Origin of the sequence: Pollutimonas nitritireducens, from assembly GCF_002849615.1 — a bacterium.
In the GTDB taxonomy this organism is placed as follows: Bacteria; Pseudomonadota; Gammaproteobacteria; order Burkholderiales; family Burkholderiaceae_B; genus Pollutimonas; species Pollutimonas nitritireducens.
This window is the reverse complement of the sequence record NZ_PDNV01000002.1, coordinates 57,672-444,771: the sequence shown is the minus strand read 5'-3', so window position 1 is coordinate 444,771 and position 387,100 is coordinate 57,672. Positions and strand designations below refer to the sequence as shown.

The following is a 387,100-nucleotide window of genomic DNA, read 5'->3' as shown; positions in this document are numbered from 1 at the left end:
AACGTGAAACGCCTTTGCGCCGATGATAGTGGACGTACGTCTGTGAAAGTAGGTCATCGTCAAGCTCTTATGCAGTAAGAAAACCCCCGCCCGTCTCAACGTGCGGGGGTTTTTGTTTGGGCGCGCGCATTAGTCGGATGGGCGAAGGGTACGCTGGTAAATCAAGTCAGGTAAAATATAGCCTGGTAATACCTAAGCAGTTCCACCACATTGTTTTCCGGAGGTTCGTATGACCCAGGTGTACCCGCCAGACGAAGGAAATGGCCTGTCCATGCGTAATCTGACGCATGTTATTTATGGCCTCTTTGCACTGGGTTTGCTTAGCGCAGGCTTTTTTGGCATAGCAACCATTGCCTCCATCGTGCTTGCCTACCTGAAACGTGCAGATGCCGCTGGTACGTTGTACGCGCAGCACTTTGACTGGGTAATCAAAACCTTTTGGTGGGGACTGCTGTGGATGCTGCTCAGCGCATTGGCGACTTTCATCTTCCTTGGCTGGATCACTGGCGTGATCGCGCTGGTCTGGATCGTATACCGGGTCATCAAAGGCTGGCTGGCTCTTTTGGCGGGTAGTCCGCCAGTGGCCGGATACTGATTCCAAAAACAAAAAAACGCTGCCGGAAAACCGAGCAGCGTTTTTTTTATGGATTCAGGCGCCTTATTTCAAGTGGCCGCTTACCAGCTTTGTGAGCTCGAACATCGAAACCTGATCTTTGCCGAACAAAGGACGCAGCTTGTCGTCGGCATTGATGTTGCGGCGGTTGGCAGGGTCTTGCAAATCGTGCTTTTTGATGTAGTCCCATATTTTCTTGGTGACTTCAGTGCGTGGGACTGCCTCGGGTCCGATAATGGCAGCTAAGGTAGCACTAGGTGTGAGTGGCTTCATGAACGCCGCATTAGGTTTACGGGCGGGCTTCTCGGTTGTTGCCATGGAATAGGGCTCCTAACTGATAGTTGAAAAAACGCTTCTCCCGCAGCATAACGTGAGACTCCCATAAAGACCAAGTAATTTGTGTACGAGAGTTTGTCATAAACTCCATTTGGACTACACGGTGCCATGGGCCGGCCGGTATGGTAATGTCTCACGCAAGCCGACGCTGTCCGCTGGTACCGTTCCACCTGGAGACTTTATCTGATGTACGCAAGAAGTGTTCTCGACGCAATCAATCTATTCCACGATGAGCTGACGGCATTGCGCCAAGATATCCATGCCCACCCCGAGCTCGGCTTCCAGGAACTTCGCACCTCGGGTCTGGTTGCGAACGCACTCTCGGCTCTGGGCTATACCGTTCATCGTGGTGTCGGAAAAACCGGTATCGTTGGTCTTCTGGACGGAAAACGCAATGACAGCGCACGAAGCATAGGCCTGCGGGCCGATATGGATGCCCTGCCTGTTCAGGAACAAGGTATGCATCTTTACGCATCCACCAATCCGGGGGTCATGCATGCCTGCGGGCACGATGGTCATACGGCTGTCCTGTTGGGCGCGGCGCGCTACTTGGCCGAGACTCGGAACTTCAATGGCCGCGTCGTGCTTATTTTCCAGCCGGCGGAAGAAGGCTTGGGTGGCGCCAAGGCGATGCTCGATGACGGCTTGTTCGAACGCTTCCCCTGCGATGCAATCTATGGCCTGCACAATTGGCCCGGTTTGCCGGCTGGGGTGATCGGAGTGAATTCAGGCCCCATGATGGCGGCAGCCGATCATTTCGAGATTCACATTGAAGGACGCGGCGGCCACGGAGCCCATGCTTACCAGACGAACGACCCCGTCGTTATTGCCGCTCAGTTGATCAGCGCACTGCAGACCATCGTCTCCCGCAATGTTCCAGCGCCGGATTCGGCGGTGGTGACCGTGGCGGCGGTCACGGCAGGCAACCTGCAGGCAATGAACGTAATTCCCAAAGACGCTCACATGGTCGGAACGGTGCGCACCTTCAATCCGGTCGTGCAGGAACAGATCATCCGGCGCATGCAGGAAGTCGTCGACGGTATTGCCGTGGCGTTCAAGGCAACCATCACAATGAAGTACCACAGGCTGTTCCCGGCCACCGTCAATACGCCGGAGCATGCGGCGTTCGTCGCTGACGTAGCCGCCGAGCTATTTGGGTCGGACATGGTTGTCCCCAACCTGGTGCCTTCAATGGGCTCAGAAGATTTCTCTTTTATGCTCCAACGTCGGCCCGGCGCTTATTTCCGGCTGGGGCAGGGGGGCGCGGAATCAGGCCATGTGCTGCATAGTTCGGCGTTTGATTTCAATGATGCCGTAATTCCAGCTGGAAGCGCCATGTTCAGCCGACTGGTCGAGCGCAGCATGCCACTTGCGTCCGGGCGATAATACCGGATTGATCACACTTCAAGCTCCTACCATGCAAAGCCCAATTAACACCTTGACGATTACCCGGCCAGACGATTGGCACCTGCACCTGCGCGATGGTGCCGTGCTGGATTCCGTGGTGGCGGACTCGGCCCGGCAGTTTGCCCGTGCCATTATCATGCCTAACCTGCGGCCACCAGTGACCACGACGGAATTAGCCCTTGCCTACCGCGATCGCATTTTTTCAGCTCTGGACCAGGCAGGCATTCCGGCGGTGTCGTTCACACCACTGATGACCTTGTATTTGACCGACAATACCAGTGCGGATCAGGTGGTGCGCGCCAGTGAGTCCGGCTTCGTTCATGGGATCAAGCTGTACCCGGCGGGAGCTACGACGAATTCCGATGCTGGCGTTACCAATCTGTTGGGAAAATGCGTGGCGGCGCTCGAGGCGATGCAGGCCGTTGGCATGCCATTGCTGGTGCATGGTGAAGTCACCGATCCCGACGTCGACCTGTTTGATCGTGAAGCGGTCTTTATTGATCGCATCATGATCCCCTTGCGGCGCGCTTTTCCAGCATTGAAAGTCGTGTTCGAGCATCTGACCACTTGCGATGGCGTGGACTATGTGCGCGATGCCGATGGTCCGGTAGCGGCAACCATTACCGCACACCACCTGCTCTATAACCGCAATGCGCTGTTCCAGGGCGGCGTGCGCCCACATTGGTACTGCCTCCCGGTCTTGAAGCGCGAGCGACATCGCCAAGCCTTGCTGACTGCGGCCACCAGCGGCATGGGTCGTTTTTTTCTGGGCACCGATAGCGCGCCGCATCCCAAAGGGCTTAAGGAGAACGCGTGCGGATGTGCCGGTTGCTATACCGCCTTGCACGCCATGGAGCTGTACGCCACCGCCTTCGACAGCGTAGGAAGCCTGGACAAACTCGAGGCCTTCGCCAGTTTGAACGGGCCGGCGTTCTACGGTTTGCCCGTGAACCAGGGTACGCTCACTTTGAATCGCGAGGCGTACCGCATACCCACCGAGCTGCCTATGGCCGAGTCGACCGTAGTCCCGCTAGCCGGCGGAGAGTCGCTGGCCTGGAAGGTCGCCCAATAAAGCAGACGGGCAGCAAGGCGCGATTAGGATCCGCCGTTTTTCTTTTCCTCAAGCGCTTCCCAACGACCAAACAGCGTGATCAACTGTTTTTCTATTGAGCCCAATTGCTCGTTGATGACGTCCACCTCGGCCGGGGCGTCGCGATAAAGGCTGCCGTCCGCCAGCTTGGCGGCAAGCTGGGACTGCTTGGCTTCAAGTTGCGCAATGGTATCGGGAAGCTCTTCCAGCTCGCGCAGTTCCCATGAGGTGACCCGAATGGCCTTGATCGGCTTGGCCCGTTCGGCGGCGGCCGCTTCCTTCTTGCGTGCTTTTTCGCTTGCAGCATCTGGTGGTGCGGGCCGTTGCGCCAGCCATTCATCGTAACCGCCCACATATTCCTGCCAATGACCGTTTTCCTCGGCCACGAATGTCTGGGTCACGACGTTATCCAGGAAGGCGCGGTCGTGGCTGACCAGCAGCACCGTGCCAGGATAGTCTTGCAGCAGGTCCTCGAGTAACTCCAGTGTTTCGATATCCAGGTCATTCGTGGGCTCGTCGAGGACCAGGATATTGGTGGGCCGGGCGAACATGCGGGCCAGGACCAGGCGAGCACGTTCGCCACCGGACAGGCTTTGCACTGGCGAGTGGGCGCGGGCCGGTGGAAACAGAAAGTCTTCCAGATAGCTCATCACGTGCTTGCGCTGGTCGCCGATTTCGATCCACTCGCTGCCGGGATTAATGGTGTCGGCGAGTGTGGCGGTTTCGTCCAGTTGTGCACGCATCTGGTCGAAGTAGCCGACGGTAAGGTTGGTTCCAAGGCGTACGGTGCCGCTGGTCGGCTGCAACTCGCCAAGGATGATCTTGAGCAGCGTGGTTTTTCCGGCGCCGTTCGCACCGATTAGGCCTATGCGGTCTTTGCGCATGATGGTGGCCGAAAAATCGCGTATCAGAACGCGATCATCGTAAGCATGGCTGACATTCTCGAGCTCGACAACCAGTTTGCCCGACCGTTGCCCCTCTGCGACTGCCAGGCTGACATTACCGACACGCTCGCGCCGCGATGCACGGTCGCGCCTGAGTTGTTCGAGTCGACGTACCCGGCCTTCGTTGCGAGTGCGACGGGCCTCGACACCCTTGCGTATCCAGGCTTCCTCCTGGGCAAGTACTTTGTCGAACTTTGCGTTTTGCTGCTTTTCGGCTTCAAGCCATTCGGCCTTGCGTTGTTGCCACGTTGAAAAGTTGCCCGGGAAGCTGAAGAGCTTGCCGCGGTCGAGTTCGACGATGCGGGTGGCGACGGCATCCAGAAACCGGCGATCGTGGGTAATGATGATGGAGCTGCACCGAGCGTTGAGCAGGAGGTTTTCAAGCCAGCCGATGCCGATGAAGTCCAGGTGATTCGTGGGCTCGTCAAGCAAAAGGAGGTCGGGCTCATCCGCAAGCGCGCGAGCCAATGCCACTCGCTTGCGGGTGCCACCCGACAGGCCAGCAATGAGTGCGTCGGCGGATAGCCCCAGTTGCTCGATAAGTGCATTGACGCGAGACGGGCGCTGCCAGTCTTCACTTTCGGTTATATCGCCGCACAACGTATCGAATACCGTCAGCGACTCGTCAAGCTCGGGCTCTTGCTCCACGGTGGAGATTTTTAATCCGCCCAGCCGCATTATTTCGCCGTCGTCCGGCATCGTGCGGCCGTCGAGCAACTTCAGCAGGGAAGATTTTCCGGCGCCATTACGGCCGATCAGACCTATACGTTCGCCAGGTTGGACGGCGAAGTCGGCATGGTCGAGCAAAGGATGATGTCCGTAGGCAAGCTGGACGTTGCTTAAGGTGATAAGGGTGTTGGCGGCCATAAAAACGAAAATATACCAATAGTCAGTGCGAAGTTCCTATTGTCGCAGGTTACACTGATGTTTGTGAGGCAGATCGGGCAATCGCGGTGCCTGCGGCATCGAGGAAGGTCCGGACTCCACAGAGCGGGGTAGCGGCTAACGGCCGTCCACCCATGCATTGCGTATCAAGCGTACTGCAAGGGTGAGGAATAGGGCCACAGAGACGAGTCTGCGGCGCGGGCACACTTGGTGTGCACTGACACGGCCATCTCCGTGTTGCGTGGCTGGGCAACCAGGCACGGCGCAGCAGGGTGAAACGCGGCAACCTCTACCCGGAGCAACATCAAATAGGCATACGCCTGGCTTCGTGCCAAAAGAGCGGCTCGCTCGAGTATGCGGGTAGATGGCTAGAGCGCGGCAGCAATGCCGGGCCCAGAGGAATGATTGCCCGCCAGGTTCGCCTGGTGTACAGAATCCGGCCTACAGATCTGCCTCACTCTTCTTGCTGTCCCCTCAGCAGCCAATATGTCAGCATTTGCAAAGTTCTGCACTCGGTTCTTCGCGACACCGTGATACTAGACTTTCACATCTCCTGCCAATTTCTTGATTTCAATACGTATTTTTTTTCCGGCGCACGTTAAAGCTGCGCTAAGTACTTGTTGTCATTGAAATAATTGCAACGGGCCGCTTGACCTGCTGCATTCCATGCCGTAGAGTGGGGAAAAGTAGGTTTTTGTGCAATAAAGTGGGGAAGAAATTTTGTTCCAGGGTAGCAGTGCGCTAACGTTAGATGCCAAAGGTCGGGTCTCGATTCCGACCAAGCATCGTGACGCGCTCGTTTCCCAGGTCGAAGGCCGCCTTACCCTCACGCGTCATCCAGATGGTTGTCTGCTTCTTTATCCCCGTAACGTGTGGGAAGAAAAACGTGAGCAGGTAGCCCGGTTCCCCATGTCTGCACGGCCATTGCAGCGTTTGCTACTTGGTAATGCGCAGGATGTGGATATGGATGGCTCTGGCCGGATACTTATCGCGCCTGAATTGCGGAGTGCGGTCGGCCTGTCCCGTGAGGCCATGCTTTTGGGAATGGGGAGCCATTTCGAATTGTGGGACGCCACCGAGTGGGCACGCCGCGAGGCCGAAGATCTTGCCAAGGGCATGCCCGAGGTCCTGGAACATTTTTCATTCTGAATCCGCTTATGGAGTTTTTGCACCGATCCGTGCTGTTGGAGCCTACGGTCAACGCCCTTGTTGATCCCGATTTTGGCGTCAGGAAAAAACGCGAGTCTGCGATAACCATGCCGCCGCCATTGGCTGAAGGCGTCTTCGTAGACGGTACGTTCGGCCGTGGCGGCCACAGTCGCTATTTGCTGTCCCGCTTATCCCCGCGGGCGACGCTGGTGGTGTTCGACAAGGATCCGCAGGCGATTGATGCGGCTCATGCCTTGCAGCGCGAAGATGGCCGAGTGGTCGTGGTGCATGGCGGGTTTGGCTCAATGCCTGAACAGCTCGAGAAGCTGGGTATTGAAAAGGTTAATGGCGTCATGCTCGATCTGGGATTTTCATCCCCTCAGATTGACGATGCCAGCAGGGGGTTCTCGTTCATGCGCGAAGGCCCGCTGGATATGCGGATGGATACAAGCAGCGGTATGACCGCTGCGCAATGGCTGGCGCAGGTCAGTGTTGAAGAGTTAAAGGAGGTCATAGCAAAATATGGCGAAGAACGGTTTGCTTTCAAGATTGCAGAGGCGGTTGTTGCTCGCCGCGAATCCAGGCCGCTGCGTACAACGCTCGACCTCGCCGAGCTCGTCGCCAGCGTCGTCCGTACGCGGGAAAAGGGCCAGCATCCGGCCACTCGCACCTTTCAGGCTATACGGATTTACATCAATCAAGAACTCGAGGAGCTCGCGCTCGCCCTCGCGGCAGTTCTAAAGGTATTGGCTCCTGGAGGTCGCTTGGCGGTGATCAGCTTTCATTCTCTTGAAGACCGGATGGTCAAGCAGTGCATTTCGGCGGCGGCACGCCCGGCCGAAGCGCACGCCCGCCTGCCCATCTTCGAGAAGGATATGCCGCAACCCATCCTGCGCTCATTGGGCCGCATACTGCCCACGCCCGAACAAGCGACGGAAAACGTACGTGCCCGCTCGGCCGTGCTGCGCGTGGCCGAGCGCACAGCCACCCCCTTGCCGAAAGATCAGGGTGCGTCGTTCATTACTGCAATGAGCCTCGCTTCCCGGTCGGCGTCCGGCAAAAAAGGGCGTCGATAATGGGGCGCGTAAGCATACTCTTTGCCGTATTGCTTATGGTGTCTGCCATATCATTGGTGACGGCGCGATTTCAATCGCGACAGCTGTTCGTCCTCACCGACCGACTCGAGAACAAGGCCCGTGAACTCGACACAGACTGGCGCCGATTGCAGCTCGAGCGAGCTGAACTGGCGCGTAACGCGCGTATCGACGGCGCTGCGCGCGAAGAACTGGAAATGGATGCGGCGACTCCGGGCCGCACCATCTATATAAAAGGCAAGTCTACGCAAATGCCTTCGGCTCCAAAAACCGGAGGCACCCCGTGAAACGAGTCAGATTTTACGAAAGCCCTGTACTGAACGTCCAGATGCCCTTGTGGCGGTCACGTCTCGTATTAATATTATTAATGCTGGGATTTGTTGCGCTGGCGATCAAGGCGCTGTATTTGCAAGGTTTGTCCACTGAATTTCTGCAGCAGCAAGGCGAGCGTCGCTACGAGCGCACCCTGGTGTTGCCGGCCACGCGCGGCAAACTTTTCGATCGTAGTGGTTCCGTCGTATTGGCCTCCAGCGTCCCCGTGCGCGCAATTTGGGCGATTCCGGAAGACACACGCGCAGCCAGTGATGGGCAGTTGGCCGAGCTAGGCAAGCTGCTGGAGCTTTCGGTGAAAGACATCAAAAGCCGCCTGGTAGACGAGACAAAGAATTTTGTGTACATCAAACGACAAGTCTCCATGGACGTCGCCGACAAGATTCGCGGCCTGAAGATACCCGGCTTTCATCAGCAGATGGAGATGCGGCGCTACTACCCCGAGGGCAATGTTGCAGCGCACGTAGTCGGTTTCACTAATATCGAAGACGTAGGCATAGAAGGTGTCGAGTTGGCCTTTGATTCCGATCTGGCCGGCAAGCCTGGGTCTCGTCGGGTCATCAAGGACCGCCTGGGTCGGGTGGTGGAAGACGTGCAGGCCATAGTCCCACCAGTCAATGGCCGCGATTTGAATCTTTCCATCGATGCAGGTCTGCAGTTTGATGCCTACACCGCCCTGAAGAAGGCAATGGTCGAGAACAACGCCAAGGCCGCTGCGGGTATCGTTATTGACGTGCGCACTGGCGAAGTCCTGGCCATGGTGAACCTGCCCAGTTACGACCCCAACGACCGTGATGACCGCAAGGGCCCCGTACTTCGAAATCGGGCGTTGACCGATACGTTCGAGCCGGGCTCCATCATGAAGCCGTTCACGGTTGCATTGGCACTGGACATACAGCGCATTACGACTTCCACGCTTTTCGACACCGGCAACGGCAAGTATCGGTATAAGGGAAACACGATTTCGGACGTAAGCCGCAACGGCACACTGAACGTCGCCGGAATACTGCGACGCTCCAGCAACATCGGCATGACGATGATATCGGAGCAGCTGACCTCCCAGGAAATGTGGACGAAGTTTACCGAGCTCGGTTTCGGCCGCGCACCACAGGCCAATTTTCCGGGCATGGCTGCTGGCCGTCTGCGTCCGTGGGAGCGGTGGCGCCCAATCGAGCGGGCCACCATGGCCTATGGCTATGGCCTGTCCGTGTCCCTGATGCAGGTTGCACACGCCTATACCGCCTTCGCTCGCAATGGCGATACCGTCGCGCTTACCTTGCTCAAGCGGGAAGGCAAGCCCACCAGTGTCCAGGTTTATTCGTCCAAGGTGGCGGGCCAGGTTCGCGCCATGCTCGAGGCGGCGGCAGGGCCCGACGGCGCCAAGCTCGCCCAGGTACAGGGATACCGCGTTGCCGGCAAAAGCGGCACGGCCCGCAAGATCATAGATGGCGCGTACAGCAAATCACAGTACCGGAGTTCCTTCGTCGGATTCGCGCCGGTGTCGAATCCGCGCATCGTCGTGGCAGTGATGCTCGACGAGCCCAAGGCTGGCGCCTATTATGGGGGTCGTGTCGCGGCGCCGATCTTTGCCAACGTGGTCGCCAGCAGCTTGCGGCGACTCGGCGTCCAGCCCGATGCTCCAATTGAATCAGTGGTGGCGGTTGCTCCCAAGGAGGCGCGACCATGACGGCGCAAGATATCATTTCATGGCTAAACCGGCATGTGACGCGCACTGCGCATCTTGGCCTGGATTCACGCCAGCTTCATGCTGGCGATGTGTTTTTTGCATGCCCGGGCCTAGCTGGCGATGGGCGCGCATACGTCCAGCAAGCCATGGAACAGGGCGCTTCGGCCATTGTCTTTCAGGCCGGATCTCCTGTGCCCGATGTATCCGTTCCTTGTCTCGAAGTGCCCGGGTTGTCCGAAAAGCTCGGCCTGATCGCGCACCTTTGGTATGGCGAGCCGTCGCTGGCGCTTTCAGTCGTGGCGATCACGGGCACCAATGGCAAGACGACCTGCGTCCAGTGGATTGCGTCAGCGTTGAACGCCGAAGGCATACCCTGCGGAACGATAGGTACCCTGGGCGTAACCCTGCCAAGTGGCGCCAATCTGGGCGGTGCCTTGACGACGCCGGATGTCTTGACGATGCATCGCAGCCTTGCCGTGATGCGTGATGGTGGCGCTGCCGTGGTGGCGCTGGAAGCCTCTTCAATAGGAGTGCACCAGGGTCGCCTCGATCATGTGCATATCGAGATTGCCGGCTTCACCAACTTGACGCATGATCATCTCGATTATCACGGAACATTCCAGGATTACAAGGCTGCAAAGTTCGCATTGTTCGATAGCCCGGGTTTGCGGGCGGCCGTCATCAATGCCGACGACCCGGCCGGACACGAGCTGCTGGCGCTCTCGCCTTTGGTCAATATGCTGTCGTATTCCCTGGGCCGCACGGAGTCCGCAGACCTACAGGCTCACGATATCCAGACCGGTGCCTATGGTGTCGTCTTCAACCTGCTTAATTTTGAAGGCAAGGCGCAATTATTGACGCGCCTGGTGGGCGAACACAACGTGTCGAATTTGTTGCTGGTCGCCGGCGTCTTGCAGGAGCTGGGTTGGGGATTGCCGCAGATTGCGCGCGTGCTTGCTACGCTGCAATGCGTCGAGGGACGGTTGCAGGTGGTCGAAGCCCCTGCCGGCGAAGCGGCCGGACCGGCCCCCATGGTGGTCGTCGATTATGCACATACTCCAGATGCGTTGGACCGTGCCCTCGCTGCGTTGCGCGATCTGGCTGCGGCGCGAGGCGGTCACCTGATATGCGTCTTCGGCTGTGGTGGGGGTCGCGATAGCAGCAAGCGCCCCATCATGGGCAAAATCGCCGCAACGCTTGCGGATCGCGTGATTCTTACCAACGACAACCCTCGCATGGAAGATCCGCTGGCGATCATTCGCCAGATTGCCTCCGGTATGCCGCAGGCTCCCCGCATCGAGCCGGACCGCGCGCTGGCCATCATGTCCGCGGTCTGGACCGCCGATGCAGCCGATGTCGTGCTGTTGGCTGGAAAGGGGCACGAGACTCACCAGGAAGCCAAGGGCCTGCGCGCTCCTTTCGACGATCGCGAATGGGCGCGTTTTGCCGTCGCCTGGAAACGGGGACTGACACTATCGACGGATTCACGTCATATCCAGGCTGGACAGTTGTTCGTGGCGATAAGGGGCGATGCGTTCGATGGGCATGCGTATCTGGCTCAGGTCATGCAGGCGGGCGCATACGCTGCCATCGTCGATCAGAAGGACGAGTCGGTAGTATTGCCGCAATTTGCGCTCGGCGACACCCGGGCCGCGTTGATCAGGATCAGCACAGCCTGGCGTCGTCTTTTCACCTTGCCGCTTATCGGTGTCACCGGCAGCAACGGTAAGACCACGACCAAAGAGATGATTGCATCCATCTTCCGGGCCTGGCTGCCGGCCTATGCAAGCCTGGCAACGCAGGGCAATCTGAATAATGACATTGGCGTGCCGTTGACGCTTCTGCGTTTGAACGATCAGCATCGCGCGGCCGTGGTGGAACTTGGTATGAATCATCCCGGCGAGATCGCGGTGTTGTCCGGTATGGCTCAGCCTACGGTCGCTCTTGTCAATAATGCGCAGCGTGAGCACCAGGAATTCATGCATACAGTAGAGGCGGTCGCCAAGGAGAATGGGGCCGTCATTGAAGCTTTGCCGCGTGATGGCGCCGCAGTATTCCCGGGCGACGATCAATACACGGCTCTGTGGACCGCACTTGCTGGTGAACGCAAGATCGTCGATTTCGGTTTCGATTCCCAATTTGCCGTGTACGCGGACCAGATCCATGCCGAGTCCACGCGCACGCTATGTCGACTGCACACCCCGGCCGGCAACGCAGACCTGGCGCTCGGCGCTCCAGGCCTGCACAACCTTCGCAATGCATTGGCGGCCGCGGCATGCGCCTGCGCGGCCGGCGCCGGTGTGACCGACATCGTAAAGGGCCTGGAGGCGTTCAACCCCGTATCGGGCCGTATGCAACCGCGTCAATTGGCTGGCGGCTTCCAGTTGATCGACGACACTTATAATGCCAACCCGGACTCAGTTCGCGCGGCCATTGACGTTCTCGCACAGTTGCCCGGCAAGACCGTCCTGGTCCTGGGCGATATGGCCGAAGTGGGCGCCGACAGCACCGCCATGCACGCCGAAGTAGGTGCCTATGCCATGGAAAAAGGCATAGGCGTCCTGCTCGCCTTTGGACCTGCCTGTGCCCATGCCGCGCACGCATTTGGGCCCGCCGCCCGTGCATTTGAAAACATTGACGAACTAAATCACCACCTTATGACGCTGCTCCCGGCCCACATCCTTGTCAAGGGGTCGCGCAGCACACGCATGGAACGGGTAGTGCGTGCACTAGAAAAACAACTGATGAATCAACACGAAGAGACTCGCCATGCTACTTGAACTCGCACGCTGGCTGTCTGAATCACATATACGCTCTTTCAGTGTTTTCGAGTACATCACGTTCCGCGCAGTGCTTGCCTGCGGCACGGCATTGCTCATCGGACTGTTCGCCGGCCCATGGGTAATCCGCAAGCTCACGGAACTGAAAATCGGCCAGTCGGTGCGCGCCTACGGTCCCGAAACCCATTTGCTGAAAAATGGCACCCCCACGATGGGCGGTGTGCTGATTCTGATTTCCGTGGGTGTCAGCACGTTGTTATGGGCCGACTGGACCAATCGTTTCGTATGGGTCGTCCTGCTGGTCACTTTTGGGTTCGGCTGGATAGGCTGGGCTGACGATTACAAGAAGGTCGTCAATCACGATCCGGAAGGCATGTCCTCACGCCGCAAATTCTGCTTGCAGGCAATCATTGGCGCCGTGGCGGCGGTCTATTTGAGCTTCGCCGTGTCGGCACCGGCAAACGCGGAGCTGTGGCCATTGTTTCGTGATTGGGTGCTTAGCGGCCTGACGATGCCGCTGCCCACTCGTGCCGATTTGATCGTACCGTTTTTCAAGAGCGTCAGTTATCCACTTGGCGTGTTTGGTTTCGTGGCCTTGACCTGGCTGGTTATCGTCGGGTCGAGCAATGCAGTGAATCTCACCGACGGCCTCGACGGCCTGGCCATCATGCCAACCGTGATGGTTGGCAGCGCATTGGGGATTTTTGCCTATGTGGTGGGCCGCGTCGATTATTCGAAATACCTATTGTTTCCCTATATACCGGGCGCCTCCGAATTGATGGTCATCTGTGCCGCCATCGCGGGCGCCGGCTTGGCCTTCCTCTGGTTCAACGCCTATCCGGCGCAGGTCTTCATGGGCGACGTCGGCGCTTTGGCACTGGGTGGCGCACTGGGCACCATTGCCGTGATCGTGCGACAGGAGATCGTACTGTTCATCATGGGCGGCGTCTTCGTGGTCGAAACATTTTCCGTGATGATTCAAGTGGCATGGTTCAAATATACGAAGAGACGCTACGGGGAAGGAAGACGCATTTTTCGAATGGCCCCGCTGCATCATCATTTTGAAGTCTCTGGTTGGAAAGAAACCCAGGTCGTCGTGCGATTCTGGATTATCAGCATGATGCTGGTGCTTATTGGTCTGGCGAGTCTGAAGCTGCGATGAACACGATGAACTTCCCTTCCTTGCGCGTTGATGGCCTTACCCTGGTTCTGGGCCTGGGCGAGACGGGCACGGCCGCCGCGCTTTGGTGTGCGCGGCACGGCGCCTCAGTGCGCGTGCTCGACACACGTCAGCAGCCAAGCGGGCTTGCGAGTCTGCGGGCCGGCCTGGACGATTCGCGCGTGGACTATCGGCTGGGATTGGGAGTGTTTACAGCAGAAGCCTTGCACGACGTGCATACGATAGTGCTTAGCCCGGGTCTCGCGCCTTCTGAAGAGCCGGTCAGGTCATTTCTTGAAATCGCCAGGCAGCGTGGTGTTGACGTAGTGGGTGAGATCGAGCTATTTGCCAGGGCACTGGCCGACATGTCCGAACAAGGCTACAAGCCCAGCGTACTGGCTGTGACTGGTACGAACGGCAAGACAACGGTCACCGCAATGGCGCGCCAACTGGTGCAAGCCTGCGGCCGCCGCACGCAGGCAGCCGGCAATATTGGACCGGCTGCATTACAGGCGCTAAGCGATGCCCTGGAAGGCGATGAGCTGCCGGAGGTTTGGGTGCTGGAACTGTCAAGTTTTCAGATTGAAGGCGTCCGCACGCTGTCACCCGATGCTGCCGTGGTATTGAATGTAAGCCAGGACCATCTGGATTGGCACGGTTCCATGCAAGCCTATACAGCTGCCAAGGCCCGTTTGCTGACGATGGCGCAAATCACCATCATCAATCGCGATGACCCTTTGGTCATTGATATGGTGCCCGACATCAAGGCCCTCAATGTGCGCAGCTTTGGCCGCGGAATGCCAGAACTCGAAGGGGACCTGGGCCTTGAGGAAAGCAACGGCATGGCATGGATCGTCGCCGCTGATCCGACTGATTTTGATTTGCCCGCAACCACCAGCCGTCGCAAGAAGCCGATCACTGAACCGGTGCGTAGTGCGGGGCGGGCCGCGCGGCTGATGCCCGTCGATGCGCTGCGTGTGCGTGGCCAACACAATGCTTTGAATGCATTGGCCGCTTTGGCACTGGGCCGCAGCCTCGGCCTGGGATGGGCCTCGATGTTGCATGCGCTGCGCGATTATCACGGCGAGCCTCACCGCACGCAATTCCTGCGCACGATAGGCGGCGTGGATTTCGTCAACGACAGCAAGGGCACCAATGTGGGCGCCACCGTCGCGGCATTGAACGGAATGGGCGGCAAAGTCGTACTGATTGCGGGAGGCCTGGGCAAAGGCCAGGATTTCACCCCTCTGGCCAAGGCGGTCCGTGCACATGCCCGTGCCGTAGTGCTCATCGGTCAGGATGCGCAGCGCATCGAAAAGGTGCTGGTCGATGCGCAAGTACCTGTCGAATGTGCAGCTTCGTTGGCCCTGGCCGTGCACCGCAGCCTGGAACTTGCGCAAACAGGAGACACCGTACTGCTGTCGCCGGCTTGTGCCAGCATGGATATGTTCCGCAACTATGGCCATCGGGGCCACTGTTTCGCCGAAGAAGTCAACGAATTGGCCTTGAGCCGCGGGGAGGTCGCATGAGTCTTATTGCCGATCTGACCTCGAGCGTCAATGCCGTAAAGCCGGGACGCACCACGATGCCCAGCTTCGATATTTCGATGATTATCGCGGCAAGCACCCTGGTGCTGTTCGGCCTGCTCATGGTGTATTCGGCATCGATTGCGCTTGCCGACGGGCCTCGCTATGAGAGCTATGGCCGCTTCTATTTTGTCATCCGCCACGGATTGTTTATTGCGGTGGGCGTGTTCTGCGCGCTGTTCGCCGTCAGCATACCGATGAAAGTGTGGCAAAAATTTGCGGTGCCGCTGTTCCTGTTTGGCCTGTTGCTGTTGCTGATCGTGCTCATTCCCGGTATCGGTCGCGAAGTGAACGGGGCTCGCCGTTGGCTGCCTTTGGGCCCGATCAGTTTCCAGCCGTCTGAATTGATGAAGCTGACGGTGTTGCTTTATGCGGCGGACTATACCGTACGCAAGCAAGAGCACATGCAGAATTTCGTGCGTGGCTTTCTTCCCATGGCTTGCGCCCTGGCGGTGGTGGGCATGGTTCTGCTGCTCGAGCCTGACCTTGGCGCCTTCATGGTGATCGTTGCGATTGCCGTGGGCATTCTTTTCATTGGCGGCATCAACGGTAAGCTGTTTTCCGCGTTGCTGGGCATTCTGGTTGGCAGCTTCCTGCTGTTGATCTGGCTCTCTCCCTGGCGCCGTGAACGCCTTTTCGTCTATCTGGATCCTTGGAATCCGGACAACACCTATGGCAGCGCGTATCAGTTATCGCACTCGCTTATCGCTCTCGGACGGGGGGAATGGTTCGGGGTAGGCCTGGGTGCCAGTGTAGAAAAACTTCACTACCTGCCTGAAGCGCACACCGACTTCATTGTTGCCGTGATCGGCGAGGAGCTTGGCTTCGTCGGCCTGGGTTGCCTGATCGCCCTGTTTGTCTTCATCATTTGGCGCGGCTTCGAAATAGGCCGGCAGGCCATCGCGATGGAGCGCATATTCAATGGCCTGGTTGCTCAGGGCGTGGCGCTATGGTTCGGCGTCCAGGCTTTTATCAACATTGGCGTGTGTGTCGGGCTTTTGCCGACCAAAGGGCTGACGCTTCCCATGGTCAGCTACGGTGGATCGGGTATCGTGATGAACCTTGTCGGGATGGCTTTGCTGCTGCGTGTCGATTTCGAAAATCGTAATTTGATGCGAGGCAAGCGGACATGAGTACGACGCGCACCCTGCTGATCATGGCCGGCGGCACTGGCGGGCACATTATGCCCGGCCTTGCCGTTGCGCACGAGATGCAAGCGCGAGGTTGGACGGTGTGCTGGCTCGGTAATCCCGAGCGGATGGAAGGCAAACTGGTTCCTGCCCAGGGCATTGAACTGATACCTTTGCGGTTTGCAGGCCTGCGAGGCAAAGGGCTGTCCACCTTGCTGAAATTGCCACTGAGCCTTTTGCGTGCCTGCATGCAGGCACGCAAGGCGCTGAGTCGCGTCAAGCCTGACGTCGTCCTGGGGATGGGAGGCTATGTTGCATTCCCGGGCGGTCTGATGGCGGCCTTGCAGCGCACTCCTGTCGTCATACACGAGCAGAACGCGATCGCGGGAACCGCAAATCGCTGGCTCGCCAGAATGGCTAGCAAGGTCCTGGTCGGCTTTCCCGGCGCGTTGCCCGGCGCGGTCATGGTGGGCAATCCGGTGCGGCAGGCGCTGACGCAAGTCGCGCCGGTGGAACAACGCTATGCTCAACGCCAGGGTCCGATCCGGGTCCTGGTGGTTGGCGGCAGTCTGGGCGCGGCAGCATTGAATACCGCGATCCCACAGGCCTTGTCGCGATTGCCTGAACATGAAAGGCCCATCGTGACCCACCAGGCCGGCCAGCAGCACGTCGATACATTGCGCCATGCCTACCAGGATCTGGGTGTCCAGGCGACGTGCCACGCCTTTATCGACGACATGGCGGGTGCCCTGGCCGAGGCCGACGTGGTGATTTGTCGGGCAGGCGCCATGGCGGTGGCCGAGGTGGCGGTTGTCGGGGTCGCAGCCTTGTTCGTGCCTTTGCCGCAAGCCATCGACGATCATCAGACAGCCAACGCCCGTTACCTGAGCGACTGCCAGGGCGGCTGGTTGCAAAAACAATCGGAGCTGACGCCGGAGTGGCTCGCCCAGTGGTTGCGCGGCTTGAATCGTGCCCAGCTGGCCGATGTCGCCCGTCATGCGCATGAACACGCTTGCTTGAATGCAACCCAGCTCATTGCTGACGCGTGCGAACAATTAGTTGGGAGACGTGCGTGAAGCATCGTATTCAAAGCATACATTTCGTAGGCATAGGCGGATCGGGGATGAGCGGTATTGCCGAGGTCATGCTGACACTGGGCTATTCCATAAGCGGCTCCGACATTCAGGAGTCGGCCATAACGCGTCGACTGTCATCACTGGGCGCGCGCATTACCATCGGGCACCTTGCCGAGAACATCAAAGGCGCCGGTGCGATCGTCACGTCGACGGCGGTCTCCAACGACAACGCCGAGGTCCTGGCCGCTCGTGCTGCGCGCATTCCCGTTGTCCCGCGTGCCTTGATGCTGGCGGAACTCATGCGCTTGAAGCGCGGCATAGCCGTGGCCGGAACCCACGGCAAGACCACGACAACCAGCTTGGTGGCCAGTGTGTTGGCGGCCGGCGGCCTGGATCCGACGTTCGTGATCGGTGGAAGGTTGAATTCGGCGGGTGCCAATGCGCGACTGGGTCAGGGCGATTTCATTGTCGTGGAGGCCGATGAGTCAGACGCTTCTTTCCTGAACCTGCTGCCGGTCATGGGCATCATCACTAACATTGATGTCGACCATATGGATACCTATGGCCATGATGTCGCGCGATTGAAAAGCGCATTTATCGAGTTCACGCATCGTTTGCCTTTCTATGGCACGGCAGTTCTCTGTAGCGATGACGCGAATGTTCGCGAGATCATCCCGTTTGTTTCGCGCCCCGTGACGACCTATGGCATCGATACGGATGCCCAGGTCCGTGCCCTGAATTTGCAGGCCGACGGGACAATAATGCGATTCGATGTAGAGCGTCAGGGCACGACCGGCATGCTGCCGGTGATGTCGATAGCACTGAATTTGCCCGGACGCCACAATGTACTCAACGCCCTGGCTGCAATCGCCGTCGCAACTGAACTGGGCGTACCGGACGCAGCCATCGCCAGTGCCTTGGCCAGCTTTAACGGTGTGGGGCGCCGGTTTACTCAAGTGGGCGATTTTCCCGTCGCACAGGCGCATGGCGGCGGCAGCTTCACGCTCATCGACGACTACGGCCATCATCCAGTGGAAATGGCAGCCACTCTGGAAGCGGCACGCGGAGCGTGGCCACAGCGGCGCATCGTGCTGGCATTCCAACCGCACCGGTACACACGCACCCGTGACTGCTTCGAAGATTTTGTTCGGGTGTTGGGCTCGGCCGATGCTGTGTTGCTGACCGATGTATACCCCGCAGGCGAGCCGGCCCTGATTGCCGCCGACGGCAGGGCGCTGGCTCGCGCGTTGCGGGTGGCGGGGCGCGTCGAGCCCGTATTCATCGAGCAAGTGGCCGAGCTTCCGCAGGCAATTCTGGATTTCGCGCGCGACGGCGATGTCATCGTGGTCATGGGTGCCGGTTCGATCAGCCGCGTGCCCGCTCAGGTAGGAGAACTTGCATGAACGATAATTTTGGCCGTGTAGGCGTGCTGTATGGTGGCCGGTCGGCGGAACGCGAGGTTTCCCTGATGTCGGGCCATGGCGTGCATGAGGCCTTGCGCAGTGTCGGCATCGACGCGCATCTGTTCGACACCGGCAGGTATACCTTGGTGGATTTGATCGGTTCGGGCTTTGACCGCGTATTCATCGCCCTGCACGGTCGGTACGGAGAAGACGGCACCCTGCAGGGCGCCCTCGAACTGCTGAATCTTCCTTATACCGGTAGCGGACCACTGGGATCAAGCTTGTCCATGGACAAGATCATGACCAAGAAGGTGTGGCTGCAGGAACGGTTGCCCACCCCGGCGTTCGCAGTACTGACCGCCGACTCCGACCTCGACCGCGTCGCTGGTGAAATCGGTCTGCCGCTGATCGTCAAGCCCCCGCATGAAGGGTCGACATTGGGCGTGACCAAGGTCAATGGACTGGCCGAGTTGCGCCGGGCGTATGAGCTGGCGGCCCAGTACGACGAAGAGGTGCTGGCCGAACAGTTCATCGATGGCCGCGAACTTACTGTGGCCATACTCGGCAAAGGCAAGTCAGCACGGGCGCTGCCCGTCATTGAAATCGTGGCCCCTGGCGGCAATTACGATTACGAACATAAATATGTATCAAACGATACCCAGTACATTTGTCCAGCGGTGCTCGACGATGCGCTCACTGAATCCATCTTGCGCATCGCTGAACAAGCCTACGTTGCACTGTCGTGCGAAGGTTGGGGGCGCGCCGATTTTATGCTGGACGCGGCCGGCAAACCCTGGCTTCTGGAAATGAACACGTCGCCGGGAATGACCAGTCATTCCCTGGTTCCCATGGCCGCCAAGGCAGCTGGCATGAGCTATGCCGAGCTTTGCGTGGCGATATTGTCAACCGCTTGTTGCAAAGTGCAGCAACCCGCAGCTGTCTGAACAGGAATTTATCGTGTTTTCTGATCCACGCCTCACCAACTTCATCGCGAATACGCTGGCATTGCTAGCGGTATTGGCAATGGTCGTGGGCGTGGTCGTCTGGGTTGCGCAGCGTCCGTATTTCCATATTGCTCAAATCCGGATCGCGCCGATGCAGACCGATACACTGAATTACGTCTCTACGGCGACTATTCGGGCGACAATAGCTAGCAAAATAAAAGGCAACTTTTTCTCGATCGACCTGGATGATACGAGGGAATTGATCGAGACGGCGCCCTGGGTTCGCCACGCACGCATACGGCGCGTATGGCCCGGCGAACTATATGTACAGATCGAAGAGCAGCAACCCCTGGCATTGTGGAACGAAGATCAGATGATCAACACATGGGGTGAGGCCTTTGCCGCCAATCAGGGCGAGCTCGACGATGAGGCGCAACTTCCGCAACTTCACGGTCCCGAAAGTTCCGAACGGCTGGTCGTCCAGCGCTACGCCGAGATTGCACGCTGGTTTGCACCGTTGAATCTGCGCGTCCACGAAGTCACGCTCAGTGCGCGGTATGCCTGGGACGTCAAGCTGTCCGATGGCACCCGCCTGAACCTGGGGCGCGATCCGGCCGCTGATGTGGCGGACCCTCACGGACGATCGGGGGCGCTTCCGTTCGCCGCGCGTATCGAGCGTTTCGTGCAGGCATGGCCAGTGCTCAATGGTCGGCTCGACGGCCGAGCAATCAGCTATGCCGATTTACGTTATCCCAACGGATTTGCCATCACGTTGGCCCCCGTTTCCACTCCACCAACCAAATAGAAGATTATGACCCGTGACATCAAGGACCTGATCGTTGCACTCGACATCGGCACCAGCAAAGTGGTGGCCGTAGTGGCTGAAATATTGCCAGAAGGGCGTTTCGAAGTATTGGGCCTGGGCCAACACGAATCCCAGGGGATGCGTAAAGGCGTCGTTGTCAATATCGAATCGACCGTCAACTCGATTCAACGGGCTCTCGAAGAGGCCGAGCTGATGGCCGACTGCAAGATTCGCGAGGTTTACACGGGAATTGCCGGCAGTCATATCACCAGCTTCAATTCCAGCGGGATGGTGGCTGTCAAGGACAAGGAGGTCACTGCCACTGATGTCGCGCGTGTAATCGAAACGGCCAAAGCCGTAAATATTCCGACGGACCAGCAAGTGCTGCATGTACTGACCCAGGAGTTCATCGTGGACTCGCAGGAAGACATACGCGAGCCGATAGGCATGAGCGGTTTGCGTCTGGAAGTGCGGGTGCACATCGTGACCGGGGCCGTCAGCGCGGCCCAGAACATTGTCAAGTGCGTACGCCGCTGCGGACTGGAAGTGCAAGACCTGATCTTGCAGCCCTTGGCCTCGAGCCTGGCCTGCCTGACATCTGACGAAAAAGAGCTTGGCGTTGTACTGGTCGATGTAGGCGGTGGCACAACAGACGTTGCCATTTTCACAGGTGGTGCCATCAGGCATACCGCGGTGGTGCCCATCGCGGGCGATCAGATCACCAGTGATATTGCAGCCATGTTGCGCACGCCCACGCCCGACGCAGAAGAAATCAAGCTTCGCTTCGGAATTGCCAAGCAGGTGCTGGCGAATGCGGACGAACACATCGAGGTGCCAGGTCTGGGCGACAGGCCTAATCGGCAGGTGAAGCGCCAGGCTCTGGGCGCCGTCATCGAGCCGCGCATCGAAGAGCTGTTTACGTTCGTGCAGCAGATCGTGCGTGAGTCCGGCTACGAAGACCTATTGGCCTCGGGAGTGGTACTCACCGGCGGCACATCCTTGATGCCCGGCATCGTCGAGCTGGCAGAAGACGTGTTTTTGAAGCCGGTGCGTGTAGGTGTGCCGGCTTACGAAGGGAGCTTGGCGGATGTTATGCACAATCCGCGATTTTCCACCGCGATGGGTCTGCTGTCCGAGGCCCGTTTGCAGCGTGCGCGCGGCCGCAAGGTCGCACAGCAGAAGGGAAGTTTCAAGACCCTTCTCGCACGCATGAAGGAGTGGTTCATGAATTAAGGCTCGCGCCTTAAGGACAGGTGGGACAAAGCCTGTACCGGAAGCGTTTCAAATCAGTTGCGAGCAGGCATGGCTGGCATCTCGTTTGAAACCATTCCAAAAACAAAAGAAGTACCGGGGAAAAAACACTTTTTGTAATTATCGCTTTTCTGGATATGTGAGGGAGTCATCATGATGAATTTCGAAATGCTCGATACGAGCGCCAATGGGACGGTAATCAAAGTCGTCGGAGTAGGCGGCGCAGGCGGCAACGCTGTAGCCCATATGATCCGCTCGGGAGTCAGCGGCGTAGACTTCATTTGCGCCAATACTGACGCGCAGGCCTTGGCAACTTCCGAGGCACCAGTGCAGATTCGTCTGGGTCGCACGGGGCTTGGCGCCGGCGCCAAGCCCGAGCAGGGCAGGGCCGCCGCCGAAACGGCGCGAGAAGAAATCCGCGCAGCGCTCACCGGCGCGCACATGGTTTTCATTACGGCAGGGATGGGTGGCGGCACAGGTACCGGTGCCGGCCCCGTCGTGGCCGAGGTGGCCAAAGAACTGGGCATCCTGACGGTTGGCGTTGTGACCAAACCATTTTCGTTCGAAGGAAATAAACGCCTGAAAATGGCGGAAGACGGTATATCCGAGCTTTCCAAGCACGTGCATTCGCTTATCGTCGTGCTCAACGAAAATCTGTATGACCTGATGGACGATGATGCGACCCAGGAAGACTGCTTCAAGTCGGCCGACGACGTCTTGCACAATGCCTGCGCCGGCATTGCCGAAATCATCAACGTCGAAGGTAACGTGAACGTCGACTTTGAAGACGTCAAGACCATCATGGGTGAACAAGGTCAGGCCATGATGGGTACGTCAATAGCAGCCGGCACGGATCGTGCCCGTGTTGCTGCCGAGCGTGCCATCGCCTGCCCACTGCTGGAAGGCGTGGACTTGCACGGTGCCCGTGGCATGTTGGTGAACATCACGGCAAGTCGTACCCTCAAGATGCGTGAAACACGTGAAATCATGGATACCATCCGCAGCTATGCAGCCGATGATGCGACGATAGTATTTGGTACCGCCTACGACGAATCCATGGGTGAAAACTTGCGCGTTACAGTGGTTGCCACCGGCTTGGGCCGTGCTGCTGCCGCGCGTCCGCAACTGGTACAGAACACCGCTGAGGTTTACCGTACAGGAACCGACAATATGCCGATGTCAGGCGGGCATGATTTTGGCGGTTCGGACGTGCCCTCGGTAATTCGCAATCCACGCAGCCAGGCTTCGGCCCAGGTGCGTGCACTTGAGACAGCTGGAATGGATCACTTCGATATCCCGGCGTTTCTGCGCAAACAGGCAGACTGACCCGGCAGGAAGTATCCAGAAGCAGTAACTCCGGCTCTCACATGTCTGCGAGGCAATCGCTTGCCCGGCCAGGCCGACTGACGCACTTACTCCCTCCCCGGGCAAGTGCGTCGTCGTTCTCAGGACGGGCATGCTCCGCGTGCGCCTTGCAGCCATTTGAAACACATGTATTTAGTGGTTTACCCTCAATACGTTTACAATGTCCAGTCATGTGTTTGTAGCAAAAACAAGAGACTCATACCTTAAAGAATATGTTACGTCAACGCACCATACAGAAATCCATCAGTACCAAAGGGGTCGGCTTGCACTCAGGCCGAAGGGTGGAAATCACCCTGCGCCCGGCCGCACCCGATACTGGTATCGTGTTTCACCGCGTTGATCTTCCTGAAGTCGTGCACTTGCCTGCTTTGGCCGACCAAGTCGGCAACACGCGCATGGCTTCTGTCTTGCAGCAAGGCAATGTGCGCGTATCCACCGTGGAACATCTTATGTCGGCGCTTGCTGGCCTGGGGGTTGACAATCTCCATGTGGACCTCACCGGTGAAGAAGTACCTATCATGGATGGCAGTGCGGGTACATTTGTGTACCTGCTGCGGTCCGCGGGCTTGCAGGAACAGCTGGCGCCCAAGAAATTCATCCGCGTCCTTAAAACAGTGGAAGTTCGCGAAGGCGAAGGCGACGATCTGAAATGGGCCCGACTCGAGCCCTACAACGGCTTTGCCTTATCGTTTGCTATAGATTTTCATCATCCCGCAATCGACTCCACGGCCAATTTTGCCGAGGTCGATTTCGAAAAAGATTCTTATGTTAAAACCATTGCGCGTGCGCGCACGTTTGGTTTTGTCAGTGAAGTGGAAGCCTTGCGGGCCGCAGGTCTGGCTCGTGGGGGCAGTCTGGACAACGCCATTGTCATGGACGAATACCGCGTCCTCAATACCGATGGCCTGCGTTACGATGACGAGTTCGTCAAGCACAAGATTCTTGATGCCATCGGCGATCTATATCTCATCGGCAAGCCCCTGGTGGCACGCTATGTAGCGTGCAAATCTGGTCATGGCCTGAATAACCAGCTCGCACGTGCTTTGCTTGCACAGCAAGACAGCTGGGAACTGATAGGCTACGAATCGCCCGAGGTGGCGCCCAAATCGTTCAACCAGGAATGGAAATTCGCATGAGTTCGTCCAGGGGGTGTTTGGTGGCGCTCACGCACATCATCGGTCCCTATGATGTGCGAGCAGTCGGCCAATGGCGTCCGCCAATGGTCCCGAAGGCAGGCTCTGTTGCAATTCATCGAATGCGGCCAGGGCTTTGCCGTCAAGTGGCTCGACCTGGCGGGATGTCGTTTTTGTCTGGTCCCGTAACAAACCCGCTTGTACCCTGACGATCATTTCGGTAAGGTTCCATCCATTGTCGTTCAGCAGTACAAGTATGCGCGGCGCCAGTTGCCTGAGTCGCGATGCATAGGCGGCGCTGGGAACTGCAAGGGTTATTTGCTGTCTGTCTATACGTGCCACCTTGCATACCAGTGCCAAGGCGGGCGGCATGGCGTTTTTCGCCACGCCCTCCACCGCGATCAACGTGCGTGCCGTTACCAAAACCTGCGAACCCTGCTGGTCGCTGCCCAGCCAGCTCACTGCGAGCGTGGCGGGAAGCTCCTTGTCCAAGGGGCGCGGTGGTCTGGTGAAACGAAACGGGCGCGACATTAATTGAAGGTCTACAGTGAGATATCTAATTATGAAGAATCGATTTTCTGATTCTAGTAAGAAAAGCATCAGGGTGGCCATAGTCACCCTTGCCGCAGGCGCCGCCATGGCGGCGTCTGCGGTAGCCGGTGCATGGGTGCAATCGCAGCTGGCCACCCGTCCTGTGCTGAACCCGGATCAGGAACGTGTTATTGCCCAGCAGACCTCGCGCGATTCCGCCTATATCCGCCAGAACATAAATTTGCTGGCAGCGAAAGTGGGCGATCTGCAGGCCAGATTGATCACCATGGACGGCGTAAGCAAGCGGATTGCCGATGCCGCCGGAATTCCGTACACCGATCCCGAGGTCTACGCCAGCCTTGAGCATGCCCCCGAGCCAGTCATGGACTATATCACCGACGAGCACGGCGCGGCCTGGACGGCTCAGGGCCTGGGTCGCGAACTCGACTCCCTTTCCATGCAGCTTTCCCAGCAGAAAGACTCGTTCGCGATGCTGGACCTGGTCCTGACACGGCGTGTTGGCGTCGAGGCCGGCCTCCCCACGTACACCCCGGTAGCCTATCCCTATTTGAGTTCCTCATTTGGCTGGCGCCGCAATCCGGTCACCGGCCGCCATTCCATGCACGAAGGACTGGACTTTGCCGCGCCCAAAGGAGCGCTCATACATGCCGCTTCAGGCGGAGTGGTGACCGAGGCCCGCTATGTACCGGGTTATGGAAAACTGGTCGAAATCGACCACGGAAACGGCCTGGTCACTCGTTACGCGCACGCATCCTCCATCAAGGCCAAGCTGGGCGACCTGGTTCAAAAAGGCCAGGAAATCGCGCGTGTCGGATCCACTGGCCGCTCGACCGGCGCGCATCTGCACTTCGAAGTCCGCATGGCTGGTCACGCGCTCGATCCGACCTTGTTCCTTGCCAGGCAAGAGGCTCCTGAACAGATGATGGTGGACGCCACCAACGCGGTTGAAGCCATAGTCCCGCAGGTGCGTTAAACTGTATTGTTCTCCTGCGGTTTCATCCGCCAACTCAAAAAAGACAAGCATGCCGACTTTTGCGTTCAGGCGCAAAGACGCATCACGACAAACGAATGGTTTCTCTGCTAAAAAAGCTCATTGGTACTCGTAACGACCGGATACTGAAACAGTATCGCAAGCAAGTAACGCAGATCAACGCGTTCGAGCCAACGGTGGCCGCCCTGGCCGATACAGACCTCACTGCCAAGACTGTGGAATTCCGTCAACGAATCGCGCAAGGCGCATCGCTCGACGATTTGCTGCCGGAAGCATTTGCTGTCGTTCGCGAGGCCAGCAAGCGTGTCTTCGGCATGCGCCATTTCGATGTCCAGATGCTTGGGGCCATTGCCCTGCACAACGGGAAGATCGCTGAAATGCGTACGGGTGAAGGCAAAACCCTCATGGCGACCCTGGCCGTCTACCTCAATGCGCTGGCCGGAAAGGGCGTGCACGTGGTTACGGTCAACGATTACCTGGCCCGGCGTGATGCCGAATGGATGGGGCGCCTGTATCAGTTCCTGGGCATGAGCGTCGGCGTGGTCGTTCCCCAGCAGGAAAACGAAGAAAAACGCGCAGCGTATGCCGCCGATATCACCTACGGCACGAACAATGAGTATGGCTTCGATTATCTGCGCGACAATATGGAGTTCCGTGCCGAAGACCGTCGGCAACGCCAGCTGTCGTACGCGATTGTCGACGAAGTCGATTCCATTCTTATCGATGAAGCGCGTACACCGCTCATCATTTCCGGTCAGGCGGAAGATAATACCGAACTTTATATACGCATGAATGCCGTGCCGCCCTCGCTGGTGCGCATGGCGGCCGAGCCCAAGGCGCACGAGCCCGAGCCCGAAGGCGACTACTGGGTCGATGAAAAAGCCCAACAGGTCCATCTTTCGGAAGCCGGCCACGTGAACGCGGAAGAGACTCTGGTCCGGATCGGGCTGCTGCCTGAAGGCGAGTCGCTCTACGATCCACGCAATATTTCGCTGATGCATCACTTGATGGTCGCATTGCGCGCACACAATCTGTTCTTCCGCGACCAGCAATATGTCGTGCAAGATAACGAGGTGGTCATTGTTGACGAGTTCACGGGTCGCCTGATGGCAGGTCGCCGCTGGTCCGACGGTCTGCATCAGGCCGTCGAGGCCAAGGAAGGCGTGCGCATCCAAAACGAAAACCAGACCCTCGCGTCCATCACCTTCCAGAACTATTTCCGTATGTACGGCAAGCTGGCTGGCATGACCGGCACTGCCGACACCGAAGCCTACGAATTCCAGGAAATCTATTCGCTGGAAACGGTCATCATCCCGACGAATCGCCCCATGGCGCGCCAGGACCAGAACGACCAGGTCTTCAAGACCGATCCGGAGAAATTCAACGCCATCCTCGCCGACATCAAGGACTGCCACGAGCGCGGGCAACCCGTATTGGTGGGCACCACCAGTATTGAGAACTCCGAGCTGCTTTCCGGGATGCTGGTCAAGGCCGGGTTGCCACACGAAGTTCTCAATGCCAAGCAACATGCGCGCGAGGCCGAGATCGTGGCCGAAGCCGGCAAGCCCGGTCACATCACCATTGCTACCAACATGGCCGGCCGTGGTACTGACATCGTGCTGGGTGGCAGTGTCGAAAAGCAGATCGACCTTGTGCGCGCCGACGACGCCTTGTCGGCTGAAGAAAAAGAAGGTCGCATCGAAATCATCAAAGCCGAATGGGCGCCCGCCAATGCTGCCGTAAAGGCTGCCGGGGGCTTGCGCATTATCGGCACCGAGCGCCATGAATCGCGACGTATCGACAACCAGTTGCGTGGTCGTGCCGGTCGCCAGGGCGATCCAGGCTCATCGCGATTTTACTTGTCGCTCGAAGATTCCCTGATGCGCATTTTCGCAGGCGACCGCGTGCGCTCCATTATGGAACGCCTGCGCCTGCCTGAAGGCGAGCCCATCGAGGCGCGCATGGTATCGCGTTCCATTGAATCCGCGCAGCGCAAGGTCGAAGGCCGCAACTTCGACATACGCAAGCAACTGCTCGAATACGACGACGTTGCCAACGACCAGCGCAAAGTGCTTTATGCACAGCGCAACGAAGTCCTGGAATCGACCGATGTGTCGGACACCATGGCCAATTTGCGCACCGCGGCCATGACCGAGCAGTTCCGCACCTATATTCCTGAAGAATCCATGGAAGAACAGTGGGATGTCGCAGGATTGCAAGCCGCTTTGGAGGCCGAGTGGCAGCTTTCCATTCCTCTTGCCGAGATGCTCGAGAAAGAGCCCAGCCTCACCGATGACGACTTGCTGGAACGCGTCGTGGCCGAGGCCACCCGTGTCTACCAGGACAAGGTCGACCTTGTCGGCAAAGAGGGCTGGTCGCCATTCGAGCGCTCCATGTTGCTGCAATCCATCGATACGCACTGGCGTGGTCACTTGTCGGCGCTCGATCACTTGCGCCAAGGCATCCATTTGCGTGGTTACGCCCAGAAAGATCCCAAGCAGGAGTACAAGCGGGAGGCATTCGAACTGTTCTCCGATATGCTGGATCGGATCCGCAACGAGGTGGTTCGCGTATTGATGACCGTCAAGATCCAGTCGCCGGAGCAAGTCGAGGTCGAAGAACCTGAGTCCCGCCTTGACAACATTACCTACCACCACTCTGACTACGATGCGGCTCTCAGCGGAGAAGACCCTGGCCTCGACCAGACGCCTGCGGCCCTGGCAGCCGCCAGCGCAGGCATGCCCAAAGTGGGTCGCAACGACCCTTGCCCATGTGGCAGTGGCAAAAAGTACAAGCACTGCCACGGAAGGCTGGCCTAGCGGTCCGAAGGCCGCCTGACACGTTTAACGGGCTTGCGCCAATATGGCGCAAGCCCGTTTTGCATTGGTGTCTTTACTACATCAGGAATAGGGTCGCCAGGCCCAGGAAAATCAGGAAACCCAGGGAGTCGGTGGCGAAGGTCAAAAGCACCGAGGAGCCCATTGCCGGGTCTTTGCCAAACCGGTCTCGCAATATGGGAATGAGCACACCCAGGGCGGCGCCGATCAACATATTGCAGATCATCGCGACCATCATGACGGCGGCAATGGCCAGGGAACCAGAAATTGCCCAGGCGAAGCTCGCGGCCACAAGGCTCCCACAGGCTCCGACCATGAAGGTTACCGTCAATTCGCGCTTGACCAGCCGCCAGGCATTGGAGCTGGTGACGCGGCCCACCGCCAGAGCGCGAATGATCATGGTCATCGTCTGATTGCCTGAATTTCCCCCTATGCCGGCCACAATCGACATCAGGAATGCCAGGATAACGATCTGGCTGACGGTGTCTTCGAATCTCGAGGCAACCAGTGAGGCAATCGATGCCGTGCACAGGTTCACGAACAGCCATGGAGCGCGGTTGCGCAAGGCACTGAGCACCGGGGCGAAGATATCCTCTTCCTGCAAGCCCGCCCGCGAGAGCGCTTGTTCCTGAGAGTCTTCCTGGATCACGTCAACCACTTCCGCGATGGTGACGCGTCCGATCAGCCGTCCCTGGTCGTCCACCACGCCCGCGGAGACGAGATCATAGCGTTCGAATGCGCCTGCCGCGTCGGCGTCGGAATCAAGCGGGCTGAGAGTAAGATACTCGGTCACCATCACGTCGGAAACCAGCATGTCGGGTTCGCGGACCAGCAAGGTGGACAGCGACAGCGTCCCTTGTAACTTGTCCTGGCGATCGACAACGAAGATCTGGTCGGTATGGTCGGGAAGCTCGTGCAAACGCCGCAAATAGCGCAGCACCACTTCCAGCGACACGTCTTCACGCACCCGCACCATCTCGAAGTCCATGATGGCGCCGACCGTGTCTTCCGGATAGCCCATTGCTTCGATGAGCTGGGCGCGTTCTTCGTCGGTCAGTCCCTTTTGCACCTCTGCAATGACATCGGCAGGCAGATCGGCGGCCAGATCCGCGATCTCGTCGGCATCCATGTGCTCGGTTGCTGCGATCAGGTCCTGGTGATCCATGGACTGGATCAGTGACTCCCGGGCCCAGTCGTCGACTTCGAGGAGCACGTCGGCGTCATGTTCGGCGCTGACCAGCTGCCACACCGCCTGACGTTCGTTTACCGGCAGCGACTCGAGAATGAAGGCGATGTCCGATGGATGCAAATCGTTGACGATCGATTTGATCTCGTTTTCGTGCTGTCGGTGCAGCAGGCCTTCCAGCAGGTTCGAGCGATCGTCTTCTTCGTATTGGCGGTGTGCCAGCGCCTCGACGACTTCCTGCCGCCTGAGTATCGATTGCAGTTGTTGCAATGCCAGTTGCGCATCTTCGGGGTCAAGGCGGCGCGGTATGACTATGGCCTCGCCTTCTTCCAGCTTGACTGGGGTATCCGACATGGGCAACCTTGCTTAGACAGGTGGAAGAGTGCGGCGCTTGCGCTGATCGTCGGTGGCTACGTATGTAAGAGTGGCTTCTGTCACTTTGACCACTTCGAGCTCCAGGCGCTGGCGCTCGGCGTAGACCTCTACGGATACCGTAATGGATGTGGTGCCGACCTTTGTGATCTCGGCGTAAAAGCTGAGCAGGTCACCCACGAATACAGGCTGCTTGAAGAGGAATGCATTGACGGCAATCGTGGCCACGCGGCCAGCGGCACGGCGCGTGGCGGGTATCGAACCAGCGATATCGACCTGCGACATGATCCAGCCGCCGAACACGTCGCCGTGTATGTTTGCATCGGAAGGCTGCGGCATGACGCGCAGGACGGCGTGCGTTTCTGGAGGAGGTAAAACGGTACGATGGCTAGCGGCACTCAAGGCTGCGGACTCCAGATTCATGAGCGGCCTGTACTGGATATGACAGGCCGCTAAGCGTTGTTGATGGGCGGACGGTACTGCTGGATCAGCGTGCGGGCGCAGACAGCCATTGCGTTGCGAGTTCCGCCCAGTATGTGGCACCCAGCGGGATGAGATCGTCATTGAAATCGTAGCTGCCATTATGCAGCATGCACGGGCCCATTCCGTGACCCATGCTGCGGTGGCCGCCCTGGCCGTTACCTATCCATACATAGCACCCGGGTTTTTCCTTGAGCATGAAGGCGAAGTCTTCTGCGCCCATGGACGGTTGCACCGCCTGATCCACCTTGTCCGCACCGACGATCTCCGTTAGTACCCGCGCGCAAAAGGCTGCTTCGCGCTCATGATTCACCGTTGGCGGATACTTCCGGACAAAATCGAACTCGGATGTGCAGTTCAGTGCGCGACTGGTGTGTTCAGTGATCTCCGCCATTCGTTTTTCGATAAGGTCGAGCGTCTGTTCGGAAAAGGTGCGTACCGTGCCACGCAATATGGCATCGTTTGGAATGACGTTATCCGCGGAACCCGAGTGGATCTGGGTGATGCTCAGCACGGCGGCATCCAGTGGATTGCGGTCCCGGCTGATGATGGTCTGGAGACTTTGGGCAAGCTGTACCGCCGCCATGACCGGGTCAACGCCCAGATGGGGCATGCCGCCGTGCGCACCCTTGCCTTCCAGGCGTATCGTGAAGGTGTTGCTCGAAGCCATCAACGGTCCGGCCACGACGCCAAACGTACCTACGTCCATGCCGGGCCAGTTATGCATGCCGAACACGGCATCCATGGGAAATAAATCAAACAGGCCGTCGTCTATCATGGCCTTGGCGCCGCTGAATCCTTCTTCGGCCGGCTGGAAAATGACATGGACGGTGCCGTCGAAATTGCGGTTTTCGACAAGATAGCGTGCGGCTGCCAATAACATGGCGGTGTGCCCATCGTGTCCGCAAGCGTGCATTTTTCCGGCATTCTTGCTGGCATGCTCGAAGGTATTCAGCTCCTGCATGGGCAGCGCATCCATATCGGCACGCAGGCCCAGGGCGCGGCCATTCTGACTTTTACCGTGTATGGTGCCCACCACGCCCGTGACCCCAAGCCCGCGATGTACAGGTATGCCCCAGGATTCGAGTTTGGCGGCGATCAGGTCGGCTGTCCTGACTTCTTCGTAGGCCAGTTCAGGGTGCGCGTGGATGTCACGGCGAATTGCGGTGATTTCGGATTTCCATTCAACGATAGGCTCGGATAATTTCATGATCTAGTTCCTGTGGAGTGCGTCGGTGAACTTTGCGCCTTTGACAGCGTATCATCAAATTCTTGAAACAAAAAAGGGCGTATAGCCTATCACGCATATGGACATGGCTCCCAAGCAACAACTTCCTGAAAATCCGATGGCGGAAATCGATGTGGATGCGTACGCCTCCCTGGTTGACATGCTGGACCAGGCATGTCGCAAGCATGGTTCGAGACGGGCTCTCACGCTGATGGGTAGTGGTATCAGTTATCGGGAGCTTGACCGCCAGGCCGGGGCGATTGCGGCGTGGTTGCAACAGCAGGGCCTGCCGCGGGGCAGTCGTATCGCACTGATGATGCCCAATGTCATGCCATACATGGTGACTCTGATTGGCGTGTTGCGGGCGGGGATGGTGGTCGTGAACATAAACCCGCTTTATACCGAGAGGGAACTTGAATATCAACTGCGCGATAGCGGTGCACGGGCCATATTCATACTGGAGAATTTCGCATCGACGCTGGCTGCGGTGCCCGTGGACGTCAGGCCGGCGTGTGTGGTCAAGGTCATGGCCGGCGATATGCTGGGCTGGAAAGGGAAGGCCATCAATTTCTCGCTGCGGCGTATTAAAAAGATCATACCGACCGGTATCCTGCCCGCAGCCCACCGGTTCGACAGAATCGTGTCGCAAGGTTCTCGCCAGCACTTCGACAAGCCTGAAATTGGCATGGATGATGTCGCGCTATTGCAGTACACAGGCGGCACCACCGGCGTGCCCAAGGGAGCAATGCTGACGCACCGCAATCTGGTTGCCAATGTGCTGCAGGTCGAGGCAGTGGCACAACCCGCGTTGGGAGAATTGGCCGGCCAGCCGTTAACGATCCTAAGCGCCTTGCCGCTGTACCACATCTTTGCATTGACGCTGTGTGGGCTTTTTGCGGTTCATGCGGGGATGTGCAGCGTGCTGATCGCCAATCCGCGCGACCTGTCCAGCATTCTGCGGGCGTGGCGCCGGGATCCCATCAATATCTTCCCGGGCGTCAATACATTATTCAATAGTCTGGCGAATAGCGAAGGCTACGCGGCGCTGGATTTCTCGGGACTGCGCTTGTGCCTTGGGGGCGGCGCGGCCGTGCTCAGACCGGTGGCCGATAGATGGCAAGTCCTGACAGGGGTTCCGCTGATCGAAGGATACGGCTTGTCCGAGACCTCTCCCGTGGTCTCGGCCAACCCCACCAATGCCGCCGAATTCTCCGGCGATATTGGGTTCCCTGTGCCTTCCACCGAAGTCATGCTGCTGGACCTCCAGGAACGCGAGGTTGCCAGAGGCGAACCAGGGGAGCTCGCCGTACGTGGCCCGCAAGTCACTCCAGGATACTGGCAGCGACCCGACGAAACCCGCCAGGCGTTCTCCAGTCTGGGGTTTTTCAAGACAGGCGATATCGCAACAATGAGCCCTGAAGGCCGATTGCGGATCATCGACCGTAAAAAAGACATGATTCTCGTCTCAGGCTTCAACGTGTATCCCGCAGAGGTGGAAGAGGTCGTATCCGAACACCCCGGCGTCCTGGAATGCGCTGCGATAGGCGTGCCGGACGATCGCACTGGCGAGGCCGTCAAGATTTTTGTTGTCAGGAAGGATCCAGGCCTGGATGACCGGGCGCTGACGGCGTGGTGCAAAGAGCGCCTGGCTGCCTATAAGCGTCCACGCCTGTTTGAATACCGCAACGAACTGCCCAAGAGCAATGTTGGCAAGATCCTGCGTCGGACCTTGCGCGATGAAGCGATGGCAGGCTCCGAATCAGCCGCGTGAATGGCGGCGGGTACGTTGCCAGCGGTTTTATTTGGGATTGAGGTGAGGCTGGATCATGGCGTCGAGCGCGGGGGCGGTATGCAGGTTGCCTGCATAGACATAACCCCTGATCGGCCACGGGTCGCGATGATGGATGTCTTCGCAAATGCCGCCGGCTTCCCGGACAATGACCGTGCCGGCTGCCACGTCCCACGGAGCCAGCCCCATCTCCCAATAACCGTCGTAACGCCCGCAAGCCACCCAGGCAAGGTCCAGCGCCGCGGAGCCCAGCCTGCGTACGCCGCGGGTGTTGTTGATGGCATAGTCCAGAGTGGGCATGTATTGTTCAGAGAACGAAAAATCCCGGAACGGAAAGCCGGTAGCCACCACTGATTCGCTTAGCGATTCAGCCTGCGAGCAGGTGATGCGCCGCTCGTTGAGCCATGCGCCGACCCCGTGCATGGCGGTGAATAGCTCTTCACGGTTGGGGTCGTAGATGACGCCAATGACTGGCGTATCGTGTTCGAGCGGCGTGTCTCCCGTGATGATCGCTCCGGCGTGTGCTATCAGGGCAATCGATACGGCGTATTGAGGAATGCCATGCAGGAAATTGGTGGTGCCGTCCAGGGGATCGATGTACCAGGTGGCTATTCCGGAGGTTTCTCCTCCGCTTTCCTCGGCGACGATACCGAGCTGGGGCGTGCGTTCGCGCAGAATTTCAATGACGGCCTCTTCGGCTTCGCGATCGGCTTGCGAGACCAGATCGTTACGCATTTTCTTGTCGATGACCAGTTCGGCCCTGTTGTGGGCGTACGATTGTAAAATGGCGGCACCAGCATGCGCCGCGGTGACGGCGGCGTCCAGGCAGTCACTGATCGGAAGTCGGAGAGATTGCATACATGCGTCCAGGTCAACAAGGTGTGTCGTGTGCTCCAGCAGCCGTCATTGTACGTGACGATGATTTTTTTGAGGCGGCCCCAATCGATGTATGTCCGATAACTACGAAGCGCTGATTCCGGCGCAGATCGCTTTCAACGAACAGGGGGTGCCCCTCAGCACCACGTTCGGCGACGTCTATCATCCCCAATGGGGGGCACTCGAACAGGCCGCGAGGGTGTTTCTGCATGGAAACCACCTTCCCGAAAGATGGCAGGGCAAAGAAACGTTCACGGTGTGCGAGACCGGTTTCGGGCTCGGCAATAATTTTTTCGCGCTGTGGCAGGCCTGGCGTGGCGATCCGCGCCGCAGCAGTCGGCTGCATGTCCTTTCTTTCGAAGCGCATCCCCTTACGCGGGAAGATCTTCAATGCGTTGTCATGCGCACCTTGCCTGAACCCGAGAAAGCATTGGCGGCGCAGCTCATTGACGCATGGCCTCCTTTGCTGCCCGGCTTGCACAGGCTGGAATTCGAAGGAGGCAGGCTGACTCTCACCCTGGCGTTTGGAACCGTTGCCCGGCTTGCGCGCCAGGCCAGCGCCGGCGTCGATGCTTTTTTTCTGGATGGCTTTGCGCCCAGAGTCAATCCAGACATGTGGACGCGCGCCTTGTTCGGCCAACTGGTGCGCATGGCGAATTCGGGTGCCACCATGGCCACGTGGTGCTGCACCGGTGACGTGCGCCGGGGACTCCGGGACGCTGGCTTCCTGGTGTCGAAAATCCCCGGGCATGGCGGTAAGCGAGAAATCACCGTGGGTGTCCTGCGCCCCGGCATGGGACGGTATTGCAGCCCGGGTGCGGGGCAGGAAGACGTACTGGTGGTCGGCGGTGGCCTGGCAGGCGCGGGTGTTGCCCACGCACTGGCCGTTCGAGGCCATACGGTAACGGTCATGGATCCGGTCTTTGCGCAGGGACTGGGCGCCAGCCATAAAGGGCATATTGCTGCCGCGATAACACCAGTCATCAGTCGCGACGATGACATACGGTCTCGTTTGAGCCGTGCCGGCGTCGCCCGCGCATTACACAGATGGCAGGGGCTGGAAGGAGAGGCGCGCCCCTTGCGTTGCGGCACCATCGAGCTTGTGTCGGATGCGGCGCGCGCCGCTGTGCGGCGGGAGTCGCTGGCTCGGCTGGCTTTTCCCAGCGAGTGGGTGCGGTGGCTGGATGTTGCCGAAGCGTCTCAGCGTGCTGGGAGGTGCCTGGCCAGCGGTGGTCTGTGGTTTGCAGACGGTCAGCGTGTCCAGCCGCCGGCGCTGATTGAAGCGTTGTTGTCTCATCCACGCATACGCTGTATGGCGGGTGAGGCAAGTTCGTTGGAACGCGATAATGCGGCTGGCTGGATCGCCATGGATGCCCAGGGAAATACGCGGGTTTCGGCTGGCCAGGTGGTGTTGGCGAATGCGGCGCAGGCGGTGGCCTTGCTATCCACCATACCCGGAATTTTGCGGCGTCCGAAGTTTGAAGCCATGTACCGGCTGGCGGGGCAGGTCAGCTTCTATTCCGGGGCCGATGGCGATTCCACGCGGGTGGTTCTGGCCGGTGACGGATACTGCCTACCCGCACAACACGCATGCTTTGTCGGCGGCAGTACGTATTTGCCAGACGCTCAAACCAGTGAAGTTACGGTCCAGGGCCGTGCCGATATCAATAAAAAGGTGGCTGGCCTGCTAAATGTGATACCTTCCCGACTTACGCGTTCGTCGAATGCCGCCGATGGGTGGGCGGGGTGGCGGGCAGCGGTCGCTGACCGCTTGCCGGTAATCGGCCGTATTGACGAGGTTCCCGGATTGTGGCTTGCTTGTGCCTATGGTTCCAGGGGATTGAGCTGGGCTCCCCTGGCTGGTGACATAATTGGCGCCTCGTTGAATCAGGAGCCTTTACCGCTGGAACGGGAGTTGCTACGCAGCATTTTCCCGAGATGATCTGTTTTTTTACGGTTTTGAAAGGCGCGTAAAGCCACGCCATTTTATTTTATAGCGTAAATCCGTCAAAATAGTGGCTTTTAAATGCTTTTTGGGCGTATGCCCCAAGGATTGCGCTGTGCCGCCCAAGTCTGACCTTGCTCACGTGACGCAACTTACTACTCTGAACTTTCTTTCTGCAAAATCGACGCGTGCCGACTTCGCCTTTCACGACAGCGGGCTGCAGCTTCATGTGGAAGCGCACGCGCCCGGTGTCTACAGATTGCGTTGCGCGACGCCAGAGTCGCTGCAAAGTGAGAAACCCAGCGCGCGAGCCCGTACGCATGCCGAGATGCTGCTTGCCCGGCAGGAGCCGGTGGGCGAACTCTCGGTAAGCTCGATCGCCGAATTGGCCGGGTTGGGTTGGCGTCTCGAACAGGGCGATGTGGTGCTGGAGGTGTTGCGCTCGCCTTTCCAGCTGGCCCTGTACCGTGGTGACGAATGCCTTCTTCGTACGCGTACCGAGGCGGCACTGTCATGCAGCCGCAGTGAAGATGCCGTCATCTGGAATTTCGGTTTCGAACTGGATGGTGACGATGCCTTGCATGGCCTGGGCGAATCCGCCGCGGAACAGGACCGTCGTGGCGGCTTCCTGGTCTCGGATGATCCGGTGGCCAGGGCTTTGCCGCTGGTATGGAGTCCCAAGGGCTGGGGTCTCTATATCAATACGCTGCAGCGTGTTGAACATGACCTGGGCCGCGGCGATGCCGATCTGTACTCGGCGCAAGTGCATGACGCGATTTTCGACCTCTTCATCTTCGCGGGCGAGCCGGCGGAAATCATCAATCAATATACGGCTCTCACCGGCCGTTCCGGACAGCCCGGTCTGCGACCCATGGGCGTGTGGCTGGATCAGGCTCCCGGTCAGTCGATAGACGAAACGCTCAGGGTCGTGCAGGAGTTTCGCGATAACCAATGGGGGCTCGATGTTTTGCGCCTGGCAACACCAGCGGTATATGGTTTCCAGGCCGACAAGCCGTCGTTCGAATGGGCATCCGACCGCGTACCCGACGTACGCGATCTCTTCGCGCGCGCACACGAACTGAACATACAGGTAGCGGCGCCTTCATTTCCGGGTGTCCTTTGCGCCACCCATCTGTTCACCGAATGGGAAGACCGCGGCTGGCTGCTGATCAACGACGAGAACGGTAGCGCGCAAGTTTTTCCTGGCAACGAATTCACTGGTGGTCAGGAATTCGGTCTGCTCGATCTGACGAACAAGGACGTCTATAAACTTTGGTCCGAACGACAGCGGCAATCGCTGGATGAAGGCTCTGCGTCGCCGGTCTGCAATGCGCAGATCGACATCCCTGATGGGATCACAGCGCGCGGTGGCGAGTCGGGCGCCGTCCTGCGCACGATATATCCTTTGCTGGTGCGCCAGGCCTTGTTTGCCGCCGTCGCAGGTCATAAAACTCCGCAGGAAGGCATTGTCTGCAGCACCGACCTGTTTCCGGCCGTACAACGCTTTGCCTGGCAAACCGGACCGCAGGTCGCCAATGACTGGTCAGGACTGGAACGCACCTTGCGCACCGCCTTGTCTCTGTCGGACAGCGGTGTCGCCGTACAGACCCATAACCTGGGTTCGGCCGGGCAGCCGGTCGCGGGAATGACGCCCGAACTATACCTGCGCTGGCTGGCCATGAGTGTTTTCTCCGGCAACTTCACATTTCAGGGCATACCGGCGCTGCTGCCCACCGCATTTGATGCCGCAACGCGTGAGTTGGTCCATCATTGGTTGCAATGGCGCTACCGGCTTATTCCCTACGTATTGGGAATCATCGAGGACGCGGTTCGCACCGGCCTGCCCGTGCAGCGCTCGATGGCCCTGGCTTTTCCGTCAGATCCGATCGCCCAGGTATGGGATACCCAGTACCTGCTCGGACCGGCATTGCTCGTCGCTCCTGCGGTCAGGCCAGGAACGCAGGTACAAGTATATTTGCCCAAGGGCGAGGCCTGGTGGGACCTCAACACCGGCTGGCGTTACGAGGGCGGCACCACCTGGACGGTAGAGGCCGGACTCGACACCCTGCCCGTATTCGGCCGGGAAGGCCATATGTTGTGCCTGGGACCTGCCGCACAGCATACGGGTGATTTCAACTCGGCACGCATCCTCGATGAGGTCTGGATGTTTGGTATGCCAGAACACAGTCCCGTCGTCATGCGCAACAAGATCCGTGTCATGCAAATGCAGGGATCCAGTTATATCAAAGGGCTGGAAGGCCTGCGCATCCTGCCTGCCGAGGGCCTGGAGGTGAAACGCCGCGGCGCCGAAGTAAGGATTTCCCGAGCCCGGTGACGGGCAGCGGCGCCAGGCGACCAACAGACAAAAGGGAGGCAAATGCCTCCCTTTCTCAATTTCGGGAACGCGGTTGGTCAGAGAGGCATCTAATGCGGTAACTGACCCACTTTCTGGCTGCTGACCATGTCTCTTGCTCTTATCAAGCCTGCTTCAGGTTCCTGTACCGACGCACAACTGGCGCAGCGCCTCGTCATGGAAGATCTTGCAGCGTTGCAAATTCTCATGCGGCGCTATAACCAGCGCCTTTATCGGGTGGCGCGCAGCATCTTGCGCAATGACGCCGATGCAGAAGAGGCCGTGCAAGAGGCCTTTTACAAAGCCTATCGGGCGATTGCAAGTTTCCGGGGAGATTCGGGCTTGTCCACCTGGCTGGTGCGTATCGTGGTCAATGAGTCGAATCGGCGCTTGCGAAAGATAAACCGGCTCGCCACATGGCTTGAATTCAATAACGATGCTGAACGCGACGATGTCACCACAACTATGACAGCAAACGAATTTTCATCGGAGAGTCCAGAGCCGAACCTTGTACGTTCCCAGACCCGACACCTGCTCGAAGCCCGGATTGACCAGCTGCCCGACCTGTTTCGCGCTGTATTCATATTGCGCGCAGTGGAAGATCTGACGGTGGAGGAAACCGCGATGTGCCTCGGAATCCCGCCAGCAACAGTGCGTACTCGCTATTTCCGCGCACGAAAATTGTTGCGCAAATCATTGGGCGACGACATGGGCTCTACGGTAAATACCGCTTTCGCGTTTGCGGGTGAACGTTGTGACCGGATGGTGGCATCGGTGATGTCCCGACTCCGCGAAGCACGATAACTAAACGCTGATTTATCCAATGTACTGTCCTCCTGGGAGACCTACCATGTCATTTCTTAGTTTTGTCCACAATCCTTCAAGCAGTAATGCACGCCGGGCATTTCTCGGCCAATCCGGATTGCTGCTGTCCGGTGCCGCTGTTGCGCTGATGGCAGGACGGGATGTCCTCGCCAAGGGCAACGAGCCCTTGGCGTCGGATGTGCGGATTTTAAACACGGCGCTGGGTGCAGAACTGGAAGCGATCGCCGCCTATCAGTTGGGCGCTGAAAGCGGCTTATTGCAAAAACCGGTACTGGATTTGGCCGTAACATTTCAAGGACAGCATAAAGAGCATGCCGAACTCTTGTCCGGGACCATACGCAAGCTTGGCGGCAAGCCTGTTTCCGCGAAGGAAAAGTACATATTTCCAGTGGATACGCTGAAATCGCAAGCCGATATCCTGCGATTTGCCGCCATGCTGGAGAAAGGAGCTGTCAGCGCCTACCTAGGGGCGGTGCCTGTATTCGATAATCGAGACCTTGCCCGGGCGGCCGCCAGCATACTGGGCGACGAGGCCATGCACTGGGCCATATTGCGCAACGCCCTTGGGGAAGATCCTGTGCCTTCGGCGTTCGTGTCATGAACCAGACACGATGGCTGGTCGCCTTGGCGGCAAGCCTGTGTGCGTATGGTGCGGCGGGGTCGTCGGTTGCCCGGGCCCAGAATGTGGTGCCTGGCAATGCCGCCACCGGCGAAGCGTTGTACTCCCGCTGCCTTGCATGTCATGCGCTGGCTTACGACCGGACCGGACCCCGGCACTGCGGCCTGTTTGGCAGGCGGGCCGGTAGCGTACCGGGATACGCCTACTCGCAGGCGATGAAGGAATCAAAAATCGTCTGGGACGACGAATCCCTGAATCTGTTCCTGAAGAGTCCAATGGAAGCGGTGCCGGGCACGTCCATGGGATATGCCGGCATATCAAGCGGACAGGAACGCGCGGATGTGATCGCGTATCTGAAAAAAGAAAATGCATCGGCGACGTGTGCCGACCGCTAGTGCCACGCACGTCGATTCATGGTCCATCACGCCACAGGCACTTCTATGACCAACTCAGGGTCGAAGGCGATATTCTCGTTGATGCCGTCCCTGGCATAGCCGCGTGGATTGCAAACTACCCGGGTACCATTGACGTGGTAGTCAAAGCTGTCATGGGTATGCCCGTGGATCCATAAGGCAGCCCGGTCAGCCCCCATGAGATGTTCGCTATTGGATACAAAGCAGTTGTTGATCAGCGATCCGTCGAATCGGGGGTGGATGCTTTTGGGCGACGGTGAATGGTGTGTGATAACCACAGTGGGGCCGTCGTAGGATTCGCCCAGTTTCTTATCCAGCCACGCGAGGTTGGCATTGAAAAGTGCTTCCATATCGGCTGGCGAAAAGGTTTTTTCTGACGAAAGACTGGACTTGATCCGTGTGAAATCGCGAATGAAGGCCAGCGATTCCTCGATTGCTTGTTCGCGCGCCGCGGCTCCGTACAAATTGAAATCGGTCCATAGGGTCGATCCGAGGAAACGTATGCCTTCCAATACTATTTCTGTATTGTCCAGGATATGTATGGCGGTGCCGTAAGTGTGGGTTTCGAGGTCCTGGATGGTGGCGTCAAGGCTGCCACCATAGAACTCATGATTGCCTGGCACGTACAACACCGGCTTGTCAAAGCCGCCAGCCCATTGCAACGCCTCTTTCGGGCGCGCGATATCTCCGGCCAGAATGACAAGATCGGCCTGCGCGCGCGGCAGGGGCAGGCCGGCACTGCTCAGATGGAGATCGGAAAGGATATTGAGGCGTACTGTTTTCGCAGGACGGGTCATGGTCGTGCTCTTTGATCTTGCGGTAGTCATTTGACAGGTTTTTTAAATGGCGTCATAATCTCGTTCTTCGGTCGGGTCGTTAGCTCAGTTGGTAGAGCACCGGACTTTTAATCCGATGGTCGCGCGTTCGAGTCGCGCACGACCCACCACCGATATCTTTTAGAAGAAACCAGTCCATCGGGCTGGTTTTTTTTTGGCATTTTTGTAGCCACAATGCACTGGCGCGGACGAAGCTGATCTTGTACTCAAGTTCTTATGCATTCTACATCCGTGTAAACCATTAGATACGGTCAAAGTACCGGACCGGCCTGTGCTAAATTGTGATGCTGTGGTCGGAAGTCTTATTTTCTTTATAAGCCTCTATCTTGATCTTCCTGGAAAACATCCATAAAACCTATGCTTCGCCGGGGCGTGTCTCGCACGCATTGGCTGGGGTCGACCTGCACATACGTAAAGGCGAGATCTTCGGGATCATAGGTCGTTCCGGCGCGGGAAAGAGCACGCTGATACGCATGCTGAACCTGCTGGAGAAGCCCACGCAAGGCAGTGTGACGGTCAATGGCCAGGACATCACGCAGCTCAGTGAGCCGCAGCTCAGGGAGTTCCGGCATGGGGTGGGAATGGTTTTCCAGCATTTCAATCTGCTGCGTTCGCGTACGGTGCTGGATAATGTCTGTTTTCCTTTGCGGCTGGCCGGGCTGACACGTCGGCAACAAATAGAGCGGGCTCACGAGGTCCTGGCGTTGGTGGGGCTTGTGGATCATTCCCGCAAGTACCCCAGGCAGTTGTCAGGCGGCCAGCAGCAGCGCGTGGGCATAGCGCGCGCGTTGGCCAATCGTCCACAACTGCTTTTATGCGACGAAGCGACATCGGCGCTGGATCCCGAAACGACGCAGTCCATCCTGCGGCTGCTGCTCGACATCAACAAGCGCCTGGGTTTGACCATCGTCCTGATTACGCATGGCATGGATGTCATCCGCAACGTCTGCGATCGTGTCGCCGTTATCGATGCAGGAGTCATCGTGGAAAGCGGCACGGTGCTGGATGTCTTTCTGCACCCCGACCATCCCGTGACACAGTCCTTGCTGTCGGAAAGCGGCGTCGATGCGGAGGGCTGGCGCGGGATGGCGCAGGGCATGAACGGGAAGCTGTTGCGCCTGAGTTTTCGTGGCGATTCAACCGTCCGCCCCATACTCAGTCAAGTCAGCCGCGATCTTGGCCTGGACCTGAGCATACTCCAGGGCTCGGTGGGACGTATCAAGGAAACGCCTTATGGACAACTCGTCATTGCGGTACAGGGAGATGGGGCGGCGCAGGAAAAACTTCCGGTCGTGCTACAGGCTGCCGGCATCGAGTGCGAGGTGCTGCGACTATGATGTTCACGAATATCGACTGGGCCCTGATTAGCGAAGCAACGATCGACACCTTGTTGATGACCGGTTTCTCGCTCGTGTTCACGATCATTATCGGACTGCCGCTGGGCGTCATACTGTTTCTCACCAGCGCGCACCAGATGCTGCAAAATCGATTTGTCTATCAAGTACTCTCGTTTGTCGTGAACGTGTTGCGCTCGGTTCCTTTTCTGATTTTGCTGATTGTCATGATTCCGTTCACCCGGATCCTGGCCGGTACATCGCTCGGTGTCGAGGGGGCGGTGCCGCCCCTGGTGGCCAGCGCGGCGCCTTTTTTTGCGCGACTGGTGGAAAATGTATTGCGCGAACTGGATCCGGGGGTCTCCGAAGCATGCCGGGCGATGGGCGCCAATTCACGCCAGACCGTGCTGCTCGCCCTTATTCCCGAAGCCACCACCGGCATCGTCGCGGCAATCATCGTTACCGCCATCGCGCTGGTTGGTTATTCGGCCATGTCGGGTGTTATCGGCGGTGGAGGCCTGGGAGACCTGGCACTGCGTTTCGGATATCAGCGCTATCAGACCGACGTCATGGTGGTGACTGTCACTATTCTTGTTGTAATGGTTCAGCTTCTGCAAGTGTTTGGCGATCGCCTGGTCGCGAGGCTGAACCGCAGATAACTTTTCTGGAGAAAAAACATGTTTATCAGAAAGATCGCGCCAACCCTGGCGGTTTCCTTTGCCGCGCTGTTCGCCAGTGCCGGATCGCAGGCTGAAACCCTTAGCGTAGCGGCTACTCCCGTGCCTCATGCCGAGCTGCTTGAGCTGGTCAAGCCGGTACTCGCCAAGGATGGTGTGGAACTGGACATCAAGGTATTCACGGACTATGTCCAGCCGAACCAACAGGTTGCCGAGGGGCATATCGACGTCAACTTCTTCCAGCACAAGCCCTATCTCGATTCTTTCAACAAAGAACACAAGACCGGCCTGGTTTCTGTCGGCCTGGTTCATGTAGAGCCTTTCGGGGCATATTCCCAGAAGATCAAGGACATCAAAGAATTGAAGGACGGCGCCCTGATTGCCTTGCCTAACGATCCCTCCAATGGCGCGCGGGCCTTGCTGTTGCTGCAAAAGCATGGCTTGATCACGTTGAAGGATCCGTCGAATATCCTGGCGACATCACGCGATATCGCCAAAAATCCGAAAAACCTGAAGTTCCGTGAACTCGAAGCCGCCACATTGCCGCGTATCCTGCCGGATGTCGATCTGGCTTTGATCAACACCAACTATGCTTTGGAAGCCGGGCTGAATCCTGTCAAGGATGCCCTGTTCATCGAGGGCGCCGATTCGCCTTACGCCAATTTGCTGGCAACCACCGAAGCGAAAAAAGACGCGCCGGCCATCAGGAAACTCGTGGCCGCTTTGCAAAGCGCGCAGACGCGACAATTCATACAGGAAAAGTATCAAGGGGCCATAGTCCCTGCTTTCTGATGCCGGCGCCTGCCTCAGGCGCTTTCGGTTACCATACAATTTTTGACGATGTCGCCCCACTCAAGGAGTCGTTTATGTTCTCGAAAAAAATCAAAGCCGCGCTGGCGGGATTGGCCATTACCATGGTATTGCCTATTGCGCATGCCGCCCAGGACAAAGAACTGCTCGTAGCCACCGACACGGCATTCGTGCCCTTTGAGTTCAAGCAGGACGGCAAGTACACCGGCTTCGACATTGAACTGTGGGACGCCATCGCCAAGGAAGCGGGACTGAAGTATTCCTTACGGCCCATGGACTTCAACGGTATTATTCCAGGCCTGCAAACTCGCAATATCGATGCGGCGCTGGCCGGCATCACCATACGCGACGACCGCAAGAAGGTCATTGATTTCTCGGATCCGTATTACGAAAGCGGCCTTGCCATCCTGGTGAACAACGACAACGCCAACATCAAGTCGGCCAAAGATCTCGAAGGCAAGAACGTGGCCGTAAAAATCGGCACCGCCACCGTGGATTACCTGAAGGCCAACGTACCGAACGCCAAGCTCAAGCTGTTCCCCAATATTGACAACGCCTTCCTCGAGCTTGCCACAGGCAGGGTCGACGCCGTCGTGCACGATACGCCCAATCTGCAGTATTTCGCAAAGACCGGCGGCCAGGGCAAGGTCAAGGTGGTGGGCTCGCTGAAAAGCGGCGATTTCTACGGCATAGGGTTTCCGAAAGACAGCGAACTGGTTCCCGTCGTGAACAAGGCGCTCAAGACCATACAGGACAACGGCACCTACGATGCCTTGTACACGAAATGGTTCGGCGAGAAAGCCGTACAAGTCAACTGAGGACAGGCTGACAAGCGACGGCGATCGGGCGTAGAGCGCTACCCCTCGATCGCCGTTTTTATTTGACGATGCGAAGCTCGCTATGCCGGGCCTCCAGTTCTCGGGACAAACAACGTGACTTTTGAATGGTCGGCCATCTGGGATGCATTACCCAGCCTTCTCGAAGGCGCAAAAATGACGATCCAGATCACATTGCTGGGCCTGATAGGCGGCACCATCATTGGATTTCTCTCGGGGGTCGTGACGACCTACGTTAAAGTGCTGGTCACGTGGAAAACCACATTCATTGCGATAGTCAGCGTGGCGGTCATCGTGGCGATCATCCAGCTGGCATCCTGGATAGGCGCCACCTTCCTCGCCGGCGTACCGGATTGGACCTGGCACGTGTTGCAGGCGGCGATCGTGCTGGCGGTACTCTGGCGCTTCGCAAAATACATCCCTGTCGCACTGTCGTTCCTGGCCCAGGTATATATCCTGGTGATACGCGGCACCCCTATTGTCGTGCAGGTCATGTTCATCTATTTTGCATTGCCGCTCATTTCCGGCTGGCGCATCGATGCCTTGCTGGCCGCCATCTTTACGCTGGTGATCAATTCCGGCGCCTATATTGCAGAGATCGTTCGCGGCGCCTTGCTATCCGTGCCCAAAGGGTTGAAGGAAGCCGGACAGGCAATGGGGCTTCCTTTCTACAAAATCCTCGCGTACATCGTTGGGCCCGTCGCATTGCGGCGCATGATTCCCGCCATGGGCAACCAGTGCATCATCAGTCTGAAGGATTCATCGCTTTTTATCGTCATCGGCGTCGCCGAACTCACGCGGCAGGGGCAGGAGATCATTGCCAGCAATTTCCGGTCGGTTGAAATATGGGGTGCGGTGGCGGTCATCTACCTGATTCTTACCGGCTTTATCGCGCTGACCTTGAAGTTCATCGAACACAGGACACAAATCGTATGAGCATCGTCGAGTTCAAGAATGTCGTCAAACGCTTCGGAACGACCACGGTGCTCAATGGCATTGACCTGACCATCAACAAAGGCGAGGTCGTGGTGGTGGTTGGACCTTCCGGGTCTGGCAAGTCGACCCTGTTGCGGTGCATTAATGTACTGGAGACCATCGAGGAGGGCGATATCACTGTAAACGGGCTCAGCGTGCGCGGCAGTGGCGCGCAGGTCCGCGAACTCCGGCGCGAAGCCGGAATGGTGTTCCAGCAGTTCAACCTCTTCCCGCAGCTCACGGCGCTCGAAAATGTCATGTTCGGCCCGGTTCATACGCGCGGAAGCGCGCGCAAGCAAGCCCGGGAGGAAGCCATTGCCCTGCTCGGCAAGGTCGGACTGGAAGAGAAAGTCAACCATTATCCTGGCGAGCTCTCGGGTGGCCAGCAACAGCGGGTGGCCATTGCCCGTGCACTCGCCATTCGGCCCCAGCTCATGCTTTTCGACGAGCCCACATCAGCGCTCGATCCCGAATTGCGCCATGAAGTGCTGAAAGTCATGCAAGATGTCGCGGAAGGCGGCATGACCATGATCGTGGTCACCCACGAAATGGAGTTCGCGCGTAAAGTCGGCAGCCGCCTCATATTCATCGATGGCGGAAAAATAGCCGAAGATGGCGCCCCTGCTGATCTGCTAAGCAATCCGCCTAGCCAGCGGCTGAAGGACTTCTTGCAGCATGTCGCCTGAAGCTTTCTGCTTTATCTCGTAGCCTGGCGCCAGGCTGGCGTTCAGGGCGCGACGCGGATCGTGCGGGTTGCACTCAATTTTTTCGACCCTTGCTCGGTGATCTTTATGGTCACCTGGCGCGGCGTGAATCCTTCGGGCAAGGGTAGCGCCCCTCCCATGTGGCTGTACTGCTCCAGTTCGACAGGAAAGGGCGGCAGGTCGATGCTGCCCGACTTGCGGTTGGCATAACGACCTGCAACCACCAATTCCACTTCGCCTGCGAACGGTTTGGTCTTCCCTTTGTCTTGCATGACCAGTATCTGATAGTGAAGTTGCCCGTCGTCGCTGCGGAACGATGCGGCGCGAATGCCGGGTGACGTGCCGCGAGGATCCGGCGGCATTGCATCGGCAAATAATTGAACCTCGGCCGTCAGCTTGCTGACCTGATCCAGCGCTTTCTTCAGCTGTGCCGATTGATCTTGAACGGTTGTGGTTTTTTGCTTGAGATCGTGTGCTTGCTGGTTGAATTGCGACTGCAAACGCTGCTTGTCCATGTTGCTGCTGTTCAGGTCGTAATGCAGCTGTTCGGATTGCTCGATGGTAAGCCGGGCAGGGCCGTAGCTTTTCTGCAGAAACAGCAGGCCGCCCGCCCCAAGCACAATGCCAGACAACATCAGTACCAGCCATCGGGGTATGCGGCGCGAACGGCGGGAGTTGCCGTAAGCCGTAGGTTGAAAGACACGGCGTTTGGACGATCCGAACATGGGGCTTATTCCTGTATTGCGGAGCAATGGAGAACGATATGGTCCATTGCCGAAAAACCTTAAAGCATAGCGCATGAGGCAGCCGTTGCCTGCTGCTGCCAATATTGCTTTCGTCTTGACAGATCCGGATACGTTTTATCTTTCCGGACCAAAGCAGTGTAACGTGCTGAGTCGTCGGCGGCTAGCGCAGCGCCTCGTCCAACTGCATCAGGCGCTGTGGAGTTCCAACGTCGGTCCACTGTCCTTTGTAGTGGTAGCCGGCCACCTTGCCGGCGGCCATCGACTGCCTCAGCAGGGGCGCCAGAGATGCGGGCTGGCCCACGACAAGACCTTGAAACAGCGCGGGTCGGTAGATGCCTATGCCCGAGAACGTCAGCGTGACAGCGGTATCGTGAGTTGCCGCGTCAGTGACGAGCCGGGAGCTATGCAGTTGAAAATCGCCCTCGGGATGTTGGACCGGATTATCGACCAGCATCAGCCACGCCAGGAGGGTGCCATCCAGGCTGGCCGCGGCCTGTTCGACCCCGGCCAGGTTCCAGTCGCACCATACATCGCCATTTATAACGAGAAATGGTTGTTCCTGAAAAAATGGCAGGGCCTGGGCAATGCCGCCGGCGGTCTCGAGGGCTTGCGGTTCGCGGGAATATTGGATCTTTGCGCCGAATCGACCGCCGTCGCCCAGCGCCAGTTCTATCTGCTCGCCCAACCAAGACAGGTTCACCACCAATTCCGTAATGCCAGCTGCCACCAGCTTCTCGATGTGCCACACGATGAGCGGTTTGCCGCCTACCTGGAGCAGCGGCTTGGGCAAGCTGTCGGTCAGTGGGCGCATGCGTTCGCCCCTTCCGGCCGCGAGGATCATGGCCCGCATCAGAACGTATACCCGGTGGTCACCTGGCGGCCGTCGAGCTTGTCGAGCAGCCGAATGAGAGGGCGAAAGGCGCTGTAGCGACCGGCAACCTGGCGTACATAGGTATTTACGCGAGGCATGTGATCGAGGTAATGATGCTTGCCATCGCGGTAGGAAAGGCGGGCGAACACACCGAGAATGCGCAGGTTGCGCTGCAATCCCATCCATTCGTAGGCGCGATGAAAATCGGCAAAGTCGACAGGCACAGGGAGTTGAGCGGCACGCGCGGCCTCCCAATAGCGTATCGCCCAGTCCAGTTGCTGTTGCTCTTCCCAGGTGGTGCGCGCGTCCATGACCAGCGAGGCAATATCGTAGCTGAGTGGGCCAACGAGCGCGTCCTGATAATCGATGACGCCCGGATTCCTGTCTGCCACACCCACCATGAGATTGGGTGAGTGGAAATCGCGGTGTACCAGTACACTGGGCTGCCGGGTGTTATCGTGGATCAGGATGGCAAAGGCGTCGTTCAATACGGATTGCTCGCCGTTGCTGAGCTGGACCTGGCAATGACGTTGCGCATACCATTCCGGAAACACGGCGAGTTCCTGCGAGAGGCGTTCGGCATCGTAGTCGGGCAGGCCTTGCGTACTGGCTTGTTGCATACGCACCAGCGCTGCAATGGCATCGCGGTACAACTGTTGCAGGCGGGTGTCGTCCAGGCCTGATTTGATTGCCTGATAATAAGTTTGCTCACCCAGGTCGGTCAGCAGTAGAAAGCCTAGCTGCAGGTCCTGGGCCAGTACTGTCGGTACATTGAGGTCGGCTTGTGCCAGCAGGCCTGTTACGTGGATGAAGGGCCGGCAGTCTTCCTGTTGCGGAGGCGCATCCATGACGATGGCCGTGCCGGTCGCGGTGTCGAGCCGAAAATAGCGCCGAAAGCTCGCGTCGCTGGAGGCAGGTCTCAAGCTGGCGAGGTCGAGTTGATGGTCGCCGGCGATGCCTTGCAGCCAGTTTTTCAGTAACGACAATCGGGATTCAGCGCTGAAGTTCAAGATTCGGTTTTCCATGATAAGAAATTGATTACGCATCGCAAGGCGGTATTGTGAACCATGTACACGCCAGCTTCTCTATAATACCGGGTCGCCAATCAATACGGGTCGGCAGCTGTGCCAAAATAGAGTCAGTTTTTTTCGAGGACGAAATACGCGTGCGTTTGGTTTGGTGGGCATTTTTTCTAGCTATGGGCGGCGTATCCACGGCGCAGGCGCAACAGCCTGGGCCGGATGTCGGCATGCCATCCCTGCAGGAATTGCGCATAGCTCCGAATCTTCAAGTCCATGAAAATATCGACGACAACGAAATTACATCGTTTCTCATCGGCGACACCATGGAATCCGATGAGGACGGGCTGGTCAAGCTCTCCGGCAATGCCGAGGTGCGCCGCATCGACTCAGTCGTAAAAGGCGATTACATCGACTACCAGCGTTCCACCGGACAGGTCCGCGTGCGCGGCAACGGCCTGGTCATGCGGGACGCCAGCATCGTGACCGGCCCGGAGATCAACTACAACATCAACAGTGAAACCGGCGAAGTCAACGATCCCAATTTCTGGTTGGGCGCCAGCGGAGGCGCTGGTAAAGCAGTCAAAGCCGATATCCTCAGCCGCAACCATATGCGGCTGGAAACAGTGACGTATTCAGGCTGCCCGTGCCCGGATCCATCCTGGTTCATCAAGTCTTCACGCGTCGACCTGCTTTTCGACGAAAACGAAGGGACGGCGCGCAATGGTGTGCTCTACTTCAAAGGCGTGCCGATACTCTATTCTCCATTTCTTACCTTCCCCATACGCAAGGAACGCAAATCGGGCTTGCTGGTCCCGACCTACGGAACGTCCACCAGCGGTGGGCTGGAATTTTCGCTACCGTATTACTTCAATATTGCGCCTAACTACGACGCAACGATCACGCCGCGGTATATGGCCAAGCGCGGCATGCAATTGGGCGGCGAATTCCGCTACCTGGGAAGCCGGTACAGCGGTCAACTGGCCGGAACGTACCTGGACAATGACCAGGAGGCCGATCGGAATCGCTGGTATTACTCGTGGCAGCATGGGCACAACCTGGGCGGCGGATTAAGCGCATCGTTCGATATCCGCCGTGTCTCCGACGACGACTATTTCCGGGATTTTTCCTCACTGGGCCTCAATGAAGCCACCAATACTTATTTGCCGAGCAGCGCCGGGCTGAACTGGAGCGGATACAAGTATTTCAACGCATCGCTGTACGCCTATACCTACCAGACGCTTCAGGACCGCAGCGCTAATTACCTGGCGCCACAATACGACAAGCTGCCCGAGCTCTATGTGCGGGGCGCTCGCTATAACTGGGGCGGTTTCGACGTTCAGTCTGAAAATTACGCGACGCGGTTCAGGATGCCTTTTTATAAAGGCGACATTGATCGATACAACGTTTATAAGGACCAGCGCATAGCACCGAATGGAAGCCGTTTTTCTTCGTACACTACGGTGGCCTATCCCGTCGTACGTGCCGGCTGGTATGTAACACCCAAGGTTGGATTGCATCTTAGCCAGTACAGTACCGACTGGTACGCCAATCAATTGCCGCAGTTCTCGGGCAGGCCGCAAACCCAGTCACGAGTGCTTCCCATCATGTCGGTTGATTCCGGCATGACCTTCGAGCGCGAGACAAGGCTGTTCGGCAACGACTCCATACAGACGCTTGAGCCGCGCTTGTATTACTTGCGTGTACCTTACAGGGATCAATCCCAGATTCCTGTCTTCGATACGTATTACGCCGATTTTAATTTCGCACAGGCTTTCGACGAAAATATATTCAGCGGCGGTTGGGATCGCATCGCCGATGCAGACCAGCTGACATTGGGCCTGACCACCCGCTGGCTCGATGCGGAATCGGGATTCGAACGCCTTTCGCTGTCGGCGGCGCAGCGTATCTATTTTCGCGATCAGCTTGTCACCTTGAATCCGAGCGACAGGAAACGCACGAATACCAAGTCCGACTATCTCGTGGGCGTCAATGCGGCACTGACCGATACGCTGGATGTAAGATTCGATGCGCAATACAACCCGGATTCGAACGATCGCAACCGCATGACTGCGGGCTTCCGTTGGGAACCCAAGCGTCTTGCGATGCTTGCCGCCTCATACCGATATCAGCGTGATCCGGCACAAGTCGCCGTGCCCGAGGTCCGCGAACTTCCTGGATACCTGGATAACAGCAAAGAACAGGTCAGCTTTACTGGCCAATGGCCCATAACCAGTAAAGTTTACGCGCTGGGACGTTACGACTATTCCTTACAGGAAAAGCGCAACACCCAGTCAATTTTCGGGCTCGAATACAAGGGCGATTGTTGTTGGGTAGGCCGCGTTGTCATGCAGCGTTATGCCGTTTCACGAGAAGACGTCAACACCGCGCTTTTCTTCCAGCTGGAACTTTCCGGCCTCGGTTCCCTGGGCACTGATCCCATGCGTTTACTGAGCGAACGGATTGCCGGTTACAGAACCATTACCCCACCAATACCCGAAAAAACCACCTTCGAGAGGTATGAATAATGCGTAGTGTGCATGCTAAGCGCCGGCTAGCGTCCATTTTGATTCCAATCCTGGGCGTAGCATCGTCGGGCATTGCTGTAGCTGCCAAACCGGCGGTCAACAAGGCCGAAGCCGCCTCCGCGCAACAGTCGCAACAATTCGTCGACGGTATTGCCGCTGTGGTGAACCAACGCGTGATTACGTTGCAGCAAGTCAACGTCGAGGCGAGAATGGCGCAACAGCAATTGCAGCGACAGAAGATACCGGTGCCCGATTTTGCCGTATTGCAGAAACAGGTGCTCCAGCGCATGATTACCGAAGAGGTCGAGCGCCAGGAGGCAGACCGGCAGGGGATCAAGGTTTCCGACGCACAGACCGAGCAGGCCGTCCAGACGGTCGCCAGCCGCAACAAGATAAGCGTGGCTCAGCTGCGCCAGGAGATCGAAAAATCCGGCGTGTCCTGGGAGACCTACATTGAGAACCTGCGCAAGGAAGTGCGCATGGACATGTTGCGCCAGCGCGCGGTCGACAGCACGATTGTCATCTCCGATGCCGAAGTGGATGCCTTCCTGAAGGCCCAGGGCAATCAATTGCCGGCTGCCACGCAAGATCCGCGGGCTCAACAGCCCCGGCAGGCCGCACCGGTCCAGCAAAGCGGGCCGCAGGTGCTTGGGCTCGCTCAAATACTGGTAGCTGTTCCCGAAGGGGCGTCGTCGTCACAAGTACAGGAACTTCGCAAGAAAGCCGAAGCCATCCTGGCCCGGGTGCGGGGCGGCGCTGACTTCGCGGGCATCGCGGCTTCATCCTCCGATGGTCCCGAGGCGCTCAGCGGTGGTGAGCTCGGCTTGCGGCCGGTCAACGGTTGGCCCGATCTATTCCTGCAGGCCACCGAGAACCTGAAGGCCGGTGAGACCAGCGCCATCATCCAGAGCGGCAATGGGTTTCACATCCTCAAGGTCCTGACCCGGGGGCAGGCGGCACAAGGCGGCAACGCCGCGGCACGTGCGCCGGTTCCGGGCCCCGCCGCCGTACCGCAGGCGCAACAGCAAGCCCAGGGGCCGATGATGGTCACGCAGACTCATGCTCGTCACATTCTCATCAAGAGCTCCAAGGTCATGTCGGATGAAAAGGCCGAGACACGCCTCAAGCAGCTGCGTCAACGCATCGTCAACGGCGAAAAGTTCGAAGACCTTGCCAAGCGGTCCTCTGAAGACGTGACGGCTCCCCAAGGCGGCGACCTGGGTTGGCTGACGCCTGGTGAAACGGTGCCGGCATTCGAGCAGGCCATGAATGCGCTCGAGCCCGGCCAGATCAGCGAACCAATAAAATCCCAGTTCGGCTGGCATCTCATCCAGGTCCTCGAACGCCGCACGAAGAATATGGAAAACGAGTTCAAGCGCATGCAGGCGCGCCAAATCCTGTTCCAGCGCCGCATCGAACCGGCCTTCGAAGACTGGCTCAGCCAGCTGCGCAGCCAGGCCTTTATCGATAATCGCCTCGATCCTCAATCGAACCGGAACCGTCGTTGATCATTCATGGCTCATCAAGCACGTAAACGTTTCGGCCAACATTTCCTGGTTGACGAAGGAATCATAGAATCGATAGTGCGGGGAATTGCCCCGCAACGCAGCGATACGGTAATAGAAATTGGTCCAGGACTGTCTGCCCTGACCAAACCGCTATTGAAGTCGCTGGATCACCTGACCGCCGTGGAGATCGACCGCGACCTGGCCGCGCGCCTGCGCCGGCAGTATCCAGTCGAAAAGCTTACCATTGTCGAAGCTGACGCATTGCAGGTGGACTTCGGCATGTTCGGAACCCAGCTGCGTATCGTCGGCAATTTGCCGTACAACATTTCCAGCCCTTTGTTGTTCCACCTTATCGCGTATGCCGACCATGTCGTGGACCAACATTTCATGCTGCAGCGCGAGGTCATCGATCGCATGGTGGCCACCCCGGGATCTGGCGATTATGGCCGCCTGTCCGTCATGCTGCAGTCCCGTTATCACATGAACAAACTGTTCGATGTGCCGCCGGAGGCTTTCGATCCACCGCCGCGTGTGGTATCGGCGGTGGTGCGCATGGCGCCATTGCCGGAATCGCGCCCAAGGCCCCAAAGCCAGAGCGCATTCGAAAAGCTGGTCATGCGCGCGTTCACGCAGCGGCGCAAGATGTTGCGCCGGTCATTGAATGAATGGTCTGATTTGATCGACTGGGAAGCCCTGGGCATATTGCCTACGTCCCGCGCCGAAGAGGTTTCGGTTCAGCAGTTCATTGCATTGTCCGACAGCCTGCTGACCGCAGGTGTCCTCAAGCCCTGATCGGCGTCATCCAAAAAACCAGTAGCAAACGGCGATGGACGCCAGGACGCCGGCCAGGTCCGCAAGAAGCGCACACCCCACGGCGTGCCGGGCCCGCTGGATGCCGACCGCTCCAAAATACACTGCCAGGACATAGAAGGTGGTCTCCGTGCTTCCCTGAACGGTGGCCGCCAGCAGCGCCGCAAAACTGTCTACGCCAAAATGCTGCATGGTTTCGATGAGCATACCGCGCGCGGCGCTTCCTGAAAATGGCTTGACGATGGCAGTTGGCAGCGCGTCGACAAAGCGGCCGTCCATTCCGGCAAGCTGCACGACCCAGCGGATGCTGTCGAGCAGCGCATCGAGGGCGCCGGAAGCCCGCAGCACTCCAATCGCACACAGCATCGCGACCAGATAAGGCAGCAGATTCTTCGATATCTCGAAGCCCTCTTTGGCGCCCTCGATAAAACACTCGTACACTGGCACCTTTTTCCGGGCGCCCACCAGCAGGAAAATCATGATGATGCCAAACAAGGTAAGGTTGCCCATCAGTGACGACGTGGCACTCAGCGCCGCGCTGCTCAAGCTGCCCAACAATGCCATCAGGCCGCCAATGATTAGGGCAAGCGAGGCGCCCCACGCCAGTACGACGGGATCGTACAACTTCAGCCTCTGCATGAAGGCCACAGCCAGAAGGCCCGCCAGGGATGACGCTGTCGTGGCCAGAAGTATTGGCAGGAAGACCATGGTTGGGTCCGGCGCGCCTTGCTGAGCCCGGTACATGAAGATGGTGACTGGTAGCAGTGTCAATGAGGAGGAATTCAACACCAGGAACAAAATCTGCGCGTTGGTGGCGGATTTGGGATCGGGATTCAGTGTCTGGAGCTCGCGCATGGCGCGCAGGCCTATGGGTGTCGCGGCATTGTCCAGCCCCAGCCCATTGGCGGCAAAATTCAGGGTGATCATCCCTAATGCTGGGTGCCCTGCCGGGACGCCCGGCATCAGCCGGCGGAATAGCGGACCGAGCAGCCGACCTAACATTTCGATAAGTCCTGCCGCTTCGGCGATACGCAAGAAGCCCAGCCAGAGAGCGAGGGTACCAAAGAGCAGGATCATCAACTGCACCGATAGCTCGGCCATATCGAACAGGCTGAGGACGATCCGTGAGAAGACCTCGGCGTCGTTCAGCGCTATCCATTGATATAGTCCTGAAAGGGCGGCGATAACGAAAAAGGCGAGCCAGAGGGTATTTAGCATGTAACTTGACGGTCGACGATGGTGGCAGGGTTGGATTGTCGCAGAGAACGCTTATTTTTCCGGGAACCATTGCTCGAATGGCTTTATATCCAGGCCTGCTTTCACATACCAGACTTTGCGCGTGGCGTCCCACTTGGCGCCAAGGGCCTTGACGAAGTCCTTGTCCGCGTAGGGCACGCTCAAGTCGAGCCGGGAAGGTGCTGCACTGGCTTGTGCCAGATTCCTTTGCACCGCGGCATGCGCGCGCGAGCGCGTCGATGCCAGCTCCATGCGGCCTATGAAGGGGCTGCGTTTGCTTTCATCTTGCGGCGATATTAACGTCAGCCGCGCTTTCGCCCGGGTGGCGACGACGTAGAAGAGATTCTCCTCCTCCTTGATGTCGCGCAGCGGACTTGGAAACTCACCCGTTTCCAAAAACGGCAGGATCACGTGATCGAACTCCTTGCCCTTGGAATTGACGGCGCACTCCAGCAGGACGAAACCCTTGCTCTTGCGGCTTGAGGCGAAGGCATCGGCGGCACCTATCCATTCAGAGAACTCCCGCAAGTTCATGGCGGATTTTCTGGCAACTTCGATAAAGCCCTGAACTGACTTGGCAACAACCGCCGCGTCGTGCGGATGAACGTAAATGCGTCTGGCCACCGCCTCGAGGTCGACGCGCTGGCAGACCTCCTCCAGCGCAGTGGAGGCGGGGGTATCGGCATGCAGGGATTCCATGTAGGACACCGCATCGGCGATACGGGCCCTTGCCTGGTCCGACCGACTACGCTGGAGCTGGCCACTGAAAAATGAATTGAGAATGTCCGGGTCCTGAGCAATCGCGTTCCTGGCAAAGTCCATGTCGCTCGCGTTAAAACCTATTTCGCCAAATATGGCTAGCGACTCCACGATGGCCTTTCTGACGCCGACCGACTGCACGGCGGAAAGATTCTTCAAGGCGATTGCCATCATTCCGCGCAGAAAAAGAACTTCTTCACGTTGCAGATATCCTTGCATACCCTGCGTCCTGTAGGCGATGCCGGCATGCATCAGGGCATTCTCCATCGCGACGGACTGGTGCTTGTCCCGTAGCAGGATCGCGCAAGCCTCAAGAGGCAGCTTCTCTGTTTTCCACTTCCTGATGGCGGCCACGGCCTGCGCGGCGCAATCATCGTGATCGTGGTAGTGGCGCTGGTCGATTGCCGTACTGACCGGCAGGCTGGAGTCCACGGCCTTTCGCTTGAATGCTTCCATGGCATAGGCAAGCTGTGGGCCGTGGCGATATGTCATGGTCAGGGGGTAGCGCGCAGACCCGGGATGCAGGTCGGTGAACCGATGCCGCAAGTAGCTTTCATCCGCGCCATGGCTGGAATAGATCACCTGATCCTTGTCGCCGGCGCCGACGAAAAACAGATCGTCGATGGCCAGCAGTGCCTCCAGGATGCGAAAGGATGCTTCATTCAAGTCATGCAGTTCATCACCGACCACAAGACGATAGCGGGGCAATGCCTCGTTGCTATCGGGAAACTCGCGAAGCTGGCAGGCGAGATCGTAGGTGGCGTCGAATTGGCCACGGAAACGGACCTCCTCGAAATTACCTTGGCGCATACGCTCGTATTCCAGGGTCCAGAGATAATCCGTCAGTGGAATGGCAAGACGTTCCGCCCTTTCCTGCAGCGTCGTGTCGTCATCGTTGTGGTCGAGGGCCATCATTGCTTTAAGGCGCAACTGGCTATCCAGGAATTGGCTGATGGCGATATTGTGGGTGTTTATCTCCAGGAATTCCATTGCTCCCGAGTATCCCTCGCTGACCTGCTCGATGGCGGCCAAGGCATGGGGTTTCAACGCAGCAGGCGTCATTAATTGCGTCACGCCGCTTCCTTCAATGGTCTTGAGGACTTCGGCAGCGAATTGGTCAAACGTGCGCACGTGAATCTGGGCGGAGGTCGCGTAGGGTATCCCTATTTCCATCAACCTCTTTTCCATCACCTCCCGGGCTTCGGACGTGAATACCAAGGCAAGGATTTGCTCCGGCTGCATGCCGCGCGCAATGGCCTCGCCGACCCGCAGCGCGAGTGTTGTCGTTTTCGCGGCGCCCGCATTGGCCTCGATCAGCGTGACACGATGCTGCGACAGCTGAATATTCAGTTGTTCCGGCGTCGGAACGAATCCATGCGGGACGAATCGTGCAGGATTGGGTTTGCTCGTCATAGATCACACTCCAAGGCACAGATATTACCCTGCGCGGGCGTGGGACCGTGTTGCGCCCGTCTGCGCATTCACGCGTTGAACCATTCTGGCGGGGTGCCGTGGCACCAAAAGCCTTGTGCAGCCTGGTGCTCAGGGGGCACAATGGCCGGACAGGGAGCTGTTGCCACGGATCGCAGTGCGGACCGGCCTCGCATGAGGAAGTCTTTATGTCTGAGAGAAAGCCGTTACCCCAGGGTTACAGGCAGGGAATAATCACCGCGATTACTGTCTTGCTTGGATTCTCGCTCGCCTTCCTTCGCTTTTGGGGTACGGAAGCTCCCGGCGAATGGACGACCAGGTCGATCGTGCCCGGCATCCTGCTGACCGGCGCAGTCGTCCTGCAAATCATTGCACTGTACAGGGCGTTGCGGCTGGCTTGAAATGGTGTACGCATGAGAAGTGCGGATGTATCCTAGAATTCCGATCCATCGTTCAAGGATATACAGTGACTGATCTTTCTTTTTTTCCGATCACGAAGAAATGGCCCGCGCGGCATCCTGACCGCATCCAACTTTATTCGCTGCCGACCCCCAATGGCGTGAAGGCGGCCATCATGCTTGAAGAGACAAAACTGCCTTATGAGCCGCATCTTGTCCGCTTCGAAGAAAACGAGCAGAACTCGCCGGAATTCCTTACGCTCAGTCCCAACAACAAGATTCCCGCCATCGTGGACCCGGACGGCCCGGATGGACGGCCGCTGGGGCTATTCGAATCGGGCGCCATTCTTATCTATCTGGCCGAGAAAACCGGAAAGTTCATGCCTAGCGATGCGCCTGGCCGCTACCAGACGATACAGTGGCTGATGTTCCAGATGGGCGGCATAGGTCCGATGTTCGGCCAGCTGGGCTTTTTCAATAAGTTTGCCGGGAAAGATTACGAAGACAAACGCCCCCGTGACCGCTATGTGGCAGAGGCCAGGCGTCTGCTGGGGGTGCTCGACCAACGCCTCGAGGACCGTGACTGGATCATGGGCGACGAATACACCATCGCCGATATTGCCACCTTCCCCTGGGTAGGCAACCTGATCGGTTTCTACGAGGCAGGCGACTTGGTGGGGATCGCCGATTTCAAGAACGTAAGACGTGTGTTGGATATATTCGCAGCCCGTCCGGCGGTGGTCAAGGGGCTCGATACACCAAAACGCACCTGATCCATGCGAAGGCGCCAAAGTCAGGTCTGCCTGGCAAGGGCTTTCAGTGTTTCCAACTGGTCTGCTTCAACGACGGGCTTGTCCCGCCGCCAGCGCAGGATCCGGGGAAAGCGGACCGCAATGCCGGATTTATGCCGTCTGGAAAGATTAACCGCTTCGAACGCCAGCTCAAAGACGTGCAGCGGTTCAACGGCCCGGACCGGCCCGTAGCGGTCGGTCGTATGTGCCCGGATCCACTTGTCGAGTTCAAGTATCTCCTTGTCGCTCAGACCGGAATAGGCCTTGGCGATGGGCGTCAATGTTTCACCCGTCCAGAGTCCAAACGTATAGTCGGTATACAGCGTGCTGCGTCGTCCATGCCCGGGTTGTGCGTACAGCAGTACGGCGTCGATGGTCAACGGGTCTATTTTCCATTTCCACCAGTCGCCGCGGCGCCGTCCGGCCTGGTAGCTTGCGGTCAGGCGCTTGAGCATCAGGCCTTCCACCCCGCGCTCACGCACGCTGGCACGCAGAACACCAGCCTCATTCCAGTCGACGGCCTGGATCCGGGGCGAGAGGCGCAAGGGCGAATCTGGGGGGCATTGCTGCAGCAGTGACTCGAGGACATGACGCCGTTCGTGCTGTGGAAGCGATCGCAGGTCTTCGCCATCGCATTCCAGCAGGTCGTAAGCCAGAACTTGCACGGGAGTTTCTTTCAGGACTTTTGGCCCGGGCTTGAGCCGTTGGATGCGTGTTTGCAAGGCGGTAAAGGGCAACGGCGCATCGTCGTCCTTGCGCCATGCCAGTAATTCGCCATCCAGCACACAGTCGCGGGAGAGGTGGGCCGTCGCGGCCTCTATTTCGGGGAAGCGTCCGTCAAGACGTTCTTCCCCCCGGGACCAGAGCGCGACGCCTCCCCGGCGCTTGAGCACTTGCAGCCGGATACCATCCCATTTCCACTCCAGCAGCCAGTCGGCAATGTCGCCCAGCGCGCCTGGGTCGGCTTCCAGCGGCGATGCGAGGAAGAAGGGATAGGGCTGCTGGCTGTCGCTGGGCAATCGTTTCGCGGATAATAAATCCCTGAGGAAAGCCGGCGAAGGCAGCCATGCACCCAGCATGCGTTGTGCGATACGCGCAATGTCCACTCCCGAAAGCTCGGCCAGCGCCTGCTGTACCAGTCGCTTGGAGACACCCACCCGCAAGGAACCGGTCAGCAGCTTATTGAAAACCAGCCGTTGGTCCAGGGTCAGTCCTCGCCATGCCCGCAGGATGGCCTCCCGCCTGACTTCGAACGCCGCGTTGGCCACAGGCAGGAGTTGCAATTCAATCCAGTCCGCCAAAGAGATATCTTCCATGGGGTGGTCCGGATCTGGCATCAGCAATGCCAGGGTCTCGGCAAGGTCGCCGACATGGTCGTAGCTTTCCTGCACCAACCAGTCGGGCATGTCCACAGCGGCGGCTATCCATGCGCGCAATTCCGCGGAGGTGGCGATTTTGCGCTTTGCGCTGGTGATCTTCCCGCCCGACAACAAATAAAGTGCCCACGCCGCATCACGTGGCGGCGCATCGCGGAAGTAAGCGATCAAGGCGGCACGTTTGTCCAGCGTGGCTGTGCTGCGATCCAATTCCTGGTAAAGGAGAGCAAAGCGTTCCATGTGAGTGTCAGTCGTCCTCGCCAAACTGGGTCGCCAGCGTTTCGGCAGCAATTCCGACGTCCTTGAGCGCGCGCACCAATGCACGCGTATCGCCGTGGGTCACAATGATCCGGCTTGCACCCGTTTGACGTATGGTGCTCATCAGGTCCGGCCAATCAGCATGGTCCGAAATGACGAAGCCCCTGTCCATATTGCGCCGCCGCCGGTTGCCGCGTACGCGCATCCAGCCTGAGGCGAAGCCTTGTTGCGCATTCCGGAAGCGTCTCAGCCATGAACTGCCTGCCGCCGAGGGAGGGGCGATCACCAGTTCGCCCGCGAAATCCGATGCTGCGGGCATTTCGCTGATGAGGCGGGTGGGTATCATCGGGATGCCGGCGCGCCGATAAATGTCCACGCCGACCGCCATGGCGCCATGCAGCAGCACAGCCCGGTCAGTATGCGCCATGATCTCGGCCAGCACGCGTTGGGCTTTTCCCAAGGCATAACAATACAATATCGCGGTTTGCCCGCGTGCTGCGCAATGGTCTCGCCATTGTACGATGTCGCGCGCAACAAGCGAGGTATCGGGCCAGCGGTAAATGGGCAGGCCAAATGTGGATTCGGTGATGAAGGTATGGCACGGCACCACTTCAAACGGGGCGCATGTAGGATCGGCCTGGCGCTTATAGTCGCCGGAAACTACCCAAGTGACGCCGTCGACCTCAATGCGTACTTGAGCCGAACCCAGCACATGGCCTGCCGGATGGAACGATACCAGCGCATGGCCCAGCTGGAATGCCTCGCTGTAGTCGTAGGGATGGAACACCTGGTGCGGAAGCCGCCACTGCAGGATCGGCAGGCCGGCACGGGTCGTGTAGTATTCGCCCATCCCTGCTTTGGCATGATCGCCGTGCCCGTGCGTGATTACCGCGCGCGCTACGGGTTGCCAGGGGTCGATATGGAAATCGCCCGCCGGGCAATACAGGCCTTCCGGACGTAGCTGGACGAGGTCTTCCATGGCTAGGTTTCGTTGTCTTGACCCGCATAGTGTATAGGCAGAACGTCGGCGCGTATGGGCGTCCAGGAATGTGTCCTCCCTGCCGTGCCTTTGCTGCTTCAGACAACAGAAGGGACACTATCGTTGATGTCCGATTCTGCGTAATCAGGCAATACCGGCGAAGCGCTGCTCGAGATAGGCGATTATGTCGTTCGATTCGTAAAGCCAGCGGGACTTCCCCGATTCCTCGATACGCAGGCAGGGTACTTTGACCTTGCCGCCGCCCTCAAGCAGACGTTCGCGCATGGGACTCGCCTTGGCGTCCTGCAACGCGACTGGTACGTTGAGGCGGTGCATGGCGCGGCGCGTCTTGACGCAGAACGGGCAGGCGTGGAATTGATAAAGCGACAGTCCGGCCGCTTCCTTGACGACCCTCGCCTGGCCTTCGACGGAACGGTGTTGCGGGCGGGGACGAGTGAGGGCATCGCCAAGCACGATCATTTGGCCAAGGCCAGCACGCAGGGTTTTTATCAACATGGGGGTAATTTCGACACTTGCAGGAAAGACCGAAGTTTACCCGGTTCGGTTGCCTGGTAACGCCGGATCATGACTGCGGCGGAGCGCCAAGCAGATCCTGCGCGTCGAGCAGGGCATAGACGATGTGGGGATTCTGCTCGAGACATCGACGTATGGCAGCGGGTATGGCCTGCTGCGTTTTCCTGCACAGTCCAGGCCGAGGGCCGAGTTGAATGGTCAGGCCGCGCACCGTGCGCACACCATGAACACTGGGGCTGATTTGAAGCAGCACGCCGAGCTGATCATGGATGCGTTCCTGAACGTGCTTCAAGTCATCGTAGCTCGAAATAGTCTCGATGCGCGCAATAAGCTTTTTCTCCTGATCTTTGGTCAGCAGCAGGATGCGTGTGTCGCCATTCGGGTCGCCCAGCAGCTTTTCGCGCTCGCAGGTGCACGCGCCAGGCGGGCAGGCTTCGCGGATAGGAACGGGAATGGAGGGCTGCACTGGATTCACGTGGGAGCGCCGGAGATACAGAAGCAAGCGACGATTTTACCGCCAGGACCGACTTCCGGCCATTATTTCCCGGATTCATGCGTGGTGCTTTCAGGAGATAATGATCATCATCACATTGGGCAGCAAAGGAATATCATGAACTGGAGAGCGTGGCGCCGTCAGTGGCTGACCGAACCTCTGTATCGTATGGCGCGCGACAGCATGCCCACACTTTCCCCGACTGAACGCCAGGCCATCGAAGCGGGCGATGTCTGGTGGGATGCCCAGATCTTCTCTGGCAAGCCCGACTGGGGAACCCTCGTCAATGTAAAGCCCGTTGTGTTGAATGCCGAAGAGCAGGCGTTCATGGAAGGCCCGGTCGCCCAACTTTGCCGCATGCTCAACGATTGGGAAATCACATGGCGGCATGGCGATCTCCCTGCACCAGTGTGGGCATATATCAAGCAGAATGGTTTCTTCGGCATGATTATTCCCAAGGAATATGGCGGCCTTGGTTTTTCAGCGTACGCGCATTCCGAAGTGGTGCGCCGCATCTCTGTGCGATCCATCGCCGCGGGTGTCACGGTCATGGTGCCCAACTCTCTGGGACCCGGTGAACTCCTTATGCAGTTCGGCACTGAAGAACAGCGCCAGTACTGGTTGCCCCGGCTTGCCCGTGGCGAAGAGATTCCTTGCTTCGGCCTGACCAGCGCGGAAGCCGGATCCGATGCCTCGGCCATGACCGACACCGGTGTGGTATGCCGGCGCGATGTCGACGGCATCGAAACGCTGGGCATACTGCTCAACTGGCGCAAGCGCTATATCACTCTCAGTCCCGTAGCGACGGTCATGGGCTTGGCTTTCAGGTTGTCCGATCCCGACGGCCTTATCGGCGACACGCCGGAGCCGGGCATTTCTCTAGCATTGGTACCGACCAATCTTCCGGGCGTCACCATAGGCCGCAGGCACTTGCCTGCCATGCAGGCGTTCCAGAATGGTCCGACCGAAGGTTCCGATGTCTTCGTGTCGATCGATGCCCTGATCGGCGGCGTGCAGCGGGCAGGGCAGGGTTGGCAGATGCTCATGAGCGCCCTGGCCGCCGGGCGGGGAATCTCCCTGCCATCCTTGTCGGCTGCCGCTTGCGTGTTCGCGGCGCATACTTCGGGGGCTTATGCCCGTGTGCGGACACAGTTCGGCATCCCGATCGGCAAATTCGAAGGCGTCCAGGAAAAGCTGGGTCGCCTGGCCGGCAATGCCTACCTGGTGGAAGCGGCCCGCCGTTTCACGTGTTCCGGACTGCAGCTGGGCTACAAGCCGTCCGTCGTATCGGCCATCATGAAGCTGCATGCCACCGAGCGCATGCGGCAATCCGTAAACGATGCCATGGATGTGCACGCCGGCAAGGCCGTCATAGACGGACCAAGCAATTATCTGGGAAATCTCTATCGTGCCTTACCCGTGGCCATTACGGTGGAAGGCGCCAATATCCTCACGCGCAGTCTCATCGTTTTCGGGCAGGGTGCAATACGGGCGCATCCCTATCTCATGAAAGAAGTCGTGGCGTTTGGCAATAGCGATCAGACCGCCGGCGAGGACGCCTTCGATGCCGTGATATGGAAACACCTGGCGCACAGTGTCGGGAACGCTTTGCGTGCAAGTGGTATGGCATGGACAGCCGCGCGCTTCATCTCAGCCCCGCATGGAACGGGGGCTACAGCTGCTTACCATCGCGGCCTGATCCGGTATTCTGCGGCATTCGCCCTGGTCTCCGAAGTCGCGCTGCTGACACTGGGTGGGTCATTGAAACGCAAGGAGATGCTCTCGGCCCGCCTGGGTGATGTACTGGCCGAGCTGTACCTGCTTACGGCCGTGCTCAAGCGATGGCAAAACGAGGGGCAACATGAATCCGATCTGCCGCTCGTAAAGTGGTGTGCCGAGCAGGCTTTTGCGACGATCGAGAAGCGACTGGACGATGTCTTGCTCAATCTTCCTGTGCGCAGCGCCAGTTGGGTGCTGCGCGCTTTGCTTCTGCCGCCGGGCATGCGGGCTACGCCGCCGTCCGACAAGACGACAGCGCTATGTGCCAACATGCTGCTCGAACCATCCGATACGCGCGATCGGCTGGTGGGTGCGGTGTGGGACGGCCATGACAGCCCCAGCGTCGAGCGTTTGGAACGCGCCTTTGAATTGGTCGTCGAAGTCCAGCCGGTGCTTGACCGCGTAAGGCACGCTGGACTGAGGGATTGGCGGGTCGCGCATGCCAATGGCGCGATAACACAAGCACAGGCCGATGCGCTGGAGGCGGCGGAGCAGGCCGTGGCGGCGGTTGTCGACGTGGATGATTTTGCGGCCGACGAATTTCAACGGCCGCAACATCCGGCTTAGTCGACCCGCTCTTTGCGCTGTATGAGTTCTATCTTGTAGCCGTCGGGGTCTTCCACGAAAGCAATGACGGTCTGGCCATGTTTCATGGGGCCGGCTTCGCGTGTCACGTTGCCGCCCCGTTCCTTGATGCGGGCACAGGCGTCGTACGCATCCTCGACTTCCAGGGCAATGTGCCCGTAGCCATTGCCCAAGTCGTAGGAAGACGTGTCCCAATTATGTGTCAGCTCCAGGGCGGCGCCTTCGCTTTCGTCCTGGTAGCCCACAAAGGCAAGTGTGAACTTTCCATCGGGGTAGTCTTTACGGCGCAATAGTCTCATTCCGAGGACATCGGTGTAGAACATCAGCGACCGGTCCAGGTCGCCGACACGTAGCATGGTATGTAGTAGGCGCAACGCAATCTCCTTGAAAGTTGTTCGGATGATGGCTGGTGGGACCAGGGTGTCAAATGAGCGGCAGCGAGCTGGGGTCATGCTGTCGAAGCGCATTACGGGCGGGCTCGAACCCGGGCAGTATCAATCCGACCTCGCGCCAGAATTCTTTGCTGTGGTTCATATGGCGCAAATGCGCCAGCTCGTGAGCAATGACGTAGTCAATGATAGCGTGTTCAAAATGAATAAGCCGCCAATTCAGCATGATATTGCCATCGCTGCTGCATGACCCCCACCGCGTGGCAGCCGACGAAAGTCGCCAGCGGCGGATTTTCAATTGAGTGGCGTCCAGGAAATGCTGCAGGCGATCGCCAAACCAGGCCAGGGCTTGTTGTTGCAACCAGGCGTGCACGCTGTCACGTATCCGGTTGCGATCCGCAGCAGCGGGCAGGGCCAGGCTGAGTACATCGCCGTGCATGGGTGAAAAGGCGGTACCCAGAAACAGTGGGGTCTTCTGTGTGCCGTCCAGCTTCAGCACAATATGGGTCCCGAGGTAAGGGATGGTCCCGCCATCCTGCCATAAGGTCGCGGCAGTGGCCTGGTGCTGCTGGCGCGCCTGCCTGATACGCAACTTGCCAAGTATCCAGGAGGCTTTCTCGATCACGGTCGTATCGATCTGGCTCAGTGTGACCCAATTGGGAGCCGTGACTTGGAGGCCGTCGTCATTCACAGTGAGTCCGATGCTTTTTCGTCGCGATCGCTGTAACACGTAGCCGATGGTCTGCTGTGCCGCCTTCACTTCGCGCCAACGGGCGTTCGACGGCAAGGCTGGCGGACACGTGGTCGTGACGGTGAGCTCCGCCCTGGCCATGGGAGCGGGCTGCGGCGCCGTGTTGCAGGCGGGACTGTCGGAAAAGAGGGTTAGCTGCTCAGTCAGGTCCATATCGCTCGGGATTCAGTATCCGCATTTCAGATTCGATCCACTCCTGGACTTTACGGTTTACTGCATCCGCGTCGAGTCCGGCGGTCTCGATCAGTGGGCCTATCGAGACGGTGATAAGTCCTGGCTTCTTGATGAAGGCATTGCGCGGCCAGCACTCGCCGGCATTGTGAGCGACCGGGATGACAGGCGTATTGGTGCGTGTGGCCAGCAAGGCCCCGCCCAGCTTGTAGCGGCCGGTCTTGCCCGGCAACATGCGCGTTCCCTCGGGAAACAATATCGGCCAGCGACCTTCATTGATGCGTTCTTGCCCGATCTTGACCACCTGCTCGAAGGCATCCCGGCCTTTTGCACGGTCTATCGGTATCATTCGCAATTGCGCGAGTCCCCAGCCGAAGAACGGGATGCGGTGCAGTTCCCGCTTATAGACAAAACACATGTCGCGGGGCATGTAACCGATGATGAACATCGTTTCCCAGGCGGACTGGTGTTTGGAGAGCATGACGGCAGGTCCGTCGGGAAAGTTCTCCGCTCCTTTCAACTCCCATCGAATGCCCAGTATGACCTTGGCGCCCCAGATGCCCAGGCGAGGCCAGCCTATGGTGAGTTTATAGCGCCAGTGCAGGGGCAGGGGCCACCACAGCAAGCAGGCGATGGCATAGGGGATGACTGTAACGGCAAGAAATATCTGGTAGAGCGTTGAGCGAAGTACTGCCATGTTTATTCCTCGGAAAGCCAGGCGTCGGCGACGGCGGCGAGATCCGTCCTGATCTGGGTGCCAGCGGGCAGGTCGGGATGGTTTCTGGTTTTTTCACCGTTGCCCGTAAGGACTAGCCACGGGGTGCAATTGGCCGCCACGGCCGCTTGCACATCGCGCAGCGAATCGCCCACCGCTGGTACGTTCTTGATATCAATATCATAACGGCCCGCTATGTCAAACAGCATGCCCGGTTTGGGCTTGCGGCATGCGCAGCCGTCGTCAGGTCCATGCGGGCAGATAAAAATGGCATCGACGGTGCCGCCTACATGCGCAAGTTCGCGACGCAACTTTGCATGGATGGCATTGAGCGTATCCATGCTGAACAAGCCGCGCGCCACGCCGGACTGGTTGCTGGCGATGACCACGCGCCAATTGGCGCGAGAGAGACGGGCGATGGCTTCGAGGCTGCCGGGCAGGGCTATCCATTCGTCCGGGCTCTTGATGTACTCATCACTGTCTTGATTGATGACCCCGTCTCGGTCGAGTATGGCAAGTTTCACTGGGCTAACCTGGAAATGTCGGCGACTTGGTTCATGACGTGGTGCAGCTCCGCCAGCAGGGCCAGGCGATTGGCACGGATGGCGGGATCGTCTGCCATGACCATGATATCGTTGAAGAAAGTATCGACGGCCATTCTGGCCTGTGCCACGGTAGCCAGGCTGGCGGTGAAGTCGCCCTGCGCCAACTGGGCTTCGGCCTGCGGTTTGAGCTTGCGGATGACGGCGTCCAGGGCTTGTTCGGCCGGTTCAGCCAGCTTGCCGGGATCGACGGCCCCGGGTTGCTCGTCGGCTTTCTTGAGCAGGTTTGCAATGCGCTTGTTGGCGGCGGCCAGGCTTTCTGCTTCAGGGCGTTGCGCAAAATTGGCGCAGGCCTGTATGCGGGCATGGACTTGGTGCAGCGGCGGTTCAATTGCGAGCACGGCATCGACGACATTGCGGTCGAAGTCGTTGTTCAACTGGTTCCGATAGCGTTCGTACACGAACGCCTGGACTTCGTGTGCCGTTGCCGCACCTAGCGCATCGGGGGCGAAGCTTGCCGCGGCCTGGGCAAGCAGCTGGGGCAGCCGCAGTCCTTGGCTGTTGTGGATTGCCAAATAGCCGCCCGCCTGCAATTGCTCGAAGGCGCTGATCAGTCCCAGGGCGGCCCGGCGCAGCCCGTAAGGGTCCCGCTCGCCGGTAGGCACCAGGCCTATGCCCCATATGCCCAGTAATGTCTCGGCGCGTTCGGCGATGAAAAGCACGGCCGAGGTAAGCGTACCGGCGGAGACGGGAGTATCGAGACGTATGCGGTATTGATCCTGCAGGGCGAGGACGACATCGTCGGGTTCGCCATCGGCCTTGGCGTAATAGCCGCCCATAATGCCCTGCAGTTCGGGGAATTCGCCAACCATATTCGAGCCCAGGTCGGCTTTGGCCAGCAGTGCGGCACGGTCGGCGTTCTCGACGTTGGCACCCAGTTGGCCAGCGACGTGGCGTGCTATGTGCCGCACACGCTCCACGCGTTCAAGCTGGGTACCCAGCTTGTTGTGATAGACGCTGGTGGCCAGCCCGGCAACGCGGTCGGCCAACCGGACTTTGCGGTCGGTCTGGAAAAAGAACTCGGCGTCCGCCAGCCGGGGGCGCACCACACGCTGATTGCCTTCGATGATATGCACCGGGTCGTCGACCTGCATATTGCTGACGATGAGGAAGCGGTGCGTGAGCCTGCCCGTTTCCGGTTCGAACAGTGGGAAGTACTTCTGGTTCAGACGCATGGTGAGAATCAGGCATTCCGGCGGCACCTGCAGGAACTGCTGTTCGAACTCGCCCACGTACACCGTGGGATGTTCGACCAGGGCCGTGACCTCTTCGAGCAGGGCATGGACGTCGTCATCCGTTCCTATCGTCGCGCCCAGGGCTTGGGCCTGGCTCTGCAGCTGCTGGTTGATCAGTGCGCGGCGGGAAGTGAACGATGCAATGACTTTGCCTTCGTCATGCAGCTGTTGTTCGTAGGTGTCGGGCGACGTGATATCAATGGCCCGGCTGGCCATGAACCGGTGTCCCAGGGTCGTGCGTCCTGCCTCCAGTCCCAGGACTTGTGTTGCAACGATTTCCTTGCCCCACAACGCGATGAGCCGGTGGGCGGGACGTACGAACTTGACGCTGCTGACGCCATCAGCCAATTGATACCGCATGACTTTTGGAATGGGCAGGTGCGCAACGGCGTAGTCAAGCGCTTCTTGCAAAGCGGTGCGAAGCAATGCGCCTGTCGCAACGCCTCGTGCGTAGAGATAATCTTGTTTTCCGTCGGACTCGATGATGAGTTCGGATGCGCAAAGGTGGCCCAGGCCTTTGCTTGCCAGCTTCTTCTCCAGTGCGGGACTGATTTCACCAGTTGGAGTCAAGCCTATCTTGGCCGGCATGAGTTTTTCGGTATAGGCCTGGTCGGGCGCCTGGGCAAATACGGTGCCGAGCACGACGCCCAGGCGACGCGGTGTTGAAAAATCCGACGTAATACAGTCTGCGGCCAGCAAATGATGTTGGTCCAGTATCTTGCGTATGCCTTCGGCAAATGCAATACCAAGCTTTTGCAGCGCCTTGGGTGGCAGCTCTTCGGTGAGCAGTTCAACCAGCAGCGGCCGGGACTCTAAATTGGAAACCGCGGTCATTGTGCGACCTCCGCGGCAATGGGCTGCACGAGCATGGGAAATCCGAGTTTTTCGCGTGAGTCGAAATAAGCCTGCGCAACGGCGCGGGACAGATTGCGGATGCGGCCAATATACGTGGCGCGTTCGGTGACGCTGATTGCGCCCCGGGCATCGAGCATATTGAAGGTGTGCGCGGCCTTGAGCGTGGATTCGTACGCGGGCAATGCCAGCGGAACGTCGATCAGCCGACGTGCTTCTGCTTCGTAATCGTTGAAATGGGCCAGCAGCATGGGAATGGAGGCATGCTCGAAATTGTAGGTGGATTGTTCAACTTCGTTCTGATGGAAGACATCGCGGTAGTACACTTTTTGCCCGTTGTTGCCTTCGGTCCATACCAAGTCATAGACGCTTTCAACACCTTGCAGGTACATCGCCAGGCGTTCGAGCCCATACGTGATTTCACCGGTGGTGGGACTGCAGTCCAGGCCGCCGACCTGCTGAAAATAGGTGAACTGGGTTACTTCCATTCCGTTGAGCCAGACTTCCCATCCCAGGCCCCAGGCGCCCAGTGTGGGATTTTCCCAGTCATCCTCGACGAAACGTATATCGTGTTCTCGGGGATTGATACCCAGCGCGACCAGCGATCCGATATACAAATCCACGATGTCGGTGGGTGCGGGCTTAAGCACGACCTGATACTGATAATAATGCTGCAAGCGGTTGGGATTCTCGCCGTAACGGCCGTCTTTGGGCCGGCGCGAAGGCTGCACATAGGCGGCGCGCCATGGCTCGGGCCCTATCGAGCGCAAAAACGTTGCGGTATGCGAGGTCCCGGCACCGACTTCCATGTCATAGGGTTGAAGCAGGGCGCATCCCTGCTTATCCCAGTATTGCTGGAGCGTTAGTATTATTTGCTGAAAAGTGAGCATGTGCGAAGGCCATTAAAGCGAGAAGCTGCAAAATTTTTCAATTTTAACTGGTTCCGCGTGAAAGGAGGGCTGGCCTGGCAGAGGGTCAATTCCAATTGGTCGTATGATATTGGGTTACCGTCCATCTTTAACAGGCGTTGCGGCGCCGCTGCTACTTTGAGGATTGCTCCATGTCTGACTTGGTGAAAGTTGAAATCCGTGATCGCATCCAGATCATCACCGTCAATCGGCCCGAGGCGCGTAATGCCATTAATTACGAGACCGCACATGAATTGGCGAAGGCGTTTGACCAGCTTGATGAAAATGACGATGTGGTTATCGGCATCCTGACGGGTGCGGGCAACACCTTTTCATCGGGCATGGATCTTAAAGCGTTTGCGTTCAAGGGCCAGCGTCCCCTGGTCGAAGGCCGCGGCTTTGCCGGGTTGTGTGAAAAGCCGCCCCGGAAACCGTTGATTGCCGCTGTCGAGGGCTACGCGCTGGCAGGTGGCTGCGAAATGGCCCTGGCCTGCGACATGATCGTCGCGGCGGACAACGCCAATTTCGGGTTGCCAGAGGTCAAGCGCGGCATCGTGCCCGGCTCGGGCGGCATGGTGCGCTTGCCTTCGCGCATTCCATACCATATTGCCATGGAAGCAGTGCTGACCGGCGAAATGCTGCCCGCCGCTCGCGCGCATCAGTATGGGCTGGTCAACCGCCTGGTTCAACCGGGTCAAGCCCTGGAACAGGCCATTGCGCTGGCCCGCATCATTGCCGAAAACGGCCCGCTCGCTGTGCAGACCGCCAAGCAAATCGTCGCTGAATCGCGCGACTGGAGGCAGGCCGACATGTTCGACCTGCAGCGTCCCCGCGTAGCGCATATTTTTGTTTCGGCCGATGCCAAGGAAGGCGCTACCGCCTTTGCCGAAAAGCGCAAACCCGTCTGGACTGGCAAGTAAGCGCTGTCGCGCCAGATCCGAAACCTTTGGCGGGCCTTTGGGTGTCTGCCTTTTCCACGATTGAACAACCATCATGACAACCATTATTCGAGAAAGCGATTTGATCCAGTCGATCGCCGACGCAGTGCAGTTCATCAGCTATTACCACCCGGCCGATTACATCCAGCATCTGGCCCGTGCATACGAGCGTGAAGAAAGCCCTGCCGCCAAAGACGCCATTGCCCAGATCCTGACCAATTCGCGCATGTGCGCCGAAGGCCATCGCCCCATCTGCCAGGACACGGGAGTGGTGAATGTGTTTCTCAAAGTCGGCATGAATGTGCGTTTCGATACACAACGCAGCATGCAGGAAGTCTGTGACGAAGGAGTGCGCCAGGGATATCTGAATCCCGACAATCCCTTGCGCGCATCGATACTCACCGACCCCTTGTTCACGCGCAAGAACACGCGCGACAATACGCCCTGTATCGTCAGTGTTGAGCTGGTCGCGGGCGACAAGGTCGACGTGCAGGTTGCCGCCAAGGGGGGTGGCTCCGAGAACAAATCCAAGTTTGCAATGCTGAACCCCAGCGATTCGCTGATCGACTGGGTGCTGAAGACAGTGCCTCAAATGGGCGCGGGCTGGTGTCCTCCGGGCATGCTCGGCATCGGTGTCGGCGGTACAGCCGAAAAAGCCATGCTGATGGCCAAGCAATCGCTCATGGAAGACATTGACATGTACGAGCTGTTGCAGCGTGGGCCGCAGAACAAGCTGGAAGAGCTGCGTATCGAGCTTTATCAGAAAGTGAATGCTTTGGGCATAGGCGCGCAGGGACTGGGCGGGCTGACGACGGTGCTGGATGTCAAGATCCACACCTTCCCAACCCATGCCGCGTCCAAGCCCGTGGCCATGATCCCGAACTGCGCCGCAACGCGCCACGTGCATTTCGAACTGGACGGCTCGGGACCCGCGCAGCTGACGCCGCCATCGCTGTCGGACTGGCCGGACGTGCATTGGGCTCCCGATTACAACAAGTCGCTGCAGGTAGACCTCAACACGCTGACCAAGGATCAGGTCGCCAGCTGGAAGCCCGGTCAAACCCTGCTCTTGTCAGGAAAAATGCTGACTGGACGCGACGCCGCGCATAAGCGTATACATGACATGCTGGAAAACGGCGAGCAGCTGCCAGTGGATTTCACAAACCGCGTCATCTATTATGTCGGTCCGGTCGATCCGGTACGCGATGAAGTCGTCGGCCCTGCAGGCCCGACGACCGCGACGCGCATGGACAAGTTTACCGACATGATGCTCGAGAAAACCGGCCTGATCTCCATGATAGGCAAGGCCGAGCGAGGCCCGGTGGCCATCGAGTCGATACGGCGTCACGGATCGGCCTACCTGATGGCGGTCGGCGGTTCGGCATACCTGGTCTCCAAGGCCATACGAGGTGCCAGGGTCGTCGGTTTCGAAGACCTGGGCATGGAAGCCATTTACGAGTTTGATGTCAAAGACATGCCGGTGACGGTCGCCGTTGACTCAACAGGTACGTCCGTTCATGAAACCGGACCCAAGGAGTGGAAAGCACGCATAGCGGAAATACCGCTGATGGTCGTGAAATAATCTTCAGGCCTGTGTACGAAGAAGACCCACTGCATCGGCAGTGGGTCTTCTTTACCTCTTGCCCTGCCTATCGACCTTGTGCCTGCCTCCATGCCGAAAAATCGGCCCGGGCCTGTTCATCGGTGGCAGGATAGAGTCCGATGATCGACCTTCCCTTGAGCACTTCTTCGGTCACGAAGTCCTCGTAGGCAGTCATCTCGACCGCTTCGGTGGCGATTTCCTCGGCCAGGTGAGCGGGAATCACGACCACGCCTTCCCCGTCGCCCACGATCACATCCCCCGGGAAGACAGCAACGTCGCCGCAACCGATGGGCACATTGATATCGAGCGCCTGATGCAGTGTCAGGTTGGTCGGTGCCGAAGGGCGGTTGTGGTAGGCGGGAAAGGGCAGGCCGGCAATTTCGGGTGAGTCGCGAAAGCCTCCGTCTGTGACCACGCCGGCGGCGCCACGCATCATCAGGCGCGATACCAATATGGAACCGGCGGAAGCGGCGCGGGCGTCTTTACGACTGTCTATCATAAGGACGGCGCCTTCAGGACAATTGTCTACGGCGACCCGCTGGGGATGATCACGATTCTGGAACACGGCCAGCGGATTCAGGTCTTCACGCGCGGGGATGTAGCGTAAGGTATAAGCAAGCCCGACCATATTCGGCAAAGCGGGATTGAGCGGCCGGACGTCCTGGATGAACTGGTTGCGCAAGCCGCGCTTGAACAACGCTGTGCATAGTGTGGCGGTACTGATGGTTGCCAGCTTCTGGCGTAGGGCGGGACTCAGGGACACGTGTTGCTCCTAATTAGAAAATGGTAGGTTCGCGATTTGGGGCGCCGAATTCGGTTTCCAGGAAATCGAGGTCGCAGCCGGAGTCAGCTTGCAATATATGCTGGGAGAACATCCAGCCGTAGCCGCGCTCGAAAACCTTGGGTGGGGGCGTCCAGGCGGCCCGGCGTTGCGCCAGCTCTTCGTCGCTGACCTCAAGATGGATACGGCGTGCTGGCACATCGACCGTGATCATGTCGCCGGTCTTGACCAAGGCAAGGTTTCCGCCTACATAGGCTTCCGGCGCAACATGCAGTATGCACGCGCCGTAGCTGGTTCCGCTCATGCGGGCGTCGGACACGCGCAGCATGTCGCGTACGCCTTGCTTGACCAGTTTGATGGGTATGGGCAGCATGCCCCATTCGGGCATGCCGGGGCCTCCTTGAGGTCCGGCGTTGCGCAACACCATGATGTGTTCCGGTGTGACGTCGAGGTTTTCGTCTTCGACGGCCGCCTTCATGCTGGGATAATCGTCGAAAACCAGGGCCGGTCCCGTGTGTTGCAGGAATTGGGGTGCGCAGGCGCTGGGCTTGATGACGCAGCCGGACGGAGCCAAGTTGCCGCGCAGGACGGCCAGGGCGCCTTCATGGTACAGGGGATTGTCCAGGGGACGAATCACGTCGTCGTTATAGACTTCGGCGCCGGCGATGTTCTCGCCCAGGGTGCGTCCCGTGACGGTAAGCTGACTCCGGTCCAGACGGTCGCCCAGGCGTTCCATCAGGGCGGGCAGGCCGCCAGCGTAAAAGAAGTCTTCCATCAGATAGGTGTCACCGCTGGGTCGGACATTGGCGATGACCGGTATGTCGCGGCTGGCAACGTCAAAGTCGTCCAGGCTGACCGGGCATCCTGCGCGTCGCGACATGGCAACCAGATGGATGACCGCATTGGTGGAACATCCCATGGCCATGGCCACGACAATGGCATTCAGGAAGCTCTGGCGTGTAAATATGCGTTTGGGCGTGAGGTCTTCCCATACCATGTCGACGATGCGTCGGCCGCATTCGGACGACATGCGTATGTGATTCGAATCGGCGGCAGGAATTGATGAGGCGCCAGGCAGCGACATGCCTATCGATTCGGCGATGGCCATCATGGTGCTTGCCGTACCCATGGTCATGCAGGTGCCGGCGCTACGCGCAATGCCGCCTTCCACGCCTATCCATTCCGTCTTGGTGATTTTGCCGGCGCGGCGTTCGTCCCAGTATTTCCACGCATCCGAACCCGACCCCAGTACTTTGCCTTTCCAGTTTCCGCGCAGCATCGGACCTGCTGGAAGAAAGATGCAAGGCAGGCCGGCGCTGATTGCGCCCATGAGCAAGCCGGGGGTCGTCTTGTCGCATCCGCCCATCAATACCGTGCCGTCCACGGGATGGCTGCGCAGCAATTCTTCGGCTTCCATCGCCAGCATGTTGCGGTAGAGCATGGTGGTGGGCTTGACGAAATTCTCGGACAGCGAGATGGCAGGCAGTTCGATGGGAAAGCCACCACTTTGGAATATGCCCCTTTTTACGTCCTCGACGCGCTGTTTGAAGTGCGAGTGACAGGGATTTATATCGGACCAGGTGTTGAGAATGGCGATGATGGGACGCCCGGCCCAGTCTTCAGGGGCATAGCCCATTTGCATGATGCGCGAGCGATGACCGAAAGAGCGCAAGTCATCTGGCGCAAACCAGCGAGCACTGCGTAGCGATTCGTAAGAGCGTTTTGACATACGATATGAGGCCTGTGTAAGTTGAGCGGGCTGTTTCAGCGATTAAAACACTAATATATTAGTGTGTAAAGAAGGATGTAGTGCCTGTTCGTCCAGGAATTTCATGCCACGATCCCGTTCGGTTCAAATGCGGTGAAGGCGGTGTTATTTAAAATCGAATTCACAAGTCCACCATAACCCTTCAAGCTACAGCTTTACATGATGCAAGGCGAAGAGATCGACATGACTACCGTGAATCCATCGTCCTGGCTGGGCCGCACCGAAGAGTGCGACGATTCGATCGATATCGGCCATGTACGGAAAATAGCGCTCAGCCTGGATGCCATCGCCCCGGGTCCCGGACAGGCCCTGCCCTTGTTATGGCACTGGGCCTTGTTTGTCAAGGGCGTGGCTTATGACGAGATAGGCGACGACGGCCACCCCCAGCGCGGCGGTTTCCTGCCCGCCGCTGACAATCGGAATCGCATGTGGGCCGGCGGCCGGCTAGACTTTCTGCATCCCTTGCAGGTGGGCAGCGCCGCCACACGGCGTTCCACGATTTTCGCGGTCAAGGAAAAGGAAGGTCGTACCGGCAAGCTGCTGTTCGTGACGGTGAAACACGAGTATCGCCAGAATGGCGAACTATGCATTTCCGAAGAGCAGGATATCGTTTACCGCGAACCTACCGCGCCCAAGCTCGAAGGTAGCATTCAAGCGCCGCGGGCAGAATGGTCAGAGACCATCGTGCCATCCAGTGTCAGACTGTTTCGCTACTCCGCTGTCACGTTCAATGGTCATCGCATCCACTACGACGAGCCTTACGCCACCAAGGTCGAGGGGTATCCCGGCCTGGTCGTGCACGGACCCATGATCGCCACGCTGATGTGTACGGCATTCGTCCATGCCCATCCGGACAAGCCGGTGGCGTCATTCGCCTATCGCGGCCTGCGGCCGCTCATCGCGCCCAGACCGTTTCACGTGGCTGGAGCCCTCACTGGCGACGGCGCCTCACTCTGGGCAGCCCAGGACGACACACTGGCGCATCAGGCAGAATTGAGGTTCAAGGCATGAGCACACCATTGCAATCAAGCAGTACTTCCGACGGCGCCGCGGCACCTCGCCCACTGGACGGCATCACGGTGGTCAGCCTGGAGCATGCCATCGCGGCGCCGTTCTGTACGCGCCAGCTTGCCGACATGGGGGCGCGCGTCATCAAGGTGGAACGCCCTGGGGTGGGCGATTTTGCGCGCGGCTACGATGAGCGGGTGAAAGGCCTGGCCTCGCACTTCGTATGGACCAACCGCTCCAAAGAGAGCCTCGCGCTGGATCTGAAGCGCCCGGAAGCGGCGGATATCCTGCGGGATCTGATCGGGCAGGCAGACGTTCTGGTGCAAAACCTTGCACCTGGTGCGGCCGCCAGATTGGGCTTGGCGTATGAAGCCCTGCGTGAAAAGTATCCACGCCTGATCGTATGCGATATCTCCGGGTATGGCGAAGGCGGTCCGTATCAGGATAAAAAGGCCTACGACCTGCTGATACAAAGCGAAAGCGGTTTCCTGTCGGTCACCGGGACGCCGGATACGCCGGCCAAGGCGGGCTGTTCCATTTCAGACATTGCCGCCGGCATGTACGCCTACAGCAGCATCCTTACGGCATTGCTGCTGCGCGAGCGTACCGGGCAGGGCAGCCGCATTGATGTCTCCATGCTGGAAAGCATGGTTGAATGGATGGGCTTTCCCATGTATTACGCCTTTGATGGCGCTCCCCCTCCTCCACGTGCTGGCGCGTCGCACGCCACCATCTATCCGTACGGACCGTTTCCCGTCGGCGATGGCAGCGAAGTGATGCTCGGCTTGCAGAACGAGCGCGAATGGGCGGCATTTTGCCAGACGGTGCTGATGCAGCCCGAGGTGGCCGCGGATTCCCGCTTCAATTCCAATTCGCAGCGAGTCGTCAACAAGGAAACCCTGCGCGTTCTTATCGTCACTACGTTTGCATCGCTATCGCGCGCCCAAGTCATCGAGCGGCTCGAGGCAGCCAGTATTGCCAATGCCAGCGTAAACACGATGCAAGACGTATGGAACCATCCCCAGCTTGCCCGGCGAGGGCGCTGGCGGCAGGTCGATAGCGCGGTCGGCCCTTTGCCAGCCCTCGTGCCGCCGGCGACGAGTTCGGCTTTTCAGGCGCGGATGGACAAGATTCCGGCATTGGGCGAGAATTCCGCCACGATTCTTGTCAGCCTGGGGTATTCCGAAGAGGAAATCAGTAGTCTGGCGCAAAAAGGGGTAATTTGATGCAGCAGCAAATCCGGTCGGCCTTATTCGTACCGGGCACTCGGCCCGAGCGTTTTTCCAAGGCGCTTGCTTCGGGTGCCGACACGGTGATCATTGATCTCGAAGACGCCGTCGAGCACGCCTTGAAAGACCAGGCACGCAAACATTTGTGCGATTTCGCCGCTGCCAACCGGCAGGCACGGTTCTGGGTGCGCACCAATGGCGCAACCACCCCTTGGTTCAACGCCGACCTTGCTGCATGTGCCGATCACCCCAACATACAGGGTGTCTTGCTGCCCAAGGCCGAATCTGCCCTTCAGGTACGACAGGTCGCGCAGGCGGCAGGCGCGGTACTGCCCATCATTGAAAGCGCCAGAGGTGTGTTGGCCCTGGACGAATTGGCCAAGGAAAAGGGTGTAGCTCGTCTTTCGTTTGGCAGCCTGGATCTCATGCTGGAGCTCGGTACGGCGCCAGACACCGAAGGGGCTGCGCTTCTGCTGAATCACATCCGCTGCCAGATACTGCTGCATAGCGCCGCTCACGGGCTCGCCGCTCCGCTGGATGGCGTTTTCCCCGACTTCTCCAACCAGGACGGTCTGTTTCAGTTGGCGCAACAGGTGCGCGGTATGGGCTTCGGTGGAATGCTGTGCATACACCCCGGGCAAGTCGCCACCATTCATGCCGCGTTTGCGCCTACGGCCGCCGATTCGGAGTGGGCGAAACGCATTGTCGAGATCGCCGATTCCACGGGGTCTTCCGCCTTCCAGATGGACGGTAAAATGGTTGACGCGCCGGTCATTCAACGCGCCAGGCAAATCCTGGAACAAGCAATCTGACACCCGTATTGGGCTTCAGTCGGGAAGTGGACTCAGTTCCTGGTATGAGCAGTCTGCCAGCAACGTTGCGATTGGACCTTGGGCCAATCGCAGCGTCGGCGCCAGATCGGCCAGAGGCCTGAGCACAAATGCGCGTTCATGCATCCGGGGGTGGGGCACGATAAGGTCGGGCTCGCGGATGTCCTGGGTGCCGTACAGCAGCAAGTCCAGGTCCAGGGTGCGCGGTGCATTTCGATACGGACGCAGACGGCCGTGCGCCAGTTCCAGGCCTTGCAAAATCCGCAGCACATCGCGCGCCGAAAGGCGCGTGGCAAATTGCGCGACGGCGTTGACGTAATCCGGCCCGGAAGAATCGACGGGAGCACTGCGGTATAAGGGCGACAGCACGAAGTCGTCGATGCCGGGCCATGCCGCCAACTGGGCGGTTGCCTGCTCGATGCAGGTCCTGGCGTCGCCCAGGTTGGCTCCAAGACCTATGAATACCGTTGCATCATCATGCATCGCCGCAGTCTGCCACGACTAGGGCCTGCTGGCCTGCGCGGCCGGCCGGCGCCGCGGGCTACGACGCCGGCGTGCTGCCGGAGGCTTCCCGCGTTGTTCTGCCTCGTGAGCTTCTATCATTTCGGCGCGGCTCGAGTCGTCGGCGTTTGCCAGGTCCATCCACCATTGCGCCTGGACGCTATCTACTTCATGGGCCTCGGCACGCAACTGCAGAAAGTCGACGGCAGCCCTGAAACGCGGCTGTTCGATCAAACGCCAGATCGTCTTGGCATTGGCGCGTTCGAAGCGCGCCTGCATGAACCAGATCTCGCGCATGTCTGCCTGGAAGCGCCGCTGTATGGCCAGCTTGCGGGTTTGCTCTGCCACGACCGAGTCGGCGGCCTGCATGAGTGCCTGAGCGGGATGCTCGCCTTCCGCACAGATTTCCTGCCAGCGTTTGTTGACCAGTTTCCAGAGCAGGGCCGCAAACAGGAAACTGGGGCTGATCGTCTTGCCGGCGCGCACCCGGGCATCGGTGCGGGCGAGGGCGAGTTCGACGAATTCCTCGCCGCCTTCTTGCTTGAAGGTCAGGTCCATGGACGGCAGCACGCTCTGGTGCAGTCCGACGGCCTGGAGCTGGCGCAGACAGTCCATGGCGTGCCCGCAGGTCAGCAGCTTGAGTATTTCGTCGAAAAGGCGCGATGAGGGCACGTTTTCGATAAGGTGGGCCATGCGCACCAGGGGTTCGCGCGAAGCCGGGTCTATCGTGGCGCTGAGCTTGGCCGCAAAGCGCAGCGCCCGCAGCATGCGCACAGGGTCTTCGCGATAGCGGGTTTCGGGATCGCCTATCATGCGCACGACCCTTTTTTTCAAATCCGGCAAGCCTCGGTGGTAATCGATGACTTCTTCGGTGATCGGATCGTAGTACAGGGCGTTGAGCGTGAAGTCGCGCCTGGCGGCATCTTCTTCATGCGTGCCGAACAGGTTGTCGCGCAGAATACGGCCATGTTCGTCAGTGTCCTGCTCGACCGACGCCGGCGCGCGGAATGTGGATGTCTCGATGATTTCCTGACCGAATACGACGTGAACCAGCTGGAAACGTTTGCCGATGATGCGGGCCCGGCGAAAAAGCGGCCTGATCTGGTTGGGCGTCGCGTTCGTTGCGACATCGAAGTCTTTGGGTTCAAGCCCGACGATGAGATCCCGCACAGCCCCGCCCACGATGTAGGCCGAATAACCCTCGTGGTGCAGTACTTCGCACACCTTGATGGCATGGCGCGAGACGTTACGCCGGTCTATGCCATGTTTTTCCTTGGTTACCCGTTCGGGCCCGCGGCGCGGCGCGGCAAAGAGCCGGCCGACAAAGTTTTTTATTGTTTCTTTAAGCATGAATGTATTTTAGGACTTTGCGTCTTGCATGTCCTTGAACAGGTCAAGGATTTTCCAGTTTCGGTGCTCGGCGACTTCACGCAGCACATCACTGGGGTTGGTGGCGACAGGGTGCGTCACGACTTCCAGTAGGGGAAGGTCATTGGGGGAATCACTGTAAAAGAAGGAGCTGTCGAATCCGGCCAGGGTCATTCCCATTCTTTCCAGCCATTGCTGGACGCGGGTCACTTTTCCGGCCTGGAAGCTCGGTACTCCGTGTATGCGCCCTGTGTAGCGGCCGTCGCGCACTTCGGGGACGGTTGCAATCAGGTGCTCGATACCGAATGCGCGTGCAATTGGCGCCGTGACGAACTCGTTAGTCGCCGTCACGATTGCGCAGAGATCGCCGGCGTTTAGATGTTCGCGCACCAGCTCGGTTGCAATCGGTCGGATTGCCGGCATGACGACTTCCTGCATGAAAACTTCATGCCAGGCGGCAAGTTCCGCCGGCTCGGGCCCGGTCAACAATCCAAGCATGAATTCGGCGGACTGCTCGGCGGTCAGTACGCCGGCGTTATACCGTTCCATCAGGTCGTTATTGCGCCGCTGGGCTTCGGCCGGATCGCCGGCCCGGCCCGTGCGCGCCAGGAAATCAGCCCATTGATAGTCGCTATCCAGTGGAAGCAGGGTGTGGTCGAGGTCAAACAGGGCCAGGCGTTTAGGGGATGTCATTCAGATCGCAGGTGGTTGTCAGGTCTGGCTGGATGCCAGCAGGTCTTTCAATAAAGGCAAGGTGATGGCCCGGTGCTTCTCCATCGAGTAGCGGTCCAGCGCATCGATCAGCGAAGTCAGGCGGCTCATGTCACGGGCATAGTGCGTCAGAACCCAGCTTATCACCTCGGCAGACAGCTGCAGGCCGCGCGCGGCGGCTCTGGCTTTAAGGGCCTCGGCGCGATCCTGGTCGGAAAGCAATTCGAGCCGGAATACCAGGTCCCAGCCAAGACGGGTACGCAGGTCTTCACGCACCAGCATCGCCTTGGGGGCATGATCGCCGGCCAGGACAAGCGCAAAGCCTTGGCGGGCAGCAGCGACCTCACGCCAGCGATTGTACAGGGCAAACAAGGCTGCTTGTCCAACTTCATCGAGCAGCTCCACATTGTCGATGGCAATGAGCCTGTACTTGAGCAACTCGCCGGTGGCTATGTCCTTGAGCATGGCGGCACTCGATCCAGGCCCATGGTAAAGGGCGTCAGGCCGTGCGGAGATGGCCTGTAGCAAATGGCTGCGGCCTACGCCCGGTGCGCCCCACAGGTAAATGGCGCGGCCGGGCTCCCAATGCCGCAATGCGTCGAGTGCCGCAGCGTTTTCGCCGACGACGAAGTTCTCCAGCGTGGGCGCAGAGGGCGGTAACAAGTCCAGTATCAGTTGCTGTGTCATGTGTTGTCTAATGAGCGACGCACCCGCAAGGCCGCCTCATGTGGAGACAGTCACGTGCGTTGGCCCCGTTCATCGTAAAATCAACCCCGGTATTTAATTAAACACGCAATTCTTGCACATCCCACGGCATTTCTCATGACAAACAAACATTCAGCTTCCTTGACCTATCGCGATGCAGGGGTCGATATTGATGCCGGCGATGCGCTTGTCGATCGTATCAAGCCCCTTGCCGCGAAAACCATGCGCGCGGGCGTGATGGCAGGCATCGGCGGGTTCGGTGCCTTGTTCGAAGTGCCCAAGCATCTGAAAGAGCCGGTGCTGGTGTCGGGAACGGATGGCGTGGGCACCAAATTGCGGCTTGCCTTCGAATGGCAGCGCCATGATACCGTTGGTATCGACCTGGTTGCCATGAGCGTCAATGATATTCTGGTGCAAGGCGCCGAACCTCTATTTTTCCTGGACTATTTCGCTTGCGGAAAATTGTCGGTCGATACCGCTGCCAGCGTGGTCGCTGGTATTGCCAAGGGCTGCGAGCTGTCCGGATGCGCCCTCATCGGCGGGGAAACCGCCGAAATGCCCGGCATGTATCCCGACGGCGAGTACGATCTCGCCGGCTTCGCCGTTGGCGCGGTCGAGAAGTCGCGCATCATCGATGGCAAGTCCATCGCAGCGGGGGACGTCGTCCTGGGCCTGGCTTCCAGCGGCGCCCATTCCAACGGGTTCTCGCTATTGCGCAAGATCCTCACGCATGCCAACGCCAGGCCCGGCCAGGACCTGGGCGGGCGCCGCCTTGAAGACGTGGTGATGGAACCTACCCGAATCTATGTGAAGTCGGTGCTGGCCGCCCTGGCCGCGCACGGACCGGCCATCAAGGGCCTTGCACACATCACGGGCGGCGGCTTGCTCGACAACGTGCCGCGTATTCTGCAGCCTGGTCTTGCGGCGCGACTGCATCGCGACGCATGGGTCATGCCGGAACTCTTCAGCTGGCTTCAGGAGAATGGCGGCGTCGCCGATTCTGAGATGCACCGCGTGTTCAATTGCGGCATCGGCATGATAATCGTCGTGCCCGCAGACCAGGCCGACGCCGTGAAGGCGACCTTGTCGGCTCATGGCGAGAATGTCAGCATCGTGGGCGAAATTATCAATCGCGAAAACCCGGACGCGCCCCAGGCATTGGTCGTATAGCCGTACTGGGCCGCACATTTGCGCGATGACTACGAGCTCGCCGTTGCGTCGGTCGGCCGGAACGCTGAAAACCTCTGGACCGCCTGCGCCGACGCGTCGGGTGCAAGGCAGTCAATGACATAGCGTTCAGGCTGCGATCGCAACCACGTCAGCTGGCGCTTTGCCAACTGGCGCGTTGCGGCCACGGCTTGTTCCACCGCGGTTTGCATGTCGATCTTGCCGTCAAGAAAGTCCCACAATTGCCTGTAGCCGACACATCGCACCGATGGCAGGCCGGTGTGCAGGTCTGGTCGTTCATGCAGAATCTCGACTTCTTGCACCAGGCCGTTCGAGATCATTTGCTGATAGCGTCGTTCGATTCTGGCATGCAGCGCCAGGCGATCAGACGGTTCGAGGCTAATGGTGACAAAATCATGTTCAAAGCGCCGTTGGGGACGCGCCTGGGCCAGCCACTCGGACATGGGCCTGCCGCTGATCCGATATATTTCGATCGCGCGCTGCAGGCGCTGGCTGTCATTGGGAGCCAGGCGTGCCGCCGTGATGGGGTCGTAGACGGCCAGTTGCCTGTGCAGTTCGGGCCAGCCGCATTCTCTTGCTTCGTTGTCGATGTCGGCCCGCACCCCGGGATCCGCCACGGGAAGTTCGTTGAGTCCTTCGCGTAGCGCCTTGTAGTAAAGCATCGTGCCGCCGCAAAGCAACGGTATATTGCCTCTTGCCCGGATGGCATCAATGAGCTTGCTTGCGTCGGCCTGAAATTCGGCTGCGGAATAGCTTTCGGCGGGATCGCGAATATTCAGCAGATGATGGGGGACGGCGGCCTGCTCTTCGCTTGAAGGCTTGGCCGTGCCAATATCCATCCCGCGGTAGATGGTGGCTGAATCCACGACAATGATTTCGATCGGCCAGCGCCGGGCCAGTGCCAGGGTCGTAGCGCTTTTCCCAGCGGCCGTCGGCCCGGCCAGGCAGATGATAGGCATATTCATTGTCCGCGCATGAACATCCGGTCCAGGTCCCCGATAGTCCACTGTACCCACGTAGGGCGACCGTGGTTGCACTGGTCGGCCCGTTCCGTGGTTTCCATTTTCCGCAGCAAACCGTTCATTTCATCGAGTGTGAGGCGCCGGTTGGCGCGGACTGAGCCGTGACAGGCCATCGTGGACAAAAGTTCATTGCGCTGTTCGGTCAGCCGCGGTGAAGAGCCCACGCTGGCCAGGTCCCGAAGAACCCCGCGTGCCAGCGATTCGATATCGCCAGCGGCAAGCAGTGCGGGCACGGCACGCACGGCAAGCGATGCCGGTCCGGCCGGTGTGATGATGAGTCCCAGTTCGGCCAGTGTGCCGCCGTGCTCTTCAACGAGCCCGATATCTTTTTCAGAGACGCCGAACACCACGGGTACCAGCAAATCCTGGCGCGGCAAGCTTTGTGCATCCATTGCGTTCTTCAGTTGCTCATAAACCACCCGTTCGTGCGCGGCATGCATGTCGACCAGGACCAGGCCATGACGGTTCTGGGCAACGATGTAAATACCGTGAAGCTGCCCCAGGGCCATGCCCAGGGGCAGCTCCTGCCCGGCGCCTGCTGCCTCTTCCTGTTGATCAGGGAGGTGGCCGGCTTCTTCGATGGGACGATAAAACGACTGCCAGTTCGCGCTGGGTCGCGCGGCAGGATCACGCAGGGAAAACGCCCGCTGAAACTGCTGGGCACGAAATGCGCCGGGATTCATGGCTGGCTCACCCGGTGCCGTTGGCGAGCGTTGTTCATCGCCAGGCATTCCGTACGCATTGCCGTAGCGGCCCTGTGGGCTGGCGTCGCTACCTTCCGAAATACCCGCTGGCATGACAATCCCGGGCCCTGCGGAAACGGGCGACTGCCCGCCAGCGCTTGCCAGCGCATGAGACAACGCCTGGGAGACGAAGCGATGGATCGCACCGCTGTCGCGGAAGCGCACTTCGTGCTTGGCTGGATGCACGTTGACATCGACGCCGGCCGGATCGATGGACAGGAACAGCACATACGCGGGCTGCCTGTCGCCATGCAGTACATCGGCATACGCCTGTCGTATGGCGTGCGAAACAGTGCGGTCTTTCACGTAACGGCCGTTGACATACAAGTACTGACGGTCGGCGCGACTACGCGCATAAGTGGGCTTGGTCACGATGCCGCGCAACGTTATCAAGTCATGTTCCTGTTCCACTTCCAGGCCTTGTTCAATAAACTCGGGTCCCAGGACATCGCGCACGCGGTGCGCAATGTCGGCGCCCCGCCAATGACGCTGCGGCTTGTCGTTATGAAAAAGCCGAAAGGCAATGTGCGGTTGTGCGAGTGCAATGCGATCCAGCGCATCGACGCAATGCCCGTATTCGGTGGCTTCGGCGCGCAGGAACTTGCGCCGGGCAGGCACTTCATCGAATAGCTGGCGCACATCGATAGTGGTGCCGACCGGGCCGGAAGCCGCCGCCGGATGGTCGCGAGCCGCCTGGATTTGCCAGGCATGCGCCGCCTGCGCCGTACGGGACGTCAGGGTCACGCGTGCGACAGACGCTACGGAGGCCAGGGCTTCGCCTCGAAATCCCATGGACGCGACCGATTCGAGCTCATGGAGGCTGGCTATCTTGTTGGTGGCGTGTCGGGTAAGGGCAAGGTGGAGTTCGTTTTCGGGTATGCCCCAGCCGTCGTCCGTGACGGCGATCCGGCGTATTCCACCCCCATCCAGGCGCACTTCGATGGCTCGCGCACCAGCGTCGATGGCGTTTTCCAGCAGCTCTTTCAGCACGGACGCCGGGCGCTCGATGACCTCACCAGCGGCAATCTGGCTTATCAGCAGGTCGGGCAAAGGCGCTATGGCGCGACGTTCGGGCATAAAAGCATTCCGTTAGACTGGAGGGTGCGCTGTGAAGAAATACCTTGGTCTGCGTGCACAGACGCGGCATCGAAGGCTTGATTTTAGCTGTCTTGAATCACAGTGTTTCTTCTTTACGCCGGTCAACAGGCTATATTGCAGTATCTTTTTTTTGGTAGCGTTGAATATGCCCGAATTGTTGAACATGATCCTCAATATCGACCAGTTCCTGGGTCAATGGGTCACCCAGTATGGTGAATGGATCTATCTGGTACTGTTTTGTATTATTTTTGGTGAAACTGGTTTGGTCGTCCTGCCTTTCCTGCCGGGCGATTCACTGTTGTTCATTGCAGGTGCATTCGGCGCGTCTGGCATGCTGAATCCAGTCTTGCTGGCCTGCCTGCTGATCGTTGCGGCAATACTGGGCAACACGGTGAACTACGCGATCGGCCGCTACCTGGGCCCGCGTGTATTCACCAGTCATTATCGCTTCCTTGATCGCAGCGCGCTGATCAAAACGCATGCTTTCTACGAAAAGCATGGCGGGAAGACAATAGTCATGTCTCGGTTCTTGCCTATCTTCCGTACGTTCGCGCCCTTTGTCGCCGGCGTCGGCAGCATGAATTTTTTCCGTTTTCAGCTGTTCAATATAAGCGGGGCGATATTGTGGGTAGGAAGCCTGGTCACGCTGGGCTACTTTTTCGGCAATGTACCCATCATCAAGGAGCACTTGAATACCATCGTTCTGGTCGGCATTGGCGCCGCAGCGGTGCCCGTAATTTTCGGGGCCCTGTGGAAACTATTCAAGAAGAAGTCGCCCGCTGTCTGACGCGGGCGACAGTCAGGCCTTGCGCGCGAGCGCGGGGCCTGTAGCAAAATAGTGGTTGATGCCGCTAAGCATGGCGCGGGCGATGCGGTCCTGGTGGGCCGGACTGCGCAACAAGAGTTCTTCTTGCGGATTGCTGATGAAAGCCGTCTCGACCAGTATCGATGGAATGTCAGGTGCCTTGAGCACGGCGAACCCGGCGCGTTCCACGCGATCTTTGTGCAGCTTGCTGATCTTGCCGATTTCGCTCAATATGCGATCGCCAACGCGCATGGAATCATTGATCTGAGCCGCGGTAGACAAATCGAGCAGTACCTGCGCAACCTGCTTGTTGTGCGAGCCCAGGTTGATCCCACCGATAAGGTCGGCGTCGTTTTCGCGCTGGGCCATCCAGCGCGCCGCTGAACTCGTGGCGCCATTTTGCGACAAGGCAAAGACCGATGAGCCACGAGCACTGGGCTTGATCCATGCATCGGCATGTATGGAAATGAACAGGTCGGCCTTGACCCGACGGGCCTTCTGTACTCGCACCCCCAATGGCACAAAATAATCGTTATCGCGCGTCAGGTAAGCGCGCATATTGGGTTGGCCGTCGATAAGCTTCTTCAGGCGGCGCGCAATGCTCAGTACGATGTCTTTTTCACGCGTGCCGCTACGCCCTATGGCGCCCGGGTCTTCACCGCCGTGGCCAGGGTCGAGAGCCACCAGGATGGCACGGCTTTCGTCGCGCGGCTGGGAAACACTGGGCGGCCTGACGGGGATGTTGGGGCTTTTGACCACGGGGGGAAGTTTCTGCCCCTCGACAGATGGAATAGGTGCCGGCGAGGGGCTGTTTTGCGCCAGTTCTTCCAGCACCTGGGCCAATGGGTCGCTGTCCTGGTTGTTCATGATGGCCAGCAAGGGATCCTGAGCCACTCGGGGGTACAGATCGAGCACCAGGCGATACTTGTATTCACCGATGGGCTTCAGTGTAAACACCTGTGGCGCGATCGGCTGTTTCAGGTCCATGACCAGCCGGATCACGTCGGGCCGGTTCTGGGCAACGCGCACCGACGCGATATATGGGTCGTTGGGTTTGATTTTCGACACCAGGTCGTTGATGGCCCGATTGATCGTCAGGCCCTGAATGTCCACGACAAGCCGGTCCGGTCCTTCGAGCGTGAAGTGTTCGGCCTTAAGTTCGCTGTCCATTTCAAGAGTGACGCGTGTGTACTCATCGGCCGGCCACGTGCGCACGGCCAGTATCGTTCCCGCCATGGCCAGGCGTGGCACCACGGGAAGGAGAAATAAAGTGCTGGCAGTAGCGATGAGCCGGCGCCGCGAAATCCCTAGGCGGGAAGGGCAAGTATCGTCAGCCATAATTTTCCTTTGTTGCTATGGGCAGTCATGCTGGCGTGTCGCCCGTTGTCTTCGTATTCGAGATTGATATCGAGATCGGGGGGCGGGAGCAGGGCTCCTGCTTGTTCCGGCCATTCAATCAAAACCACTGCTTCGGGGTTGAGTATATCTCGAAACCCAGCGTCCATCCATTCGCGCGAATCGCTAAATCTATAGAAATCAAGGTGATAGAAGTTTAAGTTAGAAAGATTATAGCTTTCAAGCAGCGCATAGCTAGGACTTTTTATTCTTCCAGTGATTCCGGCGGCTCGCAACAGGGCTCGGGCGAAACTGGTTTTGCCTGCGCCCAGCTCGCCCCGCAGGTGGATCCTGCCGCCCCTCTGGGCCGGATCTATCGAGGGGTGGGTTCCGCAAAGCATGGGGGCGAGTTGGGTTGCCAGCTGGATCGTGGCCTCTTCGTCTGGCAAATGAATCGATCTGCTTGCTAGTATTGAGCTATTCTGATTCATATGAGTATTTTAGTAATAGGAACTGATGAGCAGCCATAGCGGAATGGTAAGCGCGGCCAGCAGGGTGCTTGTCGACATGGTTACGGCAACCAGCGGCCCATTACCGCCCATTCTGGCCGCCAGCACGTGTGCCGACGACGCGGTGGGCAATGCACTAAAAAGCAACAGCATCTGTCGTTCGACCAACGACAGGCCCAAACCCCAGCCGATCAGAATAGCGGCGACAGGCATTGCCAGCAACCGCGCGGCGATCATCCATGTCATGAGTCTGGCGGCGCCTCGTCCCCCGTTCAAGGAAAGGGTGGCGCCTACGCATATCAATCCCAGGGCAATGGCACATGCACCGAGTCGGCCCAATGTGGCATTGACGAACCCCGGTATGGGTATGGCCAGGATATTGCACAACAAGGCCAGCACGGTGGCGATAATGAACGGATTCCTGCTTATTTCCCTGAACACTTTTCCGCCATTCTGGCGGGCCAGGCCATGCACGGCAGCCATGTTGGCCACGGGAACGGCAAATCCCACGATGACGGCCATGATGGTTTGGCCTGCCGTACCGGCGAGGCCGCCAGCAACCGACAGTCCAATATACGTATTGAAGCGATACGCGCATTGCGCCACCGACGCGTGGTCGATCGGATCCGGTTTCAATATTGGCACCGCGAGCCACGCAATGGCCACGCCGAAGGCCATGAGGGCCACAGTGGCCTGTAGCAACACATAAGCTCCCGAAGGGCTTAATGGAGTTTGCGTAATGGAATAGAACAGCAGGGCGGGAAACAGTACAAAATAGACGAGTTGCTCCGCGCCCTTGAAGAAGTCCATGGAAAACCGTAGCTTGTGAAACAGCACCCATCCCAGGGCGATAGAGAGAAAATCTGGCAGGACAAGTTGAATGACAGACATGGGTTCTTGACAGGATACGGCTGCGGGACGCTATTTTAGGCGTATTGCCGATTCCTTTCGCAAAGCGTTGGTTCGCTGTCATTCAATGTAACAGGCATCCACAATAAATTACTGTTATCCTAATTTGAGAGACTACGGTCGGTCTACAATTTCCGTCCCCTAGCTCGAATAATATTTCCTAAAGAGAGACTTCCCATGGTTCAAATTCAGAAAAAATTCGCAGCAATGGCTCTGGCAGCCGGCGTAGCTTCCATAGGCGGCGTGGGTGTGGCGGTTGCTGCCGACTATCCTCAGCAGTCCATACGCGTGATTGTTCCGTTTGCCCCAGGCGGATCCACCGACATCGTCGCGCGCATCGTCACCCAGCGCATGAGCCAGGAGCTCGGCCAAACCATGGTGGTCGAGAACAAAGGCGGTGCGGGTGGTGCCATCGGCGCGGCCGAGGCGGCACGCGCCAAGCCCGATGGCTACACCCTTTCGATCGCGACGGTGTCCACACTTGCCGTGTTGCCCGCTTGCCGCCCCGGTGACATGCCCTACGATGCCCTGACCGACTTTGTACCGGTCACCAATTTTGCCAACGTGCCTAACGTCATCGAGGTCAACCCGAAGTTTCCCGCCAAAGATTTCAAGGAGTTCGTCAAGGTCCTTAAAGACAATCCTGGCAAATATTCGCATGGCAGTTCGGGCACGTGCTCCGTATTGCATCTGTTTGGGGAAGCATTCAAGCTGGCGACTGGCACAGATGCCGTCCACGTTCCGTACAAGGGCTCAGGTCCTGCCGTGACGGACGCTGTGGGTGGCCAGATCGAAATCATGTTCGACAATCTCCCTTCGTCGATGCCTCAAATCCAGGCGGGCAATCTGCGCGCGTTGGCAGTAGCCTGGCCAGAACGCCTGGCCAACCTGAAAGACGTCCCGACCCTGGCTGAAGTCGGATATCCACAGCTTAATCAACCAGCCTGGTATGGCCTCTTGGCACCCAAAGGCACCCCTCCGGAAATCGTCAAAAAACTGCGCGATGCGGCCGTTGTCGCATTGAAAGATCCCAAAGTGATCGAAACACTCGAAAAGCAAGGTGCTGCGCCATCCGGCAATACATCTGAAGAGTTCGCCAAGGAAATCAAAACGCAATATGATTGGGCTAAGGACGTTGTCGCCAAAGGCAATATCCAGCTCAAGTAAGTGCTTGCAGCATTGCAATAAAATCCGGGCATGCATGCCCGGATTTTATTTGCCGCCGACTGCCTTATAATTCGGCTCTCGTTTTTCAGTCTCCATAGTTAAATGGATATAACTTTCCCCTCCTAAGGGAAGATTGCAGGTTCGATTCCTGCTGGAGACGCCAGTGATATGTTAATAGACGCCCATGAGCGCCTATTTTTTATCTGCAATCAGGACCTTGGCTGCTTAGGCAGGGACTTGACCCTGGACGTGAGCGAGAAGAGCGGGACGCGACGCCCGGGATCGGGACAACACGTTCGGCGCGCTGGCAGTCAGTTGGTACAAGGGCCGCCATGATATGCCTCCCTAGGGCAAAAAAAGGAATACTCGCTTCTTACCGCTTTGTGTCGATTGAACCAAGGTTTATTTCGCGAATTTGTCCGGGGGCTCGCTCGAATGTACATCCAATACGGTATTTGTCTTGCGTCGCAGATTTCGATCGTTTATTGTTTAACGATGGTGCAGGGGGATCCAGTCGTCTGTAAATACGCAAGGAGATACCGATGGTCGCCAATGAACTTTTCAGGCTGGTCAGCCTAAGGCAGTCCAATACCCCTGACGACGAAAGAGAGCCTGCCAATCGACCGGATCCGCGGCTGCGCCATAGAGACATCATCTCGCGTCAAGCCAATATTGTGGCCGCGCAGCGCGATGGCGAGCTGAAAGATCTCACGACGCGCCACGCGCAGCTTTCGCGCAAGATTAAGGATATCGAAACGCTCCAGCGTGTAGTGATGAAGACCGCCATGGTCGAGAATCGCGAGGCGGTGTCCAAAGCGCTGCGTGCGTCTAGCCCGCGATCGCCTGCCGACGTGGCAACGAAACCGAACGAGCATCTCAACCGCCTGATCCAGGATAGGCTTACCGCGCCACAGAAAGCCCTATACCAGGAAACGCTGGCAGGCTTGGGAACCACCGTCGACTTTGACGACTTGGTCATTGCACTGGATATCGGCGCTTATATCACCGAGGCCAATCATATCTGCTCGGAGATCCGCGCGATCGAGGAAAACCTCTCGCAAGGGCTACCCACAGTGCCGGGGGCGGCGGCCGGCGAACCGAAGCCGGTCGTGTCGGCAGTGGGGTGGGGTGAGCTGGTCGTGGCGCGCGAGTCGCTTGTCGGCTATACGGCGCGCGAGATCGCCCATATCGAGAACATCATGTCGGGTGAGTCCAAGCTACGCGAGCATGAGCGCACGTCTGTGACCGAAGAGCTGACGGAATCCGAGACGATTACCGAAAAAGAAACCGAGAAGGACTCCCAATCGACCGATCGCTATGAATTGCAGGCCGAGAGTCAGGAGACCATCAGCCGCGACTTCACGATCAGCACCGGCGTCAACACGTCGGGCCAATATGGGCTCACCCAGGTGGACACCAGTTTGGATGCGGCCTTTGCGCAGAGTAGCTCAGAGTCCCGTGCCAATACCGTTACCACGGCTCGCGAAATCGTCTCAAAGGCGGTTGAGAGAACCTTCGAGCGCGTACGTAAGCTTCGCAGGCTGACCATAACCGAGAAGATACGGGAACTGAACCGTCACACGGTCGATAACATCAGCGACACGCAGCAGATGCAGGCGCTCAGCAGTATGTATTTGTGGGTCGAGAAAATCCAGCGCATTGAGCTGCGTCATTACGGTACGCGGATGATGGTGGAGTTCCATATTCCCGAGCCGGCAGTTTCCTTGCTTGAAAGATCTAATCGGCGCGTTGTTCGCAAGCGCCTTCCGCCTTTCGACGTTTCTCCCTCGGACGTTCGTTTCGATAATTATCTTTGCCTCGCGCAGCGTTACGCCGCTTTCGATGTAGAGCCGCCGCCGGCTCAGTATGTGAATGTCGGCTATGGCTGGGTATCGACCGCGAACGAAGACGATGAGCAGTGGGCCGAAGATCAGTTCACCGGGATGATCAACGTTCCGGATGGATATCGACCCGAATGGGCCAAAGTCGCCTGGAGCGCGCTTGAGGCGGGCGGCGAGTTTAATTTCGCGTTTTCCGTCGGTGGAAAATCGCAGAACCAAGAACATCGCGTGACGACATTCGACGGCGTCCTGCTACAGCTTCCCGCCGGCGTATCCTGGCCTCAAGGCGTTCCAGTCTCAGGTCGCGTCCACGGGCACTGGGACAGTTGCATGTATGTACAAGTGACCTTGAGCTGCAGACGAACCGCAGAGGCTGAAAGCGCTTGGCGATTGCGGACGTGGGAAGCCTTGCGTACCGGGTACGAGGCGCTCGAACGGAGGCTGGAACAGGATCAAGAAAAAGATGAAGACAAAGACTTAAGTGTGGCGCCCTTCATCGCGGAGCGATCGTCAGCCGAGAATCGGCGCATAGAACGCGGTGAGCTGCAGAAATGGGCGATCAAGTCCATGCGCACGGTCCCGCAAAATTTCAATGCCATCGAAATGGTGGGCGAACATCAGGAAATGAGTCCCCATCACGCGGAAGCCCAGGCGCCCATCGTTCGCTTTTACGAAGATGCGTTCGAATGGAAGCAAATGGTCTATTTTCTTTACCCCTATCATTGGGCGCGGCGGGCATCGTGGCGGTTGCGGACAGAGGCGAGCGCCGTCGATCCGCAGCTACAGTCGTTCCTGGAGGCTGGCGCGGCGCGCGTGATCGTGCCTGTGACGCCGGGCTATGAAAGCAAGGTTCTCGCTTATCTCGATCCCGAGAATAACGCGGATGAACTGACACGCATTCTGACGCCCCCGCCCGACGTGGCGCCCTCGTCCAACGATAACCCGTTTCGTGATGTCTGGATTGAGCTATTGCAGGACCGGAAAGCCGATGTCGCGCGGGGTAGCGGCACGCTTGCCGTCCAGAACGGAAGTGTTGACGTGGCGATCAACGCAGACAGCCACTGGAGCGCCAAACGCAAGACGGACGTTGGACGCGAACTCTATATTGCCGGGGAGCTGTATACCGTGTCCGAAGTCGTCGATGCGCACGCCGTGCAGATCGACCGCCCATACGAAGGTCGGACGGATCCGGCCGCCATTTACGCAGCAGGCAGCACGCCGTTCGGACTGCCATGGATCGTGAATGTGCCCACCACTCTGGTCGTCCTGGCGGACAATAGGCCAGCACTGCAACAGATATGACCTTGGTGAATTGATGGGCTATGGCACCGAATCTAACGGGCGTAGTGCGGACAGCTTTCTTTACGGTCATGTCGAAGCCGATCCCCGCTATGCCAGCTATCGCGACGGCGAGTTATCGTCGGTCTGGGAGGAATCGGAGCGCCTGCGTATCCTGTTGCGCGACGAAGGGCGGCCAAAAGGCGCGGACAGAGTCTTCCTGGAGACGGCGTTAGAGCGACAACTGCCTACGCTGCGCCTCTACCAACAAGCCACGCTGCTTAAAGGACAGAACGCTCAGAAAGTCAGTTTGTACGTCATCGTTTTTCCCGGTGAGGCGAAAGACAACACGGGGATCAAGGATCTCAACGACAAGATCCTTCGCTATCACCTCAACAACCTTTTCATAAAGTGTCGTCAGGATGCGATCACCAAACTTTTTACCAAATCCGGCCCGCCGCCAAAGTTTGCTACCGTCGGGCTCGACTATAAGACAGCTCAGATAATCGGCATCGGCAAGACGCGCCGAGACTTTGCAGATACGCTCATCAAGCTCGACGAGGAGCTGGCCAAGTGCTTGCTGGCCTTATTGCCGCAGGCCGAAGACGAAGCCAAAAAGGATGGCGATAAAGAGCGGCTTAAGGCGATTGCCGATTTGAAAGAGAAACTGCAGAAGAAGGGATACCGATTCGATTTCCTGTTTGGTGTGCGTACGCTCAACTTTGCCATAAAGAATCCTTTGGAAGCGACGTTCCTCATCCTTACCGAGGCATTGAAGGCTGCTGGCATGGCGCGATTCATGGCGAAAGCGGACGGTGCGAATACGCGCGCTGGACGCAGGATGGCGGCGGGCGTGCTGAAACCGGACGCTGCGCGGGACGATCGGCGGGGAAAAGAGTACGACCATGGCGGTTTCATCAAGGTCATCAAGAAGGCCGGCGACATCAACGACTTGATTCGTGAGAAGGCCGAATATCTGCACATCTGGATCGACAAGGTATGGACGGTGGTGCTCTACGAGTATCGCCGGCGCGTTTTTGTAATGAACCCCGATGTCATTCGGGATGCACGCAAGAAAGCCATAAAGATTCCCACCCGCAAGGCCGGACTCAAATCCAAGGGCACGGTCAAGACCCAGATTGATCTGATAGAAATTTGGCTGGTTGCGGTTAACGCGCTTGATCTGGTCAAAGACTTTCTTGTGTCCGAGTTCAGGAAAAAGGGTTCGGGCGGGGTGGAGGATTATCACGCAAAGGCGCTTGCGGCGCTTGACGAGGTCAGCAATGAGGTATCAAGCATCAAATGGGACCGACTTGGTCAGGTGCTGACCAGAGATTTCAGGCAGGGGTCGCGCGTGCTGCCGGTGCAGGGCCGTGCGTCCGAGTTCGGCTTCTATGCCCATTCATCAGACTATACGGCCCAGATTTTATTTTCCATGGACATCCGCGATCTCGGGGTTCAGATTGCGCTTCTATACGACTGGTTCATTGGCGAGATAGAGGTACAGCGATATGAGGGCGTTGCTCTGATGGAAGAGACATTTGCCTCGTCGGATCTCATTAATCAGCGTAAGCGTGTCACCTATGACAAGGTTGTCGACACGTTTAGAAAATACTTCCCTCTGACTACTGGCGGCGATGCGTTCGACGCCGCTCGCAAGGCGTTTCATGGGCGGGGGGCCGATTTGGATCGACCTCAGCTCTTTGAAAGCAGTGTTACGGTCATGCTGGGTGGCGATGAGATTTTCGTATCCGCACACCCCGTCTATTCTATGTTCGTGTGTACCATCATCGATGAAATAAGACAGGCAACGTATGGCGGGCAACCCCTGAACTTGCGTACTGGCGTCGCGTATTCACGCGCGGAAAAGCAGCATAATCCAAAAGACCAGAAGAAGGTGAACTGGGTCTCGCATGATCAAGCGCTGGGGCTTGCCACGGCTTCGCTCAACCCGATCAAAGGTTTGGAACGCGCGCATCGCCGGATGGAGCGTTTGATCGAAAAGCTGGCGGCCAATGACAAAAAGAAGGCCCTAGTGCCCGCATATACCGCCAAGCTGGAGGCGCTGGGCCTGATGTCGCTGTTTGCGAGAAGCAACTACAGGTTCCCCTACGTTATGCCGACTCGGGATTTTAGGGATATCATCCGCAGGCTGACAGAGTGGTATGACTGGAGTGAACCTTATACTGAGTTGGTCAATCTTAAGTGTGAAACCGTGGATGGGAAGAAGCTGTGGAAGGAAGCTGAGAAGCTTGAAGCCGAGATCACGAAAGATGTAGGCTGGGACAATTACTATGTGGACCCGCCGCCTACTCCTTCCATGCCTCCGCTAGTGAAGAAGCTGATGGATTGGCTGCTGCCAGCGGAGAAATATCCTTACGAAGAAAGTAAAGAGGACAAGAGGGAACGTGAGATCGAAGAGGATAGAAAGAGGCGTGAAGGCAGGCGGCCGCGAACGGCATGAGGGACTACCTAGTGCTAGATTCTTTATTAATGCGCCTCTGTAGACATCAGTTCGTTCTCTGCTGGAGACGCCATGCACTCAAGCCGGGTCAGCTCTTGGTCAGACCTACATTTACCGGTTTCGCGTCCAGCAAGGACGCCAGCGCCGATGGCTCCACACCTATTAGATAGCCTCGCCGGCCTCCGTTTACGTAAATGAGCGGATAGTTGAGAAGCCCGGCCTCTATCCAGACCGGCATTTTTTTACGTGTCGCAAAGGGTGATGTCCCACCCACCAGATAACCGGAGTGTTTCTGTGCCGTGTCAGGAGTGCAGGGGCTTACTTTTTTTGCTGCCGTCTGACGAGCCAGGTTCTTGGTGGAGACTTCACGGTCTCCATGCATGATGACCATTAACGGCTGCGCATCCTCGTCTTCCATGATCAATGTCTTTGCCACCTGGTGCAAATCCAGGTCAAGTTGCTTTGCGGCTTCAGTGGCGCCGCCGTGGTCGATATAGTCGTATGAATGTTCGCTGTACGCCACGCGGTGCTTCTTCAAGAACTGCGTCGCGGGCGTTTCCGAAACATGTTTGTCTTTTGCCATGGGGGAATATCTTTTTTCTGAATGCGCAGAGCCTGTGCAGGGCTGAGGTGCTCAGGCACGGGGGTGGTGTTTGGCGTGCAGGGCTTTGAGCCGTTCGCTTGCAACGTGAGTATATATCTGCGTGGTGGAAATATCGGCATGGCCCAGCAGCATCTGGACGACACGAAGATCGGCACCATGATTCAACAAATGGGTCGCGAACGCATGCCTGACGACATGTGGCGAAAGCGGAGCGTGGATGTCTGCCTGAAGGGCATATTTCTTGACGATCAGCCAGAACGCCTGGCGCGTCATGGCGCCTGACCGGGCGGTCACGAACAAGGCGTCGTCGCGCCGTGCACCCAGCAACTGGGGGCGTGCCTGCTTGATGTACAGGTCGATCCAGTATTGCGCTTCTTGTCCCAATGGAACGAGGCGATCCTTCCCGCCTTTGCCGACGTTTACCCTGAGCACACCTTCTGTCAGGCTCACGTCCAATACGTTAAGGCTGATCAGTTCGCTGGCCCGCAGCCCGGTGGCGTAAAGGGTTTCCAGCATGGCACGGTCGCGCAGACCTAGCGTGGTGCCCGCATCGGGCGACTGCAGCAAGGCGTCGACCTGGTCCTCCGACAGCGTCTTGGGAAATCGGGCGGCTTGCTTGGCGGCATGCAACGTCAGGCATGGATCCTTGGCGACCACGCCGTGGCGCAACGCCCAAAGGTAGTAGCGTCGCAGCGACGCCAATCGCCGGTTTGCGGTCGTTGCCTTGCTGGCAGCGTGGATGGCCGCAAACCAGTCTTGTATGTCGGCCGCGTCCGCCTTATCGAGCTGTTTGCTTTTCTTGGCGTGCAGCCATTTGGCAAAGGCGGTCAGGTCGCGTCGGTAGGCCGACAAGGTATTGGGCGCCAGGCCGTCCTCCAGCCAGATGGCATCGATGAATGTATCGACGGAAGTGAGGGATGACAAAGCCACGATTGTCCCGCGAAAAGAATCCTATTCTATCAGTGGCAAGGCCATGCTTCCGCAGTAAAGCGCCTGTGCTTTACTATTGCCATGTCGGTGGACCGAATTCGATGCGCCGCTGAACATCCTCTCTATCTGCAGAAACCATCGGGGAAAAAAATGAAACTCAAGCGATTTGTCGCGGCAGCGCTGCTTGTCACGTTCGGATGGAGCGCTTCCGCATCAGCCGAAGATCTGCTGGTGTCGGCCGCGTCCAGCCTCACCAATGGCTTTGCGGAGATGGCCGCTCAATTCCAGCAGGCACACCCCGGCACGAAAGTGCTGTTGAGTTTCGCCGGGTCGGATACCTTGATGACGCATATCGTCAATGGCATGCCGTCCGACGTCTTTGCGTCGGCCGATCAAATTGCCATGGACAAGGCAATCGAAGTGAAGGTAGTGGATGCATCGAAAAGCAAAGACTTCATCGGCAACGAGCTTGTACTCATTGTGCCGGGCAGCAAGCGCGGCAATATCAAGTCGTTGGCCGATCTTGGCGCGGCCGACGTTAAACGCATCGCCTTGGGCAACCCCGCCATGGTGCCGGCTGGCCGCTACGCAAAAGTCGCCCTGGAAAAGGCCGGCGCCTGGAACGATGTCAAGCAACGCGAGGTGCTGGGTGAGAACGCGCGCCAGGTGCTCGACTTTGTGGCACGTGGCGAGGTCGATGCCGGGTTGGTCTTCGCGACCGACGCCGCCACCATGCCGGACAGGGTCAAGGTAGTCCAGCCACTGCCTTCGCCCATTCCGCTACGCTATTTCATAGCGCCGGTCGAACGCCAGAATCGGCATCCGCTTGCTGCGGATTTCGTCGCCTTTGTGCTCTCCGACCAAGGCCAGTCCATTCTTGCCAAACATGGTTTTTCCCGGCGTTGATTCGGCTGGCATGAAGAAGTTCCAGCATCCCTGACGTCCAGCCAACAATGACCGCTCAATTCGAAACAGTATCTCTCGATCGTCTCTCGCAGCAGGATTCCGGCTCCGTCCTGGTTCTTACGGTCAATAACCGCCATGCGCGCCGCATACTTGCTGAACTGTCTGCAGGATTGAACGATACGCGTCGGGTGATGGCGATTCCGGATATCGTACCTTTGTCAGGCTGGCTGGCCCGTGCCGCCGATCAGTTGTCGTTTATACCGGACTCCGGGCTCGCCTCGCACACTGTCGATGCATTTGGCGCCCAGTTTCTGTGGCAGCGCGTGATCGCCGACGAGGAATCCGATCATGTGCTTCTGGACGTGGCCCAGGCAGCGCGCTTGGCGGCGCAAGCCGACCATCTGCTGGATGAGTGGCAGATAAGCGTGCCCTCCGAGGTGGAAACGGTGGAGTTCCAGCGCTTTCGTACGTGGCGTGATCGATATCGACAGATGCTCGCCGGGATGGATCTGGAAGATGGAAACCTGGCTTACGAAAGAATTCATGCCGCCGTCCATCACGGCTTGTTGCGCATGCCCTTTTCCACACTGGTGTTGGCGGGGTTCAATGAACTGTCGCCGCGTTTTTCCAGCCTGCTCGATGCCATGCGGGAACAGGGCATACAGGTATTCGCCCTGGACGCCACGGCACCGGTTGCCGCACTGGTCGGGCGTGTAGTGGCCCCGGATCCGGATAGTGAGTGGCGCATGGCAGCGCGCTGGGCCGCGGAAAAGCTGAGCCAGGATCCAGAAGGGCGCTACGCAATCGTGGCGGCCAGGCTCGAGGCTGATGTCGTCCTGGCACATCGCAGCTTGCGCAATGCACTGGGTACGGGCGCCCACGGTGGCCCCTATGCCTACAACATTGCCGTTGCCCGGCCGCTTTCGGATTGGCCATTGGTGCGTGCCGCGCTGGCCTGGCTACGCATAGTGGCCCAGTTCGCGCAGAGAAAGTATTGCGAACCTGTCGACCTGGGCCAGGCCCTGCTGGCCGGGGCCTGCGCGGGCGAGCGGCACGAAGCTTCAGGGCGGGCCACCATGGATGCGCACTGGCGCAAGCAGGCCAAGGTGAAGGTGTCGCCGGACGAGTTTGCCGAACTGCTCGATGGCCATGCTCCCGTACTTGGCGCTGCCTGGAAGGGTTGCGTGACCATCTGGCTGGACCAGACTGCCGCAGCAGATGTTGACACGTGGACACGACGCTTCCGTTCCTGGTTGCAGGCGCTGGGTTTTCCGGGTCAGGGCTCCCTGGACAGCCACGCTTATCAAGTGGTGGAGGCCTTCGACGGCCTGCTGGACCGGTTTGGCCGGCAGGCGCCGGTCGTGGGGATGACCGGACTTTCCGCAGCCGTGACGATGTTGACCCGCCTTGCGCGTGAAACACCATTCCAGCCGCAACGCGATCCTTCCGCGCGGCTCGATGTGCTGGGCTTTCTCGAGTCGGAAGGGGGGCGCTGGGACGGCGTATGGGTGTTGGGACTGACCGACAACGTCTTGCCCGCAGCGCCGAAGCCCAATCCATTCATTCCCCTGGCTGCCTTGCGCAAGGCCAATGCGCCGCGCGCCACGCCGGAGCGGGAATTGCACTGGGCGTCGTCCATGTATGATGCCTTGCTGGCCTGCGCATCCGAGGTGATTCTGAGTCATGCCCAGCACGAGGGTGAGAGCGAGCTTCGCCCTAGCCCCTGTGTCGCCGGACTGCCAGTGATCGAAATGGACTTGCGCACGCCACTGCAAACCCGCAGCGTGCTCGAATGCGTGCTGGACGAAAAAGGGCCGCCGCTGCAAGCGGGACGCGCAACGCGTGGTGGCATCGGAGTCATCGACACGCAGGCACGCAACCCCTTATGGGCGTTCGTGAAGTATCGACTGGGCGCCAGCCAACTTCCTGACTATGCCGATGTCGCCGACCAGAATGCGCGAGGGGTCTTTCTGCATCGGGCTGTCGAACTTGTCTGGCGACTTATCCCGGGTCAGCAGGGGTTGCGCGTCCTTCATGCTGAAGGGCGCCTGGATACGCTTTTGGGGGAAGCCGTGCAGCAGGCGGCGGACGAATGTCTGCAGGATTACGGGCCGGCATTGCACGCATTGGAAACAGAGCGCGCCATGAAGATATTGCGTGAATGGATGGCAGTGGAACTCACGCGCACCGAATTTACGATACGCGACGTCGAGCAAAGCTATCAGTGGTCGCACGGGCCGCTGGAATTGAACTTGCGTCTGGATCGCATCGATCAGTTGCACGATGGGCGTCTAGCCGTCATTGATTACAAGGCGGGCGACAGCAATATCGATCCGCGTTCCGACTGGATGCGGCAGCGCCCCGTGGGTTTGCAACTGCCTTTCTACGCATCGGTACTGGCCGGCGAAGACAATGCGGTCGCTGCGCTTGTCCTGGTGGGCCTGCACGCCAGGGAGATCAAATTGAAGGGACTGGTTGACGGCGACTACGGACTTGAAGGCTTGTCCTCCGTGAACGAGTGGCCCGCTTTTGCCGGCCATAGTTGGGAATCACTGATGGGGGAATGGCGCCGCACCATCGAAAGCCTGGCGCAGGAATACGTGGCAGGCCTTGCACGCAACGAAAGCCTGCGGCCGGACGACATCAAGTACTGCGATGTCCTGCCCTTCCTGCGTCTGAACGAGGAATATCCGCATGCCGACTAAGCAGCCCAGCGACAGCGCGGTCCGTGCCGTGGCCATCGACCCTGCTCGCTCGTTCATCATCCAGGCGCCGGCGGGTTCGGGCAAGACCGAACTGCTGACCGACAGGATTCTCGCCTTGTTGGCGACTGTAAGCCGGCCCGAAGAGATCGTCGCCATCACATTCACCCGCAAAGCGGCATCCGAGATGCATGCCCGCGTACTGGGCAAGCTGGAGTCGGGTTGTGGGCCATGTCCGCCCGAACCGTACAAGCAGCGCAGTTGGGAATTGGCGCAGAAAGCCATGCGCCGCAATGATGAGCTGGGCTGGAACTTGTTGCAGTATCCCGCAAGGCTGAGCATACGTACCATCGATTCATTTTGTACCTATCTCGTGCGCGCCATGCCGTGGCTCAGCTCCCTGGGTGGCCTGCCTGGCATTGTCGACAATGCCAGAGACCATTACGAGGCGGCTGCTCAGGCCACGCTGGCCATGGCGGACGAGAGCGACGCAGTCGCGAAGTTTATTTCGCACCTGGACGTGAACAGGCGCAGCGCCCAGGGGCTGTTGGCCGACATGCTGGCCAGCCGCGACCATTGGCTGCCGTTGCTGGCCTCCGGCAGCGACGTCGACCAATTATTGGAAAATCTGGATAAGACGATTCAGTCGGACCTGGAACGCCTGGCAACGGCGATGCCGCCGGGCTGGGCATCCACACTGGCGCCGCTGGTTGCGCAGGCGGCCGGCGTACTGGCGGGCAAGGGAAGCACGGCTGATCTATGCCTGTTGCAAGACTGGCAAGGCGAACTTTTTGATACCGACGCTTCCTGCCTGATGCAGTGGCAAGCCTTGGCCAGTGTGCTGCTGACCAAGGAAGGAAAGCTGCGGCGCACCGTCAATATAGGCCAGGGATTCGAACCCAAGTCGGCCAGTAAAGAGGAATTTCTGGCGTGGCTTCGGACGGTACCCGAAACGGATCCATGGGTCAGTGCCCTGGCCGACATCTGCCGCGCGCCCTGCGATGGTTACAGCGAAGAACAGCAGGAGATCCTGGGTGTTCTGCTCCAGGTATTGTGGCTTGCCGCGGCGCAGCTCAATGTGCGCTTTACGGAGATGGCCGAAGTCGACTTCACCGAGATCTCGCGACGCGCCCTGGAAGCACTCGGGCAGGTGGACGACCCCAGCGATTTGTTACTGGCGCTGGACACCACCATACGGCATATATTGGTCGACGAATTCCAGGACACCAGCCAGTCGCAGATACAACTGCTCGAGCGGTTGACGTCCGGCTGGATGGCCGGCGACGGACGCACGTTGTTTCTGGTGGGCGATCCGATGCAATCGATTTATCGTTTCCGCAAGGCGGAAGTTGGATTGTTCCTGACGGTGAAGGAGCACGGATTGGGAGAGCTGCGGCTGACGCCTCTCGAACTGAAGGACAATTTCCGTTCCCAGGCGAATTTGGTCGACTGGGTGAACAGGACGTGCCGCCCCATTTTTCCCAAGGAAGATCATCCTGGTCTCGGCGCCATACGCTATACCGATTCCATTGCCTTCAACGACGGCGTCAATGGCCTGGGTGTGGAGTTCCATCCCGTCTGGACTCTCAAGCAGAAGCAGAGCGATACCGCCAATGTCGCCGCGGGCGATGCCGCATCGACCGCCGAATCGATCGCCATCCAGCTGGCCAAGGAAGCGCTTGTCCGGCATCCGGATAGCGAACACCCCGTCGCAATACTGGTGCGGGCCCGCTCGCACCTGGATGCGATTGTGCATCGATTGGCGCAGCAGAACGTCCCATGCCGGGCGGTGGAGCTTGTCTCCTTGAAGTCGCGCCAGGTTGTCATCGATCTTGCCCAGTTGGCACGGGCGTTGTCACATCCGGCAGATCGGCTGGCGTGGTTGTCGGTTTTGCGGTCGCCCTTGTGCGGCCTTGGCTTGAACAGCCTGCATACCCTGTTCGGGTCAGACTTGTTTTCCGCCGTACCCTCATTGCTGGCCCGGTGGCTGGCCCACGACCCTGATCAGGACGCATCGCTGGAGGAGTCCGAAGCGAAGAGGGTGCGCCATGCCACAAGCGTGCTGCTGGACGCTGGCAACGCTTCCGGCACGGTTCCCTTTGCAGCCTGGCTGGAAAGTTGCTGGCAACGACTGGGTGGGCCGGCGGTATACAGCAGCGCCAGCGATGCCGCGGACTCCGAGCAGTTTTTTCGGCTGATCGAAGAACTGGCACCCTATGGCAACCTGGATCCCATTGAGCTCGATGACCGCCTGGAGAAGCTCTATGCGGCCCCGAACAGCACTGGCCGGGCCGTCGAAGTAATGACCATACACAAGTCCAAGGGGCTGGAATTCGACACCGTCATTCTGGCGGGACTGCATCGCCGGCCCAAGGCCGATACGGCTCCCCTGCTGCGTTTCGAATACGGCGGCGGCGAGTTGCTGCTGGGTCCGATCAAGCATAAGGTCTCGGACGAGCACGATCCCGTATCGGTATACCTTGCCGCGCGCGACAGGCAGCGCGGAGCCTTCGAGGCCGACCGTCTCCTGTATGTGGCCGTGACCCGCGCGCGCCAGCAATTGCACCTGATCGGCGTGGTCGAGCTCGATGACGGTATGAGCATCAAGCCACCCGAATCGAGCTCCTTGCTCGGCCGCCTGTGGAGTTACATGGTGCCCCCTTGCGTACCGGATGCTTCCGATCTGGCGGGCGAAGCTGGCGCGTTCGAAGAGTCCCCGCGCCAACGCTTTCTCGTACGCGTGCCCGAGCAGTCCCTTTCCGCCCAAATCGCTCCCTCAATACTGCCGCAACACATGGCGTCCTGGACCTGGCGACCCGATGCCGGCCATGAAAGCGTGATAGGTACGGTGGCGCACGCATGGCTGGAACGCATAGGCAAGGACGGCATCGGCAACTGGTCGGTGGACCGTATCGACGAGTGCTTGCCGGTCTTTCGCAAGCAACTGAGCCGTGCCGGTCTGGCGGCGGCTGCCGTTTCCGATGCGGTGCATGTCTTGCGCGATACGCTGGCTGCCACCTTGACCAGTCCGAAAGGGCAGTGGTTGCTGTGGGCCGCGCGCGCACACCGGGAGTGGTCGTTGCTGGACGTCAGCGGCCGCGTATCGGTGATCGACCTTGCTATCTCGCAGGAGTCGGACTGGCTTGTCGTCGATTTCAAGACGGGCGTGCCTCACGCGGACGAGGCCAGGGAAGCTTTTGCCGACCGCATGCGCGAGCGGTACCGCGAGCAAATCCAGCGTTATTGCTCGCACGTCAGCGCTCTGGATGGCCGACCCGCCCGCGGCGCCCTCTATTTTGCGCGCGCCGATCTCTGGATCGATTATTGAGTTTCCAAACCTGTTAAACTGTCGTCTTGGCGGGCCCCTTCGCATGGTTCGGCGGTGAATCTGGTCAGGTCGGGAACGAAGCAGCCATAGTCGCTTAGAATCAGTGCCGAAGTCAGGCTCGCCATCCTTCTTTTCTACCTATCTCCCCCCAAACACCCCCAAATCAGCGTCTAATCCGGTACACTTTTCGTTTATCGTTGATAGCCTACGGCTTTAGACTTCTTGCATGACTTATCTGGTATTGGCGCGTAAATGGCGGCCACGTTCGTTTGACACCCTAATTGGTCAGGATCATGTGGTCCGAGCGTTGACGCACGCCCTTTCCACCCAGCGGCTGCATCATGCGTGGCTGTTCACGGGCACGCGCGGCGTAGGCAAGACGACACTGTCGCGCATATTGGCCAAGTCGCTCAATTGCGAGACCGGCATTACCGCCACGCCTTGCGGAACCTGCCGGGCGTGCACGGAAATCGATACGGGCCGGTTTGTCGACTACGTCGAGCTCGACGCGGCGTCCAATCGTGGCGTCGAAGAAATGACGCAGTTGCTCGAGCAGGCGGTATATGCGCCGGGAAGCGGACGCTTCAAGGTCTACATGATCGACGAGGTCCATATGTTGACGGGGCATGCGTTCAATGCCATGCTCAAGACACTTGAAGAACCACCGCCCCATGTCAAATTCATACTCGCCACGACCGATCCCCAGAAGATTCCGGTCACGGTGTTGTCGCGCTGTCTGCAGTTCAACCTGAAGCAGATGACGGCAGAGGCCATGGTTGCCCACCTCCAGGACGTCCTCGCCCAGGAAGGCATGCAGTTCGAAACCCCGGCCCTCAGACTGCTTGCGCAGGCGGCATCCGGATCCATGCGCGATGCGCTGTCGCTGACCGATCAGGCCATCGCCTACAGCGCCGGAAACCTCACCACGGATGCCGTGCAAGGCATGCTGGGTACCATCGATCACCGTCACCTGGTTGGCTTGTTGCAGGCGCTGGCCGACGGCAACGCGGGCCAGGTGCTGGCCGTTGCCGACGAACTCGCGTCGCGCGGCCTGTCGTATGCGGGCGCGCTGGCCGATCTCGCCATACTGTTGTCGCGTATCGCCATACAGCAGCGCATACCGGGCACCATTCCGGCCGATGATCCGCAGGCCGACGATATCGCCGCGCTGGCCGACCGCTTGCATTCGGATGTAGTCCAGTTGTTTTATTCGGTGGCCGTGCACAGCCGCCAGGAGCTGTCCCTCGCGCCCGACGAGTATGCCGGTTTTGTCATGGCATGCCTACGCATGCTTGCCCTGGTGCCGGCCGGGACATTGCCGCCTGCCGGCCCTCCATCGTCGCAATCCAGAGCCTCATCGCCGAAGCCCGAAGCTCCCAAGTCTTCAGTGGCGCCTGCCGCCCCGGTATCCGCGGCTGCCACTGCGCCGAACATTGTCGCTGCGCCAATCGCTCCTGGCAATGCCGCCTCGGGGACCAGCGTCAGGGTGTCCGCTACCCCGCGTGCCAAAGCATCGCCATCGACTGAAATCACATCTGGCGACACACCCGCGTGGGAAGACCTGCCCATGCAGGCTGAGCCGCCACATATCACGGATCCACAGGTCGCGAATCCGCAGGTCGCGGCTCCACAAATCGGGGCGCCAGTCGTCTCGTCCGGTATTTCCAGGGATGGGCAGGCGCACCAAGGCCGTCAGAACGCCGATTCCGCTTTTGAAACACTCCAGTCCGATGAATTCGAAACACTGCAGCCGTCCGGCTTCGACGCCGTTGACGAAGGGCAGTTCGAACATATCGAAATGGGTGACCCGAGCTTCGAATCACTCGAAGAACCCCTGGAACAAGTCGCCGATCTTCCGGCACCCGTGTTTACGGCCGAACGCAAGAAATCAAAGTCACCACGACTGCGCACTATGAATGGGCAGGCCTGGCCGGCGCTGGCGGCCTCATTGCCGGTCACCGGTCTGGCGGCGGAACTGGCTCGCCAAAGCGAGTGGGTCGGGGTCCAAGGCGAACAAATCAATCTACGGGTCGCCATTCGGACGCTGGCAGAAAGCCCAGGGAAGGCGCGTCTTTGCACTGTCCTGTCCGAACATTTCGGCACGGTCGTCCAGTTGAATGTCGATTATGGCGCCACCGGCGACGAGACCGCACATGCCGTGGCCCAGGCACAGAAGGCGCTACGTCAGCAGGAAGCCGAGCAGGCCGTGGCGTCCGACCCTTTTGTGCAGACGCTTGTCAGCGAATTTGGCGCAAGGGTGGTGCCGGGTTCCATCAGCGCGACACCCCTTGAGCGGGCTGCCTAGGCGCTGTTTATACTTATATTCTTATTTCAGGAAAGCTTGCCATGATGAAAGGTCAGATTGCCGGTTTGATGCGCCAGGCGCAGCAAATGCAGGAAAACATGAAGAAAGCCCAGGACGCGCTGGCAGATATCGTTGTCGAGGGTGGTTCTGGCGGAGGGCTGGTCAAGGTTTCCATGACCTGCCGTCACGACGTCAAGCGTGTCACGATCGATCCCAGCCTGCTGGCTGACGACAAGGAAATGCTCGAAGACCTGGTGGCCGCGGCGTTCAACGACGCACTGCGCAAGGCGGAAGCGACCTCGCAGGAAAAAATGTCTGCTGTAACGGCCGGCATGCCTTTGCCCCCAGGAATGAAACTGCCCTTCTGATGGACGAGCTGCTTCCCGAGCCGGAGCCGCTCAAAACGCTTATCGATGCACTGCGCCGCTTACCCGGCGTCGGTGTGCGCTCGGCTCGCCGCATGGCCTATCATCTGCTCCAGCACGATTTGTCGGGAGCCGATCAGCTTAGCCGCGCGTTGGCCAATGCGGTCCAGGGCTTGCGGCATTGCGCCCGTTGCAATGGTTTTTCCGAAGAGGAAATCTGCGCGACCTGTGCGAATCCCAAGCGCGACCCGTCAGTGCTATGCGTAGTAGAGACTCCGGCCGACCAGAATATGATCGAATCCAGCCATGGATATCGCGGCTTGTATTACGTTCTCATGGGTCGCCTTGCACCTCTCGAGGGCATCGGACCCAACGAATTGCAGTTCGACCGGGTTATCGGGCGTGCCACCGACGGCCAGGTGCAGGAAGTCATTCTTGCCACCAACTTCACGGCTGAAGGCGAGACCACCGCACACTACTTGTCGGAATTGCTTCAGTCCCAGGGACTGAAGGTGACCCGACTTGCGCGCGGGGTGCCGGCAGGCAGCGAACTTGAATACGTTGACGCTGGAACGATTGCCTGGGCGCTCATGGAAAGGCGCAGTACATAGTCCGCGTCGCGGGTGCGCACCGTGCAATCCCCCATTAGCGATATCCCAATTCTCAAGTAAGATGAAAAAAACCAACATACCAAGGAGACTCTGAATGTCCATCTCTCGTCGTGATCTGCTTAAACTGGCTGGCGTTGCAGGCGCTGTAACGGTTGCCCCGGGTATCGTGCGTGCCCAAGAGGCCGAAAAGAAAGACGTGTCCATTGCCGTGGGCGGCCAGGCCCTTATTTACTATCTCCCTTTGTCCATTGCCAATATCAATGGCTATTTCAAAGACGAAGGGTTGAATGCACAGATCATCGACTTCGCCGGCGGCTCCAAGGCGTTGCAGGCCGTGGTTGGCGGGAGCGCCGATGTTGTGTCGGGCGCTTTCGAGCACACCATCTCGCTGCAATCCAAAGGCCAGGCCTACCGGGCGTTCGCGCAACAGGGGCATGCTCCCATGATCGTGCTGGTGGTCTCCAACAAGACCATGGCCGACTACAAAACGCCGGCCGATCTGAAAGGCAAGAAAATCGGCGTCACGGCACCGGGTTCCTCCACCAACATGATGGCCAGTTTCTTCCTGGCGCAGCATGGCCTGAAGCCTTCCGATGTCTCGTTCATCGGTGTGGGCGCCGGCGCAGGTGCCATCACCGCCATGCGCACCGGCCAGATCGACGCCATGGCCAACCTGGATCCAGTCATCAGCACCTTGATCAAGGAAGATGCCGTCAAGATCATCGCCGACACCCGCACGCTGAAAGACACCAAGCAGATTTTCGGCGGGAATATGCCCTCGGGTTGCCTGTATACCTCGCAGGAATTCATCGACAAAAATCCCAATACCACCCAGGCGCTTGCCAACGCCATCGTTCGCGCCGACAAATGGATACAAGCTGCCAGCCCGGACGAAATTGCCAAGGTGGTCCCCACAGGATACCTGCTGGGTGACCCCGAGCTCTACAAGCTCGCGCTCCAAGGCAATAAGGAAGCCCTGTCGCCCGATGGAATGGTGCCCGAAGATGGACCACAGACGGCACTGAACGCGCTGGCCGCTTTTGTCGCCAATTTCCCGACCGACAAGATCGATATTTCCAAAATCTGGACCAACGATTTCGTCATCAAAGCCAATAAGAAGTATCCGAATGCCTGATGCTGCACTACTGCTGGAAAATATCACTTGCACATTCGCCTCGCATGATGGCGATGCCGCGGGCTATACCGCGGTAAAAGAGGCCTCCATCTCCATCGCTCCCGGCGAGTTCGTCTCGGTGGTGGGGCCCACTGGCTGCGGCAAGTCCACCCTGCTCAACGTGGGGGCAGGCCTGATGGCTCCCTCGTCGGGTAAGGTCAAGGTCTTTGGCAAGACGCTGGACGGCGTAAACCATCGCGCGGGCTATATGTTCCAGGGTGAAGCCCTCATGCCCTGGCGCAGCGCCTTGTCCAACGTTACGGCCGGGCTCGAATTTGCCGGCGTGCCCGCCGCGCAGGCGCAAGAGCAGGGCCGTGAATGGATGAAACGGGTGGGACTGGGCGGATCTGAAAACCGGTATCCGCACCAGATGTCCGGAGGCATGCGCAAGCGCACGATGCTCGCGCAGACGCTTATCCGCGACCCCGATATCATCCTTATGGACGAACCGTTCTCGGCGCTCGACATCCAAACGCGTCAGCTCATGGAAAACGAAGTGCTCGATCTCTGGATGGCCAAGCGCAAGGCAGTATTGTTCATCACTCACGACCTTGACGAAGCCATTGCCATGAGCGACAGGGTCGTGGTGTTGTCCGCTGGTCCGGCTACGCACCCCATAGGCGAATTCGCCATTGATATTCCCCGGCCCCGTGATGTGGCCGAGGTGCGCAGCAATCCGCGTTTCGTCGAGTTGCACAAGGCTATCTGGGATGTCTTGCGTGAAGAAGTATTAAAGGGCTATGCCCAACAAAAACGGGCCTGAGATGTCGAAGTCAAAGAAAAATTCCACCCCATATTCCATCCGGTTCTGGCAGATTTTGCTGCTGGTCATTATCCTGACGGCATGGCATATTGCCTCGCGCGACAGGAACTTTGCCTTTTTCTTCGGCCAGCCTGTCGAAATTGCCAAGGTTATCTGGGCATGGTTCGTGGTGAATGGCGACATCTACCGGCATTTGGGCGTGACGCTCACCGAAACCGTGCTGGCCTTTTTCATCGGCACCATTGCCGGCCTGGCATTTGGACTCTGGCTGGGCCTGTCGCGTCGGGCGAGCGTATTGCTCGATCCCTACATCACGGCGGCCAACTCCATGCCGCGCGTCATTCTCGCCCCTATTTTTGGTATGTGGTTCGGGCTGGGTATCTGGTCCAAAGTCGCGCTGGCCGTCACACTGGTATTTTTCATCGTTTTTTTCAACGTGTACCAGGGGGTGCGCGAAGTCAGCGCAACCTTGCTGGACAATGCCCGCATGCTGGGCGCCAATCGCAAACAGCTCTTGCGTCACGTATATATTCCGTCAGCGACCAGTTGGGTTTTTTCCAGCCTGCACACATCAGTGGGGCTCGCTTTTGTCGGGGCTGTGGTGGGTGAATACCTGGGGTCGGCCAGCGGAGTAGGCTATCTGATCCTGCAGGCCGAAGGCACCCTCGATGTGAACACGGTATTTGCCGGTATCGTGGTGCTGACCGTATTTGCCTTGATCCTCGATGGGCTGGTAACTTTGTTCGAGGACCGGATCCTGGCCTGGAAACCGGCGGCGGGCGAAACCGAAAAGCTCTGATCCACCGCCGCCTGCGCTACGACGCTTACCGCGCCGCGGCGATGATCTCGTCCAGTTTCACGGCGTCGGCGGCAAATGCACGTATGCCTTCAGCCAGCTTCTCGGTGGCCATGGCATCCTGATTCATCTCGGTGCGAAAGGCGACTTCATTGCTGGTCATCCGTTCCGGAGCCTGCTTCCTGGATACCTGCGGATCAAGCTGCCGTTCCAACGGCTCGGTGCTTGCTGCCAGTTCGGCCAGCAGCTCGGGGCTGATGGTCAGCAGGTCGCAGCCCGCAAGGGCCCGAATTTGCCCGATATTGCGAAAGCTGGCACCCATGATTTCCGTATGAATGTCGTAGGCCTTGTAGTAATCGTAGATACGCCGGACCGACTTGACGCCGGGATCCGCAGGCCCAGAATTGGCTTTTTCATCCCAATTGCTGCCAGCATTTTTCTTGTGCCAGTCGTAGATGCGACCTACAAACGGGGAAATGAGCTGAACCTTGGCCTGAGCGCACGCGACAGCCTGCGGAAGACAAAACAGCAGGGTCATGTTGCAGCGTATGCCTTCGGCCTGCAAGGCCTTGGCAGCCTGAATACCTTCCCACGTGGACGCCAGCTTCACCAGGACGCGATCGCGCTCGATTCCTGTGCGCTGATAAAAATCTATGATTTGATGCGCACGTTTGATGCTGGCCTGTGTGTCGAACGACAGGCGTGCGTCGACTTCTGTCGAGACGCGACCTGGGACGATGGACAGAATTTCGCGGCCGAATGCAACCAACAGGTGATCCACGAGTTCGCTGCCGGAAGCCTGCCCGTTGTCCGCGATAACCTTATCCAACAAATAACGATTTTCTTCTTTTTGTATGGCTTTCAGGATCAGCGATGGATTGGTCGTTGCGTCGGTAGGGCGATGCAGGCGCATGGCTTCGAAATCGCCGGTGTCGGCGACCACCGTGGTGAACTGTCGCAAGGTTTCAAGTTGATTGGGCATAGTGGGCACACCGATTAGACTAGTACAGGAAGGTAGCTGTAACTGTAGACCATTTTCCTGGCCGGCACAGGACTGAACGCCCGTCGTGGCACTGCGGATTCTGGCAGTGGCTGTCTCAAGGTATAATCAGAAGGTTTACTTATTGACTTTACAACCGGGGTTTACAGTGCTGCCGTCACTCTTTCCTGAGGGGGCCAACAGGTCCCCATCTGCAATTCTTGCCTTGGCAGACGGTACTATCTTCAAGGGTGTCTCTATCGGCGCCGATGGATATTGCGTCGCCGAGATCGTTTTCAATACGTCCATGACGGGCTACCAAGAGATCCTGACCGATCCCAGCTACAACGGGCAGATCGTTACCTTGACCTATCCGCACATAGGTAATACGGGCATCAATATCGAAGACTCCGAGTCGGGTCGTATCCATGCAGCCGGCCTCGTGGTGCGCGATTGTTCCTTGCGTGTGTCAAATTTTCGCTCTACACAATCCTTGCCCGACTACCTCAAGTCCCAGGGCGTGGTGGCGATTTCGGGTGTCGACACCCGCAAGCTTACCCGCATCCTTCGTGAGGGCGGTGCCCAGGGCGCCTGCATCCTAGTGGGCAACGACGCCGATCGCGCGATCGAACTCGCGCGCAACTTTCCCGGCATGTCCGGTCAGGACCTGGCCAAGATTGTTTCGACCAAGGTCACTAAAAACTGGGCGGAAGGTACATGGCAACTGGGCAAGGGCTTCTCGCATCCCGAGAACCCGATCTATCACGTGGTCGCCTACGATTACGGCATCAAGACCAACATCTTGCGTCTGCTCGCTGATCGGGGCTGCCGTGTAACGCTGGTGCCGGCCCAGACACCGGTCGAAGAGGTCCTGGCGCTCAAGCCCGACGGCATCTTCCTGTCGAATGGCCCCGGCGATCCGGAACCCTGCCTGTACGCCATCGATGCCTGCAAGGCCGCACTCCGGAAAAAAATTCCGCTGTTCGGCATTTGCCTGGGACAGCAGATTCTCGGTCTGGGGCTGGGTGCCAAAACCATCAAGATGAAAACCGGCCACCATGGCGCAAACCACCCCGTCCAGGACCTGGATACGGGCAGGGTTTTCATTACCAGTCAGAATCATGGTTTCAATGTCGATGTCGATACCTTGCCCGCCAATGCGCGAGTCACCCATCTGTCGCTGTTCGATGGAACAGTACAAGGGTTTGAACTGACCGACAGTCCTGCATTCTGCTTCCAGGGGCATCCCGAAGCCAGCCCCGGGCCACACGATATCGTGGTGCTTTTCGACAAATTCATCGGCCTGATGGCCGGGAAAAAATAATACAGAACTATGCCAAAGCGTTTAGACCTAAAAAGTATTCTTATCATTGGGGCCGGTCCGATCATCATCGGCCAGGCGTGCGAGTTCGACTATTCCGGCGCACAGGCCTGCAAGGCGCTTAAAGCCGAGGGCTACCGAACCATACTGGTCAATAGCAATCCGGCCACCATCATGACCGACCCTGAAACGGCCGATGTCACCTACATCGAGCCCATCACCTGGGAGGCGGTGGAAAAAATCATAGAACGTGAAAGGCCCGACGCCTTGCTGCCCACCATGGGCGGCCAGACGGCCTTGAACTGCGCGCTTGATCTCGTGCACAACGGCGTACTCGAGAAATATGGTGTCGAACTCATTGGCGCCAACGAGCACGCCATTGAAAAAGCCGAAGACCGCCAGAAGTTCAAGCAGGCCATGAACAAGATTGGGCTGGAATCAGCCAAGTCGGGCGTGGCGCATTCGCTGGATGAAGCCTGGGAAGTGCAGCGTCGCATTGCCAAGGAAGCCAACGTATCGGGTTTCCCGGTGGTGATACGTCCCAGCTTTACCATGGGCGGTTCGGGCGGCGGCATTGCCTACAACAGCGAAGAGTTCGAAAGCATTTGCCGACGCGGGCTGGAAGCATCGCCCACCAAAGAACTGCTCATCGAAGAATCCTTGTTGGGATGGAAAGAATACGAAATGGAAGTCGTGCGCGACAGCGCCGATAACTGCATCATTATTTGCTCCATTGAAAATCTCGACCCCATGGGCGTGCACACCGGTGACTCCATCACCGTGGCGCCGGCCCAGACCCTTACCGACAAGGAATACCAGATCATGCGTAATGCATCGATCGCGGTATTGCGCGAAATCGGTGTCGACACCGGCGGTTCCAATGTACAGTTTGCGGTCAATCCCGATACCGGCCGCATGATCGTCATCGAGATGAATCCGCGTGTTTCGCGCTCGTCGGCCCTGGCTTCGAAGGCAACGGGCTTTCCCATTGCCAAGATCGCTGCGCGCCTGGCAGTCGGTTACACGCTGGACGAACTGAAAAACGAAATCACGGGCGGCGCAACGCCGGCCTCGTTCGAGCCCTCCATCGACTACGTGGTCACCAAGGTTCCGCGTTTTGCATTCGAGAAATTCCCTGCTGCCGATTCGCGCCTGACGACGCAGATGAAATCCGTAGGCGAGGTCATGGCCATAGGCCGTACTTTCCAGGAATCCTTCCAGAAAGCCCTGCGCGGGCTGGAAGTGGGCGTCGACGGCCTCAATCAGAAAACGACCGATCGCGAAAAGATCCAGGTCGAGCTCGGCGAGCCGGGCCCTGAGCGCATTTGGTATGTGGGCGACGCCTTTGCTCAGGGTTTCACGCTGGAAGAAGTGCACAGTCTTACACGCATCGATCCCTGGTTTCTGGCACAGATCAAGGAAATCGTCGATATCGAACTTGCGCTCGAGCAAAAGACGCCTGCCGACCTCGACCATGACACGGTGCGCGAACTCAAGCGCCGCGGCTTTTCCGACCGCCGTCTGGCGTTCCTGCTGGACACCTCCGAGACTGAAGTCCGAAAATTGCGGCATCAGTTGGGCGTGCGCCCTGTCTATAAACGTGTGGACACCTGTGCCGGCGAGTTTGCCACGCGCACGGCGTATATGTATTCCACTTACGAAGACGAGTGCGAATCGGCGCCCACCGATCGCAAGAAGATCATCGTGCTGGGGGGTGGCCCCAATCGTATCGGCCAGGGCATCGAATTCGACTACTGCTGCGTGCATGCCTCGCTGGCCCTGCGCGAAGATGGCTATGAAACCATCATGGTCAACTGCAACCCGGAAACAGTTTCCACCGATTACGACACATCCGACCGCCTTTATTTCGAACCCGTCACACTGGAAGATGTGCTCGAAATCGTGCACAACGAGAAACCGGTGGGTGTGATTGTCCAATACGGCGGCCAGACTCCTTTGAAGCTGGCGCGTGCCCTTGAAGCCAATGGCGTGCCCATCATCGGCACCAGCCCCGAGTCCATCGACGTGGCGGAAGATCGTGAACGCTTTCAAAAGCTCCTTACCAAGCTGGGCTTGCGTCAACCTCCGAACCGCACGGCCCGGACCGAGGGCGAAGCGCTGGCACATGCCGCCGAGATCGGCTACCCGCTGGTGGTGCGTCCCAGCTACGTATTGGGGGGGCGCGCCATGGAGATCGTGCACGAACAGCAGGATCTCGAGCGCTATATGCGCGAGGCGGTCAAGGTCAGTAACGACTCGCCGGTTTTGCTGGATCACTTCCTGAATAACGCGACCGAAGTCGATGTGGACTGCATCGCCGATGGCGAAACAGTGTTCATCGGCGGCGTCATGGAACACATCGAACAGGCCGGCGTCCATTCGGGCGATTCGGCCTGCAGCCTTCCGCCGTACTCCCTGTCCGAGGAAGCCATCAGCGAAATCAAGCGCCAGACATCGCTCATGGCGCGGGCACTGAATGTGAAAGGCCTGATGAACGTGCAGTTTGCCATCCAGGACGGTGACGTCTATGTGTTGGAAGTGAATCCTCGCGCGTCACGGACCGTCCCTTATGTATCCAAGGCCACCGGTTTGCAGTTGGCCAAGATCGCCGCAAGGGCTATGGCTGGAAAGACCTTGGCCGAGCAAGGAATACGGAAGGAAATCGTACCGAACTATTATTCGGTAAAAGAAGCCGTGTTCCCATTCGTGAAGTTCCCCGGGGTGGACACCATTCTGGGTCCGGAAATGAAGTCCACCGGTGAAGTCATGGGCGTGGGCGAAAGCTTCGGCGAAGCTTTCGTCAAGTCGCAGTTGGCGGCCAGCGTACTGCTTCCCGAGACCGGCACCGCTTTCATCAGCGTGCGCGAGCAGGACAAACCGCTGGCGGTCGAAGTCGCCCGCGGCCTTATCACCCTGGGGTTCACGATCGTCGCCACGCGCGGTACGGCGGCGGCCATCCAGGAAGCCGGTCTGGACGTTGAGGTCGTCAACAAGGTTACTGAGGGTCGTCCCCACATCGTCGACATGATCAAGAATGGCGAGATCGCTCTGGTCATCAACACGGTCGAGGAACGGCGCAACGCCATTGCCGATTCGCGCATGATACGAATCAACTCCTTGGCCGCGCGAGTGACTTTCTTCACGACGATAGCCGGAGCCTGCGCCGCCGTCGAGGGGCTGCAGTATTTGCGTCAAGGTGGAGGACTGAAGGTTTATTCGCTGCAAGACCTGCACGCAAGCCTGCCCAAGCAGTGACGAACAGTCACACATGAAGCGTGTGTTCATCACCGGAGCGAGCAGCGGCATAGGCGCCGCGCTCGCTTCTTTTTATGCGCAGCAGGGCGCAGAGCTGGGGCTGGTGGGGCGCCGGTACGAGGCCTTGCTGGCCCTAAAGAACAGTCTGCCGGGTGCACACCGGGTGTACTCGCTGGACGTGCGGGATCGCGCGGCCTTGCATGCGGCTGCGCGCGATTTCCTGGCGCAGGGACCGGTCGATGTTGTGATTGCCAGCGCCGGAATCAGTGCCGGTACGCTCACCGAAGAACCGGATGACTTCCGGGTTTTCGAAGCCATCATCGCCACCAATCTGAATGCCACGGTTGCCACGTTCGAGCCCTTCATTGCTTCCATGAAACAGCAGCGACGCGGGCGTCTGGTCGGAATAGCAAGCGTCGCGGCCGTGCGCGGTCTGCCGGGCGCCGGCGCCTACAGTGCCTCGAAAGCGGCAGTCAGGGCGTACTGCGAAAGTTTGCGCGTAGAGCTGAGTCAAACCGGCGTCAAAGTGATTACGATTGCGCCTGGCTTCATCCAGACGCCGATGACCGCGCATAATCCTTACAAGATGCCGTTTCTCATGTCGGCAGACCGCTTCGCGGCGCTGGCGGGCCGGGCCATCGAAAGAAGCGTCTCGTACAAGGTCATACCATGGCAAATGGCATGTGTGGCCACACTGCTGCGGCTGATCCCTGACCGCTTGTACGACTATTTCGCCGTTCGCCGCGAGCGTAAGCCGCGACTGGGTTGAGTGGCGTTCATCACTGCGGTGTGGCGTTGAAATCCACATCGCCAGCCGCATAAAACCACTGCCCATCTTGCCGCACGAACCGGCTATGTTCCTTTAGACGCTGGGCGCGGCCGCCCACCCGGTAGCGTGCAGTAAACATCACCTGGGCCCGGTCCTCGGATAATTGCGTGTGGCTGTGAACGGCCAGATCCAGCCAGCGTGGGGCATGCGGGGTACCGGGAGGATCAATCACGAGTTCGGGCGGACGGGTGTCAGGATGCCAGGTCGCCAATAAATAGGCCGTTGCACCCATTGTGTAGGCGGTATAGCGCGAACGCATCAGATGTTCAGCAGTGGGGGCGACCTCGCGTCCTTCCAGATAGGGCTGGCAACAGGCCGCAAAGCTTGCTCCCTTCACGATGCCGCCACAGGGACAAGCCGATGGATTATGCCGTTCTTTCATGATGATTACTACAGCACGTCGTCGAGTGCCGACGTTTCAAGATGTCCGATGCGTCCCCAGTCTATCATTGCCCAATTGTTGGCTTCATCGATGGAGAAGTGATTGATGCTAGTGTTGAGTATGGGGTCGGGACGTGCCGCACCCAGCGATATTCCGTGCGTCTTGCGCCAAGCGATGTCGATGACGCCGCCGTGCGAAAAAACAAGGACGCGTTGGCCTTTGTACTGCTGCGCCAATGCTTCGAAGGCACCGCTGATGCGGACGCTGAAGGCATGGAGGGACTCGCCTTTTTCGACCGCTTGCTGCGGATCTCGAAAATCCACGCCACCCTGGCCGGCACGTAAGGCATCGAGCGCGGTCCAATCGCGCCCTTCATAGATGCCATAGCAACGTTCGCGCAAGTCGCGGCTGGCACGCACCTGCAGGCCCAGATGGCCGGCGGCGATCCGGGCGGTTTCAAATGCACGGCTCAGGTCGCTGCTGGCTATCGCATCGATGGACACGTCGAAAGCCGGGGATTGCAAATACTCGGCCAATTGTTCGGCCTGCCTGACGCCAACCGCGCTCAAGGGAATATCGAGCCATCCTTGGAGCCTCCTATTGGCGTTCCATTCAGTTTCTCCGTGGCGTACCAGCCAGAATTGCGTCCCGTTCATGCGATGATTTTTTCCATGAGAGTGTCAATATTCCAGATTTCCTTGAGCATCGAGATCAGGGCGACCAGTATCGGTTGACCGGCATTTTCAGTGGAGGTGATGAAGCCAAGACCAGCCTCGATGCTGGCCCGCCCCCAAATGGCAAAATCCTGCCGCTTGGCGCCCAGCAGCGCGACTTCCTCGCGCACCAGTGCACACCCGGCTCCGGCCCGGACGAGTGCGTCCATATTGGCTTGGTCGGCACTGTTCATGACGATGCGCGGCGCCAGCCCATGCCTTTCGAACAATTCGCGCAACAGCAGATGTATATGACTGCCATGTGGCCCATCGAGCCAGGGCAGTGCGGCGAGCTCTGTCCATCCACCGAGTTTCAGCTGCTCAGCCATCGCGTGGGGCAATACGATGCGATACGTGATGCTGCGCAGCGGCATCCATTGCACGTCGCGCGGTGGGTAGGCGGCTATTGTCAACGCTGCCGACAAGCGGCCGGTGCTGACATATTCTACCAGTTGGGAAGTGGGCAGTACCTGGGTCTGGAACTCGATCAAGGGAAGGCTGCGGGTGACACTGCTGGCCAATTCCCCCAGGCGCAGGAAGTCGACTTGTTCACTGGGTATGCCCAGCACGACCACGCCGTGCAACTGTCCTTGCAGTGCGATTGCTTCGGATTTGAGCTGGGTGCCCAATGCCAGGACGGCTTCGGCAGTCGGCAGCAGGCTCTCGCCGGCCTTGGCCAAGGCGAACTTGCCGGCGCTGCGGTCGAACAAGGCCACACCCAGACTTTGTTCGAGCGCTTTTACCTGCGCGGTGACGGCAGGTTGCGTCAGGTTGAGCGCTTCGGCGGCACGGGTCAGGTTGCCAACCCGTGCCACGGTAACGAACGCCCTGATCTGGTAGATTTCCATCGATCCGCTTATCGGTCAGGCGCTGAGTAGTCGGATCTGGGCGGGTTCCAGCCCGATGGCCACGGGCGCGCCGGGGCGATACAGGCTCAGGCCGGCATAGTGGGACTGGTCCGCTGTGACGCGTTGATCACCCACGCGCACCTCATATCGCGTGAACTCGCCCAGGAATTCGCTGCGCTCGATGATGCCGGGCAGCCAGATGAATCGCGCGTCGCCGCGTCCTCCGGCATTTTCCATCTGGACGGTATGCGGACGAAAGCTGGCGGCAAGCCGGGGACTGTTCGGCGCTTCGGAGTGCAGCGGCAGCGTTAGGTCGCCGACACCGCCTACGCTCAGGGTGATGTTGTTGCTGCTGCGTTCCTTGACGTCGCCTTCCAGGACATTCATGGTGCCTACAAAATTGGCCACGAAGCGATTGCATGGAAAATCGAAGAGGTTGGACGGGCTTCCCACCTGCTGCACAATGCCCTGGTCCAAGACTGCCATGCGGTCGGCCGTCGTCATGGCTTCCTCCTGGTCGTGCGTCACAAAAATCGTGGTGATGCCAAGCCGACGTTGTAGTGACAGCAGTTCCTGGCGCATTTGCACTCGAAGATTGCGGTCCAGATTGGACAGAGGTTCGTCGAGCAGCAGCACCTGCGGTTCGATGACGATGGTCCGCGCCAGGGCCACTCGTTGCTGCTGTCCGCCGGAAAGCTCATTGGGACGCCGCTTGGCATATTGTGAGAGGCCCACGAGCTCCAGGGCGGCGGCAACTCTTGTCTTGAGTTCGGCGCTGCGCACCTTGCGCTCGACCAGGCCAAAGGCAACGTTATCCCAGACAGTCATGTGGGGCCACAAGGCGTAGCTCTGGAATACCATGCCGATATTGCGCTTGTGTGGCGGTACTGAGCCGATATCCCGCCCATCCACCAGCAGCTGGCCGGAGTTTTGCTGGTTGAAGCCGGCGATCAGCCGAAGCAATGTGGATTTTCCTGATCCCGAAGGGCCGAGCAGGGCAAAGAATTCCCCGGGTTCCACGACCAGGCTGATATCCTTGAGAACCTCGGTCTTGCCATAGGAAAGTCTGATATTCCGGCATTCCACGCTGACTTTTTTCATAGTGCTTCCTGGCTTGCGTGCGACGGGCGTTGACGGGCCGATGCACGCTCAACGATGAGGTGGGACGCATAAGTGCCTGCTGCGACCGCCACAACGGCGAGAACGCCGAGAGCCGCACCCGGTCCGCGACCAGAGGCACTTTGCATGTAAAGATAGATACCGTAGCTCATGGGTGCGTCGCTGTCGCGTGTAACGAGCATGATGGTAGCCGAGAGTTCGACGGCTGCGGTAATGAAACTGGTGACGAAGCCTGCCAGCATGCCGCCGGCCATCAAGGGAATCACCACGCGCCGTATCGTGTTCCATCGATTGGCGCCGACCGATGCAGCCGCCTCTTCCAGCGACAGGTTGATCTGCTGCAGGGCAGCGACGCAGGACCGCAAGGCGTAGGGCAGTCGGCGTATCGAATAGGCAATCATGATCAGTACCCAGGTGGTGGTCAGTCCGACATCCGTCCCGGGAATGTCGACATTGCGGAAGGTCCGCATGAAGCCGATGGCCAGTACGATACCGGGTACTGCCAGCGCCGCCGACGATATCCAGTCGAGCCACTGCCGGCCGGGTAGCTTGCTGCGCAGCATGAGGTAGGCAATGGCCGTCCCCAGGATGACGTCGATGCCGGCGGCCAACCCGCAGTAGAGCAGGGTATTGCGGATCATGCCGGGCGATTCCTGGAACACGGCGGAATAGTGGGCCAGGGTATAACCATCGGGCAGAGGGGCGTAGCTCCACACTGTCGCCAGCGACAGCATCAGGACTCCCAGATGAGGCGAAAGCACCAGCAACAGGACAAGGAAGATCCAGCCATAGGCCAGCACTGTCTGGAGTTTATTCAATGACCGTTGCTGCAGTGAGTTGCCGCCTTTCTGCAGGGTGGAGTAGTCTTTTCCTTTAAGCATGCGAGCCGACAGCCAGAGCGCCAGAATGGAAAAGCCGATCATGATGACGCTGATGACGTAGCCCAGAGGGTCGTCGATGCCCACCTGAGTGATGCGCAAATACGCTTGTGGCGCCAGCATATTGGTCACGCCCAGGACCAACGGCGTGCCCAGGTCGTCGAATACCTTGACAAAGACCAGCGACGCACCGGCCACATAGCCGGGTAGGGCTAGCGGAAATATGACGCGTCTGAACAAGCGCCAACCCTTGGCGCCCAGGTTGACCGCGGCTTCCTCCATCGCTCCGTCGATGTTGCGCAGCGCCACTGTGAGATTCATCAGGATGAATGGAAAATAGTGCAGCGACTCGACGAATATGATGCCGTTCAGTCCATCCATCAGCGGTAAGGTGATGCCGAACCATTCGTCCAGGAGAAGGTTCATCGTGCCCGCGCGGCCGAAGATCAGCTGCATGGCCACAGCGCCGACGAACGGCGGCATGATCAGCGGTAAAACGCCCAGGGTCTGGATAATGAGTGCCCCTCTGAATCGGAAGCGTATCGTCAGATAGGCCAGCGGAACGGCGATCAGGGAAGAGAAAAAAGTTGCGGCCAGTGCCACATAGAGACTATTGAAAAAAGATTCCTTCAGCAGGGTCTGGTGGAAGAATGAACCGAAGTGACCGAGTGTGAAGCTCCCGTCCGCATTGACGAAGGCGCTATAGAAAACCGTCCCGACCGGGATGATCAGGAATGTTGCAAGAAATGCCAGGACGAGCAAAGCAATAAGCACGAGGCCGGAAGGGAATCGCGATGTGAAGGATTGAGTCATGGAGGCCTCGGAACGTGCCCGCTGCACCGTCTGGTGCTGTATCGGGCAAAACAAGGCCCGGGGGCGTGCCTGGCACGGCCCCGGGCCTGCGCTGACTACAGTTTGGCGGCTTCTTGTGCCAGAGTCTTCGCTTTCTCGTAGTTGGCCTTGGCCTGGCTGTTCCAGTCGCCCTGAATTTTGGAAAGTTTCTGGCTGACTTCCGCATCTTTCTTGTTACCGGCGAACACCGCGATGAGTTCCGCGGACTTTACTTGGTCCGCATCAAGCAAAGGCGTCCATGCCAGTTTCTTGGCCTGATCCAAAGCGTCTCGTGCTTGTTCACTGGGGGCATTGCCAAGCTTGGCCTCAGCGTCGTAAATGGCTTTGCTTGCCTGCTGCAGGTCGGCGTGCCGGAACGTGATGGTTTGATCGAACAATGATTGCACGATGTAGTAACGGCTTTGAGAGAGGTCGACATCGAATTGCACTTTGCTGCGCTTGGCGATTTCACCCGGATCGGGATAGCCGTCGGGGATGTTGTCGAGCTTGCTGTAGGGAAGAACGGGCAGGCGGGATATCTCGGGTTTCAGCAATAGTTCCTGCCCTTCCTTGCTCAAGGTGTACGCAATGAATTTTTTGCCTTCGTCGGTATTCCTGGCTCCAGCGATCAATGCGATATTGGCTGGAACGATGGCTGTCTCTTCGGGATAGACGAATTCAACAGGAAACTTGGAATACTTGCTAGACAGTCCGAAGAAATCGATGACCGGACCTGCGCCGAACTGTCCGTTATTGACGCCATCGGGTACGCCGAACGAGCGGTCGGTAATGGCGGCGCTGTTTCCGGACATGCGCAGCAGGGTGGTCCAACCCTTGTCCCAGCCTTCGCCTTGCAGAATCGTCTCCACGGTCAGATGCATGGTGCCGGATCGGGATGGCGATGTAATGCCCACGTTGCCATACCATGCCGGTTCAAGCAGATCGTCCCACGACGCGGGCGGGGCAAGCTTCTTGGCCTTGATCAGACGAGTGTTGTACATGATGCCGTAGCCCGCCAGGGCCTGGCCCAGGAAGAAACCGGCGGGGTCGTTGATGGGAAAGCTGCCTATCTTCGCGGGTACGTCGGGGTTGGCAATGCCGGTGGCTTTGTCCAGCAAGTTCGCCTTGGCAAGCACTTCGAATGCGTCGGGAGCGCTGGCCCAGAAGACCTCGGGCCGCTTGCCGGCGTCGGTTTCGCGTACGAAGGCAATGCCCGAGACCGTATTCTTGTTCAAAATCTCCAGCTTGATGTCGGGGTTGGCTTTTTCGAAGGCCGACTTGTACGCTTGCGTCAGTTCTTTCGGAAACGATGTGATGACGGTGACCGTTCCGGCAAGGGCAGGGGCTCCCATCAGCAGCAGGACAGTCAGCAGCGGTTTTATTGTCTTTTTCATTTTGCCTCCATTGGGCTTGTGGATGATCGCAACATAGGCAATGCAGCCTCTTGCGTCCAATCACATTTTTTAATGTGGACCATAAGCCATAGGGAATACGCGTCATTCCAGAGGGAAAACGCGGGTACTTCTTGCCGCTCCGTGCCCTAGGCCCGTACACTCTCGCCACGGTAAAACAGCGGGCATGCCATGGGGCAGCCCTCAACCTTGGAGCAAGGCCTTTTTTCTATGTCGAACACTTATTTTCCACGCTGGCGCAAAGTGAAGGGTGGTGCGCAGGGCGCTGTCGTGCAGCCCGATGAATACCTTTCCGTGCCGCAGAACATCGCCATGGGCGCCCAGCACGTAGTGGCCATGTTCGGATCCACGATCCTTGCGCCATTGTTGATGGGATTCGACGCCAATGTGGCCATCCTGATGTCCGGAATTGGCACCTTGCTGTTTTTCCTGTTCGTTGGCGGGCGCGTCCCCAGTTACCTGGGCTCCAGCTTTGCCTTTATCGGTGGGGTCATCGCTGTGACCGGCTATGCGGGCTCGGGACCGAACCCCAATATCGGCGTTGCGCTGGGTGCGATCGTCATTTGCGGCCTCGTCTATACCGTTATCGGCTTGCTTGTGTGGTGGATAAACGCGCGATCCGGGGGCACCGCCAATTGGATAAACCGCTGGATGCCTCCGGTGGTAACTGGCGCTATCGTTGCTGTCATAGGCTTGAATCTGGCGCCGATCGCAGCCAAGGGCGCCATGGGCGGCTCGACGTTCGACGCCGTGATGGCGCTTGTCACCGTACTCTGCGTGGGCGGTATCGCCGTGTATACGCGAGGTACGACGCAGCGTCTGCTGATATTGGTCGGATTGCTGCTGGCCTGCGTCATCTATGCAGTATTTGCCAATGTGCTTGGGCTGGGGCCCGCCATTGATTTCAGTGGCGTGTCGAACGCCCCGTGGCTGGGCCTGCCTACGTTCGCGACGCCAGTATTCGAAGCCCATGCGATCAGCGTTATTGTTCCGGTTGCGATCATCCTGGTTGCCGAGAACCTCGGTCATATCAAGGCGGTCAGTGCCATGACAGGGAAGAACCTGGATGTCTATCTGGGTCGCGCCTTTGTGGGCGACGGCGTGGCCACAATGTTGTCCGGAGCGGTAGGCGGTACCGGCGTCACTACCTATGCCGAGAATATCGGTGTGATGACGGTCACACGCATCTATTCGACCCTGGTATTCGTGGTTGCTGCGTTCATGGCCATCCTGCTTGGCTTCTCCCCGAAATTCGGCGCCCTGATCCAGACCATACCCGGTCCGGTGCTGGGCGGAATGTCCCTGGTCGTGTTCGGCCTGATCGCAGTGGCCGGCGCACGGATATGGGTCGTCAATCAGGTCGACTTCACCGATAACCGGAATCTCATCGTGGCGGCGGTCACATTGATTTTGGGTGCGGGCAATTTTTCCTTGCAGATCGGCGCATTCCGGCTGGACGGCATAGGCACCGCAACATTCGGCGCCATCATTTTGTATGCGCTATTGCGCATCGGTTCCGGTAAGCCGGAGGCAGCGGCGCCATAGCCGTTTGGGGGGGCTTGCAATTTTGCCCCAGTTTGCCGACAATACACCCATACCCCCGGTTTGGGCACAGGCCGGGGATTTATTTTTGAGCTAGACCCAAACGTTGTTCACAGCTATAACAAACCAACGCTTCCTTTAGTTCGCTCAAGACGGCTCAAACTGTCTCACCAATTCAATACTGGGCGCTCCTCGTGAGGAGCGTCTTTTTACTTTTATTCAGGAATATTATGTCTGCGATACCGTTGACGGCACGCGGCGCTGAGCGTCTGCAGGCCGAGCTACACCGTCTGAAAACCGTCGAACGCCCCGATATCATCAATGCCATTTCCGAAGCCAGGGCTCAGGGCGACCTTTCCGAAAATGCCGAGTACGACGCTGCGCGCGAACGTCAGGCATTCGTCGAAGGCCGCATCAAGGAACTTGAAGGCACATTGTCCAACGCCCAAATCATTGATCCGTCCGCCCTGGACGTGGACGGAAAAGCCGTGTTCGGCGCGACCGTCGAAATCGAAGATCTGGATTCGGGCGAGCGCGTTACCTACCAAATCGTGGGCGACGTCGAGGCCGACATCCGGGCCAATCTCATTTCGGTTTCCAGCCCGGTTGCACGTGCGCTTATCGGTAAAAGCGAGGGCGACGTTGTCTCGGTCAGGGCTCCTGCCGGGATCCGCGAATTCGAAGTACTGAACGTCAGCTATTTGTAATCTTATGATTCAAGAGGCAGGCAACCGCGCCTGCTGAAGGTACAATTACCGACGCAAAAGAAAAGCCCATGCAATAGCAACCGGCATGGGCTTTGCAATGTGTGCGCACGGATCAGCGTTTGGCCGGGCCCAGCGAACGCCGCGCACCGGCACGTAGCGACATTGCGCTGCCTGCCCGTCGGGGTATGGCATGGGCCGGACGTTCCGGCGATGCCGCGCCAGCGCGTTTCGCGCGGGGCGGCGCCGATTCAAGTCTTTCGGCCTTACGCGCCTTGCGCAGAGCTTTTTCAGTGCGCCGCGTACGGGTTCCACCATTGGCCGCCAGTTTCTTTGGCGTATGTGGGTCCGAGGGCTTGCGTGTGGCGCGGGTTGCGTTCTCGGCTTCGGCCTTGGCCCGCATGGCCGCGGTGTCGGGCCGATAGATGATCAAGGTTTTGCCAAGATGATGCACTACCGCGCACGACAAGGTCTCGCATATGGAGTCCAGCATGGCAACGCGTGCGTCTCTATCGTCTCCCGAAACGCGAACCTTGATAAGCTGGTGCGCATTCAGATTAAGATCGATTTCTTTAAGCACCGATTCGGATAAACCCCGGTCTCCAATCAGTACGACCGGACGCAAAGGGTGGGCTGCGGCGCGAAGTGCGCTGCGCTCTTGGGAAGTAATGTCGAGTTTTGGCATAATGAGATTGTACGGTAATGGCCAAAAATAAATTCTCTAAAGAGTGGGTTCAGCAGCATATTAATGATCCCTACGTCAAAATGGCGCAACAGAAGGGGTACCGGGCCAGGGCGGCCTTCAAGCTGACTGAAATCCTGGATACTGAAAAGCTGATGCAACGCGGCGATATTGTGGTTGATCTGGGTTCGGCGCCGGGAAGTTGGTCACAGGTTGCGCGCGAACGCATGGTGGGCGCCGGCGGTGTTATAGACGGGCGCATCATTGCGTTGGACATGCTGCCCATGGAACCTATAGCCGGAGTCGAATTCATCCTGGGCGACTTTCGTGAAGACTCCATACTAGATCAATTAAAAAATATGCTCAATGGGCAGCGGGTGGACCTTGTGATTTCCGACATGGCCCCCAATTTATCAGGCGTGGGTTCGGCCGATTCAGCTAGAATTCAGCATGTATGCGACTTGGCCCTGGATTTTTCCTGCCACCATCTACAGCCCAACGGCGCCCTTATCGTCAAGGCATTCCATGGCAGCGGATTCTCTCAAATCGTGGAATCGTTCAAACAACGTTTTCATCGCGTGGTCGAACGCAAACCCAAGGCTTCGCGCATCAGGTCCTCGGAAACCTTTCTGGTTGGACGGCGTCTTAAATCCTAGGGATTGACAAACACGATTCTTTCTATCGAGTAGAATGAGTCATTGACATACTTGTTTTACTGCCGCAGTTGCGGGGGTCCGGCAAGTGGTAGTTACAAGTGGAGGTTGGCTTTGAACAACTCGTTTTCCAAGGTCGCGATCTGGATGGTGATCGCGCTGGTCCTTTTTACTGTTTTCAAGCAGTTCGACGGCCGCGCAACCACTACCGAAAGCGTGACTTACACCCAATTCATGAGCGACGCCCAGGCGGGCCGCATCAACAAGGTCGACATCCAGGGAGACACCTTGTATGTAACCCCCGATGCAGGCCGCCCGTACAGTCTTACTTCCCCGGGCGACTTGTGGATGGTGCCTGAACTCGTCAAGTCTGGCGTCGAAGTCTCTGGCAAGGCGCGTGAAGAACCCTCATTCCTGGCCAGCCTGTTCATTTCCTGGTTCCCGATGCTGTTGCTGATTGGAGTATGGATATTCTTCATGCGCCAGATGCAGGGTGGTGGCAAGGGCGGAGCCTTCAGCTTCGGCAAGTCGCGCGCCCGCATGATGGACGAAAACACCAATCACATCACGTTTGCCGATGTGGCCGGTTGTGACGAGGCCAAGGAAGACGTCCAGGAACTCGTCGATTTCCTGCGCGATCCCACCAAGTTCCAGCGCCTTGGCGGTCGTATTCCGCGCGGCGTGCTTATGGTTGGCTCACCCGGTACGGGTAAAACGCTGTTGGCCAAGGCCATCGCCGGCGAAGCCAAGGTGCCTTTTTTCAGTATCTCCGGTTCGGATTTCGTCGAAATGTTCGTCGGTGTGGGCGCTGCCCGGGTCCGCGACATGTTCGAGAATGCTAAGAAACAGTCGCCGTGCATCATCTTTATCGATGAAATCGACGCTGTCGGGCGGCAGCGTGGCGCTGGTCTGGGCGGCGGCAACGACGAACGTGAGCAAACACTTAACCAATTGCTGGTCGAAATGGACGGCTTTGAAACCGGCCAGGGCGTACTCGTTATTGCCGCGACCAACCGTCCTGACGTGCTCGACCCTGCCTTGCTGCGTCCGGGCCGGTTCGATCGGCAGGTGGTCGTCTCGCTCCCCGATATCCGTGGCCGCGAGCAGATCCTGAAAGTGCACATGCGCAAGGTGCCATTGGCCACCAACGTCGATGCCATGATCCTGGCTCGCGGAACTCCTGGGTTTTCTGGTGCCGACCTGGCCAACCTGGTCAACGAAGCCGCCTTGTTCGCCGCACGTCGTAGTGGCCGTACGGTCGAAATGAACGACTTCGAAAAGGCGAAAGACAAGATCATCATGGGTGCCGAGCGCCGCTCGCTCATCATGCCCGAGGAAGAACGCCGCAACACGGCCTATCACGAGTCGGGCCACGCCCTGGTGGCGCGCAGCCTGCCCAAGACCGATCCGGTTCACAAGGTCACCATCATTCCGCGCGGCCGGGCCCTGGGCGTCACGATGCAGTTGCCCGATTCCGACCGCTATAGCATGGACAAAGATCGCCTGCTCAATACCATCGCAGTACTGTTCGGAGGCCGTATCGCAGAGGAAGTCTTCATGAACCAGATGACTACCGGCGCATCCAACGACTTTGAACGTGCTACCGCCATCGCCCGCGATATCGTTACGCGCTACGGCATGACCGACTCCCTCGGCCCTGTCGTGTACGCCGAAAACGAAGGTGAAGTTTTCCTGGGGCGCAGCGTTACCAAGACGACCCATGTATCTGAAGCCACCATGCAGAAAGTGGATCAGGAAATCCGTGCCATCATAGACCAGCAGTACGCCGTGGCGCGCAAGATCATCGAAGAGAACCGCGACAAGATGGAAGCCATGACAGCCGCCTTGCTCGAATGGGAAACCATCGATGCGGAACAGATCGAAGACATCATGCAAGGTCGCCCACCGCGTGCGCCGCAAGTCGTCGCGTCGCAAAACGACACGCCCGACAGCCCGCCCCCGGCAGCCGGCCTGAAGTCGGCCGGCGGCACTGCTGCAACCACGCCTGTATAAGGTTCGGCTCCTGCCCACAACTGGTCATGCAGGTGGGCAGGCTCCGAAATCACAACGATGAGCTCAAACTTGGTTTGTGGGCGCTTCGAGCTTACACTCGAGCGCCCTTTGGTTATGGGGATCGTGAATGTCACCCCGGATTCCTTTTCGAACACTTCCACGCTTCACTCTCCCGATATCGCCATTGCGCGCGGCAGGCAACTGATTGCCGATGGCGCCGATATTCTGGACATAGGCGGCGAGTCTACCCGTCCCGGCGCCGTACCGGTGTCCGCAGCCGACGAGCTTGCGCGCATCCTGCCCGTAGTAGAAGGCTTGCTCGATGCGGGTATACCGTTGTCGATCGACACCTTCAAGCCCGAGGTGATGCGTCGCGTGCTCGACGCCGGCGCGGACATGATCAACGATATCTATGGATTCCGTCACGACGGTGCCATCGAGGCAGTATTGGATTCACGCTGCGGCCTGTGCGTCATGCATATGCAAGGCGAGCCCACTACCATGCAGCAGGCGCCTCGCTATGACGATGTTTTGCACGAGATCAGCGATTTTCTGCATGAACGAGTACAGGTCATGCGCGACGCCGGTATCGACCGGCGTCGCATTATTCTTGATCCCGGCTTTGGATTCGGAAAAACGCCGCAGCAGAACTATTTGATGCTGCAGCGCCTGCGCGATATCGACAGCAAGGGCTTTCCCTGGCTTATCGGCATGTCGCGCAAATCCATGATCGGTCATGTCACAGGCCGTTTGCCAGCCGACCGTCTTGGCGGCAGCGTCGCCGCGGCGTTGGCGGCAGTAGCGCGGGGGGCGCATATCATCCGTGTGCATGATGTATCTGCCACTGTGGATGCGGTAAAAGTATGGCAGGCAATTGAACAAGGGAAATTTATATGACAGAGCGCAAGTATTTTGGTACTGATGGCGTCCGTGGCGAAGTCGGAGGCCCGACAATCAACGCCGAATTCGCACTTCGACTGGGGTATGCGGCAGGCCGCGTCCTGTCGCGCCAGCATCCCGGGCGTGGGCGCCCGGCAGTCGTAATAGGCAAGGACACCCGTATTTCAGGCTATATGCTCGAATCGGCTCTCGAGGCCGGTTTGTCTGCGGCGGGTATCGATGTGCTGCTCGCAGGTCCCATTCCCACGCCCGCGGTGGCTTATCTCACACGCGCACTAAGGCTTGTGGCAGGTGTGGTGATCAGCGCGTCGCACAATCCCTACCAGGATAACGGCATCAAGTTTTTCTCCGCGCGGGGCATGAAGCTGGACGATGAAATCGAGGCTCAGATCGAGGCGGCCATTGACGAGCCCCTGGGTTGCGTCGGTTCAGAGGCCCTGGGGCGCGCCCGTCGCATTGACGATGCGGGCGGGCGTTATATCGAGTTCTGTAAAAGCACCTTTCCCAACGAACTTGACTTGTCGGGACTTACCATCGTGGTCGACGGGGCCCACGGCGCCGCCTATAACATTGCGCCCCATGTGTTCCGCGAGCTGGGCGCCGAAGTGTTTGCCATTGGGTGTCAGCCTGACGGTTTCAACATCAATGAAGGCGTTGGAGCCATGCATCCCGAACACCTGGCCGCGGAAGTGCAGGCGCGCGGGGCTGACTTGGGAATAGCGCTCGACGGCGATGCCGACCGGCTGCAGATGGTCGACGGTTCCGGCCGCATTTATAACGGCGACGAACTGCTCTACGCGATAGTTCGTGATCGCATGACGCAGAACCGGGTAGAGGGTGTCGTGGGCACGCTCATGACCAATTTCGGATTCGAGAAACAGATGCAAGCCCTGGGTGTCGGGTTCGAACGCGCCAAGGTGGGCGATCGCTATGTGCTCGAGAGTATGCAAAAACGTGGCTGGCTCTTTGGTGGCGAAAGTTCAGGCCATCTGCTGTGTCTGGATTGCCACACTACGGGCGATGGCATTATTGCCGCATTGCAGGTGCTTACGGCCATGAGTCGCAGCGGCCATAGTCTGGCCGATCTGGTCGCCGATCTGAAAATGTATCCGCAGAAAATGGTCAACGTGCCGCTGGCGCCGGACGTGCAATGGCAGACCCACGCGGGTTTGCAGGCCGCCAAGGAAAAAGTCGAACGTGAATTGAACGGCAGGGGCCGTGTGCTGATACGCGCATCCGGTACAGAACCCAAGCTTCGTCTTATGGTCGAGGCCGAGGAACGATCTTTAGCGGAAGATGGCGTGCAACAACTGGTCGATGTGGATTTGTCGAGCAAATAAGGCAGGCATCAAAAACCTGAAATATTTGGCACGCATAATCGTGGCATCTTTACAGGAGCCACACCATGTTCGAGCTTGCACGTACCCCACCGGCTGCGGTCACCAACGCCATATGGCCCGCAGCGTCGGCCGGAGGCCTGGTTCTGGGACTGGCCCGCAATAACGAGGAGCTGGAGGCCATCCAGCGCCTGCGCTACCAGGTATTCACTGACGAGATGAACGCCGTGTTTCCCGATACGGCGGACGGCCTGGACGTGGACCATTACGATACCTGGTGCGAACACCTCATGGTCCAGGAGGTCGATACGGGCCGCGTGGTCGGGACATATCGCTTGCTTACGCCGGCAAACGCCAGGAACGCAGGCGGCTATTACGCGGAATCCGAGTTTTACCTGGCCGGACTGGGCGATTTGAAGCAGGAAATCGTTGAAATCGGACGTTCGTGCACTCACCCCGATTATCGCAATGGTGCTGTGATCATGCTTCTATGGTCGGGTATTGCCAGTGTAGTCCAGCAATTGGGCCTGCGCTATGTGCTGGGCTGCGCCAGCGTCAGCCTGCGTGACGACGGTGCCGCGGCCGCCGAGGTATGGCGCAGGGCGCGCGACATCTTGGCCGCCAGCCCTGACCTGCCTCGCCTGGTGCCACGCCACCGGTATCCTGTCGAACGCCTCGATGACGTGCTTCCAGGCCGGGTCCCGGCACTGATCAAGGGCTATTTGAAGGCGGGGGCGCAGATTTGTGGCGAACCGGCCTGGGATCCCGACTTCAATACGGCGGACTTTCCAGTTTTACTGGATGCGCAGCGGATGGATGCCCGTTACCGTCGCCATTTCGGCATGCGCTGAACGAAGGCATTCATGAGGTCGGGTTCACGTCGAAATCGAATCCGGCCTTGTTCCATTCACGTTTTTCGGTCTTCAGCGAAAACTCGGTAAGAGGGTGGTTCTGCAACCAGGCTTGATCGGCATGTACCCGGATGCTGTGTCCGTTGGCCTGCAGGGATATGGGCAGGGATTCGCGGTCATCGCGTCGGCGTAGCAGCAAAACGGCCAGCCGCAGGCAGAACAAGGTAAGCCATTGTGCACGGGAGGGATTTCGCCCGTGGAGTTTGCTCAGTTTGCCCTGATGGCCGAGCGCAAACAAGGACATCATGATCTGGTCATCATTTGAGAAGCCCGGCATATCGGCGTGCTGGAGAATGTAGGCACTGTGCTTGTGATAATCGTCATGCGCGATGCTGATTCCGATTTCGTGCAGATCGGCCACCCACCCCAGCGTGCGTTCCAGTTCCTGTCTGTCGGGTCCGTCGGGAAATTCCAGTTGTGAAAAGAATTCCAGTGCCGCGCGCTTGACGCGTTCGGATTGTCGAGGATCGACATGGTAGCGTTTCATGAATTGACGCACGGTTTCATCACGCTTGTCGTGCTGCATGTCGCGTCCCAGCAGATCGTAAAGGACGCCGACACGAAGGGCGCCTTCGCCGGGCAGCATCAGCTTGATATGGAGTTCCTGGAAAGCGGCCATCATGATGGCAAGACCACCAGGCAGAACCAACGAGCGATCGTGCTTGAGGCCAGGCAGCTCGCTCATGATCACCTTGCCATCTTTGACTAGCTTGGCTTTGAGCTTTTCCATTCCTTCCAGGGTGATGCCTTTCTTTGACATGCCTCCTTCGGTAAGGACTGCCAGCAAGCCCTTGGCGGTTCCAGATGACCCATAAGCCTCTTGCCACCCGGTCCTGCGATACTGCTTCGAAATCGCTTCGAACTCCCGTCTTGCGGCAAGCTCGGCTTGTTGCATTCTAGACTCTGTAATGCGTCCGTCGGAGAAAAACTGGCGCGTATAGCTCACGCATCCCATGAAAAGGGAGGACATATGCATGGGCTGAAAGCCTTTTCCTATGATGACCTCGGTGGATCCACCTCCAATATCTATCATGAGCCGGCGATTCGGCGAGGGTGGAAGCTCGTTCGCTATGCCCGAGAAAATGAGCCGGGCTTCTTCCTGTCCGGCAATCACTTCGATTGGAAAACCCAGGGCCGCTTCGGCACGCGGCAATATTTCAGCTACGTTCTTCGCGACACGAAAGGTATTGGTCGCCACGGCGCGAACCCGGTTCGGGTGGAAACCGGCCAGGCGCTCTCCGAAGCGTTGCAGCACCGTGATGGCCCGTTCAATGGCTTCTTCACTGATGACGTTGTTGTCATCGAGACCTGCCGCGAGCCGGACTGATTCTTTCAGCCGGTCGATCGCGTAAATCTGGGCGGCGCCATCCTGTTGTACAACACGTCCGATTGAAAGACGGAAACTGTTTGATCCGAGGTCAACGGCGGCAAGTAGGTAGTCCATTGTGACAGTTTTTGATGAGTACCTTGCGATTATAAGGATCCCGCGGGGCACAGCGGACCGTGCGGGACTTAATTAAGGGAAAAACAGCGATAATCACTATTTGTGGGGCCAAAAAGAGGCCTACTTTTTGCTTGTCACATAACCGTAAGAAAAATGAAGTAAAAGATTGGGTTAACTTTTCGCACAGGCTTCCCCTTATATGCTTCCTTCGTCGTCTGATCCCACTTTGCTGAATCGGGAGCTTTCCCTACTCAAGTTCAACGAACGGGTCTTAGCCATGGCTGAGAATCCCGATACACCGCTGCTTGAACGCTTGCGTTACCTCTGCATTGTGAGTTCTAACCTGGACGAATTTTTCGAGATACGCATTTCCAGCCTTAAGGAGCAGCAGCGCCAGAATCCCAACCAGATCGGCAGCGACGGTTACACCCCGGGCGAAGCGTTCGAACGCGTGCATGTCGCGACTCACGAACTGGTCGATCGGCAAAACTTCCTGCTTACGCACGACGTGCTTCCCAGGCTCAGGAAAGAAGGCATCGCGCTGCTTGATCCCGCAGATTGGAGTGAGGAACTATTAGGCTGGGCCCAAGCAGGCTTTCATCGTGAAGTCATGCCCATGCTTACACCCATCGGTCTCGATCCCGCACATCCCTTTCCGCGCGTATACAACAAGAGCCTGAACTTCATCGTCTCACTGCATGGCCAGGACGCCTTCGGGCGAAGTGCCTCAATCGCCATTGTTCAGGCGCCGCGCGCATTGCCGCGGGTCATCAAGGTGCCTGCCGAGATTTGCGGCATTCCCCACGGCTATATATTGCTGACGGCATTGATCAGTACGTTCGTGGGTGAGTTGTTCCCGGGTCTCGACGTGAAAGGCTGTTATCAGTGGCGCGTGACCCGCAACAGCGACCTGTTTGTCGACGAGGAAGAAATTACGAACCTGCGGCTGGCATTGCAGGGAGAGCTTTCTCAGCGAAATTTCGGGGCAGCGGTACGGCTCGAGATCGATCACGTCATGCCGGTGGCGCTTGCCACCTTTCTCGAAAAGGAATTCCAGCTCTCGCCGCAGGATACCTACCGGGTCAGCGGGCCGGTTAATCTATCCCGCCTGATGCAGTTGTGCAATGTGATTGAACGCCCGGAGCTTCTGTTTCCCGACTACCGTCCCAGGATGCCGCCGCCTTTCGACATGGTGGCGGACAGACCTGCGGAGCTTTTTGCCGCCATCGCCGAGAAAGACCGTCTGCTGCATCACCCTTATCAGGCGTTCCAGCCGGTGCTCAACTTCCTGACTGCCGCGGCGCTGGACCCGTCTGTGGTGGCCATCAAGCAGACGATCTACCGCACAGGCGAAGACTCCGAGCTCATGCGGTTGCTGGTGGCAGCGGCCAAGGCCGGTAAAGAGGTCACGGTGGTGGTGGAACTCATGGCGCGCTTCGATGAGCAAACCAATATAAACTGGGCAGCCAAGCTGGAGGAAGTGGGCGCACACGTCAGCTATGGCGTAGTGGGACACAAAACCCACGCCAAGATGTCGCTGGTATTGCGACGCGAGCGTGGACATATCCGGCGTTATGGTCATCTGGGCACGGGCAACTATCATCCGCGTACTGCCCGACTGTATACCGATTTTGGCCTGCTGACCGCCGATCAGCGTATGTGCGAGGACATGGATAAAGTATTTTCGTTATTGACCGGCCTGGGTGCAAGACGGCCCCTGAAGCTGCTGCTTCAGGCACCGTTCACCATGCATGAAACCATGGTTGCGCTTATCCGGGGTGAGGCGGTCAATGCCAGGGCGGGTAAAAAGGCCCGCATCATGGCTAAAATGAATTCTTTGCTCGAACCTATCGTAATCGAGGCGCTGTACAAGGCCAGCCAGGCAGGCGTGAGAATCGACCTTATCGTTCGGGGCGCCTGCGCATTGAGGGCGGGGGTGCCGGGGATGTCGGAGAATATCCGGGTGCGCTCCATCATTGGCCAGTTTCTCGAGCATTCGCGCGTTTTCTACTTTTATAATGGCGGAGCTGAAAACGTATATTTGTCGTCCGCCGACTGGATGGATCGCAATTTTTTCCGCCGTGTGGAGGTCAGTTTTCCAATACTGGACAAAATTCTCAAGCGACGTGTCATCAATGAATCGTTCACCTATGCCCTGCGCGACAACCAATTGGCTTGGCGCGCGTTGCCCAACGGCACGTATGTGAAGGTGAAAGGCCGCGGAAAACCGTTCAACCTCCATCATCACCTTATGAAGCAACTCGGTCCCTGAACAACGTACGTGACTGTCACGAACATGTCATATTTCGTACTTAATATAGCGTCTGTGCAGGGTCACCCTGTCTTAACTAGTGCAAGGTCAAGAGGATTTCTCCATGTTCAAACGCGTTTTTTTACAGGTGTCAGTCGGCGTCGCCTTTGCTGCAGCTTCCCTGACAGCGCATGCTGCCGACATTACCGGTGCAGGCGCTTCGTTCCCGTATCCCATCTATGCCAAATGGGCCGACCAATACAATAAAGAAACCGGCAACCGCATCAATTACCAGTCCATAGGCTCGGGCGGCGGACAACAACAGATCATTGCGAAGACTGTTGATTTCGGTGCGTCAGACGATCCGATGAAGGCCGACGCGCTCGAAAAGAATAACTTGTTCCAGTTTCCGGCAATTGTCGGTGGAACGGTTCCCGTCATCAATATTGCCGGCATCAAGCCCGGCGAACTGAAGTTCTCGGGCCCTGTGCTTGCGGATATCTTTCTTGGCAAAATCACCAAGTGGGATGATCCGGCCATCAAGGCGATGAACCCTGATGTGAAGCTGCCTAGCGCTTCCATCATCGTGGTACACCGCTCCGACGGCTCCGGTACGACGTTCGGCTGGACCAATTATCTGTCCAAGGTTTCTCCTGCCTGGAAAGAGCAAGTCGGCGAAGGCAAGGCAGTAAAGTGGCCCACCGGTCAGGGCGGAAAGGGCAATGAAGGCGTCGCGGCCTATGTTCGCCAGCTGAAGAACTCGATCGGTTATGTCGAGTATGCCTATGCCAAGCAGAACAATCTGTCCTGGACCCAGCTCAAGAACAAGGACGGAAAATTCGTTCAGCCCACGCAGTCGGCATTTGCCGCAGCGGCCGCCAATGCCGACTGGAAAAGCGCACCCGGAATGGGCGTAGTACTTACCGAAGAGCCCGGCGCCGAATCATGGCCTGTAACGTCGGCCAGTTTCATCCTGGTACATAAAAAGCAGGATAAGCCGGAAAATGGCAAGGCCACGCTTGCTTTCTTTGACTGGGCCTTCAAGAAGGGCGGCAAAATGGCCGAGGAACTGGACTATGTTCCTATGCCTGCCAACGTGACCAGCCAGATCGCCGAAGCATGGAAAACCGAAATCAAGGCTGCTGACGGCAGTGCCATCTGGAAGTAACAGGTAAAATCGGTTTTCGATCTTCTCGCAAGTCATACCAGGACGGTGCTGTGCAGATGGCACCGTCCTTATTATGTGGTTTTATACTCATGGTCTTTCCACGAAACGCTAAAAAGCCGACATGAAAAATAATCGAAGCGCGGTCATGGACGTTCTGTTCAAGAACCTGACGCGCACCTTTGCGTTTCTGGTATTCATACTGCTGGCGGCCATCATGGTATCGCTGCTCTATGGAAGTCGTGAATCAATAGCAGCGCATGGCATTGCCTTCTTGTGGACCAATAACTGGGATCCCGTGCAGAACGTCTATGGGGCAATGGTACCCATTGTGGGCACTCTGCTTACATCATTCATTGCGCTGGTCATCGCGGTACCTGTGTCTTTCGGTATTGCCATGTTCCTGACCGAGCTCTCCCCGGTCTGGCTGCGCCGGCCGCTTGGCACTGCCATCGAAATGCTCGCGGCCATTCCATCCATTATCTACGGGATGTGGGGACTGTTCGTGTTCGTGCCCATATTCCAGCAGTACATACAGCCGCATGTCATTGACTTGTTCGCCGGCATTCCGGTACTGGGCGATGTCTTTGCCGGCCCGCCTTTCGGCATAGGCGTGTTCACGGCTGGCCTCATTCTCTCCATCATGGTGATTCCGTTCATTACGGCCGTGATGCGCGATGTATTCGAACTGGTTCCGCCTCTGCTCAAGGAATCGGCCTATGGCCTGGGAAGCACAACCTGGGAGGTGGTCTGGAGGGTCGTGCTGCCGTATACCAAAACCGGCGTAATAGGCGGCATCATGCTGGGCCTGGGGCGTGCCTTGGGCGAAACCATGGCGGTTACTTTCGTCATCGGCAACGCTTTCAACTTGCCTTCCTCGATATTTTCGCCCTCGAATTCCATAGCGTCGGCGCTGGCCAACGAGTTCAACGAGGCGGGCGGCATGCAGAAGGCCGCGCTCCTGGAACTAGGACTGATCCTGTTCCTGATCACCACCGTCGTGCTGGCTTTCTCGAAACTCCTGCTTCTTCGCCTGTCCAAGGGCGAAGGGACCTCGCACTAACCGAGCCATAAGCCATGTTTACTTCTGATTCCGTCGTCAACCTGTCCAACCCGGTCTTCAAAAAGCGACAGCGTTTCAACCGGATAATGCTGGGGCTGTCTTCCGTTGCCGTCATATTTGGCTTATTCTGGCTTTGCTGGATCATCCTTACCTTGTTCATCAAAGGCGGCTCGGCCTTATCGTTAACGCTGTTCACCGAGGCCACGCCCCCACCGGGCGCCGACGGTGGCCTGCTCAACGCCATTCTGGGCAGCATCATGATGGCCGCGGTGGGTACGCTTATTGGTACGCCGATCGGCGTGCTGGCGGGCACGTACCTGGCCGAGTACGGTCAGCGCGGCTGGCTGGCCCCCGCCACCCGCTTTCTCAACGACGTGTTATTGTCGGCGCCTTCCATCGTCATTGGCTTGTTCATTTATGCAATCTACGTGGCGCAGGTCGGACATTATTCGGGCTGGGCGGGCGCACTGGCGCTTTCCATACTGGTCATCCCGGTCGTTGTGCGTTCCACCGACAATATGTTGCTACTCGTTCCCAACAGCCTGCGCGAGGCGGCCGCGGCGCTGGGATGCCCCCAGTGGCGCATCGTGATGAACATTTCATATCGGGCCGCACGCTCCGGCATCATCACTGGCATCTTGCTTGCAATTGCACGTATTTCAGGCGAAACCGCGCCTTTATTGTTTACCGCGCTGAATAACCAGTTCATGTCCATGAATATGAATGCGCCTATCGCCAACCTTCCTGTGGTTATCTTCCAGTATGCAGCCAGCCCCTACGAAGACTGGAATCGACTGGCGTGGGCGGGCGCTGTCCTGATCACATTGCTGGTGTTGGGCATCAACATTGCCGCGCGCAGCCTGTTCCGTAAATGACAATATGGCTGGAAGCCCTGCTTCCACCGGGAAATCCTTATGCCACACACTACGCTCACACCCGAACGCACGAAGCTGGAAGTCAAGAACCTGAACTTTTATTATGGAAAGTACCAGGCGATCAAAGACGTGAACCTGTCCATCAAAGAGCACAAGGTCACTGCTTTTATCGGTCCTTCGGGTTGCGGAAAGTCTACGCTGCTGCGCACGTTCAACCGCATGTTCGAGCTTTATCCGGGTCAACGTGCCGAGGGCGAAATCATTCTCGACGGCGAAAATCTCTTGGCATCCAAAACCGATATCTCCTTGCTCAGGGCCAAGATCGGCATGGTCTTCCAAAAGCCCACACCTTTTCCCATGAGCATCTACGATAATATCGCCTTTGGTGTGCGTCTGTTCGAACGGCTCAGCAAGGGCGAAATGGATGAGCGCGTCGAATGGGCGCTGTCCAAGGCGGCTTTGTGGACCGAAGTCAAGGACAAGCTGAACCAAAGCGGCAACAGCCTCTCTGGCGGCCAGCAACAACGCTTGTGTATTGCACGGGGCGTAGCCATCAAGCCGGAAATCCTTTTGTTGGACGAACCATGTTCGGCCCTTGATCCCATTTCCACGGCCAAAATTGAAGAACTCATTGCCGAACTGAAGTCCGATTACACCGTGGTCATCGTGACTCACAACATGCAGCAGGCCGCCCGCTGTTCGGACTACACAGCCTATATGTACCTGGGCGAACTGATGGAATTCGGCGAGACCGACCAGATCTTCGTCAAGCCGGGCCGCAAGGAAACAGAGGACTACATAACGGGCCGTTTCGGATAAGACACCAAATGTAGTATTTGCGGCTTGACGCCTCCCGGTCTGCATTGCATGCTGTAAGGGGCGTCCCTCTTTGGGTCGGCCATTCGGGGGGACGCCGTCCGCCAGGCGATCCTCGGCCGTAGGTAAGGGGCCGCCTGCAGATATCCAGGAGTGTCAATATGGATCCGATCCCTAGCAGGCGCTATCTGGTCCTGTTGTGCCAGGACCGGAAGCAGGAAGCCTTCAGAGCCCTGAAAGAGCTGACAGGCGGCCAGGTGACCAGCATCGCCACCCTTGCACCGGACGGCGAGCTGCCTCGCGCTCAATTGACCGATCAATGTGCCGTTGTGTTCGACCGGATAGGCGTGGCCCTGCTACGTTGCGGCGAGGAAAAGCGACGCTTGTTGGCCATGGCGGCCCAGGAAAGCAATCCGGCAATTCTAGCGATAGAACTGGAAAGGCAGGTCAGGGCCATGGCAAGGCCCAAGGACATTGGCATTCCGGTCACGCCTTCCAACGATCCGGAGTCATTGGCCGCTTACTTGAAAGGGTATCGGGATGCGGTCAATGAAATCGTGGACCGAGCGCTTGAGCGGCAGGGGCCGGCAGCGATCGTGCATCCGCCTTCCACGCCACCGGACGAGGCATCCATGTCCTGGGGAGTGCATGTGACACGTTCCGCCGTTTCGACGTATAACGGCAGGGGCGTGAAGCTTGCTGTCCTGGATACCGGGCTGGACCTGACACACCCCGATTTCGCGGCGCGACAGATTGTGTCGCGCTCTTTCGTCGACGGCGAGTCGGTCCAGGATGGGAACGGGCACGGCACTCATTGCGCAGGCATCGCAGGTGGCCCCGCACGTCCCTCCGCCGGACCCCGTTACGGTGTGGCGGGCGAGGTCGAGCTATATATCGGTAAAGTCCTTGGTGACCAGGGTGGTGGTGCAGACGGTAGCGTGCTTGAAGGAATCAATTGGGCGATAGAGCATGGCTGTCACATCATATCCATGTCGCTGGGCAGTTCGCTGGAGTCCGGCCAGAACTATTCCAAGGTATTTGAAGAAGTGGCGCGGCGCGCACTGGCCGCGGGTACTGTCATCATTGCCGCCGCAGGCAACGAAAGCCGGCGGCCCGAGCTGATAGCGCCAGTGTCTCATCCGGCAAATTGCCCATCGATTTTTGCGGTAGGAGCCGTTGATCAGGCGTTGCAGACTGCCTCGTTTTCATGCGCAGGGCTAGTCCCCGACGGCGGCCAGGTCGACATCGCGGGTCCAGGAGTCCAGGTTCTATCGTCATGGCCTGTACCGCAGCGGCACAACACCCTGAGCGGTACCAGCATGGCAACACCTTTCGTGGCCGGAATCGCCGCGCTCCACGCCCAGTCGGATCCGGCATTGCGCAGTCGAGCCTTGCTCAATATTCTCGTGCAGACAGCAAGGCGCCTGACCCAGCCTTCCCGCGATGTCGGCGCAGGACTTGTCCAGGCACCCTGACATGAGGCGTTCCAATCCATGACCCGAATCCTGGTAACTGTGCTTGTGGACGACGATTACCTTGGGCGGTTTTCGGAGGTCGTCGACCGCTGCATAGACGTCGGCATGGCTGTGCAGCGCCAGATGACCTCAATTGGCGTCATTTATGGCACGGTGGACGAAACGCGCATCGGCAGTCTCGGCCATATACTGGGCGTGCGCCATGTCGAGGCATCGCGCGAGGTCGGGCCGCTGGGCGGGCACCCCGGCAATTGAGCAGGCTGTGCGCAATCAGCTTATCAATCCCAGTTCCACGAAACTTGGAATGCTAGCTTCGGCCGCCCGCTGACCTTCGTCAATAGCCACTTTTGCGCGATGAAAGTCCAGCAGTCCCAGGTGCGCCAGTCGGGGTGAAATGACGATATCGGCCGGCTCGCCTGCCATGCGGCTGCGCGTGATGCGTACCTGCATGATATTGATGCTGGCGGCGACTACGTCCAGCATGGATGGGAGGCGCAGCTCGGGTGGGACGGATTCAGGCAGGAATGAACTCAGGTTCATCTGCAGTTTGCGCATCCATTCGGACCCGACGGTGCCTGTGGTTTGTGGGACGGGTGCGGCGGCACGGCTGGTATGGCGGCTCAGGATATCGGAGTTCAAGTCAATGGCAATGACGAAGTCGGCTCCCATGGCACGCGCCAGCGAAACCGGTACCGGGTTGACCAGTCCTCCATCGACGAGCAATTGCCCATCATGCCATACGGGGGAAAATAGGCCGGGCAAGGCCAGGGAAGCACGCACGGCGTCAACGGTGGATCCATTGCGCAACCATACTTCATTGCCGGTATGCAGCGCCGTGGCGACGGCGCCGAACGGCATTCCGAGCGTTTCAATGGGCTGGTCAATGAAGTTGCGGCGAAAGAAATCCATCAGGCGCTCGCCTTTGAGCATGCCGCCGTTCAGGCGGAAATCCATGAAAGCGACCACATCCTTGATACCCAAACCTATTACCCATTGCTCGAACCGGTCGAGTTCGCCGACGGCATGGGCTGCGCCCACAAGCGCCCCAATCGACGTGCCGCAAACGATATCGGGCCGAATGCCTGCCTTCGCCAGAGCATGAATGACACCAATATGAGCCCAGCCACGGGCCGATCCGCTACCCAGCGCCAAGCCTATACGGGGCTGGCGCACGTGTTTATGCATGGTTGCTCCCATAAGGACGCCAGGCAGGAAGGAAGGGCGGGTTCAGTTCCAGCTTCCGCCCCTGCCGCCTACACTGAAACGCCCGGCGCCCAGCAAGGCAATGGCGATGCTGCCGAACAGGAAGAGGCCCTGGAGTTCCAGCCGCCATCCACCGCTGCCACCCAGCTGCATCAGTTGGCCGCTGTGTGCCAGCGCGACGGCGACGACCATGTTAAGCGCGATCAGCAAGGCGCCCAGTCGCGTGTACAGGCCCAGTATCAGCATCAGTGGTGCGAGCACTTCGCCAATATAGACGGCCCAGGCAAAAAAGGCCGGTAGGCCGCGCGCAACCATCATGCCTTCGATAGGGCCTACGCCGTTGATCATTTTGGCAATGCCATGCAGTACTATGAATATGCCGATGGCCAGGCGCAGAATAAGCTTGGCCAGGTCTTCCTGAGTAGCGGTGGACATGTTCGGATCCCGTGGTAATGATAAGTGCGGTAGCGCGTCGCGTCATTATAGAAGTAGAACAGACGATGCGAAGCAGCGACTTATCTGGCAGTGAATTGGGCGGACGTATCCGGCCATGAGCTGCAGCATCAGACAGGAGCATAACTTGCGTATTAACTTCAGCGGTGTTGCCCCCGTGACATTCTTCGGTTCAGCACTTATTGCGCTGGGACTCATAGGCTTCGCCATGTTTGAGCCCAAAGGCTCGGCGGCACTGTTCAATGGTGCCAACAAATGGATCATTCGCGAGATCGGCTGGTTCTACATGCTGTCGGTGGGCATCTTCGTCATATTTCTGCTCGGTCTAACCATGAGTAGTCTCGGCAAGGTCAAACTGGGGCCTGACGACTCGGTACCTGACTACAAGTTCGGCACCTGGGTGGCCATGTTGTTCAGCGCCGGGATGGGGATAGGGATAGTGTTCTATGGTGTGGCGGAACCTATCATGCATTTTGCCCACCCCCCGGATGCGCCGCCGCGCACCGCTCAAGCGGCAGCCGACGCGATGGAAATCACCTTCTTCCACTGGGGCATCCACGCCTGGGCAATTTATGCAGTACTTGGACTGGCTCTGGCCTATTTTGGCTATCGGCGCGGACAGCCGTTGGCCCTGCGGTCTGCTTTTCATCCCATCATTGGTGATCGTATTCACGGGCCAATAGGCGACTTCATCGATATCTTCGGCGTTGTCGGCACACTTGCCGGACTGGCCACTTCGCTGGGGTTGGGCGTAGCGCAACTGAATGCCAGCATGAACTATCTCTTTGGCCTGCCCCAAAGCCTGACCGTTCAATTGCTGCTCATCGGCATTGTCACGCTGCTTGCCACATTCACGGTCGCCACCGGACTGGACAACGGCATAAGGAGACTTAGCGAATCGATACTGATCGTCTCGGCCTTTCTGATGATCCTGATCGTGGCGCTTGGCCCCACAACCTATTTGTTGCGCGTTTTCGTCGAGAACATCGGCCTTTATATTCATGCGTTTGTCGCGCGAACTTTCCATACTTATGCGTACGAACCCACTGCCTGGGTGGGTGACTGGACGCTGTTTTATTGGGGCTGGTGGATTTCCTGGTCGCCGTTTGTCGGCATGTTCATCGCGCGGATCTCGCGCGGCCGCACAATACGCCAGTTCCTGCTGGGTGTGCTGTTCGCGCCCGCCGGTTTCAGCTTTGTCTGGTTCACGATTTTCGGCAATCTGGCCATATGGCTGGATCTCAACGTAGCGAACGGACAGATATCCGAAACGGTTGCGGCGAATCTTCCCCTGGCCCTGTTCACGGTATTCGATTATTTGCCATGGTCCAACTTCCTCGCCTGGGTCACCGGCCTGCTGGTCGCGGTCTATTTTGTCACCGCATCCGATGCGGGAGCCCTCGTCATCGCCATGATTACCTCCAAAGGAGAAGAAGAACCACCACTATGGTTGCGGATATTCTGGGCTTTGACTTGCGGCGGTGTTGCGGCCGGACTACTGGTGGCGGGAGGACTGGAGGCGGTGCAATCAGTCGCCGTCATTGCGGCGCTGCCGTTATGCGTGGTGATGCTGTTGATGTGCTACGGCATACTCAAGGGCTTGCGCGATGAGGTGTCCATCCAGGCGAGCCGCAATTTGCCGATTGCGCCGCTGGTCAGCGGCCAAGGTGGATTGTCCTTGCGCCAGCGTCTGGCCAGTATCGTGAGCCATCCCACCAGAAAACAGGCCAGCGGATTCATTGACCAGACTGTTGCCGAAGCATTCGAGACCGTTGCTTCGGAGCTGAGGAAGCGCCAGATCGACGCCGACTCGGTGCGCCTCGACGACGGCATGCAACTGGTGATCCGCCATGCCGACGAGGTCCAGGACTTCACCTATGCGGTCCGCATGGTCGGCCAGCCCATTCCTGCATTTGCGCTGACCGATGCCGCGCGCAGGGATGGCGAAAAACGTCGCTTTTATCGTACCGAGGTATTTTTGAACAAGGGTGGGCGGGGCTACGATATCTATGGATATCATGCCGATCAGGTGGTGGCCGATATCATCAATCACTACGACCGTTTCCGCCACTATCTTTATTCGCTCGACCCCGGTACTACGATGTAATTGCCGGTTTCTGGTCCCGATAGGTCAGGACCAGCCCCGGAAACTGCGAGAAAGGGATTTTCAAGTCATCTTCGCTTTTGACCAGGGCATCGCCGATGTCATCGACAAGCACGGTGCCGGGATGGGTGTCCATCAGAATTTGCAGCATCTGTTCGGACGTGCCGTGGCAGTTCATGGGAACAAGCGTTTTTCCTGCCGCCAATATCGCCAGCATGCTCACGATATATTCCATTGAATTCGCAGCGCATAACCCCACGCGTGATCCGGGTACCGGGTCTTTGGACTGCAGTGCGACCGCCAGCGCGTTCACCGCGGTGACGAGTTCTGAATAGCTGACCTGAGTGCTTGCGTCTTCGATGGCGATGTCGTCGCCATGTTGTAGTGCCAGTTTTTCCAGAATTTCAAGTGTAAGCTGCATGCTGACGGCCTTTGAAAAGATAATATGCGCCGAGTATAGCTTCTGGTAACTGTTTCGCGTGGCTTCGGTTCATTTGCTGCCACGCCGAGGCAGACGCTTCGATTCAGCGGTGAGCCTGATATCTTGCCGCGTCGTTCGTCGACGACGAGGTCAGGCCGACGAAATTCATTATGGCTTTTTCGTAGGACGAACCGCTGCGGCTTACGCCCGAGTGCGAGGCGCCTGGTATCTTGACCAGTTGCTGGATGGTGTCAGTACGGTTTCTGGCTGCGCCAAATAAAAGGTCGCTCATGGTGTGCGGTACGATCTGGTCGTTCGTGCCGTGTAGGAACAGAATCGGGCTGCGCACCTGGTTTATTGACCCGACGGAGTCGAACGGCTGCGTGACCAGGCGATGGAGTCCCGGTATGGCCGAATACCCGGTGGTGGGGATCATGTCTTGGATGTTGGTGAAAGTGGACTCCAGGATGAGTCCCGCAAATGCGGGGTGTGTCGTGTGGGCTGCCATGGAGACGGCGATGGCGCCGCCAAGGCTATGCCCATATACGTAGCGGCGCGACGGATCGGGCTGGCGCTGCTCGAGTTCGTGCAGTGCGGCAATCGCATCTTCCGTTGCGCTGGCCTGAGAGGGCAGCAATGGGCTCGACTCGCCAAAGCCGCGATAGTCGATTGCAAGCACGGAAAATCCCATTTCCAGCCATCGTTCAATGCGGAACACACTGCCATTGAGGTTCCAACGCGAGCCATGAAGGTAAAGGACGGTGGGTGCCTTGGGATCAGCGTGTGCAAGGTACCAGGCACGGACCGTGCCATTTCCGGCCAGATTGATGTCGAAAATTTCCGTTCTGGAGGGAGGTTCGCGCCACCAGCGGCCTTCGCCCAGCTCGATTGAAAATATTGTTGCGCGCTGCCATCGATCGAGCGCCTCATAGCCAACGGCGGCAAGGAGCAGGCTGCAGATCGTGGCAAGCAGGAAGAAACGTAATCGGGTGGGCATGGTCTCGGGCAGGAAGAAGGTGCGAGATAATAAGAGCAGTGTCATGAACCTTAAGTTCCCTGCGCGCGGCGCAGGTGTTTTTCATACAGGATAGAGCACTATGGCGGTCGAATTGTTCAACAATGGATGCGTGCACGCATGAGCGGCATAACAGTGACAGAAGAGAACGGCGTAAGGTTTCTGCGCTTCGGCACTCAATGGGTGCAGGGATCGATGAAAATTGCGGATCCGTATGCGATCGATCTGGAGTATGTCCAGCAAATGATGATGTGGACGTTGTTTAATGCGACACCTCAGCACATCGTGCAACTGGGCTTGGGCGCCGGCGCCTTGACCAAATTCTGCCACCGCCATTTCGCGACGGCGAAAGTGACCGCCATCGAGCTTGATGCTGCGGTGATCGCTGCCTGCCGGTCCCAGTTCTTTTTACTGTCCGACGATGAACGGCTCAGGGTGTTGCAGATGGATGCCATGGCGTTTGTCCAGGACGTTCAAAATCATGGAACAGTCGATGTCTTGCAGGTGGATTTGTACGACGCCCAGGCGCGAGGCCCGGTGTACGAGTCGCCAGCCTTTTATCAGGCGTGCGCGGACTGTCTTGCGCCTCATGGCATCCTGACGGTCAACCTGTTTTGTGACGCTCCCGATCACGGCAAAAACCTGGAGGCCATGGAAGCCGGTTTCGGGGCCATCGCCTGGTTGCCCGAAGTGCACGACGGCAATGTCGTTGCCATTGGCTTCAAGACTGCACCGTCGATCGACTTCACCGACTTGTACCAGCGGGCCGCGATGATTCGGGCCACATTAGGCTTGCCGGCCGAGTCATGGGTGGATGGCCTGCAGAGCTGGATGCAGGGAACCTAGAAAAAAGCGGTCACTTTTTCACATCGAGCCTGGGTGGCTGATCGTTCCACGGCATGAGGGGAACCGATGAAATGGCGTTGAACGGCGAACCCTCGATAACCTTCTCGCTGACCACCAGGTATACCAGCGAGTTGTTCTCCTGGTCCACCAGCCGAGACACATTCAATCCCTTGAACAGGAAGCTCATGCGTTGGGTGAAGACATTTTCTTCTGCCTGGCGCACGGGCTTCTTGCCCTGGATGGGACCGACCTGACGGCATGCAATGGAAAACCGTGAAGGATCTTCTGCAAAGCCCAAGGCGCCGGATATGCCGCCCGTCTGTGCGTAGGAAACATGACAGACCACGCCGTCGACGCCGGGATCCTTGAATGACTGTACGCAGACCTTGTCGTTGTTGAGCACACGCCAAGTGGTGCTGACGCAACCTACTTCCGCAGCATGGGCGGTATTACCCAGGATGCTGGCGGCAGCCAGAACGATGAAGGCAAATAGGTGTTTCATGGCGGCACGCAAGGCAAAAAAGCGAATTTTAGCCCGAGAGCTTGTTCTGTGTGACCGTGGTTAAATGCATATTGCACGTTTTGACCTGGGAATACGGTAAATGAGCACCATTGGCATCCTTGCGGCCCTGCAGGAAGAGATTGCGACATTGCTGACGGCAATGGGGCCTGATGTTGTCATGCGCCATATCGGCCAGCGCATATATTACGAGGGGCGGCTGTCGGGGCGCCGCTGTGTGCTTGTACTCGCTCGTGTCGGCAAGGTCGCCGCCGCGGCGACTGCCGTGACGCTCATACGCGAATTCCGCGTAACCGTGGTTGTCTTTACCGGTCTGGCGGGGGCCGTGGCGGAACACGTGCGCGTTGGGGATGTCGTGGTAGCCCGGACGCTGCTGCAGCACGACCTCGATGCCAGGCCCTTGTTTTCCCGCTACGAAGTTCCCTTGCTGGGCCGCAGCTATTTCGACGCCGACGCGCAGATGGTCGCCTTGCTGAGCGAATGTGCAAACGACTACCTCGGTTCGGACCTCGCCGGGGAAGTGCTTTCCGCCACGCGAGGCGCGTTCGGCATCGACGATCCGAAAGTGTATTGCGGCACCATCATCAGCGGCGATTGCTTTGTCTGCGATACGTCCGCGGTTGCCGTGCTGCGTAGCGCCTTGCCTGATGCCCTATGCGTCGAAATGGAAGGGGCGGCGGTGGCACAGATATGCTATGAATATGGGGTGCCCTGCGGCGTATTGAGGACGATATCCGACCGGGCCGACGATACGGCCGGCATCGATTTCACTACATTCCTGACCCAGGTGGCCCGCTTTTATTCTGCAGGAATCCTCACGCGTTTCCTTATGCATTGCTCCAGTCAAGGTCGATAAGTCGCCTCGCTTATTCAGAAGGACTACGATCCATGAACTCCGTACCCCTGTTTCCCCTCAGCACCACGCTGTTTCCGGCAGGTCTGCTGACATTGCGTATCTTCGAAGTGCGTTACCTCGATATGATCAGGAAGTGCATTGCCGATAAGACAGAGTTCGGCGTCGTCACGTTGATCAGCGGCAGCGAAGTCCGCCAGCCGCAAGGCGGCGAAGAATTGGCAACGGTCGGGACCATGGCGCGCATCGACGAATGGACCGCCCCGATGCCTGCGCTATTGCATTTGCGGTGCACAGGTACGTCGCGTTTCCATCTGCTGTCCAGCGCAAAAGCCAAATACGGTTTATGGATGGGAACCATCCTGCCTGTCGCCGACGATCCGCTAGTGCCAATACCGGCGTCACTCCAGCGTAGTGCCGATGCCCTGGGTAAAATCATTGCACAGCTTCAAAAAGACGGAGTGCCGGTCTCCGAGATGCCCATAGCGCCACCGTTTCGTCTCGATGAAAGTGCCTGGGTAGCCGACCGATGGTGCGAATTATTGCCACTGGGTACCGAAGAGAAGCTACGATTACTTGCTTTGCAGGACCCCGTCTGGCGGCTGGAGTGTGTACACAAGTACATGACGGACCGTGGACTGATGTCCTGATTGCGCCTTATCGAGATAACCATTAGTGGAACCTATGTACGAAACCCTGGATATTCACGTCGATGCCCCGGTCGCAACGGTCTGGATGAACCGTCCGGCCGTGCATAATGCGTTCAATGCCACCTTTATTCGAGAGCTCACCGCCGCCTGCAATGTCCTGGATGCCGACACGTCGCTGCGCGTTATTGTGCTGGCCGGCCGCGGCAAGAGCTTTTCAGCGGGAGGCGACCTGAATTGGATGCGGGAAACCGCCGATGCGGATTCCCTTTCAAACCACGATGATGCGCGCCGGCTGGCTACCATGTTGCGCACGCTGTCAGAGATCTCCAAACCGACCATCGCGCGGGTGCATGGCGCGGCGCTGGGTGGTGGCATGGGCCTGGTGTCGGCCTGCGATATCTGCATTGCGTCGTCGACGGCCAGTTTTGCGACATCCGAGGTTCGCCTCGGCCTGATTCCTGCGGCAATCAGTCCGTATGTCATACGCGCGATCGGACAGCGCCAGGCCTACCGTTATTTCCAGACGGCAGAACGCCTGTCTGCCGAGCGTGCTGCGCAATTGGGATTGGTGCACGAGGTCGTGGCGCCCGAGCATCTCGATAGCAAGGTGCAAGAGATCGTGGATGCCCTGTTGCTGGGTGGACCCTCAGCGCAAAGTGCCGCCAAAGACCTGATTCGTAATGTGGCCGAGCAACGCGTCGACGATACCGTGCTGGAAGATACAGCGCGACGGATTGCCGTGCTGCGTTCCCAGCCAGAGGCAAAAGAGGGAATGACCGCTTTTTTGGACAGGCGAGAACCGGAATGGGTTGCCCGAATTGCCAAGGCGCCTTCGGTCTCTATGTCAGCCGGTTCCAGCAACGAGGTGACGGATTCATGATCCTCTTATATCACTGCGTCAGCGCCCGATCGTTCCGTCCCTTGTGGACGCTGGAAGAGTGTGGCATTCCCTATGAACTCAAAATGCTTCCCTTTCCGCCCCGGTATGCTGCCCGCGAATACTTGCAGATCAATTCCCTTGGCACGGTTCCCGCGCTTTTTGATGACCAGGTCCGAATGACGGAATCGGCGGCAATGTGCCAATATATCGCGGCCCTATACGGTCCAGCTTCGATGGATGTGAAGCCGGACGAAGCATGCTTCGGTGCTTACCTGAACTGGCTGCATTTTGGCGAGGCTACGCTCACATTTCCGCAGACGATAGTCCTTCGATACGGACGTTTCGAGACGCCGGAACGCCGCAATCCTCAAGTTGAGGCGGACTACAGGCGTTGGTTTCTGGCGCGTCTGCGGGCCGTGGACGCCGTGTTGTCCGAGCACGAATTTCTGTGTGCAGACCGGTTCACTGCCGCAGACATCTCGGTGGGTTATGCCCTGATGCTTGCCGAGTTCCTTGACATGGAACCGGAATTTCCGGCAACCGTTCGCGAGTATTGGAGAAGACTGAAGAATCGCGATGGTTATCGGATGGCCCTGGACTCCCAGTACAGGGCTGCTGTCGAGCAAAAAGTTTCGGTCGTCCCCGCACCCTTGACCACTCCATAGCGCGGGGCCACGTTTCATTCAATCACGATACCAATTCAGCGCGGAGAAGGGCCATGTTACCAACAGCACCAGCAGACTACGATGACCTATGCAAACGTTTCAAGTGGTCTATTCCGCCGCGCTACAACATTGGTGCCGATGTGTGCACCAAGTGGGCCGAGCAGGATCCCGGCCGCCTCGCGCTGATTCAGGTTGGACATGACGGGAAGGCCAGCAACTACACCTTCGGCCAGATACATGAAACCTCCAATCGCTTCGCCAACCTGCTGCGCAGTGTGGGCGTGGCGCCTGGCGACAGAGTTGGCGTGCTCCTGCCCCAGGCGCCCGAAACCGCCATGGCGCATATCGGCATCTATAAATCCGGATGCATCGCCATTCCGCTGTTTTCGCTGTTTGGTGCCGAAGCCCTGCAATTTAGACTTGCCGACAGTGGAGCGAAAGTGGTCGTCACCAACAGCGAAGGCGCGGCGAAGCTGTTCGAGATTCGTGATCGCCTGCCGGATTTGCAGGCGGTGTTCACTACAGAAGGCGCATTGTCCGGCACTATGGACCTGCACCGCGAGTTGGCCGGCCATAGTAACGACTTCACCGCCATCGATACGGCCGCCGACGATCCCGCGGTCATTATCTATACATCGGGGACAACCGGCCAGCCCAAGGGTGCGCTGCATGCTCACCGGGTACTGCTGGGTCATTTGCCGGGCGTGGAGATATCCCATAATTTGTTCCCGCAGGAGGGCGACCGGATGTGGACGCCTGCCGATTGGGCATGGATCGGCGGGCTTTTCGATGTGTTGCTTCCCGCCTGGCACCACGGTATTGCTGTAGTCGCGCATCGCTTTCAGAAATTCACGCCGGAAGCGGCTTTCCAGCTGCTGCAGGATTTCGAGATACGCAATACATTTCTGCCTCCCACTGCCCTGAAGATGATGCGTTCCGTGGCCAATCCCGAACGGCGCTGGTCCTATCGCCTTAGGTCAGTGGCCAGCGGAGGCGAGACGCTGGGGTCAGAGCTGCTGGATTGGGGTCGACGTAGTTTTGGGCTGACCATCAACGAGTTCTATGGTCAGACGGAGTGCAATATGACGGTTTCGTCATGCACCGATCTCATGCCCATTCGTGCCGGCTCGATAGGGCGCCCAGTGCCCGGACACCGCGTTGCCATCGTCGACGATCAAGGTGCGATGGTCAACGCCGGTGCAACCGGCAATATTGCCGTATTGCGGCCGGATCCGGTCATGTTCCTGCAATACTGGAATAACCTGGAGGCAACCGAGCAGAAATTCATCGGTGATTGGCTGCTTACTGGCGATCTGGGCGCGATGGATGGCGACGGCTATATACGCTTCGTGGGACGCAATGATGATGTCATCACCTCGGCCGGCTATCGTATCGGACCGGGCGAGATCGAAGACAGCATTCTGCAGCATCCCGCCGTGAAAATGGCCGCCGTGGTCGGAGCACCGGACTCCCAGCGGACCGAGATCGTCGTCGCGGTGGTGGTCTTGCACGAAAACCAGCAGCCCGGCGACGCCCTGAAGCGGGAAATCCAGGAGCACGTGAAAGTTCGACTGGCAGCGCACGAGTATCCACGCGAGATTTTTTTCGTGGATGAATTGCCGATGACGACGACAGGCAAGGTGATCAGGCGGGAATTGCGCGACACCGTGGCGCAATGGCGCGCATCGCAAGGGAAGGCATAAGCCGTTGGCAAATGACCCGGGCGCGTGCGATTGCGCGCGATTCCCATCAGATCGCCGGTATTCGGATCACAGCAAAAGAAAAGCGGCTTAGCAAGAAAACTTGCTAAGCCGCTTTAGTATTGGTCGGGGCGAAAGGATTCGAACCTTCGACCCTCTGGTCCCAAACCAGATGCGCTACCAGGCTGCGCTACGCCCCGAATTTTTGTTCACTGCTTACAACAGCCAGCTACTATAACATACAAAATGGATCATGATGCGATGATTGGGCCAACCTCGTCATTGTTTTCATCGAGGCCGCGTTTTTCCACACTCAGCTTGGCGATACGGCGACCCTCCAGTTCGAGTATGCGGAACACGAAGGCGGCATTGTGATGCTTCAAGGTGAGCTCTTCGCCCACCTCTGGCAGGCGTTCGAACTGGCGCAGCAGGTAGCCGGCCACCGTGCTGTATTCGTCCGACTCTTCGATCAAGCCTTCGAGGTCGAGTGTTTGCTGGAAGTGGTGCATGTCGGCCGCACCGTCGACGATCCACCGGTTCTCGCCGGCGGTGATGATGTCAGGCGTTTCGTCTTCGTCCGGGAAATCGCCCGCTATGGCTTCGAAAACATCAATGGGCGTGACCAGGCCCTCGACGGTGCCGAATTCATTGATGACAATGACCAGTTGTCCGCGGGCTGCCTTGAGCGTATCGATCAGGTCGAGTATGCGGACGGTTTCATGAACGATGATGGGGGGGCGGAAGACTTTCTCATTCAACGTGCCATGTGTGATCAGGTCGGCAATCATGTCTTTGGCACGGCCTATGCCTACAATTTCGTCCAACGATCCGCGGCACACGGGGAAAAAACCGTGCGGCGTATTGTTAATTTCCTGACGTATGGCCTCGGGCTCGTCTTCCAGGTTGATCCATGTAATATCCGTGCGGGGCGTCATGATGGAATGCACGTTGCGATCAGCCAGCCTGAGCACTCCGCTGACCATATTGCGTTCTTCGACGGCAAAGGGTGTGTTGGAAGGATCCGAAGGCGGGTGATCGCCGGTATTGTCGGAATAGACGGGACGCTTGCCCAACATGCGCAGGATGCCTTCAGCGGTGCGTTCGCGCATGGGACGGGGTGTGTCCAGATTGATCAGATTGCGCCGGGCAACTTGATTGAGTGTTTCGATGGCCACTGAAAACCCGATGGCGGCATAGAGGTAGCCTTTGGGCACTTTGAAGCCGAAACCTTCGGCGACGAGCGCGAAACCTATCATCAGCAGGAATCCCAGGCACAGGACGACCACGGTGGGATGCGCATTGACGAAGCGCGTCAATGGCTTGGACGCGACCAGCATGATGCCGATTGCGATAATTACGGCGGCCATCATGATTTCCAGCCTGTCCACCATGCCCACCGCGGTAATGACGGCATCCAGCGAAAAGACCGCGTCCAGCACCACAATTTGCGTCACTATGATCCAGAAACCGGGGTACATGCGCGATCCGGACATACTGGCCGCCTTGCCTTCGATCCTTTCGTGCATTTCCATGGTGCCCTTGAACACCAGAAAGAAGCCGCCCGCAATCAGAATAAGATCGCGTCCCGAAAAAGCGGAAGAGCCTACGAAGAATAGCGGCTCGGTAAGCTTGAACAGCCATGAGATGCCGGATAGCAGGCCCAGACGCATGACAAGGGCGAGCGACAAGCCAATGACGCGTGCGCGGTCTCGCTGCGCGGGCGGAAGCTTGTCCGCCAATATGGCAATGAAAATCAGGTTGTCGATGCCCAGTACGATTTCAAGGACGACAAGTGTTAACAGGCCGACCCACGCGGCGGGGTCAAGCAACAGCTCCATTAGGGGGCTTCCAATGAAAAAATGACAATTATAGGTGGCATTTGGACAGGCTTGGCAGTAATTGCCAGAAGCTGAGTGAAATTCACTCTAGGGTCAGATGCCCGATGAGCTTGTAATTTCATGCGTTTCGATCGAAGATGATGCGCCGGCCTTTGCCGGCAAGGCGCCGCTGATCACTTGCGGGCGGCGTGTCATTAAGCAAGTAAATCCATGGCGAGGCAAATCATGAGCAAAAAACTGTTAATGCTGGTCGGCGATTACGCTGAAGACTACGAAACGATGGTGCCGTTCCAGACACTGCTTACCGTGGGCCACACAGTGCATGCGGTTTGCCCGGATAAAAAGGCGGGCGATACGGTCGCGACCGCCATCCACGATTTCGAAGGCGCGCAAACCTATAGCGAGAAGCCGGGCCACCGTTTTGCGTTGAACCACGATTTTGATGATGTCGACGTCAATGATTACGATGGGCTCGTTATTCCGGGCGGCCGCGCCCCCGAATATCTGCGCATGAATGACAGAGTACTCGAGATCGTCCGGCAGTTCGATTCCGCCCGTAAGCCCATAGCCGCCGTGTGCCATGGCGCGCAAATATTGGCGGCGGCAGGCGTACTGAAAGGCCGTACGTGTTCAGCTTATCCGGCGTGCGCCGCCGAGGTCCGGCTGGCTGGTGGCACTTTCGCGGAAATAGGAATAGACCAAGCACATACCGACGGAAATCTGGTCACCGCTCCCGCATGGCCTGCGCATCCCGCCTGGATGGCGCAGTTTCTGGCGGTGCTTGGAACGCGCATTACGCACGAATAGCCAATCTTATTTTTTTGCCTGCAAGTGTGGAAGCGTATAGGCCTGATTCTGATATACCCAGCTGGGCCATACCGCGTGCGCGAGCGCTTCCCGTGCAAGCTCGGCGTCTGCGCGTACCGGAATATAGCTGGAGGGCGCCTGATATGTGTACTGGCTGGGGTCGCGATGTGGCTCCAGCACCATCAATGTGTCGCCTTTCAAATAGCCGTAGTTTTCGCCGTATTGCATCATGGCGCGCCCCCCGCCTTTTTTTGTCAGGTCGTGTCCTATCATGGGATGTTCGCACTCCACCCCCATAATCGACAGCAGCGTGGTTGGCAGGTCTATCTGGCTGATCAACCTGTTGTCGCTGCGCGGCGCCACGTCGGCACCGAGAATCAACGCGGGAATATGAAAATGGCGCAAGGGAACAAGACTGGCGCCGCCGACGCGCGAGTCATGGTCGGCTACGATCAGGAACACCGTGTTGTCCCAGTAGTCGGATTGCCGGGCCCGGTCAAAAAACTGGCCGATCGCCCAGTCCGCGTAGCGTACTGTATTCTCGACAGTGGCCGGGTTACCGTCGGGATCTATCCGGCCGCTCGGGTATTCCCAGGGTGAATGATTACTGACCGAAAACGCGAGCGTGAAAGTGGGTTGATCGGGTGTGGCTTGCAGGACCTGGTCCAGCTTGTTGAACATGTCTTCATCGCTGGCGCCCCATGTGCCGACGAAGGCAGGGTTCTTGAATGTCGGAAGATCATGAAGGTCATCGAAGCCGTTGCCCAGGAAGAAGCTCTTCATGTTGTCGAAATGAGCCTCGCCGCCATAGATGAAGCTGGATCGATAGCCTTGTTGCTTCAAAACCTGCGCCAGGGTGAAAAAGTGGCTTTGCGCACCGGAAAGACGCAGGACGGCATCAGAGACGGTGGGCGGAAAGCTGGCAACCACGGCTTCGAGCCCACGTACTGAGCGGGTGCCCGTGGCGTAGGCACGCGTAAAATTCCATCCGGTACGTGACAGCGCGTCCAGGCATGGCGTAAGCTGGGCACCGCCAAGATTGCCCACGTACTGCGCGCCCAGGCTTTCCTGGACGATCATCACGACATTGAGCGGGCGCGAGCGCTTGGAACTGGGGTGTTGCGCATGCAGTGTCGGGATGTCGACACTGCATTGGTCAATGCCTGCGCCTTGCCTGACCAAGGCATTCATTTCGTCGGGTTCTATCTTGCCATAGACGTCTTCCGCCGAACGTTCATTTTTCATGCTGTACAAGGCATAGCTGACCGAATACAGGGAATTGAGCGGTAACGCATTGAGCATACTGTCGCTGCAATAGGCGACGGTAGACGGATTGATGGGTCGATGGCCCAGCGTGCCGCGTATGGCCAGGAATGTTGCGACGGCGGCGGCCAGGGACACCAAGGGACGTGCCCACCACACCATTTTGATATCGGGCGGAACAGCGATGAACAGGGTATAGGCAATCCACGCCGATAGCGCGAGCACAGCGACGCCGCCGAATATGACCGTCTTGTAGCCTTTCCAGAGCATGCCAAACACTTCGTTTGGATGCTTCAGGTATTCCACATAAAGACGGTTCGGACGGGTATCATATTCATGGATGAATTGCGGGGTCGAGACCTCTAGCAGTACCAATAACAGCCACGCGAACATGAACCACCATCCCGTGATCGCGACCGCCAGCGGGATGTGCCCGATCCAGGGGGAGAGCACCGCGGGGATTCCCGCAATAATGGCTATCTGGTTTGCATCGATGCGCAAGCCGCCGATCAGTATGGGCAGAATGCCACCGGCCTGTTTCACCCGCTGCCATTGCCACGCTGCGAGCATGCCACGGCTCAACATCAGCAGGCCCAAGCTGGATATGATAAAAGTCAGGGTCAAATCGCGCATTGCTAGTATTTAAAGATCAGTTAACCGCGTAGTGTAATGGTTGCGACCATAGACCTGCATATTGCGTACAATTTATTGCGATTACTCCCTGATCCGTCCAGCACAGGAACTCACATGACCATTCCCCGCCCTTATGCAAAATTGTTTGGCGCTGCCGCCCTGGCCCTGGCGGTCACTTCGGCGTGGGCGCAAGATGTCATCAGAATTGGCGAGCTCAACAGCTACAAGACCCAGCCTGCCTTTCTAGGGCCCTACAAAAAGGGCATGGAACTGGCCCTGGAACAGATCAACGCCGCCGGCGGAGTGAATGGCAAGAAACTTGAATTGATCATCCGCGATGACAACTCCAATCCGGGCGACGCGGTCCGCGCGGCGCAAGAGCTGCTGACTCGCGACAAGGTCGATGTTCTCACCGGGACGTTCCTCTCGCACATCGGTCTGGCGGTCACCGATTTCGCCAAGCACAAGAAAGTCTTCTTTCTTGCCAGCGAGCCGCTGACCGACAAAATAGTCTGGGCTGACGGAAACCGCTACACCTACCGACTGCGCAACTCCACCTATATGCAGGTGGCGATGTTGATACCCGCGGCAGTGAAGATGAACAAGAAGCGCTGGGCTATTGTTTATCCCAATTACGAATACGGACAGTCGGCAGTCGCCACCTTCAAGACGCTGCTCAAGCAGGCACAGCCGGATGTCGAATTCGTGGCAGAGCAGGCGGCGCCGCTGGGCAAGATCGATGCGGGCAGCGTCGTGCAAGCGCTGGCCGATGCCAAGCCGCAAGCCATGTTCAACGTATTGTTCGCTACAGACCTCTCGAAATTCGTCCGTGCGGGGACGCAGCGTAATTTCTTCGAGGGATTGCCGGTGGTCAGCATGCTTACCGGCGAGCCTGAATATCTCGATGCGCTTGGCAGCGAGACGCCCGTGGGCTGGGTGGTGACTGGCTATCCGTGGTATGCCATCGACACACCCGAACATGATGCATTCCTGAAAGCCTACCAGCAGCGCCACAACGACTACCCCCGATTAGGCAGCGTGGTCGGCTACAACGCAATCCTGTCCTTGGCGGCGGGCATCAAGAAAGCCGGCAGCGCCGATACAGAAGCCCTGGTCCAGGCATTCAAAGGCCTTGAAGTCGATACTCCCTTCGGACGCGTCCAGTACCGTGCCAACGACCACCAGTCCACGATGGGCGCTTATGTTGGCACGTTGGCCATCAAGGATGGCAAGGGCGTCATGACGGACTTCACCTATGTGGACGGCGCGAGCGTACAACCCACCGACGAACAGGTCAGGCAATGGCGGCCCGTGTCGGCCGATTAATCCTGTCACAGGGCGCGGCGCCCTGGGCGCCGTAATCCGCAATGCAGCTTACTGGTTTTATCGTTCAGTTCCTGAACGGCCTGGCCGAGGCGTCTTCCCTGTTTCTGGTGGCCGCGGGTCTTTCACTGATTTTCGGCGTCAGCCGCATCGTCAATTTTGCGCATGGCTCGTTCTACATGCTGGGCATTTATGTTGCCTACTCCATCGTCCAGCAGTGGGGGCAGACAGCTTTCGGTTTCTGGGTCGCCCTGGTGGCCGCATCGCTTGTGGTGGCCGCCCTGGGGGCATTGGTGGAAATGGTATTGCTTCGACGCATCTACAAGGCGCCGGAGATGTACCAGTTGCTTGCCACGTTTGCGCTGGTACTGGTGTTCAATGATGCCGCCTTGTGGATATGGGGTCCAGATGATTTGCTGGGCCCACTTGCCCCAGGTCTGAACGGGTCGGTATCGATTCTGGGGCGCTATCTGCCGGTATATGATCTAGCTCTCATGGTGATCGGACCTGCCGTGTTGCTGGCTTTGTGGCTGTTGCTGACGCGTACTCGCTGGGGAACAATGGTCCGCGCTGCCACGCAAGATCGTGAAATGCTTGGGGCGCTGGGGGTGAACCAGGGCTGGCTTTTTACCAGCGTATTTGCTCTTGGCGCCTTCCTTGCGGGACTGGGCGGGGCAATCCAGATTCCACGCCAGCCTGCCAGCTTGATGCTGGACTTGAGCGTTATCGGTGATGCCTTCGTCGTGGTCGTCGTGGGCGGCATGGGGTCGATTCCAGGTGCTTATCTGGCCGCCTTGATCATCGCCCAGCTCAAGGCCCTCTGCATCGCCCTGGGCGTCATGGAAATAGGCGGCATGAGCATCGCCTTTCCCAAGCTGACGCTGGTGGTCGAATTCATCTTCATGGCTTTTGTCCTGGTGTTCCGACCGTGGGGTCTTCGGGGCAAGCCGCTGGCGACCATACGCCATATCGGCAGGCCGGACGCACCCTTGCGTACCGCCGGCACCGGGTTCAAATGGCTGGCAATGTCGCTTATCGCCCTTTTCGCCGTCCTGCCCTTGCTGTCGGGCACCTTGCCGTATGCAACAGTATTGGCTCAAGACATTCTGGTAGCCGTTCTGTTTGCCGTCAGTCTGCACTTCATGATGGGCCTGGGGGGCATGGCATCATTCGGTCATGCCGCCTATTTCGGAATTGGCGCGTATGCAACAGCGTTGTTGTTCCAGTCGCAATGGACCGGCATGGGAGGCGCATTATTTTTAGCGCCGCTGGCGGCAGCCCTGGCGGCAATTGTTTTCGGCTGGTTCTGTATCCGGCTTTCGGGGGTTTACCTGGCCATGCTTACACTGGCTTTCGCGCAAATCACCTGGTCTATCGTGTACCAATGGGATGCGGTCACGGGTGGCTCCAATGGCATCATCGGCATATGGCCTGAAGAATGGTTGTCGGGCGATGCATACTATTACTTCACGCTGGCCATCGTGATCATGGCCATCGTCGCAGTACGACGTATGGTGTTCGCGCCTTTCGGCTATGCCCTGCGAGCCTCCCGCGATTCAGCCTTGCGTGCGGACGCGACAGGCATCAATGTCAAGCGAGTGCAATGGCTTGCTTTTATCGTCGCCGGCCTTTTGGCAGGGCTGGCGGGGGGGCTGTATGTATTTTCGAAAGGCAGCACGTCGCCCGAAGTCATCACCGTCGCCAAGTCCGTCGATGCGCTCATCATGGTTATGCTCGGCGGCATACAGACCTTGTTCGGTCCCGTGGTGGGTGCGGCCAGCTTCACGATACTGCAGGATTACTTCATTGGTATCACCGAGTATTGGCGAGCCCTGTTCGGTGCAGTCATACTCCTGATCGTGCTGGCCTTCCCGCAAGGCATTGCAGGTCATTTCGGCTTGCTGATGCAAGACAAGGAAAAGCGCTCATGAGCCTGCTGGAAGTGCGCAACCTGGCCAAGCACTTTGGTGGCAACACCGCCGTTGACGACATCAGCTTCGACCTGGCCGCCGGCGAGTTGCTGGCGCTGATAGGTCCCAATGGTGCTGGAAAATCCACCACCTTCAATATGGTGGGCGGGCAACTGACAGCCAGTGCGGGTTCCATCCGGTTCGACGGGCGCGAACTGCTGGGGACGCCATCCTACCGGATCGCCCATATGGGGGTGGGCCGCACATTCCAGATTGCGGCGACGTTCGCATCGTTGACCGTGCTCGAAAATGTTCAGATGGCCCTGCTGTCCCATCACCGCAAGGTCTATTCGTTCTGGCGCGCGGCTACCCATCGGTTTCGCAGCGAAGCGCTGGATCTGCTGGAGCAGGTGGGAATGCACAATCAGGCTTCCCGCCCCTGCAGCGAGTTGGCTTATGGCGATGTCAAACGGGTGGAGCTGGCCATGAGTCTGGCCGGACAACCAAGGTTGCTGTTGATGGATGAGCCCACGGCTGGCATGGCCCCGGCCGAGCGCAATGCGCTGGTGGCGTTGGTAAAAAGCCTGGTAGTCAAAAGAAACATGGCAGTCCTGTTCACCGAGCACAGTATGGACGTGGTTTTTGCCTATGCCGACCGTATCATCGTGTTGGCGCGCGGCCGCTTGATCGCGCAGGGCAACGCCGAACATGTGCGCGCCCATCCCGAGGTGCAGGCTGTCTATTTCGGAACCGGCAAGACTTTCGAGGCTGTGGCGCCCGGAGGCGAGGCGTCATGAGACAAGCACACGATGGCACAGTCCCGGCGCCCTTATTGACGCTCAGCGGGGTCAACGCCTGGTATGGTGCCGCACACATCCTGCACGCTGTTTCGCTGGAGGTCGGCCAGGGGGAGGTCGTGGCATTGATGGGGCGCAATGGCGCCGGTAAATCCACGACACTCAAGGCCATCATGGGCCTGGGACCCAGGCGTGACGGACGGATACGATTCATGGGGCACGCGCTTGAAAAATGCCAACCCTACGAGGTGGCGCGACTGGGCCTGGGCTACGTACCCGAAGATCGACGTATCTTCACCGAACTGACGGTCAAGGAAAATTTGATCACAGGCCGGCAGGCCAACAGAACGTGGCCGGACGGACGGCCAGGATTGAACTGGACCGTGCAGGCTATCGATGAGCTGTTTCCAAATCTGGCCGGCATGAAAGAGCGTCCGGCCGGCGCGATCAGTGGAGGCGAACAACAGATGCTGACGGTGGCGCGCACACTGATGGGTAATCCCTACATGCTGTTGCTGGACGAGCCCTCCGAAGGCGTGGCGCCGGTCATCATAGAACAGATGGTCGCGATGATCCTGACCCTCAAATCCCGTGGCGCCAGTGTTCTGCTTTCCGAACAGAACATACACTTCGCCCGACTTGTCGCCGATCGTGCCTACGTGCTGGAGAAGGGCGCCATCCGTTACAGCGGGTCGATGTCGGAACTGGCCGAAGACGAGCAGGTCCGACGCTCTTATTTGTCGTTGTAAGCCTGCGCGACATCGCGCAGGCTTCGGTGTCAGGCCGCGCGCCCCAGCGGAACCGCCGTCCGCAAGCCATTCAACAGTTCACCGCGCCGTGTCTGGGCGGCCAGCACACTTTTTTCCTTCACGTGTCCGAAGCCGCGAATATCATCGGGAAGGTTGGCCAGTTCAATAGCGACGGCCAGGTTCTGCTCCGTCAGGCTACCCGCTAGTTCATCGATCAATTCGAGGTATTCGCGTACCAGCTGGCGTTCTTGGCGACGCTCGGCCGTCTTGCCGAATACGTCGAACGCCGTGCCCCGCAGCCCCCTGAGCGCCGCGAGTATCTTAAAGACCGACATCACCCAGGGACCGAACTTTTTCTTGACGAGCTCACCCTTGTCGTTGCGTCTGGAAAACAGCGGCGGCGCCAGATGGAAATGCAGCTGATAATCGCGCCCGGGTTCGCCTTCGAACTGGGTCCGCAACTTGTCGGCGAAGGCTGGGTCCACATAGAGCCGGGCAACTTCGTACTCATCTTTGTACGCCATCAGCTTAGCCAGGTTGGTCGCGACCGCGCGTGTCAGACGCAAAGTACTGGCTGAGGCCAGTGAGGCTTCTTTTTTTTGTATCCGGTCGATGGCATTGACATAACGGGCAGCGTAGTCTGCGTCTTGATACTGCGTCAGCCACTGCGTGTTGCGCTCGATTATGCCGGCCAGTGTTTCAGGCATGGCAATCACGGTGGCCGCGGCATCCTTGGTATCCCGTTCTGGCGCAATCGCCTCCGGGCCGTGGTGGGCAGCCGCGCGGCCCCATTCGAAGGCGGACTGGTTTTTCTCTACCATGACGCCATTGAGCTCGATGGCGCGTGTGAGACTTTCGTACGATAACGGTATCCAGCCCTTTTGCCACGAATAGCCCAGCAGCAGCGGGTTCGCATAGATGGCGTCGCCCAGCAGTTTGGTGGCCAGGGCATTGGCATTTAAAAACTCGCAGTTTTTACCGATCGCTTCGGTCAAGTCATCGGCTGCCGCCGCTGCCGGATATTGCCACTTTGCGTTATGAATGATGTCGGCGGTGGGAATAGGGGCGCTGTTCACCGCGGCATGCGTCACATTTTTCTGGGCTTTGGACAAGACATCGGCCGAGGTCGTCACGATCGCATCGCAGCCGATGATCAGTCGGGCCTCGCCGGTGGCAATGCGGGTGGCATGCAGGTCGGCGGGTTGCGCGGCAATTTGGACATGGCTCAGCACGGCGCCGCCTTTTTGTGCCAGACCTGCCATGTCCAGCACGGTTACGCCTTTTCTTTCCAGGTGTGCCGCCATGCCCAGCAAGCCGCCTATGGTGACGACGCCCGTGCCGCCTATTCCGGTGACCAGTATGCCGTAGCTGTTTTGAATCGCAGGCAGCACGGGCAGCGGCAGGCCGGCGAGAAGCGCGGCTGGCGCATCGAAGGCTTCCCGGTTCAGCGCCGGCTTTTTGACCTGTGCGCCTTCAGCGGTGATGAAGCTGGGGCAGAAGCCGTTGACACAGGAGTAATCTTTATTGCATGACGACTGATTGATCTTGCGTTTCACGCCCACCGGCGTATGCAGCGGTTCGACCGACAGGCAGTTGGATTTCACAGAACAGTCGCCGCAGCCTTCACAGACGGCATCATTGATGAATACGCGACGTGCCGGGTCGGGATACGCACCGCGTTTACGGCGACGTCTTTTCTCGGTGGCACAGGTCTGGTCATACACCAGTACGGTGGTGCCTTCGATGTCACGCAGTTCGCGCTGCACACGATCGAGTTCGTCGCGGTGATAGACCGGCGGATTACCGGTCAGCGCGACGCCTTTATACTTTTGCGGCTCGTCGGTGACTACCACGACTTTCTTGGCACCCTCGGCGTGGACTTGCGCAATGACGTCCGTGACCTTGAGTATGCCGTCGACTGGCTGGCCGCCCGTCATGGCAACCGCATCGTTGTACAGAATCTTGTAGGTGATATTGGAATTGGCGGCGATCGAAGCCCGGATTGCAAGCACGCCGGAATGGAAATAGGTGCCATCGCCCAGGTTGGCGAATACGTGTTTCTCGTTGGTGAACGATTTCTGGCCTATCCATGCCGCGCCTTCGCCGCCCATGTGGCTGAAGGTCTCGGTCTTGCGGTCCATCCAGATGGACATGTAGTGGCAGCCTATGCCGGCCAGCGCACGCGAACCTTCGGGCACATTGGTCGACGTATTGTGCGGGCAGCCGGAACAGAACCAAGGTTTGCGTTCGGTGGTGATAACGGGTTTGCGCAGTTCCCGGTCTTTGGCGTCGATGATGGCTATGCGTGCGGCAATGCGGCTTTGAACTTCCGCGGGAAGGTCGGCCTTTTCGAGGCGCCGGGCTATGGCCCTGGCGATGAGTGCCGGAGACAGCTCGGCGGCAGCCGGCAATAGCCAGTGCCCGCGCGGTACAGACCATTCACCCCCGGCATTGTCTTTTTCATCAAATTTGCCGAAAACCCGAGGTCGGACATCGTCGCGCCAGTTATAGAGTTCTTCTTTCAGCGCATATTCCAGTATCTGGCGCTTTTCTTCAATGACCAGTATTTCTTCCAGTCCTGTGGCGAATTCGCGCGCATCCTGGGCATTCAGCGGCCAGACGCAGCCGACTTTCATCAAGCGGATGCCGATGCGGGCACACGTGGTTTCGTCCAACCCGAGATCGGCCAAAGCCTGGCGCGTGTCCAGATAGGCCTTGCCGGCGGTCATGATGCCAAAACGTGCGCGGGGAGAGTCAATGACAATACGATTCAGCTTGTTGGCACGCGTATAGGCGATGGCGGCATACCATTTGTAGTCGATCAGCCGTGCTTCCTGGACCAGCGGTGGATCGGGCCATCGAATGCTCAAGCCGTCCGGCGGCAGCAGGAAATCGTCGGGAATGACAATGCGTGCGCGATCGGGATCGATGTCGACCGATGCCGTCGATTCGACGACCTCGGTGACGCACTTCATGGCCACCCAGAGACCCGAGTAGCGGCTCATGGCCCAGCCGTGCAAACCGTAATCCAAGTATTCCTGAACATTGGACGGATACAGTACCGGTATGCCCGCGGCCTGGAATGCATGTTCCGATTGATGCGCGACGGTGGACGATTTGGCGCCATGGTCATCGCCGGCCAGGACCAGCACCCCGCCGTGGCGGGCCGTTCCCGCCGAGTTCGCGTGCTTGAAGACGTCCATGGAGCGGTCCACGCCCGGCCCCTTGCCGTACCACATGCCGAATACGCCCTCGTGGGTGGCATCCGGATAAAGGGTGACCTGCTGGGTTCCCCATATCGACGTGGCCGCCAGGTCCTCATTCAATCCGGGCTGGAACACAATCTCGTTGTCGGCGAGATGCTTCTTGGCTTTCCATAGGGCCTGATCCAGCGCCCCAAGGGGAGAGCCCCGATAGCCCGATATGAAACCGGCAGTGTTAAGGCCCGCCAGTCGGTCGCGCGCTTTTTGCAGCATGGGCAGCCGTACCAGCGCCTGGGTGCCGCTCATATAGGCCCGGCCGTGTTCCAGCGTGTACTTGTCGTCGAGAGATACCGTGGCCAGTGCCGAAAGCAAAGCCGGATCGAGAGGAGCGTTCACCAGGTTGTCTCCAGTAGGAATCATGTTGTCTTTCCAGTGTATGAGCTTATCTTGATATCGTAAAATCAATTTTTCAGCTAACAGGTATTGGAAAAATAGATGAAGGACCACGTCACGTTAAGGCAATTCCGTTACTTTATTGCCGCTGCCACCACCGGACAGTTTTCCGCTGCCGCCCTGTCTGAACACGTGTCCCAGTCCGCGATCACCAGTGCCGTACAAAGCCTTGAAAAACAACTGAAGGTGCGGCTGTTCGACCGCTTGCCTCATGGCGTAATATTGACCGCCGAAGGGCAGGTTTTCTTTCATCATGCGCGGCACGTCATGGATTCGGTCAACGATGCCATGCGCCATGCCAGCCTGCTTCCACAAACCGCGACCGGCACCATACGCCTGGCGGCTACGTATACGGTGCTGGGTTACTTCCTGCCTGACTTGCTCAGCCGTTTCAAGCGCAGTTACCCGCAGGTCGAAATTGATCTGATTGATATGGACAGGCCTGCGCTCGAACGGGCGTTGGCCGATAGCACAATAGACTTGGGCGTGGCGCTGCTGTCGAATATCGAGATGCCGCAGCGCTATGGGCATCACCTTCTTGTCCGCTCGCGCCGCCGGGTCTGGATGGCGGCCAGCCATCCGCTTGCGCGGCAAGCGATCGTCAGTCTCTCCGACGTTGAACGCTGTCCTTATATATTGCTGACTGTCGATGATGCGGAAGCCGCGGCCATGCGGCACTGGGGGCCGGCGGGGGCCGCCCTCAACATAGCGATGCGCACCAGTTCGCTGGAAGCCCTGCGAGGCCTGGTCGCCTACGGCTTTGGGATTTCGATATTGTCCGACTTGGTGTACAGGCCGTGGTCCCTGGAAGGAAAGAAAATCATGGCCATCCCGGTCAGCGATTCGCTTGCGCCCATGGATGTTGGCCTGCTATGGCCCAGCACCCGGCAGCCTTCCGGACTCGTCGACGTATTCAGGCAGTTTTTGATTCACGCCTGCGAGACCGAGAGTGGAACATCTTCGGCGCCGGTTCAGAGAACCGCCGCGCGCATTCGTTGAGCGGGCGGCACCTTTCTTTATGGAATCAGCGAAATACCGACACGGACCTGGGGCTCGCTTTTATGGTTGTAGCCGAGCAGCGTCTCGCCGTAGCCCTTGAAATACTGCACATGCAGGTAGCCGTTCATGTTCAGGACGGTACGTTTCAACGGCCATGCCGCTTCCAGCTGATTTGTCGTGCGACCTCCGTCGCCATGGCGGTGCAAGGCTGACAATACCAGGCCGTTATCCTGCGCCCATCGCAATTTCCAATCGACATGACCAGCATAGTCGGAGTAGTCTGAGTTTCTGTTTCCGGTAGAAAAGTAGGTCTTGACGCGGGGTGCAAAAGTAAGCGTGCTTCCGCCTCCGAAACGATAATTGAATTCGGGCTGTATATAGGCAAAATTGAGTGAGCGCGAATCTTCCTCGCCCTTTCCATTGGATTCATGCTCGATTCCGCTGGCTAGACCAAGAAAAACGTTTTTTTCAGGTGATTGCCATATCGCATCCTTGCGCCAGAAAAGGCTGGGCTTGAACGAGGTGTCGACAAAAGGACTGGAATCCGAGTGCAAGTCCCATAGTGCCGTCTGAGTGTAACCAAGGAAGAAATGATCTTCGAATTCGGGATTATTCGCATCGTTCGGCGTGAACAGGCGGTACTTGAAACTGACCTGATAGCGCGCATTTCGCCCACCCTTATTCCCCACGTCGAAATAGATGGGTTCGTAGGCTGAAATGGCACTGGTATACCTCGCTAAGCCAGTGGCTCGTGCCGGGGGTTGCTGCGCCGTCGTAACGGCCGGGCCCTGGGATATGGACGCCCCGGTTGTGGCCACCACATTCTCGGGCAGGGCAGGGTCGTGTCCTTGTGAACCGGTAGCCGCGCCTGCATCGACGACAGGGCCGACGGCGGGCGTGCCTGAAATGGTACTGTTTTCAAGCGGGCTGGTGTCCAGCGCAAGCAAGGTGGTCTCGCCTTCAATATTGACGGCCTGCAAGCCCTGAACGCCGGTAGGCACCACAGCGCGCCATGTGAACTTCACAAAGTTGTTGACGGGAACTGTCGCCTGCTCGCCTTGGGACAGGTATGCCAGGCTGCGGATTGCTTTTCCTTCCTGATTGCGCCACTGGATGACCAATTGCCTGGGAGCGTTCCACGTGATGGCTGTTGCCGTATCGTTGAAAAGCAGACCGTCGATATTAATCGTATCTCCCGGCAGGGCCTGGGGACGATCCAGCTTGTAGCTAAGGCCGGCACTGGCGGGGAAAACGAGGAGCGCGCTGCTTGCAAGCGCCGTGGCGCATAGGCTGCTTTTCAGCGATGAGTACGTAAATTTCATGGGAGGTTATCTGGGTTTCTTATTGATACCCGGGAAACTGTAGCATTTGGGATTGTTATCAACGCTACCCAATGTAAGCGTGTGGTGAAATAGTTACGAATACTGTAAGTGCCCGTTATGTGACGTTTTTCCGCTTTCTGTTGCAACGCGCTAAAATTGCGCTCCAATATGGTTTTGCACAATGCGGCAGTAGCTCAGCTGGATAGAGCACGGGCCTTCTAAGCCCGGGGTCGGGGGTTCTTATTTAAGGTCGATGTGGTTGCATATTACAATCGACTTGTGTCCAGTCAATGCGACGTTAGCTCAGTTGGATAGAGCACGGGCCTTCTAAGCCCGGGGTCAGAGGTTCGATCCCTCTACGTCGCACATTTCACCCCTTATGAAAGCGCTCGTCGCGAGCAGCGGGTTCAAGGGGGTATCCGCTTAGGAGTGTCCAACACTGGCGGAGCTCCGCCCTTACAAGGCGTAGGCCAGCTTTTCCTTCGCATGTCACTTATCTGGATTGCCAAGAAAATAAATCTAAATTGGACAAGCCCGCAGGGCGCGCCGCTTTTTGCTCAACGGCGGAGTCGCCGGCGGTTGCTGAGAGCCGCGCGCTAAAGCTGAAAACACCAAGCTCAAGCGGGAATTGGCTCGCAAAGAAAAGGCCTTGGCCGAGGCGGCGGCGTTGGTGATACTGAAAAAAAGTACCAGGCGCTGTGGGAGGACGAGGACAAATGACCTCATTCGTACAGCGCGTCCAGATCGTAGCCCTGGTGGATCAAGCAGTTGTGGCGGGGGCTCGCCAAGCGCGCGCCTGTCAGACCATATCCTTGAGCGCGCGCACGCTGCAGCGCTGGAGGCTGGCTCCGGCTGTGGGCGACGGGCGCCCGCAACGGGTGCAGGCACCCATCAACAAGCTGAGTGCGCTTGAGCGCCAACGCGTGCTGGCCGTGGCCAACTCCAAGGAGTTCGGCGATCTGCCGCCCAGCCAGATTGTTCCCATCCTGGCCGACCAGGGTCAGTACATTGCGAGTGAGTCAACCTTTTACCGCGTGCTCAAGGCGGCAAACCAGCTTAAGCATCGCGGTGCCGAGCGTCCGTCGCAGGCGCGCACCAAACCACGTACGCCGCGGGCGAGCGGACCAAACCAACTGTTTAGCTGGGATATCACTTATCTGCCCACCCGCAGCAAAGGCGTTTACTTTTATCTGTATCTATTCATGGATCTGTTTAGCCGGAAAATCGTAGGCTGGCAGATTTACAACACCGAGAGCAGCACGCTGGCTAGCGAAGTAGTCCAGGACATCTGTGAGCGAAGCGCGTAGGCCCGAGCGGTGGAGCGGCGCCGTTCGCGACTGGTCCCGGGTGGCCGTCGTTCATCTGAATCCCGAAAGTACAGCCACGCCATGCCAGCCCCTTTCTGAGGTCGTAAGGCAGGTTGCATGAATCCGTTCCACCGAGCGACAACTAGCTTGACGATTACTGGCAGCGGCAAGTCGGCGGTCATGATGGCAATGAGCGCTTCATTGACCGTGCGCAGTATGGGCTCTTCGCCCGAACCGACCAGCGTCTGGAGTTCGCCATCGGCGTGCCGTGATGCGATGCGATCGTGGGTGCCCGATAGCAGCGACTCGAACCGTGCGCGCGTATGCCAAAAAATGCCATGGTCGCGTGCCGCTGCCAATTCGCCCGATGAGATTAGGAAGGGGTTAAAGCGGGAAATCGTTTTGCTTTGCTCGGAGCGTCCGGAAATGATCGCCGCCTTGCTTGTTGAGTCGCCTGTTGACATCACTGATAAGTGCGATCGGTTCTATGTTCAACCCCAGTCCAGCACTCGACGTTGTCCGCGCGGTATCTGAGTTGGCCAGGCCCTTTGTTTCTGCTGCGTACGCTGCTGATAAGAAGCCGGTAAGCAATGCGATCGCCGGTATGGTGGCGGGCATGCCAAATGTGCGACACATCACGCTTGCACTCACAGACGCTGCGCCAGGATGGATGGGCACGCGAAACACATCTCGCCTGTTACCGCAGCCTACTTGACGGAGAAACCCGTCTTTTCGGTGGTCTAACAACGTACGAACCAAGGGTTTTTATGTATTTTATAGTGGTTGTAATCGCAGCAACCGTTGTGTATTCTAGGCTTGGCTATGGGCTGGCCGGAGCGCTGTAGTTAGACTTTCATCGTTGCAACTTCAACGCGGCACGAGCCAATTTAATGTATAGCGGCTTTACTCAATACTGTGATTCACAGCCTCAAAGGTTGGGGCGACCGTACTGCAAATGCGAGAAGGACCGCACAGAAAGGGGACAACGTTTATATGAAATATCTTAAAAAAGGGCTGCAGCGGGTTAGCGCGTTGGCCGTATTTGCAGGCTGCGTAGCGCTTTTGCCGTTCACTGCACTGGCGCAAAACTTTCCAACTAAGCCCATTACCATTGTCGCTCATACGGCCGCAGGCTCTTCCACGGATCTGTTTGCGCGAGAGCTCGCTTTGGCAGCAGCTCCAATTTTTGGCAAACCGGTCGTTGTTGTTAATAGGCCGGGCGGTAGCGGTGCTACTCAGATGTCATTCATCAATTCGGCGGAGCCGGATGGCTATACCGTAGGGGTGAATACAGGGTCACACGTTACAGCAATGCTGACGAATTTAAAAGGAACCTACACCCCAAAAGACTTTTCATGGATTATGCTCAATCAGATCGACCCTTATATTCTCGCCGTTCACGTTGACAGCCCTTATAAGTCTCTCAAGGACCTGGTTGAGGCTGCAAAAGGAGGTGAGCGAGTGAAGATTGGTGGTTATGGTGCGGTGGGTGCGTCCCATAACATCGCAGTGCAAATTCTCGCCGAGAAAGCCGGTATGCCCATCACTTGGGTGAGTTATCCGGGCTCGGGTGACGCAGCGACTGCAGTGTTAGGAAAGCATATAGACGCTGTCAGTATTAACCCAGGCGGTACGCTTGCCTTCGTATCTGCAGGACGCATAAGAATCCTTGCGGTGATGAATGAGAACCGAGTGAGCAGCTTGCCTGACGTCCCGACTTACGCAGAGGCGGGCTACGACGTCGATACCTCCTGGAAGCAGATACGAGGATTGTACGGTCCGAAAGACATCCCTATGGATATCCAAGAGAAACTCGCCGACGGCTTCTTTAAGGCCATGGAAACACCACGATTTAAAGAGTATATGAAACGTTCTGCCTTGGAATCAGGAAATCTCGGTCCCGACGAGTACCCGCAGTTCATCGACGAGACAGCGAAAGCAACGCAACAGTGGCTAACCAAATTGGGGATCACTCAGTGAAACCGGTAACGACCGAATCAATGGACAGAGCGCCACCAACATTGCTTTTGAACGGACGGGCCATGTTGGTCGCCGTAGCAATTATTAGTCTATGCTGCTTTGTCTGGATGGCATGGCTAAGCATGGCTTTTCCCGATCCATTTAATAACGCAGAGGTCGGCCCTGCTCGAGTTCCGCTTATCGCTTCCGCCGGCGGAATTTTGACTGGTTTGGGCTTGATCGTACATGCGTTTCGACAGAAATCCAACTACATGCCACCTGTCGCTATACGAAAGCCGCTCGGGGTATTCGCTGCACTTTTGTTTACTATCCTATGGGTGGAAGCTATGCCCCGCATGGGGTTTTACTTCGCTTCCGGCGTCGTAGTGCCTCTTATCATGTTCGCCGGCGGCGAGCGACGCCCCCTCATGCTGGTTTCGGCTGCTGTTGGCTTCGTGGTATTTGTGCACCTGTGCTTCTCTTTCCTGCTGGACATCGAGTTTCCCTAGGAGTTGGCTTTGATAGAGAGTCTTATTACAGGATTTGGATTGGTACTCAGTCCATATGTCTTGCTTGCCCTGTTTGGTGGCACACTGATTGGCTATGTGATAGGCGCGATGCCCGGTTTAGGACCAAGCTTGGGCGTAGCGCTCCTGGTGCCGTTCACGTACGGCGTTGATCCTGTCGTAGCGATGGTGGGCCTAATTGGCCTCTATATGGCCGCCGAATACGCAGGGGCAATAACCGCGGTACTACTGAATACACCCGGCACCGCTGCCGCAGTTGCGACAGCCTGGGACGGTTACCCAATGGCCAAGAATGGCGAGGCGGGGTGGGCGCTGCATGTGTCCATTATAAGTTCAGGGATTGGAGCCTTTCTGAGCGCCGTTCTGTTGATCGGCACCGCAGTACCGCTCTCGGAGTTTGCTTTGAGGTTCGGACCGCCAGAGTACTTCGCTCTTGCATTGTTCGGCTTAAGCTTGGTGACGAGCCTCGGCGGGAGCTCCGTGCTACGCGGATTACTTGCGCTTTTTCTGGGAATCGGTATAGCAGTAATCGGCATGGATCCCGTCACGGGAATTCCCAGATTTGCGGCCACTCCGGATTTCTTCGAAGGGATTCCGTTAGTACCTATGCTCCTTGGCTTATACGCGGTCTCTGAAGCACTATATATGTTAGAGGGTTCTGCTGCGAGAACGTTGAAGGTGAGCATTGGAAACGTATGGTCTCTCCATCTTTCGCGCTATCGGCCGTTGCTCGGTACCATCCTGCGTAGCTCCGGCATCGGGTACTTTATAGGTGTTATTCCGGGTGCTGGCGCAACAATCGCTTCTTTGATTGCTTACGGCCATGCCAAGGGACGAAACGGAGCTGCCCTGCCGGCATTCGGGGAAGGTAATCCAGCCGGTGTCGCGGCCTCCGAAGCCGCTAATAACGCTGCTGTTTCGGGGTCCCTCGCTCCTTTACTGGCGTTAGGTGTCCCAGGCTCCGCCACTGCCGCTGTCTTGATTGGTGCGCTAATGATCCAGGGCATACAACCCGGGCCTATGCTTTTTATTAGCAACCCAGAGATTCCTTATTCGATCTTTGCTTCTCTGCTTATCGGCGTACCACTCATGGTGGTTGTGGGCTTGATGGGAGCCAAGCTGTGGGTGAAAGTTGTCGAGGTGCCTCAGTCTCTTCTAGCGGCGATCGTGATCGGAATATCGATCGTTGGTGCTTACTCTTCTACAAATTCGATGTTTCCCGTGTACGTGACGCTTATCTTCGGCATCATTGGGTATATTCTTCGTAAAGTAGATGTTCCGACCGCACCGATTGTTCTCGCACTCGTCCTGGTTCCAATGGCGGAGTCCAATTACCGCAGGGCGCTTGTGGTGGCCGACGGGAGTCACACGATTTTCTTCCTCAGCCCGATCAGCCTTATCTTGCTGCTTGCCGCTGTCTTGTCATTCCTGGTGCCGCTAATAAAGCGGTACCGGCGAGAACGAGGGGAACGACAGCCTGCTTTGGCTGGGTAAGCCTTCACGCGAAGCCAACTAGAGAGCGGTCCACAGGGTCGGCCGCTCTCAACAATAAGCCCTTTCCAATAAGATAAGGCGAAAATCACCACTGACAAGTACAATCAGTAATACGGCTTTAGATTTATAGTATTCTCTCCGGATACTACCGTAGAGCTCAGAGAGGTAAAATTTGCGCGGATCGCAAGACTCCAGCAGCCCGATGCTGGCTAGTGATAATAATATGATTGCTGATTTAAAGTCCTTAGGCTTCACAGAGTATGAAGCCAAGATCTACCTTGAGACGTTGTTGGCCGCTGGCGTCCCAAAAACGGCCTATGAAATCTCAAAGGCATCGGGGGTTCCTCGCTCTAACACATATAGCGCGCTCGGAGTGCTCGCACGCAAGGGCGCCGTCTTGCCCGTTACAGAGAATCCGACATGCTATGTGGCTGCGAACCCAAGAAGCATGCTCGAATCGCTCGCCTCCCAGACAGCGGTCACCTGTAATCGCGCAGCGACAAACCTAGAGCGACTCGCGCCAAAGGTAGAGAACCAGTATGTCTGGGTTCTCCGCGGTGAAGAAAGTACTGCTGACGAAATAAACAAACTTCTCGGCTCGGCCACAACGTCGATTTGGATTAAGGCGTCTGACAGCGTCCTGCGAAACCATGCAGCAGCGCTAAAAAAAGCTGCACGTAAGAAGGGCATGCGCGTGATGATTGTGCTGTTCGGGAGAGATAAATCCGAGTTCGAGTTTAGCGAAAACTGCCGTGTTTACATTCACGAAAATGATGGGACACGAATGGGGAAGGCAGACAACCTTTTCACGATTGTTATCGACTTCAACGAAATGATTACCGTGAACGCTTCCGATCAGTATGTTGGTGCCCGTACCCGAAGCCCTGCCATCGTCACCATGGCGTCGTCACTGATACGGCACGATTATTATATGGCCGAGATCTTTCAGAAGTTCGGAGACCAGATAACGGCAGAGTTCGGCCGTTATCTGGCTCGATTAAGGCTCGACGCCTACACACCGGACCAAATAGATTCATTTTATGAGAATACCGGCTTGGAACGGTAATCCTCCTGTAACACAACGCCATCCGTCGTCGCAATGATGACGGATGGCAGGATACTATTTAGACTCGACTTACCAAGGGGTGTAGCGGTGGGGGGTCACCATCTTAATGGGCTAGCAGCCAGAGCAAGTCACCAAAGCGGCGTCGACTTTTTTCAGGACAGATGTATCGATCATCTGGCGCGGATCTGTCTCCTTCTTTATGCGCTTGCTCGTGACGAGAAAGTCTGTCAACACTTCCAGGTCGCTGATGAGCTGATCGCTGATTTCCAGTGAATACTTATTCATATCGAGAATGGCATTCATTTCGTGTGGCTGTAGTACGTAGGTTTTTGCCATGATGGCAACGGCCTCATCACGATTATTCTGGATGAACTCAGACGCCTTTTTGAGGGCCTCAATCATTGCGGAGGCTACTTCTGGTTGACTCTCAATGGTTTTTTCGTTGGCAAACAGGAGGCTGTGATCGCCATATATTCGCTTGGCTTCGGGTGTGGCGCCGCGATAGTCGTTGGTGGCGCTGATTAGCGTTTTTCCTTTGCCCAACTTACGAGCGTTGGTGGCGACTGGCTCCCAAAGCACGATGGCTTCTACGTCGCCCCGGATAAATGCTGTGGTCATATCAGTCGGGTCCATGTTGACGACGGTCAGACTGTCGGCGTCCAGCTCATATTTCTCGATGATGACTTTATAGAACGCCTCGGACGCGGTACCCAGCATGACGCCAATTTTCTTACCCTTAAGCTCGTCGAGGCTTTTCGTACCCTCTTTGACTATCAGATGCTGTGCACCGGAAATATCCGACATCTGAGCGATGACTTTTAAGGGAAATGGACGAGCGCGTACTGTGAGTATGGGAATCGCACCGGAGCTGCCGTAATCAATACTGCCACCAACAAAGGCGCTCATGAGGTCACCTCCGGAGGGAAAGTACTTTACAGACACATCGAGCCCGGCGGCTTCGAAGAATCCTTTCTGTTCTGCAATAAGCACTTGTGCTCCATTGTTTGGATCTCTGGATGTTCCAACGTTGACCGTGGCTGCGTTGACATAGCTGGTTGTCATGAGTACGCACATGCTAAGCGCAAGGGACAAGATTGATTGCAACATGGTTAATCTCCTGGGTGATGTTACGCCGATGAGCCATGATTTTGGCCGCACGCGACGGACGGTGGATTTGGCTTATGTTTGTGCCAATCAGTAATAGTTTGATAGAAGCGGCCAACATAAAGCAGCATTGCTTCATCGAATGGACGCCCGATTAATTGCAGCCCCACAGGAAGGCTACCAAGGCCAAATCCACAAGGAATAGTCAAAGCCGGTAGGCCCAGGTAGTTAAAGGGTCTGGTGAAGCGGGTCAAGCGACCTAACAATTGTTCGTTCCCGTCAATGCCGCGTGTCAGGGTCAGCGCTGCAGGAGCCACGCAGGCCACCGTCGGAATTGCAATCACATCACAGGATTTCATGACGTCTCGCACGAACTGTTCTGTCATCAACGAACGCATCGAATGGGCTTGGAGGTAACGTACGGCTGAAATCATCGTGCCTTCTTCAAATCGTCGTCGAATAGCCTCGCTGTATTTATCAGGTGACTTTCTGACTGAGTGATCATGCAGTGCCGTTGATTCTGCTTTATGAGTCAGTTCAGCGAGCGCTTGAACATTCTCAATATCCGCCCAGTTGGCTGATTTAATCTGGAAGTTTTTGCTCGAGAGATCCTTTATTGCGTTACTGACACAACGTAGTACGTCGCTGTCGGCCTCTGCCATAAGAGCGTCGAGTACACCAATGTGAATCACTCGATCAGGACTCATTTGGAGAGTAAGATTTGGGGCGTTCAGTGCGGACAAGGGGTCTCGAGGATCAGGGCCGGTGATTGCTTCGAGCAACAAGCCGCAATCTTCCGCTGAGCGCGCGATGGGTCCGATACTGTCCTGTGTCCAGGCCCTGGCCATGGCTCCGTAGCGGCTTACACGACCTGTCGTAGGCTTCAGGCCGGTGACACCACATAGCGCAGAAGGTACTCGTATCGACCCACCCGTATCCGAGCCAATTGAGCCATAAACCATTCTGCTGGCAACGGCGACTGCGGAACCGCTTGAAGAGCCCCCGCTCAGATGCTCGATGGACCATGGGTTTAGGCATCGCCCGTGATGGATATTCTCGCCTGTGGGACCGGAGGCAAACTCGGCCATGTGTAACGTTGCGACATCAACCGCAAGACTATCATCCAGTTTAGTTTTGACAGTGGAAGTGGTAACTCCTGTTTTCCAGAATGCCTCATGGGCGCCGAACGTGCTGGTTTCGCCCTTTCTGTAAAACATGTCTTTGTGGGCCAGCGGTATACCGGCCAGGGGGGCGGTGCGGGTCTGGCCTTCAAGGAATTTGTCGATAGCCTGAGCTTCGCTGGACGCGGCCTGTCGGAGGCTCAGCACAGCATTCAGCGTAGGGTTTAGCTGATGTATGCGTTTTTGACTTGCATCTACCAACCCTGTCGCGCATATATCGCCACGAATCAACAGCGGAAATATCTCTGAAATAGTTAGAGCGAGCAGATCATCATTCTCGCTCATGGTCTTTTCCGAAGTGAAGCAGTTTTTCGGTGTAGCCCCATGGCTCATGATCTAACGAGAGTTGTTCGGCCAATATTGCCACTCGCTCGCTAAGTTGCGTTGTGCGGCGAGCGATTTTTTGACAACGTTGGGGATCGGACGGGTAGCTCGTGATAACCGACGTGTCTAACGAGGAATCAGAATTAGTGGTCATGATGCGGGAGATGTTTCCTTGTGCGCTTAAGCCTGATCGGGCTCCAGATAGTGCGCCGTGGCGAACGAGCCTGGCGCACGCGGTTTCCATGTGTTCATTTCGATGGATGAAATAAAATCGTACAAAATGCTATTGAAAACACCTTGCTCTTCCAGGTGGACAGTGTGACCACATCGTGGCAGCACACAAAGACCCAGATTCGGGATATGTTTTTTCAGGAAAAAGCCGGGTTGAAGTGTTTGCTCGTCTTCATCGCCGGTTATCAGCAGCACGGGTACTTCCATGTTCTTGAAATCGTCCGCAAATTCGTAAATAGAAGGTCGAGTGGCCAGAACATGGCGTAACGTCATGGCCCGCCCCTTACGAGAAAGCTGTCTGAACTGCAATGCAAACTCTGCCCAGCCTTTTGGGTCTTTTTGTTTGTACTGCATCCGGGTCGCCCCATTGGCGTAACGATCAGAGGCTTGGTCGGCCGTCTCATCGTTTTCCAGTAAACCTGCAAGTTCCAGGAAGTTGCTTTTATGAATGGCGCCCCAGGCCTTCTCGGCGCCATAGCCGCAACAAACGGGGGTCACTGAGCGCGCCAGATCCGGATAGCGTAATCCTAGGAACAAAGCAGCAAATGAACCCATTGAGAAGCCGACGACATGCGCGTTACCTAGATCTAGATGCTTAATAAGTGTGGCGATATCACGTACTGCGATGTCAAGGCTATAGAGTGATGGGTCTGTGGGCACGTCAGAAGGGGGGTAACCACGAGCATTAAATGTAACCACGCGGAAATCACGCGAAAAATAGCTGACCTGAGGCGCCCAGATGCGCATATCACCTGCAAATTCATGAGCAAAGATGATAGGAGCACCTTTACCAATGTCTTCGTAATAGAGGCGTACGCCATCTTCACACGTAAAATATCCGGTGCGAACAGCGTCGTCGGTCTGCTGTTGTGAGGTCCGTATCATAGAAATTTCCATCGAACAATTCTCCTTTCCAATACGAGCAGTCCCTTGTTTAGTGCAAAGCCAAGAATGCCAATTGTGGAAATACCGACGAAGATTTCATCGGTTCTGAAGGTAATGCGTCCGTAATTAATCATGTGGCCCAAGCCGGCGCTTGAGGCGATCAGCTCAGCCGCTACCAAGACAATAAATGCCATGCTCATTCCTAGACGGGCGCCGGTCACTATTTGTGGGTAAGCAGTTGGCAACACGACATCGCGAAATACCTCGTAGCGGTTTGCGCCGAGCGTACGTGCGGCTCCGATGTGCACAGGGTCGGCATCACGAAAGCCGGCGAGTGTGCTAACAAAAATTGGGAAAAAGGCGCCGTAAGCAATGATGGCGACTTTGGACGCTTCGCCAATACCAAACCAGAGGATAGCCAGGGGAATGAGTGCAATCGGAGGGATAGGCCTTAGTAGTTCGACGAGCGGCTCTGTCATGCCTTGAATTAATCGCGACATGCTCATTAGCATACCGGCAGGAATGGCAATGATCAGGGCTAGAAAAAATCCCACGAGCACCCTGCCGATACTGACAGTTGTGTTGTGTAGCAGTGTTCCGTCGCGTATGGCTACAAGGGCCGACCTGGCTACGTCCAGCGGGGAGGGAACGAGGGTGGCATTAAGCAAGCCAAAGTGACTTGCTGCTGACCACAGGACAAGCACGATGCTGATTGAAAGGAAGGCCAGTGAAGTCTGCCCCATTCCCATTGTGTCCCTGTGAGCCAATGTGGCCTTAGGAACTAATCCATTGCCGCTGTTACCTGTCACTTTCACTCTCCCGGACGTGTGTTGCCGCATTTGCCTGCTCCCTGGAAAAGCAGTTCAATATGGCGACACATCTGAAAGTGTGCGTCGGCCGTTCGATTTCTGGGACGCGCGATAGTGTTATCGACAATGTGTTCGATTCTTCCAGGGTGGGCAGACATCACAATAATTTTGTCAGCAAGAAAAACCGCTTCGGCAATGCTGTGCGTAACGAACACCAAGGTCTTACGCTCAAGTTCCCAAATTTGTAAAAGTTCTTCTTGGAGAGACTGCCGTGTCATAGCGTCCAGCGCGCCAAAGGGCTCATCCATGAGCAGGATGTTTGGTTGATTGGCCAACGCTCGCGCAATAGCTGCGCGCTGCCGCATCCCGCCAGATAATTGGCCTGGGTAGCTGTCGCAAAATCGCTCAAGGCCTACCATCTTGCTGTATTTATTTGCAATCTCGTCCAGCTCTGTGCTGCAGCTGCCCTTAAGCTTAGGTCCGTACTGAATATTTTTCCTGACAGTCAGCCAGGGGAACAAGCCGTACTCTTGGAATACCATTCCTCGGTCAGGGCCGGGCTCTTCGATGGCACGCCCGTACGTGAGCGCCCGTCCATTCGTGGGGTGCACGAAGCCTGCAATAACATTCAGAAGCGTCGTTTTGCCGCAGCCGGATGGGCCTAGCAAGCATATAAATTCCCGGGGCTGAATGTGCAGATTAACCTTTTGTAAGGCTAGTAACTCGCCGTAGCGAACCTCCACACCTTGAATGCTTATAGCCGCCGCATCGCTATGGGAGCTTTCTTGCGAATCGGTGGCCATAGAAACGGCAGGGCCGCCTCTATATTCTTCAATCACACTCATCTTGTCTCCTTGCCTTCAACTTGTATTTGCCGATAGTTGTAAGGATGGTGTGCCAAGCATTAGGCTTGGTTGATCATAGGAATGGTATTTCAAAGTGGCAGCAACTACAACTACTATTAGATGCGCTGCTTGATCAGTGTTGCGTGAATTGTTTATCGCGAGAGAGCGTGTAATGGCGTTGTGAGTCGGAGCCGGTGGGGGCGTAAAAGCTGGCGTTTCATTGGCCGGCCGAAAAGGTCACCTGTCTCTATAAGACGATCTCAGCAAGCATATTGACCCGCCCGTCTTTCTCTCGAGCCCAAGCCTCTATTTTTCCTTCGAAAAGTCGCATACCTTCGATCAGGAATGGTCGGTCCACGAAAAGCGGCTTGACTGCCTTAAAAGTAAAGCGCTTGCATCGGTTTACTCCTGCCGCTGCCAGAGCGTGACTTAACACCAGCGTTGCTATTAGCTGACCTTGTACGATGATCGCCGGATACTTCTCTACCTCCCGCGTATAGTCGGCATCGTAGTGAATACGATGTCCGTTAAAAGTCACAGCAGAATAGCGGAACAGTTCGGTGGAGCTGAGCTTTCCTGAGAACGACCAGTCGGCGGCCGCTTTAGCTTTCAGTGTGAATATGTTGTCGTCGTAATCTTGATGGTCTCTGTAGACAATGGTTTGCTCTTCCTCTCGGAGGATGCGGCCTTCCTGCGAATACTGATTATTGATGCCAAGAAAAACCAGTTCACCGGATTTGCCTGTTTTTCGCTCAATACTAGAAATCGTCGCTGTTTTATGAATTTGTTCTCCGACGAGCAGATCGTCGTGGTACGTGATGACGCTTTTGGCCCACATGCGCCGCGCGTGCGGTAGGGGAGGAATAAAGCCGCCCCTTTTAGGATGTCCGTCCGCGTCTATCTCGGATTGCGCAACGACTGGGACGAAGTAAAGCCAATGGCCGCAGGGATGCACCGCGCCCGAAGAGTCAACGGCCGATATGTTGGAACGGCCGTCAATAAGGCTGCCAAGGCCATTGAGCGGCCACTTCTCTATAACTTCTGTCGTTGTGCTTTGCCGGCCCTGCCAGTCTTCAATCTTGCCTGTCGTGTTGTGTTTATCCAGCTCTTTAGTAGCAGTCACCGAGTTTCTCCGGATTTCGTTGTTGTGATTGCAACTACTATAGATTTTAGATATGATAGTTGTCAAGCACGCTGGCGGGGGCGGATCAGTATCCTAGCCGCCTACTAGAGACAAATAAAACACTATCGATATACAGGACAGGACGGAGAACATGGCAATAATTGATATCAAGACCGAGATAACGGGTAACGTATGGAAGATCGTTCAACAAGTCGGTTCGCAAGTAGGGGAAGACGAACCGATCATGATCTTGGAATCCATGAAGATGGAAATCCCCGTGGTGGCTGTAGAGAGCGGCACCGTGAAGGAGATCCTGATTCAAGAGGGGGATACAGTTACTGAGGGGACTGTCGTAGCCCGCATCGAGGTTTGAGGAGAGCAAGATGCTTAAGAAAATACTGATCGCTAACAGGGGAGAGATCGCCTGCCGTGTCATCCGCGCGTGTCGGAAACTAGGCGTTGCCTCCGTTGCCGTCTATTCGGATGCGGATGCCGCCTCCCCGCACGTCCGTATGGCCGACGAAAGCGTGCATATCGGACCTTCACGAAGTACGCTCAGTTACTTGGACGGCGCAAAGATCCTGGATGCCGCCCGTCAGACTGGAGCAGACGCAGTGCATCCTGGCTACGGCTTTCTTGCCGAGAACTACGACTTTGCGGCAGCAGTCATTTCCGACGGCTTGGCCTGGATTGGACCTCGTCCTGAATCGATCCAAGCAATGGGGCACAAACAGAATGCGAGGGACCTCGCGATAAGGGCAGGGGTGCCAGTGGTTCCCGGCACCGGCCGAATGGATGCGAGCAATCCGGAAGTGCTTCTTGCAGAAGCCGAGCGCATTGGATTTCCGCTACTCGTGAAGGCGGCCGCCGGAGGGGGCGGTATAGGAATGCGTCAGGTTTTCGAGCCGTCGAAACTCGTCGAAGCTGCTGCGGCGACGCAGTCGCAAGCCAAGGCGGCATTCGGGAGCGATCACATCTTCTTAGAGCGGTTCATTCCTTGTGCGCGCCACGTGGAAGTGCAGGTCTTTGGCTTCGATACGACCGCGGTTCATATGTATGAGCGCGACTGCTCACTACAGCGTCGCTTTCAGAAGATCATTGAAGAGGCACCGGCGCCTGACATCCCAATGGAAGTCCGCCAGGAAATGCAGAAAGCTGCGATTAACCTCGCCGTATCCGTAGGATATCAGGGCGCAGGAACGGTTGAGTTCATTTTCGATGTGAATACTGGAGAGTTCTTCTTCCTGGAGATGAATACGCGGATCCAAGTCGAGCATCCTGTGACCGAAATGATTACCGGTCTGGACCTTGTCGCCATGCAGCTCCAGTACGCTGGAGGAGAGCTGCAGGCCATGACGCAAGACGAGATCCAGCAGAGCGGTCACGCGATCGAATGCCGGCTGTACGCTGAGAACCCCGAGAAGAACTTCATGCCTTCCCCGGGTAAGTTGAGTTTATTTGACTTGGCGGAGGTCGACTCCGAACGGATCCGAATTGAAACCGGATATGAGCAGGGAGGCGAAATTACGCCTTTCTATGATCCTATGATCGCTAAAATCATCGCTTACGGTGCGGATAGGGCAGATGCAATCGAAGCAATGCTTGGCGCTCTGGCAAAAGTAAGGGTGCAAGGTATCAAAACGAATCTTGACTTCCTCATCTCCTGCATGGAGCACACGGCTTTCCGCTCAGGGCAGGTCAGCACCGGATTTGTCGAAGAGCACAAGTCCACCTTGCTGCAAGCACAGTCGAAGGTCGCATAGAAGCTGGGCAAGCCGGCGCGGATGGCTAAGGAATGCTAGTGCCACTGTGGTCAGCATTCCATTAATTCGGCGCAGCTTCGTAGAGCTGCTGCGCCGTCACCGCTTCGTCTACAGCGATTTCCGTGTTGCCAGGCGCCTAGACATTGCGAATACAAAAGGGGCCGCGCGAGACAGCGTTTCTATCAGCTTTTCATTGACGGGCAGGCCGGCACGTAAAGCTGCTTGTTCGCATAGGATGGACAGGGCCGAGTCCGGTTCGCGGGGCTGGCCCTCCGCGCCGTTAAAAAAAGCAACGCCTGGGCTATTCTCTGGCTGCGAAAGTAACGGGCTGCGCAGGTGCCAATGGGTCGCCTGCTGAAACGCGTACCCTATTCGTAACACATCAAGGTCACCATGTGGCTTGCCAATAATTTGCATCCCCACGGGTAGGCCGTCTGAAAAGCCGGCGCAGACGACCAGAGCCGGCCCACCGGAAACATTGGCCGGTGCATAGGTGTTAAGGCGACGCCAGTAGTCGATCGGTTTATGAGCGGCCAGCAGTGGAGCCCTTCCCTGCGAAATGGTAACCAGCGCGTCGTACCGCTCGAAAGCCTCGAGCGCGACTAACTTCATTTGCTGGTGTGCCAGCCGTGCGTTCAAAAGATCGCGAGCGGTGAAGAGGCATGCAGGCAATACTCTCTGTTGGAAATCGGCCCCGAACTGGCTGGGGTCTCGACGTAGTGCTTCAGCATGAACGGAAAAAATTTCCGGTTGACCTATCCCTATTTTCACGTCGAGGGCGTCACGAAGCGGGAGCCAAGACGCGTCTTCGACTTCAGCACCAAGTCCTTTCAGCGTCGAGAGTGCTTCTTCTATCGCTACGATGACTTCTGGTGACTGTTGCGTCTCTTCCTCCCAGTAAGCTCTGACCACCCCTATACGTTTTCCTTTTAGATGAGGCAACAACGCAGTCGTATAGTCGGTATCGGGATCCGAACCGGGTGGAGAATTCGTAGTGGCGCAGCGGCTTGCGAGAGCCTGCATGAGAAGAGCACAGTCTTCTACGGTCCTCGCCATAGGACCGCAACGATCGAACGTAAAAGAATTTGGAATGACCCCTAGGCGGCTGATCACGCCTGCAGTCGGCATGAAGCCGGAAATCCCACAAAGAGACGCGGGCCCTCGGATGGACCCTCCTGTGTCCGTGCCACATGCAGCTGGTATAAACCGTGCTGCGATAGCCGCGCCACTGCCGCTACTGGACCCGCCAGTAAAGCAGCTCGTACTCCACGGGTTTCGTGCCGGAGGCCAGGGCAGATCGAACGATGGCCCGCCGTGTGCCATTTCATGTGTGGCAAGCTTTCCCATTAATATGCCGCCGGCCGCAAGCAGCCGGCGGGCGCATTCAGAGTCCTCGTTCGGTACTCTGTTTTGGAAAACCTTGGAGTGGCCGGTTGTCCGAATGCTGGCCGTGTCATAGACATCTTTCAGGGCAAATGGGATTCCACACAGCGCGCTTCGTCGATTTCCCCGGAAAATCTCGCGCTCGGCGTTCTTGGCTTGCTGTAATGCCAAGCCCGGCGTCAGCGTTATGAACGAATGGATGCCACCATCGTAATCTGTGATGCGCTCAATGAGCGCGCGCGTGAGATCGACGGGAGAAATTTCCCGCTTCGCAATGGCCGAGCTCGCTTGAGCGATTGTGAGGTCGTGGAGTTCCGTCATGGTGATTCAGTAGATGCATTGACTGCGTTGCAGCACAGCTTCGCACCAGAGCGCGGTCTGAAGTAGGGATCCGTCATAGTGCCGATGTCCGACCAACTGGATGCCAAGCGGTAAACCGTGAGGGCCACGTCCGGCAGGCAGCGATATAGCGGGCGCACCGCAAAGCGTCCAGATCACACAAAATGTCGCGTCACCTGTTGTCGTCAACCCTTCCGGAGCTTCGCCATTTGCAGGGGGAGTCACGACTGCGGAGAATGGGCTAATGATGTCGTCATACATTCCAATGAGCTTGTCGCGGTACGCCAATGCTTCCCGATACTGGGGCACAGTTATGCGTCTGCCCGATTCCATGTAGTCCAGAAATTGCCGGCTCAAGGCGGGTCTCCAATCCTCGAGCCGGTTACCGTGCAGCTGAAAAAGCTCAAAACGCTGAATTTGGTTGATAGCATTGAGCGCCCCATCAAACGCCGGTGGTAGCTCAACGTGTTTTACCTGTGCTCCTGCCGCTGTGAAACTCTGTAGAGCCGCTTCAATGCAACGCCGCTGTGGGGGCTCAGCGCGTGACCAGTATGGAGATTTCACGAACGCCAAAATAGGCGGCTTGCCTGGAGCGGGTGCTAGGGCGTTGGAATCAGGTACACAGACCGACGAGATTAACGAAATGTCCTCGACCGAGCGAGCGAATATCCCAACATGGTCGAGTGTAACGCTCGTAGGGAATATTCCGGACGTCGATATCGCGCCCAGCGTGGGTTTATATCCGACGACGCCACAGAACGCGGCCGGCCGAATAGTTGATCCACGCGTCTGTGTTCCTAGGGCTGCAGGTACAAAACCGGCCGCCACTGCCGCCGCTGACCCACTAGACGAACCCCCAGGGCTATAAGCCTGATTCCAAGGGTTGCGAGTCTTGCCGGGACACTGAGTAGCAAACTCTGTAGTGACAGTTTTGCCAAGGATAATTGCGCCGGCGTCTTCAAGGGCGCGGATCACGGGCGCAGATTCTTCAGGTACGTAGTCGGCGAATAGCGGTGACCCCATTCGCGTGGGCACCCCCTGGGTTTCGATGATATCTTTGATGCCGAAAGGGATACCTTCCAGGGGGCGGGCTAGACTCGCTGCGTACTGCGTGTCCCGATCGCGCGCCGAAGATATCGCTTGAGCCTCGTCCAGCCATTCCCAGGCTTGCGTAACTGGCTCATGCTGTCTGATTTTTTCGAGCAGGCTTGAAATCAGTGTTTTGGTGTCAAATGCACGCGATTCGAGGTGAGCTCGAATCGCACACGCGCCGAGCGCAACCCCAGGCATCCAGCTGGGGTTCTTGGCTGCAGGTTCTAACTTTTCCATACAAGCAGCGCTATTGAAGTTTTATGCCAAGTTCATGAATCGTCGCGGTCCATTCCTCGATGTCGGAATGGTAACGGGTCTTAAACTCCTCCACGCTCATGCGTTCGAGTTCGATACCTTGCTGGGAGAGCTTGGCCGAAACTTCCGGGTCTGCGACAGCCTCGTAGATTGCGGCATGAATTTTCTGGACGACATCTGGAGGGGTACCAGCCGGTGCGAAGAAGGCGAACCAGGGCGCATACGAGAATCCTGGTAAGCCGGATTCGGCCACAGTGGGGACGTCGGGCAGTGCCGCGGAGCGAGAGCTGCCTGAACTAGCAAGGCCGCGAATAGACCCTGATTTTACGTTCGAGACCATTGGCGTAATCGTGTTCATCATGATGGCAATGCGCCCGCCGATGAGATCGGTCAGCGCCTGGCCGGCTCCTTTGTATGGGATGTGTTGTATCTCGATATCAGCAGTCCTCTGCAGAGCTACCATAGCCATATGTCCGGTGCTTCCGATGCCTGCAGAACCGAAATTCAGACTTTCCGGGGCAGTCTTGGCCATTGAGATGAGATCTTTAATTGAATCCGCCTTTACCGAGTTTGCGACTGCCAAGATAGTCGGTGTGCTGCCGATCAAGGCGACTGGCGCTATGTCGGTCTCAGTGTCATACGGAAGGCTGGGATACAGCGCCTTGCTGAAAGCAATGCTCATATTGTTGATCAGCAGCGTGTGGCCGTCCGGAACCGATTGAGCCATGCGGGCTGTGCCGATAGTGCCGCCCGCTCCGCCCCTGTTTTCCACGACGAACGACTGATTCAGTGTTTCGCTAAGGTGCTTTGCAAGAACCCGTGCGATAAAGTCGGTCGTGCCTCCGGCTGAGTACGGATCGATGATTGTCACCGGTTTGGTTGGCCATTCCGCTGCACTGACAGGCGCCTGTATCGTCATAGCAAGGACGGCGCACACGGCGAGGGCGCGCGCGATTAGACAAGCCTGGGACAATGAAGCGAGCATAATTTGTCTCCAATAAATAGTGGTTGTATTTATCACTACTCTATTGAAGCGCTAGCAGAGTGTCAAGATTTTTGTAGCGAGCCACTGTTTTGCAGGCCGGCCTGTCAGCTCATTGAAGTGCTGATTGTCGCGGAGCGGTTATTGATTTAGTATGCAGGCAGCTAGTGGTTGCAAATAAGACGCCTAAAAGCGAAAGTAACCCGGCCTTTCGCCTTTCTAATCATAGGAGGAGACCCTGAAATGCGCTTCGTTCAACGCTATCCGCAACATCTTCACAACACCTCGCGGTCCCGGTTTCTCTCGGCAGCCTTTTCCTTAATTGTTGCTTCTCTTGCCACTGCCGGCATCGGAATGGCCGCGCACGCCTCGGAATGGCCCGAGCAGGGGCGGCCGGTTCGGTTCATCGTCGGCTATTCGCCTGGCGGCGGAACCGACGTGTTGTCTCGACTCGTTGCTGAGCAGCTTAGTGCTGCATTGGGTACACCCTTCCTTGTGGAGAACAAACCAGGCGCGGGAGGAACGGTGGCTGCAAATTTAGTGAGTAAGGCGCCGCCCGATGGCTACACACTTCTTTTCGCATCGGATCCAGAGCTTACTATCGCGCCGGTGATTCTTGAGTCGATGCAGTACGACCCGTTTACAGACCTGCAACCGATATCGCAGGTTGCAAGAGGGCCGTACGTAGTAGTTGCTCGTCCCGGCTTTCCGCCGAGCTCGCTCTCAGAGCTTGTCGAGTATGTGAAGGCGAACCCTGGAGCGGCCAATTTCGGTTCTTCAGGCACAGGCACGTCAAGCCATCTGCTAGGCGAGCAGCTGAACAGTGAGGCCGGAATCCAAGTGACCCACGTGCCCTATAAGGGTATGTCCGCTACGGTGAGTGATCTCGTGGCCGGGCATATTGATTATGCGTTTGTGCCTCCTCTTGTCGCGCGCAGCTTCATCGATGCTGGCAACTTGAAGGCGCTCGCGATGGCGGCGCCGGATCGGGTCAAGGGCATGGAGGGCGTTCCGACCACGACTGAGAGCGGATTTCCGGAATTGGTTGGGGGCGCTTGGTACGCTTTGATGGCACCCGCGGGATTGGATCGTCGCGTCATTACCCGGTTACAAGCGGCTGTCGAAGAGGTCGTGTCGTCGAGCGGAAGTCGCGCCGCCATTGAGCGACTGGCCTTGGTGCCGAGAAGCAGTAGTTCCGAGGAACTCTCCGCTCTAATGCGGCAAGAAAACAAAAAATGGCAAACGTTGGCCGGGACCCTTGGGTTGTAGGCGTGCCGACTCACTTAGGTTTGGACTGCGACTGGATATGAACCGCATGTACCTCTGCTACTAGTTTCTATATTTATTGGCGTATATGAACGTATTCGTTACTATATTTATCGGTGCTTCGGTGCTGGTCGCGGGCTTTATCTCGGGCGCTTTCGGCATGGCGGGGGGGATGATTTTGATGGGTGCACTCTTGCTCGTCCTGCCCGTGCCGACGGCTATGGTGCTGCACGGTGTGACACAGATGACGTCGAATGGGTGGCGCGGTGTTGTTTGGCGGCGCTACGTAGATTTTCGTGTGTTCCTGCGTTTTACTTGCGGTTTGCTCGCTGCTTGTGCGCTTTTTTTCTTTGTGAGCTACGTGCCCGACCGTGCCACTGTCCTAATTTGTCTCGGCTGCGTGCCGTTTTTGGTTATGTTGGTACCGCCCACTCTAATTCCACAGGCGGACCGCCCGTTTGGTGCGGAGATTTGCGGTTTCTTGAATGTCTTGCTCCAGTTCATGGCGGGCGTTTCTGGACCGGTGCTGGATGCGTTTTTCATTCGTTCAGAGTTTGATCGACGTACAATTGTTGCCACCAAAGCTGTCTGCCAGACTGCGGCACACTTTGCGAAGTTGATTTACTTTCTCCAAATCGGACACACCCTTAGTGGCGAGGGCGTGGACACGTGGATTTTTGGACTCTGCATTTTTATGGCAGTCGCTGGAACCACGCTGAGTCGCACCATTCTAGATAGACTTTCCGATACTCAGTTTCGACGATGGACTAAGTCCATCCTTATGGTGGTCGGCGGCGCCTACCTGGCGCAAGGAATTTATCTTTATGCGAGGTAAGGCAGTGAATGATGTACTTAGCACCTGGCACTATCCACCGCTTTACCTTTTACCTAAACATCAGAGCCGTAATCTCGTAGTTGTCTATTGGCGATCTCGAGATGAAGGCGCTCGACCATAACGCCGTCGAGGTTGATGACCCCTTTACCGACATTCTCGGGCAGCGAATAAGCGTGCACAATCCGCCGCCAATGATCCAGCTCTTCAACGCTCGGACTAAAGCAGCGATTAACGGTTTCGACTTGGAGTGGATGGATGATCGTTTTTCCGCTCATGCCCATCGCCTTGGCAACTTCAGATTCCGCCTTCAAAGCGTCAAGGTCGTGGATGTTGTTTAGCACTCCGTCAATAACCTGAATATTGAACGACTTGGCCACGAGAGTGACATGTGCGAGCCAGGGTATAAGATTTTTCCGCCCTTCGCCCGGGTCAATATCACTATCTTTAATAAGGTCGTTGGTGCCCAGGACGAGACATTCCACGCCATCCGCCCGCCCATTTTCGACAATACTCTCCAGCTTGAGAATCCCGAGGGGATTCTCAATCATGCACCAGATTGCCGTCGATTCGGATCCCCCCTTATTCAACTTTTCCCGGGCGTTCCGCGGAATGTCAGGGTCGATGACTTTAGGCAGTAGTACAGCGTCTGGCCGAGCTGGAGTGACCATGTCCAGATCGTCGTCCCAGAATTCGGTGTCGCGACCGTTGACGCGCACCACGACGTACTTGCCATGGAATCCGCTTCGATTAGCTGTAAGGAAACGTGATAGCGTATCCCTGGCTTCACTTTTACGTTCATGCAGGACACTATCTTCAAGATCGAGCACGATGGCGTCTACAGGTAAGGTCGCCGCCTTACGCATTGCTTTTTCATTGATTCCCGGCACATACAGCACACTTCGTAGCGATCGTTTCATTGATTCCTCCATATTCATGCTCTTGTGTTTAATTTAGTGATAGTTTAAACTTTAGTGGTGATAATGACAACCACTAAGGAAAGACATTGGGAGACATAACCAAAGCAACGCTCCGGTGGCTCCGGCTGCCGCTTTACCAACCTTATCGACTTTCGTACCGCACATTTACAGAGTTTGAGCCGTTCGTTCTGCAACTTGAGCATGCTGACGGCAGGCGATCCTTTTCCGATGCTCACGTCTCTCCGGGCTCGAGTGCCGAAACCCGAGAAGGTGCGTGGACTTACTGTCAGCAACGCCTCGCCGAACTTCGTGGGAAGAGCATCGAAGAGTTCAAAACCGATGTTATGGCGCAACTCGCCCGAAGCAAGGTCGCAACAACGCTGCTCATGACAGCGTTTGAGTCCTTGGAGAGAAGTGAGTGGCTGAATATTCAGGACGATGCAGAACTTGAGCTTATTGTTCCGATTAATGCGATGGATGAGGCGGGGATAGAGCACGAGCTGGGCCAGCTTCTCTCGGAAGGTTTCACTACCTTCAAAGTGAAAGTGGGCAAAGACGTGGCGGCAGACATCGAACGGGCCAACCTTACCCTTCGTCTACTTGACGGCCGCGCGACGATTCGTTTGGATGCAAACCGCGCGTATTCCAGAGAAGACGCTATTCGGTTTGTTCAGGGACTGAAGTACCCCGGTGCAGACCTTTTTGAACAACCTTGCGAGGCGGATTCCTGGGATGACAACGCGGCTGTGGCGCGAGAGAGTCAGGTTCCCTTGATGCTTGATGAGCCCATCTGCAGCATCGCTGATATCGAGCGAGCGGCAACTATTCCGAACGTGCGCTTCTGCAAGGTCAAGCTGAAGCGCTTTGGTAGTTTGCAAGCCTTGGCTGAGGGAATCCAATGCGTCCACGACCACGACATGCTGGCCGTCTTGGGTGATGGATTAGGGAGCGAAATTAATAACTGGATGGAGGCAGCCGTCGCGGCACGGCTCATTAAGACCAAAGGTGAGTTCAATGGGTTCCTGAAGCATAAGGATAAGCTTTTCTGTAATCCGCTGCCATTTAGCCGAGGGCGTATTCAGTTGAAGGCCGGTTTCAGACCCACACTTGACGAAGAGGCGATAGACCGTCTTACTGTCGCAAAACACGTTATCGAATATTAAGGAACAAAGCTTATGAAACATAGCGAGCTGTTGAAAGAGCTGGACGAAAGACGCGCTGCCGCCTGCGAAATGGGAGGCGAGCGCAAGCTGGAAAAGCGCCGCGAGTCTGGGGATCTCAATGCGCAAGAGCGCTTGGACAAGCTGGTCGATCCAGGTAGCTTCTTCGAAGTTGGTCTGCTGGGCGCCTCGGCGTTTGAACAGGATAAGGACGTTACTCCCCGCGACGGCAAGATCGTCGGATTCGGAAAAATCGATGGTCGGCACGCCGGAGTCGTGGTGAATGACTTCACTACTAAAGGTGCGTCCACCAGTACCACCAACTCCAAGAAAATGGGTTATATCCGCAAAACATGTAACGAACGCGGCATCCCATTCGTTCATATTGGCGAGTCCACGGGCGCGCGTTTGCCCGATGCAATGGGCTCGAAGGGTATGGGACAGATGTTGGGGAATGATACGACTCAGTTTCGCCGCACCCGTGACGTTCCCTGGGCTGCCTCTGCGCTTAACACGTCGTTTGGCTCTTCTGCGTGGCTCTGCTGCGTTTCCGACTTCGCGGTGATGAAGAAGGGCTCTATCATGTCCGTCTCGAGCCCACGCCTGGTCTCAATGGCGATTGGCGAGAAAGTAAATCTGGAAGATCTAGGCGGCTGGCGCTTGCACGCCGAGCAGACAGGCCTTATCGACTATTTCGTTGACACTGACGAAGAAGCGATGATGGCGATTCGGAAATTCCTTTCTTACATGCCTTCCAACGCCAAGGAGCTCTCCCCACGGACAGTGGTAGCCGATGACGCTGTCTCCGACCAGGACGCCATTCTGGACATTTTGCCGGAGCGTCGGACGCAGGTATACAACATGAAGAAAATTCTGGAAATCGTTTTCGATAAGGGCAGCATGTTGGAGTTGAAGGCGCGCTTCGGTAAGTCGCTGGTGACCTGTCTGGCAAGGCTTGATGGACGCGTGGTCGGGGTGATCGCTAATAATCCTCTTACGGGCGGTGGTGCACTATCGGCGGAAGCATGTCGCAAGGCCGTGGACTTTACAGTTCTGTGCGACAGTTTCAACATACCGCTCATCCGGTTCGTCGATACGCCGGGATTCGTGGTCGGCACAGAAGCGGAACGCAAAGGCGCCCCCGGCCAGATCATGAACTTTATGAATGCGACGTGCCTGACAACTGTGCCGCAAATTACGGTGTTGTGCAGAAAGGCATACGGTCGAGCATACGTGGCCATGGGAGGAGGCGCCCATAACGACACTATGATCGCATGGCCCATGGCGGAAGTCAGTTTTATGGATCCGGTCTTCGCCACCAATATTGTTCACAGTAAAACGTCGGCGGACGAAGGGTTTGAAGAGGCCCTGGCGAATATTCAAAAGGATCTCGAAATCTGGGACATGGCTAGGATTTTCTCAGCTCACGATGTCGTGAAACCACAAGAGACGCGCAAGTTCATGATCAATATGCTCGAGGTGCAGGAGCGTCGTCTATCCGGAGGGGTTGGAGACCGGATGATGCGCACTTGGCCAACCAGCTTTTAATTATCGACGTATGTTAATAGATCAAGGAGCGCGCCAATGAATCCAGTGAATTTGAATGAAAAGGCCGGGAAGGAACTTCTCGAGCAATTTGGCGTAGACACGCCACAATCGTTCGTCGCTCTCAACGCGCAGGACGCTGCGAAGCGCACCGCTGCCCTCCGGGCGCCCTATGTCGTCAAAGTGGTTTCAGGCGACATACTGCATAAATCTGAAGCCGGGGGAGTGACCCTTGGGCTAGAGACAACAGAGCAGGTTGTCGCAGCTATTGAGCGCATGAGCCGGCTGCCAGCCATCAGCGAGGCTCGCATTGATGGCTGGTTAGTGGAGGAGATGGTCCCTTCGGGTTTGGAGATCGCCATCGGTGGATTCTATGATACGCAATTCGGTCCGATCATCATGCTCGGACTGGGTGGCATATACATCGAGCTTTTAAAGGATGTGACTTTTCGGGTGTGTCCAATTACAGAGGCCGATGCGCGCAGTATGGTAGCCGACCTGCAAACCTCCAAACTTTTTGACGGTTTCCGTGGGGGAGCCGTATACGACAAGGAGATGCTGGTACAGGCCTTGATGAAAATAGGCGGGGAGTCAGCGCTGTTTATGACTCATCAAGAAAACATCGAGGAACTCGACATCAATCCTCTGATCCACACCGGTGACAGACTTGTGGCGGTAGACGCCAGATTCATCTCGCGGAGAACCGACCGTCCGGCGCTTCCGCACGCCGAGCGTCGCAATGACGAAGAAGTACTCGAACACTTCCAGCCACTGTTTTATCCAAAGACAGTGGCCGTTCTGGGCGCGTCAGCGAAAGAAGTGACGATCGCAAACACCTTTATCCGCCGTTTACGTGAATTCGGATTCGAAGGGGAAATCTATCCCATCCATCCTAAGGCGGAAACAGTCGAAGGCCTCAAGGCATATCCTAGTCTGGCGGATGCGCCAAAAGATGTGGACTATACCTATGTCGCCATTGGAGCCGGGCGCATTATTTCTTCGCTCGACGTTGCGCCTGGAAAGTGTCGTTTTGTACAAATCATCAGTTCAGGTTTTGATGAGACGGACGATGGCAAGAGGCAGCAGGCTCGACTGCTTGAAACAGCGCGAGGGGCTGGTATTCGCTTGCTGGGCCCCAACTGCTTGGGTACTTACTCGCCGGCGGGTCGGCTTACCTTCCCAAAAGATGCGCCCCTTGAAACAGGATCCATTGGTGTCGTTTCGCAGTCAGGTGGACTGTCGACAGACATTATCAAGCGGGGCCAGTGGCGCGGCTTGCGCTTCAGCGGGCTGGCAACGATTGGCAACAGCATCGATGTAAAACCCGTTGAACTCCTTCAGTACTACCTTGCCGACCCCAGCACGAAGGCAATTGGCATGTACATAGAAGACGTCAAAAATGGCCGTGAACTCTTCGATGTACTTCGCGCGACGGCAAATCCGAAGCCGGTGGTCATTCTGAGGGGAGGCGCCACTCAGCAGGGACAGCTCGCCGCTCAATCCCATACGGGCGCACTGGCTTCCGGGCAAGAAGCTTGGGAGGCTCTTGCAAAACAGACATTCGTCGAGCTTGTGGACACCGTGGACGAGTTCATCAACTTGCTGTTGGCTTTGCAGTTTCTTGAACTGAGAATAACTACGCCTACGAAAAATGTCGTGCTCTTTGGCAACGGCGGGGGCTCCAGCGTTCTTGGGGCTGACGCCTTCGCCCGTTCCGATCTCAGTGTCATGCCCTTCCGACCGGAAGTTCTCTCCGAGCTGGAGGCGCTAGGTTTCCCCCCAGGGACGAGTGTCCTTAATCCCATTGATACCCCCGTCAGGAGCCTGCAGGAGAAGGATGGATTCATCGCAAAAGAAATCTTGGATATCGTCTATGAAAAGGCGAAGCCGGACGCCATAGCGATGCATCTGAATTTAGCCGCTTTTGTCGGCCGGGGAACTAGTAACCCTCTCACCAACTTGATCTCCGTGATCACCGAGGTGCGGGCAGAACGGGGCGCAGATATTCATTTCCTTCTCGCCTTGCGCAGCGACAGGTCTGAAGCCTTAGATGCAATGCGTCGCGAGTATATCGACATTGCGCGTCAATCGGGAATTGCCGTATATGATGAAGTCATCGACATGGCGCGAGTGCTTCGGGCTGTAAGTAATTTGGAAGAGCGGGTCATCGCTCATCATGACCGAGGCGGCAGAAGTGGCCACGAGGCGCTTGAATCATCCAGAGCAGCCGTCCTAGCTTAGTAAATCTTACCTCTCCATTCTCCGGCCTCTCTCAATAGCGTAACGGCAGGAAAGTAGAGGCTGGAGACGCTACCTTGTTTACGGATTTAATGATGTCAATCCATACACCCGCGAACTTGGAAGTCCATTTCGACCCCCACACAGCTTACTTGCCCGACCTGTGTGGGTTTGTCTCGATAAGCTAGGGCCCTGCTTAAGGTAAAGTCGCTTCAGTAACGTAACGCTGATAGATTCCCGATAGCCGGCCAAGCGTGGTCAGTGCCTGTTCCGCATGTTCATCCCAGGCGTGGCCATAGTTCAGACGCAGGCAATTATTGAAAGCATCCTTGGCCGAAAATATACGGCTGAGCCCGCACCGAAAGGTATTGTGCTTGTGGGTAATGACATCGGTGCCGGCGATACCTTTGTCATAAAGCCGTTCGACCACACAAGGATTTCGATCGAGCTGGCCCCGTAGCCACGCCCCTGATCGAGTGTCTTTTGGCTGGTATCGCCTTACTGAGTCAATATCTCGTTCACCAGGAGGACTTTTAGACATGGACCACTTCGATTCAAAGTGGATTTACGGTGGGCATTGCTATGAATGTGCAATTGGATGCATATTTTCCCGCAAGAGCGATTTTCTATAACCTATCGACTCGAAATAAGAATCCAGCCCGCTGGCATGACTGAGCTCTATTTGGTCGATGCATACCTCATATAACCGTTCGAGCCCCTCCTGCCGCGCCATCGACACTACGCGGCATCATATTGCGGTCATTCCCGCGTCATCGTATTACGGCAAGCAAGCGATCCAGCGTATAGGGTTTTTGCAGGAATTCAAACCCATGGTCGCTTTCATGGACCAGGGCCTGGCTGTAGCCGCTGCTGAGTACCACCCGCAAGTCGGGCCACCGACGCCGGATCTCTTTTCCCAGTTCGATTCCGTTTATGCCGGGCATTACGACATCCGATAGAACGAGGTCGTAGCGGCTGCGTTGTGTTTCGAGTACGTCAAGTGCGGCTTCCCCGTCTACTACCCAGGTCACATAATGGCCGACCTCGCTGAGTACAGTTTGCGCAAACTCGCCGACAAGCTCGTTGTCTTCCACCAGCAATACATGGGTGGACGCCACGGTTTTTGGCGTATCAGCAATAGCTTTGGAAGTCGTCGAACGGATCGCTGCCTTGGCACATGGAAGGTATAACGTAAAGGACGTGCCATTGCCTACCTCGCTTTCCACACTGACTTCGCCCCCCGATTGTTTCGCGAATCCATAGACCTGGCTGAGACCCAGGCCAGTACCTTTGTTCACTTCTTTTGTCGTGAAGAACGGCTCGAAGATTTGATCGATGAGCGCAGGAGCAATACCGCAACCGGTATCGCGGATAGTAAGGGCGACAAAATCGCCGGCGATTCCGGCATCGCCGACGTCCCGGTGTAGCGAGGGCAAAGAGGTCGCATTGCGCGCGCCGATATCCAAGGTGCCGCCAGCCGACATTGCATCGCGTGCGTTGATAACGAGATTGAGGACGGCGGTCTCGAATTGACTGGCATCGGCGTGGATGGGCCATAAATCTGCCGGAAGCGCGACGTTCACATTGACGCCGGCACCCACGGTCATCTCGATGACATGTTTCAGTCCCTGAACACGGGAGGCGATGTCGAACGCCTCGGGATGTAGTGGCTGCTCACGCGCGAAGGCAAGCAATTGCTGGGTCAAAAGCGCCGCTCGCCCGGCGGTGTCGGCGATGATTTGAACGTACTTCGACCGTTTTTCCGCCGTCAGGCCGGCTATGCCCAGCAAGTCGGCCGCAGAACTGATGATCGTAAGCAGATTATTGAAGTCGTGTGCCACGCCGCCTGTTATCCGGCCTATGGCCTCCAACTTTTGAGTATGACTCAAGATATCCTTTTGCCTGTCGAGTTCTTCCTGTGCGCGCCTGCGTTCGGTGAAATCGCGGGTTACCTTCGCAAAACCGATCAGTTTGCCGGTTTCGGAATATATTGGATCAATAACGATGCAGGCCCAGAAACGCGATCCATCTTTGCGTACACGCCATCCTTCTTCCTGGAAGGTATTCTGCTGCAAGGCAATGGCAAGACTGCGTTCAGGTTCGCCACGATCACGGTCTTCCTGCATATAAAAGCAAGAGAAGTGGCGGCCGGTGATTTCATCCGAGTGATAGCCGTGGATCAGCTTGGCGCCGACATTCCAGTCAGTCACGTATCCATTCGGATCAAGCATATAGATGGCATAGTCGCGGATCCCGTGTACCAATAGCCGAAATCGTTGCTCGCTTTCAAAAAGGGCCTGTTCTGCCGCCTTCTTTTCGGTGAGGTCCCGCGCCACCTTGGCGTAGCCGATCAATACGCCCTTATCATCCAGGACCGGGTCGATCACGATGCTGGCCCAGAATTGGCTGCCATCTTTACGCACGCGCAGGCCTTCGACTTCGTACCTGCCTTGCTCGGAAGCGATGGCCAAAGCGCGCGCAGGAAGTCCAGCATTCCGGTCCTCTTCCGTATACAGACACGAGAAATGTCGACCGATGATTTCGCTGGCCGCATATCCCTTGAACCGCTCCGCGCCGGTGTTCCAACTGACAATGTGACCCTCCTGATCGAGAAGGTAAATTGCATAGTCTTTGATTGCGTGGACCAATCGCTCGAACTGACTTTCGCGTAGCAGTGCATCGGCAGTACGGGCATAGCCTTGGTCGCCTTGTTTCATAGCGTCATTTTGCATGGTTATTCTTTTACGGGTTCTTTTTGTGGATCGCATCAAACATGTAACGTACTCTGCGGCGTGAGCAAAGTAAATGAATGTGGAAATTCATCGAAGTGTAATGTCCAGCAGGAGTTGGGTACCAGGCAAGGGCGGATAGGCCTCGCGGTTCACACGTTGACGATTCGATCGCAGGGGAGTGTGGTATTTTCGTCTTAAGGAATTCCTCCTGCATAGGACGTTGTAGTGGACCTTCTGCGTCTCTCTCTATTATTTGCAGTCACCGCCCTGGCAGAGCTCATCGGCTGTTATCTGCCCTGGCTGGTTCTGAAGCAGGGCAAGAGTCTTTTGCTGTTGCTGCCTGCCGCCATCGCACTGGCCGTATTCGCGTGGCTGTTGACGTTGCATCCCTCGGCGGCGGGACGTACCTATGCTGCCTATGGTGGGATGTATATCGCCATGGCGCTGCTATGGCTGCGGTTCGTCGACGGTGTTTCACTGACGCGATGGGACATGGCGGGAGCCGGCGTCGCACTTCTTGGCATGGCCATCATCGCCTTGCAACCTGCCGCTAGCAGCCAATAAGTTTGCGATCCTCATTTATGTACGGCCCTCATTTATGTACGGCAAATTCCATGCGATGATGGTCAGGAACACTATTTGCTGGCTGTCTGCAGCCGGACTGTGCAATTCAGATCCAAACTAGGAGAATATAACGATGAAAATAAAAATGTCCGTAATCCCGCGCAATGTCTATCTCGCCATCGCCGTCGCCACAGCGGGCTTGACCATGACAGCGTGCACGACCACTCTTCCCAGAGAGCAGCAGACAGGCGTTGAAAGGCGCGATGACATCAACACGCGAGCCGACGCGGCGTTGGAACGTCTCTACGAAGTGGCGCCAAACTCTCGCGAACTGGTGTCGCAGGCCAAGGGTGTGCTTATATTTCCACGCGTTCTCGGCGCCAGTCTGGTGGTCGGCGCGCAGCATGGCGATGGGGTGCTGAGGGTAGGTGGCAAGAACCAGGGTTATTACAGTACGTCCAGCGGTTCCTTCGGGCTGCAGGCCGGAGCCCAGTCCAAGGCCATCATTCTGGTGTTCAAGACACAAGAGGCGCTTGATCACTTTCAGCGCAGCAACGGGTGGACCGCGGGCGTCGACGCAACGGTCGCCGTTGCCAACCTGAGTGCGACCGGAGCCGTTGACCTGAGGACGATGCGTGAACCGGTGGTTGGTTTTGTAATGACGAACGCCGGCCTGATGGCGGGGGTATCTCTGGAAGGCACAAAAATCAACCGGATCGATGACGGCGGAGCACCAGGCGCAGCCAAGTAAATTAGTTGTCTATATCGCCTTGACAGGCGATGGCACACGCATGGTAGCCAGGAGCCGGAATTACTAGTCCGGCTCCTGGCTCGTCCTTATCTCATGAGTCCGGCGGAGGTCATCCAGACCTGAATGCGTTCGGCTACCTGATCTGAGTTCTTGTCCATCATGATCATGTGAGAGTTCCCCCGCATGCCAGCTTGCGGCAGCCGCAATACATCGGCTTTGCCTCCGGCGGCCTGGAGCCTGCTGCGGAACGTTTCCTGACGTTGAACGATGGCCTGCCAGAACGCTGACTGTTCGGTATTGTCTCCCCACACCCATAGCATGGGAATTCCTTTGATCCGGCTGTAGTCCGCCGTGGCTGGGTCGGGCGAACCCGAGGGCTCGATGATAACGATGCCTTTGACCAGATCCGGGTTTTCGAGCGCCGAGGTGAACGCGAAATTGCCTCCCTGGCTGTGGGCCATGATGACGCAGGGACATACCTTCTTGACATAGGCATCATAGGCGTCCTGGGTGGCCGCATCATTGGTGGACCAGCGCGGGATGCTTTGCTTGGCCATCTGGTCAAAGGCATCGATGGGAAACTGCGTGCCGGGCAGGAATTGCCTTTGGGCCGGATCGCTACGATAAGACCCTACTGGACCAATGCGAAACAGTTCCCAGGCTTCTTTCTTGGTTCGGAAGAAAGGCTCACTCTTGAAAATTTCCGGGTAGCGTGCCCAGGATGCACGTCCGCGTTCCACGGCGTCGCTCACGTATACGTCGTGCCCGGCCCATAAGAAATAGTTTTCCCAGCCGGGGTTGCCATCGGGCTTGGTCTCCCAGGTGACTCCGGAAAGTCCACCCCCATGCCACATAAGCAAAGGATAACGGGCTTTGGGCTTGGTCAGCAGGGTATAGCGCGCGTACATGGCTTCGACCTCGAAGTCACCGTTGGGATCCACCCGGATGGGTGCGGCCCCAGGCGTGAACGTGATCTCGCGTGTGGGTAGACCGGTCAACGTGACAGGACGTCCGCCAATATGGAAGCTTCCAACGTCCTTGATGGGCAGGGCGGTTTCTTTGGTCGCGCAACCTGTCAGTGCGATAACAGCAACTACGCCGCCCGTAAGCAGCAATTGTCTGAAAGTCTCTTTCATGGTGTCTCCCGGTGTTGTCAGCGATCAGGGAATTCCATCGTACAGCAGTCCTGAAATATGTATTTGACTACATATGTCCTTTAAGCCATAATCATCCTTCTCAGCAAGCAGACCAAAATCAGCATGAAAAGAAAATACGATGTGGTTCCTGCGGGTCCGTTTGATCGCAGCATGCCGATCGGGGCAGACGCCATGGTACCGACCACCTTGAAAGAGCTGCGCAAGCGCACGGGTCAGACGCAGGAAGATATGGCGGCCGCCCTGGGCGTTGGCCAGGACACGATTTCGCGACTGGAAAAGCGCAGTGACATGTTGCTGTCCACCTTGCGCCACTATGTCGAGTGCATAGGCGGGCAGCTTGAGCTCGTTGCGACCTTTCCGGATCACTCCGCCGTGATCATCGATCATCACGGCGAAAAATCGGGCGCGCATAAAAAGCGCGGCCGTAAATCGACTGAACACACCGCATGATTTCTACACCCTATTACCTGATCGACGAAGCGGCGTTGCTACGCAACCTGAAAATTATCGATCACATTCGCGAACAGTCAGGCGCCAAGGTTCTCCTGGCCTTGAAATGCTTCGCCACATGGTCGGTTTTCGACCAGATGCGGCAGCACATGGACGGCACGACGTCGTCGTCGCTGTATGAAGTCAAGCTGGGTAGCCTGAAGTTCGGTGGCGAGACCCACGCCTACAGCGTCGCATTCGCGGATCACGAAATCGAAGAAGTGGTGGCGCACAGCGACAAGATCATTTTCAACTCAATCAATCAACTCCAGCGATTCGCATCATTTGCTGGCGACAAGCCCATGGGTCTGCGCCTGAATCCAGGTATCAGTTGTGCAAGCTTCGATCTGGCCGATCCGGCCAGGCCATTCAGCCGCCTGGGCGAGTCTGACCCCGCTCGCATCCTATCCGTCATCGAGCAGCTCGATGGCGTGATGATCCATAACAACTGCGAGAACAGGGAGTTCAAGCGCTTCGACGAACTATTGAGCGAGGTCGAGCAACGCTATGGCCCGATTTTGCAAAGACTGAACTGGGTCAGTCTGGGGGGCGGGATCAGTTTCACCGCGCCGGGCTATCCGGTGGACGCCTTTTGCGAACGCTTGCGTCGCTTCGCTCAGGACTATGGCGTTCAGGTATATCTCGAACCAGGGGAGGCGGCGGTGCGTCATACCACGACGCTGGAGGTCAGCGTGCTGGATGTCGGTTTCAACGGAAGAAACCTGGCGATTGTGGACAGCTCCACCGAAGCACATATGCTGGATTTATTGATCTATCGCGAGACAGCCCCCATCGGCGGTTCGAGCCAGGGCGATCACATTTACCAGGTTTGCGGCAAGACTTGCCTGGCGGGCGATATTTTCGGGCAAGCACGTTTTGAGCAGCCGCTGCAAGTGGGAGATCGAATTTCGATCGGTGACGCTGGCGGCTACACCATGGTGAAGAAAAACTGGTTCAACGGAATACACATGCCGTCCATTGCCATCAGGGACACCGATGGTCATGTGCGGGTGGTACGCCAGTTTTCCTTTGATGACTATGTCAGCAGTCTGTCCTGAAAACGGCTGCTCAAACTCGAGTAATAGAGAGAAATGCGAATGAAGCGCAACATTCTTATTATTGGCGGCGGCGGCGTGGCCCGTGTTGTGGCACACAAATGTGCCCAGAACAATGCCGTGCTCGGCGACATCCACATTGCGTCGCGCACGCTGGCAAAGTGCCATGCAATTATTGATTCGATTCACGACAAAGGCAGCTTGCAGCGGCCCGGAACGCTGCAGGCGCATGCGCTCGACGCCATGGATATCGAAGCCACCAAGTTTCTTATTCGTGCCACGCGCAGCCAGATTGTCATCAACGTCGGTTCGCCGTTTTTGAACATGTCAGTGTTAACGGCGTGCATTGAGACCGGTACGGCCTATCTGGATACCGCCATACACGAAGACCCGGAGAAAGTATGCGAGAACCCGCCCTGGTACGGCAATTACGAATGGAAACGGCGCCAGGCCTGCAAGAATGCCCGGGTCACGGCAGTGCTGGGTGTGGGCTTCGATCCAGGCGTCGTGAATGCCTACGCGCGCTACGCCATGGACACGTATTTCGACAGCGTCGAATCCATCGACATCATCGACGTCAACGCGGGTAGCCACGGCCGATACTTTGCGACGAACTTCGATCCGGAAATCAATTTCCGCGAGTTTGTTTCGACCGCGTGGTCTTGGGAAAATAACGCCTGGAAGGCCAATGCGATGTTCGAGCATCGCAAAGACTGGGACATGCCTGTGGCCGGCCTGAGCACCACGTACCTGACGGGGCACGACGAGATTCATTCGATGTCAAAGAATCTGGGCGTACCCAATATACGATTCTGGATGGGATTCAGTGAACATTACATCAATGTCTTCACCGTCCTGAAAAATCTTGGTCTATTATCCCAGCACTCTGTGCGAACGGCTCGCGGGCAGGAAATTGTGCCGCTGGAAGTGGTCAAGGCCGTACTGCCCGATCCCGCATCGCTGGCGCCTGCCTACAGCGGCAAGACCTGCATCGGCGACCTCATCAAGGGTCGCAAGGACGGGTTGCCGCAAGAAGTGCTGATCTACAACGTTTGCGATCACAAGACGTCTTTCGAAGAGGTCGGCAGCCAGGCTATATCGTATACCGCAGGCGTGCCTGCGGTGGCAGCGGCCATGTTGATCGCCGAGGGAACCTGGGACATCGGCGAAATGGTCAATGTGGAGGAACTCGATCCAAAGCTCTTCATTGCATTGATGAACCGCATGGGACTGGTGACACGGGTACGCAGCGCGCAGGGAGACCACATCGTCGACCCGCAACCGGACGTGATCGAGGCATCCACGGACGGCAAGCTGCTTAATTATGGCTGAGGCAGTGCGTGGTGCTTGTCAGCTACTGATGGACGCAAGCGTTTCGAAACGGTCAAGATAACCCTCGCCTGCCGCCACCTTCGCCCAATTGTCCGCAGTGAAATCAATAACCGCTAAGGCCCCAGTCGGGAATTCGTGCTGAAGCCTGGATAACGCGACAGCGCGTCCCGCACCGACCAGGCTTGTCGCCACGTGCTCGAATCCCGGATTGTGCCCCACCAGCAGCAAGGTTTGTATTGATGGGTCCGTTGTCCTGATGACGTGAAGGATCTCGTCCGGCGCGCCTTCATAAATGCGCGGCTCGTCTTGCCGGGTGATTTCCAGACCAATAGCAGTGCTTACCAGGCGCCATGTGTCTTGAGTACGTTTGGAAGTGGAAACGATGGCAAGGTCCGGTACCAACCCCTGTTTTGCCATGTACATTCCCATCTCCTGGCTTTGCCGCAATCCGCGTGCCGCAAGAGGACGTTCGTGGTCGTTGACGCCCAGCGGTCGGTCGGCCTTGGCGTGGCGAAGAAGCATTAAGCGGCGCATCAGTATTTTCCCGGGGAATTTTTGTGGCATCGTCTTCATTCTACAAGGCGTTGCGTGGCTTTCCAGCCATTTTGAGCTCTGCACGCTTAAGCATGGTGCGGGCGGAATGCCAAAGGTGCTTTTGCATGGCGGTATACGCGGCTTCCGGATCGCCCTTAAGGATAGCCGCCGCTATTGCCTCATGTTGCGAAATGGAATCGAGGATCAATTGATCCGCTCCGACTACTTGGCGCATCAATGACATAAAGACTGCCAGTTGGTATCGATCGATCAGTTCGCCGAGTTCGGGATTGCCACTGAGCTTGACGATCGCCTGATGGAATTCGCGATTATGAACGATGAAAGGATGGATTTCCTGCCTCGCTTTATGCAACGCGCCTTGATCCACAATTTCCTGAAACATCAGCCGATTGTCGCCTTTGTCGATGCGCTCCGCTGCGAGACGCGCTGCCTGTCCTTCCAGTGCCTCGCGAATTTGAAACAAATTAATAATTTCATCGTGCGATAGGCGACGGACAAGAGCACCGCGATTAGGAATGATCTGGACGAGCCGGTCGGCGGCCAGGCGTCTAAATGCCTCGCGCAGCGGCCCGCGGCTCACACCCAGTTCTTCTATGAGGTCACGAGAGATAAGGCGTTGACCTGGTGCGAGCGTGCCTTCGAGAATTTGTTCCTTAAGCGTGGCCGCAATGCGCTCAACCATATCGCCGCTACGCAACATGCCGTCGTTCATAGCCACTTTTTTAGTTTTTTCGACCGTCTTCATTGACCTGAAATTTCCGTGACAAATATAGGCATCTAGTTTAATCTAAAAGTGTAGGACAAAATTACTATACCTATTCAGGAGACAAAAATGAGACTTGCGCCTGTATTGGCCAACGTAGCGTACGGCTTGGTTCTACCGGTTATTTTTGCGTGTTCATCGGCATCTGCAACCAATCTCACTGTTACGCATTGGGCCGATGGCATGTACGGCACCCCGTTCGCCGTCGCACAGGAAAAAGGCTTTTTCAAAGAAGCCGGGATCAATGTTACGGGATTCATTACTTCGCAAGGTGGCGGGACGACCGTGCGCAATGCGCTCGCCTCCGATATCCCTTATGGCGAGGTGGCACTATCCGCTGCCATCGCGGCAATCAAACAGGGCGTCAAGCTCACAATCGTGCATGGCGGTGTCCTCAGCTTGGCCGATAACGTCTGGGTGGCCAAGAAGGACTCGCCATTGAACACAATCATGGACCTGAAAGGCAAGAAGCTGGGCTACAGCAGCCCCAAGTCGGTCACCGATATGGTGTCGACCATAGCGCTGAGCAACCGGGGTATTCTGGCCGATGTGGACCGCAAGGCGGTGGGCAGCCTCAGCTCAGCGTATACCGCATTGCGTGAAGGCGCCGTCGACGTTATCTATATGACGGAACCTGTTCTGAGCCGTGAAGCAGAAAATATCAAGGTCGTTTTCAAGTCGGGAGACGAGATTCCCCGACTGACCCAGACCGTGGGTATCGTGCGCAGCGATTACCTCAAGAAGAATCCCGACACCATCAAAGCCATTATCGAAGGCCGCCGCAAGGGCGTCGATTATCTGCTGAAGAATCCGGACGAGTCTGGCGACATTCTCGCCAAGCACTACAAAATCGATCCGAAGATCGCCAAGCTCGCCATCAACGACATCATGGCTTCAAAGGGCGTCTACTGGAGTCCGGGCCGCCTGGACTACGAAGGCATGAACGCCATGCTCCAGGGGCTGATACTGGTCAAGGCAATCGAGGAGGGTCCTTTCGATTGGAGTGCGATTGTCGACGAAAGTCTGTTGCCCGCCGATCAACGCAGCAAATAGGGCAGCGTCGGAATGGCAAGCCAGATCGATATGATCAGGAAGTTTCCCGCCAGCGAGGTCGACCGCAAGGCGCATGTTGCCGTCAACGGGGCGACGAAGGTGTTTGCGGCGCGTGACGGAGGATTGCCGCTGCATGCCCTGGGTCCGGTGTCGTTCGATTTGCGGCAAGGCGAATTTTTTTCCGTTGTCGGGCCCTCTGGCTGTGGGAAGTCAACATTATTGGACCTGGTTGCAGGCTTGAGCCCGCCCACTGAAGGCAGTGTCTTCTTCGAACACAAGGAGGTCAAAGGCCAGGTGCCGGACGGCGTCGCCGTCGTATTTCAAGAGGATGCCAGCTTCCCATGGCTGTCTGTTTTCGACAATGCCGCGTTCGGAGCTCGCCGCAGCGGTTTACCCGAGAATGAAGTCAAGGAGCGTGTCGATCATGCCCTGGCGTTCATGGGACTCGCGAGCTTTGCCGCGAGCTATCCGGCGCAGTTGTCGGGCGGCATGCGGCAGCGGGTCTGCATAGCGCGTGCAATGGTCCTGCGGCCCCGTCTTATGTTGCTGGATGAGCCTTTCGGCGCTCTTGATCAGCAGACCCGACTATTAATGGGCGAGGAGATGCTGAAACTATGGCGCGAGACCGACTCGACCGTCATGCTGATCACCCACTCCATAGACGAGGCCGTCATGCTGTCGGACCGCGTCGGAATCATGTCGGCGCGTCCGGGCACTTTTATTGACATTGTAGAAACAGGCTGGAGTCGCGAGCGCGGGAGCGAAACAACGATGAATCCGCATTACGGCGCGCTCCAGTCCAAGGTGTGGGGCTTGTTGCGCACTGAGTCGCTCAAGGCGCTGGGGGTTTAACACATGGCCAGCGCAACGATTCCCAGCTCCATGTCGGGGCGGCCGGGCGCCGCCATGTCGTTCAGGTACCGCGTGGTGCTACTGCGGTGCCTTGTCATTGTCTTCAGCGTTGCCTTGCTTGAAGTCGCCAGTAGGCTGGGGTGGATAGATCCGGTGTCTTTCATTCCTCCGTCGGAAATGGCGCTAAGTGCATGGCGACTGCTTCGGGACGGAACCTATCAGGCAGACATGCTGTTGACCTTATCGTCGGCGGCTGTGTCTATCGTGCTTGCGACATCGGTGGGTTTTCTTTTCGGTCTTGTGCTGTTCAAGCTGCAACGTCTGCGGCGCGTGCTGGATCCGCTCCTAATGTCGTATTACGCGGTGCCCATCTTTGTTTTCTATCCTATGCTTATTGTCCTGTTCGGACTGAACAGATGGCCATTGATCGTGCTGGGGTTTTTATTCGCCATCGTGGCCATGGCGGTCAATACGCTCAATGGGCTGGAGCGGGTGCCTCAGGTCTTGATGCGCACGGCTAGGATGCTGCACATGGGCAGGACACAGGAAGTTTTTCTTATTACGCTTCCTGCCAGCCTTCCTTTTGTCTTTACGGGTATCAAGTTGGCCATCGTCTACTCGTTCATAGCGATCATCGGCGGCGAGTTCCTGCTTTCCGGCGCAGGCTTCGGGTATCAAATCGCGTTCGCCTATAACAACTTCGATAACCGGACGATGTATGGACTTATGTTCCTGCTGCTTACGTTCATCGGCGCTATAAACCTTGTATTGCACGCGATCGAACAGCGGCTGTATCAACGTCGGGTTCTCAAGGAGCTTGTATGAGCGGGCGCACAGCGGGTCGACTGATAAGCCGAAGCAACCCCGGGCGGGCACCCCTGATCGATAGTGTTTTGCTGGTCGGCGGCATCCTGCTGTTGTGGGAGATTGCCAGCATGACGCTGGGCGTCGAGGTTTTGCCTGGCCCCTGGCGCACCATTGCCCAGCTTGGGCGGGAATTCAGCAGTCCCGATTTCGGCGCTCATCTTGCGGAGACTAGCAAGGCCTTTTTTTCCGCCTTGCTGCTCGCTGTGGTGGGCGGGATTGCACTGGGTCTGGTCCTAGGTGCGCGGCGGCTTGCCGGCGATGTAATGGAGCCGATACTGATAGCGCTGTATTCCATACCCAAGATTTCCCTGTATCCCATCATCCTTTTGATATTCGGCCTGGGCATTTCGGCAAAAATTGCGTTCGGCGTCATACATGGCATTATCCCCATCGTTATATTCACGATGACCGCAGTGCGCAATATTCGCCCTGTCTATATGCGCTGCATCCATGCGCATCGTCTCACTCCGTGGCAGGGAGCATGGCATGTACTGATACCGGCCGCCGTGCCGGAGATCGTCGCCGGCTTGCGGATAGGCTTCTCCTTGACCCTGCTGGGCACGCTGCTGGGCGAGATGTTTGCGTCGCAGCGCGGCATCGGCCATCTGCTGATGCTGGCCATCGACCGGAACAATCCTCCTACCATCATGGCGCTTGCGCTGATGCTTTTCCTGTTTGCAACGGCGGTCAGTATCGGGCTGCTGCAATGGGATCGCCGTTTGCGGCGCGGCAACTAATCTATTGAGAAAACGTAATGGCCAATACGCTGTTCGATAAAGTGTGGGATGCCCATGAGATTGCCGTTCTCGCGGGAGGTGTGAGCCTGCTGCATGTCGACCGTCACCTGGTGCACGAGCTTACCGGTGTCGAGGCCATCAAGGCGCTGGAACGCCGGCATGCGACCGTACGCAACCCGGAGCTTACCTTCGCAACCGTCGATCACGTCACGTCGACCCGACCGGGACGAAAGGCAGGCGACGCGCCGTGGAGTACGGCGATGGTCAATGCCTTGCGGGCCCAGACGCAAGAGAAAGGCATCCGAATTTTCGATATGGACCAGGGCAAACAGGGCATCGTGCACGTTATTGGTCCGGAGCTGGGACTGACGCTTCCGGGGCTATCCATTGTGTGCGGGGACAGTCACACATGCACGCATGGGGCATTCGGCGCTATTTCATGGGGCATAGGATCATCCGAGCTGGTGCACGTGCTGGCTACTCAGACGATACGGCAGATACGGCCCAGGACCATGCGCATCAACTTTACGGGAACGCCCGGACAGTCAATCACGGCCAAGGACATGATTCTTCATTTGATCGGCGTCCTGGGTGCATCGGCCGGCACCGGCTATGCCGTCGAGTATGCCGGTCCGGCCATCAGCGCGCTCGATATGGAAGCACGCATGACGCTCTGCAATCTTTCCATTGAACTGGGTGCCAAGGTCGGCATGATCGCGCCTGATGAAACGACGTTCTGTTATATGAAGGGACGAGCATTCGCCCCCGCGGGCGACGATTTCGATAGGGCGGTGGCGTACTGGCAAACCTTGCCCTCCGGGGACTCGGCTTCCTTCGACAGGGAAGAGGAGGTCGACATCAGCCGGATCATGCCGCAAGTTACCTGGGGCACGAGTCCGGAACAGGTGGTCGCCATCGACGGCATGGTTCCCGATCCCGCCATGGTGCCCGATGCCAGGCAGCGTTTGAGCGTGATGAACGCGCTTGAATATATGGGCCTGCGGCCTGGCCAGCGGATCGACAAGATCAAGATAGACCACGTCTTCATAGGCTCATGCACGAACAGCCGGATTTCGGACCTGCGGGCGGCGGCATCCGTGCTCAGGGGGCGCCACATTGCCGAGGGCCTTACCGCATGGGTCGTGCCCGGATCATTGCAAGTCAAAAGTCAGGCTGAAAGCGAAGGCTTGCATCGAATCTTCATGAAGGCCGGTTTCGAGTGGCGTGAGCCGGGTTGCTCGATGTGCGTGGGCGCCAATGGCGATATGGTGCCCCCTGGCCACCGCTGCCTGTCGACATCGAACCGCAACTTCGTGGGGCGGCAAGGACCGGGATCCATGACCCATCTGGCCAGTCCCGTCGTGGCCGCCGCCACCGCCGTCATGGGAACCATCGCATCGCCGGAAATGATGGAGCGGCAATCATGAAAGCGTTCACGACTTGCCAGGGCGTTGCCGCCGTCATGATGCAAGACAATATCGACACTGACCAGATCATCCGCATTGAACGCATTGCCCAGCTGCGCAGGGGCGAATTTGCTCCCTGGGTGTTCGAGGGGCGGCGTTACCTGACGGACGGCTCCGAGAACCGAGAGTTCATACTGAACACCGAAGCTTTTCGGCATGCCGCGATTCTCATTGCAGGCGACAACTTCGGCTGCGGCAGTTCCCGCGAAATGGCGGTATGGGCGTTGGAAGAGTTCGGCATCCGTTGCATTATTGCCCCAAGCTTTGGCGACATCTTTTTCAGCAACTGTCTGCAGAATGGTTTGCTGCCTATCGTGCTGGAGCGCGGCGACGTCCAGCGCCTGGCGGCCGCTGCGTCGTCGGGCGCCGTATTCAGCATAGACCTGCGTTCCTGTGCCGTGGGCACCGATCAGACGGGGGTAATGCATTTTGATCTGCTCGATGTGCAGCGCCATGCCCTGCTCCTGGGCCAGGACGAGATCGCACAGACGCTGAACCTGACTCCACAAATCGATGAGTTTCAGGAGCGCGATAGATTGGCGCGGCCATGGGCATACATGACCGCCGGTTTTTTACATGATGACTAACGATAAGGATGTATTAGCATGGCTGGAAACCCTAAAACCTTGAGCCAACTTTTTTCGCAAAAGAAGCTGGTTGTAGCACCCGGTATATTCGACATGATCTCTTTGAAGGTCGCGGACCGACTCGGTTTCGACTGCCTTTACATGACGGGATATGGCACTGTCGCATCCTACCTTGGCTTGCCCGATGCGGGTCTTGCTACCTATACCGATATGGTCAACCGGGTCGCGGCATTTTGCGGCGCGACCTCGACGCCGATTATTTGCGATGGCGACACCGGCTATGGCGGGCTATTGAATGTGGAGCACACGGTCGCTGGCTACCTGCGCGCTGGAGCGGCCGGAATCCAACTGGAGGATCAGGAGTTTCCAAAAAAATGCGGCCATACCAAAGGGCGCCGCGTCATTCCTGCCCAGGACATGGTCAATAAAATCAAGGTCGCCACGGATACGCGAGGCGCCAATAAGGATTTTCTGATTGTTGCGCGCACCGACGCGCGGACGACGCACGGTCTTGATGAGGCACTGAAGCGTGCGGAGCACTACCTGAAGGCCGGGGCCGATGTTCTTTTCGTGGAGTCGCCCGAATCTGTCGATGAACTGGCCATCATAGGCCGGACCTTCGACGTCCCTTTGGTTGCGAACATTGTAGAAGGAGGCCGAACTCCGCAACCTACGGCACGCGAACTGCAGGAGATGGGCTTTGCGCTCGCCATCCATCCCGGCCTTGGCTTTCTCGCCATGGGCTACGCGCTACAGCACGCCTATTCGCACTTGAAAGAATCCGGCGACTCCCTGCAGTACGAGGAAATCGCAGACTTCCAGGACTTCAGCAAGCTGATCGGCTTTCAGAAGGTCTGGGACTTCGACGAGAAGTACAGAAGCCTGGAGACGAAATAGCACTTCATTCCAGCGGTGTTAAAAACTTGGAGATAACAGAATGGTTAGTTTCAGAGCTTGTCTGGCTTTTATGGCCGCCGTCATGGCGGTTTCCCCTGGATTGCGCGCCGAAGACGCCAAAGGATGGCCTTCGAAGCCCGTAACACTGATGGTGCCTTACTCGCCAGGCGGCGGCACTGATATTGTCGCCAGGCTGGTGGGCAACAAGCTTTCCGAGATATGGGGTCAATCGGTGATAGTCGAGAATAAACCCGGCGCCAATGGTGTGATCGGCTCGTCCGACATCGCGAGGTCGGAGCCCGATGGCTACAAGATCATGTTGGTCGTCGGCTCGCATGTTATCAATCCGGTCCTGACCAAGAGCGTTCCTTACAATACCGAAACGGACTTCACGGCCATCACGCGTCTGGCGGTTTCGCCTCTGGTGCTCGTCGTCTCCAAAGAGGGCAAGTACCCGGACCTCAAAAGCTTCATTGAGTTCGGCAAAAAGAACGACGTGAGCATAGGTTACTCGGAAGGCCAGACGCAGTTGACGGGCGAACTCATACGCCAGAAAGCGGGAGTCAAGGTGATCCCCGTGCCATATAAAGGAGGGTCGCCCTTGATGGTCGACATCATCGGGGGGCATGTGGAGTCGGGAGTCACCAGCGTACTCACGGCATTACCACATGTGAGGTCGGGCAAGCTCAAGGTGATCGGGATCGCCGGTGACAAGCCGGTGGATGCCTTTCCGGAAGCGGTGACTTTTTCGCAAGCCGGCTTCCCGGGCGTTCAATCATTGAGCTGGTATGGGCTATTCGGACCGAAAGGAATGCCTGACAGCGTCGTCAAAAAAATAAACGAAAGCCTGCTCAAGGCAACGCAAGATCCGGTCATTGCCAAACAGTTGGCGGACCAGGGAGCTACCGTTACGCTGGATACGCCGGCGGACTTCGACAGCTTCCTGAAAGGCGAGAAAAAGAAATGGACCGAAGTGGCCGAGTCGGGGAATATCCAGGCCAAGTAAATGTCGTCGCTGGGGAACGTCAATTGCTCCGTTCTCCGGCACGGTTTCCTCGGATCGCTCTGGGAGTCACCTTGTCGCGCGCAGGCTGACGCCCAGTTTAGCCAGCCATTTCAATCCGGCGTCCGTATCGGTGCGCGGCTTGTATTCACAGCCAATCCAGCCCGTATAGCCCAGTGAATCGAGCGTTTCAAAGATTGCTTCATACCGGAGTTCGCCTTCATCGGGTTCGGCGCGACTGGGCACGGCGGCAATTTGTACGTGGCCGATGCGCGGCATGTGGCGGCGCAACCTGGTCAGGACGTCTCCTTCAGTGACGCCGACGTGATACACATCGAACATAAGCCGCAGGTTGGGCCGATCGACCGCATCCAGGATCACCTCGGCCTGGGACAGGTTGGAGTAAAAGTACCCTGGCTTGTCGCGTTGATTGATCGGTTCAAGCAGTAGCGTTACATCGTGAGCGGCAGCCTTATCGGCGGCACGTATCAGATTGCCGATAAATGTGTCGCGTGCGTGCGCTTCGTCGAAAGGTATTACTCCGGCAACGGCATGTATGGCTTGCGCACCGCTGGCCCGGCACCATGCTATTGATTGATCCACCGCCTGTTGAAAATCAACCTCGCGCCCGGGCAGCGCGCCCAGACCGAATTCGCCCTTTGCAGTATCGCCAGCGTAGGTATTGATGCCGAGCAAGGTCAATTCACGGGCCTTGCATAATTTGCGAACGTCGGCGGGATCGGTATCGTACGGCCAGTGAAGTTCGATCGCTTCGAATCCGGCGTCCGCGGCGGCGTCAATACGGTCCAGCAAGGGGCGGTCGGGCCATAGGAATCCCAGATTGGCGGAAAATTTCGGCATTTCAATGTCTTATTCAATGTTGTCGAGGCAAGGCGGTGATCAGTCAAGGTTGAATCACTGTTGTTGCACGTAGGCGCCGACCAATTGCGCACCGGTGCCCGCCGGCGCAAAGCCGAGCCTGAAGGCATGGCGGGTGTCTATCCGGGCCGGCCAGGTCTCCACAATGTCCTTGATGTCCGGGTCAGGTTTCCAATCGATGAGATTTGCGACGTCGGCGCCGGCCAGATTCCGCAACGTGTCGGCCATTTCACGGGGAGTGATGGTCAAACCGGGCAAATTAATGGGACGCCTGGCGGCTGCCCGTCCGGCTCGCCATTCGTCTGGCTGATCGTCGAGTTGTGCCGGCGACAACAGGAAAGCGTGAATCAGGGATTCGATGACGTGTCTGGGCGACGCCAGCCATAACGGAGTGTCCGGATCGATGGGGCAAATGGCGCGTTCCCCGGCCATAGGTTCGCGGATGATGCCGCTGGCGAAGCTCGAAGCGGCCCCATTGGGTTTGCCAGGGCGTACCGATACGGTGGGTATGCGCACGCACCGGCCGTCGATAAAGCTTTTGCGCGTGTAGTCGCTGACCAGCTGCTCGCCGATCAATTTCTGTGTGCCATAGGAAGATTGCGGTGCGGGCGGCGTGTTGTCATCCACCACATCGGGGAGGGTACCGCCATAGACAGCCAAGGAGCTGGAAAACAGAAACCGTGGCGGTGCGCTCAAGGAGCGTGCCGCATCGAGAAGCGCCCGCGTACCGTCAAGATTGACTCGCATGCCGAGATCAAAGTCGCGTTCTGCGGTGCCGCTGACGACAGCAGCAAGATGAACGATCCCGGAGATATCATCGTTTATGATGGACCGCCATTGCGCAGGCTCGGAAATGTCGGCGCACAGGTAGCGCAAGCGCGGATGGGTGTATACGCCGGCGGTCTGGTCTATTGCGATGATCTCATCGGGGTGTTCCGCAGGGCTTTCGGCTCCCGTCCGGGTCTCGGGCTGAAGGAAACGTTGTATCAGCATCTGGCCTAAAAAGCCGGATCCCCCGGTAACCAGGATTTTTTTCAATTTGGCTCCTTTTTATTGCAAGGTGGCGTCGAATAGAATTGTTGCCGGAACGGTATGACGAAGCGGCGCGATGTGGATAGATCACCAGACAGCCACAAGATAGCGCAAATCATCACATCGGACCAGTATGGATCCGGATTAAACCCAGGGTGTAGCGGAGAATGCAGAATGCAAGGTAAGTTGTTCATTGGTGGAAAGTGGTTGGCACCTCAGTCGGGCAAGACCATCGCGGTCATCGATCCCGGAACGGGTGAACAGTTTGGTGCGATCGCCGACGGCGGGGCGGGCGATATTGACCTGGCCGTGCAGGCAGCTCGTCGAGCACTCGCCGGCGAATGGGGACGTTTTACGGCTGTCGAGCGTGGGCGCGCCCTGATGCGCTTGGGCCAGAAGATCCTGGAGCATTATGATGAGCTGGTGGAGCTTGAGTCCCGCGATTGTGGAAAACTCCTGGCGACCGCTCGCAACGACGTCAAGTTGCTGGCCCGTTACTTCGAGTTTTATGGTGGCGCCGCCGACAAAGTGCACGGCCAGGTCATTCCTTATCAAAACAATCATGCCGTTCGCGTAGTACGCCAACCTTTCGGCGTTTCCGGACACATCATCCCGTGGAATTATCCCGTGCAGATCATGGGCCGTTCTGTCGGTGCGGCGTTGGCGATGGGTAATGCCGCTGTCATCAAGCCGGCCGAAGATGCCAGTTTGTCCATCTTGCGCCTTGCCGACCTCGTCACGGAAGCGGGGCTGCCAGCCGGCGCCTTCAATGTGGTGCCTGGCTATGGAACAACGGCTGGCGCTGCGCTTATATCGCATCCGGGCGTGAACTTCGTGTCGTTCACCGGATCACCCCAAGTAGGCACCATTGTTCAGCAGGAAACGGCGCGCAATCACGTTAAGTGCGTGTTGGAGCTGGGCGGTAAATCGCCTCAACTGGTATTCGCCGATGCCAATCTGGATCGGGCCATTCCTGCAATCATCAATGGCATTATCCAGAACGCCGGCCAGACCTGCTCGGCCGGATCCCGTCTGTTGGTACAGCGTGAGGTCTACGACGAGGTGGTCTCCCGGGTGGCGGACCGCTTTGCCAAACTACGTACTGGTACGCAGAATCAGGAAGTGGACTGTGGTCCCATCATCAATGCGCGACAGCGGGATCGCGTACAGCGATTCATCGACGACGCTGTCAAGAGCGGCGCACGTATTGCCGCGCAGGGAGCGCTCGCAGCCGATTTGCCCGCTAGCGGTTTCTTTGTCGCCCCGACTTTTTTTGCCGATGTGCCGCGCGACCACCTTCTTGCCAAAGAAGAAGTCTTCGGTCCGGTGCTGACAGCAATGCCCTTCAAAGACGAAGCGGATGCCATCGCTCTGGCCAATGATACCGACTACGGGTTGGCGGCGGGAATATGGACAGAAAACGGCGGGCGCCAGCTACGTATCGCAGAAGGCATCAATAGCGGACAAGTCTATATCAACTGCTACGGAGCCGGCGGTGGGGTGGAACTGCCTTTCGGGGGCTTTGGCAAAAGCGGACATGGGCGCGAGAAAGGGCTCATGGCACTGGAGGAAATGAGCCTTACCAAGACCATAGTCCATAACTTTGAACCCTAGTCACACCTAGGGATAACTATATGTTTCCAGGCTTGTTTAATTTCGGTGATTCGCCATAATTATGAATTATCAGTTAAGCAACCTGGAGTCTCCGCATTGACCCGACGCATAGTCCAGCAGGTGCTGTATCTCGAAGTGGCGGACCGTCTGCGCGCCATGATCCAGTCTGGCGAACTGATATCAGGGGTCTGGATCGACGAAATGCGGCTAAGCAAAGAACTCGGCATCTCGCGTACGCCGTTGCGTGAGGCGCTGAAAGTGCTGGTCAATGAAGGTCTTATCCGCCTCGAGCCGCGCCGGGGCTGTTTCGTGAACGAATTGTCGGCCCGGGACCTGGACGATATATTTCCATTGATGGCCATGCTTGAAGGGCGCTGCGCCTACGAAGCGGCACGCAAGGTGAGCGATGATGATCTCAAGCGCCTCGAACCTTTGCATGAGCAATTGCAGCAGCATGCCGCAGCGGTGGACACCGACCAGTATTACGCAACCAATGCCTTGATTCACGAGGCCATCCAGGCGCTCGCGGATAATCACTGGCTATCGGATCTGGTCGATAATCTGCGGCACGTGCTCAGCCTCTCCCGGCACAAAAGCCTGACCTGGCCGGGCCGCGTTCAAGCTTCCTGCGCCGAACATCTGGCAATCTTCGAGGCACTCAAGGCACGTGACCCCGAGAACGCCGAGGCGTTGACGCGCAAGCATCTCCTCAATCAACTGCACGCGCTTCATGCCCTGGATGAACAGGCCCAGCGTTCGTCGAATTCAGAACTTGCATTGCAACCCAGTACTCAGGAGGCTAATTCATGACGGTTACGGACACAGAAAAAGCGGTGGTTGTAAGCAAAGCGGCAGAACTGGCGACGGCAAGCAAAGAAGCACAGGGGCTGGTGGCTCGCCTCGGCCGTTGGCTGGACCGCGATCGCGGTCCGTTGGCGGCGGAGACGGCAACCTTGTTTACAGCCCGCATGACCGACGTGGCAGCCAATCGGCTCGCCAAGCAATGGAGTCTGCGCTACGCTGCGGCGGACGGCAAAGAGCGTCGTGTGCTGTTGGCGGCGCTTGCTCAGGCCAGCGCCGGCCTCGAGCCGCGCGGCGACCAGGGTCTGCGGTTGTTCCGCCGTTTGTATGCCCAGGCCGACAGCCTGCATTTGCTGGTGGATCTACGCGCCGACATATTGCGCTGGCGCAACCAGGTGGCGAGCCTGACGGTGCTGGAGCGCGAACTCGAAGGTCTGCTCAACAGCTGGTTTGACGTTGGCATGCTGGAACTTCGTCCCATTACCTGGGATTCGCCCGCCTCATTGTTGGAAAAACTCATCCAGTACGAAGCCGTCCATGAAATCCGGTCATGGGAAGAGCTGCGCCACCGGGTGGCAGATCATCGCCGCTGCTATGCCTTCTTTCATCCGCGCATGAACGATGTACCGCTGATATTCGTCGAGGTTGCGTTTGCCGCGCAAATGGCTGATAACGTACAGGTCTTGCTCGACCCCAAGGTGGCAGCACCTGACCTCAATAAAGCAAAATGGGCCATCTTTTATTCCATTTCCAATACGCAACCTGGCCTCCGCGGCATTAGCTTCGGCAACTTTCTGCTCAAGCGGGTCATCGACCAGTTGCTTATTGAACTTCCCAAGCTGAAGTCGTTCGCCACGCTCTCGCCAATGCCGGGCTTCGTCGATTGGCTGGCCAAGCAGGATGGCAAAGCCATGCAAGAGCTGTTGCACGACAAGGTCGATAAGCAGCAGGCGCAAAATGACGCCTCTGCGGGACAGAAGTGGGTCGAGCGGTTGCAGGCAGCGGCCGGCGGCAAGGTTTCCGAAGCGGTGCAGCGCACCGGAGTGCGCCTTGCTGTGCTCTACTTGAAAAGCATGAAGAACGGCCAACCTATCGATGCGGTGGCGCGTTTTCATCTGGGCAATGGCGCTCGCATCGAACGGGTCAATTGGGCCGCTGACTGCTCGACGAAAGGTATGGCGCAGTCTTGCGGCATCATGGTCAACTATCTCTACGATCTAGAGCAACTCGACGATAATCTTGCGCTTCTGGCGGCGGGCAAGCCAAAAATGGGACTTAATCTGCGATGGCTATAGCCGAGGCTGGAAGCAGCGTAGGCGCGGGCAAGGTCATTCTTGACTACGAAGGCCCCATAGCCCTGGTGACGCTTAGCCATCCGGGGCGCCTGAACGCCATCAGCGTTTCGATGTGGCAGTCCCTGGCCGGGGTATTTGCGGAGCTCTCTGCCGATGACGCGCTGCGTTGCGTGGTGCTGCGTGGCGAAGACGGAAACTTTGCGGCGGGTGCGGATATCAGCGAATTCCCACACGAGCGCAGCGATCTGTCCAGTGTCATGAATTACCATCGTCGCATACTTGCGCCTGCGCTGGAGTCCATCGGTTCATGCCTGCATCCGGTGATCGCGCAGATAGAAGGCGTTTGCGTGGGGGGCGGCCTTGAAATTGCCAGCCAATGCGACCTGCGTGTCGCCGGTGCAACGTCACGGTTCGGTGTTCCGATCAACCGCCTGGGTTTCCCCATGGCTCCTGACGAAATGCGCGGCTTGCTCGCACTGGTCGGAAAAGCCACCACGCTCGAAATTCTTCTGGAAGGGCGTGTCTTCGGTGCGGCCGAAGCCATGTCCAAGGGACTGCTGACGCGCGTGCTGCCCGATGCCGATGTGGCGGGCGATGTCATGCAACTGGCGAGACGCCTCGCCAGCGGCGCACCTATGGCGGCCCGTATCAACAAGCAGACAGTAGCGCGGCTGAGTCCGCAAGCTCAGGCACTTACCGAGGCTGAGTTGCTCTCATTTTTCAAGTACGCCGAAAGCCACGACCACCGCGAAGGTGTTAGGGCATTTCTGGCCGGCCAGGTGCCGGTATTCTCAGGAGATTGATTTGGAAGGCAATGCCAATTTATATGCTTTGCTGGCGGCGGGCTTTCCAGCTGACCGCGCCGCAGTGGCCATCGAAACGCCGACTCGCTTCTACACGTGGAGCGACGTAGAAGAAATCAGCGGCCGATTCGCGAATTTGTTGCAGGCGCTTGAGCTGCCTCCGGGTTCGCGCATTGCCGTCCAGGTCGAGAAGTCGCCTGAAGCCCTGATGCTGTATCTCGCCAGTGTGCGGGCGGGCCTGGTGTACCTGCCATTGAATACTGCGTATCGGGAATCGGAAGTCGAGTACTTCCTCACCGATGCCGAGCCCGCCGTGGTGGTGTGCGATAGCGCCAATCAGGAGTGGGTAGGACGCCTGGCCGAAAAAACCGGCACCGCGAATGTCTATACCTTGGATAGCGACGGAACCGGTAGCCTTGCGCTGGCAGCGGCCAGCCAGCCCGGCGAATTTGTCAACGTGCGCAGCCTTCCCGATGACCTCGCCGCTATCCTGTACACATCGGGCACCACGGGACGCAGCAAGGGCGCCATGCTATCGCATCGCAATCTCTCGTCCAATGCCGAAGTACTGCACAAGTATTGGGGCTGGCGACCCGACGATGTGTTATTGCACATGCTGCCCATTTTCCATGTGCATGGTTTGTTCGTCGCTTCACATGGTGCCCTACTGGCGGGTGCGCGCATGATCTGGCTGCCCAGGCTCGATATCGAGCAGGCATTGCACTACATTCCGCGTAGCACCGTGATGATGGGCGTGCCCACATATTATGTCCGGCTGCTCGCCGACCCACGGTTCACGCGTGAATTGTGCGCGAACATGCGCTTGTTCATATCCGGCTCCGCCCCATTGCTGAAGGAAACCTTCGACGAATTCAAGGCGCGTATCGGCCAGCCCATACTCGAGCGTTACGGCATGAGCGAAACCGTCATGCTGACATCCAATCCGTACGACGCTACGCTCGGCGAACGAATCGGAGGAACCGTAGGACAGCCGTTGCCGGGTGTCATGGTCCGCGTGGTTGACGATGCCGGAAAGGAACTGGGCGAGGGCGAAATTGGCAACGTGCAGGTGCGCGGCCCTAACGTGTTTTCAGGTTACTGGCGGATGCCGGAAAAAACCCGCGAAGAGTTCACCGCTGACGGCTGGTTTCGCACAGGCGACGTCGGACGCTGGGGGGGCGACTCTGCTCCGGCAAACTACTTGTCGATCGTCGGGCGCAGCAAAGACCTCATCATATCGGGCGGTTTCAATGTCTACCCCAAGGAAATAGAACTGCTCATCGACGATATCCCGGGCGTTGACGAGTCAGCGGTCATTGGTCTCGCCCATCCGGATTTCGGCGAGGCGGTCGTGGCTGTCGTGGTGCCCAAAGCGGGCGTCAAGCTGGACGCCGATGCGATGATGGCAGACTTGAAATCGCGCTTGGCCAACTTCAAGGTGCCCAAGCGCATTTATTTCACCGATCAACTGCCCCGCAACACCATGGGCAAAGTGCAGAAAAACGTGCTGCGGGATCAGTACGCCTAACCTCCTGGCCAGGCCATGGAGGACTTGTTTCAAGAGCTAGGCTCTCCCGCGCATCAAGCGCGGGGGTTTATTCATTCAAACAGAAAGACAAGCTTACCGATAAGAAATCGGAAGAGGAGACATCATGAAGAAGAAAGTCATTTATTCGACAGTTGCTGCCTTATCGGCACTGGCCATCGCTGGTACCGCGCACGCGGCATGGCCTGACCGGGCCATTACGATTGTCGTGCCATTTCCCGCAGGCGGGGGAACCGACACGTTCGCACGGCCGCTGGCGCAGCAACTGTCTGAACAGTTGGGGCAAAGTGTCGTCGTTGACAACAGGGGCGGCGCGGGCGGCACATTGGGCGCGGGAGTCGCATCGCGGGCGGCGCCGGATGGCTATACCTTTTTCATGGGCGGCGCCCATCACGTGGTCGCGCCGTCGATCTACAAGAAACTCAGCTACGACATCCAGAAGGATTTCGAACCTGTCGCCATGCTTGCGCAACCTCCGCAAGTAATCGTCGTGAATCCCACCAAGCTTCCTGTGAAGACGGTCAAAGAACTGATTGATCACGCCAAAGCGAATCCGGGCAGCGTGAATTTCGGTTCGGCGGGCGTGGGCAGCACGCATCACCTGGCCGGTGAGCTGTTTGCCCTGAAGAGCGGCGTCGAATTGACCCACGTGCCCTACCAGGGAGCAGGCCCGATGCTGACTGGCCTGATCACCGGTCAGGTGGATCTTGCTTTCGACGGGCTGGGTTCGTCAGCCTCGCATATCCGCGCCGGGACGATACGCCCACTCGCCGTAGCCGCAGCCAAGCGGTCGCCTTCGCTGCCAGACGTCCCCACGGTGGCAGAAGCCGGCATTCCCGGCTATGAAGTGTCGACGTGGTACGCCATGTGGGCGCCCAAAGGCACTCCGCAGGATGTCGTGACCAAAATGGCTTCCGAGATCACCAAGGCGTTGAACTCGGCGAAGGTCAAGGAACTCTGGCTAAGCAACGGCAGTGCCACACCGAATCTTACCGGTGCGGATTTCGGTAAGTTTGTTGACAGTGAAATCGTCCGCTGGGCCGGGGTGGTCAAGGAATCAGGCGTAGAGAAGCAGTAATAGTAAGGCAGTAAGGCGTCGATACGGTTGCCGCCCGTATCGACGCCTAGAGGTACGGACTGGCCAGCCAGATTATCCTGTTGCGCAGGCGTTTCCGAAACGGAATCGCGGCCAATGCTTCCAGGGTTACGGCATCGGAATCCCCGATTTCCTTGTCGATCATGCTTTCGATCTCACCTGCGGTATCGTGGCCGTAGATCTCCATATCCAGTTCGAAATTCAGTCGAAGGCTGCGCGGATCCATGTTCGATGAACCAACATAAGACCAATAACCATCGATCGTGATGAGCTTGGAATGGTTGAAGTTGCCATTGCAGCGCCATACACGGCACCCGCTGCGTATCACTTGATCGAGCTGCGCCGTCATCGCATAGTTGACCAGTCTCAGGTTATTGCGCCCCGGAATCACGATATCGACGACTATGCCTCGACGGGCCGCCGTATTGATGGCTCCCAATAGTATCTGGTCCGGCAGGAAGTAGGGCGACTGTATGCGTATGTGTCTCTGGGCCACTGCGAACGCACCGAGCAGCATGTTGTGGGTTCCTACGATATAGCGGTCAGGTCCGGAACGGATGCAGCGCGCTGGCACGCCCGGTCCCGTTTGTGGCCATGTCTCGCCATACCAGGTTTCGTACTCCAGCACTTCCTTCGTGGTGAATTTCCAATCTTGCGCAAATACCACCATCAACTGCAAGACAACTGGACCTTCCACCTGGAAATGCGTGTCTCCTGTCGTCTCGGAGCCCGCCATTTCTGTAACGAAGCCGGCGCGGATATTCATGCCGCCAGTAAAGCCAATGCGACCGTCCACGACGAGGATCTTCCGATGGCTTCTCAAATTGGCATAAGGCATTCGCAGGAAGCCCATCGGATTGGTCATGAACAGTGCACAAGGGATGCGCCGTTTGCGTAGCAGCCGAATGATGGGAGGGCGGGAATACTTGGAACCGATGGCATCGATCAGAATCCGTATTTCGACACCGCGTTCACGGGCTCGGACCAAAGCCTCCACTATCTTGCGACCTTCACTGTCATCATCGAAAATATAGGTCTGGAGCGCGATGGATTTTTGCGCGCCATCAATGGCCGCAAGCATGGCGGGATAGGCCTGGTCACCGCCTTTCAATGTCTGGATATGGTTGCCGGCAAGAAGTGAAAAGTGGCTGACCCGATCGCCCAGCACTTTAAGCGAGTGGAATTGGGCGGCCGCTATCCTGCTCACATCGGCCAGCGGCAGCGTCGGCATGCGCGAGTAGTCTTTTTCAGCCTTGTTGCGCTGATCCGAGATATGGTCCTGGCGGATCCGATTGACGCCTGCAATGAGATAGACCAGGGGTCCCAGCAAGGGGGACATCAAAATCACACCGACCCAGCCGATTGCGGCCCGGACATCGTTCTTGGTCATGGCGGCATGTATGGCGGCCGAACCGCCCACGGCGAGGCTTAAAGCAAATGCGAGATGCGGCCAATATTCCTGGAACGCGGACTGCAATGTAGCCATATTCAACGCCATATCAGAATTATTTCCAAGACCGTCCCGTCGCGTCCGATTCGCTCATCATGCACGGTGCCAGATCTTTGCCGCCAGTATATAGAAGATAAAAATGCTCAGGATTCCGACGAACCCGGCCGCTTATGCAAGCTTTCGTACCAGGTGGAATTGGGTGCATCCTGATGCGCGTATTGCTGCGCGCGCGAGGGTGCGCGCCACACGCCGCCGCCGATGCCTAACTGCGGGGGCACGCTATACCAGAACCATTTTCCGTCCTCATCTTGCGCTGCCCAGTTCCATCCGGGCGGCGCGAGTGACCAGTCGAGAGTTTGCTTCGGTGTGGGCATGGTGCAATGATACGCGGTCAACGCAACGAAGGGCGTGAAAAAGCCCCGACGCCAGAAGCGAGGGGGCTATATCGTTCCAAAGCCAGTACCTTCAATTCAATTTCCATATTAGAAGAAATTGCCGAATTCGGGCTTTATGACATATAAAAACTGTTGGGGTGACCGATGGGGCTCGAACCCACGACAACCGGAATCACAATCCGGGACTCTACCAACTGAGCTACGGCCACCACTGTAAAGCTGCCTTTAACGAAAAAGTATAACACTTTTGAATTCATGGCTTGCTTTGCAAGAGAACGAGATTCTAGCATGAGTTTGGGACGGCGTTTGGTGACTTTTCTGCATGTTTATAAAAGAGCAACTACAGGTAACGGAGCAGGGTCACCGTGACAGTCTGAAACGTTTGATGCTTGCGATGGATTCGCTTTCATCTACGATAGGTACTCAGTAATCTTCATAAAAGGATTTGACTGCCATGAAAACATCAAGCAAGACATTACTGCTCGCAGCCCTGATCGCTGTTCCTTTTACTGCGGCGCAGGCCGCTGACGAAGCCTGGATACGGGCGCAGAAGATCGATATCCAGCCTACCCTTAAGATTACCGAAACCGAGATCCCCGCCGATTCGTCTGCGACGTCGGCAACGCCACCGACCAGCTCGATGCCGGACAGCACCGGTACGCAGGCGCCACCGTCGACGTATCAGCCGCCCATGCCGCCTTCAACCTCGCCTTCGTCGCCGGGCGTCTATGCTCCCGCGGCGCCTTCTCCTTCAACGACGCCTTCCCAGGAACGCACCCCCGGGTATATCACCCCGGGCGTCAATTCCGGGGCCGGGGTGCAGCGTCAGTAAGCGCTAGAGCGATGTCGCGCTGAACGTATCGCACTGCGCGGTGTCGCCGCTACTGAAGCCGCGACGGAACCAGTTCACACGTTGCGCAGATGTGCCGTGGGTAAATGAGTCGGGTACGATTTGACCCTGCGAACGTTGTTGCAAGCGATCGTCCCCAATGGCGCTGGCGGCATTCAGGGCTTCCTCGATGTCGCCTTCCTCTAGGGTATTGCGCTGGCTGTCGGAATGATTTGCCCACACACCGGCGAAGCAGTCGGCCTGCAATTCCACCTTGACCGATAACTGGTTTGCCGCCGTGGCGTTCCCGCGTTGGCGAAGCTGCGCCACCTGATCGGTCACGCCGAGCATGTGTTGCACGTGGTGTGCGACTTCATGGGCGATGACATAGGCTTGCGCAAAATCGCCGGGCGATTGCAGTTCTTGCGCCATCTGCTGGAAGAAGGACAGGTCGAGATATACCTTGCTGTCCCCCGGACAGTAGAAAGGCCCCATCGCAGACTGGCCCGTTCCGCAAGCGGTAGGCGTGGCGCCATTGAACAACACAAGCTTGGGTTGTTGGTAATTGCCCCAACCTTTCTGTTGGAATACGGTAGACCAGGCATCTTCGGTGTCGGCCAATATTTTGGATACGAAAAGCGTTTCCGCCGTAGGAGCAGCAGGAGTGCCGGATGCGGGGCTCTGGGTTTCGGCGTCTCCGCCTATCGTTTGCAATACGACATTCGGATCGACCCCGAAATAGACTGCGACAAGTGCCAGCACGATGGTGCCTATGCCGATTTTTCCGCGACCTCCCATAGACATCCGTCTGCCCCGGCGGTCTTCGACGTTCTGGCTTTCCCGCGAATTGTCCAGGCGCATGGTGATTCCTTATTCGGCATCGGTTATAAGAAGATAGATGCAACGTTCAGTGCTTCGGGTAAGCTCGATTCTATTGCCTATGGCGAGACCGAACCGTAAACTCAACCTTCAAGAATGTTAGGATACGTTAAATGGCTCAATTATTCGTCGTACATCCCGAGAACCCCCAAATACGCTTGCTCAAGCAAGCGGCCGAGCTCCTGGCCGACGGCGGCCTGGTCGCGGTGCCGACCGATTCCAGCTATGCCGTGGTTGCACGGCTCGACGACAAAGCCGCGGCGGATGCCCTGCGGCGCCTGCGCGGGCTTGACGACCGGCATCATCTTACTTTGCTATGCCGCGATCTTGCCGAAATCGGCCATTTCGCACGCGTTGACAACCAACAGTATCGGTTGCTCAAGATGGCCACCCCGGGTCCCTGGACCTTCATCCTTGAAGCCACCCGCGAAGTTCCACGGCGGGTGTCCCACCCGTCGCGCAAGACAATAGGCATACGGGTTCCGAACCATCGCGTAACGCTTGCGCTCATCGAGGCAGCAGGTTCGCCGCTGATGTCGACGACACTTATTCCGCAGGACGAGGACGACCCCTTGAACGATGCACAGATCATTTTCGAGCGTTATGGGAATCAGCTTTCGGCGGTGATCGACGGTGGCGCCTGCCCACTGCAGCCAACGACAGTCATCGACCTTACTTCGGCCACGCCCGAAATCGTACGGCGGGGGCAGGGCGATCTTTCCGCACTGGGATTGGCCTAAATCAAAAAGTTGCCCGCTCCTGCCCGAGTATCACCCGGTGCGCTGACTGTGAATGGCGTGCCTACCAGCGGAAATACATGGAATCCCTGATACAGACTATTACTGTTTATGCGCTGCCTGTCCTGTTTGGGATCACGTTGCATGAAGCTTCACACGGCTATGTTGCGCGGATGTTCGGCGATCCCACGGCATGGCAGGCCGGTCGGGTAAGCTTGAATCCAATCCGGCATATCGATTTTATCGGCACTATCGTTGTTCCGCTGGTGCTATTGTTCAGCAGCAAACTGATGGGTGGGGCCGGCTTGTTGTTTGGCTGGGCCAAGCCGGTGCCGGTTGACTGGAGTCGCCTGCGCCGCCCCAAGCGTGATATGTTGTGGGTGGCCCTGGCCGGTCCCGCGTCGAACCTCGTAATGGCCATTATCTGGGCAATCAGCCTGCGCATCCTGGCCGAAACCGGTTCGACGGCCGACAATTTCTGGGTGAAGATGACCATTGCCGGCATACAGGTCAACCTGGTTCTCATGGCCCTGAATCTGCTGCCATTGCCACCGCTGGACGGAGGACGTATTGTATTCAGCCTGTTGCCCAGTCGCATGGCATGGTACTACTCTAAGGTCGAGCCGTACGGTCTCTTGATCCTAATCGTGCTGATGTTCACCGGGGTGTTATGGATTCTGCTGCAACCTTTATTAGCACTTGGCCAGGGAATTGTTAATTGGTTCTTATGATTTGCGTTGCTTATCCGGTAAACTTGCGAGTTAATTCGGCAAGTTCACCGTTTTGGTGAGTTCCAGGAGACTCTTCGTATTATGGCAAGCACGGATTCCGCGACAGCGATCCTTCAGGGCAGCATGGTGGCCCTGGTTACACCCATGCATCCCGATGGCAGCCTCGATTTCGATGTCTACCGAAAGCTGATCGATTGGCATGCGGACCAGGGAACCGATGGCTTGGTCGTCGTGGGTACCTCGGGCGAATCGCCCACGGTCAGCGTCGATGAACATGCCGAACTCATCAAGGTTGCTGTCGAGCATGCGGCGGGACGGTTTCCTGTCATCGCTGGTGTGGGCGGCAACTCCACAACCGAAGCCATCGAACTTTCTCGACACGCCAAGGCGGTCGGGGCCGACGCGGGCTTGTCAGTGGTGCCTTACTACAACAAGCCCAGTCAGGAAGGACTGTATCAACATTTTCGCACCATTGCCGAAGCTGTCGACCTGCCTTCGGTTCTGTACAACGTGCCGGGCCGCACGGTTGCCGATATGTCCAACGACACCATACTGCGACTGGCACAGGTGCCAGGAATCATCGGCGTCAAGGATGCCACTGGCGATATCGCCCGCGGGGCCTTGCTGGTACGCGACGCGCCTGCCAATTTCACTGTTGTCAGCGGCGACGACGCCACGGCTGCGGCATTGATGCTGCTGGGCGGGCGCGGCAACATTTCTGTCACGGCGAACGTGGCGCCCAAGCTCATGCACGAATTATGCATGGCAGCCATCGATGGCAATGTCGCACTGACCCGGCAACTCAATGGCCTCCTGGGAAACTTGAACAAAATTCTTTTTGTCGAAGCCAATCCTATTCCGGTCAAATGGGCGGTCGCCGAAATGGGACTATCCAAGCTTGGCTATCGCTTACCCTTAACCTCCCTGCACGAGCAGTATCACAGTGCGGTGCGCAACTCGTTAAAAGAAGTGGGCTTGATCTAAATGATAAATATGCGTATGAACAAACGCTGCGCCGGCATGACGCTGGGGCTGGGCGTGCTGCTGTTGTCGGGGTGTTCCACTTGGAACCAGATGACGGGCAGCGAAGAATCTGTCGATTACAAAAGCACTGTTGCTGGTGATCCCCTGAGCATCCCACCCGACCTCACCCAGGCAAACCGCGACGCGCATTTCCGCGCGCCCGAAGGCACGGCCACCTTGAGCGAATACCGGCAAAGCCAGCAGGCGCAGCAAACCAGCGGCGCGGCCGACCGCATCCTGCCTTCCACCAGCGGCGTCAGCGTCATGCGTGACGGTGATCTACGTTGGCTGGTCGTCGAAAAGCCAGCTGAAGAGGTCTATCCGAAGATCATCGATTTCTGGGGCGAGCAAGGCTTCACCATTCATTCGCAAGATCCCCGGGCCGGCTTGATGGAGACCGATTGGGCCGAAAACCGTGCCAAGATTCCCGAGGGCTGGATTCGCAGCGCGCTGGGCGCCGTCATCGACCAGGTCTTCGACAGCGGCGAGCGCGAGCGTTTTCGCACGCGGGTCGAACGCGTCAATGGCAAGACCGAAGTTTATATCAGCCACCAGCAAATGGTCGAAACGCCGACGCCCGACGGTGCCGCCTTCAAGTGGGTATTCGGCAAGGAAGATCCAGGCCTGAATGCCGCAATGCTGGCACGCCTCATGGTGTTCCTGGGGACTGATGTTCAAAGTGCTCAGAACATGGTTGCACAGGCCGAGAAAGACGTCGGCCAGACGCAGATCCAGCAAACGACCGACGGGCAGGCAGCCATCATGCTGGGCGAGCCTTTCGATCGAGCATGGCGTCGCGTTGGCGTCGCAATCGACTCGGCGGGATTTGCCGTCGATGACCGTGACCGTTCCGCTGGCGACTATTTCATTCGTTACCTGGATAGCGACTCAGGCGAAAAAATCGAGCAGCCCAATATCATCGGGCGCCTGTTTGGTGGCAAGAATACGGCGGCGGCAACACCATTCCGCATCCACGTGGCCGAGCAAGGTTCAAGCTCCGTCGTCACCGTGCTCGATCAGAACGGCCAAGTCCAGAACACCGACACGGCCAAGCGCATTATTGGGGTGTTGTCGTCCAACATGACAGCCCAGTAGGGCTTCAGGTACTGATGCTGGCGCCAAACCAATGAAGTTTTGGTGCCAGCGCAGTGACCTCGCCTATCAATAGCAGTGATGGCGACTTGAACGCATGTTGCCTAGCCTGCGCAGTCAGATCTTCCAGTTTTCCATGCAGCACGCGCTGATCCCGGCGCGTGCCGTTTTCGATCAGGGCAAATGGCGTGTCGGGCGACCGGCCATGGGCTATCAATTGCCCGGGAAGCCAGTCCAGCTGGCTGACCCCCATGTACAACGCAAGCGTCTGGTTGGCCTGGGCGAGTGATGCCCAGTCTTCCGCCGTGGTATCCCTGCTGAACTGCGCAGTGGTCAGCCGCAGGGATTGCGCGTGATCGCGGTGTGTCAAAGGTATGCCCGCGTACGCAGCGCAGGCCATTGCGGCAGTGATGCCCGGTATGACTTCGTAGGCAATGTCGTGGCTGCGCAAGTACTCGAGCTCTTCGCCGCCCCGCCCGAATACGAAGGCGTCGCCGCCTTTGAGCCTGACCACATACTGGCCGGCATCGGCATGTTCCCGCATGAGTTCGTGGATCCGCTCCTGGGTGGCATTATGGTCTTCCCCCGGAATTTTACCTACGCTGATTTGCGTGGCATCCCGGCGCGCAAGCTCGCGGATCTCGTCGCTGACCAGGCGGTCGTAGAGGATGATGTCGGCTTCATTCAGTGCGCGCAAGGCGCTCAGTGTAAGTAGACCGGGATCTCCGGGACCCGCACCCACCAGCACGACTTTGCCTTTGGTTGGTCCGTCCTGGTGTTGCAGCTTTTCTATCAAGGCCTGCTCGGCGGCTTGTGGTTGTTGCTTGCGCAATGCTGCTGCCACCGGTCCGTCCAGCAGCCAGTCGTAGTATTCGCGTCGACGCCGCATATCGGGAAGCGCCAGGCGTATGGCTGGGCGGTGGCGGGCAGCCAGGGTAACCAGCGTTCCGAGCGAATGATCGAATAGGGATTCTATGCGTTCGCGCACCCGTCGGGCCAGTACCGGCGCATATCCCGCTGACGAGATGGCAATCATCAGGGGCGACCGGTCGACAATGGAAGGCACCTGGAAAGTGGAAAGGACCGGATCGTCGACAACGTTGATAAACAACCGTTTTTCCTGGGCCAGGGCAGCGATGCGCCGATTTGTGTCGCGGTCGTCGGTGGCCGCGATAAGCAGCCAGATGTTCTCGAGCCATTCGGGTTGGAAGGGCTGGGCCAGGTAGCTTATTGTGCCCCGCTCATGCAGTTGCTGAAGTTCTGGCGTGATCGCGGGTGACCCAACGGTGACTAATGCGCCGGAGGCCAGCAGGCTTCTTACTTTTCGTTCTGCGACGGTCCCGCCGCCCACTACCAGTACACGCCGGCCCTTGAGGTCGGCAAACAAAGGAAATAATCTCATCAGGCTCAGGTTACGGCATTCAGGACGATAGGGGTAAGCCGTTGCGTAGGAGCTGGAATTACCTTGCTGCGTACGAGAAAATCGCCGAATTTTTCATTGATTTCGCGGTCTTTCGCATACGCCTCGAACAAGGTGTCAAGCGTGCTCAATATCTCGGGCTCGGCGATGTTCTCACGATACACGATGTTCAGGCGTTCGCCGATGAAATCGGCCCCCAGCCGCAAGTCGTAGCGCCCCAGCGCGCGACCGATCAAGGCGATTTCCCCAAGATAGGGACGGGCGCAGCCATTGGGGCAACCGGTGATGCGCAGCAGAATGGGCGCTTCTTCCAGTCCATGGGTAACCAGAAGCGCTTCGAGTTTCGATAACAGTTCCGGCGCGTAGCGTTCACTTTCAGCCATGGCGAGCCCACAGGTAGGCAGAGCGACGCACGAAATGTGGTGGCGTCGGATTCCGCTCTGGCGCAGATAGCCATCCAAGCCGTACTGGGCAACCAGCTCGTCTATCGTCGCGCGGTCCTGTTGAGCGACGTCGGCGATGACAAGATTCTGATTGCAGGTCAGACGGAATTGACCCTTGTGTATTTTTGAGATTTCACGCACACCAGTCTGTAATTGGTGGTCGTCGTTGTCCCACAGGCGGCCGGACTCAATGTAGAGGCCAAGATGCCATTTTCCATCCTCTCCTTTGGACCAGCCGTAGCGGTCCCCGTTCTGGTCGAACTGGTAGGAGCGCACCGGCTGCAAGCTGAACCCGATACGCGCTTCCAGCTGGGATTTGAACCAGTCCAGGCCGCGGTGGTCGATGGTGTATTTAAGCCGTGCATATTGACGTTCAGCGCGATTTCCGTAGTCGCGCTGCAAAGTGACCACGCCTTCGGCCACGGCGATCAGTTGTTCCGGCGGCACAAAGCCGATCAGGCTGCCCAGGCGCGCATAGGTCGTGTCGTCACCATGGCTGGCGCCCATTCCGCCGCCTATGGCCACGTTGAAGCCGAGCAGCTTGCCATCTTCGATAATGGCAATGAGGCCGAGGTCTTGCGCAAAGACGTCGACATCATTGGTGGGCGGTATGGCAATACCCATCTTGAATTTGCGCGGAAGATAGGTGTCGCCGTAGATAGGTTCTTCTTCGGGTTCGTCGGTAATCTTCTCGCCGTCCAGCCATATCTCGTGATAGGCGCGGGTACGCGGTATGAAGTGGTCCGACAGCTTCTGGGTCCATTCCTGCACCAACTGGTGCTGGCTGGACAGTTGCGGGTTCACTGAACTCACGACCTGTCGGTTCACGTCTCCACAGGCGGCGATCGTGGTCGCCATGGCGTCATGGATGGCCTGCATGCTAGGCTTCAGATTAGCCTTGATGACGCCGTGCCACTGGAAGGTCTGCCTGGTGGTGATGCGCAGACCGCGGCTGCAATAGTTGCGCGCCAGATCGTCGAACGCCAGCCATTGGGCAGGAGTGATCACGCCACCCGGCAGGCGTGCGCGGATCATGAAGGAATACGCGGGCTCGAGCTTCTGTTTGCGCCGCTCGTCCCGGATATCGCGATCGTCCTGCTGGTAGCTGCCGTGGAACTTCAACAGCTTGTTGTCGTCGTCGCTGATGGCACCGGTGACCGGGTCATTCAAGCCTTCTTCGATCGTGCCGCGCAAATGACGACTAACGGCTTTGACCTGTTCCAGGTGCGAAAGGGTGTTGCTCATGAAAATCCTGTTTAGTAAACGTCGCGGGCATAACGGCCTTGCGCCGCCAGATCGTCCAGCCATTGCCTGGCCTGCGATTCGTCCAGTCCGCCTTCGTTCCGGGCAATGTGAAGCAAGGCTTGATGAACGTCCCGGGCCATCCGGGTCGCATCGCCGCATACGTAAATGTGCGCGCCACCTTGGATCCACTCATACAAGTCCGTGGCGCGATCCAGCAGTTTGTGCTGGACATAGATTTTTTCCGACTGGTCGCGGGAAAACGCCAGGTCGAGGCGGTGGAGATCGCCATCCTGCAGAGCGCGTTGCCACTCTGTCTGATAGAGGAAGTCGGACGCGAAATGCGGATTGCCGAAGAACAGCCAATTACGACCGCTTGTTCTGTTGGCGCTGCGCTCCTGCACAAAAGCGCGAAACGGTGCGATGCCGGTACCTGGGCCGATCATGATGACATCGCGGGATGCGTCCGCAGGCAACCGGAAACGTGGGTTCTCTTCAATGAAGATCGGTAGCCTGTCGCCTTCGCCAAGTTCGCTAAGGTACCGGGAGGCGACACCCCAGCGGCTTTCGCCCTGGTGGTCATACTTCACATGCGCCAGCGTGAGGTGAACTTCTTCGTCCACGGCCGCCTGACTGGAGGCAATGGAATACATCCGCGGCGTCAGTGGACGCAGCGATTTCACCAGGCCCTGCGCGGTCCATTTGGCCGGGTAGGCCTTTAAGACGTCGATAACTTGCCGCGTGCCCAGGAAATTCCTTAAGACTTCGACGGAATCGGCCTGGAGCAGCGCCTGCAATTCGCTGCTTTTGGCCAGCTCGGCATGCGCCACAAGGAAGGGCTTGGTCAATTGCGTCAGTTCGCGGTGGTGTTTCAGCCAGTCGCCCAGGGTGCGGGACACTTTGTTGAACTCGACGGTTTCTTCAGAACCGAGGTTCAAGGTGGCAATGACCGAGTCGACCAGCGCCTGGGACTGCGTCGGCCATACGCCCAGGGCGTCGCCCGGTTGGTAATTCAACTGCGAGCCTTCCAGCGATATTTCAAGATGGCGCACATCTTTATCGCTGTCCCGGCCTGTTATGGGCTGGTTGAGCAGCAATTCGGCAAGAAAGGGCTGGTCGCGCGACACAGGAGCTGTCTTGGGGTGCAGCGGTATAACGCTGGCACCCGCCGGTTCGGGCTGCTTGAGAACTTTTTGCGCCAGGGCAATGGTGGCCTCTTGCCACGGCATGGCCACAGTTTCGATATCGAGGTCGGCCGTACCCAAATCGTACAAGCGCTGGGCGCCCAGTTCGGTGAGCCGCGCATCCAGGCTCTGTGCGATGCCGCAGAATAACGGGTAGCTGGAATCGCCCAGACCCAACACCGCGAATTTGAGCTGAGGCAGCTTCGGAGCGCGGCGGCTGCTCAGGAATTCGACGAATGCCAGCGAATCGTCCGGTGGTTCTCCTTCGCCCTGTGTGCTCATGACGATGTACAGCAGGTGCTCATCTTTCAGTTCGCGCGTCGGGTATCGATCTGCTCTGAGCAGGCGTGTACTGAGCCCCAGTGCGCCGGTGCGCTCGGCGATCGATTCGGCGATGCGCTTGGCGTTACCCGTCTGGCTTCCATATACGATGGTGAGCTGTCGCGCCGCCTGTGTATCGGCGACGGCGGCAATAGCTGGTGGGGCGCTGCGGCTTGACTCCTGTCTGCCCTGCGCGACACCGGCGAAATATCCCGAGAGCCAGCTCAGGGCATTGGATTCAAGACCATCAGACAATTCGGCAAGGAGTTTGTGTTTCGTTTCGGGTATATAAGAAGGGGCCAGCATGGCGTGCTCGGAGAATGCATGTGTTGCCATTCTAGTTAGCACAGCTTGCACGCCAAACGATTCGGTTCTTATTACCTAATTACTTATAAGCTAATTCAGCGGTGGTCCAGGGTAATTTCGGACATATGGCGAACGTGACGGCGCCGGCCATCAGCCGTCTACATGGTGCAACCAGCCTTCCTCGAGCCACTCGGTCAGGATGCGTCTTTCTTTTCTTTTCAGCTGGACGATTTCTTCGCTTGAACACAGCAATTCGCGCTCGTCGGCAAGCCGCCGCAAACGGGATGATGCAGGAACCGCGGCGACTTCACCGTTGACGAAAAGGTCTTTGCCGCGGTAGATGACGCGGCTGCAACGATCGAGGACCAGTTTTCCCGATGATGGCAGGACAACCGATAGATCGAGATGATTGCTGCTGGGCTCGAAATACGCATTGGCCGGTATGTCGGTAAGCCATTGTCCCAGGAAGCGTGCGGCCAGTGCTTCGTCGAATCGCACTTTCTTGATGGCCTTGACGGCCGCCGTGACCATCGCATTGGGCAGCTCGGCGGGCGTTGCGCTTGCCGCGATCCCTTTGTCTTTGAACGTGCCCGACAGCGTCGGCCCTGGAATGACGGGGTTGGCGTACAGGCCACCCATGTCGCCCAGATTTGCCAGAATCTGGTCATTGGCCGCTTCCAGCATGCCGCAGGCCAGGGTTGCCTCGGTTGGCGCGCGAAAGCCGATTGAAATTGTCATACAGTCGCCGATGGCCACGCCGTCGTGGGCGACGTGTGGCGGCAGGTAGAGCATATCGCCCGGCTCCAGGATGAATTCCTCCTCCGCCACGAAGTTCTGAAGAATCTTCAATGGCAGGCCGGGCTGTAATGCGAGGTCTTTCTGCTGGCTGATGCGCCAGCGGCGACGGCCATGGCCTTGCAGCAGGAAAACATCATAGCTGTCGAAGTGAGGGCCAACGCCACCACCGTCCGTCGCGATGCTGATCATCGCATCGTCCAGGCGCGCATCGGAAATGAAACGGAATTGGCGCATCAGGGCGGCCGTTGCATCGTCATGCAAATCGACGCTTTGCGCGAGCAGTGACCAGTTCGGCTTGCGGCTCGCCGGCAGGCGCTGGAAAGGGCCTGTTTTCATGTTCCAGCCATTTTCGTCCTGCCATATCAGCCGTGATTCGACCTCATCCCGCTTGACCAATTGCTTGATATTAGCGACGGATAGCGATGGCTTGTAGCCGGGAATGGCCTGGCGTATCAGCAGAGGCTTGCGCTGCCAATAATGCTTCATGAAATCATGAGGCGTGAGTCCGCCCAGGAGTGTGAGTGGCTGTTGAGGATTCATGGGTAGTCTTTGCGCAAGCGGTAAAGGATGTCCAGGGCTTCACGTGGCGTGAGTTGATCGGGATCGATCGCGGCCAGCTCGGATTGTAGGGCCGAGTGCGCTCGCAGCGCGGCGTCTGCCGATGCAAGGGGCAGGTCATCTTGTAGTTCGTCGTCGCCGTCGGATGGCGCGGAAAACAAATCCAATTGAGGCGTTGGCGCCCCTTGCGCTTCCAGACGGGACAGTTCGCGGCTTGCATGCCGGATTACGGCTGCCGGAATTCCGGCACGCTGTGCGACCTGGATGCCATAACTGCGGCTGGCTGGGCCAGCCTGGACTTCATGCAGGAATACAATACCGGACGACGACTCCGCCGCCGCCAGGTGTACGTTGGCGGCTGCTGGCGCCTCGCTGGGCAATCGCGTGATCTCGAAATAGTGGGTGGCAAACAGCGTGAGCGCCTGGTTATGCGAAAGTAGTCGGTGGGCAATGGACCACGCCAGGGCCAGGCCGTCATAGGTCGACGTGCCCCGACCTATCTCATCCATCAATACCAGGCTTTGGGGCGTGCTGCCTGCCAGTATGGCTGCGGCTTCGGTCATTTCCATCATGAAGGTCGACCGACCACCAGCCAGATCGTCTGCCGCGCCGATGCGTGTGAATATGCGGTCTATCTGGCCGATGCGGGCGGTGGTTGCCGGCACGAAGCTACCCGTCCTGGCCAGCAGGGCGATCAATGCAATCTGGCGCATATAGGTTGACTTGCCACCCATGTTGGGGCCGGTGATGAGCAACATCCGTCGTTGGGGACCTAACTCGCAATCGTTGGGGGTGAAGCGCTCGATGCTGTGCTCGACCACTGGGTGGCGGCCTGCTTCGATCATTATTTCGTTGTTTTGTGTCAGCTCAGGCGCAATCCAGTCATTAAGCGCGGCATGCTCGGCCAACGCCGCGAGCGCGTCGACTTCCGCCAAGGCGGAGGCGCATTCAGATAGGGCTGGGGCATGAACCATGAGTTCATCCAGCAGGTTTTCGAACAGCCATTTTTCACGCGACAGACTGCGGTCCTTGGCGGAGAGCACTTTATCTTCCCAGCTTTTGAGTTCCGGAGTAATGTAGCGTTCGGCGCTTTTCAAGGTCTGTCGACGACGATAGTCGGCAGGTACCTTGTCGGACTGCCCGCGCGACACCTCGATATAGAAGCCATGAACCCGATTGAACTCAACCCGAAGATTGCTGATGCCCGTGCGTTCGCGCTCGCGTGTTTCGAGTTCAAGTAGAAATTCCCCGCTGTCGCTCGCAAGGCGGCGCAAGGTATCGAGCTCCTCATCGTAACCAGGGGCGATGACGCCGCCTTCGCGTATCATCAATGCGGGTTCCGCATCGACAGCTTGGTGCAAAAGGTCAGCAATGGCACTATCGATGTCTATACGGTGAATATACGACCGTAGTGTCGGTTCGGCGTTAAAGCAGAGCTTCAGGTGTTCCGCGACGGCGGGCAGCAGTGCCAGCGCGTCCCGAAGACTGGCAAGCTCGCGCGGTCGAACCGATCGCAATGCGATGCGCGTGGCAATACGTTCCAGGTCGGGATAGCGGTCCAGCATCTGGCGCAGCGAAGAAAGAGGCGCTTCGGCACCCAGCCTATCCTGCCTGGGCGCTGACAGGAACACGGAGATGACCTGCTGGCGCGCCAAGGCGGCATCATTGTCACGCAGCGGGTTGTGCAGCCAGCGGCGCAGCAGCCGGCTGCCCATAGGGGTTTCGCAGTGATCCAGCGTCGAGAAAAGCGTAGGGCTGCTCTCGCCGCTGATTGTTTCGGTGATTTCCAGGTTTTTGCGCGTGACCGGGTCGAGTACGACATATTCCCCGCTCTGGTCCACCCGGATGGCTTGTATGTGTGAGAGCGATTGGGATTGCGTGCGACTGACATAACGCAGCAAGGCTCCAGCGGCGCAGCTGGCCGTCGGCAGATCGGACAGCCCGAAACTTGACAGCGAGTCGACGGCGAAGTGCCGCTGCAGTACATCGCGTGCGCCGTCTGCCTCAAAGTGCCAGTCGGGAATAGCGCTGATTGCAATGCCGCTGCCCACATCGATACGCACGCTTTCGGCGCACACCAGTTCGGCGGGAGCGATACGGTGTAGTTCGGTGTCAAGCATGTCGCGGGTGCACTCGCCGACCTTGAATTCGCCATTGGCCAGGTTCATCCAGGCCAGGCCGGCGCGTTCGGTTTTATTCACCTTCGCAATCCAGACAGCCGCGATCATGCGATCTGCTTTTGCCGGCAGCAGGGCCTCGTCGGTCAGGGTGCCAGGGGTGACGATACGGACTATCTTGCGTTCTACTGGCCCTTTGCTGGCGGCGGGGTCGCCGATCTGTTCGCAGATGGCAACCGATACGCCCTGTGCGACGAGTCTGGCGAGGTAGCCTTCCATGGCATGGAAGGGAACCCCTGCCATGGGTATGGGGGCGCCATTGGAGGTTCCGCGCTTGGTCAAGGTGAGATTGAGCAGCCGGGCACCGCGTTCGGCGTCCCCGTAGAACATTTCGTAGAAGTCACCCATGCGGTAAAACAGCAGATGCGAGCCAGCCTCGGCTTTCAGGCGGTGGTATTGCTGCATCATGGGAGTGTGGTTGCCCAAAGGCGTGTCCACAGCGCTATCGGCCTTGGTGTTGCGGGCTTGTCCTGCCATTCATCCTCTCCGATCGATCAACGCGGCGTTTTTTCAGGCCAATAGTAGGCGTCGCCGTAAATGCGCCCACCGAATATGGCCGTGCCGATCCGCACTTCGGTCGAACCTTCTTCAATGGCAATCTCGAAGTCGCCGCTCATGCCCATGGACAGCCGTCCTAGGTCGACGCCGTCGATGCCTTCGTGCTGCGTGCGGTCACGCAACTCGCGCAAGGTGCGAAAACACGCGCGAACGGCATCCTGGCTGTCGATGTTGATGGCCATGGTCATCAGGCCACGTACTCGCAGGGTCGGGGTGTCACGGGTGATGCTGCGCAGGAATGCCGGCAGCTCGTCCGGCGGCAATCCATATTTGCTGGGCTCGGTCGAGGTCTTGATTTGTACCAGTACGTCTATGGAGCGTCCTTCATGCTGCAGTCGCTTGTCCAGGGCAACGGCCAACTCCATGCGGTCCAGCGACTGTACTTCCGCGGCCAGGCGCGCCACATCTTTTGCCTTGTTCGTTTGCAGGTGGCCGATCATGACCCAGTCGATATTGCAGTCGGCCAGTATCTCATGTTTTGTGCGGATTTCCTGCACCTTGTTTTCGCCAAATCGGTGCACTCCCAGCCGTACTGCCTCGCGTATCGCTTCTTCGCCGAAGGTCTTGCTAACCGGCAAAAGTGCAACCGAGTCAGGCGGCCGTCCGGCGCGAACTGCTGCCGCGCGGATACGGGCCGTTACGTGAGCAAGGCGGTCGGCAATGGAGCTTTCGTCGGTCATGTTGGCATACCCTGAAATGATTGCCGCCCTGTAGGCCAGGGCGGCGAAGAAGCTGCAATGCCATTGTAGACCGCTACGTGGATGACATGAGCGACCGGTGAACTTGGGCAGTGATCTCATAGGAACGCAGTCGCGCCGCATGGTCGAACATGTTCGATGTGATCATCAATTCGTCGGCGCCGGTCTTGTCCAGGAAGGCCTGGAGCTGGATCGCGACGGTATCGGGCGCGCCAATCGCCGAGCACGACAGCACGTGTTGCAATAGATCCTGGGCTTGCGGGCCAATTTTGTCCAGGTATCCTTTTTCAGGCGGTGGAAGCCTGGAAGGACGACCGCTGCGCAGGTTGACAAATGACTGCTGCCACGAGGTCGCGAGAAATTGCGCCTGCTCGTCGGTATCGGCGGCGAATACGTTGAATCCAAGCATGACATAAGGCTTTTGCAACCGTTCGGATGGCTTAAACGTACTGCGATACAGCTGAATGGCCTGCATCATTTGCTGGGGGGCGAAGTGAGAGGCGAAGGAGTAGGGCAGTCCCAGTGCCGCTGCCAACTGCGCGCCAAAAAGGCTGGAACCCAGTATCCAGATTGGCACGTTCAGACCTTTTCCCGGAACCGCCTGTACCGCTTGCCGCGGTTCATCGGACAGGTAGTCCATCAGCTCGACGACATCGCGAGGGAATTCGTCGGCGTCGGAAGCGAGGTTGCGACGCAGGGCCCGCGCCGTGATTTGATCTGAACCGGGCGCCCGGCCTAAGCCGAGGTCGATACGCCCGGGGAAGAGCGATTCGAGCGTGCCGAATTGTTCGGCAATGACCAGCGGCGAGTGGTTGGGCAGCATGATGCCGCCCGCGCCGACGCGAATGGTGGATGTACCTGCCGCGACATGTCCTATCAGTACCGCGGTGGCCGCACTGGCTATTCCGGGCATTCCGTGATGTTCCGCCATCCAGTAGCGGTTATAGCCCCATTGCTCGCCGTGCTGAGCAATGTCCAATGTGTGGCGGAACGATTCCGCGGCAGTGCTGCCTTCGGTGATCGGGGAAAGGTCGAGTATGGAGAATGGAGTCATTTCGACTACATGGGGTTGCCGGCCGGTAAATCAATGCCTGATGTTCAAAACCTTGGGGGTCGAGCCCCGACGCGGGCGCCTACTACCATCTCGGTAATCCAGCTTATCAGGATCGAGGTATAGGCTTGTTGGCACGCCTTTTCGCTCAGGGCATGGTCAGCTCCGTCGACCACGCGGTGCGTCAGCGAATGCGAATTGCGAAACGCGGCGCGGTAGCTCATGATCGTGGCATGCGGAACCAGGTGGTCATGTTCGGATTCAACCAACAGGACGTCCCCTCTGAAGCCTGCGCATGCGGCAAGTGCGCGGTTCTCTTCGGGGGTAACGGGTGCGCCTCTGTACACGGCAAGATCTTCGCGGTTCAGTTGCCGTTTAGGCACAGACCACTCGGCATCCCGGTATAAGGAAGGAACGCGCAGCGATAACCACTTGACGGGTCGCAGGGTGGTCAGGATGGTGGACAGGTAGCCGCCGTAACTGGTGCTGACGACGGCGATGGCCGAGGTGTCGATGGCGGGATGCTGCGCGAGCAGATCGTAGGCGGCAATGATATCGCGCAGATTCTCTTCGCGGGTCACCGTCTGCTGGCGGGCGGAACCTTTTTCGTGACCGCGCAAATCGAAAGTGAGGCATACGCAGCCCAGCCCGGCTATGCCGCGGGCGCGGTCCAGGTCCCGTTCCTGGCTGCCGCCCCAGCCGTGCACAAACAGGACGCCGGGAACTCTGGCCCGAGGGGCCAGGAAGGTACCGGCGATGTGCTCGTCCTCGACCACTATTTCGACAGAAGTGCTGCTAGTTCCCATAGGGTTCCACCGTCACGTATTTCCTTATCAAACCCAGATCCTCATCCTCGCCTCGAAATACTTCCACGGCATTGGCCGGCGGATCCGCCTTCTCGCCAAAAAGCTCGATGGTGCTTGCGCGGACTTGCTGGATGTCCGCGTGGGCCTGGAACACCTCGAGAGCCGCAATCTCGGCGCTGCTGGCGCCTCCGGAACGCCAGGATTGCTCCAGCACCCCGACACGCAGTCGGCCCTGCGCATCCATGCCACCCGCAACATCATAATTTCGCCGCGAGGCGATCAAATCGGCAAAGCAGTCCGAAGCGGCCTGGTCGTATGTTTTCGCCATGGCGATTGCGTCGCGGAAATCATCCGGAACATCCAGTTTCTGAAGCGCCTCAAAATCGCCGCGCCGGATGATGAGATCCGATCCGCCGTACACCCATACGCCGTGGTTGTCGGTCGTCAGTCGCTGGGTACCCACATAGCTGGCAACCATATTGGCCACACGGACCTGGCCGACACTGTAGGTCTTCACGTCGTCCAGATGCTCCTCAAGCACCACGCCGCAATCGGAAAGGCGCTCCGTGTCAAGCCCATGCAGCGCCTGGTCCAATTCGTCGGCTGTCGAAACCAGGACCTGCCCGCGTCCCGCAGTCGCGTGTACCGGCTTGACGCGCAACTGGCCATGTTGCAGCAGTTCCAGACCGGCCCGGCGCGCGTCTTCCAGGGTGAAGCCGGTATATCCGCGCAGGACCGCGTCTCTTACCCGTCGACCGAAGTTGAGCGACCATCCCGGTGGGGCATAGGCATTGTCCGCCAGCAATGGATGAGTGATCGCCTTGGTCGGAACAAAGGCATGAGGCGCAACGCCCCCAAAAAGATCAGTCTCGGCCCTGACGCCCAGGGCACGGGCCGCAGCAAGGCCGATGAGCGTGTCGCTCGGAAGAAGGTACAGGCGGCCGGAGTACGACTTTGCAGATTCGTACTGTCCTTCAAATTCAAGACCCAATAATCGGGCAATACGTTTGCCGAGTTCGAAATGCACCGCTTTGTCATGCTGCGGCTCATGTTCGCGTGCGGCATAAACCAGTACGACTCCGCCGGGGGTATGAGATACGTCATGGCTTCCACCCATGTGTTCACGCCGCCTCGCTGGACGAACTGGTTCCTATCGAAACCAGGCCAGTTTCCGGCGTTCCGTCTGTGGGAGCATCGTCATCATCTGGTCTCCCTGGATTGGAAGCTTTGTTCCTCGAACCTCTATTGACGGACGTGCGCGGTTCGGGAGGTTTTGTGACGCCTACGTCATGTCCCGGCGTGATACCCGCGGGGTCTATAGATGGAAACTGAGGTTGGGTTTCTTTTTTGGTCATGACCATTCCTTGCGGCAAGAAAAAAATGGCAGGCGTATCCATCCGCCTGCCTGCCTACCGACTCCTGCTATTTAGCGACTTCTACCTTGGGAAGTGCCTTGAGTTGGTCTTTCGTGTAACCGGTCAGGGTCAGCTTGTCGTCCGCCTGAGTGACTTTTTCGAAAGGGATGGCTACATCATGCGTGCCCATGCCGAGAAAGCCACCGGCCCCGATCACGTAATAGACAGCCTTGCCGTCGTCAGCGAGGATCACATCGGTGATTTTTCCGACTTTTTCACCGTTCTCGTTGTGCACCTCTTCACCCATAATCTTGTGCTTCACGCTCCAGCCCGTAATTGCCTGAGTCATTTCGGCTTTGTCTGATGCACCCGCGGCGCGGGATTCTGCCGCCGGGGCGGCATTGCTACCCGTTGACGCGCCGGCTGGCGTGGAGCTCGACGGAGGAGTGGCAGGTGCTGGTGTGGTCGTGCTTCCCGTCGTGGAGCTGCCGCTGTCGGCGGGTGGCGTCGTCTGGGCATGCACGGCTGGAAGCATTAATAGGGATGCTGAACATGCTGCGATGGTAAATAGACGTTTCATTTGATTTCCTCAAAGTTGGACAGGTATGAGCAAGGTAGCAACTAGCGTGCCGCGCTCCGACGTTCGGTGTGGGCACGATAGTTGCTGTCCGAGCTATGCCATCGTATTCATGAAGAAGTGCGATGCGCCAACAAGAACTTATTAAGGGAAAGCCTATGCTCTATACCATTGCAGTAATCTTGCTCGTCCTCTGGCTTTTGGGCCTGGTCACGTCATACACGATAGGCGGGTTCATTCATATTCTTATCGTGGTCGCAATTGTGATGGTTTTGGTGCGTCTGATTAGCGGTAGAGCTCCGTAGTCGGGCGATTATCTGAATAGCGGCCAGGGTGAGCACACGGGTTCAAACGGGTGCTCACCCTGGGCAATTCTGGCTCATTTTTTATAGCCCATTGATTTTTATGGGTAATTAGACGTAAGTCCCAGCTTGTCCTCGGACTTGTCCACAGGCAGCGGGGATAATTCACGGAAAAAATCCAGCGCTTGGCGTAATTTCACCCACGCACGGAAACCGGCTGAATTACATAGGCTTATCTGAGTAGCTACCATGTTGTCCTCGCAGTTATCCACAGAAGTCGTGGATAACATGTCAGCTCGATCAGGTCTTTGCAGCGATCGTTTTCAAGCCATCTTGTATCAGCTTTGCGATCTCGCGTTGCCGCGGTGATGGCATGCGTTCGGTAATGGCCGTCACGCTGATGGCCAGATAAGGCTGCTTGCTGGAGTCGTAAAGGGCGCAGCCCACGCCGAGTGCCCCGCGCACCGCATAGTTACCCACCACCGCATAACCTCGCGTGCGAGTGTTTTGCACCAATTGCCTCATTTCGCGCTCGGTCATTCCGCCGTATTGCTCGAGGCGGTCGCTATTGTGTGCAATGGTTTTCTCCACCGTGTCGTCATCCAGCCCGGCCAGCAGGGCCATGCCTCCCGAACCTACGCCCAGCGGCTGGCGCTTTCCCGCAAACGTGGCAAGAATCTGCACGGGATACGCGCCGATTTCCCGCCATAAGCTGAGCGACTCATGGCCCTCGCGTACAACAAGGAAAACCGCGTCTCCGGTAACCGACGCCAGGTTCTTGAGAACCGGTAGCGCCAGTTCGATGCGAGGATCCTGCCCGGGTTCTGACACTGCGCCATTCTGGGTGGCCGCATAGCGCTTGCTGCCGCCTACGTTTCTGGCGAATCCGCCTTCGACCAGGGCGGCGAGCAGGCGGTAAATCGTGGGCCGCTGCAAGCCCGTAATGCGCGCCAGGCCGGTAACGCTTACGCCGCTCTCCGGACTTTGCTGCAAGGTCCTCAGCACCTGGAGTCCACGTCGCAACGTGCGGGGCCCAGAAGCTGGGCTGTCGGTATTTGGTAATGTGTCCACTGAATGTACGAGTAGGTTGGAAAAAAATGAAAAATAGGAGAAAATGCGAACACCATTATAGAACTGTCCGTAACATGGACACTATCAATCCGGAGGACACATTGAAGATTCAATCCAAATTCAAGATGAGCGCCAAGGCTTTTGCCGCCAGCGTACTATTTGCCGGCACGGCAGCATTCGCTTCCAGCGCATTAGCGGCTTATCCTGAAAACCCTATTCGCATGATCGTCGGCTTTTCTGCAGGCGGCACCACTGACGTGGTCGCGCGTATCCTTGGCAAGGAAATGGGTGACATTCTCGGTCAGCCCGTCGTGGTAGAAAATCGCCCGGGTGCAGGCAGCAATATCGCCACTGAAATGGTCTCGCGGGCGAAGCCCGACGGGTATACCTTGTACATGGTGGCCGTAACCGCTGCCATCAACCAGACCTTGTACAAGAACCTGCGCTTCAACCTGGTTGACGACTTCACCCCGGTCGCTTTGGGCGTTCGCGTGCCTAACGTATTGGTTGTCAATCCCGAGCTTCCGGTCAAGTCCGTGAAGGAATTGGTCGAGTACGCCAAAGCCAATCCGGGAAAGCTGAACTTCGCGTCGTCGGGCAGCGGCACGTCCATTCACATGGCGGGCGAGCTATTCAAGCAGCTGACCGAGATCGACGCAGCGCACATCCCTTACAAGGGAAGCTCACCAGCGCTGACCGACCTTATTGGCGGGCAGGTGCAATATATGTTCGACAACATGCCGTCGGCATGGCCGCATGTTGAATCCGGCAAGCTTCGCGCCCTGGCTGTCACAACTGAAGAGCGTACAAAGACGGCACCCGACCTGCCTACCATGCAGGAGTCGGGTTATCCTTCCTTCGACGTATCCTCATGGTTCGGCGTGATCGCCCCCAAGGGTACTCCTGACGATATCGTGAACAAGCTCAACGCCGCCATTCAAACGGCTTTGGCGAAACCCGAAGTACAAGCTCGCATGGCAGGCCTGGGCGCTGTGCCGGCCAAGACGACACCTGCGGAGTTCGGTACCTTCATCAAGTCTGAAGTGGACAGCTGGGCGAAGGTGGTCAAGGCCTCCGGTGCCACCGTCGACTAATACTATATATATGGACGAAATGGCCGACCGCTGGTCGGCCATTTTTCATGAAAGTTCTTTATTACACAGAAAGTGGATGCAGAATGATTTCCAAAATAATTGACAGCTTGCGTGAGGCACTTTCCGATGTTCCCGATGGAGCTTGCATCATGGTGGGCGGTTTCGGCCTGGCCGGGCAGCCCAGGGAATTGATTGATGCACTGCTGGACCAAGGTGCGAAAGACCTCGTCATCATCAACAATAATGCCGGCAACGGCGATACCGGACTGGCTGCCCTGCTCGCCGCAGGACGCGTACGAAAAGTCATCTGCTCCTTTCCACGCCAAGCTGATTCACATGTGTTCGACGCCTTGTATCGGGCCGGCAAAGTCGAGCTTGAACTGGTTCCGCAAGGAAACCTGGCCGAGCGCATACGCGCCGGCGGCGCCGGTATTGGCGCATTCTTTACGCCCACCGGCGCAGGTACGTTGCTGGCCGAGGGCAAAGAGCAACGCACAATCAATGGCCGCGATTACGTGCTGGAATATCCCCTGCATGCCGACTACGCGCTGATAAAGGCCTTTCGCGGTGACAGGTGGGGTAATCTGGTGTATCGCAAAACGGCCCGCAATTTTGGCCCCATTATGGCGACCGCCTCGCGCATCGCTGTGGCGCAGGTCGACGAAATTGTCGAATTGGGTGCGCTGGACCCCGAAGCGGTCGTGACGCCCGGTCTCTTTGTTCAACGAGTGGTAGCTGTAGGAGCCGCAAAATGAAGCCTTTCAACCGCGAACAGATGGCAGCCCGCGTGGCGCTAGACATCCCGGAAGGCAGTGTCGTAAACCTCGGCATCGGCCTGCCTACCAAAGTCGGCAATTATCTTCCGGCCGACCGCGAAATCATCCTGCACAGCGAAAACGGCGTGATCGGCATGGGACCGGCTCCGGAGCCGGGAGCCGAAGACCCGGACATGATCAACGCGGGCAAGCAGCCAGTCACATTGCTGCCCGGCGGCGCTTTTTTTCACCATGCCGACTCCTTCGCCATGATGCGTGGCGGTCACCTGGATATCTGCGTGCTCGGCGCGTTCCAGGTGTCCCGATCCGGAGATCTGGCCAATTGGCACACGGGCGGTCCGGACGATATTCCCGCAGTAGGTGGGGCCATGGACCTCGCGATCGGTGCGAAATCGGTTTACGTATTGATGGAATTGCTGACGCGGCAGGGCGAAAGCAAGCTGGTAGAGCGTTGTACCTATCCGCTTACCGGGCTTGGCTGTGTCTCGCGCGTCTACACCGACCTGGCCGTATTCGAACTCAAGGATGGCCAGGTGATGCTCATCGATGATCTGGCAGGTGCAGGTATTGCAGAACTCTCGCGCCTGACTGGCTTGTCCCTGGTTGCGGCCTGATCACTGTTTTCTTGCCGTCTTTATCATGGCGGTGCACAGGCCCCGCAGCATGTCGACCTCGTCCTGGCTTAATGCATTGCGGCCGAACAGGTGGCGCATTCTGGGCATCAGTTTTTTTGGGTGTTCCGGGTCCAGAAAACCGACTGCCACCATGGCCTGCTCCCAGTGGGTCATGAGCGCCTGGATTTTCCCGCTCGTGGCCGGCTCGCTGCCTGCTTCGGCCTGTCCGTCCGTGACCGGCAGCAGTGGCAACGTTGCGGCGACTACCAGGGCATAGCGCAATTCCCAGGCCGCCAGCTGCAAGGCCTGGGCCACATTCAGCGAGCTATAGTCGGGATTGGCCGGAATGTGGCAAATGCGCTGGCACAAGGCGATATCGTCGTTGGTCAGGCCCGACCTTTCCGTGCCCAATACGATAGCCACCTTGTTGTTGCTCTGTCGAAGGTGGTTGCAACTTATATCGGCTGCCACGCGAATATCGCAGGGCGGAGGGCCTATCATACGGGCTCGCGCGGTCAGAGCGAAGGCCATGGTCACAGGAGCCAGTGCCTCGTGTAATGTTGGAACGATGGTCACGGCGGCCAGTACGTCGGTCGCCCCGCTGGCCAGGGATTGTGCTTCTGGCAGATCCAGCACATCAGGAAAGCGTGGGGCCACCAGGCACAGGTCGTGAAATCCCATTGTTTTGATCGCGCGGGCGGCTGCGCCAACATTCCCGGGGTGGCTGGGGCGGACCATAATGAAGCGAACGCGGGCAAATGCATTGGCCGTTTCGGAGGAAAACGTCTGAGTCATTTAAAATAGATGGTTTTTAATGTTTATTGCCTGATTTTTTGCCTATCCAGGCGGTCTGATTCGGCTGTGCCAGGCACTGACAGTCTTTTGTTTACTACGGAAATTTATGCACCCGATGCTCAATACCGCCATTAAGGCGGCTCGCCGTGCTGGCGCCATAATCAACCGCGCCAGCCTCGACCTGGAACGCCTGCAAGTGGCACGCAAAGGACCTAAGGATTATGTCACGGAAGTCGATCATGCCGCCGAAGAGGCCATCATCGATATTCTACGCACGGCCTATCCCGATCATGGCTTCCTGGGCGAAGAGTCCGGCACGCATCTGGCCAGCGGGCAGACCATCGATACCCAGGCGGATTTCCAGTGGATCATCGATCCGCTCGACGGCACGACCAATTTCATCCACGGCCTGCCCATTTATGCCGTGTCGATAGCCTTGGCACAAAGAGGGCAAGTCACCCAGGCAGTCATCTACGATCCTTCCCGCAATGAGCTGTTCACTGCCACGCGCGGCGGGGGGGCTTTCATGAATGACAGGCGGGTTCGCGTGTCGGGCCAGACGCGCTATCACGACGCACTGCTGGGCGCCCATGTGCCCGGTTCGGCAGGTGTCATTGGCACCAGCACACGCTATGCCAGCATGCTGTCCGACTGCGCTTCCGCGCGTCGGCTTGGTTCCACGGTACTCGATCTTGCCTACGTGGCCAACGGGCGCCTGGATGGTTATTGCGGCGTTAACCTCAAACCCTGGGACCTGGCGGCAGGCGGATTGCTGATACTGGAGGCAGGGGGCCTGATCGCCGATTTCGACGGCGAACAAGAATGGATGAAAAGCGGTAGCGTGCTGGCCGCCACACCCAAGATCTTCACACAGATGCTGGGCCACGTCCGGGCCTGATACACCGCCACACCGGCCGTGGCGTTTGCTCCAGCCTGTGTTTTTTGCATCGCTGCTTGCCTTACGGAGCTTATAGATGGAATGGATGCTGGACCCATCAGCCTGGGTCGGCTTGCTTACCTTGGTAATTCTCGAAATTGTCCTGGGTATAGACAATCTGATTTTTATCGCCATTCTTGTCGAAAAGCTGCCGCCTGCACTGCGCGATCGGGCCCGCATATTGGGTTTGTCGCTGGCCCTGCTCATGCGGCTGGTGTTGCTGTCGGTCATGTCATGGCTGATAAAGCTGACGGACCCCCTTGTTGCTCTCGGTCCGATGAGTTTTTCCGGTCGGGATCTGATCCTGATTGTCGGCGGGTTTTTCCTGCTTTTCAAGGGCACGCTCGAGCTGCACGAGCGCGTCGAAGGCAAGATGGTGCATGCTTCCGGCGCTCGCATGCACGCGAGCTTCTGGGTCATCGTGACCCAGATCGTCATTCTTGACGCTGTTTTCTCCATTGATGCCGTCATCACGGCCGTGGGCATGGTTGATCATTTGTCCATAATGATGATCGCAGTGACCATTGCCATCGGCGTGATGCTGGTTGCGTCCAAGCCCCTGACGCGTTTCGTCAATGCGCATCCCACCGTTGTCATCCTGTGTCTTGGGTTTCTTCTGATGATCGGCTTCTCGCTGCTGGCCGAAGGCTTTGGTTTCACGGTCCCCAAAGGTTACCTCTACGCTGCGATCACCTTTTCGGTTTCGATCGAAATGCTCAATCAGGTGGCAAGACGAAATATGCGCCGCATCGAGACAAAACGGCCATTGCGCGAGCGCACTGCCGAAGGGGTGATGCGCATGCTGGGCAAGCGTCCCTTGATGGGGCCTGAACCTCAGCAGTCCCACACCGAGGAGACTCCCCCGGTGTTTGGTGATGAAGAACGCTACATGGTCAGCGGTGTGCTCACCCTGGCCGATCGGTCCATCAATTCGATCATGACACCCCGCACGGAAGTTTCCTGGATCAACCTGGATGATGATCCGAATCAACTGCGCGAGCAGATCGCCAAGGCTCCGCACAGCTTCTTTCCGGTATGTCGGGGGTCGCTTGACGAGGTCATAGGCATAGGCAGGGCCAAGGAGATGATCGCCGATCTGTTGACACTGGGCCATGTGCGCCTTTCGCGCCTGCGTGATCCGCTCTTTGTACATGAATCGATCGGCGTCTTGCGCCTGATGGATACGCTCAAGCGTTCAAAAGGCCAGCTCGTGCTGATCACCGACGAATTTGGCGCCATCGAAGGCGTGGTCACGCCCATCGATGTGTTCGAGGCGATTGCGGGCGAGTTTCCCGACGAGGACGAGACTCCGGATATTGTCGTCGAAGGCGAAAACCGCTGGCGTGTCGATGGGGCGGCAGACCTGCACCATCTGGAGTTGCTGTTAAACACCGACGACCTGGTGGACGACGAAGAGGGGTATTCGACCTTGGCGGGTTATCTGCTGGAGCGGTTTGGCCATTTACCGGGGCCTGGCGACAGTTGTGAGCTGCGCCAGAGCCACGCCACATTCACATTCACGATATTGCGCCTGGACGGTCGCCGCATAGCGACGGTACAGATCGAGCGCACTTATCATCAGACTGACGATACAAACGATATGAGCGAGCATGACTGAGAGTACATTGTTTCTGATCAAGGCCCTTTTTCTTGGGCTGATGGAAGGTTTCACCGAATTCATTCCCGTTTCAAGCACCGCCCACCTGCTGCTTATAGGCGAATGGATCAATTTCTCATCCGGCAGCGACAAAGTGTTCGAAGTCGTTATCCAGTTCGGATCAATCATGGCGGTCATCTGGATATTCCGGGCGCGGGTATGGCAACTGATACGGGGCACGCTGACCGGTGATCGCAGCGAGGTGCTGTTCATGCGCAATCTGCTGATTGCGTTCCTGCCCGCCGCCGTCATTGGCGCCGTCATGATCAAGTACATCAAGGCCTTGTTTCATAACCCGGGGGTGTTCGTGGTCACGTTGATTCTGGGCGGCTTGATCATGCTATGGGTCGAACGCAAGCCTCAGTATTCGAAGCACGGTCGAGGCGGCACTATCCTGGCCAAGGACGACAGCGTGGCGTCGCAGCATGCCACGGCGCTCACCCTGGAACAAATCACCTGGCGCCAGGCATTGATCGTCGGGTTTGCGCAATGCCTGGCCATGGTGCCCGGCACGTCGCGCTCCGGGGCGACCATCATCAGCGGCATGATGGCGGGCATACAGCGCAAGACGGCAACTGAGTTTTCCTTTTTCCTGGCCATGCCAACCATGTTGGCGGCAACGGTGTACGACCTGTACCGCAACGCCGGGGCATTGTCCAACACTCAGATGGAAGCCATCGCGGTAGGCTTCGTGGCCGCCTTTGTCAGCGCCTTGATCATTGTGCGTGCGGTCCTGCGCTTTGTCTCGAAAAGAACGTACCGGCCTTTCGCGTGGTATCGCATTGGTCTGGGTTTTGTCGTGCTTGCCTGGCTTTTTTTGCGTTGAATCACCAGTCCTGCTGATGCAGCACCGTGCCGTTGCAATCGATGCTGACCCAGCCGGCCCGCGGGGGCTCGCCATGGTCGTAGTCCCAGTCGGGCAGCACAATACGCTGACGGAGCCTGCCACCGACGGTGTGCTGGTGTACGGCCGGCCGGTGGGTATGCCCATGCACCATCGTATCGACATCGTATTCCATGAAGGCCTGCTCGACGGCCCGCGTTTCCACGTCCATGATCCGTGCCGATTTATTACGGTTTGCCGCCATGCTGCGTTGCCTGGCCCAATCCGCAATGCCGCGCCGTAGCGTCAGGCTTAATGCAAGGAATGCCTTTTGTATGAAAGGGGTTCGCACGATCCGGCGAAAGCGCTGATAGCTTGCGTCCGCGGTGCAATATTCGTCACCATGCGAAAGCAGGACATGGCCGTAGTCAGTATCAAGGCAAACTCTGTCGGGTAGCAGTTGCGCACCCACTCGTTGAGCCAACGCATGACCGATCAGGAAGTCGCGATTGCCTCGCCCGATCCATAAGGGAGTGGTCGTGGAGAATTGGCCGAGCTTGTCCAGGGTACGCAGAAGCCAATCGGGGGGCGCCGCCTGTGCAAAGTCGTCGCCAATCCAGGCATCGAAGATGTCGCCGCATAAAATCAAGGCATCCGCATTGGCACATGCCTTGTCCAGGAAATCATGGAAGGCGATTGCCGTTTTGGGTGTCTCCGGCCCCAGATGAATATCCGAGGCCACCCATACAGTTCCCGCCAGGGATAGCTTATTCAACGACCGTTGCTTTCTCGATGATGACGTCTTCGACGGGGACGTCTTGGTGGAAGCCCTTGGTGCCGGTTTTCAAGCCCTTGAGCTTGTCGACCACTTCCGTGCCTTCGATGACTTTGCCGAATACGGTATAGCCCCAGCCGTTGGGAGTGGGCGCGGTGAAATTCAGGAAGTCGTTATCGGCCACGTTGATGAAGAACTGGGCAGTCGCCGAGTGCGGGTCAGATGTGCGTGCCATGGCCAGCGTGTAGCGGTCATTCTTCAAACCGTTGTTCGCTTCGTTTTCAACGGGCGCGTGCGTTTGCTTCTGCTTCATGTCGGCGTCAAAACCGCCGCCCTGGACCATAAAGTTGTTGATGATGCGATGGAAGATCGTGCCGTCGTAGAAACCTTCATTGACATAGGTCAGGAAGCTTTCAACGGTCTTGGGGGCTTTTTCGGCGTTCAGTTCGATGATCAGGTCGCCGTGGTTGGTTTGAAGCTTGACGTGTGGAGTTGCTGTTGTGCTCATGGGCTCACCTTGATTAGGAGTTGAAGAGGCTGCCTGCGCGACGCTACCCAGGCACAGGGCGAGCGAAGTTGCGCAAGCGATGCTGACGGTACGTAGCGTTGGACGCGACGTACCAGTTAGAAACGAAAGAGGAAGCGTGATGTGCAAAGTAAGTTTCCTAGCGGTTGTTTTTCAGGAGTTCGGTCGTTGCCCGGGCCTTGCCGCCGGCATCTCCGATGCCCAACTGCGCGGCGCTTTGAAAAGATTGGCGGGCAAGCATAAGCTGCACTTCGCCCATATTGGCCTGGGCGGTCGCGTAATTCGGGTTGGCTGAAAGCGCCATGGCCAGAGCGTCGCGGGCCATTTCAAGCTTACCTTGTTTCACATATTCGGCCGCAAGGTTATTCCATGGTTCGGGAAGCTCGGGATACAGCGTGGTCATCTCTAGGTAGAGGTCGATGGCTTCGGCCTGGCTGCCCAATGCGGCCAAGGCGCGCCCCCGCAAGAACATCAACTGCACATCGCTGCCAAGGCCGCCCTGGGCGTCCAGCTGGGCCGCGCGCTTGTTGATGACCTGGAGTGCTTCACGGGTTTCGCCGCGATCGATCATGGCAGAGATGCGCGAGGTGATTTCCGAAGGCGTCAACGGTATCTCGGTGTCCACGCTGGGGGTGATTGCCTCGAGCAGGCGGGCCAGCCCCTTCCATCCGCCTTCGGGTGGTTGCGTATCGTTGAAGAGCTTTTCATTGGCGGTTTGCGGCTGCCGTCCCATTTCGATCAGGATGCCGCCTGATGACGAGAAAGCAGGCGCGTCTGGACCGGCGTCGAGCGTGGCGTTAAGATCGACATGTGGCTCGAGGCCGGGCACGAGCGTCTGGGCACCGGCAGTCTGTACCGACAGCCCGCCCGTAAACAGAGCGATCGCTAATACAGGACAATAAATTCGAAACACAGGTTATGCACCTATACGTTAGGGTGGGAGGGTGGTATAGCATCAACGCTTGCTATACTTATCGACCGCCATTTTAGCCATGCTTTACGTTTAGCACCCAGTTTACTGCAAGGGGATTTGCATTGAACTGGCGTCCAATCGTATTTATTTATAGACAAAATCGTACATGCTGCACATTTATAACACCCTTTCCCGGGGCAAAGAGCCACTGAAAACCGTAGATCCCGGCGAGGTGCGCATGTATGTTTGCGGCATGACGGTTTACGATTTCTGCCACCTCGGGCACGCTCGCATGCTCGTCAGTTTTGACGTGGTGCAACGATGGTTGCGCGAGAGCGGCTACAAGGTCAAGTACGTGCGCAACATCACCGACATCGACGACAAGATCATTCGCCGAGCGGTCGAAAGTGGACGTCGCATGAGCGAAGTGACGTCGTTCTACATCGATGCCATGCACGCCGACGAGCGCGCACTGGGCGTGGCGGCGCCTGATTTCGAACCGCGCGCCACCGACCATGTCGGTGAAATGCTTGGCATCATAAGGCAGCTCCAGGAGAAAGGGCTGGCCTATCAGTCTGACGATGGCGACGTGAATTACGCAGTGCGCCAGTTTCCCGGCTACGGAAAATTGTCGGGAAAGTCGCTTGACGATCTCCGGGCCGGAGAACGTGTCGCAGTGTCGTCCGGCAAGCGCGATCCCCTGGACTTCGTGCTTTGGAAATCGGCCAAGACCGACGAGCCACCCGAATCGAAATGGGAATCCTCGTATGGCTTGGGACGACCGGGCTGGCATATTGAATGCTCGGCCATGAGCAAGTCGTTGCTGGGCTTGCCGCTGGACATACACGGCGGTGGCCCGGACCTGAAGTTTCCCCATCACGAAAATGAAATCGCCCAGACCGAAGGCGCATTCGGCGGCACGCTGGCGTCTATCTGGATGCATTGCGGTCCATTGATGGTCGATGCCGACAAGATGTCCAAATCGCTGGGAAATTTCCGCACGATACGAGCCACCATCGCCGCCGATGCCTCGGTTCCAGAGGACCAGGCCGTCTACCAGCCCAATGTCCGCGAAGCTGAAATGCTGCGCTTCTTCATTGTTCGGAACCATTACCGCAGTCCACAGAATTATGCGCCCGACAATCTGCTTGACGCGCAGAATGCGCTGGACAGGCTGTACCAGACATTGCATAACGTGCCGCCCGACCAGGTCGATATCGACTGGGCCCATCCCGGCGCACAGGCATTTCGCGCGGCCATGGACGACGACTTCAACACATCGGGCGCGGTTGCCGTCTTGTTCGAATTGTCGTCAGAGGCCAACCGTACAGGCTCGGGCGACGTGTCCGGGCTGATGCGTAAACTGGGCGGCTTGCTGGGTCTGCTGCAAACCAACCCGGCCCAGTATCTGCAGTCATCCAGCCGTTACCAGCGCGGCAGCACCACACAGGAATCCTTGTCCAACGAGCAGATCGAGGCACTGATCACGGCCAGGTCGTCAGCAAAGCAGCAGCGCGATTTTGCCGAGGCGGACCGTCTGCGCGCCGAGCTCCAGCATGTCGGGATCGAACTTGAAGACAAGGCCGGCGGCGTGACCCAGTGGCGTCGCGCCTAGGAGATGCCATGCCAGAAACCACAATAGTCATCAAAGATAAGCCCGAGTTCTGGGATGAAGCGTCCATCCAATTGATGGGCCGCGACCGGATTCTGAAGAAGCTTATTCCCCGACACAAGTCCGAATGGTTGGCGCCGTCGGCCACGCCATTCATCACTTTGGCCAGGGCGATCATTGGGCATCAGTTGTCTGTTGCCGCGGCCGACGCCATGTGGTTGCGCTTTACCGACGCTTGCGGTCGTCAGCCTACGCCGCGATCGGTACTCAAGCTGGCCGAAACCGATGGCAGCCTGGCCGGCCTGTCGAAACGCAAATCCGTGTACATTCTCGACCTTGCCACCCATTTCGCCGATAAAAAGGTAAAGCCCGCTTCGTGGGGCACGATGGACGATGAAGCTGTCATCGCCGATCTGTGCGCCATCCGCGGGATAGGGCGGTGGACCGCCGAGATGTTCCTAATTTTCAACCTGCAGCGCCCGGACATTCTTCCTTTGGACGATTCCAGCCTGCTCAAGGCAATTTCGCTACACTACTTCAGCGGTGAGCCTGTTTCACGTTTCGAAGCCCGGGAAGTTGCCCAGGCTTGGGCGCCGTGGCGCACAGTGGCTACCTGGTACTTATGGCGCAGCCTCGACCCGGCTGCGATACAGTATTGATCCAAGCGAATGCCTTAATCTGGATACCAAGCTCTTATGCGTAATACCTTCCTGGAATTCGAACAGCCTTTGGCCGAACTCGAAAACAAAATCGAGCAATTGCGTTTTGTTCAAACCGATTCCGCCGTCGATATATCGGAAGAAGTCGGTCGCTTGCAACAAAAGAACCAGACGCTCGCCAAAAGCATTTATTCCAAGCTGACACCCTGGCAGACGGCGCTGGTGGCACGCCACCCGCAGCGGCCCTACACCATGGATTACGTGCGTGAGATCTTTACCGATTTTCACGAGCTGCACGGTGATCGCATGTATGCCGACGACCAGGCCATCATCGGTGGTCTGGCGCGTTTCAACGGTACGCCCTGCATGGTCATCGGCCACCAGAAAGGCCGTGATACCAAAGAGCGCGCCATGCGCAATTTCGGCATGCCGCGTCCCGAGGGCTATCGCAAAGCGCTGCGCCTGATGCGGGTGGCGGAGAAATTCCGGCTGCCGGTTTTCACCTTCGTCGATACACCGGGCGCCTACCCGGGTATCGGTGCGGAAGAACGCGGCCAGTCTGAAGCCATAGGCCACAATTTGTATGCCATGGCCGAGCTCAAAGTGCCCATCATTGCCACCATCATCGGCGAAGGCGGTTCGGGCGGTGCGCTGGCCATTGCCGTTGGCAACGTCGTCATGATGTTGCAATACGCCACGTATGCGGTCATATCCCCGGAAGGTTGCGCGTCCATTCTTTGGCGCAGCGCCGACAAGGCGTCCACCGCCGCCGAGGCCTTGGCCATCACGGCACCGCGACTCAAAGACCTGGGCCTGATCGACCGCATCGTCAACGAACCGGTCGGCGGCGCCCACCGTGATCCCGTCGTCATGGCCCGCCAGCTTAGCCGCGCGTTGTCGGATTCGCTACGTCAGCTATCGGGCATGAACCCCGATCAGCTTATTGAACACCGCCTGCAGCGCTTGATGTCTTACGGCCGCTTTCAGGAAAACGCTTCCTGAAGCTCGCCATGCCCAGTGATGATTTCTGGAAGGGCTTCGGTTCGGCCAGCCTTCTCCGGGCCGTGGCTGACGCATTGACTGCCTTGCCGCAGCCGTCCGAACGGATTGCCGTGGCGCTCAGCGGCGGCACCGATTCCGCGATGCTGGCCGTGCACGCGGCCATCCTCGCCCGCCGCAGGAAGTTGACCTTGCATTGCTTTCATGTGCATCACGGTCTGCAAGAACCTGCCGCACAGTGGCAGGCCCACGTTCATGATTTGGCGCATTGGTTGCAGATACCGTGTCACAGCATGCTGGTACGCGTGGATATGTCCGCCGGCGTGGGCATGGAGGCGGCGGCGCGCGATGCACGCTATGAAGCCCTGCGTTCCATGGCCGTCCAGACCGATGTCGAACATATATTGCTGGCGCATCATCGCAACGATCAGGCGGAAACCGTAATGTTGCGCCTGTTGCGCGGGTCTGGCCCGACCGGCCTGGCTGCCATGGCGCCCACCATGAAACGCCATGGAATGACGTATTTGCGGCCCTGGCTCGATATCGATAGGGTGGCCATACTTGAGCAGGCCAGTCAGTTCTTTACGGTCAGCGGCTGGGCGCCGGTGGATGATCCCAGTAATGTCAACGACAAGTACACGCGCGCGGCCGTGCGTGAGCGCCTGGTGCCGGCGTTGAACGAACGCTGGCCAGGCTGGCAGCGCAATGTCGTGCGCCATGCGCGTCAAAGCGCCCAAGTTCAGGAGGTGCTGGATGAGGTTGCTGCCCAGGATTTTGCCGGGCTGTCACCGACAGACAATGCCGGAAGCTTTGCGCTGGCCGGATGGCGCCAGTTGTCGCAGGCGCGCCAGGCCCTGGTGTTGCGTTATTGGCTCGCGCTGCATGGGTTGCGCATGCCGACCGACGCACGATTGCAGGATGTCATGCGTCAGTTGCGCGGCCTTCACGCCATGGGCCACGACCGGCAGATGCAGGTAAAGCACGGCGCGGTATGGATACGTTGTGTCCAGGGGCGGGTGCTGCTCGACATCGACCCGACCGGCCCTGTTTTCCTGTCGACAGAAAACAGTAATGTTGAAAAACGTTAAACTAATAGACTTTGTCTATCTGACAGTGTCCCTTTAATACAGAGTAGAAGATGTCCCTGATTGTTCACAAATACGGCGGCACGTCCATGGGTTCGGTCGAGCGCATCCAGAACGTGGCACGACGCGTTGCCAAATGGCATGAAGCAGGCCATCAGGTCGTTGTGGTTCCCTCCGCCATGTCAGGTGAAACGAATCGCCTGCTGGGGCTGGCCAAGGAAATTTCCCCGCAACCCGACGCGCGCGAGCTCGATATGCTGGCTTCCACTGGCGAGCAGGCCAGCAGCTCGCTGCTGGCCATGGCGCTGATATCGCAAGGCGTACCGGCACGCAGCTACACCGGCTGGCAAGTACCCGTACGTACCGATTCATCGTTTACCAAGGCGCGCATCAAGTCCATCGACGATGCGCGGATCCGCAGCGACCTGGAGTCAGGTCGCGTCGTCATCGTGACCGGGTTCCAAGGTATCGACGACGATGGCAACATCACGACACTCGGGCGGGGTGGTTCCGATACATCGGCAGTCGCCGTAGCGGCCGCCATGGGCGCTGCCGAATGCCTCATCTTCACCGATGTCGACGGCGTGTATACGACCGATCCGCGCGTCGTGCCTGAAGCGCGGCGCATGTCAGTCATTTCGTTCGAAGAGATGATGGAGATGGCGTCGCTTGGATCCAAGGTTCTCCAGATCCGTTCCGTCGAGTTCGCCGGCAAGTACCGCGTGCCTGTGCGCGTCCTGTCGTCACTCACTGACCCCCTGATTCCGCTCGAAGAAGAAATGGCTTCGGGCACCCTTATCACTTTCGAGGAAGATCAAAAAATGGAAGCCGCCGTTGTATCGGGCATCGCCTTCAGCCGTGACGAGGCCAAAGTTACCCTGCTGGCCGTACCAGACACCCCGGGTGTGGCCTATTCGATTCTTGGTCCGGTTGCCGCGGCCAACATCGATGTCGACATGATCCTGCAGAATCAGTCCGTGCAGGGCACCACAGACTTTTCCTTCACCGTGAATCGCAACGACTTCGCGCGCACGTTGGATCTCCTGAATAACCAGATCGGGCCCGCCGTCGGCGCAGGCCAGATCGTTTCCGATGACAAGGTGTGCAAAGTTTCCATCGTCGGTATCGGCATGCGCAGTCACGTAGGCGTCGCAAGCCTGATGTTCCGCACCTTGTCAGAAGAGGGCATCAATATACAAATGATCAGCACGAGCGAGATCAAGACCTCGGTCATCATCAACGACAAGTACATGGAATTGGCAGTGCGCGCCTTGCACAAGGCCTTTGGACTTGATTCCGAGAACGGCCAGGTAGCGAAGCCGTAAGCGTCGTTGCGTTGATTTTCTAGTGTTTTAAACTGCCATTCAGCGACGAATTTTCTGATGATCGAGCCTTGCAGGCGGGGCATCGGAAAAAATGAAGTTTTATCGTGCTAGAATGGCGGCCTGTTCGGAGACGTGGCCGAGTGGTTGAAGGTACTCCCCTGCTAAGGGAGCATGCGGCTTATACCCGCATCGAGGGTTCGAATCCCTCCGTCTCCGCCAAGATGTGCCAAACCCCTTGAAATGCCAGCAGATGCTGGAATTGCAAGGGGTTTATTTTTTGTATGGTACAAAAGCGGGTACAAAAAGCGGTACAGACCGCAAAGAAGGAAGGGAATGCGGCCATGGACGAAATCACCATGCCACAGTTCATGTCTAAGAACCCGCGCGGAACAGGTTATCAGTTTCGACGCGGTGTGCCCGCTGATGTTCGCACTAGCATCGGTAAGCGAGAGTTCAAGCTTGCGCTCGGCGGAAATTTTCAGGTAGCTAGTCAACGTTGCAGAGAGCTTGCCGTCGAAACTGACCGGCAAATTGCAGCCGCTCGCGCCAGTAATACCAGTCAGCCAGTCGTCACCGGCGAAGCAAGGCAGGCGAGTGCACCGAATGTGTTGTTGACTGAGGTTCACGAAATCGACTCCGACTTCATCGCGAAATTGCACACTACGGTTATCGAGCAGGTGCGCCATGGCGATAAAAATCAGCGTTATCGTGGGCGTGAAGCGATAAACGTGCCCGAGAAACTACAAGAGATAGAAAGGATCAGAAACTGGGCCGCTATGGCACGTAATGGCGACAAGATAGCCGTTGAGGGGTGGTCGGGTATGTTGACCAGCACACTCAAACGTAATGGCTATCAGCTCGCACAAGCGTTGCGCGGGTCGCAAGAAGAACGCATGCTTCTAATTGAATATGCATCCGCTTATCGTGATGCGCTAGACACCCTGGAATCAGAGTATTTAGGTAAGAATTCGCCAGCGGCATTTTCGGGCATGACGCTCAAGCGCCCTGCACTGGAACCTGCGCCGACGCAAGACGTGCTTCGGCTGTCAGCGGCGATCAACGAGTTTCTTGCGAATCTGCCACCAGAAAAGCGATCTGTGAACGAAAAGCACGGTTTTGTGCTCCCGGCGTTTCTTGAAGTGGTTGGCGATATGCCCATTACGGAGCTGCGACAATCCCATGTGAAGGACTTTCTGTTGACCGTGCAGAAGCTTCCGCCGCGTTGGTCGGAGCTGCGAAAAAGAGATAACAAGAGCATACGATTGCTGGCCAGCCAGGAATGGCCTGAAACCTTGGCGTTGAGTACGTATGAGGGCACGTATTGCTCGTCACTGCGCACGTTTATCAAGCGTGGGGTAGCAGATTGGCAAGACGTTGGGTTTCCTACGGCGCTAACGACCAATATCAGTTATTTGGGTTCTCGCACCAAGGTTGAGCGCAAACAACGTGCTCTGCGGACGCATGAGATTCAGTCGATCTTCTTCAATAGCCGGATGGAGAAAATCGTGCGCAGTCCTGAAAAGGTACATAAGTTTTGGCTTCTTGCGATTGAACTGTATACCGGTGCGAGGGTGCGGGAAATTTGTCAGCTCAATCCCCAATATGACTGGGGCGAAAAGAATGGTATCTGGTGGTTGCGAATTACCGACGAGGTGGGTGCTAAATCGGACCCGGATGTTATTAAGTCGGTGAAGACGGGTAAGCCGCGCACGATTCCGATGCATGCGGAGCTGGTCCGCATAGGGCTTCCAGGTTATTTGGAGTCTTTAAGGAAAAAAGGCGCACGGAGGCTTTTTCCATCATGGGCTCCAACCCAAGGCGATGCAGGTGCTGCGCCCGGTAAGTGGGTAGCGAATTATTTGCGTAGTATTGGTATTCATGGTGTCGCCAACGAGTTGGGCAATGCGGTGCGTGGATCGCACACATTCCGCCACACGTTGCTTACTCATGGACGAAAGAACAGCGTGAACCTCCGGTGTATCAGCGGCCATCACGAGAAGTCGGACAATGAGGTTGCCGACGGGTACGAAGACGAAACCATGCTGCTTAAATTGGCTGACATGGTGGTCCGTTTGAAGGAATTGAATTACGGTGTAATGTTGCCCGTGCCAGCTGGTCCGGCCGGCAGTCTTGCTAAGTAAGTTTCTCCTTAATAGCCTAATTACCCGCGCATTCTGAACATTAAGTGACAAAGGGCCTCCGTATGTGGGAGGCCTCGTCGTTATGTGGAGCGATGTTCGGCTTTTCGAAATTTTTGCGGCAGTGGTCGGCCAATTTGGCCCGAGGCAATGAGCCTTGCAATGTTGGGGCTTGACCTGGCGCTTGGTGATTGTCGTCTGGTGCCGGTAGTCGAAGTCTTCCAGGTGTTTCTCCAGAGGCAAGCCTGCTTGGCGATGGTGCCGGCTGATGCGGCTGCGCGTGCGCTCGGCAATCTCGTGCTCGGCCAGCATCTGCGCGAAGTTCAGATGCGAGAGGTCATTGGCTTCGGCTTGTGATAACGAATTAGTGGTCTGTCCGGTCACAATAATGTGGTCCAGTAATCGAACATCAATCAGCGCCAAGGCATGCTTTAAGTGCCGCGTCAAAGCAAGATCGGCCTCGCTAGCCTCGGGTGTGCCGCTTGGGTGGTTGTGTGACATGATGATTGCAGCGGCGTCCAGGCGTAGGGCAGTCTTAACGATTTCGCGCGGGTATACGCTAGCCTGAGTCAATGTTCCATGGCTCATTTCCATGTAACGGATCACCTTAAACTGGCTGTTCAGATACAGCACAGCGGCAACCTCGTGCCGCATGCCTGACAGTTTCGACTGAAAATACCGTTTGACGGTTTCCGGGTTCCCCATTGCATCCCGATCACTAATCAGACTTTCGGCAGCGATCCGCGCGGCGGCGAGCACGTGCGAATCGGTCGCGGCACGATATCGTCCTGATGGACTGCGCACATAAAGCGTCTGCCTCGCGTTCATGTTGTCATAGCCCAAAGCTGCAGTGTGGTTAACGTTTTCCATTGTCCTATCCTTCAATTGCCGGTTTGTTTTCCTGCTGACCGAGGCCGAAGATTCCGAGCCTGATCTTAGGTTTTCGGCGTTCGCAGTAATACGGTTCCTGCGGTGTTGCCGCCGTTGCCGTGAGTTCGTCGCCTTGCCGTGCTGAACTGCTGGCCGGGGCTGATGAACAGGACCGTGGAATATATGGAAGGGGCCCGCCAAGCGGGGAGGAAACCGTTTATGCCGCGAAAGCCAGGGCAGCGGGCACGGTTGGCGGTACAGTCGGCGTTTTGGGCGACGCATTCATGGCAATGGGAACAGACAGCCCGATATGCACTGATTGCAAATGCTGGCTCGCGCGGCGAGCGCCACTACCGGCTGGTAGCCGGTCGAATTGAGGGTTGTTGTTTGGATATCTGAGAGATGCTAACCGTATTACTTCCGGCAGGCTATCCGAAGGAGGACGGTGTATTAGCTGCTTTGTATGTATTCCGGCATACCGTACTCGGTATGAGGATCACACCTGTCAACGGCAGTTGAATCTTGACCCCTGGGAGGTGCGGACGACTCACCGGTTGACGACGCGGTCGCAAAGCCCTGTCTCGTCCTCTAAAGTCTCCCGTACCTTGGCGGCTGCGTAGGGTTTTAGTTGGAGGGCGATATGGAGCCGCCTCCATTCGAGCAATCTGGCGTATTAGCTATGAGGTAGGAATGGCATTGGTTTTTCGTTGCCCGGAAGAAAAGGAAGGTAAAGTAGCGTAGCGCATTATTGTGCGTAGGTTTTGAAAAGCAATTATTAAGTGTTTATTTTGAGGAAGAGTGATGGAGATTTTGACCGACGAGGTATTCGGGATAAGCAGAGAACTCCCATTGAACTATGTCTCCCGTGCATCTGCCGACGAAGTTCTGGTTGGGAATTTAGGGCGAGACCGGCACTTGGTTATATACGGAAGCTCCAAGCAAGGAAAGACGAGCTTGAGAAAACATTGTCTCAGCGACGATGACTATATAGTCGTGCATTGCTCTAACAAATGGCAACTCAATGATTTGCATTCCGCAATCCTAAAAAAATGCGGTTTTGAAATCACTTTGTCCAACGAGAAATCCCAATCCGGTAAGAATAAGATAGTCGCAAAAATTGCCGCCAAATTTTTTGGCGCTCAAGCCTCCGGCGAATATTCAGGTGAACGTGAGAAAAAAACAGTTGTGGAAACCAAGCCTTTAGAGCTGGACCCAGAAGACGTTAACGACATAATTACTGCCTTGAATTCCGTAGACTTCGAAAAATTTATTGTTCTGGAGGATTTTCATTATCTTCCGGTTGAAACGCAAAAAGACTTCTCCGTCGCGTTAAAAGCTTTTCATGAAAACTCGAAATTGTGCTTCATAGTTATCGGCGTCTGGCTCGATGAAAACAAGCTTACTGTGTACAACGGGGATCTGACCGGAAGGGTGCTCTCCATTGACGCAGACAAATGGAACAGGAACGAATTGGAGGAAGTCATTGATAGCGGCGCCCGCTTATTGAATATTGAGTTTGATAAGTCTTTTAAGGAAAACCTGCTGGATAACTGTTTTAGCAGCGTGAGTATTGTTCAAGAGGTGTGTCATAGATGCTGCATACAGCAAGGCGTGACCAAAGAGCAGGCGCAGACGCGTGTTATTGGTCAGGGTATCGACGCAAAAGGAATAATCCAAAATGTTGTTGGCCAACAGTCGGGCAGATTTAACTCATTCATCACGCAGTTTGCGGACGGTTTTCAAGCCACGGAGCTTGAAATGCATCGTTGGTTGCTTTATCCGATACTAGTGACAGACACTCTTCAACTCGGTAGGGGGATCAGGCAAAAGGACATTAGGGAAATGCTGCGTGAGCACCATCCAAGAGGCCAGGATTTGAATCAGGGCAACGTTACACAAGCTCTGCAGTCCACCGCAGCGCTTCAAATTAAGAAAGACATAAAGCCCATGATTTTGGATTATGACCAAACCAATCTCAGACTAAATATTGTTGATAGAAGCTTCCTGATATGGCTTGATAACCAGGAACGACGTGACCTATTATCAATAGCTGATTTAGTTTGATCGGTTACTTTGAGCGCTGCCGCTCATGTAATACTTCTATCCCGGCACCGGGGCCGAGATCGGTCCACTCCTAGGCGATGGCCTGGATACCGTGCTTTTCTACTACGGTCAATAGGCGCAAGGCAGGGCCGCCCGGTTTCTTGACGCCGCGCTCCCAATCAGAGACAAGATTCTTGCTGACGTTGAGGTAAAGGGCAAAAATGGGCTGCGACAAGTGTTCGCGTTCGCGCAGGGCGCGGATACTTTCAGGTGCCATGGGCCGCGCCGGCGTCAGGCAGGTTTCGTCGAACTCGCGCATGGTCTGCTTGTCGATGGCTCCGACTTCGTGCAGCGCTTCCATCGTTTCATGGATGGCTGCGTAGGCTTCATTCCGGTATTTCTTCGTCATGATCGTGTACCTCCGTAAATTGCTTCTGATCGATCAGCTCGGCCAGGTGAGTGTCTGAAAGACCCAGCACATACCCGGCCGCTTTCTTGAATGCAACTTCCTCGCCATCGTCAATATTGTCGCGTTCGTTCTTAGAGAACCCATAGACGAAGAAAGCGCGCTCTGTCGTGCGGTACAGAATAATGGTCCGAAAACCGCCCGACTTACCCTGCCCAGGGCGTGCCACACGCTGCTTGATGACGCCACCGCCTAGATCAGCGTCGATTAGCCCCTGTTCGGCGCGGATAATGGCTGTCAAAAGCGCCTTCTCAGTGATGCCCTGTTTTCGGGCAAAACGCTCAAACCAGGCATTCTTGAAAACCCTCATACAGCTGCCTTAGCAAGATTTATATAACACTTAGTATTACACAATATAAGGCTTATTGCAAGATTTTAGACCGCTCGGCTGGAGTCTCAGTACGCTGCGAGGTTTGCCGCTAAAACTGGATAGTGTGGTTGCGTTGATTCCGCATTTGGTACAAACTTACGACTGCGCTTGGGTACAAAGGGGTACTTGGGTGTCATTCTAAGCGATGTTTTTAAACGGTTTTTATTTTAACGGCCAGTTTCCCTCCGTCTCCGCCAAGATGTGCTAAACCCCTTGAAGTTCCAGAAGACACTGGAACTTCAAGGGGTTTATTTATTTTGGAAAGCTCCTGGACCAGTAGCGGAAAAGGCACGGGCAAAAGGAGCCTCAATATCCACGTTGTGGGTCGACGAGTCCTTTCGGCGCCTTGCCCGCCAGGATGTGGCGCAGATTGGCAATGGTCGCTTCGGCCGCGCTTTCGGCGCGGGTATGGGCGGCCACATGCGGTGTCAGCACCACCTTGGGGTGCGACCAGAGCGGGTGGTGGGGGGGTAGAGGTTCGGGGTCGGTCACATCGATGAATGCCGCTTCCAGGTGTTCAGCATTAAGCGCCGCAAGTAGCGCTTCCTGATCCAGATGCCCGCCCCGGCCCACCTGAACAAGCGAGGCCCCTCGGGGTAGCTGCGCAAAGAGGTCGGCATTCAGGATGTGCCGGGTTTCTGGGGTGAGCGGCAGCAGGCAAATCAGGATGTCGGTTTCAGTCAGCATCGCCATTAGTCCTTCGGGACCATGATATGAGCGGATACCCTCGATCGCCTTCGGGCTGCGGCTCCATCCAGCCAGGCGGAAACCGAAAGGCTTGAGCGCGTTGAGCGACGCCTGCCCGAGCTCTCCAAGACCCAGTACCGAGACGCGGCGCTGGTCAGCCCAGGTGAAATCCAGATTGATCCATTCTCGGCGCCGCTGCTGCTCGATATAGGCGGGCAGGCGGCGATGCAGAGCCAACACGCTCATCACCACATAATCCCGCATCAGGCTGGTCAGGCCGCTTTCGATCATGCGGACCAGTTTCACGCCCGGCGGGATTGGTGCCTGCGTCATCTGATCGACTCCAGCCCCAACCGAGAAAATAACGTCGAGGTTTGGGTAGCGCTCGGCCATATCATCCGGGTAATTCCAGGTTATCAGATAGCGGACCTCGCGCGGGTCGACCTGCGTGGCATCGCTGACGAAAGGCACTTCCGGCAGGTCACGGGCGAAGCTGCGGCGAAAAACCTCGACGCGTTCAGGGTAGGAAAGCATGAGGAGCGTCATCAGATATCCTTGCTGGATCGAGGCCACCGATCTCTTGCGAGGAACGGCGGCAGAAAAAGGGTCTAGCGCGTGGCGCGTGCCAGCGCAATACGGTCCTGCAACCGATACACCTGGATGAAGGCTGGCATGAAATAGGGCTGGCCGGCATAGAACGGGATGGAAGACATTGGCCGGAAATCGAAAGCCGACTTGCGCTGATCGTCGCCCAAGAGCTTGTGTGCGGCACGGCTGCCAATCCAGGGTGCCCAGACAACGCCAGAACCACAAAAGCCCGTGGCATAGGTCAGGCCCTCGTGCTCGAAGATTCGTGGCAGCATGTCGCGGTGCATGGCAACATTGCCGAACCAGCTGTGGCTGATTTTCACATCCGCGAGTTCCGGGAAAAGATTGATCAGCCCATCTCGCAGCGCGACAGTCGGTGCTGCCGGATCGCCGCTTTGCGAGGCATCGCGGCCACCCAGCAGGATGCGCTTGCCGTCTGGGGAAGGGCGGTAATAATAGCCAAGAACCTTGCTCTCACCACACATCATCTTGCGCGGCATCAGCTTCATCATCAGCTCGGGTGGCAGTTCTTCAGTAGCAATGATACGGCTGCGCACCGGCACCAGACGACGGCGTAGCCAGGGATCGGCGCCATCGGCATAGCCATTGGTGCAGATCAGCACCTGTCGGCCGGTAATCGTGCCCGCCGTAGTTTCGACCCGAAAGCCCGTGGCGTCCTTCGTGATGGATTTCACCGCTGTATTGGAGTGCACCGTGACGCCCGCCGCCAGCGTGATGCGCAGGATCTCGGCATGGTACTTCGCTGGATGCAACCCGCCGATGTCCATGCGTACTGTGCCGCCGCGATAGTAATCCGTGCCTAGATACTGGCGTTGTTCGGCATGGGGGACAGCATAGGATTCGATTCCGAGTGTCCTCTGCAGTTTCTCGGCGCCGCGGGCCATCGTCTCGTACTGCTCTTTGCCTATGGCGCCGTAGAAGCGGCCGGTTAGGTTGAAATCGCAGTCCAGGCCTTCGCTGCGGATGAAGTCATAGATAAATTCGCGCGCGGCCTTGCCTTCGGCCTCGATGGCGTTGGCGTGGTCTTCGCCGTATTTCCGTACCAGTTCGGCATAACCGAGCCGGATGTTGCCGCTGGTAATGCCGCCATTTCGCGACGAGGCGCCCTCGCCAGGGTTCATCTTGTCCAATACAACGACCGAACGGCCCGCCCGTGCGAGCGTCAACCCCGCGGTCAGCCCGGCATAGCCCGCACCGACGATGACCACATCCGCCTGTTTAGCTAGCGGCTGTTCCGGCAGCGGCTGAACTGGCGCGGCTTCCCACCAGTAGGGGGTACTCTTTTCGGCAATTCGGGATGATTGCATGACGGACTTTCCTTTTTGCGGTGAGGGGGGCTATAAGTGGCGGTCGAACTGTACCGCCCCGATGATCCAGAGGACTTCTGTCGATGTGTCGCTAGTGTTGCGCAGGGAGTGCGGTTGGTTACTGTCGAAAACGAAGCTGTCACCCGTCTCTAGTTCGGCGGCTACATCATCGACGCTCAGGATCACCTTGCCGGACAGGACGAGCCCGCCTTTTTCCGCCGGATAGCTGAGTGCCTTCCCGCCGGATTCGCCGCCCGGCTCCAGCCGCAGGATCATGATTTGCAGATGCTGGCGGCCCGGCGGGGTCAGGAGCTCCTTGTGCAGGATGCCCAAATCGATCACGGGGCGCTGCGCGCGGCGGCGTACGAATTGCGGGTCACTGGTCACAGGAATTTCGTTCCCGGTCTCTCCGAACAATTCCTGCATTGAGATGTTCAGTGCCCGCCGCAGAGAGGTCAGGAGTCGCATCGATGGATTGGCGATGCCCCGCTCCACCTGGCTGATCATCCCCACCGAGACCCCCGAGGCCTGCGCAAGACTCTGGAGCGACAGTCCCTTCTGTTTGCGCAGCTTCCGGAGATTGGCGCCAAGCTGAAATTCGGACACCCCTGGGGGTGGCGTAGCAGTAAAGCGCGGTTCCGTGTCTCTTCGCATGGTGGTGCTGAAATTCCCTATTGACAGAAAATGGCGGTCAAACAATATAATGAAATATTCCTGAGAAATTTTCAACATAAACGTGTTGAGTCTCATGAGAAATCATAACCACCTTATGAGCGTCCGAATTGTTGAAAAGCCCATAAAAAATGCATATTAATGCAGAAAAGCTACCGTTGCGCCATATTTTCGAGCGTGTTGAGTTTAATTAGACCTTACAGCAATTTTTAATATATATTAAATTTTTCAGTCACCATGACACCATAGGAGAGCACAGTGGGTTCTATACCGGCAGGCAACACGACCCCCGCAGCCATGCTCTCGGTGCGCAATCTTTCAGTCAGCCTGCCTCCCGGTATGGAGCGCGCCCACGCCGTCAGCGCAATTTCTTTCGATCTTCTGAAAGGGCAAATACTCTGCATCATCGGAGAATCGGGCTCGGGAAAATCAGTGACGGCCAATGCGATCATGGGTCTGCTGCCCAAGGTGATCCGCGTGACTGAAGGTTCGATAAAGCTGCTCGATAACGAAATCCTTGATGCCGACCCTGAACACCTGCGAAACCTGCGCGGACGGGTGGTTTCCATGATCTTCCAGGACCCGCTTTCGGCATTGAACCCCTTGATGACAGTGGGGGCCCAAATCGCCGAGGCAATGACGGCTCACGGTGAAGGCACCGCAGAGAGCCGCAAGGGCCGCAGTCTTGAGCTATTAGCCGAAGTCGGTTTACCGGACCCCGCACTGATGTATCACCAGTACCCATTCCGCCTGTCAGGCGGGCAACGGCAGCGGGTGATGATTGCGATTGCGCTGGCAATGGAGCCAGCAGTGCTCATTGCAGACGAGCCGACCACCGCTCTCGACGTGACCACGCAGGCACAGATACTGAATCTGATCCGCGATATCCAGCGTCGCAAGGGGATGAGCGTCATGTTCATCACTCATGACTTTGGTGTGGTCGCGGAGATCGCAGACAGCGTCGTCGTGATGGAAAAGGGCAAAATCGTCGAGCAGGGATCTGTCGACAAAGTGCTGAAAAATCCAGACCATCCCTACACCAAGCGCTTGATCGCATCGGTGCCGGAGCTGACCGGCACCGACCGGGTGCTGCCCGAAACGTCAACATCGCCTATCCTCAAGGTTGAGCATCTGGTCAAGACCTATAGCAGCGGCAGCCGTTTATTAGGCAGCGAGCGCTTGAGCAGGGCAGTCGACGGCGTCTCCTTTGAATTGAAACCCGGCCGAACCCTTGGCGTGGTGGGCGAGAGCGGTTCGGGCAAAACTTCACTCGGGCGGCTGCTGATCAAACTGATGAAAAGCGATAGTGGCAGCATATTTTTCGAGGGCACCGATATCGCGCAGATGGCAGAAGGTACTTTTCGCGCGCTGCGCCCAAAGATCCAGATGATTTTCCAGGACCCCTTTGCCTCGCTCAATCCACGCTCGACTATCGGCCATATCCTGACCGTCGGTCCGGTGGCGCACGGTACCGCCTACCCCCAGGCCCGCGAAGAAGCGATGGCGCTGTTATCGCATGTCGGCCTCGATGCCGGAGCCTTCCGGCGCTATCCGCACGAATTTTCCGGGGGACAGCGCCAACGCATTGGCATTGCCCGCGCACTGATGTTCAGGCCGAAGTTGCTTGTGGCCGATGAGTGCGTCTCTGCGCTCGATGTTTCGATCCAGGCGCAAATTCTGGAGTTGCTCGACCAAGTGCAGCGCGAGACGGGTGTGTCGATGGTCTTCATCACCCATGATCTGCGCGTTGCCAGCCAGATCTGCGACGAGATTGCCGTGATGCAAAAGGGTAAGTTCGTCGAGATAGGGCCGCCCTCGCAGATTTTCCTCGCCCCGAAGTCCGCCTATACCCGGGAGTTGGTTTCTGCCATACCGGGCAAGGAGCAGGCCAGAAGGGCCGCGTGACTGAGTAATTGCTGTATCAACAAGGCCGTATAAAGGAGATCGTCTCATGACTGACCCAATTATCCCGAAAACAACCCGCCGTTCAGCCCTGAAAATTATGGGTGTTGCCGGTGCAGCGGGTTTGTTTGCCCCGTACTTGTTGGGCAAGCCCGCTTTTGCCCAAACCCCTCCAGCAGCACCTTCTGGCAGGGTCATCGTCGGTTTGTCGCAGGAGCCGACCGTATTCAACCCGCTGATGTTGAAGATTGAGGTTGATGATGGCATCCACTTTTCGGTTTTCGACGCGTTGTTCAGAACGATGCCGGACGGATCCATCGTGCCAAACCTCGCCATCGAGGTGCCGAGCCAGGAAAATGGCGGGCTTTCCGCCGATGGTCTGCAATGGCGCGTGAAGCTGCGTGACGATGTGAAATGGCATGATGGCGCCCCGCTGACCGCCGAAGACGTCAAGTTCACGCTTGAATTGATCGTCGATCCAAACTTCCGTAGCTGGCGCACCGCCGGACATAACCTCGTATACGACATTGCCGTGGTCTCGCCGAACGAGCTGACCTGGCGAATGAAAGAGCCCTTTGCGCCGTATCTTTCCTTCCTTACCGAAACTTTCATCGTTCCCAAGCACGTACTCGAGCGCGAGGCAGACAAGAACGCCGCCGCCTTCAATCAAGCGCCGATTGGTACCGGCGCATTCAAATGGGGTAAACGCGTTGCTGGCGACCATATCAATCTGGTTGCCAATGCCAACTACCACGGCGAAGGCCCTTATATCGAGCAGTTGGTCTTCAAATATATTCCTGACCTGACAGTGCTTTACACCCAGTTCAAGAGCGGCGACATCGATCTTGTGGGGCGCCAATATATCACCCCCGACAATTATGCCGAGGCGAAGACGCTTAAAAACCGGGTGGTCCAGTTGCAACCGGCGCCGGCCGTCGAACAGATTTACCTCAATCTGGAACGTCCGGTCTTCAAAGATCTGGCCGTGCGCCAAGCAATCTATGCAGCCATTGATAAGCAGTCGATCATCGATGCGCTCTACTATGGCCTGCCCGAGCCCGTCGAATCCTACATGCCGCGCGGCTCGATCTACTACAACAAAGACCTGCCTAAGCACGAGTTCAGTCTTCAAAAGGCAGCAAAGCTGCTTGACAGCGCAGGTTGGGTGAAGGGGCGTGACGGAATCCGCGCCAAGGATGGCGTGCGGCTTTCGTTTACCAATTCAACCACGACGGGCAACCATCTGCGCGAACAGATGCAGCAATTTGTCCAGCAAACACTGAAGGAGATCGGCATCGAGATGACCATCTCGAACCTGCCCGCCGCTGTGATTTGGGGGGATTTCTGGACATTGTCGCAATTCGATTCTGTCGTGGTGGGCATCAATTATCTGGTCGGGGCTGATCCGGATGTATTCAACCGCTTCCATAGCGGTGCAATTCGGGCCAAAGGCGGACGAGGTTCGAACACCGCGCAATATAGCAATCCGCGAGTGGACAAGCTGCTGGAAGAAGGTGCCCGCAGCTTCGACCAGGCACGCCGAATTGAGATCTACAGGGAAATTCAGGATACAGTGCGCGCCGATCTGCCCTTTCTGCCCCTGTTTTCAGAGAACTCCGTCCAAGGCTGGAAGTCGGACATCAAGGGCGTGGTCAGCAACAGCAACACCCGCAGCGAGTCCTGGCATGCAGCGGGCTGGTCCCGTAAGGCCTGATCGTATGCGTCGCCCGGGCAAGCGCAGTGCCCGGGTATTTCTTTCAAAGTCCTGTAATCCCGATGGGGGCTGAATGGCCGGATTTCTGTTTAATCGCTTGTGGCAGAGCATTATCCTGCTGGTGATCGTATCTATCATCGGCTTCACGGTGCTAAACATGATACCCGGCGGTCCATTATCGCAATTTGCACTCGACGCCAGCATGACGCAAGCAGACATCGACCGCCTGACCCGTCAGCTTGGCCTGGACAAACCGCTGATTCTGCGATATTTCGACTGGGCGTGGCGAATGCTGCGAGGAGACTGGGGCACCTCTTTTCGCGACGGCGTCCCGGTCCTGCAGGTGATCGGTCGACATCTGTTTGCCACGCTGTTGCTGATGGGATCATCGACCGCCATTTCCATCGCCATCGGTACGTGGATAGGTATCCGTGGCGCGACGCACCGTTATTCGGGCTTCGACTACACCGCTACCGTTGGCGCCATGATTGCGCTTTCCATCCCGACTTTCTGGTTCGGTCTTGTCGGTATCTATGTATTCTCGCTAAAGCTGGGCTGGGTGCCCGCGGGCAACATGTACACCATCGGCGATCAATCGGTGCTCAATTACCTGCATCACCTTGTTCTACCGAGCCTCGTTCTCTCCCTGGTCAGCATCGCCACCTGGAGCCGCTACATGCGCTCGGCGACGCTTGATGTGATCAACCAGGACTTCATCAAGACTGCCAGGGCCAAGGGCGTGCGGGAGCGTCGAGTCGTGATGAAGCACGTGGTGGGCAATGCTCTGCTTCCCATGATTACGCTGGCGGGAATGCAATTACCCACCATTCTCGGCGGCGCGCTGGTAACCGAAACGGTTTTCACCTGGCCCGGAATGGGAAGGCTGTTTCTCGACAGCCTCGGATACAGCGACTACCCGGTGGTGATGGGGCTTCTGATGCTCTCCGCCGTTTTGACCCTGCTTGGAAACCTGATCGCCGACGTCATTGTGGCGATGGTCGATCCACGTATCCGCCTTGCCTGACCCCTTAATCAGGAGACTGTTATGACTGCTATTGCAACATCGTCGAACCACAGTCGCTGGTGGCAGAGCCGGGCCGTGCGCCGGTTCGCCCGTCATCGTCTGGCCCTGGTCGGGATCTTCATGATTACTGGGCTGACATTGGCTTGTATTGTGGGCCCCTGGCTTCTGCCTTACGACTCGCTTTACATCGACCTGCGCGCGCGCTTCGCTCCTCCCCTTACCGGGCAACACTACCTGGGTACCGACCCTCTGGGTCGCGACCAGGCTGTGCGTTTACTGGAGGCCGGAAATATCTCGCTCCTGGTCGGCTTCTCGGCGATGATTCTCTCGACGATCATCGGTACCGCAGTGGGCGTGATTGCGGGCTATCGCGGCGGTTGGCTGAGGGCGACGCTGATGCGGATGGTCGATGCCTTCCTGGCTTTTCCCTCGATTTTCCTCGTGCTGGCGCTTGCCGCACTGCTCAAGCCCAGTCCGACAATGATCACTGTGATCATTGCCGTCACCAGCTGGATGGAGGTCGCCCGTATCGTCGAGGCCGAAGTGAGCTCCCTGCGCGAGCGGGAGTTCGTGCAGGCAGGGCTGATGCTGGGGCTAAGCAGCCGCCACATTATGTTTCGCGAGATTCTGCCCAATGTCATGGGCCCGATCATTGTGGCCGCCACCCTCACTGTGGCACGCGCTATCCTGCTCGAAGCTTATGTCAGCTTCCTCGGCTACGGGATCCAGCCGCCACTGCCAAGCTGGGGCAACATGCTGAACGGCGCGCAGCAATATCTGGCGACCGCGCCATGGCTGGCCATCGTACCGGGCATCACCATCACCATTGCGGTGACCAGCTTCAATTTCATTGGCGATGGGCTGCGTGATGCACTGGATGTGCGTAATGATCACTTATAAAAGGTAGTTGCGGATTCGGCGCTCTGGATCGACCATGTTTAGCGTTCGATCTGACCGAATCCGCGGCGGACGGGTAGAAAGCCTTGTCCATAAGGCAGGCACGCTGGTAAATTGAACGACAGTTGCGCAAACAGGTATAAAAATCTCGGAGACCTTCCGCATGTTCAAAGTCTATGCCATCGATGGCATCGTTCCCGTGGTTCATCCTTCCGCCTACGTGCATCCCACGGCGGTCCTCATCGGCGACGTCATTGTCGGCCCGGGTGTCTATATTGGTCCGCTGGCCAGTTTGCGAGGTGATTTCGGTCGTATCGAATTGAAGGAAGGTTCCAACGTACAGGACACCTGCGTCATTCACGGCGTGGGCGGTAATGACACGATCGTCGAGATCGATGGCCACATCGGGCATGGTGCTGTGTTGCACGGCTGTACCATCGAGCGCAACGCAATGGTGGGCATGAATGCGGTGGTCATGGACCAGGCCGTCATCGGGCATTCCAGTATCGTCGCGGCCATGGCGTTTGTGAAAACAGGCCTGGCAGTGCCGCCGCGTAGTCTGGTGGTAGGGGCTCCGGCACGTATATTGCGCGAACTGAGCGATGCTGAAGTGGCGAACAAGGCATTTGGCACGCGTCAATACCAGATGCTTACCCGCCGTTGTCTGCAAACCATGCAGGCGGTCGATCCGCTCACATCGGTCGAACCGGGCAGGGCGCGCCTCACGCCTGAGCTGGTGAGCCCGTCGGCCTAGCGCGTTGTTTGGCTAACCAAACAGCACGCTAGACTGGGAAGGGAGCCGGCGGGTCAGGGGCGGTCAAAGATATCGCCGTTCAACAGAATTGAACGGTCGATATTATGGATGTCGGTATGGCCGCAGAATCCCATGGTGATGTCCAGCTCGTTGGCGATCATTTGAAGGCAGCGCGTAACACCGGCTTCACCCATCGCACCCAGCGAATACAGGAAAGGACGTCCTATCATGGTGCCCTTGGCGCCGAGTGAAATGGCCTTGAGTACATCCTGACCGGAACGGATGCCGCCGTCCATCCACACTTCGATTTCTTTGCCGACGGCATGGGCAATTGCGGGCAGGGCGGAAATGGAGGAAGGTGCCCCGTCGAGCTGGCGGCCCCCATGGTTGGACACGATCAGGGCATCGGCTCCGCTGTCGACAGCCAGGCGCGCGTCTTCGGCATCCATGATGCCTTTGAGTATCAGCTTTCCACCCCAGCATTTCTTGATCCATTCAATATCTTTCCAGCTAAGTGCGGGATCGAATTGCTCGGCCGTCCATGACGACAGGGAAGATAGATCGCCTACGCCCTTGGCGTGCCCGACGATATTGCCGAAGCTGCGACGCTTGGTTCCCAGCATGCCCAGGCACCAATTGGGTTTGGTGACCAGGTTGATGAGATTGGCCAGAGTGGGGCGCGGCGGTGTGGACAAACCGTTCTTGATGTCTTTGTGGCGTTGCCCCAATACCTGCAGGTCCAGCGTCAATACCAGGGCCGAGCAATTGGCAGCCTTGGCGCGATTGATCAGGCGTTCGATGAAATCCCGGTCACGCATGACATACAGCTGGAACCAGAATGGCTTGTGTGTGTGTGCCGCGACATCCTCGATGGAACAAATGCTCATGGTCGACAAGGTGAACGGGATGCCGAATTTTTCGGCCGCCTTGGCACCCAGGATTTCGCCATCGGCGTGCTGCATGCCGGTCAGGCCGGTGGGCGCGATGGCCACTGGCATGGCGACATCGATGCCTATCATCGAACTGCGGTGAGTACGTTTTTCAATGTCCACGGCCACACGCTGGCGAAACTTCAGCTTGTGAAAATCAGCTTCGTTGGAGCGGTACGTGCCTTCCGTCCAGGAACCAGAGTCGGCATAGTCGTAGAACATTCGTGGTACTCGCCGCTCGGCGAGCCGACGAAAGTCTTCCACGCAGGTGATTTTGGATGGGTTGGGCAAGAAACATCTCCTTGGTTTTTGTCTGGCACAGGGTCATCCCCGCCATCTTTTTTATCGAATATCGCATCTTAACCAAAATCATCGGCGGATTGATTTGATTTATGCAGTGACTGCTGAAGGTTTATCAGGCCATGTCGAGTTGTTCGATCGCGTTGGCATAGACCATCAGCGCTTTGCAGCCATCCCACCACACTACGCGCGCGACGGGCGCCAGACTGGCAATGGCGAGCGCCTGCCTGGGGTCGCTTTCAACAAAGTGTGTGTGGCACCGTGCCAGAATCGCTTCCGCCTTGTGCGCCGCGCTTTGCTCTGGCGTGTGCCGTGCCTCGTCGCGCATGATCAAGGCCCCGTGAAATCCATGACGGTCCAGCCAGCATTGCGTGCGTTCGCGATCCTGCTCGGGACGCCCGGTAATAATGGTGATCGTACCAAGGTCGAGTTGCGGAAGGCTCGTGCTGGGAAGCAGCACATCGCGGCGGGCCAGGGTTTCATGCAGCGACTGCGCGTAATCGTGTTCGGGCAAGTCCATGAGCAGCACGCCGTCCAGATCGATAGCCCATGACGCGTAGTCGAAACCGGGACGCTCCGGGCAATTCAGGGTGATATCGAACGATGGCGTGATGGATTCCCTTTCCCACGGAAACCAGGCCCGAAAGCCCGACGGGATCTTCACCCCGTAATCCGGTTTGATCCGTGATTCGCTGTCATAGGCCAGGGTGAAGATGGATATGTCGTGACCTTGCTTGCGCAAATAATCCGCACTGTCCGACAAGGTGGTGCCGCGTCCGGCAATATCTTCGACGAGTAGGATGCGACTATTGGGGCCGGGCCGATCGACGGTATACCAGGAGACCTGCCGGGTGGCACGTGCGTAGGCCAAGGCATGCAGGGGGACATCCAGGCTGGTAGAGACCATGACGCCGGGGGTCAACGCGCCGCGCGCGATGGCAACCACGGCATCGAAGGCCATCAGACGCCAATCCGGGACAAAACCTGAAATGACGGTCTCAATGCGCGAGTAGTCATAAGAGTAAGCAGCGCGGGGTGAACTCATGCTGTCGTCCGTGGCGAAAATACTATTCTACCCATCATCGCCTGCCGCCTGCACGACGCGTCAAGAAAACTATGTTATAGTTACGCCTCTTCCAAAGCGGCTGTAGCTCAGTTGGATAGAGTACTTGGCTACGAACCAAGGGGTCGTGGGTTCGAATCCTGCCAGCCGCGCCAGAATTTACCAATGTAGTCAGTTGGTCAAAACCGCCTAAAGCCTTCAACGCTTTAGGCGGTTTTTTTTCGTCTGTATGGCGTGCGTGGCTGATTGAAGCCTCCAACCTCTACTTCCTTGAAATATACGGATTGCCCTCGATATAGAAGCGTAATAGTTTCCCGGCCCATTCCCCGGCATAATCCACTCCAATGCGGGGGCGCTGCACGATTTCTATTGTTTCGGCCTCTGGCGCGTCCGTGATGTAGAAGTTTTCGCTGATCAGGTCATGGCCATAATGGCTGCGATCTATGCCCATGGCTTTGCACAGGCGGCCTGGACCTTTGGTGTTATCCGATAGGTTGGCTATGGGTTCCAGTGCGCGCAGCAGCACCGCCGCGCCGGTGCCGTCCGGCTCGGTCACAACATTCATGCAATGGTGCATTCCATATATCAGGTACACATAGGCAAAGCCAGGTGGGCCGTACATGACCTGGGTGCGCGGCGTAATGCCCTTGGAGGTATGTGCAGCCAGATCATGCGGTCCCAGGTAGGCCTCCACCTCGACGATTTTTCCGACGCGCTCGGCGCCGTCAATGTGATGTACCAGCAGCTTTCCGAGTAGATCTTGGGCGACCTGTGTGGTGTCCCTGTTATAAAAGTCTCTGGATAATGGTATTTTCATTTGACAGTGTTAATTTACGATGCTAGTATTAGCGGTTAGATTTTCAAGTACGTTGAAGTTAGTGCAAGTGAAGTACCAGGAAACAGTATTTTTTTGTTCAAATCTCTACACCTTGACGGTCTTCTATAGGGCATGTCGCTCGTTTTTTTTAGGGATTGCAAAAAAATGCAAACAGAAATCGGTATTGTAAAATGGTTCAACAACGAAAAGGGCTTTGGTTTTATCAAGCCTGAATCGGGTGGCAAGGACTTGTTCGCGCACCACACCGACATCGTCGGTACGGGCTTCAAGTCGCTGGAAGAAAACCAACGTGTTTCTTTCGTCGCTGCCGAAGGCCAAAAAGGCCCGCAAGCCAAATCAATCGAAGCCATCTAAGCTTCTCTTGATTCAGAAGAACCCGCCGCGAGGCGGGTTTTTTTTATGGGCCTTGCATGTACGGAGCCGGGTTTTCCGCTACGTACGCAGACAAGGCTTGAAAGTGCTCGTTCTTTTGCTCTGGCGGCAAGAACGATGCCGCTATGCTGTTTTGCGCCAGCACGACAAGCTCGTGCCGGGTTAGACCCAGGTGTTCGGCGCAGGCAATATAGTTGTCAACCACGTAGCCGCCAAAATACGCCGGGTCGTCTGAATTGACAGTAGCCATTACCCCCAGCCGCAGCAGGCGTGCCAGATTATGTTGCGGCATGCTCTTGATGACTTGCAGTTTCAGGTTTGAAAACGGACATACCGTTAGAGGTATTTGCTGGTCGATCAGCCGCTGCAGCAGTAATGCGTCTTCCTCGCTGCGGACACCGTGGTCGATGCGTTCCACCTGCAGCAGGTCCAGGGCATCACGCACATAGTCGGCGGGACCTTCCTCGCCCGCGTGAGCCACCAGGCGAAAGCCCAGCGCTTTGCAGCGGGCGAATACACGCGCAAATTTACCAGGTGGATTGCCGCGCTCTCCCGAGTCCAGTCCTATGCCGATCCAGAGGTCCTTGTATTGTTCACGCAAAGGCAGGGCGGCTTCCAGCGTAGCCATGGCGTCCGCTTCGGTCAGGTGGCGCAGGAAGCTCAAAATCAGGTAGCTGGTGATCCCCATGGACGAGCGGACTTTGCGCAGTGCGCGCGCCATGCCGGCGAAAACAGTTTCCATGGCCACGCCGCGCGCCGTATGGGTTTGCGGGTCGAACATGATCTCGACGTGCACCACGCCGTCTTCCTTGGCCCGGTTCATATAGGCCATGGTCATGTCATGAAAATCGCGTTCGGTGATCAATACGCCGGCCCCGGCGTAGTACAGGTCCAGAAACGACTGCAGGCTATCAAAGGCATAGGCAAGCCGCAACGCGTCGACACTGGCATACGGCAGGTCGACGCCGTTGCGTCTTGCCAGCTCGAACATCAACTCCGGCTCGAGCGATCCTTCAATATGGAGATGGAGCTCAGCCTTGGGCAGACTGCGCACAAACGTACGTAGTGCCGGCTGGAGTGCGGTGTCTGGCATGGCGGCGGCTTCATGAAAATTGCTTGGCGTAAATATAGTCGAAGGCACCTTTTATGTCGCTGTCCAGCGCCTGCCGGGCTTCAAGAGGTTTGCCCTGTTCCAGGGCGGCAATCATTCTGTCGTGATGGCCAACCGCCGTTTTCTTTTGAGTTCGTTCGGATCCGGCACGAAGGTCGTAATTCAAAATGGGACCGATCCTGAGCCACAGGGTTTCAATAATCTTTACCAGCATGGGCATTTCCGCCGCCTCGTAGATCGAGAAATGAATTTCCTTGTTGATCATCACGATCGAGGCCCTGTCGCTGTCAGCAAAGTCCATTTCCTTTGCAAGCGTCTTGTTCAGGCGTTTTAGCGACCGGATCAGCGCGGGCGTGGCCTTCAGCGCGGCTTGCTCCACGGCATAACCCTCGATCTGCAAACGGATCTCGGTGATTTCCTTGAACTGTTTTCCCGTCATCGTGGGCACCCTGACGGAACGGTTGGGTGCCACTTCCAGCGCCTGATCGGCAACCAACTGATATACCGCCTCGCGAACTGGCATTACGCTGACTCCTAGGGCTTCAGCGGTTGAACGCAACGAGAGCTGCTCGCCCGGCATAAGCCGACCGCTGAGCAGCAGGTCCTTGATTTGAAACAGCACGTTAGCGCCGAGGGTCTCTCTGCGAGGGGCGGGCTGTAGAAGTGTCTGCATGAGTCTGGAATTCTAGGGTTATTACTTACTGTGATCTGTGATCTCAGTTGCTAGTATAACGGGAAACAACACCCTACAAACTCCAGGAGACATCGATGACTACGAAAAAATCGGCAGTGTCAGCATCCCGACGGCGCTTGTTGCTTCAAGGTTCCGCGGCGATGGCGGCGGGATTGGTATCGCCGGCACTCGTGCGTGCCCAGGATTCAAGTCCCATTCGTATTGGCCACCTTACTCCGCGTACCGGCTTTCTTGGACCCATGGGTGAATACGCCGTGTTGGGGGCCACGTTGGCCGTCGAGGAGGTGAATGCCGCGGGCGGCGTCATGGGCCGCAAGTTCGAATTGCTGACGGAAGATAGTGTGAACCCGCAAACCGCCTCCACCAAGGCGCAGCGCATGGTTGAGCGCGACAAGGTCAACGCGATCGTGGGCGAGATCAGTTCGGCATCCGGGCTGGCGATTTCACAAGTGGCCACGCGAGCCAAGACCGTGTTTCTTCAGACAGGTTGCAATTCCGATGAGTTGCGCGGCAAGAACTGCAGCCGCTATATGTTCCATCTTGAAGCCTGCAACACCATGTATGTGCGCACCGTGGGACAGGCGCTATTGCGGGACGGCATGGTGAAAGGCAAGAAATGGATGGCGTTCACGGCCGACTACGCCTTTGGTCATGACCTGTTCAAGCAAACCAAGAAATTCATGGACGAACATGGCGGCGTTTTCATTTCCAACGACAATCTGCCCACCGACGCGACCGAGTTCAGCGCATCGTTGTTGAAGATACGTCAGCAAAAGCCGGATATCGTGATCAGCAACCTTGCAGGCAACCAGACCACCAACTTCACCAAACAATACAACGAGTTCAACATCGACATCCCTTTCGCAGGGGCCGACATGAACATGACCAGCATCTGGGGTGCGGGCAAGTCGGGATTCAGCGGCATATGGCCAATTATTTGGACTCATCAGGTTCAGGCAGCGTCAGCGAAAGATTTCGTTGCAAAGTTCCAGAAACGTTGGAACAAACTGCCTGAGAACCAGGCGGTCAACGATTACCTGGCCATCAAGATCCTTGCGGAAGCAATGGAAAAGACGAAATCGGTCGACAGTGAAAAAGTCATCGCCTACCTCGAGTCGGATGTGAAGTTCGATGTCCTTCGCGATCGGCCTGGCTACTTCCGCCCCTGGGATCACCAGTTGATGTACGAGATGTATATCGTGACGCCGAATACCGACAAGGATGCCGGGAAATTCGACTTCATGACCACCAGCAAGCCGGTACCGGATGCTGGCGACAGTCTGGAGACGCTCGCTCCGACTCAGCAAGAGAATATGTGCAAGTTCGCCTGAATAACTGCAAGTCGCGCGCCGAGTCCTTCGGCGCGTTCCCCGGCCTGGAGAACGTGTTTTGCCCACGGAATTGATATTTATCGTCCAGCAGGTCGCCAACGGCCTGTTGCTCGGGTTTTATTACCTGCTCATTGCGCTCGGCCTGTCCATCATATTCAGCCTCGGCGGGGTGGTGAACCTGGCCCATGGGGCGTTCTACGCCATTGGCGCCTATCTGGTCGTTTTCCTTACCGATCAATTGGGCTATGGCTGGGCTTTTGTCGCGTCCCCCATCCTTGTCGCCCTGCTGGGCATGCTGGTCGAACGGCTGTTCCTGAAGCGCTTCTACCGATCTGATCCGGTGCTCGGTCTGTTGTTCACATTTGCGTTGTCCATGGTAATAGAACAAAGCCTGCGCATGATTTTCGGAGCCTCTCCGCTATCGTTTTCGGTACCGGAATTTGCCCATGGCCAGGTGGTCATCGGTGACTTTTTCTACCCCGTCTATCGCGTGGGCATGCTAGTCGTCGCCATCGCAGCCGTGGCGGGAACCTGGGTACTGTTGAACAAGACGGCGTTCGGAAAAATCGTCAAGGCAGGCATCAATGACCCGGACATGGTCAGGGCCATGGGCATCTCGCTGGCTCCCGTCATGACGGCCATCTGTGGACTGGGCATAGGGCTCGCAGGCCTTGCGGGTGTGCTGCTTGCGCCTATTACCGGCGTGCAGCCGGCCATGGGCCAGGAGATCCTGACCGCGGCATTCGTGGTGGTGGTGATCGGCGGGCTGGGTAGTTTCTGGGGTGTGGTCGCCGCCGCCATGCTGGTCGGCGTAATTCGTGGCCTGACATCCTACTTCTATCCCCCCGCGTCGGAGGCATCGCTATACCTGCTGATGATACTTATCCTGATCCTGCGTCCGCGAGGCCTGCTGGGCGAAAAATTCGAGCGTCTGGAGTAAGGCCTTATGTCGAAGCAAGAAATCAAAACATTGGGGCTGATAGCGCTAGGCTTGATACTGCTGCCTATTGTCTTGCAGTATGGAGGACTTACCTACAGCACGGCGGTCGAATGTATCGTGCTCGCACTGGCTGGACTTGCCGTGAACATTCTGCTGGGCTATACCGGACTGGTGTCGTTTGGACATGGCGCGTGGTTCGGGATAGGCGGCTATGCGGTCGGCATAGTGCAACTGCGCTTCTTTCCGAGCTCGTCATTGCTACCGCTGGTAGCGTCGGTGATGCTGGTCGCGATCGTGGCTGTTCTCGTTGGACTTCTGGTATTGCGCCGGCGCGGCGTGTATTTCTCGCTGCTCACGCTGGCGTTTGGCGCCTTGTGCTTTACCGTGGCCTATCGCTGGACGGCACTGACCGGGGGCGAGAATGGCCTGGGAGGTATCGAACGGTTTTCCTTGGCAGGCATCAGCCTGGATTCCTCCTTCAACTTCTATGTATTCGTAGCTGTCATTGCGTTTATCGTCGTGGCGTTCTTGTTGCGGCTCACGCACTCACCCTTCGGCAAGGTGCTTACCGCCATCCGCGAGAACGAGCTGCGCTGCAAGTTTATCGGCTTCAATGTCGATTCGTACAAGCTGCTGGCTTTTGTCTTGTCAGCCGTCATCACCGGCCTGGCCGGCGGACTGTCCGTATTGAGTCACCGGATCGCATCGGCGGAAAGCATGTCATTGGCCTTTTCCGGTGAACTGTTGGCCATCGTGTTGATTGGCGGGATGCGCAGTTTTACGGGCCCGATATTTGGCGCCTTGTTCTACATCCTGTTCCGGGAATACCTGTCGATGTTTACCCCGAACTGGTTGCTCTACTTCGGCCTCATTTTCATTTTCTTCATTCTATTCACACCTTCGGGGCTTACCGGAACCTGGGCGCGCATCAAGCGCATGGTCGTTCCGGAAAAGACAACCGATGCGGCAATGGGCAAACGGGTGGTTGCCGCAGCCTCGAATTTTTTCCCGTCCTTTCTTGCCCACGCAGATGCCACGGTTTTGCGTTGCACTGATATCAGCAAGCGTTTCGGCGGCATCAAGGCGGTGGACAGTGTCGACCTCGAGGTTAATGGCAAAGGTGTGCATGCATTGATCGGCCCCAACGGTGCAGGCAAGACGTCGCTGTTCAACCTCATATCCGGCCTGTTCCAGGCTGACGAGGGCAAGCTCATGCTGGGCACCGAAAAGCTCAACGGCTTGAGTCCTGCGCGGATTTGCACAAACGGACTATCCCGCTCTTTCCAGATCACCAATTTGTTCAAGGGGCTGACGGTAAGGGAGAACCTATGTCTGTCGGTGCTCAGTCGCGATCCGCAACGGTTTTCGGTACTGAAGCGACTTGATAGTCTGAACGGCACGCAGTTGCAGACAGACGAATTGGTCGAGTACCTGGGCGTCCAGGGCATGGAGGAAGCGCTTGCCGAAGACCTGTCGTATGGCGGCCAACGTGTGGTCGACATGGGTCTTGCATTAGGCGTGGCACCACGTATTCTGCTGCTTGACGAACCGCTGGCCGGGTTGGCCGCCGCCGAACGCGACCGGATAGGACGCTTGATTCGCAACCTGGGCGACCGTATCGGCGTGCTGCTGGTGGAGCATGATGTGGACCGCGTATTTTCCATGGCCGACACGATCACGGTGATGAACCAGGGCAGCGTGTTGATAGAAGGCAATGCCGAGCGGATACGCAATGATCCGAAGGTGCGTGAGATATATATCGGCTCGGGCAGCGAGGCGCTGGCCGCCAAGGTGCAGGCCGGTATTATCTCGAATGAAATCGCCTTGAGCGTCAACAATCTGGATGCCTACTACGGCAAGAGCCATATCCTGTCGGATATCTCTTTCACCGCGCGCAAGGGTGAAGTCATTGCGGTGTTGGGCAGGAACGGCGCGGGCAAGTCGACATTGCTGAAAAGTCTGTTGGGCCTGGCCACCATGGGCGCCGGCACGATCGATATTGCCGGCAGAAAGTTTTCGTCGCCGGTGCCGGAAGCCATGGCCCGCCTGGGCGTGGCCTTCGTCCCGCAGGGCCGCCGGCTTTTCTCCGGGCTTACCGTGAGAGACAACCTCATGCTGGGCCGCTTGAAGCGTTCGGAGAAGGGGTCCAACGGCTGGACGGACGAGGAAATTTTCGCTGTGTTTCCGCGCCTCAAGGATCGCTACGACGTCGACGCCACCTTGCTCTCCGGCGGCGAGCAGCAAATGGTGGCCATTGCACGCGCCCTGGTCGGACATACCGAAGTGCTGCTCCTTGATGAACCATTCGAGGGCCTGTCGCCGGCCATGATCGAAGAGGTATTCAATGCAATCCTGCAGCTCAAGTCCCGCTTGACGATACTGATTGTCGATCATAATCTTGATCTGGCGCTGGCCATTTCGGATACGGCCCTGGTATTGGACCGTGGTCGGGTTTCGCATCAGGGCGAAGCGCGGGAGTTGTTGTTGAACCTCGATTTCCGCAAAGAAAAACTATGGGTCTAAGGAGAGGTGGCTATGTTTGAAGATGTGAGCATGAAAGGTAAGACGGTCTTGATCACGGCGGGGGCCAGCGGCCTGGGCCTCGAGATGGCGCGCGTGTTCATCGCGGCGGGATGCAAGGTGTTTATCTGCGATGTGAACCAGGAGCTGCTCCAGGAAGCCGGCACCGAACTTCCGTCACTACACACGGCGGTGGCCGACGTGTCCGACGAGGCCAGTGTCGCGGCCTTGTTCGACAAGGTCGCCGGCACCTTCGGTGTCCTGGACGTTCTCGTGAACAATGCGGGCATAGCCGGTCCGACCGGCTATGTCGAGACATTGCAGAAAGCCGATTGGGACAAGACTCTCGCGGTCAATATAACGGGTCAGTTCCTGTGTGCACGGCTTGCCATCCCCTTGCTCAAGAAATCGGACGCTGGCGTCATGATCAATCTATCGTCCGCGGCCGGGCACCTTGGGTTTGCGGGCCGATCCGCCTATGCCGCATCCAAATGGGCGGTGGTCGGATTCACGAAGAGCCTGGCCATCGAGCTTGGTAAATATGGCGTGCGGGTCAACGCCATCTTGCCCGGCGCCGTCGAAGGCCCCCGTATCCGGGCAGTCATTGCGGCCAAGGCGGAAACATTGGGCAAGCCTGTGCAGGAGGTGGCTGCCGCGTATGAACAGCAGGCATCGTTGGGTCGCATGGTCTCGGCGCGCGATATTGCGAACATGGCCTTGTTCACGGCCAGTGCCGCGGCTGGCAGCGTAAGCGGGCAGGCCTTGGTGGTCGATGGGCACACCCAGGCATTGGTTTAATCTTGACAATAGCGAGAGAGTAATGAAAGTTGCGGTCATAGGTGCAGGACTGATCGGCCAGGCCTGGGCCATTGTGTTTGCCCGGGGAGGCTGCGACGTGCAGCTGTGGGATGGCGACGAGCAGGCTTTGGACACTGCGCGGGCGCTTGTCGCCCGACAGGTCGCCGAGCTGGAAAAACAGCGTTTGCTGCATGATGCCGCCAGCGTCATGTCGCGCATACGAACATCTGCAAGCCTCGAGGAGGCGTTGAACGGAGCGCAGTATGTTCAAGAAAATCTGCCGGAAAAACTTGAGGTCAAAAAGGAGATCTTCAGCAAGCTGGACACCTTGAGCGACGCGCGTGCTGTGCTCGCCAGTTCCACCTCCAGCATTCCCGCCTCGGCCTTTACCGAGCATTTGCCTGGACGCCACCGCTGCCTGGTCGCGCACCCGGTCAACCCACCCTACCTCATCCCTGTCGTCGAACTGTGCGGCGCACCGTGGACTGATAAGTCCGTTGTGGAAACCGCAAGATCCCTGCACGCGTCGGTCGGACAGAAACCGGTGGTCGTGCACAAGGAACTGGAGGGATTCGTCCTGAATCGTCTCCAGGGCGCATTGTTGCGCGAGGCATTTCGCCTGGTGCAGAACGGGTATATTTCGGTCGAGGATCTTGACACCACCGTCAAGGATGGCCTGGGCTTGCGCTGGGCCTTCATGGGTCCGTTCGAGACCATAGACCTCAACGCGCCGGATGGGCTCCAAGATTATTGCAATCGCTACGGAGGCATGTACCAGTCCATTGCCAGGGAGCAGACATCGGTCGACCCGTGGGACGTAAAGGTCGTGGACAACATTGAGCAACAGCGGCGCTCTTTATTGCCTAAAACGGAACTATTGGATCGGCGCCTTTGGCGTGATGAGCGCCTGATGGAGTTACTGCGCTTGAAAAACATGACTGACCCTGTCGTGCCCGATTGACCTAAATCGCTTCAGTATCATCAAGGAAACATACCATGGCCAGTAAGAAGAAAGTTGTCATCACCTGCGCGGTAACCGGCGCCATCCATACACCCAGCATGTCCGAGTACCTTCCTGTCACCGCCGATGAAATCGCGGACGCGGCAATTGCTGCGGCCGAAGCGGGCGCAGCGGTGCTGCACCTGCATGCACGCGATCCGGCCAACGGCAAGCCGTCGCAGGATCCGGATCTGTTCCGGCCATTTCTTGAGCGCATCAAGGCCAGCACCGACGCAGTCGTCAACATCACCACTGGCGGCAGCCCCCATATGACGGTTGAAGAACGCATGCGTCCGGCCATGACGTTCAAGCCCGAGCTGGCTTCATTGAATATGGGCTCCATGAATTTCGGCCTGTTTCCGATGCTGGGGCGGTTCAAGAACTTCAAGCATGAGTGGGAACGCGAGCATCTGGAGAACAGCCGGGATCTGATATTCAAGAATACGTACAAGGATATCGAGGCCATACTGCGCAGGGGCACCGAAAACGGCACGCGGTTCGAGTTCGAATGCTATGACATCAGCCACTTGTACAACCTGGCGCACTTCGTGGATCGGGGACTGGTTCAGAACCCACCATTCATCCAGTCGGTATTTGGCATCCTGGGGGGCATAGGCCCCGACCCGGAAGATCTGATGCACATGCGCCGTACTGCCGATCGTCTGTTCGGGGATGATTATCAATGGTCCATCCTGGGTGCGGGACGCAACCAGATTCCGCTGGCCACCATGGGCGCAGCCATGGGGTCGAACGTACGCGTCGGCCTGGAAGATTCGTTGTGGATAGGGCCTGGCAAGCTGGCCTCCTCCAACGCCGAGCAGGTCAGCCGTATACGTATCATCCTTGAGGCCTTGAACCTCGAGGTGGCCACGCCGGCGGAAGCCCGCGCGATACTGCATTTGAAAGGCGCGGACAAGGTCGATTTCTGACGGTCTGCATGGACAGCCGCGCATTGCGTGGCGGTCGAATGAACACAGTCCACCTGGATGGCTTATGTTTGATTTATCTGGACAGGTCGCGCTCATCACGGGGTCGTCACGCGGCATCGGCTTGGCGGCGGCGCGGGCGCTCGGTCTTCAGGGCGCGACCGTCATCATCAATGGCCGGGATGCCAGCTCGCTGGCGCGGGCCCGTGACTATCTCGCCGCGGAGGGCATCGACACCCTTGTTTTGCCTTTCGACATCACGAATATCGACCAATCCATCGGGGCGGTCGACACGGTGTTGAAGACGGTGGGCAAGATAGATATATTCTTTTCCAACGCTGGCATACAGCATCGGGAAAAGCTGCTGGATTTTCCGCTGTCAGAATTTGAACGGGTGGTGTTTGCCAATCTGACGGCGCAGTGGGCGCTGGGCCGGCATGTGGCGGCCGGCATGCACGAACAGGGCTACGGGCGCATCATTTTTACGGGATCGATCACCGCACTGCTTGGGCGGCGGGAAGTGACCGCCTATACAGCCGCCAAGGCTGCGATGCACGGTATTGTCCGGCAGTGGGCCACCGAATTGTCGGCATCGGGTATTACCGTCAACGCGATTGCGCCAGGTTATATAAAAACCGAACTCACCACCAGGCTGTGGACCGACCCGGAATTCACCGCTTGGCTGGAGAACCGGGTCCCCATGAAAAAATGGGGTGAGCCAGACGATGTTGCCTCGACGCTCGTATTTCTTGCCGCGCGGGAGTCCCGCTACATCACTGGGCAGGTCGTGGTCGTCGATGGGGGGCTGTCGTCGAGCATGTGACAGTGTTACGCGCGTCGGTCGCGCAGGCTTTGCTTGGTTTTTTCCAGCACTTTGCTGGCGTTGTTCCCATACTTCAGGGCCAGCCCTAGAGCAAGCACATCGATCAACGCCAGATGAACCAGGCGCGAGATCATGGGGCTGTAGATATCGGTGTCTTCCTGGGTATCGGCACGAAGCAGGACCGTGGCCATTTGCGCCAGCGGCGTGTTCGTAGCGGTGATCGCAACGATCGGGCAGCCATTCGCCCGTGCCAGTCTGACGGCATCCAGCAGTTCTTTGGAGCGTCCGGAATGCGAAATGGCCACCAGCACATCTGCCGGGCTGAGCAGTGAGGCCGCCATGAGCTGTGTATGGGTATCGGAATAGGCGACCGTCGACAAATCGAAGCGGAAGAATTTGTGCTGGGCGTCGGCGGCGACAATGCCGGAGTTTCCGACGCCATAGAATTCGATGCGCCGTGCGCCGGCCAGCAGGCCGATGGCCGTGTCCAGGCGGTCGGCGTTGATGTCGTTGCGCACCCGCAGCAGAGCCGATACGGCATTATCGAGCACCTTGGCAGCCAGCACGGCAGTGTCGTCCCCCGCGCGAAGCGACGAGTGCACATAAGGTACGCCCACCATAAGGCTGGCTGCGAGCTTGATCTTGAAGTCGGGCCAGCCATCGTAGCCTATTGATCTGCAGAACCGGATTACAGTTGGTTCGCTCACGTGTGCCAGTTTCGCCACCTCGGCCAACGCACAGCGTGCAACCGCTTGCGTCTGATCCAGGATGAGACGCGCCACTTTGCCTTCTGCCGTGCTGAGTCCGGGAAGCTGCCGTTCTATTTGCGCGAGTACTGACTCATTCATTGATGCAGGAATCCAGATAGGCGGCTGCGCCAGCCAGCGCCGGATTCTCGCTGCTGATGACGAAAACAGGTATGGCGGCCAGGTAATCCGAGAAGCGCCCCTTGTCGTTGAAGCGCCCACGAAATGGCGAATCAAAGAAGTAGTCGCCCAGGCGGGGGACGATGCCACCACCGATATAAATTCCGCCTCGCGCGCCCAGCATCAGCGCAAGATTACTGGCCGCGGTCCCCAGGATGGCGCAAAAGGCATCCAGGGCCTCACGGCAATGTTCACAAGTATTGGCGATGGCCCGTCTGCTGATGTCCGGGGCGGAGTAGTCGTGTGCCTGGATGCCCGCGCGCTGGCATAGCGTATGGTAAATGAATTGCAGACCGGATCCCGAGACCAGCCGCTCCATCGAGACATGCCCGAATTCGGCACGGGCTTCATGCCAAAGCGCAAGCTCCAGGTCGTCGGTGGGCGCAAAACTGACATGCCCCCCTTCGGCAGCCAAGGGGATCCATCCTTGCGATGTCGGGATAAGGGCAGAGACGCCCAGTCCGGTACCGGGTCCCACCACGCCCAGCGGTGTTCCGGCAACAGCCTGGCCATTGCCGACGGCACGCAGTTCATGTTGCGGCAGATGTGGCAGCGCCAGCGCCAGTGCCGTAAAGTCATTGATGAAGTGCAGCGTCTGGAAGCCGCAAGCCACACGGGTCGCGTCGATCGAGAATTCCCATTGGAAGTTGGTCATCTTCACGTGATCGCCGACGATAGGATTGGCAATCCCGATCGCAGCATGTTCAATGACCGGATTACCGATGCGGCGCAGGTAATCCTTGATGGCGTCTTCAATGCTGGAGTAGTCAGCTACCTTCACCACACTGACTTCCCGGATGTCGTCGACCGATGTCGACAATGCAAATCGCGCATGCGTGCCGCCTATGTCAGAGACTAGGCGTGGAGGCTTGTTTTCAGGGGTGCCAATAGACATCGAGGGGTACTCCGGTTTGCGAAAGAATGTAGCTTACGGGCAGGCGCGGGGTAGGCTGAAGCGCAGCCTGTTCAAGTACGCGCCGCTTACGCGGGCCGCTGATTGCCAGCAGGAGGTGCCCGGTTGCCAAAAGCGCCGCCAATGTCATGCTGATTCGTTGCTGGGCTGCGAGCGGCGGACTGACGTGAATGTATCGATGGGATGCCCGGGTATCAAGGGCCTGCGCCAGTTCCGGCGCGTCGGGAAACAAAGAAGCCGTATGGCCATCCTCGCCCATGCCCAGCAGGGCCAAGTCTATTTTATGGCTTTGATGGTTGGCTTCCTGCACACTCAGGGCAAGGTCATCCGGATGGCTGACCAGTCCGGTGAATTGTGCACGGCGGGCGCGATTCTTCAGCAGATGCGTGCGAACGAGCAGTTCGTTGCTGTCGGGATGGTCAGGTGCAACAAAGCGCTCGTCGACCAAAGTGACGTAGACGTTTTCCCAAGGCAGGTCTTCAAGGCTGAGCCGCTGGAACAGGTGCACGGGGGATCGGCCTCCCGACACGGCCAGTCCCGCGCGCCCAGTGCGTTCTATGGCATTGATAAGCACGGCAGCTATCTGGTCGACCATGCTGTCCAGACAGTCTTGCTGTTCGTAGAAATCATGTTGCATTCAGGTTTCCTCATGCCATAGCACACCGGCGCGCGAGGCCAGTGCACTGGAGGCGGCCGGCCCCCAACTTCCCGCCGTGTAGGGTTTGGGCGGAACCGAGTGTTTGTCCCAGCACTCCAGTATAGGTTCCACCCAGGCCCATGCCTGGGCCTGCTCGTCGCGGCGCATGAATAGCGACAGCTGGCCGCGTATGACGTCCAGCAGCAGGCGCTCATAGGCATCGGCGCGGCGCGCTTTCGACATGGCCGGGAAATCCAGGTTCAGATAGGTGGACTGCAGGCTCATGGTGTCGCCGGGTTCTTTGGCCAGGAAATACAAGCGCACGCTTTCCTTGGGTTGCAAACCAATGACCATGCGGTTGGCCGAATGCAAACCCATGGGCGAGGGATACAGGGCATGCGGAACGCCGCGGAAATTGATGACGATTTCGGCGACCCGTTCTTGCAGGCGTTTCCCGGTGCGCAGGAAAAAAGGGATACCGGCCCAGCGCCAGTTGACTATCTCCGCCTGCAGGGCAACGAAGGTTTCGGTGTTGCTGTCTGGCGCAACGTTTTGCTCTTCGCGGTAGCCAACCACCGGCTTGCCGTTGATGGCGCCGCTGCGGTACTGGCCTCGTACACTCTTGGACAACACGTCATCAGTACTGAAAGGTTTCAGGGACCTTAGCACCTTCAACTTCTCATCGCGTATGGCATCCTCGGAAAGACTGGGCGGCGGTTCCATGGCCACAATGCACAGAAGCTGCAGCAGATGGCTTTGCAGCATGTCGCGTAGTGCCCCGGTCCGATCATAGAACTCGCCGCGTTCCTCAACGCCCAGGTCTTCCGCTATCGTGATCTGGATGTTGTCTATCCATTCGCGGCGCCACAGTGGTTCGAACAACGTGTTTCCGAAGCGTATTGCCATCAGATTCTGTACCGACTCTTTGCCCAGGTAGTGGTCGATGCGATATATCTGATTTTCAGTGAAGCATTGGCCCACCGCCTTGCTGATGGCATCGGATGACTTCAGGTCATGACCCAGCGGTTTCTCGAGAACTACGCGGACGCGGGGGTGGTTCAGTCCCGCCGCCGCGAGATTCTGGCAGATAGGAATGAACAGGTGGGGAGCGGTCGCCAGGTAGCACACCATGATTCTGTCGCCCGGGCTGTCCATGGACTGGACGAGGTTTCGGTAATCTTCGACATTTTCCGCGTTCAAGCTTTGAAAGTGCAGGCGGCCGACGAAGCTTTCCCACGTTTGGTCGTCGTAGGCCTCGCCCAGCTTGGGCCTGACACGGCGCTGCAGCAGTTCCAGATAGCCTTCGAGTCCTATGGGCTTGCGGCCCAACGCGAAAATCCGGCCCTCCGCATGCAAGGCGCCGGCCTTATGAGCCTGATATAGCGCTGGAAGCAGTTTGCGCAGCGCCAGATCGCCAGTCCCGCCGAAAAAAACGATATCGAATGCATCCGTTTTTGCCATGGCCAGTCCCGTTACCCAAACTGTAATTAAGCTACAGCTTCCAAACAATGTAAAGCGCGCGCCGCACGCATGGGTTAGGCTATAGCGTTGAGCGCAATGGCGCACAACATCGATTCACGCTTTCACCTGCCAGATGTCATCATGATCAAGAGTCCGGCCCGCCATACCATTGCGGACGTTGCCCGCCACGCGGGCGTGTCCAAAGCCACCGTATCGCGCTTCCTCAATCATCGCGAAACCCTGCTCTCCCCCGAGATAGCAGCCCGTGTCGAAACTGCCATCGCCCAGCTGGGCTACACGCCCAGTCCGATGGCCCAGTCGCTGAAGCGCGGCCGCTCGCGTCTCATAGGACTGGTCGTCGCCGATATCACGAACCCTTATTCGGTGGCGGTTCTGCGCGGAGCCGAGCAGGCGTGCCGCGAAGCCGGATACCTGCTCATGCTGTTCAACCTGGGCAATGAAGGCGAACGCGAAACGGCTGGCATCCATGCCTTGTCGTCATATCGGGTGGAAGGATTCATCCTCAACACCATGGGACACGACGCGGGTGCGCTGCTGGAAACGGCCAGGCAGGGCAAGCCTATGGTATTGGTCGATCGTCTTCACAAGGGGCTCGACGTGGATTTTGTGTCGCTGGACAATCGTCAAGCCATTTACCTGAGTGCACAGCACCTTTTGGACGCGGGCTATCACGAGTTGTTGCTAGTCTCCGAACCGCTGGGCGAAGTCAGCTCGCGCGTCGAGCGCGTCCAGGCCTTCGGTTCATTTGTCGCCGGGCACCCCGCCGTTGCGGGACACTGCGTTGAAAGCCGAGAGCAGGATCGCGATACCCTGAGCCAGGCATTGCTCGCATGCCGGGACCGTGCCCAGGCAAGGTCCACGGTGCCGGCGATCATCGCCAACAATGCTGTCGTGACGCTGCGTATCGTCGCCGCCGTCGATCGGCTGGGGTGGGAACTGGGCAGGGACGTCGGCCTGATAGGTATCGATGATACCGAATGGGCGCCTTATGTGGGGCCAGGCATCAGCACGGTGTCCCAGCCTACCAATGAACTCGGACGAAAAGCGGCACAATGCCTAATGCAGCGCGTGGGAGGATCCAGTGTTCCGGCCCGCCAGATCTTGTTGGCAGGTACCCTGATGGCCAGGGGATCGTCGCGTCCGGCGACAGCCCCTGCAAAAGTCCTGATATAATTTTCGATCTTGTCGCCCCGGATTGAAACCGGTTTCATACGAAATTTCCGTGGAAATCGGTGCAAATTGGCAGGGCGTCAGCTACTAGCGATATGCTTTCTTCACAGGTATTTTCTATCACAACGCGGTAAGCTTGACCCGCCGGCAATACCTTCGGTCTGAGATAACGTGAATTATTCCTTCCAATTTGGCCCGGTCTTTGACGCTTGGCCTTTGTTGCTTCACGGCACCTGGATGACTATTCAGCTGTCATTCATGGCAATGATCCTCGGGTCCCTGGTCGCGATTTTTTGCGCATGGGGCAAGACCGCCGGCCCGGCACCCTTGCGCTGGATCATCAATGCGTATATCGAGGTCATACGCAACACGCCGTTTCTTGTGCAGCTATTTTTCTTTTTCTTTGCGCTTCCCGCAGCCGGGGTGCGGTGGTCGCCGTACACGGCGGCGCTGGTGGCCATGGTATTCAACCTCGGCGCCTACGCGACCGAGATCGTGCGCGCCGGCATCGAGTCCATCCCCAAAGGTCAAATCGAAGCCGGAATGGCGCTAAGCCTTTCGCGCATCGAAATCTTCCGTTTTATTGTGCTCAAGCCGGCATTGAAAGCGATCTACCCCGCATTGACCAGCCAGTTCATTTTGCTGATGCTCGCGTCCAGCGTGGTGTCGGTGATTTCCGCCGACGACCTCACTTCCGTGGCGGCCAACTTGCAATCAGAAACCTTCCGAAGTTTCGAGATCTATATCGTCGTCACTGGAATCTATCTCTTGCTGACCCTGGCGTTTTCTTTCCTGTTCCGACTGATCTACCAGTGGGGCCTCAATTATCCGGACCGTCGATAATGCGTACTTTTGGCTATTCCGATTTCTGGTTCATTCTTGAAGCTGCCCAATGGACTATCGCCTTGTCCATCATGGCCTTCATAGGCGGGGGCATCGTCGGGCTGATTATTGCGCTTTCGCGTACCTCCGATAACGCCATTGCGCGTGGCGCTTCCATGGGATTCATAAAGCTGTTCCAGGGCACGCCTCTGTTGCTGCAGCTGTTCCTGGTTTTCTTCGGCGCACCGGTACTGGGATTGGATGTGAATCCATGGATCGCCGCCGCGGTTGCGCTGACGCTTAACAGTGGCGCATTTCTGGGTGAAATATGGCGCGGCTGCATTCAGGCAATTCCACGCGGCCAATGGGAGGCTGCCGAAGCGCTGGGGCTGTCGTATCGCTACAAGATGCGCGATGTCGTGCTGCCACAGGCCCTGAAAGTTGCCGTGCCGCCTACCGTGGGATACATGGTGCAGATTGTGAAGGGCACATCGCTGGCAGCCATTATCGGCTTCACTGAACTGACGCGGGCTGGTCAGATCATCAATAACGCCACCTTCCAGCCCATGGTTGTGTTTTCGGTGGTTGCAGCTATCTACTTTCTGTTGTGCTGGCCTTTGTCCTTGCTGGCTTCCTATATGGAGCGGCGCCTTGCCGTGTCGCTTTCACGCTAGAACCCGGGCGCGGCGGTAAATCCGCGCCCGTGCTTTTTTGACGTTTAGTTCAATCCTGGAGACATGAAATGTTCGTAATCAAGAAAATGCGCAACTTTATGGGTGCGACCTTGCTGGCCAGTTGTGCCGCCCTTGCGATGGGTGCCACCGCGGCGCAGTCCGAGACCATAGATCAGATCAAGGAGAAGGGCGTGCTTACTGTGGGCATGCTTGTCGACTTCCCGCCCTATGGCATCCTGAATACCGAAAACAAGCCCGACGGCTACGATGCCGATGTGGCGCGTCAATTGGCCAAAGACCTGGGCGTGAAGCTGAATCTGGTGCCTGTGACTGGCCCCAATCGCATCCCCTACCTGTTGACCAACAAGATCGACATGTTGATTGCATCGCTTGCGATCACCCCTGATCGCGCCAAGCAGGTGCAATTTTCGCATCCCTATTCGGCTGCACAGATCGTGGTGTTCGGTGGCAAAGAGAAAAAGATCGCCAAAGCCGAAGATTTGTCCGGCCTGCGTATTGGTGTGGCCCGCGCCAGCACCCAGGATATTGCCGTAAGCAAGATTGCGCCGAAGGACGCCAATATTCGCCGCTTCGACGATGATGCCTCAGCCATGCAGGCATTGCTGTCTGGCCAGGTGGACGCTATTGGCTGCTCGACGACCGTGGCCGGCCAGATCTCCCAGCGCGCTCCAGACCGTTTCGAGAATAAATTCGTATTGCTCCAACAGGAAATGGCAGTCGCAATGCGTCCAGGCGAAGCCAAGACGCTGGAAACCGTCAATGGACTGGTGGACAAAAACATCAAAAACGGCGAGTTCAGCAAGCTTTTTGAGAAATGGCTGGGTGCACCCCTGCCTGAACTGAAAGCGTCCTGATCAACCTGGCAATTCATTATGACTGACAGACAGACCACTATCGCGGTCGATGTGTCGAGTGGTCCCGCGCAACAGGGCGGGACCATTATCGAAATCGAAGCTCTCAACAAGTGGTACGACAAGTTCCATGCGCTTACCGATATTGACCTTACCGTTGCGGCCGGTGAGCGGATTGTCATCTGCGGGCCTTCGGGTTCGGGCAAATCGACGCTGATCCGCTGCATCAACGGTCTGGAAAAGATCCAGCAAGGCCGAATCGTGGTGGATGGTATCGACCTGACCGCCAATGTGCGCAATATCGATGCGATCCGCCAGGAAGTGGGCATGGTGTTTCAGCAGTTCAATCTGTTCCCGCACATGACGGTGCTGCAGAACTGCATGCTGGCACCCATGCGGTCGCGCGGCATCAGTGCTCAAGAAGCCGAGACCATGGCCATGAAGTACTTGACCCGGGTGCGAATTGCCGACCAGGCGCGCAAGTATCCCAGCCAGTTGTCCGGCGGCCAGCAACAGCGTGTGGCCATCGCCCGTGCCTTGTGCATGACGCCAAAGATCATGCTGTTCGACGAACCCACCTCGGCACTCGATCCAGAGATGGTCAAGGAGGTGCTCGATACCATGATCGGATTGGCCGAAGACGGCATGACGATGCTGTGCGTGACGCACGAGATGGGTTTCGCCCGCAGTGTGGCCGACCGGGTCATTTTCATGGCGGATGGCAAGATCATTGAACAGGCGCCGCCCGAGAAGTTCTTCAGCAGCCCGGAGAATGAGAAAACCCGCAGCTTCCTCGGTCAGATCCTGAACTCCTAGCTCTTAACAACGCCCGTATCGCTATTTGGGCGCGCCTGTCGCGTCCTCTCTTTGGCGAGCCCGGCATATGCGGCTCCTATGGAAACATGAATTTTTCCCGCCAGATTATTATTTCATTGACATCTTTTGGCGCGAGCGAAGTGCGGCGTCATGGGCAATGTTGGTTTGTCGAACTATGCCGCGCTGCGGGCGCCGACGGCGTCGAAATTCGCGGTGAGCTGCTTCAGGGCCATGCACAGGAACTGGACGAGCTTGCCGGGGTCGTGCGCCAGGCCGGTCTGTCCTGCGTCTATTCCTGTCCAGACATGCTGTGGGAGTCCTCGGGACTTTTGAACAGGCATGCGCTGGAACAAAGCCTGGCAAGCGCGGCCATCCTGAATGCACCGGTACTGAAGATGTCGATCGGCCACTTTGCGCGTGCCAGCTCCGACACACTTGGTGTGCTGAAGCAGATCCTGGCACGGCAGAACGTGCGCATGCTTGTCGAGAATGACCAGACAGCCGGCGCGGGCGCCCTGGACGCATTGCAGCGCTTTTTCGGAGCGGCCGATGCTTACGGACTGGACCTGGGCATGACCTTCGACATGGGCAATTGGCACTGGGTGGGCGAATGTCCCATGCAGGCGGCCGAGGTGTTTTCCAATCGCGTACGCTACATACATTGCAAAGGCGTGCAACGCCAGCCCCTGCGCTGGGCAGCAGTGCCGCTTGCCGAGTCCAGCGCGCCATGGCGGGCGATATTGCGGGCGCTGCCAGGCGATCCACCACGCGCCATTGAATACCCCCTGATCGGCGACGACTTGCTGACTGTGACGCGCGCTGCCATTGATGACTTGCGCAACCTGGAGAAAAGCTCGTGAGCGGCGAACTGGATGTTGTAACCTTTGGCGAAGCGATGATGATGCTGGTCGCGGACCAACCGGGGCCGCTGGAACACGCGAAGGCCTTTCATAAACGCACGGCCGGCGCCGAGACCAATGTTGCCATAGGCTTGGCTCGGCTGGGCCTGAAGGTCGGGTGGGCCAGTCGGCTGGGCGCCGACTCGATGGGTCGCTATCTGCTCGCCGAGATGCAGGGCGAGGGCATTGATTGTTCGCATGTGGTCAGCGATCCCACGCAGCGTACTGCCTTGCAGTTCAAGGGACGGGTTACCGACGGCAGCGATCCGCCGATCGAATACCATCGCAAGGGATCAGCCGCCAGTCGCATGCAGGTCAGCGATGTCGACGTATCGTGGCTGCGCAGCGCCCGGCACTTGCACAGCACCGGGGTCTTTGCGGCAATCTCGGAAAACTGCTTCGAGGTCCAGCGCAAGACGATGACCTTGATGCGCGAGGCCGGCAAGACCGTTTCCTTCGACCCGAATCTGCGACCCACACTCTGGCCGTCAATCCAGCGCATGTGCGAAGGCATCAATGAACTGGCCTTCCTGGCCGATTGGGTTTTCCCCGGCATTGAAGAAGGCCGGCTATTGACGGGACGGCAAACCCCTGAAGACATTGCCGGCTTCTACCGTCGGGGCGGCCCACGCAAGGGCGGCCCCAGCCTGGTCGTGATCAAGCTGGGTGCGGATGGCGCCTATTTCGAGAGCGCCAATGAGCAGGGTTACGTGCCCGGATTTCCCGTCGATACTGTGCTCGATACAGTGGGTGCGGGCGATGGCTTTGCGGTCGGGGTGATCAGTGCACTGCTGGCTGGACTGCCTTTGCGCAAAGCCGTCGAACGCGGCGCATGGATAGGAGCCCGGGCCGTGCAAGTGCTGGGCGATACCGAGGGCTTGCCGACTCGCGACGTGCTCGAGCAGGCCGGGCGCTAGCGTCCGGCAGCGCTCCGCAAACATTGGAACCCCGAACATGAGTCGTAGAAAGGTATTGGTTTACAGGCAATTGCCGCCGGATCAATTGGCCCGTATCGAGCAGGCGCATGATGTGGTGGTCGCCAATCCGCGCGTGGATGGCCAGAGGGATGCGTTCCTGAATGCCTTGCCCACTGTCGAGGGAATGATAGGTTCCAGCTACCCCATCGATGAGGAGGTGCTTAAGCAGGCTCCCCGCCTGAAAGTCATTTCCAGTATTTCGGTGGGCCTGGATAAATTTTCACTCCATGCTGTTGGTCGTCGCGGAATCATGTTGTGCCATACCCCGGGGGTGCTCACCGAGACAGTTGCCGACCTGCTGTTTGCCATGGTGCTGGCCACCAGCCGCCGTGTCGCCGAGCTGGCACGATATGTCCGCGATGGGCGATGGGATCGCAGCGTAGGGGAAGATCTCTATGGCTGGGATGTGCATGGCAAGACCATGGGCATCGTTGGCTATGGCCGCATCGGACAGGCGTTGGCCCATCGGGCGGCATTGGGGTTCAATATGCCGGTGCTCTACCACACGCGTACGCCGGTACCCAGCGGCTTACCCGAAGGTCGGGCATTGGCGGTCACCCTGCGCGACGTACTGATGGGGTCGGATTTCCTTGTACTGGTATTGCCGTTGACCGAGCAAACGCGCGGCCTGATCGGACCGCAGGAATTTGCCTTGATGAAGCCCGGCGCCATCCTGATCAACGGGGCACGCGGGCCTATCGTTCAGGAGGCCGCCTTATTGCATGCATTGCAACACGGGCCATTGCGGGCGGCCGGTCTGGACGTTTTCGATACGGAACCTTTGCCCGTCGATTCGCCATTGCGCACGCATCCCAAGGTGCTGGCGTTGCCGCATGTGGGTTCGGCCACGCATGAAACGCGCCAGGCCATGTGTGAAATGGCCACCACCAATCTGTTGCTTGCGTTGCAGGGCAAGCCGCCCCTGGCGGCCTATGCCCCCGTGCCGTCAATGTAGGCAGGGGGCGGCAGTGCTAGAGGTTGCGCAACAGGCAGGCCTGGCGGGCCAGCTCTGTGATGCCGGCCCAGTTTCTGGCGGAAACGGCCGCGTCCGGCGTGAGCCATGAGCCCCCCACGCATTTCACATTGGGCAGTCCCAGGTACTGAGCGGCGTTGGCGGCATTGATGCCGCCTGTGGGGCAGAACACGATATCGGGCAAGGGGCCATACAAGGCCTTCAATAGTGCCACGCCGCCGACGGCTTCGGCGGGAAACAGCTTCTGTACGATAAAGCCATGGTCGGCCGCGAACATGGATTCCGAAGGCGTGGCAATGCCGGGCAGGAAAGGAATACCCGCCTGACGCGCTGCCTGCGCGATATCGGACGTCAATCCTGGGCTTACCGCAAAACGTGCACCGGCCCTCACTGCGGCGTCGAGTTGCTGTGCGCTGCGCACCGTGCCTACGCCCACCAATGCTTCGGGCACCTCTTTCGCGATCAAGGAAATGGCTTGCAGTGCAGCCTCGGATCGCAAGGTTATTTCAAGGCTAAGCACACCGCCGGCCACCAGGGCGCGGGCCATGTCCACGGCAGTGTCCAGGTCTTTGATGACCATCACCGGCATTACCGGACTTTGTTCGAGCAGTTCAAGGGCATTCATGGATTTCTCATTCGTAATGGGGTAGTGTTCAGGCCTCGGCCCAGTCAGGGTGTTGAAAGATTGTGGCGCCCGATTCCGCTGCGCTGGGGGTATGTAGTAATACTACATGGTAGGCGAAAAACACCTATTAATCAATCAAGTATTGGTGTTTATTCCTGTAGTTAAGCTAAATGTTTCGTGGTCGCCGTGTGCCGGTCACCGTATCAGCCTATCGTCTTCTTCCAGGCCAGCTCGGCAGCGGTGGACAGCGGACTTTTCGGCCGGTACAGACGTATTTCGTAGGGGATTTCATCCGTCCGGTTCCCCAGGACGGAGAGCACCCCGGAATCGCAATCGTGCCTGACCGCGGACCATGGCAGCCACGCCATGCCCAGGTTTTTCTTAACCAGGCTGTATGCCACATCGACGGAATCGCAGTGCGCGACCTCTTGCAAATGATAGTTGCTGGAGTGCAGGTGGTCGTTGATGATGTGCTGCAAGGCCAGGCTCGAGAAATAGCTGATGTGGGGCAGGGGTGTGATTTCGTCTTCCAGCCTGTATGCCCCGTTGGCATCCCCCGTGTTCAGGCTTACCGGAATAAGCCTGTCCGCGCTGAGCCTGACATACTGGAAATCCTTGGTGCTGATGGGTACGGACAGGGCGCGGTGCTCATAACAGCACAGGAAGTCGACCTGGCCTTGCTTCAGCAGCGTGATCATGTCCTGAGTAATGCCGGTATGTATTTCGATGGGCACGGGGCAACCCATGTTGCGCTCCACCTGCCGGGCGAGTTCGCTCGCCCAGTCGGCAACGAGATAATGGGCGAGAGTTCGTCCCGTGGCGATGCGCAACTTCCGGTTTGCCTGGTTTTCAGGCTTGGCGATCTGCTGCTGCACAGTGTTGAGTCTTGCAATGACATGCTCCGCAACCACGAGCAGATCAAGCCCCGCTTCGGTCAGCGTAACGGGCATCTTCTTCCGGTTTATCAACGAGGTGCCGGCCCATTCCTCGAGTTCCTTGATGCGCCGGCTGAAGGCCGGGTGTGTCACGTGCCTGAGTTCGGCGGCCTTGGTGAAGCTTCCGGTTCTGGATAAGGCGATGAAGTCTTGCAGCAGTTTTGTTTCTGTCATTGGATTGCTTCGATTGGCACATCGTTGTGCCGTAATGGCACGGGGTCGCGTTCACTTCTTATTACCATAGATCACCACAATCAATAAACACAAGGAGCACGCGAAATGAACAAAAAAATAAGCGCAGTGGTGTATGCAGCATTGGGTTCGGGAATATTCGGTCTAGGAACTATTGCTTATGCCGACGAGGGCTATCCGGTTCAGAAAACCATCAACATTGTGGTGGGTTACCCGGCCGGCGGCAGCGTCGACCTGAACGGCCGTCTGCTGGCTGAAGCCTTAGAACAAAAGCTTGGTCGCACTGTGGTGGTGGAGAACCTTGGCGGCGCGGGCGGGGCGATCGGTGCACAGAAAGTTGTCAACCAGAAAGCCGATGGCTATTCCCTGCTGGTGGGTTCCGTCAACGAAATCATTATTGCCGGCCTCATCAATCCCAACGTCAAGTACGACGGAGTGACCGATTTACGCCCCATAGGATTCATCGGCTCCCAGCCCATGTTGCTCGCGGCATCAAAAACGACGGGCGTGGCGTCGGCAGACGACTTCCTCAAGATGGTCGAGACGGGCAAATCGCAAGATTTCAATTTTGGTTCGTCCGGTGTGGGCACCGCCTTGCATCTGGCCGGTGAAATGATCAACACAACAACCAAGGGCAGGGTGCAGCATGTGCCTTACAAAGGCGTCGCTCCGCTATTGACGGACATGGTCGGCGGTCAGTTGCAGTTCGGTATGTTTGTTTTGTCTTCAGGTCTTCCCCAGGTTTCGGCCGGCAAGATCGTGCCCATAGGCGTCACGTCCACCCATCGCGCTCCCACGGCACCCGAGATTCCGGCCTTATCAGAGAATCCCGGATTCAAGGGGGTGGACATCAATATCTGGTTCGGCTTGTTTGCCCCGAAAGATACGCCCGAACCGGTCATCAGGAAACTGCAGGCCACATTGGACGAGGTATTGAAGGATCCTGCATTCCAGGAAAAATATAAGCGCACCGGCGGGGTCGTCATGTCCGAGCAGCCCGACTTGGCGGCTTTTCTACCTGCTGAACGCGAGAAGTTCAAGAAAATGGTGGATAGTGCCGGAATTGGCGTGAAGTGAGACCTCACCATGATCTTCAAGATTGATACACCCGATTTGACAGAAGAACGCGTCGGCAATGCCGGCACGCCCGGCGTATGGCATTTTGATTCCGGTAAACCCGGGCCCAGCGTTCTCATTTCCGCACTGATACACGGGAATGAGCTGTGCGGGGCGTGGGTGCTGAAAGATATGCTGGCGGCCGGCTTGAGGCCTCGAAAAGGGAAGCTTACGCTGGCTTTCTGCAACCTTGCCGCGTTCGACCGCTTCGATCCGCTGGCCCACGACGCGTCGCGCTTTGCCGATGAAGACTTGAACCGCGTGTGGACAGAACAGAAGCTGGCAGAGCCCATCACCCGGGAACGGCAGCGGGCGCTCGAACTGCTGCCGTGGGTGAAACAAGCCGACCGCTTGCTGGACCTGCATTCCATGCATGAACCTTCGCCGCCATTGTGGGTTACGGGAATTCTGCAGCGAAATATCGACTTGGGCCTGCGTCTGGGCGTGCCCCGCCATCTCATCGTCGATGCCGGGCACAAAGATGGCACACGCATGCGCGACTACGGCCAGTTTGGCGATCCCGATGGCAAGGCGCTCGCCTTGCTGGTGGAGTGCGGGTTTCACGGCGACCCGTCTTCGCTACGCATTGCCAGGCAGGCCACTGCCCAGTTCCTGCTTGAATCCGCGGTCGTGCTACCCGATCAGCTGCCAGAGGAATGGCAGCAGCGGGATGGCCAGGACATTGCCCAGCAGGTTTTGCAGGTGACCCAGCCAGTCGTTGCAAAAACCACAAACCTGACGTTCAGCAGCGCTTGGCGGGGCATGGAATGTATCGAACGCGCAGGGACCACGATAGGCATGGACGATGGTGTACCCATTGTCACGCCCTATGACAATTGTGTGCTGGTCATGCCCTCGCTAAGGCAACTTGTGCCTGGGGTGACTGTGCTGCGTTTTGCCCGCCAGGTTCATTGAGGGGAGCGATACGCCGCCAATGCCACCATGCCCCATGCCGCGATGAATGCCAACCCGCCGACTGGGGTGACGGCCCCCAGCCATGTGACGCCAGTCAGCGCCAGTACGTAGAGACTTCCGCTGAAGATCACGACGCCGGCAACCATCAAAGCGCCGGCGACGCGCAGCAGTGCGGAGCCGAAACGCTGTCCCAGGCAGGCAAGCAGCAGCATGCCCAGGCCGTGGACCAGTTGGTACAGAACAGCCGTCTGCCAGACCGACAGGTAGTGGGCGCTGATGAGGGCCTTGAGCCCATGCGCCCCGAAGGCGCCTGCGCCGACGCCAGTGAGCAGCGTCAGCGCAGCCAGAATCAGCAGTCGGCGATCGGTCATCTTGGATGTCTCGATTCAAGTGGGTGGGGACGAAGCCAATGAGCGTCCCGCACGGTTGCTAGATGGCTGCGCCGCGGATCAGCCCGCGCGCAATAATGACCTGCTGGACTTGCGAGGTTCCCTCATACAATCGGAACAGCCGCACGTCGCGATAAAACCGTTCGACGGCATAGTCGCTGACATAGCCTGAACCACCATGTATCTGCACCGCACGGTCGGCAACACGTCCGCACATTTCGGTGGAGAAATACTTGGCGCACGATGCCTGTATGGACACGTCTTTGCCTTCATCGCGCTGGCGGGCGGCATCCAACACCATGCATTCGGCCGCATAAATTTCGGTCTTGGAGTCCGCCAGCATGCCCTGCACAAGCTGGAAATCGCTGATCGGATGGCCGAACTGCTTGCGGTTCATGGCAAAGTCCAGCGCATCGGTGAGCATGCGCTTGGCCGCGCCGATGGCCACGGCGGCAATATGCAGACGTCCTTTATCCAGCACCTTCATGGCCGTCTTGAATCCGACGCCTTCCCGATTGCCGATTAAATTGGCGGCCGGCACCTTGCAATCGGTGAAGATGACGTCGCAGGTATGGGCCCCTTTCTGGCCCATCTTCTTGTCGATCTTGCCCAACGAGAGCCCTGGCGTTCCCGCCTCGACGATGAACGCCGAAATGCCCCCTGCGCCTTTGATACTGGTATCGGTGCGCGCCATGACCGTAAAAATGCCGGCTTCGGGCGCATTGGTGATGAAGCGTTTGGTTCCATTCAATATATAGTGGTCGCCATCGCGTACTGCCGTGGTCCTGAGCGACGCGGCATCGGAGCCGGCCTCGGGTTCGGTCAGCGCGAAAGAGCCGATCAACTCGCCACTGGCCAGGCGTGGCAAATAGGCCTGCTTCTGTTCCTCGGTCCCATCCAGGTAGATTCCCATCGCGCCGATTCCGTTGTTCGTGCCGATGAGCGAGCGAAATGCCGGTGAAGTCTGGCCCAATTCGAAAGCAATACGCACTTCCTCTTCCATGGTTACGCCCAGGCCGCCGTATTCTTCCGGAAGCGACAGGCCAAAAAGACCTATTTCTTTCATCTGGGTGACGACATCGGCCGGTATCTGGTCGGTCTCGGCAACTTCCTCTTCACGGGGAATCAATACTTCCTTGATGAAGCGGCGCACGCCTTCTTCAAGCAAGGCCTGGGTTTCGGGATCTCGGATCATGATAAGTCCAGTAATTCTTGGCTGACGATATAAAACAATACTTTAACAGCGTGGACGGATTCTAGCCGTCGGTCGCCCTGGACGTTCACCCGGCGGACACGTCCAGGATGATATGATCAATTCAACGTTTTCTCTATTTGCTCAATGGGTCAGTGAAGGAAATTTCCGGTATGGTCATTGATAGTGCAGACGCGCTTCCGGTAAATCAAGCGGTGGTCGCGTCGATCCTGTATCGGCCTGGTCTTGATCCACTGCAGGTGGGCCTGGACCAGGCGGCAGACTACGCCTCATCGCAGAGTGGTTTGTTATGGATAGGTCTCAAAGAGCCTCCTATGGTTCTGCTCGAGCAACTGGGCGCGGATCTCGGTTTTTCGCGTAAAGCCATCGAAGAGATCACAGCTCCGCACCGGCGGCCCAAAGTCGTCGAGTATGAGCAATTGACCCTGGTCGTCGCGATCACGGTCGAGGTGGACAACCTGCGGCCCAACTTCGGAGAAACCCAGATCCTGATCGGCAAGGGCTTCCTGGTCACCATAAGGCGGGGGGCCATGGCCACTCATCAGGAGTTGCGCGATCAGCTCGAAAACTCGCCCGAATTCCTTGGCCGTGGCGCCGACTACGTGGCATCGGCTTTGCTCGATCTGCTCGTGGACCGCTACATTATTGCCCTGACCAAGCTCGAGAGCGTTGTCGAAGGCGTGGAGCAACAGTTCCTGCTGCGCGGATATCGCGAAACGGACGTGCGCCGCCTGTATCGCCAGCGTCGCGACCTGCTTCGCATCCACACGGTGATTGCGCCGATGGCAGAAATCTGCCGGCGCTTGTCGCGGGTGGAAACGCGCAATATCGACGCGGACAGTCGCGCTTATTTCAGCGAAGTGGCCGACCGAGTATTGCGCGCCAACGAATTCATCAACAGTCTGCGCGAAGCATTGGCCTTCGCATTCGAAGCCAGCCTCATGATAGGGCAGTCGCAGCAAACCGATACAACGAAAAGGCTGGCTGCGTGGGCGGCCATTCTGGCGGTGCCCACGGCCGTGGCGGGAATCTATGGCATGAACTTCAAGCATATGCCCGAGCTCGACTGGGCCTATGGCTATCCCGCGGTCATGGGCCTTACCTTCGCGGCATGCGCCGTGCTGTACTGGAAATTCAGAAAGTCGAACTGGTTGTAAATCGCCGCGGTGATATGGGGGCGCCATGAGCACTACGACACATGAAGTGACTAACCAGGTCCCCGACCTGGTTGACTGCAATCTTTACGGCAGCGACATCGCCCTGCGTGAAGGCGTCCGACGGGAAGGCGCACAGTGGCACGACGCGGCCTTGGCGCGCTATGGTGCGCAGCTTGGCGGAAAAGACATCATTGCGCTGGCGCACGAAGTCAATCGTTGCAAGCCGGAACTCGAGGCCTACGATCGCCAGGGCCATCGTGTTGATGGGATTCGCTTTCATCCCGGCTGGCATCAATTCATGCGCATGGCGTTCCAGCAGGGGATGCATTGCAGTGCCTGGTCAGCACCGCAAGTGGGTGGCCACGTGGCGCGGGCTGCCGCCTTTCTCATGCATGGCCAGATTGAGGCGGGGTCCTTATGCCCCACGACCATGACGTCAGCCGCAATCCCGGTTCTCCAGCAGGAAACCTGGTTCGATTCCATTGCCGGCCGGCTATATTCCCGTGACTACGACGAGCGCGATTTGCCTTTGTCCGAAAAGCGCGCAATGATGATCGGCATGGGTATGACCGAAAAGCAGGGCGGCTCCGACTTGCGCAGCAATACGACAGAGGCTTTCCCCGTCGATGGCGGCGGCCGTGGTGGCGCATATCGCTTGATCGGGCACAAGTGGTTCTTTTCTTCTCCGACATCAGATGCGCATTTGGTATTGGCGCGGCATGACGATGTTTTTTCATGCTTTTACGTGCCTCGCTGGCTCGAGGACGGCGCAAGGAACACAGTGCACTTCCAGCGGATCAAGAACAAAATGGGCAACAGTTCGAACGCCAGCGTCGAGGTCGAATTCAACGAGGCCAGGGGCGTGATGGTTGGCGAAGCCGGCCGGGGCATTGCGACGCTCGTGGAGATGGCCTCTTATACCCGGCTTGATTGCGTGCTCGGAAGCACGGCGCTGCTGCGCCAGGCGGTTGTCCAGGCGCTACATCATGCGCGGCATCGCTTGGCCTTCGGCCGGCCCTTGATCCAGCATGCGGTGATGCAAAGCGTGCTAATGGACCTTGCGTTGGAAAGCGAGGCGGCCACCGCCTTGTCGCTGCGTCTCGCGCGGGCGTTCGACTCACCCGATCATCTCCTTGATCACGCCTACAGGCGCATCCTGACGCCGGCCGCCAAGTTCTGGATATGCAAGCGAGGCATCGAGGCGGCGGGTGAGTGTATGGAGGTGTGGGGCGGCAACGGGTACATCGAAGATGGACCCATGCCGCGTTTGTTTCGTGAAGCGCCGGTCAATTCCATTTGGGAAGGGTCGGGCAACGTGATGTGCCTGGATGTGCTGCGCGGCCTGAAGCGGCATCCTGACCAGGCACAGGCCTTGATGAAGTCGATACAGGACGATTGCGCCGACGAGCCGTTTCTGAAGGATCGGTCGCAGGCCCTGATCGCCGTATTGTCGTCACCGGAACCCACGCTTGAGGCAGCGGCGCGTTATGTCGCGCAAGAATTGGTGTTGTTGACGCAGGCCAATCTGCTGCGGCGGCATGCGCCATCGGTACTCGCGGATGCCTTTGTCCAAAGCCGCTTTGGCGGCACAGGTGGACGGGTCTACGGTGTGACCGCGACGCCCTTTGCCCTGCATGGTGTGCTCGAAAGAGCATGGCCGGAATGAGTGCCCGGGCAAGGATGGCAATGGCGTCTAGGGATTAACCGTCTGTTGCGCCTGTCGGCAAGCCCATATAATCGCAGAGCCCGTCCTTGCAATGGTCGCCGGCATCGACACTGTATTTTTCCGGGGACCCAGTGAATAGAGTCTTGAATAGATCAACGAACAAGCTGCTTGCCGGCCTGACGGCCAGGCCGTGGGCCCGGTTGCTGTTGGCAGTCGTGATGCTGGGCACGGCCGGACTGGGCACGTACACCGCCTTGGCGCCAGACACGGGCGCCCAGGCTCCCACCGGCTATTCGACGACTGACGCGGCCTACACCATGGTCGGTCGCGTGGTGCAGGTGGCCGATGGCGATACCTTCACCCTGGTCGTGAAGGGTCAACACCAACGGGTTCGCATGGCCAGTATCGACGCTCCTGAGATCGGCAATCCCGATAGGCCGGGACAGATGCATGGGCAGGCCTCAAGAAAAGCGCTGACAGCGCTGATTTCCGGCAAGACCATCACCCTGCGCTGCTATGAACGCGATCGCTACGACCGGAATGTTTGCGATGTACCGCTGCCGGGCGGCGATACCGCCAATCGCAGGCAAGTGGCCGCCGGCATGGCATGGGCCAATATGGAAGGCCGCGGAAAGTTCATGCGAGACCCGGAACTCCCTGCCCTTGAGCAGCAGGCCAGGCGTGCCGGCGAGGGTATCTGGCAGCAACCCAGGCCGGTCAGTCCGTGGGTCTGGCGTTATCAGTGCTGGCGGCAACGTCAATGCTAGGCCGGCCCATGCTTCGCATGCTCGTGCTCCTTGCCGCGACCTTGGTGGCGGCGTGCACTGCAGCGCCGGTCAATAGCCCCTATGCCCAAGGAGAAACAGACCAGAACGTCCTCTACACGGCCTTCTCGCAGCGTTCGCCAAAATACCTGGATCCGGCTCGCTCCTATTCGGCGGACGAAACGCCGTTCACCTATTCCATCTATGAACCTTTGTATGGCTACGATTATCTGGCGCGGCCTTACAAGCTGGTGCCCAAGACGGCGCTGGCGATACAGTGGCCCGTTTACTTTGATGCTGCCGGCCGGCAGTTGCCCGACGACGCTCCCGGTGAGCAGGTCGCGCTCAGTGTCTACGATATCCAGATCAAACCCGGTATCAAATACCAGCCGCATCCTGCCTTGGCTCGCGATGCCTCGGGCAATTTCCAATACTGGCCGCTGGAAGAAGGTGAACTCGAAGGTAAATTCGGCATAGACGATTTCCCGCAGACTGGGTCGCGGGAACTGCTGGCGGCCGACTATGTCTATGCGTTCCGCCGGCTGGCAAGCCCGCGTGTTGCCTCGCCAATTTATGGCGTCATGGCCGAGCATGTTGTTGGCTTGCGCGACTACGGTGAGCTACTGAAGAAAACAGACCAAGCGCAATCTGCTTCAATGGCATTTGCACATCGCCCCTGGCTGGACTTGCGCGAGACCTCATTTGACGGGGTGCAGGCCCTGGATACTCATACCTTGCGCATCAAGGTAAAGGGCAAGTATCCGCAATTCAAATATTGGCTGGCCATGACATTTACCGCGCCGGTTCCGTGGGAAGTCGATCGTTTCTATGCGCAGGCCGGCATGGACCAGCACGACTTGTCGCTCAACACCTGGCCTGTCGGTACCGGGCCTTACATGCTTACCGAGTCCATTCCGAACCGCCGACATGTGCTGTCCCGCAATCCGCATTTCCGTGGCGAGCCCTATCCTTGCCAGGGCGAACCGGCCGATGCGGCGGCAGGCCTTCTCGCCGACTGCGGAAAGCTCACCCCCTTTGTCGACAAGGTGGTCTTTTCCCTGGAAAAAGAAAGTGTGCCGCTCATGGGTAAATTCATGCAGGGTTATTACGACATTCCGCAAATCGACCGCGGCGACTATGGCGTCGCCTTGCGTGTTGCGGCAGGAGACTCCGCTGAAAAGGCATCCCTGTACCGTGACCATGGCATACAGTTGCGCAGTTCAACTGAGGCTCAGGTGTATTACCTGGGCTTCAACTGGCGCGACCCGGTGGTCGGGCAGGGCGATACGCCCGAGCAGCAGGAAAAGAACCGCAAGCTTCGCCAGGCAATAGGCATTGCATTCAACTGGGAGCAGTTCGTTTCCATTTTTCAGAACGATGAGGCCCAGGTGGCCTATGGTCCGGTGCCACCCGGTATCCTCGGTTACCAGGGGTTTCCGCAAGGCATCAATAAGCAAATCTATACCCTGGAAAATGGGCGTGCGCTGCGGCGTCCGTTGGACGATGCCCGGCAACTCCTGAAAGAGGCGGGGTATCCCGATGGCCGCGAGGCGGGCACCGGCCGCCCTCTGATACTGCATTTCGATTCCGCCGGAGGCATGGGATCCAGCGCGATGCTGGACTGGATGCGACGTCAGCTTGCCTCCATCAATATTCAGCTGGAGGTCCGCGCCACTGATTACAACCGTTTCCAGGACAAGATGCGCAATGGTAGCGCGCAAATGTTCATGTGGGGGTGGGTAGCCGATTACCCCGATGCCGAGAATTTTCTTTTCCTGCTTTATGGCCCGAACGCGAAGGCCCAGGGCGGAGGCGAGAATGCATCCAACTATCAGAACCCCGAATTCGATCGTCTCTTCGAGCAAATGCGGTTTCTCGACGACGGTCCGGATAAGGAAGTGCTGGTGCACAAAATGGTCGACCTGGTCCAGCGCGATGCACCCTGGCTGTTCGGTTACTTCCCCAAGTCGGGTGGCGCCTACCAGGCATGGGTGGGAAACGCCAAGCCTACACAGATGGTGCGCAACACCTTGCAGTTCTACCGCATCGATCCCGCGCTGCGCGCCGAAAAAATAAAAGAATGGAATCAGCCCGTCTGGTGGCCCTTTTGGCTGTTGGGTGGTCTGATTACCGTGGGCGGGTTCCTGGCCTGGCGAACGGCACGTAACCGGGACCGCGCCACGGCCCTGGGGCGCCACAATACAACGAGGCAAGCATGACACGCTATGTAATACGACGCCTTCTGTACGGAGTCCTCATTCTGATCGGTGTGAATATTCTTACTTTCGTGCTGTTTTTTGCGGTCAACACGCCCGATGACATGGCACGTTTATCAATAGGCGGCCAGCGCGTCAGCCAGACCGCGATCGAAAAATGGAAAGCCGAGCGAGGCTACGACAAACCTTTGTTTTTCAACGACCAGGCGGCTGGAGCGGAACAATGGACCGACACCATTTTCTTCGACCGTTCGGTGCCGCTATTGCGTTTCGATTTTGGCTTTTCCGATGAAGGCCGGGATATCAGTCATGAAATCGGCCAGCGCATGGGTCCAAGCCTGGCGCTGGCCCTGCCCACTTTTTTCCTTGGGCTTTTCGCCTGCATATCATTCGCCTTGCTGCTTGTATTCTTCAAAGGCACGCCGCTGGACTTCGCCGGCGTAGTGTTGTGCGTCGTATTGCTGTCGATTTCCGGCTTGTTCTACATCATTGCGGGCCAATGGATCTTTGCCAAGGTACTGCGTTGGGTGCCATATTCCGGCTACGTGGACGGCTGGGGCGGTGTGCGTTTCCTTGTCCTGCCGGTGCTGGTTGCCGTGGTGTCGCGCCTGGGTGCAGAATCCCGCTTTTATCGCACCCTGTTTCTGGAGGAAGCCGGCAAAGACTACGTACGCACCGCGCGGGCCAAGGGCATGTCTGAACGAATAGTCCTATTCCGCCATGTGCTCCGCAATGCGATGCTGCCCATACTCACGGGCACTGTCTCGGCCATACCGCTGCTCTTCATGGGCAGCCTGATATCCGAATCGTTTTTCGGTATCCCCGGCTTAGGCAGCTACACCATAGATGCCATCAATGCTCAAGACTTCTCCATTGTGCGCGCCATGGTTTTCCTGGGTGCGTCCCTGTATATCGTCGGACTGATACTGGCAGATATTTCCTACACCCTGGCTGACCCCCGGGTCCGGTTCGAGTAGCACCATGCCTAAATTCGTCTTCCTCTGGACCGATATCTTTGTGTTTTGCATGGTTTTTGCCGTGCTGTTCTATGCGTTGCGCGTGCGCCGCAGCGCCTCCTTGCGGTCGGCATGGCGCAGTGTGGCTCGCACGCCATCGGCCATGTGCGCCGCGGTCGTGCTTTCAGGCTTTGTTTTGGTCGGCGTCCTCGATTCCGTGCACTATCGGCCTTTGTTGCCGGCTGTCAGTACCGTGGCGGCTGGCGCGGATGCGGCGCCGATCTATTCCCCCAGGCTGCGTTCGGCGCTGGACGATCTGCTATCGCTCACACAGCTGACCCAGCGCGAGAACACCTATTCCGCGCCCTTGGCAGTACGCCAGTTCACCAAAGAAACCGTCGTAGATAACGGCCAGGCTACGCGCGAATATCCTCGCCTGAAGCATGCCGGCCAGTCCTTGCGGCACGAGGACGACAGGCTGCAGGACATCTACAGGCGTTTGTCATGGGGCGTTGCCAGCGGGCTGGGTGCATCACTGGTGGCGGCCCTGTTGCTGACGCTCGTTCATGTGCGCCGCGCAGCCAGTTTCGGTCGCGCCTGGCAACTATGGTGGCGCGGCGAATCGGGTGTGCCCTGGCGTCCCATGTGGATCACATTTTCGATAGGGCTGCTGCTCGCCACCCTCGCCCTGAGCCTGGGCGGCGATTATCATGTAATGGGTACCGACCGCACGGGCAACGATGTGCTGTGGCAATGCCTGAAAAGCATACGCACCGCGCTGGTGATAGGCACGTTGACCACGGTGGCCATGCTGCCTCCGGCGCTGATATTCGGCATTGCGGCGGGCTATTTCAAGGGGCGTGTCGACGACGTCATTCAGTACATTTACACGACGCTCACCTCAATTCCAGGCGTATTGCTCATTGCGGCCTGCGTGTTGATGATGCAGGTGTATATCGATAACAATCCTGGCTTGTTCGATACGGTCGCAGCCCGGGCCGACCTGCGGCTTTTCCTGCTTTGCCTGATCCTGGGCCTGACCGGCTGGGCGGGGCTGTGCCGTTTGCTGCGCGCTGAAACCCTTAAGCTGCGTGAACTCGAATATGTACAGGCGGCCCGTGCTTTCGGTGTGGGCCATTGGCGCATCATGCGGCGCCACTTGCTTCCCAATCTCATGCATATTGTGCTCATCACCATGGTGCTCGAATTTTCCGGCCTGGTTCTTTACGAGGCGATTCTGTCTTACCTGGGCATAGGCGTCGACCCCAGCACGCCATCGTTCGGCACCATGATAGACATGTCCCGCCTGGAAATGTCACGCGACCCGATGATCTGGTGGAACCTGCTGGGCGCCTTTGTCTTTCTGCTGGCATTGGTCTTGTCGGCCAACATTTTCGCCGATGCGATCCAGGATGCCTTCGATCCCCGCACACGCCACTACAAGCCGAAACGCTACGCCCTCAAGGACGCTACGCCATGAACGAAATCGTCCGGCAGTCGACGCCCCCGCGTGCCGGCGCAGGCAATGCAGTAGTCTCCATTCGTGACTTGTCGGTGCAAATTTCAAGCGATGCGGGCGTGCAGGACGCCGTCAAGTCCCTGGCCCTGACGATAGCGCGTGGCGAAACCTTCGCGCTGGTCGGCGAGTCCGGCTGTGGCAAAAGCATGACGGCGTTAGCCTTGTTGCGCCTGTTGCCCGAGGCAGGCCGCATCGTGTCCGGCGAGATCCGCCTGGGAGACGTGGAACTCACAGGCCTGGCTGAACAAGGCATGCGCAGCGTGCGGGGCGGGCAGGTCGGTATCATATTCCAGGAGCCGTCCACCAGCCTGAATCCCGTCATGACCATAGGACAACAGTTGGGCGAGACTCTGCGTGCACATAGTTCATACCGCGGCAAAGCGCTGCAGCGACGTGCCGCCTGGTGGCTGGTACGGGTCGGAATACCGGATGCCGATAAGCGCCTGCACGACTATCCTTTTCAGTTTTCGGGCGGTCAGAAGCAGCGCATCATGATTGCGATTGCGCTGGCCGCTGAACCGCGTCTGCTCATTGCCGATGAACCCACCACCGCATTGGATGTCACAGTACAGGCGCAAATTCTTGATCTGCTGGCTGATATCCAGAAAGAAATGGGCTTGGCCATCATGCTCATTACCCACGATTTGGCCGTGGTCAAGAACGTGGCCGATCATGTCGCTTTGATGCGCGGCGGCCGTATCGTCGAGACGGTGGATGCGGAGTCCTTTTTCTCGGCGCCCAGGCATCCCTATGCCCGTGAATTGCTGGCGGCCATCCCGACGTTCGCCAAGCGCGGCAAACCTTTATCGGCTCCACAGGTTGCGGTGCCGGAAACCACCGCGTTATCCACGCAGATTCGCGGCGTTCCTGTGGCTGTCGCAGCCCGTCGCATGCGGCATGCTGCTGATGTCCCGGTGTTGGCGGTAAAGAATCTCTCGGTATCGTATTCCGCAAGGGGAAGTTTCTGGAGACCTGCCGAACCGGTGAATATCGTCGAAGATGTGTCGTTCGATCTGCACGCGGGTGAAACGCTGGCTTTGCTGGGCGAGTCCGGTTGTGGCAAGACAACCACCGCCAAGGCGCTGTTGCGTCTATTGGATAAGCAAGCCGTGGTCGCCGGCCAGGCCAGCCTTCAAGGCGAAGATCTTCTTTCAGCGCGGGGCGCAAGCCTGCGTGAGTTACGCCAGGCCATACAGATCGTGTTCCAGGACCCTTACGCCTCGCTTGATCCGCGCATGCTGGTCGGTGAAATCCTGGATGAGGGCATTGCCGCCTTGCGCCCGGACCGATCCAGGACCGACCGTAACGCCCAGATCAGCAGCTTGCTTGACCGTGTAGGGCTGCCTGTAAACACGGCACAGCGTTACCCGCATGAATTTTCCGGCGGACAGCGCCAGCGTATTGCCATCGCCCGCGCGCTGGCGGTGGAACCTGCCGTGCTGATATGCGACGAACCCACGTCGGCGCTCGATGTGTCGGTGCAAGCGCAAATACTCGATCTCTTGCAAGCCCTGCAGGAGGAGTTCAGTATTGCCTATTTGTTCATCACGCACAATTTCGGGGTGGTGGAATATCTGTCCGACCGCATTGCCATCATGCATCAGGGAAAGATCGTCGAGGCGGGCGCGACCGAGTCCGTTCTTTCCTCGCCGCGGCATAGTGAAACCCGCCGGCTGCTCGCTGCCGTTCCCCGCCTGTAATCCTGAGTCTCTATAATGGCCTCGTAGCGTTGCGCATGCACGGCGGGTCCTCGCCTTGTATTTGGCGCAGCCGCCCACATATTGGTCTTATGTCACTAAAAGTATTTGATCTTCAATGCGACCAGGGCCATGTATTCGAAGGCTGGTTCGGTTCTATCGACAGCTACGAGTCCCAGCAGTCGCGGGGCTTGTTAAGCTGCCCTATCTGTAGCAGTGCGCGCGTTTCCAAGAAGCTATCGGCGCCGCGCCTGAACCTTGGTCATGCAAAAGCGCCGGAGGCCGCCACGGGCACGTCCCACGCGCCTGCTGCCGGGTCTGGTTTCGCAGTGGCCGCGCCTGCAGCGGCCCAGATGGCCCAGTTGCAGGCCGAGGTCATGCGCCATATCCGCCAGATGCTGCGAAATACCGAAGATGTCGGCGTACGGTTTGCCGAGGAAGCCCGTCGCATGCATGAAGGCGAGGCTCAAGAGCGTGCCATCCGCGGAACAGCCACCAGGGAGGAACGGCGCGAATTGGCCGAAGAGGGAATTACGGTCATGCCCATACCGGACTTTCTGGACGATGACCGCCTGCAATGACCTCGTAGCGCCCAGTCAATAAATAAAGCACCATTCGCAAGAATGGTGCTTTTGGGCTGCGCCCATGGGGGGCGCAGTCTGCAATCGATATTCTGCCGGAAAAATGGGCAGGGTATCGAATATTACATGACGCGGCTACGGTATTCGTTAGTGCGTGTGTCAATTTCGATCTTGTCGCCGATGTTGCAGAACAGCGGCACGTTGATTGTCATGTCGGTGTTCGTCTTGGCGGGTTTCAGCACTTTGCCGGACGTGTCGCCTTTGACGGCAGGTTCGGTGTAAATGATCTCGCGTACGACGATGGTGGGAAGTTCGACGGAAATGGCGCGACCATCGTAGAACACGACCTGTACCTTCATGCCTTCTTCGAGGTAGTTCAGGGCGTCGCCCATGCTTTCGGACTCGACTTCGTGCTGATTGTATTCTTCGTCCATGAAGACGTACATGGGGTCAGCATAGTACGAATAAGTACATTCTTTGTTCTCGAGTTGAACGACCTCGAACTTTTCGTCGGCCTTGGAAACGGACTCGCTGCCCGATCCGGTGAGCAAGTTTTTGAACTTGAGCTTGACCACGGCCGAGTTGCGGCCCGACTTGTTATATTCGGTTTTCTGTACTACCAGTGCGTCGTTACCTACTTTTACGACGTTTCCAACGCGCAATTCTTGTGCGGTTTTCATATATTCCAAAGACTCCGGGGGTTTGATTGCTCCGCCAGATGCCACTGCCGGGCCGGAGCATGACTTACTAAACCTTAGATTTTAACCTGATCGCTGCTTTTGCGTGCAAAAGTCGACAAGACAGTAGGCCAAATCGGTATATTCGGCGAGTTTTTCTGTGAATTCTTTGCAACTGTCCTGCCATTGTTTCCAACTTCGTGGTTCCAGCGCTGCAGTTATTTCCGTAGAAACCGCCAGTTCGTCGCCCAGATTCCACTGCCGCATGAGTGCCTGGACTCCCGCCGGATAGCCCGACAGATCAAGCCAGGCCTGAAGCTTGATCATGTGGGCGCCGGCCTCCTGGGCGTATATCTGCCAGACAAAGGGTTTGCCGGCCCATAGCGCGCGCACCAGCGAATCCTCGCCCCGGACGAAGTTCAAATCGCTGCTCCAAAGCAATAAGTCGAAGTTTGTTTGATCTACGAACGGTACCTGGTGTATGTGCACGTATCTGTTTTGATGTCCAGCAAGAGACGGGTAGACTCCCTGGGGTATGAGCAGCAACGTCGGATGCTCCTCGCGTATCAGGCCGTCAACCAGGGCCTTCGCGGGCGCATCGGGATAGCAGAACAGAAAGACAAGGCGCGCGCCTTGTTCGATGCGACGGAGTTGTTCGTCCGGCACATTCACCGATTTCAGGAAGTCCACGCGTTGCTGCGGATCCGCCAGCCATTGATCTCGTGCAGCCAGCAGGCCCGGCTCACGCAGCAGGCCGCCTGTATTTGGCGTGAAGCCGGGAAAGAAAAAATATTTGCGCAGACCGTTGGGTTGCAGGGATGGCAACCCATGAAAGGACTCTACCCAGTTTTCGGCGCTCAGATATTCCAGGTTGATCCACAAGCTGCCCTGTTCCGACATGGCGTCGATAAAGGAGCGTGGGGGGTCACAGGCGAAGGCTTCGATGACCACCGCATGCGGTTGCACGATGGGAGAATGCCCCGTCCAGTGAACAATATCTACATCGTATATACGTTGTGATACGTCCCATGTGCGTAGCTGCGGCGCAATGCGCGAAAAGCTATGCAGGTCATCCACCCAAAGTCGGACAGCATGCCGGTGGGGAGGTTGCGCCAGTTGCCTGGCGAGGCGCCAGCACACTCCGATGTCGCCCAGGTTGTCGACGACACGGCAGAATATGTCGAAGCTAAGTACGCCCATTCAATGAAAGTGAACAGGCGCCATGTCGGTTTCTTCGGGAAGTTCGGGATGCATCATTTCGCCTTGCGCATTGGGAAAATACGGCGCCCCGCAATCGTCGCAGAATTCGGCGGGATGGACTCCAGGCAGACGGCGGACGTCACCCACGCCTTGTTCCTTGAGCAACGCCGCGATCTCATCGGGTATGTCGATGACTTCCTCTTCCGCGTCGCTGGCGACGGCTTCTTCCTTGCTGAGCACCGGCCAGATGCATCCGTAAATGACCTCGTTGCTTTGTCGGGTGCTGAAGCCCACCCGGTACTCCTCAATACTGGTGGTGCCGCAACCTGTGATGACGGCGCGCAGGTCTTCTCCGGGAAGATGAGCCGCGGTTTGCAGCCACGTCACGGCGGCTTTCAGCGCGAGGGGTCGTATGCGGCGGTCGGCTTCACGACTGTTCATGTAATACGCGTCAGGTTGCAGGAACTCCATATGACAGCCAGTGAACATGGGCGTGAAGACTTCCCCGCTGGCTTGCTCCCAGGCTTCCTGGCATGCCTGGCGCAAGGCAATGGCGTCGTCTTGTGGCGTTTGCCACCGGAATACCGCCTGTCCCTTCGGGACGACGATGACACCGACGACGAAGCGCGCATCGGCCAGCATGCCTTCAGGCTCGGCCGGCTTGTTGATGATGCAGGGCTCGGTGGATATGCCCAGCGCCAACTGAGCCAGGCGCTGCGTCCATGCATGCGTTTCCTGGAACGATTGCGGCATCTGGTCGAAATTCACAAACGCCGGTATGAGCGCCATTTTGGCGCCATCGGCGACGATATGGTCCTGCAGGTGCCGGGCCAGGGCTTTGCTTTGCGCAGCGGACAGATCGCCCTCGGGCAGCTGGTAGCGGGTCCAGGCAACGATGGGCGCCGAGAACAACAGGGCGTCGTATTCGGTTGCCTGGTGCACGATGGTAATGGATTCGGACAGCGTCTCGGCTTGCTCGACAAGGATCTCGTATGCGTTCAAGTCGCTGGCCAGCAAATGTTCAAGAACGCTTTCGATTGTCTTGTTTTTCTTGCTCGACAGCAGCTTGTTCAGTTGCGCGGCAATCAGGTTTTCCCAATAGATATCTTCCAGGCGGCTGCCTGATCGTGCAAGGGCAACTGTCAGGATGACAAGGCGTTGCGCGTCGCGAGTCAAACGTGAGGGGGGGGCGGCAGGCATACGGGGCATAAGACAGTACAAGTTGGTTAAGGGACTAGTGTAACGCTCTCCATGCCTTTGTGGGACGGGCGGCCAGGCGATAAAAAACTCCCGGGGCCAGGCCCCGGGAGTTTTATTCATCCGAGCAATGCTGCGGCTGGACTAGACGCTGACCGAATCGGCGATTTCCTTGAAATCTTCAATCTGGTCGAAGTTCATGTAGCGATAGATCTCGGCGCCGTTTTCGCTGAGCACGCCCATGTCGGCCATGTACTCTTCCCTGGTCGGGATACGACCCAGCCGCGAGCAAATGGCAGCCAGTTCGGCCGATCCGAGGAAGACAAAAGAGTTTTTGCCCAGGCGGTTCGGAAAGTTGCGTGTGCTGGTCGACATCACAGTTGCGCCTTCACGCACCTGCGCCTGATTGCCCATGCACAGCGAGCAGCCGGGCATTTCCATGCGCGCGCCGGCGCTGCCCAGGACCCCGTAGTGTCCTTCTTCGGTAAGTTGCTTCTGGTCCATTTTGGTAGGCGGAGCAACCCACAGCTTGGTCGGCATATCGCGTCTGCCTTCCAGCAATTTGGATGCGGCACGGAAGTGGCCGATGTTGGTCATGCAGCTGCCGATGAAGACTTCATCGATGACCGTGCCCGAGACATCGGACAATGTCTTTACGTCGTCGGGGTCGTTGGGGCAGGCAACGATGGGTTCGTGCACATCGGCAAGATCGATGTCGATGACGGCGGCATATTCGGCGTCGGCATCGGGTGCCAGCAACTGTGGATCATCCAGCCATGCCTGCATGGCCTTGATGCGGCGGCCCAGCGTGCGCTCGTCCTCATAGCCATTGGCGATCATCCATTTCAGCAGCGTGATGTTGCTGTTGATGTACTCGATGATAGGCTCTTTGCTGAGGTGCACGGTGCAGCCTGCAGCCGAGCGTTCTGCCGAGGCGTCCGACAGTTCGAATGCCTGTTCCACCTTGAGGTTGGGCAAGCCTTCGATTTCCAGGATGCGACCGGAGAATATGTTTTTCTTGCCCTTGGTTTCGATGGTCAGCAAGCCCTGTTTGATGGCATACAGCGGGATGGCGTTTACCAGGTCGCGTAGTGTGACACCGGGCTGCAGCGTGCCCTTGAAGCGAACCAGGACCGATTCGGGCATATCCAGAGGCATGACGCCGGTGGCGGCCGCAAATGCCACCAGGCCGGACCCGGCGGGGAAGCTGATGCCGATAGGAAAGCGGGTGTGCGAATCGCCGCCAGTACCCACGGTGTCAGGCAAAAGCATACGGTTCAACCACGAGTGGATGATGCCATCTCCGGGGCGCAACGAAATGCCGCCGCGCGTGCTGATGAAGGCGGGCAGTTCGTGATGGGTTTTCACGTCTACGGGTTTAGGGTAGGCGGCGGTATGGCAGAACGACTGCATGACCAGGTCGGCCGAGAAGCCCAGGCAGGCCAGGTCTTTCAACTCGTCGCGCGTCATGGGACCGGTGGTGTCCTGGCTACCCACCGACGTCATCTTCGGTTCGCAATACGTGCCCGGACGCATGCCGCGGCCTTCAGGCAATCCGCAAGCACGGCCCACCATCTTCTGAGCCAGGGTGTAACCCTTGCCGGTATCGGCGGGAACCTGGGGCAGGCGGAACAGGGTGGATACGGGCAAGCCGAGTGCTTCGCGCGCCTTGGCGGTCAGACCACGGCCGATGATCAGTGGGATACGGCCTCCGGCCCTGGCTTCGTCGAACAACACATCGGACTTGACCTTGAATTCGGCAATGACTATGCCGTTTTTCAGCGCAAGCCCATCGTAGGGGCGCAGCTCGATGACGTCGCCCATATTCATCTGGGACACGTCGAGTTCGATCGGCAGGGCGCCTGCGTCTTCCATGGTGTTGTAGAAAATCGGTGCTATCTTGCCGCCCAGGCAAACACCCCCAAAGCGTTTGTTGGGTACGAATGGGATGTCTTGGCCGGTGTGCCACAGCACCGAATTGGTGGCCGATTTGCGTGATGAGCCAGTACCGACCACGTCGCCGACGTAAGCAATAAGGTTGCCCTTCTGCTTGAGGCTTTCGATGAACTTGATGGGCCCGATTTTACCGGGCTGCTCGGGCTCGATGCCGGGGCGCGGGTTCTTGAGCATGGCCAGGGCATGCAGCGGGATGTCCGGGCGGCTCCATGCATCTGGGGCTGGAGACAAGTCATCGGTATTGGTTTCACCCGTTACCTTGAACACCGTCAGCGTAAGGCTTTCCGGAACTTCGGGACGGCTGGTGAACCATTCGGCATCGGCCCAGCTTTGAAGGATGGCGCGGGCATATATGTTGCCCCTGTCTGCTTTTTCTTTGACGTCGTGAAAGGCATCGAAGACCAGCAGGGTCTTTTTCAAGCTTTCTGCCGCAATGCCGGCAAGCGCTTCATTGTCGAGCAGGTCAACCAAGGGGCTGATGTTGTAGCCACCCAGCATGGTGCCCAGCAATTCAGTGGCATGCTTTGCGTCGATGAGGGGACAGGTTTCCTTGCCCAGGGTAATGGCAGCCAGATACGACGCCTTTACCTTGGCAGCATCGTCCACGCCCGCGGGAACACGGTGCGTGAAGAGGTCGACCAGGAACGCTTCTTCGCCGGCAGGCGGATTCTTGAGCAGCTCGATCAGGTCGGCGGTTTGCTGTGGAGTAAGGGGAAGAGGAGGGATGCCTGACGCGGCGCGTTCGGCAACATGTTGGCGATATGAATCCAGCATTATGCATGCCCTTTTATTCGATGATGAATGAAATAGTGCTTCCCCTCAATTGTAGAAGGAAGGGCGGCAGGAAGCAATTGTCTTATATCTTATATAAGACATAAGAGCTACATTTGTGGCGGCGGCGCCAAAATCTTGGTTCAGACTGCGAGGTCGGCGTATTCAGGGTGTCGTTTAATGTAGGCGGCGGCATAGGAACACTGCGGGCGCACTGTCCATCCATTCTCGCGGGCGGTGTCGAGGGCGTATTTCGTGAGGTCGGCGGCAATGCCCCGGCCTCCCACGGCTTCAGGTACACCGGTATGGGTGATGACCATGACGCCATCTTGCAGTTGGTAATCCAGAACACTGAGGATGCCGTCCTCGGCCCATTCAAAGCGTTGCAGGTTGGTGTTGTTTTCGATACTGCGGCTCATTGCGGCTCCTGGATAAAGAAATGGTCAGGCTTTCATTGTAAGCAGGATCAGGGACCAGAGGACGAGCATGGCTGCGGTACCGATAAAGCAACCGGCCCATAAGCCGACGATGGGCCACTTGATCCCGATGGGCACATCGGCCGGCTCGACATGGGGAAGCAGTCTGTTCGCCTCGCCTGCAATCCAGAACGTGCTTTTGGGAAATGCCAGCCGAAGAAAGTAATCGAGAAGAATTGCTGCGCGTATCGACACTGGGTAACGTTCCCAAGGCTGGTGTTTCAGATACGGGTGGCGCAGGATTTCGTTGGTCTTTCTTAGCCTGAACAGGAGCAGGACAATGGCCGAGACAACAGAGGTCAGGGCGCATGCGACCAGTAATGTGAAGCTGAAGGGTAAGGCGTACAGGACAAAGGTTTGAAACATAGTGATAGAGGCAGTCGGGCGATGGCGAGAGGTATAAAAGAATGGAGGCTTCCGGTGGAGGCGTTGGGCTGCGGCGATTTTGAACGCAGACCGTTCAACGCCGAAGGCGCATGATACCGCCTCCCGGTGACGGCTTGGGCGTCAGATGACGTAGAGATCCACGTATTCATGGACGGGCATCGCTTCCAGTACCTTCTGGTCCAGCGACTTATCAAGGATTTGCTGCTGCTGTTTAGCAGGAAAACGGCGTGCCAGGTTGCGGCGGAACTTCTCTTCCAGCAAGGGGATGCCTTCGCGGCGACGGCGCTTGTGACCGATAGGGTATTCGCACACGATTTCGTCCAGTCTACTGCCGTCGTTGAACTCTACCGTCAGCGCATTGGCAATCGAGCGCTTGTCGGGGTCGTGGTAATCGCGAGTGAAGGCGGGGTCTTCGACGCAGAGAATCTTCTCGCGCAACGTGTCAATACGCGGATCGGCGGCAATTTCGTCCTCGTAGTCGCCAGCGGTAAGCCGGCCGAACAGCACAGGCACGGCCACCATATACTGGATGCAGTGATCACGATCCGCCGGATTGTTCAATGGCCCCTTCTTGTCGATAATGCGTATGCAAGCCTCGTGCGTGCGTATCGTGATCCTCCGGATGTCGCCATGCGACTTTCCGGCGGCAATCAACTTATGGTGGATGGCCATTGCGCATTCCACGGCTGTTTGTGAGTGGAACTCGGCCGGAAATGAGATCTTGAACAGTATATTTTCCATCACGTAGCTGCCATAGGGTCGCTGGAATGTGAAGGCCTGGCCATTGAAAAGCACGTCATAGAATCCCCAGTTTTTTGCTGACAGTACCGAGGGGTAGCCCATCTCGCCTGTCCTGGCCATCAGGCCCAGTCGCACCGCCCGGCTGGTCGCGTCGCCGGCTGCCCAGCTTTTTCGACTGCCGGTGTTGGGTGCGTGACGATAGGTGCGCAGGCTTTGGCCATCGACCCAGGCCAGCGACACAGCATTGAGGGTTTCCTCGTGCGTCAGGCCAAGCAGCTGGGACACCACTGCAGTGGAAGCGACCTTGACCAACACGACATGGTCCAGGCCGACCTTGTTGAAGGAATTCTCCAGTGCTATGCAGCCCTGGATCTCATGGGCCTTTATCATGGCAGTCAGCACGGCCTGCATGGCAAGCGGTGCCTTGCCTGCCGCCACCGCATTACGCGAGAGCCAGTCGGCGGTCGCCAGGATGCCGCCCAGATTGTCCGAAGGATGGCCCCATTCCGCGGCAAGCCAGGTGTCGTTGAAATCAAGCCACCGGATCATGGCGCCGATGTTGAATGCCGCCTGGACAGGATCCAGCTGGAACTGGGTGCCCGGCACCTTGGCACCATTGGGCACCACGGTGCCGGGTACGATAGGACCGAGCAGCTTGGTGCAGGCCGGGTACTCAAGCGCTTCAAGGCCACAACCCAGGGTATCAATCAGACACAGGCGGGCGGTTTCGTAGGCGAGTCCCGACGTGATCTGGTAGCGCTGGACATAATCGACGATGTCGACCAGAACGGGGTCCCAGCTGGGGCGATTGGCGGGTTTCATATGGCTTGGCCTCCGGAAAACGATCGTCAGGACATCTTAGAATGCGTCGCCAGGCACGCGTATCCATCCCTCCATTAGCACACGGGCGCTGCGGCTCATGAGGGCTTTGGTGACAACCCAGCCCTCATTTTCCTGGCGGGCCTGTGCGCCCACCCGCAACGTCCCTGAAGGATGGCCAAAGCGTACTGCATTGCGTTCACCGCCGCCAGCCGCGAGGCTTACCAGGGTGCCGGGTATCGCTGCTGCTGCTCCGATGGCGACGGCAGCCGTTCCCATCATGGCATGGTGCAGCTTGCCCATGGACAGGGCGCGCACCAGCAGGTCGATGTCGGCGGCATGGATCTGCTTGCCGCTGGAAGCGAGGTAGGCGGCCGGCTTGGCGACGAAAGCGACTTTCGGCGTGTGCTGGCGCTGGGCGGCTTCATCGATATGCGTGATCAGGCCCATGCGCACTGCGCCGTGAGCACGTATGGTTTCGAACTTGGCGAGCGCCTTGGGATCGCCGTTGATGGCGTCCTGCAATTCAGTACCCGTATAGCCGATGTCTTCGGCATTGACGAAAATGGTGGGAATGCCGGCATTGATCATGGTGGCCTTCAACGTGCCGATGCCCGGTACGTTCAGATCGTCGACCAAGTTGCCGGTTGGGAACATCGAGCCGCCAGCGCCGTCTTCATCGGCCGCCGGGTCCATGAACTCCAGTTGTACTTCAGCGGCGGGGAAGGTGACGCCGTCCAATTCGAAGTCGCCCGTTTCCTGCACGGCACCGTTGGTGATGGGTACCTGGGCAATAATCGTTTTGCCAATGTTTGCCTGCCAGATCCGCACCGTTGCCATGCCGTCGTGTGGAACGCGGCTGGCATCCACCAGTCCATTACTGAGCGCAAAAGGACCCACGGCGGCCGAGAGATTACCGCAGTTGCCGCTCCAGTCGATGAACGCCTTGTCGATGGAAACCTGGCCGAACAGATAGTCGACATCGTGGTCGGGTCTGCTGCTTCTGGAGAGAATGACCGTCTTGCTCGTGCTGGACGTGGCGCCACCCATTCCGTCCGTCTGCTTGCCATAGGGATCCGGGCTGCCGATCACCCGCATCAGCAGTGCGTCGCGAGCGGCGCCTGGCGCCTGCGCGGACGCGGGCAAATCCTGCAGGCGAAAGAACACGCCTTTGCTGGTACCGCCTCGCATATAGACGGCGGGAATTTTAATCTGGGGTGGATGAGCCATGAATAGTCCTTTGTGCTTAAGCAGCCGCCGTCGAATCAAGGAAGTCCTGGGCAAAACGTTGCAATACACCGCCGGCCTCGTAGATCGACAGCTCTTCCGCCGTGTCGAGACGACAGGTGACAGGTACCTCGGTGCGTTCGCCGTTCTTGCGGTTGATCACCAGGGTCAGTGTCGCAAGAGGCGTACATTCGCCGATGACGTCATAGGTTTCAGTGCCGTCGATATTGAGCGTCTTGCGATTCTGACCGGGCATGAATTCCAGCGGCAGAACGCCCATGCCGACCAGATTGGTGCGGTGGATGCGCTCGAAACCTTCGGCGACGATTGCTTCGACGCCTGCCAGGCGCACGCCCTTGGCAGCCCAGTCGCGCGATGAACCCTGACCATAATCCGCGCCGGCAACGATGATGAGCGGCTGCTTGCGCTGCATATAAGTTTCGATGGCTTCCCACATGCGCAAGACCTTGCCTTCAGGTTCGATGCGGGCCAGCGAACCTTGCTTGACCTGGCCGTTTTCCTGGACCATCTCGTTCAACAGTTTTGGATTGGCGAAGGTGGCGCGCTGGGCGGTGAGGTGGTCACCGCGGTGCGTCGCGTAAGAATTGAAGTCCTCTTCCGGCAATCCCATTTTGCTCAGGTATTCACCGGCCGCGCTGTCTGCCATGATTGCGTTCGATGGCGACAGGTGGTCGGTGGTGATGTTGTCGCCCAGCACCGCGAGGGGGCGCATGCCTTTGAGCGCGCGCTCGCCCGCCAAGGCGCCTTCCCAGTAGGGGGGGCGGCGGATATACGTGCTGGCCGGGCGCCAATCGTAGAGGGGGCTGAGCTGCTCCTGGTTATTCGCGCTGACGGCAAACATAGGCTCATAGACCTGGCGGAATTGTTCGGGTTTCACGCTGGCCGCGACGATGGCGTCGATTTCTTCGTCGGTGGGCCACAAGTCTTTAAGCGTGACTGGCTTGCCGTCTTTATCGACACCCAGCACATCTTTCTCGATGTCGAAGCGGATCGTGCCAGCGATGGCATAGGCGACCACCAATGGTGGAGATGCGAGGAAAGCCTGTTTGGCGTAGGGATGGATGCGGCCGTCGAAGTTGCGGTTGCCGGACAGGACTGCCGTCGCATACAGGTCGCGATCGATGATCTCTTGCTGGATGGCCGGGTCCAGGGCGCCGCTCATGCCGTTACAGGTAGTGCAGGCAAAACCGACGATGCCGAAGCCCAGGCTTTCCAGTTCAGGCAGAAGCTTGGCGTGCTCCAGGTATAGCTGGACCGTCTTGGAGCCAGGCGCCAGCGAAGTCTTGACCCAGGGCTTGCGGGTCAGACCGCGGGCGTTGGCGTTGCGCGCCAGCAATCCGGCGGCAATGACATTACGCGGGTTGCTGGTGTTGGTACAGCTGGTGATCGCCGCGATTATCACCGCGCCGTCGGGCATCAGGCCGGGTTCGTTTTCCACCGTGCCTGAAATGCCGCGAGCCGCGAGTTCGGAAGTCGGTACGCGGCGATGCGGGTTAGAGGGTCCGGCGATATTGCGCACGACAGTCGACAGGTCGAATTTGAGGACGCGTTCGTATTCGGCATTCTTGAGGCTGTCGGCCCAGAGGCCTGCCTGCCTGGCGTAGATTTCCACCAGCTTGACCTGCTCGTCGTCGCGCCCGGTGAGTTTCAGATAATCGATGGTTTGCTGGTCGATGTAGAACATCGCGGCGGTGGCGCCGTATTCGGGCGTCATGTTCGAGATCGTGGCGCGGTCGCCCAGCGTCAGGCGCGAAGCGCCTTCGCCGTAAAATTCCAGGTACGACGATACGACTTTTTCGTTGCGCAGGAATTCCGTCAGCGCCAATACCAGGTCGGTAGCGGTGGAGCCGGGGCGCAGGGTTCCCGTCAGTTCGACGCCGATGATGTCGGGCAGCCGCATCCACGATGCGCGACCAAGCATTACGCTTTCCGCTTCAAGACCGCCGACGCCTATGGCGATCACGCCCAGCGCGTCGACGTGGGGCGTGTGACTGTCCGTCCCGACCAGGGTGTCCGGATAGGCAACGCCGTCGCGAGCATGCACGACCGGCGACATGCGTTCGAGGTTGATCTGGTGCATGATGCCGTTTCCTGGCGGAATTACGTCGACATTCTTGAATGTTTTCTTGGTCCAGTTGATAAAATGAAAGCGGTCATCATTGCGGCGATCTTCGATGGCCCGATTCTTGCCAAAGGCGTCTTTATCGAACCCGCCATACTCGACGGCCAGCGAGTGGTCGACGATCAGTTGTGTCGGCACGACGGGATTGACCAGGGACGGATCGCCGCCTTTGGCGGCAATGGCATCGCGCAAACCGGCCAGGTCGACCAGCGCCGTCTGACCCAGGATGTCATGGCAAACCACACGTGCCGGAAACCACGGGAAGTCCAGGTCGCGCTTGCGTTCGATAAGCTGTTTCAGCGAAGCAGTCAGCGTAGCGGGGTCGCAGCGACGCACCAGGTTTTCGGCCAATACGCGCGACGTATACGGCAGTTTCTGGTAGGCGCCGGGCTGGATGGTATCGACAACCGTTTGTACGTCGAAGTAGTCGAGGTTCGTGCCGGGCAGGGGTTTGCGGTTTGCAGTGTTCATGGCATCCGGAAGTTGAGATGTGATGTCCAGGGGTGGTGCGGGCAGGCAACGGCCGGGCACGCGCCCGGCCGTTGCCTATCGCGGTCAGCGCTTGGCGAGCGGTACGAAGGTCTGATCTTCCGGCCCTATGTAGTTGGCGGTAGGGCGGATGATCTTGTTGTCGGCACGTTGTTCAAGAATGTGCGCGGACCAACCGGCCGTCCGGGCAATCACGAACAGCGGTGTGAACATGGCCGTAGGCACGCCCATCATGTGATAAGAGACGGCCGAGAACCAGTCCAGGTTGGGGAACATTTTCTTGGCGTCCCACATGACGGTTTCCAATCGCTCGGCAATGTCGAACATTTTCAGGTTGCCTTGCTTCTTGGACAACTTGCGCGCCACTTCCTTGATGACCTTGTTGCGCGGGTCGGACACGGTATATACGGGATGACCGAAGCCGATGATGACTTCCTTGCTCTCGACGCGGCGGCGGATGTCGGCCTCGGCCTCATCCGGTGAGTCGTAACGTTTTTGCACTTCGAAGGCTACTTCATTCGCGCCGCCGTGCTTGGGGCCGCGCAATGCGCCAATACCACCCGCAATAGCGGAATACATGTCCGAACCCGTGCCTGCAATGACCCGGCTGGCAAAGGTCGATGCATTGAATTCGTGCTCGGCATACAGATTCAGTGAAGTATGCATGGCCCGTACCCATTCTTCGCTGGGTTCAGTGCCGTGCAGCAGGTGCAGGAAATGGCCCCCGATGCTGTCATCATCGGTGTGTACATCGATGAAGCGACCATTATGGCTGAAGTGATACCAATACAGCAGGGCCGAGCCCAGATTCGCGATCAGCCGGTCTGCGATGTCGCGCGCGTCGGGGATGTTGTGGTCGTCCTTTTCGGGCAGGACGCAACCGAGCACCGATACGGCCGTGCGCATCACGTCCATGGGATGGCTTGCGGCCGGCAGGGCTTCCAGTGCGCTTTGCAAGGCGGCTGGCAATCCACGCAGACCGCGCAGTTTTTCTTTGTAAGCCTTGAGTTCGGCTTTGGTAGGCAATTTACCGTGTATCAGCAAGTGAGCCACTTCTTCGAATTCGCAGGTTTCAGCAATATCGAGAATGTCATAGCCCCGGTAATGTAGGTCGTTGCCGCTGCGTCCCACAGTGCACAGTGCCGTATTGCCGGCGACGACACCCGAGAGGGCAACGGACTTCTTGGGCTTGGGGCCGGGCTTGTTATCTTTGACTTCGTTTGTAGCCATGTCTCAACTCCTGGAAGGTTATTTCGATTTGCCTTGCTGAAATAGTGCGTCAAGGCGGGATTCAAACTCGTGATAGCCAATGCGGTCGTAGAGTTCTTCGCGGGTTTGCATCAGGTCGATGACATTCTTCTGATGGCCATCCTTGCGTATTGCCGTGTAGACCGATTCGGCCGCCTTGTTCATGGCGCGGAATGCTGAAAGCGGGTACAGCACCATGCCCACCCCGGCTCCGGCTAGCTCGTCGACGGTGAATAGCGGGGTCTGGCCGAACTCGGTGATGTTGGCCAGGACCGGTACGTTCAATGCCCTGGAAAACCGCTCATAAGTGGCGAGATCGTAGGAAGCTTCGGCGAAAATGGCGTCTGCGCCGGCCTCGACGCAGGCCACGGCACGTTCCAGTGCCGCGTCCACACCGTTGACGGCAATGGCATCAGTCCGTGCAATGATGAAGAAATCGCTGTCCGTACGCGCGTCGACGGCGGCCTTGACCCTATCGGCCATTTCCTGTGTCGTGACGATTTCCTTGCCGGGCCGGTGACCGCAACGTTTCGCACCCACCTGGTCTTCGATATGGCAGGCGGCCGCGCCAAACTTGATCAAACTTTTTACGGTACGCCCGATGTTGAAGGCGGACGGTCCGAAACCGGTGTCAATGTCGACCAGGAGGGGTACGTCGCATACATCGGTGATGCGTCGCACGTCGGTCAGGACGTCATCCAGTGTGTTGATGCCCAGATCGGGCAGGCCCAGAGAGCCGGCAGCGACCCCGCCACCGGAAAGGTAGATGGCCCGATAGCCGGCGCGCTTGGCCAGCAAGGCGTGATTGGCGTTGATGGCGCCAATGATCTGCAATGGCTGTTCTTCTTTTAATGCCTGGCGGAACAGGGCGCCGGGCGAGGCGGGTCGGGTCATCGAGAGCTCCGGGAATGGCTGCGTGAGCCTGGATTGATAGAATAGGTTGCCGTCGACGTGCGCACAAGCTGCGAATATGTCGCACATATCGAAGACAAGGCACGGAATACCCGGCCTCGTCTTACGGGCATTGTTACTTCAACAGGTCCTGCACGCCTTCACGCTCTTCGAGCAGTTCACTCAACGTGAAATCCATGCGCTCGCGCGAGAAGGTATCGATTTCCAGCCCTTCGACACGCGTATATTCGCCATTGGTCGTGGTGACTGGTACGCCGTAGATGATGCCTTCCGGGATACCGTAGGATCCGTCGGAAGGAACGCCCATGGTGACCCACTTGCCATTCGAGCCCAGCACCCAGTCACGGATATGGTCGATGGCCGCATTGGCAGCCGACGCAGCCGATGACAGGCCACGTGCTTCAATGATGGCGCCGCCGCGTTTTCCTACGGTCGGAATGAATGTGTCGCGGTTCCAGGCTTCGTCGTTTATGATGCCTTGCAGGCTTTCGCCCCCGACCGTTGCGAACCGGGTATCGGGATACATGGTGGGCGAGTGGTTGCCCCAGACGATGAGCTTTTCGATGTCCGCGACCGGCTTGCCGGACTTGGCGGCGAGTTGTGACAGTGCGCGATTGTGATCCAAGCGCAGCATGGCGGTGAAGTTCTTGGCGGGAAGATCTGGCGCCGACTTCATGGCAATATAGGCGTTAGTATTGGCAGGGTTGCCCACAACCAGGACTTTCACATTACGGCTGGCGACGTCGTTCAGTGCCTTGCCTTGAGCCGTGAAAATTTGAGCATTGACGTGCAGCAGGTCTTTGCGTTCCATGCCGGGTCCCCGGGGGCGAGCGCCGACCAGCAGGGCGACGTCGACATCCTTGAATGCATCACGGGCGTCGCTGTGCGCGCTCATGCCTGCCAATAGGGGGAAGGCGCAGTCGTCGAGTTCCATCATGACGCCCTTGAGCGCCTTCTGGGCTTTTTCATCCGGGATTTCAAGCAGCTGGAGAATGACGGGCTGGTCTTTGCCGAGCATTTCGCCCGAGGCGATACGGAATAGCAAGGCGTAACCGATTTGGCCGGCAGCGCCGGTGACGGCGACACGCATGGCGGGTTTGGACATGAACAATCTCCCGTAGGTAGTAGGAATGAGTGGGTACGGACTGTGACAGTGTAGTGCTTTCGGGTGCCTATACGCGAGGCACGAAACGCACGGCGTGCGGGCCCGGCAAGCGCCGGCGCCCACGCAACGGTAGCACGCTAGATTAGCCAAAAACGATGGACGCGTCAATTGTCTTATATCTTATATAAGACACAAGAGTGTTAGACATAAAGCGTCAAGCGTGCGAAAATGCCGGGTGTCCGATGAATGTTTTCGACACGTCGCCAATTCTTACGAAAAACTGACTTTGCCTTATGTCCACTAGTCCTCCCACTGATCAAGCCTCGGACGCTGGTCGCTCTTCAAACAGCGCGGCCTTCAGCCCCTTGTATCAGCAAATCAAGGGCTTGTTGCTGCAAAGTCTGGACCGCGGCGAATGGAAGCCCGGCGAGGCCATACCCAGCGAGCTCGAACTCGCGGGCCGCTTCCAGGTCAGCCAGGGCACCGTGCGCAAAGCCATCGATGAACTTGCCGCCGAGAACCTGCTTATCCGACGTCAAGGCAAGGGCACCTTCGTGGCCACGCACCACGAAGCCAAGGTCCGGTTTAGGTTCCTCAGGCTCACGCCCGACGATGCAAAGCAGTCGCTTTCCGGCAGCCAGGTGCTGGAATGCCGCCGGGTCAAGGCGCCCGCCGATATCGCGGCGCTGCTCGATCTGCGCACCGCCGACATGGTGGTCAATATCCGGCGATTGCTGTCGTTCGACCAAATCCCGACCATACTTGATGACATCTGGTTGCCAGGTTCCGTGTTCCGCGGGCTTACGGCCGACTCACTAGGCCGCTACCGCGGTCCCCTCTATGCGCTTTTCGAATCCGAGTTCGGCGTGAGCATGGTGCGGGCTGAAGAAAAAATCCGGGCTGTCCCGGCTACTCATGACCAGGCGGAACTGCTCCAGGTCGCCGCCGGAAGTCCGGTGCTGCAAGTGGAGCGTGTGTCTTATACCTATGGGGATCGACCCATGGAGGTGCGCAGGGGAGTGTATGTAACTGAACGATTCCATTACAAGAACAGTTTGAATTGATTACTTTTTTTTGCGCCATTTGGTGGACAGCCTCCAAATAGGCGAAAATACCGCAGCTCTTTGCAAAATTAATTGTTATAACTCGAGGCCGTCATGTCCGATTCAGCTTCAAAGCCACGTCCGCAGTTTCGCAACCTAAGCATTCCGCAGATCATGAGCTATCGCCTGCCGCTGGCAGGAAAAACGTCGATTCTGCACCGCATCAGCGGCGCATTGTTGTTCGTCTGTCTACCGTTGGTCATCCTGCCGCTGTTCGCGCTCAGCGTGACATCTCCTGAAAGCTACGCAAGCATCCAGTCGTGGGTGGCCAATCCATTGTGCAAGCTGGTACTGCTGGCGCTCATTTGGGGCTACCTGCACCACTTCTGTGCCGGCATCCGCTACCTGGTGCTCGACCTGCATATTGCCAACGACAAGCATTCCGCCCAGAAAACCGCGGGAGTCGTCCTGGGAGTCAGCCTGGCGCTGACCATCGTCTTTGGTCTTAAACTGTTTGGGGTGTGGTGATGGCAACTCAAGAACGTCTTGGCACGAAACGCCTCGTTGTCGGTGCTCATTACGGCACCATGGATTTCATCGTTCAGCGCGTAACGGCCATCATTATGGCCATCTATACGCTGGTGCTTTTTCTCGGAATTATTTTTACGTCGGAAATGAATTTCGAAAACTGGCGCCACCTTTTCACCTTTGCATGGTTCGGGCTGCCTGTCGGCTCCTTGCTGGCCACGCTGGCGTTCCTGTCGCTGGCCTGGCATGCATGGATAGGCGTGCGCGACATCTGGATGGACTATGTCCGCTCGGCAGGCCTGCGCTTGTTCCTGCAAACCTTGACCATTTTGTGGTTGGTCGGCGCTGTCGTTTTCTTCGCAAAAATTCTCTGGAGCTTATAAGCCGTGGCTGCTGTCAAAAATTCCATACCACGCCGCCAATTTGATGTGGTGGTCGTAGGCGCCGGCGGAGCCGGTATGCGTTGCTCCTTGCAACTGGCTCAGGCGGGCTTGTCCGTCGCGGTTCTGTCAAAAGTGTTCCCGACGCGTTCGCATACCGTGGCCGCCCAGGGCGGTGTCAGTGCCTCGCTGGGCAACATGAGCGAAGATAGTTGGTACTGGCATATGTACGATACCGTTAAGGGTTCCGACTGGCTTGGCGACCAGGACGCTATCGAATTCATGTGTCGCGAAGCGCCCAATGCCGTCTACGAACTCGAACACTTCGGCATGCCGTTCGACCGTAATCCCGATGGCACCATCTATCAACGGCCTTTTGGCGGCCATACCGCCAATTTCGGCGAGAAGCCCGTGCAGCGAGCCTGTGCCGCAGCCGACCGCACCGGACATGCCATGCTGCACACGCTGTATCAGCGTAACGTGGCCGCCCGCACACAGTTCTTCGTCGAATGGATGGCGCTCGATCTCTTGCGCAACGATGCGGGCGATGTCCTGGGCGTCACCGCCCTGGAAATGGAAACCGGTGAAATCTACGTGCTGGAAGCCAAGCAGACGGTGCTGGCCACCGGCGGGGCGGGGCGTATCTGGGCCGCTTCCACCAACGCCTTCATCAACACGGGCGATGGCCTGGGCATGGCGGCACGTGCGGGCTTCCCTTTGCAAGACATGGAGTTCTGGCAGTTCCATCCCACCGGCGTTGCTGGCGCTGGCGTGTTGATCACCGAAGGCGTGCGCGGCGAAGGCGGCATCCTCTTGAATAAAGACGGTGAACGCTTCATGGAACGCTATGCTCCCACGCTGAAAGACCTGGCCCCGCGTGACTTCGTTTCGCGCTCCATGGACCAGGAAATCAAGGAAGGCCGCGGCTGCGGAGACGGCAGCTATGTGGTGCTCAAGCTCGATCACCTGGGCGCCGAAACGATCCAGAAACGCCTGCCCTCCATTCGCGAAATCGCCATCAAATTTGCGAACGTCGATCCCATCAAGGACCCGATTCCCGTGGTGCCCACCATCCATTATCAAATGGGCGGTATCCCCACAAACATCTACGGCCAGGTCGTCAGCGTTGCCAATGGCCAGACTACAACCGTCAATGGCTTGTATGCCATCGGGGAATGCGCCGCCACATCGGTGCACGGCGCCAACCGCCTGGGCACAAATTCCCTGCTGGACCTGATTGTGTTCGGACGCTCTGCCGGCAATCATATCGTGGAGTCACATCCCGAACGCCAGCACGCGCACCAATCCATACCCGAGTCCGCCATCGATTTCTCCCTCGACCGCGTCAATAAGCTCGAAACACGTACCGATGGCGAGAAAACGTCCGATGTCGGCAATGCGATTCGTGTAGCCATGCAGCATCATTGCGGCGTGTTCCGCACGCTCGATCTGCTTAACAAGGGCGTGGATGCCATTGAAAGCCTCGCTCCCCAGGTGGACAGCCTCTATTTCAAAGATAAGTCCAAGGTGTTCAATACCGCACGCATCGAAGCGCTCGAGGTGACCAACATGATCGAGGTGGCCCGTGCCACGACGAAGTCGGCCGCCAATCGTACGGAAAGCCGTGGAGCGCACGCGCTGAATGATCACCCGGACCGCGACGACGTGAATTGGTTGCGCCATACAATGTGGTTCTCGGAAGGCAGCCGTCTCGACTACAAGCCGGTTCAAATGAAACCGCTTACCGTTGAAAGCTTCCCGCCCAAATCGCGGACCTTCTAAGCAGGATATCAAAAATGAGTCAAAAACGTACTGTCAAGTTTGAAATCTATCGCTACGATCCCGACAAGGACGAGCGGCCCTATATGCAAAAGCTCGAAGTCGAGCTGCAGCCCACCGACAAGATGTTGCTCGATGCCATCATTCGCATCAAGAGCGATGTGGACGACAGTCTCGCCATCCGCCGTTCGTGCCGTGAAGGCGTATGCGGCTCCGATGCGATGAACATCAACGGCAAGAACGGGCTCGCGTGTACCACCAACCTGCTCGAACTCAAAGAACCCATCGTTCTGAAGCCCTTGCCCGGTCTGCCCGTCGTGCGTGACCTCATCGTCGACATGACCCATTTCTTCAACCAGTACCATTCGATCAAGCCTTTCCTGATCAATGATCAGCCGCCGCCAGAGAAAGAGCGTCTGCAGACCCCTGAAGCGCGAGACGAACTCAACGGCCTGTACGAATGCATTCTGTGTGCTTGCTGTTCCACCGCATGCCCCTCGTTCTGGTGGAATCCCGACAAATTCGTGGGTCCTGCCGGCCTGCTGCAGGCTTACCGCTTTATCGTGGACAGCCGCGATGAAGCCACGGGCGAGCGTCTGGACAACCTGGAAGATCCTTATCGTCTGTTCCGTTGCCACACGATCATGAACTGTGCCGACGTCTGTCCCAAGGGTTTGAATCCATCGGCGGCTATTGGCAAGATCAAGGAACTCCTGGTGCGCCGCACTATATAAAGCTTAGGATCATTGATGAGAAAGTTGTCAGAACTGGAGCGTGCCCGCCTGAGGTGGCGCGCTCGGCGGGGCTTGCTGGAAAATGACCTGATCATCACCCGGTTTTTAGATCAATACGAAACAGAGTTGACCGATTCCGACGTGTCTGCCCTGACCCTGCTGTTCGAGATGGACGACAACGAATTGCTTGATGTATTGCTGGACCGCGTAAAGTTGGACGGGGTATATGCCACGCCCGATATTCTTCGCCTGGTCACGCAAATGCAGAAGCTTTAATTTTAAGGAAAATGTGATGCAATTGTCAGACAACAAAGCCACACTATCGTTCTCCGATGGTAGTGCGCCGATTGAATTTCCGGTGTACCAAGGTACAGTCGGTCCAGATGTAATCGATATTCGCAAGCTGTATGGCCAAACTGGCATGTTCACCTACGATCCCGGCTTTCTGTCGACGGCATCCTGCGAATCGGGCATCACCTATATCGACGGCGATAAGGGCCAGCTTTTGTACCGTGGCTACCCCATCGACCAACTTGCCGAAAGCTGCAATTTTCTCGATATCTGCTATTTGATCCTGAACGGCGACCTGCCCAACGAAACGGAAAAGACCGAGTTCGATTCGCTAGTCACCCATCACACGATGGTCAATGAACAGCTGCACTTCTTCCTGCGCGGCTTCCGTCGCGATGCGCATCCCATGGCAGTGTTGACTGGCCTCGTGGGTGCCTTATCGGCTTTCTATCACGACTCCACCGACATCACCAATCCGCATCATCGGCATGTGTCGGCCATCCGTCTTATCGCCAAGATGCCCACGCTTGTGGCCATGGCCTACAAGTACTCGCAGGGCCAGCCGTTCATCTATCCGCAGAACGATTTGTCTTACACAGGCAATTTCCTGCGCATGATGTTCGCGACACCGTGCGAAGAGTACAAGGTCAATGAGGTTGTCGAACGCGCGCTGGACCGCATTTTCATACTCCACGCCGATCACGAGCAGAACGCTTCCACCTCCACGGTTCGCCTTTGCGGATCGTCGGGCACCAATCCTTTTGCGGCCATCGCCGCAGGCGTAGGTTGCCTGTGGGGTCCGGCCCATGGTGGCGCCAACGAGGCATGCTTGCAAATGCTGGAAGAACTGCAAGCCAATGGCGGCATTGCCAAGGTCGGTGAGTTCATGGAGAAGGTCAAGGACAAGAACTCGGGCGTACGCCTGATGGGCTTCGGTCACCGCGTCTACAAGAACTATGATCCGCGCGCCAAGCTCATGCAGGAAACCTGCAAGGAAGTGCTGGCCGCACTGGGCCTGGAAAACGATCCACTGTTCAAGCTTGCCATGGAGCTCGAGCGCATCGCGCTGGAAGATCCATACTTCGTGGAACGCAAGCTCTACCCGAACGTCGACTTCTATTCGGGTATCGTGCAGCGCGCCATCGGTATACCAACTTCCCTGTTCACCGCCATCTTCGCGTTGGCTCGTACGGTGGGCTGGATAGCCCAGTGGAGTGAAATGCTGTCCGATCCCGATTACAAGATCGGCCGTCCGCGCCAGTTGTACACGGGCTCTATACCGCGCGACATACCGTCCAGCCGCAAGTAGCCGACTGGATCGGTAAGGACGCCTTGCACGGTTTGTGCAAGGCGTCTTTTTTTGCGCCTCAGTTATGGCGAGCTGATATCTGGCATATCGGCAGGACCGAACGATCCTGCCGCCTGTTTACAGCTGGACCTGACCGGCCTCCTGTTGCGCATCGACGACGGCAAGGGCTGTCATGTTCACGATACGGCGCACGGTGGAGCTGGTCGTCAATATATGCACAGGGCGTGCCGCGCCCAACAATACCGGCCCCATAGCGACCCCGTTGCTACCTGTCATCTTGAGCATGTTGTACGTGATGTTGCCCGTATCCAGATTGGGCATGATCAGCAGGTTGGCGGGACCCTTTAAGGTCGAATCGGGGAAGGCCTTCAGGCGTATCGTTTCCGAAAGTGCCGAGTCGGCGTGCATTTCGCCGTCGACTTCCAGCGTGGGCGCCCGCTCGGAGATAAGCCGGCGCGCCTCGGCCATTTTTCGGGAAGATTCGGTGGATCTGCTGCCGAAGTTGGAATGCGATAGCAGGGCGACTTTCGGGATGACGCCGAAACGCAGGATCTCGTCGGCGGCCTGGATGGTCATGTCGGCGATTTGTTCGGCACTTGGGTTTTCGTTCACATGAGTATCGCAGATGAACAGTGTCTGCGTCGGGAGCATCAGAACGTTCATCGCGGCAAATGTCTGGGCGCCGGGCTTCAGTCCTATGACTTCCTGGACATACTTCAATTGATTGTCGAATCGGCTCGCGACGCCGCAGATCATGGCGTCGGCATCGCCGCGCTGAAGCAACATGACGGCGATCAATGAATTGTGCTTGCGCACCATGGCCTTCGCGATATCGGGAGTGACGCCATCACGACCCATCAATTTGTAATAGGCGGACCACGTCTCGTGAAATCGCTCATCGTCTTCAGGATTCACAATTTCTACATCGCGGCCGGCCTCCAGGCGCAGGCCGAATTTCTTGATGCGCATCTCGATCACAGCCGGGCGACCTACGAGGATGGGATGGGCGAACTTTTCGTCGACCACGGTTTGTGCCGCCCGCAATACCCGTTCGTCTTCGCCATCCGCATAGATCACCCTTTTCGGAGCATTCTTTGCTTGCATGAAGAGCGGTCGCATAAGCTGGCCTGTGTGGTACACCAGGCTCATCAGCTTTTGCCGATAGGCTTCCAGGTCTTCGATAGGCCGCCTGGCGACGCCCGACGCCATGGCTGCTTCGGCCACGGCTGGAGCTATCTTCACGATAAGGCGTGGGTCGAACGGCTTGGGTATGATGTAATCTGGTCCGAACGCCAATTCCTGGCCGGCGTAGGCGATGGCAACTTCATCGTTCTGCTCGGCCTCGGCCAGTTCGGCGATGGCCTTGACGCATGCCAGCTTCATTTCTTCGTTGATCACCGTGGCGCCCACATCCAGCGCGCCCCGGAAGATGAAAGGAAAACATAATACGTTGTTGACCTGGTTGGGATAGTCGGAACGGCCGGTCGCAATAATGCAGTCCGGGCGCGCGGCCTTGGCCACTTCCGGCCTGATTTCGGGCTCGGGATTGGCCAAGGCAAGGATTAGCGGACGGGGGGCCATGGTCTTGACCATGTCGGCAGTCAGCACACCCGGCGCCGAACAGCCCAGGAATACGTCAGCGTCGTTGCAGGCGTCGGCCAGGGTTCGCGCGTCGGTTTCCTGGGCGTAGCGCGCTTTGTTGGGTTCCATGTTTTCGTCGCGGCCGGTCCAGATGACGCCGCGCGAATCGACCACGTAGATATTGGAACGCTGTATGCCCAAGTGCACCAGAAGGTTCAGGCACGCAATGGCGGCGGCGCCGGCGCCCGAGCATACCAGCTTCACTTCTGCAATTTTCTTGTTGACGACCTTCAGCCCATTGATAATGGCGGCCGAAGAGATGATGGCCGTACCGTGCTGGTCGTCGTGGAAGACCGGGATCTTCATGCGTTCGCGAAGTTTCTTCTCGATATAGAAGCATTCGGGCGCCTTGATGTCCTCCAGATTGACGCCTCCCAGCGTGGGTTCGAGGGCGGCAATGATGTCGACCAGCTTGTCGGGGTCGGTCTCATCGAGTTCGATGTCGAACACATCGATGCCGGCAAATTTCCGGAACAGACACCCTTTGCCTTCCATGACTGGCTTTGCGGCCAGCGGGCCGATATTGCCCAGGCCCAATACGGCGGTCCCATTGGTGATTACACCAACAAGGTTCGAACGCGAGGTGTATTTGGCCGCCGCGTCTTCGCCCTGGGCATGAATGTTCATGCATGCAAATGCGACGCCCGGCGAGTATGCCAGCGACAAGTCATCCTGATTGGCCAGGGGCTTGGTGGGCATGACGGAGATCTTGCCCGGGGTCGGATAAGCGTGGTAGTCGAGGGCGAGTTTTTCAAGGTCGGAATTGGCATCCATGTGTTGGAACTCCTGAGTCGCGAAGAGAGAAAATAAACCTCAAGTGTAGTGCCATCGTGAATCCATTGTCCGTCCGATTTCAATCGCGGAACACGCAAGAAATGTGCCGACCCGCCGAGTAAGTGAACCGGGGTGTTTGTTAATGCCAACGCTTTGGCGGTTTTGCCTTGCATTTGCCTTGCATTTGTCTGGCTTTGGGTTGTCCGCGGTTGCCCGGAAGGTATACTAGTAGGAATACGGCTTATCAAGGCGTCGTACGTTGCCTTCTGCCCCGCTATCCGCTAACCGGTCTGGCCGTGTCGCGGAAGGTTGTTCCCTGCATCATAACGAGTGAGACACTCGGATAGGTGAAGCGCATTTATGTCATCGGAAATAGAACTTTTATCCAATTCTTACCTGTTTGGTAGCAACGCCCCATATGTCGAGGATCTTTACGAATCCTATCTCGACAATCCGGGGTCCGTGCCAGACGAGTGGCGCGATTATTTCGACCAGCTGCAGCATCAGCCTGCCACTGACGGTCGGGAAGCCACACGCGACCAGGCCCATTCGCCTATTGTCGAATCATTTGCTCAGCGCGCCAAATCCAATGCCTTTGTTGCACGCGCCCAGGAGCCCGACCTGACGGTCGCCGGCAAGCAGGTCTACGTTCAGTCCATCATTGCCGCATACCGGTCTTTGGGCTCTCGTTTTGCCGAGCTCGATCCGTTGAAGCGCCAGGATCGCCCGGTCATTCCAGAACTTGACCCCAGCTTCTATGGTCTGACCGAAGCCGACCTTGACCAGGTCTATTCGGCCACCAACACCTACTTCACCAAAGCCGACACCATGACCATGCGCGACATGCTCAAGGCTTTGCGTGACACTTATTGTCGCAGTGTCGGCGCCGAATTCATGCATATCTCCGATCCGGCCGCCAAGCGCTGGATACAGGAACGTCTTGAGTCCACGCTGGGCGTACCGTCGTTCTCGTCGGAACGCAAGCGCCACATTCTGCAGCAGGTCACCGAAGCCGAAGGGCTCGAACGTTTTCTGCATACCAAGTACGTCGGCCAGAAGCGCTTTTCGCTTGAAGGCGGCGAGAGCTTCATCGCCTGCATGGACGAAGTGGTCGGGCATGGGGGCGAAAATGGCGTGCAGGAACTCGTGGTAGGCATGGCCCACCGGGGTCGCCTGAACATGCTCGTCAATATCATGGGCAAGATGCCCGGCGACCTGTTCGCCGAGTTCGAAGGCAAGCACGCCGAAGGCCTGACCGACGGCGACGTGAAGTATCACAACGGTTTCTCCAGCGATCTCTCCACGCGCGGCGGCCCGCTGCATCTTTCGCTGGCTTTCAATCCTTCACATCTGGAAATTGTTAACCCCGTGGTCGAAGGCAGTGTGCGTGCCCGCCAGGATCGTCGCGGCGACGAGGTAGGCGCCCAGGTACTGCCCGTGCTGGTTCATGGCGACGCCGCCTTTGCCGGCCAGGGCGTCGTCATGGAAACCCTCAACCTCGCTCAAACGCGCGGTTACGGCACGGGGGGCACGCTGCATATCGTCATTAACAACCAGATCGGGTTCACCACTTCCGATCCGCGCGATACCCGTTCCACGCTGTATTGCACCGACGTCGTCAAGATGATCCAGGCGCCTGTCTTCCATGTGAACGGCGACGATCCCGAAGCAGTGGTCTACGTGACCCAGCTGGCGCTCGATTACCGCCTGCAGTTTCATCATGATGTCGTGGTGGACATCGTTTGCTTCCGCAAGCTCGGCCACAACGAACAAGACACTCCTTCGCTCACCCAGCCGCTCATGTACAAGAGCATTGGCAAGCATCCCGGCACCCGCAAAGTGTATGCGGACAAGCTGGTGGCGCAGGGCGTCCTGACCGAGGAAGAAGTCGACCAGATGGTCAAGGACTATCGCCAGCTCATGGAAGATGGTCAGCGCACCATCGAACCAGTCCTGACTGACTACAAGAACAAGTATTCCACTGACTGGTCCCCATTCCTGGGCGCCAAATGGACTGACCAGGCCGACACCGGTGTGCCTGTCGCCGAGCTAACCCGTATCGGCGAAAAGCTCACGACGGTGCCGGAAGATTTCACGCCGCATTCATTGGTCAACAAGCTGTTGAATGATCGCCGCAAGATGGCGCGCGGCGAACAGAACGTCGACTGGGGCATGGGCGAGCATCTTGCCTTTGCCACGCTGGTTGCCAGCGGCTATGCCATTCGCATCACCGGCCAGGATTCCGGTCGCGGTACGTTCACGCACCGCCATGCCGTGCTACACGACCAGAAGCGCGAGCGCTGGAACGACGGTACCTACATTCCGCTCCAGAACGTGACCGAAACCCAGGCACCGTTCACGGTCATCGACTCCGTGTTGTCGGAAGAAGCCGTGCTGGCGTTCGAATATGGTTACGCAACGGCCGAGCCCAACACACTTACCATCTGGGAAGCCCAGTTCGGCGATTTCGTCAACGGCGCCCAGGTTGTAATTGATCAGTTCATCACATCAGGTGAAGCCAAATGGGGCCGCCAGTGCGGTCTTACCCTGATGCTGCCGCACGGTTATGAAGGCCAGGGCCCCGAGCACTCTTCGGCGCGTATCGAGCGCTTCCTGCAATTGTGCGCCGACAACAATATCCAGGTTGTGCAGCCCACCAACGGGGCGCAAATTTTCCATGTATTGCGTCGCCAGATGATCCGGCCATTCCGCAAGCCGTTGATCATCCTTACTCCGAAATCTTTGCTGCGTAACAAAGAAGCCACTTCGTCCCTGGCAGACCTGGCCAACAACCAGTTCTTGCCAGTCATCGGCGAGCAGGACGACAGCATTGATCCAGCGTCGGTCAGCCGGGTGCTGGTCTGTTCGGGCAAGGTCTATTACGATATCGTCCATGCCCGCAAAGAGGCCGGTCGTACCGATGTGGCAGTATTGCGTGTTGAGCAGCTGTATCCGTTCGCGCACAAGGCTTTCCAGGCCGAGCTGCAAAAATATGTCAACGCTAAGGAAATTGTCTGGGTTCAGGACGAACCTCAAAACCAAGGTCCCTGGTTCTATATTCAGCATCATCTTTACGAGAACATGGCCGACGGTCAGAGGTTGGGCTATGCGGGGCGCGCGGCATCGGCGTCTCCGGCCGTGGGCTATCTGGCCAAGCACCAGGAGCAGCAACGCAACTTGCTTGAACAGGCCCTGGCGCCCAAATTCAAAAGCTTCATGCTGACTAAATAACGAATATTTTCAAACGGAATACATACCATGGCAATTACTGATGTTCTCGTTCCCCAGCTTTCCGAATCGATAACCGAGGCGACGCTGCTCACCTGGAAGAAGCAACCTGGCGAAGCGGTCCAAGCCGACGAGATCCTGATAGAAGTCGAGACCGACAAAGTGGTTCTGGAGGTTCCGGCGCCATCGTCCGGCGTGCTCAAGGAAATCGTCAAAGGTGACGGTAGTACCGTCGCAGCGGGCGAAGTCCTGGCTCGTATCGACAGCGAAGGCAAGGCTTCCGCGCCGGCAGCCGCCGCTGCGGCAGAACCCGCAACGACGGTTACCGCTGGGGCGGCCGCCCCGGCTCCCACCGCCGGCGCAAAGTCCGCATCCGCGGCAGCTTCTCCTGCGGCAAACAAGATACTTGCTGAAAAGGGTGTTGATCCCGCTACGCTGGAAGGTACCGGACGTGGCGGGCGCGTTACCAAGGGCGATGCGCTCGCCGCCGGTGACGCTCCTGCCAGGAAGGCTGTCGCGCCGGTCACGCCAGCCACGATGTCGCTTGATGGACGTCCTGAACAGCGCGTGCCCATGAGCCGCTTGCGGGCCCGCGTCGCTGAGCGCCTTCTGCAGTCGCAAGCCGACAATGCCATTCTCACGACCTTCAATGAAGTGAACATGCAGGGTATTCTCGATCTGCGCAAGAAGTACAAAGATCAGTTCGAGAAAGAGCACGGGGTCAAGTTGGGCTTTACGTCCTTCTTCGTCAAGGCGGCTGTGGCCGCGCTCAAGAAGTATCCGGTGGTCAACGCCTCGGTGGACGGAAAAGACATCATCTATCACGGCTACTTCGATATCGGCATTGCGGTCGGCAGCCCGCGTGGTCTGGTGGTTCCGATTCTGCGTAATGCGGATCAAATGTCCATTGCCGACATCGAAAAGCAGATCGCCGACTTTGGCAACCGGGCACGTGACGGCAAGCTGACTCTTGAAGAGCTCACCGGGGGCACGTTCTCCATTTCGAATGGCGGCGTTTTCGGCTCCATGCTTTCCACACCTATCATCAATCCTCCACAGTCGGCCATACTGGGCATTCATGCCACGAAGGACCGCGCGGTCGTCGAGAACGGCCAAGTCGTGGTGCGGCCCATGAACTACCTGGCCATGTCTTACGATCATCGCATTATCGACGGACGCGAAGCGGTCTTGGCATTGGTGGCTATCAAGGAAGCGTTGGAAGATCCACAGCGCCTCTTGCTGGACGTCTAAGCGTGCACGCTACGGCGCAATGAAAACCGGCTGGCGCTCCTCGTGCAGGACACGCCGGCCATTTTTTTCCTTTTGGTTTTTCGTCGTGGAAGCGTTACGTGGCAATGCCCCCGCTTCCCCGCTACTTGCGAATCCTTCGGGCGGTTCGCGCCAACATTATCTAGATCGAGAAAATAATGGCTAAACAATTTGACGTCGTCGTCATCGGTGCTGGTCCAGGCGGCTATATTGCTGCAATTCGTGCTGCTCAGTTGGGCCAGAGCGTGGCATGTATTGATGCCTGGAGCACGGTGGATGGCAAACCGGCTCCCGGTGGCACATGCACCAACGTGGGTTGCATTCCGTCCAAAGCGTTGTTGCAGTCTTCCGAGCATTACGAGCAGGCCAATCATCACTTTGCCGAGCACGGCATCGAGATCAAGGGCGTCGAGCTCAAGCTCGATACCCTGGTCGGCCGCAAGGATACCGTCGTCAAGCAAAACAACGACGGCATTTTGTATCTGTTCAAAAAGAACAAAATCACGTACTTCCACGGCACAGGATCATTCCTGGCTCACGTTGACGGCGGCTGGTCCATCAAGGTGTCCGGCACTGTCGATGAGGACCTGGTTGCCAAGCACGTAATCGTGGCCACCGGTTCCTCGCCGCGAGCCTTGCCCGGCCTTCCGTTCGACGAAACGCAGATCCTGTCCAACGATGGCGCCTTGCGCATCCCAGCGGTACCCAAGAAACTGGGAGTAATCGGCGCAGGGGTGATTGGACTGGAACTGGGCAGCGTATGGCGTCGCCTGGGCGCTGAAGTCACCATACTTGAGGCAATGCCCGAGTTCCTGGCCGTTGCCGACCAGCAGGTGGCCAAGGAAGCCCAGAAGGCATTTGCCAAGCAGGGGCTCGCCATCCATACGGGCGTCAAGATCGGTGAAGTCAAGACGGCCGCCAAATCCGTCACGGTGCCTTATACCGACGCCTCGGGCGCCGAACAGAAACTGGTGGTCGACCGCCTTATCGTCTCTATTGGCCGGGTGCCGAATGTCTCGGGACTGGGCGTGGATACCGTCGGCCTCAAGCTGGACGAGCGCGGCTTCATTGTTGTCGACGACGATTGCAGGACCAACCTGCCGAATGTCTGGGCGGTCGGCGACGTGGTGCGCGGTCCGATGCTGGCCCACAAGGCCGAGGAAGAAGGCGTCGCGGTGGCCGAGCGTATTGCCGGGCAGCACGGTCATGTCAACTTCGGCACCATTCCGTTCGTCATCTATACATCTCCGGAAATTGCCTGGGTCGGCAAGAACGAGCAGCAACTCAAGACCGAAGGGCGCGACTACAAAGCGGGTAGTTTCCCCTTCATGGCCAACGGACGCGCACGCGCCCTGGGCGACACCACCGGATTTGTCAAGATTCTGGCTGACGCCAAGACCGACGAGGTACTGGGCGTCCACATCATCGGTCCCCAGGCGTCCGAACTCATCTCCGAAGCTGTCACCATCATGGAATTCCGTGGTGCGGCGGAAGACATCGCGCGCATTTGCCACGCTCATCCAACCCTGTCCGAAGCCATGAAAGAAGCGGCCCTGGCAGTTGACAAGCGCACGTTGAATTTCTGATCAACGATTTACGCGCAGCATGAACAGATGAGGGGCGGGCGTTTGACCTGCCCTTCATCGTTATACGAGTCCGTTTAATGAATGTCCTAGAGTATTACCACCAGGCGCTCGACGAGCGCGGTTATCGATGCGATGAAGCACAGCTGGCAGCCATTGAGCGCCTGCAAGTGTATTTTGACGAATGGGTGGCATTCAAGAACGCGCGATCCACTTCATTTAAAAAAATATTTCGCCGGCCGGATGTGCCCAGGGGGGTCTACCTTTGGGGCGGAGTAGGGCGCGGCAAGAGTTTCTTGATGGACGCCTTCTACCTTACCGTTCCGGTCAAGCGCAAGGTGCGCCTGCATTTTCATGAGTTCATGCGCGGAGTGCATCGCGAGCTGGGTGAAGTACGCGGGCAGCAGGACCCGCTGGACGAGGTGGCGCGACGCATTGCCAAGCGCTATCGCCTTATTTGCTTCGATGAGTTCCACGTATCGGATGTGGCTGACGCCATGATTCTCTACCGTCTATTGCTCAAATTATTTGAAAACGGCACGTCATTCGTCATGACCTCGAATTATGAACCTTCCACGCTGTATCCCGACGGCTTGCACCGCGATCGCATCCTGCCTGCAATAAAGTTGCTGCAAGAAAGAATGGACATACTCAATGTAGATACCGGCGTCGACTATCGGCGCCGTGCGCTCGAGCAGGTGCGCATGTATCTGACCCCAATCACGCCTCAGACCAATAAAGAACTGGAAGCCGACTTCAACCGTCTGCTCGACACCGCAGCCATGAAGCCGGTGCTCACGGTTGAACACCGGCAACTCAAGGCGATCGCCCTGGGTGGAAGCATAGTCTGGTTTGATTTTGCGACCTTGTGTGGCGGTCCGCGATCACAGAACGACTATCTGGATCTGGCGAGCCGCTTTCATACGGTTATATTGTCGGACGTGCCGCGCATGAGCGCGCGCCATGCCTCCGAAGCGCGCCGCTTTACGTGGTTGATCGATGTGTTCTACGATCACAAGGTTAAGCTCATCATGTCCGCCGAATGCGAGGCCGACGAACTCTACACAGAAGGCCCCATGGCGAATGAATTTCACCGCACGGTGTCACGCATCATGGAGATGCAGTCGCGCGAATACCTAGAGTCCGATCGGCGCGAAGCCGCCACGCTGTAAGATGCCGGGAAGCTCACGATCGCGGCACTCCCTCCTGCAACCTGTCTGAATCAAGAAATTTATGAATACCCGCGTATTAACCGGCATTACGACTTCCGGAACTCCCCATCTGGGCAACTATGCCGGCGCCATTCGACCGTCGGTACAAGCCAGCAATCTGCCGGAGGTGGATGCCTTTTATTTCATGGCCGACTACCATGCGCTCATAAAATGCGATGATCCGCAGCGTATTGCCCGCTCCCGTCTCGAGATAGCCGCCACGTGGATAGCGGCGGGACTGGATCCCGATAAAGTCACCTTCTACCGCCAGTCTGACATCCCCGAGATTCCCGAGCTGTGCTGGATGCTTACCTGTGTCACGGCAAAAGGCCTGATGAACCGCGCCCATGCCTACAAGGCCTCCGTCGACCAGAATATCGCGAGGCAGGCCGAGCCCGATGATGGCATCACTATGGGACTGTTTTCCTACCCCATACTGATGGCGGCGGATATCCTGTTGTTCAATGCCCACAGGGTGCCCGTGGGGCGCGACCAGATTCAACACCTCGAGATGACGCGCGACATCGCTCAGCGTTTCAATAATCTGTATGGACAGGGCACCGACTTGTTTGTGTTGCCGGAAGTGCAGATCGACGACGACGTCGCGACGCTGCCGGGCCTTGACGGCCGCAAGATGTCCAAAAGCTATGACAACACCATACCGTTGTTTGAAGGCGGCTCCAAGGCTTTGCGCAGCGCTGTGAAGCGTATCGTGACGGATTCGCTTGAGCCTGGGCAGCCGAAAGACGCGGATGGTTCGCACTTGTATATGCTGTACCGGGCTTTTGCGACCCCCGCTGAATCCAGGATCTTTCGTGAACAACTCCAGGCCGGCCTCGGTTGGGGCGATGCCAAGGAATTGTTGTCGGATCGAATCGAGCAAGACCTGGCTCCCATGCGCGATCGCTACGCCGACCTCATGGCTCATCCTGAACGTATTGAAGATATTCTGCAAGTTGGTGCTGCCAAAGCGCGCGCGCTGTCGCGCCCGTTCATGGCGCGTCTGCGTGAAGCCGTGGGCCTGCGTACGGCAGTCGTGGCACGTCCTGCCAAGTCAGTAGGCGAAAAGAAACCCGCTGGCAAGCGGGCACGTTTCGTGAGTTTCCGTGACGAGGATGGAAAATTCCGTTTTCGCCTGTTGGGAGCGGATGGCCATGAGTTGCTACTGTCCGAACCCTTCGATAATCCCAAGGCGACCGGCGCGCTGACCCGGGTGTTGCAGGAAACGCCGCTCGCAACCCTGCTCAGGGACGAGAGCGGGACGATGCTTGTGGATATAGACGGGACGGTGGCTCTGCGCTTTCCGTCCACCAAACTTGAGTCGGTGACCCAGGCCATTGACAGCCTGCGCGGGGATCAGGCCTGACCGTTCATTCCATTGAAGAAGCTGGCCAGGTTGATCTCCAGCGTTTCGAGGTGATAACCGCCTTCCTGCACAACCAGGGTGGGAAGATTCAGCTGCCTGACAACACTGGCAAGGCGGTGGAACCCTTCGGTTGACACCGCAACCTGGGCCTGAGGGTCTTCTTTGTAAATGTCGAATCCCAAGGCAAGCACCAGGGCCTCCGGTTCGAAGCCGCGTATCGCGGCAATGGATTCTTGCAGCCGCTCAAAGAATACGTGCTCGGCCGAGCCGTGCGGCATGGGCAGGTTCAGGTTGTAACCCACGCCTTTTCCTGAGCCACGTTCATCGTCAAAGCCGGTAACGGCGGGATAGAAGTTCGTCGGATCGCCGTGTATGGAGATATAGAACATATCGTCTCTGTCGTAGAATATCTCTTGTATGCCTTGTCCATGATGCATGTCAGTATCGAGCACAACGATGCGTTTATATTTCTGGTGCAACACTTGTGCCGCAATCGCGGCGTTGTTCAGATAGCAGAAGCCTCCGGCGGCTTCTGCGCGGGCATGGTGGCCCGGCGGTCGGCAGAGCGCATACGCGGCACCCTTTCCTTCCAGCAGTGCGTGGGCGGCCGCCACCGCGCTTTGGGCCGACCAATATGCCGAACGCCAGGTAGACTCGCCGACGGGACAGCTACCGTCGGCCAGGTAGCGGGCAGCTTCAGCCAATACTCCTCGCAAGGCATTAGGTTCGCGCACATAGATATTTGAAATCACCTCGTCGCCCCAATCCGATGGCAAGAGCTTCCAGCGTCGGTGTGCGCCTTCCAGAAAGCGCAGATAACTGATGCCGTGCACGTCCAGTAAGGGCAGCATTCCGGAATCATGCGGCTGGATTATCGGATAGCCCAGAGTCCTTACCGCTTGCACCATGCGTACGGCGCGGTCTGGTATTTCCTGGGGTATGCGCATCTGCCCACGCGAAAGATAGGTCCGTGGATGATGCAGCAACTGTTCTGGGTGAAAGAAGGTATCCATGTCGCGCATATCCGTGTGAAACATACACCGGCCATCCCGGCTGGATGACCGTCATTCGCAGCGTTGTGCCTGTAATCCCAGTTCCTGACATAAAGAGAGAATGTCGGAAGTTTTATCCCGGTAGACCAGGATGACCTGGAAATCGTGTGTGTAGCTCTCGCCGAAACTAATCAAGCTGTACTTTTCATGATGAGTTTGCAACTGCTGGTCCACCCAGTGGTAGAAGTCGGTGATGGTCTCGAAATTGTTGTTGTCGTAAGGATATTCAGGAAGCGCCGGATGCTCGAAGGAATCCACGATCTGCTCGTAGAGCTCGTCTACCGTGTCGGCCACCGCAAAGTAGTCCTCGAGTTCGACAAAAATGATAAAGGAACCCACTCCCTCGGGATCATATTCAGCCACCTTGGCCGCGTCGGCCCCATAATTCTCCTTAAGTGTCTTGACGGCGTCGGTCCTGGCCTGAAGACAGATGTTGACGATGCGGGATGTCTCGTGTTCATCGAGATCGTCACAGGAAAGCAGGCCGATAAGCGTGCCGAGCTTTTGCGGATAAGTATCGGATTCGATAGTCATAGGGATTATTTCCGGAGTTTGGCAAAAGCGGCGGCCATGGCGCCCGTAGCGACGGGCTCTGATGCGTTTCTTGGCTGGGCGTGGCGGGGCGCAGGGCCGGTGCCTGGGCGTCGATCGGGCGCTGCGCGGCGCACCGGAGCGGCCTCGTCGTTTAAGCGCATTGTGAGGCCAATGCGCTTACGCGCAGCGTCTACTTCCTGGACCTTGACCTTGACAGTTTGTCCGACCCGCACCACATCGCGTGGATCCTTGATGAAGGTATCGGACAAGGCGGAAATATGAACCAGTCCGTCCTGGTGTACCCCGATGTCGATGAATGCTCCGAAGTTGGCCACATTGGTGACCACGCCTTCCAGGATCATGCCGGTGTGAAGGTCGTTGATGGTGTTGACGCCTTCCTTGAATTGCGCCGTCTTGAATTCCGGACGAGGGTCGCGCCCGGGCTTCTCCAGTTCAGCAAAAATGTCTTTGACGGTGGGAAGTCCGAAACGCTCATCGGTGAATTCGGACGGCGAGATGCCTTTCAATGCGCCTTGCTGTCCCATGATCTGTCTGGCCTCGGCATTGATCTTTGCCAGTATGCGCTCAACGACAGGGTAGGCCTCGGGATGTACGGACGACGCATCCAATGGATTGTCGCCGTCGGGTACGCGCAGGAATCCCGCTGCCTGCTCGAACGCCTTGTCGCCAAAACGCGGAACTTTGAGCAGTCCCTTGCGACTGGAAAATGCGCCATTCTGATCGCGCCAGCTGACAATATTCTTGGCCAGGAGGGCACTGAGGCCGGACACCCGCGTAAGCAACGGTGCCGACGCCGTATTGACATCGACGCCAACCGCATTCACGCAGTCTTCGATAACGGCGTCGAGCGACCGTGCGAGCTCGCGCTGGTTGACATCGTGCTGGTATTGCCCGACGCCAATTGCCTTGGGTTCGATCTTGACCAGTTCTGCCAGCGGGTCCTGCAAGCGCCGGGCGATGGATACCGCGCCGCGCAACGTGACATCGAGATCGGGAAACTCGTGGGCGGCCAATTCGGACGCGGAATACACGGATGCTCCCGCTTCCGAGACCATGACGCGTATCAGGGCGATGGCGGGATATTTCTCCATCATGTCGATGACAAGTTTTTCGGTTTCGCGCGAGGCAGTGCCATTGCCGATGGCAACGAGCTCAACCTTGTGCTTTACGACCAGCGCGGCCAGCGTCTTGATGCTGCCGTCACGGTCGCGTCGCGGCTCGAAAGGATAAATGGTCGCGGTATCGAGTACTTTGCCGGTGGCATCGATAGCGGCCGCCTTGACTCCCGTGCGTATGCCTGGATCCAGCCCCAGCACCGACTTTGGACCGGCCGGGGCGGCCAGCAGCAAGTCTTTCAGATTCGCTGCGAACACGCGTATTGCTTCTTGCTCGGCCGTTTCGCGCAAGCGTCCTATGAGCTCGGACTCGAAGGCCGTCAGGAGCTTCACGCGCCATGTCCAGCGGCATACTTCGCCCAGCCAGCGCGCCCGGGGAAGGGCTTGCGCGTCGAAGCCGGCCTGCACATTGAGGAAGTCGGCGATCCTGGCCACGCAGGGGTGAGGTGTTTGCGATTCGAGCTCGGCCTCTAGACCGAGGCGGATGTCCAAGGCTCCTTGCTGTCGTCCGCGAAGCATGGCCAGGATGCGATGCGAAGGCAGCATTCGCAGCGGTTCGCTGAAGTCGAACCAGTCGCGGAAGTTGTCGCCTTCGTTTTCCTTGCCCTCGACCACCTTGGAATACAAAAGTCCTGTGCTCCATAAATAGTCGCGCATGTTGGCCAGCAGATCCGCGTTCTCGGCGTATCGCTCTGCAAGTATGTCGCGCGCGCCGTCCAGCGCCGCCTTGGCATCGTTGATGGAAGCTTCCGCATTGAGATAGCTGGCGGCGAGCACATTCGGGTCGCAGCCGGGGTCGGCGATTATGGCATCGACCAGCGGTTCGAGGCCGGCTTCACGGGCTATTTGCGCGCGCGTGCGTCGCTTGGGCTTGTAGGGCGCATACAAGTCCTCGAGTCGCTGCTTGGTATCGGCGGCGTTGATTTCCTTGTGCAAGGCTTCGCTCAGCTTGCCCTGTTGCTCGATGGACTCCAGGATGGCCAGACGCCGGGATTCAAGTTCGCGCACATACGAGAGGCGGAGTTCGAGATTGCGCAGCACGGTATCGTCCAGGCCCCCGGTGGCTTCTTTACGGTAACGAGCAATGAATGGAACGGTCGCGCCGTCATCGAGCAGTTCTACCGTGGCGGCAACCTGCGCTGCCCGAACATTGAGTTCGGCGGCCAGCAAGGCAATGATACGGGCGGGATCCGCTGCTTGTACGACAGAGGCGGGTTTGGCTTGCACAGAGGTATCAGTCATGAGTCCATAATAAAAACATAAGTCGTGCGGCGAATTTTGCCACAAGCCGACAGCGTAGCCGAAAATACGCGGGTATCATCACAGGTGGCTCTCCTCTCCGGGGACTTTACCCCTTTTCCGTACCCCAATCATGCGGATAGTTTCCGTATTTACCCTCAATGCTCCTGCAAGAACTCTCTGATATCTTTGCCCCCGACGGGCCTATTGCCAAAGCTATGCCCGACTACCGTCCGCGGCAGGCACAACTCGAATTGGCCCAGGCAATCGAGGAAACCTTGCGTGACCATTCCATCCTGATCGCCGAGGCGGGCACCGGAACCGGCAAGACGTGGGCGTACCTGGTGCCCGCGTTTCTCAGCGGCAGCAAAGTGCTGGTTTCCACGGGTACCCGTACATTGCAGGACCAGTTGTTCCGCCGTGATTTGCCGCGCTTGCGCAAGGCACTGGCCATGCCTATCAATGTGGCGCTCCTGAAGGGCCGTGGCAATTATGTCTGCCCTTATCACCTGGAACGCTTGTCAGGTGACGATCGTGCGCTGAAATCACGCGCCGAAATAAGTCAGTTGCGTCATATACAGGTCTTTGCACAACAGACCAAAACAGGCGACAAAAGCGATCTGGTTCAAGTGCCCGAAGATGCCGATATCTGGAATCGCGTCACCTCGACGCGAGAAAATTGCCTGGGCCAGGAATGTCCTCATGTGCGCGATTGTTTTGTGCTCAAGGCGCGTCGCCAGGCGCAGGACGCGGACCTTGTGGTCGTCAATCACGCCTTGTTCATGGCCGATCTGGCACTGCGCGAGGAGGGGATCACCGAACTCTTGCCCACCGTCGAACTGGTCGTATTCGATGAAGCGCATCAATTGCCCGATATCGCCACGCGTTTCCTGGGTTCCAGTGTTTCGTCGCATCAGTTGCTGGACCTGTCCCGCGCAGCCGAAGCCGCGGGGCTGGCTCATGCGCGTGAATCCACTAACTGGAGCGAAGTCGGCAAGAAAATCGAACATGCGGCGCGCCAGCTTCGCCTCGCGGGGGCGGCGCTCGACAAAATGCCTGGTCGCAAGGCCACTTTCCAGGCCATCCCCAATGCGGCGGAATTCGACACCGCGCTGCAAGATCTACTCCAAGTGCTGGATAGCAGCTCGGCACTGCTGGGGGTGGTCAGCGAGAAACACCCCGATCTCGCCGCGGTGGCCAAGACCTGCCTGGATATACGCGCCAAGCTGTACCAATGGAGTCAGCCCGACCGGCAGGGAAACAACGCGCTCAATCCGCCCAATGCCGACGGTTCGCCTGGCGGCAAAGAGCTTGCGGCGGCAGTCCGCTGGGTTGAACAAAGCCTGCATCATTTGCGGCTGCATAGTGCTCCGTTGTCCGTCGCACAGATATTCTCGCGCTACCGCGGCAAGGACCAGGCCTGGGTGCTCACTTCCGCAACGCTGTCGGTCCATGGCGATTTCGGTCACTTCCTCCGCCAGTTGGGGCTTTGGGAAGCCAGGACAGAAAGCTGGAATTCGCCATTCGACTACGCCGGACAGGGCGTTTTGTATGTGCCGCGAAACTTGCCGCTACCCAGCGATCGCGAATTCAACGAAAAATTCGTGGCCGCCTTGCTGCCCCTGATACGCACATCGACAGGAGGCGTACTGGTCCTGTGCACCACGCTGCGCGCCGTGGACCGGATCGCGGAGCTCTTGCAGGAACATTTCGAAGATCACGATATTGAACGCGTACTGTTGCGACAGGGGGAAAGCTCCCGCGGTGCGCTGCTGGAACGATTCAGGGCGGAAAAGAACGCCGTGCTGGTTGGCAGCGCCAGCTTCTGGGAGGGCATCGACGTGCCGGGCGATGCGCTAACGCTGGTAGCCATCGACAAGCTGCCGTTTGCCCCGCCTGACGATCCGGTGCTGGAGGCGCGCTTGAACCTGTGCCGCACTCAAGGAGGGAACCCGTTCATGGAGTACCAGTTGCCGGAAGCGGCAATCGCCCTGAAGCAAGGTGCGGGACGTCTTATTCGATCAGAGCAGGATTGGGGGGTGTTGATGGTGGGCGACGCGCGTATCGTCGAGAAGCCCTACGGGAAGCTGCTGTGGCGTGGTTTGCCACCTTTTGCACGCACCCGCGAACCTGCGCAAGTCGTGGCCTTTATCGAAAAGAAGCAGGCCACGCAAGCGATATAGGTTCAGTAAGTCGGCTCTAGAACCAATTGATGGGATTCCAGTTGTTCACTGACTCTTCCAGGCCTTTTTCATAGTACTGGGTGTCTGGGTAGTTATGGTCCAGCACGCGCTTGGCGTTGTCGCGCAGTTCGGTCATGCCCAGCTTGTCGTAGGACAGGTATATAAGATATAGCGCCCGTTCCGCTACCGGCACACCCTGGAAATCGGTGATGACGGTTTGCGCGCGGTTGATGGCCGCCACGTAAGCGCCGCGCGTGTAATAGTATTCAGCCACATGGACTTCGTTGCGGGCGATGGTGTCCACCAGCCACGTCACGCGCTTCTTGGCATCCGCCGTATAGCGGCTGTCAGGATAGCGTTCGATGAGCTCGTTGAACGACTCGTATGATTCGCGCAGGCCCTTGGGATCGCGCTCGCTGGGGTCCTGGCGCGTGAACTTCGTGAATGCGGCGCTTGGGGGCGTGAACGTAATCAACCCTTTCAGGTACAGCATGTAGTCCGTACCCGGATGGTTGGGGTACTGCTGCTGAAAGCGATCGATTGCCGCCAGCGCCTGTTCGGGTTCTTCGTCCTTCCAGTTGATGTAGGCCTGGTCTATAAGCGATTGTTGTGCATAGCCGCCAAACGGGTAGCGCGATTCGACGGCTTCCAGCCGGCTGCGGGCGTCTTTCCAGTTTCCGGCGCTGATCTCGGTGCGTGCGTCCTGGTAAAGGCGGTCGGCTGACCAGCCAGCGGTCGGGTCTTGTTCGGTCTTGACGGTTCCGCAACCGGCAATCAAGCCTGCGGCAGCGAAGACAAGCAGGGCCTGACCTAGGCGCTTCAGGCCGGGAATTCGAAATATTTGGAGGTCGAGACGAGTCACAAAAGCATCCTTGGTGTTAGCATTGCAGGCTGATTATATGATTTGTCGCCATGCCTGACACAGATATCTCCAAAGAAAGTTTAATACCCGCCGCGCCCCTGGAGTTCCAGCTTCCATTCAAGGCCCTTCCAGAACGGTTGGATAAAGTGCTGGCCAAGCTTATACCCGATCATTCACGCAGCCGGCTGCAGGGCTGGATAGAGGGGGGGCATGTCCTGGTCAACGGCCAGCCCGGTCGCATCAAGCAGATGGTCAATGCTGGCGACAAGCTTGCCGTGTTCGAGCAACAGCCCCCGGAATCCCTGGCATTCAGCCCGGAGCCCGTCGATTTCAGCGTGGTTGCAGAAAGTCCCGACTGGATCGTCGTGAACAAGCCAGCCGGCCTGGTGACTCATCCAGGCGCTGGCAACTGGCGGGGAACCTTGCTGAATGGCTTGCTTCACCGTTTTCCAGAGCTCAGCCTGGTGGCCCGGGCAGGAATTGTCCACAGACTGGACAAAGACACATCCGGACTGCTGGTGATAGCCCGCCATGAAAAGTCGCAAACATACCTCATCCGTCAGTTGCAGGCAAGAACCGTCAGCCGGGAATACCTGGCGCTGGTGCACGGCCGTCTGAATCGGGCGGGCACCGTCAAGGCGGAAATAGGCCGAGACCCGCGCGTGCCAGTGCGCATGGCGGTCGACAATCCCATTGCGCCGAAACCCGCCATCACCCATTATTCCCCCTTGCGTTCCGGCAGCGTCAATGACGATATGTCCGTGACTGAAGTAGCATGCAAGCTGGAAACCGGGCGCACCCACCAGATTCGTGTGCATATGACCAGCCTGCGCCATCCCCTGGTGGCCGACCTGCTGTATGGCGGCAAGCTCGTCGCCGGCGCGACGCGCCAGATGTTGCACGCGCAGGCTCTCAGTTTCGACGACCTGGCCACTGGCGACAGGGTTTCATTCAATGCACCCCTGCCCGACGACTTCAGTCATGTGCTGGAAGGCATATCGTGGGAGGCGTGAGCCCGGATGGGGCTTTCCCTTCGGTCTCGGGCACACCGTGGCCGGGAATCAGTTATTTCTGCAGCACGCGTGAAGGTGGAGTCAGCGAAGGCCCCTGGTCTTCGATGAATGTCGGACTGCACACCGGAGACCGCCTTTCGCATGTGCAGGCCAACCGGCACGTGCTGCGTCGTTTCTTGCCTGGCGAGCCAGTATGGCTGAACCAGGTGCACGGCTGTGAAGTCCTTGACGCCGACCAGAGCCTGATGGATTTGTCGCCGGGCAGCCCATCAGTCGTTCCCACTGCTGACGCGTCGATCACCATGCAACGTGGTCGCGTCCTGGCCATCATGACAGCAGATTGCCTGCCCGTGGTATTGGCCAGCACCGATGGTCGTGCGCTCGGCGTGGCTCATGCCGGATGGCGTGGTCTTGCCGCTGGCATACTTGAACAGACACTCGCCGCATTGCACCAGCGTCACCAGTCAGCGGCCTCATGGCGCGCCTGGATCGGACCGGCCATCGGGCCTCGACATTTCGAAGTTGGCGCCGATGTCTACGCCGCCTTTGTCGATCATGACGACCAGGCCCGACGTTTTTTCGCCAAGGCAGTGTCTGGCGAAAAATGGCTGGCGGATCTCCCGTCCCTGGCGCGACACAGGCTTGAAAGGGCCGGTGTCGACAGCATCGAACTGAGTGGTCATTGCACGTATTCCCGACCCGACTTGTTCTATTCCTACCGGCGCGAAACCGAGACGGGCAGGCTTGTCACCTTGGCTTGGCTTGATGCGCAATCATCACAATGACAGAACGCCAAATTGCGTAGCGACTTTCCCTGATTGACAGCATCCCCAATGGGATACAAGATGGTGCAGAGAGTCGATATATGCAAGGTGTCAAAATTGAGTGCTTCGTCCCCATCCCAACGGCCCGGTCCGGTAAGCGTAGCACCTGAAAAGCTCGCTGAAATACAGGCCGATTTCTCGCGCGAATGGCTACGTATCATTACGTCCGCGCAGCAGGGCACGCTCGAAAAACCGGCAGACCGGCGTTTCGCCTCCGAAGCATGGAAAACCCACACCGGCTATCTCGCCACTGCCCACGCCTATCTGCTTTCGGCAAAGGCCATGAATCAAATGGTCGACGCGGCCCAATTGAGCGAACCCGTAAGAAATCGTCTTCGTTTTTCAGTGATGCAGTGGGTGGAGGCCATGTCGCCGTCAAACTTCCTGGTCACCAATCCCGAAGTCCAAAGCAAGCTGCTCGAAACCAACGGGCAATCACTCGCTCTCGGTATTCAAAACCTGTTGGCCGATATGCAGAAGGGGCGTCTTACCCAATCCGACGAATCCCAGTTCGAACTAGGCAGGAACATCGCCGCTACTGAAGGCTCAGTCATATTCCAGAACGAGCTCATGCAGCTCATCCAGTATGCGCCCCTCACCGACAAGGTGTACCAGAAGCCACTGCTTATCGTGCCGCCTTGCATCAACAAGTACTACATACTCGACCTTCAGCCCGAAAGCTCCTTCGTGCGTTATGCGGTGGAACAGGGTTTTACGGTGTTCCTCATTTCATGGCGCAACCCGCTGCCCGGGGACACCGACGGCATCAAAGATGCGACGTGGGGCGATTACCTCAAGCATGGTGTGCTTCAGGCGGTGGATATTGCCAGCGATGTCACGGGACAGGCGCAGATCAATACCCTGGGCTTTTGCGTGGGCGGCACGTTGCTGGCGTCCGCGCTGGCCTTGGCGCTGGCCGACGGTCGCGACCCGGTGGCATCGCTTACGCTGCTGACCACCTTGCTCGATTTCGACGATACGGGTGTGCTCGATGTCTTCGTCGACGAACTGCACGCCAGCTCGCGTGAACAGCAATTGGGCCATGGCTGCCTTATGTCGGCTCGCGAACTGGGCACCACCTTTTCTTTCCTTCGGCCCAACGAGCTAGTCTGGAATTACGTCGTCAACAACTATCTCAAGGGCGAATCGCCACAGGCGTTCGATCTGTTGTACTGGAATGCCGACGGTACGAACCTTCCCGGCCCGTTCTTCACTTGGTATTTCCGAAATACCTATCTTGAGAATAACCTGAAGGTGCCAAACCGCGTGACGGTCGATGGTCAAGGCATTGATCTGGGCCGTCTCGCTATGCCGGCGTATATATACGGTTCCCGCGACGACCACATCGTGCCTTGGCGTACGTCTTTTGCGGCAACGCGATTGCTGTCCGGGTCATCCCGCTACGTGCTGGGCGCGTCGGGCCACATCGCCGGCGTCATCAATCCTGCGGCCAAGAAGCGTCGTAACTACTGGGCCCACGACACGCAATCGGCGCCCGGAAAAGAATTCCCTGGTCCGGAAGCCTGGCTCGATGCCGCAACCCAGCACCCGGGCAGCTGGTGGCCCGATTGGGCAACCTGGCTCGCGTCGCATTCGGGCAGCATGGTCGGTGCGCGTACCAAATTGGGAAGTGCCCATTATGTCCCGTTACAGTCGGCACCCGGCGACTACGTCAAGATAAAGGCAATCTAGCGAAGCCACAAGGCAGGCTGGTCCTAGTCGACTGTCCAAAATTTAAAAAAAGGAGCACACAATGAGCGGCAAAGTTGCGTATGTAACAGGAGGAATGGGCGGCATTGGTACATCCATATGCCAGCGCCTGGCCAAGGAAGGCTTTACTGTCGTGGCCGGCTGCGGACCAAGTCGTAATTTCGGCCAGTGGATCGATGAACAGGCCGCACTTGGATACAAGTTTCATGCCTCGGTCGGGAACGTTTCCGACTGGGATTCAACGGTCGACGCCTTCCAGAAGGTTCGGGACGAAATAGGACCCGTCTCGGTCCTGGTCAATAACGCGGGTATTACCCGCGACGGGCTGTTTCGAAAAATGTCCCAGGAAGACTGGCGTGCTGTCATCGATACCAATCTGAACAGCTTGTTCAATGTGACAAAACAGGTCATTGAAGGCATGGTAGACCAGCAGTGGGGGCGCATTATCAACATAAGCTCGGTAAACGGCCAGAAGGGGCAGTTCGGACAAACGAATTATTCCACAGCCAAGGCTGGCATACATGGGTTCACCATGGCGCTCGCCCAAGAGGTCGCCAACAAGGGAATAACGGTTAATACGATATCTCCTGGCTATATAGGTACCGACATGGTCAGGGCAATACGCCCGGATGTTCTCGAAAAGATCGTCGCCACCATTCCGGTCAAGCGCCTGGGTACGCCGGAAGAGATCGGTTCGATGGTGGCCTGGCTGGCGTCTGGCGACTCCGGTTTTGCCACGGGCGCCGATTTTTCACTGAATGGCGGCTTGCACATGGGCTAAGCCCTTCCAGGGGCTTTACCCTCCCTGACAGTGTTTGCCGGCAGGCGGGCGAACGCTGTTATGTTTTTACTTGGTTAGGTTATGACGCAAACTCAAACTGCTGCTTCGGTCCGTCTGATAAAGAAGTATCCGAACAGGCGCTTGTATGACACGAAAACCAGCAGTTACATTACCTTGTCGGATGTGAAGCAACTGGTCCTGGATAACGAAGGCTTCCAGGTTATTGATGCCAAATCCGGCGAAGATCTGACTCGCAGCATACTCTTGCAAATCATTCTTGAAGAAGAAAGTGGTGGCGTGCCTATGTTTTCGCCTACGGCACTTTCGCAAATCATCCGCTTTTATGGCCATGCCACCCAGGGGGTGATGGGCCTCTTTCTTGAAAAGAACCTACAGGCCTTCATGGATATTCAAAACCGGATGGCAGAGCAATCAAAAGGGGTATACGGCACGCAGTTCGGGCCCGAAGCCTGGGCGCAATTCATGAACGTCCAGACCCCCGTTCTTCAGAACATGATGAGCAACTATCTTGATCAAAGCAAGAATCTGTTCGTTCAAATGCAAGACCAGATGCAGGATCAGTCTCGTAATATTTTCACCGCGTTCCCCTTCGTCCCGACTCCGCCAGACAACAAGAAGAAGTAGTACGCGCTTCATGCGTGTTTCTGAACGGCCCTAATGGGGTCGTTTTTTTTCGTCACGATCGTCGACCCGTCGCAAGCAATTAAAACCTGCAGCTTCCATTTGAATTGTTCTGGATCAAAAGCCGGAGTTTCAGACGCTTGTAAGATCAGGGAGCTCATAATGAGAATCATCTCTATTTACGAAATTCCCATAACGGTGCCATGAATAAACTACTCTTTTCAATTTTATTAGGGGCGGGCTTCGCCTTGTCTGCCAGTGCCGCCGAATACCCTATAGGGGTTCCGGCGGAACATCATGGCCTGGAGGTGGCTGCCGTGTATTTGCAGCCCATTGAAATGGATCCTCCCGGAATGATGCGCAATGCCAAAAACTCAGATATTCATCTTGAAGCCGATATCCACGCGACCGCCGACAACAGAAACGGCCTGCCGGAAGGCGCGTGGGCGCCGTATCTGAAGATTCAATATGCGATTCAAAAGAACGGCAGCGACACGATACACAAGGGTGAGCTGATGCCCATGGTCGCCAACGACGGACCGCATTACGGCGATAACATCAAATTGGATGGACCCGGCAAATACCGCCTCACTTTTATCGTAGGCATTCCGGAAGCCGAAAAAATGAACCATTTTGGACGCCACGTCGACAAGGAAACCGGTGTGGCGCCCTGGTTCGCGCCATTTGAAGTGCAGTATCAATTCGTCTATGCCGGCACGGGCAAGAAAGGCGGTTATTAATGGCGGCATCCAGATATTGGTTCGCTGCTCTGGCGCTGATGGCAGGGCTGGTCGCTCCGACGCTGGCCGATGACCTTCCCACATTCACCATCACTTTCACCGCGGACGGCACCATTGATCCGCCACGGATTGAAGTTCCCGCAGGGCGATTCAAGCTCGTCCTGATCAATCAGAGCAAAGATCCGGTGGAGTTCGAAAGCCTGCCCCTGCGCAAGGAAAAAGTCCTGGGCCCTGGAGTGAAGTCTTTTGTTGTCCTGAGTATTTCGCGGCCCGCAGAGTATCCCTTTTTCGATGATTTTCATCAAGATGCCAGGGGTACCCTGGTCGTGCTGCCGAACCCTTGATCTCCGGTACTGAATAATGGAACAAGTCATTTTTATTGTCTGGCGCGAAAGCGTTGAGGCATTGCTGGTGGTGGGCATACTGCTCACTTGGTTGCGCAGCAGCACAGCCGGACGTCGCGGGCTTCCGTGGCTGTGGGGCGGTGTCGCCGCGGGCCTGGGCCTGGCGGTTGCACTGGCGCTGGTTCTCTTGGGCGTGTCTTCCTGGTTGTCCGAACCTGGCCAGGAATGGTTCCAGGCCTTCATGTCCCTGGCTGCCTGCGTGCTCGTCGTCCAGATGGTGCACTGGATGAAGCGCCATGGGCGCTCATTCAAGGGCGAACTCGAAGGCGGCGCCGCGCGCGAAGTGCATGATTCCAATTGGTGGGGCTTGTTGGTTCTGGTCACGATTGCTGTGGCGCGCGAAGGAAGCGAAACGGTGGTCTTCCTTTACGGAACAATTTTAGGGGGCGGCACGGCGAATCCAGCTTGGCAGTTGGCGCTAGGCGGCGCCATGGGCTTTGTTGCGGCCCTGATGACATTCTGGGCGCTCCAGCTGGGCGGAAAGCTGGTCAGCTGGAGGCGTTTCTTTCAGCTTACCCAGGCGCTGCTGCTATTGCTGGCCAGTTCGCTGCTGGTTTCTGGCCTGGATCACCTTATTTCGCTCGAAGCCTTGCCCGTCATCGTGGATCCCATCTGGGATAGTTCACAACTGCTCGATGCGAATCATGGAATGGGCAAGGTATTGGCCGACTTCGCGGGCTACCGTGCTTATCCGGCGCTTTCTACTGTCTTGATCTGGCTGCTGTACTGGCTAGTGGTGTGGCGTCTGTTGCGGAAAGCCGGGGCGTCCCCGGCACATTCGGCACTTTCATCTGTAGCCAGGGCATAGGCGGCCATATGTTGACCCTCTTGAGAAGCGGGGTGCCGCGTTTCGCCGACTTCCTGCGCGACCACGCAAGACGGCTTCGCGGCCTGCAGTGGATCATCGTGGCCGCCTACGCGTTTCTGCTTATCGTCCCCGCACTCTTGCCCCTTCCGGGACGGACTGCCTCGGTGTTCAACAATCTTACGGTGTTTGCCCAGTTTGCCTTCTGGGGAATCTGGTGGCCATTCGTGCTGGTGTCCATTCCCTTGATGGGGCGTGCGTGGTGCGGCTGGTTCTGTCCCGAAGGTATGCTTAGTGAGTGGGCCAGCGGGAGTGGGAGGGGCAGGGCGATTCCGAAATGGATGCGCTGGGGCGGCTGGCCTTTTGTCGCATTTTCCCTGACCACCATCTATGGGCAATTGGTCAGCGTATATCAGTATCCATGGGCGGTACTCGTCGTCCTGGGCGGTTCGACGGCCGCAGCAATGCTGGTGGGTTGGATGTACGGACGCAACAAGCGTGTGTGGTGCAAGTACCTATGCCCAGTCAATGGCGTTTTCAATCTGCTGGCCAAACTGGCACCGTGGCACTATAAGGTCGACGAGGAGGCCTGGCGGCATCCCGTGCGCCGTACAGAAACGATCAATTGCGCACCTCTGGTGCCTTTGCGCCATATGCGCGGTGCATCAGATTGCCATATGTGCGGGCGCTGCAGCGATTACCGTGGCGCCATTCAGCTGACGCCACGGTCGCCGGAAGCGGAGATTGTGGAGGTGGGCAATGGCGACAGCTGGCAGACAGTATTGATCGTATTCGGGCTGATGGGAGTGGCGGTAGGCGCTTTCCTGTGGAGCGCCAGCCCGTGGTTTGTGACCGTGAAGCAGGCGGCCGCTGGTTGGTTGGTCAACCACGATATCTATTGGCCGCTGCAACAAAACGCTCCATGGTTCGTCCTTACGCACTATCCCGAAGTGAACGACAGCTTCAGCTGGCTCGATGGCGGTGTGATCTTGTCGTTCATACTGGCTGCCGCGGTGTGTCTGGGAGGCCCGATTTTTGTCGGCCTCTGGGCTGCCGACAAGGCGTTGCCGCTGAGGCGCCCTGCTGGTATGAAGCGTACGTCGGGCGGGGAACGGCTCGCTGGAGCAAGCCATGGTATTCACGACCTGGCGCTGTGTCTGATCCCGGCGGCAGGTGCGGGAGTATTCCTGGGATTGTCGGCGACGACGCTGACCTTGCTTCAACATGAAGGGGTGTCCGTGGCATGGGCAAGCGCCTTGCGATTCAGCCTGCTCGGTTTGGCAATGCTCTGGAGCTTGCGCCTGGTTTGGCGCATCACCTTGTCTCGCTCGTCGTCGCTGGTGCCCCGTCTGAATGTCTTGCTGTGCGTGGCGCTGGGAACTGTTCCTTATTGTGCCGCCTGGGTTTTATTCTTTGCTGTCTGGTAATGCGCACTATACGTCCGTAGGGCCCTGCGCTTTCTTGTAAGGGCTGTGGTCCTGCAGTTCATTGAAATAGGTCATCACAGCCGGTGTTTCCTCGGCAAGGAAATCGGCGATTGCCTGGGCATAACGCTGGTCGCGGATCCAATGCGCCGACGATGTCTTTACGGGAAGCATGCCGCGCGACAGCTTGTGCTCGCCTTGAGCTCCTCCTTCAAATACCTGCACACCATGTTCTATGCAGAATTCGATGGCTTGCATGTAGCACGTTTCAAAATGCAGGCCGGGTACGTATTGCGTGCTTCCCCAATACCTTCCGAACAGCCGGGTCTTGCTTCGCATGTTGAGGGCGCTTGCAATAGGGCGCCCCCGCTGTTCTGCCACTACGAGTGCCAAGTTCTGAGGCATGCTGCTTAGTAGTGCACTGAAAAACTCCTTGCTCAAATACGGGGCGTTGCCGTGCTCCATATAAGTCTGGTGATAGCAGCGGTAAAAAAAGTCTAACGCCGGGCCGTCGATCTGTCTTCCTTGCAACCAGCGGAAGTCGATGTTGGCTTGGGTCGCTTTCTTGCGGTCCTGTTTGATCTTTTTGCGTTTCTGCTGACTAAGCGTGGAAAGGAAGTCGTCCATGTTGCAGTAGCCCTTGTTGAACCAATGAAACTGAACGTTTTCCCTGAACATGAAGCCGGCCTGCGCCAAGGCCGCCCTGTCTTCGTCGGACGGGAACAGGATATGCAGCGAGGAGATTCCGTTTTCCTCGGTAATTTCTATGGCTTTGCGTGCCAGCCGTACCCGGTCGTCGTGTGTAGCCGCCAGCAGGCGCGGACCTGGGACCGGTGTAAAAGGTATGGCAGACAACAGCTTGGGATAATAGGCCAGTCCATGGCGTTCGAAGGCTCTCGCCCATGCGTAATCGAATACGTATTCTCCGCGGGAATGCGACTTCACATATAAAGGCATCGCGCCTTCCAGTTTGTCCCCCCGGTGCAGCAGCAAATAGTGGGGTGCCCAGCCTGTCGCCGGGCTCGCGCACCCCGTCTGGTCCAGCGCTAGCAGAAATGCATGGCTTACCAGGGGGTGATCTTGCGATAACCCATTCCATTGTTCGGCGTTAATATCCTGCAGATTGCGGGTAAGTGTGAAGGTGGGAACCAAGGCAATGACTTTATTGAATTCAGTGAACAGAGGGCCAAGGGCAAGCCGCTTTGTGGTTTGTCTGCATTGCTATTGTAGTGGGGCGACGCAAGCAGCATGACAGCCGGCAAGATACCTGTGACCATCGTGAGCGGCTTCCTGGGCAGCGGCAAGACCACCTTGCTTAATCGCCTGCTGAATTCGCCGCCGGACGAAAATTCCAGTACGGATAGCGCTGCGCGCATCGTTGTACTCGTCAATGAACTGGGTGCCATCGGGCTCGAACATACCATGGTCCGTCATGTAAAGGACAGCGTCGTGCTGCTGGAGTCGGGCTGCCTTTGTTGTACAGTGCGCGGCCAGCTTGTGGATACCCTGCGCGAGTTGTTCTTGGCGGCCCTGCACAGGAAGATACCGGTTTTTTCCCGGATAATCATCGAGACCACCGGGATTGCCGATCCGGCGGCCATCAGTTACACGCTCAAGTATGAACGTTTTCTCAGCGACCGCTACCGGTACGACGGCTGCATCTCGGTTTCCGACGCGGTTTTCGGACTTCGGCAGCTCGAGAACGAGCCGGTGGCCGTCAAGCAAGCCGTGCTCGCCGATGTCCTGGTGGTCAGCAAGACCGACCTCGCATCTCCCCGCCAGCTCGCCGAACTGCAGCAGTCGCTGCGTGACCTTAATCCCGATGCTCGGCAATTTCTGGCCCAGGATGTGCCGGGACTACAGCAATTGTTGCGGGAGAGCTCGCTACGTACAAACGTCGCCCGGACGGTTTTCCGTATGGGGTCCTCGTCGGGATCTTGGCTGGTTGGCGGGATGCCACCTCCGGCACCAGCCCACGGCGATGTGCGCGCGTTGACCATGTCATGGCACAGTCCGATCGAGCGGCCAGCATTCCTGAAGGCCATGAGCGCGCTTTTCGAAGACGACCACATCGACTTGCTACGGATGAAAGGTGTCATCTGGTTCCGCGGCGACGATAAAGCCAGTGCGTTTCATGGTGTACACAGGCAGCTATATCCCTTGGTTGCCTTCGAGGGCATGGCGGCATCGAGCGATGGGCCCCAGGCTGTGGCACAGGACGGGCACGAGGAGCTTCCAGAAGGGGGGACCTCGGTGCTGGTGCTGATCTTCCGTAGTGCGAACCCGATGGAGCTCGAGTGCAGGCTGACTCAACTGTTGCCGGGTGGAAACCGTGAGTCGATGTAGCCTGGTGACAACTTTGTACAGCCAGGTATTGCATTGTCTTCAGCCTGGTGGTGTAATGGCGCTGTTATGCCACAGGTTGGGGCGCGTTGATCATCAACTCCGCTTTCCACTGTCTTCTGCGGTTTTTAATCAAATTAGGCGCAAACAGACTGGTTCCTGCTGGCTTTGGTCCGCGATGATTCGTTCTCCGGCCACCGCAATATAAATTGAATAATTTTTAAGCAGGCGCCTGTACGTACGTCAGGATGTCGCCTAGTCATTGGCGAATTTCCTTTCATGCATTGAAAGCGCTTGACCCACAATATTTCACAGTAGCCCGCGCCGTCACCCAACAGGGGTCCTGCGCCATGTTCGCGCCTTGAGCATGGCCGGTCCGGCTCTAGCGCTATGCACTGAAATAGGAACGATGGCTACTATTCCGTATAAAACAGATCAACTCGAAACCGGTACGCGTCACGGGCGTAGAACGGTGCCTATTCTTGCCGTCCTGAGCACGGGGAATTGTGGGTACGCCGCTGACGTGATTTACGCAGTCGTCGATCAGTGCGCCAGAACGTACGCATTGATATTGCGCTTGGCAACAAAAAAGGGCCAATCGCATTTGACGATTGGCCCTTCTGGGAAGCTGGTTGCGGGGACAGGATTTGAACCTGTGACCTTCGGGTTATGAGCCCGACGAGCTGCCAGACTGCTCCACCCCGCGTCTGGAAAAAGAATAGTACCCCATACATTGATTTAATGCAAGCGAGTAGGCGGATATCCTGTAATTGATGACTGATAATGAAATAATCCGTGTGGTGGAAACAGCACTTTTATGCGCGGATCAACCTATGCCTTTGGCAGAATTGCGTAAACTGTTTGCCGCCGAAGACTTTTCTAACGACGACTTGCGTCGCTACCTGGCGCTTTTGCAGCAAGACTGGAAAGAAAGAGGCCTGGAGTTAGTGAATGTGGCCAGCGGTTGGCGGTTTCAAAGCCGTCCCGAAATGCAACGTTATCTTGTCCGTCTGAACCCGGAAAAACCGCCCAGATATTCCCGTGCGGTGCTGGAAACCCTTGCGATCATTGCGTGGCGCCAACCGGTAACACGGGGCGATATCGAAGACATACGCGGCGTGACAGTCTCTTCGCAAATTGTGCGCACACTTGAAGACCGCGGCTGGATCGAGGTGCTCGGTCATCGTGATGCGCCGGGGCGCCCAGCCTTGCTGGGCACCACACGCCTGTTTCTCGATGACCTGGGATTGAGAGCGCTCGACGAACTTCCGGAACTTGAATCGCAGGACGCCGTCGCGGCGCTGGCGGGACTGGATCTCGAAGTCGTGCCTGATACGCTGCTTGCGCCATTGCTTTCCGACAGCACAGTAGAAAATCACGCAGTAACTGAATTAATGAATAACCCTGGCGACAGCGTAGCGGCGTCAGACGAACAAATACATATGGAGTACCTAAAAGAAAATGACTGACACCAACGAATTTGGTCCGCCGGCCGGCGAAGCCGGGAACCCCGCTGCAGATGCCGCAGGCTCTGATGACAAGACGGCATCTCAGCGCGGGCGAGGCCGTAAGTTAAGGACTCCTTTCCGCCGCCGCCGAGGTGACGCGCCGGGCGCTACTCCTGAGGTGGATGAGTCGGGCGCACCGTCAGAGTCAGCGCCGATGAAGACACAGGGCGATGCGACCGCATTGACGCCCGAGGTGAAGAAACCGCGTGCACCGCGTCGAAGCAAAGTGGCCGTGGCCGTTGGTAGCGAGGCAGTGATCGGATCCGCCGTCGCCGTCGAGGCAGCCCAGCCCGGGGCTATTCAGCCCAAGGCTATTCCGTCCGAGGCTATTCCGCCCGAGGCTATTCCCGTTGCGCGCGCGCCCCGGCGCAGCAAGAAATCATCTGAAGCTCAGGACGCAGGGATCGTTGCTGCCCCAGTTCCCCGTGCACCGCGCCGCAAGGCTGTGGCGCTGGACGCTGCCCAGGACGCTGCCCAGGACGCTGCTGCCCAAAATGTGGTCGAGCGTAGCTCCCAAATTGCTGCCACGGACGCAACTTTGAATGCATCGCCTGACGCTGTGGCAAGACCGGCGCGGCGCGCGCCACGCCGTGGCAAACCATCAGCTGCCGCTATCGCTGCTGCGGTCGAAGTCGGCGTTGATGCGCCTGCGGCAGGCAAGTCCCCGGCTCGGGGCGGCAAGCAGGGCGGCAATGCGGAAAGCGAAAAGGAAGCGGAGCGCGCCTTGTCTTATCTGGACACGGCAGCAAAAATGACGCAACGGCTGGGCAAGTATCTCAGCAGCGATGCATTGATGCCCAAATTGCACAAGGTGCTGGCCGATGCCGGCGTTGGTTCGCGCCGCGAAATGGAGGAATTGATCGTGGCCGGTCGTGTATCCGTGAATGGCGAGCCGGCCCATATCGGGCAGCGCGTGGGCGCCAATGACCAGGTTCGTGTCAATGGCAAGCCCGTCACCCGTCCCAATGCTCAGAAGCCGCCGCGTGTCATCCTGTATCACAAGCCTGCCGGAGAGATTGTCAGCCACGATGATCCTGAGGGACGCGCAACTGTCTTTGCGCGCTTGCCCAAGATGCGTGTAGGCAAGTGGCTGTCCGTGGGCCGGCTGGATTTGAATACTGAAGGTTTGCTCATACTTACCACATCAGGTGACTTGGCGAATCGTCTCACTCACCCCCGCTATGGTGCTGAGCGCGAGTATGCGGTTAGGGTCCTGGGTGAGCTCGGCGAAGAGCAGCAAGCCAGCCTCCTTAAAGGTATCCAGCTCGAAGACGGCATAGCGCAGTTCGGCATGCTCGAGTATCTCGGCGGCGAAGGCAGCAATCGCTGGTATCGGGTCACGCTGAAGGAAGGACGCAACCGTGAGGTTCGCCGAATGTTCGAAGCGGCAGGCGTTACGGTCAGCCGTTTAATACGCACGCGCTTCGGTGAGGTGGTCCTGCCTCGCAATTTGCGGCGCGGACGCTGGGAAGAACTTGACGCTTCCATTGTGACGGCATTGATGCTGCAGCTTGGCCTGCTGCGCGAGGACGATTCCGAAGGGCGCGCAGGAGCGGGTGGGCGCGGCGAGCGCCAGCCTACCTCGCATGACAGTGCGTTGCCACCCGGATACGGCACGATGGAACGCAATGGAATGAACGGCGCCAAGGTCAGCCGTGGCGGTAAGTTGTCTGGGGGGCGCCCGCAGCGCAGCACCAGCAATCAGGCATATCCATCCGATCCTTACGGAACCGGCCTCAGTTTCGCTGGCGGGTTGGCCAACGGCCATCCGACTGCCCCTGCGGGCGGCGGTCGTTCCAAGAGCGGCGGAAAAGGCAAGAAAACAGGCAATAGTCCTGCGCGCGGCCCACGTGCCGAAGCCAGGGCCGCGCAAGGGGGTAGCGCCCAGGCTGGCGTCGCAAGCGATGCCCGTCGCCGCGGCCCAGGAGCGCGGGCGGGCTCGAAGGGCGCCCCTCGCGCACCGAAGGGCGAAGCCCGGAATGTGACCGCTGCGGGTTCCGGACCCGCGGCGCCTGCCCGCTCCAGGTCGGCAAATGGCAAACCCACGACAGGCCGCTCAAAGGGGCCGGCGACCTCGCGCGGAGACGATTGGCAGCCGCGCGGAGCGTCTGCGCATGAGTCCCATCTGGGCAAGTTGGGTGGGCGCGGACGCGATCGCTGAAGGGCAACGGATCAATGGCGGCTATGCGCCAGTTTCCGGCGCGGGCCCTGCAATACCGGCATTCGGGCCGCCAGCGGCAGCCCGAGTGTTGCTTTTTTATTGTAAGTTCTAGTGATAGCAGGAAATTTTGCAATTCTCTGTTAGAATATAGGGCTTTACAGCTATATTGTTTTTGATTGCATAGGCACTTTGTTAGCACAGGTGCCCGGGTGCCGGCAATGGCAGGCACTGACAATGTGGCGGCACATTTCGAATGCGTTAGGGGCTGGTTCGGGCTTGGGCCCTTGAGTCGCACCATGGCGTGATAATAGTGGGCTGGTGCATACAGCCCATTTTTTTTTGGATTTTATGGCAGATATATTCGTTTTGACACAAGAGGCTTTAGCCGGTATGGATATCGAGCTTGTCGATGTGGAACGCGCCCCCCTGGGGCTTTTGCGCGTTACGATCGATCGCCCTGAAGGTGTGCGAATCGAAGACTGCGAACAGGTTTCAAAACAGTTGTCCCGGGTCTTCGAAGTCGAGAACGTCGAGTACAAGCGCCTGGAAGTCGGTTCGCCCGGCATAGACCGTCCCTTGAAGCGGCCCGCCGACTTCATCCGGTTTGCCAACGAGCGTATCGAAATCAAGTTGCGCGAGGCTGTCGATAACCGCAAGACGTATTCCGGTACGCTGCGCATTCCCGAAAATGCGACAGCCGAAGCATCCTCTGCTCCTGTATTCGGTCTCGAGCTCGAAACCAAGTCCGGTGAAGCCCAGGTTTTGAGCTTCACCTTCGACGACGTCGACCGAGCCAAGCTGGATCCCATTATTGATTTCAAGGGTAAGAAGCGATGAGTCGCGAAATTCTTTTATTGGTCGACGCCTTAGCGCGTGAAAAAAACGTAGCGCGCGAAGTCGTCTTCGAAGCGTTAGAAAACGCTTTGGCGTCTGCCATGAAAAAGCGCTTCAAGGAAGACGCCGACATCCGTGTGTCCATCGATCGCGCTACCGGTGAGCACGAGGGATTCCGTCGCTGGCTCGTGGTGCCCGATGATGCAGGCCTGCAAGAGCCCGATCAGCAAGAGCTTTATTCCGAGGCGCAGGAAATCGTGCCCGGTATCGAAGTCGGCGACTATATCGAAGATGCCCTCGAGCCCATCGAGTTCGGACGCATTGGCGCTCAGGCGGCCAAGCAGGCCATCTTGCAGAAAATCCGGGATGCCGAACGCGAGCAGGTTTTGAATGACTTCCTCGAACGCGGGGAAAACATCATATCCGGCACGGTCAAGCGCATGGACAAGGGTGATGCCATTATCGAAACGGGCAGGATCGAAGCGCGCCTGCCGCGCTCCGAGATGATCCCCAAGGAAAATATCAGGGTAGGCGACCGCATCCGTTCATGGGTATTGAAAGTCGATCACACGGCTCGTGGTCAGCAGGTCATCCTTTCACGGACTGCACCTGAGTTCATTCGGCAGTTGTTCGAGAACGAAGTGCCCGAGATCGAGCAGGGACTGCTCGAGATCAAGGCGGCGGCCCGCGATGCCGGTGTACGCGCCAAGATTGCAGTCGTTGCCTATGACAAACGCATCGATCCTATCGGTACCTGCGTGGGTATGCGTGGTTCGCGTGTTACGGCGGTGCGCAATGAACTTGGCGGCGAACAGGTCGATATCGTACTATGGGCGGAAGATCCGGCCGAATTCGTTATCGGCGCCTTGGCGCCCGCACACGTTGAGTCGATCGTCGTCGACGAAGACAAACATGCCATGGATGTCGTGGTCGACGCCGAAAACCTGCCCAAGGCTATCGGTGCCCGCGGTCAAAACGTACGCCTGGCGTCCGAGCTTACCGGCTGGCAGATCAATATCATGACGCCGGAAGAAAACCAGAACCGGCAGGAAGAAGAGCGCAGCGGCTTGCGCCAGACATTCACCAGCAGGCTCGATGTCGACGAAGAAGTGGCCGACATACTTATTGATGAAGGTTTTACCGGCCTCGAAGAAATCGCTTACGTGCCTTTGCAGGAATTGCTCGAAATCGAAGCGTTCGACGAAGACACCATCAACGAACTTCGTACCCGTGCCCGCAACGCTCTTCTGACCGAAGCAATTGCCCAGGAAGAACGCGTGCAGACGGCGCAAAATCTGTTGGAAGTACATGGGATTACCCCGGAACTGGTTGCCAAGCTGGCTGAAAAAGAGGTTCTCACCCTCGATGATCTGGCTGAGTTGTCAACCGATGAGCTGTCGGAAATTACCGGTTTGTCCGAGGACGACGCTAGTCAGATGATTATGCGTGCTCGCGCTCACTGGTTCGACGACGAAGCCTGATACCCAGGCTGAATGAGTCAGGGTGTATTTATTGAAAAATAGTTGTAGTAAGCAAGAGAGAGTCGAATGTTGAGTAACACCGTCGCCCAGTTCGCGGTTGAACTGAAAATGCCCGCCAACGTACTGCTGGATCAGCTGCGTTCGGCAGGTGTTGAACTCAAGTCGGTTGACGATGCCGTCACAGACGCGGATAAGGCGAAACTTCTCGAGTCGTTGCGCCGCTCCCACGGCGGAACCGAGGGCAAGAAAATCACCCTGACTCGTCGCCAGACTTCCGAGATCCGGCAGGCTGATGGTTCTGGCCGCTCGCGCACAATCCAGGTGGAAGTGCGCAAGAAACGTGTGTTCGTCAAGCGCGACCCGTCTGAAGCCGGTGTGGAAGTCGTCAAGGACGAAGATCTTCCGCTCTCTCTTGAGCCGTCGCAAGCCGACGCCATCGAGGCGCCGTCAGCTGACGCGCCGGTCGGCGTACCCGATACCCAGAAGGTTGCCGCTGACGATGCGGCGGCCGACTCTGCAGCCCAAGCTCAGTCCGAAGACCAGGCCGAGATCGACGAATCCGTGTCTGCCCGCGTGCCCGCCGGTTCCGAGCCGACCGCAGCCGTGGATGCCGTCGATACGAAAGTAGTCGATGCGAAAGCAGCCGATGCGAAAGCAGTCGACTCGAAAGCATCCGATACCGAGGCCGCGCAAGCTGCACAGCAAACAGGCAAGAAATCCGCCCAGGTTGCCACGGCAGCCACGGCGCAAGCGGCTGATCAATCCGCCGCACCCGTCTCCGATGATGTTGCGGCGGCGCCGGCCGAAGTGCACGCCAATGCTGCCGACGTCGATGCGACCGTAGGCAAGCACGCTAGTGCACAGGATGTCGACCCGGTCGTAACCAAGACCGCTGATTCCAAGACAGGCGACGCAACCGATATGCCTGTTGCCGAAACAGCGACGCCCGAAGCGGGGCAGGCTACGACTGCCAAGGCTGCCGCGCCAGCAGGTGCCAGGCCAGGTAAAACTGCATTCAAGCGCGTTCCTCCTGCGCCTCCGGTCGTCGATGAAGGGCGCGAGCGTGCCCGTCGCGCATCGGAAGCTGAAGCTGCCGCGCTGCGCGAAATGCTCAGCCGTCCACGCAAGGTACTCAAAGCTCCCGAGCCCGAGGCAGGCACCATATCCGGCACTCTGCACAAGCCGGCCGGTGTGAAAGGCGCCAAGAAAGAAGGCAAGACCGCCGACGTGAAGAAAGTGGTCAAGGCCACCGAAGTCTCCACATCATGGACTGACGACAGCGGGCGCAAGAAGCCTGCCGCCAAGGCCGACGCGCCGCCAGCAAGTCCCAGCCGGGACGGATGGCGTGCGGGTGGCAAGGCTGGCAAAGGCGGGAATTCCCGTGGGGGCCGCAACCGGAATGCGCAACCCGAACGCAAAGAACCACAAGCCATCGAGTTCATTGCACGCGAAGTTCATGTGCCCGAAACCATTTCCGTGGCCGATCTCGCACACAAAATGTCCGTCAAGGCCGCTGAAGTCATCAAGCACCTGATGAAGCTTGGCCAGATGGTTACCATCAACCAGGTCCTCGATCAGGAAACAGCGATGATCGTGGTCGAGGAACTCGGGCACGTTGCCATCGCCGCTAAGCTTGACGATCCTGAAGCCTTCCTCGAACTTACTGAAGCGGCCGAAGAAGTCGATGCCTTGCCACGTGCGCCGGTGGTTACCGTCATGGGTCACGTCGACCACGGCAAGACCTCGCTGCTCGACTATATTCGTCGCGCCAAGGTGGCTACGGGTGAAGCCGGCGGAATAACGCAGCATATTGGTGCGTACAACGTCAAGACCGAACGCGGCATGGTGACGTTTCTCGATACCCCGGGCCACGAAGCGTTTACCGCCATGCGGGCCCGCGGTGCGAAAGCCACCGATATCGTCATACTGGTCGTGGCGGCCGATGACGGCGTCATGCCGCAGACCAAAGAGGCCATCCACCATGCCAAGGCAGCAGGTGTACCGCTGGTCGTGGCGATCACCAAGATCGACAAGCCCGATGGCAACCCGGAACGCGTCAAGCAGGAACTGGTTGCCGAGCAGGTCGTTCCTGAAGAATACGGCGGCGATGTCCCGTTCATTGGCGTCTCGGCCAAGACAGGCGAAGGTATCGACGCATTGCTTGAAAATGTCTTGCTGCAAGCTGAAATACTCGAGCTCACCGCTCCAGTGGATGCTCCTGCCAAGGGTGTCGTCATCGAGGCTCGTCTTGATAAAGGACGTGGCCCGGTTGCAACCATACTTGTGCTCAGCGGAACGTTGAACCGCGGGGACGCGGTGCTGGCTGGTGCAAGTTTCGGTCGTGTTCGCGCCATGCTGAACGAGAACGGCAAGCCGGTGAATTCCGCCGGCCCGTCGGTTCCAGTCGAAGTGCAGGGTCTTACAGAAGTGCCCGCCGCCGGCGACGAAGTCATCGCCATGGTCGACGAACGCAAGGCCCGTGAAATCGCGCTGTTCCGCCAGGGCAAATTCCGCGACGTCAAGCTGGCACGCCAGCAGGCTGCCAAGCTGGAGTCGATGTTCGACAATCTGGGCGAAGGAACGCAGACGCTGGCGCTTATCGTCAAGACGGATGTCCAGGGTTCACAGGAAGCGCTGGTGTCTTCGCTTACCAAGTTGTCCACCGACGAAGTGCGTGTGCAGGTCGTGCACGCAGCGGTCGGCGGCATTTCCGAGAGCGACGTCAATCTGGCGATCGCCTCGCGTGCCGTTGTTATCGGATTCAACGTGCGGGCCGAGCAAAGCGCCAAGAAGCTTGCCGAAAATAACGGCATCGACCTGCGTTACTACAACATCATTTACGATGCAATCGACGACGTGCGCAATGCCATGTCGGGCATGCTGGCCCCTGAGAAGCGGGAAGAAGTCATCGGCATGGTCGAAATTCGCGAGGTCTACAGCATCTCCCGCATTGGCAACATCGCCGGTTGCATGGTCACCGATGGTGTGGTGCGCCGCGATTCGCAGGTACGCTTGTTGCGCAACCACGTAGTGCAATGGACAGGTTGGCTCGAATCATTGCGTCGCTTCAAGGATGATGTCAAGGAAGTCAAGTCCGGCTTCGATTGTGGTATCACGCTGAAGAACAACAACGATATCGAAGTCGGCGACCAGCTCGAGATCTTCGAAATCAAAGAAGTGGCGCGGACACTGTAATCATGAGCCGTCATAAGTCCAAACCCAATCCGGGGCGCAATACCCGGCTGGCTGACCAGATCCAGAAAGATCTGGCCGGCCTGATTCAGCGCGAACTCGACATGTCGCGGGTGGGGCTTATCACGCTCACTGGCGTCGAGCTCTCCGCCGACTATGCCCATGCCAAGGTGTACTTCAGCGTGCTCGGTGCCGAGCCGGAAGTGGCCAACGCCGCCCTGAACGAGAAGGCGGGCTGGTTGCATTCGCTGCTATTCAAGCTCTTGCATATCCACACTGTACCGACCTTGCGCTTTTTCCACGATGACCAGTTGGCGCGTGGCCTCGAGCTCTCCCTACTTATCGACGAGGCCAACCGGCCTCGCGTCGAGATTCCCACTTCCTCGGAACCCGAGGACCCCGACGAGCAGCCCTAGGGGGCTATCGTTTTTGCATGGAACTATAAACGATGGCTTCCCGACGCGGGCAGATGCTCGATGGTGTCCTGTTGCTTGATAAACCGGTGGGTTTGTCCAGTAATCACGCCTTGCAGCGCGCCAAGCGGGCCCTGGATGCCCGCAAGGCTGGGCATACGGGTACTCTCGATCCTTTTGCGACCGGTTTGCTGGTCTGCTGCCTCGGCCGGGCAACCAAGATCGCAGGCTGCATGCTCGACGCCGACAAGGGCTATATTGCCACCATGCAGTTCGGCCAGGAAACCGATTCCGGTGACCTTACCGGTAACATTGTCTTTGCCGCGACGTCGGAGTTCAATGGTGTGGTCCGGAGCGATCTCGAGATGGTTCTGGAAGATTTCCGCGGTGAACTCCAACAAGTGCCGCCGATGTATTCGGCACTCAAGCGGGACGGCCGACCGCTATATGAATACGCCCGACAGGGCATAGAACTGGACAGACCCCCAAGGGCTGTCACGATTTACAAACTGGAACTCTTGAGCTTTACCGGGCTTGAGGCGCAAATTATGGTTCAGTGCAGCAAAGGCACCTATATCCGTACTCTTGCGCAAGACATCGGTCGCCAGTTGGGCTGCGGCGCTCACCTGAAGGCATTACGCCGTATCAGCGTGGGGCCGTTTCATCTCGACAATGCTGTCGAGCTGGAAGCCTTGCAAGCGATGCCTGAACCTCAATCTACTTTAATTGCACTAGACGCCTTGCCCGCAGGCTTATTGCCAGCAACCACCAAACAGAAGGAAGAATTATGAATCGCGCCTTGCGCAATGTGGCGATCATCGCCCACGTCGATCATGGAAAAACGACGCTCGTAGACCAATTGCTCCGTCAATCCGGAACGTTCCGTGAGAACGAGCATTTGACGGAACGGGTCATGGACTCTGGCGACATCGAGAAAGAACGCGGCATTACGATTCTTGCAAAGAACTGTTCGGCCGAGTACGAAGGTACGCACATCAATATCGTGGACACCCCGGGACACGCCGACTTCGGCGGCGAAGTCGAGCGCGTGCTGTCCATGGTCGATGGTGTCTTGCTGCTGGTGGATGCGGTCGAAGGGCCTATGCCGCAGACCCGATTCGTAACCCGTAAAGCGTTGGCACTGGGCTTGAAGCCTATCGTCGTGGTCAACAAGATCGACCGTCACGGTGCGCGCCCCGACCATGTCATCAATGCAACGTTTGATCTCTTCGACAAGCTGGGTGCAACGGAAGCCCAGCTGGACTTCCCGGTCATCTTCGCATCCGGCCTGGCTGGCTATGCAGGCTTGACCGAGGACGTACGCGAGGGCGATATGCGCCCGCTATTCGATGCCATCCTGAAGTATGTGCCCCAGCGTGAAGATGACGCCGAAGGTTCCTTGCAGATGCAGGTCATTTCGCTGGACTACAACACGTACGTCGGCAAGATCGGCGTAGGCCGTATCAACCGCGGCCGCATCCGCGCTGCACAAGATGTTGTCGTCAAATTCGGTCCGGATGGCGCTCCAATCAAGGGCCGTATCAACCAGGTGCTGAAGTTCAAGGGCCTGGAGCGGGTGCTGGTCGACGAAGGCGAAGCGGGCGACATCGTGATGATCAACGGTATCGACGAAATCGGAATTGGTTGCACTATCACCGATCCGGCAAATCCTGAAGCGTTGCCCATGCTGCGTATCGACGAGCCCACCTTGACCATGAACTTCATGGTGAATACCTCGCCCCTGGCCGGTCGCGAAGGCAAATTCGTCACCAGCCGCCAGCTGCGCGAACGCCTGGACCGCGAATTGAAGTCCAATGTGGCCTTGCGCGTCAACGATACCGATGACGATACGGTTTTCGAAGTCTGCGGTCGCGGTGAACTTCACCTCACGATTTTGCTCGAGAACATGCGTCGTGAAGGCTATGAACTGGCGGTATCGCGGCCCCGCGTTGTCTACAAAGAAATCAACGGTGTTCGCAGCGAGCCTTATGAACTACTGACCGTGGATATCGAAGATCCGCATCAGGGCGGCGTCATGGAAGAGCTGGGCCGCCGCAAGGGGGACTTGCTGGACATGGTTGCCGACGGCCGTGGCCGTACGCGTCTTGAGTATCGCATTCCTGCTCGCGGTCTTATCGGTCTTCAGGGTGAGTTCCTGACGCTGACGCGCGGTACCGGCCTGATGAGCCATATTTTCGATGACTACGGCCCGGTACGCGAAGGTGGTGTCGGAGAACGTCGTAATGGCGTGTTGATCAGCCAGGACAATGGCAACGCGGTTGCTTACGCCTTGTGGAAACTGCAAGAGCGGGGCCGCATGTTTGTTTCGCCGCAGGAGCCGCTGTATGAAGGCATGATCATCGGCATACACAGCCGCGATAACGACCTGGTCGTCAATCCGATCAAGGAAAAGAAACTGACCAACGTGCGCTCGTCGGGCAAGGACGAGCATATCGACCTGGTTCCGCCTATTCAGATGTCGCTGGAATATGCAGTCGAATTCATTACCGACGATGAGTTGGTCGAAGTAACGCCCAAGTCCATACGCTTGCGCAAGCGTTACCTGCAGGAACATGAGCGTCGCCGCAGTTCACGCGAGGGTAGCTGATCACCCTGCTCGTGTCGCATGAAAAAACCGCTACTTGTCGCAAGACAATAGCGGTTTTTTCATTGCGTCGGGCAACAAGCGGTTCGGGTAGTGCTATTGCATTCCGCCCAGGCAGACATACTTGAGTTCCATGAAGTCGTCCATGCCGTAGACCGAGCCTTCGCGGCCAAGCCCCGATTGCTTGACGCCACCAAACGGCGCGACTTCGTTGGAAATCAGGCCGGTATTCACGCCGACCATGCCGTATTCCAGTGCTTCAGCGACGCGGAATATGCGGCCCACATCCCGACTGTAGAAATAGGAGGCAAGGCCGTATTCGGTGTCGTTGGCCAGTCTGATGACATGGCCTTCGTCGGAGAATTTGATGACAGGCGCAAGCGGACCAAATGTCTCTTCGCGCATGCACAACATGTCTTCGGTGATGTCAGACAATACCGTAGGCTGGAAGTAGCGTCCGCCCAATGCGTGCGGGTTGCCGCCGGCGGCCACTTTTGCGCCCCTGGAGATCGCGTCCTGCACGTGTTCGCGCACCTTGTTGACGGCTGCGTCATCGATCAGCGGACCCTGGGTGCTGAGTTCGCTGAAGCCATCGCCAACATGGAGCTTGTCGACCTTGGCTGCCAGTTTTTCGACAAAGGCGTCGTATACGGTTTCGTGTACATAGAAACGGTTGGTGCACACGCAGGTCTGCCCGGCGTTTCGGTACTTGGAAATCATGGCGCCTTCGACCGCCGCGTCCAGGTCGGCATCGTCGAATACGATGAAGGGCGCGTGGCCGCCAAGTTCGAGGGACAGTTTCTTGATGGTGGGTGCACTCTGTTGCATGAGTATGCGGCCCACGGCGGTGGAGCCGGTGAAGGTGAGCTTCTTGACGATGGGGCTGGCGCACAGCACTTTGCCGATGGCGATGGAGCGATCGCTATCGGCCGTGATGATATTGAGCACGCCGGCGGGTATGCCGGCGCGCTGAGCCAGTTCGGCCAGCGCCAGTGCCGAGAGGGGGGTCTGTTCGGCGGGCTTGAGCACAATGGTGCAGCCAGCAGCAAGCGCGGGAGCCACCTTGCGGGTGATCATGGCGTTGGGGAAATTCCAGGGCGTGATCGCCGCGCATACACCGATGGGCTCGCGCATGACGAGCATACGGTTTGCGCTGTTGGGTGAAGCCATGATGTCGCCGCTTACACGCTTGGCCTGCTCGGCAAACCACTCGACGAAGGACGCGCCGTAGATGATTTCGCCGCGTGCTTCGGTGACTGGCTTGCCTTGCTCGAGGGTCATCAACTGAGCCAGGTCTTCCGCATTGGCCAGAATCAGGTCGAACCAACGGCGCAGGATGGCCGCGCGGTCTTTTCCGGTACGTGCCCGCCAGGGCTTGAATGCCTTGTTCGCGGCGTCGATGGCGCTGTGTGCCTGGGCATCGGTTAGATTGCTGACCTGCGCAATGATCTCGCCGCTGGACGGGTTGTCGACGCCGAAAGTGGCTCCGTCGTCGGCGTCAACCCATAATCCGTTGATATAGGAGCTGGTCTTGAAGAGGGTGGGGTCGTTCAGGTGCATGGGTAGCGTGATGGTGCTCATTGTGTTGGTGGACCTGCATGGTAATGAAGTGAGGAAACCGTGTAAAAGGACGGCGCGGGCATGGTGCGGCGGGTTGTATTTTATTCGGGCAATGCGGGCGCGTAGTCGCCTTCTTCGGCCAGATTGGAGCAAAATACTTCAATATGCCGCATGGCTTCGTCGGGATCGTCAGTGATGGTGAGCAGGTCCAGATCGTTTGGCCCGATGAGATGGTTCTCGAGCAGATTGGCTTTTATCCATTCGATCAGGCCTGCCCAGAACGCCGCGCCGATCAGGATTATGGGTGCTGGAGGCACTTTGCGGGTCTGGACCAGGGTCATGACCTCGAAGAGCTCGTCCAGCGTCCCGAAGCCGCCCGGCATGGCAATATAGGCCGCGCTGTGCATGAAGAAAGTGGCTTTGCGGGAATAGAAATAATCGAACGCGAGGCTGTGGGTCTGGTACCGGTTACAGCTTGCTTCGTGTGGAAGGTTGATATTCAAACCCACGCTTTTGCCGCCCGCCAGGAAGGCGCCTTTGTTGGCTGCTTCCATGATGCCCGGCCCCCCCCCTGCAATGACGGTGAGGCCGGCCTTGGCGAGCCGTGAACCGATGGCTTCGCTTAATGCATAATAGGGTGAATCGGGTTTGATGCGGGCGCTGCCGAAAACGCTTACGCCCCAGCCTATTTCTTCGAGCGTATCTGCGGCTTTCTGCATCTCTGACATAATTCCGGGAATCTGCTGAGCTGCCGGTAAACGGACTACTTTATTATCTGACATGAAAAAAACCTTGTTGCTTGTTGATGGGTCCAGCTATTTGTATCGGGCCTACCACGCCATGCCCGACCTCAGGAATGCCAAGGGAGAACCTACCGGAGCGCTCTATGGAGTCATCTCCATGTTAAGGAGACTCCAGCAGGATTACAAGGCCGATTATGCCGCGTGTGTTTTCGACGCGAAAGGCAAGACCTTCCGCGACGATATGTACCCTTTGTACAAGGGCCACCGGCCATCGATGCCCGACGAGCTGGCAGCACAAATCGAGCCCATCCACCGGGCGGTTGCCGCCCTGGGCTGGCCGGTGCTGACCATACCTGGCGTCGAGGCTGACGATATCATAGGTACATTGGCCGAACGGGCGACGGCGGAAGACGTACTTACAATCATTTCCACGGGCGACAAAGATTTAGCTCAACTTGTGAACGACCATGTCGAACTGGTCAATACCATGACCAATGAGCGACAGGATATCGCTGGCGTACAGGCCCGGTTCGGTGTGAGACCCGACCAGATCGTTGATTATCTGATGCTGATAGGCGATACCGTCGACAATATACCGGGGGTACCCAAGGTAGGCCCGAAAACGGCCGTCAAATGGTTGTCCGAACATAAGTCTGTGGATGGTCTGGTTGCGAATGCGCAGGCCATCAAAGGTGTCATTGGCGACAATTTGCGTGCGGCCATTCCCAATTTCGACCTGACGCGGCGTCTGATCACGGTGAAGACCGACTGCGACATTCCGGTACTTGCCCACGGTCTGGCCGATTTGACTCCGCGACCTCTGGACCGCGAGGTACTGCTGAAATTGTACGATGATTATGGCTTCCGCAACTGGCTGCGTGAACTCAGTGGCGAGAGCGAACGTATTCCGACACAGGACAGCCGCATGGCGGCCCAGCCGCCACCGGCTCCGGTTCAAACCGACTACGAAACGCTTCTTGAATGGAGCGACTTCGATCGCTGGATGACCAGGCTGGAATCGGCGGAGCTTGTGGCACTGGATACCGAAACGACCTCGCTGGATCCCATGTTGGCCAGGCTGGTGGGAATATCCTTGTCCATCGAACCGGGCGTGGCATGCTATATACCTGTGGGCCATCGGGGGCCGGACCAGGTTCGGCAACTGCCCCGCGAGCAGGTTTTGGAGCGCATGCGCAAATGGCTGGAAAATCCAGCGATTCCCAAGCTTTTGCACAATGCCAAATACGACGCCCATGTATTCATGAGCGAGGGCATAAACCTGGCAGGCATCACTGACGACACCATGCTGCAGGCCTATGTGCTCGAATCGCATAAGCGTGTCAATTTGCAGGAACTTGGGCAGCGTTGGCTGGGACGGACCGGTACGACCTTCGAAGACCTTTGTGGGAAGGGTGCTCGGCAGATTTGCTTCGACGAGGTTGACGTCGACAAGGCATCCCACTATGCCTGCGAGGATGCCGATTTCACGTTGCAACTGCATCGGGCACTGCGCCCGCAAGTCGCCTTGGACCCCGGACTCGAAGCGATCTACAAGCTCGAAATCAAGGCATCGCGGGTGCTGACCATCATCGAGCGCAACGGCGTAGGGATAGACGCCCATGTGCTTGCCATGCAGAGTCACGAAATCGGACAGCAGCTCCTGTTGCTGGAAAACAAGGCGTATGAACTGGCCGGCCAACCGTTCAACCTGAATTCCCCGAAACAGCTGGGCGAGATACTTTTCCAGCGCATGAACCTGCCGGTAATTCGCAAGACCGCCAGTGGCGCTCCGTCCACTGACGAAGATGTGCTCAGTAAGCTTGCCCGCGACTATCCGTTACCTGAACTCCTGCTCGAGTACCGAGGCCTTGCCAAGCTGAAGTCGACGTATACCGACAAATTGCCGAAAATGATCAATCCGGCCACGGGCAGGGTCCATACGCGTTACGCCCAGGCCGCTGTCATCACGGGACGTCTGGCGTCATCAGACCCCAATCTGCAGAACATACCTGTACGCAACCCGGAAGGCCGGCGTGTACGCACGGCGTTCGTGGCCACAAAGGGAAAAATCGTCTCGGCCGATTACTCGCAAATCGAATTGCGGGTCATGGCACATGTGTCGGACGATGAGAATCTGTGTCGCGCCTTTGAACTAGGCGAAGACATACACCGTGCGACCGCCTCTGAAGTGTTCGGCGTTGCGCTTGCTGATGTCTCGGCCGAGCAGCGCCGGGCGGCCAAGGCCATCAACTTCGGTCTTATTTACGGCATGGGCGAATTCGGCCTGGCTTCCAGCCTGGGCATCACACGCGACGCGGCGAAGGCTTATATCGACCGATACTTCGCGCGCTACCCGGGTGTTGCCGCCTATATGGATCAAACCCGCCGGATGGCGCGCGAAATGGGCTATGTCGAGACCGTATTTGGTCGGCGGCTATGGTTGCCCGAGATTCGGGGAGCCAAAGGGCCGCGACTCGCCGCCGCCGAGCGGGCGGCGATCAATGCGCCCATGCAGGGCACGGCGGCCGATCTCATCAAACTTGCCATGGTTGCGGTCCAGGAATGGATAGAAAGCCAGGGGCTTGAATCCCTCATGGTCATGCAAGTTCACGACGAACTGGTATTCGATGTGCCAGCCGATGAGGTCGAGACTGTCGTGCAGCATTTGCCTGCGCTGATGTGCAATGTGGCCAAATTGCGTGTGCCTTTGGTTGCCGACGTGGGTGTCGGACCCAATTGGGAACAGGCTCATTAGCCGGCAGGCCCGGCTTGTTTTTTCAGGAGTTGCCATGTCATTTTCGCTCGCTACCGGAAGCGCTGTAACCGCGCTGCACACCAGCGCCGACCGTTTGCGCCATGGGTTGGTCGATATCCCGGTCGCCGATGGCACCATACCAGCCTACTATGCGGCCCCCGCCGATCTCGAGCACCCGCCGGTGATCCTGGTCATCCAGGAGATTTTTGGCGTACACGAGCATATCAAGGACGTTTGCCGCCGGTTCGCCGTGCAAGGGTATATGGCGGTTGCCGTCGAGCTCTATCACCGGCAGGGGGATGCGGCCAGCTATTCCGATATTCCATTGCTGATCAAGGAAATCGTGTCCAGGGTGTCCGACGAACAGGTACTGGCCGACCTGGATGCCAGCGTGGAATGGGCGAATACCCAGGGGGCCGATACCACCCGCCTGGGCGTCACCGGTTTTTGTTGGGGCGGACGGCAGGTATGGATGTATGCCGCACATAACCCCCGTTGCAAGGCCGGGGTGGCCTGGTACGGTAAATTGACGGCGGGACACGGGCCTTTGCAGGTCCGGAATCCCATCGATATCACTTCAGCCCTGCACGCGCCTGTGCTGGGGCTGTACGGTGGCCAGGATGCCAGCATCCCAATCCAGGATATACGGCGCATGGAGGCAAGCCTGAAGCAGGGTAGTAGCGCTGCCCGCGCTTCGCAAATTGTCGTGTATCCCGAATCCGGCCATGCGTTCTATGCCGATTATCGACCCAGCTATCATGTGGTCGATGCCCAAGACGCCTGGGACAAGGCGGTGGCATGGTTTGAACGGCATCTATCCAGCACTGCTTGAGCTCTCCTGGCTGCGCCAGGCGGGGTATTTATTCTGTCAGGCTTTCGCTATCGCGCAGGCGGTTGGGCAACAGTTCGTTATTCTTGGCCAGTATCGGGTAGGCGGACGCTTCGATCAGGTAGGAGTTCACGGTCTTGATATCGCGCAGTATGTCTAGGTAGAAGGAGCCCAGCTCGGCCGCGTCGAGTCGGCCCAATTTGATGTTTTCCAGGTGCTGCTCTGCGGCGTTGGTTTCCAGTTCCCTGAAATGGTCTTTTTCGAAGGCGAGGAATTTCGCGCTTCTTACATCTTCGGCGACGAACAGGGCGGCGGCCTGGCGCTGATTGCGAATCAGCCGGTCCAGCATCGTCGTCAATTCCGTGGCTTGCTTGGGAGTAAAAGACCTGCCTTTCTTGAACACGCCGGCGGCATGCACAAGCAAGCCATTGGTGATCAGGCTGGCAGCGTGGGCAATATTTGCTGAAAAGACCAGGATCTCGTCACGGCGGCGGTGGTCTGCGGAATTCAACGCATCCTGATCCAGCGTTGCCACATACGTTGTGATGAGCCGTTCCAGCCGATTGATGGCGTTGCTGATGTAGCGCGCATGGGCGTTGCGGTGTCGGTTGTCTTGCAGCACGCTGGCGCGAGCCATTCCAATCAGGCTTTGAAGCATATCGGCCAGTCGCAAGGCCTCTCTGGCCGCATTTCCCAGTGCAATGCCCGGAACTTCATGCGCCGATTCGTCCAGGTACTGCGGACGCGAGGGGTCGTTGGGATCGGTACGCTTGGGCAGCAGCTTTACGAGCAACTTTGAATATGGGGTGAGGATGGGCAGAAATAGCAAGGCGGTCAGCACATTGAAAAGTGTATGGAAGTTAGCTACCGCGCGCGACGGATCGGGACTGAAAAACGCCATTAGCGAAGGTAGCCATGGCAGCAGCGACAGGGCCAGCATGCATCCAGCCAGGCGCATACCCAGATTGCCCAGGGGGAGCCGCCGCGCGGCTGGATTGTTGTCGGCGCTGCCTTCCAGCATGGGATTGATGGATGTGCCGAGGTTGGCCCCCAGTACGAGTGCGAAGGCCAATGCGGGCGTGACCAGTCCATGAGCCGCCAATGACATGATCAGGACCACGACGGCTACACTGGAGTGCGCCGCCCATGCGAGTATCGCGGCCAGCAACAGGCCGATCACAGGCTGGTCGGACAAGGCACCCAACAGAATCTGCAACAGGCTGGCGTCTTGCAGCGGTGCAAAAAGCTGCACCAGTTGTTGCAGCGCCATCAATAGAAGACCCAAGCCAATGAATACACGGCCGAGGTCACGGCGCCTGCTAGGCTGATTGCGCCGGAACAACCACACTCCGATCAGGATGGAGGCGGGAGCCACTGCGGTCAGGTTGAAAGACAGCAGTTGCACGATCAAGGTTGTACCGACGTTCGCGCCGAGCATCGCGGCAAGGCCGGGGCCAAGCGCAACCAGTCCGCCCGCCGCAAAACTGGCGATCATCAAGCCCGTCGCCGTACTGCTTTGTATGGCCGATGTAATGGCAAGACCGGTGAAAAATGCCCGCACGCGAGTGCCCAGGGCGCGACCCATCCAGATACCAAGCGACGCGCCGAACGCGCGTTGTACGCCGCTCTGCACCATATGGACGCCCCAAAGCAGCAGGGCGATGTAGCCGCCAAAATCAAGCAGAGCGAACAATTCTTTCATGACTGCATGATAGACCCGCCTTGCGTATTAAATTCGTTGGGCAGCGTGCAAGGCGTTTATGCGCGCCTGGATGGGTGGATGCGAGGCAAACATGGCGCTGATGGCACGGTTCCCTGAGATGCCGGAGGATTTGAAAGCCTTGGGTAGCTCGCCGGCTTCCATGCCGCCCAGCCGCGCCAGCGCCCGCAACATTGGTTCGCGAGACGCAAGCAGACTTGCGGAGCCGGCATCGGCCCGGTATTCGCGTTGGCGTGAAAACCAGGCGACGATGATCGAGGCAAGGATGCCGAATACAATTTCACACGCGATGACAGTGACGTAATAACCAATGCCGATGTCGCGATCGTTCTTCAAGATGACGCGGTCTACGAAGTAGCCGACGATGCGGGCGAAGAACACCACGAAGGTATTGACCACGCCCTGGATCAGCGTAAGCGTAATCATGTCGCCGTTTGCGACGTGTGCCACTTCATGGCCAAGTACGCCCGCGACTTCTTCTTCGGTCATGCTTTCAAGCAGACCGGTGGATACGGCGACCAGGGCGTTGTTCCTGGATGCACCGGTGGCGAATGCATTGGGAGCGCCGTCATAGATGGCGACTTCGGGGCGGCCTATGCCCGCGCGGTCGGCCAGTTGGTGCACGGTGTCAACCAGCCAGGCTTCCTTTGCGTTGGCCGGCGCCTGGGGATCGATGACACGTGCGCCGGTGCTCTGTTTTGCCATCCATTTGCTGATGAGCAATGAAATGATCGAACCTGTGAACCCGATGATGGCGGAGAAAATCAGCAACTGTGTCAGGTCCAGCCCGTTCGCTGTAAGGAACCGGCCGACGCCCAGCACGCTCATGGACGCGCTGAGTACGATCAGTACAGCGAAATTGGTTAGCAAGAAGAGGACGATTCGTTTCATGTTTAAAGTTTCCGGCGTAGCGAACAACGAAGTTGGACTGTATATATGGAGTCCAGTTCCTGGATTTAAAGCGGGGCAGCCAATAATTGGGAAAACGGCAGAGTATAGTATCGACTTTGTAGTTTAAATCTGAATTCGGTTGATTTCATGCAGTCTCTGTGGATGTTACTGGCGAGTGTCATGTTTGCTGGCATGGGGGCATGTGTGAAAGTCGCCTCCGATTATGGTGCTTCTCTGCCGCACGTGGTCTTATTTCGAGGAATTCCTTCGGTAGTGCTGCTGTTGTGCTGGGCCAAATTTACACATCGCCGACTCAGACCGCCAAGCTGGAAGCTTCACCTGTGGCGCAATATTTCGGGCGTCACATCAATGTGGCTGGGTTTTTTCGCGATTGCCCATTTACCCCTTTCGACTGCAATCAGCCTGAATTACACTGCTCCCTTGTTCATCGCCGGCTGGATGCTCGCCCGTGGTGGCACGCAGCGCGATCCCGTCCGGCTTATTGCGGTGCTATTCGGTTTTATCGGGGTGGTCGCAGTACTGCGCCCGAGCATCGGTCAGGAACACTGGTTTGCCGCGCTTCTTGGCCTGGGCGCCGGAGCGCTATCGGCGGTGGCCATGATGCAGGTCCGGGAATTGGGACGGGTCGGTGAGCCCGAGTGGCGCACGGTACTGATCTTTTCCTGCTGCGTATGTCTGACCAGCGTGGGCGGAATCGCCGTCGAGGGATGGGGCCATATCGATGTTGCCGCCTGGCTGGCCTTGGCCGGAGTCGGTCTGCTGGGCCTCGTGGGGCAGTTGGCCATGACGCGCGCTTTCGGCATGGGGTCGGCGCTCTTGACGGCCGCGTTGCAATACACCACGATCATCTTTGCCGCCATGTTGGGGATCATCTTCTGGGATGACCTGCCGGATGCGATCGCCTGGGGAGGTATGGCGATGATCATTGCTTCGGGCCTGCTGTCCATATGGCGCACCTATAGCGAGGATCGTGTCATGAGGGGCCAGACCACCGTGGTCATGCAGGCTGCCACAGTCGCCACAACGAATCCCGTCAACGAAAAGGAGTCCCGACATGCCTGATCTATTGATCGATGCGCCCACCCTCGTACACAAATTGCCGGCTTCGGGCTGGCTCGTCTTCGATGTCAGGCATGATCTTGTCGATCATGCGGCGGGCCGGGCAGCCCACCAGAAAGGGCACATCCCCGGCGCCCTCTATCTCGATCACGAACGCCAGCTGGCGGCGCCGAAGACGGGGAGCAATGGACGTCATCCGCTCCCGTCCCGGGACGATTTCGCTGCGCTCATGCGGGCCCAGGGATTGACCCCCCGCACTTCAGTACTTATCTACGACGGCGGCAACAGCATGTTCGCCGCCCACCTTTGGTGGATGTTGCGCTGGCTTGGGCACGAAAATGCCGCCGTACTCGACGGGGGGTGGCCAGCATGGGTTGCTGCCGGCGGAGACATCGAAACCGGTACTACCGTGCCCGCAGTGACTGGGGGGCAGGCCACGAAAGATTCCGGCTATCCGGGTCAGGCCAGCATGCCGACGGTCGATGCACAGACAGTGTTGGCCAATATCGGCAAGCCGTCCTTTGTCGTGCTCGACGCCAGGGCGGCCAACCGATACCGTGGGGAGGTCGAGCCTATGGATCCCGTGGCCGGCCATATCCCGGGCGCCTTGAACCGGCCCAGTACGTTGAATGTCCGCGAAGACGGGCGCTTCAAGTCAGCTGCAGAACTGCGCCACGATTTCGATGAGCTTCTTCAAGGACGCCCAGCTGACCATATCGTGCATCAGTGCGGATCCGGTATTACCGCCAGCCATAACCTGTTCGCCATGGAGCTGGCGGGCTTGCATGGTTCAGCCTTGTATCACGGTTCTTGGAGCGAGTGGTGCAGTGATCCGGCACGCCCGGTCGAGCGAGGCTAAACTCCGGCTGGATCCATCATGCGACGATACCATTCATGAAAATGTCGCATGCCGTCTTCCATGGGTGATTGGTACGGCCCCTGATCATCGGCCCCGCGTCGCATCAGTGCCCGTCGGCCAGCGTCCATGCGTTCGGCGATTTCGTCGTCCTCGACGGCGGTTTCCATATACGCGGCGCGGTGCGCCTGCACGAACTCGCGCTCGAATGCCACGATGTCTTCGGGGTAATAGAACTCGACGATATTGATGGTCTCTTGCGGACTCACCGGATGCAGCGTCGACAGGACCAATACATGGGGATAGAGCTCGATCATGTGCGTGGGAAAGTACGTCACCCAGACCGCACCGAATTGCGGTGCCTCGCCACTGCGGTAGTTCATCAGCTGCTCATGCCAACGGCGATAGGTAGCGGTACCTGGCTGGCCTAGCGCGCTGTGTATGCCCACACGCTGCGAGCTATACATGCTCGAGAATTCCCAGGCCAGATCTTCGCAGCTTACAAATCTTCCCAATCCGGGATGGAATGGACCGACGTGATAGTCTTCCAGGTAGACTTCGATGAAGGTCTTCCAGTTATAGTGGCATTGGTGTACCTCGACATGATCGAGCACGTAATCGGAGAAATCGAATTCGGGACGTGCAAAAAGGGCCGTCATATCGACGGCGGGATCGCGCGGTCCTTCAAACAGCAGCCCGTGGCAGTTCTTGAGCGTGAACTTCTGAAGGTTCATGCACGGTGTTTCAGGAAACTGCGGCGCGCCCATCAGCTTTCCTTGCTGGCTGTACGTCCATCGGTGGACGGGGCATACAATATTCCCACCGGTATCGCGCAGATTACCGTTCTGGCTTTGTGTCGCGCTACCGTTTTGCTGGACGTCCCCCAGCATGATGGCCTGGCGGTGGCGGCAGACATTTGAAATCAGTTCAACGCCCTGGGTGTTGCGCACCAGCATCCGGCCACTGTTTTCCTGGGGCAGGGTGCGCCAGTCGCCGACGTCGGGCACGAGTTTTTCATGTCCTACGTATAGCGACGATTTCTTGAAAATGAGTTCTTGCTCTTGGACAAAAATAGCATCGTCGAAGTAGCTGCCGACAGATAGTTGCGTTTGTGCCGGCGCAATGTGC

The 387,100-nt window shown here is 57.8% G+C and carries 332 protein-coding genes, 9 tRNA genes, 2 other RNA genes and 4 pseudogenes (1 of these 347 running past the window's edge); 211 read left to right on the top strand and 136 right to left on the bottom strand.

What is annotated here, in order from left to right; genetic code table 11:
- Window positions 1–229: 229 nt before the first annotated feature.
- Window positions 230–595, top strand: a complete 366-nt coding sequence (locus tag CR155_RS04455) for a DUF4870 family protein (RefSeq protein ID WP_102068778.1) — start codon at window positions 230–232, stop codon at window positions 593–595.
- A 63-nt stretch (window positions 596–658) separates the two neighbouring features.
- Here the strand turns inward: CR155_RS04455 and CR155_RS04450 are convergent, their stop codons facing one another.
- On the bottom strand, window positions 659–931 hold the full coding sequence (locus tag CR155_RS04450; RefSeq protein WP_102068777.1) for an SWIB/MDM2 domain-containing protein: 273 nt from the start codon (window positions 929–931) through the stop codon (window positions 659–661).
- A gap of 204 nt (window positions 932–1,135) precedes the next feature.
- Between CR155_RS04450 and CR155_RS04445 the strand changes: the two genes are divergently transcribed.
- On the top strand, window positions 1,136–2,335 hold the full coding sequence (locus CR155_RS04445; protein WP_102068776.1) for a M20 aminoacylase family protein: 1,200 nt from the start codon (window positions 1,136–1,138) through the stop codon (window positions 2,333–2,335).
- Between the two features lie 31 nt (window positions 2,336–2,366).
- Complete coding sequence (gene pyrC, locus CR155_RS04440) at window positions 2,367–3,428, top strand: dihydroorotase (protein WP_102068775.1); 1,062 nt, start codon at window positions 2,367–2,369, stop codon at window positions 3,426–3,428.
- A gap of 23 nt (window positions 3,429–3,451) precedes the next feature.
- Here pyrC and CR155_RS04435 read toward each other — a convergent pair whose 3' ends face one another.
- On the bottom strand, window positions 3,452–5,257 hold the full coding sequence (locus tag CR155_RS04435; protein ID WP_102068774.1) for an ATP-binding cassette domain-containing protein: 1,806 nt from the start codon (window positions 5,255–5,257) through the stop codon (window positions 3,452–3,454).
- Between the two features lie 65 nt (window positions 5,258–5,322).
- Between CR155_RS04435 and rnpB the strand changes: the two genes are divergently transcribed.
- From rnpB to lpxC, 16 genes are all read left to right on the top strand, one after another.
- Window positions 5,323–5,735: RNase P RNA component class A (rnpB, locus tag CR155_RS04430), an RNA gene on the top strand.
- 260 nt (window positions 5,736–5,995) lie between these two features.
- Window positions 5,996–6,424: a division/cell wall cluster transcriptional repressor MraZ gene (gene mraZ, locus CR155_RS04425; RefSeq protein WP_102068773.1), complete on the top strand. Its 429-nt coding sequence runs from the start codon at window positions 5,996–5,998 to the stop codon at window positions 6,422–6,424.
- An 8-nt stretch (window positions 6,425–6,432) separates the two neighbouring features.
- Window positions 6,433–7,500, top strand: coding sequence for a 16S rRNA (cytosine(1402)-N(4))-methyltransferase RsmH (rsmH, locus tag CR155_RS04420; protein WP_102068772.1), 1,068 nt, complete (start codon window positions 6,433–6,435; stop codon window positions 7,498–7,500).
- Window positions 7,500–7,805 carry a cell division protein FtsL gene (ftsL, locus tag CR155_RS04415; protein WP_102068771.1) on the top strand — a complete coding sequence of 102 codons (306 nt, stop codon included), beginning with the start codon at window positions 7,500–7,502 and terminating at the stop codon, window positions 7,803–7,805. Before rsmH ends, ftsL begins: the two co-directional genes overlap by 1 nt.
- Window positions 7,802–9,535, top strand: a complete 1,734-nt coding sequence (locus CR155_RS04410) for a peptidoglycan D,D-transpeptidase FtsI family protein (RefSeq protein ID WP_102068770.1) — start codon at window positions 7,802–7,804, stop codon at window positions 9,533–9,535. Before ftsL ends, CR155_RS04410 begins: the two co-directional genes overlap by 4 nt.
- On the top strand, window positions 9,532–12,315 hold the full coding sequence (gene murF, locus CR155_RS04405; protein ID WP_102068769.1) for a bifunctional UDP-N-acetylmuramoyl-L-alanyl-D-glutamate--2,6-diaminopimelate ligase MurE/UDP-N-acetylmuramoyl-tripeptide--D-alanyl-D-alanine ligase MurF: 2,784 nt from the start codon (window positions 9,532–9,534) through the stop codon (window positions 12,313–12,315). The genes CR155_RS04410 and murF overlap by 4 nt, the downstream gene beginning before the upstream one ends.
- Window positions 12,305–13,477: a phospho-N-acetylmuramoyl-pentapeptide-transferase gene (gene mraY, locus CR155_RS04400; protein WP_102068768.1), complete on the top strand. Its 1,173-nt coding sequence runs from the start codon at window positions 12,305–12,307 to the stop codon at window positions 13,475–13,477. The genes murF and mraY overlap by 11 nt, the downstream gene beginning before the upstream one ends.
- Window positions 13,474–15,003: a UDP-N-acetylmuramoyl-L-alanine--D-glutamate ligase gene (gene murD, locus CR155_RS04395; protein ID WP_102068767.1), complete on the top strand. Its 1,530-nt coding sequence runs from the start codon at window positions 13,474–13,476 to the stop codon at window positions 15,001–15,003. Before mraY ends, murD begins: the two co-directional genes overlap by 4 nt.
- On the top strand, window positions 15,000–16,193 hold the full coding sequence (gene ftsW, locus CR155_RS04390; protein WP_102068766.1) for a putative lipid II flippase FtsW: 1,194 nt from the start codon (window positions 15,000–15,002) through the stop codon (window positions 16,191–16,193). The genes murD and ftsW overlap by 4 nt, the downstream gene beginning before the upstream one ends.
- The gene (gene murG, locus CR155_RS04385) at window positions 16,190–17,266 is read left to right on the top strand and encodes an undecaprenyldiphospho-muramoylpentapeptide beta-N-acetylglucosaminyltransferase (protein WP_102068765.1); all 1,077 of its coding nucleotides are present in this window, start codon (window positions 16,190–16,192) and stop codon (window positions 17,264–17,266) included. The genes ftsW and murG overlap by 4 nt, the downstream gene beginning before the upstream one ends.
- Window positions 17,263–18,669, top strand: a complete 1,407-nt coding sequence (gene murC / locus CR155_RS04380; protein WP_102068764.1) for a UDP-N-acetylmuramate--L-alanine ligase — start codon at window positions 17,263–17,265, stop codon at window positions 18,667–18,669. The genes murG and murC overlap by 4 nt, the downstream gene beginning before the upstream one ends.
- Window positions 18,666–19,613 carry a D-alanine--D-alanine ligase gene (locus CR155_RS04375; protein WP_102068763.1) on the top strand — a complete coding sequence of 316 codons (948 nt, stop codon included), beginning with the start codon at window positions 18,666–18,668 and terminating at the stop codon, window positions 19,611–19,613. The genes murC and CR155_RS04375 overlap by 4 nt, the downstream gene beginning before the upstream one ends.
- 13 nt (window positions 19,614–19,626) lie before the next feature.
- A complete protein-coding gene (locus CR155_RS04370) occupies window positions 19,627–20,418 on the top strand; it encodes a cell division protein FtsQ/DivIB (protein ID WP_102068762.1) in 792 nt (263 codons plus the stop codon).
- Window positions 20,419–20,424: 6 nt separating this feature from the next.
- Window positions 20,425–21,651: a cell division protein FtsA gene (gene ftsA / locus CR155_RS04365; protein WP_102068761.1), complete on the top strand. Its 1,227-nt coding sequence runs from the start codon at window positions 20,425–20,427 to the stop codon at window positions 21,649–21,651.
- 171 nt (window positions 21,652–21,822) lie between these two features.
- Window positions 21,823–22,995, top strand: a complete 1,173-nt coding sequence (gene ftsZ, locus CR155_RS04360; RefSeq protein WP_102068760.1) for a cell division protein FtsZ — start codon at window positions 21,823–21,825, stop codon at window positions 22,993–22,995.
- 251 nt (window positions 22,996–23,246) lie between these two features.
- On the top strand, window positions 23,247–24,170 hold the full coding sequence (gene lpxC / locus CR155_RS04355) for a UDP-3-O-acyl-N-acetylglucosamine deacetylase (RefSeq protein WP_102068759.1): 924 nt from the start codon (window positions 23,247–23,249) through the stop codon (window positions 24,168–24,170).
- Between the two features lie 36 nt (window positions 24,171–24,206).
- Here the strand turns inward: lpxC and CR155_RS04350 are convergent, their stop codons facing one another.
- Window positions 24,207–24,698, bottom strand: coding sequence for a DciA family protein (locus CR155_RS04350; protein ID WP_102068758.1), 492 nt, complete (start codon window positions 24,696–24,698; stop codon window positions 24,207–24,209).
- Between the two features lie 31 nt (window positions 24,699–24,729).
- Between CR155_RS04350 and CR155_RS04345 the strand changes: the two genes are divergently transcribed.
- On the top strand, window positions 24,730–25,692 hold the full coding sequence (locus CR155_RS04345; RefSeq protein ID WP_102068757.1) for a M23 family metallopeptidase: 963 nt from the start codon (window positions 24,730–24,732) through the stop codon (window positions 25,690–25,692).
- Window positions 25,693–25,787: 95 nt separating this feature from the next.
- Window positions 25,788–28,529, top strand: coding sequence for a preprotein translocase subunit SecA (secA, locus tag CR155_RS04340; protein WP_102068756.1), 2,742 nt, complete (start codon window positions 25,788–25,790; stop codon window positions 28,527–28,529).
- A 76-nt stretch (window positions 28,530–28,605) separates the two neighbouring features.
- Here the strand turns inward: secA and mgtE are convergent, their stop codons facing one another.
- The 3 genes from mgtE to CR155_RS04325 all read right to left on the bottom strand — a co-directional run bounded on the left by mgtE (window position 28,606) and on the right by CR155_RS04325 (window position 31,795).
- Window positions 28,606–30,087 (bottom strand): magnesium transporter, encoded by a 1,482-nt coding sequence (mgtE, locus tag CR155_RS04335; protein ID WP_102068755.1) that lies wholly within the window; start codon window positions 30,085–30,087, stop codon window positions 28,606–28,608.
- Between the two features lie 12 nt (window positions 30,088–30,099).
- Window positions 30,100–30,444 (bottom strand): acyl-CoA thioesterase, encoded by a 345-nt coding sequence (locus CR155_RS04330; protein WP_233213896.1) that lies wholly within the window; start codon window positions 30,442–30,444, stop codon window positions 30,100–30,102.
- A 148-nt stretch (window positions 30,445–30,592) separates the two neighbouring features.
- The gene (locus CR155_RS04325; RefSeq protein ID WP_102068754.1) at window positions 30,593–31,795 is read right to left on the bottom strand and encodes a M20 aminoacylase family protein; all 1,203 of its coding nucleotides are present in this window, start codon (window positions 31,793–31,795) and stop codon (window positions 30,593–30,595) included.
- Window positions 31,796–31,892: 97 nt separating this feature from the next.
- Here CR155_RS04325 and CR155_RS04320 point away from each other — a divergent pair, with 97 nt between their 5' ends.
- The gene (locus CR155_RS04320) at window positions 31,893–33,584 is read left to right on the top strand and encodes an AMP-binding protein (RefSeq protein WP_102068753.1); all 1,692 of its coding nucleotides are present in this window, start codon (window positions 31,893–31,895) and stop codon (window positions 33,582–33,584) included.
- A gap of 27 nt (window positions 33,585–33,611) precedes the next feature.
- Here CR155_RS04320 and CR155_RS04315 read toward each other — a convergent pair whose 3' ends face one another.
- On the bottom strand, window positions 33,612–34,460 hold the full coding sequence (locus CR155_RS04315; RefSeq protein WP_102068752.1) for an inositol monophosphatase family protein: 849 nt from the start codon (window positions 34,458–34,460) through the stop codon (window positions 33,612–33,614).
- 91 nt (window positions 34,461–34,551) lie between these two features.
- Here CR155_RS04315 and mnmC point away from each other — a divergent pair, with 91 nt between their 5' ends.
- From mnmC to CR155_RS04290, 5 genes are all read left to right on the top strand, one after another.
- Window positions 34,552–36,420 (top strand): bifunctional tRNA (5-methylaminomethyl-2-thiouridine)(34)-methyltransferase MnmC2/FAD-dependent 5-carboxymethylaminomethyl-2-thiouridine(34) oxidoreductase MnmC1, encoded by a 1,869-nt coding sequence (gene mnmC / locus CR155_RS04310; protein WP_102068751.1) that lies wholly within the window; start codon window positions 34,552–34,554, stop codon window positions 36,418–36,420.
- A 118-nt stretch (window positions 36,421–36,538) separates the two neighbouring features.
- The gene (locus CR155_RS04305; RefSeq protein ID WP_102068750.1) at window positions 36,539–38,758 is read left to right on the top strand and encodes a glycoside hydrolase family 31 protein; all 2,220 of its coding nucleotides are present in this window, start codon (window positions 36,539–36,541) and stop codon (window positions 38,756–38,758) included.
- A gap of 126 nt (window positions 38,759–38,884) precedes the next feature.
- Complete coding sequence (locus CR155_RS04300; protein ID WP_102068749.1) at window positions 38,885–39,580, top strand: RNA polymerase sigma factor; 696 nt, start codon at window positions 38,885–38,887, stop codon at window positions 39,578–39,580.
- Window positions 39,581–39,626: 46 nt separating this feature from the next.
- Window positions 39,627–40,202 carry a ferritin-like domain-containing protein gene (locus tag CR155_RS04295; protein WP_102068748.1) on the top strand — a complete coding sequence of 192 codons (576 nt, stop codon included), beginning with the start codon at window positions 39,627–39,629 and terminating at the stop codon, window positions 40,200–40,202.
- Window positions 40,199–40,615, top strand: a complete 417-nt coding sequence (locus tag CR155_RS04290) for a c-type cytochrome (protein WP_102068747.1) — start codon at window positions 40,199–40,201, stop codon at window positions 40,613–40,615. Before CR155_RS04295 ends, CR155_RS04290 begins: the two co-directional genes overlap by 4 nt.
- A 26-nt stretch (window positions 40,616–40,641) precedes the next feature.
- On the opposite strand, the gene CR155_RS04285 is transcribed toward CR155_RS04290, so the two are convergent.
- Window positions 40,642–41,430 carry a metallophosphoesterase gene (locus tag CR155_RS04285; protein WP_102068746.1) on the bottom strand — a complete coding sequence of 263 codons (789 nt, stop codon included), beginning with the start codon at window positions 41,428–41,430 and terminating at the stop codon, window positions 40,642–40,644.
- A 73-nt stretch (window positions 41,431–41,503) separates the two neighbouring features.
- On the opposite strand from CR155_RS04285, the gene CR155_RS04280 reads away from it, so the two are divergent.
- The 7 genes from CR155_RS04280 to glnQ all read left to right on the top strand — a co-directional run bounded on the left by CR155_RS04280 (window position 41,504) and on the right by glnQ (window position 46,787).
- A tRNA-Lys gene (locus tag CR155_RS04280) sits at window positions 41,504–41,579 on the top strand.
- 216 nt (window positions 41,580–41,795) lie between these two features.
- Window positions 41,796–42,806 carry a methionine ABC transporter ATP-binding protein gene (locus CR155_RS04275; RefSeq protein ID WP_102068745.1) on the top strand — a complete coding sequence of 337 codons (1,011 nt, stop codon included), beginning with the start codon at window positions 41,796–41,798 and terminating at the stop codon, window positions 42,804–42,806.
- Window positions 42,803–43,462 (top strand): methionine ABC transporter permease, encoded by a 660-nt coding sequence (locus CR155_RS04270; RefSeq protein WP_102068744.1) that lies wholly within the window; start codon window positions 42,803–42,805, stop codon window positions 43,460–43,462. The genes CR155_RS04275 and CR155_RS04270 overlap by 4 nt, the downstream gene beginning before the upstream one ends.
- Window positions 43,463–43,480: 18 nt before the next feature.
- Complete coding sequence (locus CR155_RS04265; protein ID WP_102068743.1) at window positions 43,481–44,272, top strand: MetQ/NlpA family ABC transporter substrate-binding protein; 792 nt, start codon at window positions 43,481–43,483, stop codon at window positions 44,270–44,272.
- A 74-nt stretch (window positions 44,273–44,346) separates the two neighbouring features.
- Entirely contained in the window at window positions 44,347–45,108 is a 762-nt protein-coding gene (gene glnH, locus CR155_RS04260) for a glutamine ABC transporter substrate-binding protein GlnH (RefSeq protein ID WP_102068805.1), read from the top strand.
- Between the two features lie 114 nt (window positions 45,109–45,222).
- Window positions 45,223–46,062 (top strand): ABC transporter permease subunit, encoded by an 840-nt coding sequence (locus tag CR155_RS04255; protein WP_233213884.1) that lies wholly within the window; start codon window positions 45,223–45,225, stop codon window positions 46,060–46,062.
- Entirely contained in the window at window positions 46,059–46,787 is a 729-nt protein-coding gene (gene glnQ / locus CR155_RS04250) for a glutamine ABC transporter ATP-binding protein GlnQ (protein ID WP_102068742.1), read from the top strand. The genes CR155_RS04255 and glnQ overlap by 4 nt, the downstream gene beginning before the upstream one ends.
- Window positions 46,788–46,828: 41 nt before the next feature.
- Here glnQ and CR155_RS04245 read toward each other — a convergent pair whose 3' ends face one another.
- The 3 genes from CR155_RS04245 to CR155_RS04235 form a co-directional block, all read right to left on the bottom strand.
- Window positions 46,829–47,530: a DUF6776 family protein gene (locus CR155_RS04245; protein ID WP_102068741.1), complete on the bottom strand. Its 702-nt coding sequence runs from the start codon at window positions 47,528–47,530 to the stop codon at window positions 46,829–46,831.
- Between the two features lie 181 nt (window positions 47,531–47,711).
- On the bottom strand, window positions 47,712–48,401 hold the full coding sequence (murU, locus tag CR155_RS04240; protein ID WP_102068740.1) for an N-acetylmuramate alpha-1-phosphate uridylyltransferase MurU: 690 nt from the start codon (window positions 48,399–48,401) through the stop codon (window positions 47,712–47,714).
- On the bottom strand, window positions 48,401–49,447 hold the full coding sequence (locus CR155_RS04235; RefSeq protein ID WP_199171667.1) for a phosphotransferase: 1,047 nt from the start codon (window positions 49,445–49,447) through the stop codon (window positions 48,401–48,403). The genes murU and CR155_RS04235 overlap by 1 nt, the downstream gene beginning before the upstream one ends.
- Window positions 49,448–49,620: 173 nt before the next feature.
- On the opposite strand from CR155_RS04235, the gene CR155_RS04230 reads away from it, so the two are divergent.
- From CR155_RS04230 to rsmA, 3 genes are read left to right on the top strand one after another with little or no spacing between them, the layout of a single operon-like run.
- Window positions 49,621–51,969, top strand: coding sequence for an LPS-assembly protein LptD (locus tag CR155_RS04230; protein ID WP_102068803.1), 2,349 nt, complete (start codon window positions 49,621–49,623; stop codon window positions 51,967–51,969).
- Window positions 51,966–53,477, top strand: a complete 1,512-nt coding sequence (locus tag CR155_RS04225; RefSeq protein ID WP_199171676.1) for a peptidylprolyl isomerase — start codon at window positions 51,966–51,968, stop codon at window positions 53,475–53,477. Before CR155_RS04230 ends, CR155_RS04225 begins: the two co-directional genes overlap by 4 nt.
- A gap of 6 nt (window positions 53,478–53,483) precedes the next feature.
- The gene (gene rsmA / locus CR155_RS04220) at window positions 53,484–54,269 is read left to right on the top strand and encodes a 16S rRNA (adenine(1518)-N(6)/adenine(1519)-N(6))-dimethyltransferase RsmA (protein WP_102068737.1); all 786 of its coding nucleotides are present in this window, start codon (window positions 53,484–53,486) and stop codon (window positions 54,267–54,269) included.
- A 6-nt stretch (window positions 54,270–54,275) separates the two neighbouring features.
- On the opposite strand, the gene CR155_RS04215 is transcribed toward rsmA, so the two are convergent.
- Entirely contained in the window at window positions 54,276–55,505 is a 1,230-nt protein-coding gene (locus CR155_RS04215; protein ID WP_102068736.1) for a nucleoside recognition domain-containing protein, read from the bottom strand.
- Window positions 55,506–55,556: 51 nt separating this feature from the next.
- The gene (locus tag CR155_RS04210) at window positions 55,557–57,695 is read right to left on the bottom strand and encodes an ATP-dependent helicase (protein WP_102068735.1); all 2,139 of its coding nucleotides are present in this window, start codon (window positions 57,693–57,695) and stop codon (window positions 55,557–55,559) included.
- A gap of 206 nt (window positions 57,696–57,901) precedes the next feature.
- Between CR155_RS04210 and CR155_RS04205 the strand changes: the two are divergent.
- A pseudogene (locus CR155_RS04205) lies at window positions 57,902–58,108 on the top strand (hypothetical protein); the annotation flags it as partial.
- A 71-nt stretch (window positions 58,109–58,179) separates the two neighbouring features.
- Window positions 58,180–58,884 carry a glutathione S-transferase N-terminal domain-containing protein gene (locus tag CR155_RS04200; RefSeq protein ID WP_102068734.1) on the top strand — a complete coding sequence of 235 codons (705 nt, stop codon included), beginning with the start codon at window positions 58,180–58,182 and terminating at the stop codon, window positions 58,882–58,884.
- Between the two features lie 20 nt (window positions 58,885–58,904).
- On the opposite strand, the gene CR155_RS04195 is transcribed toward CR155_RS04200, so the two are convergent.
- The 4 genes from CR155_RS04195 to CR155_RS04180 form a co-directional block, all read right to left on the bottom strand.
- Complete coding sequence (locus CR155_RS04195; RefSeq protein ID WP_102068733.1) at window positions 58,905–60,518, bottom strand: ATP-dependent DNA ligase; 1,614 nt, start codon at window positions 60,516–60,518, stop codon at window positions 58,905–58,907.
- Between the two features lie 7 nt (window positions 60,519–60,525).
- Window positions 60,526–61,515, bottom strand: a complete 990-nt coding sequence (locus tag CR155_RS04190; RefSeq protein ID WP_102068732.1) for a ligase-associated DNA damage response exonuclease — start codon at window positions 61,513–61,515, stop codon at window positions 60,526–60,528.
- A gap of 144 nt (window positions 61,516–61,659) precedes the next feature.
- A complete protein-coding gene (locus CR155_RS04185; RefSeq protein WP_102068731.1) occupies window positions 61,660–62,031 on the bottom strand; it encodes a glutathione S-transferase N-terminal domain-containing protein in 372 nt (123 codons plus the stop codon).
- 67 nt (window positions 62,032–62,098) lie between these two features.
- Entirely contained in the window at window positions 62,099–62,524 is a 426-nt protein-coding gene (locus CR155_RS04180) for a hypothetical protein (RefSeq protein WP_439650411.1), read from the bottom strand.
- Window positions 62,525–62,659: 135 nt separating this feature from the next.
- Here CR155_RS04180 and CR155_RS04175 point away from each other — a divergent pair, with 135 nt between their 5' ends.
- Window positions 62,660–64,888 (top strand): acyl-CoA dehydrogenase, encoded by a 2,229-nt coding sequence (locus CR155_RS04175; protein WP_102068730.1) that lies wholly within the window; start codon window positions 62,660–62,662, stop codon window positions 64,886–64,888.
- On the opposite strand, the gene gloA is transcribed toward CR155_RS04175, so the two are convergent.
- The 6 genes from gloA to glyQ are packed head-to-tail and all read right to left on the bottom strand — an operon-like array spanning window position 64,885 to window position 70,511.
- Window positions 64,885–65,280 (bottom strand): lactoylglutathione lyase, encoded by a 396-nt coding sequence (gloA, locus tag CR155_RS04170; protein WP_102068729.1) that lies wholly within the window; start codon window positions 65,278–65,280, stop codon window positions 64,885–64,887. The two genes, CR155_RS04175 and gloA, sit on opposite strands and share 4 nt — an antisense overlap.
- A gap of 49 nt (window positions 65,281–65,329) precedes the next feature.
- Window positions 65,330–66,199 (bottom strand): M48 family metallopeptidase, encoded by an 870-nt coding sequence (locus CR155_RS04165; RefSeq protein ID WP_102068728.1) that lies wholly within the window; start codon window positions 66,197–66,199, stop codon window positions 65,330–65,332.
- A complete protein-coding gene (locus CR155_RS04160) occupies window positions 66,186–66,914 on the bottom strand; it encodes a lysophospholipid acyltransferase family protein (RefSeq protein ID WP_102068727.1) in 729 nt (242 codons plus the stop codon). Before CR155_RS04160 ends, CR155_RS04165 begins: the two co-directional genes overlap by 14 nt.
- Before the next feature lie 2 nt (window positions 66,915–66,916).
- Complete coding sequence (gmhB, locus tag CR155_RS04155) at window positions 66,917–67,456, bottom strand: D-glycero-beta-D-manno-heptose 1,7-bisphosphate 7-phosphatase (protein ID WP_102068726.1); 540 nt, start codon at window positions 67,454–67,456, stop codon at window positions 66,917–66,919.
- Window positions 67,453–69,603 (bottom strand): glycine--tRNA ligase subunit beta, encoded by a 2,151-nt coding sequence (gene glyS, locus CR155_RS04150; protein ID WP_102068725.1) that lies wholly within the window; start codon window positions 69,601–69,603, stop codon window positions 67,453–67,455. Before glyS ends, gmhB begins: the two co-directional genes overlap by 4 nt.
- Window positions 69,600–70,511, bottom strand: a complete 912-nt coding sequence (glyQ, locus tag CR155_RS04145) for a glycine--tRNA ligase subunit alpha (RefSeq protein WP_102068724.1) — start codon at window positions 70,509–70,511, stop codon at window positions 69,600–69,602. The genes glyS and glyQ overlap by 4 nt, the downstream gene beginning before the upstream one ends.
- Window positions 70,512–70,681: 170 nt before the next feature.
- Between glyQ and CR155_RS04140 the strand changes: the two genes are divergently transcribed.
- Window positions 70,682–71,449, top strand: a complete 768-nt coding sequence (locus tag CR155_RS04140) for a crotonase/enoyl-CoA hydratase family protein (RefSeq protein WP_102068723.1) — start codon at window positions 70,682–70,684, stop codon at window positions 71,447–71,449.
- A gap of 73 nt (window positions 71,450–71,522) precedes the next feature.
- A complete protein-coding gene (locus tag CR155_RS04135) occupies window positions 71,523–73,049 on the top strand; it encodes a fumarate hydratase (RefSeq protein ID WP_102068722.1) in 1,527 nt (508 codons plus the stop codon).
- 67 nt (window positions 73,050–73,116) lie between these two features.
- On the opposite strand, the gene CR155_RS04130 is transcribed toward CR155_RS04135, so the two are convergent.
- Window positions 73,117–73,833, bottom strand: a complete 717-nt coding sequence (locus tag CR155_RS04130) for a ribonuclease activity regulator RraA (protein ID WP_102068721.1) — start codon at window positions 73,831–73,833, stop codon at window positions 73,117–73,119.
- Between the two features lie 13 nt (window positions 73,834–73,846).
- On the bottom strand, window positions 73,847–75,580 hold the full coding sequence (araD, locus tag CR155_RS04125; RefSeq protein WP_102068720.1) for an L-arabinonate dehydratase: 1,734 nt from the start codon (window positions 75,578–75,580) through the stop codon (window positions 73,847–73,849).
- A 222-nt stretch (window positions 75,581–75,802) separates the two neighbouring features.
- Here araD and CR155_RS04120 point away from each other — a divergent pair, with 222 nt between their 5' ends.
- The 3 genes from CR155_RS04120 to CR155_RS04110 are packed head-to-tail and all read left to right on the top strand — an operon-like array spanning window position 75,803 to window position 78,668.
- Entirely contained in the window at window positions 75,803–76,630 is an 828-nt protein-coding gene (locus CR155_RS04120; protein ID WP_102068801.1) for an HTD2 family dehydratase, read from the top strand.
- Window positions 76,627–77,853 carry a CaiB/BaiF CoA transferase family protein gene (locus CR155_RS04115; RefSeq protein ID WP_102068719.1) on the top strand — a complete coding sequence of 409 codons (1,227 nt, stop codon included), beginning with the start codon at window positions 76,627–76,629 and terminating at the stop codon, window positions 77,851–77,853. The genes CR155_RS04120 and CR155_RS04115 overlap by 4 nt, the downstream gene beginning before the upstream one ends.
- Window positions 77,853–78,668, top strand: a complete 816-nt coding sequence (locus CR155_RS04110; RefSeq protein ID WP_102068718.1) for an HpcH/HpaI aldolase/citrate lyase family protein — start codon at window positions 77,853–77,855, stop codon at window positions 78,666–78,668. Before CR155_RS04115 ends, CR155_RS04110 begins: the two co-directional genes overlap by 1 nt.
- Window positions 78,669–78,683: 15 nt before the next feature.
- Here the strand turns inward: CR155_RS04110 and folK are convergent, their stop codons facing one another.
- The 4 genes from folK to hda are packed head-to-tail and all read right to left on the bottom strand — an operon-like array spanning window position 78,684 to window position 81,953.
- Window positions 78,684–79,169 carry a 2-amino-4-hydroxy-6-hydroxymethyldihydropteridine diphosphokinase gene (gene folK / locus CR155_RS04105; protein WP_102068717.1) on the bottom strand — a complete coding sequence of 162 codons (486 nt, stop codon included), beginning with the start codon at window positions 79,167–79,169 and terminating at the stop codon, window positions 78,684–78,686.
- A gap of 18 nt (window positions 79,170–79,187) precedes the next feature.
- Window positions 79,188–80,537 (bottom strand): polynucleotide adenylyltransferase PcnB, encoded by a 1,350-nt coding sequence (gene pcnB / locus CR155_RS04100; protein ID WP_102068716.1) that lies wholly within the window; start codon window positions 80,535–80,537, stop codon window positions 79,188–79,190.
- Between the two features lie 9 nt (window positions 80,538–80,546).
- The gene (locus CR155_RS04095; RefSeq protein ID WP_102068715.1) at window positions 80,547–81,248 is read right to left on the bottom strand and encodes an HAD family hydrolase; all 702 of its coding nucleotides are present in this window, start codon (window positions 81,246–81,248) and stop codon (window positions 80,547–80,549) included.
- 18 nt (window positions 81,249–81,266) lie between these two features.
- A complete protein-coding gene (gene hda, locus CR155_RS04090; RefSeq protein WP_102068714.1) occupies window positions 81,267–81,953 on the bottom strand; it encodes a DnaA regulatory inactivator Hda in 687 nt (228 codons plus the stop codon).
- Between the two features lie 135 nt (window positions 81,954–82,088).
- On the opposite strand from hda, the gene purM reads away from it, so the two are divergent.
- On the top strand, window positions 82,089–83,141 hold the full coding sequence (purM, locus tag CR155_RS04085) for a phosphoribosylformylglycinamidine cyclo-ligase (protein WP_102068713.1): 1,053 nt from the start codon (window positions 82,089–82,091) through the stop codon (window positions 83,139–83,141).
- Between the two features lie 29 nt (window positions 83,142–83,170).
- Here the strand turns inward: purM and miaA are convergent, their stop codons facing one another.
- Both miaA and mutL read right to left on the bottom strand, forming a co-directional pair.
- The gene (gene miaA, locus CR155_RS04080; RefSeq protein ID WP_102068712.1) at window positions 83,171–84,124 is read right to left on the bottom strand and encodes a tRNA (adenosine(37)-N6)-dimethylallyltransferase MiaA; all 954 of its coding nucleotides are present in this window, start codon (window positions 84,122–84,124) and stop codon (window positions 83,171–83,173) included.
- A complete protein-coding gene (gene mutL, locus CR155_RS04075) occupies window positions 84,121–86,001 on the bottom strand; it encodes a DNA mismatch repair endonuclease MutL (protein WP_102068711.1) in 1,881 nt (626 codons plus the stop codon). Before mutL ends, miaA begins: the two co-directional genes overlap by 4 nt.
- 166 nt (window positions 86,002–86,167) lie before the next feature.
- Between mutL and CR155_RS04070 the strand changes: the two genes are divergently transcribed.
- Window positions 86,168–86,809: a VTT domain-containing protein gene (locus CR155_RS04070; RefSeq protein WP_102068710.1), complete on the top strand. Its 642-nt coding sequence runs from the start codon at window positions 86,168–86,170 to the stop codon at window positions 86,807–86,809.
- A gap of 12 nt (window positions 86,810–86,821) precedes the next feature.
- On the opposite strand, the gene CR155_RS04065 is transcribed toward CR155_RS04070, so the two are convergent.
- Genes CR155_RS04065 through CR155_RS04055 form a run of 3 tightly spaced genes read right to left on the bottom strand, consistent with a single transcriptional unit; the run spans window position 86,822 to window position 89,562 of the window.
- Entirely contained in the window at window positions 86,822–88,165 is a 1,344-nt protein-coding gene (locus tag CR155_RS04065) for an N-acetylmuramoyl-L-alanine amidase (RefSeq protein ID WP_102068709.1), read from the bottom strand.
- Window positions 88,135–88,653 carry a tRNA (adenosine(37)-N6)-threonylcarbamoyltransferase complex ATPase subunit type 1 TsaE gene (gene tsaE / locus CR155_RS04060; RefSeq protein WP_102068708.1) on the bottom strand — a complete coding sequence of 173 codons (519 nt, stop codon included), beginning with the start codon at window positions 88,651–88,653 and terminating at the stop codon, window positions 88,135–88,137. Before tsaE ends, CR155_RS04065 begins: the two co-directional genes overlap by 31 nt.
- 9 nt (window positions 88,654–88,662) lie before the next feature.
- On the bottom strand, window positions 88,663–89,562 hold the full coding sequence (locus CR155_RS04055) for an AEC family transporter (RefSeq protein ID WP_102068707.1): 900 nt from the start codon (window positions 89,560–89,562) through the stop codon (window positions 88,663–88,665).
- A gap of 225 nt (window positions 89,563–89,787) precedes the next feature.
- On the opposite strand from CR155_RS04055, the gene CR155_RS04050 reads away from it, so the two are divergent.
- From CR155_RS04050 to CR155_RS04035, 4 genes are all read left to right on the top strand, one after another.
- Window positions 89,788–90,747: a tripartite tricarboxylate transporter substrate binding protein BugE gene (locus CR155_RS04050; protein WP_439650413.1), complete on the top strand. Its 960-nt coding sequence runs from the start codon at window positions 89,788–89,790 to the stop codon at window positions 90,745–90,747.
- 88 nt (window positions 90,748–90,835) lie between these two features.
- Window positions 90,836–90,910, top strand: a tRNA-Arg gene (locus CR155_RS04045).
- Window positions 90,911–91,289: 379 nt separating this feature from the next.
- Window positions 91,290–93,890, top strand: coding sequence for a hypothetical protein (locus tag CR155_RS04040; protein ID WP_102068705.1), 2,601 nt, complete (start codon window positions 91,290–91,292; stop codon window positions 93,888–93,890).
- Between the two features lie 13 nt (window positions 93,891–93,903).
- On the top strand, window positions 93,904–96,330 hold the full coding sequence (locus tag CR155_RS04035; RefSeq protein WP_102068704.1) for a hypothetical protein: 2,427 nt from the start codon (window positions 93,904–93,906) through the stop codon (window positions 96,328–96,330).
- Window positions 96,331–96,418: 88 nt separating this feature from the next.
- On the opposite strand, the gene ybaK is transcribed toward CR155_RS04035, so the two are convergent.
- Window positions 96,419–96,913: a Cys-tRNA(Pro) deacylase gene (gene ybaK / locus CR155_RS04030; protein ID WP_102068703.1), complete on the bottom strand. Its 495-nt coding sequence runs from the start codon at window positions 96,911–96,913 to the stop codon at window positions 96,419–96,421.
- A 51-nt stretch (window positions 96,914–96,964) separates the two neighbouring features.
- A complete protein-coding gene (xerD, locus tag CR155_RS04025) occupies window positions 96,965–97,864 on the bottom strand; it encodes a site-specific tyrosine recombinase XerD (RefSeq protein WP_102068702.1) in 900 nt (299 codons plus the stop codon).
- Window positions 97,865–98,014: 150 nt separating this feature from the next.
- On the opposite strand from xerD, the gene modA reads away from it, so the two are divergent.
- From modA to CR155_RS03975, 10 genes are all read left to right on the top strand, one after another.
- Window positions 98,015–98,770, top strand: coding sequence for a molybdate ABC transporter substrate-binding protein (gene modA / locus CR155_RS04020; RefSeq protein ID WP_102068701.1), 756 nt, complete (start codon window positions 98,015–98,017; stop codon window positions 98,768–98,770).
- A gap of 47 nt (window positions 98,771–98,817) precedes the next feature.
- On the top strand, window positions 98,818–101,475 hold the full coding sequence (locus CR155_RS04015; RefSeq protein WP_102068700.1) for a PD-(D/E)XK nuclease family protein: 2,658 nt from the start codon (window positions 98,818–98,820) through the stop codon (window positions 101,473–101,475).
- Window positions 101,465–104,800, top strand: coding sequence for a UvrD-helicase domain-containing protein (locus tag CR155_RS04010; protein WP_102068699.1), 3,336 nt, complete (start codon window positions 101,465–101,467; stop codon window positions 104,798–104,800). The genes CR155_RS04015 and CR155_RS04010 overlap by 11 nt, the downstream gene beginning before the upstream one ends.
- Window positions 104,801–104,828: 28 nt before the next feature.
- An RNA gene (gene ffs / locus CR155_RS04005) (signal recognition particle sRNA small type) lies at window positions 104,829–104,926 on the top strand.
- A 100-nt stretch (window positions 104,927–105,026) separates the two neighbouring features.
- Entirely contained in the window at window positions 105,027–107,105 is a 2,079-nt protein-coding gene (locus tag CR155_RS04000; protein WP_102068698.1) for a DNA polymerase III subunit gamma/tau, read from the top strand.
- Window positions 107,106–107,146: 41 nt separating this feature from the next.
- Window positions 107,147–107,473 carry a YbaB/EbfC family nucleoid-associated protein gene (locus CR155_RS03995; protein WP_102068697.1) on the top strand — a complete coding sequence of 109 codons (327 nt, stop codon included), beginning with the start codon at window positions 107,147–107,149 and terminating at the stop codon, window positions 107,471–107,473.
- The gene (gene recR / locus CR155_RS03990) at window positions 107,473–108,081 is read left to right on the top strand and encodes a recombination mediator RecR (protein WP_102068696.1); all 609 of its coding nucleotides are present in this window, start codon (window positions 107,473–107,475) and stop codon (window positions 108,079–108,081) included. Before CR155_RS03995 ends, recR begins: the two co-directional genes overlap by 1 nt.
- A gap of 94 nt (window positions 108,082–108,175) precedes the next feature.
- Window positions 108,176–109,216, top strand: coding sequence for an ABC transporter substrate-binding protein (locus CR155_RS03985; protein WP_102068695.1), 1,041 nt, complete (start codon window positions 108,176–108,178; stop codon window positions 109,214–109,216).
- Window positions 109,209–110,018 carry an ABC transporter ATP-binding protein gene (locus CR155_RS03980; protein ID WP_102068694.1) on the top strand — a complete coding sequence of 270 codons (810 nt, stop codon included), beginning with the start codon at window positions 109,209–109,211 and terminating at the stop codon, window positions 110,016–110,018. The genes CR155_RS03985 and CR155_RS03980 overlap by 8 nt, the downstream gene beginning before the upstream one ends.
- A 1-nt stretch (window position 110,019) precedes the next feature.
- The gene (locus CR155_RS03975) at window positions 110,020–110,817 is read left to right on the top strand and encodes an ABC transporter permease (protein ID WP_102068693.1); all 798 of its coding nucleotides are present in this window, start codon (window positions 110,020–110,022) and stop codon (window positions 110,815–110,817) included.
- Window positions 110,818–110,842: 25 nt separating this feature from the next.
- Here CR155_RS03975 and tal read toward each other — a convergent pair whose 3' ends face one another.
- Window positions 110,843–111,796 (bottom strand): transaldolase, encoded by a 954-nt coding sequence (tal, locus tag CR155_RS03970; RefSeq protein ID WP_102068692.1) that lies wholly within the window; start codon window positions 111,794–111,796, stop codon window positions 110,843–110,845.
- A gap of 166 nt (window positions 111,797–111,962) precedes the next feature.
- Between tal and carA the strand changes: the two genes are divergently transcribed.
- The 3 genes from carA to CR155_RS03955 are packed head-to-tail and all read left to right on the top strand — an operon-like array spanning window position 111,963 to window position 117,138.
- A complete protein-coding gene (gene carA / locus CR155_RS03965; RefSeq protein WP_199171673.1) occupies window positions 111,963–113,117 on the top strand; it encodes a glutamine-hydrolyzing carbamoyl-phosphate synthase small subunit in 1,155 nt (384 codons plus the stop codon).
- Window positions 113,118–113,126: 9 nt separating this feature from the next.
- Complete coding sequence (gene carB, locus CR155_RS03960) at window positions 113,127–116,369, top strand: carbamoyl-phosphate synthase large subunit (RefSeq protein ID WP_102068690.1); 3,243 nt, start codon at window positions 113,127–113,129, stop codon at window positions 116,367–116,369.
- Between the two features lie 13 nt (window positions 116,370–116,382).
- The gene (locus CR155_RS03955) at window positions 116,383–117,138 is read left to right on the top strand and encodes an SDR family oxidoreductase (RefSeq protein ID WP_102068689.1); all 756 of its coding nucleotides are present in this window, start codon (window positions 116,383–116,385) and stop codon (window positions 117,136–117,138) included.
- A 10-nt stretch (window positions 117,139–117,148) separates the two neighbouring features.
- Here the strand turns inward: CR155_RS03955 and CR155_RS03950 are convergent, their stop codons facing one another.
- The 6 genes from CR155_RS03950 to CR155_RS03925 all read right to left on the bottom strand — a co-directional run bounded on the left by CR155_RS03950 (window position 117,149) and on the right by CR155_RS03925 (window position 123,363).
- Window positions 117,149–117,580: a YchJ family protein gene (locus CR155_RS03950; protein WP_102068688.1), complete on the bottom strand. Its 432-nt coding sequence runs from the start codon at window positions 117,578–117,580 to the stop codon at window positions 117,149–117,151.
- Window positions 117,581–117,588: 8 nt separating this feature from the next.
- Entirely contained in the window at window positions 117,589–118,236 is a 648-nt protein-coding gene (locus CR155_RS03945; protein ID WP_102068687.1) for a histidine phosphatase family protein, read from the bottom strand.
- Window positions 118,233–119,141 carry a LysR family transcriptional regulator gene (locus tag CR155_RS03940; protein ID WP_102068686.1) on the bottom strand — a complete coding sequence of 303 codons (909 nt, stop codon included), beginning with the start codon at window positions 119,139–119,141 and terminating at the stop codon, window positions 118,233–118,235. The genes CR155_RS03945 and CR155_RS03940 overlap by 4 nt, the downstream gene beginning before the upstream one ends.
- Before the next feature lie 15 nt (window positions 119,142–119,156).
- On the bottom strand, window positions 119,157–120,242 hold the full coding sequence (locus CR155_RS03935) for an ABC transporter ATP-binding protein (protein WP_102068685.1): 1,086 nt from the start codon (window positions 120,240–120,242) through the stop codon (window positions 119,157–119,159).
- The gene (locus tag CR155_RS03930; protein WP_102068684.1) at window positions 120,239–121,951 is read right to left on the bottom strand and encodes an ABC transporter permease; all 1,713 of its coding nucleotides are present in this window, start codon (window positions 121,949–121,951) and stop codon (window positions 120,239–120,241) included. Before CR155_RS03930 ends, CR155_RS03935 begins: the two co-directional genes overlap by 4 nt.
- Window positions 121,952–122,046: 95 nt before the next feature.
- Complete coding sequence (locus CR155_RS03925; RefSeq protein ID WP_102068683.1) at window positions 122,047–123,363, bottom strand: ABC transporter substrate-binding protein; 1,317 nt, start codon at window positions 123,361–123,363, stop codon at window positions 122,047–122,049.
- Between the two features lie 228 nt (window positions 123,364–123,591).
- Between CR155_RS03925 and CR155_RS03920 the strand changes: the two genes are divergently transcribed.
- The gene (locus CR155_RS03920; protein ID WP_102068682.1) at window positions 123,592–124,926 is read left to right on the top strand and encodes a solute carrier family 23 protein; all 1,335 of its coding nucleotides are present in this window, start codon (window positions 123,592–123,594) and stop codon (window positions 124,924–124,926) included.
- 227 nt (window positions 124,927–125,153) lie between these two features.
- Window positions 125,154–125,630, top strand: a complete 477-nt coding sequence (gene greA, locus CR155_RS03915) for a transcription elongation factor GreA (RefSeq protein ID WP_102068681.1) — start codon at window positions 125,154–125,156, stop codon at window positions 125,628–125,630.
- Window positions 125,631–125,742: 112 nt separating this feature from the next.
- On the opposite strand, the gene CR155_RS03910 is transcribed toward greA, so the two are convergent.
- Complete coding sequence (locus CR155_RS03910) at window positions 125,743–126,312, bottom strand: YhbY family RNA-binding protein (protein WP_102068680.1); 570 nt, start codon at window positions 126,310–126,312, stop codon at window positions 125,743–125,745.
- Between the two features lie 17 nt (window positions 126,313–126,329).
- On the opposite strand from CR155_RS03910, the gene CR155_RS03905 reads away from it, so the two are divergent.
- The 5 genes from CR155_RS03905 (at window position 126,330) to CR155_RS03885 (ending at window position 132,063) form a co-directional block, all read left to right on the top strand.
- A complete protein-coding gene (locus CR155_RS03905; RefSeq protein ID WP_102068679.1) occupies window positions 126,330–126,965 on the top strand; it encodes an RlmE family RNA methyltransferase in 636 nt (211 codons plus the stop codon).
- Between the two features lie 111 nt (window positions 126,966–127,076).
- Window positions 127,077–128,975 (top strand): ATP-dependent zinc metalloprotease FtsH, encoded by a 1,899-nt coding sequence (ftsH, locus tag CR155_RS03900; protein ID WP_102068678.1) that lies wholly within the window; start codon window positions 127,077–127,079, stop codon window positions 128,973–128,975.
- 57 nt (window positions 128,976–129,032) lie between these two features.
- Entirely contained in the window at window positions 129,033–129,872 is an 840-nt protein-coding gene (gene folP / locus CR155_RS03895) for a dihydropteroate synthase (RefSeq protein ID WP_102068677.1), read from the top strand.
- Window positions 129,869–131,215, top strand: coding sequence for a phosphoglucosamine mutase (gene glmM / locus CR155_RS03890; protein WP_102068676.1), 1,347 nt, complete (start codon window positions 129,869–129,871; stop codon window positions 131,213–131,215). The genes folP and glmM overlap by 4 nt, the downstream gene beginning before the upstream one ends.
- Before the next feature lie 65 nt (window positions 131,216–131,280).
- Complete coding sequence (locus CR155_RS03885; protein ID WP_102068675.1) at window positions 131,281–132,063, top strand: GNAT family N-acetyltransferase; 783 nt, start codon at window positions 131,281–131,283, stop codon at window positions 132,061–132,063.
- 10 nt (window positions 132,064–132,073) lie between these two features.
- Here the strand turns inward: CR155_RS03885 and ppx are convergent, their stop codons facing one another.
- On the bottom strand, window positions 132,074–133,567 hold the full coding sequence (ppx, locus tag CR155_RS03880) for an exopolyphosphatase (RefSeq protein WP_102068674.1): 1,494 nt from the start codon (window positions 133,565–133,567) through the stop codon (window positions 132,074–132,076).
- A gap of 199 nt (window positions 133,568–133,766) precedes the next feature.
- On the opposite strand from ppx, the gene ppk1 reads away from it, so the two are divergent.
- The 7 genes from ppk1 to CR155_RS03845 all read left to right on the top strand — a co-directional run bounded on the left by ppk1 (window position 133,767) and on the right by CR155_RS03845 (window position 141,467).
- The gene (gene ppk1 / locus CR155_RS03875) at window positions 133,767–135,839 is read left to right on the top strand and encodes a polyphosphate kinase 1 (RefSeq protein ID WP_102068673.1); all 2,073 of its coding nucleotides are present in this window, start codon (window positions 133,767–133,769) and stop codon (window positions 135,837–135,839) included.
- Between the two features lie 103 nt (window positions 135,840–135,942).
- A complete protein-coding gene (pstS, locus tag CR155_RS03870; protein ID WP_102068672.1) occupies window positions 135,943–136,986 on the top strand; it encodes a phosphate ABC transporter substrate-binding protein PstS in 1,044 nt (347 codons plus the stop codon).
- Window positions 136,987–137,107: 121 nt separating this feature from the next.
- Complete coding sequence (gene pstC, locus CR155_RS03865; RefSeq protein WP_102068671.1) at window positions 137,108–138,046, top strand: phosphate ABC transporter permease subunit PstC; 939 nt, start codon at window positions 137,108–137,110, stop codon at window positions 138,044–138,046.
- A 14-nt stretch (window positions 138,047–138,060) separates the two neighbouring features.
- The gene (gene pstA / locus CR155_RS03860) at window positions 138,061–138,921 is read left to right on the top strand and encodes a phosphate ABC transporter permease PstA (RefSeq protein WP_102068670.1); all 861 of its coding nucleotides are present in this window, start codon (window positions 138,061–138,063) and stop codon (window positions 138,919–138,921) included.
- 39 nt (window positions 138,922–138,960) lie between these two features.
- The gene (gene pstB, locus CR155_RS03855) at window positions 138,961–139,740 is read left to right on the top strand and encodes a phosphate ABC transporter ATP-binding protein PstB (RefSeq protein WP_102068669.1); all 780 of its coding nucleotides are present in this window, start codon (window positions 138,961–138,963) and stop codon (window positions 139,738–139,740) included.
- Between the two features lie 158 nt (window positions 139,741–139,898).
- Window positions 139,899–141,212 (top strand): S8 family peptidase, encoded by a 1,314-nt coding sequence (locus CR155_RS03850; protein ID WP_102068668.1) that lies wholly within the window; start codon window positions 139,899–139,901, stop codon window positions 141,210–141,212.
- A gap of 18 nt (window positions 141,213–141,230) precedes the next feature.
- Window positions 141,231–141,467 carry a hypothetical protein gene (locus tag CR155_RS03845; protein WP_102068667.1) on the top strand — a complete coding sequence of 79 codons (237 nt, stop codon included), beginning with the start codon at window positions 141,231–141,233 and terminating at the stop codon, window positions 141,465–141,467.
- A 15-nt stretch (window positions 141,468–141,482) separates the two neighbouring features.
- On the opposite strand, the gene rssA is transcribed toward CR155_RS03845, so the two are convergent.
- Window positions 141,483–142,397 (bottom strand): patatin-like phospholipase RssA, encoded by a 915-nt coding sequence (gene rssA, locus CR155_RS03840; protein WP_102068800.1) that lies wholly within the window; start codon window positions 142,395–142,397, stop codon window positions 141,483–141,485.
- Window positions 142,398–142,439: 42 nt separating this feature from the next.
- Window positions 142,440–142,850 (bottom strand): DoxX family protein, encoded by a 411-nt coding sequence (locus CR155_RS03835; RefSeq protein ID WP_102068666.1) that lies wholly within the window; start codon window positions 142,848–142,850, stop codon window positions 142,440–142,442.
- A gap of 145 nt (window positions 142,851–142,995) precedes the next feature.
- Here CR155_RS03835 and CR155_RS03830 point away from each other — a divergent pair, with 145 nt between their 5' ends.
- Window positions 142,996–144,975 carry a BCCT family transporter gene (locus tag CR155_RS03830; RefSeq protein ID WP_199171665.1) on the top strand — a complete coding sequence of 660 codons (1,980 nt, stop codon included), beginning with the start codon at window positions 142,996–142,998 and terminating at the stop codon, window positions 144,973–144,975.
- Here CR155_RS03830 and CR155_RS03825 read toward each other — a convergent pair.
- Together CR155_RS03825 and CR155_RS03820 are read right to left on the bottom strand one after the other, a co-directional pair.
- Window positions 144,965–145,393: an AMP-binding protein gene (locus CR155_RS03825; RefSeq protein WP_102068664.1), complete on the bottom strand. Its 429-nt coding sequence runs from the start codon at window positions 145,391–145,393 to the stop codon at window positions 144,965–144,967. The genes CR155_RS03830 and CR155_RS03825 overlap by 11 nt on opposite strands.
- Before the next feature lie 103 nt (window positions 145,394–145,496).
- The gene (locus CR155_RS03820) at window positions 145,497–146,435 is read right to left on the bottom strand and encodes an alpha/beta hydrolase (RefSeq protein WP_233213883.1); all 939 of its coding nucleotides are present in this window, start codon (window positions 146,433–146,435) and stop codon (window positions 145,497–145,499) included.
- Window positions 146,436–146,528: 93 nt separating this feature from the next.
- Here CR155_RS03820 and CR155_RS03815 point away from each other — a divergent pair, with 93 nt between their 5' ends.
- Entirely contained in the window at window positions 146,529–147,254 is a 726-nt protein-coding gene (locus CR155_RS03815; protein ID WP_233213881.1) for a spermine/spermidine synthase domain-containing protein, read from the top strand.
- 10 nt (window positions 147,255–147,264) lie between these two features.
- Here CR155_RS03815 and CR155_RS03810 read toward each other — a convergent pair whose 3' ends face one another.
- On the bottom strand, window positions 147,265–147,756 hold the full coding sequence (locus CR155_RS03810; RefSeq protein WP_102068662.1) for a CreA family protein: 492 nt from the start codon (window positions 147,754–147,756) through the stop codon (window positions 147,265–147,267).
- Window positions 147,757–147,856: 100 nt separating this feature from the next.
- Between CR155_RS03810 and CR155_RS03805 the strand changes: the two genes are divergently transcribed.
- Genes CR155_RS03805 through CR155_RS03785 form a run of 5 tightly spaced genes read left to right on the top strand, consistent with a single transcriptional unit; the run spans window position 147,857 to window position 152,525 of the window.
- Window positions 147,857–148,630, top strand: coding sequence for a 5'-methylthioadenosine/adenosylhomocysteine nucleosidase (locus CR155_RS03805; protein WP_102068661.1), 774 nt, complete (start codon window positions 147,857–147,859; stop codon window positions 148,628–148,630).
- Window positions 148,631–148,662: 32 nt separating this feature from the next.
- Window positions 148,663–149,277 (top strand): LON peptidase substrate-binding domain-containing protein, encoded by a 615-nt coding sequence (locus CR155_RS03800; protein WP_102068660.1) that lies wholly within the window; start codon window positions 148,663–148,665, stop codon window positions 149,275–149,277.
- Between the two features lie 34 nt (window positions 149,278–149,311).
- Complete coding sequence (locus CR155_RS03795) at window positions 149,312–150,157, top strand: enoyl-CoA hydratase/isomerase family protein (protein ID WP_102068659.1); 846 nt, start codon at window positions 149,312–149,314, stop codon at window positions 150,155–150,157.
- Window positions 150,154–150,822, top strand: a complete 669-nt coding sequence (locus tag CR155_RS03790; protein WP_102068658.1) for a glutathione S-transferase family protein — start codon at window positions 150,154–150,156, stop codon at window positions 150,820–150,822. The genes CR155_RS03795 and CR155_RS03790 overlap by 4 nt, the downstream gene beginning before the upstream one ends.
- 53 nt (window positions 150,823–150,875) lie before the next feature.
- Complete coding sequence (locus tag CR155_RS03785) at window positions 150,876–152,525, top strand: acyl-CoA synthetase (protein WP_102068657.1); 1,650 nt, start codon at window positions 150,876–150,878, stop codon at window positions 152,523–152,525.
- 120 nt (window positions 152,526–152,645) lie between these two features.
- On the opposite strand, the gene CR155_RS03780 is transcribed toward CR155_RS03785, so the two are convergent.
- Together CR155_RS03780 and CR155_RS03775 are read right to left on the bottom strand one after the other, a co-directional pair.
- Window positions 152,646–152,722: transfer RNA gene (locus CR155_RS03780), tRNA-Pro, on the bottom strand.
- A gap of 51 nt (window positions 152,723–152,773) precedes the next feature.
- A complete protein-coding gene (locus CR155_RS03775; RefSeq protein WP_102068656.1) occupies window positions 152,774–154,360 on the bottom strand; it encodes a TerC family protein in 1,587 nt (528 codons plus the stop codon).
- 225 nt (window positions 154,361–154,585) lie between these two features.
- Between CR155_RS03775 and CR155_RS03770 the strand changes: the two genes are divergently transcribed.
- Window positions 154,586–155,167: a DJ-1/PfpI family protein gene (locus CR155_RS03770; RefSeq protein WP_102068655.1), complete on the top strand. Its 582-nt coding sequence runs from the start codon at window positions 154,586–154,588 to the stop codon at window positions 155,165–155,167.
- A 6-nt stretch (window positions 155,168–155,173) separates the two neighbouring features.
- Here the strand turns inward: CR155_RS03770 and CR155_RS03765 are convergent, their stop codons facing one another.
- On the bottom strand, window positions 155,174–157,063 hold the full coding sequence (locus tag CR155_RS03765) for an LTA synthase family protein (protein WP_102068654.1): 1,890 nt from the start codon (window positions 157,061–157,063) through the stop codon (window positions 155,174–155,176).
- A 114-nt stretch (window positions 157,064–157,177) separates the two neighbouring features.
- Here CR155_RS03765 and CR155_RS03760 point away from each other — a divergent pair, with 114 nt between their 5' ends.
- From CR155_RS03760 to CR155_RS03745, 4 genes are read left to right on the top strand one after another with little or no spacing between them, the layout of a single operon-like run.
- On the top strand, window positions 157,178–158,389 hold the full coding sequence (locus tag CR155_RS03760) for an ABC transporter substrate-binding protein (protein WP_102068653.1): 1,212 nt from the start codon (window positions 157,178–157,180) through the stop codon (window positions 158,387–158,389).
- A 41-nt stretch (window positions 158,390–158,430) separates the two neighbouring features.
- Window positions 158,431–160,317: an ABC transporter permease gene (locus CR155_RS03755; RefSeq protein ID WP_102068652.1), complete on the top strand. Its 1,887-nt coding sequence runs from the start codon at window positions 158,431–158,433 to the stop codon at window positions 160,315–160,317.
- Complete coding sequence (locus tag CR155_RS03750) at window positions 160,314–161,093, top strand: ABC transporter ATP-binding protein (RefSeq protein ID WP_102068651.1); 780 nt, start codon at window positions 160,314–160,316, stop codon at window positions 161,091–161,093. Before CR155_RS03755 ends, CR155_RS03750 begins: the two co-directional genes overlap by 4 nt.
- Complete coding sequence (locus CR155_RS03745; protein ID WP_102068650.1) at window positions 161,090–161,842, top strand: ABC transporter ATP-binding protein; 753 nt, start codon at window positions 161,090–161,092, stop codon at window positions 161,840–161,842. Before CR155_RS03750 ends, CR155_RS03745 begins: the two co-directional genes overlap by 4 nt.
- A gap of 29 nt (window positions 161,843–161,871) precedes the next feature.
- On the opposite strand, the gene CR155_RS03740 is transcribed toward CR155_RS03745, so the two are convergent.
- Window positions 161,872–165,441 carry an indolepyruvate ferredoxin oxidoreductase family protein gene (locus tag CR155_RS03740; RefSeq protein WP_102068798.1) on the bottom strand — a complete coding sequence of 1,190 codons (3,570 nt, stop codon included), beginning with the start codon at window positions 165,439–165,441 and terminating at the stop codon, window positions 161,872–161,874.
- A gap of 99 nt (window positions 165,442–165,540) precedes the next feature.
- On the opposite strand from CR155_RS03740, the gene CR155_RS03735 reads away from it, so the two are divergent.
- Complete coding sequence (locus tag CR155_RS03735; protein WP_102068649.1) at window positions 165,541–166,497, top strand: LysR family transcriptional regulator; 957 nt, start codon at window positions 165,541–165,543, stop codon at window positions 166,495–166,497.
- A gap of 17 nt (window positions 166,498–166,514) precedes the next feature.
- Here the strand turns inward: CR155_RS03735 and CR155_RS03730 are convergent, their stop codons facing one another.
- Window positions 166,515–167,819 carry a phospholipase A gene (locus CR155_RS03730; protein WP_102068648.1) on the bottom strand — a complete coding sequence of 435 codons (1,305 nt, stop codon included), beginning with the start codon at window positions 167,817–167,819 and terminating at the stop codon, window positions 166,515–166,517.
- Between the two features lie 189 nt (window positions 167,820–168,008).
- Between CR155_RS03730 and CR155_RS20735 the strand changes: the two genes are divergently transcribed.
- From CR155_RS20735 to CR155_RS20645, 3 genes are all read left to right on the top strand, one after another.
- Window positions 168,009–168,105, top strand: a tRNA-Arg gene (locus CR155_RS20735).
- Between the two features lie 6 nt (window positions 168,106–168,111).
- Window positions 168,112–168,185: transfer RNA gene (locus CR155_RS03725), tRNA-Arg, on the top strand.
- 350 nt (window positions 168,186–168,535) lie between these two features.
- The gene (locus CR155_RS20645; protein WP_143705176.1) at window positions 168,536–169,126 is read left to right on the top strand and encodes a DDE-type integrase/transposase/recombinase; all 591 of its coding nucleotides are present in this window, start codon (window positions 168,536–168,538) and stop codon (window positions 169,124–169,126) included.
- Here CR155_RS20645 and CR155_RS20640 read toward each other — a convergent pair.
- Complete coding sequence (locus tag CR155_RS20640; RefSeq protein ID WP_143705175.1) at window positions 169,060–169,590, bottom strand: hypothetical protein; 531 nt, start codon at window positions 169,588–169,590, stop codon at window positions 169,060–169,062. The genes CR155_RS20645 and CR155_RS20640 overlap by 67 nt on opposite strands.
- Before the next feature lie 529 nt (window positions 169,591–170,119).
- Here CR155_RS20640 and CR155_RS03705 point away from each other — a divergent pair.
- From CR155_RS03705 to CR155_RS03690, 4 genes are all read left to right on the top strand, one after another.
- Window positions 170,120–171,106, top strand: a complete 987-nt coding sequence (locus CR155_RS03705) for a Bug family tripartite tricarboxylate transporter substrate binding protein (RefSeq protein WP_102068644.1) — start codon at window positions 170,120–170,122, stop codon at window positions 171,104–171,106.
- Window positions 171,107–171,126: 20 nt separating this feature from the next.
- Window positions 171,127–171,594, top strand: a complete 468-nt coding sequence (locus tag CR155_RS03700; RefSeq protein ID WP_102068643.1) for a tripartite tricarboxylate transporter TctB family protein — start codon at window positions 171,127–171,129, stop codon at window positions 171,592–171,594.
- Window positions 171,595–171,603: 9 nt separating this feature from the next.
- Entirely contained in the window at window positions 171,604–173,106 is a 1,503-nt protein-coding gene (locus tag CR155_RS03695) for a tripartite tricarboxylate transporter permease (protein WP_102068642.1), read from the top strand.
- A 223-nt stretch (window positions 173,107–173,329) separates the two neighbouring features.
- On the top strand, window positions 173,330–174,172 hold the full coding sequence (locus CR155_RS03690; protein WP_158238234.1) for a TrmB family transcriptional regulator: 843 nt from the start codon (window positions 173,330–173,332) through the stop codon (window positions 174,170–174,172).
- A 111-nt stretch (window positions 174,173–174,283) separates the two neighbouring features.
- Here CR155_RS03690 and CR155_RS03685 read toward each other — a convergent pair whose 3' ends face one another.
- The 6 genes from CR155_RS03685 to CR155_RS03660 all read right to left on the bottom strand — a co-directional run bounded on the left by CR155_RS03685 (window position 174,284) and on the right by CR155_RS03660 (window position 180,674).
- Window positions 174,284–175,234, bottom strand: coding sequence for an ABC transporter substrate-binding protein (locus CR155_RS03685; RefSeq protein WP_158238233.1), 951 nt, complete (start codon window positions 175,232–175,234; stop codon window positions 174,284–174,286).
- Between the two features lie 65 nt (window positions 175,235–175,299).
- Window positions 175,300–176,742 carry an amidase gene (locus tag CR155_RS03680; protein WP_158238232.1) on the bottom strand — a complete coding sequence of 481 codons (1,443 nt, stop codon included), beginning with the start codon at window positions 176,740–176,742 and terminating at the stop codon, window positions 175,300–175,302.
- Between the two features lie 219 nt (window positions 176,743–176,961).
- Entirely contained in the window at window positions 176,962–177,909 is a 948-nt protein-coding gene (locus CR155_RS03675) for an alpha/beta fold hydrolase (protein ID WP_102068638.1), read from the bottom strand.
- Window positions 177,894–178,706, bottom strand: coding sequence for an ABC transporter permease (locus tag CR155_RS03670; protein ID WP_158238231.1), 813 nt, complete (start codon window positions 178,704–178,706; stop codon window positions 177,894–177,896). Before CR155_RS03670 ends, CR155_RS03675 begins: the two co-directional genes overlap by 16 nt.
- 2 nt (window positions 178,707–178,708) lie before the next feature.
- Window positions 178,709–179,551 (bottom strand): ABC transporter ATP-binding protein, encoded by an 843-nt coding sequence (locus CR155_RS03665; protein ID WP_233213879.1) that lies wholly within the window; start codon window positions 179,549–179,551, stop codon window positions 178,709–178,711.
- Window positions 179,552–179,798: 247 nt separating this feature from the next.
- Window positions 179,799–180,674 carry an HTD2 family dehydratase gene (locus tag CR155_RS03660; protein ID WP_102068636.1) on the bottom strand — a complete coding sequence of 292 codons (876 nt, stop codon included), beginning with the start codon at window positions 180,672–180,674 and terminating at the stop codon, window positions 179,799–179,801.
- Window positions 180,675–180,825: 151 nt separating this feature from the next.
- Here CR155_RS03660 and CR155_RS03655 point away from each other — a divergent pair, with 151 nt between their 5' ends.
- Both CR155_RS03655 and CR155_RS03650 read left to right on the top strand, forming a co-directional pair.
- A complete protein-coding gene (locus CR155_RS03655) occupies window positions 180,826–181,047 on the top strand; it encodes a biotin/lipoyl-containing protein (RefSeq protein ID WP_102068635.1) in 222 nt (73 codons plus the stop codon).
- 10 nt (window positions 181,048–181,057) lie between these two features.
- Complete coding sequence (locus CR155_RS03650; RefSeq protein ID WP_102068634.1) at window positions 181,058–182,437, top strand: acetyl-CoA carboxylase biotin carboxylase subunit; 1,380 nt, start codon at window positions 181,058–181,060, stop codon at window positions 182,435–182,437.
- A 108-nt stretch (window positions 182,438–182,545) separates the two neighbouring features.
- On the opposite strand, the gene CR155_RS03645 is transcribed toward CR155_RS03650, so the two are convergent.
- The 3 genes from CR155_RS03645 to CR155_RS03635 are packed head-to-tail and all read right to left on the bottom strand — an operon-like array spanning window position 182,546 to window position 186,491.
- A complete protein-coding gene (locus CR155_RS03645; protein WP_102068633.1) occupies window positions 182,546–184,141 on the bottom strand; it encodes an amidase in 1,596 nt (531 codons plus the stop codon).
- Between the two features lie 6 nt (window positions 184,142–184,147).
- Entirely contained in the window at window positions 184,148–185,488 is a 1,341-nt protein-coding gene (locus CR155_RS03640; RefSeq protein WP_102068632.1) for an amidase, read from the bottom strand.
- A gap of 10 nt (window positions 185,489–185,498) precedes the next feature.
- Window positions 185,499–186,491 (bottom strand): Bug family tripartite tricarboxylate transporter substrate binding protein, encoded by a 993-nt coding sequence (locus tag CR155_RS03635; RefSeq protein WP_102068631.1) that lies wholly within the window; start codon window positions 186,489–186,491, stop codon window positions 185,499–185,501.
- A 240-nt stretch (window positions 186,492–186,731) separates the two neighbouring features.
- Between CR155_RS03635 and CR155_RS03630 the strand changes: the two genes are divergently transcribed.
- Complete coding sequence (locus CR155_RS03630; protein ID WP_102068630.1) at window positions 186,732–187,757, top strand: Bug family tripartite tricarboxylate transporter substrate binding protein; 1,026 nt, start codon at window positions 186,732–186,734, stop codon at window positions 187,755–187,757.
- Between the two features lie 85 nt (window positions 187,758–187,842).
- Window positions 187,843–188,589, top strand: coding sequence for a sulfite exporter TauE/SafE family protein (locus tag CR155_RS03625; RefSeq protein WP_102068629.1), 747 nt, complete (start codon window positions 187,843–187,845; stop codon window positions 188,587–188,589).
- Between the two features lie 53 nt (window positions 188,590–188,642).
- Here the strand turns inward: CR155_RS03625 and CR155_RS03620 are convergent, their stop codons facing one another.
- A complete protein-coding gene (locus tag CR155_RS03620) occupies window positions 188,643–189,506 on the bottom strand; it encodes an HpcH/HpaI aldolase/citrate lyase family protein (protein ID WP_158238230.1) in 864 nt (287 codons plus the stop codon).
- 86 nt (window positions 189,507–189,592) lie between these two features.
- Between CR155_RS03620 and CR155_RS03615 the strand changes: the two genes are divergently transcribed.
- Genes CR155_RS03615 through CR155_RS03605 form a run of 3 tightly spaced genes read left to right on the top strand, consistent with a single transcriptional unit; the run spans window position 189,593 to window position 194,452 of the window.
- Window positions 189,593–190,669: an enolase C-terminal domain-like protein gene (locus tag CR155_RS03615; RefSeq protein ID WP_102068627.1), complete on the top strand. Its 1,077-nt coding sequence runs from the start codon at window positions 189,593–189,595 to the stop codon at window positions 190,667–190,669.
- 12 nt (window positions 190,670–190,681) lie between these two features.
- Entirely contained in the window at window positions 190,682–192,214 is a 1,533-nt protein-coding gene (locus CR155_RS03610) for an acyl-CoA carboxylase subunit beta (RefSeq protein ID WP_102068626.1), read from the top strand.
- Between the two features lie 36 nt (window positions 192,215–192,250).
- Complete coding sequence (locus tag CR155_RS03605; RefSeq protein ID WP_102068625.1) at window positions 192,251–194,452, top strand: acetate--CoA ligase family protein; 2,202 nt, start codon at window positions 192,251–192,253, stop codon at window positions 194,450–194,452.
- A gap of 193 nt (window positions 194,453–194,645) precedes the next feature.
- On the opposite strand, the gene CR155_RS03600 is transcribed toward CR155_RS03605, so the two are convergent.
- Together CR155_RS03600 and CR155_RS03595 are read right to left on the bottom strand one after the other, a co-directional pair.
- Window positions 194,646–194,990 carry a hypothetical protein gene (locus CR155_RS03600; RefSeq protein ID WP_143705173.1) on the bottom strand — a complete coding sequence of 115 codons (345 nt, stop codon included), beginning with the start codon at window positions 194,988–194,990 and terminating at the stop codon, window positions 194,646–194,648.
- 229 nt (window positions 194,991–195,219) lie between these two features.
- Window positions 195,220–197,181 carry a hybrid sensor histidine kinase/response regulator gene (locus tag CR155_RS03595; protein ID WP_158238229.1) on the bottom strand — a complete coding sequence of 654 codons (1,962 nt, stop codon included), beginning with the start codon at window positions 197,179–197,181 and terminating at the stop codon, window positions 195,220–195,222.
- A 225-nt stretch (window positions 197,182–197,406) separates the two neighbouring features.
- On the opposite strand from CR155_RS03595, the gene CR155_RS03590 reads away from it, so the two are divergent.
- Both CR155_RS03590 and CR155_RS03585 read left to right on the top strand, forming a co-directional pair.
- On the top strand, window positions 197,407–197,745 hold the full coding sequence (locus CR155_RS03590) for a YnfA family protein (RefSeq protein WP_102068622.1): 339 nt from the start codon (window positions 197,407–197,409) through the stop codon (window positions 197,743–197,745).
- A 133-nt stretch (window positions 197,746–197,878) separates the two neighbouring features.
- On the top strand, window positions 197,879–198,496 hold the full coding sequence (locus tag CR155_RS03585; protein ID WP_102068621.1) for a BPSL1445 family SYLF domain-containing lipoprotein: 618 nt from the start codon (window positions 197,879–197,881) through the stop codon (window positions 198,494–198,496).
- A gap of 86 nt (window positions 198,497–198,582) precedes the next feature.
- On the opposite strand, the gene CR155_RS03580 is transcribed toward CR155_RS03585, so the two are convergent.
- The gene (locus CR155_RS03580; RefSeq protein ID WP_102068620.1) at window positions 198,583–199,632 is read right to left on the bottom strand and encodes an alpha/beta hydrolase; all 1,050 of its coding nucleotides are present in this window, start codon (window positions 199,630–199,632) and stop codon (window positions 198,583–198,585) included.
- Window positions 199,633–199,755: 123 nt separating this feature from the next.
- On the opposite strand from CR155_RS03580, the gene CR155_RS03575 reads away from it, so the two are divergent.
- Genes CR155_RS03575 through CR155_RS03565 form a run of 3 tightly spaced genes read left to right on the top strand, consistent with a single transcriptional unit; the run spans window position 199,756 to window position 202,529 of the window.
- Complete coding sequence (locus tag CR155_RS03575; RefSeq protein WP_102068619.1) at window positions 199,756–200,103, top strand: helix-turn-helix domain-containing protein; 348 nt, start codon at window positions 199,756–199,758, stop codon at window positions 200,101–200,103.
- Window positions 200,100–201,200 carry a carboxynorspermidine decarboxylase gene (locus CR155_RS03570; RefSeq protein WP_102068618.1) on the top strand — a complete coding sequence of 367 codons (1,101 nt, stop codon included), beginning with the start codon at window positions 200,100–200,102 and terminating at the stop codon, window positions 201,198–201,200. Before CR155_RS03575 ends, CR155_RS03570 begins: the two co-directional genes overlap by 4 nt.
- Window positions 201,201–201,239: 39 nt before the next feature.
- Complete coding sequence (locus tag CR155_RS03565; RefSeq protein ID WP_102068617.1) at window positions 201,240–202,529, top strand: saccharopine dehydrogenase family protein; 1,290 nt, start codon at window positions 201,240–201,242, stop codon at window positions 202,527–202,529.
- Window positions 202,530–202,547: 18 nt separating this feature from the next.
- Here CR155_RS03565 and CR155_RS03560 read toward each other — a convergent pair whose 3' ends face one another.
- Window positions 202,548–203,063: a SixA phosphatase family protein gene (locus CR155_RS03560; protein WP_102068796.1), complete on the bottom strand. Its 516-nt coding sequence runs from the start codon at window positions 203,061–203,063 to the stop codon at window positions 202,548–202,550.
- Between the two features lie 40 nt (window positions 203,064–203,103).
- Window positions 203,104–203,829 carry a GntR family transcriptional regulator gene (locus CR155_RS03555; RefSeq protein ID WP_102068616.1) on the bottom strand — a complete coding sequence of 242 codons (726 nt, stop codon included), beginning with the start codon at window positions 203,827–203,829 and terminating at the stop codon, window positions 203,104–203,106.
- A gap of 87 nt (window positions 203,830–203,916) precedes the next feature.
- Between CR155_RS03555 and CR155_RS03550 the strand changes: the two genes are divergently transcribed.
- Genes CR155_RS03550 through CR155_RS03515 form a run of 8 tightly spaced genes read left to right on the top strand, consistent with a single transcriptional unit; the run spans window position 203,917 to window position 211,312 of the window.
- Window positions 203,917–204,900, top strand: a complete 984-nt coding sequence (locus CR155_RS03550; RefSeq protein ID WP_102068615.1) for an ABC transporter substrate-binding protein — start codon at window positions 203,917–203,919, stop codon at window positions 204,898–204,900.
- Window positions 204,901–204,912: 12 nt separating this feature from the next.
- Complete coding sequence (locus CR155_RS03545; protein WP_102068614.1) at window positions 204,913–205,752, top strand: ABC transporter ATP-binding protein; 840 nt, start codon at window positions 204,913–204,915, stop codon at window positions 205,750–205,752.
- A 3-nt stretch (window positions 205,753–205,755) separates the two neighbouring features.
- Entirely contained in the window at window positions 205,756–206,577 is an 822-nt protein-coding gene (locus CR155_RS03540) for an ABC transporter permease (protein ID WP_233213878.1), read from the top strand.
- Window positions 206,574–207,356, top strand: coding sequence for an ABC transporter permease (locus tag CR155_RS03535; protein ID WP_102068613.1), 783 nt, complete (start codon window positions 206,574–206,576; stop codon window positions 207,354–207,356). Before CR155_RS03540 ends, CR155_RS03535 begins: the two co-directional genes overlap by 4 nt.
- Window positions 207,357–207,373: 17 nt before the next feature.
- Complete coding sequence (leuC, locus tag CR155_RS03530; protein WP_102068612.1) at window positions 207,374–208,783, top strand: 3-isopropylmalate dehydratase large subunit; 1,410 nt, start codon at window positions 207,374–207,376, stop codon at window positions 208,781–208,783.
- Window positions 208,780–209,409: a 3-isopropylmalate dehydratase small subunit gene (gene leuD, locus CR155_RS03525; RefSeq protein WP_102068611.1), complete on the top strand. Its 630-nt coding sequence runs from the start codon at window positions 208,780–208,782 to the stop codon at window positions 209,407–209,409. The genes leuC and leuD overlap by 4 nt, the downstream gene beginning before the upstream one ends.
- A gap of 18 nt (window positions 209,410–209,427) precedes the next feature.
- Window positions 209,428–210,306: an isocitrate lyase/PEP mutase family protein gene (locus CR155_RS03520; RefSeq protein ID WP_102068610.1), complete on the top strand. Its 879-nt coding sequence runs from the start codon at window positions 209,428–209,430 to the stop codon at window positions 210,304–210,306.
- A 40-nt stretch (window positions 210,307–210,346) separates the two neighbouring features.
- Window positions 210,347–211,312 carry a Bug family tripartite tricarboxylate transporter substrate binding protein gene (locus tag CR155_RS03515; RefSeq protein ID WP_102068609.1) on the top strand — a complete coding sequence of 322 codons (966 nt, stop codon included), beginning with the start codon at window positions 210,347–210,349 and terminating at the stop codon, window positions 211,310–211,312.
- Between the two features lie 66 nt (window positions 211,313–211,378).
- On the opposite strand, the gene CR155_RS03510 is transcribed toward CR155_RS03515, so the two are convergent.
- Both CR155_RS03510 and denD read right to left on the bottom strand, forming a co-directional pair.
- Entirely contained in the window at window positions 211,379–212,170 is a 792-nt protein-coding gene (locus tag CR155_RS03510; protein WP_102068608.1) for a hydroxypyruvate isomerase family protein, read from the bottom strand.
- Between the two features lie 54 nt (window positions 212,171–212,224).
- On the bottom strand, window positions 212,225–213,226 hold the full coding sequence (gene denD, locus CR155_RS03505) for a D-erythronate dehydrogenase (protein WP_102068607.1): 1,002 nt from the start codon (window positions 213,224–213,226) through the stop codon (window positions 212,225–212,227).
- 168 nt (window positions 213,227–213,394) lie between these two features.
- Between denD and CR155_RS03500 the strand changes: the two genes are divergently transcribed.
- The 6 genes from CR155_RS03500 (at window position 213,395) to CR155_RS03475 (ending at window position 220,357) form a co-directional block, all read left to right on the top strand.
- On the top strand, window positions 213,395–214,834 hold the full coding sequence (locus tag CR155_RS03500; protein ID WP_102068606.1) for an aldehyde dehydrogenase family protein: 1,440 nt from the start codon (window positions 213,395–213,397) through the stop codon (window positions 214,832–214,834).
- 96 nt (window positions 214,835–214,930) lie between these two features.
- Window positions 214,931–215,644: a GntR family transcriptional regulator gene (locus CR155_RS03495; protein WP_102068605.1), complete on the top strand. Its 714-nt coding sequence runs from the start codon at window positions 214,931–214,933 to the stop codon at window positions 215,642–215,644.
- On the top strand, window positions 215,641–216,930 hold the full coding sequence (locus tag CR155_RS03490) for a malonyl-CoA decarboxylase domain-containing protein (protein ID WP_102068604.1): 1,290 nt from the start codon (window positions 215,641–215,643) through the stop codon (window positions 216,928–216,930). Before CR155_RS03495 ends, CR155_RS03490 begins: the two co-directional genes overlap by 4 nt.
- Window positions 216,921–217,733: an enoyl-CoA hydratase/isomerase family protein gene (locus CR155_RS03485; RefSeq protein WP_102068603.1), complete on the top strand. Its 813-nt coding sequence runs from the start codon at window positions 216,921–216,923 to the stop codon at window positions 217,731–217,733. Before CR155_RS03490 ends, CR155_RS03485 begins: the two co-directional genes overlap by 10 nt.
- Before the next feature lies 1 nt (window position 217,734).
- Window positions 217,735–219,261 carry a malonate--CoA ligase gene (locus CR155_RS03480; protein ID WP_102068602.1) on the top strand — a complete coding sequence of 509 codons (1,527 nt, stop codon included), beginning with the start codon at window positions 217,735–217,737 and terminating at the stop codon, window positions 219,259–219,261.
- Between the two features lie 124 nt (window positions 219,262–219,385).
- Complete coding sequence (locus CR155_RS03475) at window positions 219,386–220,357, top strand: Bug family tripartite tricarboxylate transporter substrate binding protein (RefSeq protein WP_102068601.1); 972 nt, start codon at window positions 219,386–219,388, stop codon at window positions 220,355–220,357.
- Between the two features lie 46 nt (window positions 220,358–220,403).
- Here the strand turns inward: CR155_RS03475 and CR155_RS03470 are convergent, their stop codons facing one another.
- From CR155_RS03470 to CR155_RS03460, 3 genes are all read right to left on the bottom strand, one after another.
- Window positions 220,404–221,861: a phospholipase D-like domain-containing protein gene (locus tag CR155_RS03470; RefSeq protein WP_102068794.1), complete on the bottom strand. Its 1,458-nt coding sequence runs from the start codon at window positions 221,859–221,861 to the stop codon at window positions 220,404–220,406.
- Between the two features lie 107 nt (window positions 221,862–221,968).
- On the bottom strand, window positions 221,969–222,199 hold the full coding sequence (locus CR155_RS03465) for a hypothetical protein (protein WP_102068600.1): 231 nt from the start codon (window positions 222,197–222,199) through the stop codon (window positions 221,969–221,971).
- A gap of 154 nt (window positions 222,200–222,353) precedes the next feature.
- Window positions 222,354–222,429 (bottom strand) — tRNA-His (locus CR155_RS03460).
- A 245-nt stretch (window positions 222,430–222,674) separates the two neighbouring features.
- On the opposite strand from CR155_RS03460, the gene CR155_RS03455 reads away from it, so the two are divergent.
- The gene (locus tag CR155_RS03455) at window positions 222,675–223,052 is read left to right on the top strand and encodes a hypothetical protein (RefSeq protein ID WP_102068599.1); all 378 of its coding nucleotides are present in this window, start codon (window positions 222,675–222,677) and stop codon (window positions 223,050–223,052) included.
- A gap of 3 nt (window positions 223,053–223,055) precedes the next feature.
- Here CR155_RS03455 and ypfJ read toward each other — a convergent pair whose 3' ends face one another.
- Complete coding sequence (ypfJ, locus tag CR155_RS03450) at window positions 223,056–223,910, bottom strand: KPN_02809 family neutral zinc metallopeptidase (RefSeq protein WP_102068598.1); 855 nt, start codon at window positions 223,908–223,910, stop codon at window positions 223,056–223,058.
- Between the two features lie 131 nt (window positions 223,911–224,041).
- Between ypfJ and CR155_RS03445 the strand changes: the two genes are divergently transcribed.
- The 4 genes from CR155_RS03445 to bamC all read left to right on the top strand — a co-directional run bounded on the left by CR155_RS03445 (window position 224,042) and on the right by bamC (window position 227,514).
- The gene (locus tag CR155_RS03445; RefSeq protein ID WP_102068597.1) at window positions 224,042–224,668 is read left to right on the top strand and encodes an L-threonylcarbamoyladenylate synthase; all 627 of its coding nucleotides are present in this window, start codon (window positions 224,042–224,044) and stop codon (window positions 224,666–224,668) included.
- 77 nt (window positions 224,669–224,745) lie between these two features.
- On the top strand, window positions 224,746–225,396 hold the full coding sequence (locus CR155_RS03440) for a site-2 protease family protein (RefSeq protein WP_102068596.1): 651 nt from the start codon (window positions 224,746–224,748) through the stop codon (window positions 225,394–225,396).
- A gap of 81 nt (window positions 225,397–225,477) precedes the next feature.
- Window positions 225,478–226,380: a 4-hydroxy-tetrahydrodipicolinate synthase gene (dapA, locus tag CR155_RS03435; protein WP_199171664.1), complete on the top strand. Its 903-nt coding sequence runs from the start codon at window positions 225,478–225,480 to the stop codon at window positions 226,378–226,380.
- A 9-nt stretch (window positions 226,381–226,389) separates the two neighbouring features.
- On the top strand, window positions 226,390–227,514 hold the full coding sequence (gene bamC, locus CR155_RS03430) for an NlpB/DapX family lipoprotein (protein WP_233213877.1): 1,125 nt from the start codon (window positions 226,390–226,392) through the stop codon (window positions 227,512–227,514).
- Window positions 227,515–227,518: 4 nt separating this feature from the next.
- Here bamC and cysG read toward each other — a convergent pair whose 3' ends face one another.
- The 10 genes from cysG to CR155_RS03375 form a co-directional block, all read right to left on the bottom strand.
- A complete protein-coding gene (gene cysG, locus CR155_RS03425; RefSeq protein WP_102068593.1) occupies window positions 227,519–228,913 on the bottom strand; it encodes a siroheme synthase CysG in 1,395 nt (464 codons plus the stop codon).
- A gap of 5 nt (window positions 228,914–228,918) precedes the next feature.
- The gene (cysI, locus tag CR155_RS03420; protein WP_102068592.1) at window positions 228,919–230,619 is read right to left on the bottom strand and encodes an assimilatory sulfite reductase (NADPH) hemoprotein subunit; all 1,701 of its coding nucleotides are present in this window, start codon (window positions 230,617–230,619) and stop codon (window positions 228,919–228,921) included.
- 11 nt (window positions 230,620–230,630) lie between these two features.
- A complete protein-coding gene (locus CR155_RS03415; RefSeq protein ID WP_233213876.1) occupies window positions 230,631–232,457 on the bottom strand; it encodes an assimilatory sulfite reductase (NADPH) flavoprotein subunit in 1,827 nt (608 codons plus the stop codon).
- 120 nt (window positions 232,458–232,577) lie between these two features.
- A complete protein-coding gene (locus CR155_RS03410) occupies window positions 232,578–233,765 on the bottom strand; it encodes a cupin domain-containing protein (protein ID WP_102068591.1) in 1,188 nt (395 codons plus the stop codon).
- Window positions 233,762–236,437, bottom strand: a complete 2,676-nt coding sequence (mutS, locus tag CR155_RS03405; RefSeq protein ID WP_439650410.1) for a DNA mismatch repair protein MutS — start codon at window positions 236,435–236,437, stop codon at window positions 233,762–233,764. Before mutS ends, CR155_RS03410 begins: the two co-directional genes overlap by 4 nt.
- 17 nt (window positions 236,438–236,454) lie before the next feature.
- Entirely contained in the window at window positions 236,455–237,198 is a 744-nt protein-coding gene (locus CR155_RS03400) for a YggS family pyridoxal phosphate-dependent enzyme (protein WP_102068590.1), read from the bottom strand.
- 73 nt (window positions 237,199–237,271) lie between these two features.
- Window positions 237,272–238,270: an LLM class flavin-dependent oxidoreductase gene (locus CR155_RS03395; RefSeq protein WP_102068589.1), complete on the bottom strand. Its 999-nt coding sequence runs from the start codon at window positions 238,268–238,270 to the stop codon at window positions 237,272–237,274.
- 44 nt (window positions 238,271–238,314) lie between these two features.
- The gene (locus CR155_RS03390) at window positions 238,315–239,073 is read right to left on the bottom strand and encodes an alpha/beta hydrolase family protein (RefSeq protein WP_102068588.1); all 759 of its coding nucleotides are present in this window, start codon (window positions 239,071–239,073) and stop codon (window positions 238,315–238,317) included.
- Window positions 239,063–240,190 (bottom strand): DUF3182 family protein, encoded by a 1,128-nt coding sequence (locus tag CR155_RS03385; RefSeq protein ID WP_102068587.1) that lies wholly within the window; start codon window positions 240,188–240,190, stop codon window positions 239,063–239,065. The genes CR155_RS03390 and CR155_RS03385 overlap by 11 nt, the downstream gene beginning before the upstream one ends.
- Window positions 240,191–240,495: 305 nt before the next feature.
- A complete protein-coding gene (locus CR155_RS03375; protein WP_102068585.1) occupies window positions 240,496–241,008 on the bottom strand; it encodes a PRC-barrel domain-containing protein in 513 nt (170 codons plus the stop codon).
- Window positions 241,009–241,163: 155 nt separating this feature from the next.
- On the opposite strand from CR155_RS03375, the gene CR155_RS03370 reads away from it, so the two are divergent.
- Window positions 241,164–241,310 carry a lmo0937 family membrane protein gene (locus tag CR155_RS03370; protein ID WP_143705172.1) on the top strand — a complete coding sequence of 49 codons (147 nt, stop codon included), beginning with the start codon at window positions 241,164–241,166 and terminating at the stop codon, window positions 241,308–241,310.
- Between the two features lie 297 nt (window positions 241,311–241,607).
- Here the strand turns inward: CR155_RS03370 and CR155_RS03365 are convergent, their stop codons facing one another.
- On the bottom strand, window positions 241,608–242,378 hold the full coding sequence (locus CR155_RS03365; RefSeq protein ID WP_102068583.1) for an IclR family transcriptional regulator: 771 nt from the start codon (window positions 242,376–242,378) through the stop codon (window positions 241,608–241,610).
- A gap of 125 nt (window positions 242,379–242,503) precedes the next feature.
- On the opposite strand from CR155_RS03365, the gene CR155_RS03360 reads away from it, so the two are divergent.
- From CR155_RS03360 to CR155_RS03350, 3 genes are all read left to right on the top strand, one after another.
- On the top strand, window positions 242,504–243,472 hold the full coding sequence (locus tag CR155_RS03360) for a Bug family tripartite tricarboxylate transporter substrate binding protein (protein WP_102068791.1): 969 nt from the start codon (window positions 242,504–242,506) through the stop codon (window positions 243,470–243,472).
- An 83-nt stretch (window positions 243,473–243,555) separates the two neighbouring features.
- On the top strand, window positions 243,556–244,227 hold the full coding sequence (locus tag CR155_RS03355) for a 3-oxoacid CoA-transferase subunit A (protein ID WP_102068582.1): 672 nt from the start codon (window positions 243,556–243,558) through the stop codon (window positions 244,225–244,227).
- Complete coding sequence (locus CR155_RS03350; RefSeq protein ID WP_102068581.1) at window positions 244,224–244,862, top strand: 3-oxoacid CoA-transferase subunit B; 639 nt, start codon at window positions 244,224–244,226, stop codon at window positions 244,860–244,862. Before CR155_RS03355 ends, CR155_RS03350 begins: the two co-directional genes overlap by 4 nt.
- On the opposite strand, the gene CR155_RS03345 is transcribed toward CR155_RS03350, so the two are convergent.
- Entirely contained in the window at window positions 244,863–245,657 is a 795-nt protein-coding gene (locus CR155_RS03345; RefSeq protein WP_102068580.1) for an RNA methyltransferase, read from the bottom strand.
- A gap of 106 nt (window positions 245,658–245,763) precedes the next feature.
- Here CR155_RS03345 and CR155_RS03340 point away from each other — a divergent pair, with 106 nt between their 5' ends.
- The 3 genes from CR155_RS03340 (at window position 245,764) to CR155_RS03330 (ending at window position 249,077) form a co-directional block, all read left to right on the top strand.
- On the top strand, window positions 245,764–246,555 hold the full coding sequence (locus CR155_RS03340) for an inositol monophosphatase family protein (RefSeq protein WP_102068579.1): 792 nt from the start codon (window positions 245,764–245,766) through the stop codon (window positions 246,553–246,555).
- 76 nt (window positions 246,556–246,631) lie between these two features.
- Complete coding sequence (locus tag CR155_RS03335) at window positions 246,632–248,212, top strand: TerC family protein (protein ID WP_102068578.1); 1,581 nt, start codon at window positions 246,632–246,634, stop codon at window positions 248,210–248,212.
- Entirely contained in the window at window positions 248,205–249,077 is an 873-nt protein-coding gene (locus CR155_RS03330) for an undecaprenyl-diphosphate phosphatase (RefSeq protein WP_102068577.1), read from the top strand. The genes CR155_RS03335 and CR155_RS03330 overlap by 8 nt, the downstream gene beginning before the upstream one ends.
- A gap of 1 nt (window position 249,078) precedes the next feature.
- Here CR155_RS03330 and CR155_RS03325 read toward each other — a convergent pair whose 3' ends face one another.
- From CR155_RS03325 to CR155_RS03315, 3 genes are all read right to left on the bottom strand, one after another.
- Window positions 249,079–249,849, bottom strand: coding sequence for a UDP-2,3-diacylglucosamine diphosphatase (locus CR155_RS03325; protein WP_102068576.1), 771 nt, complete (start codon window positions 249,847–249,849; stop codon window positions 249,079–249,081).
- Window positions 249,842–250,357 (bottom strand): peptidylprolyl isomerase, encoded by a 516-nt coding sequence (locus tag CR155_RS03320; RefSeq protein WP_102068575.1) that lies wholly within the window; start codon window positions 250,355–250,357, stop codon window positions 249,842–249,844. Before CR155_RS03320 ends, CR155_RS03325 begins: the two co-directional genes overlap by 8 nt.
- A 157-nt stretch (window positions 250,358–250,514) precedes the next feature.
- Window positions 250,515–251,288, bottom strand: a complete 774-nt coding sequence (locus CR155_RS03315; RefSeq protein WP_102068574.1) for a tetratricopeptide repeat protein — start codon at window positions 251,286–251,288, stop codon at window positions 250,515–250,517.
- 166 nt (window positions 251,289–251,454) lie between these two features.
- On the opposite strand from CR155_RS03315, the gene cysS reads away from it, so the two are divergent.
- The 7 genes from cysS to CR155_RS03280 all read left to right on the top strand — a co-directional run bounded on the left by cysS (window position 251,455) and on the right by CR155_RS03280 (window position 259,109).
- Entirely contained in the window at window positions 251,455–252,903 is a 1,449-nt protein-coding gene (gene cysS, locus CR155_RS03310; protein WP_102068573.1) for a cysteine--tRNA ligase, read from the top strand.
- Between the two features lie 8 nt (window positions 252,904–252,911).
- The gene (locus CR155_RS03305; protein WP_102068572.1) at window positions 252,912–253,559 is read left to right on the top strand and encodes a DNA-3-methyladenine glycosylase family protein; all 648 of its coding nucleotides are present in this window, start codon (window positions 252,912–252,914) and stop codon (window positions 253,557–253,559) included.
- 36 nt (window positions 253,560–253,595) lie between these two features.
- Complete coding sequence (locus tag CR155_RS03300) at window positions 253,596–254,561, top strand: acetyl-CoA carboxylase carboxyltransferase subunit alpha (protein WP_102068571.1); 966 nt, start codon at window positions 253,596–253,598, stop codon at window positions 254,559–254,561.
- Window positions 254,562–254,569: 8 nt separating this feature from the next.
- Complete coding sequence (gene tilS, locus CR155_RS03295) at window positions 254,570–255,646, top strand: tRNA lysidine(34) synthetase TilS (RefSeq protein WP_102068570.1); 1,077 nt, start codon at window positions 254,570–254,572, stop codon at window positions 255,644–255,646.
- Between the two features lie 50 nt (window positions 255,647–255,696).
- A complete protein-coding gene (locus CR155_RS03290; protein ID WP_102068569.1) occupies window positions 255,697–256,968 on the top strand; it encodes an aspartate kinase in 1,272 nt (423 codons plus the stop codon).
- 126 nt (window positions 256,969–257,094) lie between these two features.
- Window positions 257,095–257,187, top strand: a tRNA-Ser gene (locus CR155_RS03285).
- Between the two features lie 122 nt (window positions 257,188–257,309).
- Window positions 257,310–259,109 carry a DUF6538 domain-containing protein gene (locus CR155_RS03280; protein ID WP_233213873.1) on the top strand — a complete coding sequence of 600 codons (1,800 nt, stop codon included), beginning with the start codon at window positions 257,310–257,312 and terminating at the stop codon, window positions 259,107–259,109.
- Between the two features lie 228 nt (window positions 259,110–259,337).
- Here CR155_RS03280 and CR155_RS21320 read toward each other — a convergent pair.
- Together CR155_RS21320 and CR155_RS03275 are read right to left on the bottom strand one after the other, a co-directional pair.
- Window positions 259,338–259,418, bottom strand: a pseudogene (locus CR155_RS21320) (hypothetical protein); the annotation flags it as partial.
- Window positions 259,419–259,457: 39 nt separating this feature from the next.
- Window positions 259,458–259,976, bottom strand: a pseudogene (locus tag CR155_RS03275) (JAB domain-containing protein); the annotation flags it as partial.
- Between the two features lie 801 nt (window positions 259,977–260,777).
- Between CR155_RS03275 and CR155_RS03270 the strand changes: the two are divergent.
- Window positions 260,778–262,040 (top strand): hypothetical protein, encoded by a 1,263-nt coding sequence (locus CR155_RS03270; protein ID WP_102068567.1) that lies wholly within the window; start codon window positions 260,778–260,780, stop codon window positions 262,038–262,040.
- Between the two features lie 70 nt (window positions 262,041–262,110).
- Here the strand turns inward: CR155_RS03270 and CR155_RS03265 are convergent, their stop codons facing one another.
- From CR155_RS03265 to CR155_RS03245, 5 genes are all read right to left on the bottom strand, one after another.
- Window positions 262,111–262,428 carry a helix-turn-helix domain-containing protein gene (locus tag CR155_RS03265; RefSeq protein WP_102068566.1) on the bottom strand — a complete coding sequence of 106 codons (318 nt, stop codon included), beginning with the start codon at window positions 262,426–262,428 and terminating at the stop codon, window positions 262,111–262,113.
- Entirely contained in the window at window positions 262,406–262,795 is a 390-nt protein-coding gene (locus tag CR155_RS03260) for a type II toxin-antitoxin system RelE/ParE family toxin (protein WP_102068565.1), read from the bottom strand. Before CR155_RS03260 ends, CR155_RS03265 begins: the two co-directional genes overlap by 23 nt.
- Window positions 262,796–263,161: 366 nt before the next feature.
- Window positions 263,162–264,088 carry a 2-hydroxyacid dehydrogenase gene (locus CR155_RS03255; protein WP_102068564.1) on the bottom strand — a complete coding sequence of 309 codons (927 nt, stop codon included), beginning with the start codon at window positions 264,086–264,088 and terminating at the stop codon, window positions 263,162–263,164.
- 62 nt (window positions 264,089–264,150) lie between these two features.
- A complete protein-coding gene (locus CR155_RS03250) occupies window positions 264,151–265,458 on the bottom strand; it encodes an NAD(P)/FAD-dependent oxidoreductase (protein ID WP_102068563.1) in 1,308 nt (435 codons plus the stop codon).
- 30 nt (window positions 265,459–265,488) lie between these two features.
- Window positions 265,489–266,208: a helix-turn-helix domain-containing protein gene (locus tag CR155_RS03245; protein ID WP_233213870.1), complete on the bottom strand. Its 720-nt coding sequence runs from the start codon at window positions 266,206–266,208 to the stop codon at window positions 265,489–265,491.
- 219 nt (window positions 266,209–266,427) lie between these two features.
- On the opposite strand from CR155_RS03245, the gene CR155_RS03240 reads away from it, so the two are divergent.
- The 5 genes from CR155_RS03240 to CR155_RS03220 all read left to right on the top strand — a co-directional run bounded on the left by CR155_RS03240 (window position 266,428) and on the right by CR155_RS03220 (window position 272,421).
- Complete coding sequence (locus CR155_RS03240; protein WP_102068789.1) at window positions 266,428–268,035, top strand: dipeptide ABC transporter ATP-binding protein; 1,608 nt, start codon at window positions 266,428–266,430, stop codon at window positions 268,033–268,035.
- A gap of 136 nt (window positions 268,036–268,171) precedes the next feature.
- Window positions 268,172–269,746: a peptide ABC transporter substrate-binding protein gene (locus CR155_RS03235; protein ID WP_199171662.1), complete on the top strand. Its 1,575-nt coding sequence runs from the start codon at window positions 268,172–268,174 to the stop codon at window positions 269,744–269,746.
- Between the two features lie 73 nt (window positions 269,747–269,819).
- Window positions 269,820–270,770, top strand: coding sequence for an ABC transporter permease (locus CR155_RS03230; protein ID WP_102068561.1), 951 nt, complete (start codon window positions 269,820–269,822; stop codon window positions 270,768–270,770).
- Window positions 270,771–270,791: 21 nt separating this feature from the next.
- Window positions 270,792–271,670, top strand: a complete 879-nt coding sequence (locus tag CR155_RS03225) for an ABC transporter permease (protein WP_102068560.1) — start codon at window positions 270,792–270,794, stop codon at window positions 271,668–271,670.
- 160 nt (window positions 271,671–271,830) lie between these two features.
- Complete coding sequence (locus tag CR155_RS03220) at window positions 271,831–272,421, top strand: phenylacetic acid degradation protein PaaY (protein ID WP_102068559.1); 591 nt, start codon at window positions 271,831–271,833, stop codon at window positions 272,419–272,421.
- A gap of 53 nt (window positions 272,422–272,474) precedes the next feature.
- Here the strand turns inward: CR155_RS03220 and CR155_RS03215 are convergent, their stop codons facing one another.
- On the bottom strand, window positions 272,475–273,641 hold the full coding sequence (locus CR155_RS03215) for an alpha-hydroxy acid oxidase (RefSeq protein WP_102068558.1): 1,167 nt from the start codon (window positions 273,639–273,641) through the stop codon (window positions 272,475–272,477).
- 124 nt (window positions 273,642–273,765) lie between these two features.
- Window positions 273,766–274,695, bottom strand: coding sequence for a phosphoribosyltransferase family protein (locus CR155_RS03210; RefSeq protein WP_102068557.1), 930 nt, complete (start codon window positions 274,693–274,695; stop codon window positions 273,766–273,768).
- Between the two features lie 96 nt (window positions 274,696–274,791).
- On the opposite strand from CR155_RS03210, the gene CR155_RS03205 reads away from it, so the two are divergent.
- Window positions 274,792–274,868 (top strand) — tRNA-Arg (locus CR155_RS03205).
- 107 nt (window positions 274,869–274,975) lie between these two features.
- On the opposite strand, the gene CR155_RS03200 is transcribed toward CR155_RS03205, so the two are convergent.
- Window positions 274,976–275,530, bottom strand: a complete 555-nt coding sequence (locus CR155_RS03200) for a DNA-3-methyladenine glycosylase (protein ID WP_102068556.1) — start codon at window positions 275,528–275,530, stop codon at window positions 274,976–274,978.
- Window positions 275,531–275,695: 165 nt separating this feature from the next.
- Here CR155_RS03200 and CR155_RS03195 point away from each other — a divergent pair, with 165 nt between their 5' ends.
- The gene (locus CR155_RS03195) at window positions 275,696–275,905 is read left to right on the top strand and encodes a cold-shock protein (RefSeq protein ID WP_102068555.1); all 210 of its coding nucleotides are present in this window, start codon (window positions 275,696–275,698) and stop codon (window positions 275,903–275,905) included.
- Window positions 275,906–275,948: 43 nt separating this feature from the next.
- Here CR155_RS03195 and CR155_RS03190 read toward each other — a convergent pair whose 3' ends face one another.
- Together CR155_RS03190 and CR155_RS03185 are read right to left on the bottom strand one after the other, a co-directional pair.
- Window positions 275,949–277,016, bottom strand: coding sequence for an adenosine deaminase (locus CR155_RS03190; RefSeq protein WP_102068554.1), 1,068 nt, complete (start codon window positions 277,014–277,016; stop codon window positions 275,949–275,951).
- Between the two features lie 10 nt (window positions 277,017–277,026).
- Window positions 277,027–277,707 (bottom strand): GntR family transcriptional regulator, encoded by a 681-nt coding sequence (locus CR155_RS03185; protein ID WP_102068553.1) that lies wholly within the window; start codon window positions 277,705–277,707, stop codon window positions 277,027–277,029.
- Between the two features lie 95 nt (window positions 277,708–277,802).
- Between CR155_RS03185 and CR155_RS03180 the strand changes: the two genes are divergently transcribed.
- The 7 genes from CR155_RS03180 (at window position 277,803) to CR155_RS03150 (ending at window position 286,066) form a co-directional block, all read left to right on the top strand.
- A complete protein-coding gene (locus CR155_RS03180) occupies window positions 277,803–279,059 on the top strand; it encodes an ABC transporter substrate-binding protein (protein WP_102068552.1) in 1,257 nt (418 codons plus the stop codon).
- 58 nt (window positions 279,060–279,117) lie between these two features.
- Window positions 279,118–279,999, top strand: coding sequence for a branched-chain amino acid ABC transporter permease (locus CR155_RS03175; RefSeq protein ID WP_102068551.1), 882 nt, complete (start codon window positions 279,118–279,120; stop codon window positions 279,997–279,999).
- A 6-nt stretch (window positions 280,000–280,005) separates the two neighbouring features.
- The gene (locus CR155_RS03170) at window positions 280,006–282,522 is read left to right on the top strand and encodes a branched-chain amino acid ABC transporter ATP-binding protein/permease (RefSeq protein WP_102068550.1); all 2,517 of its coding nucleotides are present in this window, start codon (window positions 280,006–280,008) and stop codon (window positions 282,520–282,522) included.
- A gap of 12 nt (window positions 282,523–282,534) precedes the next feature.
- Entirely contained in the window at window positions 282,535–283,317 is a 783-nt protein-coding gene (locus tag CR155_RS03165; protein ID WP_102068549.1) for an SDR family oxidoreductase, read from the top strand.
- Between the two features lie 22 nt (window positions 283,318–283,339).
- Entirely contained in the window at window positions 283,340–284,278 is a 939-nt protein-coding gene (locus tag CR155_RS03160; protein WP_102068548.1) for a 3-hydroxyacyl-CoA dehydrogenase, read from the top strand.
- Window positions 284,279–284,313: 35 nt separating this feature from the next.
- On the top strand, window positions 284,314–285,246 hold the full coding sequence (gene kce, locus CR155_RS03155; protein WP_102068547.1) for a 3,5-dioxohexanoate:acetyl-CoA acetone transferase: 933 nt from the start codon (window positions 284,314–284,316) through the stop codon (window positions 285,244–285,246).
- Between the two features lie 64 nt (window positions 285,247–285,310).
- The gene (locus CR155_RS03150) at window positions 285,311–286,066 is read left to right on the top strand and encodes an SDR family NAD(P)-dependent oxidoreductase (protein WP_102068546.1); all 756 of its coding nucleotides are present in this window, start codon (window positions 285,311–285,313) and stop codon (window positions 286,064–286,066) included.
- A 5-nt stretch (window positions 286,067–286,071) separates the two neighbouring features.
- Here CR155_RS03150 and CR155_RS03145 read toward each other — a convergent pair whose 3' ends face one another.
- Genes CR155_RS03145 through zwf form a run of 4 tightly spaced genes read right to left on the bottom strand, consistent with a single transcriptional unit; the run spans window position 286,072 to window position 290,003 of the window.
- On the bottom strand, window positions 286,072–286,914 hold the full coding sequence (locus CR155_RS03145; RefSeq protein ID WP_102068545.1) for an SIS domain-containing protein: 843 nt from the start codon (window positions 286,912–286,914) through the stop codon (window positions 286,072–286,074).
- A complete protein-coding gene (locus tag CR155_RS03140) occupies window positions 286,907–287,887 on the bottom strand; it encodes a glucokinase (RefSeq protein ID WP_102068544.1) in 981 nt (326 codons plus the stop codon). Before CR155_RS03140 ends, CR155_RS03145 begins: the two co-directional genes overlap by 8 nt.
- Window positions 287,868–288,542, bottom strand: coding sequence for a 6-phosphogluconolactonase (gene pgl / locus CR155_RS03135; RefSeq protein WP_102068543.1), 675 nt, complete (start codon window positions 288,540–288,542; stop codon window positions 287,868–287,870). Before pgl ends, CR155_RS03140 begins: the two co-directional genes overlap by 20 nt.
- The gene (gene zwf, locus CR155_RS03130; protein ID WP_102068542.1) at window positions 288,543–290,003 is read right to left on the bottom strand and encodes a glucose-6-phosphate dehydrogenase; all 1,461 of its coding nucleotides are present in this window, start codon (window positions 290,001–290,003) and stop codon (window positions 288,543–288,545) included.
- Window positions 290,004–290,099: 96 nt separating this feature from the next.
- Between zwf and CR155_RS03125 the strand changes: the two genes are divergently transcribed.
- The 8 genes from CR155_RS03125 (at window position 290,100) to CR155_RS03090 (ending at window position 297,209) form a co-directional block, all read left to right on the top strand.
- Window positions 290,100–291,197 (top strand): LacI family DNA-binding transcriptional regulator, encoded by a 1,098-nt coding sequence (locus tag CR155_RS03125; protein ID WP_439650408.1) that lies wholly within the window; start codon window positions 290,100–290,102, stop codon window positions 291,195–291,197.
- 168 nt (window positions 291,198–291,365) lie between these two features.
- Window positions 291,366–292,037 (top strand): amino acid ABC transporter permease, encoded by a 672-nt coding sequence (locus CR155_RS03120; protein ID WP_102068541.1) that lies wholly within the window; start codon window positions 291,366–291,368, stop codon window positions 292,035–292,037.
- Window positions 292,037–292,690 (top strand): amino acid ABC transporter permease, encoded by a 654-nt coding sequence (locus CR155_RS03115; RefSeq protein WP_102068540.1) that lies wholly within the window; start codon window positions 292,037–292,039, stop codon window positions 292,688–292,690. The genes CR155_RS03120 and CR155_RS03115 overlap by 1 nt, the downstream gene beginning before the upstream one ends.
- Before the next feature lie 68 nt (window positions 292,691–292,758).
- Complete coding sequence (locus tag CR155_RS03110; protein ID WP_199171661.1) at window positions 292,759–293,565, top strand: transporter substrate-binding domain-containing protein; 807 nt, start codon at window positions 292,759–292,761, stop codon at window positions 293,563–293,565.
- Between the two features lie 18 nt (window positions 293,566–293,583).
- Window positions 293,584–294,378 (top strand): amino acid ABC transporter ATP-binding protein, encoded by a 795-nt coding sequence (locus CR155_RS03105; protein ID WP_102068539.1) that lies wholly within the window; start codon window positions 293,584–293,586, stop codon window positions 294,376–294,378.
- A gap of 86 nt (window positions 294,379–294,464) precedes the next feature.
- A complete protein-coding gene (locus CR155_RS03100) occupies window positions 294,465–295,238 on the top strand; it encodes a sugar phosphate isomerase/epimerase family protein (RefSeq protein WP_102068538.1) in 774 nt (257 codons plus the stop codon).
- Window positions 295,235–296,194: a sugar kinase gene (locus CR155_RS03095; protein ID WP_102068537.1), complete on the top strand. Its 960-nt coding sequence runs from the start codon at window positions 295,235–295,237 to the stop codon at window positions 296,192–296,194. The genes CR155_RS03100 and CR155_RS03095 overlap by 4 nt, the downstream gene beginning before the upstream one ends.
- Window positions 296,195–296,231: 37 nt before the next feature.
- Window positions 296,232–297,209 carry a 2-hydroxyacid dehydrogenase gene (locus CR155_RS03090; RefSeq protein ID WP_102068536.1) on the top strand — a complete coding sequence of 326 codons (978 nt, stop codon included), beginning with the start codon at window positions 296,232–296,234 and terminating at the stop codon, window positions 297,207–297,209.
- Between the two features lie 16 nt (window positions 297,210–297,225).
- On the opposite strand, the gene eda is transcribed toward CR155_RS03090, so the two are convergent.
- Entirely contained in the window at window positions 297,226–297,852 is a 627-nt protein-coding gene (gene eda / locus CR155_RS03085; protein ID WP_102068535.1) for a bifunctional 4-hydroxy-2-oxoglutarate aldolase/2-dehydro-3-deoxy-phosphogluconate aldolase, read from the bottom strand.
- Between the two features lie 203 nt (window positions 297,853–298,055).
- The gene (locus CR155_RS03080; RefSeq protein WP_102068534.1) at window positions 298,056–298,961 is read right to left on the bottom strand and encodes a LysR family transcriptional regulator; all 906 of its coding nucleotides are present in this window, start codon (window positions 298,959–298,961) and stop codon (window positions 298,056–298,058) included.
- 105 nt (window positions 298,962–299,066) lie between these two features.
- On the opposite strand from CR155_RS03080, the gene CR155_RS03075 reads away from it, so the two are divergent.
- Both CR155_RS03075 and CR155_RS03070 read left to right on the top strand, forming a co-directional pair.
- Window positions 299,067–300,056 (top strand): Bug family tripartite tricarboxylate transporter substrate binding protein, encoded by a 990-nt coding sequence (locus CR155_RS03075; protein WP_102068533.1) that lies wholly within the window; start codon window positions 299,067–299,069, stop codon window positions 300,054–300,056.
- Between the two features lie 9 nt (window positions 300,057–300,065).
- On the top strand, window positions 300,066–301,010 hold the full coding sequence (locus CR155_RS03070) for a M14 family metallopeptidase (RefSeq protein ID WP_102068532.1): 945 nt from the start codon (window positions 300,066–300,068) through the stop codon (window positions 301,008–301,010).
- Here the strand turns inward: CR155_RS03070 and CR155_RS03065 are convergent.
- Together CR155_RS03065 and CR155_RS03060 are read right to left on the bottom strand one after the other, a co-directional pair.
- A complete protein-coding gene (locus CR155_RS03065) occupies window positions 301,004–301,381 on the bottom strand; it encodes a DUF423 domain-containing protein (RefSeq protein ID WP_102068531.1) in 378 nt (125 codons plus the stop codon). The two genes, CR155_RS03070 and CR155_RS03065, sit on opposite strands and share 7 nt — an antisense overlap.
- Before the next feature lie 58 nt (window positions 301,382–301,439).
- Complete coding sequence (locus CR155_RS03060) at window positions 301,440–302,594, bottom strand: acyl-CoA dehydrogenase family protein (RefSeq protein WP_102068530.1); 1,155 nt, start codon at window positions 302,592–302,594, stop codon at window positions 301,440–301,442.
- 170 nt (window positions 302,595–302,764) lie between these two features.
- Here CR155_RS03060 and CR155_RS03055 point away from each other — a divergent pair, with 170 nt between their 5' ends.
- From CR155_RS03055 to CR155_RS03020, 8 genes are all read left to right on the top strand, one after another.
- Window positions 302,765–303,769: a magnesium and cobalt transport protein CorA gene (locus CR155_RS03055; RefSeq protein WP_102068529.1), complete on the top strand. Its 1,005-nt coding sequence runs from the start codon at window positions 302,765–302,767 to the stop codon at window positions 303,767–303,769.
- A 25-nt stretch (window positions 303,770–303,794) separates the two neighbouring features.
- Window positions 303,795–305,435 (top strand): isovaleryl-CoA dehydrogenase, encoded by a 1,641-nt coding sequence (locus tag CR155_RS03050; RefSeq protein ID WP_102068528.1) that lies wholly within the window; start codon window positions 303,795–303,797, stop codon window positions 305,433–305,435.
- A 143-nt stretch (window positions 305,436–305,578) separates the two neighbouring features.
- Window positions 305,579–306,202 (top strand): thermonuclease family protein, encoded by a 624-nt coding sequence (locus CR155_RS03045; RefSeq protein ID WP_233213863.1) that lies wholly within the window; start codon window positions 305,579–305,581, stop codon window positions 306,200–306,202.
- Window positions 306,196–308,418 carry an ABC transporter substrate-binding protein gene (locus CR155_RS03040; RefSeq protein ID WP_102068527.1) on the top strand — a complete coding sequence of 741 codons (2,223 nt, stop codon included), beginning with the start codon at window positions 306,196–306,198 and terminating at the stop codon, window positions 308,416–308,418. The genes CR155_RS03045 and CR155_RS03040 overlap by 7 nt, the downstream gene beginning before the upstream one ends.
- The gene (locus CR155_RS03035) at window positions 308,415–309,392 is read left to right on the top strand and encodes an ABC transporter permease (RefSeq protein WP_102068526.1); all 978 of its coding nucleotides are present in this window, start codon (window positions 308,415–308,417) and stop codon (window positions 309,390–309,392) included. Before CR155_RS03040 ends, CR155_RS03035 begins: the two co-directional genes overlap by 4 nt.
- A 4-nt stretch (window positions 309,393–309,396) precedes the next feature.
- Window positions 309,397–310,851 carry an ABC transporter permease gene (locus CR155_RS03030; protein WP_102068525.1) on the top strand — a complete coding sequence of 485 codons (1,455 nt, stop codon included), beginning with the start codon at window positions 309,397–309,399 and terminating at the stop codon, window positions 310,849–310,851.
- Window positions 310,848–312,590, top strand: a complete 1,743-nt coding sequence (locus CR155_RS03025; protein WP_102068524.1) for an ABC transporter ATP-binding protein — start codon at window positions 310,848–310,850, stop codon at window positions 312,588–312,590. The genes CR155_RS03030 and CR155_RS03025 overlap by 4 nt, the downstream gene beginning before the upstream one ends.
- Before the next feature lie 89 nt (window positions 312,591–312,679).
- Window positions 312,680–313,168, top strand: a complete 489-nt coding sequence (locus tag CR155_RS03020; protein WP_102068523.1) for a DUF1178 family protein — start codon at window positions 312,680–312,682, stop codon at window positions 313,166–313,168.
- A gap of 122 nt (window positions 313,169–313,290) precedes the next feature.
- On the opposite strand, the gene efp is transcribed toward CR155_RS03020, so the two are convergent.
- The 12 genes from efp to CR155_RS02960 form a co-directional block, all read right to left on the bottom strand.
- The gene (gene efp, locus CR155_RS03015; protein ID WP_102068522.1) at window positions 313,291–313,848 is read right to left on the bottom strand and encodes an elongation factor P; all 558 of its coding nucleotides are present in this window, start codon (window positions 313,846–313,848) and stop codon (window positions 313,291–313,293) included.
- Window positions 313,849–313,929: 81 nt separating this feature from the next.
- Window positions 313,930–315,045, bottom strand: a complete 1,116-nt coding sequence (gene earP, locus CR155_RS03010; RefSeq protein WP_102068521.1) for an elongation factor P maturation arginine rhamnosyltransferase EarP — start codon at window positions 315,043–315,045, stop codon at window positions 313,930–313,932.
- Window positions 315,046–316,254 carry a DUF2863 family protein gene (locus CR155_RS03005; protein WP_102068520.1) on the bottom strand — a complete coding sequence of 403 codons (1,209 nt, stop codon included), beginning with the start codon at window positions 316,252–316,254 and terminating at the stop codon, window positions 315,046–315,048. It lies immediately after the preceding gene.
- Between the two features lie 132 nt (window positions 316,255–316,386).
- On the bottom strand, window positions 316,387–318,972 hold the full coding sequence (acnB, locus tag CR155_RS03000; protein WP_102068519.1) for a bifunctional aconitate hydratase 2/2-methylisocitrate dehydratase: 2,586 nt from the start codon (window positions 318,970–318,972) through the stop codon (window positions 316,387–316,389).
- Window positions 318,973–319,112: 140 nt separating this feature from the next.
- Window positions 319,113–319,388: a GNAT family N-acetyltransferase gene (locus tag CR155_RS02995; RefSeq protein WP_102068518.1), complete on the bottom strand. Its 276-nt coding sequence runs from the start codon at window positions 319,386–319,388 to the stop codon at window positions 319,113–319,115.
- A 24-nt stretch (window positions 319,389–319,412) separates the two neighbouring features.
- Window positions 319,413–319,811: a hypothetical protein gene (locus CR155_RS02990; RefSeq protein ID WP_102068517.1), complete on the bottom strand. Its 399-nt coding sequence runs from the start codon at window positions 319,809–319,811 to the stop codon at window positions 319,413–319,415.
- Between the two features lie 141 nt (window positions 319,812–319,952).
- Window positions 319,953–321,395 (bottom strand): bifunctional 2-methylcitrate dehydratase/aconitate hydratase, encoded by a 1,443-nt coding sequence (locus CR155_RS02985; protein WP_102068516.1) that lies wholly within the window; start codon window positions 321,393–321,395, stop codon window positions 319,953–319,955.
- A 36-nt stretch (window positions 321,396–321,431) separates the two neighbouring features.
- Window positions 321,432–322,622 (bottom strand): 2-methylaconitate cis-trans isomerase PrpF, encoded by a 1,191-nt coding sequence (gene prpF / locus CR155_RS02980; RefSeq protein WP_102068515.1) that lies wholly within the window; start codon window positions 322,620–322,622, stop codon window positions 321,432–321,434.
- 16 nt (window positions 322,623–322,638) lie between these two features.
- Entirely contained in the window at window positions 322,639–325,233 is a 2,595-nt protein-coding gene (gene acnD / locus CR155_RS02975; protein ID WP_102068514.1) for a Fe/S-dependent 2-methylisocitrate dehydratase AcnD, read from the bottom strand.
- 84 nt (window positions 325,234–325,317) lie between these two features.
- On the bottom strand, window positions 325,318–326,481 hold the full coding sequence (prpC, locus tag CR155_RS02970) for a bifunctional 2-methylcitrate synthase/citrate synthase (protein WP_102068513.1): 1,164 nt from the start codon (window positions 326,479–326,481) through the stop codon (window positions 325,318–325,320).
- Window positions 326,482–326,499: 18 nt separating this feature from the next.
- Window positions 326,500–327,393, bottom strand: coding sequence for a methylisocitrate lyase (gene prpB / locus CR155_RS02965; RefSeq protein ID WP_102068512.1), 894 nt, complete (start codon window positions 327,391–327,393; stop codon window positions 326,500–326,502).
- Window positions 327,394–327,526: 133 nt separating this feature from the next.
- Window positions 327,527–328,516, bottom strand: coding sequence for a malate dehydrogenase (locus CR155_RS02960; protein ID WP_102068511.1), 990 nt, complete (start codon window positions 328,514–328,516; stop codon window positions 327,527–327,529).
- A 293-nt stretch (window positions 328,517–328,809) separates the two neighbouring features.
- Here CR155_RS02960 and CR155_RS02955 point away from each other — a divergent pair, with 293 nt between their 5' ends.
- From CR155_RS02955 to gltA, 7 genes are all read left to right on the top strand, one after another.
- Window positions 328,810–329,580: a GntR family transcriptional regulator gene (locus tag CR155_RS02955; protein WP_102068510.1), complete on the top strand. Its 771-nt coding sequence runs from the start codon at window positions 328,810–328,812 to the stop codon at window positions 329,578–329,580.
- A 93-nt stretch (window positions 329,581–329,673) separates the two neighbouring features.
- On the top strand, window positions 329,674–330,087 hold the full coding sequence (sdhC, locus tag CR155_RS02950) for a succinate dehydrogenase, cytochrome b556 subunit (protein ID WP_102068509.1): 414 nt from the start codon (window positions 329,674–329,676) through the stop codon (window positions 330,085–330,087).
- On the top strand, window positions 330,087–330,470 hold the full coding sequence (gene sdhD / locus CR155_RS02945) for a succinate dehydrogenase, hydrophobic membrane anchor protein (RefSeq protein ID WP_102068508.1): 384 nt from the start codon (window positions 330,087–330,089) through the stop codon (window positions 330,468–330,470). Before sdhC ends, sdhD begins: the two co-directional genes overlap by 1 nt.
- A 3-nt stretch (window positions 330,471–330,473) precedes the next feature.
- Entirely contained in the window at window positions 330,474–332,249 is a 1,776-nt protein-coding gene (gene sdhA, locus CR155_RS02940) for a succinate dehydrogenase flavoprotein subunit (RefSeq protein WP_102068507.1), read from the top strand.
- Between the two features lie 14 nt (window positions 332,250–332,263).
- Window positions 332,264–332,980, top strand: coding sequence for a succinate dehydrogenase iron-sulfur subunit (locus CR155_RS02935; RefSeq protein WP_102068506.1), 717 nt, complete (start codon window positions 332,264–332,266; stop codon window positions 332,978–332,980).
- A 15-nt stretch (window positions 332,981–332,995) separates the two neighbouring features.
- Complete coding sequence (locus CR155_RS02930) at window positions 332,996–333,256, top strand: succinate dehydrogenase assembly factor 2 (protein ID WP_102068505.1); 261 nt, start codon at window positions 332,996–332,998, stop codon at window positions 333,254–333,256.
- Window positions 333,257–333,272: 16 nt separating this feature from the next.
- A complete protein-coding gene (gene gltA / locus CR155_RS02925; RefSeq protein ID WP_102068504.1) occupies window positions 333,273–334,580 on the top strand; it encodes a citrate synthase in 1,308 nt (435 codons plus the stop codon).
- A 117-nt stretch (window positions 334,581–334,697) separates the two neighbouring features.
- Here gltA and CR155_RS02920 read toward each other — a convergent pair whose 3' ends face one another.
- Window positions 334,698–336,995 carry an NADP-dependent malic enzyme gene (locus tag CR155_RS02920; protein WP_102068503.1) on the bottom strand — a complete coding sequence of 766 codons (2,298 nt, stop codon included), beginning with the start codon at window positions 336,993–336,995 and terminating at the stop codon, window positions 334,698–334,700.
- Between the two features lie 360 nt (window positions 336,996–337,355).
- On the opposite strand from CR155_RS02920, the gene CR155_RS02915 reads away from it, so the two are divergent.
- The 5 genes from CR155_RS02915 (at window position 337,356) to CR155_RS02895 (ending at window position 345,652) form a co-directional block, all read left to right on the top strand.
- Entirely contained in the window at window positions 337,356–340,226 is a 2,871-nt protein-coding gene (locus tag CR155_RS02915; protein ID WP_102068502.1) for a 2-oxoglutarate dehydrogenase E1 component, read from the top strand.
- A 27-nt stretch (window positions 340,227–340,253) separates the two neighbouring features.
- Entirely contained in the window at window positions 340,254–341,474 is a 1,221-nt protein-coding gene (gene odhB, locus CR155_RS02910; RefSeq protein WP_102068501.1) for a 2-oxoglutarate dehydrogenase complex dihydrolipoyllysine-residue succinyltransferase, read from the top strand.
- 176 nt (window positions 341,475–341,650) lie between these two features.
- Complete coding sequence (gene lpdA, locus CR155_RS02905) at window positions 341,651–343,078, top strand: dihydrolipoyl dehydrogenase (RefSeq protein ID WP_102068500.1); 1,428 nt, start codon at window positions 341,651–341,653, stop codon at window positions 343,076–343,078.
- 77 nt (window positions 343,079–343,155) lie between these two features.
- Window positions 343,156–344,247: a cell division protein ZapE gene (gene zapE / locus CR155_RS02900; protein WP_102068499.1), complete on the top strand. Its 1,092-nt coding sequence runs from the start codon at window positions 343,156–343,158 to the stop codon at window positions 344,245–344,247.
- Window positions 344,248–344,308: 61 nt separating this feature from the next.
- Entirely contained in the window at window positions 344,309–345,652 is a 1,344-nt protein-coding gene (locus CR155_RS02895) for a tryptophan--tRNA ligase (protein ID WP_102068498.1), read from the top strand.
- Here CR155_RS02895 and CR155_RS02890 read toward each other — a convergent pair.
- The 3 genes from CR155_RS02890 to CR155_RS02880 are packed head-to-tail and all read right to left on the bottom strand — an operon-like array spanning window position 345,643 to window position 349,616.
- The gene (locus tag CR155_RS02890) at window positions 345,643–346,665 is read right to left on the bottom strand and encodes a histone deacetylase family protein (protein WP_102068785.1); all 1,023 of its coding nucleotides are present in this window, start codon (window positions 346,663–346,665) and stop codon (window positions 345,643–345,645) included. The genes CR155_RS02895 and CR155_RS02890 overlap by 10 nt on opposite strands.
- A gap of 51 nt (window positions 346,666–346,716) precedes the next feature.
- Window positions 346,717–347,238, bottom strand: a complete 522-nt coding sequence (locus tag CR155_RS02885) for a hypothetical protein (protein ID WP_102068497.1) — start codon at window positions 347,236–347,238, stop codon at window positions 346,717–346,719.
- Window positions 347,239–347,243: 5 nt separating this feature from the next.
- Window positions 347,244–349,616, bottom strand: coding sequence for a Tex family protein (locus tag CR155_RS02880; RefSeq protein WP_102068496.1), 2,373 nt, complete (start codon window positions 349,614–349,616; stop codon window positions 347,244–347,246).
- A 158-nt stretch (window positions 349,617–349,774) separates the two neighbouring features.
- Between CR155_RS02880 and yoaA the strand changes: the two genes are divergently transcribed.
- Window positions 349,775–351,796, top strand: coding sequence for a DNA repair helicase YoaA (gene yoaA, locus CR155_RS02875; RefSeq protein ID WP_102068495.1), 2,022 nt, complete (start codon window positions 349,775–349,777; stop codon window positions 351,794–351,796).
- A gap of 16 nt (window positions 351,797–351,812) precedes the next feature.
- On the opposite strand, the gene CR155_RS02870 is transcribed toward yoaA, so the two are convergent.
- Entirely contained in the window at window positions 351,813–352,628 is an 816-nt protein-coding gene (locus CR155_RS02870; RefSeq protein ID WP_102068784.1) for an outer membrane protein assembly factor BamD, read from the bottom strand.
- 80 nt (window positions 352,629–352,708) lie between these two features.
- On the opposite strand from CR155_RS02870, the gene CR155_RS02865 reads away from it, so the two are divergent.
- The 9 genes from CR155_RS02865 to CR155_RS02825 all read left to right on the top strand — a co-directional run bounded on the left by CR155_RS02865 (window position 352,709) and on the right by CR155_RS02825 (window position 361,004).
- Window positions 352,709–353,671: an RluA family pseudouridine synthase gene (locus CR155_RS02865; RefSeq protein WP_102068494.1), complete on the top strand. Its 963-nt coding sequence runs from the start codon at window positions 352,709–352,711 to the stop codon at window positions 353,669–353,671.
- Window positions 353,659–354,456: a peptidoglycan editing factor PgeF gene (gene pgeF / locus CR155_RS02860; RefSeq protein ID WP_233213860.1), complete on the top strand. Its 798-nt coding sequence runs from the start codon at window positions 353,659–353,661 to the stop codon at window positions 354,454–354,456. The genes CR155_RS02865 and pgeF overlap by 13 nt, the downstream gene beginning before the upstream one ends.
- 96 nt (window positions 354,457–354,552) lie before the next feature.
- Entirely contained in the window at window positions 354,553–356,187 is a 1,635-nt protein-coding gene (locus tag CR155_RS02855) for a PHA/PHB synthase family protein (RefSeq protein ID WP_233213859.1), read from the top strand.
- 61 nt (window positions 356,188–356,248) lie between these two features.
- Window positions 356,249–356,986, top strand: a complete 738-nt coding sequence (gene phbB / locus CR155_RS02850; protein WP_102068492.1) for an acetoacetyl-CoA reductase — start codon at window positions 356,249–356,251, stop codon at window positions 356,984–356,986.
- 81 nt (window positions 356,987–357,067) lie between these two features.
- Window positions 357,068–357,631 carry a polyhydroxyalkanoate synthesis repressor PhaR gene (phaR, locus tag CR155_RS02845; RefSeq protein ID WP_102068491.1) on the top strand — a complete coding sequence of 188 codons (564 nt, stop codon included), beginning with the start codon at window positions 357,068–357,070 and terminating at the stop codon, window positions 357,629–357,631.
- A 200-nt stretch (window positions 357,632–357,831) separates the two neighbouring features.
- Window positions 357,832–358,368 (top strand): iron transporter, encoded by a 537-nt coding sequence (locus tag CR155_RS02840; RefSeq protein WP_102068490.1) that lies wholly within the window; start codon window positions 357,832–357,834, stop codon window positions 358,366–358,368.
- The gene (locus CR155_RS02835; RefSeq protein WP_102068489.1) at window positions 358,368–358,712 is read left to right on the top strand and encodes a cupredoxin domain-containing protein; all 345 of its coding nucleotides are present in this window, start codon (window positions 358,368–358,370) and stop codon (window positions 358,710–358,712) included. The genes CR155_RS02840 and CR155_RS02835 overlap by 1 nt, the downstream gene beginning before the upstream one ends.
- 16 nt (window positions 358,713–358,728) lie before the next feature.
- Window positions 358,729–359,580, top strand: coding sequence for an FTR1 family iron permease (locus tag CR155_RS02830; protein WP_102068488.1), 852 nt, complete (start codon window positions 358,729–358,731; stop codon window positions 359,578–359,580).
- Between the two features lie 8 nt (window positions 359,581–359,588).
- Entirely contained in the window at window positions 359,589–361,004 is a 1,416-nt protein-coding gene (locus CR155_RS02825) for a 4Fe-4S binding protein (RefSeq protein ID WP_102068487.1), read from the top strand.
- A 6-nt stretch (window positions 361,005–361,010) separates the two neighbouring features.
- On the opposite strand, the gene CR155_RS02820 is transcribed toward CR155_RS02825, so the two are convergent.
- Window positions 361,011–362,153, bottom strand: a complete 1,143-nt coding sequence (locus CR155_RS02820) for a GNAT family N-acetyltransferase (RefSeq protein ID WP_102068486.1) — start codon at window positions 362,151–362,153, stop codon at window positions 361,011–361,013.
- Between the two features lie 96 nt (window positions 362,154–362,249).
- Here CR155_RS02820 and CR155_RS02815 point away from each other — a divergent pair, with 96 nt between their 5' ends.
- The gene (locus CR155_RS02815; protein ID WP_102068485.1) at window positions 362,250–363,347 is read left to right on the top strand and encodes a CobW family GTP-binding protein; all 1,098 of its coding nucleotides are present in this window, start codon (window positions 362,250–362,252) and stop codon (window positions 363,345–363,347) included.
- Between the two features lie 626 nt (window positions 363,348–363,973).
- Here CR155_RS02815 and CR155_RS02810 read toward each other — a convergent pair.
- Window positions 363,974–364,050: transfer RNA gene (locus tag CR155_RS02810), tRNA-Met, on the bottom strand.
- 67 nt (window positions 364,051–364,117) lie between these two features.
- Between CR155_RS02810 and scpB the strand changes: the two are divergent.
- The 8 genes and pseudogenes from scpB to typA all read left to right on the top strand — a co-directional run.
- Window positions 364,118–364,663, top strand: a pseudogene (scpB, locus tag CR155_RS02805) (SMC-Scp complex subunit ScpB); the annotation flags it as partial.
- 748 nt (window positions 364,664–365,411) lie between these two features.
- Window positions 365,412–367,013: a pseudouridine synthase gene (locus CR155_RS02800; protein WP_439650412.1), complete on the top strand. Its 1,602-nt coding sequence runs from the start codon at window positions 365,412–365,414 to the stop codon at window positions 367,011–367,013.
- A 348-nt stretch (window positions 367,014–367,361) separates the two neighbouring features.
- Window positions 367,362–367,850, top strand: a complete 489-nt coding sequence (gene rimP / locus CR155_RS02795; protein ID WP_102068781.1) for a ribosome maturation factor RimP — start codon at window positions 367,362–367,364, stop codon at window positions 367,848–367,850.
- Window positions 367,847–369,328: a transcription termination factor NusA gene (nusA, locus tag CR155_RS02790; RefSeq protein WP_102068483.1), complete on the top strand. Its 1,482-nt coding sequence runs from the start codon at window positions 367,847–367,849 to the stop codon at window positions 369,326–369,328. Before rimP ends, nusA begins: the two co-directional genes overlap by 4 nt.
- A 66-nt stretch (window positions 369,329–369,394) precedes the next feature.
- A complete protein-coding gene (gene infB / locus CR155_RS02785; RefSeq protein WP_102068482.1) occupies window positions 369,395–372,523 on the top strand; it encodes a translation initiation factor IF-2 in 3,129 nt (1,042 codons plus the stop codon).
- A gap of 2 nt (window positions 372,524–372,525) precedes the next feature.
- Entirely contained in the window at window positions 372,526–372,936 is a 411-nt protein-coding gene (rbfA, locus tag CR155_RS02780) for a 30S ribosome-binding factor RbfA (RefSeq protein ID WP_102068481.1), read from the top strand.
- Between the two features lie 32 nt (window positions 372,937–372,968).
- Window positions 372,969–373,724 carry a tRNA pseudouridine(55) synthase TruB gene (gene truB / locus CR155_RS02775; RefSeq protein ID WP_102068480.1) on the top strand — a complete coding sequence of 252 codons (756 nt, stop codon included), beginning with the start codon at window positions 372,969–372,971 and terminating at the stop codon, window positions 373,722–373,724.
- Entirely contained in the window at window positions 373,721–375,541 is a 1,821-nt protein-coding gene (gene typA, locus CR155_RS02770) for a translational GTPase TypA (protein ID WP_102068479.1), read from the top strand. Before truB ends, typA begins: the two co-directional genes overlap by 4 nt.
- 93 nt (window positions 375,542–375,634) lie before the next feature.
- On the opposite strand, the gene CR155_RS02765 is transcribed toward typA, so the two are convergent.
- Together CR155_RS02765 and CR155_RS02760 are read right to left on the bottom strand one after the other, a co-directional pair.
- Window positions 375,635–377,119: an NAD-dependent succinate-semialdehyde dehydrogenase gene (locus CR155_RS02765; RefSeq protein ID WP_102068478.1), complete on the bottom strand. Its 1,485-nt coding sequence runs from the start codon at window positions 377,117–377,119 to the stop codon at window positions 375,635–375,637.
- A gap of 80 nt (window positions 377,120–377,199) precedes the next feature.
- Complete coding sequence (locus CR155_RS02760; protein WP_102068477.1) at window positions 377,200–377,880, bottom strand: LOG family protein; 681 nt, start codon at window positions 377,878–377,880, stop codon at window positions 377,200–377,202.
- Here CR155_RS02760 and polA point away from each other — a divergent pair.
- Together polA and CR155_RS02750 are read left to right on the top strand one after the other, a co-directional pair.
- Window positions 377,879–380,596, top strand: a complete 2,718-nt coding sequence (gene polA / locus CR155_RS02755) for a DNA polymerase I (protein ID WP_102068476.1) — start codon at window positions 377,879–377,881, stop codon at window positions 380,594–380,596. The two genes, CR155_RS02760 and polA, sit on opposite strands and share 2 nt — an antisense overlap.
- A gap of 34 nt (window positions 380,597–380,630) precedes the next feature.
- Complete coding sequence (locus CR155_RS02750) at window positions 380,631–381,428, top strand: dienelactone hydrolase family protein (RefSeq protein WP_102068475.1); 798 nt, start codon at window positions 380,631–380,633, stop codon at window positions 381,426–381,428.
- A 28-nt stretch (window positions 381,429–381,456) separates the two neighbouring features.
- On the opposite strand, the gene CR155_RS02745 is transcribed toward CR155_RS02750, so the two are convergent.
- Both CR155_RS02745 and htpX read right to left on the bottom strand, forming a co-directional pair.
- The gene (locus tag CR155_RS02745; protein WP_102068474.1) at window positions 381,457–383,127 is read right to left on the bottom strand and encodes a Na/Pi cotransporter family protein; all 1,671 of its coding nucleotides are present in this window, start codon (window positions 383,125–383,127) and stop codon (window positions 381,457–381,459) included.
- Window positions 383,128–383,154: 27 nt separating this feature from the next.
- Window positions 383,155–384,036 carry a protease HtpX gene (gene htpX / locus CR155_RS02740; protein ID WP_102068473.1) on the bottom strand — a complete coding sequence of 294 codons (882 nt, stop codon included), beginning with the start codon at window positions 384,034–384,036 and terminating at the stop codon, window positions 383,155–383,157.
- Window positions 384,037–384,183: 147 nt separating this feature from the next.
- Between htpX and CR155_RS02735 the strand changes: the two genes are divergently transcribed.
- Both CR155_RS02735 and CR155_RS02730 read left to right on the top strand, forming a co-directional pair.
- A complete protein-coding gene (locus CR155_RS02735; protein WP_102068472.1) occupies window positions 384,184–385,119 on the top strand; it encodes a DMT family transporter in 936 nt (311 codons plus the stop codon).
- Window positions 385,112–385,975 (top strand): sulfurtransferase, encoded by an 864-nt coding sequence (locus CR155_RS02730; RefSeq protein WP_102068471.1) that lies wholly within the window; start codon window positions 385,112–385,114, stop codon window positions 385,973–385,975. Before CR155_RS02735 ends, CR155_RS02730 begins: the two co-directional genes overlap by 8 nt.
- Here CR155_RS02730 and CR155_RS02725 read toward each other — a convergent pair.
- On the bottom strand, window positions 385,972–387,100 hold the 3' portion of the coding sequence (locus CR155_RS02725; RefSeq protein WP_102068470.1) for an aromatic ring-hydroxylating oxygenase subunit alpha. It continues 23 nt past the right edge of the window; the window shows 1,129 of its 1,152 coding nt (coding positions 24–1,152); its start codon lies off the right edge, out of view; the stop codon is at window positions 385,972–385,974. The genes CR155_RS02730 and CR155_RS02725 overlap by 4 nt on opposite strands.

What these genes read in the sequence shown, in the direction of transcription:
- CR155_RS04455 (WP_102068778.1), top strand. Translation starts at nt 230, where the DNA reads ATGACCCAGGTGTACCCGCCAGACGAAGGAAATGGCCTGTCCATGCGT.
- CR155_RS04450 (WP_102068777.1), bottom strand. Translation starts at nt 931, where the DNA reads ATGGCAACAACCGAGAAGCCCGCCCGTAAACCTAATGCGGCGTTCATG.
- CR155_RS04445 (WP_102068776.1), top strand. Translation starts at nt 1,136, where the DNA reads ATGTACGCAAGAAGTGTTCTCGACGCAATCAATCTATTCCACGATGAG.
- pyrC (WP_102068775.1), top strand. Translation starts at nt 2,367, where the DNA reads ATGCAAAGCCCAATTAACACCTTGACGATTACCCGGCCAGACGATTGG.
- CR155_RS04435 (WP_102068774.1), bottom strand. Translation starts at nt 5,257, where the DNA reads ATGGCCGCCAACACCCTTATCACCTTAAGCAACGTCCAGCTTGCCTAC.
- rsmH (WP_102068772.1), top strand. Translation starts at nt 6,433, where the DNA reads ATGGAGTTTTTGCACCGATCCGTGCTGTTGGAGCCTACGGTCAACGCC.
- ftsL (WP_102068771.1), top strand. Translation starts at nt 7,500, where the DNA reads ATGGGGCGCGTAAGCATACTCTTTGCCGTATTGCTTATGGTGTCTGCC.
- murF (WP_102068769.1), top strand. Translation starts at nt 9,532, where the DNA reads ATGACGGCGCAAGATATCATTTCATGGCTAAACCGGCATGTGACGCGC.
- mraY (WP_102068768.1), top strand. Translation starts at nt 12,305, where the DNA reads ATGCTACTTGAACTCGCACGCTGGCTGTCTGAATCACATATACGCTCT.
- murD (WP_102068767.1), top strand. Translation starts at nt 13,474, where the DNA reads ATGAACACGATGAACTTCCCTTCCTTGCGCGTTGATGGCCTTACCCTG.
- ftsW (WP_102068766.1), top strand. Translation starts at nt 15,000, where the DNA reads ATGAGTCTTATTGCCGATCTGACCTCGAGCGTCAATGCCGTAAAGCCG.
- murG (WP_102068765.1), top strand. Translation starts at nt 16,190, where the DNA reads ATGAGTACGACGCGCACCCTGCTGATCATGGCCGGCGGCACTGGCGGG.
- CR155_RS04375 (WP_102068763.1), top strand. Translation starts at nt 18,666, where the DNA reads ATGAACGATAATTTTGGCCGTGTAGGCGTGCTGTATGGTGGCCGGTCG.
- ftsA (WP_102068761.1), top strand. Translation starts at nt 20,425, where the DNA reads ATGACCCGTGACATCAAGGACCTGATCGTTGCACTCGACATCGGCACC.
- ftsZ (WP_102068760.1), top strand. Translation starts at nt 21,823, where the DNA reads ATGATGAATTTCGAAATGCTCGATACGAGCGCCAATGGGACGGTAATC.
- lpxC (WP_102068759.1), top strand. Translation starts at nt 23,247, where the DNA reads ATGTTACGTCAACGCACCATACAGAAATCCATCAGTACCAAAGGGGTC.
- CR155_RS04350 (WP_102068758.1), bottom strand. Translation starts at nt 24,698, where the DNA reads ATGTCGCGCCCGTTTCGTTTCACCAGACCACCGCGCCCCTTGGACAAG.
- CR155_RS04345 (WP_102068757.1), top strand. Translation starts at nt 24,730, where the DNA reads ATGAAGAATCGATTTTCTGATTCTAGTAAGAAAAGCATCAGGGTGGCC.
- secA (WP_102068756.1), top strand. Translation starts at nt 25,788, where the DNA reads ATGGTTTCTCTGCTAAAAAAGCTCATTGGTACTCGTAACGACCGGATA.
- mgtE (WP_102068755.1), bottom strand. Translation starts at nt 30,087, where the DNA reads ATGTCGGATACCCCAGTCAAGCTGGAAGAAGGCGAGGCCATAGTCATA.
- CR155_RS04330 (WP_233213896.1), bottom strand. Translation starts at nt 30,444, where the DNA reads ATGCCGCAGCCTTCCGATGCAAACATACACGGCGACGTGTTCGGCGGC.
- CR155_RS04325 (WP_102068754.1), bottom strand. Translation starts at nt 31,795, where the DNA reads ATGAAATTATCCGAGCCTATCGTTGAATGGAAATCCGAAATCACCGCA.
- CR155_RS04320 (WP_102068753.1), top strand. Translation starts at nt 31,893, where the DNA reads ATGGACATGGCTCCCAAGCAACAACTTCCTGAAAATCCGATGGCGGAA.
- CR155_RS04315 (WP_102068752.1), bottom strand. Translation starts at nt 34,460, where the DNA reads ATGCAATCTCTCCGACTTCCGATCAGTGACTGCCTGGACGCCGCCGTC.
- mnmC (WP_102068751.1), top strand. Translation starts at nt 34,552, where the DNA reads ATGTCCGATAACTACGAAGCGCTGATTCCGGCGCAGATCGCTTTCAAC.
- CR155_RS04300 (WP_102068749.1), top strand. Translation starts at nt 38,885, where the DNA reads ATGTCTCTTGCTCTTATCAAGCCTGCTTCAGGTTCCTGTACCGACGCA.
- CR155_RS04295 (WP_102068748.1), top strand. Translation starts at nt 39,627, where the DNA reads ATGTCATTTCTTAGTTTTGTCCACAATCCTTCAAGCAGTAATGCACGC.
- CR155_RS04290 (WP_102068747.1), top strand. Translation starts at nt 40,199, where the DNA reads ATGAACCAGACACGATGGCTGGTCGCCTTGGCGGCAAGCCTGTGTGCG.
- CR155_RS04285 (WP_102068746.1), bottom strand. Translation starts at nt 41,430, where the DNA reads ATGACCCGTCCTGCGAAAACAGTACGCCTCAATATCCTTTCCGATCTC.
- CR155_RS04270 (WP_102068744.1), top strand. Translation starts at nt 42,803, where the DNA reads ATGATGTTCACGAATATCGACTGGGCCCTGATTAGCGAAGCAACGATC.
- CR155_RS04265 (WP_102068743.1), top strand. Translation starts at nt 43,481, where the DNA reads ATGTTTATCAGAAAGATCGCGCCAACCCTGGCGGTTTCCTTTGCCGCG.
- glnH (WP_102068805.1), top strand. Translation starts at nt 44,347, where the DNA reads ATGTTCTCGAAAAAAATCAAAGCCGCGCTGGCGGGATTGGCCATTACC.
- glnQ (WP_102068742.1), top strand. Translation starts at nt 46,059, where the DNA reads ATGAGCATCGTCGAGTTCAAGAATGTCGTCAAACGCTTCGGAACGACC.
- CR155_RS04245 (WP_102068741.1), bottom strand. Translation starts at nt 47,530, where the DNA reads ATGTTCGGATCGTCCAAACGCCGTGTCTTTCAACCTACGGCTTACGGC.
- murU (WP_102068740.1), bottom strand. Translation starts at nt 48,401, where the DNA reads ATGCGGGCCATGATCCTCGCGGCCGGAAGGGGCGAACGCATGCGCCCA.
- CR155_RS04235 (WP_199171667.1), bottom strand. Translation starts at nt 49,447, where the DNA reads ATGGAAAACCGAATCTTGAACTTCAGCGCTGAATCCCGATTGTCGTTA.
- CR155_RS04230 (WP_102068803.1), top strand. Translation starts at nt 49,621, where the DNA reads ATGGGCGGCGTATCCACGGCGCAGGCGCAACAGCCTGGGCCGGATGTC.
- rsmA (WP_102068737.1), top strand. Translation starts at nt 53,484, where the DNA reads ATGGCTCATCAAGCACGTAAACGTTTCGGCCAACATTTCCTGGTTGAC.
- CR155_RS04215 (WP_102068736.1), bottom strand. Translation starts at nt 55,505, where the DNA reads ATGCTAAATACCCTCTGGCTCGCCTTTTTCGTTATCGCCGCCCTTTCA.
- CR155_RS04210 (WP_102068735.1), bottom strand. Translation starts at nt 57,695, where the DNA reads ATGACGAGCAAACCCAATCCTGCACGATTCGTCCCGCATGGATTCGTT.
- CR155_RS04195 (WP_102068733.1), bottom strand. Translation starts at nt 60,518, where the DNA reads ATGGAACGCTTTGCTCTCCTTTACCAGGAATTGGATCGCAGCACAGCC.
- CR155_RS04190 (WP_102068732.1), bottom strand. Translation starts at nt 61,515, where the DNA reads ATGGAAGACCTCGTCCAGCTACGTCCGGAAGGCCTGTATTGCCCGGCG.
- CR155_RS04185 (WP_102068731.1), bottom strand. Translation starts at nt 62,031, where the DNA reads ATGTTGATAAAAACCCTGCGTGCTGGCCTTGGCCAAATGATCGTGCTT.
- CR155_RS04175 (WP_102068730.1), top strand. Translation starts at nt 62,660, where the DNA reads ATGAACTGGAGAGCGTGGCGCCGTCAGTGGCTGACCGAACCTCTGTAT.
- CR155_RS04165 (WP_102068728.1), bottom strand. Translation starts at nt 66,199, where the DNA reads ATGGACCTGACTGAGCAGCTAACCCTCTTTTCCGACAGTCCCGCCTGC.
- CR155_RS04160 (WP_102068727.1), bottom strand. Translation starts at nt 66,914, where the DNA reads ATGGCAGTACTTCGCTCAACGCTCTACCAGATATTTCTTGCCGTTACA.
- glyS (WP_102068725.1), bottom strand. Translation starts at nt 69,603, where the DNA reads ATGACCGCGGTTTCCAATTTAGAGTCCCGGCCGCTGCTGGTTGAACTG.
- glyQ (WP_102068724.1), bottom strand. Translation starts at nt 70,511, where the DNA reads ATGCTCACTTTTCAGCAAATAATACTAACGCTCCAGCAATACTGGGAT.
- CR155_RS04140 (WP_102068723.1), top strand. Translation starts at nt 70,682, where the DNA reads ATGTCTGACTTGGTGAAAGTTGAAATCCGTGATCGCATCCAGATCATC.
- CR155_RS04135 (WP_102068722.1), top strand. Translation starts at nt 71,523, where the DNA reads ATGACAACCATTATTCGAGAAAGCGATTTGATCCAGTCGATCGCCGAC.
- araD (WP_102068720.1), bottom strand. Translation starts at nt 75,580, where the DNA reads ATGTCAAAACGCTCTTACGAATCGCTACGCAGTGCTCGCTGGTTTGCG.
- CR155_RS04120 (WP_102068801.1), top strand. Translation starts at nt 75,803, where the DNA reads ATGACTACCGTGAATCCATCGTCCTGGCTGGGCCGCACCGAAGAGTGC.
- CR155_RS04115 (WP_102068719.1), top strand. Translation starts at nt 76,627, where the DNA reads ATGAGCACACCATTGCAATCAAGCAGTACTTCCGACGGCGCCGCGGCA.
- CR155_RS04110 (WP_102068718.1), top strand. Translation starts at nt 77,853, where the DNA reads ATGCAGCAGCAAATCCGGTCGGCCTTATTCGTACCGGGCACTCGGCCC.
- folK (WP_102068717.1), bottom strand. Translation starts at nt 79,169, where the DNA reads ATGCATGATGATGCAACGGTATTCATAGGTCTTGGAGCCAACCTGGGC.
- pcnB (WP_102068716.1), bottom strand. Translation starts at nt 80,537, where the DNA reads ATGCTTAAAGAAACAATAAAAAACTTTGTCGGCCGGCTCTTTGCCGCG.
- CR155_RS04095 (WP_102068715.1), bottom strand. Translation starts at nt 81,248, where the DNA reads ATGACATCCCCTAAACGCCTGGCCCTGTTTGACCTCGACCACACCCTG.
- hda (WP_102068714.1), bottom strand. Translation starts at nt 81,953, where the DNA reads ATGACACAGCAACTGATACTGGACTTGTTACCGCCCTCTGCGCCCACG.
- purM (WP_102068713.1), top strand. Translation starts at nt 82,089, where the DNA reads ATGACAAACAAACATTCAGCTTCCTTGACCTATCGCGATGCAGGGGTC.
- miaA (WP_102068712.1), bottom strand. Translation starts at nt 84,124, where the DNA reads ATGAATATGCCTATCATCTGCCTGGCCGGGCCGACGGCCGCTGGGAAA.
- mutL (WP_102068711.1), bottom strand. Translation starts at nt 86,001, where the DNA reads ATGCCCGAACGTCGCGCCATAGCGCCTTTGCCCGACCTGCTGATAAGC.
- CR155_RS04070 (WP_102068710.1), top strand. Translation starts at nt 86,168, where the DNA reads ATGCCCGAATTGTTGAACATGATCCTCAATATCGACCAGTTCCTGGGT.
- CR155_RS04065 (WP_102068709.1), bottom strand. Translation starts at nt 88,165, where the DNA reads ATGGCTGACGATACTTGCCCTTCCCGCCTAGGGATTTCGCGGCGCCGG.
- tsaE (WP_102068708.1), bottom strand. Translation starts at nt 88,653, where the DNA reads ATGAATCAGAATAGCTCAATACTAGCAAGCAGATCGATTCATTTGCCA.
- CR155_RS04055 (WP_102068707.1), bottom strand. Translation starts at nt 89,562, where the DNA reads ATGTCTGTCATTCAACTTGTCCTGCCAGATTTTCTCTCTATCGCCCTG.
- CR155_RS04050 (WP_439650413.1), top strand. Translation starts at nt 89,788, where the DNA reads ATGGCTCTGGCAGCCGGCGTAGCTTCCATAGGCGGCGTGGGTGTGGCG.
- CR155_RS04040 (WP_102068705.1), top strand. Translation starts at nt 91,290, where the DNA reads ATGGTCGCCAATGAACTTTTCAGGCTGGTCAGCCTAAGGCAGTCCAAT.
- CR155_RS04035 (WP_102068704.1), top strand. Translation starts at nt 93,904, where the DNA reads ATGGGCTATGGCACCGAATCTAACGGGCGTAGTGCGGACAGCTTTCTT.
- ybaK (WP_102068703.1), bottom strand. Translation starts at nt 96,913, where the DNA reads ATGGCAAAAGACAAACATGTTTCGGAAACGCCCGCGACGCAGTTCTTG.
- modA (WP_102068701.1), top strand. Translation starts at nt 98,015, where the DNA reads ATGAAACTCAAGCGATTTGTCGCGGCAGCGCTGCTTGTCACGTTCGGA.
- CR155_RS04015 (WP_102068700.1), top strand. Translation starts at nt 98,818, where the DNA reads ATGACCGCTCAATTCGAAACAGTATCTCTCGATCGTCTCTCGCAGCAG.
- CR155_RS04010 (WP_102068699.1), top strand. Translation starts at nt 101,465, where the DNA reads ATGCCGACTAAGCAGCCCAGCGACAGCGCGGTCCGTGCCGTGGCCATC.
- CR155_RS04000 (WP_102068698.1), top strand. Translation starts at nt 105,027, where the DNA reads ATGACTTATCTGGTATTGGCGCGTAAATGGCGGCCACGTTCGTTTGAC.
- CR155_RS03995 (WP_102068697.1), top strand. Translation starts at nt 107,147, where the DNA reads ATGATGAAAGGTCAGATTGCCGGTTTGATGCGCCAGGCGCAGCAAATG.
- recR (WP_102068696.1), top strand. Translation starts at nt 107,473, where the DNA reads ATGGACGAGCTGCTTCCCGAGCCGGAGCCGCTCAAAACGCTTATCGAT.
- CR155_RS03985 (WP_102068695.1), top strand. Translation starts at nt 108,176, where the DNA reads ATGTCCATCTCTCGTCGTGATCTGCTTAAACTGGCTGGCGTTGCAGGC.
- CR155_RS03980 (WP_102068694.1), top strand. Translation starts at nt 109,209, where the DNA reads ATGCCTGATGCTGCACTACTGCTGGAAAATATCACTTGCACATTCGCC.
- CR155_RS03975 (WP_102068693.1), top strand. Translation starts at nt 110,020, where the DNA reads ATGTCGAAGTCAAAGAAAAATTCCACCCCATATTCCATCCGGTTCTGG.
- tal (WP_102068692.1), bottom strand. Translation starts at nt 111,796, where the DNA reads ATGCCCAATCAACTTGAAACCTTGCGACAGTTCACCACGGTGGTCGCC.
- carB (WP_102068690.1), top strand. Translation starts at nt 113,127, where the DNA reads ATGCCAAAGCGTTTAGACCTAAAAAGTATTCTTATCATTGGGGCCGGT.
- CR155_RS03955 (WP_102068689.1), top strand. Translation starts at nt 116,383, where the DNA reads ATGAAGCGTGTGTTCATCACCGGAGCGAGCAGCGGCATAGGCGCCGCG.
- CR155_RS03950 (WP_102068688.1), bottom strand. Translation starts at nt 117,580, where the DNA reads ATGAAAGAACGGCATAATCCATCGGCTTGTCCCTGTGGCGGCATCGTG.
- CR155_RS03945 (WP_102068687.1), bottom strand. Translation starts at nt 118,236, where the DNA reads ATGAACGGGACGCAATTCTGGCTGGTACGCCACGGAGAAACTGAATGG.
- CR155_RS03940 (WP_102068686.1), bottom strand. Translation starts at nt 119,141, where the DNA reads ATGGAAATCTACCAGATCAGGGCGTTCGTTACCGTGGCACGGGTTGGC.
- CR155_RS03935 (WP_102068685.1), bottom strand. Translation starts at nt 120,242, where the DNA reads ATGAAAAAAGTCAGCGTGGAATGCCGGAATATCAGACTTTCCTATGGC.
- CR155_RS03930 (WP_102068684.1), bottom strand. Translation starts at nt 121,951, where the DNA reads ATGACTCAATCCTTCACATCGCGATTCCCTTCCGGCCTCGTGCTTATT.
- CR155_RS03925 (WP_102068683.1), bottom strand. Translation starts at nt 123,363, where the DNA reads ATGAAAAAGACAATAAAACCGCTGCTGACTGTCCTGCTGCTGATGGGA.
- CR155_RS03920 (WP_102068682.1), top strand. Translation starts at nt 123,592, where the DNA reads ATGTCGAACACTTATTTTCCACGCTGGCGCAAAGTGAAGGGTGGTGCG.
- greA (WP_102068681.1), top strand. Translation starts at nt 125,154, where the DNA reads ATGTCTGCGATACCGTTGACGGCACGCGGCGCTGAGCGTCTGCAGGCC.
- CR155_RS03910 (WP_102068680.1), bottom strand. Translation starts at nt 126,312, where the DNA reads ATGCCAAAACTCGACATTACTTCCCAAGAGCGCAGCGCACTTCGCGCC.
- CR155_RS03905 (WP_102068679.1), top strand. Translation starts at nt 126,330, where the DNA reads ATGGCCAAAAATAAATTCTCTAAAGAGTGGGTTCAGCAGCATATTAAT.
- folP (WP_102068677.1), top strand. Translation starts at nt 129,033, where the DNA reads ATGAGCTCAAACTTGGTTTGTGGGCGCTTCGAGCTTACACTCGAGCGC.
- glmM (WP_102068676.1), top strand. Translation starts at nt 129,869, where the DNA reads ATGACAGAGCGCAAGTATTTTGGTACTGATGGCGTCCGTGGCGAAGTC.
- CR155_RS03885 (WP_102068675.1), top strand. Translation starts at nt 131,281, where the DNA reads ATGTTCGAGCTTGCACGTACCCCACCGGCTGCGGTCACCAACGCCATA.
- ppx (WP_102068674.1), bottom strand. Translation starts at nt 133,567, where the DNA reads ATGGACTACCTACTTGCCGCCGTTGACCTCGGATCAAACAGTTTCCGT.
- ppk1 (WP_102068673.1), top strand. Translation starts at nt 133,767, where the DNA reads ATGCTTCCTTCGTCGTCTGATCCCACTTTGCTGAATCGGGAGCTTTCC.
- pstS (WP_102068672.1), top strand. Translation starts at nt 135,943, where the DNA reads ATGTTCAAACGCGTTTTTTTACAGGTGTCAGTCGGCGTCGCCTTTGCT.
- pstC (WP_102068671.1), top strand. Translation starts at nt 137,108, where the DNA reads ATGAAAAATAATCGAAGCGCGGTCATGGACGTTCTGTTCAAGAACCTG.
- pstA (WP_102068670.1), top strand. Translation starts at nt 138,061, where the DNA reads ATGTTTACTTCTGATTCCGTCGTCAACCTGTCCAACCCGGTCTTCAAA.
- pstB (WP_102068669.1), top strand. Translation starts at nt 138,961, where the DNA reads ATGCCACACACTACGCTCACACCCGAACGCACGAAGCTGGAAGTCAAG.
- CR155_RS03850 (WP_102068668.1), top strand. Translation starts at nt 139,899, where the DNA reads ATGGATCCGATCCCTAGCAGGCGCTATCTGGTCCTGTTGTGCCAGGAC.
- CR155_RS03845 (WP_102068667.1), top strand. Translation starts at nt 141,231, where the DNA reads ATGACCCGAATCCTGGTAACTGTGCTTGTGGACGACGATTACCTTGGG.
- rssA (WP_102068800.1), bottom strand. Translation starts at nt 142,397, where the DNA reads ATGCATAAACACGTGCGCCAGCCCCGTATAGGCTTGGCGCTGGGTAGC.
- CR155_RS03835 (WP_102068666.1), bottom strand. Translation starts at nt 142,850, where the DNA reads ATGTCCACCGCTACTCAGGAAGACCTGGCCAAGCTTATTCTGCGCCTG.
- CR155_RS03825 (WP_102068664.1), bottom strand. Translation starts at nt 145,393, where the DNA reads ATGCAGCTTACACTTGAAATTCTGGAAAAACTGGCACTACAACATGGC.
- CR155_RS03820 (WP_233213883.1), bottom strand. Translation starts at nt 146,435, where the DNA reads ATGACACTGCTCTTATTATCTCGCACCTTCTTCCTGCCCGAGACCATG.
- CR155_RS03815 (WP_233213881.1), top strand. Translation starts at nt 146,529, where the DNA reads ATGAGCGGCATAACAGTGACAGAAGAGAACGGCGTAAGGTTTCTGCGC.
- CR155_RS03810 (WP_102068662.1), bottom strand. Translation starts at nt 147,756, where the DNA reads ATGAAACACCTATTTGCCTTCATCGTTCTGGCTGCCGCCAGCATCCTG.
- CR155_RS03805 (WP_102068661.1), top strand. Translation starts at nt 147,857, where the DNA reads ATGAGCACCATTGGCATCCTTGCGGCCCTGCAGGAAGAGATTGCGACA.
- CR155_RS03800 (WP_102068660.1), top strand. Translation starts at nt 148,663, where the DNA reads ATGAACTCCGTACCCCTGTTTCCCCTCAGCACCACGCTGTTTCCGGCA.
- CR155_RS03795 (WP_102068659.1), top strand. Translation starts at nt 149,312, where the DNA reads ATGTACGAAACCCTGGATATTCACGTCGATGCCCCGGTCGCAACGGTC.
- CR155_RS03790 (WP_102068658.1), top strand. Translation starts at nt 150,154, where the DNA reads ATGATCCTCTTATATCACTGCGTCAGCGCCCGATCGTTCCGTCCCTTG.
- CR155_RS03785 (WP_102068657.1), top strand. Translation starts at nt 150,876, where the DNA reads ATGTTACCAACAGCACCAGCAGACTACGATGACCTATGCAAACGTTTC.
- CR155_RS03775 (WP_102068656.1), bottom strand. Translation starts at nt 154,360, where the DNA reads ATGGAGCTGTTGCTTGACCCCGCCGCGTGGGTCGGCCTGTTAACACTT.
- CR155_RS03770 (WP_102068655.1), top strand. Translation starts at nt 154,586, where the DNA reads ATGAGCAAAAAACTGTTAATGCTGGTCGGCGATTACGCTGAAGACTAC.
- CR155_RS03765 (WP_102068654.1), bottom strand. Translation starts at nt 157,063, where the DNA reads ATGCGCGATTTGACCCTGACTTTTATCATATCCAGCTTGGGCCTGCTG.
- CR155_RS03760 (WP_102068653.1), top strand. Translation starts at nt 157,178, where the DNA reads ATGACCATTCCCCGCCCTTATGCAAAATTGTTTGGCGCTGCCGCCCTG.
- CR155_RS03755 (WP_102068652.1), top strand. Translation starts at nt 158,431, where the DNA reads ATGCAGCTTACTGGTTTTATCGTTCAGTTCCTGAACGGCCTGGCCGAG.
- CR155_RS03750 (WP_102068651.1), top strand. Translation starts at nt 160,314, where the DNA reads ATGAGCCTGCTGGAAGTGCGCAACCTGGCCAAGCACTTTGGTGGCAAC.
- CR155_RS03745 (WP_102068650.1), top strand. Translation starts at nt 161,090, where the DNA reads ATGAGACAAGCACACGATGGCACAGTCCCGGCGCCCTTATTGACGCTC.
- CR155_RS03735 (WP_102068649.1), top strand. Translation starts at nt 165,541, where the DNA reads ATGAAGGACCACGTCACGTTAAGGCAATTCCGTTACTTTATTGCCGCT.
- CR155_RS03730 (WP_102068648.1), bottom strand. Translation starts at nt 167,819, where the DNA reads ATGAAATTTACGTACTCATCGCTGAAAAGCAGCCTATGCGCCACGGCG.
- CR155_RS20645 (WP_143705176.1), top strand. Translation starts at nt 168,536, where the DNA reads ATGACCTCATTCGTACAGCGCGTCCAGATCGTAGCCCTGGTGGATCAA.
- CR155_RS20640 (WP_143705175.1), bottom strand. Translation starts at nt 169,590, where the DNA reads ATGTCAACAGGCGACTCAACAAGCAAGGCGGCGATCATTTCCGGACGC.
- CR155_RS03705 (WP_102068644.1), top strand. Translation starts at nt 170,120, where the DNA reads ATGAAATATCTTAAAAAAGGGCTGCAGCGGGTTAGCGCGTTGGCCGTA.
- CR155_RS03700 (WP_102068643.1), top strand. Translation starts at nt 171,127, where the DNA reads ATGGACAGAGCGCCACCAACATTGCTTTTGAACGGACGGGCCATGTTG.
- CR155_RS03690 (WP_158238234.1), top strand. Translation starts at nt 173,330, where the DNA reads ATGATTGCTGATTTAAAGTCCTTAGGCTTCACAGAGTATGAAGCCAAG.
- CR155_RS03685 (WP_158238233.1), bottom strand. Translation starts at nt 175,234, where the DNA reads ATGACAACCAGCTATGTCAACGCAGCCACGGTCAACGTTGGAACATCC.
- CR155_RS03680 (WP_158238232.1), bottom strand. Translation starts at nt 176,742, where the DNA reads ATGAGCGAGAATGATGATCTGCTCGCTCTAACTATTTCAGAGATATTT.
- CR155_RS03675 (WP_102068638.1), bottom strand. Translation starts at nt 177,909, where the DNA reads ATGGAAATTTCTATGATACGGACCTCACAACAGCAGACCGACGACGCT.
- CR155_RS03665 (WP_233213879.1), bottom strand. Translation starts at nt 179,551, where the DNA reads ATGAGTGTGATTGAAGAATATAGAGGCGGCCCTGCCGTTTCTATGGCC.
- CR155_RS03655 (WP_102068635.1), top strand. Translation starts at nt 180,826, where the DNA reads ATGGCAATAATTGATATCAAGACCGAGATAACGGGTAACGTATGGAAG.
- CR155_RS03650 (WP_102068634.1), top strand. Translation starts at nt 181,058, where the DNA reads ATGCTTAAGAAAATACTGATCGCTAACAGGGGAGAGATCGCCTGCCGT.
- CR155_RS03645 (WP_102068633.1), bottom strand. Translation starts at nt 184,141, where the DNA reads ATGACGGAACTCCACGACCTCACAATCGCTCAAGCGAGCTCGGCCATT.
- CR155_RS03640 (WP_102068632.1), bottom strand. Translation starts at nt 185,488, where the DNA reads ATGGAAAAGTTAGAACCTGCAGCCAAGAACCCCAGCTGGATGCCTGGG.
- CR155_RS03635 (WP_102068631.1), bottom strand. Translation starts at nt 186,491, where the DNA reads ATGCTCGCTTCATTGTCCCAGGCTTGTCTAATCGCGCGCGCCCTCGCC.
- CR155_RS03630 (WP_102068630.1), top strand. Translation starts at nt 186,732, where the DNA reads ATGCGCTTCGTTCAACGCTATCCGCAACATCTTCACAACACCTCGCGG.
- CR155_RS03625 (WP_102068629.1), top strand. Translation starts at nt 187,843, where the DNA reads ATGAACGTATTCGTTACTATATTTATCGGTGCTTCGGTGCTGGTCGCG.
- CR155_RS03620 (WP_158238230.1), bottom strand. Translation starts at nt 189,506, where the DNA reads ATGAAACGATCGCTACGAAGTGTGCTGTATGTGCCGGGAATCAATGAA.
- CR155_RS03610 (WP_102068626.1), top strand. Translation starts at nt 190,682, where the DNA reads ATGAAACATAGCGAGCTGTTGAAAGAGCTGGACGAAAGACGCGCTGCC.
- CR155_RS03605 (WP_102068625.1), top strand. Translation starts at nt 192,251, where the DNA reads ATGAATCCAGTGAATTTGAATGAAAAGGCCGGGAAGGAACTTCTCGAG.
- CR155_RS03600 (WP_143705173.1), bottom strand. Translation starts at nt 194,990, where the DNA reads ATGTCTAAAAGTCCTCCTGGTGAACGAGATATTGACTCAGTAAGGCGA.
- CR155_RS03595 (WP_158238229.1), bottom strand. Translation starts at nt 197,181, where the DNA reads ATGCAAAATGACGCTATGAAACAAGGCGACCAAGGCTATGCCCGTACT.
- CR155_RS03585 (WP_102068621.1), top strand. Translation starts at nt 197,879, where the DNA reads ATGAAAATAAAAATGTCCGTAATCCCGCGCAATGTCTATCTCGCCATC.
- CR155_RS03580 (WP_102068620.1), bottom strand. Translation starts at nt 199,632, where the DNA reads ATGAAAGAGACTTTCAGACAATTGCTGCTTACGGGCGGCGTAGTTGCT.
- CR155_RS03575 (WP_102068619.1), top strand. Translation starts at nt 199,756, where the DNA reads ATGAAAAGAAAATACGATGTGGTTCCTGCGGGTCCGTTTGATCGCAGC.
- CR155_RS03570 (WP_102068618.1), top strand. Translation starts at nt 200,100, where the DNA reads ATGATTTCTACACCCTATTACCTGATCGACGAAGCGGCGTTGCTACGC.
- CR155_RS03565 (WP_102068617.1), top strand. Translation starts at nt 201,240, where the DNA reads ATGAAGCGCAACATTCTTATTATTGGCGGCGGCGGCGTGGCCCGTGTT.
- CR155_RS03560 (WP_102068796.1), bottom strand. Translation starts at nt 203,063, where the DNA reads ATGCGCCGCTTAATGCTTCTTCGCCACGCCAAGGCCGACCGACCGCTG.
- CR155_RS03555 (WP_102068616.1), bottom strand. Translation starts at nt 203,829, where the DNA reads ATGAAGACGGTCGAAAAAACTAAAAAAGTGGCTATGAACGACGGCATG.
- CR155_RS03550 (WP_102068615.1), top strand. Translation starts at nt 203,917, where the DNA reads ATGAGACTTGCGCCTGTATTGGCCAACGTAGCGTACGGCTTGGTTCTA.
- CR155_RS03545 (WP_102068614.1), top strand. Translation starts at nt 204,913, where the DNA reads ATGGCAAGCCAGATCGATATGATCAGGAAGTTTCCCGCCAGCGAGGTC.
- CR155_RS03540 (WP_233213878.1), top strand. Translation starts at nt 205,756, where the DNA reads ATGGCCAGCGCAACGATTCCCAGCTCCATGTCGGGGCGGCCGGGCGCC.
- CR155_RS03535 (WP_102068613.1), top strand. Translation starts at nt 206,574, where the DNA reads ATGAGCGGGCGCACAGCGGGTCGACTGATAAGCCGAAGCAACCCCGGG.
- leuC (WP_102068612.1), top strand. Translation starts at nt 207,374, where the DNA reads ATGGCCAATACGCTGTTCGATAAAGTGTGGGATGCCCATGAGATTGCC.
- leuD (WP_102068611.1), top strand. Translation starts at nt 208,780, where the DNA reads ATGAAAGCGTTCACGACTTGCCAGGGCGTTGCCGCCGTCATGATGCAA.
- CR155_RS03520 (WP_102068610.1), top strand. Translation starts at nt 209,428, where the DNA reads ATGGCTGGAAACCCTAAAACCTTGAGCCAACTTTTTTCGCAAAAGAAG.
- CR155_RS03515 (WP_102068609.1), top strand. Translation starts at nt 210,347, where the DNA reads ATGGTTAGTTTCAGAGCTTGTCTGGCTTTTATGGCCGCCGTCATGGCG.
- CR155_RS03510 (WP_102068608.1), bottom strand. Translation starts at nt 212,170, where the DNA reads ATGCCGAAATTTTCCGCCAATCTGGGATTCCTATGGCCCGACCGCCCC.
- CR155_RS03500 (WP_102068606.1), top strand. Translation starts at nt 213,395, where the DNA reads ATGCAAGGTAAGTTGTTCATTGGTGGAAAGTGGTTGGCACCTCAGTCG.
- CR155_RS03490 (WP_102068604.1), top strand. Translation starts at nt 215,641, where the DNA reads ATGACGGTTACGGACACAGAAAAAGCGGTGGTTGTAAGCAAAGCGGCA.
- CR155_RS03485 (WP_102068603.1), top strand. Translation starts at nt 216,921, where the DNA reads ATGGCTATAGCCGAGGCTGGAAGCAGCGTAGGCGCGGGCAAGGTCATT.
- CR155_RS03475 (WP_102068601.1), top strand. Translation starts at nt 219,386, where the DNA reads ATGAAGAAGAAAGTCATTTATTCGACAGTTGCTGCCTTATCGGCACTG.
- CR155_RS03470 (WP_102068794.1), bottom strand. Translation starts at nt 221,861, where the DNA reads ATGGCTACATTGCAGTCCGCGTTCCAGGAATATTGGCCGCATCTCGCA.
- CR155_RS03465 (WP_102068600.1), bottom strand. Translation starts at nt 222,199, where the DNA reads ATGCCCACACCGAAGCAAACTCTCGACTGGTCACTCGCGCCGCCCGGA.
- CR155_RS03455 (WP_102068599.1), top strand. Translation starts at nt 222,675, where the DNA reads ATGAAAACATCAAGCAAGACATTACTGCTCGCAGCCCTGATCGCTGTT.
- ypfJ (WP_102068598.1), bottom strand. Translation starts at nt 223,910, where the DNA reads ATGCGCCTGGACAATTCGCGGGAAAGCCAGAACGTCGAAGACCGCCGG.
- CR155_RS03445 (WP_102068597.1), top strand. Translation starts at nt 224,042, where the DNA reads ATGGCTCAATTATTCGTCGTACATCCCGAGAACCCCCAAATACGCTTG.
- CR155_RS03440 (WP_102068596.1), top strand. Translation starts at nt 224,746, where the DNA reads ATGGAATCCCTGATACAGACTATTACTGTTTATGCGCTGCCTGTCCTG.
- dapA (WP_199171664.1), top strand. Translation starts at nt 225,478, where the DNA reads ATGGCAAGCACGGATTCCGCGACAGCGATCCTTCAGGGCAGCATGGTG.
- bamC (WP_233213877.1), top strand. Translation starts at nt 226,390, where the DNA reads ATGCGTATGAACAAACGCTGCGCCGGCATGACGCTGGGGCTGGGCGTG.
- cysG (WP_102068593.1), bottom strand. Translation starts at nt 228,913, where the DNA reads ATGAGATTATTTCCTTTGTTTGCCGACCTCAAGGGCCGGCGTGTACTG.
- cysI (WP_102068592.1), bottom strand. Translation starts at nt 230,619, where the DNA reads ATGAGCAACACCCTTTCGCACCTGGAACAGGTCAAAGCCGTTAGTCGT.
- CR155_RS03415 (WP_233213876.1), bottom strand. Translation starts at nt 232,457, where the DNA reads ATGGCAACACATGCATTCTCCGAGCACGCCATGCTGGCCCCTTCTTAT.
- CR155_RS03410 (WP_102068591.1), bottom strand. Translation starts at nt 233,765, where the DNA reads ATGAATCCTCAACAGCCACTCACACTCCTGGGCGGACTCACGCCTCAT.
- mutS (WP_439650410.1), bottom strand. Translation starts at nt 236,437, where the DNA reads ATGGCAGGACAAGCCCGCAACACCAAGGCCGATAGCGCTGTGGACACG.
- CR155_RS03400 (WP_102068590.1), bottom strand. Translation starts at nt 237,198, where the DNA reads ATGACCGACGAAAGCTCCATTGCCGACCGCCTTGCTCACGTAACGGCC.
- CR155_RS03395 (WP_102068589.1), bottom strand. Translation starts at nt 238,270, where the DNA reads ATGACTCCATTCTCCATACTCGACCTTTCCCCGATCACCGAAGGCAGC.
- CR155_RS03390 (WP_102068588.1), bottom strand. Translation starts at nt 239,073, where the DNA reads ATGGGAACTAGCAGCACTTCTGTCGAAATAGTGGTCGAGGACGAGCAC.
- CR155_RS03385 (WP_102068587.1), bottom strand. Translation starts at nt 240,190, where the DNA reads ATGGGTGGAAGCCATGACGTATCTCATACCCCCGGCGGAGTCGTACTG.
- CR155_RS03375 (WP_102068585.1), bottom strand. Translation starts at nt 241,008, where the DNA reads ATGAAACGTCTATTTACCATCGCAGCATGTTCAGCATCCCTATTAATG.
- CR155_RS03370 (WP_143705172.1), top strand. Translation starts at nt 241,164, where the DNA reads ATGCTCTATACCATTGCAGTAATCTTGCTCGTCCTCTGGCTTTTGGGC.
- CR155_RS03360 (WP_102068791.1), top strand. Translation starts at nt 242,504, where the DNA reads ATGAGCGCCAAGGCTTTTGCCGCCAGCGTACTATTTGCCGGCACGGCA.
- CR155_RS03355 (WP_102068582.1), top strand. Translation starts at nt 243,556, where the DNA reads ATGATTTCCAAAATAATTGACAGCTTGCGTGAGGCACTTTCCGATGTT.
- CR155_RS03350 (WP_102068581.1), top strand. Translation starts at nt 244,224, where the DNA reads ATGAAGCCTTTCAACCGCGAACAGATGGCAGCCCGCGTGGCGCTAGAC.
- CR155_RS03345 (WP_102068580.1), bottom strand. Translation starts at nt 245,657, where the DNA reads ATGACTCAGACGTTTTCCTCCGAAACGGCCAATGCATTTGCCCGCGTT.
- CR155_RS03340 (WP_102068579.1), top strand. Translation starts at nt 245,764, where the DNA reads ATGCACCCGATGCTCAATACCGCCATTAAGGCGGCTCGCCGTGCTGGC.
- CR155_RS03335 (WP_102068578.1), top strand. Translation starts at nt 246,632, where the DNA reads ATGGAATGGATGCTGGACCCATCAGCCTGGGTCGGCTTGCTTACCTTG.
- CR155_RS03330 (WP_102068577.1), top strand. Translation starts at nt 248,205, where the DNA reads ATGACTGAGAGTACATTGTTTCTGATCAAGGCCCTTTTTCTTGGGCTG.
- CR155_RS03320 (WP_102068575.1), bottom strand. Translation starts at nt 250,357, where the DNA reads ATGAGCACAACAGCAACTCCACACGTCAAGCTTCAAACCAACCACGGC.
- cysS (WP_102068573.1), top strand. Translation starts at nt 251,455, where the DNA reads ATGCTGCACATTTATAACACCCTTTCCCGGGGCAAAGAGCCACTGAAA.
- CR155_RS03305 (WP_102068572.1), top strand. Translation starts at nt 252,912, where the DNA reads ATGCCAGAAACCACAATAGTCATCAAAGATAAGCCCGAGTTCTGGGAT.
- CR155_RS03300 (WP_102068571.1), top strand. Translation starts at nt 253,596, where the DNA reads ATGCGTAATACCTTCCTGGAATTCGAACAGCCTTTGGCCGAACTCGAA.
- tilS (WP_102068570.1), top strand. Translation starts at nt 254,570, where the DNA reads ATGCCCAGTGATGATTTCTGGAAGGGCTTCGGTTCGGCCAGCCTTCTC.
- CR155_RS03290 (WP_102068569.1), top strand. Translation starts at nt 255,697, where the DNA reads ATGTCCCTGATTGTTCACAAATACGGCGGCACGTCCATGGGTTCGGTC.
- CR155_RS03280 (WP_233213873.1), top strand. Translation starts at nt 257,310, where the DNA reads ATGGACGAAATCACCATGCCACAGTTCATGTCTAAGAACCCGCGCGGA.
- CR155_RS03270 (WP_102068567.1), top strand. Translation starts at nt 260,778, where the DNA reads ATGGAGATTTTGACCGACGAGGTATTCGGGATAAGCAGAGAACTCCCA.
- CR155_RS03265 (WP_102068566.1), bottom strand. Translation starts at nt 262,428, where the DNA reads ATGACGAAGAAATACCGGAATGAAGCCTACGCAGCCATCCATGAAACG.
- CR155_RS03260 (WP_102068565.1), bottom strand. Translation starts at nt 262,795, where the DNA reads ATGAGGGTTTTCAAGAATGCCTGGTTTGAGCGTTTTGCCCGAAAACAG.
- CR155_RS03255 (WP_102068564.1), bottom strand. Translation starts at nt 264,088, where the DNA reads ATGACGCTCCTCATGCTTTCCTACCCTGAACGCGTCGAGGTTTTTCGC.
- CR155_RS03250 (WP_102068563.1), bottom strand. Translation starts at nt 265,458, where the DNA reads ATGCAATCATCCCGAATTGCCGAAAAGAGTACCCCCTACTGGTGGGAA.
- CR155_RS03245 (WP_233213870.1), bottom strand. Translation starts at nt 266,208, where the DNA reads ATGAGACTCAACACGTTTATGTTGAAAATTTCTCAGGAATATTTCATT.
- CR155_RS03240 (WP_102068789.1), top strand. Translation starts at nt 266,428, where the DNA reads ATGCTCTCGGTGCGCAATCTTTCAGTCAGCCTGCCTCCCGGTATGGAG.
- CR155_RS03230 (WP_102068561.1), top strand. Translation starts at nt 269,820, where the DNA reads ATGGCCGGATTTCTGTTTAATCGCTTGTGGCAGAGCATTATCCTGCTG.
- CR155_RS03225 (WP_102068560.1), top strand. Translation starts at nt 270,792, where the DNA reads ATGACTGCTATTGCAACATCGTCGAACCACAGTCGCTGGTGGCAGAGC.
- CR155_RS03220 (WP_102068559.1), top strand. Translation starts at nt 271,831, where the DNA reads ATGTTCAAAGTCTATGCCATCGATGGCATCGTTCCCGTGGTTCATCCT.
- CR155_RS03210 (WP_102068557.1), bottom strand. Translation starts at nt 274,695, where the DNA reads ATGAGTTCACCCCGCGCTGCTTACTCTTATGACTACTCGCGCATTGAG.
- CR155_RS03200 (WP_102068556.1), bottom strand. Translation starts at nt 275,530, where the DNA reads ATGAAAATACCATTATCCAGAGACTTTTATAACAGGGACACCACACAG.
- CR155_RS03195 (WP_102068555.1), top strand. Translation starts at nt 275,696, where the DNA reads ATGCAAACAGAAATCGGTATTGTAAAATGGTTCAACAACGAAAAGGGC.
- CR155_RS03190 (WP_102068554.1), bottom strand. Translation starts at nt 277,016, where the DNA reads ATGCCAGACACCGCACTCCAGCCGGCACTACGTACGTTTGTGCGCAGT.
- CR155_RS03185 (WP_102068553.1), bottom strand. Translation starts at nt 277,707, where the DNA reads ATGCAGACACTTCTACAGCCCGCCCCTCGCAGAGAGACCCTCGGCGCT.
- CR155_RS03180 (WP_102068552.1), top strand. Translation starts at nt 277,803, where the DNA reads ATGACTACGAAAAAATCGGCAGTGTCAGCATCCCGACGGCGCTTGTTG.
- CR155_RS03170 (WP_102068550.1), top strand. Translation starts at nt 280,006, where the DNA reads ATGTCGAAGCAAGAAATCAAAACATTGGGGCTGATAGCGCTAGGCTTG.
- CR155_RS03165 (WP_102068549.1), top strand. Translation starts at nt 282,535, where the DNA reads ATGTTTGAAGATGTGAGCATGAAAGGTAAGACGGTCTTGATCACGGCG.
- CR155_RS03160 (WP_102068548.1), top strand. Translation starts at nt 283,340, where the DNA reads ATGAAAGTTGCGGTCATAGGTGCAGGACTGATCGGCCAGGCCTGGGCC.
- kce (WP_102068547.1), top strand. Translation starts at nt 284,314, where the DNA reads ATGGCCAGTAAGAAGAAAGTTGTCATCACCTGCGCGGTAACCGGCGCC.
- CR155_RS03150 (WP_102068546.1), top strand. Translation starts at nt 285,311, where the DNA reads ATGTTTGATTTATCTGGACAGGTCGCGCTCATCACGGGGTCGTCACGC.
- CR155_RS03145 (WP_102068545.1), bottom strand. Translation starts at nt 286,914, where the DNA reads ATGAATGAGTCAGTACTCGCGCAAATAGAACGGCAGCTTCCCGGACTC.
- CR155_RS03140 (WP_102068544.1), bottom strand. Translation starts at nt 287,887, where the DNA reads ATGTCTATTGGCACCCCTGAAAACAAGCCTCCACGCCTAGTCTCTGAC.
- pgl (WP_102068543.1), bottom strand. Translation starts at nt 288,542, where the DNA reads ATGCAACATGATTTCTACGAACAGCAAGACTGTCTGGACAGCATGGTC.
- zwf (WP_102068542.1), bottom strand. Translation starts at nt 290,003, where the DNA reads ATGGCAAAAACGGATGCATTCGATATCGTTTTTTTCGGCGGGACTGGC.
- CR155_RS03125 (WP_439650408.1), top strand. Translation starts at nt 290,100, where the DNA reads ATGGCGCACAACATCGATTCACGCTTTCACCTGCCAGATGTCATCATG.
- CR155_RS03115 (WP_102068540.1), top strand. Translation starts at nt 292,037, where the DNA reads ATGCGTACTTTTGGCTATTCCGATTTCTGGTTCATTCTTGAAGCTGCC.
- CR155_RS03110 (WP_199171661.1), top strand. Translation starts at nt 292,759, where the DNA reads ATGTTCGTAATCAAGAAAATGCGCAACTTTATGGGTGCGACCTTGCTG.
- CR155_RS03105 (WP_102068539.1), top strand. Translation starts at nt 293,584, where the DNA reads ATGACTGACAGACAGACCACTATCGCGGTCGATGTGTCGAGTGGTCCC.
- CR155_RS03100 (WP_102068538.1), top strand. Translation starts at nt 294,465, where the DNA reads ATGAATTTTTCCCGCCAGATTATTATTTCATTGACATCTTTTGGCGCG.
- CR155_RS03090 (WP_102068536.1), top strand. Translation starts at nt 296,232, where the DNA reads ATGAGTCGTAGAAAGGTATTGGTTTACAGGCAATTGCCGCCGGATCAA.
- eda (WP_102068535.1), bottom strand. Translation starts at nt 297,852, where the DNA reads ATGAATGCCCTTGAACTGCTCGAACAAAGTCCGGTAATGCCGGTGATG.
- CR155_RS03080 (WP_102068534.1), bottom strand. Translation starts at nt 298,961, where the DNA reads ATGACAGAAACAAAACTGCTGCAAGACTTCATCGCCTTATCCAGAACC.
- CR155_RS03075 (WP_102068533.1), top strand. Translation starts at nt 299,067, where the DNA reads ATGAACAAAAAAATAAGCGCAGTGGTGTATGCAGCATTGGGTTCGGGA.
- CR155_RS03070 (WP_102068532.1), top strand. Translation starts at nt 300,066, where the DNA reads ATGATCTTCAAGATTGATACACCCGATTTGACAGAAGAACGCGTCGGC.
- CR155_RS03065 (WP_102068531.1), bottom strand. Translation starts at nt 301,381, where the DNA reads ATGACCGATCGCCGACTGCTGATTCTGGCTGCGCTGACGCTGCTCACT.
- CR155_RS03060 (WP_102068530.1), bottom strand. Translation starts at nt 302,594, where the DNA reads ATGATCCGAGATCCCGAAACCCAGGCCTTGCTTGAAGAAGGCGTGCGC.
- CR155_RS03055 (WP_102068529.1), top strand. Translation starts at nt 302,765, where the DNA reads ATGGTCATTGATAGTGCAGACGCGCTTCCGGTAAATCAAGCGGTGGTC.
- CR155_RS03050 (WP_102068528.1), top strand. Translation starts at nt 303,795, where the DNA reads ATGAGCACTACGACACATGAAGTGACTAACCAGGTCCCCGACCTGGTT.
- CR155_RS03040 (WP_102068527.1), top strand. Translation starts at nt 306,196, where the DNA reads ATGCTAGGCCGGCCCATGCTTCGCATGCTCGTGCTCCTTGCCGCGACC.
- CR155_RS03035 (WP_102068526.1), top strand. Translation starts at nt 308,415, where the DNA reads ATGACACGCTATGTAATACGACGCCTTCTGTACGGAGTCCTCATTCTG.
- CR155_RS03030 (WP_102068525.1), top strand. Translation starts at nt 309,397, where the DNA reads ATGCCTAAATTCGTCTTCCTCTGGACCGATATCTTTGTGTTTTGCATG.
- CR155_RS03025 (WP_102068524.1), top strand. Translation starts at nt 310,848, where the DNA reads ATGAACGAAATCGTCCGGCAGTCGACGCCCCCGCGTGCCGGCGCAGGC.
- CR155_RS03020 (WP_102068523.1), top strand. Translation starts at nt 312,680, where the DNA reads ATGTCACTAAAAGTATTTGATCTTCAATGCGACCAGGGCCATGTATTC.
- efp (WP_102068522.1), bottom strand. Translation starts at nt 313,848, where the DNA reads ATGAAAACCGCACAAGAATTGCGCGTTGGAAACGTCGTAAAAGTAGGT.
- earP (WP_102068521.1), bottom strand. Translation starts at nt 315,045, where the DNA reads ATGGGCGTACTTAGCTTCGACATATTCTGCCGTGTCGTCGACAACCTG.
- CR155_RS03005 (WP_102068520.1), bottom strand. Translation starts at nt 316,254, where the DNA reads ATGCCCCGTATGCCTGCCGCCCCCCCCTCACGTTTGACTCGCGACGCG.
- acnB (WP_102068519.1), bottom strand. Translation starts at nt 318,972, where the DNA reads ATGCTGGATTCATATCGCCAACATGTTGCCGAACGCGCCGCGTCAGGC.
- CR155_RS02995 (WP_102068518.1), bottom strand. Translation starts at nt 319,388, where the DNA reads ATGAGCCGCAGTATCGAAAACAACACCAACCTGCAACGCTTTGAATGG.
- CR155_RS02990 (WP_102068517.1), bottom strand. Translation starts at nt 319,811, where the DNA reads ATGTTTCAAACCTTTGTCCTGTACGCCTTACCCTTCAGCTTCACATTA.
- CR155_RS02985 (WP_102068516.1), bottom strand. Translation starts at nt 321,395, where the DNA reads ATGAAACCCGCCAATCGCCCCAGCTGGGACCCCGTTCTGGTCGACATC.
- prpF (WP_102068515.1), bottom strand. Translation starts at nt 322,622, where the DNA reads ATGGCTCATCCACCCCAGATTAAAATTCCCGCCGTCTATATGCGAGGC.
- acnD (WP_102068514.1), bottom strand. Translation starts at nt 325,233, where the DNA reads ATGAACACTGCAAACCGCAAACCCCTGCCCGGCACGAACCTCGACTAC.
- prpC (WP_102068513.1), bottom strand. Translation starts at nt 326,481, where the DNA reads ATGGCTACAAACGAAGTCAAAGATAACAAGCCCGGCCCCAAGCCCAAG.
- prpB (WP_102068512.1), bottom strand. Translation starts at nt 327,393, where the DNA reads ATGACCCGACCCGCCTCGCCCGGCGCCCTGTTCCGCCAGGCATTAAAA.
- CR155_RS02960 (WP_102068511.1), bottom strand. Translation starts at nt 328,516, where the DNA reads ATGTCCAAACCCGCCATGCGTGTCGCCGTCACCGGCGCTGCCGGCCAA.
- CR155_RS02955 (WP_102068510.1), top strand. Translation starts at nt 328,810, where the DNA reads ATGTCCACTAGTCCTCCCACTGATCAAGCCTCGGACGCTGGTCGCTCT.
- sdhC (WP_102068509.1), top strand. Translation starts at nt 329,674, where the DNA reads ATGTCCGATTCAGCTTCAAAGCCACGTCCGCAGTTTCGCAACCTAAGC.
- sdhD (WP_102068508.1), top strand. Translation starts at nt 330,087, where the DNA reads ATGGCAACTCAAGAACGTCTTGGCACGAAACGCCTCGTTGTCGGTGCT.
- CR155_RS02935 (WP_102068506.1), top strand. Translation starts at nt 332,264, where the DNA reads ATGAGTCAAAAACGTACTGTCAAGTTTGAAATCTATCGCTACGATCCC.
- CR155_RS02930 (WP_102068505.1), top strand. Translation starts at nt 332,996, where the DNA reads ATGAGAAAGTTGTCAGAACTGGAGCGTGCCCGCCTGAGGTGGCGCGCT.
- gltA (WP_102068504.1), top strand. Translation starts at nt 333,273, where the DNA reads ATGCAATTGTCAGACAACAAAGCCACACTATCGTTCTCCGATGGTAGT.
- CR155_RS02920 (WP_102068503.1), bottom strand. Translation starts at nt 336,995, where the DNA reads ATGGATGCCAATTCCGACCTTGAAAAACTCGCCCTCGACTACCACGCT.
- CR155_RS02915 (WP_102068502.1), top strand. Translation starts at nt 337,356, where the DNA reads ATGTCATCGGAAATAGAACTTTTATCCAATTCTTACCTGTTTGGTAGC.
- odhB (WP_102068501.1), top strand. Translation starts at nt 340,254, where the DNA reads ATGGCAATTACTGATGTTCTCGTTCCCCAGCTTTCCGAATCGATAACC.
- lpdA (WP_102068500.1), top strand. Translation starts at nt 341,651, where the DNA reads ATGGCTAAACAATTTGACGTCGTCGTCATCGGTGCTGGTCCAGGCGGC.
- zapE (WP_102068499.1), top strand. Translation starts at nt 343,156, where the DNA reads ATGAATGTCCTAGAGTATTACCACCAGGCGCTCGACGAGCGCGGTTAT.
- CR155_RS02895 (WP_102068498.1), top strand. Translation starts at nt 344,309, where the DNA reads ATGAATACCCGCGTATTAACCGGCATTACGACTTCCGGAACTCCCCAT.
- CR155_RS02890 (WP_102068785.1), bottom strand. Translation starts at nt 346,665, where the DNA reads ATGGATACCTTCTTTCACCCAGAACAGTTGCTGCATCATCCACGGACC.
- CR155_RS02885 (WP_102068497.1), bottom strand. Translation starts at nt 347,238, where the DNA reads ATGACTATCGAATCCGATACTTATCCGCAAAAGCTCGGCACGCTTATC.
- CR155_RS02880 (WP_102068496.1), bottom strand. Translation starts at nt 349,616, where the DNA reads ATGACTGATACCTCTGTGCAAGCCAAACCCGCCTCTGTCGTACAAGCA.
- yoaA (WP_102068495.1), top strand. Translation starts at nt 349,775, where the DNA reads ATGCTCCTGCAAGAACTCTCTGATATCTTTGCCCCCGACGGGCCTATT.
- CR155_RS02865 (WP_102068494.1), top strand. Translation starts at nt 352,709, where the DNA reads ATGCCTGACACAGATATCTCCAAAGAAAGTTTAATACCCGCCGCGCCC.
- phbB (WP_102068492.1), top strand. Translation starts at nt 356,249, where the DNA reads ATGAGCGGCAAAGTTGCGTATGTAACAGGAGGAATGGGCGGCATTGGT.
- phaR (WP_102068491.1), top strand. Translation starts at nt 357,068, where the DNA reads ATGACGCAAACTCAAACTGCTGCTTCGGTCCGTCTGATAAAGAAGTAT.
- CR155_RS02840 (WP_102068490.1), top strand. Translation starts at nt 357,832, where the DNA reads ATGAATAAACTACTCTTTTCAATTTTATTAGGGGCGGGCTTCGCCTTG.
- CR155_RS02835 (WP_102068489.1), top strand. Translation starts at nt 358,368, where the DNA reads ATGGCGGCATCCAGATATTGGTTCGCTGCTCTGGCGCTGATGGCAGGG.
- CR155_RS02830 (WP_102068488.1), top strand. Translation starts at nt 358,729, where the DNA reads ATGGAACAAGTCATTTTTATTGTCTGGCGCGAAAGCGTTGAGGCATTG.
- CR155_RS02825 (WP_102068487.1), top strand. Translation starts at nt 359,589, where the DNA reads ATGTTGACCCTCTTGAGAAGCGGGGTGCCGCGTTTCGCCGACTTCCTG.
- CR155_RS02815 (WP_102068485.1), top strand. Translation starts at nt 362,250, where the DNA reads ATGACAGCCGGCAAGATACCTGTGACCATCGTGAGCGGCTTCCTGGGC.
- rimP (WP_102068781.1), top strand. Translation starts at nt 367,362, where the DNA reads ATGGCAGATATATTCGTTTTGACACAAGAGGCTTTAGCCGGTATGGAT.
- nusA (WP_102068483.1), top strand. Translation starts at nt 367,847, where the DNA reads ATGAGTCGCGAAATTCTTTTATTGGTCGACGCCTTAGCGCGTGAAAAA.
- infB (WP_102068482.1), top strand. Translation starts at nt 369,395, where the DNA reads ATGTTGAGTAACACCGTCGCCCAGTTCGCGGTTGAACTGAAAATGCCC.
- rbfA (WP_102068481.1), top strand. Translation starts at nt 372,526, where the DNA reads ATGAGCCGTCATAAGTCCAAACCCAATCCGGGGCGCAATACCCGGCTG.
- truB (WP_102068480.1), top strand. Translation starts at nt 372,969, where the DNA reads ATGGCTTCCCGACGCGGGCAGATGCTCGATGGTGTCCTGTTGCTTGAT.
- typA (WP_102068479.1), top strand. Translation starts at nt 373,721, where the DNA reads ATGAATCGCGCCTTGCGCAATGTGGCGATCATCGCCCACGTCGATCAT.
- CR155_RS02765 (WP_102068478.1), bottom strand. Translation starts at nt 377,119, where the DNA reads ATGAGCACCATCACGCTACCCATGCACCTGAACGACCCCACCCTCTTC.
- polA (WP_102068476.1), top strand. Translation starts at nt 377,879, where the DNA reads ATGAAAAAAACCTTGTTGCTTGTTGATGGGTCCAGCTATTTGTATCGG.
- CR155_RS02760 (WP_102068477.1), bottom strand. Translation starts at nt 377,880, where the DNA reads ATGTCAGATAATAAAGTAGTCCGTTTACCGGCAGCTCAGCAGATTCCC.
- CR155_RS02750 (WP_102068475.1), top strand. Translation starts at nt 380,631, where the DNA reads ATGTCATTTTCGCTCGCTACCGGAAGCGCTGTAACCGCGCTGCACACC.
- CR155_RS02745 (WP_102068474.1), bottom strand. Translation starts at nt 383,127, where the DNA reads ATGAAAGAATTGTTCGCTCTGCTTGATTTTGGCGGCTACATCGCCCTG.
- htpX (WP_102068473.1), bottom strand. Translation starts at nt 384,036, where the DNA reads ATGAAACGAATCGTCCTCTTCTTGCTAACCAATTTCGCTGTACTGATC.
- CR155_RS02735 (WP_102068472.1), top strand. Translation starts at nt 384,184, where the DNA reads ATGCAGTCTCTGTGGATGTTACTGGCGAGTGTCATGTTTGCTGGCATG.
- CR155_RS02730 (WP_102068471.1), top strand. Translation starts at nt 385,112, where the DNA reads ATGCCTGATCTATTGATCGATGCGCCCACCCTCGTACACAAATTGCCG.